This is a genomic window from Streptomyces sp. CA-106110 (assembly GCF_050936285.1).
GTDB lineage: Bacteria > Actinomycetota > Actinomycetes > Streptomycetales > Streptomycetaceae > Streptomyces.
In genome coordinates this window covers 6,942,678-7,400,985 of record NZ_JBNJNB010000001.1, presented here as the reverse complement: position 1 = coordinate 7,400,985, position 458,308 = coordinate 6,942,678, and the positions used below count along the sequence as shown (strand labels likewise).

General features: G+C 69.7%; 422 protein-coding genes, 4 tRNA genes, 17 pseudogenes and 1 riboswitch (2 of these 444 only partly in view). Of the genes and pseudogenes, 228 read left to right on the top strand and 215 right to left on the bottom strand.

The genetic code is table 11. From position 1 onward, the window contains the following. From ahcY to ACQEXA_RS34150, 7 genes are all read right to left on the bottom strand, one after another. Positions 1-33: the 5' portion of an adenosylhomocysteinase gene (gene ahcY / locus ACQEXA_RS34180; RefSeq protein ID WP_360999809.1), read on the bottom strand. 1,425 nt of this gene lie to the left of the window's left edge; only the first 33 of its 1,458 coding nucleotides appear in the window; the start codon lies at positions 31-33; its stop codon lies off the left edge, out of view. Between the two features lie 313 nt (positions 34-346). Continuing rightward, positions 347-1,324 (bottom strand): cation diffusion facilitator family transporter, encoded by a 978-nt coding sequence (locus ACQEXA_RS34175; protein ID WP_433131937.1) that lies wholly within the window; start codon positions 1,322-1,324, stop codon positions 347-349. Positions 1,325-1,480: 156 nt separating this feature from the next. Then, positions 1,481-2,632, bottom strand: a complete 1,152-nt coding sequence (gene manA, locus ACQEXA_RS34170) for a mannose-6-phosphate isomerase, class I (RefSeq protein ID WP_432939216.1) — start codon at positions 2,630-2,632, stop codon at positions 1,481-1,483. Between the two features lie 87 nt (positions 2,633-2,719). Further along, the gene (locus ACQEXA_RS34165; protein ID WP_359403375.1) at positions 2,720-3,847 is read right to left on the bottom strand and encodes an SIS domain-containing protein; all 1,128 of its coding nucleotides are present in this window, start codon (positions 3,845-3,847) and stop codon (positions 2,720-2,722) included. Positions 3,848-3,874: 27 nt separating this feature from the next. Beyond that, positions 3,875-4,045, bottom strand: a complete 171-nt coding sequence (locus tag ACQEXA_RS34160; protein ID WP_359403378.1) for a Trm112 family protein — start codon at positions 4,043-4,045, stop codon at positions 3,875-3,877. Positions 4,046-4,171: 126 nt separating this feature from the next. Beyond that, entirely contained in the window at positions 4,172-5,527 is a 1,356-nt protein-coding gene (locus ACQEXA_RS34155) for a phosphomannomutase/phosphoglucomutase (protein ID WP_432928398.1), read from the bottom strand. Positions 5,528-5,941: 414 nt separating this feature from the next. Continuing rightward, entirely contained in the window at positions 5,942-6,319 is a 378-nt protein-coding gene (locus ACQEXA_RS34150) for a DUF3499 domain-containing protein (RefSeq protein ID WP_359403384.1), read from the bottom strand. A 393-nt stretch (positions 6,320-6,712) separates the two neighbouring features. Here ACQEXA_RS34150 and ACQEXA_RS34145 point away from each other — a divergent pair, with 393 nt between their 5' ends. Continuing rightward, positions 6,713-7,162 (top strand): metallopeptidase family protein, encoded by a 450-nt coding sequence (locus ACQEXA_RS34145; protein ID WP_432928400.1) that lies wholly within the window; start codon positions 6,713-6,715, stop codon positions 7,160-7,162. Positions 7,163-7,218: 56 nt separating this feature from the next. Here the strand turns inward: ACQEXA_RS34145 and ACQEXA_RS34140 are convergent, their stop codons facing one another. The 3 genes from ACQEXA_RS34140 to ACQEXA_RS34130 all read right to left on the bottom strand — a co-directional run bounded on the left by ACQEXA_RS34140 (position 7,219) and on the right by ACQEXA_RS34130 (position 12,891). Beyond that, entirely contained in the window at positions 7,219-8,736 is a 1,518-nt protein-coding gene (locus ACQEXA_RS34140) for a DUF5719 family protein (protein WP_432928402.1), read from the bottom strand. After that, positions 8,733-12,377: a glycosyltransferase gene (locus ACQEXA_RS34135; RefSeq protein ID WP_433131935.1), complete on the bottom strand. Its 3,645-nt coding sequence runs from the start codon at positions 12,375-12,377 to the stop codon at positions 8,733-8,735. Before ACQEXA_RS34135 ends, ACQEXA_RS34140 begins: the two co-directional genes overlap by 4 nt. 250 nt (positions 12,378-12,627) lie before the next feature. Beyond that, positions 12,628-12,891 (bottom strand): WhiB family transcriptional regulator, encoded by a 264-nt coding sequence (locus ACQEXA_RS34130; protein WP_003975777.1) that lies wholly within the window; start codon positions 12,889-12,891, stop codon positions 12,628-12,630. 699 nt (positions 12,892-13,590) lie between these two features. Here ACQEXA_RS34130 and ACQEXA_RS34125 point away from each other — a divergent pair. The 4 genes from ACQEXA_RS34125 to ACQEXA_RS34110 all read left to right on the top strand — a co-directional run bounded on the left by ACQEXA_RS34125 (position 13,591) and on the right by ACQEXA_RS34110 (position 17,693). Beyond that, positions 13,591-14,133, top strand: a complete 543-nt coding sequence (locus ACQEXA_RS34125) for a cysteine dioxygenase (protein WP_432928406.1) — start codon at positions 13,591-13,593, stop codon at positions 14,131-14,133. A 174-nt stretch (positions 14,134-14,307) separates the two neighbouring features. Then, complete coding sequence (gene cofD, locus ACQEXA_RS34120; protein ID WP_432928408.1) at positions 14,308-15,291, top strand: 2-phospho-L-lactate transferase; 984 nt, start codon at positions 14,308-14,310, stop codon at positions 15,289-15,291. After that, on the top strand, positions 15,288-16,592 hold the full coding sequence (locus ACQEXA_RS34115) for a coenzyme F420-0:L-glutamate ligase (RefSeq protein ID WP_433131933.1): 1,305 nt from the start codon (positions 15,288-15,290) through the stop codon (positions 16,590-16,592). The genes cofD and ACQEXA_RS34115 overlap by 4 nt, the downstream gene beginning before the upstream one ends. A gap of 99 nt (positions 16,593-16,691) precedes the next feature. Beyond that, positions 16,692-17,693, top strand: coding sequence for a DNA-3-methyladenine glycosylase family protein (locus tag ACQEXA_RS34110; RefSeq protein WP_433131931.1), 1,002 nt, complete (start codon positions 16,692-16,694; stop codon positions 17,691-17,693). Between the two features lie 58 nt (positions 17,694-17,751). Here ACQEXA_RS34110 and ACQEXA_RS34105 read toward each other — a convergent pair whose 3' ends face one another. Together ACQEXA_RS34105 and ACQEXA_RS34100 are read right to left on the bottom strand one after the other, a co-directional pair. After that, a complete protein-coding gene (locus tag ACQEXA_RS34105; protein WP_432928414.1) occupies positions 17,752-18,834 on the bottom strand; it encodes a sugar phosphate nucleotidyltransferase in 1,083 nt (360 codons plus the stop codon). Between the two features lie 280 nt (positions 18,835-19,114). Beyond that, a pseudogene (locus tag ACQEXA_RS34100) lies at positions 19,115-20,565 on the bottom strand (peptidoglycan recognition protein family protein). 143 nt (positions 20,566-20,708) lie between these two features. On the opposite strand from ACQEXA_RS34100, the gene ACQEXA_RS34095 reads away from it, so the two are divergent. The 4 genes from ACQEXA_RS34095 (at position 20,709) to ACQEXA_RS34080 (ending at position 26,923) form a co-directional block, all read left to right on the top strand. Beyond that, the gene (locus ACQEXA_RS34095; protein WP_432928416.1) at positions 20,709-21,464 is read left to right on the top strand and encodes a TIGR03089 family protein; all 756 of its coding nucleotides are present in this window, start codon (positions 20,709-20,711) and stop codon (positions 21,462-21,464) included. Between the two features lie 308 nt (positions 21,465-21,772). After that, entirely contained in the window at positions 21,773-23,053 is a 1,281-nt protein-coding gene (locus tag ACQEXA_RS34090) for an LCP family protein (protein ID WP_433131928.1), read from the top strand. 240 nt (positions 23,054-23,293) lie between these two features. Next, positions 23,294-25,042: an LCP family protein gene (locus tag ACQEXA_RS34085; RefSeq protein ID WP_432928420.1), complete on the top strand. Its 1,749-nt coding sequence runs from the start codon at positions 23,294-23,296 to the stop codon at positions 25,040-25,042. Between the two features lie 219 nt (positions 25,043-25,261). Then, positions 25,262-26,923: an LCP family protein gene (locus ACQEXA_RS34080; RefSeq protein WP_432928422.1), complete on the top strand. Its 1,662-nt coding sequence runs from the start codon at positions 25,262-25,264 to the stop codon at positions 26,921-26,923. 52 nt (positions 26,924-26,975) lie between these two features. Here the strand turns inward: ACQEXA_RS34080 and ACQEXA_RS34075 are convergent, their stop codons facing one another. Beyond that, positions 26,976-28,004 carry a glycosyltransferase family 2 protein gene (locus tag ACQEXA_RS34075; RefSeq protein ID WP_432928424.1) on the bottom strand — a complete coding sequence of 343 codons (1,029 nt, stop codon included), beginning with the start codon at positions 28,002-28,004 and terminating at the stop codon, positions 26,976-26,978. 195 nt (positions 28,005-28,199) lie between these two features. Between ACQEXA_RS34075 and ACQEXA_RS34070 the strand changes: the two genes are divergently transcribed. Then, positions 28,200-29,603, top strand: a complete 1,404-nt coding sequence (locus ACQEXA_RS34070) for an LCP family protein (protein WP_432928426.1) — start codon at positions 28,200-28,202, stop codon at positions 29,601-29,603. A 43-nt stretch (positions 29,604-29,646) separates the two neighbouring features. Here ACQEXA_RS34070 and ACQEXA_RS34065 read toward each other — a convergent pair whose 3' ends face one another. Next, on the bottom strand, positions 29,647-30,219 hold the full coding sequence (locus tag ACQEXA_RS34065; protein ID WP_359403429.1) for an acyl-CoA thioesterase: 573 nt from the start codon (positions 30,217-30,219) through the stop codon (positions 29,647-29,649). Positions 30,220-30,339: 120 nt separating this feature from the next. Here ACQEXA_RS34065 and ACQEXA_RS34060 point away from each other — a divergent pair, with 120 nt between their 5' ends. Beyond that, positions 30,340-31,608, top strand: coding sequence for an LCP family protein (locus ACQEXA_RS34060; RefSeq protein WP_433131925.1), 1,269 nt, complete (start codon positions 30,340-30,342; stop codon positions 31,606-31,608). 52 nt (positions 31,609-31,660) lie between these two features. Here the strand turns inward: ACQEXA_RS34060 and ACQEXA_RS34055 are convergent, their stop codons facing one another. Continuing rightward, a complete protein-coding gene (locus ACQEXA_RS34055) occupies positions 31,661-32,065 on the bottom strand; it encodes a VOC family protein (protein WP_432928433.1) in 405 nt (134 codons plus the stop codon). Between the two features lie 29 nt (positions 32,066-32,094). After that, positions 32,095-32,454, bottom strand: a complete 360-nt coding sequence (locus tag ACQEXA_RS34050; protein WP_432928435.1) for a VOC family protein — start codon at positions 32,452-32,454, stop codon at positions 32,095-32,097. A 146-nt stretch (positions 32,455-32,600) separates the two neighbouring features. On the opposite strand from ACQEXA_RS34050, the gene ACQEXA_RS34045 reads away from it, so the two are divergent. After that, positions 32,601-33,101: a CGNR zinc finger domain-containing protein gene (locus ACQEXA_RS34045; RefSeq protein WP_432928437.1), complete on the top strand. Its 501-nt coding sequence runs from the start codon at positions 32,601-32,603 to the stop codon at positions 33,099-33,101. A 116-nt stretch (positions 33,102-33,217) separates the two neighbouring features. Here the strand turns inward: ACQEXA_RS34045 and ACQEXA_RS34040 are convergent, their stop codons facing one another. Then, a complete protein-coding gene (locus ACQEXA_RS34040) occupies positions 33,218-34,561 on the bottom strand; it encodes a UDP-glucose dehydrogenase family protein (protein WP_432928439.1) in 1,344 nt (447 codons plus the stop codon). A 177-nt stretch (positions 34,562-34,738) separates the two neighbouring features. Between ACQEXA_RS34040 and ACQEXA_RS34035 the strand changes: the two genes are divergently transcribed. Next, on the top strand, positions 34,739-35,896 hold the full coding sequence (locus ACQEXA_RS34035; RefSeq protein ID WP_433131923.1) for an acyl-CoA dehydrogenase: 1,158 nt from the start codon (positions 34,739-34,741) through the stop codon (positions 35,894-35,896). Between the two features lie 197 nt (positions 35,897-36,093). Here ACQEXA_RS34035 and ACQEXA_RS34030 read toward each other — a convergent pair whose 3' ends face one another. Next, positions 36,094-37,269 carry a tyrosine-type recombinase/integrase gene (locus ACQEXA_RS34030; protein ID WP_433131922.1) on the bottom strand — a complete coding sequence of 392 codons (1,176 nt, stop codon included), beginning with the start codon at positions 37,267-37,269 and terminating at the stop codon, positions 36,094-36,096. Between the two features lie 21 nt (positions 37,270-37,290). Further along, entirely contained in the window at positions 37,291-37,824 is a 534-nt protein-coding gene (locus tag ACQEXA_RS34025; protein ID WP_433131920.1) for a hypothetical protein, read from the bottom strand. Positions 37,825-37,967: 143 nt separating this feature from the next. Between ACQEXA_RS34025 and ACQEXA_RS34020 the strand changes: the two genes are divergently transcribed. Next, a complete protein-coding gene (locus ACQEXA_RS34020) occupies positions 37,968-38,126 on the top strand; it encodes a helix-turn-helix domain-containing protein (protein ID WP_433134681.1) in 159 nt (52 codons plus the stop codon). A gap of 106 nt (positions 38,127-38,232) precedes the next feature. After that, positions 38,233-38,553 carry a hypothetical protein gene (locus ACQEXA_RS34015; protein ID WP_433131918.1) on the top strand — a complete coding sequence of 107 codons (321 nt, stop codon included), beginning with the start codon at positions 38,233-38,235 and terminating at the stop codon, positions 38,551-38,553. A gap of 151 nt (positions 38,554-38,704) precedes the next feature. Here the strand turns inward: ACQEXA_RS34015 and ACQEXA_RS34010 are convergent, their stop codons facing one another. Further along, complete coding sequence (locus tag ACQEXA_RS34010; protein WP_432926072.1) at positions 38,705-40,165, bottom strand: IS1380 family transposase; 1,461 nt, start codon at positions 40,163-40,165, stop codon at positions 38,705-38,707. Between the two features lie 402 nt (positions 40,166-40,567). Next, entirely contained in the window at positions 40,568-40,789 is a 222-nt protein-coding gene (locus ACQEXA_RS34005; RefSeq protein ID WP_433131916.1) for a GntR family transcriptional regulator, read from the bottom strand. A 482-nt stretch (positions 40,790-41,271) separates the two neighbouring features. On the opposite strand from ACQEXA_RS34005, the gene ACQEXA_RS34000 reads away from it, so the two are divergent. Beyond that, positions 41,272-41,445 (top strand): hypothetical protein, encoded by a 174-nt coding sequence (locus tag ACQEXA_RS34000; protein WP_433131914.1) that lies wholly within the window; start codon positions 41,272-41,274, stop codon positions 41,443-41,445. Positions 41,446-41,796: 351 nt separating this feature from the next. Next, complete coding sequence (locus tag ACQEXA_RS33995; protein WP_359403450.1) at positions 41,797-42,315, top strand: CbrC family protein; 519 nt, start codon at positions 41,797-41,799, stop codon at positions 42,313-42,315. 99 nt (positions 42,316-42,414) lie between these two features. Here ACQEXA_RS33995 and ACQEXA_RS33990 read toward each other — a convergent pair whose 3' ends face one another. Genes ACQEXA_RS33990 through ACQEXA_RS33980 form a run of 3 tightly spaced genes read right to left on the bottom strand, consistent with a single transcriptional unit; the run spans position 42,415 to position 45,267 of the window. Beyond that, on the bottom strand, positions 42,415-43,599 hold the full coding sequence (locus ACQEXA_RS33990) for a dipeptidase (protein ID WP_359403453.1): 1,185 nt from the start codon (positions 43,597-43,599) through the stop codon (positions 42,415-42,417). Positions 43,600-43,603: 4 nt separating this feature from the next. After that, a complete protein-coding gene (gene purE / locus ACQEXA_RS33985; protein ID WP_432928442.1) occupies positions 43,604-44,131 on the bottom strand; it encodes a 5-(carboxyamino)imidazole ribonucleotide mutase in 528 nt (175 codons plus the stop codon). Next, positions 44,128-45,267, bottom strand: a complete 1,140-nt coding sequence (locus ACQEXA_RS33980; protein ID WP_432928444.1) for a 5-(carboxyamino)imidazole ribonucleotide synthase — start codon at positions 45,265-45,267, stop codon at positions 44,128-44,130. The genes purE and ACQEXA_RS33980 overlap by 4 nt, the downstream gene beginning before the upstream one ends. A gap of 251 nt (positions 45,268-45,518) precedes the next feature. Between ACQEXA_RS33980 and ACQEXA_RS33975 the strand changes: the two genes are divergently transcribed. After that, on the top strand, positions 45,519-46,061 hold the full coding sequence (locus tag ACQEXA_RS33975; RefSeq protein ID WP_432928446.1) for a GtrA family protein: 543 nt from the start codon (positions 45,519-45,521) through the stop codon (positions 46,059-46,061). A 368-nt stretch (positions 46,062-46,429) separates the two neighbouring features. On the opposite strand, the gene ACQEXA_RS33970 is transcribed toward ACQEXA_RS33975, so the two are convergent. Next, entirely contained in the window at positions 46,430-47,710 is a 1,281-nt protein-coding gene (locus ACQEXA_RS33970; protein WP_432928448.1) for an ATP-binding protein, read from the bottom strand. 215 nt (positions 47,711-47,925) lie between these two features. Then, a complete protein-coding gene (locus tag ACQEXA_RS33965; protein WP_359403468.1) occupies positions 47,926-48,603 on the bottom strand; it encodes a response regulator transcription factor in 678 nt (225 codons plus the stop codon). A 564-nt stretch (positions 48,604-49,167) separates the two neighbouring features. Between ACQEXA_RS33965 and ACQEXA_RS33960 the strand changes: the two genes are divergently transcribed. Then, positions 49,168-50,664 (top strand): oligopeptide:H+ symporter, encoded by a 1,497-nt coding sequence (locus tag ACQEXA_RS33960; RefSeq protein ID WP_432928450.1) that lies wholly within the window; start codon positions 49,168-49,170, stop codon positions 50,662-50,664. Positions 50,665-50,732: 68 nt separating this feature from the next. Here ACQEXA_RS33960 and ACQEXA_RS33955 read toward each other — a convergent pair whose 3' ends face one another. The 6 genes from ACQEXA_RS33955 to ACQEXA_RS33930 form a co-directional block, all read right to left on the bottom strand. Further along, on the bottom strand, positions 50,733-52,019 hold the full coding sequence (locus ACQEXA_RS33955) for a hypothetical protein (RefSeq protein WP_432939219.1): 1,287 nt from the start codon (positions 52,017-52,019) through the stop codon (positions 50,733-50,735). 68 nt (positions 52,020-52,087) lie between these two features. Beyond that, positions 52,088-53,164, bottom strand: a complete 1,077-nt coding sequence (locus ACQEXA_RS33950) for a hypothetical protein (protein WP_432928452.1) — start codon at positions 53,162-53,164, stop codon at positions 52,088-52,090. Continuing rightward, complete coding sequence (locus tag ACQEXA_RS33945) at positions 53,161-54,108, bottom strand: hypothetical protein (protein ID WP_432928454.1); 948 nt, start codon at positions 54,106-54,108, stop codon at positions 53,161-53,163. The genes ACQEXA_RS33950 and ACQEXA_RS33945 overlap by 4 nt, the downstream gene beginning before the upstream one ends. 92 nt (positions 54,109-54,200) lie before the next feature. Next, positions 54,201-54,881, bottom strand: coding sequence for an LPXTG cell wall anchor domain-containing protein (locus ACQEXA_RS33940; protein ID WP_433131912.1), 681 nt, complete (start codon positions 54,879-54,881; stop codon positions 54,201-54,203). A gap of 167 nt (positions 54,882-55,048) precedes the next feature. Then, on the bottom strand, positions 55,049-55,591 hold the full coding sequence (locus ACQEXA_RS33935) for an ATP-binding protein (RefSeq protein ID WP_432928458.1): 543 nt from the start codon (positions 55,589-55,591) through the stop codon (positions 55,049-55,051). 251 nt (positions 55,592-55,842) lie between these two features. Next, positions 55,843-56,211: an STAS domain-containing protein gene (locus ACQEXA_RS33930; protein ID WP_432928460.1), complete on the bottom strand. Its 369-nt coding sequence runs from the start codon at positions 56,209-56,211 to the stop codon at positions 55,843-55,845. 237 nt (positions 56,212-56,448) lie between these two features. On the opposite strand from ACQEXA_RS33930, the gene ACQEXA_RS33925 reads away from it, so the two are divergent. Beyond that, positions 56,449-57,387, top strand: a complete 939-nt coding sequence (locus tag ACQEXA_RS33925; RefSeq protein WP_432928462.1) for an RNA polymerase sigma factor SigF — start codon at positions 56,449-56,451, stop codon at positions 57,385-57,387. A gap of 236 nt (positions 57,388-57,623) precedes the next feature. Beyond that, positions 57,624-59,201, top strand: coding sequence for a ricin-type beta-trefoil lectin domain protein (locus ACQEXA_RS33920; RefSeq protein WP_432928464.1), 1,578 nt, complete (start codon positions 57,624-57,626; stop codon positions 59,199-59,201). A gap of 33 nt (positions 59,202-59,234) precedes the next feature. Here ACQEXA_RS33920 and hutI read toward each other — a convergent pair whose 3' ends face one another. The 4 genes from hutI to hutU are packed head-to-tail and all read right to left on the bottom strand — an operon-like array spanning position 59,235 to position 64,688. Beyond that, complete coding sequence (hutI, locus tag ACQEXA_RS33915) at positions 59,235-60,443, bottom strand: imidazolonepropionase (RefSeq protein WP_432928466.1); 1,209 nt, start codon at positions 60,441-60,443, stop codon at positions 59,235-59,237. Positions 60,444-60,478: 35 nt separating this feature from the next. Continuing rightward, entirely contained in the window at positions 60,479-61,813 is a 1,335-nt protein-coding gene (locus tag ACQEXA_RS33910) for a formimidoylglutamate deiminase (protein ID WP_432928468.1), read from the bottom strand. Then, complete coding sequence (locus tag ACQEXA_RS33905) at positions 61,810-63,027, bottom strand: allantoate amidohydrolase (RefSeq protein ID WP_432928470.1); 1,218 nt, start codon at positions 63,025-63,027, stop codon at positions 61,810-61,812. Before ACQEXA_RS33905 ends, ACQEXA_RS33910 begins: the two co-directional genes overlap by 4 nt. Further along, positions 63,024-64,688 (bottom strand): urocanate hydratase, encoded by a 1,665-nt coding sequence (gene hutU, locus ACQEXA_RS33900; protein ID WP_359409421.1) that lies wholly within the window; start codon positions 64,686-64,688, stop codon positions 63,024-63,026. Before hutU ends, ACQEXA_RS33905 begins: the two co-directional genes overlap by 4 nt. A gap of 145 nt (positions 64,689-64,833) precedes the next feature. On the opposite strand from hutU, the gene ACQEXA_RS33895 reads away from it, so the two are divergent. From ACQEXA_RS33895 to ACQEXA_RS33875, 5 genes are all read left to right on the top strand, one after another. Further along, positions 64,834-66,255 (top strand): diaminopimelate decarboxylase, encoded by a 1,422-nt coding sequence (locus ACQEXA_RS33895; protein WP_432928473.1) that lies wholly within the window; start codon positions 64,834-64,836, stop codon positions 66,253-66,255. A gap of 232 nt (positions 66,256-66,487) precedes the next feature. Further along, complete coding sequence (locus ACQEXA_RS33890; protein ID WP_432928475.1) at positions 66,488-66,883, top strand: hypothetical protein; 396 nt, start codon at positions 66,488-66,490, stop codon at positions 66,881-66,883. Positions 66,884-66,894: 11 nt separating this feature from the next. Further along, the gene (locus ACQEXA_RS33885) at positions 66,895-67,704 is read left to right on the top strand and encodes a transcriptional regulator (protein WP_432928477.1); all 810 of its coding nucleotides are present in this window, start codon (positions 66,895-66,897) and stop codon (positions 67,702-67,704) included. 40 nt (positions 67,705-67,744) lie between these two features. Beyond that, positions 67,745-68,260, top strand: coding sequence for a roadblock/LC7 domain-containing protein (locus ACQEXA_RS33880; RefSeq protein ID WP_433131910.1), 516 nt, complete (start codon positions 67,745-67,747; stop codon positions 68,258-68,260). 16 nt (positions 68,261-68,276) lie between these two features. Then, the gene (locus ACQEXA_RS33875) at positions 68,277-68,651 is read left to right on the top strand and encodes a hypothetical protein (protein WP_359409410.1); all 375 of its coding nucleotides are present in this window, start codon (positions 68,277-68,279) and stop codon (positions 68,649-68,651) included. Between the two features lie 19 nt (positions 68,652-68,670). Here the strand turns inward: ACQEXA_RS33875 and ACQEXA_RS33870 are convergent, their stop codons facing one another. The 3 genes from ACQEXA_RS33870 to ACQEXA_RS33860 form a co-directional block, all read right to left on the bottom strand. Further along, positions 68,671-69,264: a hypothetical protein gene (locus tag ACQEXA_RS33870; RefSeq protein WP_432928481.1), complete on the bottom strand. Its 594-nt coding sequence runs from the start codon at positions 69,262-69,264 to the stop codon at positions 68,671-68,673. 115 nt (positions 69,265-69,379) lie between these two features. Further along, on the bottom strand, positions 69,380-70,222 hold the full coding sequence (locus ACQEXA_RS33865) for a MurR/RpiR family transcriptional regulator (protein ID WP_432928483.1): 843 nt from the start codon (positions 70,220-70,222) through the stop codon (positions 69,380-69,382). Continuing rightward, a complete protein-coding gene (locus ACQEXA_RS33860) occupies positions 70,219-71,727 on the bottom strand; it encodes an aromatic amino acid ammonia-lyase (RefSeq protein ID WP_432928485.1) in 1,509 nt (502 codons plus the stop codon). The genes ACQEXA_RS33865 and ACQEXA_RS33860 overlap by 4 nt, the downstream gene beginning before the upstream one ends. 259 nt (positions 71,728-71,986) lie before the next feature. Between ACQEXA_RS33860 and ACQEXA_RS33855 the strand changes: the two genes are divergently transcribed. After that, on the top strand, positions 71,987-72,412 hold the full coding sequence (locus ACQEXA_RS33855; protein WP_359411872.1) for a hypothetical protein: 426 nt from the start codon (positions 71,987-71,989) through the stop codon (positions 72,410-72,412). Between the two features lie 500 nt (positions 72,413-72,912). On the opposite strand, the gene ACQEXA_RS33850 is transcribed toward ACQEXA_RS33855, so the two are convergent. Next, complete coding sequence (locus ACQEXA_RS33850) at positions 72,913-74,301, bottom strand: cystathionine beta-synthase (protein WP_359411868.1); 1,389 nt, start codon at positions 74,299-74,301, stop codon at positions 72,913-72,915. Positions 74,302-74,472: 171 nt separating this feature from the next. On the opposite strand from ACQEXA_RS33850, the gene ACQEXA_RS33845 reads away from it, so the two are divergent. The 3 genes from ACQEXA_RS33845 (at position 74,473) to ACQEXA_RS33835 (ending at position 78,110) form a co-directional block, all read left to right on the top strand. Beyond that, on the top strand, positions 74,473-75,543 hold the full coding sequence (locus ACQEXA_RS33845) for an SGNH/GDSL hydrolase family protein (RefSeq protein ID WP_359411865.1): 1,071 nt from the start codon (positions 74,473-74,475) through the stop codon (positions 75,541-75,543). 294 nt (positions 75,544-75,837) lie between these two features. After that, positions 75,838-77,055 carry an acetyl-CoA C-acetyltransferase gene (locus tag ACQEXA_RS33840; protein ID WP_432928487.1) on the top strand — a complete coding sequence of 406 codons (1,218 nt, stop codon included), beginning with the start codon at positions 75,838-75,840 and terminating at the stop codon, positions 77,053-77,055. Positions 77,056-77,318: 263 nt separating this feature from the next. After that, positions 77,319-78,110 (top strand): hypothetical protein, encoded by a 792-nt coding sequence (locus tag ACQEXA_RS33835; RefSeq protein ID WP_432939221.1) that lies wholly within the window; start codon positions 77,319-77,321, stop codon positions 78,108-78,110. 96 nt (positions 78,111-78,206) lie between these two features. Here the strand turns inward: ACQEXA_RS33835 and ACQEXA_RS33830 are convergent, their stop codons facing one another. Then, on the bottom strand, positions 78,207-78,518 hold the full coding sequence (locus ACQEXA_RS33830; protein WP_359406593.1) for a hypothetical protein: 312 nt from the start codon (positions 78,516-78,518) through the stop codon (positions 78,207-78,209). Positions 78,519-78,619: 101 nt separating this feature from the next. Between ACQEXA_RS33830 and ACQEXA_RS33825 the strand changes: the two genes are divergently transcribed. Continuing rightward, positions 78,620-78,847, top strand: coding sequence for a DUF4287 domain-containing protein (locus ACQEXA_RS33825; RefSeq protein WP_359406596.1), 228 nt, complete (start codon positions 78,620-78,622; stop codon positions 78,845-78,847). Positions 78,848-78,941: 94 nt separating this feature from the next. Here ACQEXA_RS33825 and ACQEXA_RS33820 read toward each other — a convergent pair whose 3' ends face one another. Next, the gene (locus ACQEXA_RS33820; RefSeq protein ID WP_432928490.1) at positions 78,942-79,832 is read right to left on the bottom strand and encodes a Bax inhibitor-1/YccA family protein; all 891 of its coding nucleotides are present in this window, start codon (positions 79,830-79,832) and stop codon (positions 78,942-78,944) included. A 298-nt stretch (positions 79,833-80,130) separates the two neighbouring features. Continuing rightward, entirely contained in the window at positions 80,131-81,306 is a 1,176-nt protein-coding gene (locus ACQEXA_RS33815; RefSeq protein WP_432928492.1) for a 4-hydroxybenzoate 3-monooxygenase, read from the bottom strand. A gap of 630 nt (positions 81,307-81,936) precedes the next feature. On the opposite strand from ACQEXA_RS33815, the gene ACQEXA_RS33810 reads away from it, so the two are divergent. Next, positions 81,937-82,455, top strand: coding sequence for a hypothetical protein (locus ACQEXA_RS33810; protein ID WP_432928494.1), 519 nt, complete (start codon positions 81,937-81,939; stop codon positions 82,453-82,455). A gap of 419 nt (positions 82,456-82,874) precedes the next feature. On the opposite strand, the gene ACQEXA_RS33805 is transcribed toward ACQEXA_RS33810, so the two are convergent. Then, positions 82,875-82,960, bottom strand: a tRNA-Leu gene (locus ACQEXA_RS33805). Between the two features lie 416 nt (positions 82,961-83,376). On the opposite strand from ACQEXA_RS33805, the gene ACQEXA_RS33800 reads away from it, so the two are divergent. Together ACQEXA_RS33800 and ACQEXA_RS33795 are read left to right on the top strand one after the other, a co-directional pair. Continuing rightward, complete coding sequence (locus ACQEXA_RS33800; protein WP_359406608.1) at positions 83,377-84,147, top strand: ABC transporter ATP-binding protein; 771 nt, start codon at positions 83,377-83,379, stop codon at positions 84,145-84,147. A 130-nt stretch (positions 84,148-84,277) separates the two neighbouring features. Beyond that, positions 84,278-86,806, top strand: a complete 2,529-nt coding sequence (locus tag ACQEXA_RS33795) for an ABC transporter permease (RefSeq protein ID WP_432928496.1) — start codon at positions 84,278-84,280, stop codon at positions 86,804-86,806. 60 nt (positions 86,807-86,866) lie between these two features. Here the strand turns inward: ACQEXA_RS33795 and ACQEXA_RS33790 are convergent, their stop codons facing one another. From ACQEXA_RS33790 to ACQEXA_RS33730, 13 genes are all read right to left on the bottom strand, one after another. Then, on the bottom strand, positions 86,867-88,162 hold the full coding sequence (locus tag ACQEXA_RS33790) for a class I SAM-dependent methyltransferase (protein ID WP_433131908.1): 1,296 nt from the start codon (positions 88,160-88,162) through the stop codon (positions 86,867-86,869). A gap of 328 nt (positions 88,163-88,490) precedes the next feature. Then, a complete protein-coding gene (locus ACQEXA_RS33785) occupies positions 88,491-89,873 on the bottom strand; it encodes an NAD(P)/FAD-dependent oxidoreductase (RefSeq protein ID WP_359406617.1) in 1,383 nt (460 codons plus the stop codon). Positions 89,874-90,378: 505 nt separating this feature from the next. Further along, entirely contained in the window at positions 90,379-91,320 is a 942-nt protein-coding gene (locus tag ACQEXA_RS33780; protein WP_432928500.1) for an exopolyphosphatase, read from the bottom strand. After that, complete coding sequence (locus ACQEXA_RS33775; RefSeq protein WP_432928502.1) at positions 91,317-91,922, bottom strand: DUF501 domain-containing protein; 606 nt, start codon at positions 91,920-91,922, stop codon at positions 91,317-91,319. The genes ACQEXA_RS33780 and ACQEXA_RS33775 overlap by 4 nt, the downstream gene beginning before the upstream one ends. 273 nt (positions 91,923-92,195) lie before the next feature. Then, positions 92,196-92,666 (bottom strand): FtsB family cell division protein, encoded by a 471-nt coding sequence (locus ACQEXA_RS33770; protein ID WP_360997865.1) that lies wholly within the window; start codon positions 92,664-92,666, stop codon positions 92,196-92,198. Positions 92,667-92,765: 99 nt separating this feature from the next. Continuing rightward, positions 92,766-94,052, bottom strand: a complete 1,287-nt coding sequence (gene eno, locus ACQEXA_RS33765; protein WP_359406678.1) for a phosphopyruvate hydratase — start codon at positions 94,050-94,052, stop codon at positions 92,766-92,768. 310 nt (positions 94,053-94,362) lie between these two features. Beyond that, positions 94,363-95,043, bottom strand: a complete 681-nt coding sequence (locus ACQEXA_RS33760) for a transglycosylase family protein (protein ID WP_432928504.1) — start codon at positions 95,041-95,043, stop codon at positions 94,363-94,365. Positions 95,044-95,047: 4 nt separating this feature from the next. Further along, positions 95,048-95,213: riboswitch (cyclic di-AMP (ydaO/yuaA leader) on the bottom strand. 199 nt (positions 95,214-95,412) lie between these two features. Further along, complete coding sequence (locus ACQEXA_RS33755; RefSeq protein WP_432928506.1) at positions 95,413-96,375, bottom strand: transglycosylase family protein; 963 nt, start codon at positions 96,373-96,375, stop codon at positions 95,413-95,415. A gap of 178 nt (positions 96,376-96,553) precedes the next feature. Then, positions 96,554-97,861: a cytochrome P450 family protein gene (locus ACQEXA_RS33750; protein ID WP_432928508.1), complete on the bottom strand. Its 1,308-nt coding sequence runs from the start codon at positions 97,859-97,861 to the stop codon at positions 96,554-96,556. Positions 97,862-98,344: 483 nt separating this feature from the next. After that, positions 98,345-99,352 (bottom strand): nucleoside triphosphate pyrophosphohydrolase, encoded by a 1,008-nt coding sequence (locus ACQEXA_RS33745; RefSeq protein WP_432928510.1) that lies wholly within the window; start codon positions 99,350-99,352, stop codon positions 98,345-98,347. Between the two features lie 100 nt (positions 99,353-99,452). Then, entirely contained in the window at positions 99,453-100,106 is a 654-nt protein-coding gene (locus ACQEXA_RS33740; RefSeq protein ID WP_432928512.1) for a SurA N-terminal domain-containing protein, read from the bottom strand. A gap of 230 nt (positions 100,107-100,336) precedes the next feature. Then, positions 100,337-100,939 (bottom strand): hypothetical protein, encoded by a 603-nt coding sequence (locus tag ACQEXA_RS33735; RefSeq protein WP_432928514.1) that lies wholly within the window; start codon positions 100,937-100,939, stop codon positions 100,337-100,339. Positions 100,940-101,334: 395 nt separating this feature from the next. Further along, entirely contained in the window at positions 101,335-102,162 is an 828-nt protein-coding gene (locus ACQEXA_RS33730) for a glycoside hydrolase domain-containing protein (RefSeq protein ID WP_432928516.1), read from the bottom strand. Between the two features lie 434 nt (positions 102,163-102,596). Here ACQEXA_RS33730 and ACQEXA_RS33725 point away from each other — a divergent pair, with 434 nt between their 5' ends. Together ACQEXA_RS33725 and ACQEXA_RS33720 are read left to right on the top strand one after the other, a co-directional pair. After that, the gene (locus ACQEXA_RS33725; protein ID WP_432928518.1) at positions 102,597-103,319 is read left to right on the top strand and encodes a hypothetical protein; all 723 of its coding nucleotides are present in this window, start codon (positions 102,597-102,599) and stop codon (positions 103,317-103,319) included. A gap of 155 nt (positions 103,320-103,474) precedes the next feature. Continuing rightward, positions 103,475-103,843: a hypothetical protein gene (locus ACQEXA_RS33720; protein ID WP_432928520.1), complete on the top strand. Its 369-nt coding sequence runs from the start codon at positions 103,475-103,477 to the stop codon at positions 103,841-103,843. Between the two features lie 32 nt (positions 103,844-103,875). Here ACQEXA_RS33720 and ACQEXA_RS33715 read toward each other — a convergent pair whose 3' ends face one another. Next, positions 103,876-105,618: an insulinase family protein gene (locus ACQEXA_RS33715; RefSeq protein WP_432928521.1), complete on the bottom strand. Its 1,743-nt coding sequence runs from the start codon at positions 105,616-105,618 to the stop codon at positions 103,876-103,878. Positions 105,619-105,656: 38 nt separating this feature from the next. Then, a complete protein-coding gene (locus ACQEXA_RS33710) occupies positions 105,657-106,616 on the bottom strand; it encodes a hypothetical protein (protein WP_432928523.1) in 960 nt (319 codons plus the stop codon). 268 nt (positions 106,617-106,884) lie between these two features. Here ACQEXA_RS33710 and ACQEXA_RS33705 point away from each other — a divergent pair, with 268 nt between their 5' ends. The 4 genes from ACQEXA_RS33705 (at position 106,885) to ACQEXA_RS33690 (ending at position 109,508) form a co-directional block, all read left to right on the top strand. After that, entirely contained in the window at positions 106,885-107,328 is a 444-nt protein-coding gene (locus tag ACQEXA_RS33705) for a hypothetical protein (protein ID WP_359406662.1), read from the top strand. Positions 107,329-107,382: 54 nt separating this feature from the next. Next, on the top strand, positions 107,383-107,775 hold the full coding sequence (locus tag ACQEXA_RS33700; protein ID WP_432928525.1) for a hypothetical protein: 393 nt from the start codon (positions 107,383-107,385) through the stop codon (positions 107,773-107,775). Positions 107,776-108,011: 236 nt separating this feature from the next. Further along, positions 108,012-108,758, top strand: a complete 747-nt coding sequence (locus ACQEXA_RS33695; protein WP_432928528.1) for a hypothetical protein — start codon at positions 108,012-108,014, stop codon at positions 108,756-108,758. Between the two features lie 240 nt (positions 108,759-108,998). Beyond that, entirely contained in the window at positions 108,999-109,508 is a 510-nt protein-coding gene (locus ACQEXA_RS33690) for a hypothetical protein (RefSeq protein WP_432928530.1), read from the top strand. Positions 109,509-109,976: 468 nt separating this feature from the next. Here the strand turns inward: ACQEXA_RS33690 and ACQEXA_RS33685 are convergent, their stop codons facing one another. Then, positions 109,977-110,297 carry a hypothetical protein gene (locus ACQEXA_RS33685; protein ID WP_433131906.1) on the bottom strand — a complete coding sequence of 107 codons (321 nt, stop codon included), beginning with the start codon at positions 110,295-110,297 and terminating at the stop codon, positions 109,977-109,979. A gap of 243 nt (positions 110,298-110,540) precedes the next feature. Here ACQEXA_RS33685 and ACQEXA_RS33680 point away from each other — a divergent pair, with 243 nt between their 5' ends. Beyond that, positions 110,541-111,575, top strand: a complete 1,035-nt coding sequence (locus tag ACQEXA_RS33680; RefSeq protein WP_433131904.1) for an IS630 family transposase — start codon at positions 110,541-110,543, stop codon at positions 111,573-111,575. Here the strand turns inward: ACQEXA_RS33680 and ACQEXA_RS33675 are convergent. After that, positions 111,559-111,894, bottom strand: a complete 336-nt coding sequence (locus tag ACQEXA_RS33675) for a hypothetical protein (protein ID WP_432928534.1) — start codon at positions 111,892-111,894, stop codon at positions 111,559-111,561. The two genes, ACQEXA_RS33680 and ACQEXA_RS33675, sit on opposite strands and share 17 nt — an antisense overlap. A gap of 401 nt (positions 111,895-112,295) precedes the next feature. Here ACQEXA_RS33675 and ACQEXA_RS33670 point away from each other — a divergent pair, with 401 nt between their 5' ends. Beyond that, positions 112,296-113,279: a tyrosine-type recombinase/integrase gene (locus ACQEXA_RS33670; RefSeq protein WP_432928536.1), complete on the top strand. Its 984-nt coding sequence runs from the start codon at positions 112,296-112,298 to the stop codon at positions 113,277-113,279. Between the two features lie 209 nt (positions 113,280-113,488). Next, positions 113,489-114,885 (top strand): annotated as a pseudogene (locus tag ACQEXA_RS33665) (IS1380 family transposase). Between the two features lie 189 nt (positions 114,886-115,074). On the opposite strand, the gene ACQEXA_RS33660 reads toward ACQEXA_RS33665, so the two are convergent. Further along, positions 115,075-116,310, bottom strand: a complete 1,236-nt coding sequence (locus tag ACQEXA_RS33660; protein ID WP_432928538.1) for an IS701 family transposase — start codon at positions 116,308-116,310, stop codon at positions 115,075-115,077. 99 nt (positions 116,311-116,409) lie between these two features. Between ACQEXA_RS33660 and ACQEXA_RS33655 the strand changes: the two genes are divergently transcribed. Next, complete coding sequence (locus ACQEXA_RS33655; protein ID WP_432928540.1) at positions 116,410-116,805, top strand: hypothetical protein; 396 nt, start codon at positions 116,410-116,412, stop codon at positions 116,803-116,805. A gap of 113 nt (positions 116,806-116,918) precedes the next feature. Here the strand turns inward: ACQEXA_RS33655 and ACQEXA_RS33650 are convergent, their stop codons facing one another. After that, positions 116,919-117,347 carry an Imm1 family immunity protein gene (locus tag ACQEXA_RS33650; RefSeq protein WP_432928542.1) on the bottom strand — a complete coding sequence of 143 codons (429 nt, stop codon included), beginning with the start codon at positions 117,345-117,347 and terminating at the stop codon, positions 116,919-116,921. Beyond that, positions 117,263-117,607: a DddA-like double-stranded DNA deaminase toxin gene (locus ACQEXA_RS33645; protein ID WP_433134679.1), complete on the bottom strand. Its 345-nt coding sequence runs from the start codon at positions 117,605-117,607 to the stop codon at positions 117,263-117,265. The genes ACQEXA_RS33650 and ACQEXA_RS33645 overlap by 85 nt, the downstream gene beginning before the upstream one ends. 153 nt (positions 117,608-117,760) lie before the next feature. Between ACQEXA_RS33645 and ACQEXA_RS33640 the strand changes: the two genes are divergently transcribed. After that, entirely contained in the window at positions 117,761-118,588 is an 828-nt protein-coding gene (locus tag ACQEXA_RS33640) for an HARBI1 family protein (RefSeq protein WP_433129774.1), read from the top strand. 24 nt (positions 118,589-118,612) lie between these two features. On the opposite strand, the gene ACQEXA_RS33635 is transcribed toward ACQEXA_RS33640, so the two are convergent. The 6 genes from ACQEXA_RS33635 to ACQEXA_RS33610 form a co-directional block, all read right to left on the bottom strand. Next, positions 118,613-128,365: a LamG-like jellyroll fold domain-containing protein gene (locus tag ACQEXA_RS33635; RefSeq protein ID WP_433131902.1), complete on the bottom strand. Its 9,753-nt coding sequence runs from the start codon at positions 128,363-128,365 to the stop codon at positions 118,613-118,615. A gap of 2 nt (positions 128,366-128,367) precedes the next feature. Then, complete coding sequence (locus tag ACQEXA_RS33630; RefSeq protein ID WP_432928546.1) at positions 128,368-129,321, bottom strand: hypothetical protein; 954 nt, start codon at positions 129,319-129,321, stop codon at positions 128,368-128,370. Positions 129,322-129,822: 501 nt separating this feature from the next. After that, on the bottom strand, positions 129,823-130,620 hold the full coding sequence (locus ACQEXA_RS33625; RefSeq protein WP_359400328.1) for an HNH endonuclease family protein: 798 nt from the start codon (positions 130,618-130,620) through the stop codon (positions 129,823-129,825). A gap of 201 nt (positions 130,621-130,821) precedes the next feature. Beyond that, positions 130,822-134,361 carry a transcription-repair coupling factor gene (gene mfd / locus ACQEXA_RS33620; RefSeq protein WP_432928548.1) on the bottom strand — a complete coding sequence of 1,180 codons (3,540 nt, stop codon included), beginning with the start codon at positions 134,359-134,361 and terminating at the stop codon, positions 130,822-130,824. 247 nt (positions 134,362-134,608) lie between these two features. Then, positions 134,609-137,188, bottom strand: a complete 2,580-nt coding sequence (locus ACQEXA_RS33615) for an ABC transporter permease (protein ID WP_432928551.1) — start codon at positions 137,186-137,188, stop codon at positions 134,609-134,611. Beyond that, positions 137,185-137,973, bottom strand: a complete 789-nt coding sequence (locus ACQEXA_RS33610) for an ABC transporter ATP-binding protein (RefSeq protein ID WP_433131900.1) — start codon at positions 137,971-137,973, stop codon at positions 137,185-137,187. Before ACQEXA_RS33610 ends, ACQEXA_RS33615 begins: the two co-directional genes overlap by 4 nt. Before the next feature lie 531 nt (positions 137,974-138,504). On the opposite strand from ACQEXA_RS33610, the gene ACQEXA_RS33605 reads away from it, so the two are divergent. Beyond that, positions 138,505-140,007, top strand: coding sequence for an MFS transporter (locus tag ACQEXA_RS33605; protein WP_433131898.1), 1,503 nt, complete (start codon positions 138,505-138,507; stop codon positions 140,005-140,007). Positions 140,008-140,221: 214 nt separating this feature from the next. On the opposite strand, the gene ACQEXA_RS33600 is transcribed toward ACQEXA_RS33605, so the two are convergent. After that, positions 140,222-140,350, bottom strand: coding sequence for a hypothetical protein (locus tag ACQEXA_RS33600; protein ID WP_432928556.1), 129 nt, complete (start codon positions 140,348-140,350; stop codon positions 140,222-140,224). 168 nt (positions 140,351-140,518) lie between these two features. Here ACQEXA_RS33600 and ACQEXA_RS33595 point away from each other — a divergent pair, with 168 nt between their 5' ends. Together ACQEXA_RS33595 and ACQEXA_RS33590 are read left to right on the top strand one after the other, a co-directional pair. Then, a complete protein-coding gene (locus ACQEXA_RS33595; RefSeq protein WP_432928558.1) occupies positions 140,519-140,977 on the top strand; it encodes a DUF485 domain-containing protein in 459 nt (152 codons plus the stop codon). Then, a complete protein-coding gene (locus ACQEXA_RS33590; RefSeq protein WP_432928560.1) occupies positions 140,974-142,611 on the top strand; it encodes a cation acetate symporter in 1,638 nt (545 codons plus the stop codon). Before ACQEXA_RS33595 ends, ACQEXA_RS33590 begins: the two co-directional genes overlap by 4 nt. A gap of 30 nt (positions 142,612-142,641) precedes the next feature. Here ACQEXA_RS33590 and ACQEXA_RS33585 read toward each other — a convergent pair whose 3' ends face one another. The 3 genes from ACQEXA_RS33585 to ACQEXA_RS33575 all read right to left on the bottom strand — a co-directional run bounded on the left by ACQEXA_RS33585 (position 142,642) and on the right by ACQEXA_RS33575 (position 147,450). Further along, complete coding sequence (locus tag ACQEXA_RS33585) at positions 142,642-143,526, bottom strand: cellulose-binding protein (RefSeq protein WP_432928562.1); 885 nt, start codon at positions 143,524-143,526, stop codon at positions 142,642-142,644. 189 nt (positions 143,527-143,715) lie between these two features. Further along, positions 143,716-146,412 (bottom strand): SUKH-4 family immunity protein, encoded by a 2,697-nt coding sequence (locus ACQEXA_RS33580; RefSeq protein WP_432928564.1) that lies wholly within the window; start codon positions 146,410-146,412, stop codon positions 143,716-143,718. A 9-nt stretch (positions 146,413-146,421) separates the two neighbouring features. Beyond that, positions 146,422-147,450 (bottom strand): SMI1/KNR4 family protein, encoded by a 1,029-nt coding sequence (locus tag ACQEXA_RS33575; protein WP_433131896.1) that lies wholly within the window; start codon positions 147,448-147,450, stop codon positions 146,422-146,424. 263 nt (positions 147,451-147,713) lie between these two features. On the opposite strand from ACQEXA_RS33575, the gene ACQEXA_RS33570 reads away from it, so the two are divergent. Together ACQEXA_RS33570 and ACQEXA_RS33565 are read left to right on the top strand one after the other, a co-directional pair. Further along, positions 147,714-148,214 (top strand): YwqJ-related putative deaminase, encoded by a 501-nt coding sequence (locus ACQEXA_RS33570; RefSeq protein ID WP_432928567.1) that lies wholly within the window; start codon positions 147,714-147,716, stop codon positions 148,212-148,214. A 69-nt stretch (positions 148,215-148,283) separates the two neighbouring features. After that, entirely contained in the window at positions 148,284-148,778 is a 495-nt protein-coding gene (locus tag ACQEXA_RS33565) for an SUKH-3 domain-containing protein (protein WP_432928569.1), read from the top strand. A 60-nt stretch (positions 148,779-148,838) separates the two neighbouring features. Here ACQEXA_RS33565 and ACQEXA_RS33560 read toward each other — a convergent pair whose 3' ends face one another. Further along, on the bottom strand, positions 148,839-150,158 hold the full coding sequence (locus ACQEXA_RS33560) for a sensor histidine kinase (RefSeq protein ID WP_432928571.1): 1,320 nt from the start codon (positions 150,156-150,158) through the stop codon (positions 148,839-148,841). 168 nt (positions 150,159-150,326) lie between these two features. On the opposite strand from ACQEXA_RS33560, the gene ACQEXA_RS33555 reads away from it, so the two are divergent. The 7 genes from ACQEXA_RS33555 (at position 150,327) to ACQEXA_RS33525 (ending at position 155,740) form a co-directional block, all read left to right on the top strand. Then, the gene (locus ACQEXA_RS33555) at positions 150,327-150,905 is read left to right on the top strand and encodes a hypothetical protein (RefSeq protein ID WP_432928573.1); all 579 of its coding nucleotides are present in this window, start codon (positions 150,327-150,329) and stop codon (positions 150,903-150,905) included. Positions 150,906-150,916: 11 nt separating this feature from the next. Next, positions 150,917-150,990: transfer RNA gene (locus ACQEXA_RS33550), tRNA-Gln, on the top strand. 124 nt (positions 150,991-151,114) lie between these two features. Then, positions 151,115-152,563 (top strand): bifunctional UDP-N-acetylglucosamine diphosphorylase/glucosamine-1-phosphate N-acetyltransferase GlmU, encoded by a 1,449-nt coding sequence (gene glmU, locus ACQEXA_RS33545; RefSeq protein WP_432928575.1) that lies wholly within the window; start codon positions 151,115-151,117, stop codon positions 152,561-152,563. A 147-nt stretch (positions 152,564-152,710) separates the two neighbouring features. Continuing rightward, positions 152,711-153,685, top strand: a complete 975-nt coding sequence (locus ACQEXA_RS33540) for a ribose-phosphate diphosphokinase (protein WP_432928577.1) — start codon at positions 152,711-152,713, stop codon at positions 153,683-153,685. 178 nt (positions 153,686-153,863) lie between these two features. After that, positions 153,864-154,466, top strand: a complete 603-nt coding sequence (locus ACQEXA_RS33535; protein ID WP_432928579.1) for a 50S ribosomal protein L25/general stress protein Ctc — start codon at positions 153,864-153,866, stop codon at positions 154,464-154,466. Between the two features lie 69 nt (positions 154,467-154,535). Next, positions 154,536-155,138, top strand: coding sequence for an aminoacyl-tRNA hydrolase (gene pth / locus ACQEXA_RS33530; protein WP_432928581.1), 603 nt, complete (start codon positions 154,536-154,538; stop codon positions 155,136-155,138). Positions 155,139-155,251: 113 nt separating this feature from the next. Further along, positions 155,252-155,740 (top strand): hypothetical protein, encoded by a 489-nt coding sequence (locus ACQEXA_RS33525; RefSeq protein WP_432928583.1) that lies wholly within the window; start codon positions 155,252-155,254, stop codon positions 155,738-155,740. Between the two features lie 153 nt (positions 155,741-155,893). Here ACQEXA_RS33525 and ppc read toward each other — a convergent pair whose 3' ends face one another. Next, complete coding sequence (ppc, locus tag ACQEXA_RS33520; RefSeq protein ID WP_432928585.1) at positions 155,894-158,626, bottom strand: phosphoenolpyruvate carboxylase; 2,733 nt, start codon at positions 158,624-158,626, stop codon at positions 155,894-155,896. A 360-nt stretch (positions 158,627-158,986) separates the two neighbouring features. Between ppc and ACQEXA_RS33515 the strand changes: the two genes are divergently transcribed. Both ACQEXA_RS33515 and ACQEXA_RS33510 read left to right on the top strand, forming a co-directional pair. Next, positions 158,987-159,997: an acyl-CoA desaturase gene (locus tag ACQEXA_RS33515; protein WP_432928587.1), complete on the top strand. Its 1,011-nt coding sequence runs from the start codon at positions 158,987-158,989 to the stop codon at positions 159,995-159,997. A gap of 7 nt (positions 159,998-160,004) precedes the next feature. After that, positions 160,005-160,670 carry a TetR/AcrR family transcriptional regulator gene (locus tag ACQEXA_RS33510; RefSeq protein WP_359400385.1) on the top strand — a complete coding sequence of 222 codons (666 nt, stop codon included), beginning with the start codon at positions 160,005-160,007 and terminating at the stop codon, positions 160,668-160,670. Between the two features lie 89 nt (positions 160,671-160,759). Here the strand turns inward: ACQEXA_RS33510 and ACQEXA_RS33505 are convergent, their stop codons facing one another. Together ACQEXA_RS33505 and ACQEXA_RS33500 are read right to left on the bottom strand one after the other, a co-directional pair. Then, entirely contained in the window at positions 160,760-161,131 is a 372-nt protein-coding gene (locus ACQEXA_RS33505; RefSeq protein ID WP_432928589.1) for a glyoxalase, read from the bottom strand. A gap of 3 nt (positions 161,132-161,134) precedes the next feature. Next, a complete protein-coding gene (locus ACQEXA_RS33500; RefSeq protein WP_432928591.1) occupies positions 161,135-161,941 on the bottom strand; it encodes a trans-aconitate 2-methyltransferase in 807 nt (268 codons plus the stop codon). A 164-nt stretch (positions 161,942-162,105) separates the two neighbouring features. Here ACQEXA_RS33500 and tamR point away from each other — a divergent pair, with 164 nt between their 5' ends. Continuing rightward, positions 162,106-162,603, top strand: coding sequence for a MarR family transcriptional regulator TamR (gene tamR / locus ACQEXA_RS33495; protein WP_432928593.1), 498 nt, complete (start codon positions 162,106-162,108; stop codon positions 162,601-162,603). Here the strand turns inward: tamR and ACQEXA_RS33490 are convergent. Beyond that, the gene (locus ACQEXA_RS33490; RefSeq protein ID WP_359400397.1) at positions 162,562-163,329 is read right to left on the bottom strand and encodes a response regulator transcription factor; all 768 of its coding nucleotides are present in this window, start codon (positions 163,327-163,329) and stop codon (positions 162,562-162,564) included. The two genes, tamR and ACQEXA_RS33490, sit on opposite strands and share 42 nt — an antisense overlap. 263 nt (positions 163,330-163,592) lie before the next feature. Between ACQEXA_RS33490 and ACQEXA_RS33485 the strand changes: the two genes are divergently transcribed. Beyond that, positions 163,593-164,087: a GNAT family N-acetyltransferase gene (locus ACQEXA_RS33485; protein WP_432928595.1), complete on the top strand. Its 495-nt coding sequence runs from the start codon at positions 163,593-163,595 to the stop codon at positions 164,085-164,087. Here the strand turns inward: ACQEXA_RS33485 and galK are convergent. The 3 genes from galK to galT are packed head-to-tail and all read right to left on the bottom strand — an operon-like array spanning position 164,029 to position 167,237. Next, on the bottom strand, positions 164,029-165,171 hold the full coding sequence (gene galK, locus ACQEXA_RS33480; protein WP_432928597.1) for a galactokinase: 1,143 nt from the start codon (positions 165,169-165,171) through the stop codon (positions 164,029-164,031). The two genes, ACQEXA_RS33485 and galK, sit on opposite strands and share 59 nt — an antisense overlap. Then, complete coding sequence (galE, locus tag ACQEXA_RS33475; protein WP_360997933.1) at positions 165,172-166,140, bottom strand: UDP-glucose 4-epimerase GalE; 969 nt, start codon at positions 166,138-166,140, stop codon at positions 165,172-165,174. It abuts the gene before it with no gap. Further along, positions 166,137-167,237, bottom strand: a complete 1,101-nt coding sequence (gene galT / locus ACQEXA_RS33470; RefSeq protein ID WP_432928599.1) for a galactose-1-phosphate uridylyltransferase — start codon at positions 167,235-167,237, stop codon at positions 166,137-166,139. The genes galE and galT overlap by 4 nt, the downstream gene beginning before the upstream one ends. Before the next feature lie 201 nt (positions 167,238-167,438). Here galT and ACQEXA_RS33465 point away from each other — a divergent pair, with 201 nt between their 5' ends. Next, a complete protein-coding gene (locus tag ACQEXA_RS33465; protein WP_432928601.1) occupies positions 167,439-169,118 on the top strand; it encodes a sodium:solute symporter family protein in 1,680 nt (559 codons plus the stop codon). 21 nt (positions 169,119-169,139) lie between these two features. Beyond that, positions 169,140-169,439, top strand: coding sequence for a hypothetical protein (locus ACQEXA_RS33460; RefSeq protein WP_432928603.1), 300 nt, complete (start codon positions 169,140-169,142; stop codon positions 169,437-169,439). A gap of 221 nt (positions 169,440-169,660) precedes the next feature. On the opposite strand, the gene ACQEXA_RS33455 is transcribed toward ACQEXA_RS33460, so the two are convergent. The 11 genes and pseudogenes from ACQEXA_RS33455 to rsmI all read right to left on the bottom strand — a co-directional run bounded on the left by ACQEXA_RS33455 (position 169,661) and on the right by rsmI (position 184,611). After that, positions 169,661-170,353, bottom strand: a complete 693-nt coding sequence (locus ACQEXA_RS33455; protein WP_432939223.1) for a helix-turn-helix transcriptional regulator — start codon at positions 170,351-170,353, stop codon at positions 169,661-169,663. Between the two features lie 252 nt (positions 170,354-170,605). Beyond that, positions 170,606-172,345: a PQQ-binding-like beta-propeller repeat protein gene (locus ACQEXA_RS33450; RefSeq protein ID WP_432928605.1), complete on the bottom strand. Its 1,740-nt coding sequence runs from the start codon at positions 172,343-172,345 to the stop codon at positions 170,606-170,608. A gap of 61 nt (positions 172,346-172,406) precedes the next feature. Continuing rightward, positions 172,407-174,173: a PQQ-binding-like beta-propeller repeat protein gene (locus ACQEXA_RS33445; protein ID WP_432928607.1), complete on the bottom strand. Its 1,767-nt coding sequence runs from the start codon at positions 174,171-174,173 to the stop codon at positions 172,407-172,409. Positions 174,174-174,430: 257 nt separating this feature from the next. Further along, positions 174,431-176,236 (bottom strand): ABC-F family ATP-binding cassette domain-containing protein, encoded by a 1,806-nt coding sequence (locus tag ACQEXA_RS33440; RefSeq protein WP_433131894.1) that lies wholly within the window; start codon positions 176,234-176,236, stop codon positions 174,431-174,433. Positions 176,237-176,499: 263 nt separating this feature from the next. Beyond that, positions 176,500-177,828, bottom strand: a complete 1,329-nt coding sequence (locus ACQEXA_RS33435; RefSeq protein ID WP_433131892.1) for an acyltransferase family protein — start codon at positions 177,826-177,828, stop codon at positions 176,500-176,502. A gap of 237 nt (positions 177,829-178,065) precedes the next feature. Continuing rightward, positions 178,066-178,959 carry a 4-(cytidine 5'-diphospho)-2-C-methyl-D-erythritol kinase gene (locus ACQEXA_RS33430; protein ID WP_432928613.1) on the bottom strand — a complete coding sequence of 298 codons (894 nt, stop codon included), beginning with the start codon at positions 178,957-178,959 and terminating at the stop codon, positions 178,066-178,068. Beyond that, positions 178,956-179,873, bottom strand: a complete 918-nt coding sequence (gene rsmA, locus ACQEXA_RS33425) for a 16S rRNA (adenine(1518)-N(6)/adenine(1519)-N(6))-dimethyltransferase RsmA (protein WP_359400433.1) — start codon at positions 179,871-179,873, stop codon at positions 178,956-178,958. The genes ACQEXA_RS33430 and rsmA overlap by 4 nt, the downstream gene beginning before the upstream one ends. Positions 179,874-180,487: 614 nt before the next feature. Continuing rightward, positions 180,488-181,831: pseudogene (locus ACQEXA_RS33420) on the bottom strand (ubiquitin-like domain-containing protein). Positions 181,832-181,986: 155 nt separating this feature from the next. Beyond that, positions 181,987-182,868, bottom strand: a complete 882-nt coding sequence (locus ACQEXA_RS33415; RefSeq protein WP_432928615.1) for a TatD family hydrolase — start codon at positions 182,866-182,868, stop codon at positions 181,987-181,989. A 53-nt stretch (positions 182,869-182,921) separates the two neighbouring features. After that, positions 182,922-183,371: a hypothetical protein gene (locus tag ACQEXA_RS33410; protein WP_432928617.1), complete on the bottom strand. Its 450-nt coding sequence runs from the start codon at positions 183,369-183,371 to the stop codon at positions 182,922-182,924. A gap of 376 nt (positions 183,372-183,747) precedes the next feature. Further along, positions 183,748-184,611, bottom strand: coding sequence for a 16S rRNA (cytidine(1402)-2'-O)-methyltransferase (gene rsmI / locus ACQEXA_RS33405; protein WP_432928619.1), 864 nt, complete (start codon positions 184,609-184,611; stop codon positions 183,748-183,750). 87 nt (positions 184,612-184,698) lie between these two features. On the opposite strand from rsmI, the gene ACQEXA_RS33400 reads away from it, so the two are divergent. Together ACQEXA_RS33400 and ACQEXA_RS33395 are read left to right on the top strand one after the other, a co-directional pair. After that, a complete protein-coding gene (locus tag ACQEXA_RS33400) occupies positions 184,699-186,438 on the top strand; it encodes a dolichyl-phosphate-mannose--protein mannosyltransferase (RefSeq protein ID WP_432928621.1) in 1,740 nt (579 codons plus the stop codon). 287 nt (positions 186,439-186,725) lie between these two features. After that, on the top strand, positions 186,726-187,829 hold the full coding sequence (locus ACQEXA_RS33395; RefSeq protein WP_432928623.1) for a PP2C family protein-serine/threonine phosphatase: 1,104 nt from the start codon (positions 186,726-186,728) through the stop codon (positions 187,827-187,829). 103 nt (positions 187,830-187,932) lie between these two features. Here ACQEXA_RS33395 and ACQEXA_RS33390 read toward each other — a convergent pair whose 3' ends face one another. After that, complete coding sequence (locus ACQEXA_RS33390) at positions 187,933-188,871, bottom strand: MerR family transcriptional regulator (RefSeq protein WP_432928625.1); 939 nt, start codon at positions 188,869-188,871, stop codon at positions 187,933-187,935. Between the two features lie 641 nt (positions 188,872-189,512). On the opposite strand from ACQEXA_RS33390, the pseudogene ACQEXA_RS33385 reads away from it, so the two are divergent. From ACQEXA_RS33385 to ACQEXA_RS33375, 3 genes and pseudogenes are all read left to right on the top strand, one after another. After that, a pseudogene (locus ACQEXA_RS33385) lies at positions 189,513-190,075 on the top strand (dihydrofolate reductase family protein). A 214-nt stretch (positions 190,076-190,289) separates the two neighbouring features. Continuing rightward, positions 190,290-191,918: a penicillin-binding transpeptidase domain-containing protein gene (locus ACQEXA_RS33380; protein ID WP_432928627.1), complete on the top strand. Its 1,629-nt coding sequence runs from the start codon at positions 190,290-190,292 to the stop codon at positions 191,916-191,918. 94 nt (positions 191,919-192,012) lie between these two features. Continuing rightward, positions 192,013-193,683, top strand: a complete 1,671-nt coding sequence (locus ACQEXA_RS33375; RefSeq protein ID WP_432928629.1) for a penicillin-binding transpeptidase domain-containing protein — start codon at positions 192,013-192,015, stop codon at positions 193,681-193,683. Positions 193,684-193,775: 92 nt separating this feature from the next. On the opposite strand, the gene ACQEXA_RS33370 is transcribed toward ACQEXA_RS33375, so the two are convergent. Then, positions 193,776-194,135, bottom strand: coding sequence for an SsgA family sporulation/cell division regulator (locus ACQEXA_RS33370; RefSeq protein WP_359404730.1), 360 nt, complete (start codon positions 194,133-194,135; stop codon positions 193,776-193,778). A 158-nt stretch (positions 194,136-194,293) separates the two neighbouring features. Here ACQEXA_RS33370 and ACQEXA_RS33365 point away from each other — a divergent pair, with 158 nt between their 5' ends. The 6 genes from ACQEXA_RS33365 to ACQEXA_RS33340 all read left to right on the top strand — a co-directional run bounded on the left by ACQEXA_RS33365 (position 194,294) and on the right by ACQEXA_RS33340 (position 199,177). Continuing rightward, a complete protein-coding gene (locus ACQEXA_RS33365; RefSeq protein ID WP_432928631.1) occupies positions 194,294-195,328 on the top strand; it encodes an energy-coupling factor ABC transporter permease in 1,035 nt (344 codons plus the stop codon). A 1-nt stretch (position 195,329) separates the two neighbouring features. After that, complete coding sequence (gene cbiQ, locus ACQEXA_RS33360) at positions 195,330-196,091, top strand: cobalt ECF transporter T component CbiQ (protein WP_359404724.1); 762 nt, start codon at positions 195,330-195,332, stop codon at positions 196,089-196,091. After that, a complete protein-coding gene (locus ACQEXA_RS33355) occupies positions 196,079-196,846 on the top strand; it encodes an energy-coupling factor ABC transporter ATP-binding protein (protein ID WP_432928634.1) in 768 nt (255 codons plus the stop codon). Before cbiQ ends, ACQEXA_RS33355 begins: the two co-directional genes overlap by 13 nt. A gap of 10 nt (positions 196,847-196,856) precedes the next feature. Continuing rightward, the gene (locus tag ACQEXA_RS33350) at positions 196,857-197,318 is read left to right on the top strand and encodes a MarR family winged helix-turn-helix transcriptional regulator (RefSeq protein ID WP_432928636.1); all 462 of its coding nucleotides are present in this window, start codon (positions 196,857-196,859) and stop codon (positions 197,316-197,318) included. Positions 197,319-197,508: 190 nt separating this feature from the next. Next, complete coding sequence (locus ACQEXA_RS33345; RefSeq protein ID WP_432928638.1) at positions 197,509-197,955, top strand: organic hydroperoxide resistance protein; 447 nt, start codon at positions 197,509-197,511, stop codon at positions 197,953-197,955. Between the two features lie 64 nt (positions 197,956-198,019). Then, complete coding sequence (locus tag ACQEXA_RS33340) at positions 198,020-199,177, top strand: serine hydrolase domain-containing protein (protein WP_432928640.1); 1,158 nt, start codon at positions 198,020-198,022, stop codon at positions 199,175-199,177. A 60-nt stretch (positions 199,178-199,237) separates the two neighbouring features. Here the strand turns inward: ACQEXA_RS33340 and ACQEXA_RS33335 are convergent, their stop codons facing one another. The 3 genes from ACQEXA_RS33335 to ACQEXA_RS33325 form a co-directional block, all read right to left on the bottom strand. Beyond that, positions 199,238-199,513: a DUF1876 domain-containing protein gene (locus ACQEXA_RS33335; RefSeq protein WP_432928642.1), complete on the bottom strand. Its 276-nt coding sequence runs from the start codon at positions 199,511-199,513 to the stop codon at positions 199,238-199,240. A 71-nt stretch (positions 199,514-199,584) separates the two neighbouring features. Continuing rightward, on the bottom strand, positions 199,585-200,004 hold the full coding sequence (locus tag ACQEXA_RS33330) for a PPOX class F420-dependent oxidoreductase (protein WP_432928644.1): 420 nt from the start codon (positions 200,002-200,004) through the stop codon (positions 199,585-199,587). 14 nt (positions 200,005-200,018) lie between these two features. Beyond that, positions 200,019-200,912, bottom strand: coding sequence for an NAD(P)-dependent oxidoreductase (locus tag ACQEXA_RS33325; RefSeq protein WP_432928646.1), 894 nt, complete (start codon positions 200,910-200,912; stop codon positions 200,019-200,021). Positions 200,913-201,514: 602 nt separating this feature from the next. On the opposite strand from ACQEXA_RS33325, the gene ACQEXA_RS33320 reads away from it, so the two are divergent. Genes ACQEXA_RS33320 through ACQEXA_RS33310 form a run of 3 tightly spaced genes read left to right on the top strand, consistent with a single transcriptional unit; the run spans position 201,515 to position 204,319 of the window. Beyond that, entirely contained in the window at positions 201,515-201,724 is a 210-nt protein-coding gene (locus tag ACQEXA_RS33320) for a ferredoxin (protein WP_359404705.1), read from the top strand. Beyond that, on the top strand, positions 201,714-203,081 hold the full coding sequence (locus ACQEXA_RS33315; RefSeq protein WP_432928648.1) for an NAD(P)/FAD-dependent oxidoreductase: 1,368 nt from the start codon (positions 201,714-201,716) through the stop codon (positions 203,079-203,081). Before ACQEXA_RS33320 ends, ACQEXA_RS33315 begins: the two co-directional genes overlap by 11 nt. Before the next feature lie 32 nt (positions 203,082-203,113). Next, positions 203,114-204,319, top strand: coding sequence for a cytochrome P450 (locus ACQEXA_RS33310; RefSeq protein WP_432928650.1), 1,206 nt, complete (start codon positions 203,114-203,116; stop codon positions 204,317-204,319). A 32-nt stretch (positions 204,320-204,351) separates the two neighbouring features. Here the strand turns inward: ACQEXA_RS33310 and ACQEXA_RS33305 are convergent, their stop codons facing one another. The 3 genes from ACQEXA_RS33305 to ACQEXA_RS33295 all read right to left on the bottom strand — a co-directional run bounded on the left by ACQEXA_RS33305 (position 204,352) and on the right by ACQEXA_RS33295 (position 207,906). Then, the gene (locus ACQEXA_RS33305) at positions 204,352-204,858 is read right to left on the bottom strand and encodes a YbaK/EbsC family protein (protein ID WP_432928652.1); all 507 of its coding nucleotides are present in this window, start codon (positions 204,856-204,858) and stop codon (positions 204,352-204,354) included. A 127-nt stretch (positions 204,859-204,985) separates the two neighbouring features. Further along, entirely contained in the window at positions 204,986-207,211 is a 2,226-nt protein-coding gene (locus ACQEXA_RS33300; RefSeq protein WP_432928654.1) for an MMPL family transporter, read from the bottom strand. Between the two features lie 101 nt (positions 207,212-207,312). Next, a complete protein-coding gene (locus tag ACQEXA_RS33295) occupies positions 207,313-207,906 on the bottom strand; it encodes a TetR/AcrR family transcriptional regulator (protein ID WP_432939225.1) in 594 nt (197 codons plus the stop codon). A gap of 264 nt (positions 207,907-208,170) precedes the next feature. On the opposite strand from ACQEXA_RS33295, the gene ACQEXA_RS33290 reads away from it, so the two are divergent. Next, on the top strand, positions 208,171-211,557 hold the full coding sequence (locus tag ACQEXA_RS33290; protein ID WP_432928656.1) for a S41 family peptidase: 3,387 nt from the start codon (positions 208,171-208,173) through the stop codon (positions 211,555-211,557). 103 nt (positions 211,558-211,660) lie between these two features. On the opposite strand, the gene ACQEXA_RS33285 is transcribed toward ACQEXA_RS33290, so the two are convergent. From ACQEXA_RS33285 to ACQEXA_RS33270, 4 genes are all read right to left on the bottom strand, one after another. Beyond that, entirely contained in the window at positions 211,661-211,879 is a 219-nt protein-coding gene (locus ACQEXA_RS33285) for a hypothetical protein (RefSeq protein ID WP_432928658.1), read from the bottom strand. A gap of 83 nt (positions 211,880-211,962) precedes the next feature. Further along, positions 211,963-212,847, bottom strand: a complete 885-nt coding sequence (locus ACQEXA_RS33280) for an SDR family oxidoreductase (RefSeq protein WP_432928660.1) — start codon at positions 212,845-212,847, stop codon at positions 211,963-211,965. Then, positions 212,844-213,770 carry an alpha/beta fold hydrolase gene (locus tag ACQEXA_RS33275; RefSeq protein ID WP_433131890.1) on the bottom strand — a complete coding sequence of 309 codons (927 nt, stop codon included), beginning with the start codon at positions 213,768-213,770 and terminating at the stop codon, positions 212,844-212,846. Before ACQEXA_RS33275 ends, ACQEXA_RS33280 begins: the two co-directional genes overlap by 4 nt. Next, the gene (locus tag ACQEXA_RS33270) at positions 213,767-215,302 is read right to left on the bottom strand and encodes a flavin-containing monooxygenase (protein WP_432928664.1); all 1,536 of its coding nucleotides are present in this window, start codon (positions 215,300-215,302) and stop codon (positions 213,767-213,769) included. The genes ACQEXA_RS33275 and ACQEXA_RS33270 overlap by 4 nt, the downstream gene beginning before the upstream one ends. A 162-nt stretch (positions 215,303-215,464) precedes the next feature. Between ACQEXA_RS33270 and ACQEXA_RS33265 the strand changes: the two genes are divergently transcribed. Continuing rightward, on the top strand, positions 215,465-216,085 hold the full coding sequence (locus ACQEXA_RS33265; RefSeq protein WP_432939228.1) for a MerR family transcriptional regulator: 621 nt from the start codon (positions 215,465-215,467) through the stop codon (positions 216,083-216,085). A 29-nt stretch (positions 216,086-216,114) separates the two neighbouring features. Here the strand turns inward: ACQEXA_RS33265 and ACQEXA_RS33260 are convergent, their stop codons facing one another. Further along, positions 216,115-216,948: an exodeoxyribonuclease III gene (locus ACQEXA_RS33260; RefSeq protein WP_433131888.1), complete on the bottom strand. Its 834-nt coding sequence runs from the start codon at positions 216,946-216,948 to the stop codon at positions 216,115-216,117. A gap of 169 nt (positions 216,949-217,117) precedes the next feature. Here ACQEXA_RS33260 and ACQEXA_RS33255 point away from each other — a divergent pair, with 169 nt between their 5' ends. Further along, positions 217,118-217,297, top strand: a complete 180-nt coding sequence (locus ACQEXA_RS33255; RefSeq protein ID WP_432928668.1) for a hypothetical protein — start codon at positions 217,118-217,120, stop codon at positions 217,295-217,297. Between the two features lie 27 nt (positions 217,298-217,324). Here ACQEXA_RS33255 and ACQEXA_RS33250 read toward each other — a convergent pair whose 3' ends face one another. Then, entirely contained in the window at positions 217,325-217,591 is a 267-nt protein-coding gene (locus ACQEXA_RS33250; protein WP_432928670.1) for a GntR family transcriptional regulator, read from the bottom strand. A 219-nt stretch (positions 217,592-217,810) separates the two neighbouring features. On the opposite strand from ACQEXA_RS33250, the gene ACQEXA_RS33245 reads away from it, so the two are divergent. The 3 genes from ACQEXA_RS33245 (at position 217,811) to ACQEXA_RS33235 (ending at position 219,124) form a co-directional block, all read left to right on the top strand. Beyond that, on the top strand, positions 217,811-218,089 hold the full coding sequence (locus ACQEXA_RS33245) for a hypothetical protein (RefSeq protein WP_433131886.1): 279 nt from the start codon (positions 217,811-217,813) through the stop codon (positions 218,087-218,089). 183 nt (positions 218,090-218,272) lie between these two features. Next, positions 218,273-218,470 (top strand): DUF397 domain-containing protein, encoded by a 198-nt coding sequence (locus ACQEXA_RS33240; RefSeq protein WP_433131884.1) that lies wholly within the window; start codon positions 218,273-218,275, stop codon positions 218,468-218,470. Between the two features lie 177 nt (positions 218,471-218,647). Beyond that, positions 218,648-219,124: a GNAT family N-acetyltransferase gene (locus ACQEXA_RS33235; RefSeq protein WP_432928676.1), complete on the top strand. Its 477-nt coding sequence runs from the start codon at positions 218,648-218,650 to the stop codon at positions 219,122-219,124. 205 nt (positions 219,125-219,329) lie between these two features. Here the strand turns inward: ACQEXA_RS33235 and ACQEXA_RS33230 are convergent, their stop codons facing one another. The 4 genes from ACQEXA_RS33230 to ACQEXA_RS33215 all read right to left on the bottom strand — a co-directional run bounded on the left by ACQEXA_RS33230 (position 219,330) and on the right by ACQEXA_RS33215 (position 222,786). Continuing rightward, entirely contained in the window at positions 219,330-219,599 is a 270-nt protein-coding gene (locus tag ACQEXA_RS33230; RefSeq protein ID WP_432939231.1) for an ester cyclase, read from the bottom strand. A 65-nt stretch (positions 219,600-219,664) separates the two neighbouring features. Beyond that, positions 219,665-220,081 carry a hypothetical protein gene (locus tag ACQEXA_RS33225; protein WP_432921454.1) on the bottom strand — a complete coding sequence of 139 codons (417 nt, stop codon included), beginning with the start codon at positions 220,079-220,081 and terminating at the stop codon, positions 219,665-219,667. Positions 220,082-220,310: 229 nt separating this feature from the next. Next, positions 220,311-221,540 (bottom strand): IS110 family transposase, encoded by a 1,230-nt coding sequence (locus ACQEXA_RS33220; RefSeq protein ID WP_432923411.1) that lies wholly within the window; start codon positions 221,538-221,540, stop codon positions 220,311-220,313. Between the two features lie 49 nt (positions 221,541-221,589). Then, positions 221,590-222,786 carry a hypothetical protein gene (locus tag ACQEXA_RS33215; protein WP_432921460.1) on the bottom strand — a complete coding sequence of 399 codons (1,197 nt, stop codon included), beginning with the start codon at positions 222,784-222,786 and terminating at the stop codon, positions 221,590-221,592. A gap of 255 nt (positions 222,787-223,041) precedes the next feature. Here ACQEXA_RS33215 and ACQEXA_RS33210 point away from each other — a divergent pair, with 255 nt between their 5' ends. Beyond that, positions 223,042-224,469, top strand: coding sequence for an IS1182 family transposase (locus ACQEXA_RS33210; RefSeq protein WP_433134673.1), 1,428 nt, complete (start codon positions 223,042-223,044; stop codon positions 224,467-224,469). A 143-nt stretch (positions 224,470-224,612) separates the two neighbouring features. On the opposite strand, the gene ACQEXA_RS33205 is transcribed toward ACQEXA_RS33210, so the two are convergent. Then, on the bottom strand, positions 224,613-224,762 hold the full coding sequence (locus ACQEXA_RS33205) for a hypothetical protein (protein ID WP_433131882.1): 150 nt from the start codon (positions 224,760-224,762) through the stop codon (positions 224,613-224,615). A 138-nt stretch (positions 224,763-224,900) separates the two neighbouring features. Between ACQEXA_RS33205 and ACQEXA_RS33200 the strand changes: the two genes are divergently transcribed. Then, the gene (locus tag ACQEXA_RS33200) at positions 224,901-225,083 is read left to right on the top strand and encodes a hypothetical protein (RefSeq protein WP_432928682.1); all 183 of its coding nucleotides are present in this window, start codon (positions 224,901-224,903) and stop codon (positions 225,081-225,083) included. A 386-nt stretch (positions 225,084-225,469) separates the two neighbouring features. Here the strand turns inward: ACQEXA_RS33200 and ACQEXA_RS33195 are convergent. The 7 genes from ACQEXA_RS33195 to galU all read right to left on the bottom strand — a co-directional run bounded on the left by ACQEXA_RS33195 (position 225,470) and on the right by galU (position 231,324). Beyond that, positions 225,470-225,543, bottom strand: a tRNA-Ala gene (locus ACQEXA_RS33195). Between the two features lie 99 nt (positions 225,544-225,642). Continuing rightward, positions 225,643-226,917 (bottom strand): divisome protein SepX/GlpR, encoded by a 1,275-nt coding sequence (sepX, locus tag ACQEXA_RS33190; protein WP_432928684.1) that lies wholly within the window; start codon positions 226,915-226,917, stop codon positions 225,643-225,645. Between the two features lie 172 nt (positions 226,918-227,089). Continuing rightward, a complete protein-coding gene (locus tag ACQEXA_RS33185) occupies positions 227,090-227,752 on the bottom strand; it encodes a GNAT family N-acetyltransferase (RefSeq protein WP_432928686.1) in 663 nt (220 codons plus the stop codon). Positions 227,753-227,778: 26 nt separating this feature from the next. Next, entirely contained in the window at positions 227,779-228,360 is a 582-nt protein-coding gene (locus ACQEXA_RS33180) for a MogA/MoaB family molybdenum cofactor biosynthesis protein (protein WP_432928688.1), read from the bottom strand. Beyond that, positions 228,357-228,836, bottom strand: a complete 480-nt coding sequence (gene moaC, locus ACQEXA_RS33175) for a cyclic pyranopterin monophosphate synthase MoaC (RefSeq protein WP_359404662.1) — start codon at positions 228,834-228,836, stop codon at positions 228,357-228,359. Before moaC ends, ACQEXA_RS33180 begins: the two co-directional genes overlap by 4 nt. 258 nt (positions 228,837-229,094) lie before the next feature. Beyond that, positions 229,095-230,417, bottom strand: coding sequence for a molybdotransferase-like divisome protein Glp (glp, locus tag ACQEXA_RS33170; protein WP_432928690.1), 1,323 nt, complete (start codon positions 230,415-230,417; stop codon positions 229,095-229,097). Between the two features lie 4 nt (positions 230,418-230,421). Next, complete coding sequence (galU, locus tag ACQEXA_RS33165) at positions 230,422-231,324, bottom strand: UTP--glucose-1-phosphate uridylyltransferase GalU (protein ID WP_432928692.1); 903 nt, start codon at positions 231,322-231,324, stop codon at positions 230,422-230,424. A gap of 134 nt (positions 231,325-231,458) precedes the next feature. On the opposite strand from galU, the gene ACQEXA_RS33160 reads away from it, so the two are divergent. Next, entirely contained in the window at positions 231,459-232,061 is a 603-nt protein-coding gene (locus ACQEXA_RS33160; protein WP_432939237.1) for a 5-formyltetrahydrofolate cyclo-ligase, read from the top strand. A gap of 62 nt (positions 232,062-232,123) precedes the next feature. Here ACQEXA_RS33160 and ACQEXA_RS33155 read toward each other — a convergent pair whose 3' ends face one another. Then, the gene (locus ACQEXA_RS33155) at positions 232,124-234,883 is read right to left on the bottom strand and encodes a penicillin acylase family protein (RefSeq protein WP_432928694.1); all 2,760 of its coding nucleotides are present in this window, start codon (positions 234,881-234,883) and stop codon (positions 232,124-232,126) included. Positions 234,884-235,161: 278 nt separating this feature from the next. On the opposite strand from ACQEXA_RS33155, the gene ACQEXA_RS33150 reads away from it, so the two are divergent. From ACQEXA_RS33150 to mscL, 6 genes are all read left to right on the top strand, one after another. After that, positions 235,162-236,676: a potassium/proton antiporter gene (locus ACQEXA_RS33150; RefSeq protein ID WP_432939239.1), complete on the top strand. Its 1,515-nt coding sequence runs from the start codon at positions 235,162-235,164 to the stop codon at positions 236,674-236,676. A 286-nt stretch (positions 236,677-236,962) separates the two neighbouring features. Beyond that, entirely contained in the window at positions 236,963-238,234 is a 1,272-nt protein-coding gene (locus ACQEXA_RS33145; protein WP_433131880.1) for an MFS transporter, read from the top strand. A gap of 68 nt (positions 238,235-238,302) precedes the next feature. Continuing rightward, entirely contained in the window at positions 238,303-238,599 is a 297-nt protein-coding gene (locus ACQEXA_RS33140; protein ID WP_432928697.1) for an FmdB family zinc ribbon protein, read from the top strand. 78 nt (positions 238,600-238,677) lie between these two features. Beyond that, on the top strand, positions 238,678-239,511 hold the full coding sequence (locus tag ACQEXA_RS33135; protein ID WP_432928699.1) for an S-methyl-5'-thioadenosine phosphorylase: 834 nt from the start codon (positions 238,678-238,680) through the stop codon (positions 239,509-239,511). Between the two features lie 657 nt (positions 239,512-240,168). Then, entirely contained in the window at positions 240,169-240,705 is a 537-nt protein-coding gene (locus tag ACQEXA_RS33130; protein WP_433131878.1) for a hypothetical protein, read from the top strand. Between the two features lie 135 nt (positions 240,706-240,840). Next, positions 240,841-241,311, top strand: a complete 471-nt coding sequence (gene mscL, locus ACQEXA_RS33125; RefSeq protein WP_432928702.1) for a large conductance mechanosensitive channel protein MscL — start codon at positions 240,841-240,843, stop codon at positions 241,309-241,311. 70 nt (positions 241,312-241,381) lie between these two features. On the opposite strand, the gene ACQEXA_RS33120 is transcribed toward mscL, so the two are convergent. Beyond that, positions 241,382-241,576, bottom strand: coding sequence for a hypothetical protein (locus ACQEXA_RS33120; protein ID WP_432928704.1), 195 nt, complete (start codon positions 241,574-241,576; stop codon positions 241,382-241,384). A gap of 182 nt (positions 241,577-241,758) precedes the next feature. Here ACQEXA_RS33120 and ACQEXA_RS33115 point away from each other — a divergent pair, with 182 nt between their 5' ends. The 3 genes from ACQEXA_RS33115 to ACQEXA_RS33105 all read left to right on the top strand — a co-directional run bounded on the left by ACQEXA_RS33115 (position 241,759) and on the right by ACQEXA_RS33105 (position 245,045). Beyond that, complete coding sequence (locus ACQEXA_RS33115) at positions 241,759-242,784, top strand: P1 family peptidase (RefSeq protein WP_432928706.1); 1,026 nt, start codon at positions 241,759-241,761, stop codon at positions 242,782-242,784. Positions 242,785-242,923: 139 nt separating this feature from the next. Further along, a complete protein-coding gene (locus ACQEXA_RS33110) occupies positions 242,924-244,138 on the top strand; it encodes a L,D-transpeptidase (RefSeq protein ID WP_433131876.1) in 1,215 nt (404 codons plus the stop codon). A 157-nt stretch (positions 244,139-244,295) separates the two neighbouring features. After that, positions 244,296-245,045, top strand: coding sequence for a DUF6227 family protein (locus ACQEXA_RS33105; protein WP_432928710.1), 750 nt, complete (start codon positions 244,296-244,298; stop codon positions 245,043-245,045). 86 nt (positions 245,046-245,131) lie between these two features. Here the strand turns inward: ACQEXA_RS33105 and ACQEXA_RS33100 are convergent, their stop codons facing one another. The 5 genes from ACQEXA_RS33100 to ACQEXA_RS33080 all read right to left on the bottom strand — a co-directional run bounded on the left by ACQEXA_RS33100 (position 245,132) and on the right by ACQEXA_RS33080 (position 251,544). After that, on the bottom strand, positions 245,132-245,386 hold the full coding sequence (locus ACQEXA_RS33100) for a hypothetical protein (RefSeq protein WP_359405471.1): 255 nt from the start codon (positions 245,384-245,386) through the stop codon (positions 245,132-245,134). 264 nt (positions 245,387-245,650) lie between these two features. Continuing rightward, entirely contained in the window at positions 245,651-247,738 is a 2,088-nt protein-coding gene (locus ACQEXA_RS33095; protein WP_432928712.1) for a PTS fructose transporter subunit IIABC, read from the bottom strand. A gap of 232 nt (positions 247,739-247,970) precedes the next feature. Next, entirely contained in the window at positions 247,971-248,924 is a 954-nt protein-coding gene (gene pfkB, locus ACQEXA_RS33090; protein ID WP_433131873.1) for a 1-phosphofructokinase, read from the bottom strand. Next, positions 248,921-249,682, bottom strand: a complete 762-nt coding sequence (locus ACQEXA_RS33085; protein WP_433131870.1) for a DeoR/GlpR family DNA-binding transcription regulator — start codon at positions 249,680-249,682, stop codon at positions 248,921-248,923. Before ACQEXA_RS33085 ends, pfkB begins: the two co-directional genes overlap by 4 nt. A 341-nt stretch (positions 249,683-250,023) precedes the next feature. After that, a complete protein-coding gene (locus ACQEXA_RS33080; protein ID WP_432928718.1) occupies positions 250,024-251,544 on the bottom strand; it encodes an MFS transporter in 1,521 nt (506 codons plus the stop codon). A gap of 62 nt (positions 251,545-251,606) precedes the next feature. On the opposite strand from ACQEXA_RS33080, the gene ACQEXA_RS33075 reads away from it, so the two are divergent. Next, entirely contained in the window at positions 251,607-252,581 is a 975-nt protein-coding gene (locus ACQEXA_RS33075) for a helix-turn-helix transcriptional regulator (RefSeq protein WP_432928720.1), read from the top strand. A gap of 172 nt (positions 252,582-252,753) precedes the next feature. Here the strand turns inward: ACQEXA_RS33075 and ACQEXA_RS33070 are convergent, their stop codons facing one another. Both ACQEXA_RS33070 and ACQEXA_RS33065 read right to left on the bottom strand, forming a co-directional pair. After that, the gene (locus ACQEXA_RS33070) at positions 252,754-253,434 is read right to left on the bottom strand and encodes a TetR/AcrR family transcriptional regulator (protein ID WP_433134677.1); all 681 of its coding nucleotides are present in this window, start codon (positions 253,432-253,434) and stop codon (positions 252,754-252,756) included. Positions 253,435-253,798: 364 nt separating this feature from the next. After that, positions 253,799-254,797: a sigma-70 family RNA polymerase sigma factor gene (locus tag ACQEXA_RS33065; protein ID WP_432928722.1), complete on the bottom strand. Its 999-nt coding sequence runs from the start codon at positions 254,795-254,797 to the stop codon at positions 253,799-253,801. A 170-nt stretch (positions 254,798-254,967) separates the two neighbouring features. Here ACQEXA_RS33065 and ACQEXA_RS33060 point away from each other — a divergent pair, with 170 nt between their 5' ends. Then, positions 254,968-255,486: an N-acetyltransferase family protein gene (locus ACQEXA_RS33060; RefSeq protein ID WP_433131868.1), complete on the top strand. Its 519-nt coding sequence runs from the start codon at positions 254,968-254,970 to the stop codon at positions 255,484-255,486. Between the two features lie 8 nt (positions 255,487-255,494). On the opposite strand, the gene ACQEXA_RS33055 is transcribed toward ACQEXA_RS33060, so the two are convergent. Continuing rightward, positions 255,495-256,289, bottom strand: a complete 795-nt coding sequence (locus tag ACQEXA_RS33055; RefSeq protein ID WP_433131866.1) for a dioxygenase family protein — start codon at positions 256,287-256,289, stop codon at positions 255,495-255,497. A gap of 100 nt (positions 256,290-256,389) precedes the next feature. On the opposite strand from ACQEXA_RS33055, the gene ACQEXA_RS33050 reads away from it, so the two are divergent. Further along, positions 256,390-256,893, top strand: a complete 504-nt coding sequence (locus ACQEXA_RS33050; protein ID WP_432928727.1) for a MarR family winged helix-turn-helix transcriptional regulator — start codon at positions 256,390-256,392, stop codon at positions 256,891-256,893. A 229-nt stretch (positions 256,894-257,122) separates the two neighbouring features. Here ACQEXA_RS33050 and ACQEXA_RS33045 read toward each other — a convergent pair whose 3' ends face one another. Beyond that, positions 257,123-258,658, bottom strand: a complete 1,536-nt coding sequence (locus ACQEXA_RS33045; protein ID WP_432928729.1) for an MFS transporter — start codon at positions 258,656-258,658, stop codon at positions 257,123-257,125. Between the two features lie 162 nt (positions 258,659-258,820). Then, a complete protein-coding gene (locus tag ACQEXA_RS33040) occupies positions 258,821-259,465 on the bottom strand; it encodes a TetR/AcrR family transcriptional regulator (protein WP_432928731.1) in 645 nt (214 codons plus the stop codon). 430 nt (positions 259,466-259,895) lie between these two features. Here ACQEXA_RS33040 and ACQEXA_RS33035 point away from each other — a divergent pair, with 430 nt between their 5' ends. Together ACQEXA_RS33035 and ACQEXA_RS33030 are read left to right on the top strand one after the other, a co-directional pair. After that, the gene (locus ACQEXA_RS33035) at positions 259,896-261,170 is read left to right on the top strand and encodes a M6 family metalloprotease domain-containing protein (protein WP_432928733.1); all 1,275 of its coding nucleotides are present in this window, start codon (positions 259,896-259,898) and stop codon (positions 261,168-261,170) included. Positions 261,171-261,257: 87 nt separating this feature from the next. Next, positions 261,258-262,919 carry an IclR family transcriptional regulator domain-containing protein gene (locus ACQEXA_RS33030; RefSeq protein WP_432928735.1) on the top strand — a complete coding sequence of 554 codons (1,662 nt, stop codon included), beginning with the start codon at positions 261,258-261,260 and terminating at the stop codon, positions 262,917-262,919. Between the two features lie 115 nt (positions 262,920-263,034). Here the strand turns inward: ACQEXA_RS33030 and ACQEXA_RS33025 are convergent, their stop codons facing one another. The 3 genes from ACQEXA_RS33025 to ACQEXA_RS33015 form a co-directional block, all read right to left on the bottom strand. Continuing rightward, positions 263,035-263,667, bottom strand: a complete 633-nt coding sequence (locus ACQEXA_RS33025; protein WP_433131864.1) for a ScbR family autoregulator-binding transcription factor — start codon at positions 263,665-263,667, stop codon at positions 263,035-263,037. Between the two features lie 102 nt (positions 263,668-263,769). After that, on the bottom strand, positions 263,770-265,011 hold the full coding sequence (locus ACQEXA_RS33020) for a cytochrome P450 family protein (RefSeq protein WP_432928739.1): 1,242 nt from the start codon (positions 265,009-265,011) through the stop codon (positions 263,770-263,772). Positions 265,012-265,178: 167 nt separating this feature from the next. Next, a complete protein-coding gene (locus ACQEXA_RS33015) occupies positions 265,179-265,886 on the bottom strand; it encodes a ScbR family autoregulator-binding transcription factor (RefSeq protein ID WP_432928741.1) in 708 nt (235 codons plus the stop codon). A gap of 276 nt (positions 265,887-266,162) precedes the next feature. On the opposite strand from ACQEXA_RS33015, the gene ACQEXA_RS33010 reads away from it, so the two are divergent. The 3 genes from ACQEXA_RS33010 (at position 266,163) to ACQEXA_RS33000 (ending at position 268,523) form a co-directional block, all read left to right on the top strand. Then, positions 266,163-267,362, top strand: a complete 1,200-nt coding sequence (locus tag ACQEXA_RS33010) for an acyl-CoA dehydrogenase family protein (protein WP_432928743.1) — start codon at positions 266,163-266,165, stop codon at positions 267,360-267,362. Continuing rightward, positions 267,260-268,045: an acyl-CoA dehydrogenase gene (locus ACQEXA_RS33005; protein WP_432928745.1), complete on the top strand. Its 786-nt coding sequence runs from the start codon at positions 267,260-267,262 to the stop codon at positions 268,043-268,045. Before ACQEXA_RS33010 ends, ACQEXA_RS33005 begins: the two co-directional genes overlap by 103 nt. A gap of 402 nt (positions 268,046-268,447) precedes the next feature. Beyond that, positions 268,448-268,523: transfer RNA gene (locus ACQEXA_RS33000), tRNA-Arg, on the top strand. Positions 268,524-268,616: 93 nt separating this feature from the next. Here ACQEXA_RS33000 and ACQEXA_RS32995 read toward each other — a convergent pair. Beyond that, complete coding sequence (locus tag ACQEXA_RS32995) at positions 268,617-270,200, bottom strand: tyrosine-type recombinase/integrase (protein WP_432929073.1); 1,584 nt, start codon at positions 270,198-270,200, stop codon at positions 268,617-268,619. Between the two features lie 173 nt (positions 270,201-270,373). Between ACQEXA_RS32995 and ACQEXA_RS32990 the strand changes: the two genes are divergently transcribed. Together ACQEXA_RS32990 and ACQEXA_RS32985 are read left to right on the top strand one after the other, a co-directional pair. Continuing rightward, positions 270,374-270,580, top strand: coding sequence for a DNA-binding protein (locus ACQEXA_RS32990; RefSeq protein WP_432929071.1), 207 nt, complete (start codon positions 270,374-270,376; stop codon positions 270,578-270,580). 36 nt (positions 270,581-270,616) lie between these two features. After that, complete coding sequence (locus ACQEXA_RS32985) at positions 270,617-271,582, top strand: recombinase zinc beta ribbon domain-containing protein (protein ID WP_432929069.1); 966 nt, start codon at positions 270,617-270,619, stop codon at positions 271,580-271,582. Between the two features lie 23 nt (positions 271,583-271,605). On the opposite strand, the gene ACQEXA_RS32980 is transcribed toward ACQEXA_RS32985, so the two are convergent. Next, complete coding sequence (locus tag ACQEXA_RS32980) at positions 271,606-272,388, bottom strand: hypothetical protein (protein WP_432929067.1); 783 nt, start codon at positions 272,386-272,388, stop codon at positions 271,606-271,608. Positions 272,389-272,850: 462 nt separating this feature from the next. Between ACQEXA_RS32980 and ACQEXA_RS32975 the strand changes: the two genes are divergently transcribed. From ACQEXA_RS32975 to ACQEXA_RS32945, 7 genes are all read left to right on the top strand, one after another. Further along, positions 272,851-273,003 (top strand): hypothetical protein, encoded by a 153-nt coding sequence (locus tag ACQEXA_RS32975; RefSeq protein ID WP_432929065.1) that lies wholly within the window; start codon positions 272,851-272,853, stop codon positions 273,001-273,003. A 116-nt stretch (positions 273,004-273,119) separates the two neighbouring features. Next, the gene (locus tag ACQEXA_RS32970) at positions 273,120-273,305 is read left to right on the top strand and encodes a hypothetical protein (protein ID WP_432929063.1); all 186 of its coding nucleotides are present in this window, start codon (positions 273,120-273,122) and stop codon (positions 273,303-273,305) included. Positions 273,306-273,471: 166 nt separating this feature from the next. Continuing rightward, entirely contained in the window at positions 273,472-274,617 is a 1,146-nt protein-coding gene (locus ACQEXA_RS32965; protein ID WP_432929061.1) for a ParB/RepB/Spo0J family partition protein, read from the top strand. 66 nt (positions 274,618-274,683) lie between these two features. Next, positions 274,684-274,887, top strand: coding sequence for a hypothetical protein (locus tag ACQEXA_RS32960; protein ID WP_432929059.1), 204 nt, complete (start codon positions 274,684-274,686; stop codon positions 274,885-274,887). Positions 274,888-275,147: 260 nt separating this feature from the next. After that, positions 275,148-275,504 (top strand): hypothetical protein, encoded by a 357-nt coding sequence (locus ACQEXA_RS32955; RefSeq protein WP_432929057.1) that lies wholly within the window; start codon positions 275,148-275,150, stop codon positions 275,502-275,504. Beyond that, complete coding sequence (locus ACQEXA_RS32950; RefSeq protein ID WP_432929055.1) at positions 275,453-275,929, top strand: hypothetical protein; 477 nt, start codon at positions 275,453-275,455, stop codon at positions 275,927-275,929. Before ACQEXA_RS32955 ends, ACQEXA_RS32950 begins: the two co-directional genes overlap by 52 nt. Before the next feature lie 32 nt (positions 275,930-275,961). Continuing rightward, positions 275,962-276,264 (top strand): zinc finger domain-containing protein, encoded by a 303-nt coding sequence (locus ACQEXA_RS32945; protein ID WP_433134675.1) that lies wholly within the window; start codon positions 275,962-275,964, stop codon positions 276,262-276,264. A 21-nt stretch (positions 276,265-276,285) separates the two neighbouring features. Here ACQEXA_RS32945 and ACQEXA_RS32940 read toward each other — a convergent pair. Together ACQEXA_RS32940 and ACQEXA_RS32935 are read right to left on the bottom strand one after the other, a co-directional pair. After that, positions 276,286-276,543: pseudogene (locus ACQEXA_RS32940) on the bottom strand (hypothetical protein); the annotation flags it as partial. Positions 276,544-276,714: 171 nt separating this feature from the next. Next, positions 276,715-276,861 carry a hypothetical protein gene (locus tag ACQEXA_RS32935; RefSeq protein WP_432929052.1) on the bottom strand — a complete coding sequence of 49 codons (147 nt, stop codon included), beginning with the start codon at positions 276,859-276,861 and terminating at the stop codon, positions 276,715-276,717. A gap of 697 nt (positions 276,862-277,558) precedes the next feature. Here ACQEXA_RS32935 and ACQEXA_RS32930 point away from each other — a divergent pair. From ACQEXA_RS32930 to ACQEXA_RS32920, 3 genes are all read left to right on the top strand, one after another. Beyond that, positions 277,559-278,629 (top strand): ferritin-like domain-containing protein, encoded by a 1,071-nt coding sequence (locus ACQEXA_RS32930; RefSeq protein ID WP_432929050.1) that lies wholly within the window; start codon positions 277,559-277,561, stop codon positions 278,627-278,629. Positions 278,630-278,889: 260 nt separating this feature from the next. Next, positions 278,890-279,327, top strand: a complete 438-nt coding sequence (locus ACQEXA_RS32925) for a VOC family protein (protein WP_432929048.1) — start codon at positions 278,890-278,892, stop codon at positions 279,325-279,327. Between the two features lie 57 nt (positions 279,328-279,384). Next, positions 279,385-280,161 (top strand): DUF427 domain-containing protein, encoded by a 777-nt coding sequence (locus ACQEXA_RS32920; protein ID WP_433131862.1) that lies wholly within the window; start codon positions 279,385-279,387, stop codon positions 280,159-280,161. A 167-nt stretch (positions 280,162-280,328) separates the two neighbouring features. On the opposite strand, the gene ACQEXA_RS32915 is transcribed toward ACQEXA_RS32920, so the two are convergent. From ACQEXA_RS32915 to ACQEXA_RS32905, 3 genes are all read right to left on the bottom strand, one after another. Then, the gene (locus ACQEXA_RS32915) at positions 280,329-280,736 is read right to left on the bottom strand and encodes a hypothetical protein (RefSeq protein ID WP_432929044.1); all 408 of its coding nucleotides are present in this window, start codon (positions 280,734-280,736) and stop codon (positions 280,329-280,331) included. Further along, complete coding sequence (locus ACQEXA_RS32910) at positions 280,733-280,966, bottom strand: hypothetical protein (RefSeq protein WP_432929042.1); 234 nt, start codon at positions 280,964-280,966, stop codon at positions 280,733-280,735. The genes ACQEXA_RS32915 and ACQEXA_RS32910 overlap by 4 nt, the downstream gene beginning before the upstream one ends. A 230-nt stretch (positions 280,967-281,196) precedes the next feature. Next, the gene (locus ACQEXA_RS32905) at positions 281,197-282,540 is read right to left on the bottom strand and encodes an IS110 family transposase (protein WP_433131860.1); all 1,344 of its coding nucleotides are present in this window, start codon (positions 282,538-282,540) and stop codon (positions 281,197-281,199) included. A 282-nt stretch (positions 282,541-282,822) separates the two neighbouring features. Between ACQEXA_RS32905 and ACQEXA_RS32900 the strand changes: the two genes are divergently transcribed. From ACQEXA_RS32900 to ACQEXA_RS32880, 5 genes are all read left to right on the top strand, one after another. Beyond that, on the top strand, positions 282,823-283,572 hold the full coding sequence (locus tag ACQEXA_RS32900) for a ParB/RepB/Spo0J family partition protein (RefSeq protein ID WP_432929040.1): 750 nt from the start codon (positions 282,823-282,825) through the stop codon (positions 283,570-283,572). After that, positions 283,569-285,047 carry a ParB N-terminal domain-containing protein gene (locus ACQEXA_RS32895; RefSeq protein ID WP_432929038.1) on the top strand — a complete coding sequence of 493 codons (1,479 nt, stop codon included), beginning with the start codon at positions 283,569-283,571 and terminating at the stop codon, positions 285,045-285,047. The genes ACQEXA_RS32900 and ACQEXA_RS32895 overlap by 4 nt, the downstream gene beginning before the upstream one ends. 32 nt (positions 285,048-285,079) lie before the next feature. Then, positions 285,080-285,598, top strand: a complete 519-nt coding sequence (locus ACQEXA_RS32890; protein ID WP_432929036.1) for a hypothetical protein — start codon at positions 285,080-285,082, stop codon at positions 285,596-285,598. A 90-nt stretch (positions 285,599-285,688) separates the two neighbouring features. Further along, a complete protein-coding gene (locus tag ACQEXA_RS32885; RefSeq protein ID WP_432929035.1) occupies positions 285,689-286,048 on the top strand; it encodes a hypothetical protein in 360 nt (119 codons plus the stop codon). A 376-nt stretch (positions 286,049-286,424) separates the two neighbouring features. Then, positions 286,425-286,556 carry a hypothetical protein gene (locus tag ACQEXA_RS32880; protein ID WP_432929033.1) on the top strand — a complete coding sequence of 44 codons (132 nt, stop codon included), beginning with the start codon at positions 286,425-286,427 and terminating at the stop codon, positions 286,554-286,556. 207 nt (positions 286,557-286,763) lie between these two features. Here ACQEXA_RS32880 and ACQEXA_RS32875 read toward each other — a convergent pair whose 3' ends face one another. The 3 genes and pseudogenes from ACQEXA_RS32875 to ACQEXA_RS32865 form a co-directional block, all read right to left on the bottom strand. Further along, on the bottom strand, positions 286,764-287,033 hold the full coding sequence (locus ACQEXA_RS32875) for a hypothetical protein (protein ID WP_432929031.1): 270 nt from the start codon (positions 287,031-287,033) through the stop codon (positions 286,764-286,766). A gap of 126 nt (positions 287,034-287,159) precedes the next feature. Next, the gene (locus ACQEXA_RS32870) at positions 287,160-287,705 is read right to left on the bottom strand and encodes a DinB family protein (protein ID WP_432929029.1); all 546 of its coding nucleotides are present in this window, start codon (positions 287,703-287,705) and stop codon (positions 287,160-287,162) included. Positions 287,706-287,729: 24 nt separating this feature from the next. Then, a pseudogene (locus ACQEXA_RS32865) lies at positions 287,730-288,055 on the bottom strand (ArsR/SmtB family transcription factor). Between the two features lie 252 nt (positions 288,056-288,307). Between ACQEXA_RS32865 and ACQEXA_RS32860 the strand changes: the two are divergent. From ACQEXA_RS32860 to ACQEXA_RS32835, 6 genes are all read left to right on the top strand, one after another. Beyond that, positions 288,308-288,682 carry a BlaI/MecI/CopY family transcriptional regulator gene (locus ACQEXA_RS32860; protein WP_432929027.1) on the top strand — a complete coding sequence of 125 codons (375 nt, stop codon included), beginning with the start codon at positions 288,308-288,310 and terminating at the stop codon, positions 288,680-288,682. After that, the gene (locus ACQEXA_RS32855) at positions 288,679-289,662 is read left to right on the top strand and encodes a M56 family metallopeptidase (RefSeq protein ID WP_432929025.1); all 984 of its coding nucleotides are present in this window, start codon (positions 288,679-288,681) and stop codon (positions 289,660-289,662) included. The genes ACQEXA_RS32860 and ACQEXA_RS32855 overlap by 4 nt, the downstream gene beginning before the upstream one ends. Positions 289,663-289,736: 74 nt before the next feature. Continuing rightward, on the top strand, positions 289,737-291,737 hold the full coding sequence (locus ACQEXA_RS32850) for a copper resistance CopC/CopD family protein (RefSeq protein WP_432929023.1): 2,001 nt from the start codon (positions 289,737-289,739) through the stop codon (positions 291,735-291,737). A gap of 28 nt (positions 291,738-291,765) precedes the next feature. Further along, complete coding sequence (locus tag ACQEXA_RS32845) at positions 291,766-292,260, top strand: hypothetical protein (RefSeq protein WP_432929021.1); 495 nt, start codon at positions 291,766-291,768, stop codon at positions 292,258-292,260. 113 nt (positions 292,261-292,373) lie between these two features. Continuing rightward, a complete protein-coding gene (locus ACQEXA_RS32840; RefSeq protein WP_432929019.1) occupies positions 292,374-293,072 on the top strand; it encodes a DUF3105 domain-containing protein in 699 nt (232 codons plus the stop codon). Next, positions 293,069-293,797 carry a DUF305 domain-containing protein gene (locus ACQEXA_RS32835; protein ID WP_433131858.1) on the top strand — a complete coding sequence of 243 codons (729 nt, stop codon included), beginning with the start codon at positions 293,069-293,071 and terminating at the stop codon, positions 293,795-293,797. Before ACQEXA_RS32840 ends, ACQEXA_RS32835 begins: the two co-directional genes overlap by 4 nt. Positions 293,798-293,962: 165 nt before the next feature. On the opposite strand, the gene ACQEXA_RS32830 is transcribed toward ACQEXA_RS32835, so the two are convergent. After that, entirely contained in the window at positions 293,963-294,979 is a 1,017-nt protein-coding gene (locus tag ACQEXA_RS32830) for a cation diffusion facilitator family transporter (protein ID WP_432929016.1), read from the bottom strand. 260 nt (positions 294,980-295,239) lie between these two features. Between ACQEXA_RS32830 and ACQEXA_RS32825 the strand changes: the two genes are divergently transcribed. The 4 genes from ACQEXA_RS32825 (at position 295,240) to ACQEXA_RS32810 (ending at position 297,095) form a co-directional block, all read left to right on the top strand. Further along, a complete protein-coding gene (locus ACQEXA_RS32825) occupies positions 295,240-295,659 on the top strand; it encodes a hypothetical protein (protein WP_432929014.1) in 420 nt (139 codons plus the stop codon). A gap of 78 nt (positions 295,660-295,737) precedes the next feature. Next, positions 295,738-295,923: a hypothetical protein gene (locus tag ACQEXA_RS32820; protein ID WP_432929012.1), complete on the top strand. Its 186-nt coding sequence runs from the start codon at positions 295,738-295,740 to the stop codon at positions 295,921-295,923. A gap of 114 nt (positions 295,924-296,037) precedes the next feature. Further along, a complete protein-coding gene (locus tag ACQEXA_RS32815; protein ID WP_432939259.1) occupies positions 296,038-296,373 on the top strand; it encodes an ArsR/SmtB family transcription factor in 336 nt (111 codons plus the stop codon). Next, on the top strand, positions 296,373-297,095 hold the full coding sequence (locus ACQEXA_RS32810) for a cation transporter (RefSeq protein WP_432929010.1): 723 nt from the start codon (positions 296,373-296,375) through the stop codon (positions 297,093-297,095). Before ACQEXA_RS32815 ends, ACQEXA_RS32810 begins: the two co-directional genes overlap by 1 nt. Positions 297,096-297,142: 47 nt before the next feature. On the opposite strand, the pseudogene ACQEXA_RS32805 reads toward ACQEXA_RS32810, so the two are convergent. Continuing rightward, positions 297,143-297,577 (bottom strand): annotated as a pseudogene (locus tag ACQEXA_RS32805) (Tn3 family transposase); the annotation flags it as partial. A 758-nt stretch (positions 297,578-298,335) separates the two neighbouring features. Between ACQEXA_RS32805 and ACQEXA_RS32800 the strand changes: the two are divergent. Continuing rightward, on the top strand, positions 298,336-298,581 hold the full coding sequence (locus ACQEXA_RS32800; RefSeq protein ID WP_432929006.1) for an SHOCT domain-containing protein: 246 nt from the start codon (positions 298,336-298,338) through the stop codon (positions 298,579-298,581). A 40-nt stretch (positions 298,582-298,621) separates the two neighbouring features. Here the strand turns inward: ACQEXA_RS32800 and ACQEXA_RS32795 are convergent, their stop codons facing one another. From ACQEXA_RS32795 to ACQEXA_RS32770, 6 genes are all read right to left on the bottom strand, one after another. Then, a complete protein-coding gene (locus ACQEXA_RS32795; protein ID WP_432939256.1) occupies positions 298,622-299,155 on the bottom strand; it encodes a TlpA family protein disulfide reductase in 534 nt (177 codons plus the stop codon). Between the two features lie 104 nt (positions 299,156-299,259). Continuing rightward, entirely contained in the window at positions 299,260-299,502 is a 243-nt protein-coding gene (locus ACQEXA_RS32790; protein ID WP_432929004.1) for a hypothetical protein, read from the bottom strand. Next, on the bottom strand, positions 299,499-299,705 hold the full coding sequence (locus ACQEXA_RS32785) for a hypothetical protein (RefSeq protein WP_433131856.1): 207 nt from the start codon (positions 299,703-299,705) through the stop codon (positions 299,499-299,501). Before ACQEXA_RS32785 ends, ACQEXA_RS32790 begins: the two co-directional genes overlap by 4 nt. After that, entirely contained in the window at positions 299,702-300,013 is a 312-nt protein-coding gene (locus ACQEXA_RS32780; protein ID WP_432929000.1) for a glutaredoxin family protein, read from the bottom strand. Before ACQEXA_RS32780 ends, ACQEXA_RS32785 begins: the two co-directional genes overlap by 4 nt. Beyond that, positions 300,010-300,699 (bottom strand): peroxiredoxin family protein, encoded by a 690-nt coding sequence (locus ACQEXA_RS32775; protein WP_432928998.1) that lies wholly within the window; start codon positions 300,697-300,699, stop codon positions 300,010-300,012. The genes ACQEXA_RS32780 and ACQEXA_RS32775 overlap by 4 nt, the downstream gene beginning before the upstream one ends. After that, on the bottom strand, positions 300,689-301,693 hold the full coding sequence (locus ACQEXA_RS32770; protein ID WP_432928996.1) for a cytochrome c biogenesis CcdA family protein: 1,005 nt from the start codon (positions 301,691-301,693) through the stop codon (positions 300,689-300,691). Before ACQEXA_RS32770 ends, ACQEXA_RS32775 begins: the two co-directional genes overlap by 11 nt. A gap of 149 nt (positions 301,694-301,842) precedes the next feature. Between ACQEXA_RS32770 and ACQEXA_RS32765 the strand changes: the two genes are divergently transcribed. Beyond that, positions 301,843-302,613: a cytochrome c biogenesis CcdA family protein gene (locus ACQEXA_RS32765; RefSeq protein ID WP_432928994.1), complete on the top strand. Its 771-nt coding sequence runs from the start codon at positions 301,843-301,845 to the stop codon at positions 302,611-302,613. A gap of 22 nt (positions 302,614-302,635) precedes the next feature. On the opposite strand, the gene ACQEXA_RS32760 is transcribed toward ACQEXA_RS32765, so the two are convergent. The 3 genes from ACQEXA_RS32760 to ACQEXA_RS32750 all read right to left on the bottom strand — a co-directional run bounded on the left by ACQEXA_RS32760 (position 302,636) and on the right by ACQEXA_RS32750 (position 304,817). Further along, positions 302,636-303,871: a L,D-transpeptidase gene (locus tag ACQEXA_RS32760; RefSeq protein ID WP_432928992.1), complete on the bottom strand. Its 1,236-nt coding sequence runs from the start codon at positions 303,869-303,871 to the stop codon at positions 302,636-302,638. 204 nt (positions 303,872-304,075) lie between these two features. Beyond that, positions 304,076-304,405 carry an anti-sigma factor family protein gene (locus ACQEXA_RS32755; protein WP_432928990.1) on the bottom strand — a complete coding sequence of 110 codons (330 nt, stop codon included), beginning with the start codon at positions 304,403-304,405 and terminating at the stop codon, positions 304,076-304,078. A 34-nt stretch (positions 304,406-304,439) separates the two neighbouring features. Then, positions 304,440-304,817: a DUF2933 domain-containing protein gene (locus ACQEXA_RS32750; protein ID WP_432928988.1), complete on the bottom strand. Its 378-nt coding sequence runs from the start codon at positions 304,815-304,817 to the stop codon at positions 304,440-304,442. 383 nt (positions 304,818-305,200) lie between these two features. On the opposite strand from ACQEXA_RS32750, the gene ACQEXA_RS32745 reads away from it, so the two are divergent. Then, positions 305,201-305,509 (top strand): signal peptidase II, encoded by a 309-nt coding sequence (locus ACQEXA_RS32745; protein ID WP_432928986.1) that lies wholly within the window; start codon positions 305,201-305,203, stop codon positions 305,507-305,509. Here ACQEXA_RS32745 and murJ read toward each other — a convergent pair. From murJ to ACQEXA_RS32730, 3 genes are all read right to left on the bottom strand, one after another. Beyond that, on the bottom strand, positions 305,475-307,163 hold the full coding sequence (gene murJ / locus ACQEXA_RS32740) for a murein biosynthesis integral membrane protein MurJ (RefSeq protein WP_433131854.1): 1,689 nt from the start codon (positions 307,161-307,163) through the stop codon (positions 305,475-305,477). The two genes, ACQEXA_RS32745 and murJ, sit on opposite strands and share 35 nt — an antisense overlap. A gap of 260 nt (positions 307,164-307,423) precedes the next feature. Next, on the bottom strand, positions 307,424-307,795 hold the full coding sequence (locus ACQEXA_RS32735) for a hypothetical protein (RefSeq protein ID WP_432928981.1): 372 nt from the start codon (positions 307,793-307,795) through the stop codon (positions 307,424-307,426). A gap of 304 nt (positions 307,796-308,099) precedes the next feature. After that, on the bottom strand, positions 308,100-309,098 hold the full coding sequence (locus tag ACQEXA_RS32730; RefSeq protein WP_432928979.1) for a prolipoprotein diacylglyceryl transferase family protein: 999 nt from the start codon (positions 309,096-309,098) through the stop codon (positions 308,100-308,102). Between the two features lie 953 nt (positions 309,099-310,051). Here ACQEXA_RS32730 and ACQEXA_RS32725 point away from each other — a divergent pair. The 5 genes from ACQEXA_RS32725 to ACQEXA_RS32705 are packed head-to-tail and all read left to right on the top strand — an operon-like array spanning position 310,052 to position 315,223. Continuing rightward, the gene (locus tag ACQEXA_RS32725) at positions 310,052-310,348 is read left to right on the top strand and encodes a metal-sensitive transcriptional regulator (RefSeq protein ID WP_432928977.1); all 297 of its coding nucleotides are present in this window, start codon (positions 310,052-310,054) and stop codon (positions 310,346-310,348) included. 35 nt (positions 310,349-310,383) lie between these two features. Beyond that, positions 310,384-310,614: a heavy-metal-associated domain-containing protein gene (locus tag ACQEXA_RS32720; RefSeq protein WP_432928975.1), complete on the top strand. Its 231-nt coding sequence runs from the start codon at positions 310,384-310,386 to the stop codon at positions 310,612-310,614. Then, positions 310,611-313,121, top strand: coding sequence for a heavy metal translocating P-type ATPase (locus tag ACQEXA_RS32715; RefSeq protein ID WP_433131852.1), 2,511 nt, complete (start codon positions 310,611-310,613; stop codon positions 313,119-313,121). The genes ACQEXA_RS32720 and ACQEXA_RS32715 overlap by 4 nt, the downstream gene beginning before the upstream one ends. A gap of 28 nt (positions 313,122-313,149) precedes the next feature. After that, positions 313,150-313,860, top strand: coding sequence for a response regulator transcription factor (locus tag ACQEXA_RS32710; protein WP_432928971.1), 711 nt, complete (start codon positions 313,150-313,152; stop codon positions 313,858-313,860). Continuing rightward, positions 313,841-315,223, top strand: coding sequence for a HAMP domain-containing sensor histidine kinase (locus tag ACQEXA_RS32705; RefSeq protein ID WP_432928969.1), 1,383 nt, complete (start codon positions 313,841-313,843; stop codon positions 315,221-315,223). Before ACQEXA_RS32710 ends, ACQEXA_RS32705 begins: the two co-directional genes overlap by 20 nt. 407 nt (positions 315,224-315,630) lie before the next feature. Here ACQEXA_RS32705 and ACQEXA_RS32700 read toward each other — a convergent pair whose 3' ends face one another. Together ACQEXA_RS32700 and ACQEXA_RS32695 are read right to left on the bottom strand one after the other, a co-directional pair. After that, a complete protein-coding gene (locus tag ACQEXA_RS32700; protein WP_432928967.1) occupies positions 315,631-317,934 on the bottom strand; it encodes a heavy metal translocating P-type ATPase in 2,304 nt (767 codons plus the stop codon). Between the two features lie 80 nt (positions 317,935-318,014). Further along, complete coding sequence (locus ACQEXA_RS32695; protein ID WP_432928965.1) at positions 318,015-318,227, bottom strand: heavy-metal-associated domain-containing protein; 213 nt, start codon at positions 318,225-318,227, stop codon at positions 318,015-318,017. 121 nt (positions 318,228-318,348) lie between these two features. On the opposite strand from ACQEXA_RS32695, the gene ACQEXA_RS32690 reads away from it, so the two are divergent. The 8 genes from ACQEXA_RS32690 to ACQEXA_RS32655 all read left to right on the top strand — a co-directional run bounded on the left by ACQEXA_RS32690 (position 318,349) and on the right by ACQEXA_RS32655 (position 330,369). Then, positions 318,349-318,801 (top strand): heavy metal-responsive transcriptional regulator, encoded by a 453-nt coding sequence (locus ACQEXA_RS32690; protein ID WP_432928963.1) that lies wholly within the window; start codon positions 318,349-318,351, stop codon positions 318,799-318,801. A gap of 227 nt (positions 318,802-319,028) precedes the next feature. Beyond that, positions 319,029-319,577: a hypothetical protein gene (locus tag ACQEXA_RS32685; RefSeq protein WP_433131850.1), complete on the top strand. Its 549-nt coding sequence runs from the start codon at positions 319,029-319,031 to the stop codon at positions 319,575-319,577. After that, on the top strand, positions 319,561-321,114 hold the full coding sequence (locus tag ACQEXA_RS32680) for a terminase large subunit domain-containing protein (RefSeq protein ID WP_433131848.1): 1,554 nt from the start codon (positions 319,561-319,563) through the stop codon (positions 321,112-321,114). Before ACQEXA_RS32685 ends, ACQEXA_RS32680 begins: the two co-directional genes overlap by 17 nt. Positions 321,115-321,542: 428 nt before the next feature. Then, positions 321,543-325,388, top strand: coding sequence for a S8 family peptidase (locus tag ACQEXA_RS32675; RefSeq protein WP_433131846.1), 3,846 nt, complete (start codon positions 321,543-321,545; stop codon positions 325,386-325,388). Between the two features lie 616 nt (positions 325,389-326,004). After that, positions 326,005-326,304 carry a hypothetical protein gene (locus tag ACQEXA_RS32670; RefSeq protein ID WP_432928956.1) on the top strand — a complete coding sequence of 100 codons (300 nt, stop codon included), beginning with the start codon at positions 326,005-326,007 and terminating at the stop codon, positions 326,302-326,304. Positions 326,305-326,365: 61 nt separating this feature from the next. Continuing rightward, complete coding sequence (locus tag ACQEXA_RS32665) at positions 326,366-327,520, top strand: TIGR02391 family protein (protein WP_432928954.1); 1,155 nt, start codon at positions 326,366-326,368, stop codon at positions 327,518-327,520. A gap of 236 nt (positions 327,521-327,756) precedes the next feature. Continuing rightward, positions 327,757-328,407, top strand: coding sequence for a hypothetical protein (locus tag ACQEXA_RS32660; protein ID WP_432928952.1), 651 nt, complete (start codon positions 327,757-327,759; stop codon positions 328,405-328,407). Between the two features lie 42 nt (positions 328,408-328,449). After that, positions 328,450-330,369, top strand: coding sequence for a hypothetical protein (locus ACQEXA_RS32655; RefSeq protein WP_432928949.1), 1,920 nt, complete (start codon positions 328,450-328,452; stop codon positions 330,367-330,369). 370 nt (positions 330,370-330,739) lie between these two features. Here the strand turns inward: ACQEXA_RS32655 and ACQEXA_RS32650 are convergent, their stop codons facing one another. After that, positions 330,740-330,997 carry a hypothetical protein gene (locus ACQEXA_RS32650; RefSeq protein ID WP_433131844.1) on the bottom strand — a complete coding sequence of 86 codons (258 nt, stop codon included), beginning with the start codon at positions 330,995-330,997 and terminating at the stop codon, positions 330,740-330,742. Between the two features lie 537 nt (positions 330,998-331,534). On the opposite strand from ACQEXA_RS32650, the gene ACQEXA_RS32645 reads away from it, so the two are divergent. From ACQEXA_RS32645 to ACQEXA_RS32590, 12 genes and pseudogenes are all read left to right on the top strand, one after another. Continuing rightward, positions 331,535-332,590: a LacI family DNA-binding transcriptional regulator gene (locus ACQEXA_RS32645; protein ID WP_432928945.1), complete on the top strand. Its 1,056-nt coding sequence runs from the start codon at positions 331,535-331,537 to the stop codon at positions 332,588-332,590. A 507-nt stretch (positions 332,591-333,097) separates the two neighbouring features. Further along, positions 333,098-334,345, top strand: a complete 1,248-nt coding sequence (locus ACQEXA_RS32640; protein WP_432928943.1) for a sugar ABC transporter substrate-binding protein — start codon at positions 333,098-333,100, stop codon at positions 334,343-334,345. Between the two features lie 5 nt (positions 334,346-334,350). Further along, positions 334,351-335,325, top strand: coding sequence for a carbohydrate ABC transporter permease (locus ACQEXA_RS32635; RefSeq protein WP_432928941.1), 975 nt, complete (start codon positions 334,351-334,353; stop codon positions 335,323-335,325). Further along, entirely contained in the window at positions 335,322-336,191 is an 870-nt protein-coding gene (locus tag ACQEXA_RS32630) for a carbohydrate ABC transporter permease (protein ID WP_432928939.1), read from the top strand. The genes ACQEXA_RS32635 and ACQEXA_RS32630 overlap by 4 nt, the downstream gene beginning before the upstream one ends. A 106-nt stretch (positions 336,192-336,297) precedes the next feature. Then, positions 336,298-337,500 carry a glycoside hydrolase family 1 protein gene (locus ACQEXA_RS32625; RefSeq protein WP_432928937.1) on the top strand — a complete coding sequence of 401 codons (1,203 nt, stop codon included), beginning with the start codon at positions 336,298-336,300 and terminating at the stop codon, positions 337,498-337,500. 114 nt (positions 337,501-337,614) lie between these two features. Continuing rightward, positions 337,615-337,931 (top strand): annotated as a pseudogene (locus ACQEXA_RS32620) (glucoamylase family protein); the annotation flags it as partial. A 319-nt stretch (positions 337,932-338,250) separates the two neighbouring features. Continuing rightward, positions 338,251-339,000, top strand: a complete 750-nt coding sequence (locus ACQEXA_RS32615; protein WP_432928935.1) for a hypothetical protein — start codon at positions 338,251-338,253, stop codon at positions 338,998-339,000. A 111-nt stretch (positions 339,001-339,111) separates the two neighbouring features. Next, a complete protein-coding gene (locus ACQEXA_RS32610) occupies positions 339,112-339,522 on the top strand; it encodes a head decoration protein (protein WP_432928933.1) in 411 nt (136 codons plus the stop codon). 13 nt (positions 339,523-339,535) lie between these two features. Further along, on the top strand, positions 339,536-340,585 hold the full coding sequence (locus tag ACQEXA_RS32605) for a major capsid protein (RefSeq protein ID WP_432928931.1): 1,050 nt from the start codon (positions 339,536-339,538) through the stop codon (positions 340,583-340,585). A gap of 1 nt (position 340,586) precedes the next feature. Then, positions 340,587-340,925, top strand: coding sequence for a hypothetical protein (locus tag ACQEXA_RS32600; protein ID WP_432928930.1), 339 nt, complete (start codon positions 340,587-340,589; stop codon positions 340,923-340,925). 75 nt (positions 340,926-341,000) lie between these two features. Further along, positions 341,001-341,333, top strand: a complete 333-nt coding sequence (locus ACQEXA_RS32595; RefSeq protein WP_432928928.1) for a hypothetical protein — start codon at positions 341,001-341,003, stop codon at positions 341,331-341,333. Continuing rightward, positions 341,333-342,151, top strand: a complete 819-nt coding sequence (locus ACQEXA_RS32590) for a hypothetical protein (protein ID WP_432928926.1) — start codon at positions 341,333-341,335, stop codon at positions 342,149-342,151. The genes ACQEXA_RS32595 and ACQEXA_RS32590 overlap by 1 nt, the downstream gene beginning before the upstream one ends. 199 nt (positions 342,152-342,350) lie before the next feature. Here ACQEXA_RS32590 and ACQEXA_RS32585 read toward each other — a convergent pair whose 3' ends face one another. Together ACQEXA_RS32585 and ACQEXA_RS32580 are read right to left on the bottom strand one after the other, a co-directional pair. Beyond that, the gene (locus ACQEXA_RS32585) at positions 342,351-343,151 is read right to left on the bottom strand and encodes an alpha/beta hydrolase (RefSeq protein WP_433131842.1); all 801 of its coding nucleotides are present in this window, start codon (positions 343,149-343,151) and stop codon (positions 342,351-342,353) included. Then, positions 343,148-344,011, bottom strand: a complete 864-nt coding sequence (locus ACQEXA_RS32580) for an alpha/beta fold hydrolase (RefSeq protein ID WP_433131840.1) — start codon at positions 344,009-344,011, stop codon at positions 343,148-343,150. Before ACQEXA_RS32580 ends, ACQEXA_RS32585 begins: the two co-directional genes overlap by 4 nt. Positions 344,012-344,145: 134 nt before the next feature. Here ACQEXA_RS32580 and ACQEXA_RS32575 point away from each other — a divergent pair, with 134 nt between their 5' ends. Further along, positions 344,146-344,721: a TetR/AcrR family transcriptional regulator gene (locus ACQEXA_RS32575; protein ID WP_432928924.1), complete on the top strand. Its 576-nt coding sequence runs from the start codon at positions 344,146-344,148 to the stop codon at positions 344,719-344,721. A 551-nt stretch (positions 344,722-345,272) separates the two neighbouring features. Here ACQEXA_RS32575 and ACQEXA_RS32570 read toward each other — a convergent pair. After that, positions 345,273-345,878, bottom strand: a complete 606-nt coding sequence (locus tag ACQEXA_RS32570; protein ID WP_432928922.1) for a TetR/AcrR family transcriptional regulator — start codon at positions 345,876-345,878, stop codon at positions 345,273-345,275. Positions 345,879-345,992: 114 nt separating this feature from the next. Between ACQEXA_RS32570 and ACQEXA_RS32565 the strand changes: the two genes are divergently transcribed. Both ACQEXA_RS32565 and ACQEXA_RS32560 read left to right on the top strand, forming a co-directional pair. After that, on the top strand, positions 345,993-347,486 hold the full coding sequence (locus tag ACQEXA_RS32565) for an APC family permease (RefSeq protein WP_432928920.1): 1,494 nt from the start codon (positions 345,993-345,995) through the stop codon (positions 347,484-347,486). 6 nt (positions 347,487-347,492) lie between these two features. Then, entirely contained in the window at positions 347,493-348,371 is an 879-nt protein-coding gene (locus tag ACQEXA_RS32560) for a carbon-nitrogen hydrolase family protein (protein WP_432928918.1), read from the top strand. A gap of 195 nt (positions 348,372-348,566) precedes the next feature. Here ACQEXA_RS32560 and ACQEXA_RS32555 read toward each other — a convergent pair whose 3' ends face one another. From ACQEXA_RS32555 to ACQEXA_RS32545, 3 genes are all read right to left on the bottom strand, one after another. Next, complete coding sequence (locus tag ACQEXA_RS32555) at positions 348,567-348,734, bottom strand: carboxypeptidase regulatory-like domain-containing protein (RefSeq protein WP_432928916.1); 168 nt, start codon at positions 348,732-348,734, stop codon at positions 348,567-348,569. A gap of 225 nt (positions 348,735-348,959) precedes the next feature. Beyond that, positions 348,960-349,436: a hypothetical protein gene (locus ACQEXA_RS32550; protein WP_432928914.1), complete on the bottom strand. Its 477-nt coding sequence runs from the start codon at positions 349,434-349,436 to the stop codon at positions 348,960-348,962. A gap of 12 nt (positions 349,437-349,448) precedes the next feature. After that, a complete protein-coding gene (locus tag ACQEXA_RS32545) occupies positions 349,449-350,696 on the bottom strand; it encodes a helix-turn-helix domain-containing protein (protein ID WP_433131838.1) in 1,248 nt (415 codons plus the stop codon). A gap of 220 nt (positions 350,697-350,916) precedes the next feature. Here ACQEXA_RS32545 and ACQEXA_RS32540 point away from each other — a divergent pair, with 220 nt between their 5' ends. From ACQEXA_RS32540 to ACQEXA_RS32520, 5 genes are all read left to right on the top strand, one after another. After that, complete coding sequence (locus ACQEXA_RS32540; RefSeq protein ID WP_432928910.1) at positions 350,917-351,333, top strand: ATP-binding protein; 417 nt, start codon at positions 350,917-350,919, stop codon at positions 351,331-351,333. Between the two features lie 179 nt (positions 351,334-351,512). Then, positions 351,513-352,634 carry an adenosylhomocysteinase gene (locus ACQEXA_RS32535; protein ID WP_432928908.1) on the top strand — a complete coding sequence of 374 codons (1,122 nt, stop codon included), beginning with the start codon at positions 351,513-351,515 and terminating at the stop codon, positions 352,632-352,634. 11 nt (positions 352,635-352,645) lie between these two features. Next, positions 352,646-353,194 (top strand): NUDIX hydrolase, encoded by a 549-nt coding sequence (locus ACQEXA_RS32530; protein WP_433131836.1) that lies wholly within the window; start codon positions 352,646-352,648, stop codon positions 353,192-353,194. Further along, on the top strand, positions 353,191-353,541 hold the full coding sequence (locus ACQEXA_RS32525; RefSeq protein ID WP_432928903.1) for a hypothetical protein: 351 nt from the start codon (positions 353,191-353,193) through the stop codon (positions 353,539-353,541). The genes ACQEXA_RS32530 and ACQEXA_RS32525 overlap by 4 nt, the downstream gene beginning before the upstream one ends. Positions 353,542-353,608: 67 nt before the next feature. Beyond that, positions 353,609-353,794, top strand: a complete 186-nt coding sequence (locus ACQEXA_RS32520) for a hypothetical protein (RefSeq protein ID WP_432928901.1) — start codon at positions 353,609-353,611, stop codon at positions 353,792-353,794. 88 nt (positions 353,795-353,882) lie between these two features. Here ACQEXA_RS32520 and ACQEXA_RS32515 read toward each other — a convergent pair whose 3' ends face one another. The 3 genes from ACQEXA_RS32515 to ACQEXA_RS32505 all read right to left on the bottom strand — a co-directional run bounded on the left by ACQEXA_RS32515 (position 353,883) and on the right by ACQEXA_RS32505 (position 356,729). Beyond that, positions 353,883-354,164: a hypothetical protein gene (locus ACQEXA_RS32515; protein ID WP_432928899.1), complete on the bottom strand. Its 282-nt coding sequence runs from the start codon at positions 354,162-354,164 to the stop codon at positions 353,883-353,885. A 19-nt stretch (positions 354,165-354,183) separates the two neighbouring features. After that, positions 354,184-355,002 carry a polysaccharide deacetylase family protein gene (locus ACQEXA_RS32510; RefSeq protein ID WP_432928897.1) on the bottom strand — a complete coding sequence of 273 codons (819 nt, stop codon included), beginning with the start codon at positions 355,000-355,002 and terminating at the stop codon, positions 354,184-354,186. A gap of 299 nt (positions 355,003-355,301) precedes the next feature. Next, a complete protein-coding gene (locus ACQEXA_RS32505) occupies positions 355,302-356,729 on the bottom strand; it encodes an IS1182 family transposase (protein WP_433134673.1) in 1,428 nt (475 codons plus the stop codon). A gap of 255 nt (positions 356,730-356,984) precedes the next feature. Between ACQEXA_RS32505 and ACQEXA_RS32500 the strand changes: the two genes are divergently transcribed. The 6 genes and pseudogenes from ACQEXA_RS32500 to ACQEXA_RS32475 all read left to right on the top strand — a co-directional run. Continuing rightward, positions 356,985-358,181, top strand: a complete 1,197-nt coding sequence (locus tag ACQEXA_RS32500) for a hypothetical protein (protein WP_432921460.1) — start codon at positions 356,985-356,987, stop codon at positions 358,179-358,181. 49 nt (positions 358,182-358,230) lie between these two features. Then, complete coding sequence (locus ACQEXA_RS32495) at positions 358,231-359,460, top strand: IS110 family transposase (RefSeq protein WP_432923411.1); 1,230 nt, start codon at positions 358,231-358,233, stop codon at positions 359,458-359,460. A gap of 229 nt (positions 359,461-359,689) precedes the next feature. Next, complete coding sequence (locus ACQEXA_RS32490; protein ID WP_432921454.1) at positions 359,690-360,106, top strand: hypothetical protein; 417 nt, start codon at positions 359,690-359,692, stop codon at positions 360,104-360,106. A gap of 48 nt (positions 360,107-360,154) precedes the next feature. Further along, complete coding sequence (locus ACQEXA_RS32485; RefSeq protein ID WP_432928892.1) at positions 360,155-360,496, top strand: DUF6221 family protein; 342 nt, start codon at positions 360,155-360,157, stop codon at positions 360,494-360,496. Further along, entirely contained in the window at positions 360,493-360,705 is a 213-nt protein-coding gene (locus ACQEXA_RS32480; RefSeq protein WP_432928890.1) for a hypothetical protein, read from the top strand. The genes ACQEXA_RS32485 and ACQEXA_RS32480 overlap by 4 nt, the downstream gene beginning before the upstream one ends. 207 nt (positions 360,706-360,912) lie before the next feature. Then, positions 360,913-361,065 (top strand): annotated as a pseudogene (locus ACQEXA_RS32475) (IS5 family transposase); the annotation flags it as partial. A gap of 34 nt (positions 361,066-361,099) precedes the next feature. On the opposite strand, the gene ACQEXA_RS32470 reads toward ACQEXA_RS32475, so the two are convergent. Further along, entirely contained in the window at positions 361,100-361,318 is a 219-nt protein-coding gene (locus ACQEXA_RS32470) for a peptidoglycan-binding domain-containing protein (RefSeq protein ID WP_432928888.1), read from the bottom strand. Between the two features lie 7 nt (positions 361,319-361,325). Here ACQEXA_RS32470 and ACQEXA_RS32465 point away from each other — a divergent pair, with 7 nt between their 5' ends. From ACQEXA_RS32465 to ACQEXA_RS32450, 4 genes are all read left to right on the top strand, one after another. Beyond that, a complete protein-coding gene (locus ACQEXA_RS32465; protein ID WP_433131834.1) occupies positions 361,326-362,069 on the top strand; it encodes a hypothetical protein in 744 nt (247 codons plus the stop codon). Between the two features lie 1,130 nt (positions 362,070-363,199). Continuing rightward, on the top strand, positions 363,200-363,760 hold the full coding sequence (locus ACQEXA_RS32460; RefSeq protein WP_432928884.1) for a hypothetical protein: 561 nt from the start codon (positions 363,200-363,202) through the stop codon (positions 363,758-363,760). A 90-nt stretch (positions 363,761-363,850) separates the two neighbouring features. Continuing rightward, entirely contained in the window at positions 363,851-364,717 is an 867-nt protein-coding gene (locus ACQEXA_RS32455; protein ID WP_433131832.1) for an IS110 family transposase, read from the top strand. Between the two features lie 180 nt (positions 364,718-364,897). Continuing rightward, positions 364,898-365,101: a cold-shock protein gene (locus ACQEXA_RS32450; protein WP_432928880.1), complete on the top strand. Its 204-nt coding sequence runs from the start codon at positions 364,898-364,900 to the stop codon at positions 365,099-365,101. Positions 365,102-365,210: 109 nt separating this feature from the next. Here ACQEXA_RS32450 and ACQEXA_RS32445 read toward each other — a convergent pair. The 5 genes and pseudogenes from ACQEXA_RS32445 to ACQEXA_RS32425 form a co-directional block, all read right to left on the bottom strand. Continuing rightward, positions 365,211-365,373: pseudogene (locus tag ACQEXA_RS32445) on the bottom strand (transposase); the annotation flags it as partial. Further along, entirely contained in the window at positions 365,325-365,762 is a 438-nt protein-coding gene (locus ACQEXA_RS32440) for a PP2C family protein-serine/threonine phosphatase (RefSeq protein ID WP_433134671.1), read from the bottom strand. The pseudogene ACQEXA_RS32445 and the gene ACQEXA_RS32440, both read right to left, overlap by 49 nt. Further along, positions 365,648-366,475, bottom strand: a complete 828-nt coding sequence (locus ACQEXA_RS32435; protein ID WP_433131831.1) for a SpoIIE family protein phosphatase — start codon at positions 366,473-366,475, stop codon at positions 365,648-365,650. The genes ACQEXA_RS32440 and ACQEXA_RS32435 overlap by 115 nt, the downstream gene beginning before the upstream one ends. A gap of 210 nt (positions 366,476-366,685) precedes the next feature. Next, on the bottom strand, positions 366,686-366,994 hold the full coding sequence (locus ACQEXA_RS32430; protein ID WP_433131829.1) for a DUF6300 family protein: 309 nt from the start codon (positions 366,992-366,994) through the stop codon (positions 366,686-366,688). Between the two features lie 78 nt (positions 366,995-367,072). Next, entirely contained in the window at positions 367,073-367,246 is a 174-nt protein-coding gene (locus tag ACQEXA_RS32425; protein ID WP_432928877.1) for a hypothetical protein, read from the bottom strand. 249 nt (positions 367,247-367,495) lie between these two features. On the opposite strand from ACQEXA_RS32425, the gene ACQEXA_RS32420 reads away from it, so the two are divergent. Then, the gene (locus ACQEXA_RS32420) at positions 367,496-367,798 is read left to right on the top strand and encodes a hypothetical protein (protein WP_432928875.1); all 303 of its coding nucleotides are present in this window, start codon (positions 367,496-367,498) and stop codon (positions 367,796-367,798) included. A 203-nt stretch (positions 367,799-368,001) separates the two neighbouring features. Here ACQEXA_RS32420 and ACQEXA_RS32415 read toward each other — a convergent pair. The 7 genes and pseudogenes from ACQEXA_RS32415 to ACQEXA_RS32385 form a co-directional block, all read right to left on the bottom strand. Continuing rightward, positions 368,002-368,732: pseudogene (locus ACQEXA_RS32415) on the bottom strand (copper homeostasis protein CutC). Positions 368,733-368,950: 218 nt separating this feature from the next. Further along, complete coding sequence (locus tag ACQEXA_RS32410; RefSeq protein WP_433131827.1) at positions 368,951-369,967, bottom strand: DNA-directed RNA polymerase subunit alpha; 1,017 nt, start codon at positions 369,965-369,967, stop codon at positions 368,951-368,953. 720 nt (positions 369,968-370,687) lie between these two features. Beyond that, positions 370,688-371,428, bottom strand: a complete 741-nt coding sequence (locus ACQEXA_RS32405) for a YcnI family copper-binding membrane protein (protein WP_432928871.1) — start codon at positions 371,426-371,428, stop codon at positions 370,688-370,690. Positions 371,429-371,468: 40 nt separating this feature from the next. Beyond that, entirely contained in the window at positions 371,469-371,711 is a 243-nt protein-coding gene (locus ACQEXA_RS32400; protein WP_432928869.1) for a hypothetical protein, read from the bottom strand. A gap of 122 nt (positions 371,712-371,833) precedes the next feature. Then, a complete protein-coding gene (locus ACQEXA_RS32395) occupies positions 371,834-375,649 on the bottom strand; it encodes a S8 family serine peptidase (RefSeq protein WP_432928868.1) in 3,816 nt (1,271 codons plus the stop codon). Positions 375,650-375,728: 79 nt separating this feature from the next. Then, positions 375,729-376,036, bottom strand: a pseudogene (locus tag ACQEXA_RS32390) (proprotein convertase P-domain-containing protein); the annotation flags it as partial. A gap of 524 nt (positions 376,037-376,560) precedes the next feature. Then, positions 376,561-376,932 (bottom strand): hypothetical protein, encoded by a 372-nt coding sequence (locus ACQEXA_RS32385; RefSeq protein ID WP_432928866.1) that lies wholly within the window; start codon positions 376,930-376,932, stop codon positions 376,561-376,563. A 346-nt stretch (positions 376,933-377,278) separates the two neighbouring features. Between ACQEXA_RS32385 and ACQEXA_RS32380 the strand changes: the two genes are divergently transcribed. Further along, entirely contained in the window at positions 377,279-377,944 is a 666-nt protein-coding gene (locus ACQEXA_RS32380; protein WP_432928865.1) for a TetR/AcrR family transcriptional regulator, read from the top strand. A gap of 507 nt (positions 377,945-378,451) precedes the next feature. Here the strand turns inward: ACQEXA_RS32380 and ACQEXA_RS32375 are convergent. The 3 genes from ACQEXA_RS32375 to ACQEXA_RS32365 all read right to left on the bottom strand — a co-directional run bounded on the left by ACQEXA_RS32375 (position 378,452) and on the right by ACQEXA_RS32365 (position 382,209). Next, a complete protein-coding gene (locus ACQEXA_RS32375) occupies positions 378,452-379,912 on the bottom strand; it encodes an IS1380 family transposase (RefSeq protein WP_432933577.1) in 1,461 nt (486 codons plus the stop codon). Positions 379,913-380,184: 272 nt separating this feature from the next. After that, the gene (locus ACQEXA_RS32370) at positions 380,185-381,204 is read right to left on the bottom strand and encodes a cytochrome c oxidase assembly protein (RefSeq protein WP_432928863.1); all 1,020 of its coding nucleotides are present in this window, start codon (positions 381,202-381,204) and stop codon (positions 380,185-380,187) included. 120 nt (positions 381,205-381,324) lie between these two features. Further along, positions 381,325-382,209 (bottom strand): NRAMP family divalent metal transporter, encoded by an 885-nt coding sequence (locus ACQEXA_RS32365; protein WP_432928862.1) that lies wholly within the window; start codon positions 382,207-382,209, stop codon positions 381,325-381,327. 271 nt (positions 382,210-382,480) lie between these two features. On the opposite strand from ACQEXA_RS32365, the gene ACQEXA_RS32360 reads away from it, so the two are divergent. From ACQEXA_RS32360 to ACQEXA_RS32350, 3 genes are all read left to right on the top strand, one after another. After that, positions 382,481-383,233: an LPXTG cell wall anchor domain-containing protein gene (locus tag ACQEXA_RS32360; protein ID WP_433131825.1), complete on the top strand. Its 753-nt coding sequence runs from the start codon at positions 382,481-382,483 to the stop codon at positions 383,231-383,233. Between the two features lie 629 nt (positions 383,234-383,862). Beyond that, positions 383,863-385,212 carry an IS701 family transposase gene (locus ACQEXA_RS32355; RefSeq protein ID WP_432928858.1) on the top strand — a complete coding sequence of 450 codons (1,350 nt, stop codon included), beginning with the start codon at positions 383,863-383,865 and terminating at the stop codon, positions 385,210-385,212. 137 nt (positions 385,213-385,349) lie between these two features. Further along, the gene (locus tag ACQEXA_RS32350; protein WP_432928856.1) at positions 385,350-386,819 is read left to right on the top strand and encodes a transposase; all 1,470 of its coding nucleotides are present in this window, start codon (positions 385,350-385,352) and stop codon (positions 386,817-386,819) included. 8 nt (positions 386,820-386,827) lie between these two features. Here the strand turns inward: ACQEXA_RS32350 and ACQEXA_RS32345 are convergent, their stop codons facing one another. The 6 genes from ACQEXA_RS32345 to ACQEXA_RS32320 all read right to left on the bottom strand — a co-directional run bounded on the left by ACQEXA_RS32345 (position 386,828) and on the right by ACQEXA_RS32320 (position 397,038). Continuing rightward, entirely contained in the window at positions 386,828-388,075 is a 1,248-nt protein-coding gene (locus ACQEXA_RS32345) for an ISL3 family transposase (RefSeq protein ID WP_433131823.1), read from the bottom strand. A gap of 482 nt (positions 388,076-388,557) precedes the next feature. Next, positions 388,558-389,091, bottom strand: a complete 534-nt coding sequence (locus tag ACQEXA_RS32340; RefSeq protein WP_432928852.1) for a tyrosine-type recombinase/integrase — start codon at positions 389,089-389,091, stop codon at positions 388,558-388,560. 153 nt (positions 389,092-389,244) lie between these two features. Then, positions 389,245-391,071, bottom strand: coding sequence for a reverse transcriptase domain-containing protein (locus ACQEXA_RS32335; protein ID WP_432928850.1), 1,827 nt, complete (start codon positions 391,069-391,071; stop codon positions 389,245-389,247). A 467-nt stretch (positions 391,072-391,538) separates the two neighbouring features. Then, entirely contained in the window at positions 391,539-392,801 is a 1,263-nt protein-coding gene (ltrA, locus tag ACQEXA_RS32330) for a group II intron reverse transcriptase/maturase (protein ID WP_433131821.1), read from the bottom strand. A 551-nt stretch (positions 392,802-393,352) separates the two neighbouring features. Then, positions 393,353-394,609, bottom strand: a complete 1,257-nt coding sequence (gene ltrA, locus ACQEXA_RS32325; RefSeq protein WP_432920871.1) for a group II intron reverse transcriptase/maturase — start codon at positions 394,607-394,609, stop codon at positions 393,353-393,355. A 752-nt stretch (positions 394,610-395,361) separates the two neighbouring features. After that, positions 395,362-397,038, bottom strand: a complete 1,677-nt coding sequence (locus ACQEXA_RS32320) for an IS4 family transposase (RefSeq protein WP_433131819.1) — start codon at positions 397,036-397,038, stop codon at positions 395,362-395,364. 323 nt (positions 397,039-397,361) lie between these two features. Between ACQEXA_RS32320 and ACQEXA_RS32315 the strand changes: the two genes are divergently transcribed. Together ACQEXA_RS32315 and ACQEXA_RS32310 are read left to right on the top strand one after the other, a co-directional pair. Continuing rightward, on the top strand, positions 397,362-398,615 hold the full coding sequence (locus ACQEXA_RS32315; protein WP_432939251.1) for an IS256 family transposase: 1,254 nt from the start codon (positions 397,362-397,364) through the stop codon (positions 398,613-398,615). After that, entirely contained in the window at positions 398,612-399,094 is a 483-nt protein-coding gene (locus tag ACQEXA_RS32310) for a hypothetical protein (protein WP_432928847.1), read from the top strand. The genes ACQEXA_RS32315 and ACQEXA_RS32310 overlap by 4 nt, the downstream gene beginning before the upstream one ends. Before the next feature lie 425 nt (positions 399,095-399,519). Here ACQEXA_RS32310 and ACQEXA_RS32305 read toward each other — a convergent pair whose 3' ends face one another. Next, positions 399,520-399,921, bottom strand: a complete 402-nt coding sequence (locus ACQEXA_RS32305; protein WP_432928844.1) for a hypothetical protein — start codon at positions 399,919-399,921, stop codon at positions 399,520-399,522. A gap of 70 nt (positions 399,922-399,991) precedes the next feature. Further along, positions 399,992-401,206, bottom strand: a complete 1,215-nt coding sequence (locus ACQEXA_RS32300; protein ID WP_432928842.1) for a cytochrome P450 — start codon at positions 401,204-401,206, stop codon at positions 399,992-399,994. 163 nt (positions 401,207-401,369) lie between these two features. Between ACQEXA_RS32300 and ACQEXA_RS32295 the strand changes: the two genes are divergently transcribed. Beyond that, the gene (locus ACQEXA_RS32295; protein ID WP_432922401.1) at positions 401,370-402,272 is read left to right on the top strand and encodes an IS5 family transposase; all 903 of its coding nucleotides are present in this window, start codon (positions 401,370-401,372) and stop codon (positions 402,270-402,272) included. A gap of 67 nt (positions 402,273-402,339) precedes the next feature. On the opposite strand, the pseudogene ACQEXA_RS32290 reads toward ACQEXA_RS32295, so the two are convergent. Beyond that, positions 402,340-402,495 (bottom strand): annotated as a pseudogene (locus ACQEXA_RS32290) (pyridine nucleotide-disulfide oxidoreductase); the annotation flags it as partial. Here ACQEXA_RS32290 and ACQEXA_RS32285 point away from each other — a divergent pair. The 4 genes and pseudogenes from ACQEXA_RS32285 to ACQEXA_RS32270 form a co-directional block, all read left to right on the top strand. Beyond that, positions 402,443-402,937: pseudogene (locus ACQEXA_RS32285) on the top strand (chromate transporter); the annotation flags it as partial. The pseudogenes ACQEXA_RS32290 and ACQEXA_RS32285 sit on opposite strands and share 53 nt — an antisense overlap. A 233-nt stretch (positions 402,938-403,170) precedes the next feature. Continuing rightward, positions 403,171-403,827: a chromate transporter gene (locus tag ACQEXA_RS32280; protein ID WP_432928841.1), complete on the top strand. Its 657-nt coding sequence runs from the start codon at positions 403,171-403,173 to the stop codon at positions 403,825-403,827. 688 nt (positions 403,828-404,515) lie between these two features. Then, positions 404,516-405,103, top strand: a complete 588-nt coding sequence (locus ACQEXA_RS32275; RefSeq protein ID WP_432928839.1) for a hypothetical protein — start codon at positions 404,516-404,518, stop codon at positions 405,101-405,103. After that, a complete protein-coding gene (locus ACQEXA_RS32270) occupies positions 405,100-405,666 on the top strand; it encodes a signal peptidase I (protein WP_433131816.1) in 567 nt (188 codons plus the stop codon). The genes ACQEXA_RS32275 and ACQEXA_RS32270 overlap by 4 nt, the downstream gene beginning before the upstream one ends. Before the next feature lie 581 nt (positions 405,667-406,247). Here ACQEXA_RS32270 and ACQEXA_RS32265 read toward each other — a convergent pair. From ACQEXA_RS32265 to ACQEXA_RS32240, 6 genes are all read right to left on the bottom strand, one after another. After that, positions 406,248-406,517: a hypothetical protein gene (locus ACQEXA_RS32265; RefSeq protein ID WP_432928836.1), complete on the bottom strand. Its 270-nt coding sequence runs from the start codon at positions 406,515-406,517 to the stop codon at positions 406,248-406,250. Positions 406,518-406,575: 58 nt separating this feature from the next. Next, complete coding sequence (locus ACQEXA_RS32260; protein WP_432928834.1) at positions 406,576-408,345, bottom strand: ABC transporter ATP-binding protein; 1,770 nt, start codon at positions 408,343-408,345, stop codon at positions 406,576-406,578. 94 nt (positions 408,346-408,439) lie between these two features. Continuing rightward, positions 408,440-408,607, bottom strand: a complete 168-nt coding sequence (locus ACQEXA_RS32255; protein ID WP_432928832.1) for a hypothetical protein — start codon at positions 408,605-408,607, stop codon at positions 408,440-408,442. Between the two features lie 928 nt (positions 408,608-409,535). Further along, positions 409,536-411,170, bottom strand: a complete 1,635-nt coding sequence (locus tag ACQEXA_RS32250; protein ID WP_433131814.1) for an LCP family protein — start codon at positions 411,168-411,170, stop codon at positions 409,536-409,538. 425 nt (positions 411,171-411,595) lie between these two features. After that, positions 411,596-411,769 carry a hypothetical protein gene (locus ACQEXA_RS32245; protein WP_433131812.1) on the bottom strand — a complete coding sequence of 58 codons (174 nt, stop codon included), beginning with the start codon at positions 411,767-411,769 and terminating at the stop codon, positions 411,596-411,598. Between the two features lie 74 nt (positions 411,770-411,843). Next, on the bottom strand, positions 411,844-412,230 hold the full coding sequence (locus ACQEXA_RS32240; protein ID WP_432928826.1) for a hypothetical protein: 387 nt from the start codon (positions 412,228-412,230) through the stop codon (positions 411,844-411,846). 147 nt (positions 412,231-412,377) lie between these two features. Between ACQEXA_RS32240 and ACQEXA_RS32235 the strand changes: the two genes are divergently transcribed. From ACQEXA_RS32235 to ACQEXA_RS32225, 3 genes are all read left to right on the top strand, one after another. Next, positions 412,378-413,316, top strand: coding sequence for a L,D-transpeptidase (locus tag ACQEXA_RS32235; RefSeq protein ID WP_432928824.1), 939 nt, complete (start codon positions 412,378-412,380; stop codon positions 413,314-413,316). Positions 413,317-414,402: 1,086 nt separating this feature from the next. Continuing rightward, positions 414,403-414,891, top strand: coding sequence for a hypothetical protein (locus ACQEXA_RS32230; RefSeq protein WP_433131810.1), 489 nt, complete (start codon positions 414,403-414,405; stop codon positions 414,889-414,891). An 81-nt stretch (positions 414,892-414,972) separates the two neighbouring features. Next, a complete protein-coding gene (locus tag ACQEXA_RS32225) occupies positions 414,973-416,493 on the top strand; it encodes an ISKra4 family transposase (protein WP_432930358.1) in 1,521 nt (506 codons plus the stop codon). Between the two features lie 164 nt (positions 416,494-416,657). Here the strand turns inward: ACQEXA_RS32225 and ACQEXA_RS32220 are convergent, their stop codons facing one another. Genes ACQEXA_RS32220 through ACQEXA_RS32210 form a run of 3 tightly spaced genes read right to left on the bottom strand, consistent with a single transcriptional unit; the run spans position 416,658 to position 417,756 of the window. Beyond that, positions 416,658-417,122 carry a GNAT family N-acetyltransferase gene (locus ACQEXA_RS32220; protein ID WP_432928820.1) on the bottom strand — a complete coding sequence of 155 codons (465 nt, stop codon included), beginning with the start codon at positions 417,120-417,122 and terminating at the stop codon, positions 416,658-416,660. Beyond that, complete coding sequence (locus ACQEXA_RS32215) at positions 417,119-417,562, bottom strand: transposase (protein ID WP_433131808.1); 444 nt, start codon at positions 417,560-417,562, stop codon at positions 417,119-417,121. Before ACQEXA_RS32215 ends, ACQEXA_RS32220 begins: the two co-directional genes overlap by 4 nt. Next, positions 417,559-417,756 carry a transposase gene (locus ACQEXA_RS32210; protein WP_433134669.1) on the bottom strand — a complete coding sequence of 66 codons (198 nt, stop codon included), beginning with the start codon at positions 417,754-417,756 and terminating at the stop codon, positions 417,559-417,561. The genes ACQEXA_RS32215 and ACQEXA_RS32210 overlap by 4 nt, the downstream gene beginning before the upstream one ends. Before the next feature lie 1,011 nt (positions 417,757-418,767). Between ACQEXA_RS32210 and ACQEXA_RS32205 the strand changes: the two genes are divergently transcribed. Both ACQEXA_RS32205 and ACQEXA_RS32200 read left to right on the top strand, forming a co-directional pair. Further along, positions 418,768-423,453 (top strand): RICIN domain-containing protein, encoded by a 4,686-nt coding sequence (locus tag ACQEXA_RS32205; protein ID WP_432939249.1) that lies wholly within the window; start codon positions 418,768-418,770, stop codon positions 423,451-423,453. 14 nt (positions 423,454-423,467) lie between these two features. Next, complete coding sequence (locus tag ACQEXA_RS32200) at positions 423,468-424,070, top strand: hypothetical protein (protein ID WP_432928816.1); 603 nt, start codon at positions 423,468-423,470, stop codon at positions 424,068-424,070. Positions 424,071-425,677: 1,607 nt separating this feature from the next. Here the strand turns inward: ACQEXA_RS32200 and ACQEXA_RS32195 are convergent. The 3 genes from ACQEXA_RS32195 to ACQEXA_RS32185 form a co-directional block, all read right to left on the bottom strand. Next, the gene (locus ACQEXA_RS32195; protein ID WP_432928814.1) at positions 425,678-425,980 is read right to left on the bottom strand and encodes a hypothetical protein; all 303 of its coding nucleotides are present in this window, start codon (positions 425,978-425,980) and stop codon (positions 425,678-425,680) included. 321 nt (positions 425,981-426,301) lie between these two features. After that, positions 426,302-426,625, bottom strand: coding sequence for a hypothetical protein (locus ACQEXA_RS32190; protein ID WP_432928812.1), 324 nt, complete (start codon positions 426,623-426,625; stop codon positions 426,302-426,304). A gap of 301 nt (positions 426,626-426,926) precedes the next feature. Then, positions 426,927-427,460, bottom strand: coding sequence for a MarR family winged helix-turn-helix transcriptional regulator (locus ACQEXA_RS32185; protein ID WP_432928810.1), 534 nt, complete (start codon positions 427,458-427,460; stop codon positions 426,927-426,929). A 249-nt stretch (positions 427,461-427,709) separates the two neighbouring features. Between ACQEXA_RS32185 and ACQEXA_RS32180 the strand changes: the two genes are divergently transcribed. The 7 genes from ACQEXA_RS32180 (at position 427,710) to ACQEXA_RS32150 (ending at position 435,395) form a co-directional block, all read left to right on the top strand. Further along, complete coding sequence (locus tag ACQEXA_RS32180; protein WP_432928808.1) at positions 427,710-427,874, top strand: hypothetical protein; 165 nt, start codon at positions 427,710-427,712, stop codon at positions 427,872-427,874. Positions 427,875-427,879: 5 nt separating this feature from the next. Beyond that, the gene (locus tag ACQEXA_RS32175; RefSeq protein ID WP_433131806.1) at positions 427,880-429,340 is read left to right on the top strand and encodes an MFS transporter; all 1,461 of its coding nucleotides are present in this window, start codon (positions 427,880-427,882) and stop codon (positions 429,338-429,340) included. A 111-nt stretch (positions 429,341-429,451) separates the two neighbouring features. Next, positions 429,452-430,771: an ISAs1 family transposase gene (locus ACQEXA_RS32170; RefSeq protein ID WP_433131804.1), complete on the top strand. Its 1,320-nt coding sequence runs from the start codon at positions 429,452-429,454 to the stop codon at positions 430,769-430,771. Between the two features lie 607 nt (positions 430,772-431,378). Further along, complete coding sequence (locus tag ACQEXA_RS32165; protein WP_432928805.1) at positions 431,379-432,341, top strand: ABC transporter ATP-binding protein; 963 nt, start codon at positions 431,379-431,381, stop codon at positions 432,339-432,341. A gap of 83 nt (positions 432,342-432,424) precedes the next feature. Then, positions 432,425-433,186 carry an ABC transporter permease gene (locus ACQEXA_RS32160; RefSeq protein WP_432928803.1) on the top strand — a complete coding sequence of 254 codons (762 nt, stop codon included), beginning with the start codon at positions 432,425-432,427 and terminating at the stop codon, positions 433,184-433,186. A gap of 142 nt (positions 433,187-433,328) precedes the next feature. Further along, positions 433,329-433,910 carry a hypothetical protein gene (locus ACQEXA_RS32155; protein WP_433131801.1) on the top strand — a complete coding sequence of 194 codons (582 nt, stop codon included), beginning with the start codon at positions 433,329-433,331 and terminating at the stop codon, positions 433,908-433,910. Between the two features lie 690 nt (positions 433,911-434,600). Beyond that, a complete protein-coding gene (locus ACQEXA_RS32150; RefSeq protein ID WP_433134667.1) occupies positions 434,601-435,395 on the top strand; it encodes an NUDIX domain-containing protein in 795 nt (264 codons plus the stop codon). Here the strand turns inward: ACQEXA_RS32150 and ACQEXA_RS32145 are convergent. Beyond that, positions 435,379-436,512, bottom strand: coding sequence for an XRE family transcriptional regulator (locus tag ACQEXA_RS32145; RefSeq protein WP_432928799.1), 1,134 nt, complete (start codon positions 436,510-436,512; stop codon positions 435,379-435,381). The genes ACQEXA_RS32150 and ACQEXA_RS32145 overlap by 17 nt on opposite strands. Before the next feature lie 335 nt (positions 436,513-436,847). Here ACQEXA_RS32145 and ACQEXA_RS32140 point away from each other — a divergent pair, with 335 nt between their 5' ends. The 12 genes from ACQEXA_RS32140 to ACQEXA_RS32085 all read left to right on the top strand — a co-directional run bounded on the left by ACQEXA_RS32140 (position 436,848) and on the right by ACQEXA_RS32085 (position 443,501). Next, a complete protein-coding gene (locus tag ACQEXA_RS32140) occupies positions 436,848-437,204 on the top strand; it encodes a hypothetical protein (RefSeq protein WP_432928797.1) in 357 nt (118 codons plus the stop codon). Positions 437,205-437,206: 2 nt separating this feature from the next. After that, positions 437,207-438,562 (top strand): FtsK/SpoIIIE domain-containing protein, encoded by a 1,356-nt coding sequence (locus ACQEXA_RS32135; protein ID WP_432928795.1) that lies wholly within the window; start codon positions 437,207-437,209, stop codon positions 438,560-438,562. 83 nt (positions 438,563-438,645) lie between these two features. Next, a complete protein-coding gene (locus ACQEXA_RS32130; RefSeq protein WP_432928793.1) occupies positions 438,646-438,855 on the top strand; it encodes a hypothetical protein in 210 nt (69 codons plus the stop codon). Beyond that, positions 438,855-439,511 (top strand): DUF2637 domain-containing protein, encoded by a 657-nt coding sequence (locus tag ACQEXA_RS32125; RefSeq protein WP_432928791.1) that lies wholly within the window; start codon positions 438,855-438,857, stop codon positions 439,509-439,511. The genes ACQEXA_RS32130 and ACQEXA_RS32125 overlap by 1 nt, the downstream gene beginning before the upstream one ends. A 22-nt stretch (positions 439,512-439,533) precedes the next feature. After that, positions 439,534-439,725, top strand: coding sequence for a mobile element transfer protein (locus ACQEXA_RS32120; protein WP_432928789.1), 192 nt, complete (start codon positions 439,534-439,536; stop codon positions 439,723-439,725). A 12-nt stretch (positions 439,726-439,737) separates the two neighbouring features. After that, a complete protein-coding gene (locus ACQEXA_RS32115) occupies positions 439,738-439,893 on the top strand; it encodes a hypothetical protein (protein ID WP_432928787.1) in 156 nt (51 codons plus the stop codon). Positions 439,894-439,917: 24 nt separating this feature from the next. Beyond that, positions 439,918-440,235, top strand: a complete 318-nt coding sequence (locus ACQEXA_RS32110) for a SpdD-like protein (RefSeq protein WP_432928785.1) — start codon at positions 439,918-439,920, stop codon at positions 440,233-440,235. A gap of 90 nt (positions 440,236-440,325) precedes the next feature. Beyond that, positions 440,326-440,529, top strand: coding sequence for a hypothetical protein (locus tag ACQEXA_RS32105; RefSeq protein ID WP_432928783.1), 204 nt, complete (start codon positions 440,326-440,328; stop codon positions 440,527-440,529). Next, positions 440,526-440,768 carry a hypothetical protein gene (locus ACQEXA_RS32100; RefSeq protein ID WP_432928782.1) on the top strand — a complete coding sequence of 81 codons (243 nt, stop codon included), beginning with the start codon at positions 440,526-440,528 and terminating at the stop codon, positions 440,766-440,768. Before ACQEXA_RS32105 ends, ACQEXA_RS32100 begins: the two co-directional genes overlap by 4 nt. Further along, positions 440,765-442,165, top strand: coding sequence for a replication initiator protein RepSA (gene repSA, locus ACQEXA_RS32095; RefSeq protein ID WP_432928780.1), 1,401 nt, complete (start codon positions 440,765-440,767; stop codon positions 442,163-442,165). Before ACQEXA_RS32100 ends, repSA (ACQEXA_RS32095) begins: the two co-directional genes overlap by 4 nt. After that, a complete protein-coding gene (locus ACQEXA_RS32090; RefSeq protein WP_432928778.1) occupies positions 442,162-442,350 on the top strand; it encodes a helix-turn-helix domain-containing protein in 189 nt (62 codons plus the stop codon). The genes repSA (ACQEXA_RS32095) and ACQEXA_RS32090 overlap by 4 nt, the downstream gene beginning before the upstream one ends. Further along, positions 442,350-443,501, top strand: a complete 1,152-nt coding sequence (locus ACQEXA_RS32085; RefSeq protein WP_432928776.1) for a tyrosine-type recombinase/integrase — start codon at positions 442,350-442,352, stop codon at positions 443,499-443,501. Before ACQEXA_RS32090 ends, ACQEXA_RS32085 begins: the two co-directional genes overlap by 1 nt. A gap of 255 nt (positions 443,502-443,756) precedes the next feature. Here ACQEXA_RS32085 and ACQEXA_RS32080 read toward each other — a convergent pair whose 3' ends face one another. Together ACQEXA_RS32080 and ACQEXA_RS32075 are read right to left on the bottom strand one after the other, a co-directional pair. Beyond that, a complete protein-coding gene (locus tag ACQEXA_RS32080; RefSeq protein ID WP_432928774.1) occupies positions 443,757-443,999 on the bottom strand; it encodes a hypothetical protein in 243 nt (80 codons plus the stop codon). A 77-nt stretch (positions 444,000-444,076) separates the two neighbouring features. Beyond that, positions 444,077-444,634, bottom strand: coding sequence for a GNAT family N-acetyltransferase (locus ACQEXA_RS32075; RefSeq protein WP_432939244.1), 558 nt, complete (start codon positions 444,632-444,634; stop codon positions 444,077-444,079). A 987-nt stretch (positions 444,635-445,621) separates the two neighbouring features. Between ACQEXA_RS32075 and ACQEXA_RS32070 the strand changes: the two are divergent. Continuing rightward, positions 445,622-445,951, top strand: a pseudogene (locus ACQEXA_RS32070) (GNAT family N-acetyltransferase); the annotation flags it as partial. Positions 445,952-445,984: 33 nt separating this feature from the next. Here the strand turns inward: ACQEXA_RS32070 and ACQEXA_RS32065 are convergent. The 4 genes and pseudogenes from ACQEXA_RS32065 to ACQEXA_RS32050 form a co-directional block, all read right to left on the bottom strand. Further along, a complete protein-coding gene (locus ACQEXA_RS32065; RefSeq protein ID WP_433131799.1) occupies positions 445,985-447,193 on the bottom strand; it encodes a TIGR03118 family protein in 1,209 nt (402 codons plus the stop codon). Positions 447,194-447,321: 128 nt separating this feature from the next. Beyond that, positions 447,322-447,546: pseudogene (locus tag ACQEXA_RS32060) on the bottom strand (IS256 family transposase); the annotation flags it as partial. An 826-nt stretch (positions 447,547-448,372) separates the two neighbouring features. After that, complete coding sequence (locus ACQEXA_RS32055) at positions 448,373-449,608, bottom strand: helix-turn-helix domain-containing protein (protein ID WP_432928771.1); 1,236 nt, start codon at positions 449,606-449,608, stop codon at positions 448,373-448,375. Next, positions 449,605-449,925: a putative quinol monooxygenase gene (locus ACQEXA_RS32050; RefSeq protein WP_359404992.1), complete on the bottom strand. Its 321-nt coding sequence runs from the start codon at positions 449,923-449,925 to the stop codon at positions 449,605-449,607. The genes ACQEXA_RS32055 and ACQEXA_RS32050 overlap by 4 nt, the downstream gene beginning before the upstream one ends. A gap of 190 nt (positions 449,926-450,115) precedes the next feature. Between ACQEXA_RS32050 and ACQEXA_RS32045 the strand changes: the two genes are divergently transcribed. The 13 genes and pseudogenes from ACQEXA_RS32045 (at position 450,116) to ACQEXA_RS31985 (ending at position 456,858) form a co-directional block, all read left to right on the top strand. Then, positions 450,116-450,445 carry a hypothetical protein gene (locus ACQEXA_RS32045; RefSeq protein WP_432928769.1) on the top strand — a complete coding sequence of 110 codons (330 nt, stop codon included), beginning with the start codon at positions 450,116-450,118 and terminating at the stop codon, positions 450,443-450,445. A gap of 14 nt (positions 450,446-450,459) precedes the next feature. Then, the gene (locus tag ACQEXA_RS32040; protein WP_432928767.1) at positions 450,460-451,779 is read left to right on the top strand and encodes an FtsK/SpoIIIE domain-containing protein; all 1,320 of its coding nucleotides are present in this window, start codon (positions 450,460-450,462) and stop codon (positions 451,777-451,779) included. Positions 451,780-451,860: 81 nt separating this feature from the next. Next, positions 451,861-452,049: a hypothetical protein gene (locus ACQEXA_RS32035; protein ID WP_432928765.1), complete on the top strand. Its 189-nt coding sequence runs from the start codon at positions 451,861-451,863 to the stop codon at positions 452,047-452,049. A 5-nt stretch (positions 452,050-452,054) separates the two neighbouring features. Next, positions 452,055-452,231 (top strand): hypothetical protein, encoded by a 177-nt coding sequence (locus ACQEXA_RS32030; protein ID WP_432928763.1) that lies wholly within the window; start codon positions 452,055-452,057, stop codon positions 452,229-452,231. Between the two features lie 23 nt (positions 452,232-452,254). Next, the gene (locus tag ACQEXA_RS32025; RefSeq protein WP_433131797.1) at positions 452,255-452,908 is read left to right on the top strand and encodes a DUF2637 domain-containing protein; all 654 of its coding nucleotides are present in this window, start codon (positions 452,255-452,257) and stop codon (positions 452,906-452,908) included. A gap of 19 nt (positions 452,909-452,927) precedes the next feature. Next, positions 452,928-453,116: a mobile element transfer protein gene (locus ACQEXA_RS32020; RefSeq protein WP_432928759.1), complete on the top strand. Its 189-nt coding sequence runs from the start codon at positions 452,928-452,930 to the stop codon at positions 453,114-453,116. Positions 453,117-453,130: 14 nt separating this feature from the next. Beyond that, positions 453,131-453,286 (top strand): hypothetical protein, encoded by a 156-nt coding sequence (locus tag ACQEXA_RS32015; RefSeq protein WP_432928757.1) that lies wholly within the window; start codon positions 453,131-453,133, stop codon positions 453,284-453,286. Positions 453,287-453,311: 25 nt separating this feature from the next. After that, positions 453,312-453,617 (top strand): SpdD protein, encoded by a 306-nt coding sequence (locus tag ACQEXA_RS32010; protein WP_433131795.1) that lies wholly within the window; start codon positions 453,312-453,314, stop codon positions 453,615-453,617. A 96-nt stretch (positions 453,618-453,713) separates the two neighbouring features. Continuing rightward, positions 453,714-453,896, top strand: a complete 183-nt coding sequence (locus ACQEXA_RS32005) for a hypothetical protein (RefSeq protein ID WP_432928753.1) — start codon at positions 453,714-453,716, stop codon at positions 453,894-453,896. A gap of 5 nt (positions 453,897-453,901) precedes the next feature. After that, positions 453,902-454,138, top strand: coding sequence for a hypothetical protein (locus ACQEXA_RS32000; protein WP_433131793.1), 237 nt, complete (start codon positions 453,902-453,904; stop codon positions 454,136-454,138). After that, positions 454,135-455,522 (top strand): annotated as a pseudogene (gene repSA / locus ACQEXA_RS31995) (replication initiator protein RepSA). Before ACQEXA_RS32000 ends, repSA (ACQEXA_RS31995) begins: the two are co-directional and overlap by 4 nt. Further along, positions 455,516-455,734, top strand: a complete 219-nt coding sequence (locus ACQEXA_RS31990) for an excisionase family DNA-binding protein (protein ID WP_432928749.1) — start codon at positions 455,516-455,518, stop codon at positions 455,732-455,734. Before repSA (ACQEXA_RS31995) ends, ACQEXA_RS31990 begins: the two are co-directional and overlap by 7 nt. Then, the gene (locus ACQEXA_RS31985; RefSeq protein WP_432929092.1) at positions 455,734-456,858 is read left to right on the top strand and encodes a tyrosine-type recombinase/integrase; all 1,125 of its coding nucleotides are present in this window, start codon (positions 455,734-455,736) and stop codon (positions 456,856-456,858) included. The genes ACQEXA_RS31990 and ACQEXA_RS31985 overlap by 1 nt, the downstream gene beginning before the upstream one ends. Before the next feature lie 360 nt (positions 456,859-457,218). On the opposite strand, the gene ACQEXA_RS31980 is transcribed toward ACQEXA_RS31985, so the two are convergent. Continuing rightward, positions 457,219-457,626 carry a hypothetical protein gene (locus ACQEXA_RS31980; RefSeq protein WP_432929093.1) on the bottom strand — a complete coding sequence of 136 codons (408 nt, stop codon included), beginning with the start codon at positions 457,624-457,626 and terminating at the stop codon, positions 457,219-457,221. 239 nt (positions 457,627-457,865) lie between these two features. On the opposite strand from ACQEXA_RS31980, the gene ACQEXA_RS31975 reads away from it, so the two are divergent. Together ACQEXA_RS31975 and ACQEXA_RS31970 are read left to right on the top strand one after the other, a co-directional pair. Continuing rightward, positions 457,866-458,195: a hypothetical protein gene (locus ACQEXA_RS31975; RefSeq protein WP_432929095.1), complete on the top strand. Its 330-nt coding sequence runs from the start codon at positions 457,866-457,868 to the stop codon at positions 458,193-458,195. 45 nt (positions 458,196-458,240) lie between these two features. Beyond that, positions 458,241-458,308: the 5' end (the start) of a DUF5958 family protein gene (locus tag ACQEXA_RS31970; RefSeq protein WP_432929097.1), read on the top strand. The gene runs 328 nt beyond the window's last position; 68 of the gene's 396 nt are visible here — the first part of the coding sequence; it begins with the start codon at positions 458,241-458,243; its stop codon lies beyond the right edge, outside the window.

The window sequence follows — 458,308 nt, the reverse complement described above, 5'->3', positions numbered from 1 at the left end:
CTTGAAGTCCTGTCGGTTGTCGACAGTCGTCATTGCGTGCTGCTCCTCGGGGTTGGGGCGAGGTGGGTACGGCTGGTCTGCGCGGCGGCGGACACAGGGGTGCCCGGAAGAGGACACAGGAATGCCCGCGTACGCGCAGCGCAGTCGTCGGAGGCCCTCTCTCCCTCGGCCGGTCCGTCCTGGGACCGCCCGACCGCCATCAGCAGCGACGTCTGGCTCGGCTTCCAAGCTACACCGGGCGGCCCCGCGTACCCCAGTCCGCCTCTGAGGAGTCCGGTTGCCTGCGGACTGCTTTCGGCCGGTGCGCGGGACTGTGCCGCGCGGGATCCGGGGGCCGGCAGCGGGCTCAGTGGCCGGGCACCTGGGCGGGTCCGCCGGGGGTCGCCTCGGGGTCCGGGCCCTTGGCCGCTTCCGCCTCGCTGTAGATGTCCGGTTCCAGGTAGATGACACGGGCGATCGGGACGGCGGCCCGGACGCGGGCCTCGGCGGCGTCGATCGCGGCGGCAACCTGTGTGGCCGTGTCGTCGTGCCGGACCGCGATCTTGGCGGCGACCAGCAGTTCCTCGGGGCCGAGGTGGAGCGTGCGCATGTGGATGATGCGGGGCACCGTGTCGCCGTCGGCGATCGCGGCCTCGATCTTCCTGACCACCTCGGGGCCCGCGGCCTCGCCGAGCAGCAGGGACTTGGTCTCGGCGGCGAGAACGAGGGCGATCAGCACGAGGAGGACACCGATGCAGACGGTGCCGATGCCGTCCCAGACGCCGTCGCCGGTGAGCAGCGCGAGGCCGACGCCACCGAGGGCGAGAACGAGACCGATGAGGGCGCCGAAGTCCTCCAGGAGGACGACCGGCAGTTCGGGCGCCTTGGCCCGGCGGATGAACTGCGCCCAGGACAGCGTGCCGCGCAGGCCGTTGGACTCCTTGATGGCCGTGCGGAAGGAGAAGCCCTCGGCCAGGATCGCGAAGACGAGCACGCCCACGGGCCAGTACCAGTTCTCGACCTCGTGCGGGTGGCTGATCTTCTCGAAGCCCTCGTAGATGGCGAACATGCCACCGACCGAGAAGAGGACGATCGAGACGAGGAAGGCATAGATGAAGCGCTCGCGCCCGTAGCCGAAGGGGTGCTGCGGGGTCGCGTCGCGCTGGGCGCGCTTGCCGCCGATCAGCAGCAGGAACTGGTTGCCGGAGTCGGCGAGCGAGTGGACGCCCTCGGCGAGCATCGAGGAGGAGCCGCTGAAGGCGAACGCCACGAACTTGGATGCCGCGATCGCGAGATTGGCTCCGAGTGCCGCGACGATCGCCCTGGTGCCGCCTGACGCGCTCATGTGTTCGCGTTGTCCCTTCGTAGCGTCCCGCCCTGGATGTGCCTGTCGGCGTACTCCGTCCAGGGCTTTACCCGTCCTTTGCCGATGGGTCATTGTTGCAGCCGGGTCCGGCGACGTTGCGCCGGACCGACAGCATGACCATGTACGGCGTTCGGGTCAGGCTACGACTGTGGCCCGGAAGACGGTGCCGGCCTCGGCCACCTCGGCCTTCTCGCCCGCCGGCACGAAGACCGACTCGCCGGCTGCCAGCAAGTGCTCCCCGGCCCGTACGGAACCCGCCGTGCACAGCAGGATCTGCGGGGTGGCGCGCGTGAGGTCGCGCGGGGCGGCGCCCTCGGCGAGGACGTACCGGGAGAGGCGGAACTCGTCGATGGGGGTCTCGTAGACCTCCTCGCCGTCCGAGGAGGCCTCCGGGCGCAGGACACCGGGGTCGCCGGCCTCGAAGCGGACGATCCGGAGCAGCTCGGGGACGTCGACGTGCTTGGGGGTCAGTCCGCAGCGCAGGACGTTGTCGGAGTTGGCCATGATCTCGACGCCGAGGCCGTTCAGATAGGCGTGCGGGACGCCCGCGCCCAGGAAGAGTGCCTCGCCGGGCTGCAGCTGGACGTAGTTGAGCAGCATCGCCGCGATCACGCCCGGGTCGCCGGGGTAGTGATGGGCGATGCCGGCGTACGGGGCGTAGGCGCCGCCCAGGCGGGCGCAGGCGGCCGCGGCCTCGCCGACCGTGTGGGCCATGTCGTCGGGGTCGGCGCTCAGCACTGCGGTGAGGACCTCGCGCAGGGCGGCCTCCTCCGGGTGGGCGCGCAGCAGGTCGACGTACGGCTTGAGGGAGTCGACCTCGAGGCCGGCGAGCAGTTCGGCGGCGTCATCGGGCGTACGGAAGCCGCACAGGCCGTCGAACTCGGTGAGGGCGCAGATCAGTTCCGGCTTGTGGTTGGCGTCCTTGTAGTTGCGGTGGGGCGCGTCGACCGGGATGCCGCGGCGTTCCTCGTCCGCGTAGCCCTCCTTCGCCTGTTCCAGGTTGGGGTGCACCTGGAGGGAGAGGGGGGCGCCGGCGGCGAGGATCTTCAGCAGGAAGGGCAGCCGGGGCCCGAACTTGGCGACCGTCCGCTCGCCCAGTTCCACTTCCGGCGCCTTGTCGATCACCTCGTTGAGCGGGCCGCGCGGGGTGCGCGAGGGTGCGCCCGGGTGGGCGCCCATCCACATCTCCGCCTGCGGCTCACCGGTCGGCTCCTCGCCGAGGAGCGCGGGGATGGCGGTGGTCGAGCCCCAAGCGTAGGGGCGGACGGTGTTCTCGAGGCGATCCATGTGGTGGGTGTCTTTCTCCATACGTACGCTGCGGCCGGCGCCGTCGGGCGTCGGCGGGTGCGTGCTGTCAGATGTTGCGAGCCAAGGTCAGGCCCCCGAAGCGAGCGCCACGTAAACAGCGGCGAAATCTGTGATGGCGATCAGCTCCGCGAGGGTCTCCAGTTCGTCGCCGTCCTCCGGTTCGAGTTCGCTGATCGCCGTGTCGTGGCTGAGAGCCAGATCGCGGGCGGCGGGGGCCGCGCTCAGACCACCGATCGGGCGGTCACGCAGGAGCACCACGCGTGCGTGGAGGGCCTGTGCCTCCTCGACACGGTCGCGGAAGAAGTCGTCGGGGTCGGCGCCGGCGGCGAGGGGCCCGGAGAGCAGAACACTGTGCGAGGCGAGCGCCTCGGGCAGCTGCGCGGTGAGCGCGGGGCGGCCGGCCAGCTCGGCGAGCGCGGCGGCGAACCGGCGGCCGGCCGGCTCGGCGGAGACGCCCTCGGTCCAGATCACGGGAAGGGACTCGGCCAGCTCGGCGGCGAGGGTCTTGGCGGGGTTGCTGTAGGTGGCGATGGCCGGGCCGCAGCGTTCGGCGACCTGGTCGAGACGGCTCGCGACCTTCTCCAGGACGTCGGACGGGGCGGAGAGCAGCCCGGTGCGGTCCAGGAGGGCGAGCAGCGGGGTGAGCAAGGCCCACAGGACGCCGGGGGCGGACGCGGTGAGGGGTTCGTCCTGCTCGTAGGGGGCGGTCGCCATGGGGACAAACAAGCCGTGGGCGCCGACCACCGCGTCCGTGATCGGGGAGCGGGCAGGGGCCACGGCCACGACGGTGCAGCCGCGGCGGTAGGCCTGCTCGACCAGGATCGACAGCCCTGGTTCGGAGCCGTCGGGGGTGGCGATCAGCAGCAGGTCCACGGGCCCCGCCCAGCCCGGCAGCTCCCAGCGCAGGGCTCCCGCGGCCGGTGCGACACCGGTCGGATGGATGCGGGTGACCGGGCACGCGGCGCCGGCGAGTGTGCCGAGCAGTTCGGCGACGCCCACGGAGGCGGTGCCGGGGCCCGCCATGAGGACGGCGCGGGGGCGTCCGTCGGGTTTCAGCTCGTTGACCCCGGCCTCGGCGGCGTGCCGCACGGCGGAGCGGACCCTGGCGCCTGCCTCGGCGGCGCCACGCAGCAGCGCACGGCGGTCGGCGCGCGCGAGCGCCTCGGGGTCGTCGAGCAGCGATTCGTCGAGCATGGGCGGCAGCCTCCGATCGCCGGGCCGTTACGCGGGGCGGCGGGCCTCATCCACGAGCAGGACCGGGATGCCGTCCCGGACGGGGTAGGCGAGGCCGCAGTCCTGACCGGTGCAGACCAGCTCGCTCTCCGCCTCCTTGAGGGGGGCGTGGCACGCCGGGCAGGCGAGAATCTCCAGGAGGCCGGCTTCGAGCGGCATGAAAGGTCCCTTCGGGCGGATGCGCTTGGCCTGGTCAGATTACCGCTGTGAGGGCCGACGTGCGGGAGTTGATCAAGGTCCCGTCCCCCTTCCCAGGCGGGAGGGGGACGTCGGCGAGGGGGTGGGTCAGCCCCGGATGATGGCCAGGACCTCGTCCCGGATCTTCGCCATGGCCGCCTCGTCCTTCGCCTCCGCGTTCAGCCTGAGCAGCGGTTCCGTGTTGGAGGGGCGGACGTTGAACCACCAGTCGGCGGACGAGACGGTCAGGCCGTCCAGCTCGTCGGTCTCGAAGCCCTCGTACGCCGCCTTGACCGCGGCGATGCGTGCCTTCTGGTCGTCGACCGTGGAGTTGATCTCGCCGGAGCCCACATAGCGGTCGAATTCGGCGACGAGTCGCGACAGCGGCCCGTTCTGGCCGCCGAGGGCCGCGAGGACGTGGAGAGCGGCCAGCATGCCGGTGTCGGCGTTCCAGAAGTCCTTGAAGTAGTAGTGCGCGGAGTGCTCCCCGCCGAAGATCGCGCCGGTGCGCGCCATCTCGGCCTTGATGAAGGAGTGGCCCACGCGCGTGCGCACCGGCGTGCCGCCGTGCTCCTGTACGACCTCGGGTACCGACCACGAGGTGATCAGGTTGTGGATGATCATGCCCTTGCCGCCGTGCTTGCCGAGCTCGCGGGCAGCGACCAGTGCCGTGATGGCGGACGGCGAGACCGGCTCGCCGTGCTCGTCGACGACGAAGCAGCGGTCGGCGTCTCCGTCGAAGGCGATGCCGATGTCCGCCTGCTCCTGACGCACCCGCTCCTGCAGGTCGACGATGTTCGCGGGGTCGAGCGGGTTGGCCTCGTGGTTGGGGAAGGTGCCGTCCAGCTCGAAGTACATCGGGACAAGGTCGATCGGCAGCCCGGCGAAGACGGTCGGCACGGTGTGGCCGCCCATGCCGTTGCCCGCGTCGACGACGACCTTCAGGCGGCGGATGGAGGTCAGGTCCACCAGGGAGCGCAGGTACGCCGCATAGTCCTCCAGCGTGTCCCGCCGGGTGATCGTCCCGGGCGTCTCCACCGGCTCCGGCGCACCCGAGTCCAGCCACTGCTCGACCAGCTCACGGATCTCGGCGAGACCGGTGTCCTGGCCGACCGGGGCGGCACCCGCGCGGCACATCTTGATGCCGTTGTACTGCGCCGGGTTGTGTGACGCGGTGAACATCGCGCCCGGCAGGTCGAACGCGCCCGACGCGTAGTACAGCTGATCCGTCGAGCACAGGCCGATCTCCGTGACGTCGACGCCTCGTGCCGCCGCCCCGCGCGCGAAGGCACGCGAGAGGCCGGGGGAGGAGGGCCGCATGTCATGGCCGACGACGATCGCGTCCGCGCCGGTCGTCTGCGCGAAGGCCGCTCCGAAGAGCTCCGCGAGCGATTCGTCCCACTGGTCCGGGACGACCCCGCGTACGTCGTACGCCTTCACGATCTGCGACAGATCAGCTGACACGGCCAAACCCTCCTGGAGTCTCAATGATGAGCACAAACTACCTGCCTGCTCCGACACCTGGACGTGCCCCGGTGCCCAGCGCGGACAGTTCCCACGGAGTTCATACCGGGGCTCGACCGGAACACCGGTGCGCCGGCCCGGAAGCCCCTGCTCACGGGGCCCGGAAGCCGGGGCCGCACGGGGCTGAGAACTGGCGTGCCCGACCGGCCGAGCGCCGAGGAGCGCACGCCGGGGTACGGACGCGTCCGGACGTCGATGGCACGTTCGCGAGGGCGGGATGCGCGCGGGCCGACGAAGCCCGCTCTTGGGCCAGATGAGCCGAGAAATCATTCGAAGGAGTGAGCTGCGGCGGCTGTTGACGGCGGGCCGGGACGCCGAGGCGGGACCCGGGCCTCAAGGCCGGTCGACCGGCGGTCAGTTGTCCGGTGAGCGCAGCACCCGGAGATGGCCGCGGCGGGCGACCTCCATCGGGTCCGCCGTGCGGCCGTAGCCGCCGCCGGCCCCGGCGGCGCGTTGCTGCGGACGGGCCGCCTCACGCACCGCGTTGGCGAGCGCCTCGAGGTCGTCACCGCTGGGGCGCGCGGGTGCCGAGCCGTCCAGCAGTCGGACGACCTCCCAGCCGCGCGGCGCGGTCAGGCGCTCGGAGTGCTCGGCGCACAGGTCGTAGCAGTGGGGTTCGGCGTAGGTGGCGAGCGGGCCGAGGACCGCGGTCGAGTCGGCGTAGACGTACGTCAGCGTCGCGACGGCAGGTCGGCCGCAAGCGGTGCGCGAACAGCGACGTACAGGGCTCACGACGTTGGACGGTACCGCACTCTTGAGCGGGCCGCGACGACTCTCCCCCAGGTCACTCCACCGTGTCGTGCTGTGAGACACCCCACACACCCCTTCCGACCCGACAGGCTGACCTGCACGGACAGCCAGTCCGAGAGAACCGGACACCCCTGAAACCGGTCAGCACTCGGTACAAACGCCGTCAATTCTCATGAGGGCGGCGGTCTCGGGGGTATATGGAATCGAGCCCAACCTTGGCCGGAATGGTCATCCTGCGACATCGGCGCCCCGGCACCGGCGCAGCTCCACGGAGCCCGCCTCTGCGGGGCGGTCGAACAGGGCAGCGACAGAGGGGGTGCGCGGCCGTGTGGGGGCGGGGCGAGGGGACCCCGCGGGGACTACTCTTCGTCAGTGATGGACAACCCTGTAACGCCCCGCGCCACTGCGCCCGGGCCCCGCCGCCGTGACCGCCATGGCAGAGGCATGCGTGGCCCCGTCGCGCCGCCCCAGGTGCCGCTCGCCGCGAGCCGGGCCGAGGTGTTCGCCGACCTGGTGCAGGACTCCGTGGAGCGTCTGGAGCGACGCTGGCCGCAGCTCGCCGACATCGATTTCCTGGTCCTGGAAGTGCCGCGCCTGGACGGCGCCGGCGACGTCTGGAGCGACGAGGCGGTACCCCTCGGTGCCACGGTCGAGGCCCGCGAGGGCCGTCGGGCACGAGTGGTCGTCTACCGCCGGCCGGTCGAGATCCGGACGAAGAGCCGCGACGAGCGCGCGGCCCTCGTCCACGAGGTGGTCGTGGAGCAGGTGGCGGAGCTGCTCGGGCTGACCCCGGAGACGGTGGACCCGCGCTACGGCGAGGACTGACCGGCAGGGCCGCACCACCCCGCGGCCCGGACCGGGGGAGGTGACGGCCCCGTCCGTCACTTCTTCAGCAGCACCGACAGATCCTGGTCCGCCTGGGGCACCGCGACCGTCCCACGGTCGTCCGGGAGGGTCTGCACCGTGAACGCCGGTACGCCCTCGACGGTCGTCTGCAGGGTGCGGGCGGCGTAGACGGGTCCTCCGGAGACCGGCTCCACGGTGAGCGCGTAGGAGCCCTTGAGACCGCTCGGCACGGGCGCGTCCACGTCCTGTGTCGTACCGCCCTTGATCGTGTACTGCTTCGTGACGGCGGTCCCGCCTTCGCTGCCCGCGGACGCGGTGACCTTGACCGTGGCCGCGCCGCCCGGGGCGCTCAGCGCGAGCGTCGAGTCCTTGCCGAAGTTGCCGGCCACCGAGGCACGCGTACCGACCGGCGCGGTGGCCGGGATGAACGCCGACTCCTGCTTGTCGCCCTTGCCCCGCAGCACGCGCAGCGCGGCGACCACGGGGACCGGGGAGTCGCTGGGCGTCAGCACCAGGGAGCCCGCCTCCCCGCGGGTGATGTCGCCGAGGTCGACGGCGGTGGTCATGCCGCCCTTCACATGCAGTGTCTCGTTCCCGGCCGGGGTGATCTCACCGGAGGGCGAGGCCAGGCGCACCTTCAGGTCGGCGTCGGCGTCGCCGGGTACGAAGGCGATCAGTCGTACGTCCGTGGCGTCCTTGGGGATGCCGGGCATCACCAGGGAGCCCGCGGGGTCGGTGGAGGCAGCCAGCCAGTCGCCGCCCAGCTTGTCGTCGAGGGCCTGCACGGCGGCGGCGACCCGGCCGCTGCGGACGCCGACGTGGACCGTGAGGTCGCTCTCCTGGGCGCTGCTGAGCGTGGACAGCAGGACCGGCTCGCTGGAGTGCGGCTGGACCGTGATGCCCTCGCCGACCGTCGACTTGAGGTTGCCGTCCTTGCCGTACAGCTCGATGTCGACGACCGCGGCGGAGTCGTCGGGGTTGGTCAGGTGCACATAGTCGGTGCGGGACCCGGCGGTGCTTGCGCCCGGGAACCAGAACTCCGTGTCCGGGGCGCTGCAGCCGGTGCCGAGCAGCCCCCGGCCGGTGCCCGCGTCGACCTGGGTCGTCTCCTGGACCGTCCAGCCGGGCGCGAGACGGCCGGTGGCAGTACCGAGCAGGGCGGGCGTGTCGCTGCCGGAGGCGGTCCCGGTGACGGGGGTGCCTGGCTCCTTGGGGGTCACCTCGGGAGCGTCCGGCTGCTTCTTGTTCTTGGCGGACTTTCCGCTTCCGGAGGAGTCCGAGCCGGCCGCGGACTGCGCGCCCGCCGCGGTGAGTTCGGCCTTGCCGCTGCTGCTCGTGCCGGGCGAGACGGGCGTGAAGGACGTGTACGTCGTGTCGGCTATGTCGGAGGTGCTCGGCTCCGGGCACAGCAGCCGGGTCTGCTCCACGGGCAGCCGGGCCGCCGTCTTGGCGGTGCCGCCACTGGACGCGGCCGGTGCGGTGAGCGCCGCGAATCCGGTGACGGCGGCGAGCGCGGTCGTGCCGGCGATCAGGGACAGGGTCGTGCGGTTCACTGCTGGCTCCCGTCGGGGCGCTCACTGTCGGTGCCGTGCGCCGGGTCGTAGGGCGTGCCGTAGCCCTGGTCGTACGTCGGGTCGTACGGTGCCGTGGTGCCGTAGGCGTACGGGTCGTACTGGGCGCCCTGATAGGGGTCGGCCGGGTACTGCTGCTGCCCGTACTCGTAGCCGCTCTGCGCGTACTGCTGCTGGTAGTCCGGGTATTGCTCGCCGCCGTACGTGTCGTACTCGCCGCCTGTCTGGCCCGCCGTGTCCCACTCGCCGTACGCCGGCTGCTGCGGGATGTCGGCCGGAGACTCCTCGGGCGGGGGCGGCGGGGCGTCGGTGTCCTGGTCGGCCTCCTCCGCCTCGGCCTGAGCCCGCAGCCGGCGGGCCCGGCGGCCCTCGCCCGAGGTCTCCTGCGCGGGCACGGAACGCTCCTCGGGGAGGTCGTCGTCGACGTCCCGGCGGCGGCCGGGCAGGGCGAGGACCACAAGGACGACGGCGAGCGAGCCCTGCGCCCACAGCCAGCCTGTGTGGGTGATCGGCGCGTCGTAGGTGACGTCCAACGTGCCGCCGGAAGTCGGCAGTTGGAAGCCCTGAGCCCAGCCGTCGACCGTGGTGCGGACGAGCGGCCTGCCGTCCAGGGTCGCGGTCCAGCCCGCGCTGGCGGTGTCGGCGAGCCGCAGCACACGGCCGCTCGGGCCGGACGGGATCTTGGTGTGGATCTCGACGGGTCCGGAGGCGATGGACTGGGGTGTGGCGGAGCCCGCGACGATCGCGGCGCGGGAGACCTGCCGGTCCACCCGCCACAGGGCGCTGCCGTCCTGCTGGCTGAGCCGGCTCAGGCCGGGCGTGGCATCGAGGACGCGGCTGATCTCACGCGGCGCGCCCCTGCGGACGAGGACGTACCGCACGGCGAAGCCGCCGAGTTCGTCCGCCTGGTCGGCGCCGGACCCCGCGACGAGGTTGGCCACGACCTTGTCGAGCATCTGGTTCTCACCGTCCTCCGCGGCGAGTTCGCCGTCGCCGAGGCGGGCGCCGGAGCCGCGGACGAGGGTGTAGCCCACGCGCGCGCTGGACTGGCTGTCCAGGACCAGCGTGCGGGCCTGGTCGCTGGTGCCGCCCTCCTCGGCGACGAATGCCGGCACCTGCACGGGGTCGCGCCGCTCCAGGGGCCCGTCGGCGCCGCGGATCATCCACCCGGCGGCGATCAGCAGGGGACCGGCCACGGAGGCGAACGCGATGAGCGCGGCGACCGGCTGGCGCCAGCCGAAGTTCTGCTCGGCCACCCGCTCCTTCGCGCCTTCCGCGCCGATGGAGGCGGCCGCCAGAAGTGCGAGGCCGTAGACGAGGGTCGCGGGCCCGGCCCATGTGGAGCCGTTGGACAGCACCGCGAAGACCAGCGCCGTCAGGGCGACCGCCCACGCCGTCCAGATGGCTCGCCGACGCTCGCCGCGCATCAGGGCGGCCAGCGCGGCGAGGACGACACCGACGAGCATCAGTCCGCTGACGGTGCCGGGACCACCGGGGCTGGCGCCGAGCAGGTCGGACGCGGAGGCCGCGCTCGCGCCGTAGGCGAGACCGGCCTCCTTGAAGAAGCCGAAGGGCAGCAGCGACAGCGACCAGGGGGCGAGGATCAGCAGCGGTGTGCCCAGCTGCACGAGGAGGCGGAGGCCGCGGGCGACGAGGTCGTGCCTGCGCAGGGCGAGCAGCAGGAGACCGAGGACCAGGGCGATCGGCCACACGATGGGCGTGAACGCGGTGGTGACGGTCAGCAGCAGGGCGTACGCCCAGGTGGCTCGCCAGCTGCCGCGGGCGCGGGAGGCATGGGCGAGCCCGCCGGCCGCGATCCCCGCACGTGCGATGAGCGGCAGCAGGATCGCGAGGACCGCCGTGCCGATGCGGCCGCCGGCGAGGGCACCGGTGGTGGCGGGCAGGAAGGCGTAGGCGACGGACGCCCACGCGCGTACCAGCCGCGACTCGACGAGCGGGCGTGAGGCGAAGTACGCGGTGAACCCGGCCAGCGGCACCGAGCAGACGAGCAGGACCGTGACCGCCAGCCCGGTGGAGCCGAACAGGATGCTCGCGAGCATGGCGGCGAGCGCGAGATAGGGCGGCGCGGACTGCGTGCCGCCCGCACCCACCGGGTGCCAGGCGTCGAGATACCGGGACCACAGGTCGGAGGAGTCGGGGGGCGCGGGCAGCATCGCGCCGCCCGCGAGCGCGCCGCCGCCGAGCAGGGCGCGGCAGGCGACGAGCGAGAACAGCAGCAGGACGGCGAAGAGCACCGGCCCCGGCTTGCGGGCGATGCGCTTGAGCCGGGCGAACTGTTCGACCTGCAGGAAGTCGGCGTCGTCGCCGCCGGGTCCGGATTCGATGCCGCCGCCGTGCCGGCCGGCCGAGGAGACCTCGGGGTCGGAGCGGCCCACCACGTTGCTCGCGATCTGTTCGACGGTGGCCCGGACGGTCGCCCCGCGCGGCGGGAAGAGCGGGCGCAGCTCGTCCTTGTCGATCTGCGGCCGGCCGCGCCTGCGCCGCGCGGCGAAAATCCGTTCGGGCCTGAGCAGGGTCCCGAGCAGGCCGCGGATCTCGTCGACGGCCTGTCGGGGCACCTTTCCGACGAGGTAGGCCAGCGTGCGCAGGAGGGTGCCGAGCACCAGGCGGAGAAGGACCCAGGGAAGCTGTGCCGAGCGGGCGTTGACCAGCAGGGTGTAGACGGCGCCCGCCTTGTCGACCTTGTGCGGGGAGGCCGCGGTACGGCTCACGCAGTCGACGGTGCGGCGCTCGCGGGAGGCCGCCTCGGCGTGCCGGACCACCGCATCGGGGGCGACCAGGACGCGGTATCCCGCGGAATGGGCGCGCCAGCACAGGTCGACGTCGTCACGCATGAGGGGCAGGTGGCGGTCGAATCCGCCGAGCTCCTCGAAGACGTCGCGCCGGATGAGCATGCCGGCCGTGGACACGGACAGCACCGTACGGATGTGGTCGTGCTGGCCCTGGTCCTGTTCGCGGCGGTCGAGGCCGGTCCACCGGCGGCCGGAGTTGGCGATGGTGACGCCGACCTCGAGGAGCTGCCGGCGGTCGTACCAGCCGCGGAGCTTTGGGCCGACGACGGCCAGGTCGTCGCGGCCCAGCTCCAGCTCGTTCTCCACGACCTGCAGCAGCTGGGCCAGGGCGTCGGGTTCCGGGGCGCAGTCGTCGTGCAGGAGCCACAGCCACTCCACGGGCTCGCCGTACGGCAGCTCCGGCATGTCGTACGCCTCGTCCCGCCAGGTGCGGGTGACGGGGTCCCAGCCGCTGGGGCGCTTGAGGTAGGGCAGGTCGTCCGGGGTCAGTACGGCCGCGCTGCGGTTCGCCTCCTCGACGGCCTGGCCGAAACCGGTACGACGGGCGAGGTGCAGTACACGGTCGGCGCCGAGGGCGTCGGTGAGCTGCTGGGCGGAGTCGTCCGCGCTGCCGGTGTCGGCTGCGACCGCGTTCTGCACGGGCCGCTCCTGGCCGAGCAGCCCGGCGAGCGCGTGGGGCAGCCAGCGTGCTCCGTCATGGGAGACGAGCACCGCGGTGACCACGTGACGCGGAAACTCGGGCGGGCGGGTCGGGTCGAACGGCGACGTGGCGGCGTCGTGTTGGACCGCCGTATGGCTGTACACGGACATCGAGGTACGGGCCCCGGTTCGCTGGACTGCGGTGGACGCCTGTGCCCCTGGGGGCAGCGGGACGTCTCGGACGGAGGCCCACACTAACGGCTGGACAAGATCACGGCCCGCCGCCTGTGGACAACCCATCTGCGACGGGCCGTTCTTTACGTATCGGTGTGCGCCATTTCATCTGTCGCCCAAGGGTCCGGCCGCGACGCACGCGCGGCTGTTCTGCGAGGTCCTCGACGACTCCCGCCGCTCGGCGGACTCAGACGGCGGCCTTCTTGAGACGGCGGCGCTCGCGCTCGGACAGGCCGCCCCAGATACCGAACCGCTCGTCGTTGGCGAGTGCGTACTCAAGGCACTCGGAGCGGACCTCGCAGGCGAGGCAGACCTTCTTGGCCTCACGGGTGGAGCCGCCCTTCTCGGGAAAAAAGGACTCCGGGTCGGTCTGGGCGCACAGCGCGCGCTCCTGCCAGCCGAGTTCCTCGTCCGCGTCGTCGACCAGCAGTTGCTGCACCAGCTCGGTCATGTGCGCCCCTCGTCAGTCTTTCGCGTCCCCGTGATGTAGCCGTTACCGATTTCGGCTGAACGACACGAGTGAAATTACAAGTGTGCCGATCCGGGCCAGTCAAGCCGAGATCTGCTATTGGGCCCCTTATTCACTCTGCGGAACCAAGGCTATGCGGAAAGTGTGCAAATCGGCATAAACCATGCCACTCGAGAGGGGTGTACGCGAGCCCCCCACCCCTCGCAGAGAAGGACGCCCATCAGTTCGATCTCGTTCCGATACGTACGGCGGAGCGAACCTGATCACAGTCGGATCACGAGATCGCAACGACGTTCGTGCGCCGGGCGGTGCGCTCCATGTGTCCCCGACTCGCCCTGCACAAACCTTTCGCCTGTCAGATGAACCGGATGAGGTGAAACAGATCCCACATTCCAGGCCTCAAGTTGACAGGTGGGATATGAACCGATGTCCTTGTGGGCATGCTCGCGAACTCGGCACTCACCCAGACCCGCACCGCCGGGTCCCACGGTGCTGCCCGTGCTCGCTGTAGCTGTTGCTGTTCCGGCTGTTGAGCCTTCCGCCGCTCCGGCCGCTCCTGAGTCCACACGACTCGGCTGCTGTCCCTCAGCCCGTACCAGGGCCCGCGCCACGCCCGTGATCCGGGCGGACGACACGCGACACCCAGCCCCCCGCTCCCTCCCGCCGAGGAACTCTGCACCCATGAACAGCGACAGCGACCTCCAGATCGCCGGCGACATCCTCGAAGTACCGCACCTGCTCCAGCCGCCGCGCGAGCACCCGGCCACCGTGGCCGAGTTCGCCGGCCTCGCCCGCTCCGTCGCCGCCGACCGCTCCCAGTGGGCGTACCTGGTCCAGTACGACGCGACGTCCCGCTGGTACCACCGGCTGCGTACCGGACCCGGCTACGAGGTGTGGCTGCTGTCCTGGGTGCCCGGGCAGGGCAGCGGACTGCACGACCACGGGCGCTCGTCCGGCGTGCTGACCGTCCTGGAAGGCGCGCTCACCGAGCGCACGGAGCGCGGCACCCGCGCGCTGGAGGCCGGTGCGCAACGGGTTTTCGCGCCCGGGTATGTGCACGAAGTGGTGAACGACACGCTGGAGCCGGCCGTCAGCCTGCACGTCTACTTCCCGGGTCTGACCGAGATGGCCATGCTCCCGCAGTCCCAGCCGGGCACGGCCGAAGGAACCCCCGTCGAGGCGTGCGCCGCCGACCGGGGCGCCGTCGACACCGTCAGCCGCTGAGTCGACGGCGCACTGCCGGACGCCACGGGCCGGTACCGGCGGGGGCTCCGCGGACAGCCGGCGGGCCGTCCACAAGCCGGGTCGCACGGTGTCGTACCCGCCGGCAGGACCGTCCCCCTCGTCACCGGCCACCACCCCTCAACGAGTGGGCCTGGCGGCTGACACACTGTTTCAATGCGCATTGTGGTTCTGGCAGGCGGCATCGGCGGTGCCCGGTTTCTGCGCGGTCTCAAGCGGGCCGTGCCAGACGCGGACGTCACGGTCATCGGCAACACCGGCGACGACATCCACCTCTTCGGGCTGAAGGTCTGCCCGGACCTCGACACGGTGATGTACACGCTCGGCGGCGGCATCAACGAGGAACAGGGCTGGGGCCGGGCCGACGAGACCTTCCACCTCAAGGAGGAACTCGCGGCGTACGGCGTCGGACCGGAGTGGTTCGGGCTCGGCGACCGCGACTTCGCCACGCACATCGTGCGGACGCAGATGCTGGGCGCGGGCTATCCGCTCAGTGCGGTCACGGAGGCGTTGTGCGACCGCTGGAAGCCGGGGGTCCGGCTCATCCCCATGTCGGACGACCGGGTCGAGACCCATGTCGCCGTCACCCTGCCCGACAGTGACTCCGGCGCAGGGGCCGGCGAGCGCAAGGTGATCCACTTCCAGGAGTACTGGGTGCGGCTGCGGGCATCCGTCCCGGCCGAGGCGGTCGTGCCCGTCGGCGCCGACCAGGCCAAGCCGGCGCCGGGTGTCCTGGAGGCCATCGCCGAAGCGGACGTCGTCCTCTTCCCCCCGTCCAATCCCGTCGTCTCGGTCGGCACGATCCTCGCCGTGCCCGGCATACGCGAGGCGATCGCGGACGCCGGGGTCCCCGTGGTGGGCCTCTCCCCCATCATCGGTGACGCGCCCGTGCGCGGGATGGCGGACAAGGTGCTCGCGGCGGTCGGCGTCGAGTCGACGGCCGGGGCGGTCGCCGAGCACTACGGCTCGGGGCTGCTGGACGGCTGGCTCGTGGACACGGTGGACGCGTCCGCCGTGGAGCGCGTGGAAGCCGCGGGCATCCGCTGCCGCGCGGTGCCGTTGATGATGACGGACCTGGAGGCGACGGCCCGGATGGCCCAGGAGGCGCTGGCGCTCGCCGAGGAGGTGCGGACGTCGTGACCGAGACAGCCGGCTACCGGGTCTGGGCCCTGGCCGGACTCCCCGAGGTCCGCTCCGGTGACGACCTGGCCAAGCTGATCGCGGCCACCGAGCCCGGGCTCGTCGACGGGGACGTCCTGCTCGTCACCTCGAAGATCGTGTCCAAGGCGGAGGGACGCATCGTCCGGGCGGACGACCGCGAGGCCGCCATCGACGCCGAGACCGTACGGGTCGTGGCCCGGCGCGGACCGCTCAGGATCGTGGAGAACCGGCAGGGGCTCATCATGGCCGCCGCCGGCGTCGACGCCTCCAACACCCCGACGGGGACGGCGCTGTTGCTGCCCGAGGACCCCGACGCCTCCGCGCGGCTCATCCGGGAGGGACTGCGGGACACGCTGGGGGTCGAGGTGGGCGTCATCGTGACGGACACCTTCGGCAGACCCTGGCGCACCGGGCTGACCGATGTGGCCGTCGGCGCCGCGGGCGTACGGGTCCTGGACGACCTGCGCGGCGGCACGGACGCGCACGGCAATCCGCTGAGCGCGACCGTCGTCGCCACCGCGGACGAACTGGCCGCGGCCGGCGACCTGGTCAAGGGGAAGGCAGCGGGGCTGCCCGTCGCCGTGGTGCGCGGGCTGCCGCACGTGGTCTCACAGGACGACGGCGAGGGAGCACGCGCGATGGTGCGCGACGCACGCGACGACATGTTCCGGCTGGGCACCTCCGAGGCGGTACGGGAGGCGGTGACCCAGCGGCGTACGGTGCGGTCCTTCACCGACGAGCCCGTCGACCCCGGTGCCGTACGACGCGCCGTGGCCGCCGCGGTGACGGCGCCGGCGCCGCACCACACGACGCCGTGGCGGTTCGTGCTCCTGGAGTCCGCTGCATCGCGGACGCGACTGCTCGACGCCATGCGGGACGCGTGGATCGCCGATCTGCGGCGGGACGCGAAGACCGAGGAGTCCATCGCGAAGCGGATCCGGCGCGGGGACGTGCTGCGCAACGCGCCGTACCTCGTCGTGCCCTGCATGGTCATGGACGGGTCCCACACTTACGGCGACGCACGGCGGGACGCGGCCGAGCGGGAGATGTTCGTGGTCGCCACGGGGGCCGGCGTGCAGAATCTGCTCGTCGCGCTCGCCGGGGAGCGACTGGGCTCCGCATGGGTGTCGTCGACCATGTTCTGCCGGGACGTCGTGCGCGAGGTGCTCGGGCTGCCTCAGAACTGGGAGCCGATGGGCGCCGTCGCGGTGGGTCACCCGGCGGAGGAACCCAAGCCGCGTGCGGTGCGGGATGCGGAGGCGTTCATCGAAGTGCGCTGAGCCGGACCCCGGCGCCCGGAACGCGCAGAACCACCCCGGCACGGCCCCGGCACGCCTACCCTCATATGGCACAGCCCCAGAATCACCAGGACATCAACCGTGGCCGGACGCTTCCCTCTCCGCCCCACCTCCACGACCGTGCGCGGTGGGGATGTCGTCGTGCCCGGGGGTGTGCCGCGCCAGGCCATGGCCCCGGGGCGGAGGCGCTCCTGGGCCCTGCCGTGGCCGCTGGACCTCGGCCTGGTGCTCGGGCCGCTGCGACGCGGTCCCGGCGATCCCACGTTCCGGACGACACCGGACGGCTCGGTGTGGCGGGCCAGCCGAACGCCCACGGGGCCGGGCACCCTGCGGGTCGCGCTGCGGAGCGGGGTGGCCGAGGCGGAGGCCTGGGGACCCGGGGCCGAGTGGCTGCTGCATCAACTGCCCGAGATGCTGGGCGCGCTGGACGATCCCGCCGCGTTCGCACCGCGGCACCGGCTGGTGGCGCTGACGTGGAAGCGGCGGCCGGGGCTGCGGCTGACACGGACCGGCCTCGTCATGGAGTCGCTGATCCCGTCGGTCCTGGAACAGAAGGTCACCACGGACGAGGCGTACCGGGCATGGCGGCTGCTCGTACGGAAGTTCGGGGAGCCGGCGCCGGGACCCGCGCCGGCGCGGATGCATGTGATGCCGGCGCCGCGTACCTGGGCGCTGATTCCGTCCTGGGAGTGGCACCGGGCAGGGGTCGACAACAAACGGGCCTCGACGATCCTGCGGGCGGTGCGGGTGGCCGCACGGCTGGAGGAGGCCACGGGGATGGAGCCGGCCCCGGCGCAGGCACGTCTCGAGGTGGTGCCCGGGATCGGGCCGTGGACCTCCGCGGAGACCGTGCAGCGCAGTCTTGGGGCGGCCGACTCGGTGACCGTCGGCGACCTGCATCTGCCGGGGATCGTGGGCTACGCCCTCGCCGGGGACCGGAATGCGGACGACGAGGTGATGCTGTCGCTCCTCGAGCCGTACGCGGGGCAGCGTCACCGGGCGGCACGGCTGATCCTGCTGAGCGGATCCGCGCCGCCCCGGCGTGCTCCGAAGATGCGGCGGGGCGACATCGGGCGGTTGTAGGCGTGCCGGGTGCACTCCGCGGGAGGGCACCCGGCGTTGCGGACCGGCTGTGCGGAACCTACTGGTCCGAGGAGAAGCGGACCGCGCCCGCCGGAATCCTCGCGTCGCACCAGACCCGTACTCCGTCACGGAGTTCGTTGTCCGCGCCGACCACCGCGCCGTCGCCGATGACCGCGCCCGAGACGACCGACCGTTCGCCGATCCGGGAGCGCGCGCCGATCAGGGAGTCGGTGATGACCGCACCCGGTTCCACGACCGCGCCGGCGAGCAGTGTGCTGCCGGAGATCCGGGCACCCTCCCCGACGAAGGCGCCCTCACCGACCACCGTGCCGCCCGTCAGCTTCGCTCCCGTGGCGACCGTCGCCGTCGGCAGGATCAGCCGGTCGCCGCAGCGGCCGGGCACCGCGGGGGACGGTGCACGCCCGAGGACCAGGTCCGCCGAACCGCGCACGAACGCCGCCGGGGTGCCGAGGTCCAGCCAGTACGTGGAGTCCACCATGCCCTGCAGATGGGCGCCCGCGGCCAGCAGGCCGGGGAAGGTCTCCCGTTCCACCGAGACCGGGCGCCCCACCGGGATGGTGTCGATCACCGAGCGTCGGAAGACGTAGGCGCCGGCGTTGATCTGGTCGGTGACGATCTCCTCGGACGTCTGCGGCTTCTCCAGGAACGCCGTCACCCGGCCCGTCCCGTCCGTGGGTACCAGGCCGAAGGCCCTCGGGTCCGTCACCTTCGTGAGGTGCAGCGAGACGTCCGCGCCCGTCGATTCGTGGGTGCGGACCAGGGCGCGGATGTCCAGGCCCGTGAGGATGTCCCCGTTGAAGATGAGGACCGGCTCGTCGGGTCCCGAGTGGAGGCGGCTCGCCACGTTCCTGATGGCGCCGCCGGTACCGAGGGGTTCCTCCTCCGTGACGTACTCGAGTCGGAGGCCGAGGGCCGAGCCGTCACCGAAGTACGGCTCGAACACCTCGGCCAGATAGGAGGTGGCGAGCACGATGTGCTCCACACCCGACGCCCTCGCCCGCGCCAGCTGATGCGTAAGGAAGGGCACCCCTGCGGCCGGAACCATGGGCTTGGGGGTGTGCACCGTGAGCGGCCGCAGCCGGGTGCCTCTACCGCCGACCAGGAGGATCGCTTCTGTCACCTGTCGTCTCTGCTTCCTGCCGGGACCGGCCGAACTGTCCATCGGCCGGCCAGTGTATGCAGACCGTGTTATGAGGACCGCTAAGGGCGTTATGAGAACCGTTAGAGGTGCCTTCGACGACAGTGGGGTGTCCTTCGAGGGCCGTGCGGGGGACACCCCCCCGTACACCTTCGTACTCAAAGACGCGTACGGCGTCGTGGGGACCGTCGTGCGCAGGCGTACCGAACACCGTGAATGTCGTGCGGGTGGTCGGTACGGCTTCGTGGGACGGCCCCCTTCCTCAGCGGCCCTGCAACCGCGCCGCGGCGGTACGGATCGACCCGAGTTTGGCGTACAGCAGCTGTCCCGGGCATTCCGTGGCGAACCCGTCGCGATGGCCGGAGACCACGTTGAGTTGTGCGTTGACGCCCTTCGGGTAGAGATTGCCACCACCGGACTGCAGGTATGTCTTGGCACGCGGATCCATGCCGTAGAGGCCCACCTTCCACGCCGTGAGCGCGGCGAGGGCGTTCACGGCGGCGGCCGACGGTTGGGTACTGGTGTAGGTGCCGAGGACGGCGACCCCCATGCTGTTGGTATTGAACCCGAGGGTGTGAGCGCCCATCACGGGCTTGTCCACGCCCCCGGCGCGGCCTTCGTAGATGTTTCCGCACTTGTCGATGAGGAAGTTGTACCCGATGTCCCGCCAGCCGCTGCTCACGACGTGGTAGCGGTAGATGCTGCGGATGACGGAAGGCGCTTGCGCGCAGGTGTAGTTGTTGCCCGACGCCGAGTGGTGGACGAAGGCCACCTTCACACTCGCCGTGTAGATGAAGCCCGGCTCACGCAGGCTCTCGTCGGCTCCCCAGCCGCTGCGCGTGATGATGCGCGGGCGCGGCCCGATGTACGGCTGCGCACTTTCCGGGAGCGTTCCGGCCGCCTCCGCCCTCTGCTCGTCGGCCGCTTCCTTCGTCGCCTCCTTCGACAGCGCCGGAATCTCCGCGGCGTTCGGGGGCGCGAGGACATTCGGGGGCGCCAGGGCGGCTTCAATGGCGGACGCGGCGATCCCCGCGCCGCTCACTTCGGCGGATGCGCCCCGTCCGATGGCTGTCCGTCGACGGCATGCGTCTGCGCGGGGGCGCCCGCCTGCGGCCCCTTGCCGGGGTCGACCAGTTCGACGCGCAGGCCGTTGGGGAGGGTCGGCGCACGGGTTCCGCCGGTCTGGTCCGCCTCGGCGCGCACTCTCACCTCCACGCCGTCCGAGTTGCCGACCCACAGCGGCGCGGTCGATCCGCGCATCCGGTGCGAGGCGCCCTCCGCGCTGTCCGGGTCGGGGCCGTGGCCGTGGTTGTGCGTCTCCAGTTCCTGCCAGGCCGACCACCGGGTCGTGCCGCTCGCACGGGTGCGGATCTGGACCAGGCCGTGCAGTTCGGTTTGCGGGTCGTCCCAGACGACGCCGACCAGCGAGAAGGACCGTACGGTCTGCGGGGCCAGCCCCGCCTCGGGCAGGGCACCGGCGGCCCGGTTGGGATGGAGGGGTACGAGGGGCAGGGACTGGGTGTCGCCGGGGATGCTCGCCCCGGTGAGCGGTCCGGCGGGCGACGCGGCCGGCATGTGCGTCGCAGCCGAGGGACCCCGCACAACCGGCCCGGCCGCTGTGGCCGGGCCGGCGAAGGAGAGAGTCAGTACCGCCGAGCATGTGAGTCCGATCGAGGAAGCAAGGTATCCGCGCATGCCCCCGATCTTGGGCATAGCCATACATACATGTCCATTAACGACATACAATGCCTATTAACGAATTGACGGATCGTCGGCTGAGGTGGTCCGAACCGGTGGTCCGTTCACCCGCCCGCCGCTGAGCCCCAAGACGACCGCCCCCGCGTACTCTTGCGCGCGTGAACGCCACCGACCGCACCCCTGCCGACCTGCTGCGATCCGCACTCGCCTCGGACCCCGCGCGCCCCCTGGTGACCTTCTACGACGACGCCACGGGTGAACGCGTCGAGCTCTCCGTGGCCACGTTCGCCAACTGGGTGGCCAAGACCGCCAATCTCCTCCAGGGCGACCTCGCCGCCGAGCCCGGCGACCGGGTCGCCCTGCTGCTGCCCGCGCACTGGCAGACGGCGGTGTGGCTGCTCGCGTGCGCATCCGTGGGCGTCGTCGCGGACGTGGGCGGTGACGCCGGCGCCGCCGACCTCGTGGTGAGCGGACCCGACACGCTGGACGCGGCGCGCGCCTGCTCCGGGGAGCGCGTCGCCCTGGCCCTGCGCCCCCTCGGCGGCCGCTTCCCGCAGACCCCGCAGGGCTTCGTCGACTACGCGGTCGAAGTGCCGAGCCAGGGCGACCGCTTCCAGCCCTACGCGCCGGTCGACCCGGAGGAGCCGGCGCTGATCGTCGCGGGAGCGGAGTACACGGGCGCGGAGGTGACGGAGCTGGCCCGCGCCGACGCACCGTCCCTGAGCCTGACGGGCCCGGGCTCACGTCTGCTGTCCGGACTGGCGTACGACACATGGGAAGGGCTGAGCGCCGGGCTGTACGCACCCTTGGCCTCCGGCGGCTCGGTGGTGCTGTGCCGGCATCTCGAGCGGCTCGGCGAGGACGCGCTCGCCAAGCGGATCGAGAGCGAGAGGGTCACGGCCACCGCACGCTGAGCGCCCTCGGACGGCCCCTCCGGGCGAGCAGCGACCGCCGCGCGACGAGGCCCCGGCAAGCACCCAGACGCCGCACCCAGAAGGCGTCCGCACAACGGACGCGCCACCCGTCGCTCCCGGTCCCCTCGCTCCCCCCTGCGGCGGCGTCGCAGGAGGTCACGGGGCCCCACGCCCCGCCGCGACAGGGCGCGGCCGGGGCGCCACCCTGTCCCCCGTTCGGCCTAGCACCGGCCGCCCCCGGCGTCCGCGCCGGGCCATGGTCGTAAGAGCGCTGCACGCTCGTACGTTACAAGGCGGTGGACCCGGCAGTGGCAACGGATGGCACCTCACGAAGCCCGGGGGCGGGCGGCCCGCGCCGTCCCGGGCCCGTCGGTGCCACTCCCACCGGGCCCGGGCTCCTGCGCCACCGCCGGCGGCGCTGGATACGCCGCTGCTCGCTCGGCCTCGCCCTGCTGCTGCTCGTGGCCGCCGGGGCCGGGTGGGCCGCGTACGAGAAGCTGAACTCGAACATCACCGCGGACAACGACGCGGCCGCCGAACTCGCCCGGTACGAGAAGGAGCGGCCCACGGCGCTCGTACGCGGGGCGCTGAACATCCTGATCATCGGGTCCGACACGCGGTCGGGCACCGGGAACAGCCGCTACGGGCGGGACTTCGACACAGAGCGGTCCGACACCACGATCCTGCTCCACCTCGCGGCCAACCGGCGCAGCGCCACCGCCGTCTCCCTCCCGCGCGACCTCATGGTGAACGTACCGAGTTGCAGGCGCCCGGACGGCAGTCGCAGCGCAGCCGCCTTCACGCTGTTCAACTACGCTTTCGCGACCGGGGGTTCGGCCTGCACGATCCGTACCGTCGAGAAGCTGACGAACATCCGGATCGACCACCACATGGTGGTCGACTTCAACGGCTTCAAGAAGATGGTCGACGCGCTCGACGGCGTCGAGGTGTGCCTGAAGCAGCCGATCGACGACAGGGCCGCCAAGCTCACGCTGCCCGCCGGCAGGGTCACGCTCAACGGCGAGCAGGCGCTCGGCTACGTACGCGCCCGCAAGAGCCTCGGGGACGGCAGCGACACCGAGCGGATGGAACGGCAGCAGCGCTTCCTCGGCGCGCTGGTCAGCAAGGTGCGCAGCGACAACGTGCTGCTGAACCCCGTGAAGCTGTATCCCGTGCTGGACGCCGCCACCTCGTCCCTCACCACGGACCCGGCCCTGGCGAGTCTGCGCGGACTCTACGATCTTGTGCGCGCGATGCGGAACCTTCCCACGGACCGGGTCCAGTTCCTGACGGCACCGCGCACCTCCTACCCGGACAACACCAATCGCGACCAACTCGTGGAACCCGCGGCGGAGAGACTTTTCACCCGGCTGCGCACGGACCGGCCCGTCGAGGTCACCAAGGCAGTCTCGGACGATTCGGTGCCGAAAACCCGCAATACGGCGTCCGGTCCTGGTGACGGCAAGGAGTCGTACGGCGACGGAAAGTCCGTCGAAAAGCGGACCGTGGACCCGGTTCTTCCTCTGCGATCACCCGAACCCCCGCCCACTTTCAGGGGAAACACCGCCGCGCAGGACGCCTGCGGGTAAAGCGCACACCAAGGCGGGGAACGTATGAGCTAAGAACTCACTGAGATATAGGGCAGATTGCCCGGTTGTATGGGAGTGGAATTTGTCACCGTCGTCGCTCGACGCTGAACTGGGCGGATAGTGTGAGCGATCCGGTGCCACGCCCATAAGGTCCGTCCTGGGTTTCCGCACTGGTTGAAGAGACCCGAGCGCCTCGAGGGGGAAGGCGCCGCGTGGCCCCGACGGAGGATTCGGACAACCGTGGACGCGCAAGGCCGTGGGCGGGCGGACAACATCGACCCCGCAGACCAGTGGGTGCTCAACCCGAAGACTGGCGAATACGAATTGCGACTGAGCCCTTCCGCACCGCATTCGGCCGTGCCGAGACCGCGGCGAGGGGGACCTCCCCAGGGCGCACCGAGGGGCACGCGCACCACCACCCCCGGTCCGCGCGGCCCGGCTCCGGACAAACCGGCTCCGGATGACCTGCCGGGGCCGCGCCGTCGCCGGGGGGCGCCTCCCGAGCCCCAGCCGGGACGCCGCCGGGGCCGGACGAAGCCCAGGAAGGGCAAAGCGAAGAAGGTACTGCTGTGGACCGGCGGCAGTTTGGCGTTCATCCTCATCGCGGTCACGGGCGCCGGTTACCTCTACCTCAAGCACCTCGAGGGCAACGTCACGACGACGGACGTCGGCAGCGCCGCCAAGAACGGCTTCAGCAAGGACGAGGCCTTCAACATCCTGATCATGGGCACCGACAAGCGCACCGGCAAGGGCAACACCGGCTACGGCGACGCGGGTAGCGTCGGGCACGCCGACACCAACATCCTGCTGCACGTCTCCAAGGACCGGACCAACGCGACGGCGCTCAGCATCCCGCGCGATCTGATCGTCAACGTCCCCGACTGCCCGACGAAGCAGCCCGACGGCAGCACCAAGATCATCCCCGGCACGGAGAACGTCCGCTTCAACACGAGCCTCGGCCAGGACGGCCGCGACCCGGGCTGCACGATGCGCACGGTCAAGGAAGTCACCGGCATCGCGCCCGACCACTTCATGATGGCCGACTTCAACGCGGTGAAGACGCTGACCACGGCCGTGGGCGGCGTCGACGTCTGCGTGGGCAAGCCGATCAACGACAAGGAGTCGCACCTCAAGCTGCCCAAGGGCGTGTCGAAGATCGAGGGTGAGCAGGCCCTCGCCTTCGTGCGCACCCGGCACAGCTTCGGCAACGCGGGCGACCTGGACCGGATCAAGGTGCAGCAGCAGTTCCTCGGCGCGCTGGCCCGCAAGATGACCTCCAGTGACACGCTCACCAACCCCAGCAAGCTGCTGGAACTGGCGGATGCGGCCACCAAGGCGCTCACCGTCGACACCGGCATCGGCAGCGTGAGCACGCTCAAGGACGTCGCCCTGGAGCTGAAGAAGGTGCCGCCGAAGAACATCAGCTTCACCACGGTGCCGGTCGACGACAACCCGGCCGAGAAGATCAAGGCGACCGTGGTCCTCAGGCAGCCGGCGGCCGGGCAGTTGTTCCAGATGATCAACGACGACGTCTCGCTGACCACGGTCAAGCAGCAGAAGAAGAAGGAGAGCGCCGCGGTGGCCGCCCGCCTCAAGGGCTCCCGCTCGGCCGCCTCCGACGTCCGCGTCGACATCTACAACGGCGGTGCCCCGGGCGGCAGCGCACAGGCGACTCTCAACTGGTTGCAGAACAACGAGGGCGTCACCAAGTCCAGTCAACTCGGCAACGCGAGCACGAAGCTGGACAAGACGACTCTCGAATACGCTCCCGACCAGGCTGACCAGGCGCGCAAACTGGCGGACCTCATGGGGTTGCCCGCGTCGGCGCTGAAGCCGGGCCAGAGCGAGAAGAACGCCCAGGGGCTGCCCGCGATCGTGCTGACCCTCGGCAAGGACTTCAAGGGAGCCGGAATTTCCCTGACCGCGCCCACCAAGGCGCCGGACGACGTCCAGAAGGCCACCGCGGACAAGCAAGTGTGCTCGACATGATGACCTGACGGGTCCGTTGCGCGTCTAACAGGACGCATTCGCCCGGCCTGTGCATCCTGCCGGGCGTGTCGAGCGTCTAGTTACTGAACGCGAGACAGATTCGGGTGGGACGCGATGGTGCGGCCCGCCGTACGGCGACGGTGCCGAAGAACGCCGGCAGGCGTCCTTCGGCACCGCGGGCGGACCCGTTCGTCGGGCGCAGGGTGGGGAGGCAGGGACTTGGTGCGGAGCGGTGTGCGTGGCGCGGGGGCACAGGAGCGGCAGGCCGGTGAACTCGGCTGGGACGACAGCCTGTACGAACAGGACGGCGATGGCGCTCAGGGCGGCGACGGCGGTCCGCCGACCGACCCACTCGGCTCCGACGGGCGTGGACGCGGTGGTGCGTCGAAGGGGCGCCCGCGCCGCAGACGCCGTGTCCTGCGCTGGTCGGCGACCGTGCTGGCGGTGGTCATACTCGGGACCGCCGGAGCGGGATACCTCTACTACCAGCACCTGAACGACAACCTCAAGAAGGACGACCTCAACATCGGCGACGAGAAGGACCGGGCGGCCGCTTCGAGGCCGAACGCGGCGGGGCAGACCCCGCTGAACATCCTTCTCATCGGGTCGGACGCCCGTGACTCCCAGGAGAACCAGAAACTGGGCGGCGCGAAGGACACCTTCGGGACGCCTCCCCGCGCGGACGTCCAGATGCTTCTGCACGTCTCGGCGGACCGCACCAACATGTCGGTCGTCAGCATGCCGCGCGACACGCTGCTGCACCTGCCCAAGTGCACCGACCCGAAGACCGGGCACATCTACCCGGCGACGACGTCGCTGGGCATGACGAACGACTCACTGGGCCGCGGTGGCCCCGGCTGCACGGTCGCCACCTGGGAGAAGCTCACCAACATCCACATCGACCACTTCATCATGGTCGACTTCGCGGGCGTGGTCTCGATGGCCGACGCGATCGGCGGCGTCCCGGTGTGCGTGGACAAGAACATCTACTCGCACACGTCCTCCGGCCATGGCTCGGGCCTGAAGCTCAAGGCGGGCACCACCTATGTGAAGGGCACGCAGGCCCTGCAGTGGCTGCGCACGCGCTACGGGTTCGAGGACGGCAGCGACATAGCGCGCACGAAGGCGCAGCACCAGTACATGAGCGCGATGGTCCGCCAGCTGCGGGAGAACGCCACGCTAAGCAACCCCGACAAGCTGCGCAGGCTCGCCGAGACGGCCACCCAGGCGCTCACGGTCGACAAGGGGCTCGGCTCGGTCGCGGATCTCTACAACCTGAGCACCGAGCTGAAGAAGGTGCCGACGAACCGCATCACGATGACGACGATGCCGTACGACTACGTCGGCGAGCGCGTGGTGCCCAAGCCGGGTGATGCGGACAAGCTGTTCCGTCTGGTGCGGGAGGACATCTCGCTGGACGGCAAGGGCACCAAGAAGAAGACCGACCCCCAGGCGAGTGCGGCCCCGACGGACAGCGACGACAAGATCGCCGTACAGGTGCAGAACGGCACCAGCGCGCCGGCGCTCGCACCGGTGGGCGGACGGGCGGGCGAGGTGGCCAAACTCCTCGTAGGCAAGGGCTTCGACGAGGCCAGGGCCGACTCCTCGACTCTGCTCGCCGAGGACAAGACGGTGATCCGCTATCCGAGCGCGGACCTGAAGGGCGACGCCCTGCGGGTCGCCAAGGCCCTGGGTGTCCCGACGAGTTCGGTGGAGCAGTCGACGGACGTCTCCGGCGTCACGCTCGTCGTGGGCTCCGACTGGCGGTCGGGCTCCGAGTACACGGCGCCGAAGCAGGACGACAAGACCCCGAAGTCCGCGAACATACTCAACGGCGCGACCAAACAGTGCATGCAGGTGGACCCGAACTACACCTGGTGACCGTGGGGAAGGGGCTCTCTTCGTGCGGAGAGGGCCCCGGGTACGCGGGGGCTCAGTCGGGGACCACGACCGCCGGCCTGCGCGACGCGATGACCTTCCTGGCCAGCGCCTTCGGGCTGGTGAGGAAGCCCCAGCCCCAGGACATGTGCATGGTCGCGAGGGCCACGGGGATCTGCAGACGCGCCCTCAGCGGCAGGTCCTTGCCCGCGGGGACGGAGCCGAGGGCGATCCCCGCGAGATAGGCGCCGGGGACCACGAAGCCCCAGGGCGTCAGCGCGGCGCCCACCACGATGCCGGCCGCTATCGCGCACACCGCGATCGGCGGGGCGAGGTAGCGCAGGTTGATGGAGCCCTCGTGGTAGCGGGCGACGACGTGCCGCCAGCGCCCGTAGTCCTTGTACTGCTTGGCGAGGGCCCGCACCGAGGGCCTGGGGCGGTAGGACACCCTGAGCTCCGGCGAGAACCAGATGAGGCCGCCCGCCTCCCGGATCCGGAAGTTGAGCTCCCAGTCCTGGGCGCGGATGAACTCCTCGTTGTAGCCGCCCTGCTGCTCCAGGGCCGCGCGCCGGAAGACGCCGAGGTAGACCGTCTGCGCGGGGCCGGCCTCACCGCCCGTGTGGAAGGCGGCGTTGCCGACTCCTATCTTCGAGGTCATCGCGGCGGCGACCGCGCGCTCCCAGTCGTTCTCGCCCTCGGCGTGCATGACGCCGCCGACGTTCTGCGCGCCGGTCTCCTCCAGCAGGCGCACGGCCGTCGCCATGTAGTCGGGCGACAGCATGCCGTGACCGTCGACGCGGAGCACGACCGGGTGGCGGGAGGCCTTGATCGCGGCGTTCAGCGCGGCGGGCGTACGGCCGGTCGGGTTCGCGACCGTTTGCACCCGCGGGTCCTCGCGGACCAGCTCGGCCGCGATCTCGTCCGTGCGGTCCGTGGACGGACCGAGGGCGATCACGACCTCCGTCTCGCCGCCGTAGTCCTGAGCGAGAATCGCTTGGACGGCTCCGCGCAGATGCCGCTCCTCGTTGAGCACGGGCATGATCACGGAGACGGCGGGGAGCTGCACGTCGGGCTTGGCGTTCATAGGTGGCTCACGTTACCGCGAACGAGGGACAGCGGTGCGCGCCGCCCGGGTGCCGCCGCAGGCCGCAGATCGTATCGGCCTACCGTGCTCAGGGATCCCACGCCCAGTCCCGCGGAGGTCTCCGCTGTGCCCACGCAGACCCGCTTGCCCGCGCGCCCGCAGCCGGTCCGCCGGTCTCCCGCCCGGCGGCCACCCGTGCGGCGGCGGAGAAAGTCCGGCTGGGCCGCGCGGCTGATCACCACGCTGTCCGTGGGGGTCCTCGCCGCGGCCGGCATCGGGCACGTGGTGGTGACCGGCCTGGGCGCGGGCATCTCCCGGATCGACCCGTTCAAGGACATGAAGAACCGCCCCGCGGCGGGCCATGGCATGAACATCCTGCTGGTCGGCACCGACGGCCGGGACAGGATCACGGAGAAGGAGCGCCGGAAGTTCCGCCTCGGCGGGAATCCGTGCCACTGCACCGACACGCTCATGATCGTGCACCTCTCGGCCGACCGGGAGCGGGCCACCGTGGTCAGCCTGCCGCGTGACTCGTACGCGCAGGTCGCGGCGTACTCGGACCCCGCGACGGGAGCGCAGCACCCCGCCCATCCAATCCGGTTGAACGCGGCCTACGCGGAGGGCGGGCCGAACCTGACCGTGCGCACGGTCGAGGCCATGACGGATCTCAAGATCGACCACTATATGGAGGTCGACTTCATCAGCTTCATGAAGACGGTCGACGTGCTGGGCGGCGTCCGCATCTGCACCTCGCAGCCGCTGAAGGACCGCTACACCGGGCTGAACCTGACCGCCGGCCCGCATGTGCTGGGTGGCGGCCAGGCCCTGCAGTACGTGCGGTCCCGGCACGTCGACGGCGCCTCCGACCTGGGCCGGATGCAGCGGCAGCAGAAGTTCCTCGCGGCGATGATCGACCGGGCGACGTCGTCGGGCGTCCTGCTGAACCCGATGAAGCTCCGGGACGTGACACGGGCCGTGCTGGGCTCGGTGCGCGCGGACGGGGACTTCGGCGCGGACGATCTGGTCGGCCTCGCCCGCGCGATGCGGAACTTCTCGCCGCACTCCTCGGAGTTCACGACCGTGCCGATCGGCGACATGACCTTCCAGGTCAAGGAGCTCGGTTCGACGGTGAAGTGGGACGAGGTGAAGGCACGCGCGCTGTTCCGGTCGCTGCGCGACGACAAGCCGCTCAGCCGTCCCCGGCCGAAGGCGAAGGGCCCGGGCCCGTCCATGGTCACCGTGGACGTGCCGCCGCAGCAGATCCAGGTACGGGTCGAGAACGGGACGCCCACGGACGGGCTCGGCAAACGCGTGGACGACGCTCTCGCGGCCGCCGGGTTCCGCACGACGCATCAGCCGGCGAACGCGAAGGACCGTACGGTCCGGCGCACGGTCGTCGTCTACGACCCGCGCTGGGACCGCTCGGCGAAGTCGCTGTCGGCGGCCCTGCCGGGCAGCGAACTGCGGGCGGCCCCGGGGCAGGGGCCGACGCTGAAGGTGATCGCGGGGACGGGCTTCAAGACAGTGCAGCGGGTGAAGGCGGTGGAGCCGCAGAAACCGGACGAGGTGGTGACCGGGGACCAGGTGATGTGTCCCTGAACCCCCCTCCCGGGCCTACGGCGCCGGCGCCCCGCGGCCTTCCTCAGTCCTCGTAGCCCTCGGCCGCCCTCTTCTCCCGCAGCTCCCTGATCGCGCGACGACGGGCGAGGCGGTGGGTGCGGCGGATCTGGGCCTCCTGGTAGCGGCGCTTGTCGCGCTCCTTCTCCGGGATGACCGGCGGCACCGGCCGGGGCGTGCCGTTGGCGTCGACCGCGGCGAAGACGAGGTAGGCGGAGCCGACCTGGGTGGGCGGCGTCGACTCGTTCCAGCGCTCCGCCAGCACCCGCACACCCACCTCCATCGATGTGCGGCCGGTCCAGTTGACCTGGGCCTTCACATGGACCAGATCCCCGACCCTGACCGGCTCGAGGAAGACCATCTCGTCCATCGACGCGGTGACGGCCGGGCCTCCGGAGTGCCGGCCGGCCACGGCTCCCGCCGCGTCGTCGACGAGCTTCATGATCACACCGCCGTGCACCGTGCCCAGCAGGTTGGTGTCGTTGTGGGTCATGATGTGGCTGAGGGTGGTCCGGGAAGCCGAGGTGGGCTTCCCGGGTATGTCACCCGGGATATCGTCCGGAATTTCTGATTCCGGGGCTGAGACCTGGTCTGTCATGGCGTCCACCTTATGCCGGGCCGACGAGCGGGAGATTTTGTGTCAGCTTCGCAACAGCCCTGACCCCGTTTTTCGTCGGCCCTTGTACGGCCCATACCAGGACCCTGCACACTGGGGCGCATGAACGATTGGCCCGAGGGATGGTCCGACGATGGCCGCGGCAACCACTACGGACGCGGCAGCAGCGCGCAGCCCGAGAACGCGCGGGTGATGCGGCAGGTCCGGCGCTCGCCGGGCGGCCCTCAGGGCGCTCCGCCGTACGGCGGGGTGCCGCAGCAGCCGACGTACGACCAGGGGTACGGCGGCTACGACAGCGGCTACAACACGGGGCAGGTCTACGGCGGCCGCCAGGGCGGCTTCGTACCCAACGACGATGACCCCGATCCGCAGCTTCAGCACTACCGGCAGCGTCCCAACTGGGGCCGCCGGATCAAGTGGACCGTGATCACCCTGGTCACCGTGGTGGTGGTGACCTCTGTGGCCACGTACTTCTGGGCCGACTCCAAGCTCCACCGGGACGTCGACCTCTCCAAGGTCATCGACCGGCCCGCCGCGGGCGAGGGCACGAACTACCTGATCGTCGGCTCCGACAGCCGCGCGGGGATGTCCGCCGCGGACAAGAAGAAGCTGCACACCGGGTCCGCCGAGGGCAAGCGAACGGACTCGATGATGATCCTGCACGTCGGCGGCAACGGCGACACGCTGATATCCCTGCCCCGCGACTCGGACGTGGAGATACCGACGTACGTGGGCAGCGACTCGGGCAAGACCTTCAAGGGCACGGGCCGGCACACCAAGCTCAACGCGGCGTACGCGGAGGACGGGCCGACGCTGCTGGTCCGCACGATCGAGTACAACACCGGCCTGCACATCGACCACTATGTGGAGATCGGCTTCGCCGGCTTCGCCAACATCGTGGACTCGGTCGGCGGTGTCCAGCTCACCATCGACAAGGGCTTCAAGGACAAGTACTCGGGCGCCGACTTCAAGGCGGGCACGCAGACGCTGAACGGCGAGCAGGCCCTCGCCTTCGTCCGCACCCGGCACGCCTTCGCCACCAGCGACCTGCAGCGCACCAAGAACCAGCAGAAGTTCCTCTCCGCGCTGGCCCACCAGGTGGCGACCCCGGGGACGATCCTCAACCCCTTCAAGTTCTACCCGACGATGAGCGCGGGCCTGGACTCCCTGACCGTCGACAAGGACATGAGCCTGTGGAACCTGGGGTCCATGTTCTGGGCGATGAAGGGCGTCAGCGGTGGTGACGGCACGTCGCTGAACATGCCGATATCCGGCTCGACCGGCGGCAACCTGGTGTGGGACAAGTCCAAGGTCAAGACCCTGGTCAACGAGCTGAAGAACGACGAGAAGGTGACGGTCACCGGCAACTGAGCCGGTGTGCTGTGCAAGGCCCCGCCGAGCGGTTCGGCGGGGCCTTGCACGTTCAGGCGGACTCCGGGTGCTCGATCCGGCAGAGGCAGAAGGGATGCCCCGCGGGATCCGCGTACACCCTGAAGTCCCGTTTGCCGTTCAGGTCGTTCACGTCCAGCGGGCGCGCGCCGAGCGCGAGCACCTGCTCCTCGGCGGCTTCTATCGCCTCCACGGTGGCGCCCACGTCAAGGTCGAGGTGCACCTGCTGCGAGTCGGCATCGGCCCTCGGCCACTCCGGCGGCTTGTACTCGGGCGCCTCCTGGAAGGCGAGCTTGGGACCGCCGGGCACGTGCACATCGACCCAGTCGCCCTCGCCCTCCACCGTGCCGCCCAGCACCGCGGCGTAGAACTCGGCGAGTGCTCGGGGATCCGGGCAGTCCAGGACGACGGACCGCATACGGGCGACGGGCTGTGCCATCGTGACCTCCTCGAGGAGCGGGCGCCCGGTCAGCAGGCGCAGAGGCAGAACGGGTGCCCCGCCGGGTCGGCGTAAACCCGCCAGGTGCGCGAGCGGTCCTCCGCGTCCAGCGGGCGGGCGCCGAGCGCGAGGACGCCCGCTTCGGCCGCGTCCAGGTCCTCGACGGTGAGGTCCAGATGGAACTGCTGCGAGTCGTCGGGCGCCGGCCACTTCGGCGGTACGTGTCCGGGCGCGGCCTGGAACGCCAGCGACCGGCCGTCCGGCGCCTTCAGGTCGACCCACTCACCGTCGCCCTCCACCGTGCCGCCCAGCACTTCCGCGTAGAAACCGGCGAGCGCGCGCGGGTCGGGACAGTCCAGGACGACGACGCCCAGCTTGGCGAGAGCCATGACTTCCTCCTCGGAGTACGAGTTCTCAGGGGGCGGGTTACCCGTAGAGCCAGTCAACCGGTAACCGTTACCCCATGCATGTGGATTGGCGGTAACGTCGCAACGGAAATACCGAGAGGAATCGTGGCGGGCATGAGGTCGCAGAGATGAGTGACAGAGCCCCTGCTCCCGGCGGCCTCGCCCTGGTGGAGGCCTTGGTCAACACCGTGGACCTGGAGACGGGCGAGGACCGCCTGGACACACTGGAGGGACGCGCCGAGTTCCGTGTCACGGAAGCGGACCTGGCCGATGCGCGGGAGCTGCGGGAGTCGCTGCGTGCCGTTCTCCTGGCCCACGCCGGCCATCCCCCGCACCGCGCGGTGGCACCGCTGGGCGGGCTGCTGGCGCGGGCGCCGCTGTATGTGGCCGTCGACGAACGGGACGGTTCCGCGTCCCTCGCACCCGCCGACGAGAGTCCCCTGCTCTCCCGTGTCGCGGCGGCCGTCGCCGAAGCGCTCACCACGGGTACCTGGCTGCGCCTCAAGGCCTGCGAACTGCCCGAGTGCCACTGGGCGTACTACGACCGCAGCCCGGCCGGAAAGGGCCGCTGGTGTTCGATGACGGTGTGCGGGGCGCGCGCGAAGATGCGGCGATACCGGGCGAAATAGGCCCACGGCGCACAGGGTTGGGCACTCGCCGCTCGCGCGTCACGGCAGTGGTGCAGAATGCAACAGGACGCCGGTCCGGCCGACTGAGCCTCGGCCGGACCGGCGTCTTGCGTCCGCTAGGCGGTGGGGCGGCCCATCGCCCGGTACGTCCAGCCCGCCCGGCGCCACAGCTCCGGGTCGAGCGCGTTGCGGCCGTCCAGGAGGATGCGCGCGGCCACAGCCTGGCCCAGCTCGGCCGGGTCCAGCTCGCGGAACTCGCGCCACTCCGTCAGATGCAGCACCACATCGGCGCCGCGGACCGCCGTGAGGGCGGAGGGGGCGTACCCGAGCGTCGGGAAGAGCCGCCGGGCGTTGTCCATGCCCTTGGGGTCGTAGACGGTCACCTGACCGCCCTGAAGGTGTATCTGACCTGCCACGTTCAGCGCGGGCGAGTCGCGCACGTCGTCGGAGTCGGGCTTGAACGACGCCCCGAGCACCGCGACGCGCTTGCCGAGGAACGAGCCGCCGCCCAGCGCCTCACGCGCCATCTCGACCATCTGGCCGCGGCGGCGCATGTTGATGGAGTCGATCTCCCGCAGGAAGGTCAGCGCCTGGTCGGCGCCGAGCTCACCGGCCCGCGCCATGAAGGCCCGGATGTCCTTCGGCAGACAGCCACCGCCGAAACCGATCCCGGCCCGCAGGAACTTCTTGCCGATCCGGTCGTCGTGCCCGATGGCCTCCGCCAGCTTGGCCACGTCGCCACCGGCCGCCTCGCAGACCTCCGCCATCGCGTTGATGAAGGAGATCTTGGTGGCGAGGAAGGAGTTCGCGGAGGTCTTCACCAGCTCGGCGGTCGGGAAGTCGGTGACCACGAAGGGCGAGCCCCCGGCGACCGGTGTCGCGTACACCTCGCGCAGCAGCTTCTCGGCCCGCTCGCTGCGCACGCCCACCACGATCCGGTCGGGGTGCAGCGTGTCCTCGACGGCGAAGCCCTCGCGCAGGAACTCCGGGTTCCAGGCCAGCTCGACGTCCTCGCCGGCGGGCGCGTGCTCGGCGAGGTAGGCGGCCAGGCGGTCCGCGGAGCCGACGGGCACGGTCGACTTGCCGACGACCAGGGCCGGGCCCGTCAGATGCGGAGCGAGGGAGGCGATCGCGGCGTCGACGAACGACATGTCGCAGGCATATTCGCCGTGCTTCTGGGGAGTATTCACACAGACGAAGTGGACGTCGCCGAACTCGGCCAGCTCGGACCAGTCCATGGTGAAGCGCAGCCGCCCGGTGGAGCCCTCGATGCCCGCGATGTGCTTGCGCAGCAGCTCCTCGAGACCGGGCTCGTACATGGGGACCTCGCCCCGCCGGAGCAGCTCGATCTTCTCGGGAACGACGTCGAGCCCGAGCACCTCGAAGCCGAGCTCGGCCATGGCTGCGGCGTGCGTCGCGCCGAGATAGCCGGTGCCGATCACGGTGATCTTGAGGCTCATGGGGTGCTCCAGGGGATACGTCGGTGAACCGGTGCCCGAGCATAGCCGGGGCACTTGACGGGCAGGTTTCCCGCTGTCGCCAAGCTCACGTATCACTCGTGTGGGCCTACCCCTAAAATTCGGGTTACTTAACGGTAATTAGCGTCGGCATCGCAGCGTTTTGGAGCGTGAGAGACCTTGGCCGGATCGGCTGAATTCGACCTGTACCGCCCGTCCGAGGAGCACGACATGCTCCGCGACGCCATCCGCTCGCTGGCCGAGGCGAAGATCGCGCCGTACGCCGCCGCGGTGGACGAGGAGGCCCGCTTCCCGCAGGAGGCGCTGGAGGCACTCGTCGCGAACGACCTGCACGCGGTGCACGTCCCCGAGGAGTACGGCGGCGCGGGCGCGGACGCCCTCGCCACCGTGATCGTGATCGAGGAGGTGGCGCGCGCCTGCGTGTCGTCCTCGCTGATCCCCGCCGTGAACAAGCTCGGCTCCCTCCCGGTGATCCTCTCCGGCTCCGAGGAGCTGAAGAAGAAGTACCTGGGTCCGCTCGCCAAGGGCGACGCGATGTTCTCGTACTGCCTGTCCGAGCCCGAGGCGGGCTCGGACGCGGCCGGCATGAAGACCAAGGCGGTCCGCGACGGCGACGACTGGGTCCTCAACGGCGTGAAGCGCTGGATCACCAACGCGGGCGTCTCCGAGTACTACACGGTGATGGCGGTGACCGACCCCGAGAAGCGCTCCAGGGGCATATCGGCCTTCGTCGTCGAGAAGTCCGACCCGGGTGTCTCCTTCGGCGCCCCGGAGAAGAAGCTCGGCATCAAGGGCTCCCCCACCCGCGAGGTCTACTTCGACAACGTCCGCATTCCGGCCGACCGCATGATCGGCGAGGAGGGCACCGGCTTCGCCACGGCGATGCGCACGCTCGACCACACCCGCATCACCATCGCCGCCCAGGCCCTCGGTGTCGCCCAGGGCGCCTTCGACTACGCCAAGGGCTACGTCAAGGAGCGCAAGCAGTTCGGCAAGCCGATCGCCGACTTCCAGGGCATCCAGTTCATGCTCGCCGACATGGCGATGAAGATCGAGGCGGCCCGTCAGCTGACGTACGCGGCCGCGGCCAAGTCGGAGCGCGGCGACAGCGACCTGACCTTCCAGGGCGCCGCCGCCAAGTGCTTCGCCTCGGACGTGGCGATGGAGGTCACCACGGACGCCGTCCAGCTGCTCGGCGGCTACGGCTACACCCGCGACTACCCGGTCGAGCGCATGATGCGCGACGCGAAGATCACCCAGATTTATGAGGGTACGAATCAAGTTCAGAGGGTCGTCATGGCCAGGAACCTGCCCTAGCTGCGTTTTCGCAGATCAGACGCAGTTTTGGGCGCCCCTGACGGGTCGTAGAGACTTCGCTTCTCTTCGGCCCGTTTCGGGCCGTTCCTGCCCCTCATACTGGGGGAATCCTGAGGCGCTACAGGCGCCGATACGTGCTCTGATCAGCCAAAACAAAGAGGCCCCTGGCAGACGCCAGGGGCCTCAGTCATGCTCGGTCAAGCTACGCTGGCTTGCTCTGTCGGATCGTCTGCGCCAGGGGTCAACATCGACGCGATGGCTGCCCTGCCGCGTTGCTCCGCACCTTCGAAGATGTAGTGATAGTGGTCGCGCAGCACGTCAGTGCTGCTGTGCCCCATCCAGTCAGCTACGTCGTTCTCTGGTACGCCCGCGTACAACAGGCGAGAGCCGTAGTAGTGCCGCAGCTCATGGGGCTTGCAGTAGGAGACTCCGCCCTGCTTCAGCGCTTCCGTCCAGATCTTTGGATAGAAGTAGGAGGCGTACAGGTATCCCGAACGGCTGACGTTCGGGAAGAGCAGACTCTCAGGACCCCAAACGCCGTGGTTCTTCAAGTGCCGACGAAGCTCGAAGGCGACGTTAGGCGGTAGCGGCACAGAGCGCCCCGGCTCTTCTTCCTCGCGTGCCTTGATGTGCCGGCGCTGGATGGCACTGTTCTTCCCTGACTCAGACTCGCCATCTTCAGCGATTTGGAAGTCAACGCGTAGCGTCTCGGCCTTGAAGTCGATCTGATCACGAGATACGGCCATGGCCTCCCCGATACGAAGGCCGCAGCCTGCCATGAGCCACAGCATCGCGCGGTAGCGGGCCGGACAGCCTTCCAGGGTTGCCAGAACTTCACGCGTCGTCAGGCGACGCGCCTTCGTCTTCTGCTCCCTGATCTCTCTACTTCGGTTCCCTGCGCCCTTGACGCTCTTACATGGATTGCGGCCGATGATCTCATTGACAACAGCCCATTCCATCATTCCGGAGAAGTAGGAGAACCGTTGCCGTCGCGTACGCGCGGTCAGATTCCTGTCTGTCTCCATCCACAACAGCCATTGCTCAATGTCCGCAACTTTGAGCGAGACGATAGAGCGAGCCTTGAAGAAAGGCTCGATGGTCGTGTTGAGGATCGAGCGATACTGCTTCTTCGTGCTGTTGGTCAGCTTTCGCTGATTCGTCCACTGCTCCCACACTGCCGTGACAGCTTGCTTCCCAAGCTTGTCATCCAGGTACGTACCCGCGTCTAGCTCTTGCTCTTTGCGTTTACGGTGGTCATCCGCACGCTTCTTCGTGTCGAAGCTCTTCTGACGTTGTTTGCCGTCAGGGTCATACCAAAAGGCAGTCCACTTCTTCGGATCGTCTTTCGATCGTGCTACCCAAGCTCGTGCCATTGCCCCTCCCCTTTGCTTCGATCAGTCAGGATTCCTTCTGACGATCTCCAACGCCTTTTCGGTGACCGTTCCGCCAGGCTTCCCAGGCGTAGTCTCCAAAAGCCCTTTCCTACGTGCCTGCGCTAGATGAGTCTTGAGCGTATTCCGCGGCTTATCCAGAAGCTCCGCAATCTCTCCTAGCGGCCCGCGAATCCCGTTCTCAGACAGAACTACGTATTCCATCGCCAGAGCGGCTAGGTACCGCTCTGACAGCCCTTCATCACGCCATTCATAGAGCTTGCTCACGCTCCTACGATGGGCAAGTATCCGATCCTTTTCGGGCAAGTTGGGATTAAGTGATGTTGCCTGAGTAGTAGCCCAAGAAAGATCGATGTTGCGTAGGACTGTCGTAGAGACTCCCCGAGCGACCTCCGCATCTGTGGCTTCCTCGCTCGGGACGATGCGCATCTCTCGCGGCCCACCTGACACGGCGTCTGCCGGCCAGACCATCTCAACGACCCATGCACCTAGCTCTTGCTTGATGACCTGCGGCGTTGTTCCTTCGTCGTTCGCCATGAGACTAGCGTAGCAGTCCGGACGGCACAACCGGTCTGCCGAACCGGTTGACATGAGTGGTTGTAGACGTTCATGATGCTGCTCAAGCGGCCCGCAACGGGCCGAAGCCAACCGAAGGAGGCGCCTACTTGGCAGAGAAGTTGATGTCCGTTGACGACGTGTCCGCGCACCTGGACGTTCCTAAGTCTTGGGTATACGGGGAATGGAAGTCTCAGGGGATCCCATTTAAGAAGATCGGCCAGAAGCTCAAGTGCCGGCGCACAGAGCTTGAGAAGTGGATAGACGCGCAAGAGGCGCGCTAGACAGGAACACAACGAGAGCCGCCAGGGCGGGCACCCTAACCCTTCAGTTGGAGATCAGCGGCCCCGCTGTAGTTCCTCGGTCATCGTGTGGGGGTAACTGCCTTGTATGAAGGCGGAGTTACTGGACATTATGCCGGAGATCGCCGATCGGGAGCGGGCCGAGGAGTTCTCCGATCAGTTGGAGAACCTGCTGGTGGAGGTTGGCGGGATCTTCCCGCGGGCGGATCTGCGGATGCGGGCCGCGCGGTGCATCCGCGGCCTGCTCTCCCCGGTGTCACGCAAGAATGGCTGGCAGCTTGCCGAGTACGGCGGCGACGCCGAGCCGTGGGGGCAGCAGCATCTGCTGGACCGCTCGGTCTGGGACGTCGATGCGCTGCGGGACTTCACCCGACGCTACGTCATCGACCTCGATTGTTCTGCGGCGTGACGGCCTCGCCATGGGCGGCTGTCTGCCCGTTATGTCCCGTGCCGTGTCGGGGTGGGCCGTCGCATGACGCTGCGGGGGCGTCGGGTTCCACGGACCCGAGGGTGGTGCGGGTCTTCTCCTTCCTGGTCCTCGTCGGGGTGGTGACCAGCCGTCAGGGGGCGGCCGGGAGTTCGGTGGTGCGCTGCCAGGCGGTGGCGAACGCGGCCGCCCATGGCCAGGTGCGGTCGAGGTGGAGGGTGCGTCGGCGGGCATGGGCGGTGAGGCGGGCGGGCAGGTGGTACAGCTTCATCCGGATCGTCTCCGGCTCGGCACCGGCCAGCTCCGGCTCGTCATGCAGGAGGAGGAGTCGCATCCAGGCGTCGAGGTCTGCCGCGAGGGCGGCGGCCAGGATCCAGGCGGCGTTGAGCTGCCAGGACTTCGAGGGCAGCAGGGCGAGCCCGACCCGCTTGATTGCTTTCACGCGGTCCTCCACCTCAGCGTGATCGCGATACAAGGCATCGACGAACCACATCTGCCCGGAGGCTGGCACCCCGGAAAGCCCGTGGTGGGCGGGGATGTTGGTGGCGATGATCTGGTAGCGCCAGCCGGTGCGCTTCTCGAAGGCGGTCAGCTTCTTCGCATCCCGGCGCGAGGGTTTTACCCGGCGCACGATCAGCCGCATCCCCTCGGGCCAGCCGGTCAGGTCGCGCACCCCGGTCAGCTCGGCGACCTGGTAAGACAGCCACTCGCCGTCGGGGCCCTTGATCTCGTGCACCTGGCCGTCCTGCCGCAGCGCGCAAGTCCACACCTGCTCGGGCAGCAGCGCGATCGCCCGCTCGTCCGCGGTGTTGATCGCCCAGCCGGTCACCCAGCGCACGCGGCGCCGGCTGGTGGTCAGCGCCTGCAGGTGCTCGAGGAGGGCGTGACTGAAGGCCGCACCGTCGATCCGGATCAGCAGCTTCGACCATATGGGCAGCGGTAGCTGGCGCAGAGCTGCGGCCAGGACGCTCTTGTGGTCGGCGACGTCGTTGGCGGCGGCGTTGCCACACCGCAGTAGCATCGCCGCGCACTCGCGGGTATTGGCCACCCACGCCCCCAGCGGATGATGCCCATAGCTGCCTTTGAACGTGCCGGCCGCCCCCTCCTTTCGGCTGCTGCAGGTCACGATGGTCGCGTCGAGATCCAGGACGTACCAGCCGGCCAGCTCCCGCCCGCACACCGAGATCCAGGGAAAGCCCCCGGGGCGCAGGGCGAGCATCGTCCACACCACGCGTCGTATCGCAGCGCGGACGCGCTCAACCCGCGCCGCCACCGGGCCGTCGATCGCCTCCAGGGCGCGGCGCAGGGTGCTGTCTGAGATCGGGCGCGGGAACAATCGCCGCCAGTGGTGCTGGAGTTGCTCGGCCTCCAGGACGTTGGTGGCGCCGAGCATGATCGCGCAGGCGAGCATGACCAGGGCCTCGCCGCGGTCACGCCAGCCCGGCCCGGTTCCCTGGGGCAGGGCTCGGGCCAGGGCCGTGGTCAGTCCGGTCTTGTCAGCGATCCTGCGCAGGAGCACGACGCCGGCGTGCCCCACGAGGTTGCGGTCGTCGGCCCGCACGCCGAGCCGGTGGTCCCAGCGGGTACTCTTCACCTTCCGGGTGCCTCTTCCCCGCGACGTTCTTGATCTAGGCAATCCAGATCATCGCAGGTGAGAGGCACCCTTCTGCTGTCAAGGCGTCAGTTCCACTTCATAGCTGAATACATGAGGTCAAAGGCTCCTGAGAGCGCGCCTGAGGCGCCCATAGAGGCGATGACAGAGGAAGCCACTCAGATGGCTTCGCAGCCTCTTACGCAGCCGTCTACGGCTGCACCCAAGCCAGCCAAGTCGGCTGCACCCAAGGCTGCATCCGTGACCGTACTTGCATCCGATGAAGACTTGATTGAGAAGGCGACTGCACTTGGAGAGAAGCCGTCTCTGCGACGGCTGCAATCGGAGCTTGGGATTGGTCAGAGGCGCGCTCAGCGCATCCAGGCTGCGTTGGTCGCAGCCTGACTAGAGAACGAATGTCCCCTTGTTCGGGAGCGTCTTGACTAGACCTCGCTCCCGAAGCTCCCGCACTGCCCTCCGCGCCGTTGCCGGCGCTACGCCGTATTGCGCAGCCATGTTGGCGACTCCTGGCAGGCGCGCACCCTTGGGCAGCTTGCCAGAGGAGATCTCCGCGGCAACGGCTTCGGCCACCTGTTCCCACACGTAGCGCGTCGGCTCGTACTCCATGACCAGACCGTAAATCCACCTGTCATGGTCTGCCGATCTAGGTCATGCCGTGCCATGATGTGTATCGGTGCGTATCGGTTACACCAAAGAAGGACCCCCGCGACCTGGCAAGAGGTCCGGGGGCATGGACGACTGGATGGAGTCGACATGGCAGAGATTACAGATACCGCCCCTGTCTGGGGGAGGGCGGCACTGCCGCTTCCGGACGTTGGCGCCTTGAGCGAGGCTCAGCAGCGTGGCGCTTCTTGTGTGTGGTGCGGAATGCACCTCACTGCTGAGACAGCCGTAGATATAGGGGAACGGCGTATCAGGGTTCTGGACAGCCACGTCACCGCATTCCCAAGGGGCTGTCGCCCGTGCGCAAGCAAGGCAGCGCTTCGGGCGCTGCACGACCATGCGCCCTACTGCGAACAGTGCGTAGATGACGCTGGTCGGTGTGAGACAGGCGTGGCGCTCAGGCGCCTCATCAGGGAGGGCCGTAGATGATCTGTGCACGCTGTCTAGATCAGATCGCGGATGATGAGGAACACGAGACGTACGACAACCCTGGCGCATCCGCGGCCGGCTGCACTGTCTTCCTGCACGTCAAGCCCTGCAAGAAGACGCCTCAGCAGACCTATCCCCTTCAGCGCTGGTGGCTTGAGGAGCGCTGGTGAGCTCCGCTGCGCCCTGAGCAAGCGCAGCGGCAAGGGTGGCTGCGACGGCAGAAGTACAGTAGTCACCCTGACTAACCCCCGGTCCCGTGACCGGGGGTTTTGTCGTTTCTCAGGTTCCACGCACAACGTCGATCATGGGGGAATCCTGGGCTGAGGTAGCCACGGGAGTCGTATCCGCTGCTCACGGCCTCAAGCTCCGCTAACCACCCAGATCTACGAGGGCACGAACCAGGTCCAGCGGATCGTCATGGCGCGCAACCTGCCGTAGCGCGCGGCCGGTTGCGGCAACGCGCGGGAGGTTCCGGGGCACCCTCAGGGGTGCCCCTTTCCTTGATACGGCAGGGTGGGGACATGAACGATCCGGCGACAACGGCGGAGCTGCCGTCCTTCCCGTACCACCCGGACCCCCTGGCCACCGGCTCGGTGGTCACCGGGGACACCGAGTGCCTGTGCTGCGGGCTCCGGCGCGGGTATGTGTACGTGGGCCCCGTCTACGCGGTCGCGGACATCCGCGCCGAGCTGTGCCCCTGGTGCATCGCGGACGGCAGCGCGGCGGAGCGCTTCGAGGCGCAGTTCACCGAGGTGACGGGTGAGGCACCGAGGTCGGTGGTCCACACCGTGGAGCGGCGCACCCCGGGCTTCTCCGGCTGGCAGCAGGAGCGCTGGCTGACGCACTGCGGGGACGCGGCGACCTATCTCGGCCGTGCGGGCACCAAGGAGCTCAGGGACCACCCGGACGCCGCGGAGAGCCTCCGCGAGACCCTCGGCGAGACGTTCTTCGCGTCCCTGGACGCCGACGGACAGCCCACCGCGTATCTGTTCCGCTGCCGCACCTGTGCGAAGCACCTGGCGTACGCCGACTTCACCTGACGGCCCGGTGGGGTGCGGATCCGCACCGGTTGCCCGGAACGGATCCGCACCCCACCGACGGCGTGAGTCAGGCGCGGGCCACGGCGCGCGCCCGTCGGTTCAGCGGTCCAGCTCTTCCAGCTTCGCGTTCGAAGGGCTGCGCTTGCCCTGGAGGTCGCGGGCCACGTCCTCGGCCGCGCCCACCACCCGTACCGCGTTCTGCCAGGTCAGCTTGGCCAGGTCGGACGTGGACCAGCCGCGGTCGAGCAGTTCGGCGATCAGGTTCGGGTAACCCGAGACATCGCCGAGTCCGTCCGGAGTGAAGGCCGTGCCGTCGTAGTCGCCACCGATGCCGAGGTGGTCGACGCCCGCCGCCTCGCGCATGTGGTCCAGGTGGTCGGCGACCGTCGAGACCGTGGCGACCGGGCGCGGATGCCGCTCCTCGAAGGCCCGGTGGACCTTCATCGCCTGCGGGGTCGTGTCGAGGTGGTGGAAGCCGTGCGCGCGCATGTTCTCGTCCGCCGCGACCGTCCAGTCGACCGCGCCCTGGAGCACGAACTTCGGCACGAACGTCACCATCGCCACCCCGCCGTTGGCGGGCAGGCGCTCGAGGATGTCGTCGGGGATGTTGCGCGGGTGGTCGCACACCGCGCGGGCGGAGGAGTGCGAGAAGATCACGGGCGAGTCCGTGGTGTCCAGCGCGTCCCGCATCGTCGTCACCGCCACGTGCGAGAGGTCGACCAGCATGCCGAGGCGGTTCATCTCGCGCACGACCTCACGGCCGAAGTTCGAGAGGCCGCCCGCCACCGGCCGGTCGGTCGCCGAGTCCGCCCAGGCGACGTTGTCGTTGTGGGTGAGGGTCATGTACCGCACGCCCAGCTCGTACAGCCCGCGCAGGGTGCCGAGGGAATTCGCGATCGAGTGGCCGCCCTCCGCGCCCATGAGGGACGCTATGCGGCCGTCCGCGCGCGCCGCCTCCATGTCGGCCGCGGTCAGCGCCCGGCGCAGGTCAGACGGATAGCGCTCGGTCAACTGCCGTACGCAGTCGATCTGTTCGAGTGTCGCGGGCACCGGGTCGGGCAGATCGCTGCGCACGTACACCGACCAGAACTGCGCGCCGACCCCGCCCTCGCGAAGCCGCGGCAGGTCGGTGTGCAGGTGCTCGTTCTGGTGGTGGGCGATGTCGCGGGCGGCCAGGTCGTAGCCGACCTGCTCCCGCAGCGCCCACGGCAGGTCGTTGTGCCCGTCGACGACCGGGAACTCACGGAGCAGCTCCCGGGCTGCCTCCAGGGAAGGCGGAGTCATCGCGTCACTTCCCCGAGCCGAAGCCGAAGCCCGCCGATCCCTCGACCTTGGAGCGCAGGCGCTTGCCCTTCTCGACGGCCTGGTCGCGCAGGTCCTGCTGGAAGTCCCGCATCCGCCCGAGGAGTTCCTCGTCGTGCGCGGCCAGGATGCGCGCCGCGAGCAGCCCTGCGTTGCGGGCACCGCCCACCGAGACCGTCGCCACCGGCACACCGGCGGGCATCTGCACGATCGACATCAGCGAGTCCATGCCGTCCAGGTACTTCAGCGGGACGGGGACGCCGATGACGGGCAGCGGGGTGACGGAGGCGAGCATGCCGGGCAGGTGCGCGGCACCGCCGGCCCCCGCGATGATCACCTTCAGACCGCGGTCCGCGGCGTGCTCGCCGTACGTGATCATCTCGCGCGGCATGCGGTGCGCGGAGACGACGTCGACCTCGTACTCGATCTCGAACTCGTCGAGGGCCTTGGCGGCGGCCTCCATGACGGGCCAGTCGGAATCCGACCCCATGACGATGCCAACAACAGGGCTCATTCGGTGATGGTGCCTCTCAGGTAGCCGGCAGCGTGACGGGCGCGCTCCAGCACGTCGTCCAGGTCGTCGCCGTAGGTGTTGACGTGCCCGACCTTGCGACCGGGCTTCACGTCCTTGCCGTACATGTGGATCTTGAGCTGGGGGTCGCGGGCCATGCAGTGCAGGTACGCGGAGTACATGTCGGGGTAGTCGCCGCCCAGCACGTTCACCATCACGGTCCACTTGGCGCGCGGACGCGGGTCGCCGAGCGGCAGATCGAGGACCGCCCGGACGTGGTTGGCGAACTGCGAGGTGATCGAGCCGTCCTGGGTCCAGTGACCCGAGTTGTGCGGGCGCATCGCGAGCTCGTTGACGAGGATGCGGCCGTCGCGGGTCTGGAACAGCTCGACGGCGAGGTGACCGACGACGCCGAGTTCCTTGGCGATCGTCAGCGCCAGTTCCTCGGCCTTGAGCGCCAGCTCGTCCTCGAGGCAGGGAGCCGGAGCGATCACGGTGTCGCAGACCCCGTTGACCTGCTGCGACTCGACCACGGGGTAGGCCACGGCCTGGCCGTGCGGCGACCGTACGACGTTGGCGGCCAGCTCCCGTACGAAGTCGACCTTCTCCTCGGCGAGGACGGGCACACCGGCGCGGAACGGCTCGGCGGCCTCCTCGGCGGACCGCACGACCCACACGCCCTTGCCGTCGTAGCCGCCCCGGACGGTCTTCAGGACCACCGGGAAACCGTCGCCCTCCGCCGCGAAGGCGGCGACGTCCTCCGGATCGCTCACGATCCGGTGGCGCGGGCAGGGCACCCCGATCGCGTCGAGCTTCGCGCGCATCACGCCCTTGTCCTGAGCGTGCACGAGCGCCGCCGGGCCGGGGCGCACGGGGATGCCGTCCGCCTCCAGGGCCCGCAGGTGCTCGGTGGGCACGTGCTCGTGATCGAAGGTGATCACGTCACAGCCCCGCGCGAAGGCCCGCAGCGTCTCCAGGTCGCGGTAGTCGCCGATGACGACGTCATTGACGACCTGCGCCGCGGAGTCCTGAGGGGTGTCACTGAGGAGCTTGAACCTGATGCCGAGCGGGATGCCCGCCTCGTGGGTCATACGAGCGAGCTGGCCACCGCCGACCATGCCGACTACCGGGAATGTCACGCACCCAGGGTATCGGCCGCGCCGTCGCAGCCGGTTTCTGTCCTTTTCGCCCTGTGTGGGCTGTGTGAGGCGACTGGGGACACTGCTGGTGAGAGCTTTCTTTCCGTCCTCATGAACTGGTCCACGGGCAGGGCTCACGGCCGCTGGTTAGCATGGCGGGGTTGACGGAACCGCTCGGCGCAACCTGCCGACCGGCCGATGCGATGGACCGACACGACCGATCAGGACGAGCGACGGGGGCTGGCAACGCGATGGGCAGTGGTTCCACAGGCCTGAAGGTCAAACCTGAGAGCACTGTGCGCCGGCGGTTCGATCAGCTGATGCGCGAGATCGCCAAGTTCGGCGCGGTCGGCGGCGCGGGGTTGCTGGTCAACCTCCTCGTGTTCAACCTGGTGCGGCACATCACCGGTCTCCAGGTGGTCCGAGCCAGCATCGTCGCCACGATCGTCGCGATCATCTTCAACTACATCGGGTTCCGCTACTTCACCTACCGGGACCGGGACAAGAGCGGCCGTACCCGTGAGATGACGCTGTTCCTGGTGTTCAGCGCGGCGGGCCTGGTGATCGAGAACGGCGTGCTGTACGTGGCGACGTACGGGTTCGGCTGGGACAGCCCGCTGCAGAGCAACATCTTCAAGTTCCTCGGCATCGGCCTGGGCACGCTGTTCCGCTTCTGGTCGTACCGCTCCTGGGTCTTCAAGGCGCTGCCGGCCGGTGAGGCCGTGGCCGGAGCGGAGTCGATACTCGAGGCGGCGGAGCGCCAGCGCCGCCACCAGCAGCGCGTCAACCGCTGAACGGGCCATCACCCCACGCACACCCTCACGGGCAAGCCTCCGGCCTCTCGGCCACCCACCGCCTGACCCACCGGGCCACCGACGACGCCACGTCCCCCGGACCGCTTGCCGGGCCTCGCACGCTTCCCGGACCGCCCTGACCCGCGCGTCCCAGCCCCGCTCGGCGTCCCTTCCGAGCCCCGCCAGGCCCTCCGCTACGCACCCTGACCCCGACCCTGTACGGACACCAGCCGGCCCCGCAGATCCCGGCCCATGGCCGCCCGGCCACCCCCGCGCGCAAGCCATCACACCGCCCGCCCAGCGGGCCCCCGTGGCGTATCCGGCACCTGCCGCGGCAATACCGCTCCCCCACCGCCCGTCGGCGCCCCCTACCGGACCGTCGACTCCGTCCCGTCGTCGTCCGTCGGGGGCACCCGAAGCGGCGTGCGGGACAGGAACAGGCCGAAGACCGGTGGCTTGACCTGAAGCATCTCCAGTCGGCCTCCGTCGGCCTCCGCGAGGTCACGGGCGACCGCAAGGCCGATGCCCGTGGAGTTGCGGCCGCTGATCGTGCGCTCGAAGATGCGGGAGCCCAGTTCCGTGGGCACGCCCGGGCCTTCGTCGGTGACCTCCACCACCGCCTGGTTGCCGGTCACGCGGGTGCGCAGGGCGACCGTGCCGCCGCCGTGCATGAGGGAGTTCTCGATCAGCGCGGCCAGCACCTGGGCGACCGCCCCCGGGGTCCCCACCGCCCGCAGATGCCGTTTCCCGGAACTGACGATCGCTCGGCCCGCACTGCGATAGGCGGGGCGCCACTCGGCGAGCTGCTGCTGGATGACCTCGTCGAGGTCGAAGGAGACGGCGGACCCGGTACGCGGGTCCCGGGCGTTGGTGAGCAGCCGTTCCACGACGTCCGTGAGCCGCTCCACCTGGGTGAGCGCGATGGTCGCCTCATCCTTCACCGTGTCCGGGTCGTCGGTGAGGGTGATCTCCTCCAAGCGCATGGAGAGCGCGGTGAGGGGCGTGCGCAGCTGGTGGGAGGCGTCGGCCGCCAGCCGCCGCTCGGCCGTGAGCATGCGCGCGATCCGCTCCGCCGAGGAGTCGAGGACGTCGGCGACCCGGTCCAGCTCGGGGACGCCGTAGCGCTTGTGACGAGGTCGCGGATCACCGGAGCCGAGGCGCTCCGCGGTCTCGGCGAGATCGGTGAGCGGGGAGGCGAGGCGATTGGCCTGACGCACGGCGAGCAGCACCGCGGCGATGATCGCGAGCAGGGCGACCAGGGCGATGATCAGCAGCGTACGGCCGACTTCCCGGGTGACCGCGGAGCGGGGTTCCTCGACGCGGACGGTCTCGCCCTCCTCGCCCTTGGCGGTGGAGTGGATCACGTCACCCGTGGGCTTGACACCGACCTGGATGACAGGCTGGCCGGGAATGTCGATCACCGCGTACCTGTCACCGGTGACCTGGGCCTTGAAGACCGGGGGAGTGACCTTCTCGTCGCCGAGGAGCCGGCTGTCCACGATGCTGGCGAGCCGCAGTGCCTCCGAGTCGACGCGCTCCTGGGCGCTGTTGCTGATCGTCCGGGTCTCGACGATCACGAGGGAGACCCCGAAGACGGCGATGACCACAAGGACGACCGCGAGGGTGGACTGGATGAGACGACGACGCACGGGGCCCTCCGGGCGGTGGCTTTACGACGACCAGTGTGCCTCGGGCACGGTCGGCACCCCGTGGTGGGGAGGCATGCACCGAAGGGCGCGGGGAACCGCGCGACCGGCCGTCGACGGCGCGCGGTCGCACGGTCCGCACCGCACGGACCGTCGCGGTGTGACACGCGTAGCGCCTGCGCGCCGCGGACGCCTTCGGCCGGGCTGCCCGGCAGCGCCTAGTTCTTCTCGAAGCGGAAGCCCACGCCCCGTACCGTCGCGATGTACCGCGGGTTCGCCGCGTCGTCGCCCAGCTTCTTGCGCAGCCAGGAGATGTGCATGTCCAGGGTCTTGGTCGACGACCACCACGTCGTGTCCCAGACCTCGCGCATCAGCTGGTCGCGGGTGACGACCCGGCCCGCGTCCCGGACGAGGACGCGCAGCAGGTCGAACTCCTTGGCGGTCAGCTGCAGCTCCTCGTCGCCCATCCACGCCCGGTGCGACTCGACGTCGATGCGCACCCCGTGCGTGGCCGGCGGCTGCGACGGCTCGCTGGAGCCGCGCCGCAGCAGCGCCCGGACCCGGGCGAGCAGCTCGGCGAGCCGGAAGGGCTTGGTGACGTAGTCGTCGGCGCCCGCGTCGAGGCCGACGACGGTGTCCACCTCGTCGGCACGCGCGGTCAGGATGAGGATCGGCACGGTGTGGCCCTCGGCGCGCAGCCGACGGGCCACCTCCAGGCCGTCCATGCCGGGGAGCCCGAGGTCGAGCACGACAAGGTCGACACCGCCCTGCATGCCGGCGTCGAGCGCGGTGGGTCCGTCTTCGCGCACTTCGACCTCGTAACCCTCCCGGCGCAGGGCACGGGCCAGCGGCTCCGAGATGGACGCGTCGTCCTCGGCGAGCAGTACACGGGTCATGGGGGTGATGGTAGTCCGCCGACGACAGGAGCAGAGGTGTGATCGCAGGTGTGATCACCGCAAGCGGATTCTTACCTTCGGCTGCCATGATGCGCCCGCGCCGTCCGTGATCACGGAGCGGAGTCAGCCTTTTCGTGTCAGAGGCCCGCCCGCCGTGTGCGCCTTGGAATGCTCCTTGCGGTTCCTGCATCACCTGTGATCCGCGTCTCAAGTCCTTTCATGTCCGGCAGTGCGATGACGTATGGTGACCGAAACGCCTGTAGCACCATGAGGGACCTTTGGCGGATACATGACGCTGAAGGTCTTTTTCGCGTGCGGGCTGGTCCCCCTCCAGCCTTCGAAGGAATGACCTGTGGCCGGGCCTCGGCGTGTTGACGCGCGTAGAGGCGTGGATCCCGGTGGTCGACGTCCGCCGCTCCGTGACCTGGAGCGGACACCTCGTGGGCGTGAGGTGGACGACCGATCCCGCCGGTGCCGGCCGCCCCATCGGGCATGCGACCCCCGAGCCTCGGCCTCGATCGAGCAGGGGACCCCACGTGCACGCCCCGACAGCAAGGAACGACCATGGCGTCCAGCCTGACGAAGGACTCGGTCCGCCCGGGCACCCCCGGTTCCGAGAAGACCTTCTTCGGCCACCCCCGCGGACTGGCCACTCTCTTCATGACCGAGATGTGGGAGAGGTTCTCCTACTACGGCATGAGGGCCCTGCTCCCGCTGTACCTGGTCGCCCCCGGCGGCCTGCACCTGAACGCGGCCACCGCGACCGCGATCTACTCGGTGTACGTGTCGCTCGTGTACCTGCTCGCCCTGCCGGGCGGCTGGTTCGCCGACCGCGTCCTCGGCCCGCGCAAGACGGTCGCCGTGGCCGGCTTCGTCATCATGCTGGGCCACCTCACCCTGGCCCTGCCGTCGGCCGGCACGTTCTACGCCGGTCTCGGCCTCGTCGCCATCGGCTCGGGTCTGCTGAAGGCCAACATCTCGACGATGGTCGGCCACCTCTACGAGGGCCCGGACGACGCGCGCCGCGACGGTGGCTTCACGATCTTCTACGTCGGCATCAACCTGGGCGCCTTCGCCGCGCCGCTGGTCATCGGCACCGTCGGTGAGAACGTCAACTGGCACCTGGGCTTCGCGCTCGCCGCGCTCGGCATGGCGCTCGGCCTCGGCCAGTACCTGCTCGGCGGCCGTCACCTGAGCCAGCGCTCGAAGGAGGTCCCGACGCCGCTGACCGCCGCGGAGAAGGCCTCGACGCTGCGCAAGTCGGCGATCTGGGCGGCCATCGCGGTCGTCTTCTACGCGATCGTCGGCTTCTCCGGTGTCTACACGCTGAACTGGCTGCTGGTCCCGATCACCGTCGCCGGTCTGGTCATTCCGATCATGGTGATCGCGCGGATCAAGCGGGACAAGGACCTGGACCGCGTCGAGCAGTCCAAGATGACCGCCTACATCTGGTTCTTCGTGGCCGCCGCCGTGTTCTGGATGATCTACGACCAGGGTGGCTCGACCCTGTCGATCTTCGCCGACTCCTCGGCCAAGAACACGATCTTCGGCTGGGACTTCCCCGTCTCCTGGTACCAGTCGGTCAACCCGGTCATGATCATGGCGCTGGCCCCGGTCTTCGCCTGGATGTGGCTGGCGCTGAACCGGCGCGGCAAGGAGCCGAGCACGGCGGTGAAGTTCGCCTCGGGTCTGGTCCTGATCGGTGCGTCCTTCTTCCTGTTCCTCGCCCCGCTGGGGATCGCCGACGGCGGCCACAAGGCCGCGGCGCTGTGGCTGGTCGCGATCTACTTCGTGCAGACCGTCGGTGAGCTGACGCTGTCCCCGGTCGGCCTCTCCGTCACCACGAAGATGGCCCCGGCGAAGTACGCCTCCCAGATGATGGGTGTCTGGTTCCTGGCCGTCACCGCCGGTGACGCCACGACCGGTCTGCTCTCCATCGCGGGTGTCGACCTGAACACGACGGGCATCGTGACCCTGGAGGCCGCGATCGCCGTGCTCGCGGGTGTCGCGGTGGTGATGTACCGCAAGAAGGTCAAGGAACTCATGGGCGACGTGCACTGATGTCGGTCCCGGCTTCCGGAGGGCCGCCGCACCCATGGGGTGCGGCGGCCCTCCGCCGTTCACCCGGGTCAGCGGGCGCGCCGGGGCAGGAACGTGAAGACCGCCCCGCCCAGCAGGATCGCCGTCCCGGCCACCAGGCCCAGCGCCTTCAGGGCGCCGTGGTCCTCCGCGCCCGTCTGTGCCAGACCGCCCGAGGTTCCCGCGGAGGTCCCTCCGGACGTCGACGTGCCGCCGGACGCCCCGCCCGGCTGCTGCGAGGTGTCGAGGGTCAGCGACACCTCGGTCTTCGTCGGCGTGCAGGTCGTGGTCGTACCGAGGGCCTTGATGGTCAGCACACCGGGCGACAGCGTCGACTGCCCGCTCGCCCCCGGCTTGTAGGTGCCCGTCAGGTCCGGGATCTCGATCGGGTCGCCCGACTTGATGTCGTTCGCGTTCACCGGGCCCTCGACATGGACCGTGCCCTTGTCCGCGCCGCCCAGCACGACCTCCATCGACGGTTTGACCGAGCCCTTGGGGATGTCCGCGGGGCTGTTCATCACCGACTTCTTGAACTGGACCGTGAGAGCGAAGTTCCCGCCGTCCTTCTTGGCGTTGATCTGCACCGGTGACGTGGCGTTCTTGTCGCCGATGGGCGTCTTGCAGGCGTACGGGACCTGGACCTCCTTGCCGGTGAAGTCGCTCTGCCCGCCGGTGCCGGAGTCACCGCCGTTCCCGCCGGTCTCGCTCGCGCTCGCCGTCGGTGTGGAGGTGGACGGGGAGGAGCCGGTGGGCAGGCCGGTCGGCAGGTTTGTCGGCAAGTTCGTCGGCAAGGTGGGGTTGATCGTCGGCTGCCCGCCCGAGCCACCGCCGTCGGTCACCTTGATGGTCGCCGCCGGCTGCACCGTCTCCTTCGGCGTGCACTTGGTGTCGGTCGAGATGGGCTTGCTGACGTTGACGTTGTACGCGTCCGGTGTGAGCGTCACCTCTCCGGCCGCGGTCAGCTTCACCTTGCCCGTCATGTCGGACAGCTTCATGTCGCTGTTCTTCGGGATCGCGGGGTTCGACCGCGGGCCCTCCATCGCGATGTCCGCGGTCTGTGCGCCGCCCGCCTTCAGCGTCCCCGTGGGCTTGACGGTGTCCTTGTCCAGGTCGAGCACATCGGGGTTCCTGGCGGCGGCCTGCACGAACTTCCAGGTGACGGTCACCTCGTCGCCCACCTTCGCCTCGGCGGGCGCCGTCATCTGCACCTTGGTGGTGCCCTCGACCGGCGGCAGGCCCGAGATCGCGGGCGGGATGCACTCGGTCTTGTAGGCCACCTCGGCGGCCTGTGCGGGTGCGGCCGCCACACCGAGCAGGACACCCGCCCCGCCCAGCATCAGCGCCAGACCGGCCGCGCCCGCCCTCCTGTTCCTGCCCCCTGCCGCCAGGGCTCTCCGTTGCGCGCTCACGTGTTTCCCTTCGTCGGGGTCGTCGGACTGTTCTGTTGCGGTGCGGAGAGCCGACCGTTCACCGCGGTACCCGGACCGGTGTCCGGGGTGAACCACGGCAGGGCCGAAGTGCCGGAGGTGGCCGGGGCGGGCGAGGAGACGTCCGGCCCCGGCTTGCGCAGGGTGAGTGGGGGGAGCCGCAGAGTCCGTCGGCCTGCCGTGTGCCTCGCCGTTCCGCGCGGCCTCACCCGGTCCACGACGGCCATGCCGATGCGGAAGACTGCGGCCGGGACGACCAGGCAGAGCAGGATCCAGAAGAGGGTCACGCCCCAGGGGCGGCCGACGCCCCACGGTTGTTCCGCGAGGACCTTGCCGCCGTACTCCAGCGAGACCGTGTAGTCGCCGTGGGCCCCCGCCGACAGCTCCACCGGCAGCTCGATGCGCGCTTTGTGCCCCGGCGCGACGGTGCCGTGCCACTGCTGTTCGTCCCACTGCGGGGCGAACACGCCGTGGGCGGTGCCGACCCGGAAGACGGGGTCCTTGACCGGCGAGGAGCCGACGTTGCCCACGGTGAAGACGAGCGTGCGGGCGGGCGGTGCCCCGAACCAGGTCAGCAGACCGCTGGTGCCGTCCAGGCGGGTGTCCGTCAGCACCGCGAGGCGCCCGGTGGCGGGCTCGGCGGGCAGCGGCTCCACGGGGTGGCCCGCGACCTGGAAGATCGCGTCGACGTCCGCCTTCGCCCCGGTGACGGTGGCGACGTGCACCACACAGGGGCACGGCACAGGGGGCTCGGCCACCGGCAGCTGTCTGCGGAAGGCGCCCTGGGTGTCGGTCGTGACGGCCTTTCCGTCCGCGTTGGCGCAGGAGTTGGTGCCGCCGATCACCCCCCGGGAGGGCACGGACCGCCCGCAGATCAGGATTATCAGCAGGGTCCTGGGCCGCCACCCGCTGCCGCTCACGGTGATCGAACCCCCCGTCCCGGCTTGGGACGCGGACAGTTCGACCGCCGGTTTGTCCGCGCCCCAGGCGGGTGCCGACAGGGGCGCGAGGACGAGCACGAGGGCCGCCACCAGCGCCAGGATCCGCCCCTTCACGTCACCGCTCCCGTCAACTCGGCGTCCGTACGCGTCCGGTCGTCCGTCTCGCGGTCCGCCGGGCGGCGCCCGCGATGCCGTACGACGACACCGGCGCCCAGGGCCGCGAGCAGCCCGGCGGCCGTCCCGGCCAGCGCCCCCCAGGGCACGAACCATGCCGACGCGGACGCCGAACCGGGCGCCGCGCCCGCCGCCGTGACGGTGAGTCGCACCTTCACGGAGTCGAACACCGGGTGGTGCGGCCAGGGTTCGGTGAGCCGGACCCGGTGGCCCGGAGGCAGTTCGAGGGGCAGCGCCCGCGGGGCACGGTCGAGGACCGGGCCGAGGACCCCGTCGGCATGTACCGCGAGCCTCGGGGCGAGCACGGTGGTGCCGCGGTTGACCAGCTCGTACGCGATGCGTCCGCCGTGCACCCGCACGTGCTCGACGGTCACCGCGGACAACGCGGGTCCCCGCACGCGCAGCCGGAGACGGACCGCGGACGTGCGGCCGTCCGCGCTCGCCAGGATCGCGGCCGCATGGTCGCCGGGGGCTGCGTCCGTGGGCACCGTCACCGAGAACGGCACGTCGGCACGGGTGCGGGCGGGGACCGTGACCGAGATCGTGTGCGCGGCGACCCTGCGCCCTCCTGTCGTCCGCGCGAACCTGAGCCACGCTCCGGCCTCCACGGGCCTCGTACGCGCCGTGGAGCCGGTCTGCGTGGTGTCGCCGGCGTCGGCCCCGCTCAGCCGGACGGTCAGCGGCCCGCGGCCCGGATTGAGCACCGACACCGCGTCCTGCAGGACCGATCCCGGCTCCCCCTCCGCGTAGACGTACGGCCGCCCGCCCGCGCCGCCCGTCGCGGGCGCCAGGGACCACCCGCCGTCGGCGCTCGCGCCGGGCGCGAGACCCAGCAGTGCCAGGGCGGCGACGGAGAGGCGGAGGACGTGGCGGAGGTACGGCATCGGCGGCTCCCGGGGCGAAAGGGGGGAGGTGCGCGCAGCGCTTCGCAGGGACGGTGGACGGGTGGGCGGCGGGTACGGGACCGGGGTACGCCTCAGCGGCGTACCGTCTGGTTCCGGCGTGTCAGCCAGAGCACACCGGCCGCACCCGCGAGCAGGACCGTCCCGCCGAAGGTGCCCAGGGCGATCGCGGAGTCCTCGGGGCCGGTCTGCGGAAGCTGCCCGGCTGAGTCCCCGCTCGGGGCCGAGCCCGCGGAGCCACCGCCCGCCGCCGTGACGTCGAGGGTCAGCGACGGCCCCGGATGGCCGGCGGGCGTGCACGTGGTCGTCGTGCCGAGCGCCTTGATGGTGAGCACACCGGCGGTGAAGGTGACCTTGCCGGTCTTCTTCGGGGTGTACGTCCCGCTCAAGTCGTTGATCTTGATCGGGGTGTTGGCCGGGATGGCCGCCTGGTTGGCCGGGCCCGTCACCGACATGGTGCCGCTCTCGGCGCCGCCCAGATCGATGGTCGCGCTCGGGTTCATCGCGCCCTTGCCCAGTTCGACCGGGCTGGAGGAGACGCCCTTCTGCCAGGACATCGTGATCCTGTAGGCGCTGCCGTTCTTGACGCCCTTGATGTCGATGGGCGAGACGGCGCTCTTGGCGCCGATCGGCGTCTTGCACTGGTAGTTGACGTCGACGACCTCGGCCCGGGCCACGGGGGCGGTCAGCAGCACCGCCGAGCCGGCCAGGGCAGCGGCGGACGCGCCCGCGACGGTTCGCTTGTGGTACGACACGGTCCCCTCATTCCTGACGGCACATCAGATCGGCCGTCAAGGTACGCCCGGGGCCCTGCAGAGGGAAGACACAGTGCGCACCGGATCCATGGCGATCCGGTGTGCGGGAAGTGATGTCGGGAGTGATGTGCGAAGGAGGGTTCGAACTGCGGTGACCGACGGTAGCGCTAGGCGGGAGCGCCGAGCTCCGCCCACACTCTCTTGCCCGCGACCCCCGGCGAACGCACGACCCCCCAGTCGAGGCAGAGCCGCTGCACGATGAACATCCCGTGCCCTCCGGGGCGGCCGGCGCGATGCGGGGTGCGCGGTGTGGGCTGGCCCGCACCGCGGTCGGAGACCTCGATGCGCAGCACCTTCCTGTCACACGAGATCCACAGCTCCTCCGGCCCCTCGGCGTGCAGACACGCGTTGGTGACGAGCTCGGAGACGACGAGGAGCACATCCTCGGCCGCGGCACGCTGGTCGGCGCTGCCGGCGGGCAGCCAGCCCCATGCGTAGAGCGCCTGGCGGGTGAAGTCGCGGGCAAGCGGGACGACGCCGCTCTCTCCCTCGAAGCTCATCCTGCGCATCTGCCGGCCCGGGGGTGACGCCCCCTCCTCGGGTGTGCCCGAGGAGGCGCCCCCGGCGGACGGACCCTGCGCGGGCGTTCCGGAAGCGTCGCTGGGCTCGGGGCCGCGGTCGCCCGGCGAGTAGGGCCGGGTGGTGCTCATCAGCGCTTCACCTCACCGATTCACCAGTTCACGATTCAAGACTCAGTACGGGGCCGACGGGGGTCACCGCCGGTAGTTGCTTGCGCTGTTCGTACGGGGGCTCTCCTTGTGCGGCTTTCGCCCTGGCTGCCGACATATTCAGCATGTCTCCTGCCCGACCGGGCCGCTGGAACACCCATGGATTCGGCCGGGAAACTGTGACGCGCGTAACGCACCGGTCACACAGTGACATCTGGGCCCCCCGACCCGCTCTACTCGGCCAGAGCCGCGTCCAGCGTGTCGTGGACGGCGAAGACGGCGTCCGCCCCGGTGATCTCGAAGACCCGGGCCACGACGGGCAGCATTCCCGCCAGATGGACACCGCCGCCCGCGGCCTCGGCCTTCAGCCGGGCGGCGAGCAGCACGTTCAGCCCGGTGGAGTCACAGAACTCCAGCCGTGAACAGTCCACGACAAGGCGCGCGAACCCCTTCGCGAGGCAGTCCTCGAGTGGCTCGCGCAGCAGATCGGCGGTGTGGTGATCCAGCTCACCCGCCGGGGTCACGACGGCGCTCGTGCCCTCCTGCCGCACCTCGACCAGAAGCCGGCCCGACTGTGCGCTGCCGACCGTCCCGCGGTCCATGCCGTCTCTCTCCCGACCTTCGTGCCTGTTGGTGGACGCTCTCGAACACTACGCCTTCCATACGGCTCTCAACACCCGAACAACCCTTCCAATTCGGACATTTCACCACAGAAAGCACTTGCGGTCGACTCGCGAAAGCAGGTAGGGCTAGGAGGACAGCCATTCGACACGGCCGGCTTCGGAGGCGCCGCACACCGCAGTGCAGTAGTTGGCATCGGCAGCCATATGCCGAGAACGATGGAGGACATCATGTCACCCCGGCTCGACGCATCGCAGACCCAGAGGGCGACGTCGACAACCCCCCTGGAACGACCGGATCACGACGGCACCCATGACCTCGCCCGCTTCGACGGTCTCTCCGAGCCCGACGGCCTGTACGGCCTCCCGGAGATCCCCCCGTACGACGAGGTGGGAGCGGTGGACGCGCGGGCCCTTTCCAAGACGCTCTTCGAACGGCTGGAGTCGCTCGAAGAAGGCACGCACGAATATTCGTACGTACGCAACACGCTCGTCGAACTGAACCTGGCCCTGGTGAAGTTCGCCGCCTCCCGCTTCCGCACGCGCAGCGAGCCGATGGAGGACATCATCCAGGTCGGCACGATCGGCCTGATCAAGGCCATCGACCGCTTCGAACTCAGCCGCGGTGTGGAGTTCCCCACCTTCGCGATGCCGACGATCATCGGCGAGATCAAGCGCTTCTTCCGCGACACCTCGTGGTCGGTGCGGGTCCCGCGCCGGCTCCAGGAACTCCGCCTCGACCTGGCCAAGGCCAGCGACGAACTCGCCCAGAAGCTCGATCGCGCACCCACGGTGACCGAGCTGGCGGAGCGCCTCGGCATCTCGAACGACGAGGTCGTCGAGGGCATGGCGGCCTCCAACGCCTACACCGCGAGCTCCCTCGACGCCCAGCCCGAGGAGGACGACTCCGAAGGCGCGCTCTCGGACCGCATCGGCTACGAGGACAACGGGCTCGAGGGCATCGAGTACATCGAGTCGCTGAAGCCGCTGATCGCCGAACTCACGCCGCGCGACCGCAAGATCCTGTCTCTGCGCTTCGTCGCCAACATGACGCAGTCGGAGATCGGCGAGGAACTCGGCATCTCGCAGATGCATGTGTCCCGTCTGCTGACCCGAACCCTGGGACGGCTGCGGAAGGGTCTCACGGTCGAGGAGTGACGGCCCACCTGATGTGATGTCTCCGTCCGGCGCCCCAATCGGCGCCGGACGGACGCATGTTGAGGACCCGCCAGGACATCCCCGGACGCATGTCACGGACTCACTTCCACCTCTTGGTTACCAGGGGAAACCTCTTTCCCCGCGGGCCACAGTCCTCCACTATGGGTCACCCCCAAACTGGCCGGTAAGTCAGCGGAGCGGCGAACTGCGCCGCGCGGGTGCGAGGAGGCAGGTGGATGGCTCGGTCCGACGGGACGGGCAACGAGGCCGAAGCCGCGGGCGGGACATCCGCGGCGGACGACAGGGGTGAGACACCCACGGGTCCGTCCGACACACGGCTCACCGAGTTGCTGCGGGCGGACACCGCGACCTCGTACACGGCACTGCAGGAACTGCGCGCCCGCCATCGGGCCCCGGTTCTCGCCTACGCACGGCTGTGCACCACGAGCGAAACGGTCGCGCGGCAGCTGGCCGGACAGGCCTTCACCGCGGCGGCCCGCGAAACGGCGCGCGGCGTCGACCCGGGCGTCCCCTGGCGGCACCGGCTCCTGCTGCTGACCGCCGGGCTGGCGCTGTCCTGGGCCGCCGACGAGCGGGCCGCGGGCCTCGACCCCGGTCTGCTCCTGGTGCTGAACACAGCCGGGCCGAAGGGTCCCGTCCCGCCGATGCTCGCGGCGTTCCAGTCCCTTCCGTCCCGCACCCAGGGCCTGATCTGGTACGGCCTCGTGGAACAGGAGCCCGCGGCGAGGACGGCAGGTTTCCTCGGTCTCCGGCTCCAGGACGTCGAATACGGCGTCGGACAGGCCCTCCAGTCCATGGTGCAGGCCTGTCTGAGAATGCGCCTCGCCGCATCCGACGATCCGCGCTGCGGCGACTTCCGGCGGCTGATCGAGGAGTCGGTACGGCCGGACAGCCCCCGTTACAGCGCCGATCTGCACGCCCATATGGCGCACTGCGCGTACTGCACGGCCGCCTACGAAGAACTCACCGCTCTGCGGGAGAACCCGCGCGGCACGCTGGCCGATGGCCTGTTGCCATGGGGCGGCACGGCGTACATCGGGAACGGCACGAGCGAGCCGCTCGGCGTCACGGCCGCGACAGGGCGGCCCGCCTGGCCGCAGAACCGCCGGCTCGCGCTGGCCTCCACGGTTCTCGGACTGGCACTGGCGCCGCTGGTGATCTTCCTGCTGTCCTCGGGTGGCTCACCGGACCAGAGCGCGGCCGGCGCCTCCGTCAGCCCTCCAGGCGTCCCGCCGGCGGTGACGGTCACCGCGACGGTCTCGGTGCACCCTTCCACGTCGCCGACGGCCTCCCCCACCCCCACACCCACGCCGACCCGCAAGTCGCCTTCTCCCTCGCGGACTTCGAAGCCGCCGAAGCCGTCGCCGAAGCCGACCCCGACGGCGCACGCGCCGAACGGCTCCTTCGCCCAGATGGTGAACACCGCCTCGGGTCTGTGCCTGGAGGTCGCCGGAGACTTCGACAACGGCACGGACGTGGTCATGGTCCGCTGCACGTCCTCCCCGAGCCAGCGGTGGCGCGTCGACTCGGAACGCGGTGTCGTGCAGTCCGCGGCTGACCCCGACTACTGCCTGGACAGCCGCGGCTCCGTCTACAACGGCGTCGGCATCTGGACCTGCCACTCGGTCTACGGCTCCAACGGCCAGAACCTCAAGTTCGCCGTGGGCAGCGACGGTGTCATCCGCCCGGCCATCGCCATCGAGACGGCGCTCACCGCGCACGACGACGACAGCCTGTCGCTGGACCCGCTGACCGGAGGCGCGGACCAGCGGTGGCGGGCGGGCGCCCCCTGACCGACGGCGGCAGCGGCCGGGGCGCGCGCCCGGTCAGACCACGCGCCTGCCGCGCCGCCACACCTCGGTGACCAGCGGTACCCCCGGCCGGTACGCCAGGTGGACATGGCTCGGGGCGTCGAGGATCGCCAGGTCCGCGTACGCCCCCGGGGTGAGGCGGCCGATGTCCGTGCGGCGCAGGGCCTCGGCCCCTCCCGCCGTGGCCGACCAGACCGCCTCGTCGGGGGTCATGTGCATGTCCCGGACGGCCAGTGCGATGCAGAACGGTACCGAGGACGTGAAGGACGAACCCGGGTTGCAGTCCGTCGACAGGGCCACCGTCACCCCCGCGTCCAGCAGACGGCGGGCGTCGGGCCACTGCGCGCGGGTCGAGAACTCGGCGCCGGGCAGAAGCGTGGCGACCGTCCGGCCGTTGGCGAGCGCGTCCACGTCGGCGTCCGTCAGATGCGTGCAGTGATCGGCGCTGGCCGCGTCGAGTTCGACGGCGAGCTGCACACCGGGACCGTACGAGAGCTGGTTGGCGTGGATGCGCGGGTGCAGGCCCTTCTCCTTGCCGGCGGTCAGGATCGCGCGGGCCTGGTCGCCGTCGAAGGCGCCCTTCTCGCAGAAGACGTCGATCCACCGGGCGTACGGGGCGCACGCGTCGAGCATCTCGCCGGTGACCAGCGCCACGTACGCGGCCGGGTCGTCGGCGTGGTCCGGGGAGACGACATGGGCACCGAGATAGGTGACCTCGTCCGTGTGCGCGGAGGCGATGCGCAGGGCGCGCGCCTCGTCCTCGACCGTCAGGCCGTAGCCGGACTTCGTCTCGAACGTGGTGGTGCCCTGGCGGAGGGCCTCGTCGAGGTAGCGGACGAGATTGGCCTCGAGGTCCGCGTCCGTCGCCGCCCGGGTCGCGGCCACCGTGGTCCGGATGCCGCCCGCCGAGTAGCTGCGGCCCGACATACGGGCGTTGAACTCCTGCGTGCGGTCGCCCGCGAAGACGAGGTGCGAGTGGGAGTCCACGAAGCCCGGGATCACCGCCCGGCCGCCCGCGTCGACCCGGTTGTCAGTGGCGGGTGCTTGGCTTGACTCACCGATCCAGGCGACGCGGTCGCCGTCGATGACGACGGCCGCGTCCTGGATCAGTCCGAGGGGGGAGGCTCCCCCGTTCTCGGATGTACCCGAGCCGGGGGACCCCCGTCCGAGGGAGGGATCGTTGGTGACCAGGCTGGCGATGTTCGTGATGACCGTGCTGCTCATGGTTTCCTCGTGGGTGGCCGGGCCGGTGGTGGGCGTCAGGCGCGCAGGGCTTCGACGGCGTCCGCCAGCGCCCGCGGCACATCCGGTACGAGCGTGTGCACCCCGTCGCGTACGACATGGCGCCCGCCCACGACCGTATGGCGCACATCCGCTGCCGTCGCGGCGAATACGGCCGTCTCGGCGCCCTGCCGGGGCAGCGGCCCCGCGGTCCTGACCGAGTCGAGCGCGATCGTCGTGAAGTCGGCGAGTGCGTCGGGCTCCAGGACGCCCGCGTCCTGCCAGCCGAGTGCCGCGTGCCCGTCCTCGGAGGCGGCACGCAGCAGGGCCGCGGCCGTCCAGTGCCCGCGCGTACGGGTGCGCAGCCGCTCGTTCAGCTCCATCGCGCGCGCCTCCTCCAGGAGGTCGATCACGGCGTGGCTGTCGGAGCCCAGGGAGAGCGGGGAGCCGGCCGCCTGCAGGGCCTTGGCCGGGCCGATGCCGTCGGCGAGGTCGCGTTCGGTGGTCGGGCACATACAGGTGCCCGTGCCGGTGGAGCCGATCAGCCGGATGTCCTCGTCGGTGAGATGCGTGTTGTGGACGCCGGTGGTGCGCGGCCCGAGGACACCGTGGTCGGCCAGGAGGCGCGTGGGGGTGCAGCCGTGGGCCTTCTGGCAGGCGTCGTTCTCCGCCGTCTGCTCGGAGAGGTGCACATGCAGCGGGGCCCGCCGCTCCTCGGCCCAGCGCGCCACCGTGGCCAACTCCCCCGCGGGCACGGCCCGTACGGAGTGGATGGCCGCACCGATCCGCGCGTGATCCCGTTCCTTGAGAACTGAACAGCGTTCGGCCCAGGCGTCCGCGGTGCCGTCGGAGAAACGGATCTGGTGGGCGTTGGGCGGCTGCCCGAAGCCGGAGGACAGATAGGCGGTATCGAGGAGGGTGATGCGGATGCCGGCCTCGGCGGCGGCGTCGATGAGGGCCTCGCCCATGGCGTTGGGATCGGCATACCGGGTGCCGTCCGGGGCGTGGTGCACGTAGTGGAACTCGCCGACGGCGGTGACCCCGGCCAGCGCCATCTCCGCGTACACGGCGCGGGCGAGCGCGTGGTACGTCTCGGGGGTCAGCCGGTCGGCGACCGCGTACATGCCCTCCCGCCAGGTCCAGAAGGTGCCGGAGCCGACCTGGACCGTGCTGCGCAGGGCGCGGTGGAAGGCGTGCGAGTGGGCGTTGGCGAGCCCGGGGAGGGTGAGTCCGCGCAGGATCTCGGCGCCGGCGGGCGGAGTGCCGACGTCGGTGCGGACGGCGGTGATGCGGCCGTCCGCCACATCGAGGGCCACACCCTGCTCGACGACCGGGTCGAGCCAGGCGTGCTCCAGCCAGTACGTCCGTGTCACCTGGACATCAGCCCTTCCAGTACGTCGGCGAGTGCGGTCACCCCGGCCAGGCAGTCGTCCTCGGCGGCGTACTCGGCCGGGGAGTGCGACACACCGGTGGGGTTGCGCACGAACAGCATCGCGGTCGGGATGCTCGTGGAGAGGATCCCGGCGTCGTGTCCGGCCCCGGTACCCAGGACGGGAACGGTCAGGCCGGCGTCCTTGCCGAGGATGCGTGCGAGTTCGTCGCGCAGGGCGTGGTCGAACTCGACGACGGGCGTGAAGGACTCACGGACGACGTCGAGGTCGACCCCGTGGGCGTCGGCGTGCTCACGAGCCGCCTTCTCGATGCCGCCGACGACGGTGTCGAGGCTCTCCTGGTCGGCGGCGCGGGAGTCGAGCCAGCCACGGACCAGCGAGGGGATGGCGTTGACGCCGTTGGGCTCGACGGCGATCTTGCCGAAGGTGGCGACGGCACCGGCGAGCGCGGCCTCGCGGCGGGCGGCGAGGACGGTCTCGGCGTACGGCAGCATGGGGTCACGGCGGTCGACGAGCCGGGTCGTCCCCGCGTGGTTGGCCTCGCCACGGAAGTCGAACCGCCACCGGCCGTGCGGCCAGATGGCGCTGGCCACGCCCACCCGGTCGCCGCTCAGGTCGAGGGCGCGGCCCTGCTCGACGTGCAGTTCGACGAACGCGCCGATGCGGCCGAGCCGCTCCGGGTCCGGCCCGATGGCGTCGGGGTCGTGCCCGGCGGCCTCCATGGCCCTCGGCAGGGTGACGCCGTCGCCGTCGGTCAGCCGGTGCGCCTGTTCCCGGGTGAGCTGCCCGGCGGCCAGCCGCGACCCGACACAGGCGAGCCCGAACCGGGCGCCCTCCTCGTCCCCGAAGTTGACGATGGCGAGCGGCCTCGTGAACTCGACGCCCCGGTGGCGCAGTTCGTCGAGGGCCGCGAAGGAGGACACCACCCCGAGGGGCCCGTCGAAGGCGCCGCCGTCGGGTACGGAGTCCAGATGCGACCCGGTGACCACGGCGTCCCCGGCGGCGGGATCCCCGAGCCAGGCCCACTGGTTCCCGTTGCGGTCGACCTCGTAGCCGAGCCCCCGGCTGCGGGCCTGCTCCTCGAACCAGGCCCGGCATTCGCCGTCGACGGGCGTCCAGGCGAAGCGGCGGTAGCCGCCGGAGGCGGAGCTGCGGCCGATCGGCAGCAGCTCCGCCCACATGCTGTGGAAGGTCACGCGTCGTCACCTTCGCGCATCGGGACCCGCACGCCCCGCTCCCCGGCCACGGACTCCGCGATGTCGTACCCGGCGTCGACGTGCCGGATGACACCCATCCCGGGGTCGTTCGTCAGCACCCGGCGGATCTTCTCGCCGCCGAGCTTCGTGCCGTCGGCGACGGTCACCTGACCGGCGTGGATCGACCGGCCCATGCCGACGCCGCCGCCGTGGTGGATGGACACCCAGGAGGCGCCCGACGCCACGTTCACCATGGCGTTCAGCAGCGGCCAGTCCGCGATCGCGTCCGAGCCGTCGAGCATCGCCTCGGTCTCGCGGTACGGCGAGGCGACCGAGCCGCAGTCGAGGTGGTCACGGCCGATGACGATCGGCGCGCTGAGCTCACCGCTCGCCACCATGTCGTTGAACCGCTCGCCGGCCTTGTCCCGCTCGCCGTAGCCGAGCCAGCAGATACGGGCGGGCAGGCCCTGGAAGTGGACGCGCTCACCGGCCATCTTGATCCAGCGCGCGAGGGACTCGTTCTCCGGGAACAGGTCGAGGATCGCGCGGTCGGTCTTCGCGATGTCGGCCGGGTCACCGGACAGCGCCGCCCAGCGGAAGGGGCCCTTGCCCTCGCAGAACAGCGGCCTGATGTAGGCGGGCACAAAGCCGGGGAAGGCGAACGCGCGGTCGTATCCGGCCAGTTGAGCCTCGCCGCGGATCGAGTTGCCGTAGTCGAAGACCTCGGCACCGGCGTCCATGAAGCCGACCATCGCCTCGACGTGCTTGGCCATCGACTCACGGGCGCGCGTGGTGAAACCGGCCGGGTCCTTGGCGGCGGCGTCGGCCATGTCCTCGAACGCGACGCCGACCGGCAGGTACGCCAGCGGGTCGTGGGCCGAGGTCTGGTCGGTCACGATGTCGATGGGCGCGCTCATGGCGAGCAGCTGCGGGACGAGTTCGGCGGCGTTGCCGAGGACGCCGATGGACAGCGGGCGGCGGGCGTCCCGCGCCTCGACGGCCAGCTGGAGGGCGTGCTCCAGGGAGTCCGCCTTCACGTCCAGGTACCGGTGCTCGATACGGCGGTCGATGGCGCGCGGGTCGCAGTCGATGCAGATCGCGACGCCGTCGTTCATGGTGACGGCGAGCGGCTGGGCACCGCCCATGCCGCCGAGTCCGGCGGTCAGGGTGATGGTGCCGGCGAGCGTGCCGCCGAACTTCTTCGCGGCGACGGCGGCGAACGTCTCGTAGGTGCCCTGGAGGATGCCCTGGGTGCCGATGTAGATCCAGGAACCGGCGGTCATCTGCCCATACATGGTCAGGCCGAGGGCCTCCAGACGGCGGAACTCCTCCCAGTTGGCCCAGTCGCCGACGAGGTTGGAGTTGGCGAGCAGGACACGCGGCGCCCACTCGTGGGTCTGCATGACGCCGACGGGACGGCCGGACTGGACGAGCATCGTCTCGTCCTGCTTCAGGCCCTTCAGCGTGCGGACCATGGCGTCGAAGGAGCGCCAGTCACGCGCGGCCTTGCCGGTGCCGCCGTAGACGACGAGCTTGTCGGGGTGCTCGGCGACCTCGGGGTCGAGGTTGTTCTGCAGCATCCGCAGGGCGGCTTCCTGCTGCCATCCCAGGGCGCTCAGTTCCGTGCCGCGCGGCGCTCGGACAGGGCGGGGTCCTGACATGGTCTGCCTCCTGGGGTACGGCCGCACGCGGCTGGGGGCGCGCACGGACTGTTGCAGTGGTTATTCACATCCTGACCAACTGAATAGAACTAGTCAATACGTTCTTGCGCCAGCGTGGCGGCGGCGGGGATGTTTGGCTGGAGAGATGACCGCACACGGTGACACGGGGACGGGGGACGCGGTGGACACGAGGGGCAGCGGGACCCGGAGGGCCGGCGGGGACGAGCGCCCCGACGACGCCGAGCGGGTGGCGCGCCGGGACGAGGCCGTACGCGGCGCCGTCGAGCATGGGCTGCTGGGACCGGACGCCCCCATCGCCGCGCTGCTGGACGTGGCTGGCATCCGGGACTCGGCGGCGGCTCTGCGGGCGGCCTTCGACGCGGTGGTCCCGCCGGGCACGCCGGTGCTGCACGCCTTCGCGGTGAAGGCGACCCCGCTCGTACCGGTGCTGCGGCTGCTGCGGGAGGCGGGCATCGGCGCCGAGGTGGCGAGCCCCGGGGAGCTGGCGCTCGCCAGGGCGGCCGGGATGGCCCCGGAGCGGATCGTGCTGGACGCGCCCGCCAAGACACCGGCGGAGCTGCGGCAGGCCTTGGAGCTGGGGATCGCCGTGAACGCGGACAATCCTCAGGAGCTGGCGCGGATCGACTCCCTCGTCCGTACGACGAAGACGTCCTCCCCGCTCGGGATCCGGGTGAATCCGCAGATCGGGGGCGGTGCGATCGAGGCGCTGTCCACGGCGACCGCCACGTCCAAGTTCGGGGTGGCGCTGCGGGACGAGGGGGCGCGTGAGTGGCTGATACGCGCCTATGCGGAGCGGCCCTGGCTGACCAGGCTGCACGCGCACTCCGGTTCGCAGGGCGTACCGCTCTCGCTGATGGCCCGGGGCATAGCGGAGAGCCACACGCTCGCCGAGGAGATCAACCGGAGGGTCGGGCGGCGCCAGATCGACACGATCGACATCGGCGGCGGGCTGCCGGTCAACTTCGCCTCGGACAGGACGACGCCGACGTACGCGCAGTACGCACGGCTGCTCGCGGAGGCGGTGCCCGGGCTGTTCGACGGGCGGTACGGGCTGGTCACGGAGTTCGGGCGGTCCCTGCTGGCCAAGCACGGGACCGTGGTGGCGCGGGTGGAGTACACCAAGCGCGCGGGCGGCCGGGCCGTCGCCGTCACGCACGCGGGTGTGCAGGTCGCGACCCGAACGGTGTACGCGCCGGCGTCCTGGCCGCTGCGGATCGGGGCGTACGACGCGAAGGGGCACCCGAAGGAGGGGCCCGACGTGGTGCAGGACGTGGCGGGACCGGCGTGCTTCTCCGGCGACCTGCTGGCCGAGGCGCAGGCGCTTCCGCTCCTGGAGCAGGGCGACTACGCCGCGGCGCTGGACACCGGCGCCTACTACTTCGCGCACCACTACGCGTACAACTCCCTGGCCCGGCCGGGCGTGTACGGCTATGCGCCGGGCGAGGGCGGCGGGATCCGCTTCGCGGTGGTCCGGGAGCCGCAGACGCTCGAGGAGATCGTCGCGGAGTCGGGCGGAGCGCACGTGGGCACCCTCACGGAGCTCTGAGGACGCCGCGCGCCCCCAGCGGGCGCCCCTGCCCGTGCACCCCGTCCGCATATCCACACGTCAGAGCGCGGGCGTCACACCTGCCCCAACAGCCTCGTGAGCAGGCACAGCCAGCCCACCTTAGCGGTCGGCGGCATTTTCCACTGGAAAATGCCGGATCACTCACTCCTCGCGCACACGTTGCGTAACGTCGACGTCACTCAGCCGTACCCGAGGCGGGAGGGGAGCCACGGTGCCCGGAATCGACGAGTGCCTGCTGGAGGCCATGAGACTGCCCGGTGCCCGGGGTGCCGCGGTGGTCGACTGGATCAGCGGGCTCGCCCTGGGCACGGTCGGGGACTCACCCGGCGGTGACCACGAGAGGACGGCGGCGGAGGCCGCCGAACTGGCGCGACTGGCCGCCGAACACCGCGCGTTCGCCCCGGAGGGCGCCGACTGGGCCGACGAGGCGTGCCCGGTCGAGGACCTGATCATCGCCAACCGGGACAGCTACCACCTGCTGAGATTCGTCCCGACCAGCTTCGACAGCAGCGTCTTCCTGCATCTGTGGCTGGCCCGTGCGGAGGGCAATCTCGCCCTCGCACGCATCCGGCTCGGCGAGATGGCAGGGCGGCTGGTGCTGGGATGACGACGGTCAGGATGCCTTCCCCGTCGCCGTTGCCCGTGCGGCAGCAGACGCAGATCCCGAGCGGCGGCCTGTCGCCCATGCTCAGCCGGCTCGCCGCCGAACGCGCGGCCGGGGTGCTGATGCGCGAGGGCGGCATGCTCCATCTGTCCGACGGCCGGGTGGTGTACGCCGAGAGCCCCGCGACCCCGGGTCTCGACGCCCTGCTCATCGCGCGCGGCGCACTCGAGGAGGAGGGCTGGCGGGAGGCGGTCGCCCAGGCGGGAGCACAGCGCCTGGTGGGCCGGTTCCTGGTGGACCGCGGCCGGATCGGCCAGGGCGCGCTGGAGCTGTGCCATCTGGGGGCGCTGTTCGACGCGGCGTACTTCGTCCTAGGCCCGAGCAGCGCGCCCGCCCGCTTCCGCTACGGCGAGGGCCACTGGCTCGGCCCCGTCCGCCCGGTTCCGGTAGCCGCGCTGGAACGGGAGACGCTGCGCCGCCGCGAGCTCCTGCACCGCATCTGGCCCGACCCGGCGACGGACGAGGCGCCCCTCGTCCGCACCGGCCTCCCCGCGGGCCCGGCGGTCACGCCCCGCCAGGGGAAGGTGCTCGTCCGCATCGACGGCGTACGGACGGCGGCCGACATCTCACGAGAGCTGGGCCGCCCCGCGTTCCACACGTTGGTCGACGTCCGGCGCCTGGCCGCGGCGGGCGTCGTCTCGCCCGCCGCCGGCGCGGTCGCGCAGAGCGTTGCACCTCCTGTGCCCGCGCCGTCCTTGCCGCCTTTTGTCGACCCCCACATCACGTTGCTGAAGAGGCTGAGGGATGCGCTGGAGGCCCTTTGACCGGATCGAACGGCAACGCCCCGCCGAGAGGAGACCCCTGATGGACGCGGAGCCCGAGGTCCTTAAGGAACTCCGCCGGCTCAGAGCCCGCATCCCCCAGCTGACCGGCGCCCTCGCCGCGAGCGTCGACGGACTCGTCCTCGCCCAGGACGCGCCGGGCGTCGAACCGGAAGGGATCGCCGCGCTGACCGCGGCCGCGCTCGGCGTCGCCATGCGGCTTTCCGACGCGACGGGCCAGGGCGACTTCCGTGAGCTGCTCGTCCGCGGCGTCCACGGCCATGTGGCCACCTACGCGGCCGGCCGCAGCGCCGTGCTGACGCTGCTGGCCCAGGACCGGGTCAACGTCGGCCGGCTGCACCTGGAGGGCCGGCGCGCGAGCACCCGGATCGGCGAACTGGTCGACGAGGCCGCGCTCCCGACCGAGCCCGCGCCCTCCCGCGCCATCGGAACACCCACCAAGACCGCCGCCAGGTCCGCACCTACGCGGACCCGCACCACGCGCACCCCCGCGAGCCCTCGATCGGCCGCGAACGCGCGCACCACCACGGAAAGTTGAAGGGACACACCACCAAATGGCCAACACCGAAACCACGCTGAAAGAAGCGCTCGCCGCGATCGAGGGTGCGACCGGGGCAGCCCTGGTCGACTACACCAGCGGCATGGCGCTCGGCACACTCGGCGGCAGCAAGAGCTTCGACCTCACCGTCGCGGCCGCAGGCAACACCGACGTCGTCCGGGCCAAGCTGCGCACCATGGAGCACCTCGGCCTGAAGGGGCAGATCGAGGACATCCTGATCACGCTGAGCGACCAGTACCACCTGATCCGGCTGCTCACCGGCCGCGGCGGCAACGGTCTGTTCCTCTACCTCGTCCTCGACGCCAAGCGCGCCAATCTGGCGATGGCCCGCCACCAGCTGAAGAAGATCGAGGAGGACCTGGAGGTCTGACCGCGGTCGCCGCCGCGCGCTACACGAGCTCCGCGGTACGGCGGCGCGCCCCGCCCGGGGCCGCGTCGCCGGCCGCGACGCCGGTGCCGCGGTAGCCCTTGACCGGCTTGCCCGCGGGCGCGCCGCCACGGCGGTCGAGCCAGTCCACCCGTACCCAGAGCAGAGCGTCGTCGGCACGCTCGCGGCGGCCCAGCCAGGCGGCCTTCAGCCACAGCCCGGCGCCGGTTCCGGCGAGCAGCATGCCACCGGCGGCGGGTACCACGAAGGAGCTGCCGAGTGCGGCGACGAAGGCGGCGAGCAGCCACCAGCGGTGTCCCAGCCGCCAGCCGCGGACGGTGACCGCTCGGTCCTGGAGCACGTCGTACTTGCCGGCGCGGGCGGCACCGCGGGCGAGGGCCGTGTACCGCTTGCGGCGCCCGTACGCGGTGACCGCGGTCGCGACGATGAACAGCGCGGCTCCGGCCATGACACCGAGCCGGCGCCCCGTCACTCCCGGCACGAGCACGCCGATGCCGGCCGCGAACACTCCGAGCCAGCACAGTGGCGCGGCCCCGGCTCGCACGACGACGGCCGCCCGGGCCAGTGCTTGTCCTCCAAGTCCTCCGCGTCCCACGTTCCGGCCTCCCGTCTCACCTGGTGATGTGGATCAGTTCGGGCAGGCTAACGACAGAAACTGAGACGAGTCTGAAAAAGACCGCCGCCCGAGGGAGGTCCGGCATCGAGCGGGGCTACTCCACGAACAGCCCCCGGGTAGCGGCCTGCACATCGAACTCCTCCAGGCGGGCCTGCGCGTCCGGCAGGTCGTCACACATCGCCTCGAGCAGCACCCGGCCGAGCAGCATCGGCGCACAGGCCGTGTCGAAGGCGAGTCCCGTGCCGACCGCGGCGGGCAGCAGCAGGTCCGAGAACTTCGCCACCGGTGCGAACACCGAGTCGGCGACGGTGACCACCGTCAGACCCGACTCCTTGCCGTAGGCGAGCGCGTCCACGACCTCGCGCGGGTGCCGCGGCAGCGCGAAGCACAGCAGCGCGCTCGCCCCCGCCCGCACGGCCGCGTCGACGCGGTCCTGGAGCATCGTGCCGCCCTCGTTGAGCAGCCGGACATCGGGGTGCACCTTCGCCGCGAAGTACGCGAAGCCGTACGCCTGGGAGGCCGCCGCCCGCAGTCCGAGGACGGGCAGCGGGCGCGAGGCGGCGAGGATCCGCCCGGCCTGCTCCACGGGCCGCGGGTCGGCCAGCACCTCCGCCAGGTGCTTCAGATTCTCGATCTCCGCCTCGACGGCCTGCTGGTACTCGTTGTACGACCCCGGTCCCGGCGTCTGCTCGGCGGGCGCCACGTCGCGCAGGTGCCGGCGCAGCGCCGGGTAGCCGTCGAAACCGAGGGCGACCGCGAAGCGGGTGACGGACGGCTGGCTGACCCCGGCGAGTTCGGCCAGCTCCACGCTGGACAGGAACGGCACGTCGGCGGCCCGCCGCACCATGCTGTGCGCGATGCGCCGCTGGGTCGGCGTGAGCCGGTGCCCCTCGAAGAGCGCTTGCAGCCGTGCGGCCGGACTGTCGGTCACGCTCATGGCGTGCTCCCCCTCCAGATGTCGGTGAACCGGTCGAGCAGGTGCGCCGCCGCCGTGACGTCGTCCGTGAGCGGCCGGTCGGCCAGGTCCCGGTCGAGCACCGTCTCGGCGAGCTCCAGCGCCCGGCCCACCGGGAGCTCCGGCTCGGGCCTGAGGCCGCGCAGATGCAACGCCCTTACGGCGGCGACCAGTTCACAACCGACCACCAGACGGTACGCGCGGCACACGCGTAGCGTCTGGCGCGCGGCGAGCGAGGCGAAACTGGCCTGTTCCTCGACGCCCCGGGAGAGTACAGCGTGGCCGAGCGACGCGGGCGCGGAGAACGCCCGCAGATCACCGAGCGCGGCCCCGGCGGCGTACTCCAGGATCATCACACCCGAGGAGGCGGGCTCCTGATCGGCGAGGAAGGGCCGCAGCCGGGTGTAGGCGGGCTCGTTCAGCGTCGACAGCCGGGATGTGGACAGCCGCGCGACCTGGGTCACGGCCAGCCTGAAGTGGTCCAGGGCGAGGGCGAGCTGGGCCGCGTAGAAGCCTCCGTGGTGGTAGGCGGCCATGTCCTCGGGGGAGATCAGCGGGTTCTCGGCGGCCGCGTTGATCTCCACGGTGATGACGTCCTCCAGTGCGTTGGCCGCGTCGAGCGCGGGGCCGTGGATCTGGGGCAGGCAGCGGAAGCCGTACGGGTCCTGGATACGGCCCAGCGGCGGTGTCGGCCGGTCGGCGGCGCCGATCAGCTCCCGCATGCGGCGGGCGACCTCGGCGGAGCCCCGGTGCGGCCGGGCGGCGTGCACGGGTGCGGCGTACGCCTCGTGCGAACCGTCCACCGCGAGCAACGAGAGCGCGGCGACGACCTGGGTGGCGCCGATCAGCCCGCGCAGCTCGTGCAGCGCGAGCGCGGCCTGGCCGAGGGTAAGGGCGTTGCTGCTGATGAAGGCGAGCGCGTCGTTGTTGTCCAACGCCTGGGGCTCCGGCGCGCCCGTCCCCCTCCAGGCATGCTCGCCGGCGAGCGCCAGGCCTGCCTGCGCCAGCGCCGCGATGTCGCCGGTTCCCACCGACCCGAACTCGTTGACGACCGGGTAAGCCCCGCTCTCCAGGGCCTCGCACAACGCCGTGACCACGCCGGGCCGCAGACCGGCGCCGCCCGCGAGCAGCTGGTTGGCCCGGATGGCCAGCATCGCCCGGACCTGACGGGCCGGCAGCTCCGCGCCGATCGCGCCCGCGTGACTGCGCAGCAGGCGCAGTCCGTGCCCGGCGGCGGCGTCCGTCGGCACGTCCTCGGTGCGGTTCGCGCCCACGCCTGTCGAGCGGCCGTACACACGTCCGGTCGCCGCGATCCGCCGGGCGGCGTCCCAGGACTCCGTCACCCGCTTCATCGCGTCGGTGCCGGGGACGGGCCGCGCGGAAGCGTCGGCGAGGCGCACGACGTCGGCGACGCCCATGCCGCATCCGTCGAGGACCACGACGTCATGGGCGCTGTTCAGCGCCCCGTCCACGATCCGTGACGACATCACCCGCGGACACCCACCAATCCGGACATCGGATCTCGCTGGCCGACCATGAGCAACCAGCGATCATGCCGGACCATCGACAAGCTATTCAGACACCTAGAACTCTGCATGACGATATGCAGGCCAGGCAAGGGACCCTGATCCGATTCGTCGAGTCCCGTCGCGTCCCGGCCGAGCCTGGCGGACCCCAGCAGGAAAAGGGGGGCTACCCCCAGTGCGGAGCGGGGTCCGGCTCCCTAACGTGTGTCGCATGAGCGGAATGGACGCGCGGGACGCCGACCTCAAGAAGGAACTCAACGCCACCCTGCAGGCCCGCAGGGAACTGGGCGAGGAGTACGAGACGGCGCTGGTCGACTCCTTCCTGGAGAAGGTCGACCAGCGCATCGACACCGCGATCGACCGCCAGGTGCGGCGGCAGCTGGCCGAGCAGCAGATGGTGGTGGCGCGCGGCTCGCGGTCACCACGGGCGACGGATTCCTGGGGCGAGCGCTTCGGCTTCGGCATCGTGTCGCTGGTGCTGGCCATCCCGCTGTCGGCGATCGGCGCGGGTACCGCCCATCTACCCGGCCTGCTGATCAGCTGGGCGGGCATCGTCGGCGTCAACGCCGTGCAGGCCGCCCGCACCACCCCCGGGCTCTTCGGCGGCCGCCGAAAGTCGCGCCAGGACGGCGACTGGGAGAACTGATCCCGTGGTCTGCGCCCGCGGCAGGGCGCACGTCAGCCTCGGTGGCCGGGCGACGGCCACCGAGGCTGACGTGCGCCGGGAAAGAGATGCGCGTGCACCCGGTAGGCGACACGCGCGTGCGCCGGAAAGGAGATGCGCGCGTCCACCGGAACGGCATGCGCCTGTGCGCTGAAAAAGAAATGCGCGGGGACCGCCGCACCCCCGTTGCCGGGGGGCGGGACGACGGCGGTCCCCGCGAGGGACGCGGGCCGGGTCAGGGCCGGGCTTGCGCGTCCATGGCGTCCATGGAGGTCCGGGAGCCGCTCCGGAGGTCCTTGGCGCCGTTTCGTCGCCGGCGGTGGCGGGGAGCCGCTCCCGCCTGCCGACACCCACTAATGTGCCGGACCCGTGTTAAGTGTGTGCTGCGCGAACGTGTCGCGCTCGTACCACTTCCGAAAGGCCCGTGTCCCCACACGTCACCGCACGTTCCCCGGCGACACGGCCGGTTCACCGGGCGTTCGCTACTGCTTTCCCCCCTTGGCGAGGAACGCCAGCAGGTCCTGCCGGCTCACCACGCCGCTCGGCTTGCCCTCGACGAGGACGATCGCGGCGTCGGCCGTACCGAGCACCGACATCAGGTCCCCGACCGGTTCGCCGGAACCGACCTGCGGCAGCGGCGCCGACATGTGCTTCTCCAGCGGGTCGTCGAGCGAGGCGCGCTTGGTGTACAACGCGTCCAGCAGCTCGCGCTCGACGACGGAGCCCACGACCTCGGCGGCCATCACGTCCGGGTGACCGGCACCAGGCTTGACGATCGGCATCTGCGAGACGCCGTACTCGCGCAGCACCTCGATGGCCTGGCCCACCGTCTCGTCCGGGTGCATGTGGACGAGGGTGGGGATACCGCCCTCCTTGTCGCTCAGCACGTCTCCGACGCGGGCGTTCGGGCCGGCGTCCTCAAGGAAGCCGTAGTCGGCCATCCACTCGTCGTTGAAGATCTTGCTGAGGTAGCCGCGGCCGCTGTCGGGCAGGAGGACGACCACCACGTCGTCGGGGCCGAGCCGCTCGGCGACCCGCAGCGCCCCCACGACCGCCATGCCGCAGGAGCCGCCGACCAGCAGCCCCTCCTCCTTCGCCAGCCGCCGGGTCATCTGGAAGGAGTCCTTGTCGGACACCGCGACGATCTCGTCCGGGACCTCCGGGTCGTACGCGGTCGGCCAGAAGTCCTCGCCCACGCCCTCGACCAGATACGGCCGGCCGGACCCGCCGGAGTACACCGATCCCTCGGGGTCGGCGCCGATGACCTTGACCCGGCCGCCGCTGGCCTCCTTCAGGTAGCGCCCGGTACCGGAGATGGTCCCGCCGGTGCCGACGCCGGCGACGAAGTGAGTGATCTTCCCCTCCGTCTGCTCCCACAGCTCGGGTCCTGTGGAGTGATAGTGCGACAGCGGGTTGTTCGGGTTGGAGTACTGGTCCGGCTTCCAGGCGCCGGGCGTCTCACGGACCAGCCGGTCGGAGACGTTGTAGTACGAGTCCGGGTGCTCCGGGGCCACCGCGGTCGGGCACACGACCACCTCGGCGCCGTACGCGCGCAGCACGTTGATCTTGTCCGTGGAGACCTTGTCGGGGCACACGAAGATGCACTTGTAGCCCTTCTGCTGGGCCACGATCGCGAGACCCACGCCCGTGTTCCCGCTGGTCGGTTCGACGATCGTGCCTCCCGGCTTGAGCTCGCCGCTCTCCTCGGCTGCCTCGATCATGCGCAGGGCGATGCGGTCCTTCACGGAACCGCCGGGGTTGAAGTACTCGACCTTGGCCAGCACGGTCGCCTGGATACCGGCGGTCACGCGGTTGAGCCTCAGCAGCGGGGTGTTGCCGACCAGGCTGATCATCGAGTCGTGGAATTGCACCGTTGTCTCCGGTTGCTGCAAAAGAAGTGGTCGTGGTGGTTCCGCCAGCGTAAGGGCTACCGGGCGGTCCGCAGGAGCGGGCCGTCCCGGGCGTTCACGTCCGGTTGAGATTGGACGACAGGGCGTACGGGGCAAGCACTGTGTACGGCTATGAGGAGGTGGCGGCGACGCATGTCGAGCATGTCTAGGGCGAGGGTGGCCCGGCGCATCGCGGCGGGCGCGGCGTACGGCGGTGGCGGAATCGGCTTGGTCGGTGCGGCCGCCGTCGGTCTGCTGCTGGCCGAGGTGCAGATGGCCAAGCGTCATGTGGGCAACGGCAACAGCCCGCACCCTCCGAGTGCGAACGGCCTGTACGGCTGGGACTCCCCCCGCGCACGCCGGACCGGAAGGGGCGAAGGCTACGCCGCCCTCGACGAACCGCCGCTGCGACTGGTGATGCTCGGCGACTCCACGGCCGCGGGACAGGGTGTGCACCGCTCCCGCCAGACACCGGGCGCCCTGCTGGCCTCCGGTCTCGCGGCGGTGGCGGAACGCCCCGTGGACCTGCGCGTCATCGCGCTCCCGGGAGCGCAGTCCGACGACCTGGACCGGCAGGTCGCGCTGACCCTGGAGGACCAGGACCAGGTTCCGGACATCTGCGTGATCATGATCGGCGCGAACGACGTCACCCACCGGATGCCGGCCACCCGCTCGGTGCGGCACCTGTCCTCGGCCGTACGCCGGCTGCGCACGGCCGGGGCAGAGGTGGTGGTCGGCACATGCCCCGACCTCGGCACGATCGAACCGGTGCAGCAACCGCTGCGCTGGCTCGCCCGCCGCGCCTCCCGCCAACTCGCGGCCGCCCAGACCATCGGAGTCGTCGAACAGGGCGGTCGCACGGTGTCCCTGGGCGACCTGCTGGGTCCCGAGTTCGAGGCGAATCCCCGCGAGCTCTTCGGCCCGGACAACTACCACCCCTCGGCGGAGGGCTACGCCACGGCCGCGATGGCGGTCCTGCCGACGGTCTGCGCCGCCCTGGGCCTCTGGCCCGCCGAGGAGGAGCGTCCGGACGCGTCCCGTCGCGAGGGCTTCCTGCCGGTGGCCCGCGCCGCCGCCGAGGCCGCCTCGGAGGCGGGCACCGAGGTCACGGCCGCCATGCCGACGGGCCCACGGGGCCCCTGGGCCCTGCTCAAGCGCCGCCGTCGTCGCCACCTCCCCGCCCCGGAGGACACCCCGGCCACGGCCGCCGAACCCACGCCCTGAGGGGTGCGCCCCGGCCCCAGGCCCGCCTCGGGGCACGGCTCGTCCGGGGGCGCAGGTCGGTGGCCCGGGGACAGCCGCGCGGGGAGAGTCGCGCACAGGGCAGCGGCTCCGAAGGCGCCGGCTGCGCGCCCGTACGCCTCTCGACTCGGGCACGCGGAGGTACCGTTGAAGCCGCCAAGGAAAAAGCAAGCGCTTAGAAAAGTGCGGCCGGAGTCACACCCCCGTGCTCGTGACCTCCACCGTACGTACGGGTAACTTCCCCGACAGCCCTGCCTTCCCTCGTATGGAGCCGTGATGCCTGAAGCCGTCATCGTGTCGACCGCCCGCTCGCCCATCGGCCGCGCCTTCAAGGGCTCCCTGAAGGACCTCCGCCCGGACGACCTCACTGCCACGATCATCCAGGCCGCCCTCGACAAGGTCCCCGCGCTGGACCCCAAGGACATCGACGACCTGATGCTCGGCTGCGGCCTCCCCGGCGGCGAGCAGGGCCACAACCTCGGCCGTATCGTCGCCGTACAGATGGGGATGGACCACCTCCCGGGCTGCACCATCACCCGGTACTGCTCCTCCTCCCTGCAGACCTCCCGCATGGCCCTGCACGCCATCAAGGCCGGTGAGGGCGACGTCTTCATCTCCGCGGGCGTCGAGATGGTCAGCCGCAGCGTCAACGGCACCTCGGACATCCCGGGCACCCACAACCCCCTCTTCGCCGAGGCCGAGTCCCGCACCGCCGCCGTCGCCAAGTCCGGGAGCGACGCGTGGCACGACCCGCGCGAGGACGGTCTGCTGCCCGACCCGTACATCGCGATGGGTCAGACCGCCGAGAACCTCGCCCTGCTGAAGGGCGTCACCCGCGCGGAGATGGACGAGTTCGGCGTCCGCTCGCAGAACCTCGCCGAGCAGGCCATCGCGAAGGGCTTCTGGGAGCGGGAGATCACCCCGGTGACCCTCCCGGACGGCACGGTCGTCAGCAAGGACGACGGTCCGCGCCCCGGCGTCACCATGGAGGGCGTGGCCGGCCTCAAGCCCGTCTTCCGCCCCGACGGCCGCGTCACCGCGGGCAACTGCTGCCCGCTCAACGACGGCGCCGCCGCTCTGGTCATCATGAGCGACACCAAGGCCCGGGAGCTGGGGCTCACGCCGCTGGCGCGGATCGTCTCCACCGGTGTCTCCGGCCTCTCCCCCGAGATCATGGGCTACGGCCCCGTCGAGGCCAGCAAGCAGGCCCTCAAGCGCGCCGGCCTCACCATCGACGACATCGACCTCGTCGAGATCAACGAGGCCTTCGCCGCCCAGGTGATCCCCTCCTACCGCGACCTCGGCATCCCGCTGGACAAGCTGAACGTCAACGGCGGCGCCATCGCGGTCGGCCACCCCTTCGGCATGACCGGCGCCCGTATCACCGGCACGCTGATCAACTCGCTCCAGTGGCACGACAAGCAGTACGGCCTGGAGACGATGTGCGTCGGCGGCGGCCAGGGCATGGCGATGGTCATCGAGCGCCTCAGCTGACCGCCTAGCGCCCTCGCGCAACGGCCCGGAGCCCCGTTTCCCTCAGGGCTTCGGGCCGTTTTGTGATCGAATCTCCCCCAGGATGTGACCTATCTCCCTCCGGACGAGGTTTACGCAGGTCAGAGTTGTTTCGTCAGCCATCCCCAGGGCAGACCGCCTGTCCGTTTCGTGACGTTACGCACTGACAGATGGATAGTCCACCCTTCAAGCTGATGTAGGAAGTCGAGGGTCGACTTTGAATCGGGAGTACGTCAGTGAGCGCCATGCCGATAGCTCTGCTGCTCGCCACGGCCGCCACCGCGGGCGTGGGCGTCGCCGTCCTGCTCAGCGTGCGGGCGCTGCGCCGACAGGTCGCGGCGTTGCACACTCAGCTCGCCGAGAGCCGTAGCGCGCACGCACGCGGATTCGTGCCCGCCGCCCGCTCGACCGCAGACGCGGACGAGATACGGGCGGCCGTCGCCGAGGCGCTCGCCGACGAGCGGGAGCGCGAACTGGCCGAGGCGCGCGCGTTCTGGGCAGCCCAGGAGGCCCGTGACATCGCCGACGCGCCCACCCTGCTCGGGCTGCCCGACACCGACCTGTTCCTGCCCCGCCAGTCGGACTTCGTGGGCCTGGAGCACGACAGCCTGGAGCCGGTGACGGAGCCCACGGCCGAGGACAGCGAGTTCGCCGGGGGAGACTCCCCCGAACTGGCCGCCGCCCGCCGTCGGCACCCGTCGCACCCCGACTTCGTACCGTCCCCGTCGCCCGTGGTGAACGACCACGAGCGTACGGTCGCCTGCCTCGAGGCGCTGGCCGAAGCCCGGACCGAACTCGCCGACGTCCGCCCCGGACCGCTGGGCACCCTCGACGTGTACGTCTTCACCGACGGCACGACGCTGTGCATGACTCCGGGCCACCGCGAGACGGCGGAACGCCTGGCCGCGGCCCTGATCGACGGCGAGGCGCCGGTCCTGCTCGGCGGCTCGGGGGTGTCGGGCGCGTACGCGCTGACGTTCGGGTGCGGCGAAGAGAACGTCTACGTCCTCGCGGACCGCGTCATCGCCTCCCTGTAGGCGCGGACGGCCTCGCCGGGTCCTCTCGGCGACCGGTCCCCGCAAGGACGGATCGCGTCGTGCCGTTCCCGTGGGACGGATCTGTGCGCCGGGGTGTCACACCCCGGCGCGTTTCTGTGCCTCCTCCACGAGTGCCACCGCCTCGCCGAGTCCCGCCGTGTCTTTCAGGACGAGTGCGAGATCGTGCCCGGCCACGGTGATCTGGTCCGCGGCCGCGAACATACCCGCGTCCGGCATCTCCCGCGGCTCGGCCGACGGGTCCTCGAGAAGCTGGGCGCGGCGCGCCAACTCCCTGGCCAGAGCGAGTGCTTCGGCCGCCGCGCTCCGCTGCAGGCGGCTCTGGGGAGCGGCCCGCAGACGGTCGGCGAAGTGATCCACGGCCCGGGTCAAAGGCGTCGTATCAAGCACGCCGTGAGACTACGCGTCGTGGCACGACTGTTGCCAACAGGCGAACACTCAGGCACGGTGACCTGAAGGACCGGCTTCGTCGAGTGCGTCCGGAGGCGCCGATGTCCCAAGTCTTCTCCGAGGAGACCCATCGCAATCTGCTCGCCCGCATCCCCCACTGCACCGGTCGTGAAGTCTCCGACTGGTTGCGCACCGTCGCCGAAGGCCCCTCTCTCTGCTTCGAGGAGAAGGTCAGTTGGCTTCGCCACGAGCACAATCTCGCATACGGCCACGCCAAGGCGATCATTCACGAGTACGACCTGAGGAGGGCCGCGCGCAAACTGCTCTGAGCGCGCACCGCGAACGCGTTCTCCCTGGAAATCCGTACGACGAAGGGCCCGCGAACCGTGGTTCGCGGGCCCTTCGACGCAGTGCGGCGCAGCGCTAGTCGTTACTGCTGAAGATCGCGACCAGTCGCAGCATCTCCACGTAGATCCACACGAGGGTCAGGGTCAGGCCGAACGCGGCCAGCCAGGCCTCCTCGCGCGGCGCGCCGTAGGCGATGCCGTCCTCGATCTGCTTGAAGTCGAGCGTCAGGAAGAACGCGCCGATCAAGATGGCGATGATCCCGACGATCGCGCCGAGCGGGCCCGTGCTGCGCAGCCCGCCGTCGGGGGCGATCCCGAAGGCGACCAGCAGCAGGTTGACCGCCATGACCAGGATGAAGGCGATGGCGATGGCCATGCCGATCCGCGCGTACCGCGCGGTGACCCGGATCCAGCCCGCCTTGTAGACGAGCAGGGTGGCGCCGGCGACGGCCATCGTGCCGAGAACGGCCTGGAAGGGCGCGCCGGACCACTGCGCGTTGTACATCTTGCTGATCACGCCGAGGAAGACACCCTCGAAGGCGGCATACCCGAGGATCAGCGCGGGCGTGGGGGTGCGCTTGAAGGACTGCACCATCGCCAGGACGAACGCGACGAGGGCGGAGCCGATCGCCAGGCCGTAGCTGGTGGACGAGATCGGAAGCACGGCCCAGGCGATGACGGCGCCGACCGCGACCGTGCCGAGAGTCATCGCCGAACGCGTGACGACGTCGTCCATCGTCATCCGGCCGGTGGTGGCCGGGGCCTGCGGCGGGGCGCCGTACTGGGTCTGCTGAGCGTAAGGGTTCTGCGCGTAGGTGTTGCCGCCCGCGTACGGATTGCCTTGCGCGTACGGGTTGCCCTGCGTGCCGACGGCGGCTCCCCCGGCCTGCGGCGCGGTGTTGAAGCCCGCGTAGCCGTTGTCGCGGCTGAACCCCCGTCGCGAGAAGACCGGGTTGCTGCTCCTCATTTCACTCCTCCATGGCCACCCTGCGTGGCCTGGGCTCAAGAGTAATAGGTAGGCAAAGGATTGACCCTAATGCTTGAGGAGGATCTTTCCCTCGTCGTTGCGCGAAACACGCTACGCGTGCCCTTGATTCCCGGCGAGGCGCCATCTCATCCATGACCAACCTGGGACAGAGTCGAGACCGGCCACTGATCCACCGGGCCGCCGGACACCGGCCGCCGGACGGCCGGCACCGGGTCGACCGGGGGACCCGCTCTCTGCCGAACGGGTGAGACCGGGGTGCCGGTCTCACCCGGACGGCTCACTCCAGCGGGAACCCTGTGTAACCGTCGGCGAGATCGGTCTCGGCGGCCCGCGAGGCGGTGAGCCGTTCCAGACGGGCCAGCTGGATGCGCTCGTCGAACGGCGTGGCCCCCGGGGCGCGGTGCAGCATCGTCGTCATCTCGTAGGAGAACCGCTCGGCCTGCCAGACGCGGCGCAGACAGGTCTCGGAGTACGCGTCGAGCCGCTCGCTCGAGCCGGTCTCCCGCTCATGGGTCAGCGCCCGGGCGAAGGTGACGACGTCCCCGACCGCGAGGTTGAGTCCCTTGGCGCCGGTGGGCGGCACGATGTGCGCGGCGTCCCCGGCGAGGAAGAGCCGTCCGTGACGCATGGGCTCGTGCACAAAGCTGCGCATCGGGGTGACGGACTTCGAGGTGATGGGGCCCCGGTCGAGCGTCCAGCCGTCGGCGGTCTCGAAGCGCCGCCCGAGTTCGTTCCAGATCTCCGCGTCCGGCCACTCCCCGGCGTCCGTGTCCGCCGGCACCTGGAGGTAGAGGCGGGAGACGGACGCGGAGCGCATGCTCAGCAGGGCGAAGCCGCGCTCGTGCCGGGCGTAGACGAGTTCGTCGTGCGAGGGCGCGACATCCGCGAGGACGCCGAGCCAGGCGTAGGGGTAGGTGCGCTCGAAGACACGGGACAGCCCGGCGGGGACCGCCCTGCGGGACACACCCCGGAAGCCGTCGCAACCGACGACGTAGTCACACTCCAGGACGTCCTCACGGCCTTCGCTGCGGTAGCGGACCCGGGGCCGGTCCGTGGCCGCGTCCTCGACGGCGATGGCCTCCGCCTCGAACAACAGCGGTCCGCCCTCCTTGAGCTGGAGCGCGATGAGGTCCTTGCAGACCTCGGTCTGGGCGTACACCATCACGGAGCTGCCGCCAGTGAGGGCGGGGAAGTCGATCCGGTGGCGGCGACGCGCGAAGCGCAACTCGATCCCGTCGTGGCGCAGCCCCTCGCGGTCCATGCGCTCGCCCGCCCCGGCCGCGCGCAGCACGTCCACGGTGCCCTGCTCCAGGATTCCGGCCCGCTGGCGCTGCTCCACGTAGGCGCGGTCCCGGCCCTCCAGCACGACGGAGTCGATGCCCGCATTGCGCAGCAGCCGCGCCAGCAACAGCCCGGCGGGTCCCGCTCCGATGATGCCGACCGTGGTACGCATCCCGACGCCCCTTTGCGCTCGTACGTTGTCCCGGGCCGCCCCGGGGCCCAGCCGAAGCCGGATTGTTCCGCGACCACAGGGCCGTTCGCCTGGTGAAACTTACTTCGCCATACGAAAGCCGAGTGTCCGACCGCAAAAGGCTCGCTGTCAACGGTGTCCCGCCCCACACAACCGGGGCGGCACGACAGAGGCCGGTGCGCGCGAGCCCCTGCCCCGCGGTCGCCGGACGAGCCGGACGGCCGGAACTCCCGCTTCTGCGAGGCCTCCTCGGCGAGCTTCCCGCCCGGCCAGGACCGCACACGCGCCGCGGATGGTGCATGTCCGGTGAACACGGTCCCCAAAAGCCTCCGACGTGCGGCTTGTTACGCTCCGTATCCTCTCAAGTCGCGAGCGAGATACGGCTGCGAGAGCATGGACGCGACCGAGGCCACCGCCTGGTGGGCAGTGGCCGTCATCGGATGCGGAGCCCATGTGCAGGGGGCCGCCCGGGAACTCTCCCGGCCTCACAGCTCCGGGCGGTGAGACCGCGCCGTACAGGCGTGGAGCCGCATCATCATTCGCGCCCGTCTCGCGCGTTCGAACCTCCCAACCTGCATGTGGTTCCGTATGCCCTGAAGGGAAGGCAGAACATTGAACGGACGCTTTCGCCTCGCCGCACTGGCACCCATCGCGGTGTCCTCACTGGCACTCGGCGCGCTGCCCCTGATGGCAGGCACCGCCCACGCCCTGACGCCATCGGCCACATGCCATGTGACACAAGACACCCAGAACCCCAAGCGGTTCAACATCGCCGGACAGGGCCTCACCCCGGGTTCGGACGTCAGCGTCTCGCAGGGCGGCGGGACCTTCTTCTTCAAGGCCACGGCCGAAGGAACGCTCAGCGGCACGGTTCAACTCTCGTCCACGGGCGGGCCCGTGACCATGCAGGAAGAGGGCGGGCCGAAGCTCTCCTGCGGCTCGGTCAAGCAGGCTGAACAGACCGACGCCCAGCAGCAGTTCGCCAAGGGCTTCACGGACGGCTTCAACACCGCCAAGCAGACCTGCAAGGCACAGGCGCCGCAGCAGGGCCTGGTCGCAGTGGACCCCAACTACGAGAAGGGGTTCAACTCCGGCGCAGCCGCAGCGATCGCCAAGTTCTGCAAGGCCTAGCGGCCCGCCCAGAACCGGCCACACATCCGACGCCGGTCAAGGTCGGAGAAGCTCCAGCGAGCCGGTGAGCAGTCGGCCGGTGGTGCGCCGGGCCCCGCGCGAGACGCGGTCGGCGCACCACCGGCCCGACGCGCGAGAGGCCGCCGGACGGCCACCTCTTTCAACGGGGGGAAGGACGACGAGTATGCATGGCGGTTCCCGCACCACAAGTAGTTGATCCATAAAGGAGTGGTTCGGCCCGACTTCTCGTGGCGGTAGTCCCGCATCGCGAGGTGGCCGCAGATCGGGCAGAAACGTTCAATCAGAGGCTGGTGCAGTTGGGCCGCGAGCGCCTCATGATGATGTCGGTCATAACGGCGGACAATGGGATCGGCCTCTCCGCCCTCAAGGGCGGCCCACCCCCACGTCGCAGGTGCGGTTGGTGCCCGGAACCGGACTTGAACCGGTACGCCCGCGAGGGGCAGCGAGGTTTAAGCTCGCCGTGTCTGCATTCCACCATCCGGGCAGGCCATGGGCGCCGCATCGAGCGTTCCGAGCCTATCGGGGCGCACCCCCCGAACAGGGGTCGGGCGGTGCGATGTTGTCTTATTTTATTGATGTCTGAGGGTGCATCAGCACTCGGTACGGGCCATCCGCACTTGCCAATAGCCTTTCGGGCGACCACGGCCCGCGCATGCGGAATGACGGAATTTCACCGCCCCGAAGGACAGCGGTGGCAGCGGCACGCATGACGTGAGCGACCGGTTTCGGCGCGGTGCCGTCCCAGGGGCGCCCGTCATCCCCAGGTATGACGGCGCACCGGCCGGTCCGACTGGAGACTGCCCCGGGAACCGGAACAGCGGCTGACTACACGCCGCCGATCGGCCGCGACGATGGAACACGTCCTCATCACCGTCGTCGTCCCGACAGGAGCACCCTCCCGTGACCAGCACCCCCCTCGCAGACAGGACCACCACCGTGGCCGCCCGGGCCACGGATCTGTCGAAGGTCTACGGACAGGGCGAGACCCAGGTGGTCGCCCTGGACCGGGTCACCGTCGACTTCCGGCAGGCGCAGTTCACAGCGATCATGGGCCCCTCCGGTTCGGGCAAGTCGACACTGATGCACTGCGTCGCCGGGCTCGACTCCTTCTCGTCCGGCTCGGTCCGCATCGGTGACGTCGAACTGGGCGCGCTGAAGGACAAGCAGCTCACCAAGTTGCGCCGGGACAAGATCGGCTTCATCTTCCAGGCGTTCAACCTGCTGCCCACGCTGACCGCGCTGGAGAACATCACGCTGCCGATGGACATCGCGGGCCGCAAGCCGGACAAGGCCTGGCTGGACACAGTGATCCAGATGGTCGGCCTGTCGGGGCGGCTGAGCCACCGGCCGGCGCAGCTGTCCGGCGGTCAGCAGCAGCGCGTCGCGGTGGCGCGGGCGCTGGCGTCCAAGCCGGACATCATCTTCGGCGACGAGCCCACCGGAAACCTGGACTCGCGCTCCGGCGCGGAGGTGCTGGGCTTTCTGCGCAATTCCGTACGGGAGTTGGGGCAGACGGTGGTCATGGTCACCCACGACCCGGTGGCGGCGGCGTACGCGGACCGCGTGATCTTCCTGGCGGACGGGCGGATCGTGGACGAGCTGTACGAGCCGAGCGCGGAGGCGGTGCTGGACCGGATGAAGCGGTTCGACGCCAAGGGCCGCACGAGCTGAGACCCGTGCGCCCCGGCCCTGGGCGCTCCGCCCCCAGAACCCCCTCGCCCTGAGCGGTCTCGCCCGCATCGCCGGACAGGCCCGACGGGACCGCCGGCCCCATCCGTACCCCAGCCCTGGACAGAGAGAAATGTTCCGTACCGCCCTGCGCAACGTGCTCGCGCACAAGGCCAGGCTGCTCATGACCGTGCTCGCCGTGATGCTCGGCGTGGCGTTCGTGTCGGGCACCCTGGTGTTCACCAACACCATCTCGGACGCCTACCAGAAGAGCTCGGCCAAGGGCTTCGACCAGGTCGACGTGGCCATCCAGCCGGAGGGCCGCGCGGACACCGGCGACAAGGTCGGCAAGGAGCCCAAGCTGACGCAGGCCCTCCTCGACAAGGCCGCCAAGGCGCCGGGCGCCGGCACTGCCATCGGTGTCGTCGGCGGCTTCACCGCCATCGCCGACAAGGACGGCAAGCTCATCGGCGGCGGCTTCCAGTCCCAGGGCGGGAACTACTGGGGGACCGAGGACCCTCGGTATCCGATCGCCAGCGGGCACGCCCCGAAGGGGCAGAGCGAGGTCCTCATCGACTCCGAGACCGCCAGGCGCGCCGGGTACAAGGTCGGCGACACCGTACGGCTGTCGATCGACGGCCCCGTCCTGACGCCGAGGATCACGGGCATCTTCACCACCGACGACGGCAATGTCGCCGCCGGCGGCAGCCTCGCCCTCTTCGACACGGCCACCGCCCAGCACCTGTTCCACAAAGACGGCTCGTACGACGAGATCGATGTGAAGGCCGCCCCCGGCACCACTCAGATCGCGCTGCGCAACGCGCTCGACGAGATCGTCCCCAAGGACACCGCCTCCACCACCACCGGCCGGCAGCTGGCCGACGACCAGGCCCAGCGGATCTCCCAAGCGACGAGCAGCATGCGCACCGCCCTGCTGGTCTTCGCGGGCATCGCGCTGTTCGTCGGCACGTTCATCATCGCCAACACCTTCACCATGCTGGTCGCCCAGCGCACCAAGGAGCTCGCGCTGGTGCGCGCGGTCGGTGCGTCCCGCCGGCAGGTCACGCGTTCCGTGCTCATCGAGGCGTTCGTGGTCGGCGCCGTCGCGGCCGTCACGGGTCTGGTGGCCGGCGTCGGTATCGGTGCGGGGCTGCGCTCGCTGGTCGGCGGGCTCGGCGGCAGCGTTCCGGACGGCCCGCTCGTCATCAGCCCGGGCACCGTCGCCACCGCCCTCGCCGTCGGCATCCTGATCACGATGCTCGCCGCCTGGCTGCCCGGGCGCCGTGCCGCGAAGATCCCGCCGGTCGCCGCGATGAGCAGCGTCCACGCGAAGGCGACCACCAAATCCCTGGTCCTGCGCAACACGTTCGGCGCCCTGTTCGCTTCGGCCGGCGTCGCCACGGTTCTGTACGCCACCACCCTGAACAGCTCGGACGGGCAGGCCCCGATGGGCCTCGGTGCGGCGCTCCTCGTGATCGGCGTCTTCGTCCTCACTCCGCTGCTGTCCCGCCCGCTGATCGCGGCCGCCGCGCCCCTCATGCGGGTCTTCGGGGTAGCCGGGAAGCTGGCCCGGCAGAACTCGGTGCGCAACCCGCGCCGTACGGCGGCCACCGCCTCCGCCCTGATGATCGGTCTCACCCTGATCACCGGCCTGACGGTGATGGCGGGCAGCCTCCAGAACGCGATCGACAAGATGGCGTCCTCCGCGCTCAAGGCGGACTACGTGGTCTCGATGGCGAACGGCAACGAGCTCTCGCCCGACGTCGAGAAGACGCTGAAGTCGACCGACGGCGTCACCGCGACCAGCCCGCTCCGCAACGCGCCCTCGCGCATCGACGGCAAGACCGAGTTCCTGACCGGCGTCGACGGCGCCACCATCGGCAAGCTGACCGATCTGACGCTCGACCACGGTGCCTTCGAGGTCGGCGGGACCCGGGTCGTGGTCGACGACAACACCGCGAAGTCCCACCACTGGACGGCGGGCTCCCGGTTCACGGTCTCCTACGAGGACGGGAAGAGGCAGCAGCTGACCGTCGCCGGCATCTACCAGAGCACCGAGATGATGCGCGGCATCATGCTGGACACCGCGACGCTCGCCCCGCACCAGAGCGACCCGTCCGACATGCAGGTCATGGTCAAGACGTCGGGAGGCGCCACCGCCTCGGCCAAGGACACCCTGGTGAAGGCGCTCGGCGACAACCCCGCGATCAAGGTCCAGGACAAGAAGGACATCTCCGACAGCATCGGTCAGGTGTTCACCCTGATGCTGAACATGCTCTACGGACTGCTGGCCATGGCCGTGATCGTCGCCGTCCTCGGTGTCATCAACACCCTGGCGATGTCGGTCTTCGAGCGCTCGCAGGAGATCGGGATGCTCCGCGCGATCGGCCTGGACCGCAAGGGCATCAAGCGGATGGTCCGCCTGGAGTCCCTGGTCATCTCGCTCTTCGGCGGTGTGCTCGGCATCGGTCTGGGCGTGTTCTTCGGCTGGGCGGCCGGTGAACTGCTCGGCACCAAGCTGGCGACCTACGAACTGGTCCTGCCCTGGGCCCGGATGGCCCTCTTCCTCCTTCTCGCCGCAGCGGTCGGTGTGCTGGCCGCACTGTGGCCGGCCCGGCGCGCGGCCCGCCTGAACATGCTGACGGCGATCAAGTCGGAGTAGCCGCAGCGGACGAAGGCCCCGTTCCTCGGCGGAACGGGGCCTTCGTCGTACGGGCGAGGCTCACTCCTGCCAGGCGCGGGCACGGAGCGGCAGCCCGGAGGCACCCGACTCCGGGGTCCGTACCGCGAGGACCTGGTTGACGCCGATGCGGTTGCGTTCGAACGCGAGCGCTGACGCGGCCATGTACAACCGCCAGACGCGGGCGCGCCCGGGGCTGGTCAGCCGCTGTGCCTGCGCCCACTCGGCCTCCAGGTTGGCGACCCAGCGGCGCAGGGTGAGGGCGTAGTGCGCGCGCAGGGACTCCACGTCGCGGACCTCGAACCCGGCGCGCTCCAGCTGGGTCACGGTGGTGCCGATGGGGGCGAGTTCGCCGTCCGGGAAGACGTACGCGTCGATGAACGCGTCGACGGAGTACGACGACTCGTCCCGTCGGGGCCGCCGTGCGATCTGGTGGTTGAGCAGCCGCCCGCCGGGCTTCAGCAGGGCGTACAGGTCGCTGGCGTACTCCAGATACCGCTCCGCGCCCACATGTTCGGCCATCCCGATGGAGGAGATCGCGTCGTAGGGGCCGTCGACCACATCGCGGTAGTCCTGGACCCGGATCTCGACGAGATCAGAGAGGCCCTCGTCGGCGACCCGCTTTCGGGCGTACATGGCCTGCTCCTGGGAGAGGGTGACACCGACGACGCTCACCCCGTACTCGCGGGCGGCGTGCAGGGCCATGGAACCCCAGCCGCAGCCCACGTCGAGAAGACGCTGACCGGGCTTCAGACCGAGCTTGTGGCAGACCAGTTCCAGCTTGTCGCGCTGGGCGTCCTCGAGGGTGCCGTCGGGCGCGGCCCAGTAGGCGCAGGAATACACCATGGACGGGCCGAGGACGATCTCGTAGAAGTCGTTCCCGACGTCGTAGTGGTGGCTGATCGCTCGCTTGTCGCTGCGCCGGGTGTGCAGATGGCCGCGGGCCTTGCGGACCTCCTCGCGGGGCGGCGGGGGCGGCGGGAGGAAGCCGGCCAGCTTGGCGAGGCCGCCGGCGGCGGCGCGGACCTCCGGGTCGCGCACGGCCCGGGCGAGGGAGCGGGCGTCCTCCCCGCGGTCCCAGATCAGGCCGGACATGAGGTCGAGGGCGGTGTACAGATCGCCGTCGACACCCAGGTCCCCGGCGACCCAGGCCCGGGCCAGACCCAGCTCTCCCGGTTTCCACAGCAGACGGCGCAGAGCGCGGCGGTTGCGCACCACGAGGGCCGGAGCCCCGGGCGGGCCGGCCTCCGAACCGTCCCAGGCGCGAATGCGCACCGGGACAGGAACTCCCAGCAACTGTTCGACGAGGCTCATCAACCGCGGCGCGGTGTCGGCCATGGTGCACACCTCCGTGACGGGGATCCCGGAATGTCCAACACCACGTAAACACTTGCGGGGCCGCAAAGCAGTCCCCCGTTGGCGTTACAGCTGGGCAAAATGCCCGTGTGGGCCAAGTGCCGGGGCCCTTCCGGCTGTCGGCTGCGCACGGCGCGGGCGCCGCCGACCGGGTCTCACGGCCGTGCGCCGCCGCCGCGGACACAGTCCGGCCGCGGTCTCCTGGGCCGCGCACCGCCGCCACGGACGGGGCTGCTCCGGCGACGCCGAAGGGGCCGCCCGCACCACGGATGGCGGGCGGCCCCTTCGGGTGTTGCCGTGTGACCCGGGGTCAGGAGGCCTTGGCCTTCTCCTCGGGCTTGCTCGCCGCGGCGACCGGCGCCGGCTTGGCGGCCTCGTAGAACTCCTCGCGCGGCGACTCGATCGCACCGAGCGAGACGACCTCGCGCTTGAGGAACATGCCGAGCGTCCAGTCCGCGAAGATCCGGATCTTCCGGTTCCAGGTCGGCATCGCCAGGCCGTGGTAGCCGCGGTGCATGTACCAGGCGAGACGGCCCTTGAGCTTGATCTTCATCTTACCCATGACGATCATCGCGACGCCCTTGTGGAGGCCGAGGCCCGCCACCGCGCCCTTGTTCGCGTGGCTGTAGTCCTTCTGCGGGAAGCCCCGCATACCGGAGACCACGTTGTCGCCGAGCACCTTGGCCTGACGCAGCGCGTGCTGCGCGTTCGGCGGGCACCAGGCGTTCTCGTTGCCCGCCTTGCGGCCGACGAGGTCCGGCACCTGCGCGTTGTCGCCGGCAGCCCAGATGTAGTCAGTGCCCTGCACCTGGAGCGTGGCCGCGGTGTCCACGTGACCGCGCGGGCCGAGCGGCAGACCGAAGCGGGCGAGCGCCGGGTTCGGCTTGACGCCTGCGGTCCACACGATGGTGTTGGAGTCGACCTCGAGGCCGTTCTTCAGCACCACGTGGCCGTCGACGCAGGACTCCATGGAGGTGGAGAGGTAAACCTCCACGCCGCGGCCCTCGAGGTGCTGCTTGCCGTACTGGCCGAGCTTGGGACCGACCTCGGGCAGGATCTTGTCGGCGGCGTCGACCAGGATGAAGCGCATGTCCTCGCGGGACACGTTCCGGTAGTACTTGGCCGCGTCGCGGGCCATGTCCTCGACCTCACCGATGGTCTCGGCGCCGGCGAAGCCACCGCCGATGAAGACGAAGGTGAGCGCCTTGCGGCGGATCTCCTCGTCGGTCGTGGAGTCGGCCTTGTCGAGCTGCTCGAGGACGTGGTTGCGCAGGCCGATGGACTCCTCGATGCCCTTCATGCCGATGCCCTGCTCGGCGAGGCCGGGGATCGGGAAGGTGCGGGAGACCGCGCCGAGCGCGATGACGAGGTAGTCGAAGGGCAGCTCGTACGCCTCGCCGACGAGCGGGGCGATCGTGGCGACCTTGCGGTCCTGGTCGATGGTGGTGACCCGGCCGGTGAGGACCTCCGCCTTCGGCAGCACGCGTCGCAGCGGGACGACGACGTGCCGGGGGGAGATGCTGCCGGCGGCGGCTTCGGGGAGGAAGGGCTGGTAGGTCATGTACGAGCGCGGGTCGACGACCGTGACGGTCGCCTCGCCGTAGCGCATCTTCTTGAGAATGCGACGAGCTGCGTACAGGCCTACGTACCCACCGCCTACTACGAGGATCCTGGGACGCTCCGTGGTGCTCATGGCATCGAGTATCCACCCGCCCCCAGGGGGTCGCTCGTGCGCCCCTTCACAAGCTTGTGCGAGGTGTCTGCTACACTCTGCCGCTCGCGTGACGGAGGTCATGGCGCCACCCCGGAACCACGGTGTAGGGCCGACCGTTGTCAAGGCTGAGTGAGCTGCCCGTCAAGGCCTTCGACGGGTCTCTGCGGGGGTCCGTCACCGGGCCTCCGCGCACCCCCGGGGACACCCGCGAAACCACTCCGCAAGGGCCCATTGGTCCCCCGTATGGCCCCATGGACCCAAAACGCCGCCCAGCAGGGGTGATTTCCTTGTGAAGAACTTCACGAAGTTTCTGGCCCGCATTTCGCCGAGGGGCCCCGGAGGCCCCTTCGGGTGCGCTCATACGTTATCGAACTCGCTCAGGAGAGGCTACCGACGAGTAGAAAAGGTCGCCGCGCGCCCCTCCTGAGCACACGTCAGAACCCGTCGGCCGCCCGCTTCGCCCCGCACGGCGGGGCGCTCGCGGTCATGCGAGGGACCAGGCGATTCCATCGAGGATGTCGTGCTCGCTGACCACGACCTCGGCGGCTCCGATCCGCTCCATGATCGCGAGCAGTACGAGGGCGCCTGCGCCGATCACATCCACACGGCCCGGGTGCATGGAGGGGATCGCCGCGCGCTCGGCATGCGTGGACCTCAGCAGCCGCTCGGTGATCTCCCGGACCTGGTCATGGGAGATCCGGGAGTGGTGGATCCTCGTGGAGTCGTACTCCGTCAGGTCGAGGGCGATCGCCGCGACGGTGGTGACCGAACCGGCGAGTCCGACGAGTGTCCGCGCCTCGGCGAGCGGCACCGTCTTCTCCACCAGGTCCAGCGCGGCCTCGATGTCGGACCGTATGGCGGCGATCTGATCCTCCGTCGGGGGGTCGGTGACGGCGCCGTCCCGCACGAGGTGACGCTCCGTCATCCGCACGCAGCCGATGTCGACCGACCGCGCGGCACGCGCATGCTCCTCGCCGACGACGAACTCCGTGGAACCGCCGCCGATGTCCACCACCAGGAAGGGCTTGGCCAGGTCCTCACGTCCCACGAGTTCCTTGGTCGCGCCGGTGAAGGAGAAGTCCGCCTCCTGGTCGCCGGAGATCACCTCGGGCTCGACACCGAGGATCCCCAGTACGCCCTGGACGAACTCGTCCCGGTTCTCGGCGTCGCGGGAAGCGGACGTGGCCACGAATCGGACGCGCTCGGCGCCGTACTCCTTGATGACCTCGGCGTACTCCCGGCAGGCGGCGAACGTGCGCTCCAGGGCCTCGGGTGCGAGCCGTCCGGTCCGGTCCACGCCCTGCCCGAGCCGGACGATGGTCATCCGTCGGTCCAGTTCGCGGAGTTCGCCGGTGGCCGGGTCCGCGTCCGCGACCAGGAGCCGGATGGAGTTCGTACCGCAGTCGACGGCGGCGACGCGTGTCACTTCTCGTCCTCCTCATCTTCGACGGGCTTGGCGGCGAACCAGCCGGTGCCCGACGTCTCCACGTCTCCCTCGTCACCGGACGGCGCGCCCGCCGGCGTCACGCACGAGCCCTTGCGCCACCACTCGGGCAGCATCGCGATCGCCTCGTCGCCCAGCGGATTGACGCCCGGTCCCGCGACCAGGGAGTGCGCCACGAGCACGTGCAGGCACTTCACCCGGTCCGGCATGCCGCCTGCGCTCGGGAAGCCCTCCAGGACCTCGATGGCGTCACGGCGGGCGATGTAGTCCTCGTGCGCGGCGCGGTACGCGGCCGCCAGTTCGGGATCGGTGGCCAGGCGCTCCGTCATCTCCTTCATGACGCCGTTCGCCTCCAGCGTGCCGATCGCGGAGGCGGCGCGCGGGCACGTCAGGTAGTACGTCGTCGGGAAGGGTGTGCCGTCGGGGAGGCGCGGCGCCGTCTCCACGACGTCGGGCTGTCCGCACGGGCACCGGTGCGCGATCGCGCGCAGCCCGCGCGGGGAGCGCCCGAGCTGCTGCTTGATGGCCTCGACGTCCGCGTCCGTGGGCTCGGTGCGCGGGGTGGGCGGCGGGGGCATGTCCATGGCTGTCTTTCAGACTGTCTTTCTCATCGGTGCGCTGGTTCGTCCGGTCACTGGGTCAACGGGCGCAGCGGCTCTCGGGTTCATGGTCGGCTCGTCGGTCGCGGTCGCTCTCCGGCGCGGGTCGGGACGGCGCTTCACCTGTCCATCGGTTCACGACGGTCCATCGGTTCACGTCCGCTCTGCCGTCCAGGATGCCAAGTCGAGGAGGCTGGCTCAGCCGTGCAGGGCGCATCGGCGGTTCTCCCACCGGAGGGTTCGGCGCGCCGCCGCCGTTCACGGCTTGTCGGCCTTGTCGACCCCGTCCCAGATGTTCACGTACCAGGGGCGCGCCGCCATCGCACGGTCCGCGCGTGCCCGCTTGGCGGCGTCCGGGTCGATCACGATGTAACCGGTCTCCCCGGGCATCACATAGTGCAGCCGCAGCCGGATCTGCTGCTCCGCGTAGGCGTCGTCCTGCCAGCGGGCCTTGAGGTCGCGCAGCTGCTCGACCCGCTCACGGGCCTGCGCCTGCTGCCGCTCCAGGTCGGCGATCTCGGCGCGCTGGGAGACGTACTGCCTTATCGGGTAGGCCAGCGCCAGGACCAGCGAGCACAGTACGAGGGCGAGCAGCGCGGCCCGGCCGGTGAGCCGGGAGCGCCGCGCCTGCCGCTTGGTCTGGGAGCGGTAGACCCGGGCCGCCGTCTGCTCCCCGAGCAGCCGCAGCCTGGTCGCGGTGGAGAACCGGTCGCCGTCCTTCCCGGCCATGTCTCCCGCCTCCCCTTCATACGTGCGTACGTCCCCGCACACGGTACGGGACCGGGTACGGGGACGTACGGACGACCGGCTAAGGCGTTGTCAGCGCACTCAGCCCTTGAAGCGCGGGAAGGCGCTGCGGCCGGCGTACACCGCGGCGTCGTCCAGGATCTCCTCGATGCGCAGCAGCTGGTTGTACTTGGCGACGCGCTCGGAGCGGGCCGGGGCGCCGGTCTTGATCTGGCCGCAGTTGGTGGCGACGGCCAGGTCGGCGATGGTGACGTCCTCGGTCTCGCCGGAGCGGTGCGACATCATGCACTTGAAGCCGCTGCGCTGGGCCAGCTCGACGGCGTCCAGGGTCTCGGTCAGCGAGCCGATCTGGTTCACCTTCACGAGCAGGGCGTTGGCGGTGCCCTCCTCGATGCCGCGGGCGAGGCGCTCGGGGTTGGTGACGAACAGGTCGTCGCCGACCAGCTGGACCTTGTCGCCGAGCTTGTCGGTGATGACCTTCCAGCCGGCCCAGTCGTCCTCGAACAGCGGGTCCTCGATGGAGACGAGCGGGTAGGCCGCGACGAGCTCCTCGTAGTACTCCGTCATCTCGGCGGCGGAGCGCTCCTTGCCCTCGAAGAGGTACTTGCCGTCCTTGTAGAACTCGGAGGCGGCGACGTCGAGAGCCAGGGCGATCTGCTCGCCGGGGACGTACCCGGCCTGCTTGACGGCCTCGAGGATGAGGTCGAGGGCCTCGCGGTTGGAGCCGAGGTTCGGGGCGAAGCCGCCCTCGTCACCGAGACCGGTGGACAGGCCCTTGGTCTTCAGCACCTTCTTGAGGGTGTGGTAGACCTCGGCGCCCCAGCGCAGGGCCTCCGAGAAGGACTCCGCGCCGATCGGGGCGATCATGAACTCCTGGATGTCCACGTTGGAGTCGGCGTGCGAGCCGCCGTTCAGGATGTTCATCATCGGCACCGGCAGCAGGTGCGCGTTCGGGCCGCCCAGGTAGCGGAAGAGCGGGAGGTCGCTCGCCTCGGAGGCGGCGTGGGCGACGGCGAGGGAGACGCCGAGGATGGCGTTGGCGCCGAGCGAGCCCTTGTTGTCGGTGGCGTCCAGGTCGAACATCGCCTGGTCGATCAGGCGCTGCTCGGTGGCGTCGTAGCCGACGAGCTCCGGGCCGATCTGCTCGATGACGGCGAGGACGGCCTTCTCGACGCCCTTGCCCTGGTAGCGGTTGGGGTCACCGTCGCGGAGCTCGATGGCCTCGAAGGCACCGGTGGAGGCGCCGGACGGGACGGCGGCACGACCCGTGCTGCCGTCGTCGAGGCCAACCTCGACCTCGACCGTGGGGTTGCCGCGGGAGTCCAGGATTTCCCGGGCTACGACGACGTCGATGGACGGCACGAGCATCTCCTTCATGGATGTGACGCTGAGAGTGCGGGGCACCTTGCGACTAGAGCCTATCCGTCCCGGGTGGGCGGCCAGCCGACCGACCGTCCAGGACAGGGTGACGGTACACATTGTTCCTACTCGGAACAAAGAAGGAGAGGAAAGCCCGGTGAAAATCGCACGGCGCGCAGGCAAAAAGGCCCCGCTCCGGTGCGTACGGGGGAACACGCACCGGAGCGGGGAGCCCGTGGGGACGGGGGTGGATCTCACGCGACCCCCACCATGGAGGTCACGTCTGGGGGGACCCTGTGAGCCGGCTGCCCGGCAGCTGTCACTTCAGGTGCAGCTGCTGACCCGGGTAGATGAGGTCGGCGTCCTTGACGATGTCCTTGTTCAGCTGGAACAGCTTCTTCCAGCCGCCCTGGACGTGGTGCTTCGCGGCGATCAAGCTGAGGCTGTCACCCTTGACGACCTTGTACTCGCCGTCGCCCTTCTTGACCTTCTGGCCGGTCGGGGTGGTGACCGTCTTCTGGGGAGCCGGGCGCTGCGCGGAGCGGTTGGCCGTCTGCTCACCGGTCGAGCGAGTGGTCGTGGTGCTCTTCGCGGACTTGTTCGTGGAGGCCGCGGCGCCGTTGTAGGGGGCGCTCGACAGACCCTTGCCGCACACCGGCCAGGCACCCTTGCCCTGGCCTGCGAGGACCTTCTCGGCGACGGCGATCTGCTGAGCCTTGCTGGCCAGGTCCGCACGCGCGGCGTAGGCGGTGCCACCGTAGGCGGCCCAGGTGGAGTTCGTGAACTGCAGGCCACCGTAGAAACCGTTGCCGGTGTTGATGGCCCAGTTGCCGCCGGACTCGCACTGGGCGACGGCGTCCCACTCGGCCGAGGTGGCGGCCGAGGCGTTGCCGGCCGCGAGCAGCGGAGCGGCTATGGCGGCGCCGGTGACACCGGCGAGCGTGACGGCGCGAGTGGCCTTGGACGGGCGGCGGTGCTTGCCCTTGCCGGAACACAGCATGGTTCGATCCCCTCACCGACGCCTGCGAGGTGAGCTGTCGGGTTCGGGCCGGTTGAGTTGCCCGGCCGCGCACGACGTGGTGCGCGGCTTCACCCCGAGCCGTCCCGGTCAATGTCCGGGCGCGGCGCTTACCTTGGGTCCCCCGCTCCTGCCTACGGCGCTTGACGCGTCGACTGTTCCCACACGGCCGCTGGCAGGATTCGGCGTTGCGACCGTGGGGGCCCGCTGTGGCGAGCGGACACGACCGTAAGCAGTCGATCCGCGGAATTTCAAAGACGATCAGGGCTTATGAGACTCATATCTCACTCTCGCCAAACCAGACATTCGCCACGAACCAGGGCATGAAGTCCCCTGGAACGGCAAGGCAGTTCACTGCTGCCCAGCGTCGGGCTCGGTACCGATCTCAAGGTTCTGACCGGGGAGAATGAGGTCCGGGTCGGCGCCGACCGTCTTCTTGTTCGCGTCGTACAACGTGGCCCATCCGCCCTTCAGGTCAAGGGAGTCGGCGATGGCCGTCAGATTGTCCCCGGGCCGGACGGTGTACGAGCCGTCGGCGGCGTCGCGCCCGGCGCTGGAGCCGCGCGAAGCATGCCGGGCGGCCGAGTCGCCCGCACGGTCACCCGCCGCACTCTCGTCGGCGCTGCTCCCGCGATGACGACCGGCCCTCGAAGAGGTGTCGCTCTGCCCGGACTTGTCCGACTCGTCGCTCTTCGTCGTTTCAGTGGACGCGTCGCCGTCACCCTGAGACCCCGCCGATCGGGAAGCACCCTTGAAGGACTTCTCACTCCCCCCGGAGGAAGGCGACGAAGAGGAGGAGGCGGACGAAGAAGGCGATGAGTGCCTCGAAGTGGTCGATCCGGACGACTCGGACAGTCCGGAGTCAATGCCGTAGTCGGAGGAGGACCCGCCGTCGGAAGATTCGCCCGCGAGGCCGGTGTCGACGTGCGCGGAGGCCGAGTCCTCACTCAGGCCGGCGACCAGACCGCAGGCGGACCAGACGGAGACGCCCTGGTCGTCGAGGATCCTCTCGGCGACGGCGATCTGCTGGGAGCGGCTCGCCTGGTCGGCCCTGGGGGCGTAGTCGAGGCCGCCGTACTCGTCCCAGTCCTGCTGCGTCAACTGGAGCCCGCCGTAGCGGCCGTTGCCGGTGTCCGCGCTCCAGGAGCCTCCGCTCGCACACTCCGCGACCCGGTCCCAGGTGGTACCGGAGGCCGCGCTCGCACCGGTGGCGCCCAGCAGTGGGATCGCGATCGCCGAACCGGTCACCCCTGCCGCAACAAGGAGAGCCGGAGCCTGGCGGGGGCGACGGTGACGGCCGTTCCCGGAGAGCATGCGCTTGCCTTTCACACGACAGCAGGGACCGGCGCGACGGTTGAGGCGAATCGTCGCGCTGCTGCGTGAAGGTAGCGCCAGGCGATCACTTGTCACAAGTTAATGCAGCGCAGATCACGTGAAGATCACAGAGTTGAGCACATGTCACCTTTCCGGGACCGCCCGCGGGATCGCCGCGTCATCCCCCGGAATCGGCGCCGGACCGCTGCCGCACATCACGATCCGTCGCGAACTTTACGGGCAAAGTGCGCAATCCCCGCATGATGAGCCCGCCGCGCCAGCGCAAGTCGACCGGGTCCGCCCCGAGTTCCAGGTCGGGCAGCCGGGTGAGGAGCGTGGCGAGAGCGGTCTGTCCCTCGAGGCGGGCGAGGGGGGCGCCGAGGCAGTAGTGGATGCCGTGGCCGTATCCCAGATGCTGGTTGTCGCGACGGGAGAGGTCGAGCACATCGGGATCGGCGAACCGCTCCGGGTCCCGGTCGGCGGCCGCCAGCACGACGAGCACCGGATCGCCGGGGGCGATGTCCTGCCCGCCGACGGTGAGCGGCTGGGTGGCGAACCGCCAGGTGGCCAGCTCGACCGGGCCGTCGTAGCGGAGGAGTTCCTCGACCCCCGTCTCGAGCAGCCCGCGTTCCCCGCGGGCGAGGGAGGCCTGCAGCCGGGCCCGCTGCTCGGGGTGGGTGAGGAGGGCGTACGTCCCGTTGCCGATCAGATTGACCGTTGTCTCGAACCCGGCGAAGAGCAGGATGAAGGCCATGGCGGCGGCCTCGTTCTCGGTGAGATGCTCGCCGTGGTCGGAGGCGCGGATGAGCCCGGAGATGAGGTCCTCACCGGGGCCGGGCGCATCGGGCAGGGCTTCACGCTTGCGGTGGATGAGGTCGGCGAGATAGCCGCGCATCTTCTTGACGGACCGGGCGACCCCGCCCCGGGGTCCCCCGCCGTGCCGGATCATCATCCCGGCCCAGTCCCGGAAGTCGTTCTGGTCCTCGCGGGGGACGCCGAGCATGTCGCAGATGGCGTAGATGGGGAGCGGGAAGGCGAACTCATGGATGAGATCGGCGGAGCCGCGTTCCGCGAAGCGGTCGATGAGCTGGTCGGTCAGCTCCTGCACCCGGGGGGCGAACTCGGCGACGCGGCGGGGGGTGAAGGCCTTGGAGACGAGCCGCCGCAGCCGCGTGTGGTCCGGTGGATCGATGTTGAGCAGGTGCGTCATGAGCTCGGCCTTGCGCTCGCCGGGGATGCCGGTCTTGCCCTTGGCGTGCGCGGGTTCGTCGTGGTGCGCCGGGTTCTTGCTGAGCCGCTGGTCGGCGAGGGCCTGCTTGGCATCGGCGTACCGGGTGACCAGCCAGGCCTCCACCCCGCTCGGCAGTTTCGTCCGGTGCACGGGGGCGTGCTCGCGGAGCCAGGCGTAGGCGGGGTAGGGGTCGGCGGCGAACTCCCAGGTGAAGAGTTCGGGCGCCGGGGGCTGGGGATGGGACGGGCTGGTCACACTTCGACGGTATCCGGCAGACCGAGCCACGCGTCGGGGCCCTTCCCGACGGCCTTGCGCCCGGTGCGGCTGCCCGCGTCGCCTTGCTGCGGCTTTGACCGATCCAGGCGCGGGCCCGACGCCGGGCCGCGCCCCGGATGCGCGAACCTGCCAGCACCACCGCCGTCATGCCGGCACCGACCACGGACCGGCGCAGAGGCCCGCCCCGGGAACCGCACACCGGACAGCACCACCGCCGTCATGCCGGCACCGACCACGGACCGGCGCAGAGGCCCGCCCCGGGAACCGCACACCAGGCGGCACCACCGCCGTCATGCCGCCATGGACCCGGACACGCCCGCTCCGTAATCCGCACGCCTGGCAGCAGCACAGCCCCGTGCCGGCATCAACATGGACCCGGCCCAGGCACGCCCCCAAGAACCGTGTACCGGAGAGCCCCCGGTCCCCTAGCCGCCTCCGCCCCGGACCCGCGTCAGCGACCCCTCAGTCGTCGCTCTCCACTCCCCGGATCGCATCCCGGTACACGCGGGCCGCCGCTCGTAGTGCTGCCTCCGGGTCCACGCCCTCCGACTCCGCTCGCGTCGCCATCGCGAGGAGTTCGTAGCCGATGCCCTCGCCCTGCGGAAGCGGGACGTCGAGGCCCGCTGTGCGGGCGCGGGACGACAGCTTGGCCGCCAGGGCCAGACCCGGCTGGCCGAGCGGAACGCCCTCCGTCACCGATGTGCGCCGCTTTTCGATCGCCTTGGTGCGCAGCCAGTGCTCCTTGACCTCCTCCGGCGTCGTCGCGGTCTCGTCGCCGAAGACGTGCGGGTGGCGGTGGATCAGCTTGGCCACGATGCCGCCCGCCACATCGTCGATGGAGAACGGCGCGTCCTGGTCCTCCTCGGCTATCCGGGAGTGGAAGACGACCTGGAGCAGGACGTCGCCCAGTTCCTCGCGCAACTCGTCGCGGTCGCCCGCCTCGATCGCCTCGACCAGTTCGTACGCTTCCTCGATGCCGTACTTGGCCAGGCCCTCGTGAGTCTGCTGCGAGGACCAGGGGCACTCGGCGCGGATGCGGTCCATGACCTGGACGAGGTCGAGAAGACGAGCGCCGGGCAGGTCGTACGACGCGGGGAGCAGCTCCAGCTCGGGCATCCGCACCCGGCCCGAACCCGCAAGCCGGGCCAGGCCGTCGGTGAGCTGCGGCTCGCCTTCGCCGGTCGCCACGACGGCCACCGTGTGCCCTCCGGCGCAGGCGTCGACCAACTCCTGCGCGGTCGGGGCGGCCTCCTCGACCGCTATGCCCGCCTCACGCAGATAGGGCAGCTGGGGGTGCGCACCGTCCGCACACAGCACCCGGTCGGCGTCGCGCAGCGCCTGCCAGGCGGGCCAGGACAACAGCCCGGGCGCGACCCGGTGGCTGGTGGTGAGCAGGACGATTCGGCCGACGGCCGCGTCGGGGGCATCGGTCGCGTGCGGACCGTCGTCGCGAGGGCTGGTTGCGTTCACCCTTCGAACGTAACGCACGCCACTGACGTCCCCGGGCTTTGTCCACAGGCCGTCCGACGGCCTCGGCACGGCACCCGACGCCCCCCGAACCGCACCCGCGCTACGCCGTCCGCTGCGTCGCCGCCGCGGTGACCTCCTTGACCCAGGGGGTCGGCACGTCCACCCGGCTGCTCTTCTGCACATCCCAGGCGCCGTAGCGCGGATTGAGGCCGACGTGGAGCTCCTTCGACGCCTCGGTCATGGCCTTCCAGAACACGGTCTTGCCGTCGGCCGTGCTCATGTCGGCACCGAGCGCGGCGGCCAGCTTCTGCGCCTCGACCTCCGTACGAAGGCTGTCGTCGAGACGCCGGGGTGCCACCCCGTACTGCTGCAGCCACGCCGACTGCAACGCCTTCGCGCCGCCCGCCTGCTGCTCCAGGCTCGAGCGCATCTGCTCGACCTCGCTACGGCTGACGCTCACGCCGGCGTTCTTGGCCGCGCGGTCCAGGACCCGGTCGAGAACGAGACTGTGGAGTGTGTCGCGGGTCAGGCTGCTCGTCTGGGCGACCGCCTGCTGGTACTGGGCGTCGTCCGTGGCGGCGGCGCGCTGGGCCGCACGCACCTCGTTCACCCGGCTCTCCAGCTGGGAGACCGTGATCCGCTGCCCTCCGACGACGGCCGCGGAACCCGCGTGGGCCGGTCCGCCGCACGCGCTGAGAAGGGGAGCCGCGGCCAGGGCGGCGGTGAGGGCGATCGCGGTGCGACGGCGGTGCAAGGTGGCCTCCTGAGGAGATTGTGCGGCGGTGCACAAAGTCTTGCGATGATCGATGGTAGGCAGTGGCCAGGCTCTGGCCAACCCATTCGAACCAACGATTCCAACTGACTTCGGGCACCGTGGCACGGCGGGTATGTCCTCGCCTCCGCCCCGGGCGAGTGCGTCACCCCTCCGGGCCGGGCGCGTGAGTCACCGCTCCGAACGGGCGAGTGCGTCCGCGCTCCGGCCGGTCAGGACGGCCCGTCCACCGCCCGCTCGACCGCTCCGACGACATCGGCACGCAGGGTGTCGCCGGTCTCGATCCCGGTCACATTGGCAGCCGGCTTCTCACCGCCCCCGGTGCCGACGAGCACGAACCCGACCTTCCGGTACTGCGGGGCCGTCTGCGCGGCAGCCGTGATCTCGGGGCCGCCTACGGCGAGGAGGACGTCGCAGGAACCCTGGAGGAGACCGTTGAGGTAGGGACGCGCGTTCGCCGCACTCTGTTCACCGGCCACCGACGTGTAGCTGACGCGCGCGTGGGTCTTGAGCGATGCGTCCTGCATGCCCTGCCAGACCGTGGCGGCCGTCTCCCCGGTGATGCCCTTCTTGTCGGTGAGCAGGCAGGCGTCGACGTCGTTGTAGTGCCGGGCCCGGGTGTCCGGGACCGGTGGCCGGTCATCCTGCCCGGACAGGAGCGCGACGGCCACGGCGACCGCGACGACGACGGCCACGGACCCCGCCGCCAGCGCGATGGTGCGCCGGCGCAGCGAACCCAGCCAGGTCGCCGCCGCACGGCCCATGGCGGCGAGCCGCCCCTCCTGCGGCGCCTTCGCAGGCCGCGCCTGGGACACCTGCCTGACCTGTTTGACCACCGATTCCCTACTCTTCTGCTTTTCTGCGGTCGCCGCCCGCGCGCCTCAGCGACGACCAAGCCGCCGGGTCACACCGTCCGCGCGTACACCACGGTGCGGGCCACCGACGGCGGGACCGGCAAGACCAGTGGGACAGCGGCCGCGAACAGCGGCCCGTGGGCGGTCGACCACCCACCAGGGCCGCCTGTCCGCTCGCCGGCCCACAGCGGGGCCGGCAGGAACGACGGGACGCGACACAACGGCCCCGGACCGTCCAGGGGAAGGGCCGTGACGCCGCCCCGCACCGCGCACGGCCGGAGCAGCCTCACCGCCCTCCCGGGCATCGGGGCGACGCTCGTGTCCCGTCCCTCAGCCGTTCGTGCCGGCCCTGCCCGTCAGCCCGTGATGGCGACGGGCGCGTCCCAGGCGTCACGGTCCACGGTGATCGTGTAGCCGTTCCGCGTCTCCTTGCTGTTGACCATGTACTGGTGGGCGCGGCTGTGGTTGGTGAACTGGGACGAAGCCCAGGGCCAGTCCGTGGTGGTGGTGTTCTGCTTGTCCCACAGGGCGTACCAGAGGTTGCCCGGCAAGTCGGTCTTGTTCGTCGCGGTGGCGATGGCCTTGGCGCTGGAGCTGGTGAAGCCGTAGAAGCCGGCGCGGTACGTCTTGGCGTGCAGCTGCTTGTCGAAGGCGCGCACGTACGTCAGCACCGCGTCGTTGCACGCCTTGTTGGTGGTGTCGTACGGCTCCATGTCGAGGTAGATCGCGCTGCCGGCCTTCATGCCGAGCGCCGACGCCTTGGCGACCGCGTCCGAGGCGTCGCTCGTGCCGAGGGAGGCGGCGTTGGAGGCGGTCATCTTCTCGGGGTTGGTGCCGGTCTGGCAGGACGGCTGGGCCCCGACGTAGATCGGGATGAGCTTCCAGCCGAGCGAGCTGACCGACTTCACCCAGGAAGCGGTGAGGTTGGGCTGGCTGCAGCCGCGGTTCTTGCCGCCGACGTACACGGCGGCCGCTCCGTACAGGCCGCCCTTCCAGGCCTTCATCGCGGAGAGCGAGGGCGCGGTGCAGGTGTCGAATGCGCGGCCCGTGTACGTCTTCTGGGCGGGCCAGGTCGTGGCGGCCATCGACGACTGCGCCGCGATCCCGGCGCCCGCGACCACCGCGGTACCGGCCACGGCCCACGAGATGTACCTGAACTTCTTCGACTGCCGATGGCCGGCCATCCCCACCCCGATTCAGACAGGCGGCACGCACACGGCGTCCGCCGGAAGAAAAGTCCTGAGATCCCCGGGAGCGGTGCGGGCCCGGTACGGCGACGCCCGCACGAAAGTCCGGAGACAGCGGAAGCGTACGCGTACGCACGGGACTTGAGCGCCCGAAGTGGATGGCAGGGTAACCGACGGCACCCTTGCAATCGGAAAACGGGGCCCCTTGATCACCACAAGAATCCCTCACGGCACGGCAAAAACTTCCGCCCCGGGGAACGATGCCCCCGCGAACCACCTCCACAGCCCGGACTTGGCGAACGCTTGATCTTCCGTAGACGTGTATATGACCTGCGCACCGATCGAGCCCCATAGGGTCCGTCAGGCCCGGTGATCATCATCAGACCGGGCTGCTTCGGCTCTCCAGCTCTCCAGCTCTCCAGAAGGACTCCATGCGCACCCCGTCGCGTGCCGTCAAGGCACTCGTTCTCACCGCACTCCCCTTGGCCCTGGCCCTGACGGCCTGCGCCTCCGGCTCGTCCGACTCCTCCGCAGATGCGGCGAAGCCGAAGCAGATGGCGAGCAAGGACCCCAACGCGGGTCTGCTGACGGGCACGCAGCTCAAGAAGGCCCTGGCACCGGCGTCGTTCTTCGCCACGGGCTTCGCCGTGGACCCGAGCGGCGCCCGGGACTCCGGCAGCACGTACGTGGAGCCGTCGTCCGCACCCGCGTCGTCGAAGCCGGACTGCACCAAGCTGAACGGCACCAGCTGGATCGCCGTCACCGGCCTCTCGGGCGTGTCCTTCGCGCAGAACGACTATGTCGACAAGAACACCTCCGAGGACATCGCGCAGGAAGTCGACACGTTCCGCGGGACGACCGCGGCGACGGTCCTGAAGGGCCTGGAGCAAGTGGCCTCCGCCTGCGCGGCGTTCACCGACGACCAGACCCACTCGAAGGTGAAGGTGACCGGTCGGACGGCGTCCGGCCTCGGTGACGCCGCCTACACCGTCACGCTCACCGACAGCGCCTGGACGAACGGCACCACGCTCATCGCGGCCCGCGTCGGCACGAACGTCGTGACCGTGATGTCGACGGACGGGCACGACAACGGTACGGCGACGGCGAAGAAGCTGACGCAGCAGATCGTGGGGGCCTTGCAGAAGACGGCCTGAGCCGCCCGGACTTCCTGATACCGCCGCACACCCCGGCCCCCCTTGCGCCCGTCCGCCTCCCGCGGGCGGGCGCCACTGCTCTAGCCTTGCCCCCTGCGCTCTCTCCGCCTCCTCGGCGGCACATGGGCGGGCGTCGTGGCCGTGGGGGGTTGGGGATGCAGAGGGAGAAGCGTGCGGAGGCCGGCTGGTTCCAGCGGATCGCCTGGTCGGTCCTCGTCTGGGGAACGCTGGGCCTGCTGGTGTGGGTGCCGTTCCTGTACGTGGCGATCCGCCGCGGGCGGCGGTCGGACTGGGGCGCCTTCGCGTCGTTCGTGCTCTACGAGGTGGTGACCCTGCCGTGGGCGGGCGCCCGGAGCGAGGGTGCGGGCGATCCCGTCCTGGGCGCGGCGGTGGTGCTGACCCTGCTGACGGCGACGGGGATGCTGCTGTTCGCCCTGTTCGACAAGCGGACACCGAAGGGCCCGGTGGCGTACGGGGTGCCGCAGGGGCCTCAGCCACTGCACGGGAATCCGTACCTGCGGTAGAGGCCACCGCTCCGTGCCCGTCCCAGCGCGACTCACATCCGGCGAGTGCGCCGCAGGATCCGTACGGCGGGCCAGACCAGCAGGGCGGTGACGCCCCACAGGAAGCCCGCGATGGCGGCCCACTCGCCGGTGCTCGTCTCCGGATCGCCGGCGCCGAACACTGTGAACGCAAGGGCCAGAAAGGCGCAGAGGCCGCCGAGGACGCCGAAGACGACGAGTGCCGCAGTCTGCCGTCCCGTCCGCCGGGTGGGGGCGGGGCGGGCGGACGTCCCGGTGCCGGTCCCGCCGTTCTCTCCGAGCATGACGACCGCTTCCGATTGCGGCGGCTGCTGCCGGGGCGGCAGCCATACCACAGCGGTCTGCGGCACGGCCGCGTCGATGGCCGCCATCGTGTGCGCGTCGACGCCGTACAGGCCCGGCTCCACATCGACGACAATGCCGTCGGTCCCGACGAGCCGCCGCCCGCCGTCGGGCCAGCTCAGCATCGCGGCGCAGGCACTGTACAGAACGGTCGCCGCGCTCTCCGAGCCGTCCTTGACCCGGACCGTCAGGCTCACGCCCTCGTCCCCCACCACCAGCGCCGGGCCGTCTTTGCGCACCGAGTCGAACCGCCGCCCGGTCACCGCGTACGGCGAACTCGTAGGGGCCTCCGTGTACCCCGCCCAGTCCGCACTGTGCCCCCCGGGCACCTGCATCAGGGCCGTCCCGGCGGCCTCCAGTGCCACCGCATGGAGATGACCCGGCGTCACCGCCCACAATTCTGACCGCAGTTCGTCCAGGCTGCGCGGCGGCCGCCCGGCGAGCAGGTCCTCCGCCGCTCCGGGCAGCCGTCGTGCGGCCGCGTCGGCTGCGGTCAACGCGCCGTCGGCTCGCGTGCGCACCGCCTCGAGGCCGGCCTGCCCGATCCGGCCCACCTGCATCCCGGCGAGGACGTCGATGAAGCCACCGAGCACCGCGTCCTGCTTGGCGGGCAGGGCGTCGGCGAAGGCCGTCACCAGAGCGAAGCCGTCACGGCGGGAGGCGTAGTCGGTGGCCGCCGTATAGGAGTAGCCGCCCTCCTGGCGCAGGGCGCGGGTGAGTTCGCGCTCCAGGACGCCCGCGTACAGCCGGGCAGCGGTCGTGTCGGCGATGACAGCATCGAGCAGGACACCGCCCTTGCCGTCGGAGAAGTAGGCGGGCGTGACGGGCAGGGCGGAGGTGACGGCGGGCATGGGGCGACGCGGACCGGCGGGCAGTTTGAGCGTGAGCCCAGCCGGCAGGCGTTCACCGGCGATCCACAGCGCGGCGTTGCCCTGCGTGAACCAGGTCTGCGCCCAGTACCGTATGTCGTCCGGGCGCAGGTTCCGCACGCCCCACTCCGGGTAGCTGACCAGGCCGTAGCCCTGGGCCCCGTAGCGCCACAACGGGAGTTGGCCGACATCGCGCCGGGACTCCTCGGTGCGCAGGATCTCCCTCTCGGTCTCCAGTCGCTCCATGGGCAGGTCGGTGAGGGAGGCGCAGACACCCTGGAGATAGGCGACGACCTCGTACTCGGCGCCCTCCACGTGGAAGTGGGTGAAGGCCCCCTTGGTCGCCCCGTTGAAGTGGTAGTCGGCCAGACCCTGACGGTGCAGGGCGAGGTGCTCGACAAGGTGCGTGACACCGGCCCGGCCGAGCGTCTCGTCCGCGACGCCGACACGGAAGACGAGCCCGGCGCGCACCGGCCCTGTGGCGTACGCGAAGAGGGTGGGTATGCCGTCGACCTCGGTGAGGTGGATGGCTGCCTGGGGGTTCATCTTCGGCCTCTGTTCGGCGTGTTCGTGGGCATGGTCGGTCAGCCTCGGGCGAGGGCGGTGTCGCGGTGTTTGACGTAGGCCGCCGCGGCGTCGCCACCGAAGTAGGCCCAGGGGTACTCGGAGGCGAGGTTGCCGAGCGCGCGGAAGCAGGCGGCGGCCCGTGCCGTGTCCCCGATCAGCGAGAACAGCGCAGCGAAGCATCCTTCGACGATGACCCAGCCGTATGGGCGGCGGAACCGCGGGTGCAGTACGGACCGTTCAGCCGCCTCGACGAGCTCGGCCTGGACATGGGGCTGGCGCAGGTACTCACCGCGGCTTGGCTCGGAGCCCAGGTCGAGCCAGTGCTCCACGTGCGCCTCGGCCACCAGGCCGCCGTTCAGAGCCCCTTCCGGCGCCCCCAGCATGCACTCCCGGGCGAATCCGTGCGCCGCCTCCCAGCTCCCGCTCCACTTGGGGCACACCTGCTGGAGCAGGCGGGCCTGGCCGGTGAAGTGGTGGGGGTGGTACGCCGCCAGCCGGGCGTACCGGCGCCGCGCCTCGTTCTGTCCCAGCTGAAGTCCCCGGGCGGTGTTCAGACGCTCGGACCAGGCCGCATCGTAGGACGGGTCCAGGGCAGTGGCCCGTATGAGCAGCCTCTCGGCCTCCCGCAAATGTGCGTGGAACGCGGCGAACTGCTCCCGGCTCACGTTCTTGGCACGCGCCCCGGTCCTGATCCCCCAGCCGATCTGGACCTCGCGGGCGCCGAGGACGGTGAGGGCGAACACATCGTCCGGGGCAGCAGCGACCAGCTCGCGCAGCGCGTGTTCGACACTTGGGACCTCGGCCAGCACGCCGACGACGAAGGCCCGGTCGGTGCCCTGCGGGAGCCCGTCGACGTAGCGGTGTATGGCAGGCCAGTCATACGCAGCCGCGGCCTGCCGCAACCAGCCGACTTCGGGGAAGGCGGAAGCGACCTCGAAGTCGGGAGGCGGCAGGGCGGAGGCGGAAGCGAGCGACATGCGGCGGATATTAGGCGAGGCCTGTGACAACGCGATTCTCCGGGGAGCGCCGAGCCCGGCACGGCAAAAAGACGACTTCGGCTTGACCATCCCCCTACCCACCGGCCAACTCGCGTTCACCGGGCTTCCATAACGTCCGCCCGTCTCCATCGGCGCGCCCAACTGGTCGTGGCTGTTCACTGACGCCTCGTCAATCGGCCCCTCCGGCACATCGCTGAGCCGACCTGCGCGCGCACTCCACCGTTCCTGCTCTGACCCGGAGTCCTCCATGGCCCTCAACGCCCGCCGCACCAGGCAACTGCTGGAGGGTGCAGCCCCCTTGCTGCTCCAGGGCGAGCAGGTGGAGCTCACCACCTTGGCGGGCGTCGGCTCGGTCTCCGTCCGCAGGCAGGCGCTCACCGCGGCCCTGGTCGGCGTCCTCAGCGCGGGCACGGTGATGGCCACGGTCACGCCCCGGCCGCTGTACATAGTCCTGACCAACCAGCGCCTGCTCTTCTTCGACGGAAACCGCGGCGGAAAGCCCGGCAAGCTGGTCATCAACCTCCCGCGCCCGTACGTCTCCGCGGGCGGCTCGAAGAAGGCATTCCTGGGCCTGCAGTACGTCACCTACCTCACCCTGGCCGGCCAGGAGCGGGGCCTGAAGGTCACTTTCCCGGTCCAGCACCGGGGGGACGGGCCACGGTTCACTTCGGGATTGCCGGTGACGCGCTGAGGGGGTGGGGGAGGCCGCCTGGACTCACTCGACGGGTGCTTTAGTGATCCCGTGATGCTGGATCCTGACAACACTCAGTTCGTCCGTGGCGCCACGCCCGTGCTCCTGCTGGCCGACGCGCCCGTCCACGATGCCCTGCCGCTGCTGACCGCGTCGGACGGAGCGGTGACCTTGTGCGAGGGGTGGACCATCGTCCCTAGACTCACCCTGTGCGTCGTAGACGGACCTGGGGACCACGGACTCGTTGTCCCCGCTCTCGCTGCGCCAGTGGTCGGGGGCACCCACGGTGGCACGGCATCGAACGGCATGGGCGACTGGTGCGCGGATGCTGAGCAGGCCGGCGGAGCAGTCGTCCTGTCCTTGGACCAACTGCCCGAGGCGTTCGATTGGTCTGCCTTGCTGTCATCGGGCACCGCCCGCGGTGGCTTCATGCCTGCGCTGGCCTGACGGCAGCATCGTCGGACTCGCACAGCCAGCATGGCGCCTGCTTGCTGCGCGAGCCTTGAACCCTGGACCTCTTCGTCCCGAACGAACTTTGCTGGGCGCTGGACCTCGGCTGGTATGTCCCTCACCTGCTGTGACGGTCCGCAGACGTCCGCGCTTGTCCGCCGCTGTTCGTCGGCGCTGACATGCCGTTGGACACTCATCCCAGGAAGCAGGTAGCGAGGTGTCAGGATGGTGGCGTGGTGATCCCTGGATATGAGGACGACCCTCTTGCGGTCAGTGAGGAATGGCTCGGCCTTCCCGGTTTCTGGCCCGCGCACCTGTTGTGGCTTGCCGAAGGGGAGGACGTGGATCCTGAGCCCGGATGGTTCGGTGTCGACGGCGCGGACACCGAGGAGACCTACGGGACTCTCACTGACCCGGCTGCCTGGCCAGTCCTCCGGCTGCCCTTGCAGCGCGGACACACGATTCTGATCCTCTATCGCAACTTCCCCGAGGACTGCGGGATCGACTACTACTTGACCCACCCCAGCTGGGACCGACCACGGTCGCTCGGCAGCATCGAGGGCCACTTCGCCGGCCCCGGTCTCGCCTGGCGCGAACTGGTCCACATTGCTCAGAATCCAGGTACGGGCCCCGGGGTCACCACCCCGCACGCTCGCCTGCTCCTCCTATTGCCCGTTCTCGGCGACGAGGCACTACCCCCGGACGCCGTCGAAGTTGTCGAGAGTGCCCTGGACGCCATTGGCGCTCCGCCGCAGACACGCACGGTTCTCGCCGAGGCGTTGCTGGACCACCCTTTCTGGGAAGCTCCTCCCTGGTACTTCCACGAGCCTGACGCCTCGCCTCTCAGTGGTGGGAATGCAACTCCCCGCCCCAGTCGAGTTCTGCGCTGCATGGGCAACTGGAGTCCGCGTATCGGGGGCTTCGGCCTCTCGCCTGATCAGGACATCTGCCTTGCAGAGGCCTTGGGCACTGTCAGCTGATCGCAGAACGTTGGAGCGCTCAGACTCAATGACGCGGACGTAACGTCGACGGAGCACCGCTTTAGGAGCGAGGTTGGGCCGCATCGTGGTTGACCTGCGGGATTCTAGCCTCGGCGGCAGTTGGTCTGAGCTACCGTCAAGCTCCTGGATTCCCCATGACTCCCCCGTTGGATCTGGCACGGTTGTGGCACGAGAGGCCGGGGCCGGTTTGCTGCTGGACGGGCGCGACAGCATGCGGACTTGCCTATCCCGCACCCCGACGGTGATTACGCCATCACCGCGATGTACTCCGTACCCGATGACGCCTGGTACTTGGAACTGGACCTCGTCGCCGGTCAACGAAACCTTGTGACTGCGATCGTCCCCGACGAAGATCCGGCACGGGAGCCGACGGTGTCCCTCAATCCCCACGAGGGACACCTGGACATCCCGTACGGGGTCATGCGCTGGTTCATGGGCCAGGTCAAGGAGGAGATCCGCAGGTCCCGCGCATGGATGCGGCTGCGGCCTGAGCTGGTCGAGGCCATTCACCAATTGCGCAGGGAGTATCTGGGCGCCATCGATGATGATGACTTTCCCCACGTCCTAGCGGAGGTGCGCGCGGCAGTCCCCGAGGCCGACCTCCCCGCCGTTCTTGCGGCCGCTTTCGGGCGGAAGCCTGATGGCACCACCATGGACCACGTACAAACGCCCCGGCCCGCAGATGACCAGGGGGCAGAAACTAGCGGAGAACGAGCGGACGACCCGTAGGTCGGTGTAGCGGCTTTGGGCTGGAGCTGCCATGGGGCGCGAGATCGGGGCCTGTACGCTGGCCGCAAATTGGGCTGGCTCTTGGTCCGCCCGCAATGGCCCGATGTGAGCCCCTCAGCTGCACCGTTTCCCAGGGACAGGATCGGACACAGGCCCTGGCGTGAGGAGGCGGCCTACGGCCCCGAGATTTTGAGGTCTGGCCTCATCCTTATCAGGTCCATCACGGGGGCTCCGCCACGTCGGCCAACTGGCCGGAGCTCCCGGCCGGTAGTCCGTCCAGGTCCGGCGCTGACCGCTGCTGTCCACGCCTGTTGGTGTCAGGCGGTGGTGTCAGCAGTAACGACGGCAACGTACGGACTTGACACAACGGTTCCATCTTGCCTAACCGCCACCGTGGGGCCGTTGCTCTGCGCGGTGCCTCCTGCTATCGGCTGTGATTTCCCGGGAACGGGCACAGATTGCTCAAAATTACGGAGTGGTGTGAACGGCGGCGTCCAACACCTTCGACTGCGCATCGACAAGATCGCTCGGGATACTCGCCGACGTTCCGGGAGAGTCGGAAACCGTCTTGTAGATCGCCAGCGTGGAACCATGACGTATGGCGATCACGCTGATGGGGACCTTCAGGCCGTCCTCACCGGGTTCCATGGTCAGCTTGAGCCGGAAGGCGACCCCGCCGTCACCCTGCGGTGGGTCGTTGGTGGCTTCGACGTCTTCGTAGGTCGCCTTCATGGGGCCTGCCGTGTACCCCTTGCAGGACTTCAAGGCCGTGCGAAGCTCGTTGATCACCCGAGCTGCATCCGCTGAGTGGTACGACACCAGGGTGAGGGTCGCAGAGTGGCCCTGCCTGCCCGCGATGCGCTGCACGCTGCCGATGGGGGTGTAACCGCTAAGCGGATGACCTGAAGTTCTGCGCGGAATCTGGAGCGGCAGCGGCGGCCTGGCGCGATGGCCTCGATGACGAGAAGACCTCGCCGGGTGTTGTATCGAGGTTGACCAAACTACGACAAAACCGGCGAGGTCAAGGCCAGTATGCGTCCGGCATCCGTGTTCGCCAACCGCCCCGGTCCGGCGTACCAGCACCTGTATCACCTGCTGCATCACCGGTGGCGAGAGGCCTCCCGCGCGGTGATCGTGCTGCTGTCCGCGGCCGGCATGACCGCAGGAGAGATCGGCGAGCTGCTCGGCTACCACCCGGCCACGGTGCGCCGCTGGATCCATCGCTACAACACCGCCGGCCTGGCGGGCCTGGCCGATCGCCCCCGCGCGGGGCGGCCCCGGCTCGGCGGGCCGAGGCTGGGCGAGCGCATCCGCCGCCTGCTGACCCGCCCCGGGCCGTGGACCATCCGCCGGATCTGGCGCCGCCTGGGCCGGCCGAAGATGAGCCTGCGCACCGTGTACCGGCACACTCGCGAACAGGCGGCCTGGCGGCGGCCCCGCCTGGTGGCCAGGGGTGACCCCGAGCGCAGGCGCACCCTCGCCGCCCTGCGCCGCCAACTCGCCGCCCTGCCCCACGGGTCGGTGGTCTTGGCCGAGGACGAGACCCACCTGCACCTACTGCCGCACGTGCGGGCGAGCTGGATCCTGCGCGGGACGCGGCAGCAGGTGGCCACCCCAGGCAAGAACCGGCAGGCCACCGTCTTCGGCGCCCTGGAAGTGGCCACCGGCGCCTGGGTCTACACCCTGGGCCGCCGCAATGCCGCCGCCTTCGTCGCCTTCCTCCAGCTACTGCTGGCCGCCTACCCCGACACCCCGGCCGTCGCGGTGGTCTGCGACAACGACAGCATCCACCACGCGAAGGCGGTGACCGCCTACCTGGCCGACCAGCCCCGCCTGCGCCTGCTGTTCGGCGCCCGCTACAGCCCGCACGACAACCCGGTCGAGCGCATCTGGGCCGCGCTGAAGGCCCACATTGCCAACACCGCCGTCACCTGGCCGGGCCGCCTGCGCCAGGTCCACGCCTTCTTCCGGCAGCGCTCACCCACCCAGATGCTGACCACCGCCGCACCCTGGGCCTCGCCCTGGCTGCCGAAGAGTTACGCGCAGAACTTCAGGCAAGCCGCTTAGCCCCGTCCACTGCGGCGCTGACCGGCGTGCACAGGGAGGGGTTGGTGTTCGCGGGGCGTGCGGCATGGATGACGCCATTGCCGACGCCCGTCGTGCCCGCCCCAATCCCTTCCACTTGGACTCCAGGAAGGTCATGCGCATCCACGACGGCATCTTCAAGCTGCTGCTGAGACAGCACACGCGCATTCTGCTCGGCGCCCCGGCTGACCGTCGCCTTCGCCGTCGGGGCGCCTCCGTCATGCCCGCCGCCACAAGCCGTCATGCCGATGCCCATCAAAGCCATAGCTGCCAGGTGTCTTCGCCCGATGACCCCGCTCATGACCCCTCCCCTTGTTCGCATTGTTCGCCCGGCGACGAGGAACGATACGACAGGTCATCGGGCAGGCTGCGTGCGGGCATCTTCTTGCTCCACCACCACATTCCCCAGCTCCCATCCCGTCCGCCGTCGACCCACACACCGTGGAGCGGGCGTGGTTCCTGGCGTCCAGGTGGAGCGCGCCACTGTACGAACGACCTGGACGCCATGGGCCGCGTCTGCTCGGCACTGCCTGGGTCGACGGAAGGCGGGATGGGAGCTCCCCGCCTACGCCACTACAGACCCGCAGTCGCGAACGGCGCCCCCGCCATCCCGGTGCCGGCCGATCCCCCGCCAGAGGCATCGCCTTGACCGTGGCCCGCTCCATGCGGTGATCGACTCATGGCCACCGGCCCTATCCACCTGTGGGTGCGCGTCGGCGCAGCGTGCGCAGAGCGGGCCGCAGGCAGGAGCACAGCGGAGCCGGGAAGCCCGCCCGGCGGAGCGGAGCGCAGCCGGGGCTCGATCGGCTCCGCACCGCCTGCCAGTGCTGCGCCCGCAACCTCGACGCCGCACCACGCCGCTGCTGCGCCATCGGCAACTGCTGCGGCAAACGCCTGTCCCCGCTCACCGTCGCCTACGTGCACTCCGTCCTCAAGTCCGCACTCGAACACGCCGTCCGGGAGGACGAATTGCCCCGCAACGTCGCCCGCAACGTCAAACTCAGTCCGGCCCGCCACCGGCGCTTCGAACCGCTCACGGCCCACGAAGCACGCCGCTTCCTCCAAGTGGCCCGGCGGGACAAACTCCGGGCTCTGTGGGAATTGGCCCTGAGAACTGGACTGCGGCGCGGTGAACTACTCGGCCTCACCTGGGCCGACCTCGACCCGGCCGCCGGCACCCTGAACATCCGCCGCAGCCTCCAGCACAACCCCGCCGGAGGCCTCGCCCTCTTCCCCACCAAGACCCGCGCCGCCGAACGACGCATTGCGCTGCCCACCACCTGCCTGGCCGTCCTCGAACAACACCGCCAGGAGCAGGAGCGTCTGCGGGCGGCCGCCGGGGTCCGATGGCGGGAGAACGGCCTGATCTTCACCACCCGTATCGGCACACCTCTCGACCCCAGCGACGTCGCCCGGCGATTCACCGGACTACTCGACCAGGCAGGCATCCGACGAATCCGCTTCCACGACCTCCGCCACACGTGCGCGACGCTGCTCCTGGAACAGGGCGTCCAAGTCGTCACGATCAAGGAACTAGTCGGCCACGCCAACATCGGCATCACCGCCCAGGTCTACGCCCACGTCCGCCTGCGCCTCCAATACGACGCCATCAACCAACTCGGCGACGTCCTCCGAGACGGCGACGACCCCGAAGACCCGCCGATGGCCACCGTCCCACCCAACTGACCACACCACGCAGAGACGCCGGAACCCCCACCGTCAACCGCGGGTGGGGGTTCCGGCGTCCGACGGCGTTGCCGTCAAGCGCCCTTAGCCTCGATCCACCGACCGATGCCTGTGGATGACGCTTGGGAAAATGAAGAAGTGCCTTGTGACCTGCGATGATGGGAGTTCTTCACGCTTCCAGCACGCACAATCAGCAAGGCACTTCCGAGATGCAAGTTTCCCATACGCCAGCGGCGGTCTCCGCTGCGTTCGATGATCCGAATCTGATTGCGCATGCCGGGCTGGTCCCGGTGATGCGGCTGGCCGAGCGGTGTGGTCTGCCGCGACTGGTGACGGAGAAGGTCAAGTTGACCGGGGTGACGAACGGCGCGGGTGCGGCGGCGGACGCGAAGGTCACCAGCATTGTGGCCGGCATGGTCGCGGGTGCGGACAGCATCGACGACCTCGACGTCCTGCGGCACGGTGCGATGCCGGCCATGTTCGGCGGCATTCGTGCCCCCTCCACGCTCGGCACTTTCCTGCGCGCGTTCACCCACGGCCATGCCCTCCAACTCCACGCCGTGCACAGGAGGTTCCTGGGTGCGCTGGCCGCGCATACCCCACTGCTGCCCGGGGCCGACCAGATGGCGTTCATCGATGTCGACTCCACCCACAAACGCGTATACGGCCGCACCAAGCAGGGCGCCGAGTACGGCCGGTTCAAGGGCATCCGCACCCTGCACCCACTGCTGGCCACGATCTGCACTCCACAGTCCCGGCCGGTGATCGCCGGGGTGCGGATGCGCCGCGGCAAGGCAGCCGACTCCCGCGGCGCCCCGAAGTTCGTCAGTGAGGCCCTGGCTACCGCCGCGGAGGCCGGCTGCACCGGCACCCGCATCCTGCGGGCGGACTCCCAGTTCTACAACGCCGGGGTGATCGCCGCCTGCCGCCGGGCCGGCGCCCACTTCTCGATCACCGCCGGCATGAACCCCTCCATCAAGCGGGCCATCCTCGCCATCCCCGACCAGGCATGGCGGCAGATCACCTACCCGACCGCGGTGCCCGACCCCGAGACGGGGAACTCATCTCGGACGCCGAAGTCGCCGAGATACCCGCCTACACCGCGTTCGCCAGCCGCAAGAAGGCGGAGCGGGTCACCGCCCGGCTGATCGTGCGCCGGGTCCGCGACCTGGCCAAACCCGCGGTCGTGGGAGAGCAGGGGGAGCTCTTCCCCGCCTGGCGCTACCACCCGTTCTTCACCGACAACCCCGCTCCGACGCTCCAGGCGGAACGGGAACACCGCCACCACGCCGTCATCGAGCAGGTCATCGCCGACAGCAAAGCCTCTGCCATGGCCCACCTGCCGTCCGCGCACTTCCACGCCAACGCCGCCTGGCTGACCCTGTGGGCCATGGCCTACAACCTCCTGCGGGCCACCGGCGCACTGACCTCCGCCTTCCACGCCAAGGCCACCACCGCCACCCTCCGCGCCCACCTGATCCACGTCCCGGCCCGCCTCGCCCGCTCCGCCCGGCGCATCACCCTGCACCTCCCGCACAACTGGCGCTGGCAGCACGCCTGGACACACCTCTTCGACACCGTCCACGCCCCGCCCGAACCCGGCTGACAGTCCCTGCCCACCCCGCCCGCCAGGGCCCGACCGGAACCGAACCGTGGAAAAGCTGAGCAGACCAGCGGATACCACCTGCCCAGACACAGACACCGACCCGAAACCCGCTCAAAAACCGGTCAGAAGATCCATTCCAGGCCACGTCGGTGGATCAAGGCTTAGTACTGCAGCTGTAGATGGTGATCTTCAGGTTTGAGCAGCTTGCCGCCGGTAGTGGCTGGCCTTGGATCGGGCCTGGTGGCGGCGTCGCCAGTCGGACCAGCCGAGCTGATGGGCGGCATCGTGGACGGGCCGGATGACGAGAGTGATAAACAGGCGCTGGATCTCGTTGCAGGTGAGCGGTATCAGGCCGTTCGGTGCCGACTGGCGGGCATGCTCATCGGCTCTGACGACGGCGAGGAAGGCATGGGCGAGCATGGTGAGGGTGACCCAGCGGGACCAGGACGCGTAGCGGCGGACCTGGTGCTCGTCCAGAGCGGCCAGGCCTTTTCCGGACTGGAAGAACTCCTCGACTCGCCATCTTGATCCAGCGACTCGCACCAGCTCGGCCAGCGGCACTGCGGCGGGCGAGTAGCAGCGGTAGTAGGCGAGTTCGCCCGTGCTGCGGTTGCGGCGGATCAGCAGCTGGCGGCTCGCGGGCCGGGGATCGGCGAGGTCGATGACAACCCAGTCGTAGAAGCGGTGGCCCTTCGCCCCGGCCCCGGCTGACAGCTTCTGCCAGGCTCGCTTGGGGACCTTCTTGGCCAGGGCATTGGCGCGGAACCTTCCAGCCCTCGTGACGACTTCGTGCGAGCAGGCCACCGCGAGGACGTAGCCGGTGCCGCGTTCCTCCAGGGCAGTGCGAAGTTTCGGATTGCCGCCGTAGACCTCATCGCCAGCCACCCACGCGGCCCGGTGGCCGGCGTCCAGGAACCGGGCGACCATGCGCGCAGCCAGGTCCGGTTTGGTGGCGAAGGCGGTCTCCTCGCGGAGCCCGGCGGCGCGGCAGCGGTCGGGGTCGGTGGTCCAGGTTCGCGGGACGTACAACTCCCGGTCCACTGCGGCGTGCCCGCGCCGACCGGCGTAGACCATGTAGACGGCGACCTGGGCGTTCTCGATCCGGCCGGCCGTGCCGGTGTACTGGCGTTGGCCGCCGACCGTGGCGGTGCCCTTCTTCACATCGCCGGTCTCGTCGACCACCAGCACCGCCCGCTCGTCGTGCAGATGTTCCACCACATAGCCCCGCACGTCGTCACGGACCGCGTCGGCGTCCCACTTGGCCCGGCTGAGTAGATGCTGCATGGCGTCCGGGGTGGGCTCCCCGGCCCACTCGGCGATCGTCCAGCAGTTCTTGCGCGGCAGGTCCGACAGGAGCCCGAGTACCAACCGCCGGACCCTGCGGCGGGGTTCCACCCGCGCGAAACGACCCGCGATGCGGCTCATCAGGCCTTCGAATGCGTCCTGCCACCGGACCGGGTCTACGCTGTGACCTGCGGCCGCCGCTTGATCTTTCGTTGTCTTCACAAACCACGATGATCACCGGTGGCCGCTTCTGTGCCCAGCCGGACTCGTCCGCCGCCACAATCCCCACCGCCCGGAATGGAGTTGAAGCCAGCGATGGAAATGTCCTCCCGAGACATCCGCCTGCCCCTCAACGAGGCCGTAGCGATCCTGCAGGACCTCAACGAGTTCGTCGTCTCCCTCGATCGACTCGGATCCCGTCAGGCCTTCGGAACCGCCGACGAATACACCGTCGGCAAGTTCGTCGCCGACTGGGATGTTGCTCGACGATTGGCCCACGCCCGGCACGTGATCGGCATCGCGCTCGACGCGCAGCTGAGCGAGGAGGAGATCGCCGAGATCGATTCCCTGTGCGAACAGGGCAAGTTCTTCGGCATGGGGAGCGCCGGCAACAACCATGCGGACCAGCCCACCTGAGGTGGCGCGGAAGCCGGGCCCGCCCACCCGCACCTGGAAGCAGGTCATCCATGGCGTGACGCCCGACGAGCAAGATCACCATCTACAGCTGGAGTATTAGGCACACTCCTATATCAGTACGGCTCTTCCTGCCACTCGATACACGCGGGCCGAAGACCGCCGGAAAGCACGAACTCTTTCGTGACCTGGCGAACCAGATCGATGGGAATCTCTGGTGATTCCAAAAAGTCCCTTGGGTAGGTGAGAAGCATGTACGTCACCTCTTCTTTGTCGGCCACGCCGCCAGGAACGAAGCTGGCCTCTACATCTGCGAAGCAGACGATGCCAACCTGCGCATCAGGGTTGACCCCGACCAAAAACTCGTGATCCGGATCGCCCGACGGGAGAGACATTCGGTCCAGGGACGTCAATTTGGCCGTATTGCGAGAAGGATAGCCGGCGATGAGCGCATCGATCATCAGGTCAACAGCATCTGCCGAATCAAGCAGGAAGGGATTCTCGCTATGCTCTTCCTTGAAAACCGCTGCAGCACCCCGCAGCATCCCCCACCTCCCCGCACAAGTCCGTACAGTCTGCATTGCATTTCGCCTGCAGTATCACGCCAATGCACTCTCATCTGCTTGCCGCTACCATAAAGAACATCATCCAGGACCTTATTGCAGCCAAGGTCCTCGGGGCAAGGCCCACCCGTATGGTTGATGACAACATCCACCTCGTTAAGCGGGTCCACCTCGTCGAACATCCTTGCAGCCAGTTTCTGTTCAACGTGGCTGTAGTTACCCGGGACGCCGCCCCTCAGCATTCCTGACTGCTTCAGTGAGCCTTTCTCGGTAACCGGCGGTCGCTGAGTGTGATCGCCTCCGGGTGTCTCGTGGTGCACTCCCAACTCCGGGCAGGCGTAAGGCCCCTGGTAGGAACGATCTTGCAACAGAAAGATCCGACCGAGGGGCCTCACGTGCCGACCAGTGTCACATACACCGCCGTGCTCGATGTCCGGCGCTCCACCGCCGAGCACCTGGCCCGGCTCCTGCGAAGCCATCGAACCGAGGTCGGCACCCGCCGCGGGCGCCGCGCCCTGGGCTGCTTCAAGCAGGCCGTGCTGATCCTGCGCTGGTTCATCGACGGCACCCGTCTGTCCCAACTCGCCCGCGACAACGCCCTGTCCACGTCCACCGCCTACCGATACCTGCACGAAGGACTGACGGTCCTGGCGGCCGGGGCACCGGACCTGGCCACCGCGCTGGAACGGGCGAAGGCGGCCGGCCTGACCCATCTCAATCTGGACGGCACGGTCATCCGCACCGACCGCGTCGCCGCCCCGGGGCCCAACGGGGCAGACCTCTGGTGGTCGGGCAAGCACAAGCATCACGGCGGCAACGTGCAGGTCATCTCCGCCCCGGACGGCTGGCCGATCTGGGTCTCGCCGGTGCGGCCCGGCCGCGAGCACGACACTACCTGCGCCCGCCACCACGGGCTCGTCGATGCTCTGAACCGGCTCGCCGACCAACTGGGCACACTGACCCTGGTCGACCTCGGCTACGAGAACGCCGGAGACGGCTTCCGTCACCCGGTCAAGAAGCCCGCGGGCGGTGAACTCACCGAAGCCCAGCAGACCTTCAACAGGGTCATCCGAGGCATCCACGGGATGTGCGAACGCGCGAATGCCCTGCTTAAGACCACCTTCAAGGCCCTGCGGCGGGTCAGCCTCGATCCCAGCCGCATCACCCAGATCGCCGCCGCAGCCCTCGTCCTACTCCAACTTGAATACGACCGCACCATCTGAACGTTCACACACAGGCATGATCGCTTACCGGGAAAGGTTCAGTTTCTCTTTGAGGAAGTCGCGGGCATTCTGGGCCATCTCACTGCTTTTCTCGCCGCTCTTGATACCTTCCACTGCGCGACCAGGCGCTGCCCACCTGCCTTCAATTTGGCCGCCGTTCCATTCGGGCAGCTGAGCATGCTCAGCCTCGGCATCAAAGCAATTGTGAACCAGAACCGGCGTATCGCCAGCCTCCACATAGTACGTGTGGAGGGTGCCAATGGTGAGGTCGTAGGTCGTGGTGTTCGCGTGGTACAGCCGGACACCGGTGACCTCGGCCGTGCCGGCGGGCGTCTGGAGGACGTCGCCGGACTTGAGGTCCTTCGCCTCGACGAACGCCGACTGGGTCCTGTCGTAGAACGGGTGGTGGAAGGTCGTCGTCAGGTGTGCGCCCTGAGCGTCGTTCTCACCCGCGTCGGCCTTGGTGTCCTGCGCCGACACCACCGAGCTGACCGCCGCCACCGGCGCCTGGCCGCCGTGGCCGTGGCTCGCCGCCAGCGCGCCCAGTACCGCCACCGAAGCCGCCAGGCCGAACGCCGCCTTGCGCGCCGCCTTCTTGGCCAGGGACTTCGCCCCGGCCTTGATGCCGGCCTTCGCACCGTCCTTCGCCGCCTGCTTCGTGCCCGACTCTGCCGTCGCCTTGATCGTCAGGTCTACGAAGTCGTGGTCGGTGTGCGTCACGATCACCGCGGTGACCTTGTGCGCCTCCGTGCCCGCAACCCCCGGCACCGAGTTGGCGATCGTGTCGCCCACCCGCACCTGGTCGATCGCTCTCGTCGAACCGTCGGCCATCAGCACCCGAGTCGCACCAGTGAAGCTGTGCGGCGCTCCGGGAATCCGGCAGCTCGATCCCGACTCGGAATGTGACTGGCTACGAGACCCCGCCCCCTCGGCCTCCGCCTGCGACGCCGCCTCGTCGGTGGCGTCCTTGGCCGCCACTTCCTCCGCGTCCGTCGCCCCCTTGCCGAACAGACCGCCCACGACCTTCATCGCCTTGGGCGCGACCTTCGCGAGGATCTTGCCGCCCAGGCTGCCCAGCGCGCCGCCCACGGCACCGGCGACCGCGCCTTCGACCGCCGAGCCCGCGAACGCGCCCACGCTGCAGTCGCCGCCGCCGTTCTCCGCGCACTTGAAGCCCTGCTCGACCAGCGAACCGGCCGCACCCGCCATCGCCGCGCAGCCGATCGTGCCGACGCCCCACGTCGCCGCTTCACAGCCCGCGAACACCGCCGTCGAGACCACGAAGGAGGTGATCGCCGCGGCGTGGTGCTTGGCGTAGGTCGCCGCTGACTTCGCCGCCTTGACCGTCGCGTGGTACGCCGTTCTCGCCGCATGCGCGACCGCGTGGGCCGCCTTCTTCACCGTGTGCGCGACCTTGTGGGCGATCTTCTTCGCCGCGTGCACCACCCGGTGCACCGCACGCGACACCTTGTGATAGGCCGTATGCACCGCATGGACCACGGCGTGATACGCGCGTCTGACGTGTCTTGCCGCGTAGTAGTACACGCGTCGCGTCGCCCGCAACGTCGCGTGGTACACGTCCCGCACCCGGTGCGCGACCTTGTGCGCCGCGTGCTTGACCGCGTGCACCACCTTGCGGGCCACGTGCTTGACCGCGTGGTACACCTTGTGCGCCACATGCCGCACCACGTGCGACGCCTTGTGCGCGATCTTCTTCGCCCCGCACACCACGTCGTACCAGGAGCAGTTGCCCGACTCGTCGGTCCCCGCGAGCGGGTTGTCGTCGACGTAGGCGAACGGGTTCGCCGCCACCGAGTCGGGGGTCGCGCCCAGCGAGACGCTGTCCTTGTTCAGGAACTCGCCCGTGTTCGGGTCGTACCAGCGTGACGCCGTGCCCACGTTGCCGGTTCCGGGTTCCGTCCAGCCGGACTGGAAGCCGAGGTGGCCGACCAGCGTCTGCGTCGTCGTCACCTTGCCGAGCGGGTCGTACGTCGCCGAGCCGGCCAGGGACGTACCGCCCGAGGTGAACTCGCCGACCACGTCGTTGTGCTGGTCCGTCAGCGCCAGCACCCCGGCACTGCCGGTCTGCTTGATGCCGACCAGGCTGCCCCCCGGGTCGTACGTGTACGTCGCGTCCCCGTCCGAGGCGATCGTGTTGTCCGCGCCCGAGTACGTGAACGCCCGCGTGGACTGGGCACCCGTGTCGGTGTCGGTGATGTTCCGGCCCAGCGCGTCCAGCGTGTACGACTGCTCGCTCGCCACGATCTGGCTGCCGAACGCGTCCGTCTTGTACGCGACCGTGCCGCCCGCCGTGGACGACTCCTGCGTCATCGAGCCGCGCGCCGAGTAGGAGTACGAGTGCGTGCCGTCCGACGTCAACTCGTCGCGCTCGTCGTAGGTGTAGACGTCCGAGCCGACCCGGATCCGGTTGCCCGACGCGTCGTACTGGTAGTCCGTCGTCTTCGAGCCGTCGTTCCACGAGGTCAGACGGTCCGACCAGTCGTACGTGTACGTGTTCGCCGACGCGCCCGTCACACCCGTCGTCGTCTTCGACGTGAGGTTGCCGTTGTCGTCGTAGCCGTACGTGAAGCTCGCCAGCGTCGAGGCGCCCTGCACCAGGACGTCGTTCGTCAGCTCGTGCGAGCTGTTGTACGTGAAGGTGCGGGTCTGGCCCGTCGAGCCGTACTTGACCGTCTTCGGCTCGTTCAGCTGGTCGTACGTGTACGTCAGGTGCGTACCCGTCGCCGCGTCGTCCAGGGAGGACAGGCGGCCGGCCGTGTCGTAGCCGTAGTTCGTCGTGCCCGCCGCGTCCGTGCGCGACAGCATCGAGCTGTCGTCGTTGTACGTGAAGCCCGAGGAACCCGCCGAACCCGACGCCGACAGCAGGTCGCCGCGGTCGTCGTAGGTGAACCCGTCGTGTGTCGCCGTCTGGTAGTCCGCCGCGCCGGCGATGCCCGCCGCGTCCGTGTCCGCCGACGTCACCCGGCCGTCCGAGTCGTAGTCGAACGTGCGCTTCGCCGTCACGGCGTCCGCGCCCGTACCCGACATCGTCTTCAGATGGCCGTTGTCGTCGTACGTCATCGACGTCGTCGTGCCGCCGGGCATCGTGACGTTCGTGGCCTGGCCGTCCGCGTCGTAGGCGAACGTCGTCGTCGAGTCCGCGGCCGACGTGTACTGGGCCGTCGTCGGCTCGATCACCTTCTCCTGCTGGCCCCAGGGGGTGTAGGAGTAGCGCCAGGAGTTGCCCCGGCCGTCGGTGAAGCGGGTGCGGTTGCCGGCCTCGTCGTAGCCGAACGACGTCGTGATCGAGGTCGTCGCGTCGACCGGCTCCACCTGCTGGGTGATGGTGCCCGCCGCGTCGTACGTCCAGCGCGTGGTGTGCTGGTTGGCGTCGGTCGCCGTCACCAGGTTGCCCACACCGTCGTACTGCTGCGACGTGCTGGACAGCTGCGCGCCGTTCGCGTCGTAGCTGCGGGTGGCCGTCGGGTCGTCGCTGACGTTGTAGTCCGTCACCGTGTAGGTGCCGTCCGCCAGCGTCGTCTTGGTGGCGTTGCCCTCGAAGTCGTACGAGTAGCGGGTGGTGTTGCCCGCGCCGTCGGTGACCGAGGCGACGTCACCGGCCCGGTTGTAGGCGTACGAGGTGGTCACCCCGCCGGGCGTCTGCTCCGAGGCGAGGTGCGCGCCGTACGGGTTGCCGGGGGTGACGCCGTACGAGTACGTCGTCGTCAGCGTCCGCGTCGACGGGTAGCGCTCCATCGTGGTGGAGGTGACCTGGCGGCCCATGAAGTCGTAGGTGGCCTGGGCCTGCGCCCCCGTGGGGTCGGTCGACGTGCGCTGCTCGCCGTTCGCGTCGAAGGTGGCGTGCGTCTTGGTGCCGTCGGGCGCCGTGATCTGGGCCAGGTCGCCCATCTGGTCGTACAGGTACGACGTGGTCTTGCCGCCCGGCGTCGTCACCGACGTCTGGTTGCCCTCGCTGTCGTACGTCCACACGGTCGTGCCCGCGTCGGGCGCGGAGGCGCCGGCCGGCGTGTACGACGGGAGCGTCTCGCTCACCTTGTTGCCGACCGCGTCGTAGGCCGAGTCGGTGACCAGGCGGTTCGGGTCCCTCTCCGCGACGGCCTCGCCGAAGGTGTTGAAGCCGCTCACGGTGATCGGGCGGACGGTGACCGCGTTCGCGGCGATGCCGTCCGGCTCGGACTGCACTGCGGGCGCGGTGGTGACCGCGAGGTTACCCGCCTCGTCGTACTCGTAGTCCGTGGTGTGCTGCTCGGCGTCCGTCATGGACGTGGGCAGGCCCCGCTTGTCGTACGTGTACTTGGTCGTCTGCTGGTCGGAGCTGCCGACCGTGCCACCGGAGCGGCCCTTGCCGTACAGCGAGGAGACCTCGGAGGCGGACAGGGCCCGCTGGTAGACCTGCGCGTCGGTGACCGAGCCGGCCACCGCGTCGTAGATCGAGCCGTCCGTGGTCTTGACGCCGCCGACGGTCAGCGGGCCGGCGCCGGTCCACGGCGTCGGGTCGGTGGCCGTGCCCGCGAGCGTGCCGTTGACGTACAGCTTCATCGCGCCGGTGGTGGCGTCGAAGGTGCCGACCAGGTGCGTCCAGGTGTTCAGCGCGGGCGCGGCCGTGGCCTTGGCGTCGTAGAACGCGGTCGGCGAGGCGGCGTCGTTGCTGGCTATGTGGAAGCGGTAGGCGTTGTCGGCCTTGGAGTACTGCAGGTAGAAGGAGGCCCGCGCGGTGCCGCCCTGCGCGACGAAGGTGCGGTAGGTGGAGGTGTCGCTCAGGTTGACCCACGCGGACGCCGTGTAGGACGCGCTGGTGTCCAGGACCGGACCGTTGGTGGCGACGATGTCGCCCTTGCCGGCGGTGTCGCCGCTGAACTTGGCCGCGCCGTCCGACCAGGTCACGCCGGGGCCTGCGGTGGCGGTGTTGCCGGTGCCGGAGGCGTCGGTGATGCTGCGGCCGGAGGTCTGGTCGAGCTTCCACCAGCCCGCGGGGTGCCCGGAGGAGTCGCCGTACAACGTCTCGCTGAGCAGGTTGCCCATGTCGTCGTACGTGCTGGTGGTGGTGCGGTCGAAGCCCGTGGCGTCGTGGTCGGTCTCCGAGGCGACCTGGTCGTCCGGGGTGTACGAGACCGTGGTGACCCGGTCCACACCGGTCGGGTCGACGGTGGTGGAGGTGGTCCGGGAGGACGCGTCGACCGTGTACTGGGTGACCGTCTCACCGTTGTCGGTGGTGGACGTGAGCAGGTTGCCCGCCGCGTCGTAGCTGTCCGACTCCAGGACGTAGGTGCTGGTGCCGTCGGCGCTCGTCTTCTTCACCGTCGCGGTCAGGCCGTCGTCGGTGTAGGTGTACGACGTGGTGTTGCCCATCGCGTCTGTGATCGAGGCGAGTCGCCCCGCCGGGTCGTAGGCGCGCGAGGACTCGATCAGCTGGGTGGGCGCCTGCGGACTGACCGGGTCGCCCGTGTACATCAGGCTCTGGGTGAGCAGGTTGCCGTTGTCGTCGTACGTGTAGTCCGTCTCGTTGCCGGCGCTCGTCACCTCCTTGGTCTTGTTGCCGGAGGTGTCGTACGTGTACGTCGTCGTGTTGCCGTAGCTCGTGCCCGCCGCGACGTTGGCGTCGGACTCGGTCAGGACGTGGTCGTAGGCGTCGTAGGTCTGCGTCTCGGTGCGCGGGGCGTCGCCGCCGCTCGCGTCGGAGACGGTCTGCGAGGTGACGTCCCCGTCGTCGTAGACGGTGGAGGAGACCGCGGCGTGCGTGGAGCCGTTGACGCGGTCGGTGAGCTGCGGGTCGTGCTCGGCGGTGACCTGGCCGTTCTTGTCGTACTCGTAGGTGGTGGTCAGGCCGTCCGGGTAGGTGTCGGAGACCGCCTTCTGGCTGAGCACCTGGCCGACGCCGTCATAGGTGTACGAGGTGACCAGGCCCAGGGCGTCGGTGGTGGAGGCGACGTCGCCGTTCTGGAAGTACGACACCTGGTTGACGGCTCCGCCGGGGCTGACCGTCCTCACCGGCAGGCCCTTGGGCACGACCCCGCCGTCGGCGGAGGGGTAGGCGCTGGTGCCGTCGCTGTAGACGGTCGAGGTGGAGCGGCCGTTGGGGAAGTCGGGCACGGCCGGGCCGGTGATGACGGTCTGATTGCCCGCCGAGTCGTACGTGTACGACGTCAGGTACGTGTTGTCCGTCGCGGACGCCGAACGGCCGTCGCGCTCGGTCAGCAGCTGGTCGTTGCGCGGGTCCGCGGTGGTCAGCTGGGCCGTGGTGTCGTCCGGGTAGTACGTGTAGTACTCGGTGTTGCACTTGTTCGCCGCCTGGTCCTGGCAGGACGTGGAGGAGACCACGTTGCCGCGGACGTCATGGCCGGTGATGGTCATCGCGCCGTTGGGGTCGGTGACCGTGTGCTCGAAGCCGGAGGTGTCGTAGCCGAAGCTCGTCTTGTTGCCGAGGCCGTCGGTCTCGGTCAGCGCCCGGTTGCCGTTGCTGACGTCGTAGGTGTTGGTGAGCGTCGCGTTGCCCGGCGAGGTCACCTTGACCGTCTCGACCGGAAGCAGACCGGTGGAGTTCTTCGCCGCCTGCACGTGCGCGGCGACGTCCTGCGCGGTGAGCGCCGAGTGGTAGAAGGCCGCTTCGGCTATGGAACCCTTGAAGTGGCTGACCTCGGCGGGCGAGTTGATCCAGCTCTTGGCGAATCCGGCGCCCAGGTAGAGGTGGCTGTTCGACTGGTCGTTGGGGGCACCGGAGTAGCTGGCCTGCTGGACTCCGTCCAGGTACATGGTCTGGGTGGAGCCGGAGACGGTGAGCGCCACATGGTGCCAGGCGTTGTCGGTGACCGTGCCGGTGGAGCCGAACGCCGTCGAACCGGATCCGCTGCCCGAGTAGAAGTGGCCGTGCAGCTTGTTGTCGGTCCCGACGTACAGCAGTGGGGTCCAGCTGCCGGAGGCCGTGGTCGCACCGGCGATCGGCACCGACTGGTCGCCGACGATGACGCCCTGGTTGGCGGTCTTGAACCAGAGTTCGAGGCTGCGGTCGTTGGTGCCGTGCAGGACCGAGGTCGGCACCTCGACGTACGAGGTGCTGCCGTCGAAGGTCGCGGCCTTCCGGTCGCTGAACGGGCCGGCGGCGCCGAGGGTCACCGCGTTGTACGTACCGTTGCCGCCGCGGACCTCGTTGACGGCCGTGGTCGCGCCGGCCGCTTCACCGAGCCGGTAGTAGCCGGCCGGAGCGGCGCCGAGGACCGCACCGCGGTAGGTCTGGCTGGAGCCGGCGACGGTGGGCGCGGCCAGCTTCCAGGTGCCGCCGTTCTCGTCGGTCAGCTGGGTGAGGGTGGTGGTGGCCGGGTCGTACGTCATGCCCGCGAACGTCTTGCCCGACGGCCGCTTGATGGACGTGAGCAGGCTCGCCGCGTGGGTGCCGTACTGGTAGAGGGAGTTGACGTCGGCGGCGACCAGCGGACGGCCGTACCAGGCGACGTCGGCGATGGAGCCGTTGAAGTAGGTGGCGTAGCCCGTCTTGTCGCTCGCGTTCTGGTGCGGCTCGTCGGGCCAGTTGCCGCCCGGGAAGTCGGTGCCGAGGTAGTCGAACGACTGGTTCTTGCCGAAGGCGACGGCGCTCTGGATGGAGACCGTGCCGGTGCGGGAGCCGACCTTGGTCTTGTCGAGGTACAGCGTCTGCGAGTTGCCCGCCGCGGACAGCACCACGTGGTGCCACTTGCCGTCGGCCACGGACGCCGAGGACACGATCGGGTTGATACCGCCGCTGTACCAGAACTCGGCGTTCAGCTTGCCGTCGGTGCCGACGTAGATGGACGGCGTGTAGAAGCCCGCCGCCTGCCCGGAGGAGATCGGCTGGGAGGCGTAGGAGTACAGCACGCCCGGTCCGGCCGACGTCTTGAACCACAGGGACAGCGCCCCGGAGTCGGTGTCGTTGCCGGTGTTCTTCGGCAGGGCGATGTCGGAGGAGGTGCCGTTGAAGGAGGCGGCCGTGGACGAGGAACCGGTGAGCGGGCCGGGCGCACCGAGCGTCACGTTCTCGTACGTGGCGTTCTTGGTGCCCTGGTTGGCGAGGACGGCATCCTTCGCGGTGGTGCCCGAGCTCTCCGTCAGCGGCCACACGGCGCCGGGATCGAGGTCGAGGGAGGCGTTCTGGTACTGGGAGGCCGTCGTGTACCCGTAGGTCGTGCACTTGGTCGTGGACAGCGGCGCGCACACCGTCGTCAGCTGGTCGCCTGTGTAGCCGTAGTTCCAGGTCAGCGCGGAGGACGGGTCGTGGGAGTCGACCAGGTCGGTGGTGACGGTGGCGACGTGCGCGGCCTGGGCGCCGCTCAGCGTGGACCAGGCGACGTTCAGGGAACGGCCGGAGACGGCGGACGACATCTTCGTGACGTGGCCGCTGGTCCAGGCGAGGGTGATCGCCCGGCCGTTGGCGTCGGTCACGGAGGTCAGGCCGTAGGCGCCGGAACCCAGGGACTGGGTGAAGGCGTAGACTGTGTCGTCCTTGTCGGTCAGCTGGTAGCCGCCGGTGATCGTGGTGAAGGAAGCCCACCGGCCGGTGCCCGGAGCGAAGGTGCCGTCGCTGTTCTTGCCGTAGCCGACCTGGGAACCGTCGGGATAGGTGACGTTGACGCTGGTCACCGCGCCGGACGCGCTGTACTGCTCGGTGGCGCGGGAGTCGAGGATGCTCGACCAGCCGGCGCCGAAGGCGCCCGTCCAGCGCGGGTCGCGGGAGTTGTAGTCGCGTTCGACGTCCAGGGACGGGCCGACGGTGGAGATGGAGGCGTCGGTGTCGGAGGTGGTGTAGTTGCCGATGGACGCGTCGAAGCCGTGGTCGCTGCTGTTCTGCGACAGCCCGGAGGTGATCACCGGTTGCGGCACCTGCACGGACAGCTCGTACGGATCCGCGGGTGAGTACAGATTGGTGGTCGCGTCGTACGCCTGGACCTGCCAGATGTAGTTCTTGCCCCAGGCCAGCTTCCCTGCTGGGACGGTCCAGTCACCGGTGGCTACCAGGCCCGAGTCGACGACCAGCGTGTTGTTCGCGTCGTAGACCTTGAAGCGGTACTGGTTGCTCGTGCCGCCACTGGAGTTGGCGCCACCCGCCCACGCGGTCAGCTCCGGCGTGGTGGTGCCCACGACGGCGTTGTCGGCGGGGAACTGCTCGTACAGCTGGGGGGCGGTGTTGCCGGTGTAGGTGACGATGATCCTCGGGCCGCCCGCGGGATCGTTGAAGGAGCCGAACTGCTTCCAGTGCAGGGCGTCCGTGGTGGACGCGTACACGGCGAGGCCGTAGTCGGCGGTGGTGCCGTTGAACCAGCCCTGGATGGCGGTGGTGGACAGCGGGACGTCGACCCAGTCGCCGACGGTGCGGTCGGCGGCGGTGTTGGCGCAGGCCGTGGGCACGCTCGGGGTCAGGTTGCCGATCGACGAGCCGTAGGTGGGGCCCGGGTAGCTGGTGACGCCCTCGGGCGTCCAGGACTTCGTCACCAGGGCCACGTCGAAACGCTCGGGAGTGCAGGTGGCGGCCCAGGTGTCGAACAGCCGCAGGGTCGCGGCGGTGACGGTGTTGCCGCTGCCGTCCCAGGCGGTGTCCCAGTGGTTGACGAAGCTGTTCGCCGAGTGGATGCCCGAGTCGTAGGAGCCGACCTTGACGGTCTGCTCGTAGGAGTGGTCGCCGGCGGCGCCCGACTCGGCATAGGTCGTGGTCCAGCCGTCGGTGACGGTGGGGTCGACGGTGACCGGGAAGACACGGTGCGCGTCGCTCAGCCAGTCGGAGTCGAGGGTCACCTTCAGCGCGTAGCCGCTCTTGTCGTGGACGAGAGAGGTGGTGACGTCATGAGTGGTGGTCGGGTCGCCGGAACGCTGGTCGACCTTGGAGTCGTAGGCGTAGAACGGGGGATGCGCTCGACGGTCCTTCCGGACACATCGCGCAGGACGATGGCGCCGTTCTTGTTCTGTACGGGGGTGAGGCCCTTGAGCTGGAGCGGGAAGGTCCAGGAGTTCGCGGCGACCGCGGAGTGCAGGACGATCGCTTCCTTCACACCGGTGGCGGTGGGGGCGACCTGGAGATCGGTGTCGGCGAGGACGCCGTCGTAGCTGACGCGGGAGCCGTCGGCGGTGCCGGTGACCGACTGGGCACCCTGCAACTCGTAGGCGAGTGAGTGCTGGTCGTCGATGCCGAAGGAGACGAGCTTCGAGTCGTCGGCCTTGGGCGCGAAGTCGACGGCGAGGGAGTTGGCCTTCTCGTGCCAGCGGCGGTCGGGTCCCGCTCTCACGTCCACGTCGATCGGCGCCCATTTGCCCTTGGCGACCTGGTAGTTGATGGGCGTGGGAGAGATGCTCCGGGTGGTGGAGCCGTCGGCGTTGTCGTACACCATGTCGGTGCGCGAGGACTTGGCGGCGTCGCGCTTGCTGGTCTTCGCGTTGAAGCCCTTGCCGCCCTGGCTCTTGCCGGGCTTCACGGCCGCCTGGTGTGGGTGGTAGGCGGCGAGCTCACCCTTGGCCTTGCCCGGCTTGCGGCCCGCGCCGCGGTGCGCCTGGGTGGCCTTGGCGGAGACCTGGTGCCGCTTGCCCGCGGCGGTGCCCGACTGCTGACCGGGCAGCCTGCCCCAATGCGGGTCCTTCAGCCAGGAGGTGACGGAGGAGAGCCTTGGCAGCGAGAGGTCCACCGACCCTAACTCGACGCCGTCCGCCATGGCCTGCTGAGTCGTCAGCATCAGGGCGAGTGCGGTCAGAAGGAGCACCGCGACGCCACGGCGCCCTCGGTGGGCCCCGCGAGCGGGACGGACGCGGCGGAACAACCGAACGCGCACAGCTGCGACTCCAACAGTCAGTCAGGAACGACACAGAAAGCGCGCTGATCTTGCCGGTTGTGAATATGACATGGACAGGTAAGAGAAGTGATCTTGCATTGGTCTTGACCAATCCTCGACAAACCTGCCCGAGTTGGCCGCGTGCGCCCGTTTGCGACTTGTGAACTCCTTTGCAAACAAGTGAAGTTCTTGACCCGGGTCTTGATCGTCCGGTGGACGGCGGGGGGTATGACTGGGGCGAGACGCTCCTGCGTCCATGCGTTCACTTGACGGCGGGCAGGGCTACACAGCCGTCCAGTCGTACAAGCCGCAGCCCTGGGCTCCTGTTGGCATACATGGCAGTACGGCCGCCGGCGCCACCCGGGACAGCCGTCCGGGCACGGTGCTTGTCACCGTCTGAGTCTCGCGCGCGGCGACCGCGTTGCCGTTGCCTCAGCCGCCGCAGAGACTGAGCATCATCTGCTTGTCGGCCGCCGTCACGGGAAGGTCGTACTTCAGCGACACCTGGGCGAAGCGCACCGAATAGGAGCAGCGGATCTGCTTGTTCGGGGGCAGCCAGCCGGCCGGGCCGGAGTCGCTCTTGGCACCGTTGGTGGGGCCGTCCACCGGGATCAGGTTGAGCGGGTCGTTGGCGATGTCCTCGCGCTTGTCCTTCGTCCATCGCGAGGCGCCCATCTGCCAGTCGTAGGAGAGCGGCATCACGTGGTCTATCTGCACCTTCGTGGCACGGGACTTAGTCCACTCGATCGTCTTGCCGGTGTACGGATCGTGCAGCGTCATGGAGGTGACGACGCAGTTGGAGCCCGCCCGGAAGCGGACCTGCTCCCCGTCACGCTTCAGCAGGTCGTTCCTCGAGTCGCAGCCGTTGTGGGCGAAGGGGATCCCGCCGGGGGCCGAGTCCATCCAGGCATAGCCGAACTTGTCCCGCTCATAGCCCGTCTTGGGGCCGCGTCCCTTCGTGGCCACCTTCTGGATCAGCGCTCGTGCCTTCGCCTGGTCCGCCGACGAGGTGATCGCCGCCAGCCCTGGTTTCGTGCCGTCGGGGTTGTCCAAGGGGCTCACCGCGCGACCGTTCGCCGCCGGGACACCGGAGCCCGAAGGGGCGCCCTCGACGGGGAAGTCGGTGCCGTTGCAGCCGGTGAGCAGCAGCCCGGTGCCGAGCAGAGCGGTGGACGCCACAAGGATGCGCCGGGCTCCGCCGATGTGCCTCACATACCTGTCGGAACGCATGGCGCGCCGCCCTCCCCTTGCCCTTACCACTCATTATCAACCGGCCCCCGCACGCGGCTGCCCTGATCACACGGTAGCCGCCGGGAGGTCATGGACATACCACTGCCCGACGGTCGGCGGATGCACACCGGGCGCGTGCGGCGGCAAGGCAGGGTGCCTTCGGCGGAGGCCCCTCCCGTTTTGACTCGAACAGTCCGGTACCTATGACCCCAGGATCGTCGTCAGGAACTCTCCGACCCAGCCCAGCAGTTCCCGTCCGACCAGTGGCTTGCCGCCCACCTTCGCGGTCTTGGGGCGGGGCACCAGGACCTGGTGGAGTGCCGGCTTGATGACGGTGCCCGGGTAGAGCCGCTTGAGCCGCAGCTCCTGGGATTCCCTCAGCTCCACCGGGGCGAAGCGGATGTTGTTGCCCTGCAGGACGGTCTCGCCGACGCCGCACGCGCGAGCGAGCATGCGCAGGCCCGCCACGAGGAGGAGGTTCTCGACGGGCTCCGGCAGCTTGCCGTAGCGGTCGGCGAGTTCCTCGCGGACGGACCTGATGTCCTCCTCCGAGTTCGCGGAGGCGATCGCGCGATAGGCCTGCAGACGCAGCCGCTCGCCGGGCGCGTAGTCGTGCGGGACGTGAGCGTCGACGGGCAGCTCGATCTTGACCTCGAGCGGGGGCTCCTCCTCCACGCCGCCCTCGAGCGAGGCGCGGTAGTCGGCGACCGCCTCGCCGACCATCCGTACGTACAGGTCGAAGCCGACGCCCGCGATGTGACCCGACTGTTCGCCGCCGAGCAGGTTGCCCGCGCCGCGGATCTCCAGGTCCTTCATCGCCACGTACATGCCCGCGCCCATCTCCGTGTGCTGGGCGATGGTCGCCAGGCGTTCGTGGGCCGTCTCCGTGAGCGGCTTCTCCGGCGGGTACAGGAAGTAGGCGTAGCCGCGTTCTCGGCTCCGGCCGACGCGGCCGCGCAGCTGGTGCAGCTGGGAGAGGCCGAAGTTGTCGCCGCGCTCCACGATCAGCGTGTTCGCGTTCGAGATGTCGATGCCCGATTCCACGATCGTCGTGGAGACGAGGACGTCGTACTTCTTCTCCCAGAAGTCGACGACCACCTGTTCCAGCGTCTGCTCCGACATCTGGCCGTGGGCGGTGGCGATGCGCGCCTCCGGGACGATCTCGCGCAGGCGGGCCGCGGCCCGGTCGATCGACTCCACCCGGTTGTGGATGTAGAAGACCTGGCCCTCGCGCAGCAGTTCGCGGCGGATGGCGGCGCCGATCTGCTTCTCCTCGTACGGCCCGACGAAGGTGAGCACCGGGTGGCGCTCCTCCGGCGGGGTGGTGATCGTGGACATCTCGCGGATGCCCGTCACCGCCATCTCCAGGGTCCTGGGGATCGGGGTCGCGGACATGGTCAGCACGTCGACGTTGGCGCGCAGCTTCTTCAGCTGCTCCTTGTGCTCGACGCCGAAGCGCTGCTCCTCGTCGACGATGACCAGGCCCAGGTCCTTGAACTTGGTCTCCGAGGAGAACAGCCGGTGGGTGCCGATGACAAGGTCCACCGCGCCGTCCTTGAGGCCCTCGAGGACCGCTTTCGCCTCCGTGTCCGTCTGGAAGCGGGACAGCGCCCGCACGTTCACCGGGAACTGGGAGTAGCGCTCGGAGAACGTGCCGAAGTGCTGCTGCACCAGCAGCGTGGTGGGTACGAGGACAGCGACCTGCTTGCCGTCCTGCACCGCCTTGAACGCGGCGCGGACCGCGATCTCCGTCTTGCCGTAGCCCACGTCGCCGCAGATCAGCCGGTCCATCGGGACCGACTTCTCCATGTCCTCCTTGACCTCGGCGATCGTGGTGAGCTGGTCCGGGGTCTCCGCGTACGGGAACGCGTCCTCCAGCTCGCGCTGCCACGGCGTGTCGGGGCCGAAGGCGTGGCCGGGCGCCGCCATGCGCGCGCTGTACAGCTTGATCAGGTCGGCGGCGATCTCCTTGACCGCCTTCTTCGCGCGCGCCTTCGTCTTCGTCCAGTCGGCGCCGCCCAGGCGGTGCAGGGTCGGGGCCTCGCCGCCGACGTACTTGGTGATCTGCTCCAGCTGGTCGGTCGGGATGTAGAGGCGGTCACCGGGCTGGCCGCGCTTGGCCGGGGCGTACTCGACCACCAGGTACTCGCGGGTGGCGCCCTGTACGGTCCGCTGCACCATCTCGATGTAGCGGCCCACGCCGTGCTGCTCGTGGACGATGTAGTCGCCCGCTTCCAGGGTCAGCGGGTCGATCGTCTTGCGGCGGCGGGCCGGCATCCGGGCGCCGTCGCGGCCGGCCGCCTTCTGGCCGGAGAGGTCGGTCTCGGTGAGCACGGCGAGCTTGAGTGCCGGGTCCACGAAGCCGTAGTCGATCGAGCCGCACGCGACGTGCACGACCGACGGGGAGATCTGTCCGAGGTCGATGTCCAGGCGTGCCGCGACGCCCTCGCCGCCGAGCACCTCAACGGTCCGGGAGGCCGGTCCGTGGCCCTCCGTCACGAACACGGTGCGCCAGCAGTCGGCGAGCCAGCCCTTGGTGTCGGCGAGCGCCTTCGCGGTGTCGCCGCGGTAGGTCTCCGGGGCGTGCATGCCGAGCTTGAGGGTGTCCCCGTCCAGGGAGTCCAGTGCGTCGCCCGCCGCGAACGGCGACACCGACCACCACAGCATGCCCAGCTCGCGGGCCCGCTCCCGGACGTCCGCGATGGACCACAGGGAGGCCGCGCCGACGTCGATCGGCGCTTCGCCCCCGCCAGCCGTGGCAGCCCAGGACGCCTGAAGGAACTCCTGGCTGGTCGCCACCAGGTCCGCGGCCCGTGTCCGCACCCGCTCCGGGTCGCACACGACGGCCATGGCCCCCACGGGCAGGACGTCGAGGAGCAGCTCCATGTCGTCGACGAGCACGGGGGCCAGCGACTCCATGCCCTCGACCGCGATGCCCTCGGCGATCTTGCCGAGCAGCTCGCCCAGCTCGGGGTGTGCCTCGGCGAGGGCGGCGGCCCGCCGGCGTACGTCGTCGGTGAGGAGCAGCTCACGGCACGGGGGCGCCCACAGGCCGTGCTCGGCGACCTCCAGGGAGCGCTGGTCGGCGACCTTGAAGTAGCGGATCTCCTCGACGTCGTCGCCCCAGAACTCGATGCGCAGGGGGTGTTCCTCGGTGGGCGGGAAGACGTCCAGGATGCCGCCGCGCACGGCGAACTCGCCGCGCTTCTCCACCAGCTCGACCCGGGAGTACGCGGCTGCCGCCAGGGCGTCCACGACGTCTTCCAGGTCGGCCTGCTGACCGGTGCGCAGGGCGACCGGCTCGAGGTCGCCGAGGCCCTTGACCTGGGGCTGGAGCACGGAGCGCACGGGGGCTACGACGACGGAGACCGGGCCCGTCTCCGGGTCGTCCTGTCTCGGGTGGGCGAGGCGTCTGAGGACGGCGAGACGGCGGCCGACGGTGTCGCTGCGGGGGCTGAGCCGCTCGTGCGGGAGGGTCTCCCACGACGGGTACTCCACGACGCCGTCGGGCGGCAGCAGGGAGCGCAGGGCGGCGGCGAGGTCCTCGGCCTCGCGGCCCGTCGCGGTCACGGCCAGTACCGGCCTGCCCGCGTCCCGGGCCAGCGCGGCCACGGCGAAGGGACGGGCCGCCGGAGGGCCGACCAGGTCGACGTGCATCCGGTTGCCGTCGGAGGCGGCCTTCACCGCTTCCGCGAGTGCGGCGTCCTTGACGACGGCGTCGAGCAGACCGTGCAGGCTCATGAAGGGCTATCCCGTCCCGGGTGGGCAACACGAACACCCGGCCTCGCAGTTTTCGGGGGGCCGGGGGTGTCCAGCGTACGACGCCCGGATCGTCGGCGCCGTGGCTGTGGACAACCGGGCGCGAGGGCGTACGGCGCCGGACTCGTCCATAATCCCCCACCCCGGCGCCGGTTCGACGCGGACGAGGCCGGGCCCGGTGGCATTCCCACCGGGCCCGGCCTCGTCCCCCGTACTCCCCGCCGGGTGGCTACTCGGTCGCGATCGCGTTCAGTACGTTCATCCGGCCCGCCCTGAAGGCCGGGATCAGCGCCGCGAACAGGCCCACGAACGCCGAGCCGATGAAGACCGCGATGATGGTGCCCCACGGGATCTCGAGCACCTTCAGACCCTCCAGGGCCAGGAGCTTCTGGGCCGTGGCACCCCAGCCCATGCCGAGGCCGAGGCCGAGCAGGGCGCCGAAGAGGGCGATCACGACGGACTCCAGCCGGATCATCCTGCGCAGCTGGCGGCGTGAGAGACCGATCGCCCGCATCAGTCCGATCTCGCGGGTGCGCTCCACCACCGACAGGGCCAGGGTGTTCACGACGCCGAGGATCGCGACGATGATCGCCAGTGCCAGCAGACCGTAGATCATGTTCAGCAGCTGGCCGATCTGGTCCTTCAGCGCCTGCTTGTAGTCGGTCTGGTCCCGGACCGTGTACTGCGGATAGTCGTGCAGTGCCGACTTCAGCGACTTGTAGGCGGCCGTCTCCTGGCCGTCCTTGGCCGTGGCGAAGACCAGGACGTCCAGCGGCATCGTGTCGGCCGGCACGTACTTCGCGACGGTCGCGATGGAGGCGTACATCGCACCCTTGTCGATCACCACGTCGTCGCTGGTGATCGCGCGGACCGTCAGGCTCGCGGTCCTGCCGTCCTTGAAGTCGGCCTTCACCGTGGACCCGATCTTGATGTCGTGCTTCTTGGCGAAACCCTCGAAGACGGACATCGAGTCCGGCCGGTAGGCGTCCGCCAGGTTCCCCGCGACCGTCTTGGTGCGCAGGTCCTGTGCGTACGTCGGGTCGGCGGCGTTGACCGTCTCGTTCTTGGACGTGCTTCCGTCGGGCGTGGTCAGCGCGGCGTCCAGCACCTTGTACTCGGTGACCCGCTCGAGACCGGGCGTCGACTTCACCGCCTTGACCGCCTGCGGAGTGATCAGCTGGCCGCCGTCGTTCTGCACGATGAAGTCCGTGCCGACGGTCTTGTCCAGTTGCTCGGTCGCGGAGGCCACCATCGAGGAGCCGACCACCGACAGGCATGCCACCAGCGCGAGGCCGATCATCAGGGCGGCGCCCGTCGCACCGGTACGGCGCGGGTTGCGGAGCGCGTTGCGCTCGGCCATCCGCCCGACCGGGCCGAAGATCCGCAGGACGACCGCGCCGAGCGCCCGGACCACACCGCCGGCGAGCAGCGGGCCGATGGCGACGAAGCCGAGCAGGGTGAGGACCACGCCGAGGCCGAGCCACAGCGAGCCGTCCGTCGCCTTGGCCGCGGCTGCGGCCAGGTAGAGGCAGTAGGCGCCGGCGCCGGTGAAGAGCAGGCCGACCAGGGCACGTACGAATCCCGCCTTCGCGTCGGCCGGGGCGCCCACGTCGCGCAGGGCGGCCATCGGCGAGACCTTGCCGGCGCGCCGGGCGGGCAGGTAGGCGGACAGGACCGTGACGATCACACCGAGGGCGAGCCCGACCACCGGGGTCGTCCAGGCGACGGTGAGGTCGTCGGTGGACAGATGCATGCCCATCGAGCCCATGAGCTTCATCAGCCCGACCGCGATGCCGACGCCCGCGCCGACGCCGAGCACGGAGCCGAACACGCCGAGGAGCGTCGCCTCGGCCAGCACCGAGCGGTTGACCTGCTTGCGGGAGGAGCCGATGGCGCGCAGCAGCCCGATCTCCCGTGTCCGCTGGGCGACCAGCATGGAGAAGGTGTTGATGATCAGGAAGATGCCGACGAGGAAGGCGATCCCGGCGAAGCCGAGCATCGCGTACTTCATCACGTTCAGGAAGCCCTCGACGTCCTTCTGGTTGGCGTCCGCGGTCTCCTTGGCGGTCTGCACCTTGTAGGCGCCGCCGACGGCGGCCGCCACGTTCTTCTTCAGCTGTTCGTCGCTGACGCCCTTGTCCGCGTTGACGTTGACGTTCGTGTACACGCCGGTCTTGCCCACGAGCGTCTGCTGGGCGGTCCTGGTGTCCAGGTAGAAGATCGCGGCACCGGGGTTGGTGACGGTGAAGGTGGCGATCCCGGAGATCTTCGCGGTGTGCGTGCCGACCGCGCTGATCACACCGATCTCGTCACCGATTTTCAGATGGTGCTTGTCGGCGGTGTCGGCGTCGACCATGACCTGGGACGAGCCCTTGGGCGCCGCACCGGAGGTGATCTTCATGGTGCGGGCGTCGTTGCCGTTCCAGCTGCCCACGATGGTGGGCGCGCCGCTCTTGGGGGACAGGTTGTCCTTGGCGGCGTCGACGACGGTCACCGAGGTGGAGAACACCGTCCCCTCGGCCGACTTCACGCCCTGCACCTTGCGCACCTCGGCGAGCACGGAGGCCGGCATCGTGGGCGGTCTGCCGTTCCCGGAGGTGGTCTCCCCGCTGTCCGAGGCGCCCTTCCCGCTGACCGACACATCCGAGGTGGTGGCCGCGAAGAGCTTGTCGAACGTCGTGTTCATCGTGTCGGTGAAGACGAGTGTGCCGCACACGAACGCCACCGACAGCAGGACCGCGACGGCCGACAGGGCCATCCGTCCCTTGTGCGCGAAGAAGTTGCGCATCGAGGTCTTCAGGACGGTCATGACGTGCGCCCCCGGGCGTCGAAGTCCTTCATGCGGTCGAGGACCGCGTCCGCGGTCGGCTTGAGCATCTCGTCGACGATCCGGCCGTCGGCCAGGTACAGCACGCGATCGGCGTACGAGGCGGCGACCGGGTCGTGGGTGACGATCACGATGGTCTGGCCGAGGTCGTCGACGGAGCGGCGCAGGAAGCCCAGGATCTCGGCGCCGGCCCGCGAGTCGAGGTTTCCGGTCGGCTCGTCACCGAAGATGATCTCCGGGCGGGCGGCCAGGGCGCGGGCCACGGCGACGCGCTGCTGCTGACCGCCGGAGAGCTGGGTGGGCCGGTGCTTGAGCCGTCCGGCCAGGCCCACGGTCTCCACCACCCGGTCCAGCCACGCGCGGTCCGGCTTGCGGCCCGCGATGTCCATGGGCAGCGTGATGTTCTCGATCGCGTTCAGTGTCGGCAGCAGGTTGAACGCCTGGAAGATGAACCCGATCCGGTCCCGGCGCAGCTGCGTGAGCTTCTTGTCCTTCAGGCGGGTGATCTCCGTCTCGTCGAGGAAGATCTGACCGCTCGTCACGGTGTCCAGCCCGGCGAGGCAGTGCATCAGCGTGGACTTGCCGGACCCCGACGGGCCCATGATCGCGGTGAACTGGCTGCGGGCGATGTCCACGTCGACGTGGTCGAGGGCGACGACACGGGTCTCGCCGGACCCGTACGCCTTGACGACCTGCCGCGCTCGCGCGGCAACGGCCGTACGCTCTCCAGTGCCCCCGTGCCTGGGAATGGTCACGGCCGATGTCATGTCAAATCTCCTATGTCGGTCGGTCGGCGGGCGCAGTGGTCCCGCTTCACGTCGGTGAGTGCTTGGCTGCGTCGGTAAGTCTGGTGCCCGAAGGGGTTCCGGGGCGCTGGTGCCGGGCCCCGTATTCCGCTGGGGAAAACCCCACCCCGTGCGGTACGGCCGGCACGACCCCCGTGCGTCCCGGCCGCTCCCCAGCGTCGTAAAGCCAGGTTAAGGACGGCCCGGTCCGCTCTCGTCCTCCGTCCGGACGAACCCTCCCCGACCCCTGGTACGGAGCAACCCTTAGGGGCAGTCCACCGGAGGGTGGACCCCTTCTCAGGGTCGGCTCCCCCCGGCGCAGCCAGGTTCCACCCTGCCGTCGCGTGAGGGTCAAGCCGCTCGCCGCGTGCCGACCGGCTCGTCCGACGGTCCCGGGGTCGGAGCCGCTCCCTCCGTCGCATCAGGGTCCGTCGCATCAGGGTCGCCCTCCCGCCGCGCCGCGTCCGATGGGAAACTTGCGTGCAGCGGACAAATGCAACGGGAGGACATCCGGTGGGCGACACCACACATGCGACGCGCCAAGCGGTACAGCACACCGGATCCAAGACCCGCGGCGCCGTCGTCGCCGCACTGATGCTCTCCATGGCGCTGGCCGCACTGGACTCCACGGTCGTGTCGACCGCCGTGCCGCAGATCGTCGGCGACCTCGGCGGCTTCTCCGTCTTCTCCTGGCTCTTCTCCGGCTATCTGCTGGCCGTCACGGTGACCCTGCCCGTGTACGGCAAGCTCTCCGACACCTTCGGCCGCAAGCCGGTCCTCATCGCGGGCGCGGCCGTGTTCCTGCTCGGCTCGCTGCTGTGCGCGCTCGCCTGGAACATGGGGGCGCTGATCGCGTTCCGCATCGTGCAGGGCCTGGGCGGCGGCGCGCTCCAGGGCACGGTGCAGACACTCGCCGCCGACCTCTACCCGCTGAAGGAGCGGCCGAAGATCCAGTCGAAACTGTCCACGGTGTGGGCGGTGTCGGCGATCGCGGGTCCGGCGGTCGGCGGGGTGCTCGCCGCCTACGCCGACTGGCGGTGGATCTTCCTGGTCAACCTGCCGATCGGGGCCGTCGCGCTGTGGCTGATCGTGCGTCATCTGCACGAGCCGCACCGGGAGCGGGGTCCCCGTCCCCGTATCGACTGGGCGGGCGCGCTCGCGATCTTCGCCTGCGGAGGCGTCCTGCTGACCGCGCTGGTGCAGGGCGGGGTGGCCTGGCCCTGGCTGTCGGCACCCTCGCTGGCCCTCTTCGCCGCGGGACTCGCGCTGGTCGCGGTGGTGGTGGCGGTCGAGCGCCGGGCGGCGGAGCCGGTCATCCCCGGCTGGGTCTGGCGGCGCCGTACGATCGCCGCGGTCAACCTGGCCCTGGGCGCGCTGGGGCTGCTGATGGTGGCCCCGTCGGTCTTCCTTCCGACGTACGCCCAGGCGGTTCTCGGTCTCGGCCCCGTCGCCGCCGGGTTCGTGCTGTCCGTATGGACGTTGAGCTGGCCGGTGTCGGCCGCGCTCAGCCAGCACGTGTACCGGCGCATCGGCTTCCGCGACACGGCTCTGCTCGGGATCGGCACGGGGGCGCTGATCCTGCTGGCGTTCCCGTTCCTGCCGTATCCGGGCGCGGCATGGCAGCCGACCCTCTTGATGCTGGTGCTGGGCGGCGCGCTCGGCCTGTTCCAGCTGCCGCTCATCGTCGGTGTCCAGTCGACGGTGGGCTGGGCCGAGCGCGGTACGACGACGGCCTCCGTCCTCTTCTGCCGCCAGACCGGCCAGACCCTGGGTGCGGCCCTGTTCGGTGCGGTGGCCAACGGCGTCCTGTCCGCACACCTGGGCGGGGCGGGCGACCTGGACTCGATCACGAGGGGCCTCGACACGGGCCCCGCTCCGGAGGCGACGCGGCGGGCGATCGCGTCCGCCGTGCACGCCGTCTACCTGGGCGCGTCCTTCGCGGCCGCACTCGCCTTCCTGGCCCTGCTGTGCGTGGCACCGCGCCGCTTCCCGGTGTTGAACGCTCCGGGCGAGTGAACGAGAGTCGCACGGGGCCCGAGCGGGGGTACGCCGGGCGCGGCTTGCCATGCCGTCACCACGCCCGCCCGGCGGCCAACTCCCGTGAGTGCCACACGATCGCGCTGCCCGGCGGTGCCGCCAGGCGCTTCAGGCCCGTGCGGAACGCTCCGGGCGAGTGACCGAGAGCCGCACGGGCCCCGAGCCGGCGTGCGCCAGGCGCCAGGCCATGCCGTCACCACGCCTGCCCGACGGCCAACTCCCGTACGTGCCGCACGATCGCGCTGCCCGGCGGTGCCGCAAGGTGCTTCAGGCGTCGCCGTCGGCGCCGGGAGTCGGCCGGACGGACCGGCGAGACGTTCAAGGCTGAAGTAAACGCGGGTAACGACACAGGTCGGTGAAGTAAGCGCATACCGACCGCTCAGTTTGGTGAAAAGCCCGCACGGCCCGGAACGCCACGAGTAGCGTGCGTCGCCACCCCCCGCTCCCTGCGGTCCGCCGCCACGGACCCGAGCCGGCAAGGAGATACGGGATGCCCGATGCATTTCTGTCGTCGCACTCGTCGCCCGAGCACATACCGCCGAACTCCCCTTCACCGCGCCACTCGTCACCGTCGTACCCGACCTATCCCTGGCAGCCGCCGCCCGACGGGCCGAACCGGAGGCGGATGCCGCGCCACCAGCCGCTCGGGCGCCACAGCGATCTGCGCATTCTGCGCAGCGCCTACCGCCGACTGCGGCGCGTGGCCACGCTCACCGCGCTGGGCTACTTCACGCTCTTCCTGGTGCTTTCGGCGTTCGCACCGTCCTTCATGGCGAGGCCCGTCTCCGGCGGCCTCACCATGGGTCTGCTGCTGGGCCTGCTCCAGGTCCCCGTCACCTGTCTCGCGATCGCCGTGTACGAGTACACGGCCCGCCGCACCGTCGACCCGATCGCCGACCGCATCCGCAGACAGTCCGCGCTCGACGCCAGGCGGGAGGCCGCGCGATGACCGCGGCGAGCGCGGTCGGCGGGCTCACCGGTTTCAGCAGTTCGGCGCAGACCATGTCGCTCGTGGCGTTCACCTCTGTCGCCACCATCACACTCCTGCTGTGCGTGATGACCGGACCCGACCGCGACGACCTCGACGCGTTCTACACCGGCTACGGCTCCCTGTCCCCGATGAGCAACGGCCTCGCCATCGCCGGGGACTACATCTCCGCCGCCACCGTGCTCAGCACCAGCGGGATCATCGCGCTCACCGGGTACGACGGTGTCGTCCTCGCCCTGAGCACGGTCCTGTCGCTGATGCTGCTGATGTTCCTGCTGGCCGAACCCCTGCGCAACGCCGGCCGGTTCACCATGGGCGACGCCCTCGCACGGCGCATGCCCGGGCGTGCGGTCCGCATGACCGCGTGCATCGTGACCATCGCCGCGCTGCTGCCTTTGATGCTCGTCCAACTCGCCGGGGCAGGTGACCTGCTGGCCTTCATCCTCGGCTTCTCCGGCGACTCCCTGAAGACGGGCTGCATCATCGGTCTCGGCACCCTGATGATCAGCTATGCCGCGATCGGCGGCATGAAGGGCACCGCCCTCATCCAGATCCTGAAGATCGTGATGCTGCTCGGCTCCGGCGGGGCCGTCGCCGCGCTCATCCTGTACCGCTTCGGCTGGGACCCCGGCGCGCTGCTCCAGGCCGCCGCGCAGAACAGCGGCGCCGGGAACGCCTTCCTGCACTCGGGCCTGGAGTTCACGGGCGGCCCGGCCCCCCGGCTCGACATGATCACCTCCGAGCTGACGGTGGTGCTCGGCGGCGCCTGCCTGCCGCACATCACCATGCGCATGTACACGGCCAACAGCGCCCGGCAGGTGCGCCGCTCGCTGTCCTGGGCGGTGCCGTCGGTGACCTTGTTCGTCCCCGTCATCGCGGTCGTCGGGTTCGGCGCGACCGCTCTGATCGGGCGGGAGACCATCGCGGCCGCCGACCCGCAGGGCCGCACGGCCTATCTGCTGGGCTCCCGGGCGGCGTTCGGGCCGGACCTGTCGGCCGCCGCGACGCTGCTGTTCACCGCGGTGACGACGGCGATCTTCCTCACCCTGCTGGCGTCCGTGGCCGGAATGATCCTCGCCTGCGCCAACTCCCTCGCCCACGACGTGTTCGCCTCCCACGTACGGGACCTGGCACCGCGTCGTGAGATGACCGTGGCACGGCTGTCGGCGCTGGCGGTGGGCGCCGTGGCGATCCTGCTCGCCACCCTCGTCCAGCATCTCAGCCTTCAGCCGCTGGTGACGCTGTCGTTCTGCATCGGGGCGTCCGCGATCGCACCGGCGCTCGTGTACACCCTCTTCTGGCGCCGCTACACCCGAACCGGCCTGCTGTGGACGCTGATCGGCGGCACGGTGGCCACACTCGTCCTGATGACCGGCACCAACCTGGTCTCCGGCACCCCCGGCGCGGCCTTCCCGGACGCGGACTTCAACTGGTTCCCGTTCACCACCACCGGTCTCGTCTCCGTCCCGCTGGGCTTCGCCTTCGGCTGGCTCGGCACGATCGCCTCCGGCCGGCGCCAGGCCGCGGAACAGCGCCGGCAGTACGAGGCGGTGGAGGGATGGATCCTCGCGGGCGCGGTGCGACGAAGCGGCTGACGAAGGGGCGCCGCGGACGGCCGGGGCCGCCTACTCCGCGGCGGCCCGGCCCATCAGCATGGCGAGGCTGTTGCGCACATGGTCCATCTGGGCCTGCACACAGTTCCATTGCTCGGCGTGCTCCCGCAGCACCCGCTCCGTCTCCCTGGCGATGCGCTCCTCCGTCAGACGCGCATCGGCGATCAGCTCGGCGACGCGCGCCTGGGCGTCCCGCTGGAGGTGCCTGGTCGCCTCCTCGGTCTCGGCCAGCGCCCGCTTCGCCTCCGACAGGGAAGCCTCCGCGCGTGCCACCCGCTCCGCCTCCGACGCCTCGACCGCGGCGGCCCGCACCTCCGCGGCGCGCTCCTCGCCCTCCAGGCGCTCGGCGTGCTCCCGCTCCTGCTCGGTGAGGAGCGTCTCGGTGCGCTGCCGTACCTCGCGCAGCGCGGCCAGCGCCTCGCCGCGCCCCTCCTTCACCTCGCGCCGCGCCGCGATCCGTACATCGTCGGCCTCGGCCCGGGCGGCCAGCAGCCGGGTGCGGATCCGCTCCTCGGCCTCGGCGCGCACCGCGTCCGCGCTCGCCTGCGCGGTCTCCCGCAGCTGCCGGGCGGCGTCCTCCGCCGCGTCGACCAGGGCCTGCGTCTCCTGGCGCGTCTCCTCCCTGAGCGTGGCGGCCTGTTCCTGCGCCATGCCGAACAGCTGCCGGGCCCGGTCGCCGAGGGCCTCGTACGTCTGCGGGCCCAGTTGCGCCACCGTCTCGCGCAGCCGCTCCAGATCGCCCTCCATCTCCTTGGCCAGCACGGTGAGCCGGGCGGCTCGCTCCCAGGCGGCGTCGCGGTCCTGCGCGAGGGCCGCGGCGTACGCGTCGACCTGATCGGGACGGTAGCCGCGCCGCACGGGCAAGAAGCCGCGCGGCGACCCCGATGTGCTGCTCATGGATCCCCTCTCCGCCTGACCCACACCGGTCGATCATGTGCGCACATCTTGATGGATCAGGCAGAAGTGTTCATAACGCGACACTCCCCATGCAAGCAACGGATAACGCCGAAGAGCACCTGAAAAAGGGGCTGGGCCCGATCGCTCGTGCGACCGGGCCCAGCCCCATGGCGTTGCGTCAGGAACGGGTCACAGCAATCCGTCCCACATCTGCTCCAGCAGCACCGACCACCAGCTCTCCGGCGAACCGAGCGCCGCCGGGTCCAGCGAGGCGAGCTGCGCCTGGAAGTCGACGGTCCAGCGGCCCGCCTGCTCCTGGTTGAGCCCGAACCGAAGCCGCCACATCCGGCCCAGCAGCGCCAGACAGCGCGCGAACTCCGGCAGACCGCTGTTCACGAACTGCGGCGGCACCGAAACACCGCTGGCACCCGCTTCCACGGGCACCGCGACGATGTTCGCCGTGCCGTACTGCACACAGATCGCCTTGCCGAAGTCACTGCCCATCACCAGATACGAGCCCGCGTCCTGGGCGGGCTGCACTCCGCGCTCCTGCGCCAGCTCCGCCAGCGTGGGCACCGGACGGCCCGGCTGGGCCTGCGCCCAGAAGAACGGGCCCATGTCGAACGGCAGTCCGGCCACCACCAAGGTGTGCGCAACGATCGGCGGCACACCCTGCCGGGAGACCGCGGCCTGGTCGAACCTGAAGATCCCGGGACCGAACGCACCGGCAAGCTCCTGCGCGATGCCCTCCGGCGGGATCGGCGGCGTCGGCTGCAACGGGGGCAGCGGCGCGCGCACCGGACCCGGGCGCGCCGGACCGTCCGCCACCTGGTGCAACTCACCCTGATGCGCGAGCAGTTGCTGCATACCCTGCTGACGCGAGGCATGGTCGGTGCCGTACGGGGCGATGCTGGTGATCCGGGCCTGCGGCCAGTTCTCCCGGATCATCCGGGAGCAGTACGCACCCGGCAGCTCGCACGACTCCAACTCCGTGTGCAGTTCCAGCACCTGGTCCGGCGGCACGTTCATCGCCCGCAGCTCGTGGAAGATCTGCCACTCCGGGTGCGGGGTGCCCGGCGCCGAACGCCGGATCACCTGCTGCTCGGAACCGTCCTGCGCGCGGTAGCGCAACACGGCCTGGTAGCCGGGGCCGACCGTCGGCTGCCCGGGAGGCGGATACCCGTACGACGGCTGCTGCCCGGGCAGCGGCTGCCCCGGAACCCCGTGGGGAGCGACGGGCGGCACACCCGGCACCCCCGGGGGCGGCGGCGGAGGCGCACCGGGCGTCCCGGCCATCATCGTCTCGGCGTGATGCACGGCACCGGGAGCACCCGGAGCGGCGGGGGCACCCGAAGCACCGGGCGTCGCGGGACCACCCGGGGCACCAGGGGGCGTACCGGGCGCGCCAGGAGGCTCCGGCGGCTGCGGAGCACCCGGCCCGCCCGGACCGCCCGCCGGCGGCCCGGCAAACACCGTGGCGGCGTGATGCACACCGCCGGGAGGCGTACCACCCGGCTGATGCGGCGCACCCGGCGGCTGCGGCTGAGGAGGCCCCGGCTGGTGCGGGGCACCCGGAGCGCCGGGCGCGCCCGGAGCCTGAGGCGCTCCCTGCCCGCCCGGTGCCTGAGCCCCACCGGACCGAGGTGTACCCGGCGTCGCCGTGCCGTCCGGGCCGAGCTGCGAGACGAGTTGTGTGGGCACGTAGCCGCCCTGCGCGGCACCCGGCGGCGGAGGCGGAGGTGCGGCGCCCGGTCGCGCCCCCGGCGTGCCCGGCACACCCGGCGGCGGGGGCAGGGGCGCATCACCGGCGCGCGCGGCCCGCGGAGGCGCCGCCTTGCTGGTCGCGGCGTCGGCGATGTCCTCGGCGTTCGGCGCGAGCCGCGGGCCGGGCCCGGACGCACCGGCCGGGGGCTGCGGCGGACGCGGCGCACCGGGAACAGGCGCACCGGGACCGCCCGCAGGACCCTGCGGATAGCCGTACGAAGGAGCACCGGGAGGCGGCGGCGTACCAGGAGCACCCGGCCCCTGCGGCCCGACCTGCGAAGTCTCACCCGGCACACCACCGGGACCCTGCGGATAGCCGTACGAAGGCCCCGCCGGAGCCGGAGCACCCGGCCCCTGCGGAGCGCCCGGAACCCCCGCTCCCGGCTCGTCCACCACCGGAGCCACCGTCGTGCGGGGCAGCCGGCTGCCGCCCTCGATCAGCGCGGTCTGCGCGTCCGGCGCGGACGCCGGCGGCGTATCTGCGTCGGCATCGGTCAACTGCGGCGCGAACACCGTCGCCGGTAGCGGAACCGAACGGTCCTCGCCCGCCTCGGCGTTGGTGTCCGTCCCCGTCCACGGCGTCGCTCCCGCCGGCGCACCCTGCGCCGCGTCCCCGCCCCCGGCCGCAGGCCACGCCGTACCCGAGGACACCGGCTCCGCCGGGGTGGCGGCTGCCGCCGGACGCACTCCGGCACCCGCACCCTCGGACGCCCCGGACGAGGCCCCTTCACCACGGCGGCGATCCGGGATGCCCATCCTGTCCGCCGCCTCCTGGAGCCACTCCGGCGGACTCAACAGGAACGACGTCTGGTTCAGATCCACCCGCGCAGCACGCGCCGGCGACGGCTGCGGCACCGCGTCCCGCGCCCCGTACTCCTCCTCGTACCTCCGGATCACCTCACCCACCGGCAAGGCGGGCCACAACGTGGCCTCACCGCTGTCGCGGGCGATCACCAGCCGCTGCGCGCCCCCGTCCGACCGGGACCCCTCGGCGCGGTCCTCCGCCCACACCACGAAGCCGAGCTCGAACTCCCGTACCCGCACCTCACGATGCTGGTACGACGGCACATCACCGTTGATCCACTCTTCGGCGCGCTCCTGCGCCTGTGCGAACGTCACCATCGGCTCGACTCACTCCCCCACCGAAGACGCCGGCGACACCGGCACCGCACGCGCGAAACCGCCGTCCACCATCAGATTCGCCACCGTCTCCAACTCCGGCGGACTGCCCACCAACCGCGACAGGAACTGATCGAAATCGTCACCGCACGGCAGCAACAACCGCTGCACACGGTCCGCCGGAGGCCACGACGCATCCACGTCACGCGCGTCGTCGTACGCACAGAACCAGACCGAACCGATCCGGTCGCCCTTCACCTTCACGGCCAGCAGACCGCCCTGCACAAAACCGACGGCCAGGTAGTCCTTCGTCAGATGATCACGCAGGCACTTGTTCACATACACAAGGTCGTTGACCGCCGCCTCGTCACGTACCGTGAAGAACGGCTGATCCAGCAGCAGACCCAGCTCCGGATCGAGCGCCACACCCACCGGCGCACAACCACCCGCCGCCTTAAGGAACGAACGGTAGGCACCCGGCAACCGGTACCCCAAGTCCTCTTCGACACCCTGCACCTGCTGCTCCGACACAGCGACCGCCGACCTCGGCAACCCCAGGTGCGCCGGACGCGTCTCCTTCAACGGCCGCGTACCACGCTTGTTCTGATCGACGTTCGCCATCGCGATCCCACCGTGATGCCGCAGCAGCGCCTTCACCTCGACCGGGACCAACTCCAGGCGCCGCGACCCCCGAACGTGATGCCACGTCCACCCGTGCGGCGTCGCCACCGCCGGAATCGAGTCCCACAGATCGTGCCCCGACGCCGCCAGCGCCGCGTTCGCGGACACGAAATCCGTCAGCCGCAACTCATCCACACCGAACCCCTCCGGAGGCTCGGCGATCTCCGCGGCCGCACGGGCGTACGGCGAGAAATCCGGGTAGCCGTGCTCATCGACACGCACCCCTCCCGGGTGACGAGCAGCCCTCACCGGATCCGGAAAGTGCACCACCTGCCCGGCATAAGCCGCGTTCGGCGGCGCGACCTGTCCCCCGGCCTGGCCGCCGGGTGGTACTCCCAGCCCGAGCCGACCTGTCGTCATGACGATTGCCCCCTGCGGCGCTCTGTCCGGCCTCTACGGCCCTGTGGATCGCGGATGTCGACAGCCTAAGCGCTACGACGACACAGGTCACCGGCCTCAGGTCCGCCACCCACCGACCCCCGGCCACCCCGTGACCAGCCGTCACCCCGCTGTGATGCTACGACCAAACCCTGGCGTGTCGCAGCGCCCCAGCTTCCGCATCAGCGAGGGTATTTGGCAGTCTGTGTCCACCCAGGGGGGATGCAAGGGAGGGGAAGACGATCATGACAGCGACGCAAACAGGCACTTCGGGAGACCCACGCATCGGCTGGAGCGCCACCGAGGCCACCCCTGCCCCCACCCTCCGCCACCGCCGCGACGGCATACTGCCCACCGTCGCCGCCGCCCTCTCCGTCCGCGGCACCACCCTCACCGGCACCGCCGGACGCGGCGACCAGCCACCGATCCTGCACCCACTCGTACAGGACTTCCTCGATACCCTCACGAGCGGCCAGCGCGACCGCTTCACCGGACGCTGCGCCGAAGCGATCCTCATCTCCCGGCACATCGCCGCCGCCGACGCCGCCCGCAGCAAACGCGCCGCCCGCAAACCCATGACCAACGGCGAAGCCCGCAAAGCCCTCAAACAGGCCAAGCTCACCACCCGCCGCATCCGCGAGGACGGCGACCCCCTCCACGGCAGCTTCGCCACCCCCTGCCACGCCTGCACCGCACTCAGCGACCACTTCGGCGTACGCGTCGTCGACCCCACCGCACAGGACTGACCCCACAGCCCCCACCGCAGACCGCACCACCACCCGCGCCGACCACGGCACACGACGAACGAAGGGCAGATGCATACCGACCGCACCTCGACCACACGCTTCCCCGTCCCCGTCGACGCCGCACTCCGCGCCGCCGGCTGGCAACCGGGCCGCTGGGACATAAAGCAAGCCGAGATCTGGGCCGACACCCTCCGCAGCCACGAATCCCCCGCAGGCCACCGCCACGCGGTCTTCCCCGCAGCCGTCGAGGCCTGGGCGGAATTCGGCGCCCTGCACATCACCGCACAGGGCCCCGGCCGCGGCCTCGCCCCCGCCGCCCTCCACCTGGACCCCCTGCACGGCCTCCACATGGCCCGCACCCTCGGCGACCTCGGCCGCGCCCTCGACACCGAGGTCTGCCCCCTCGGCGAGGAAACCGACAGCCGCACCCTGCTCGCCATAGACACCGAAGGCCGCGTCTACGCCCTCGACCACACCGGCGACTGGTACCTCGGCCCCGGCATCGACCACGGCCTCACCACACTCCTGGCCGGAATCGAACCCGTACGGCTCACCGCCGGCTGACCACACCGGGCACACCCGAGAGCCACAACCCGCCCCGCGACAGCGCGACGCGGCGCCGCCTCACGCCACCTGGGCCGGAATCACCGCCGACACCCGGAACCCACCCGCATCCGTCGGCCCCGAAACAAACACCCCACCCAGCGCGCTGACCCGCTCCTTCATCCCCACCAGGCCATTGCCGCCACTCGGCAACCGGGCCGCCTCCGCCGAACCCGGCTCCGGCGGCGGCTCGTTCTCCACCTGCATCGCGATCTCCGCCGAACGATGCGCAAGCCGCACATGGGTCTTCGCACCCGCCGCATGCTTGTGCACGTTCGTCAGCGCCTCCTGCACCACGCGATACGCCGTCTGCTCCACCTCACGCGCATACGAACGCACCGCGCCCTCGACCGACAGATGGACCACCATCCCCGCCGCCGCCGACTGCCCGATCAACTCCTCGAGCTCCGCCAGCCTCGGACCGTCCGAACCCTCGTCCACAGCCCGCGACACAGCAGCCGCAACCACCGCACCCACCGAAGCCGACGGCACCACCGCCCGCGCCTGCCGGCCCACCGACCCCTCACCACTGCGCAGCACACCGAGCATCTCGCGCAACTCCGTCAACGCCTGCCGGCCCATGTCACCCACCAGCGCGGCGTTCCTGACGGCCTTCTCCGGATCCTTCCGCGCCACCGCCTGCAGAGCCGCCGCATGCACCACCATCAGACTCACCCGATGAGCGACGACGTCATGCATCTCCCGCGCGATCCGCGTCCGCTCCTCGTTCCGCGCCCACTCGGCTCGCTCCTCCGCCCGCTCCGCGAGCAGCATCAGCTCCCGCTCCAACGAGTCCGCCCGCTCCCGCAAGCTCTCCATCAACCGCCGCCGGGCACCCACATACAGACCCAGCAGCACCGGAGGAGCCGTCATACCGAGCGCCGTCGTCACCGACAGGAACGGAATGAACCCGCCCGCGATCGCCAGATCCCCCCGCACCATCCCCTGATGCGCCCGCACATACGTCACGATGAACATCCCGGCGAACGACATCCCGGCGAGCGCCCCGATGATCCGCCGGGGCAACTCGGACGCGGCCAGCGTGTACAGCCCCACGAGCCCCAGCAGGAACCCCATCTGAGCCGGCGTGATCGCGATCGAGACCAGCACCACGGCGATCGGCCACTTCCGCCGCAACAGCAGCGTGACCCCGGCAAACAGACCGAACACCATGCCGACAGGGACCGGCAGCCCGGCGTCCCGCGAGAACTGGATCCCCTCCACCGCACACTCCACGGCGGACACCGCCGCGAGCGAGACATCGAGCACGGCACTACGCCACCGCGCCCACCACCACGGCCCGGTGTCGGCCCCGGTGTCGACTTCCCCCGTCGTGGTCATGGCTCCCAGCCTACGGGCGCAAGGCCCAGGTTTTCCGGCGAGTTTCGACGGCTGGATCACACCACACTGCGTAATCGAACAGAAGCGAAACCGACCGCAATCCCTCGAACTGCTGAATCGCGCATCGTTCGACCCCGGACGTCCACATTCCGCCCGGACGGTATGCCCATGGCACGTGCACGAAGCAGCAAGTACGCGGACTTCGAGGGACTGAGGGAACAGGCGGTGGCGCTACGGCGCGCCGGGCTCAGCCGCCGGCAGATCCGCGACCGGTTGCACATCGACAACAACGACATCCTCAACCGGCTCCTGGAAGGGGAGCCACCACCGGAATGGACGCGGCGGCCCAACGCGAAGGACGACCTGCGCGACAAGGCGAGGGAGCTCCGGCTCCAGGGTTGGGCGTACGACCACCCGGGGATGATCCAGGTCTTCCTCGCCTGGCTCGACCTCTTGGGCGTGGAGCGCCACCGCCTGCGGTACACGGTCATGATCCACGAGACGGCTGATGTCACGGCTGCCGAGCAGTACTGGGCCGACCTAGTCGGCGCCGCACGATGCGCGTTCAACAAGACAACGATCAAGCGGCACAACCCCAAGACCGTCCGCAAGAACGTGGGCGATTCCTATCGCGGCTGCCTCGTCGTCAAAGTCCACAAGGGTGCCGACTTGTACCGTCGCATCGAGGGCTCCTGGTACGGCATAGTGGAGTCCGCACGCGAAGCCGATCAATCAAATCGGACATAGCGGGTAGATTATCCCGGATCGTCTAAAGGTAGGACAAACGGTTTTGGTCCGTTGAATGAGGGTTCGAGTCCTTCTCCGGGAGCCACAGCGCACAAGACCCAAGTTCGGGCCCTGACAGCACCGTCAGGGCCCGCTCTCATGTCCCCCCATGAACACCCCGGTATCCTGCGGATGTCCACCCCAGCCCCCTGAAGCCGAAGGGCATCCCCGTGAGCGCCAACCGCCCGGCCGCCGTCGTTGTTCTCGCAGCGGGTGAGGGCACCCGTATGAAGTCGGCCACACCCAAGGTTCTGCACGACATCTGCGGCCGCTCCCTTGTCGGGCATGTGCTCGCCGCCGCGCGCGAGCTGAAGCCCGAGCACCTCGTCGTCGTCGTGGGCCACGCCCGCGAGCAGGTCTCCGCACATGTCACCGGGATCGACCCGGATGTGAGGACCGCGGTCCAGGCCGAGCAGAACGGGACGGGGCACGCCGTCCGGATGGCCCTGGAGGAGCTGGGCGGGTCCGTCGACGGGACCGTCGTGGTGGTGTGTGGCGACACGCCGCTGCTCACCGGCGAAACGCTCCAGCAGCTCGCCGGCACGCACGAGGGGGACGGCAACGCGGTCACCGTGCTGACCGCGGAGGTGCCCGACGCCACCGGTTACGGCCGTATCGTCCGCGACGGCGGGACCGGCGCCGTCACCGCGATCGTGGAGCACAAGGACGCGAGCGAGTCCGTACGGGCGATCAAGGAGATCAACTCGGGGGTCTTCGCCTTCGACGGGCAGCTGCTCGCCGAGGCGCTCGGGAAGGTCAGGACGGACAACAGCCAGGGTGAGGAGTACCTGACCGACGTCCTCGGGATCCTGCGTGAGGCCGGGCACCGGGTGGGGGCCTGTGTGGCCGCCGATCACCGTGAGATCGCGGGTATCAACAACCGTGTGCAGCTGGCGGAGGCGCGTCGGCTGCTCAACGACCGGCTGCTCGTCGACGCGATGCTGGCGGGTGTGACGATCGTCGATCCGGCGACGACCTGGGTCGATGTGACGGTGACGTTCGAGCAGGACGCGGTGGTGCAGCCGGGGACGCAGCTGCTGGGTTCGACGCACATCGGTGAGGGTGCCGAGGTGGGGCCCAATTCGCGGCTGATGGACACCGTGGTGGGTGCGGGGGCACGGGTGGACAACACCGTGTCCAACGGGGCGTCCGTGGGGCCGCAGGCCTCTGTGGGCCCGTACGCCTATCTCCGTCCTGGTACGCGGCTCGGCCTGAAGTCGAAGGTCGGTACGTATGTGGAGACGAAGAACGCCTCGATCGGTGAGGGTACGAAGGTGCCGCATCTGTCGTATGTGGGTGACGCGACGATCGGTGAGTACACGAACATCGGGGCGGCGAGTGTGTTCGTGAACTATGACGGCAAAGACAAGCACCACACGACGGTGGGCTCTCATTGCCGTACTGGTTCGGACAACATGTTTGTGGCGCCTGTCACGATCGGGGACGGTGCCTATACGGCCGCCGGCTCTGTGATCACGAAGGATGTGCCGCCCGGTTCGCTGGCCGTGGCCCGTGGTCAGCAGCGGAATATCGAGGGTTGGGTGGCTCGTAAGCGTCCGGGGAGCGCGGCTGCGAAGGCGGCCGAGGCGGTGTCCCGGGAGCCGGAGGGCCAGGCCTGACCGGAAACAGGTACGTCTGACACGGCGTACCGTGATAAGTGCACACCCGTACCCCCACCAGCCGAGACGGCCGTCCGTTTGGGAGACCCAACGGGCTGTGGCGGCCTCTTGGTACCGAGCTGAGAACACCTCTGAGGAGACAGTGCTGTGACCGGGATCAAGACGACCGGCCAGAAGAAAATGATGTTCTTCTCCGGCCGCGCCCACCCCGAGCTTGCCGAGGAGGTCGCCCACCAGCTGGGTGTCGGGGTCGTCCCGACGAAGGCCTTCGACTTCGCCAACGGTGAGATCTATGTGCGTTACCAGGAGTCGGCGCGTGGTGCCGACTGCTTCCTGATCCAGAGCCACACGGCTCCGATCAACAAGTGGATCATGGAGCAGCTGATCATGATCGACGCGCTGAAGCGTGCGTCGGCGCGTTCCATCACGGTGATTGTGCCGTTCTACGGTTACGCGCGGCAGGACAAGAAGCACCGGGGGCGTGAACCGATTTCGGCGCGTCTGATCGCCGACCTGATGAAGACGGCGGGTGCGGATCGCATTCTGACGATCGACCTGCACACGGATCAGATCCAGGGCTTCTTCGACGGTCCGGTGGACCACCTGTTCGCGCTGCCGCTGCTGGCGGACTACGTGGGTCAGAAGGTGGACCGGGACAAGCTGACGGTCGTGTCTCCGGACGCGGGCCGGGTGCGGGTGGCGGACCGCTGGTGCGACCGTCTGGGTGCGCCGCTGGCGATCGTGCACAAGCGGCGTGACAAGGACGTCGCGAACCAGGTGACGGTGCACGAGGTCGTCGGTGATGTGAAGGGCCGTATCTGTGTCCTGGTCGACGACATGATCGACACGGGTGGCACGATCTGTGCGGCCGCGGACGCGCTGTTCGCGCACGGCGCGGAGGATGTGATCGTGACGGCGACGCACGGTGTGCTGTCCGGTCCGGCGGCGGACCGGCTGAAGAATTCGAAGGTGAGTGAGTTCGTCCTGACGAACACCCTGCCGACGCCGGGTGAGCTGCAGTTGGACAAGATCACGGTGCTGTCGATCGCGCCGACGATCGCGAGTGCGGTGCGTGAGGTGTTCGAGGACGGTTCGGTGACGAGCCTGTTCGACGAGCAGTGATGCTGCCGAGGTAGAGATCGTTTTGGGTGCGGCCTCCCGCTCCGAGTAGACTGCAGCAGTTGCTCGGCGAGGGAGGCCGTACTCATGGGTACGGCGGTCCGTAATCGACGCGCTCTTCGTAGCAGGCCGTTCGTGGCCGGGTGACCCCGTCCGTTTCTGGTTTCTACGAGGAGTGATCATGCCCGAGGTGAAGATCGCCGCTGAGACGCGCACCGAGTTCGGCAAGGGTGCCGCGCGTCGTATCCGTCGTGACAGCAAGGTTCCGGGTGTCCTGTACGGGCACGGTTCTGACCCGCTGCACCTGACCCTGCCGGGTCACGAGCTGCTGCTCGCGCTGCGTACGCCGAACGTCCTGATCTCGCTGAACATCGACGGCAAGAAGAGCGAGCTGGCGATTCCGAAGGCCGTGCAGCGTGACCCGCTGAAGGGCTTCCTGGAGCACGTGGACCTGCTGCTGGTCAAGCGCGGCGAGAAGGTCACGGTCGAGATCCCGGTCCAGACCGAGGGCGAGCTGGCCCCGGGTGGCAACCTGCTCGAGCACGTGCTGGCCGCGCTGCCGGTCGAGGCCGAGGCCACGCACATCCCCGAGGCGGTCACGGTCTCGGTCGAGGGTCTCGAGGCCGGTGCCTCGGTCCACGCCAAGGACATCACTCTGCCGTCGGGTGTGACCCTGGCGGTCGACGAGGACGCTGTGGTTCTGCAGGTCCTGGCCGCGCAGGTGGAGGAGGCTCCGGAGGGCGAGGAGGCCGCCGAGGGCGAAGAGGCCCCCGCCGAGGCCTGATCCTCACTGTCGTCGTTTCGTCAGCCGCTGTTCCCGCGAGGGACGGCGGCTGGCGCGTATCAAGGAGACATGGACGTGACCACCGCCGCAGGCGCTCCCTGGCTGATCGTCGGCCTGGGCAATCCGGGACCCGAGTACGCGATGAACCGGCACAACGTCGGTTTCATGGTGGCCGATCTGCTGGCCGGGCGGATCGGGGGGAAGTTCAAGCGTGCGGGCAAGGCGCAGGCGCAGGTCGTGGAGGGGCGGATCGGTCCTCCGGGGCCGGCGAACCGTCGGGTGATCCTCGCGAAGCCGATGTCGTTCATGAACCTGTCGGGTGGTCCGGTGAACGCCTTGCGGGACTTCTACAAGGTGCCGGTGGGGAACGTGGTGGCCGTGCACGACGAGCTGGACATCGATTACGGCACTCTGCGGCTGAAGCTGGGCGGGGGCGACAACGGCCACAACGGGCTGAAGTCGATCACGAAGGCGATGGGAGCGGACTATCACCGGGTGCGGTTCGGCATCGGGCGTCCTCCGGGGCGTGTGCAGGTGGCGGATTTCGTGCTGAAGGACTTCTCGTCGGCGGAGCGCAAGGAGATGGACTACTTCGTGGACCGTGCGGCGGACGCGGTGGAGTGTCTGGTGATCGAGGGGCTGGAGCGGGCGCAGGGCACGTACAACTCCTGAGTGCGTGGGCGGGGTCCCGGGGGCGTCGATACGTGTGTACAACTCGGGACTTGTCGCCTGCGCGGCCCGGCTGGAGTTGACCGGGCGGCAAGCCATGGCCAAGGATCGCCGGCATGCCTTCTGCCGTCTCGTCCTCTCAGGGTGCGGTCGCGGTGCTGCGGTTCGGGCGGCTCGCGGCGATGGGTACGGTCGCCGCGCTGATCGTGATCGCCGGCGTCTGGGGTTCCTGGGGAACCGCGCAGTACGTGATGCTGACCAAGGGGCGCGAGCAGGGCACGATCGAGGTGACCCGGTGCGGGGCGAAGACGTGCACCGGTCCGTTCACGCCGATGTCGGCCGGGGCGAGGCCCCGCAGGAGCGTGGTGCTCCAGAAGACGGTCGCGGTGCGGCGGGGGACGACGTACACGGTGGTCGTGAAGCCGGATTCGGACGATGTCGTGCGCTCGGGGCCGGCCGGGATTCTCTACGCGTGGGTGCCGCTGGGCGGGGCGCTGTTGCTGGCCGCGGTGGTGGTGGCGGGCGGACTGCGGCGGGCGCGGGCGGCGTGGGTGCTGGCGGGTGCGGGGACCGCTCTGCTGACGGCTGCTTTCCTGGTGCTGTGAGGGTGCTCGGGCGGCCCGCCTCAAGGGCCCCCCGCCTCCGCGCGTAGCCGTCGCCGTGTGCCGCCACAGGAGGGCCGGCTGCGGCCGGCGTACCGACATGGCAGTGCCCCGGGCCCGTGCGGGTCCCGGGGCACTGCCGTCTTCTCGAGGTCCTCAGCCGGTGTTGCGCAGGCCGGCCGCGACGCCGTTCACGGTCAGCAGCAGCGCCCGGGACAGCAGCGGGTCGGGTTCCGTGTCCGCGGCGGCCGCGTCGCGCTGCCGCTTGAGCAGGGCGACCTGGAGGTAGGAGATCGGGTCCAGGTAGGCGTCGCGGATGGCGAACGTCTGCCGCAGGACCGGCTGGGAGTCCAGCAGTTCCTGTTCCCCGGTGATGCGCAGCACCTCACGGACCGTCAGCTCGTGTTCGGCCTCGATCGTGGTGAACACGTGCTTGAGCTCGTCGGGGACGAGGGTGTCGACGTAGTGGCGGGCGATCCGCAGGTCGGTCTTGGCAAGGGTCATCTCGACGTTGGAGATGAAGTTGCCGAAGAAGTGCCACTGTTCGTGCATCTCTTCGAGCACGGTGTCCAGGCCGGCCTCGCGCAGTGCCTTGAGGCCGGAGCCGACGCCGAACCAGCCGGGCACGATCTGCCGGGACTGGGTCCATCCGAAGACCCAGGGGATGGCGCGCAGTCCGTCGAGTCCGGCACCGGAGTTCGGGCGCCGCGAGGGCCGGGAGCCGAGGTGGAGGTCGGCGAGCTGGTCGACGGGGGTGGAGGCGAAGAAGTACGCGGGCAGGTCGGGGTCCTCGACGAGCCTGCGGTAGGCGGCGTGGGCGGCGTCGGAGACGACGTCCATGGCCGCGTCCCAGCGGGCGAGGGCCTCGACGGACTGGCGGGGCGCGGTGTGCAGGGCGGAGGCCTGCAGGGTGGCGGCGACGGTCAGTTCGAGGTTCTCGCGGGCCAGGGACGGGATCAGGTACTTGTCGGAGATGACCTCGCCCTGCTCGGTGACCTTGATCTCGCCTTCGAGGGTGCCCCAGGGCTGCGCGAGGATCGCGTCGTGGGTGGGGCCGCCGCCGCGGCCGACGGTGCCGCCGCGGCCGTGGAAGAGCCGGAGCCGTACGCCGTAGCGGTGGGCGACGTCGCGCAGGCGGCGCTGGGCGCGGTGGATCTCCCACTGGGAGGTGGTGATGCCGCCGAACTTGGAGGAGTCGCTGTAGCCGAGCATGACCTCCTGAACGTCGCCGCGCAGGGCGACGAGCCTCCGGTAGGAGGGGTCGGAGAGCATGTCCTCGAGGATCGTGTCGGCGGCCTTCAGCTCGTCCGTCGTCTCCAGCAGCGGGACGATGCCGATCTTGGCCCAGCCGGCGTGCAGGTCGATCAGGCCGGCCTCGCGGGCGAGCACGGCGGCGGCGAACACGTCGTCGGCGCCCTGGCACATGGAGATGATGTAGGACTCGATGACCTCGGGTCCGAAGACCTTCAGGGCCCGCTTGACGGTCTCGAACACGCCGAGGGTCTTGGTGCCGGCCGTGTCCAGCGGGGCGGGAGTGGGGGCGAGCGGCCGGCGGGAGCGCAGTTCCTTGGCGAGGAGCTTGTGCCGGTACTCGCGCGGCATGTCGTCGTAGCGCCAGGACTCCTCGCCGAGCCGGTCGAAGAGCTGACCGAGGGCGTGGTGGTGGGCGTCGGCGTGCTCGCGGACGTCCATGGTGACCAGTTGGAGGCCGAAGGCGGCGAGGGTGCGGATGGTGCGGGTGAGCCGGCCGTCGGCGAACAGGCTGCCGCGGTGGGCGCGCAGCGAGGTCTGGATGATTCTGAGGTCGTGCAGCAGTTCGGCGGTGCCGAGGTAGTCGCGTCCCGGCTCGTGCTGGGTGCTCCTGGCCAGGCGCCGCTTGGTGTTGACGAGCTTCTGGCGGATGCAGGTGGCCTTGAGCCGGTAGGGTTCCTCGGCGTTGAGGCGCTTGTAGCGGGGGCTGATCTCGGGCAGCAGCTCGAGGTCGGCGCGCAGGGACTCCAGCAGGTCCTCGGTGGCGCCGGTGTAGCGGATGGACTGCGACAGCAGGCCGCGCAGTTCGTCGATCATCTCCAGCGCGTCGTTGATGCCGTGCTCGTGCTGGAGGATCAGCACCTCCCAGGTAACCTCGGGGGTCACGTTGGGGTTGCCGTCGCGGTCGCCGCCGATCCAGGTGCCGAAGGTGAGGGGGCGGGTCTCGTCGGGCAGCTTGACGCCGACGCGCTCCAGTTCGGCGCTGAGGTCCTCCAGGACGTCGCCGACGGCGCCGGCGTGCAGCTCGTCGAGGTAGTAAATGGCGTTGCGGGCCTCGTCGGCGGGTTCGGGGCGCACCACGCGCAGCTCGTCGGTCTGCCAGACGAGGTCGATGTTCTCGGCCAGGCGTGTGTCGTGGCGGCGGCGGTCGGCCTCGATGACGGGGGTCTCCAGGAGCACGGCGATGCGCCGGAGCTTGTTGAGGACCGAGCGGCGCGCGGCCTCGGTCGGGTGCGCCGTGAACACCGGGCGCACGTTGAGGTTCGTGACGGTCTCGCGCAGGTGGTCCGGGTCGGCGTCCTTGAGGCGGTCGGCCGTACGGGCGAGGAGTCCGCCCTCGGCGGCGCGGTGCGTGCGCAGTTCGCGGCCGCGGTGCACCTGCTCGGTGACGTTGGCCAGGTGGAAGTAGGTGGAGAAGGCGCGCACCAACTTGGCGGCGGTGTCCAGTTCGGTGCCGCGCAGCAGTTCCGCGGCTGCCTCCCCGTCCTCTCGGGTCAGCCGGCGGACCCGCTCGACCAGCTCCAGGAGCTCGGGTCCCTCCTGTCGGACGAGGGTCTCGCCGAGCAGATCGCCCAGTCGGCGGATATCGGCGCGCAGCTCACTGTTGGTCGTCGTGGTCTGGTCGTCGGCACTGCTCACAGGTGCGGCTCCTTGCGGTAATCAGGAGGTGCGTCGCGTCAGCGACTCCCTGGAAGGGCGGTGGTGGGCGACGGGTGGGGTCGTCTGGCAGGGGACCCGGACGAGTGCCGCGCGGCGGGTGCCGCATACGGACCGGGCATCCGGGAAGAAAACAGAGCGGACCGCGCTGTCCGACCGTCTTCAAGGATAGGTGTCCGGACGGACGCGCAGGCTCATGGGCTCTTGCCGCCGGGCAACGCACTGCCATACTTACGACGCCGTAGGTTACGGAACCGTAGGGGTGTCCCGCCGGATCGCGGGGGAACCCTGAGACCGTATCCGGGCACCTGCCTCAACCCTCGACCCCACAGGGGACGCCCCATGACCGCAAGCTCCGATGTGATGGAAGACGCCCCGAAGGCGAACGACGACACTGCGGTGTCCTCCGGCACCCTGGGCGGCGAGCAGAAGGGCTCGATCGAGCAGATCGCGCTGCTGTTGTTCATCATCGTCCCGTTCCTTGCGCTCGTCGCGGCGGTGCCGCTGGCCTGGGGCTGGGGCGTGAGCTGGCTCGACGTGGCCCTGCTGGTCTTCTTCTACTACCTGGGCTGCCACGGCATCACGATCGGTTTCCACCGCCACTTCACCCACAGTTCCTTCAAGGCGAATCGACCCTTGAAGATCGCGCTGGCGATCGCGGGTTCGATGGCCGTGGAGGGCCCCCTCGTGCGCTGGGTGGCCGACCATCGCAAGCACCACCAGTTCTCGGACGCGGAGGGCGACCCGCACTCTCCGTGGCGCTACGGTGAGACGCTTCCGGCTCTGATGAAGGGCCTGTGGTGGGCGCACATCGGCTGGCTGTTCGACGAGGAGCAGACGTCGCAGGAGAAGTACGCACCGGATCTGATCAAGGACCCGGCGCTGCGGGCGGTCTCCCGCCAGTTCGTGCTGTGGACCGGGCTGTCCCTGGCGCTGCCGCCGCTGATCGGCGGGCTGGTCACAATGTCCTGGTGGGGTGCCTTCACCGCGTTCTTCTGGGGCTCACTCGTCCGGGTGGCGCTGCTGCACCACGTGACCTGGTCGATCAACTCGATCTGCCACGCCGTGGGCAAGCGCCCGTTCAAGTCGCGCGACCGCTCCGGCAACGTGTGGTGGCTGGCGATCCTGTCCTGTGGCGAGTCCTGGCACAACCTGCACCACGCGGACCCCACGTCGGCGCGGCACGGGGTGGAGCGCGGCCAGCTCGACTCCTCGGCGCGGATCATCCGCTGGTTCGAGCAGCTCGGCTGGGCGTACGACGTGCGCTGGCCATCACGCTCGCGTATCGATTCCCGCCGCAGCACCGACGGGGACGGCTCCCGGCGCCGGAAGGTCACCGCTGACGCGGCATGATTGACGGGTGGCGACCGATTCCTCCAGCACCCCCAGCAACGAAAAGCCGCGGCGCACCCGTCGTACGCGGATGACCGGTGCGGAGCGCCGCCAGCAGCTGCTGGAGATCGGTCGTACGCTGTTCGCCGCCAAAGGGTTCGAGGGCACGTCGGTGGAGGAGATCGCGGCGAAGGCCGGGGTCTCCAAGCCGGTGGTGTACGAGCACTTCGGTGGCAAGGAGGGGCTGTACGCGGTGGTGGTGGACCGCGAGATGCGGCGCCTGCTGGACATGGTGACCGGTTCGCTCACCGCCGGGCACCCCCGGGAGCTGTGCGAACAGGCGGCCTTCGCGCTCCTGGACTACATCGAGGAGTACACGGACGGTTTCCGGATCCTGGTCCGTGACTCCCCCATCCCGCAGTCGACGGGAACCTTCGCCTCGCTCATCTCGGACATCGCCACGCAGGTGGAGGACATCCTGGGCCGCGAGTTCAAGAGCCGCGGCTTCGACCCCAAGCTGGCCCCTCTCTACGCACAGGCGCTGGTCGGCATGGTGGCGCTGACCGGCCAGTGGTGGCTGGACGTACGCCGCCCGAAGAAGGCCGAGGTGGCGGCGCATCTGGTGAACCTGGCGTGGCACGGACTGGACGGTCTCGAGCCGAAGCCGCGGCTGATAGGTCATCGCAAGAACTGAGGCGCGGCCGACGCGATCACCCGATCTGATGACCTTTGTCGGTTGCCGCCGCTACCGTGGGCACACGTGCCAGGAATCCCTGAACGCCCTCAAGCGGCCGTGACCACCGGCTCCAGGAACTCCAGCCGGTTCCCCACCGGGTCCTCCGAGTAGAAGCGGTGGTGTCCCGGCAGGTTGTCGTCCCAGGTCACCGGCGCCCCGAGCGCCGCGAGCCGGTCCGCATACGCCGTGATCCCGGTGACGCGGAGCCCGGGATGGGCCTTCCTCGCGGGCCGGAAGTCGCTCTCGATCCCCAGGTGCAGCTGCACGGCCCCTGCCTGGAACCAGCAGCCCCCGCGCGCGGCCAGTACTGGCGGCTTCGGGATCTCGGTCATGCCGAGGACGTCGACGTAGTACGCCCGCAGCAGGTCCTCCGAGCCGGGCGGGGCGGCCAGTTGGACGTGGTCGACGGCGGTCAGCACGGGTCAGGCCTCCTTCGTGGCGACGGCGAAGATCCGGCGGAACGGGAACACCGTTCCGTGCCCGGTCGCCGGGTACGCCTCCCGCAGCGCCGTCCGGTAGGCGGTGAGGAACTCCTCCGCCTCCTCCCCCAGCTCGGTCAGGACCGGCCGCAGTCCGGTGCCCTTCACCCAGTCCAGGACCGGGTCCTCGCCCTGCAGCAGATGCAGGTACGTCGTCTCCCAGACGTCGGCGGTGCAGCCGAGGTCGGTGAGGCGCGCCAGATAGGCCTCGGGGGTGAGGACCGCGTCGTCGTGGCGCAGGATGCCGGCGAGGCGGTCCTTCCAGCGGGCCGAGCCGGCGAGTTCCCGCATCAGCTGGTGGCTCGGCGAGTCGAAGTTGCCGGGGACCTGGAAGGCGAAGGTGCCGCCCGGCTTCAGCGCTGCGACCCAGTCGGCGAAACGACCGACGTGTCCGGGTACCCATTGCAGGGTGGCGTTGCTGATGATCAGGTCGCACGGCTCCGGGGGCGCCCAGGTGCGGGCGTCGGCGTGGGCGAAGTCGATGCGGCCGCCGCCCGGGGTGGGGCCCTCGTGGTCGGTGTGCGCCTTGTCGAGCATCTCGGGCGAGTTGTCGTACCCCGTGATGTGCGCGGAGGGCCAGCGGTCCGCGAGCAGGACGGTGACATTGCCGGGTCCGCAGCCCAGGTCGGCGATGCGGGGTGCGTCGCCGGGCAGTCCGGGAACACGGGCCAGCAGATCGGCGAAGGGGCGGGCGCGATGGCCGGCATGACGCAGGTACTGGCCGGGGTCCCAGGTGGTGGCGATGGGCATGGCAGCTCTCCTCACGGCGTACGGACACGTCGTCCCGTACGGAGACGTCGCCCCCGTTCGACGCCGCCTCCGTACGGAACATCATCCTCACCCCGAAGTATCTCGACGTCAAGAGACTCCATGTCAAGAGACTTCATGTCGACACAACCACTACACTGATCGCCATGGAGGACGAGGTCGATCGGCTGGTCGCGGCGTGGCGCCGGGAGCGCCCGGACCTCGACGTGGAACCGCTCGAAGTGCTCAGCCGCGTGAGCAGGCTGGCACGGCATCTGGACCGCGCGCGCCGGCTGGCGTTCGCCGAGCACAGCCTGGAGCCCTGGGAGTTCGACGTACTCACCGCGCTGAGGCGGGCCGGAGCTCCCTACCAGCTGTCCCCGGGACAGCTGCTGACGCAGACGCTGGTCACCTCCGGCACGATGACGAACCGCATCGACCGCCTGGCGAAGAAGGGCCTGGTCGAGCGGCTGCCCGACCCGAGCGACCGCCGGGGCGTGCTGGTGCGCCTCACGGACGAGGGCCGGGACCGGGCGGACCAGGCGCTCGCGGGACTGCTCGACCAGGAGCGCGCGATCCTGGCGGAGCTCAGCTCGGCCCAGCGCGGCGAACTGGCCGCGCTGCTACGCCAGCTGACCGCCCCGTTCGACAACATCCCCGGCTAGATCGACCGGTCCGACACCGGCGCGGCGGGCCAGGGCGACGGCGGCGAGCGTCGAGTGGACGCCCAGTTTGCCCAGCACGTTCTGCATATGGGTGCGGACGGTGTGCGGGGAGAGGTACAGCCGCTCGGCGACGGCCTTGCGGCCCAGGCCCGCGACCATGCACCGCAGCACCTCCCGCTCCCGCGGCGTCAGGGACTCCACCAGCCGTTCGCTCTCGGTGCGGTGCTTGCGGGCCGCGGTCAGCTCGCGCAGCACACCGGTGAGCAGGGCCGGCGGAAGGTGCGTCTCGTCCCGCAGCACGCCCCGGATGACGGTGAGCAGCCGGGACAGCGAGCAGTCCTTGGCGACCCAGCCGGACGCGCCGGCCTGCAGGGCGAGGGCCGCGCGGCGCGGGTCGTCCTTCTCGGCGAGGACGACGGTCCGTACGCTCGGCTGCCCGGAACGGACCCCGGCGACAAGGGAGATGCCGTCGACGAGCCCGTCCTCGTTACCCTCCTGGACGGGCACCGCGGCGCGCGAGCCGGGGACGTTGCCCCCGAGGTCCGCGTCGACGAGCATCACGTCGAATCTGCGGCCCTCCGCGGCCGCCCGATCCAGGCAGCGCAGCGCGGCCGGACCGCTGCCCGCCGCGGACACGTCGACGTCGGGCTCGGCCGCCAGCGCGGCTGCGAGCGACTCGGCGAAGATGCGATGGTCGTCGACGACCAGGACTCGGATACGAACCACTCAAACCCCCACTGCTCGGGGGACGACCCACGCGGGTACGGCGCCCTGAGTACTCCCCGGTCATGTCACCTGGGACAGGGCGACGCAGCCGCACGGCCGCCGCCGTGCTGGAACTGCTACCCCCACTCCGGGCGTCGTACCCGACTGTCTCGCCCCCTGATCAGCACCGGCCCCCACCGGCGCTGTTCACAGGGTAGGGCCAGGGGCCGGGAGCGGAAGGATATTTGCAGAACTGGTTGGCCAGCGCGTTTAGGGTGAGCCGCATGTTTCGTATCGAGACGGAAGTCGACAGGGAGCGGCGGGATCTGCTCCGCGCCCGACTGCGCGAGACGAACACGGCGGCGTCCCCGGTGCTGCGCGCGCTGCGCGGAACCCCTGGTGAACGCGAAGTCCCGCTCCACGTATGGGCGTTGGACGCGACAGGGGAGCTGGCGGGCGGTCTGGTCGGACACACCTGGACGACGTGGCTGCACATCGCCTACCTGTGGGTGGACGGCCGCCACCGTGGCGCGGGCCTCGGCACCCGCCTCCTGGCCGAGGCGGAGCACGTTGCGCACGAGGGGCGCGGATGCACGGCCGCGCGCCTGGAGACATGGGACTTCCAGGCGCCGGAGTTCTACAAGAAGCACGGCTACGACGTGGTGTGCGTGATCCCCGACTACCCGCCGGGGATCACGGAGTACACGTTGACCAAGCGGCTCAGCCGAGCCGGCGGGCTCCCGCCGACGGCGCCGCCGGGAACACCCGGGGGGCCGTGAAACCGGCGCCGGCGAACGCTTCTTCGATCGCCTTCGTGATCGTGTCCGTGTCGGATGCCTCCACGAGCACGATCGCCGAACCGCCGAAGCCGCCGCCCGTCATCCGGGCGCCGAGTGCGCCGGAGGCGTTCGCCGTCTCCACCACCAGGTCCAGTTCGGGGCAGGAGATGCGCAGATCGTCCCTGAGGGAGACATGGCCCTCCGTCAGCACGGGACCGATCGCCCGGACGTCGCCCGCGTCCAGCAGGGCGACGACCCGGTCGACGCGGTGGTCGTCCGAGACCACGTGGCGCACATAGCGCCGTACCCGCTCGTCGGACAGACGCGCGAGTGCGGAGTCCAGGTCCTCGTAGGCGACGTCCCGCAGGTGCGAGACCCCGAGCTGCCGCGCACCCTCCTCGCACCCCGCGCGCCGCTCGGCGTACGCCCCGTCGCCCAGCGCGTGCTTGACGCGGGTGTCCACGACGAGCAGCGCGAGGTCCTGGGCGGCCAGGTCGAAGGGGATCTGGCGGATCGAGAGGTCACGGCAGTCGAGGTGCAGGGCGCTGCCCTCGTCGCTGCAGGCCGACGCCATCTGGTCCATGACGCCGCACGGCACGCCAACGAAGTCGTTCTCGGCGCGCTGGGCGAGCCTGGCCAGCTCGGGGCGGCTCAGGCCGAGGCCGAACAGGTCGTTGAACGCGAGGGCGGTGACCACCTCGAGGGCCGCCGAGGACGACAGGCCGGCGCCGGTCGGCACGGTCGAGGACAGATGGAGGTCGGCGCCGGTGATCACATGGCCGGCCTCGCGCAGCACCCAGACGACACCAGCCGGGTAGGCGGCCCAGCTGGTGTTCGTCAGCGGCCGCAGCTCGTCCACGCGCAGTTCGACGACCGGGCCCCCGATGTCCGCCGAGTGCAGCCGCAGCACCCCGTCGGTGCGGCGCGAGACCGCCGCGACCGCCGTGTGCGGCAGGGCGAACGGCATCACGAACCCCTCGTTGAAGTCCGTGTACTCACCGATCAGATTGACCCGGCCCGGAGCCGCCCAGACGCCCTCGGGGGCGCTGCCGAACAGTTCCTCGAAGCCCTCGCGTACGCCCATCTACTGCTCCCTTGCGACGTTCTGCGCGAACTCCCACGCGTCCGCGACGATCCCCGCGAGGTCCGCGCGGGACGGGTTCCAGCCGAGGCGCTCCCGGGCCGTGGCCGCGGAGGCGACCAGGACCGCCGGGTCGCCGCCCCGGCGCGGGGCCGCGACCTCGGGGATCGGGTGCCCGGTGACCTGGCGCACCGTCTCGATGACCTCGCGCACCGAGAAGCCGTTGCCGTTGCCGAGGTTGCAGATCAGGTGCTCGCCGGAGGTGGCGGCGTCGAGCGCCAGCAGGTGCGCCTCGGCCAGGTCCGCGACGTGGATGTAGTCGCGGATGCAGGTGCCGTCGGGCGTCGGGTAGTCGTCACCGAAGACCGAGATGGCCTCCCGCCGGCCCTGCGCGACCTGGAGCACGAGCGGGATCAGGTGGGACTCCGGGTTGTGGCGCTCGCCGTAGGCGCCGTAGGCGCCCGCCACGTTGAAGTAGCGCAGGGACACGGCGCCCAGGCCGTGGGCGGTCGCCTCGCCTGTGATCATGTGGTCGACGGCGAGCTTCGAGGCGCCGTAGGGGGAGGTCGGCGCGGTCGGGTCGGTCTCGGTGATCGGGGTGTTCACCGGCTCGCCGTAGGTCGCCGCGGTGGAGGAGAAGACGAGCTTGCGCACGCCCGCCTCCCGCATCGCGCCGAGCAGCGCCATGGTGCCGCCGACGTTGTTGTCCCAGTACTTCTCCGGTTTCACGACCGACTCGCCGACCTGAGAGAACGCGGCGAAGTGCAGGACCGCGTCGTAGGAGGAATCCAGCCATTTGGCCGCATCGCGGATGTCGCCCTCGACGAAGGAAGCACCGGCCGGCACACCCTCGCGGAAGCCGGTCGAGAGGTTGTCGAGGACGACGACCTCGTGGCCCGCCTCCAGCAGATGCTGCGCGACCACACTGCCCACATAGCCCGCGCCGCCCGTGACCAGGTACTTCCCACTCATGAACTCGCTACCTCTCGCATTCGCTGGGCCGCGGCTTCCGGCGGCACGTCGTTGATGAACACGTTCATGCCGGACTCGGAACCCGCGAGGAACTTCAGCTTGCCGGAAGTGCGGCGAATGGTGAAAAGCTCGAGGTGGAGCGCGAAGTCGTCCCTGGTCACGCCCTCGAAGTCGGCCAGCGTACCGAACGGCGCCTGGTGCCAGGCGGCGATGTACGGCGTCGAGGACTCGACCACGGCGTTCTCCCCGCCAGTGCGCACCGAGCCGTACCCCTCGTCGAAGATCCGGTCGAAGCGCCTCAAGAGTTCCAGATAGACCTTGGGGAATTCTGTGCGGGCCGCCTCGTCCAGCGCGAGCAGGTCCGGGACGCGCCGGCGGGGGTAGAGATGGACCTCGTAGGGCCAGTGCGCGGCGTACGGCACGAAGGCCACCCAGTGGTCGCTCGCCAGGACGACGCGCTCGCCGGCGAGCTCGCGTTCCAGCACGGCATCGAACAGGTTCTCCCCGCCACTCGCCTCCTTGTGGGCGGCGAGCGATCCGAGCATCAAGGCGGTGCGGGGGGTGGTGAAGGGGTAGGCGTAGATCTGACCGTGCGGGTGACCGAGAGTCACTCCGATCTCCCGGCCGCGGTTCTCGAAGCAGAACACCTGCTCGACGGCGGGCAGATGGGACAGCTCCGCGGTGCGATCGGTCCAGGCGTCCAGGACCAGGCCGGCCTGTTCCTCGGTCAGATCGGCGAAGGAGGCGTTGTGGTCGGAGGTGAAGCAGACGACCTCGCAGCGGCCGAAGTCGCCGGCGAGCGAGGGGAAGCGGTTCTCGAAGACGACCACGTCGTACGAGGAGTCCGGGATCTCGCTCAAGTGCTCGCCTCTGGACGGGCACAGGGGGCACTGGTCGGCGGGCGGGAGGTAGGTGCGGCCCTGCCGGTGGGAGGCCACGGCGACCGAGTCGCCCAGCAGCACATCCCGGCGGATCTCGGAGGTCGTGACGGTCCGCTCCAGCGGCCGGCGGTCCACCGAGTCCCGCACGGTGTCGTCGCGCAGGTCGTAGTAGATGAGCTCACGACCGTCGGCCAGCCGGGTCGAGGTCTTCTTCACGACACCTTGCCTTTCTGCAGTACTGCCGGACTCCTCGTCCGCACCGGACCACTCATCAAACATAACCCAACACAACAAACCACAACGCACCACCAGCGTCAACATCACAATCAAACAAAGGGCATCATCAGAAGTGTTCAAATAACGAACATTGAGGCGCAGATTCCGAACTGATTGATTCACGCAACGAAGCGAGTACGCATGCAAACCCCCACATACCTCGCCACCGGGCTACGGCTCCCCACGAACGGGCTCGACTACACGATCCTCGGGATCTACTTCGCAGTGGTGCTGGGCATCGGCTTCGCTGCCCGGCGGTCGGTGAAGACCAGCCTCGACTTCTTCCTGTCCGGGCGCTCGCTGCCCGCCTGGATCACGGGACTCGCGTTCATCTCCGCCAACCTGGCCGCCACCGAGATCCTCGGCATGGCCGCCAACAGCGCGCAGTACGGCGCCTACACCGTCCACTGGTACTGGATCGGCGCCATCCCTGCCATGGTGTTCCTGGGCCTGGTGATGATGCCCTTCTACTACGGGTCCAAGGTCCGCTCGGTCCCCGAGTTCCTGTTGCTCCGCTTCGACAAGGGGGCGCACCTGCTGAGTTCGATCCTGTTCGCATTCGCAGCCATCCTGATCGCGGGTGTGAACCTCTACGCCCTCGCGATCGTGGTCGAGGCGCTGCTCGGCTGGCCGCAGTGGGTGGCGATCGTGGTCGCCGGATTCTTCGTCCTCGCGTACATCACCCTCGGCGGACTGTCGTCCGCGATCTACAACGAGGTGCTCCAGTTCTTCGTGATCCTGGCCGCCCTCATCCCGCTCACCGTGCTCGGTCTGAAGAAGGTCGGCGGCTGGGACGGCCTGACCGACAAGCTCAGCACGGCCCACGGCCACAACTTCACCACCGCCTGGGGCGGCACCGGCATCGGACACGTCAATGCGCTGGGCGCCAACTGGCTGACCATCGTCCTCGGCCTCGGCTTCGTGCTGTCCTTCGGCTACTGGACGACCAACTTCGCCGAGGTGCAGCGCGCCCTGTCCGCGAAGAACCTCTCCGCCGCCCAGCGCACCCCCCTGATTGCCGCCTACCCGAAGATCTTCATCGTCTTCCTGGTGATGATCCCGGGCCTGGTCGCCGCCGCCCTGGTGCCGAAGATCGGCACCCCGGGCTCGGGCCTGCAGTACAACGACGCGATCCCGTACCTGATGCAGGAGCTGCTGCCCAACGGCGTGCTCGGCATCGCGGTGACCGGTCTGCTGGCGGCCTTCATGGCCGGTATGGCGGCCAATGTCTCGTCCTTCAACACGGTGTTCACCAACGACATCTGGGCCAAGTACGTGGTCCGGCACCGCGAGGACGAGTACTACGTGAGGTTCGGACGGCTGATCACCGCGATCGGTGTGCTCGCGTCGGTCGGCACGGCGTTCCTGGCCTCGTCGTTCTCCAACATCATGAGCTACCTGCAGACGCTGTTCTCCTTCTTCAACGTGCCGATGTTCGTGGTGTTCATCGTCGGCATGTTCTGGAAGCGCGCGTCCGCGAAGTCCGGCTTCTGGGGCCTGCTCGCCGGCACGGTGACCGCCATGGTCAACTACTTCGTCGTCTACAAGCAGGGCATCATCGCCATCCCCACCGACCAGGGCGCCAACTTCGTCTCCGCGATCGCCGGTTTCGTGGCCGGTGCCGTCGTCATGGTGGCCGTCTCGCTGTTCACCAAGCCGAAGCCCGAGGAGAGCCTCCAAGGCCTGGTCTACGGCACCCGCTCCCCCGGTATGGCCGAGGCGCCCGCCAAGGGCGACGACGCCTGGTACCGCAAGCCGGCCCTGCTGGGCTGGGGCGCCGTCGTCCTCGCCGCCGCCTGCTACATCCCGTTCTCGCTCTGACCGCGGGAGGATTGAGAGACCATGTCCGAGTACTCCGAGCATGACGTCCAGCGCGCGGTCACCGATCTGGAGGGCAAGTCCGCGACCGCTGCCCGGATCTTCGACCTGCGCCGCATCATCGGCGGCCTCTTCGTGATCTACGGCGTCATCGTCATGATCGCGGGCTTCACCGCCTCCGACGCCGAGATCCACAAGGCCCAGGGCGTCAACATCAACCTGTGGACCGGCCTGGGGATGCTGCTCCTCGGCCTGTTCTTCCTCGTCTGGATGAAGCTGCGCCCGGCGGCCGCACCGGTCGCGGACGAGAAGCCGACGGAGTGACGCCGGGGGCGTGCCCCGGGTCGCCCCGCCAGGGGTGATGTGCCGGGCTACCGCGTGACCTCCCCGCGCCCGCCCTGGGCGCGGAGACCGCGCACCGGCGCTCCTGGCGGACCGCCCGAGCCCCGCACCCCGCGGACCGTCCCGGCGATCCGGCGCCGCTCACTCCGCGCGTGGCGGCGCCGCGTCGCGTGGGCCCGCGCGGTCCAGCCATCCGGCGTTGCTCACTCCGCGTGTGGCGATGCCGCGTCGCGTGGGCCCGCGCGGTCCAGCAGTCCCGTGCGGGCCGCGAGCGCGGCAGCCTCCAGGCGGGAGCCCACACCGAGTTTCATCAGGACCCGCTGGACATGGGTGCGGGCCGTCGACGGGGCGATGCCCATACCGGCCGCGATCAGCCGTGTGTCCTCGCCGTCCGCGACCCGTACGAGGACCTCCACCTCGCGCGGAGTCAGCATCTGCAGCAGGCGCTGCCCCTCGTCGTCGGGCTGGGTCGCCGGATTGAGCAGCTCGCTGAACGCGCCCTGCAGGAGCTGCGGTGCCACCGCCGCCTCACCGGCCCGCGCCTTCATGATCGCCCGCTCGACGCCCTCGATGCGCTCGTCGTGCCGTACATAGCCCGAGGCCCCGGCGGCGAACGCGGCCGCTATGCCGCGCGGATTCGGCACCGGCCCGAGGACCAGTACCGCCACCTGCGGACGTTCCCGCTTGATCCGCACCACCGGGTCGAAGGCCCCCGGGTCCGCGGGAGTGGCCGTCCCCATCAGGCACACCTCGGGCGCCCTGGTGATCACCAGTTCCGCCGCACCCGCCGTGGGCGCCGCCGCGGCCAGTACACGGTGTCCTCGCAGCTTCAGCGCCGAGGCCAGCGCCTCGGCGAGCAACCGGTGGTCGTCGACCACCATCAGCCGCACTCCCATCGAGCAACCCCCCAGTCCCCCCATGGATGCCCACTATGGATGCCCACTGGGCGGCACGGACACAAGCCCCCGGTCACACCCCCGGGACTTCATGTCCCCGGAAGCTACACGCTTGTTCGACGTTGCGCTCCCCTTACCGGGGGAAAGTGCCCCGGATTACCGACATCCCGCCCATACGCACTCTGATGAGGGGTACGCGCAAGGCCCCGCCCCTGAACAGGAGCGAGGCCTTCACCGTGCGCGCCGTACGTGCTACTTCGCACCGAAGCCGAGCGCGGTGTACGCCTTCGCGTCCGCCGAGTACGGCTTGCTCACCAGTGCCTTGCCGAAGAACAGCCGGCCCTCGGTGTAGAGCAGTTCGGAGGACTTGGGGACCATGCTGCTGATCGCGCCGAGGACCTCCGCGGAGGCCGGCGTCTCGAGCAGCTTGGTCTGCCTCAGGTTCGTGCCGTCGACGGAGACCACCTGCGCGCCCTTGTCGAACGGCCCGCTCTTGTACGCCAGCAGATTCCCGCCGTCCATGCGGATCGGGAAGATGTCGTAGCCGTCCCCCGCGTCGATCCGGTCACCGGTGGTCTTCCCGGTGGCCAGCGAGAAGGCGACGATCTCGTTGGTCCGCGCGCCCTGGGCCGTACCGTCGTGCTGCTCGGTCGGCACGTACAGCTTGTCGTTGCCGACCACGATCGCGTGGCAGTCGTGGACCTTGCCGACGCCGCACGCGTGCTCGTACTTGCCGTCCGCCAGCGTGATCTTGGTGCGCAGCTTGCCGGTGTCGTCCAGCGAGAAGACGTCCGTGGCGCCCGAGGCGGTGATGTCGCCGGAGTCCACGCCGAACACGACCGGCTTCGTGGAGACCACCTTGGCGTTGTCGATGCCCTTGGGCAGCTTGTAGGACCACCGCACGGCGCCCGTCCTCGGGTCGAGGAGCTGCACCTCGTACGCCTCGTCGCCGTAGTCGCCGCACTTGCGCACCGCGACGAGCTGCTCGCCGCCCGCGTAGCCGACGTCCGTGCAGGAGCCCGTCTTGGGCTGCCAGAGCACCTTTCCGCTGGTCGCGTCGAAGGCGGCGCCACCGTAGTAGCCGGCACCGACCGCGACCGTGGTGCCGCTGATCGAGACCTCGCCGAACGCGACCGGGGTGTCACCGGTCTTGACCGACGTGGTCCACAGCTTCTTCCCGGTGGCGACCTCGAACGCCGTGATGTCGCTGCACGGCTTGCGGTCCCGCGCGTTGGCCCGCTTACCCGACTCGCTGACCACCGCGGCCACGCCGGACGAGCTGATCTCGGGCGAGCCCGCACAGGTCTGGCCGTTCAGCGGCAGCGTCCACTTGGTCGTGCCGGAGTCCGGGTCGTAGCCGACGATCTTGTTGACGCCGGCCTTGGCGTAGACGGAGCCGGTGAGCCAGGAACCGGTGACGCTGTCGATCTCCTGCTTGTCCTTGACCTCGGGCGCGGGCACCTGGAAGAGGACCTTCGCGGCGGTGTCGGCCGGCGCCTTCTCCTTGGACCCGGCCCCCGAACCGCCGGTTCCGCCCTTGTCCTGACCGCTGCCGCCGGACGCGGAGTTGTCGCTCTTGCCGCTGCCGGACGAGCTCTTGGCGTACCAGACTCCGCCGCCGACGATCAGCGCGATGGCCACGACCGCCGAGACGATGATCCACACCTGGGCACTCGGTCCCTTGCGGCCGCCACCCTGCGGGGGCTGCGGATAGCCGTAACCGGGCTGCTGCGGGTAGCCGTAGCCGGGCTGCGGAGACGGGTAACCGTAGCCGGGCTGCTGCGGGCTGCCGTAGGGCTGCTGCTGCGGCGGGGTCGGCGGCTGCGGATAGCCGTAACCCGGGCCCTGAGCGGGCGGCGGGGGCGTCTGGGACGGGGTCTGCGGGGGCACCGGCGGGGTCTGGGGCGCTCCGAAACCGCCCGGCGGCGGGTTCTGCGGGGCGCCGAAGCCGCCCGGCGGCGGCTGGTTCGGAGGCGGGGGCGGCTGGCTCATGACGTGAGTACCTCGAAGAACGGATGAGTGGTGGGCGGGGACGCGGGAGCGGGCAGCCGGATCACTTGCCGTAGGCCAGCATCAGCTTCTCCTTCGACTGGTTGCCGCCGCTCAGCCGGGTGCTGGAGACGTAGAAGCGCCCGTCCACGTAATCGATCGCCTTGGCGTAGAAACCGCCCTCGACCGGCGCGGCGCCCGACGGATTCCGCAGCAGCCCGGTGACGGTGTGGCTGCCGCCCGTCGTGGGGAGGGAGACCACCTGGCCGCCGGCGCTGTAGGAGGGCTGGACGTAGGCGATCAGACGGGTGCCGTCCGACTTCAGCGGGAGCATCGACTCGTCGCCCGGGGACTTCACCCGCCACTTCTCCTTGCCGGTGTCGAGGTTGACGGCGACGATCTCGTTCGGACCGGTCTTCGCCTCGGTCGGCAGGTACAGGGTGTCCGAGTCGGCCACCACACCCGTGCAGCCTTGCAGGTCACGCTCGAGGACGGCCCAGCCGCACTGGGGGGCGAAGGACTCCTTGGAATGGACGTCGGAGCGGGGGGTGCCGTCGTTCTTCAGCGTGGAGATGGCCGCGGACTTCTTGTCGTCGTTGGTGAGATACAGGACGACGGGGTCGACCGAGAAGGCCCGCGAGACCGTCCAGCCCTTCGGGATCGGCCTGGTCCACCTGGCCTTGCCGGTCGCGGGGTCGAGCTCCTGCACCTCGTCGTGCTCGTTCGGCCCTCCCGCGCCGCAGGAGGCGACGGAGATCAGCTTCGTGCCGCCCGCGAACGCGCTCGGGAAACAGGCCGCGCCGTAGCGCTGCTTGTCCCAGAGCTTCTTGCCCGTGCCGACGTCGTACGCCGTGCCGGACTGGGAGCGGCCGACCATCAAGGTCTTCCCGGTGACGGTGAGTTCGAGGCTGAGGGTGCTGTCGAAGAGGGCACCGTCGGCGACCTCGGCGCTCCAGCCCTTCTTGCCGGTGCCGAGGTCGATCTCCTGGAGCCGGTTGCACTTGGCGTTGCTGCTGATCCCGCTCATGTAGGCCACGACGATCTTGTCGTCGGCCGTCTGCCGCGGGGTCACCGCGCAGATCTTCTGCGGGAAGGAGATCGGGTCCCAACTGGGGGCGCCGTCGGCCACGTTGTAGGCGAAGACCTGCTTGTACGCGGCTTTCACGGCCGACTTGGCGGTGATCCACATACCGGGGGCGTCGGCACCGGAACCGGGCGCGTCGGGCGCCTCCTTGTACCAGAGGACCTTCGACTCGCCTGCCTTGCGGCCCTCGTTGAGGTTCTCCGGATCCGCGCCGCCGTCACCGCTGCCGACGCCGGGGTTGACCGGTGCGGAGGCTCCCGTGGACGGCGTGGCCTTCGGGCTCCCGCCCGCGGTGGGCTTCTTGCCTCCGTCACCGCCGCCGCTGACCGCGTACACGGTGCCGCCTATGACGAGCAGCGCGGCGATCGCGGCGCCCACGGCCAGCGCGGGCCTGCCCTTGAAGGGGTTCTTGGAGTCGCCACCGGGAGGTGGGGTGGGCGCGCCGGGGAACTGGTGCGGCTGCTGCGGGTATCCATGGCCGGGCTGGGGCTGGGCGTAGGGGCCGGACTGCTGGGGGTAGCCGTACCCGGGCTGACCGTACGGGCCCGCCTGCGGAGGCTGGGCGTAGGGGCCGGACTGCTGCGGAGGGCCGTACCCCGGCTGCGGCAGGACCGGGGGCTGGGCGGGCGGCGGAGGTACGGCCTGCCGCGGATCCTGCGGTGGTCCGAATCCGCCCTGCGGCGACTGCGGATCCTGCGGCGCTCCGAAGCCGCCGCCCGTCGGCGGCTGACCGGGCGGCTGAGTCATCAGCGCTTCCCCCCCTTTTTCTGATGTGTTCCCCACGCCCGTGGTGTCGTTTCCGCCACGCCGTCGGTACTCAGAGTGTTCTCAGTCGGCCTTTTCTATCACCGCGCCACCCATGAACACGGGGCCGCTGCCGGCCCTGTTCCCAAGGGAGGACCGGCCCGTGATGCCCCCGTTACGCGTGCCGGTCCGCAGGACCCCACCACCCTCCAAACCGGCACGCGTTCTTCACGTGATGTCCGCAGCCGCCCGCCGAACGACTAGGCCTCGTCCGCGAGTTCCAGCCAGCGCAGCTCCAGTTCCTCGCGCTCGCCGACGAGTTCACGCAGTTCGGCGTCCAGTCCTGCCACCTTCGCGAAGTCCGTGGCGTTCTCGGCGATCTGCTGGTGGAGCTTGGCCTCACGCTCGGAGATCTTGTCCAACTGCCGCTCGATCCGCTGGAGTTCCTTCTTCGCGGCGCGGGCGTCGGCGGCGGAGGCGGCGGGCTTCCGCTCGACGGCCGCCGGGGTGGCGGCGGCCGCCGCCGTCTCCTCCATACGATGGCGCCGCTCCAGGTACTCGTCGATACCGCGGGGAAGCATGCGCAGCGTGGCGTCGCCGAGGAGCGCGTACACCTTGTCGGTGGTCCGCTCGACGAAGAACCGGTCGTGCGAGATCACGATCATCGAACCGGGCCAGCCGTCGAGGACGTCCTCGAGCTGGGTGAGGGTCTCGATGTCGAGGTCGTTGGTGGGCTCGTCGAGGAAGAGGACGTTCGGCTCGTCCATGAGGAGGCGCAGCAACTGGAGGCGCCGCCGCTCACCACCGGACAGGTCGCCGACGGGCGTCCACTGCTTCTCCTTGGTGAAGCCGAAGGTCTCGCACAGCTGGCCCGCGGTCATCTCGCGTCCCTTGCCGAGGTCGACCCGCTCGCGTACCCGCTGCACGGCCTCCAGGACCCGCCAGGTGGGGTCGAGCTCGGCGACCTCCTGCGACAGATAGGCGAGCCTGACGGTCTTGCCTACGGCGATCCGGCCCCCGGCGGGCTGCGTCTCCCCGTCGCTGCGCGCGGCGTCGGCCATGGCGCGCAGGAGGGAGGTCTTGCCGGCGCCGTTGATACCGACGAGGCCGATGCGGTCGCCCGGGCCGAGCTGCCAGGTGACGTGCTTGAGCAGCAGCTTGGGGCCCGCCTGGACGGTGATGTCCTCGAGGTCGAAGACGGTCCTGCCAAGCCGCGACGAGGCGAACTTCATCAGTTCGCTGCTGTCCCGGGGCGGCGGCACGTCCTGGATCAGCTCGTTGGCGGCCTCGACGCGGAAGCGGGGCTTGGAGGTCCGGGCGGGCGCGCCGCGGCGCAGCCAGGCCAGTTCCTTCCTGATCAGGTTCTGCCGCTTGACCTCCTCGGAGGCGGCGATCCGCTCGCGCTCGGCACGGGCGAAGACGTAGTCGGAGTAGCCGCCCTCGTACTCGTGGACCGTCCCCCGCTGCACGTCCCACATCCGGGTGCACACCTGGTCCAGGAACCAGCGGTCGTGGGTGACGCAGACGAGCGCCGAGCGGCGCTCACGCAGATGGTTCGCCAGCCAGGCGATGCCCTCGACGTCGAGGTGGTTGGTGGGCTCGTCCAGCACGATCAGGTCCTGCTCGGCGATGAGCAGCTTGGCCAGCGCGATCCGGCGCCGCTCGCCACCGGACAAGGGGCCGATGACGGTGTCGAGTCCCTGCGGGAAGCCGGGCAGGTCCAGCCCGCCGAACAGCCCGGTGAGCACGTCGCGGATCTTGGCGTTGCCCGCCCACTCGTGGTCGGCCATGTCCCGGATGACCTCGTGGCGGACGGTGGCGACCGGGTCGAGGGAGTCGTGCTGGGTGAGCACGCCGAGGTGCAGCCCGCCGGAGTGGGTGACACGGCCTGAGTCGGCCTCCTCCAGCTTGGCGAGCATCCGGATCAGGGTGGTCTTGCCGTCGCCGTTGCGGCCGACGATCCCGATCCGGTCCCCTTCGGACACGCCGAGCGAGACTCCGTCGAGCAGGGCGCGGGTGCCGTACACCTTGCTGACGTTCTCGACATTGACCAGGTTGACGGCCATTTCTCTCCTGACGCGGGGATCGATCAGCCTTCAAGCCTAGGGCCTGCGGGGGAGGTCGCGGAACGCGAGCGTCTCGCCACTCTTTGCAGTGACGAGATCCGTGATCGACGGCCACCAGCGGCAGGCCCATCGTCCACATGTACGAGCTCGATCCGCTCACCCAGGCATATGTGCACATGGGTATGCATCGCGACCGGATCAAGGTTGCCGAGCCGTACGACATCGGCATCGACCTGACCGCCGTCGACGACCTCTGAGCCGGGTCAGACGGCCACTTCGCGCCCCCGGCCCGCCCGCTCCACCAGCAACCACCCGGAGAGCGTCATCACCACGGCTGCGGGAGCGGTGACGTGCACGGCTATCAGCAGCGCCGTACGTCCTTGCAGAAGTCCCCCGAAGCCGACCATCGACAGGCCCAGGACCCCGAAGAGGCAGAGGGTGACGCCGAGCGCGGCGGCGGGTCCCGCCCAGGCGCGCGGCGCACTCGGCTCCCGTGCACCCGAGGGTTTTTCGAAGACACGGAAGACGGCCACCAGGACACCGGTGAGCGTCACGGCAGCCACGATCCGCAATGGTACCTGTACCCACCACACACCCGAGCCGGGCTCCGGCGTCCGGGCACCCGCCGCGAGCAGCGCCCCGTAGATGCCGAGCATCGCCGTCAGGTGCCACAGGAAGGCGGTCATCGAGATGCCGTTGGCCACGACGACCGTGCGCCACACGTGCGGGCGGTTCAGCCACCGTCCCGCGGGTCCGCGCAGCAGCTCCACCGCACCGACCAGCCACAGCCCGTGGCAGAGCAGGGCGAGCGTGGGCGGCGCCATGTTGGAGACCTTCTCGCCCGGCATGCCCACCATCGACAGCGGATACGGCCCGTAGGCCACCAGCAGCGCGGCGCCCGCGAGTCCCGCGCCGGCGAGGAGGTACGGCCGGCCGAGCCTGCCGTCCGCGCGCAGGAACCCGAGCTGGTGGATCGCCAGCCAGACGAAGGCGAAGTTGAGGAACTCGACGTAAGGCACACCGAGGCCGAAGCGGAGCAGGTCGACGAGGACGGCCGCGGCGACGAGCCCGCCGAACGCGCCCCACCCGTACCTCTCGTGGAGTCTCAGCAGCGGTGGGGTGAAGGCGACCATCGCAAGATAGATCCCCACGAACCACAGGGGCTGCGCGACCAGTCGCAGGCTGACGTCGAGCAACCCACCACCGAGCCCGGCCAGTTGGAGGGCCAGCGCCGCCGCGCCCCACACCGCGATGAACACGACGGTCGGCCGCAGCAGCCGCTGGAGGCGGGCGCGCAGGAAGACCGAGTAGGCCTTGGAGGTACCGCGGCGGGTCGACCGGTAGGAGAGGGCGTGCGAGAAGCCGCCGACGAAGAAGAACACCGGCATCACCTGGAACACCCAGGTCAGTGGCTGGAGCCCCGGCTCAAGGGCGAGCAGGTTGCCGACCTGCACCCGTCCGTTCCCGCCGACGGACACGGCGGCCATCAGCCAGTGCCCGAGCACGACGGTACCGAGCGAGGCGACGCGCAACAGGTCGACGAAACGGTCGCGGGAGGCCGGGGTGGCGGCGGCGAGGTCGCTTGGTCTCATGGCAGTACGGTCGCGCGGGCGCCGGGGGACCCATCACCGCACTCATACTCAAGTGCGGTCTGAGTACGCGGACTTGATCGTGTACGGGCACACCTCGGTACCCGCATCTGTGCGTAGGCCGGGGTGCGGTGGCCCACGGCACTTGCGCCGGCTCGGGCGAGCGCCCGCACCACGGCAGGAGACGGCAAGGGTCGGGCCTCGGCCTTGAACGCACCGCTCAAGGCCGGAACAACCCTGTCAGACCACGATCGCCCCGACCGCCGGGGACACGGCCACCCGGGCCGACCGGCACGTGCCCGACGCCGTCAACGCCTCTGCGATCTTCTGCGCGGCGGAGGCGTCCGGGGCGAGAAGCGCCGTCGTCGGCCCGGACCCGGACACCAGCCCGGCCAGTGCGCCCGCCGCCCGCCCTGCGGCCAGCGTGTCCGCCAGTTCCGGGAACAGCGACAGCGCGGCCGGCTGGAGGTCGTTGGAGACCGCCGCCGCGAGCGCCTCGGCGTCGCCCTTCGCGAGCGCGTCGAGCAGATCCTGCGAGGCGACGGGCTCGGGAATCCGCACGCCCTCGTTAAGCCGGTCGAACTCCCTGAAGACGGCCGGAGTCGAGAGCCCCCGGTCCGCCATGGCGAACACCCAGTGGAAGACCCCGCCGACATCGAGCGCGCTGAGCCGCTCGCCCCGCCCGGTGCCCAGCGCCGCCCCGCCCACCAGGCTGAACGGCACATCGCTGCCCAACTCGGCGCAGATCTCCAGCAATTCGGCACGCGGTGCCCCTGTACCCCACAGCGCGTCACAGGCCACCAGGGCCCCGGCCCCGTCCGCGCTGCCGCCCGCCATACCGCCGGCGACCGGGATGTCCTTGGCGATATGGATGTGCACGGCCGCCTCGAGCCCGTGGCGCTCGGCGAGCGCCAGTGCCGCCCGAGCCGCCAGGTTCGTGAGGTCCAGCGGCACCTGCGCGGCGTCCGGCCCCGAACAGGTGACGCGCAGTTCGTCGGCCGGCGTCACGGTGATCTCGTCGTAGAGGCCGACGGCGAGGAAGACGTTCGCCAGGTCGTGGAAGCCGTCGGGGCGGGCGGCGCCCACCGCGAGCTGCACATTGACCTTGGCCGGTACGCGTACGGTCACGCTCACTGCTCGGACTGCTCCTCGTTCTCGGCGGGGCGGTTCTCGGTGATGCGATTCTCGGCGGTGCGGTTCTCGGCGATGCGGGCGAACTCCTCCACCGTCAGCGACTCCCCGCGCGCCTGCGGCGAGATCCCGGCGGCGACGAGCGCGGCCTCGGCCGCGGGGGCCGACCCCGCCCAGCCAGCGAGCGCGGCCCGCAGCGTCTTGCGCCGCTGTGCGAAGGCCGCGTCCACAACCGCGAAGACCTCGGCCTTCGACGCGGTGGTCTTGACCGGCTCGGTGCGGCGGACCAGCGAGACGAGCCCGCTGTCGACATTGGGCGCGGGCCAGAAGACGCTGCGCCCGATGGCTCCGGCGCGCTTGACGTCGGCGTACCAGTTGGCCTTCACGGACGGCACCCCGTACACCTTCGAGCCCGGGGCGGCGGCCAGCCGGTCGGCGACCTCGGACTGCACCATCACCAGGGTCCGCTCGATGCTCGGAAAGGTGTCGAGCATGTGCAGGAGCACGGGCACCGCGACGTTGTACGGCAGGTTCGCGACGAGCGCGGTGGGTGCCGGAGCCGGCAACTCCCTCACGTGCAGGGCGTCGGAGTGCACCAGCGCGAACCGCTCTGCGCGCTCGGGCATCCGCGCGGCGATGGTCGAGGGCAGCGCGGATGCCAGCACGTCGTCGATCTCGACGGCGGTGACGCGCTCGGCGACCTCGAGCAGCGCCAGCGTCAGCGATCCGAGCCCGGGTCCCACCTCCACGACGACGTCGTCGGGCCGCACTCCGGCGGTGCGCACGATGCGCCGTACGGTGTTGGCGTCGATGACGAAGTTCTGGCCACGTTGCTTGGTGGGACGTACGCCGAGGGCGGCCGCCAGTTCACGGACGTCGGCGGGGCCCAGGAGGGCGTCGGGGGTGGGGCTGCTCACGGACCAAGGGTACGGGGCGGCGCGATACGGCCGTGCATGCCTGGCCACGGGCGGCGCCGGGCCTCCCCCGGCACCTCGCGGGCCCGGGGAGGCGCGGGCGGCGAGCCTGTCGCCGAGGCAGCGCCCCGTTGCTCCGGTGCCCCGGGGCGAGGTGGTCGCCGCCCGGCCCAGGGGGCTGGGCCGCCTCCCGGGACGACGAGACGGGTGCTGGGGGAGGCTCGGCACCTCGCGGGCACCGGCTCGGCGCGAGCGGGCCGCCGTACCGGCGCCATCCCCGAGGCGAGGCGGTCGCCGCCCGGCCCAGGGGGCTGGGCCGCCTCCCGGGACGGCGAGGCGGGTGCCCAGCCTCCCCCGGCATCTCGCGGGCACCGGCTCGGCGCGAGCGGGCCGCTGTACCGACGCCATCGCCTGGGCCAGGTGGTCGCCGCCCGGCCCAGGGGCTGGACCCACCTCCCAGGACGGCGACACGGGTGCCGGGGATCCGGCCCGGGCGGACGAACGCCCGAGCGGACCCCCGGCCGCACGCGTCCGGCGCACCGGCTCGGCTTCGGCGGACCCGCCCGGCCGGACCGCCGCGCCGACGCCATCCCCGGGGGCCCTCGCCAGTCCGCCGCTCACCGGTACAGATGCGGTCCGCAGTGCGGCCAGGGACTGGTGCCGTGACGCACGTACAGCTTCTTCGCGCGGTACGTCTGCTCCTCGGCCGGAGCGTCCTGAGGCCGGCCCGAGCCGCCGAGACTGCGCCAGGTGCGCCGGTCGAACTGGTAGAGGCCGCCATACGTGCCCGACGCGTCCACCGCGCGGGTCCGGCCGCCCGACTCGCACCTCGCGAGCCCGTGCCAGTTGAGGTGCTCCGCACCGTTCACCGAGTCCGGGTGCGGCTTGGTGCCCACCCTCACCAGCTCGGCCTTCGGCTTGCGCACCACCTCGGCCCCGATCCGCCTCGGCTTCTGCGCGACGCCGTTGACGGTGCGCAGGACGTACGTCACCCGGCGCGTGCCCGGCCGCCCGGCACTCGCCACGATCTCCGTGCCCTTGAAGAGGGTCGGATCGTGGGTGCGCCGCACAACGAACGGGATCGGCTCCTCGCGGACCTCCCTGTGGCCTTTGACCCGGAGCACGATGACCGTCTCCCCGTCGCGTGGGAAGCTCCCCGGCGTCACGGAGGTCGTGTCCTGCCCGCGCAGGGTGATCCCGGCCTGCTCCACGGCCTCGCGGACGGTCGCGGCGTTCGTCCGGATCGTACGGGCCTCTCCGTCCGCCATGACCGTCACCGAGCGTTCGGTGCGGACGTCCAGCGCGAGCCCCTGACGGCCGATCGCGCGGGAGCGCGAGGTCGACATATACGCGCCCTCCGGGCGCACCCCGAGCTACTGGAGCGCGTCGTCCACGTTCCGCGCCGTCGTCCACACCCGGCGCCGGCGTCCGTCGACGGTGAGGAGCAGGAGGCGTCCGTGGTGCACCGCGACCTCGTCGCCGCTAGCGAGCGGCGTACCGGGCGCGGGAGCGACGACGTCGTGCTCCCCCACGCGGACGCCCTGCTGGGCGAGCAGTTCGCCCACGTCGCCCGCGAAGGTGTGCAGCACCTGCGGCCTGCCGTCCACGGTGAGCTCGATCGCCTTGTCGTTGGCGACGAAGGCGGTGGTTCCGCCGGCGAGGAAGGCGACGACCAGCGCCTGCGGAAGCAGACGGCGCATGGAGTCCGAACGCGCGCCGCCCCTTCTGCGCCGCGCGGCGTGCCGCGCCTGAGCGCGGCCCCCGGTGCGCACCGCGCCGTAGGGCTCCCGGCTCGGCATCGGTCCGGTTATGCCCTCGGCACGCCCCGCACGGGGCCGCGCCTCGTACGCGGGCCGGTAGGTGTCCGGGTACGCCCGCACACGCGGCCCGCGGTCCTCGTACGCCTGGGCCGGTACCGGGGCGTCGTACGTCCCGTATGGCGAGTACTGCCGTTCGCTCACGACGACACGCTCCAGAGAGGGTCCGAAACGGGAGACCCAGAACCTAGCGCCTGCCCGTCACTCACCAAAGCAACGCATTACACGGTGTGGCGACACGCCGCCACTCGAGACTCAGGCGCCCCAGAGAGCTCCTGCCGTCCCGCGATTAATGCCGCTCAGTAACCGAAGGCGCGCGCCGTGTTGCGCCCCAGAGCCGTCGCCAGCACGTCCTCCTCCACGCCCTTCACGGCGGCCATCGCACGGACCGTGTGGGGAATGAGATACGGGGCGTTGGGGCGGCCGCGGTACGGCGCGGGCGTCAGGAAGGGCGCGTCCGTCTCCACCAGGACGAGGTCGAGCGGCGCCACGGCGAGCGCGTCGCGCAACGGCTGCGCGTTCTTGAAGGTCACATTGCCCGCGAACGACATGAAGTACCCGGCACGCGCGCAGACCTCGGCCATCGCAGCGTCACCCGAATAGCAATGGAAAACCGTCCGCTCGGGCGCGCCCTCCTCCTCGAGGACGCGCAGCACATCGGCATGGGCGTCGCGGTCGTGGATGACCAGCGCCTTGCCGTGCCGCTTGGCGATCTCGATGTGCGCACGGAACGACCGCTCCTGGGCGGCCTTGCCCTCGGGCCCGGTGCGGAAGTAGTCGAGCCCCGTCTCGCCGACGCCCTTGACGTACGGAAGGGCGGCGAGGCGGTCGATCTCGGCGAGCGCGTCGTCCAGGGCCGTGTCGCCGCCCGGCTCGCGCGCCCCCTGCCGGGACCAGCCGTCGGGATCGCCGAGGACGATGCGCGGGGCCTCGTTCGGGTGCAGTGCCACGGCCGCGTGCACGTTGTCGTACGCCGCGGCCGTCTCGGCGGCCCAGCGCGAGCCCTTCACGTCACAGCCGACCTGCACGACCGTGGTCACGCCGACGGACGCGGCCTTGGCGAGGCCCTCCTCCACCGTGCCGGACTGCATGTCGAGATGGGTGTGCGAGTCGGCGACTGCCACGCCGAGAGGCTCGGGCAGCGGCGGCGGCGCGTTCTTGTCGGACGCTTGGGAAGGCATGCCCCGATCCTACGAAAGGGGCAAGCCGTCCCTCGTACGGAGGATCGGATCGGTCACCCGGCCTTGCGGTGGAGGAACGGGGAGAGCAGGTCCGAGAGGTGCCAGTGGTGTCCTTCGGGCTTCGCCGGCTGCGCGGACGGCTCGTCGAGGCTCGTGTCGGTGGTCTGCCGCGCCGGGGCGTGGTGCCGGTGCAGGGAGTTCTGCACGGAGGACACCTGACCAGAGCGCATGATGCGCACCACATGGCCGCCGCAGTTCACGCAGGAGGGCCGGCTCAGCGGCGACGGCACGACACGTCCGCCCGCCACGTACATCACGAACTCGTTGCCGTCTCCGTCGAGGTGGTGCTCGATCTCGTACGACTGCTCCCAGCCGTGCCCGCATCGCATGCAGGCGAACGAGTAGGACTCATGTACGACGGCGGTCGCCGCGCCTCGATCGGACTGCCCGGTGACGGGACCGGCCGACGCGTTCTGACCGGTCCGCCCTGCGATCTCACTCATGCCAGCTCCTCTTGTCCGTCGGACAAGCGCCCCGGTGGGGCGGGCACCTGAATCCCGCGCGGTCCCACGGTGGGCGGGGACGAGAACGTCCCTCGACCCAGTGGACGCCTTCGCCGACGCGAAGGCACCGGGGCCTGTCGAGTGTTGGAGGCGATTTGGACTCTGCTTGCCAAAGTCACCCGATCGCACCGTTAGGGCTTTGCCTTGCACAACAGCGCTTTGCCCAGCCATGGGGCGGCCGCTCATGGGAGATGCGCCCTGCTCAGAGGCCGGATGAGCCGGTCGGAGACCCCGCTGCGGACCGCGCGCCCCGCGCCGCCGGGGCGACTGACCGGCGGGAGCGAACCGGGGTGCGCGCACCGGCCAGGACGGGTGCTCAGCCCCGTCCGACGGCGTTCTTCGCGGCCACCACCGCGTCGAACACCTCTCGCTTCGGCAAGCCCGCATCCGCGGCCACCGCGGCGATGGCCTCCTTGCGGCGCTCCCCCGCCTCCTCGCGCACCCGTACCCGGCGCACCAGCTCGGCCGCGTCCAGCTCCTCGGGCCCCTTCTCGCCCGCGCCCTCCACGACGACGGTGATCTCACCCCGCACGCCCTCGGCGGCCCACTCCGCCAGTTCGCCCAGCGGACCGCGTCTGACCTCCTCGTAGGTCTTGGTCAGCTCACGGCAGACGGCCGCCCGGCGGCCGGACCCGAACGCCTCGGCCATGGCGGCGAGGGTGGCGTGCAGCCGGTGCGGGGCCTCGAAGTAGACGAGGGTGCGCCGCTCCCCGGCGGCCTCCTGCAGCCGCGACAGCCGTTCACCCGCCTTGCGCGGCAGGAACCCGTCGAAGCAGAAACGGTCGACGGGCAGCCCGGACAGCGCGAGCGCGGTGAGCACGGCGGAGGGACCCGGCACGGCGGTGACCCGGACGTCCTTCTCGACGGCGGCGGCGACCAGCCGGTAGCCGGGGTCGGACACCGACGGCATCCCCGCGTCCGTGACCAAGAGCACACGTGCCCCGCCCGTCAGCGCCTCGACCAGCTCAGGAGTGCGGGCGGACTCGTTGCCCTCGAAGTAGGACACGACACGCCCGGCCGGCTGCACGCCCAGCGCCTGGGTGAGCCGACGGAGCCGCCGCGTGTCCTCGGCGGCGATCACATCGGCCGTGGCCAGCTCCTGTGCGAGCCGGGGCGGCGCGTCCTCGATGTCCCCGATGGGAGTACCGGCGAGGACCAGGGTTCCGGGCGCAACTGTCACCTCTCCATCCTCCCAGGCGCGGGCCCTACCCGATCGAGTAGGGCCCAAGCGCGGGACTCACACAGATGGGTTCCCTACGATGGCGCGGTGACCAGTACCGCGTCCTCCACGGACACCCGGCAGGGCCAGGCCACCGAAGAGCAGCAGCCGTCGTGGCAGCAGCGACTGCGCCGTTTCGGATACACCGAGCGGCCGAGAAACGATGTCCGCGACCGGCTGGTGCCGCCGTACAGCGAGCCCAGCCCGCGCATCTGGGCGGCGATCGGCATGGGCAAGGAGGCCGCCGATCGCATCACTCGCTGGTCCGCCTGGGGCGGCCCGCTGCTCGTGACCCTCATGGCGGGGCTGATGCGGTTCTGGAACCTGGGCAGCCCGAGGGCGGTGATATTCGACGAGACGTACTACGCCAAGGACGCCTGGGCGCTCATTCACAACGGGTACGAGGCGAACTGGGCCAAGGACGCCAACGACCTGATCCTCAAGAACCACGGCCATGTGGCGATCCCGACGGACGCCGCCTATGTGGTGCATCCGCCGATCGGCAAGTACGTCATCGGGCTCGGCGAACTGATCTTCGGCTTCAACCCGGTCGGCTGGCGCTTCATGACCGCCCTGCTCGGCACCCTGGCGGTCCTGCTGCTGTGCCGCATCGGCCGGCGACTGTTCCGCTCGACGTTCCTGGGCTGCCTCGCCGGTGCGCTGATGGCGGTGGACGGTCTGCAGTTCGTGATGAGCCGCACCTCGCTGCTGGACGGCGTCCTGGAGTTCTTCGTGCTGGCGGCCTTCGGCTGTCTGCTCATCGACCGGGACAAGACGCGCGAGAAACTGGCGGCAGCACTACCGGTGGACGCGGCCGGCCGGGTGCGCCCCGACCCGTACACCGCCGAGACGGCCCGCTTCGGCTGGCGCCCCTGGCGGTGGATGGCGGGCCTGATGCTCGGCCTCGCCATCGGCACCAAGTGGAACGGCCTCTACATCCTGGCGGCCTTCTGCGTGATGGCCCTGCTGTGGGACGTGGGCGCGCGCCGGGTCGCGGGCGCCGGCCGCCCCTTCGCGACCGTCCTCAAGCGCGACACGGGCATCACGTTCCTGGCCACGGTCCCGGTCGCGGTGGCCGTGTACCTGATCTCCTGGATCGGCTGGATCCTCTCCCCCGCCGACGGCTCCGGCGGCTACTTCCGCAACTGGGCGACCACCGACGGCAAGGGCGGCAACTGGACCTTCCTGCCCGACTGGGTGCGCAGCCTGTGGCACTACGAGCACGAGGTGTACAAGTTCCACGTCGGTCTGTCGTCCCCGCACACCTATCAGTCCAACCCGTGGAGCTGGCTCGTCGTGGGCCGCCCGGTCTCGTACTTCTACGAGTCCCCGTCCCCCGGCCAGGCCGGCTGCCCGGCGGACGCGGGCGACAAGTGCGCCCGCGAGGTCCTGGCGCTCGGCACTCCGCTGCTGTGGTGGGCGGCCTGCTTCGCGATCCTGTACATCCTGTGGCGCTGGGCGTTCCGCCGCGACTGGCGGGCCGGCGCGATCGCCTGCGGCATCGCGGCCGGCTATCTGCCCTGGTTCATGTACCAGGAGCGCACGATCTTCTACTTCTACGCGGTCGTCTTCGTTCCGTTCCTGTGCCTGGCGGTCGCCATGATGATCGGCGCCATCATCGGCCCACCAGACCGCGGCGAACGCCGCCGGATCCTGGGCGCGGCGGGCGCGGGCGTCCTGGTCCTGCTGATCGCCTGGAACTTCATCTACTTCTGGCCCCTGTACACGGGCACGGCCATCCCGATCGACTCGTGGCGGTCGCGGATGTGGCTGGACACCTGGGTCTAGCTGGGAACACATCTCACGAGGGCGCGGCGGCCGGCCGCGCCCTCGCGGTCGTTGTTGGTCATTGACGGTTGCTGCCAGCCGCCCTCGGACGGCCCAGAGACGGCCCGGGATGTCAGGGGTGGCGGCGCCACGCCTCGGACGGGGTCGTCGGCGAAAATCTCGGGAACCGGCAATCGATCACGCTCGCATGTAGCGCACCCAAGGCCCAGGGCGTCACAGGGCAAGGCGTGACAATCCGCTCGTATCGTGAAAAGAGATGGAACGGCGCCCGGCAAGACAGGAAGATCATGACGGAACCGGAGGTCGACTACGCGGCAGTGTTCCGAGCCCTCCCCGGGGCGGTGGCGCTGCTGACCCCGCAGTTGATCTTCGTGGACGTCAACGCGGAGCTCATGCGCATCGTGGGCCGCACCCACGAGCAACTGGTCGGTCGCTTCCTGCTCGACGACCGCTCCGCGAACGACCGGCCCTTCCTGCTCGAGCTCATGGCGTCATTACGCCGGGCGGCGGACACCGGCGAGCGCGACACCCTAGCGCTGCAGCGCTTCGACATGGAGGACCCCGATCAGCCTGGGGTACGGCACGAGCGGTATTGGAACCTAACCAACATCCCCGTCTTCGGCCCGGACGGGAAGGTGGCGCTGCTGCTGCACCGGGTGGAGGACGTCATCGAACTCCTCCACGCCCGTGAAGTCGCGCTGACTTTGCAAGAAGCCATGCTGCCCGCTCCCCGCCCGGTCGGCCGCCACCCGGCGGGCGTACGCTACCGCCCCGCCGCTGAAGCGCTGAACGTGGCCGGTGACTGGTACGACCTGGTCGACCTGCCCGGCGACCGCATCGCCGTCGCCGTCGGCGACGTTGTGGGCCACGGCCTGCCTGCGGCCGGCGTCATGGGACAACTGCGCAGCGCCCTCAGCGCCGCCTGCCTCGTCGCCGAAGGCCCCTCCCGCGCCCTGGACGTCCTCGGGCTGTACGCCCGCACCATTGACGGCGCCGAGAACACCACCGTGGCCACGACATTCATCGACTGGGACACCCACACCATCACCTACAGCAGCGCCGGCCACCCTCCACCGGCGCTCCTGCAGAGGGACGGGACCGTCGAGTTCCTGGACCAGGCCACCGACCCCCCACTGGGCGCCCGTCCTCAGCACGTCCCCCAGATCCAGGCTGCCGCGGCCTTCCGCGAAGGCGCCGTCCTCGTGCTCTACACCGACGGCCTCATCGAACGCCGCCGCGAAGACATCGACACCGGCCTCGCCCGGCTCGCCGACTCCCTGACCCGCCACCGGGCAGACGACCCCGAGACCCTCGCCGACGCCGTGCTCAGCGACCTTCTTCCACCCGGTGACGCCACCGACGACACCGCCCTGGTCATCGTGCGCCTATGAACCCAGCCCGCCCATTCCGTCGGTCCCGGTGGCGGCCATGCATCGTCCAGCGACCTAGGCCACGGCACGCGGATTCGCCGCGATGCGGAAACCCCGGTTCGCACTATCCAGGGATGCGGGCACGCAGGGCCTGGATGGACCAGTCGAGCACTGGGGACAGGTTCTCGGGGCCCGGCCAGCCGTTGATCACTGCGAGCAGCTCCAAGTACCGCTGCCTGCGGGGGTCGTTCGCGGTCTCCAGTAGGGCAAGCAGCCGGCGGCGAAGTCCGGCGTCGTCGGGACGGCCGACGACGTGCGCGTAGTGAACCGTCAACGCCGCGACGGTCGGATCGGCCTGGGGCGAGGCCGGTTCGATGCCGGCAATGAAGGCTGGACGGACCTGGTTGCGGACGGCTGCGACGGGGTCGCGGTGCAGGACCGCGGTGTCGCCTTCGGCGCGCTCGGCCGCATGGTTCTCAGCCGTCCGCCGCACACTGGCACGGAAGTCCGGGTCCTGGGCCAGTTCGGCCAACTCCACCCATGCCTGGACCTGCTCGGACTCGGGGTTGTCGGGCAGCTCGGGGGTCATCGAGCGCCTGACCCCGGCGAAGTGGGGGTCAGCGCCGAGACCGCCGAAGACGGCGTCGAGGAAGTCGTCGATCAGACGTCGGCGTTCGTCCTCGGAGAGCTTGGCCAGTCTGTGCATGAGATCCGTCTCCTCAGGGGTGGCCCCGCGCTTGGCTACCGCTGTGAGCACCGCGCGTCGCAGGCGCAGGGTGCTGATCTGCACCGCCAGGGCTTCGGCGTGAGCTGCCGCGACCTCGGTGAGGGAGAGCTCCTGGTCCACGACCTTCCGGATCGTGGGAAGATCCAGTCCCAGGTCGCGCAACGTGCGCACGAAGTCCAGGCGTGCGACAGCTTCGATGTCGTAGAGGCGGTAGCCGGCCAGGCTGCGATCAGTCGGCACCACGATTCCGCGATCGGAATAGAACCGAATGGTCTTGACGGTCAACCCGGTCCGCCGAGCCAGGTCACCGATCGAGTAGAGCGTGTCGCCGTCCATGCTCCCACCCTTGCGCCTCCCCCTACGGGAGACTCAAGCCACCTTCGCCTGCCGGCCAGCAGCAAACCGACTCTTTCCCTGTCGCTTCTCGTCGGATCGGGCATGCAGCGACGGCCCAGAGACGGCCCGAGCGGGGGTGCCGCGGTGTGTGCCACTCGATGCGAACTACGGGCGCGACGGTCGCTGAGGTTTGCTGGGCCGGCCAGCCGGCCACGTACGCGCAGGGATGGCCGACCGCAGTCGTGCCGGTTGCTGTACTTCGCCGCTGTACGGCAACCGGCTCCACCTCATCGGTCCTGCTGTCGTCGCCTACGACGCAACCCCCCGGCGCCGGTGACGGCAACGAAGAGAGTGCCGCCCACTGTCATAGGAAGGCCAGAAACGAAGGGCCTCAGAGGGGGGTGTTCAAGGAAGGCTCGGTCGAAGGCAATTCCGATCAGAGCGGCTGTCAGTCCGAACGCCCACAAGAGCAGTACCAGCAACCATGTGCTCCGGGTGCCCAGCCATGAAGTCATTGGATCATCATGCACCCGACGTACCGCCGACCACAGTCCCCCTCGCGAGGGGATCCCGCGAGCCGCGATGAGTCCTGCGGCGTCCGGCGGTCGTACTGTCGAACGCGCTACGGAGGAGGACTTCTGATGCGCAGCGTGACGTATGCGATGGGCATCTCACTTGACGGCTACATCGTCGGGCCGGACGGCGACTTCGACTGGACGGCGCCCGACGAGGAGGTCTTTCGCTTCGTCACTGACGAGATACGAGAGGTCGGCGTCCACCTCTTGGGACGACGGCTGTACGAGACGATGCTGTACTGGGAGACCGCCGACCAGGATCCATCGCTCGACGACTCAATGCTCGAGTGGGCCGCGCTCTGGAAGCCGCTCCCCAAGGTGGTGTTCTCCACCACGCTGTCGGGGGTACAGGGCAATGCCCGCCTGGCCTCCGGCGGCTGGCGGAGGAGATCGAGCGGTTGCGAGCCGAGCCGGGGGAGGGCGACATCGCGATCGGCGGCGCGACTCTCGCCGCCGAGGCGGCCGCGTTGGGCCTGATCGACGAGTACCGGGCCAGGGTCTACCCGGTGCTGGTCGGCGGTGGCATTCCGTTCTTTCCTCAGCGCGAGCGCCGGGTGGATCTCGAACTCGTCGAGACCCGCACCTTCAGCTCAAGAGTCGTCTACCTCCGCTACCGCGTGCCGCGCTAGTGCCGCGATCACGGCCGCAGCTGCTTTGATCTGGATCACGGCCCCGCCGGTACACAACGCGGGCCACTCGACGCGCGGTGTTCACAGATGTGACCGAACACCCAGGTTCAAGTCACATCTCTGATCACGCTTCGGACAACAATCATGCATGGTGGTCACAACTTCCCCTCCCGCCGCTTACAGTGCGAGACCTACGGGGAGGGGGCGACGCGCCATGCGCAAGGGGGTCAAGGCCGCCATCGTCGGCGGGGTTTTCGCGGTCATGGTGGGAGGCGCCGGGTACGGCGCATACAACGTTCTGCACGCGCTACACACGAGTACCGCGAGCAGCGCCGGCGGCCCGGCACCGGTGAAGACCGGGCCACCGTCCGCGAGCGAGGTCAAGGAGGCGAGTGCCAAGTTCCTCGCCGCCTGGGCGAAGGGCGACGCGGCCACGGCGGCCTCGCTCACGAACAACGCCGCGGCCGCAAAGGTTCTGCTGACCGCGTACGGCACCAGCGCCCACATCACCAAGGCGCACATCACGGCGGGCACGCCCAGCGGGGACTCGGTGTCCTTCTCGGTGAAGGCGACGGTGTCCTTCGACGGGAAGTCCAAACCGCTCGACTACAAGAGCGAGTTGACGGTCGTACGCGGGGAGACCACCGGGCGGGCGCTGGTCGACTGGCAGCCGTCCGTGGTCCATCCCGACCTGGAGCAGGGCGACACGCTCGTCACCGGTGAGGCCAAGGTTCCGCCGATCGAGGCGGTGGACCGCAACGGCGTGGTGCTGACCGGGGCCAAGTACCCCTCGCTCGGCCCCGTTCTGGACGCGCTGCGCGAGAAGTACGGCGACAAGGCCGGTGGCAAGCCGGGCATCGAACTGTCCGTGGAGCGCGCCGACCCGAACACACCCGGCAAGACCCTGCTGACCCTGGCCAAGGGCACCCCGGGCAAGCTGAACACCACGATCAGCGCCACCGCCCAGGCGGCGGCCGAACGTGCGGTGCGGCAGTACGCGGAGTCCTCGGTGGTGGCGGTGAAGCCGAGCACCGGCGAGGTGCTCGCGGTCGCCAACCACCGGCAGGACGGGTTCAACGCCGCCTTCGAAGGGCGGCTCGCGCCGGGTTCCACGATGAAGGTCATCAGCGCGGCGACGCTCATCGACAACGGCATCACCAGCATGAACGGTCCGGCGCCCTGTCCCGACTCGGCCGTCTGGCAGAGCCAGACCTTCCACAACCTCAAGGGCCTCCTCCCCAACGAGCAGGCCACGCTCGCCAACAGCTTCATGCGGTCGTGCAACACGGCGTTCGTGAAATACGCGGACGAGGTGAAGGTCGACTCGCTCACCCGAGAGGCCGAGGACCGCTTCGGGCTCGGGCGCAACAACTGGAAGACCGGCATCGTCTCCTTCGACGGCTCGGTGCCCGCCTCCGGCGGCCCGGACACCGCGGCCAATCTGATCGGCCAGGGCCAGGTCCAGATGAGCCCGCTGAACATGGCGTCGGTCACAGCGACCGCCACCACCGGCGCGTTCCGGCAGCCCTACCTGGTCTCGCCGAAGCTCGACGGCCGCCAACTGGCCCAGGCCAGGGGCCTGCCCGCCAACACCGTCGCCCAGTTGAGGGCCATGATGCGGCTGACGGCGACCCAGGGCACGGCCGCGCAGGTCATGGCGGGGCTCGGTGGCGACATAGGGGCGAAGACCGGGTCCGCGGAGGTCGACGGCCAGACGAAGTCCAACAGCTGGTTCACCGGCTACCGGGGCAACGTCGCGGCGGCGGCCATGACCCAGGAGGGCGGCCACGGCGGCGACGCGGCCGGTCCTATCGTCGCAGCTGTGCTACGAACCGGCGGCTGAAGTCACCCCTGTAACCCCGGGACTCTAGTGTGGTGCTCTCGTTGAGGAGCGTGAGGGCAACGCGGGACCTGGGGACTGCGGAGGATCGGGAGCTGTGGGCAAGAGAAGGCGCGTCGCCGAGCGCAAGAAGAATCAGCCGCTGGTGATCGGAGGACTGATCGCCCTCGTCGGCGTGGTCGGGGCCGTCGGCGCCTACAGCCTGCTCAGCGGTGGTGCCGCGGCCGACGACGGCAAGGCGTTCAAGGGCATCCTCAGGCCCGCGAAGACCGGCCCACCGTCCGCGTCCGAGGTCCGTACGACGGCCGCGGCGTTCCTCACCGCCTGGCAGAAGGGCGACGTGGCGAAGGCGGCGGCCGCCACGGACGACACGTCCGCCGCGACCCAGACCCTGACGGGCTACAGCAAGGACGCGCACATCACGGGCGTGACCCTCACCCGCGGCACGCCCTCCGGCGCCTCCGTCCCCTTCTCCGTCAAGGCGACGGTGTCCTACCAGGGCAAGAGCAAGCCGCTGGCGTACGCGTCGAAGCTGACGGTCGTGCGCCGGGCCAAGGACGGCGCGCCGCTCGTGCGGTGGCAGCCGTCCGTGGTGCACCCCGACCTCACCGAGGGGGACCGACTGGTCACCGGCGAGGCCGGGACGCCCCCCATCAAGGCCCTGGACCGGGACGGCGGCGAGCTGACGACGGCCAAATACCCCTCCCTCGGCACGGTCCTGGACGGCCTGCGGGAGAAGTACGGGAAGAAGGCCGGCGGCAAGGCGGGCATCGAGCTGCGGATCGTGCGCAAGGCGGCGGCCAAGGGCACCCAGAAGACACCCGACAAGACGCTGGTGACGCTGAGCGAGGGCACGCCGGGCACAGTGAAGACGACGCTGAGCCCCGCGCTCCAGGCGAAGGCGGAACAGGAGGTGACGACGAAGGACAAGGCGTCCGTGGTCGTCATGCGCCCGTCGACGGGCGAGATCCTGGCGGTCGCGAACTCCAGCCACGGTTTCAACGTGGCGTTCCAGGGCTCTCTCGCGCCGGGCTCGACGATGAAGATCGTGACGTCGACGCTGCTGTTCGAGAAGAACCTGGCGCACGTGGACAAGCCGCACCCCTGCCCCAAGTACGTGACGTACGGCGGCTGGAAGTTCCAGAACGACGACAAGTTCGAGATCAAGAACGGCACGTTCAAGGCGAGCTTCGCGCGGTCCTGCAACACGGCCTTCATCAGCCAGGCGGAGAAACTGCACGACGCCGACCTCACCCAGGTCGCACAGCAGATCTACGGCCTGAGCATGAACAACTGGGCCATCGGCGTACCGTCCTTCGACGGCACGGTCCCGGTGCAGAGCGCGGCCCAGATGGCGGCGTCCCTGATCGGCCAGGGCGGCGTCCGCATGAACCCGCTGAACATGGCCTCGGTGGTCTCGACGGCCAAGACGGGCGTCTTCCACCAGCCGTACCTGGTCTCGCCCACGGTGGACAACCGCACGCTGGCGAAGGCGACCCGCACGATGTCGGCGTCGACCCAGGCCCAGCTGAAGGAAGTCCTGCAGTACACGGCGGCGGCAGGCACGGCCGCACAGGCGATGGCGGGCCTCGGCCCGGACTACGGCGCCAAGACCGGCTCGGCCGAGGTCGACGGCCAGAAGCAGCCCAACGGCTGGTTCACGGCCTGGAAGGGCGACCTGGCCGCGGCGGGCGTGGTCCAGGCGGGCGGCCACGGCGGCGACTCGGCGGGACCGATCGTGGCGGCGTTGCTGCGCGCGGGAAGCTGAGCGGGACCGACACGCACCGGGCGGGCCCGTCCACACGGGCCCGCCCGGTTCATGCTCACGACGGGGGGCGACCGTCCCCGACGTGAGTCCTGCTAGGCCTGGGGCACCGGCCGTACCACCGGCGCTCCCGCCGTGTACGTACGCCGCAGGAACCGCAGCAGCGCCTTCGACTCCAGCTGCACCACCTCGACGCCCTGCTTGGAGTGGAACTCCATCACTGCCTGGACCCGGCCGCAGGGCCAGATTCTGACGTCACCCGTGCTCGCGGGGGCGCGCAGGCCTTCTTCCAGGAGGTCCCGCGAGAATGCCCACTCGTGCGGGCCGGGCAGGCCGATGCGGACGGAGCGCGGATCGGCGTCGGGGTCATAGCGCAGAACGATGGGGACGGCGTCCGGAGCGTCCGGGGAGTCCGTGACCACATGGGCTCGAGCGTACTGTTCCACTACTGTCATCGGATTGCTCCTCACGCTGCGTCACCCACGCAAAAGGTGAATCCGCCACTCCTCTAATGTCGCATATTTGGACAAAAGGGGCTTTCGATGCGAGCTCGTCGTATCGACGTTCGCCTGGCTCTTGCAAAGGGTTCGCAATAAGCCGCTATCCTCCTACGGTGCATGTACCCGACGGATTCATCAACGCACCCACGTCCGCCGTGACCGGTGTCATAGCCGCGGGCGCCCTGGCGGTCAGCCTCCGGGGTGCCCGGCGTGAACTCGACGAACGCACCGCGCCGCTCGCCGGCCTGGTGGCCGCGTTCATCTTCGCCGTCCAGATGCTGAACTTCCCGGTCGCCGCGGGCACCAGCGGACATCTGCTGGGCGGGGCGCTGGCCGCCATCCTCGTGGGCCCCTACACCGGGGTGCTGTGCGTGTCCGTCGTCCTGCTCATGCAGGGCATCCTGTTCGCCGACGGCGGCCTGACCGCCCTCGGCGTCAACATCACCGACATGGCGATCGTCACGACCGTCGTCGCCTACGCCGTCTTCCGTGGGCTGGTCCGAGTCCTTCCGCGCACGCGCCGCTCGGTCACCGTGGCCTCCTTCGTCGCCGCGCTGGTCTCCGTACCGGCCGCCGCCGTCGTCTTCACCGCGATCTACGCGGTCGGCGGCACCACCGACGTCTCCATCGGCAAGGTCGCCACCGCGATGATCGGCGTCCACGTCCTCATCGGCATCGGCGAGGCCGTCATCACCGCCCTGACCGTGGGAGCCGTCATCGCCGTACGCCCGGACCTCGTCCACGGCGCCCGGGGTCTGCAGCAGCGTCTGAAGCTGCGCGTCGGCGGCGAACTGGTCGACGCGCCCGCCGCCGAGCCCGTGCCCGTCGCGACCCGTTCCCACCGGGGGATGTGGATCACCGGTCTCGTCACCTCCCTCGTCCTCGCCGGATTCGTCAGCTTCTACGCCTCCGCCAACCCGGACGGCCTGGAGAAGGTCGCCACGGACCAGGGGATCAGCCAGAAGGCGAAGCCGCACGCGGCCTCCGACTCCCCGCTCGCCGGCTACGGCGTCAAGGACATCGGCGATGCCCGCCTCTCCGGCGGTCTCGCGGGCGTGATCGGCGTCGGGGTCACCGTCGTCGCGGGCAGCGCGGTCTTCTGGACCGTCCGCCGGCGCCGCAGCGGCGACACCACCTCGGTGGCCTGACATGGGTGCGGGCCACGCACACCGGCTGTACCGGCACGGGCACTCGCCCGTGCACGCACTGCCCCCGCACACCAAGCTCGCCGCCGTCTTCGCCTTCGTGGTCGTCGTGGTGTCCACGCCGCGCGAGGCGATGTGGGCGTTCGCGCTGTACGCCGTCCTCCTCGCCGGGGTCGCGCACACGGCCCGCGTACCGGCCGGTTTCCTGCTCCGACGTCTGCTGATCGAGGTCCCCTTCGTCGCGTTCGCGGTGCTCATGCCGTTCGTGGCGGAGGGCGAGCGGATCGACGTCCTCGGTCTCTCGCTCAGTGTCAACGGGCTGTGGGGCGCCTGGAACGTGCTGGCCAAGGGCACGCTCGGCGTCGCCGCCTCCGTCCTGCTCGCCGCCACCACCGAACTGCGCGAACTGCTCCTCGGGCTGCAGCGCCTCAAGCTCCCGCCCCTCCTGGTGCAGATCGCCACGTTCATGATCCGCTACGGGGACGTGATCACCGACGAAATGCGGCGGATGCGGATCGCCCGGGAGTCCCGCGGCTTCGAGGCCCGGGGGCTGCGCCACTGGGGCGTGCTCGCCAAGTCCGCGGGCGCGCTCTTCATCCGCACCTACGAGCGCGGCGAGCGGGTCCATCTGGCCATGGTGAGCCGGGGCTACACCGGTTCGATGCCGGTCATCGACGAGGTGACGGCGTCCCGCGCCCAGTGGTCCTACGCGCTCGCCCTGCCCTCCGCCGCACTCATCGTCTGCCTGCTGGGATGGACCCTGTGACACCTTCGCTGGAAGTGACCGGACTGGCCTTCGCCTACCCCGACGGCCACCAGGCCCTGTTCGGCGTCGATTTCACCGTCGCGCGCGGCGAACGGGTCGCGCTCCTCGGGCCGAACGGTGCCGGGAAGACCACCCTCGTGCTCCATCTCAACGGCATCCTGACCGGCGGCACGGGCACGGTGAAGGTCGCCGGACTGCCCGTCGGCAAGCGGCACATGGCCGAGATCCGGCGCAGGGTGGGCATCGTCTTCCAGGACCCGGACGACCAGCTCTTCATGCCCACGGCGCGCGAGGACGTGGCCTTCGGGCCCGCGACGGCTGGCCTGAAGGGCGCCGAGCTGGAGGACCGTGTGGACCGCGCCCTCGAACAGGTGGGGATGGCCGCCTTCAAGGACCGTCCGCCGCACCACCTCTCCTTCGGCCAGCGCCGCCGGGTGGCGGTGGCCACCGTCCTGGCCATGGAGCCGGAGATCCTCGTCCTCGACGAACCGTCCTCGAACCTCGACCCCGCCTCGCGGCGTGAACTCGCCGACATCCTGCGGTCCCTGGACGTCACGGTCCTGATGGTCACGCACGACCTGCCGTATGCGCTGGAGTTGTGCCCGCGCTCGCTGATCCTCAGCGAAGGCGTGATCGCGGCGGACGGGAAGACGGGCGAACTCCTCGCCGACGACGCGCTCATGCGCGCCCACCGTCTGGAGCTCCCCTTCGGCTTCGATCCCCGTTCGGTGCCTGCCGACACGGCCCGTCCATGACAATGGGCGTGTGACGAACGAAGAGGACGCCGCGTCGCTGCTGCTGGACGACCAGCTGTGCTTCGCGCTGTACGCGGCCCAGCGCGCCGTCACGGCGGCGTACCGTCCACTCCTCGACGAACTCGGCATCACCTACCCGCAGTACCTCGTCCTGCTGGTGCTCTGGGAACGCGGCGAGACCACCGTCAAGGAACTGGCCGCGGCCCTGCGGCTCGACTACGGCACCGTCTCGCCGCTGCTCAAACGGCTCGAGTCGGCCGGCCTGGTGCACCGGGAACGGTCGGCGCACGACGAGCGCTCGGTGCTCGTCGCGCTCTCCCGGCGGGGTGAACAGCTGCGGGAGGGCGCGGGGCACGTCCCGCACACCCTGCTGTCGGCGACCGGACTGGGCACAGGCGAGGCGGCCCGACTGCGCGAGGAGCTGTGGCGGCTGGCGAAGAAGGCGGAGGCCGCCGCGGACCGCGCCCGCTGACCGCTGACCGCAGACCGCAGACCGCAGACCGCAGACCGCAGACCGCAGACCGCAGACCGCAGACCGCAGACCGCTGGAAGATTCACCCCCTGGACTACCCCGTCTACCTACCGACCGGTACCTTGTGCGCGATGTACTTGCACACACTTGTGTTGCCTGTCGTTGTGTCCGTCCCGGGGGAGATCCTGCCGTGAGCGAAGGTGCCGCTGTCGACACCCGTCCGACGAAGATCATGTACGTGGCCGAGGCCACCGCGCACGGCGGCCGGGAGGGGCACGTCACCAGCCAGGACGGCCATATCGGACTGCGGGTCGCGATGCCGTCGGAGATGGGCGGCGACGGCAACGGCACCAATCCGGAGCAGCTCTTCGCGGCCGGGTACAGCTCCTGCTTCCACAACGCGCTCATCCTGGTCGGCAACCGCGCCGGCTACGACCTGACCGGCTCCACGGTCGCAGCCAAGGTCAGCATCGGCCCCAACAAGCACCGCGGCTACGGCCTCGCGGTCGCCCTGAGCGTCTCGCTGCCGGTCCTCGACCAGGAGGTGGCGGCCGAACTGGTGGACGCGGCCCACGCGGTCTGCCCGTACTCGAACGCCACACGCGGCAATATCGACGTCACCATCGTTCTGGGCTGAGGAATCCAAGGCGGGGAACCCGTGTTCTACTCGCTGTCGCAGGTCGAGTGAAGGGAACACGGGCGTGGACGTGCACGGCGTGGTGGCCGAGGGCTTCGAGCCGGTCCGGGAAGCGTTCGCGGGCAACTTCGAGACGCTCGGTGAGCGCGGGGCGGCGGTCGCCGTGTACCGGGACGGGCGCAAGGTCGTGGACCTGTGGGCCGGAACGCGGGACATCGACGGGACGGACCCCTGGGAGCGGAACACCGCCCAGATCGTGCGGTCGGCGACCAAGGGCGTGGCCGCGGCCGTGCTGCTGATGCTGAGCGAGCGCGGGGAGCTGGACCTGGACGCCCCGGTCGGCCACTACTGGCCCGAGTTCAAGGCACAGGGCAAGGAGCACACCCTGGTGCGGCATGTGCTGGCGCACCGGGCCGGCGTACCCGTCCTGGACCGTCCGCTCACCCCCGTCGAGGCCGCCGACCCTGACCTGGCCGCCACCGCGCTGGCCGCGCAAGCACCCGCCTGGGAGCCCGGCACGGACCACGGCTACCACGCACAGACGTACAGCTGGCTGACGGGCGAGCTGGTGCGCCGGGTGACGGGCCGGTCGATCGGCGAGTGGATCGCGACGGAGATCGCCGGGCCGCTGGGCCTCGACCTGTGGGTGGGTCTGCCCGAGGCCGAGGCGCACCGCGTGGGCCGGGTCGGCCCCGTCGAGGAGACCGTGCGGGACGGCGCGCTGCGCATCCGCCCCAAGCGCGCGGTCGCCGACGCGTACGCGGACCCCGACAGCCTCACCCGCCGCGCCTTCGCCGCGATCACCCCGCTGCCCGACGAGAACGACCCGGCCTACCGCGCCGCGGTCCTCCCGGCGTCGAACGGCATCGCGACGGCCGACGGCCTCGCCCGCGTCTACGCGGCGCTGACCGGCGAGGTGGACGGCATACGCCTGTTCACGCCCCGGACTCTGGAACACGCCCGTGCGGAGGCGTCCGCCGGCCCCGACCGCGTGCTAGTGGTCACCACACGCTTCGGCCTCGGCTACATGCTCCACGGCAGCGCGTCCCCGCTTCTCGCCTCCGGCTCCTTCGGCCACCCCGGCCGCGGCGGCGCCCTCGGCTTCGCCGATCCCGAGTCGGGCATCGCCTTCGGCTATGTCACCAACGGCTTCCGCAAGAGCGTGACGGCGGACCCGCGGGCGCAGGCCCTGGTGCGTGCGGTGCGGTCGTCGCTGCCGTAGCCACCGCGGCACGGGGTGATGCCCGTACGCGTGCGGCGTACGGGCATCACCGGGACGCAGTCAGTGCGTCAGCGGGCGGGACGTCCTGCCCGACGACTCGTCGATCTCTTCGTGCGCCTTCGTGAGCAACTGCATGGCGAGGTCGTTGAGCGCGCGGGCCCCTGCGATCTCCTCCCCTACACGGGGCTGATTCGAATCGGTGTGGTGACGGCTGGCATACCCGCGGGACCGTACCTCGTTCCCGTCCGGGAGCCGCACCAGCGCCGCTGCCCGCGTACGCTGCTCGTCCTCCTCGAATTCGAGTTCCACATGCCAACCGACCGCGGTGTGCATCATGACGATCACCTCCGGAACCGCTGATTCCAGGGTGCTCCTCCTCGGTGCGCCGCGCACGGTGCGGACACAGCTCACCCCACCTGGTCGCTGTCCTTGAACTCTCCCCACCCGTGCCACCGGTCGATGGTGATCCAGGCACTGACCCGGCCGCGCACCCGGTCGGGATACGGCTTGCCGATGTAGTGCTCGGAGATACGGTCGATGTCGACCTGGTCCTCGTCCTCGTGGATGTCGGTGACGCGGCCGATGAGGGTGATGTGCGTGTACCACTGGTCCTTGTCCAGGACGGTGAGGCTCACCCGCGGGTCGCGGCGCAGGTGCTGGAGGCGCACCCGGCCCTCGTCCATGTTGACCAGCACCCGGCCGTCCTCCCACAGGTACCAGGTGGGGGTGGACACGGGCGCGCCGTCGGCGCGCAGGGTGGAGATCACGCTGGGGTTGGCACGGCTCAGCATGGCTTGAGCCTCGGGGGACAGCGGTGGCTTGGACACGCGGGACTCCTCGGTCAGTGGGAGGGGGGCTCTTCGTCGAAGCTCGCGAAGTAGGCGGCGGCCATGTCCTCGTCGGCGTGACCCTGGGCGGCGGCCCGGCGGAATCGTTCGGCCGCGGCCGCGGCCACGTCGAGGCGGACGCCGCCCCGCTCGCCGGCCTGCACGATCAGACGGGCGTCCTTCTCGGCGGTCGCCACCGCGAAACTGGCCGGAGTCAGCTTGCCGTTCAGGATGAGATCGGCCTTGGCGTGCAGGTAGCCCATGTCGAGCGGGCCGCCGCCGATGAGGTCGAAGAAGTTCTGCGGATCCACCCCCAGGCCCTTGGCCAGGGCGAGCACCTCGCCGACCGCGGCGGTGGCCGCGACGACCCAGCTGTTGGCCACCAGCTTCAGCCGGGTGGCGCTGCCCGCCGCACCGTCCTCGCCGGTCCAGAGCGTACGGGCGCCGACGGCGTCGAAGACGGGGGCCACCGCGTCCCTGCTCTCGGTGGGGCCACCGGCGAGGACGGTCAACTGCCCGGCCTCCGCGGGCTGGCGGGTGCCGAGCACCGGGGCGTCGTAGAAGACGAGTCCGTGCTCCTGGGCGAAGGCGGCCAGATCGCCGACGTCCTCGATCCCCACAGTGGTCGACTGCGCCCAGACGATCCCCGAGCGCAGCCCGCCGACGGCCTCCCGCATGACCTCCTGCACGGCCCGGCCGTCGTACAGCATGGTCAGGACGACATCTGCGCCCTGTACGGCCTCGGTGGGGGTGTCGGCGACGAGCGCGCCGTCGGCGGCCAGCGGTTCGGCCTTGGCGCGGGTGCGGTTCCAGGCGCGGACGGTGTGTCCGGCGCGGACGAGGTTGCGGGCCATCGCCGCACCCATGATCCCGGTGCCCAGAACGCTCACGGTGAGCTTGTCCGTCATGACGTCAACTTCCTGATCCGTACGGTGAGTAGTGCGCCAACCATGCTCGCTCAGCCGCGCGCCTTCCCCGACATGGGGCGGACCAGTCCGCGCGAGCCGTACCCGCCGGCCGTCACGCACCGGGTCTCCGCCCGGCCGGCTTCGCGCCGGCCGGTCTGCGTCCAGACGGACCCTCCGCCGTTCGGGAGGCCGACGCCGGTGACGCCGTCGCGGCACGGCTTCCGCACCGAGGTGCTGCGTGGTCATGACGGGCGACCTCCCCTCTGGGCATCGTCGGCCGCCGCGCGATGCGCCGCCACTCGGCGTGGCACGTGCCGGATCCTCCGGCACCCGCTCCGGGCCCGGTGAGGACCGGCCGGCCGAGGTGCGCCATCGGGCCGCTCCCGGCCACCGGCGGGCCGGACGCCGCGCTCCCCGGCCCACCGAAGCGCGTCTCGGCGAAGACCGCGCGGATCTCCGCGCCGACGGTGATCGGCATGGCGAGGCACCCGAGCGGCTCCGCGCCCCGGATGGCCCAACAGCCCCCGGCGCGGGGCCCACCCCGGCGGTAGAAACGGAACGGGGCGTCGTGTTTCCGGGTGGCCGGTGAGGAGCGGGTCGAGATGCAGATCGTGGTGGACCTCAGCCGCTGTCAGGGCTATGCGCAGTGCGTGTTCCTCGCGCCGGAGGTGTTCGAGCTGCACGGCGAGGAGGCGTTGCTGTACAACCCCGATGTCCCCGACGAACAACGCGAACGCGTGCACCAGGCCGCGGCGGCGTGTCCGGTCCAGGCCATCCTGGTCGGTGAGGAGGTGGGCGCCGGTGTCCGGTGACCTCCGGGAGGGCCGGATCGTCATCGTCGGCGCGTCGCTGGCCGGGCTGCGGGCTGCCGAGGCGCTGCGCGAGAAGGGCTTCACCGGCTCCCTGACCGTCATCGGGGACGAGCCCCACCCGCCCTACGACCGTCCGCCGCTGTCCAAGCAGGTGCTGCTCGGCAAGGCGGCGGCGAACGCCACCGCGCTGCCCGTGCGCCGTGACCCGCACGCGGAGTGGCGGCTCGGGGTGCGCGCCACCGGACTGGATCTGATCGACAAGCAGGTACTGCTGGCCGACGGGAAGGCGGTGCCCTACGACCGGGTGCTGATCACCACCGGGACGCGGGCGCGGCCCTGGCCCGCCCCCCAGGAGGCCGCCCTGGACGGGGTGTTCACCCTGCGCACCAGCGAGGACGCGGGGCTGCTGGCCGAGCGGCTGGCTGCCGGGCCGCGCCGGGTGCTGGTGATCGGCGGAGGCTTCACCGGCTCGGAGATCGCATCGGCCTGCCGGGAGCGCGGCCTGGAGGTCACGGTCACCGAACGCGGCCCCGCGCCGCTGGTGGGCGCGCTCGGCGGGACGCTGGCGAAGCTCGCCGCCGCCATGCAGCGGAACCACGGCGTGGACCTGCGCTGCGGGGTCACCGTCACCGCGCTGCGCGGCAACGGCCGGTTCACCGGCGCGGACCTGTCGGACGGCAGCCGCGTCGACGCGGACGTGTGCATCGTCGCCATGGGGGCGGTCCGCAACGTCGAATGGCTGGCGGAGTCCGGGCTGGCCGCGGGCCCGCGCGGGATCGCCTGCGACGCCGGGTGCCGCGCCTTCAACATGTACGGGATCGTCACCGACGACGTCTTCGTGGCCGGCGACGTCTCCCGCTTCCCGCACCCGCTGTTCGACTACCAGATGCTGTCGCTGGAGCACTGGCGCAACGCGGTGGACCAGGCCGAGGTGGCCGCCCACAACATGGTCAATCCGGGACCGCTGCGGCGCCCGCACCTGTCGGTCCCGACGTTCTGGTCGAGCCAGTTCGGGCTCAACATCAAGTCGGTGGGCGTGCCCACCTTCTCCGACCATGTGGTCATCGCCCAGGGCTCGCTGGAGGCGCGCCGCCTGGCGATGGTCTACGGCTACCGGGGCCGCATCACCGCGGCGGTCACCGTCAACATGGCCAAGTCGCTGGAGTTCTACCAGGACCAGATCGAGACCGCCGCCCCGTTCCCGCCCGCGCCCGGCGCGTCGGACCGTCCGCTGGCGGCCGAGGTCCCGGTCCCCTCCGACGTGCCGGATCCGAGCAGGCTCTCCCACGGCCCCACCGTCGCGCTCACCGGTCATCTGCCGGACCGCCGACTGGCCCTGATGCGGCCCACCGGGTGACCCACCGCCCCGCCCGTCCACGAGGAGCCCCCATGACCGCCGACACGCTGCTGGAGCGGATCACCGACTACTCCAACCGCCCCGACCCCTACCCGCTGTACGCGGAACTCCGCGAGGCCGGTCCCGTGGTGCGGCAGCAAGACGGCAGCTATCTGGTCGGCTCTTACCACGAAATCCTCGCCCTGCTCCACAACCCGCTGATCAGCGCGGACGCCCGCAGCCTCAGCACCCCGTCCCCCGACCTGTCCGATACGGCGCCACAGCCGCCGTTCCTGCGACTCGACGATCCCGAACACCAGAGGCTGCGCTCCCTGGCCATGCGGCCGTTCGGCCCTCCGCACAGCCCCGGCCGGGTCGACGCCATGCGCGGAGAGATCACCCGGATCACCGAGGAACTGCTCTACTCTCTCCGGGACCGCGAGGAGATCGACGTCGTCGACGACTTCGCCTATCCCCTGCCCGTCACCGTCATCTGCCGGCTGCTCGGCGTGCCGCGCGAGGACGAGCCGATGTTCCGGGCATGGACCGACACGATCGTCGCGGCCGCCGACATCGGGCCCAAGGAAGACACCACCGAGCGGGACCGGACAGGCGACCAGGCCCGACGCGAGTTGGGCCAGTACCTGGTGAACCTCGCCGAACAACGCCGCGACCGGCCGGCCGGCGACCTGCTCTCCGCGTACATCAACGAACCTGACCCCGCGATGCGGCTCACCACCGAGGAACTGGCGCAGACCACCGTTCTGCTGCTCATCGCCGGGCACGAGACCACGGTCAACCTGATCACCAACGGCGTCCTCACCCTGCTGCGCCACCGCGACCAGCTGGAGCGGCTGAACCGGGAACCCGGCCTGCTCCCGCGCGCGGTGGAGGAACTGCTGCGCTACGAGCCCCCGGTCCATATGCGGGAGCGCTGTCCCCTGGCCGATGTGGACGTCGCGGGCGTCACCGTTCCCAAGGGGACGTCCGTGGTGCTCGCGCTGGCATCGGGCAATCGGGACCCGAAGCGGTTCCACGACCCGGACCGGTTCGACCCCACCCGCCCGGATAACGAGCATCTCGGCTTCGGCAGCGGCATCCACCTCTGCTACGGCGCGCCGCTCGCCCGCATCGAAGCCCAGACCGCACTCGGATCGCTGATCCCCCGTCTGGCCCCCGCGACCCTGCTCCAGGACCCACCGCCCTACCGGAGCAACGCCATGCTGCGCGGACCCCGCCACCTGCCCATCGCGCTCTGAACCACGCACCGGCCCCCGGGTGACGGGCGGCGTCAGGCGGACTGCTCGCGCACGTCCACCACCGTGCCGCCCGCGTGGGAGATCAGGGCCTCGGGGTTCATCGGGAAGACCGCGTGCGGGTTGCCTGCGGCGGCCCACACCGTGTCGTGGTCGAGCAGTGACCGATCGGCGAGCACCCGCGTCTTCGTACGGTGCCCGAAGGGCGGCACCCCGCCGATCGCGTACCCGGTGGTCTCCCGCACGAGGTCCGCCCTGGCCCGGGTCACCTCGGCGGCGCCGAGCACCTCCCGGACGCGCTCCGGGTCGACCCGGGACGCCCCGTCCATGAGGACGAGCACCGGCGAGCCGTCCGCCGTGAAGATGAGCGACTTGCAGATCTGGCCGAGCTCGCACCCGATCGCGGCGGCGGCCTCGGCTGCGGTCCGGGTCGCGTCCGGGAAGCGCCGGATCCGGCCGTGGAGCTCACCGAGCCCCAGCTCTTCGAGGGCCTCGGCGAAACGGGGGTGGGCTGCGGAGTTCGCTGCGGCGGGCGCCGTCATGACCGGCAGGCTAGCGGCCGGTCATGTGCACAGCGAATGAATTCCGGTCGGCGCGCTCGGGGCGCGCAACGGACTGCCGCGCCACCTCCGGAGGTGGCGCGGCAGTCCGTATCCATCGGCCGGGGCCTCAGACCCGTACCAGTTCCCGGTCCGGGTCCGCGTCCGGGTCCCTGCGTTCGCCGTCCTGGCGTGAGCGCAGCCCCTCGCCCTCCACGTCCACGTTCGGCAGGATGCGGCCAAGCCACTTCGGCAGCCACCAGGCCTTGCGGCCCAGCAGCGCCAGTACCGCCGGGACGAGCGCCATCCGCACCACGAACGCGTCGAAGAAGACGGCGATCGCGAGCCCGAAGCCGATCATCTTGATCATCGACTCACTGGAGCCGATGAAGCCGGAGAAGACGGCGATCATGATGATCGCGGCCGCGGTGACGACCCGCGCCCCGTGCCGGAAGCCTGTCACGATCGCCTGGCCGGGGTTCTCCCCGTGGACGTACGCCTCACGCATACGGGTGACGAGGAAGACCTCGTAGTCCATCGCCAGTCCGAAGACCACGCCCACCATGAAGATCGGCATCATCGACATCACCGGGCCGGTCTCCTCGACGCCCATCAGGCCGGACAGCCAGCCCCACTGGAAGACCGCGACCACCGCGCCGAGCGCCGCCGTCACCGAGAGCAGGAAGCCGAGCGCCGCCTTCAGCGGGACCAGGATCGAGCGGAAGACCACGATCAGCAGGAGGAAGGCGAGGCCGACCACCAGCGCCAGATACGGGATCAGTGCGTCGTTCAGCTTCTGTGAGACGTCGATGTTCATCGCCGTCGTACCTGTGACCAGGACCTGCGCGTCGGTGTCCGCCTTGATGCCGGCGCCCGCGTCCCGGATGCCGTGCACCAGGTCCTCGGTGGTGGCCGAGGACGGCTTGGAACCGGGGATGACCGTGATCATCGCCGTGTCACCGGCCTTGTTGTACGTCGCGGGCGTCACCGTCACGACGTCCTTGAGGCCCTTGATGTCGTCGGTCACCGTGGCGACCGCCGCCTTCGGGCTGTCGCTCTCCCTGGCGTCGACCACCACCATCAGCGGTCCGTTGAAGCCGGGTCCGAAGCCCTCCGACAGCAGGTCGTAGGCCCGGCGCTGCGTCGTGGACGTGGGCTGCGAACCGTCGTCCGGCAGGCCCAGTTCCAGCTTGGTCGCCGGAACGGCCGCGGCGCCGAGTCCGATGACGCCGAGCAGCAGCACGGCGACCGGGCGGCGCACGACGAAGCTCGCCCAGCGTGTGCCCATGTTGGGGCGGCTCTTCCTGGCGGTGGCCCGGCCGCCGCCCAGCATCCGGCTCTTCTCACCCGCCGGCTTGACCTTGCGGCCCGCGAAGCCGAGCAGCGCCGGGATCATCGTCAGCGCGATCAGCACGGCGATGGCGACCGTGCCGGCCGCGGCGACACCCATCTTGGTGAGCATCGGGATGTTCACGACGGCGAGGCCGACGAGGGCGATCACGACGGTCAGGCCCGCGAAGACCACCGCCGAACCGGCCGTGCCGACCGCCCGGCCCGCCGCCTCCTCGCGCTCACGGCCCTCGGCCAGTTCGCCCCGGTAGCGGGAGACGATGAACAGCGCGTAGTCAATGCCGACCGCGAGGCCGATCATCGTCGCCAGCGTCGAGGTGGTCGAGCCGAGGTCCAGCGCGCTCGCGAGCGCCGTGATCGTGGACACTCCGATGCCGACCCCGATCAGGGCCGTGAGCAGGGGCAGTCCGGCCGCCACCAGCGAACCGAAGGTGATGACGAGGACGACCGCGGCGATCGCGATGCCGATGACCTCCGTGGCGCCCGTCTCCGGTACCGCGGACAGCGCGTCACCGCCGATCTCGACGGTCAGCCCGCCGTCCCGCGCGTGCTGCGCGCCCTCCTTCAGGGCGTCCTTGGAGGCGTCCTCCAGCTCCATGCCGGAGACCTTGTACTTCACCTGCGCGTAGGCGATGGTGCCGTCCTTGCTGACGGCGTGCGCGGTGAACGGGTCCGCGACGGAGACGACTTCGGAGCCGTCGCGCAGCTCCTTCACGGTCTTCTCGACGACCGCCTTGTTGCCCTTGGCGGTCACCTTCTCCCCGCCCGGTGCCTTGAAGACGACACGGGCGGTCGCGCCGTCGGCGCTCATGCCGGGGAAGCGCTGTTCCAGCAGGTCGAAGGCCTTCTGGGCCTCGGTGCCCGGGATGGAGAAGGACGAGGAGCCCGCCGCGGGGGCACTGGCGGCACCGACGCCCGCGAGCGTCAGCAGCGCCACCCAGATCAGGGCGACGCAATGCCGTCGCCGGAAGGCGAGTCGGCCGAGTTTGTAGAGGAACGTGGCCACGGGGGCGCACTCCGGTCAGGTCGTGGGGGTGTTCAGGGCAGGGGTGATCAGCCCGACGACGTGAGCGGTGACGTCAGATGGGGGCTAGCCGAGGGGACTGGTCAGGTGGTGGGCGCGCCGAGGGCGGGGAGGACCACGGCGTCGATGTACGACTTGAGGAAGGCCTGGGTCGGCGGCTGGTCGTCGATCAGGGCACGGGTGACGAAGCCGCCGATCAGCATGTGCACCAGGAAGTCCAGCGCCGGGCAGTCCGGACGGATCTCCCCGCGCTCGACGGCGCGGTGCAGCACGCGCTGGAACTCCGCCATCTCGGGTTCGATCAGCTGGTCCCGGAACGCCTGACGCAGGTCGTCGTTGTGGTGCATTGCCATGGCGACGCCCCGCATCAGCGCGGAGTTCTGCTCCATGACGCAGTCGTCCTCGCGTGACACCAGTGCGTGCAGATCGCCCCGGAGCGAGCCGGTGTCGATCGCGTCGATGGGGCCCGGCTTGCCGTGCCGGATGGCCTTGACCACCAGTTCGGCCTTGCCGCCCCACTGGCGGTAGAGCGTCGCCTTGCTGGACCGGGTGCGGGCTGCCACAGCGTCCATCGTCAGGGCGTCGTAGCCGACTTCCCGGAGCAGGTCGAGCACGGCCTCGTACAACTCGGCCTCGCGCTCGGGGGTGATCCGGCTGCGTCGCCCCGGTGCGGGCACGGCCTCCGCCGGAGCGGCTGACGCCGCGCCCCTGGACGCTTCGGTCACGCCACTCACCTTCCTGCTGCGCGTCCGGAGCGGCAGCGCTCCGAACGACACGGTTTCGTACGCCCCCGACGATACCCCTCACCCGAACGAAACGAAACCGTTTCGTACGTGTCCTGCATCACGAGCCCCGCGCTCAACCCGCGATCGGGCCGGTCACTCGGTCGCACGCCCGGCCCACGAGTTGCCGCGACCGGTCCGGGGGAAAAGCATGGGTAGGTGACCGACGCGAGCGACGTGTTCGAGAAGGCGCCCGGCTACCTCCGTTACCCGCATCTGCACGGCGAACGCCTCTGCTTCGCCGCCGAGGACGATCTGTGGGTGGCGCAGGTGGACGGGTCCGGTCGCGCCTGGCGGCTCACCGTCGACCGTACGAAGATCGGCCACCCCCGCTTCTCGCCCGACGGACGCCTGATCGCGTACACGAGCTGGCGCAGCCTCGTTCCGGAGATCCATCTGACACCGGTGGACGGCGGCCCCGGCAGACGGCTCACCTACTGGGGCAGCGCCGACACCCGGGTGTGCGGCTGGACGCCGCCCGACAAGGACGGGAACACCGACATCCTCGCGGTCGCCTCGCACGGCGAGCCCTTCTCGTACTTCACCTGGGCCTACAAGGTCCCCACCGACGGCGGCCCCGGCGGCAAGCTGCCCTGGGGCCCCGTCGCGGACATCGCCGTGGCCGATGTCGAGGGCGAGCACAGGACCCTGCTGCTCACTGGCACCCCGCCCCACGAACCGGCCTCCTGGAAGCGCTACCGCGGCGGCGCCACGGGCAGGTTGTGGCTGCACGGGCAGCGGCTGCTCGCCGATGTCAAAGGCCATCTCGACTCGCCCATGTTCGTCGACGGGCGGATCGCGTTCCTCTCCGACCACGAGGGCATCGGCAACCTCTACTCCTGTGCGTACGACGGCACCGATCTGCGCCGCCACAGCGACCACGACGCCTTCTACGCCCGCCATGCCTCCAGCGACGGCACGCGGGTGGTGTACCAGTGCGCGGGCGACCTGTGGATCGTCGACGACCTCTCCCCCGACTCGATCCCGCGCCGCCTCGACGTGCGCCTCGGCGGCCCGCGCGCGGGGCGCCGCAAGTACCAGGTACCGGCCGCGCAGCATGTGGACGGGATCTCGGTGGACGAGACCGGACGGGCCAGCGCCGTCGTCGTCCGCGGCAGTATGTACTGGCTCACGCACCGGGAGGGCCCCGCCCGGACGATCACCGACACCCCGGGCGTACGCGTCCGGCTGCCGGAGATGCTCGGCGTGGGCGGACAGGTCGCCTATGTCACGGACGCGGAGGGCGAGGACGCGATCGAGATCGCGTATCTGCCCCGGGCCTCGGGCGACCGTGAGCCGCGGCGGCTGGCCTCCGGACGGCTGGGCCGGGTACTGGAGATGGTGGCGGACCTGCAGGGCGAACGACTCGCGATCGCCTCCAACGACGGGCGCCTGCTGCTGGTCACCGTGGCCGAGGAGGCGGCGGCCGCCGCGGGGACGGAGGAACCGGAGGCGGTGGCCGCCGCGGGGACGCAGGAGCCGGAGGCGTCGGCGGAGCCGGAGGAGCCGCGGGAGCCGGAGTCCTCGGACGATGCGGTCACCGAGGTGATCCGCTCGATCAACGGGCCGGTGCGGGATCTGGCGTTCTCCCCGGACGGCGCGTGGCTCACGTGGTCGCATCCGGGGATCGGGCGGTCGCTGCGGCAGATCAAGATGGCCCGGATCAAGGACCGGCTGATCGTCGACGTCACGAACGGCCGCTTCGAGGACGAGAACCCGGTCTTCACCCGGGACGGGCGGTATCTGGCCTTCCTGTCCTGGCGCGGTTTCGACCCGGTGTACGACGTGCACACCGGCGACCTGTCCTTCCCGCTCGGCTCCCGCCCGTATCTGGTCCCCCTCTCCTCGGCCACCCCCTCCCCCTTCGCGGTGAACCCGGAGGGGCGCCCCGCGGCCGGCGGCCTGGATCCGCTGGAGGAGGAGGAAGAGGGCGACGGGGTGGTGACGGTCGAGATCGAGGGACTGGAAAACCGGGTCACGCCGTTCCCGGTCACGGCCTCGAAGTACTCGGAGCTGCGGCCGGTCGCGGGCGGCGGCCTCGTGTGGATGCGCTGGCCGATCTCGGGCGCGCTCGGCGAGACCTTCGTGAACCCGGACGACACCACCGGCCGCCCGTCCCTGGAGCACTTCAGCATCAGCAAGGCGAAGAAATCCGACCTGGTCGCTCATCTGGACTGGTTCGCCGTGAGCGGGGACGGCACGCGGCTGGTGGTCGTCGACGAGGGCGATCTGCGGGCCGTGCCGTCGACCGAGTCCGGCGATTCCGACACGACGGTCTGGATCGACACGCGCCGGATCATGCACGTGGTGGACCCGCCGGCGGAGTGGCGGCAGGCCTATGCGGAGGCGGGGCGGCTCATCCGGGCGTACTTCTGGGAGCCGGACATGTGCGGGATCGACTGGGACGCGATCCTGGAGCAGTACCGCCCGCTGGTCGAACGGGTCGCCTCGCCCGATGACTTCGCGGACCTGCTGCGCGAGGTCCTGGGCGAGCTGGGCACGTCGCACGCGTATGTGGTGCCGGCCCGGCGCAACGAGGGACCGCCGCACTACCAGCGCTACCAGGGGCTGCTGGGTGCCAACTTCACACGCCGCGACGACAGATGGGTGGTCAGGCGGATCCTGCCGGGCGAGTCGTCGGACTCGAAGGCGCGCTCGCCGCTCGCGGGCACGGGGATCCGGGACGGCGCCGTCCTCACCCATGTGGACGGCCGGCCGGTGGACCCGGTCACGGGGCCCTATCCGCTGCTGGCGGGCTCGGGCGGCACGACGGTCGAGCTGACCTTCGCACCGGCGGACGGGGAGGGCGGCCACCGCCGGGTGGCCGTGGTCCCCCTCATCGACGAGCGGCCACTGCGCTACCAGGACTGGGTGGCCAAACGCCGCCAGGTCGTACGGGAGTTGAGCGGCGGCCGCTGCGGATACCTGCACATCCCGGACATGGGGGGCTCGGGCTGGGCCCAGTTCAACCGGGACCTGCGGATGGAGGTCGCCCGGCCCGCGCTCATCGTGGATGTACGGGGCAACGCGGGCGGCAACATCAGCGAGCTGGTCATCGAGAAGCTCACGCGCAAGATCCTCGGCTGGGACCTCACCCGAAACGCCCAGCCGGTGTCGTACGCGTCCAACGCCCCCCGGGGGCCCATCGTGGCGCTGACCGACGAAGCGACCTCCTCCGACGGCGACATGATCACGGCGGCCATCAAACTGCTGGGTCTCGGTCCGGTGGTGGGCTCGTGCACCTGGGGCGGAGTGGTCGGCATGACGGGCCGGCACCGCCTGGGCGACGGCACCGTGATCACCGTCCCGATGAACGCGGCGTGGTTCCCGGAGTACGGCTGGTCCGTGGAGAACCGGGGCGTGGACCCGGACCTGGAGATCCTGCGCACGCCGCTGGACTGGGCCGAGGGCCGCCACCGGCAACTGGACGACGCGGTCAGACTGGCCGTCGACCTCCTCCACACCAACCCGCCCGCGGCTCCGCCGGACTACAGCGGTGTCCCGGACAGGACCCGCCCGAAACTGCCCCCGCGGAAGAGGGGTTGACCCTAGCGCCGCCGGTGCGCCCGGTCTTGCCGTGAGCACACGAAGAGTGGGGTGCCCTCCGAAGAACGGGCACCCCACTCAAGGCCGAAGTCGAGGGCAGCGACTAGGCGTCGTAGTCCTGATTGAAGCGGTCCTCGGCCTCGTCCCGCAGCCGCTGGTCGTCCTGCGACTGCCGGCCACGCTGCGGGGACTGCTGGCCGCGCTGCGGGGACTGCTGGGACTGCTGCCGACCACGCTGCTGGGCCTGCTGCTTGCCCTGCTCCATCTTCTGCTTGGCCTGCTGCTTCGCCTGCCCGGACTTCTCCTGGAACTGGTCCTTCATGCCCATGTGTGTTCACTCCCGTAGTGGGTGAGGGGATTGGGCCTCGACCAGATTTACACGACCGGACAAACAACGCATTTCGATCAGTTACGCAGCGTACTGCGCTGCTGCTCATCGGCCTCTCCGCCGGCCCCCACCAGCCCGGTGCCGACCCCCTTGAGCCGCGGCTCGAACCTCCGCATCTCGCGCTGCCCCACCGTCGCGATGACGCCCGGGAGATAACCGCGCACGGCCTGCATCCCGCGCAACCACCCCTGCCCGTAGACATGACCGGACCGCCGCTCGATCCCCGACACGATCCGGTCCACCGCAGGTCCGAGCGGATACGTCTTGTTGGACGGCCACGGCAGCCGTTGCCGCAACTCCCGCATGGCCTCGTCCTGGTCGGCGCCGCGCACCATGTCCGTGTCGGTCCAGGAGAGATACCCGACGCCGACCCGTACACCCTTGTGGGCGACCTCCGCACGCAGGCTGTGCGCGTACGCCTCCACACCCGACTTGGACGCGCAGTACGCCGTCATCATCGGCGCGGGCGTGATCGCCGCCAGCGAGGCGATCTGGAGCAGATAGCCGCGGCTCTCCGTCAGCACCGGCAGGAACGCCCGGGCCGTCACCGCGGAGCCGATCAGATTGACCTCGATCACCCGCCGCCATGCCTCGGGGTCGGAGTCGGCGAACGGCCCGCCGTTGGCCACCCCCGCGTTGGCGACCACGATGTCGACCTTCCCGAACCGCTCCTTGACCTCCCGGGCGACCCGCGTCATCGCCTCGTGGTCGGTGACGTCGGCGTACCAGTGTGCGCTGTCCCCGTACAGCTGCTCCGAGACCTGCTTGAGCGCGTCCGGCTCCAGGCCGACGAGCGCCACCTTCGCGCCGCGCGCCGACAGTTTGCGGGCCAGCAGTTCGCCGACGCCCCGCGCGGCGCCGGTGACGACCGCGACCTGCCCCTCCAGGCTCACCTTGCTCATGCGCCCTCCTCCAGCCGTGCGTCCACCGCGTACCGGGTCACGAGTTCCCGGATTTTCCCGTTGACCAGCTCCGGCGCCTCCACCGGCGTCATATGGCCGAGCCCCGGCAACTCCGTGCTTCTCACGCAGTACGGCAGCCCGGCGACCAGCTCCCGCGCGTGCACCGGCGGCGTGAGCCGGTCCGCGGTGCCGACCAAGACCTCCGTCGGCACCGTCAACTCCCGTACGCCCGCCTCAAGATCCAGCCCCTCGAGCACACGCGACCAGGCGTGGCGCACCTTGCGCGGGCAGGCGTGCACCACCTGGGCGCATGCCTCCACCATGTCCGGCGTCGAACCGGCGCCCATGGTGGCGTACTTGAGGATGCGCCGGGCCGTCGGTGTGACCGGCCCGAGCGGGGCGGGCGAACCCAGGATGCGCGCCGTGAGCCAGGTGCGGAAGCGCCCGGCGCGCAGCGGCAGCACGAGCGCCTCGGCGACCAGGCGCGCACTGCCCGTGCTGCACAGCAGGACGGCCGCCGTCCGCTCCCTGAAGCGGGGGCGCGCGGCCGCGGCCAGTACCGCCATTCCGCCCATGGAGTGCCCCACGACCACGGCCTTCTCACCGGCTGGGAGCGTCTCGGCGAGCACCGCCTCCAGGTCGTCGGCGAGCGCCTCCGTGCCGTACGTGGGGCCGGCGGGGCTGCGCCCGTGTCCCCGCTGGTCGTAGGCGATCACCCGGTGGTCGGCGGCGAGGTCCCGCACCTGCGCCGCCCAGAAGGCGGTCGAGCAGGTCCAGCCGTGGGCGAGGACCACCGCGGGCGCACCCTCGGGGCCGTGCAGTTCGACGTGCAACCGGGCACCGTCGGCGGACCGCACGGTCAGCTCGCGGGCCGGGACCGGGGGCGAGTACGGCCCGCTCACCACATGCGCTGGACGGCTCATGCGCGTGCCTCCGCCTTCGTCGTGCCGGAACCCTCGTCCGTCCGCGGTGCGCCGGGAGCCCGGACCACCTCGTACTCACCGAGGTCCACGCGTCGCGTCGCGCTCCGGAACTCGGTGGTCGTACCGGGCCAGATGGTGGTGTTGCGGCCGCTCGCGTCCAGATACCAGCTGGTGCATCCGCCGGTGTTCCACACCGTGCGCTTCATGCGTTCCTGCACCGTGTGGTTCCAGGCGTCGACGGCCTCCGTCCGCGCGTCCAGCGCGACCCGGCCGCCGAGGACGTCCAACTGCCGTACATAGTCGGCCATGTAGTTCAGCTGGGACTCGATCATCAGGATCATCGAGGAGTTCCCGAGGCCCGTGTTGGGGCCGATGATCGTCATCCAGTTGGGGAACCCGGCGGCGGTCGCGCCGCGCAGCGACCTCATGCCCTGGCTCCAGGCCGCCGCGAGCGTGCGCCCGTCGGCGCCGACGACCCGCTCCGCGATGGGCATGTCCGTGACGTGGAAGCCCGTTCCGAAGACGATCGCGTCGACCTCCGCCTCGGTGCCGTCCGCCGCGACGAGGGTGGAGCCGCGGACCTCGCTGAGGCCACTGGCGACGACGTCGACGTTCGGCCGGGAGAGCGCCGGATAGTACGAGTTGGAGAGCAGGATCCGCTTGCAGCCGATGCGGTAGTCGGGCGTCAACCTGGCGCGCAGGGCCGGGTCCTTGATGCCCCGGGCGATGTTGCGCCTGGCCAGCCGTTCGATCAGACCCAGTTCGTCGGGGTGCTTGGTGAACGCCTGGACCTGCAGCTCCCGGATGCCCCACAGGAGGCCCCGGCGCAGCCCGGTGGTGAACGGCAGTGCGCGGTGCAGCCGTCGCTCGAGGCCGCTGATGGCCCGGTCGACGCGCGGCATCACCCACGGCGGGGTGCGCTGGAAGAGGGTGAGGCTGCCGACCACCTGCTGGATCTCGGGCACGATCTGGATCGCGGACGCCCCGGTGCCGACCATCGCGACACGCTTGCCGCGCAGGTCGTAGTCGTGGTCCCAGCGGGCGGAGTGGAAGATCTTGCCCGGGAAGCCGTCGAGGCCCGGGATGTCCGGCACCTTGGGGTCGGACAGCGGCCCGGTGGCGGAGACGACGACATCGGCGGTGAGCGAACCACCGCTGGTCTCGATCGTCCAGTGCAGCCGCTCCGTGTCCCAGGTCATCAGCTTCACCTCGGAGTCGAAGCGGATGTGCGGGCGCAGCCCGTAGAGGTCCGCCACATGCTCCAGGTACGCGCGGATGTGCTCCTGCCCGGAAAAGGTGCGCGGCCAGTCGGGGTTGGGCGCGAAGGAGAAGGAGTACAGGTGGGACGGCACGTCACAGGCGCACCCCGGGTAGCTGTTGTCGCGCCAGGTGCCGCCGACGGAGCCGGCCCGCTCCAGGACGACGAAGTCGGTGATGCCCTCCCGCCGCAGCCGCACGGCGGCCCCGAGCCCGCCGAACCCCGATCCCACCACCGCCACCCGTACATGAGGCACCTGCTCGTGCTCGGCCATTACGCCCCTCCATGCTCTGTGCGACTCTGCCAGTGAGCGCTGGCGCAATGGGAGGGTAGGACAGCCGTGTACCGATGGGTAGGGGGTGGGACGAGGAAAGTTACCGGGGGTACGACGTAGGGTGCGGGAGTGGTTGAGGACGGGGAGCGGCGCGAGTACCGCATGGAGGAGTTGGCCGAGCGGGCCGGCATCACGGTGCGCACCCTGCGTTTCTACCGCGAGCGCAAACTGATCCAACCCCCGCGCCGCGAGGGCCGGATCGCCTGGTACGACGACACGCACCTGGCCCGGCTGCGCACGATCTCGGCGCTGCTGGAACGCGGCCACACCCTGAGCGGCATCGCGGAACTCGCCGAGGCCTTCGACCACGGCAGAGACGTGGGCGACCTGCTCGGCCTCGGCGCGCCCACCGAGGAGACCCCGGTCCGTCTGACGCCCGAGGCCCTGGCCGATGTGTTCGGCACCGAGGCGACCCCCGAGAACCTGGCCGCGGCCCTCGACCTCGGCTACCTGGGCACGGACGGCGGCGAGATAGTCCACATCAGCCGGCGCCTGCTCGATGTGTCGGCGGCCCTGGTCCGCGAGGGCATCCCGCTCGCGGACGTCCTGGGCGCCGCGCGCCGGGTCCGCGACCACGCCGAGGCCCTGGCGGACCTCTTCGCCGACCTGCTGACCGCGCACGACCGTCCCACGGAGGACGCCGAGCGCCTGCGGCCCCTGGCCAAGAGCGTCATGGAGGCGGAACTCTCCCTGGCCCTGGACCGCCGCCTGCGCAAGCGCTAGAGCCGATCCGGAACGCCCCGCCCGGTCCGCTACCTCTCGAAGGTCACCGTCACGGGAGCGTGATCCGACCACCGCTCACCATGGCTGGCCGCCCGTTCCACGACGGCCTTGACGGCCCGTCCCGCGAGCCCGGGGGTCGCCACGGCCAGGTCGATCCGCCACCCCGTGTCGTTGTCGAAGGCCCGTCCCCGGTAGGACCACCAGGTGTACGGCCCCTCGGTGTCCGGATGCAGAGCCCGCACCACATCGACGAACCCGCCGTCCGCGGGATCGAGGACCCGGCTCAGCCACGCCCGTTCCTCGGGCAGGAAACCGGAGTTCTTCTGGTTGCCGCGCCAGTTCTTCAAGTCGGCCTCGGCGTGGGCGATGTTCCAGTCGCCGCATACGACGACCTCGCGGCCGTCGGCGGCGGCCCGCTCCCGGAGGTCCTTCAGATAGCCGAGGAACTCCGCCATGAAACGAACCTTTTCGTTCTGCCGCTCGGTCCCCACTTCCCCCGAGGGCAGATACAGGCTGGCGACGGTGACGCCGGGCAGATCCGCCTCGACATACCGCCCGCTGCCGTCGAACTCGGCGGACCCGAACCCGATCCGCACACGGTCGGGCTCACGCCGCGTGTAAAGCGCCACCCCGGCGCGCCCCTTGGCCTCGGCGGGCGCGTGCACGACATGCCACCCCTCCGGCGCCCGTACGCCCTCCGGAAGCTGCCCGGCCTCGGCCCGCACCTCCTGAAGGCACAGCACATCGGCCGAGGTACCGGCAAGCCATTCCACGAAGCCCTTCTTCGCGGCGGCGCGCAGCCCGTTCACATTCACGGAGGTCACTGTGTGCAAAACACTCTCCTGTTGGTGAGGCACGAACATTACGGGGGTTACTGCTCGCCCTGGTCGACGCCCTCGACGTCCCACGGGTCAGGCTCCCACACGGGGTGCACCTCGACGGCCACGCCCGTATCGGTCATACGGACTGCCACCCGGCCTCGCCGAGCTGCGAGGCGACCTCGGCACCGGCGTCGCCGAGATCAAAGGTTCGTTGGCGCTACTGGTGCAGCGCGCCGGACAGACCGACCAGGCCATCGCCGACCAGCGCGACGACCTCGACCAGGTCGAGGCCCGCCTCACGACCGTCGAGCGCCGCATGTGGGCCGCCTCGGGTGGCGCCGCCGCACTGGGGACAATCGCCGGCTACGCCGTGCAGTTCCTCGGCAAGTGACCACCAACCCTCGCCCCCCGCACGGCCTTACGAGGGCCGCGCGGGGGGCGTTTCGTCGTCTCCGATGCGGGGCGACACGAACGAACCGAGACCCTGCTCCGTGTAGGTGAATCCCTGCTCGCGCAGTGCCCGTAGCGCTTTCTGTGCGGTCACCGAGGCGACCCCGAATTCGGCCGTTAGCTGGACGAGCGAGGGCACGCGGGTACGCGGCGGATAGGTCCCGTCCTCTATGCGGGCGCGCAGCACGTCGGCGATCTGCCGCCACCGCGGCGCGTCCGGCTCCCACTCGATCATGCGCCCACGGTGGCACTGGATAGCGCGTCACGCGATGTACTGGACTGAGTCCAGTCCTATAGCGCGCTACCCCGCACCACGGCTACGCTACGAACAAGTGGACCCCCGCGACCGCGCGAACGGTCCGGGGGCGTGGCCACCTGACGAGAGCAGGCGAGCATGGCAGAGACTACAGAAACCGCCCCTGTCTGGGGCAGAGCTGCACTCCCGCTTCCGGCCGTGGGTGATCTGACCGAGTCCCAGCAGCGCGGCGCCGCGTGCGTGTGGTGCGCGCAGACGCTCACCGCCGAGACTGCCGTCGACCTCGGCGAGCGACGCATAAAGGTTCTGGACAACTACGTGACGGCATTCCCGCGCGGCTGCCGCCCCTGTACCGCGACCGCCGCATATCGCGCGCTCATGGACCATGCGCCCGACTGTGAGCAGTGCGTCGATGACGCCGGGAGCTGCGAAACCGGCATGGCGCTACGCCGCCTTATGCGCGAGGGCCGCCGATGATCTGCGCCCGCTGTGACAAGTCGATCAAGCCCGGCGAGGAGTACACGACGGAGGTCATCGCCGGGGCGAGCGCCGGCGGGTCGGACGTCCCTATGCACAAGCGACTCTGCGCGCGCCCTGTGGCGCGCCCTCGAACCTACCCGAAGCAAGATCAACAGCACTACTGAGAGAGGCACACCAGCAATGCGAGACACCAACACCCTTCCCTGGCGTACGTCGAGCTACAGCGGCGGCAACGGCGCGTGCATCGATGTCGCCAAGACCACCGGCGGCGCGCACTTCCGAGACACCAAGGACCGCCCCCGCGGCGCCGCGTTCGTCGCGCCCGCAGCGTGGGGCGCGTTCCTCGACAGCGTGAAGGCGGGCGCGTTCGGCGCCTGATCCGTCACCGCAGAAACCCCCGACCGGCGTTGTCCGGTCGGGGGTTTCCCGTTTCCGCAGCTCACGCTGTGAGTGTTTTACACACGTTGATCGAGGTCACAGTGAGCACCCGGGAACCATACCGGCACACTGGTAGGGCCCCTGTTCCGAGATATGCATAGATGTACGATCATCGGTATGGATATTCGTCGCGTTTCGTTCGACCACCCCGACGCCGTCAAGCTCAATGACCAGGTCCAGGCCGAGTACCACCTTCGCTACGGCGACGGTGGCGATGCCACGTACCTGGATCCGGCGATGTTCGAGCCGCCCACCGGGCTCTATCTGATCGCGTACGACGAACAGGACCGTCCCGTCGCCACGGGCGGCTGGCGCGCCCAGGAGGAGAGCGATGAGGGGTATCTGGCCGGGGACGCCGAGCTCAAGCGGATGTTCGTCACGGAGGAGCTGCGCGGCAGAGGCCTGGCACGCCGCATACTGGCCGCACTGGAGGAGGACGCCCGCGCGGCCGGCCGCACCCGCATGGTCCTGGAGACGGGCAGCAAACAGCCGGAGGCCGTGGCCCTCTACGCCTCGAGCGGCTACGAACCGTGCGCCAGGTTCGGCTACTACCGCTTCCACGAACTCAGCCTGTGCTTCGCGAAGCCGCTGTAGGGCACGGCCACGAAACGCCTCGACTCTGCGCATCGCTCCCCGCTGTGAACCATGCGGCGGGCGTGCCACGTTCGGAAGGTATAAGGGATCTCCTCAACTGCCCTGTCTCGCGGGCCGATCCCGACTCGTCGAGACGCGAGCAATGCGCGGCGAGGCTGGTCGCAGTTCGCGCCGAGTGGCTGCGAACAGCCCGGCCACCGCCGCCTCAGTCGACCTGCGGCCACTCCCAGCCGAGCTGGAGGAAGAAGCCGAGACGGTCGCTCACGGCACGGATCTCGGAGATCCTGCCCTCGGTCAGGGTGAGGACCCAGATCGCCTCGTTCTCGAAGCTTCGGCCGGTCGGCTCGGGCATGCGCGGGTGGGTACCGGTGTGGACGCCGCGCTGCGTGACCCGGGCGACCACCCGGTCGCCCTCTCCGATCAGTTCCTCCACGCGGACGGTGAGCGGGTCGAACGCGTCCAGTTGCTGACGCAGTCCCTCGAACGCGGCTCCCGGCTAGGTCTCCTTGGTGGTCAGAACACGTGCACTTTGCTTGAGTTTCATCCGGCTTTGAGTCGGGCGGTGCGGGTGTAGTGCGCGACGGACTTGTCGATCACGGCGAGGGCGTCGCGCAGCGGTGGGGGTGCGGGTGGGGTGTTGGCTGCCAGCAGGGGTCGTAACAGCCGGTCGTGGACCTTGGTGTAGAAGATCGCGACTCGTTGGCCGTCGTCGGTCAGCACGTAGGTGTTGGTGTGCTCCAGGCGGCGGATCAGTCCGTTGCGGCGTAGCCGGGCAAGGTCGTAGCCCATCTGATTGGTCGAGTATGGGGTGCCCAGCAGGGCGCTCACCTGGGCGCGAAGGCTCCGGTTGGTGAACCCGACGACGGTGGTTAGCAGGATGGACAGGGCGCCGGCCAGGGCCATGACCCGGGGGTCGCCGAACCGCAGGGCCGGGGCCCTCCTGCCGTCGGTGGTCACCGAGGGCAGCGCGACCCGCTCAAAGGCTGGGCTCGCAAGGACGCAGCCCTGGCCGACGCGTTCAGCGTGCAGCAGTCGGGCGTTGACGGCACGGGCTTTGGTCTGAAGTTCCTCGAGGTGGTCCAGGCGGCGCAGGACTGCGAGGTCCTTCGGGGAGTTGACGACGGTCTCGATGCGCAGTGCCCGGCCTTCTGAAGAGAAAACGGCGTTCAGCAGGTCCTCGACCCGGTCATGGTGTGGCTGGGGCGGGTTCGGCCTGGACGTGGTAGCCGAGGGCTTCGAGTTGGCCGATGAGGCGGCGGGCCTGTCGGGCGGGGTCGTTGCGGCGCAGGAAGTAGTCGCCGCCGAGGTCGTGGTAGGCCTGGTCGCGGGTGAGCATGTGGAAGATCGAGACGAGGATGCTGTGTTCGATCGCCACCAGGGCCTTGGCGTGTCCGAGCCGTGGCCGTAAGCGGGAGTACTGGGCGGCGAGGTAGGTGTTCTTGGTGCGGATGGCGCCCATCGCGGCGTCATGCAGGTAGATCGCGAGCCACTTGGGGCCCTTGCGGGATCTTCCCGAGCGCTTGCGTCCGGCGGACTCGTGGTTGCCAGGGCAGACCGCGGCCCAGGATGCGAAGCGCGACGCGGTACCGAAGACGCTCATGTCCGCACCGAACTCCGCCAGCAGGCCCTGGGCCGTCCGCAGGTCGATGCCCGGGACGGTGTCCAGGAGCTCAACCTGTCGGGCGAAAGGGGCCACCGCCTCTTCGATCTCGGCGCTGAGACGGCCGATGAGTTCGTCGAGGAAGTCCAGCTTGGACAGGACGGCCGCGACGAGCAGCGCGTGGTGTCCGGAGAACCGCGAGGTGAGTGCTTCCCGCAGGGCGGGGAGCTTGGCCCGCAGCCGGCCGATCGCCAGGTCCGCCAGGACCTCGGGGTCGGTGGTGCCGTCGACCAGGGCCTGGAGCATCGCCCGACCGGACTTGCCCAGCACGTCGGAGGCCACACTCGACAGCTTCACGCCGGCGTCCTGCAGGATCTTGTCCAGGCGCTGGGTCTCCCGGGTGCGTTCCTCGATCTGCGCCTTGCGGTAGCGGGTGAGGTTCCTCAGCTCACGGACCGGCTTCGGCGGCACGAACGAGGGACGGACCAGCCCGAACTCGATCAGCTGGCAGATCCACGAGGCATCGGCGACGTCGGTCTTGCGGCCCGGGATGTTGCGCATGTGCCGGGCGTTGAGCAGCCAGACCTCCATGTCGTCCTCGAGCATGTAGTACACGCACTTCCAGTACACCCCGGTCGATTCGATCCCGACGCGGGTGACACCGTGACCGACCAGCCAGTCCCGCAGTACCAGCAGGCCGGGGGTGGTCGTGGCGAAGCTTCCCTGTTCGACGGCCCCTCCGGGGAGGTGCACCTCGGCGACGACCACGTCCTTGTGCACGTCCAAGCCCGCGGGCCGCTTTACGATCCGTTCCACCAAGCCTCCCCTCGCAGTGACCACCAAGACCGTCCGGGAGGGGCTCACATCACGGAGTCTGAAGATCGCGCTCGAAGCGGCAGTTCACGGCGCCCGAGACCCTCACGTCTCGCTTTGAGGCAGGCTCACCCGCGCTAAGGAGAACCGACGTCGGCCGGACAGCACACCCAGTTTTCCCAAGATCATGCCGTCCCGGAAGGGCCCCAGACGCTTTGAGGTACTGCTTGATCCTGGAGTGCTTGTAGAACAGGTTGACCGTGACGTCGACGCCACGGGTGACCACCTTGGTGGCGAACCCGGTCTGGGTGTCCGAGCGGATGCGTCGGTCGAAGATGTAGGAGATCTCGTCCGGGCGGCCCAGTCCGAGGTTGTCGCTGACCAGGGCGTCGAAGAACGTTCGAGCGTTGCGGGGTGCGTCGAAGACCAGGGTGCGCGAGACCTCGATCTGCCGCATGGACAGCTCCCACCAGTAGCCGCCGTCGCGTTCGCGTGGACCGAAGGGCAGGGGCAGTTGGGCCATCCAGCGTTCGAAGAACACGGCGATGGCGCCGGAGTCCAGCCGGTCGCAGATCGCCTGTAGTCCGGGCGTATCGCCGCAGGAGGCGAACCCGTTGGACAGGGCCGTGAACGCGATCCCGGCTTGGGCGGCCTGCTGTTTGGCCCACTCGTGGCCGTTGACCCACACCTTGATCGGGTAAGGGAAGTAGGAGCAGATCTTGATGAACGCCGGGCCGAAGTCGGAGTCCCACAGGTAGAAGTAGAAGCAGGTCACCCGCCGGTCAGCCTTGTCGAAACCGAAGCACACGGCTCCGGGTGTGGTAGCCCGGTCGTAGCCGGTGAACACCCGTTGGAACTCTTGGGCCACGCCGATCGCGACCACCTGTGGGCGACCGGACGCCTGCGCGGCGGCCAGGTACGGCTTCATCACGTCGGCCTTGCGGGCGTCCTTCGCGAAGCGGACCACCGGGATGTGCTCGTCGCGGGCAAAGCGGGCCACTGCCGCGCGGAAGCGGTCGCCGATCTGCCCCAGCAGTGCCGGCGAGGGGACCGGGTGACCCAAGTGCCCGGTGAGGAACGTCACCACCTGGCCGCCGACTTGAAGGTTCGGCACATAGCCGTTGAGGTAGATCCGGTCCAGGCACTCCAGATCGAGCGCGACGTGTCCGTCGAGTACGTCGTGGACGGTGACTGCTCCGGCTGCGTTGCCCGCTGCGATCGCCCTGCGCGCCTGTGCACCAGCCGTCACCCTGACCACCGCCCAACCGAGCACACGAACCAGCTGCTCGCAGCGTCCACCCACCCACCGCGGCTGTCATTCGAACGCCCGGACACCCACCTCGGCGGTCCGAGGCTGGCCTCACTGGGAGCGTGTCTCAATAGCGGGCAACCCGCCTGCGGTTCGTGGTTATTCATGCGGGATGATCATGGTATGCATGGTGGCGATGGGCTGTTCGAGGTCGAGCCAGTCGAGCCGAAGAGGACGCTGGGTCGTCCGGCGGCGGTGGACAAGACGTTCCGGGCGTTCGATCCGCACCAGGTCCTGCTGCTGCCGCCGTCGCTGGACGACTGGCTGCCCGAGGACCACCTCGCCCGGTTCGTCGCCGACCTGGTCGACGAGGTCCTCGACCTCGGGCCGGTCCTGGCGGATTACACCGAAAAGCGCGGCTACCCGCCCTACGATCCGCGGCTGATGGTGCGGCTGCTGATCTACGGCTACACCACCGGTATCCGCTCCTCGCGGGCCATCGAGCGCCGGTGCGCCGACGATGTCGCGTTCCGCTTCCTGGCCGCCGGCCAGGCCCCGGACTTCCGCTCGATCGCTCGGTTCCGCCGCCGGCACCTGGACGCCCTGGCCAACCTGTTCACCCAGTCGCTGCACCTCGCCCAGAAGATCGGCATGGTCACGATGGGCCGCGTCGCCCTGGACGGCACCAAGCTCGAAGCGAACGCCTCCAAGCACAAGGCGATGAGCTACGGCCGACTGATCGACAAGGAAGAGCGGACAGAGGCCGAGATCGCCCAGCTGGAAGCGAAGGCTCAGGCCCTGTTGGCCGACGCGGAGGCCGCCGACGAAGCCGAGGACCAGACCTTCGGCGTGGACGGCAAGGAGGTGGACCTGCCTGCCGAGCTGGACCGGCGTGAGAAGCGCCTGGCCAGCCTGCAGGCCGCCCGCGCGCAGATCGAGGCCGAGGCCGCCGACAAGGCCCGCGCGCACGCCGAGGACAAGGAACGCCACCGTCAGGACCGCACCGGTACCAGCGACGAGCAGGCCGTGACCGACGCGGGTGACACGGCTGCCGCGAAGGCCCGCCCGAAGCCGAAGGCCCAGGCCAACTTCACCGACCCCGACTCACGGATCATGAAGAACAGCGACGGCGCCTACATCCAGGCCTACAACGCCCAGGCCGTCGTGGATGAAAAGCACCAGGTCATCACCGCCGCTGACGTGACGACTAACCCCTCGGACGCGCTGAACTACACCAGCATGCTCGACCAGTCCGCCCAGAACACCGGCGTCCACCCACGGCAGGCACTGGTCGACGCCGGATACTGCTCGGAAGCAAACCTCGAAGCCGCGAAAGACCGCCAACTGGACTGCGACACCGACACCTTCATGGCCACCGACCGACTCAGCCACGACGAACAGGTCCCGCCCGCGCCCCGCGGACGCATCCCCGCCGGCGCCACCCTGAAGGAGCGGATGGCCCGCAAGCTGCGGACCAAGCCCGGACAGGCCGCCTACGCCCGCCGCAAGGCCATCGGCGAACCCGTCTTCGGCCAGATCATGACCTGCCAGAACGGCCGCCAACTCCTCCTGCGCGGCGAGGACGGCGCCCGCGCCGAGTGGCGACTGCTGGCCGCCTGCCACAACCTCCGCAAGATCTTCCGATACGCCGGGGCCACCGGACTCGCCGCCCTGGCCGCCTGAGCCAGGCCTCCCCGGCCACCTCACAGGCCCTACCAGCCGGACACCTGACAGGCAGGCCCCAACCACAGCCTCACAGATGCCGACGGAGCGGCCGTCGACCGATCACGGCCAGCGGGCCGCTTGCTCGCTACTGACCCACGCTCCTAGTCGGCCTCACCATGGATGATCTTGTTGTGGTCCACCACATCGCGCGCCATGAACCGAGGAAGGTCCTCGAGCCGCCGTTCGCTGACGGCCTCGAAGAAGCTCAGGACTACCTTCTTGTTCTCATCCACCATGGTGACTGCCCCCATCTGATCGGTTGTCAGTCACCGGGAGCCTATTCCTTGTGATCCACAGGCCGTAGCCGTATCCGCGCCAAGCACACTGCCATCGGCGTCCACTACGACTTCGGCGAGGGACATGAACTGCTCGGCCGGCGATTGCGGGACGTGCAGCTGAAGCGGGGGCGTCTCTACGAAGATGCACGGCAGCCGCGGACTGCTGCTCGACCAGACCGGCCGGCTGTCGGTGACGGGCTGCTCCGACCGGACGGCCACGTGGCGTGGGCGGGCGAAGATCAGCAGCAACTGGTCAGCCGGCTGCCCAAGTGGTTCGGCACCGCCGCCGACTGAGCGCACGGGTGCGATTCCAAAGGATGCCGGTTGTCGTCGGTCGGGGCGTCACGCTCCATGCACTGTCCAGACCCGGCGGCTCCTTTGCGCGCAGGGCCACAACCCGCTTTTGGCGCCAGGTAATTGCCCTTCCGGAATCCAGGAATCCATCGGCTTGGCCGGGGACGGACCGGACTTCATATTCGCATCGCGATGCAGATCCCGCGCCACAGCAAGATCGCAGTGACGAGGGAGGAGTCCACACGTCCCGCCCGAGGGGATCCGTCAAGCGCTGAGCAAGGCCGGGAAGCACCTCGGCAGCAAGATCCAAAGAACTGCTGTACTCCTCCGCCGTACAACACGTCAGAGCCCCGGTCGGTGTTCACCGACCGGGGCTCTGAGCTGCGTGGACCTGAGGGGATTTGAACCCCTGGCCCCCTCGATGCGAACGAGGTGCGCTACCGGACTGCGCCACAGGCCCTTGCAACGAGTGAAACTCTAGCATCCTCATCGGCCTGCCCGGAAATCCGTTCCGCCCTGGTCAACCACGGGGGGCGGAGGGCCGGCGGCGCACCCGCTGCTACTCGTTGGCGGCCTTGGGGCGCTCCCCGTCCTCGTACTGGTCGAACAGCGGGGTGCGCCCCCGCTCGCGGGAGCGGCGCGCGGACGCCGCGCGGCGGGCGTCGGTGCGGCCGCCGTCGGCGGCCTCCGTCTGGTCCTCGGCTTGCGCACCGGGCTCCCCGGAGTCCGGCTCGGCACCGGCCGCGGACGCGCCCGGTACCGGTGCAGCCGCCTCCGCCGCGCTCGACCGGGCCGAGCTCCACGCGTCCGGCGCCCCGAGGTCCACACTGGGCGTCGCCCGCGGAGCGACCGGCGCGGTCACATACGTCGGCAGGGGCACCGGCACAGGGTCCCAGCTGTCGCCGTGGCCGGGCCTGCGCTGCCGCTCGCGCTGCTGGTCCACCCACTCGGCGTGATCCGTCTGCTCGACCAGGGCGCGGCGGTCGGCCGCCAGCGCGGACAGCCCGGGATCACTTTTCGACTCGGGCCCCTCCTCCGGCTTGTCCGCGCCGGAGTCGACGGGCGGCCGCCGCCTCGGCTGTCGCTCGCGCAGCCGCTGCGCCGCCGCCTCGGCCCGCTGCCGGTCCATCGTGTAGGTGAACCGCTTGCGCTCCTTCGCCCTCAGATGCGCGATGTAGACGCTCAGCAGGACGGCGGGCACACCGGGCGCCCACAGGAAGGCCAGCCCCCCGACCGCGGCGACGATCGCGCCGAGCGTGAACGCAAGGAAGAGCACCACAGTCGTGCGCCGCCGGCGTGCAAGTACTTTCGAGCGCCGGGCACGCGCCATGGCCTCCGCCGATGACACCTTCCGGGCCCCGGGCGCCCCCTTGCCCGCCGCGGGGCGGGCGGCCTTCGCCTCGGAGGCGGGCGCGCCCTTGGACTGCGCCCCGGCGGCCTTGGACGGGGAGGGCGACGGAGACGGCGACGGGGTCTGCGTGCCGGGCTTGGCCGCGCCCGGGTCTGTCTGCTCGCGCCTGGCCTGCCCCTCCGGTTCCACCCGCGCCCGCGCCTGCGCCCCGGTCGGGGGCATGGCGAAGGCCCGGACGTCCACCGAATCGGTGACGACGTCCGGCCCGGAGCTGCGCTCCCCCTCGTCGGAGGAGCGCGCCCGCAGGTCCTTGGCGTATCGACGCGCCATGCCCGCCCGTCCGGACAGCAGCCGGATGGCTGTGCTGAAGCGTTCCGTCGGACGAGACTCGTTCAGCTCGTCCTGCCTACGGAGCCACATCGGCACCAAGTAGGCGGCCCAGGCCCCGACAATGACTGCGTAGATGAGGCCGCTGCTGCTCACGCCTCACACGGTAGAGGGGTTTGCATGGGGCCATCTGCCAATTGGGCCGGTGTGTCGCACGATCTGGCTGATATTTCGAACTTTTCTTGGGATCGATGCGATCAGCAGGCCATCGGGACCGCCAATTCATTGGCCCGGACGATCGTCGTCCGATCAATTTCGAACGTATTTTTTATTTACCGGGGTGGCTCGGCTTACTCGGATCCCTGCTCGTGCCCTGTATGCGGGCACTGCCGCTCTGCGCACCAGCCTGTTGTGAGCGTGCCCGGTGCCAGCGCGCCAGCAGTCCCTCGGGCACCTCTTCCGCGGTGAGTGCGAACACCAGATGGTCGCGCCAGGCCCCGTCGATGTGGAGATAACGCGGCCGGAGCCCCTCCTCGCGGAATCCCAGTTTCTCCACAACCCGGCGGCTCGGCCGGTTCTCGGGGCGAATACAGACTTCGATGCGGTGCAGTCCGACGGTCCGGAAGCAGTGGTCGACGGCGAGCGCCACGGCGGTCGGCATCACCCCGCGGCCCGCGACCGCCTCGTCCACCCAGTAGCCGACGTGCCCCGAGCACATCGAGCCCCAGGTGATCCCGGCCACCGTCAGCTGTCCGGCGAGCCGTCCCTGGTACTCGATGACGAAAGGCAGCATCCGGCCCGCGTTGGCTTCGCTGCGCAGATGCCGGACCATCTGGCGGTAGGTCGGCCGCTGGGTGAGGGGACCGCTGGGCGTGGGCGGCGGAATGGTCGCCTCCCATGGGCGCAGCCAGTCCCGGTTGCGCCGGTTGACCTCGCGCCAGAGCCGCTGGTCGCGCAGCTTTATGGGCCGGAGGACGACATCGCCGTCCACCAGCTCGACGGGCCAGGATGGGCTGTTCAGCTCGCACCCCCACTCGGTCTGGAGCGGTTCTCGCCGGGCGGGGACCCGTCCGCGTCGGCCCTCGGGTGGTCACCGCCGCGGAGCTGGTCGACGGCGTGGACCAACAGGGGTTCCAGCACGGTCAGTCCGTCCTTCACTCCGCCGGTCGATCCCGGCAGGTTGACGATCAACGTCCCGTCGGCGACTCCGGCGAGTCCCCGGGAGAGCGCCGCCGCGGGCACCTTCTCCCTTCCGAACGCCCTGATGGCCTCCGGAATGCCCGGCACCTCGTAGTCGATCACCGCGCGGGTCGCCTCGGGGGTGCGGTCGGTGGGCGAGAGTCCGGTGCCGCCGGTCGTGACGATCACGTCGTACCCGGCTCGGGACCCCGTCCGCAGCGCGTCCTCCACCGGGTCACCGTCCGGCACCACCCACGGCCCGTCGACCGCGAAGCCGAAGCGGGTGAGCGCCTCCGCGATCAGGGGGCCGCCCTTGTCCTCGTACACGCCCGCGGCCGCGCGGTTGGACGCGGTCACCACGAGGGCCGCGTAGGCCGCCGACAGGGCGCCGCCGGCCGGCGCGCCGTCCGGTGCCGTCATGCCCGGCTCCAGTCGCCGGACTTGCCGCCCGTCTTCTGCTCCACGCGCACGTCCGTGATGACCGCCCCCTTGTCGACCGCCTTGACCATGTCGATCACGGTCAGTGCCGCGACGCTGACCGCGGTGAGCGCCTCCATCTCGACGCCCGTGCGGTCGGTGGTCTTCACGGTCGCGGTGATCTCCACCGCGTCGTCCGCCACGGCCAGATCCAGCTTCACACCCGACACCGACAACGGATGGCACAGGGGGATCAGGTCCGGGGTGCGCTTGGCGCCCATGATGCCCGCGATACGCGCGGTCGCGAGCGCGTCGCCCTTGGGGACGCCCTCCCCGCGCAGCAGCTCGATGACGCGCGGCGAGACCAGCACGCGACCGCTGGCCCGCGCGGTGCGCTCGGTCACGTCCTTCCCGGAGACGTCGACCATGCGGGCGGCTCCCGCCTCGTCGATATGGGTCAGTCGGTCCTGCGTACTCATGTGCTGCGGCACTCCCGGTCCCGGGCCCGGCGCGGTGCGCGGGTCTGCTGTGCGCGACACGGTACCGCCAACTCGACGCGATCAGCCGAGCGAGGTCCACGGAGCGGACCTCCCGGTCAGGAAGGGGCTCCCCGGTACCGCGGGCCCGGCCGGGCGAAGGTCGCGGCCCGGGCACTTTGCGGCGCCTCACGGAACGCGGCGGCACCACTGGCCCGGCACCGCACGTCCGGGCGCGCGGCGGCCCCGAGGCCCCCGCCTTCAGCCGAGGAGGATCACCTCGACCTCGGCGCCCGGCTCGACGCAGGTGTCGTCCTCGGGGACGACGATCAGCGCGTCGGCGTGCGCGAGCGCTGCGATCAGGTGTGATTCCGCGCCGCCCACCGTGGTCACCGTGCCGTCGGCGTACTTCCCGCGCAGGAACTGCCTTCGGCCCGCGGGCGAGGTCAGCGCCTTGTCCGCCTTGAGGACGGCCCTGGCCCGGGGGCGGTGCACATCCGTCAGGCCCATCAGGGTGCGGATCGCCGGGCGTACGAACAGTTCGAAGGAGACGTACGACGACACCGGGTTGCCCGGCAGCGCGAGCAGCGGTGTGTGGTCACGGCCGATGACGCCGAAGCCCTGCGGCTTTCCGGGCTGCATGGCCAGCTTGCGGAACTCGACACCGCCGCCCGCCTCGTCCTCGTCTCCGACGGAGGTGAGGGCCTCCTTGACGACGTCGTACGCACCCACACTCACCCCTCCGGTGGTGACCACGAGGTCGGCGCGGAGGAGCTGGTCCTCGATGGCGGAGCGGAGCGTGTCGGCGTCGTCGGCGACCGCGCCGACCCGGTAGGCGATGGCGCCGGCGTCCCGTGCGGCGGCCGTGAGGGCGAAACTGTTGGAGTCGTAGATCTGGCCGACCGCCAAGTCCTCGTCGGGCTGCACGAGTTCGCTGCCGGTCGACAGGACCACCACACGCGGGCGCGGGCGCACCCGTACCGTGCCGCGGCCGATCGCGGCAAGCAGCGCGATCTGCGGCGCCCCGATCACGGTGCCCGCCTCGAGGGCGAGGTCGCCCGCCTTCACATCGCTGCCCTGTGCGCGCACATGCGCGCGTGCCTCCGCCGGGCGGTGCACGCGCACCTGCCCGGTGGCTCCCTCCGGGGCCACGCTGCGGGCCGGCATCCCGGAGACGGGACCGCCGCCGAGACCGCCGTCGGTCCACTCGACGGGCACGACTGCTTCTGCGCCGGGCGGCAGCGGGGCGCCCGTCATGATCCGCGCGGCCTGACCCGGTCCCACCTGGAGCAGGTCGGCCGCGCCCGCCGCGACGTCCCCGACCACCGTGAGGACGGCCGGGAACTCCTCGCTCGCCCCCGCGACATCCGCGACCCGCACCGCGTACCCGTCCATCGAGCTGTTGTCGAACGGCGGCAGTGAGACCGGCACCGTGACGTCGTCGACCAGGACGCACCCCTGGGCGTCGAGCAGCTGCAGCTCGATGGGCTCCAGGGGTCGAACGGTGGCGAGGACGTCCTCCAGGTGTTCGTCCACCGACCAGAGATGGTCCCGGTCGGCGGGGCGGCTCGCGGCGGCACTCAAATCGCTACATCTCCTCGGTCACGTAACTGCGAAGCCAGGTCCGGAAGTCCGGACCCAGATCTTCACGTTCGCACGCGAGTCTGACAATGGCACGCAGGTAGTCGCCGCGGTCGCCGGTGTCATAGCGGCGGCCCTTGAAGACGACGCCGTGCACGGGTCCGCCGACCTTCTCGTCCTCGGCGAGCTGCTGGAGGGCGTCGGTGAGCTGGATCTCGCCGCCGCGCCCCGGCTCGGTCTTGCGCAGTATGTCGAAGATGCTCGGGTCGAGGACGTAGCGGCCGATGATCGCGTAGTTGGACGGCGCGTCCTTCGGATCCGGCTTCTCGACCAGACCGCTCACCCTGACGACGTCGCTGTCCTCGGTGGTCTCGACGGCCGCGCACCCGTAGAGGTGGATCTGCTCCGGCGCGACCTCCATGAGCGCGATGACGCTGCCGCCGCGCTGCTCCTGGACCTGCACCATGCGGGCCAGCAGGGGGTCGCGCGGGTCGATCAGGTCGTCGCCGAGGAGGACGGCGAAGGGCTCGTGGCCGACGTGCGGGGCGGCGCACAGCACGGCGTGCCCGAGGCCCTTGGGGTCGCCCTGGCGCACGTAGTGCATGGTGGCGAGGTCGCTGGACTCCTGGACCTTGGCCAGCCGCTCGGCGTCGCCCTTCTTCTCGAGGGCGGACTCCAGCTCGTAGTTGCGGTCGAAGTGGTCCTCGAGGGGCCTCTTGTTGCGACCGGTGATCATCAGTACGTCGTCGAGCCCCGCGGAGACGGCCTCCTCAACCACGTACTGGATCGCGGGCTTGTCGACCACCGGCAGCATCTCTTTGGGGGTGGCCTTCGTGGCCGGCAGGAACCGGGTGCCGAGGCCAGCTGCAGGAATGACAGCCTTGGTGATCGTGGGGTGCGACTCAGTCATGCCCGCCACCATATCCGGTGGCAATGTGCGGAATCTGCACCCCCGCACGACTTGCTGCCATATGACCGCATTCAGGAAGGGCAGGACACTGACCTGTGGCTCCCAAGGAAAACCGGACCGAGCCTGACAAGCGAATGTTGCGGCGGGGACTCCTCGAGGTGAGGGACAGGTTGACGACGAATGACGTGCACGAGGCGGCCGCCGCCCTGGCCCGGCGGGCGCTGCAGCTGCCCGAGCTGGCTCAGGCGCGCACCGTGGCCGCGTACGTCTCCGTCGGCAACGAACCCGGCACCCTGGCACTCCTCGACACGCTGCGCGCTCGGGGAGTGCGGGTGCTGCTCCCCGCGCTCCTGCCGGACAACGACCTCGACTGGGGAACGTACGCCGGTCCCGACTCCCTCGTACGCGTCCGGCACGGCGGGCGGATGGCCCTTCTGGAGCCTGCGGGCGAACCGCTGGGCCCGGAGGCCGTGGGACAGGCCGACGCCGTGCTGCTGCCCGGCGTCGCGGTCGACGCGCGGGGCATGCGCCTCGGCCGCGGCGGCGGCTCGTACGACCGCGTGCTGGCCCGCCTGGAGCGCGCGCAGTCCGATCCCGCTCTGGTGGTGCTCCTGTACGACACGGAGGTCGTGGAGCGCGTGCCCGAGGAGCCGCACGACCGCCCGGTGCACGCGGTGGTGACCCCGTCGGGCGTACGCCGCTTCCGGGAGCCGTCCCGTGGGCTCAAGCGATCCTGAGCCCGAACGCGGACCGGCCCTCCACGCGCGCGTGGAGGGCCGGTCCGCGTTCACGGAGTCCGTCAGGGTTTGAGTTCCAGCGTGTTGGCAGTGCTCTTGTCGACGTCGGCCTTCGAGAAGTGCCACGACAGCAGCTCGCCGGCGGCCCACTTGTCCGTCTGGTCGGTGTAGTGGGCGCTGTAGGCGTGCCCGGAGGCACCGGTGAGGTTGATCCACTTGGACTTGTCCAGGTCGGCCAGGTTGACCACCATCCGCATCGACGGCACCCAGATGACGCCGTAGCCGCCCGCCGCGTTCCAGCCGGTGGCGTCCACGGCGGCCTCGCCTCCGTCGAGCTTCCAGGGACCGCGGTTGAGCATGTACTGCAGGACGCTCGGTCCCTCGCTGCCCAGGGTCTGGTTCTTCAGGAACAGGCGGTGCAGCCGGCCCCAGCTCCAGGTGTCGAGGTCCTTGCCCAGCTTGGCGGTCAGCTCCCAGCGCGCGTCCGTCAGGGCGCGCTTGAACAGGGCGTCGCGCGTCGTGGTGGCCGGCTGGGTGCGCGTCTGGGGCAGGTGCCACCAGTCGTTCGTCTGGTCGTAGATGATGTTGTTCACCACCTGGAACCAGCGGTCGCCGCCGTCCGGCTGCGCCTGGTCCGCGTCGCGCTCGCCGCACTCGCGCACCTTCTGGTCGGCGTCCGCGGGCCCAGTGTTGTCGGCCGGCTCGACCCACAGGCACTGGCCTTTGACGCGGAGCTCCTTGGGGAGCTTGTTGCCGAAGGCGAGTTTGAGGATGTTGCGCCAGACGGCGTTGAAGTACGCGGCTGCCGCGGAGTCGGCGTCCTGGGTATAGTCCCAGCTCTCGAGCAGTTTCTGCGCCTCGCGGACGTTCTTGTCGGAGACGTCGATCTTGAGGAGCTTGGGCACCAGCAGCTTGGCGATCTCGCTGCTGTTGTCGAGCTGGATCTGGCGCATGTCGTCGGTAGACATCTTGCCGCCGCCCTTGATCTTCAACTCGATCAGGTCGTTGATCCGCTGACTGCGCGCGCCGTAGCCCCAGTCCGTGGTGAGCGTGTAGGGGTACTTGGCCTTGTCGATCACGGCCTGGTTGGCGGTGACGATGTAGCCGCGCTGCGGGTTGTACTCGTAGGGCAGCGCTTCCTGCGGGATGTAGCGGCCCGTCCAGCTGTACTTGGAGCTCCAGCCGGGCGCCGGGAACCGGCCGTCGTCGCCCGGCGCGCGCACCGGGATCTTTCCGGGCAGCTGGTAGCCGATGTTGCCCTTGTTGCCCTTGGTGTCGGCGTAGACCAGGTTCTGCGAGGGCACGTCGAACAAGCGGGAGGCGGCACGGAACTCGCCCCAGTTCGACGCCTTGTCGATCTGGAAGACGGCGTCCATGGAGTGGCCGGGGTCCAGGGCGGTCCAGCGCAGCGCGATGCCGTAGCCGTTGCCCCGGTCGGGCGCCGCGGTCTGCACCGTCGCCTTCTTGCCGACCGTGACGAGCTCGTCGTCGCGGTCGGACAGCAGCGGGCCGTTGTTCGTCTCACGCACGACGATCTTCTTGGACGCACCTCCGGCGACCTTGATCGTCTCGGCGCGGGTGGTGAACGGCTTCACCGTGCCGTCGTAGAGGTAGCCGTCGCCGGAGAGCTTCTCCAGGTAGAGGTCGGTGACGTCGACGCCCGAGTTGGTCATCCCCCAGGCGATGCTCTGGTTGTGGCCGATTATCACGCCGGGCATGCCCGCGAAGGTGTAGCCGGTGACGTCGTACTGGCACTTGCTGGAGATCTCGGTGCAGTGCAGGCCCATCTGGTACCAGACCGACGGCAGTGAGGGCGACAGATGCGGGTCGTTGGCCAGCAGCGGCTTGCCGGTGATGGTGTGGCTGCCGGCCACGACCCAGGAGTTGGAGCCGATGCCGTTGCCGTTCACGCCGACGGCCGTCGGAACGTTGTCCAGGACCTTGGAGAGGCCCGACAGCTGGCTCTGCAGGGCCGAGGAGGCCGAGGTCGAGGTGGACGACGTCCCAGTCGCCGACTGCGAACCCTTCGAGCCGCGCGGCTCGAAGGCCTTGGTGAGGCTGTTGTACCGGCCCTCCTGGACGATCGGCTTGTTGATGTCGTAGGGGTAGTCCGGGTAGAGGTCCTCGATCTGCTTCGGGCCGAGGCGGCTGGTCATCAGGGAGCGGTCGATCTCGTCCTGCATGTTGCCGCGCAGGTCCCAGGCCATCGCCTTGAGCCAGGAGATCGAGTCGACCGGGGTCCACTGCTCGGGCGTGTAGTCGTTGGCGAAGCCCAGAGCCGCGTACTCCAGGGAGATGTCCTTGCCGTCCTTGCCCTTCAAGTAGGCGTTGACCCCCTTGGCGTACGCCTGGAGGTACTGCTTGGTCGAGGCCGACAGCGTGGTGTCGTACTCCTTCTGCGCCACCCGCTCCCAGCCGAGGGTCCGCAGGAACTCGTCGTTCTCGACCTGGCCCTTGCCGAACATCTCGGACAGACGCCCGGATGTCATATGGCGGCGCACGTCCATCTCGTAGAACCGGTCCTGGGCCTGGACGTAGCCCTGCGCCATGAAGAGGTCCTCGTCGGACGAGGCGTAGATCTGCGGAATCCCGTAGCCGTCACGTTTGACGTCGACGGGGCCCGTCAGGCCTTCGAGGGTGATCGATCCCTTGGTCTGCGGGAAGGAGGCGCGGACGGTACTGACGGACCAGTACCCCCCGTAGCCGAAACCTCCCACGAGGGCCACAACCAGGACGATCAGTAGCAGACGGGCTCTGCGCCCCTTCTTCCTGCCGGACTTGCCGGGCTTCTGGCCGGAAGAGGCGGTGGTGTTGGGGGGCATCGCTGTCCTTGCTGTCCTAACACGAGCGGCAGGGCGGGCTGTGCTTTCTACTGAGCGCTGGAGCAACCATAGGCGCAGGGCCCGACGCGTCTGGACGCGGAGTCGGGAACAGGCCCGGACTGAAGTTCGATCATCCGCCCTCGGTCGTCAAGAAAGCGTCAAGAGTTAGGTAAGGTAATGAAGTACCTGCACTGAAGCCCGCACCCACACCGGGCTTCGGGTGCTCGGATGGAGGCGTTCGCACCGCGGCGCCCGGATCGGCGAGAAGGGAACAGCCGCTGACTGTCCACCACCTCAACCAACTCTTGCTCGCCTGCTCGCTCGTTCTGCTCATCGCGGTGGCAGCGGTCCGGATCTCCTCGCGCAGCGGGTTCCCCAGCCTGCTCGTCTACCTGGGCATCGGCATCGCCATGGGCCAGGACGGAATCGGCGGCATCCGCTTCGACAACGCCGAACTCACCCAGGTCATCGGATACGCGGCCCTGGTCGTGATCCTGGCGGAGGGCGGTCTCGGCACGAAATGGAAGGACATCAGGCCGGCCCTGCCCGCGGCCACCTCGATGGCCCTCATCGGCGTTGCGGTGAGCGTCGGGGTCACGGCCGCCGGCGCCCACTACCTGACCGGTCTGGGGTGGCGGCAGTCGCTCATCATCGGGGCGGTGGTGTCGTCGACCGACGCGGCGGCGGTCTTCTCGGTGCTGCGGAGGGTCCCCCTCCCCGCGCGTGTGACGGGCGTCCTGGAGGCCGAGTCCGGATTCAACGACGCGCCGGTCGTCATCCTCGTGGTCGCCTTCTCCACGGCCGGACCCGTCCAGCACTGGTACATGCTCCTGCTGACGATCGCCGCGGAGCTGGCCGTCGGCGCCGCCATCGGCCTCGCGGTGGGCTGGCTGGGCTCCTGGGGCCTGCGGCACGTGGCGCTGCCCGCCTCCGGCCTCTACCCGATCGCCGTCATGGCCATCGCGGTCGCGGCCTACGCGGCCGGCGCGCTCGCCCACGGCAGCGGCTTCCTCGCCGTCTACCTCGCCGCGATGATCCTGGGCAACGCGAAGCTGCCGCACTGGCCCGCGACCCGCGGTTTCGCCGACGGGCTCGGCTGGATCGCCCAGATCGGCATGTTCGTCCTGCTCGGTCTGCTGGTGACCCCGCACGAGCTGGGCGACGACATCCTGCCGGCCCTCGTCATCGGCCTGGTGCTGACCATGGTGGCGCGGCCGCTGAGCGTGGTGGCGAGCCTCGTGCCGTTCCGGATGCCGTGGCAGGAGCTGACGCTGCTGTCGTGGGCCGGGCTGCGCGGTGCGGTGCCCATCATCCTGGCGACCATCCCCATGGTGAACGGCGTCGATGCCAGCCACCGCATCTTCAACATCGTCTTCGTCCTCGTGGTCGTCTACACCCTCGTCCAGGGCCCGACCCTGCCCTGGCTGGCCCGCCAGCTGCGCCTCGGCGAGGGCCCCGGAGCCTCCGATCTGGGCATCGAGTCGGCTCCCCTGGAGCGACTGCGCGGACATCTGCTGTCCGTCGCGATTCCCGAGGGTTCACGGATGCACGGCGTCGAGGTGAACGAATTGCGGCTGCCCGCGGGCTCCGCCGTCACCCTCGTCGTCCGCGAGGGGAAGTCGTTCGTGCCGCTGCCGACGACGGTGCTGCGGCGCGGGGACGAACTCCTCGTGGTCGCCACCGACCAGGTCCGCGATACGGCGGAGAAGCGCCTGCGGGCCGTCGGTCAGGGCGGCAAGCTCGCCGGATGGCTGGGCATGACCGGCGACGAGGGGCCGGACCGCAGGCGTTAAGCGCATGCTTCCGGTACATCACACCGCGCTGAATCCCAGGTGAAGAAGGGCATGGTGCGCGCTTTCACAGGTGTGTTCGGCCTTCACCTCTGTACACTCAAGGCGCACCCTGATCGAACCAACTCTGCCTGACGCAGAGCTGGCGCGACCGTATGGCGGCCGGGACGCTCCCCCTGCGAGCGCCGGTATCTACCGCAGTACGCGCAAGAGGACAGCTCTCGGCGTGCCCCGACGGCGAACGCGCCCAACGGGGGCCGCGCTACCAGGCGGCAGAAAGGCACGGGCCGTGGCATCCACGGTCACCTCGAAGTCGTCCCGTCCGGGCTACACCCGGCTGCTGCGCACCCGCGGCGCCTGGACGTTCCTGATCCCGGGCTTCGCGGCGCGTCAGCCGTTCGCGATGCTCACCCTCTCCATCGTGCTGCTGGTGCGGCACACGACCGGCTCGTACGGCGCCGCGGGCGCCGTCGCGGCGGTCACCGGTGTCTCCATGGCACTGTGCGCGCCTTACAGCGGCCGGCTCGCCGACCGCCACGGTCAGCGCGCGGTACTGCTCCCCGGCGTCCTGGCGCACACCCTGGCCGCTGCCTCCCTGACGGCGCTCGCGCTGGCGCACGCACCCTTGTGGGTCCTGTTCGCGGCGGCCGTCCCCACCGGGGCCTCGGTACCGCAGATCGGTCCCATGGTGCGCGCCCGGTGGGGCGTGAAGCTCCAGGACTCGCCCTTGATGACGACGGCGGCGGCCTTCGAGTCCGTCACCGACGAGCTGACCTTCGTGGTCGGGCCGCTGCTGGCGACGGCCCTGTGCACCACCGTGGCACCGGCCGCGGGCCTGCTCACCGAGGCAGCGCTGACCCTGGTCGGCGGTGTGCTGTTCGCCGCCCAGAAGGGCACGCAGCCGCCCATCGCCGCCGTGCGGCACGCGCGCGTGGAGCACACTTCCGCCCTGCGGATCCCCGGTGTGCGAGTGCTGATCGTGACCTTCCTGGGCATCGGCACCGTCTTCGGAGGCATGCAGGTCTCGCTCGCCGCGTTCACCCAGTCGATCGGCGAGCCCGGCCTGAACGGCGCCCTGTACGGAATCTTCGCCGCCGGCAACATGCTCTCCGGAATCGTGTGCGGCGCCGTCGCCTGGAAGGCCGCCCCGCAGCGCCGCCTGGTCATCGGCTACACGGCTCTCGCACTGACCGCCTCGGGTCTGTGGACCGCGCACTCCGTGGTCGTCCTGGCCGGCCTCGGCCTTCTGGTGGGCATGTGCATCGCACCGGCCCTGATCACCGGCTACACGCTGGTCGAAGGCCTTGTCCCGGCCGGCGCCCGCACCGAGGCCTTCACCTGGCTGACCGGCGCCGTCGCGCTCGGCCAGGCGGCAGCGGTCACGGTTGCCGGACAATTGGAGGACCGCCTGTGGGGCGGCGCCGGTTTCCTGGTCCCGATGGCCGGGACGGTGCTGGCACTCGCGACCCTCGTGACCCTGCGGTCACGGCTGGCAACACACCCGGCCGGCCGCACTGTGGCACGTGGCGTCGGTCACCGCGTGCCGCTCACGGTGGACTGATCCCGAGGAATACGACACTATTGATGGTCGTTAGCACTCATTAAGTGAGAGTGCCAGGAGGAAGACTAGTGCCGACCTACCAGTACCAGTGCACCGAGTGCGGCGAGGGCCTCGAGGCGGTGCAGAAGTTCACCGACGACGCACTGACGGAGTGCCCCAACTGCGGTGGCCGCCTGAAGAAGGTGTTCTCCGCGGTCGGCATCGTCTTCAAGGGCTCCGGCTTCTACCGCAACGACAGCCGCGGCTCGTCCTCGAGCAGCAGCCCGGCGACGTCCAAGCCGTCGAGCTCCTCGTCGTCGTCCAGCTCGTCCTCCTCGTCGGACTCCGGCTCGTCGTCGACGAGCAGCACCTCCTCCGCCGCGTAAGGCTCTGCCGACCGGACCCCGCCGTCTCATGGGACAGCGGGGTCTTCGTGCTGTCCGGGGCCAGCTACTGTGCTCGCCATGGAGAACGCAGAGATAGGCGTCATCGGCGGTTCCGGCTTCTATTCCTTCCTCGACGATGTGACCGAGGTCCGGGTCGACACCCCGTACGGGGCGCCCAGCGACTCTTTGTTCTTGGGGGAAATCGCCGGCCGGCGCGTCGCCTTCCTCCCCCGCCACGGCCGCGGACACCATCTGCCGCCCCACCGCATCAACTACCGCGCCAACCTGTGGGCGCTGCGCGCCGTCGGCGCGCAGCAGGTCCTCGGGCCCTGCGCGGTGGGCGGGCTGCGCCCCGAGTACGGTCCCGGGACGCTCCTCGTACCGGACCAGCTGGTGGACCGCACCAAGGCCCGGACCCAGACCTACTTCGACGGGCTGCCGCTGCCGGACGGCGCCGTGCCGAACGTGGTGCACGTGTCCCTCGCCGACCCCTACTGCCCCACTGGCCGCATCGCGGCGCTCCAGGCGGCGCGCGGGCGCAACTGGGAAGCGGTGGACGGCGGCACGCTGGTCGTGGTCGAGGGCCCGCGGTTCTCCACCCGTGCCGAATCGTTGTGGCACCAGGCGCAGGGCTGGTCCGTGGTGGGCATGACCGGCCATCCCGAGGCTGTGCTCGCCCGTGAACTTGAGCTCTGCTACACGTCGTTGACCCTGGTCACGGACCTCGACGCGGGAGCGGAGACCGGTGAGGGCGTCTCGCACGACGAGGTGCTGAAGGTGTTCGCGGCGAATGTGGACCGGCTGCGGGGCGTGCTGTTCGACACGGTGGAGGGTCTGCCGGCGAACGAGAAGCGGGACTGCCTGTGCCGGACGGCGCTGGGCGGGATGGATCCGGGGTTCGAGCTGCCCTGATCGACGGAGCGGACGCCGGGCGGGCCGGGCTGGGGGTCGGTGGGGGCGCGGGCGTCGGCGTGGGGACGGGACTGGGTGTCGGCGTCGGCGTCGGCGTCGGCGCCGACGCCGGGATGGGGGTAGGCGACCGTCCCGACCTTGGGATGGGCGTTGGCGTGGGCCTCGGTGCCGGTGTGGGCACGGGCCTCGGCGTCGGGAAGTATCTGGGCGTAGGTCTCGGTCCCGGCGCGGAACTTCCCGTTCGGGTGGGCGAGTTGTCCACAACCGGCCAGTAGTCCACGGTCGTCAGCGGACTTCGGCGCGAAGCCTCATCGTGGATCGCGTTCCGATCTCGCGATGCAGGTGGTGATCAGAATGACCCGTTTCTCGGCCTACGCCCCGTCCTCTCCTACGTCGGCTTCTTCCCCTCCGACCTGGGCTTCCTCTCCTTCCGCACGCCTCGCACCCCCGGCCGACGCTGTGATGCGTACGCACGGGCACGCTTCCGGGGCAGCGTCACCGCGAGGGGATGCCTACGTGCACCGGCCTCACGAGCCCGTCTTCGCGGACCGACCACCTGGGCACGCCTTCTCGTACCCACCGCCCGGGGAGACCTCCGCGTGGCCGATCCACCGGCAGGACTCAGTCCAGGCATGCGCCGTCCGGCCGGATCCGGACGTGCTCGCCGACCCACCGGACGCCGACGCCCCGGTCCGCGCGGACACCCCTCCCACGTGCTCAGTGCCGCATTTCGCTCCCGTACGGGTGCGCGGCGGCCGCCATCAGCTGCGGCGTCTGGTGCGGCACCGAAGGCGGGCCGTGGCCATGGGCCTGGCGGTCACGGCGGCTGCGCTCGTGGCGACCGGGCCGGGCGGCTCCGAGGGTGCCCGGGGACATCCGGACGCCGCTCGGCGCCCGACTGCGGCGGCCGACCCCGGACGGGAACGGCGCGCGGTCGAGATGGTGACGGCGCCGGTACGGATCGCGGACGGGGCCACGGTCCGAATGCTGCGTCCCGGCGCCCGGGTCGACGTGATCGCGGCCGACGGGGGCGGCGGCGCGAAGGTCGTCGCGGCCGGGGCCCGTGTGACCCGGGTCCCGGACGTCGACCCGACCGAGAACGGCGCGCTGGTCGTGCTCTCCGTGCCGCGCACCACGGCGGCGCGCCTGGCCGGCGCCGGAGCGACCTCACGGCTGGCGGTGACGCTGTGCTGAGCGGGCGGGCGAAGCTTACCGACGGGTCACGAAGTGCCCTTCCTCATGGCATGCGCTGGACAAGCCCGGGAAGCCCTGACGTAGGTTGCGGACCGGTTCGTTCCGCAGCATGCGCGATCAAGAAAGGGCCCACTGGTGGTCAAGAAGAAGGAGCCGAGCATCTGGCAGGGCTTCAGAGCCTTCCTGATGCGAGGAAACGTCGTCGATCTGGCGGTCGCGGTGGTCATCGGTGCCGCCTTCACCAACATCGTCAACTCGGTGGTGAAGGGGGTCATCAGCCCGGTGGTGGGCGCGCTCGGCACCAAGAGCCTGGACAGCTACAGCTCCTGCCTCAAAGCGCCGTGCACGGGCACCGGCGACACCGCGACGGGCGTGCGCATTTTCTGGGGCTCGGTCCTCGGCGCCACGCTGAACTTCGTGATCACGGCAGCGGTCGTCTACTTCTTGATGGTCCTGCCCATGGCCAAGTTCCTGGCCCGCCAGGAGGCCCGCCGCAGGGCGAAGGAAGGCACCCACGAGGTGGTGGAGCTGACCGAGCTGGAGGTGCTCAAGGAGATCCGCGACGCCATAGTCGCCGAGCGCGGCTCCGGCCGGAGCCAGTCCTAGCCGTCCGACGGCCCGGCGGCGCCCCAAAGGATCCGTTCACAGGCGCGCGCCCTGCGAGGGGGAGCGTCCGTCACAGGTGGTGGGGCGGCTTCTCGTCGAGGAAGCGCGCCAGGTCGGCGGCGCTGTCGCCGCTCGACGCGGGCTTCTCGCCCCACCCCCGGTCCGTGTCGTCCGAGGACTGCTGGTTCAGCGGGTCGTCGAAGACGAGGGCGTCCTTGGGCTCGGGCTGGGAATCCCGCTGCTCGCGGGAGGGGGTGGTGCTCATACCACCAGCGTACGTCCACGGCGGCGCGCCACGGGGCGTCGCCCAGATCCGCGGCTCCCCGCTGGCTCCGGCCCCGGCACCGCTCCTCCCTGCCACCGACAACCACGGTGGCCAGGACGGGCCATCGCCGGGATCGGCGCACGGGAGGCTCTGAGTGACGGGGGACGAAGGATCATGGGCACATGACAGTTGACGCTCTGACAGATGTCATGGGTCTACGCGTGGGGCACGCGACACGCATCGGCGACGGCCGGCTCACCGGGGCCACGGTCGTCCTCGCCCCGGAGGGCGGCGCGGTCACGGCGGTGGACGTGCGCGGTGGCGGTCCCGGCACGAAGGAGACCGACGCGCTCGATCCACGCAACCTCGTGCAGAAGGTCGATGCCGTCGTCCTGACGGGAGGCAGCGCGTACGGGCTCGACTCGGCGTCGGGCGTGATGGCCTGGTTGGAGGAGCGCGGTCGCGGGGTGCGGGTCGGCCCCAAGGCGACGCACGTCGTGCCGGTCGTACCGGCCGCCTGCATCTTCGACCTGGGCCGCGGAGGCGACTTCAAGGCCCGGCCGGACGCGGCGGTCGGCCGGGCGGCGGTGGAGGCGGCAGCCGCCAGCGAGCCGGGGGCGCCTGTTGCGGAAGGCTGCGTGGGCGCGGGCACGGGGGCGACGATCGGGCAGCTCAAGGGCGGAGTCGGTTCCGCGAGCGTCCTGCTGGACTCGGGGATCACGGTGGGCGCTCTGGTGGTGTGCAACGCGGTGGGCTCGGTGATCGACCCGGAATCGGGGGCTCTGTACGGGGAGTTGCTCCAGGGCCACTTCGACCACCCGTCGCCGGACGTGCACGAGGCCGCAGGGCGGCGCCTCGCCGAGCTCGCCGCCGAAATGCCGCGCTCGCTGATGAACACGACCCTCGCGGTCGTGGCGACCGATGCCGAGCTCACCAAGGCGCAGGCGCAGAAGCTCGCGGGCGTCGCCCACGACGGGATCGCCCGTGCCGTACGTCCGGCGCACTTGCTCAACGACGGGGACACGGTGTTCGCGCTGGCGACCGGCACGCATCCGCCGACGTCCGCGAGCCCCCTCGCGCTCAACGAAGTGCTCGCGGCGGGCGCGGACCTGGTGACGCGGGCGATCGTACGGGCGGTGCGCGCCGCGGAGTCGGTGGACGGGCCGGGCGGGACATGGCCGTCGTACGAAGAGTTGTACGGCCGTTAGACACCGGCGCGGGACGATTGTCCCGGTTCTGTCACGTGATGGTGTTCAACGCGGTGGAAGGGAACCCTTTGCCGCAGTGTCAGCTCTCTCTCCACGTACTCGAGCGGACCACCCACATGACAACGACCTGGAGAAGCTTGTGACAACGCCGGACAGGCGAGCGCGGCGCGCACTGGGGGCCTGTGCCGCTTTGATGGTCGGCGCCCTGACCCTGACGGCCTGCGGTGGCAGTGCCAATGCCGACAACAACAAAAACGGACAGGACTCCGCCAAGACCTCGGCCGCCAAGATCGCCATCTCCGCGAAGGACGGTTCGACCGACGCGTCCATCAACGCGACCGGGGTGCGGGTCAGTGACGGCAAGCTGACCGAGGTGAAGATGACCGTGGCGGGGACGGGCACGGCCGTTCCCGGCAAGGTGTCCGCGGACGGGACGTCCTGGAAGCCCGCGCAGCAGCTGGAACGCGGGACCAAGTACGAGATCTCGGCCACCGCCAAGGACGCGGACAACCGTGTGGCGGCCGCCAACTCCATCTTCACCACGGTCTCGTCGGCGAACAGCTTCATCGGGACGTACACGCCCGACAACGGGACGACGGTCGGCGTCGGAATGCCGGTTTCCTTCACCTTCGACAAGGCGATCACCACCAAGAAGGCCGTCCAGTCCCACATCACCGTGACCTCCAGCAGCGGGCAGCAGGTCGTCGGGCACTGGTTCGGGTCGCAGCGGCTGGACTTCCGCCCCCAGGACTACTGGAAGGCCGGCTCCAAGGTCACGATGAAGATCGACCTGGACCGGGTCGAGGGCGCGAACGGCGTCTACGGCGTGCAGAAGAAGACCGTGTCCTTCACCATCGGGCGCTCACAGGTCTCCACGGTCGACGTCAACACGCAGACCATGACGGTGGTGCGGGACGGCAAGACGCTGAAGACGGTCCCGATCTCGTCGGGCAACCCGCAGCACACCACGTACAACGGGCAGATGGTGATCTCCGAGAAGTTCGTGCAGACCCGTATGAACAGCCAGACGGTGGGTCTCGGCGGCGAGTACGACATCCCGGACGTGCCGCACGCGATGCGGCTGACCGGCAGCGGGACGTTCATCCACGGCAACTACTGGTACAACAAGGCCAACCCGCCCTTCGGTCGCGAGGGCACCAGTCACGGCTGTGTCGGACTCGCGGACGTGCAGGGGGCCCAGGGGGACACCTCCGCCAAGTGGTTCTACGACAACTCGCTGATCGGCGACGTGGTGATCGTCCAGCACTCCCCCGACACAACGGTCGCTCCGGACAACGGCCTCAACGGCTGGAACATGCCGTGGAGCGCCTGGACCGCGGGAAGTACCGTCTGACTCCGGTCATATGACGAACACTCGGGCCGCGCGGGAACTTTCCGCGCGGCCCGTCCGTTTTCCCACCGTACGTTTTCTCGGTTCCCGGACATGATGTCCGATCGAGGGGCTACGGTATGCACCCACAAGGTGACATGCAGCAACGCCGGGAGAGACCTTGAGCGTTCCGTACGAGACGGCAGCGTACGAGTCAGCCCAGTCGCCCGAGTCTCCTGAGGAGCACCTCGAGCGGCTCCTCGGCCGTGCCCTGAACTCCTTCGAGCTGCCGGACGAGACGATAGGAACGCTCGACTGCGCGCTGGCGTACGACAGTTCGCTGCACTCGGCGCACCACAGCGCGGGACTGCACAGGGAGACGTACCGGCACACCTGGCTGCTCGCGGACGGCTCGGCGGTCACCCTGTGGGAACTGGTCCACAACACGGGCGCGAACGGTCACCTGGAGCACGAGCTGTACGCGGACGAGGAGGAGCTGCGCGCCGCCACGGCCCGGCTCCCGCTGCCGCCGGACGCGCCCGACTTCGAGCTGCCCGTCGTGGTGCAGATGTCGCCCGTCCCCGAGCCAGGACACGCCTATGTGCCCGACGACTCGGCTGACCACGCACGCCGGCTGCTGCGCCGTGCGGAGAACCCGGACCGGCCGGACACGGAGCTGGCGACCTTACTGTTGGGCTCGGCGTTCGCGCACGAGATCACGCAGGCCTTCGGGCGCCCGAACCGGGCCGGGCAGGCGGGACTGTGCTTCTCGCTCTACGAGCACGCCTTCCTGCTGCGGGACGGCCGGGAGCTGTCCCTGTGGGAGGTCGAGCACACGGCGACGCCGGACGGCCGACACATGTGCGAGGTGTACGCCTCCGAGGATGCGGCGCGCGAAGCGATGGAACGACGCGCGGCGACGCTGGGCTGACACCGCACGATCCCTCGGCGCCCGTTCCAGTTCCAGGAACGCCCTCGTCGTAACCCGCTTCAGGGGCGGCCTTGCCGCAACCCGTTCTAGGAGCGGCCCTCGTCGAACTGCCGCATAAGGCCCGCGAAGGCGTCGCGTTCGGCCGGGGTGAGTTCCACGGATTCCAGGGCCGGGCTCGTCTGCTGGGGCGGGAGGGCGCGGAGCGCGGTGCGGTGGCGCCGGACCGATTCCTCCAGGCGGCGCTGATGCACGACGCGACCCACACAGACGATCCAGACGGCGGTGGCCAGGGCGAGGAGGGGCACACCCAACAGCTGGAAGGTCGACACGTGCGCAGGCATGTCCCCAAGTAGACACCACGATCCGGGCTTTTGACCCTGGATCGTGATGCATATCGCAGATACGACGAGCAGTACGAAGGGGTCAGATCTGCCCAAGCAGCCACGGCCCGGCCCGGCCTCGCGCCCATGACGCTCGTCACAAGGCCCGCAGCATGTCCCTGCGCGCCGTCAGAAACGCGTGGCCCGGTCTGCCGCAGCCTCCAACGCACTTCGGCCGCAGCCCCGTCGCGGGGCTGCGGCCGATATGTGAGGGACGGTTGCTCGTCAGGCGGCGACCGGCTGCTTGGAGTCGCCGCGGGCGGCTATCGCCCCTCCGGCGGCCTCCTTCGCGGCACCCTCGGGGCTCTGCTTGCGCATGCCCTTCAGGACCACCACCAGGACCGTGGTCACACCGACGCCGGCGGCGATGGCCACCAGGTAGAGCAGGGGATTGCCGATCAGCGGGACCACGAAGATGCCGCCGTGCGGGGCACGCAGGGTGGCGCCGAAGACCATCGACAGGGCGCCGGTGACCGCACCGCCGATCATCGACGAGGGGATCACGCGCAGCGGGTCGGCCGCCGCGAACGGGATCGCTCCCTCGGAGATGAAGGAGGCGCCGAGCACCCAGGCCGCCTTGCCGTTCTCACGCTCGGTCTGCGTGAAGAGCTTGCCGCGCACCGTCGTGGCCAGTGCCATCGCCAGCGGCGGGACCATGCCCGCGGCCATCACCGCGGCCATGATCTTCATCGCCGAGTCGCTCGGGTTGGAGACCGCGATGCCGGCCGTGGCGAAGGTGTAGGCGACCTTGTTGACCGGTCCGCCCAGGTCGAAGCACATCATCAGGCCGAGCAGCGCGCCGAGCAGGACGGCGTTGGCACCGGACAGGCCGTTGAGCCAGTCGGTCATGCCCTTCTGGGCGGAGGCGATGGGCTTGCCGATCACGACGAACATCAGGAACCCGACGATCGCCGACGAGACCAGCGGAATCACCACCACCGGCATGATGCCGCGCAACGTCGCCGGGATGTGGATCTTCTGGATCGCCATCACCACCCCACCGGCGATCAGACCGGCCGCGAGGCCGCCGAGGAAGCCGGCGTTGATGGTGAGGGCGATCGCGCCGCCGACAAAGCCAGGGACGAGACCGGGCCGGTCCGCCATGCCGTAGGCGATGTAGCCGGCGAGGACCGGGACGAGGAAGCCGAAGGCCACACCGCCGATCTGGAACAGCAGGGCGCCCCAGCTGTCCGTCTGGGTCCACACGAAGTGGTCCATGACCGACGGCGCCTTGTTGACCTGCCAGCCGCCGATCGCGAAGCCGAGGGCGATGAGCAGACCGCCCGCGGCGACGAACGGAACCATGTAGCTCACGCCGGACATCAGCCACTTGCGCAGCTTGGTGCCGTAGCCCTCGCCGGAGTCACCGGCGCGCTCGACGGGCGTTCCGCCAGGTGCCGCCGCGGTGACCTCACCGCGCGCTGCCTTGTCGCGCACCTCGGAGATCAGCTCGGCCGGGCGGTTGATACCGGCCTTCACACCGACGTCGACGGTCGGCTTCCCGGCGAAGCGGTCCTTGTCCCGCACGGGCACGTCGTGGGCGAAGATCACACCGTCCGCAGCAGCGATCACGGCGGGGTCGAGCCGGGTGAAGCCGGCCGAGCCCTGGGTCTCGACGACCACCTCCATGCCGGCCTCACGGCCCGCGTTCTCCAGCGACTCAGCGGCCATGTACGTGTGGGCGATGCCGGTCGGGCAGGAGGTGACGGCGACGACACGGAACGGGCGCTCGGCGGAGCTGCCGGTGTCGCCGGCCGGGGCGGACGTGTCCGCGGACGCCGCCTTCGCCGCGGCCGCGCCGTCCGCGGTGGCGCCGGAGGAGGCCGCCTCGGTCGACGCCACCGCGGAGTCTTCGGAGCCGGCGGCCGGGGCCTCGTCCCCGCGGATGAGCGCGGCCGCGGCCGCGGCGTCGTCCACGGCCCGCAGCGCGGAGGTGAACTCGGCGTTCATCAGCTGGCGGGCAAGCGACGACAGGATCGTGAGGTGAGCGTCGTCCGCGCCCGCCGGGGCGGCGATCAGGAAGATCAGATCGGCCGGACCGTCGGCGGCGCCGAAGTCGATGCCCCGCGCGCTGCGCCCGAAGGCCAGCGTCGGCTCGGTGACGTGCTCGCTGCGGCAGTGCGGGATGCCGATGCCGCCGTCGAGGCCGGTCGGCATCTGGGCCTCCCGCGCCGCGACGTCGGCGAGGAAGCCGTCCAGGTCGGTCACCCGGCCTTGGGCCACCATCCGCTCGGCGAGGGCGCGTGCCGCCGCCTCCTTGGTGTCGGCGGACAGGTCGAGATCGACCAGGTCCGCGTTGATCATCTCGCTCATCGCGGGCTCCTTCGCACGCGTATCGCCCGGGGCTCTCGGTGGGCGCGGGTGGGGACGGGGATGCAGGGTGGTGCAGGGATGGAAGCGGCGGCGGGGCCGGGGAGACCCCGCCTTCCCGTGGCCGTGGCGGGACCGGGGAGACTCCGCCACGTCAACGTCGGTTCGAGGCGAGCGGCGCACGTGTCGACGACACGGATCGGCCACGCGGTGAGGACATGTGCTACGCGCGCGGTCATGACACGGGCTCCGTCAGGACACGGTCCACGGGTACCGCCGAGGTGACCGTCACGGCGGAGGGGTCCAGATCGGCCGGGGTCGGCATCACGCTGCCGGGCAGCTGGACCGCCGCGGCTCCGTGGGCCACGGCGGAGGCCAGGGCCTCAGGGCCGGCGCCGCCCGCGATCAGGAAACCGGCGAGGGAGGAGTCGCCGGCGCCGACATTGCTGCGTACGACATCGACGCGTGCGCTGCCGAACCAGGCGCCCTCGTCGGACACCAGCAGTTGGCCGTCCGCGCCGAGGCTCGCGAGTACGGCGCCCGCGCCCATCCCGCGCAGTTCCTCGGCCGCCTTGACCGCGTCGCCCACCGTGGCGAGGGGGCGTCCGACGGCCTGCGCGAGCTCCTCGGCGTTCGGCTTCACCACGTCCGGGCGTTCGCGCAAGGCCTCCAGCAGCGCGGGCCCGGAGGTGTCCAGCGCGATCCGGGCACCGGCGGCGTGGGCTCGGGCGACCAGATCCGCGTACCAGGACGGCGCAAGGCCGCGCGGCAGGCTGCCGCAGCAGGTGATCCAGGTGATCCGGGCCGCGCGGTACTGCTCGCGGACCGTCTCCAGGAGGAGTTCGGCCTCGGCCGTCGACAGCTCGGGGCCAGGCGCGTTGATCTTGGTGAGGGTACCGTCGGGCTCGGCTACGGAGATGTTGGAACGGGTGGCTCCGGCGACCGGGACCGGGGCGACCTCGATGCCCTGCGCGTGCAGCAGTTCGGCGACGAGGGCGCCCGGTGCGCCGCCCAGGGGCAGCACGGCGACCGTGCGCCGTCCGGCGGCGGCGACCGCACGCGAGACGTTCACGCCCTTGCCGCCCGGGTCCATGCGTTCGCCGGTGGCCCGGATGACCTCGCCGCGGTCGAGGGAAGGGACCTCGTAGGTGCGGTCGAGGGACGGGTTCGGGGTGACGGTGAGAATCATGCGCGCACTACTTCCGTGCCGCCGCGCTCGATCGCGGTGGCGTCCTCGGGGCTCAGACCGCTGTCGGTGATCAGCAGGTCCACATCGCCGAGACCCCCGAAACGGGCGAAGTGCTCCTGGCCGTGCTTGGAGGAGTCGGCGAGCAGCACCACGCGGCGTGCGGCGTGGATCGCGGCGCGCTTGACGGCGGCCTCGGCGAGGTCGGGCGTGGTCAGTCCATGGTCGGCGGAGAAGCCGTTGGCGGCGATGAACACCACGTCGGCGCGGATCTCGCCGTACGCGCGCAGCGCCCAGGCGTCCACCGCGGCGCGCGTACGGTGGCGTACACGCCCCCCGACCAGATGGAGCTGGATACCGGGGTGGTCCGCGAGACGGGCCGCGGTGGGCAGGCTGTGGGTGACGACGGTGAGCGCGGCGTCCAGGGGAATGGCCCCGGCCAGCCGGGCCACGGTCGAGCCGGCGTCGAGGATCATCGTGCCCTCGCTCGGCAGCTCCGCGACGGCCGCCCTCACGATCCGGTCCTTCTCGTCGGCCGCGGTGGACTCCCGCTCGGCGAGGTCCGGCTCGAAGTCCAGACGCCCGGCGGGGATCGCCCCGCCGTGCACCCGGCGCAGAAGGCCGGCCCGGTCGAGGGCCTTGAGGTCCCGGCGGATCGTCTCGGCCGTGACCTGGAACTCCTCGGCCAGCGACACCACGTCCACCCGCCCGCCGTCACGGGCGAGCCGGAGGATCTCCTGCTGCCGCTCCGGTGCGTACATGTCCGTTCGCCTCCGACTCATGCCCGAACGTGTGGTTTCCTCGGGAGGCTACGTCTGGATTTCCGAAAAGTAAACAGGACCGGGCCCCGGATCGGACACAAACGGGCGTCGATACCCCGGGCAACATCAGCACGCAGGACAGGGGCGCAGGACCCGCAGACGGGCAGACGGGCAGACGACGAAATACAGGACCGCGCCCGACCGGACACACGACCGATCCCGCGCGGGCGCCTCCCGCGCCCCCGTCCGCCCCGCAACACGATGGCGCCCGGTGTGTCGCGCGGAACGCGACCCACCGGGCGCCATCGACCTCACCGTCGAGGCGAGGAATGGAACACGGTTCAGGAAGCGAGCACCGGCTCCTCGACCCCCTTCGGTGCCGACTCGGCCTGCCCGCCCTCCACATGCTGCGCGGGCCGCCTGGGCAGGGCGAACATCAGCAGGAAGATCGCCACCAGCACCGCGGCGACCCAGCCCAGGGCATGCTCGAAGGCGTGCACGAAGGCGGGCCCCACCTGCGCCGGGGTCAGCCGGTCGCCGATCTCACCGAAGAAGACCACCGAGACCAGCCCGAGGCCGAGCGCGTTGCCCATCTGCTGGACCGTGTTGATGAGGCCGGACGCCGAACCGGAGTGCTCCCGCGGCACCTCGGACAGGATCGCGTCCGTCAGCGGGGCGACGATCAACCCCATGCCCGCGCCCATCACCACCAGCGGCAGGGCCATCTGCCAGGAGGCGATGGCGAGGCCGTACCGGGCGGACTCCCAGATGTAGAGGAGCACACCCGCCGCCATCACCAGCGCACCCGCCTGCAGCACCCCGCGGCCGAAGCGCGGCACCAGCTTCTGCACGGACAGCCCGGCCGCCGTCGAGACCGCGATCGAGAACGGCACACCCGTCAGGCCCGCGCGCAGCGCGCTCCAGCCGAGCCCGACCTGCATGTACAGCGTCCAGACCAGGAAGAAGACACCGAGGCCGACACCGAAGACCGTCTGCACCGCGATACCCGCAGCGAAACTCTTCACACGGAACAGGGAGAGCTCCACTAGCGGGGACCCGTCCCGCACGGCCTTCCGCTTCTCGTACGCCACGAGCGCCGCGAAGACGACCAGCGCGCCCGCCATCGACGCGTACCCCCACAGCGGCCAGCCCAGCTCCCGGCCGCGTGTGAGCGGGTAGAGCAGCATGAGCAGACCGAGAGTGACCAGGGCGACGCCGACGAGGTCGAGACGCAGGGCCCGCGGTGCCTTGGACTCCGCGATGTAGCGCCGGCCCAGCAGGAACGCACCGATGCCGACCGGCAGGTTGATCAGGAAGATGGGCCGCCACTCAAGACCGAAGAGGTTCCACTCGGTGAGGAGGGCGCCGAGGAGCGGTCCGGAGACAGCCCCCAGTCCGACGATCGCGCCGAAGAGCCCGAAGACCTTGCCCCGCTCGTGCGCCGGGAAGGTGGCGTGCACGATCGACAGCACCTGCGGCACCATCATCGCGGCCATCGCGCCCTGCAGGATCCGTGAGGCCACGAGCATCTCGGGGTTCGCGGCGAAGCCGCACAGCGCCGAGGCGATCGTGAATCCCCCGATGCCGATCAGGAAGAGCCGCCTGCGGCCGTGAATATCTCCGAGCCGGCCGCCGGTGATGAGCCCGGCGGCGAAGGCAAGCGCGTACCCGGCGGTGATCCACTGGATCTGGCTGAACGATGCTCCCGCGTCCCGCTGGATCGACGGGATGGCGATGTTGACGATCGTGACGTCGACCAGGTCCATGAAGGCCGCGGTCATCACGATGGCGAGCGCGAACCAGCGACGACGGTCGCCGGGGTCGGTGGTGCTGCTGCTGAGAGTGGTCTCCGTGGAGGTCATGGTCCGAAGCTAGGGCCGCAATAGGTCAGATCGTGTCCTAGTTCTGCGGCATCCTCGGATTCATGACGACCGACACTCCGGCGCGCCTTCTCCAGTTGCTCTCCCTCCTACAGACCCCACGCGAGTGGCCCGGTGCCGAGCTCGCCGACCGGCTGGGGGTGTCCCGGCGCACGATCCGCCGGGACGTCGACCGGCTGCGCGAGCTCGGCTATCCGGTCCAGGCCAGCAAGGGTGCCGACGGCGGGTACCGGCTGGTCGCCGGGAAGGCGATGCCGCCGCTCGTGCTCGACGACGAGGAGGCCGTGGCGATCGCGGTCGGGCTGCGCGCCGGCGCCGGGCACGCGGTCGAGGGCGTGGACGAGGCATCGGTACGGGCCCTGGCCAAGCTGGAGCAGGTGCTGCCGGCCCGGCTGCGCCACCGGGTCACCACCCTCCAGGCCGCCACCAGCGCCCTGACCAGCGGCGACGGGGCGAGTATCGCTCCCGAGACGCTGACCGTGATGGCCTCGACGATCGCGGGGCACGAGCGGCTGCGGTTCGCCTACCGCTCCGGGGACGGAACGCCGTCCCGGCGCCAGACCGAGCCGTACCGGCTGGTGTCCACGGGACGCCGCTGGTATCTCGTCGCCTACGACCTGGAGCGCGACGACTGGCGTACGTTCCGGGTCGACCGGGTCAGCGAGCCGTTCGCGACCGGCGCGAGGTTCTCCCCGCGGGAGCTGCCCGCGGGGAGCGCGGCGGAGTATCTGCGGCAGTCGATGTACCGGCGCCAGGAGGCGTACGAGTTCGAGGCGACCTTCGCCGCGCCCGCGGACGTCGTCGCGGCGCGCCTGCCGCGCTGGTTCGCGGAGCCCGAGCCGCTCGGCGACCACAGCTGCCGGCTGCGCGGCACGTCGAGCGACTCCGTGGAATGGCTCGTGGTACGGCTCGCCATGACCGACTGCGAGTTCATGGTGCACCGGCCCGCCGAACTGGTCGCCTGCGCAAAGAACTTGGGTGAGCGACTGAGCCGGGCGGCTCAGGCACCGAAGGACTGAGGAGTACGGCTCGGCGGAAGTTGGGCGGCCCGCACCGAAAACGGGTGCGGCCCGGCGGGAGTTGTGCCGGCCGCCGAGCCGGTCAGCGCGCGAGAGGCCGGCACCGCAGAAAACAGCTGCGCGCGAGAGGGCCGGCACGGGGAGCGCTGCGCGGCCGGCCTCCCGCAGAAAATCAGCCGATCTCCCACACGAAGTCCCGCAGGGCCTCCAAGTTGCGTACGGCGAGAGCGGCGGGCCCGTGCGGACCGGCTGCCGATTCGTCACTCGCGGCCCAGCTCTCCACCGCCACGCGTACGGCGGCGGAGGCGACGGCGGCGGCGGCGGCGGTGAAACGCAGCGCCGGCGTCACGGCATCCGACGGATCGTCACCACTCCGCGTCCGCGCCGCGAGCACCTCTGCGAGTTCGTGTTCCGCGGCCTGGCAGATCTCGGCCCAGACCTTGGTGAGCGCGGGGTTGGTGCCGGTGAGACGCAGCAGGGCGCGGACCCACTCGAGGGACCTCGCGGAGACGCCGACGCCGGGGGTCAGGGTGTGGACCGCGGCGTGGTGCAGGGCGTCGGCGACGGCGAGGTGGGCGGGGGCGTCGCGGACGGCCTGCGACCACCTGCGGGCACCCGCCGAGAACAGCGGGGCCAGCGCCTCCTCCTTGGTGGCGAAATAGCGGTAGAAGGTGCGCGGTGCCACCCCGGCGGAGCGGGCGACGTCCTCGGCCCGGGTGGCGCGCAGGCCGTTCGCCATGAAGAGTCCTGCCGCGGCCTGGGCGATCTCCATCCGGGTCGCCGCCTTGCGCCGCTCGGTGAGGGAAGCTCCCTCGGGTTCTTGCGCCGTACGGGCGGGAGATGTCCCGCTCATACGTTTCGTACTGGTCACGACGGCAGGTTATGCCGCTGTGGCACAATCTGCCATTCGGGCCGCCCCGGGGTTCAGGTACGGGGCGGCCCATCGGCTCGCCCTGTCCGGATCAGGCAGGAAGAGGGCCGGGCCCCGGCGCCTAGGGGGGAGTGGCACCGGGACCCGGCTGGGGAGAGTCCCGGCGCCGGGGGGAGTGCGTCGGGACTCGGCTCTGGAGGCCCGGACCATGCGGTCCGGCCCGTGCTGTGGACGGACCCGGAGGGGTTGTGCCCCGGACCCGGTGGGTTGAAGCGACGGAACACGCCAAGGCGTCCGGCGAGAAGGGATCCGCCGGCCGGTGTCGCACACCGGCCGTACGAAACCGTCACGCCGCCGCGTCGAAGCCCGTCTGCCGCGCCAGCTTCTTCAGTTCGAGCAGGGCGTGCTTCTCGATCTGACGGATGCGCTCACGTGTGAGGCCGTGCTCCTTGCCGACCTCGGTCAGCGTGCGCTCCCGGCCGTCCTCGATGCCGTACCGCATCTTGATGATCGAGGCCGTACGCTCGTCGAGCCGCCCGATGAGGTCGTCCAACTCCTCGCTGCGCAGCAGCGTGAGCACGGACTGCTCCGGCGACACCGCCGACGTGTCCTCCAGCAGGTCCCCGAACTGGGTCTCGCCCTCGTCGTCCACCGACATGTTGAGCGACACCGGGTCGCGGGCCCAGTCGAGCACGTCACTGATGCGCTCGGCCGTGGTGTCCAGCTCGGCGGCGATCTCGGCGGGCTCGGGGTCGCGCCCGTTCTCACGGTTGAACTCGCGCTGCACCCGGCGGATCCGGCCGAGCTCCTCGACCAGGTGGACGGGCAGCCGGATGGTCCGGGACTGGTCCGCGATCGACCTGGTGATCGCCTGACGGATCCACCAGGTCGCGTACGTCGAGAACTTGAAGCCCTTGCGGTAGTCGAACTTCTCGACCGCTCGCACCAGACCGGCGTTGCCCTCCTGGATCAGGTCGAGCAGCGGGAGACCACTGCGCGGATAGCGGCGCGCCACGGCGACGACGAGCCGGAGGTTCGAGCGGATGAAGATGTCCTTGGCCCGCTCCCCCTCCGCGACCAGGGCTTCCAGCTCCTCACGGGTGGCATCGGCCTTGGCCTCCTCCTCCCCGTCGAGGATCTGCCGCGCGAACACCCCCGCCTCGATGACCTGGGACAGCTCGACCTCCCTGGCGGCGTCGAGCAGCGGCGTACGCGCGATCTCGTCGAGATACATGCCGACCAGGTCGCGATCGGCGATCTCGCCGCCATGGGCGCGAACACTGTTTGCCGCGTCGACGGTCTCGCCTCCGGCGGACTTGCGACGGGCGACGGCACGGGTTGCCATGCGTGCTCCCTTGCGATGGTGGGCTGGCGGGTGGTCCAGTGACGCTTCGGACACCCTTCCGGGTGCCCGGCATCCGAAGGAAACAACGACTGGAATCAGGACAGAATTCCCAACCCGTCCCTCTATTTTTCTGATCATGCAGTACCCTGTGCCGCCATCAAGGAGGCCGGATGCCGTCGGAACGTACAGAGGTGCAGGTCAGGCCAGGAGTCGAGGGCGACCTCGTAGCCCTCACGGACATCTACAACCACTATGTACGTGAGACGCCCATCACCTTCGACACCCTGATCTTCACCCCGGAAGAGCGACGTCCTTGGCTGCTCTCCCACCCTGAAGACGGCCCGCACCTGCTGAAGGTTGCCGTGACACCGGAGTCACAGGAGATTCTCGGGTACGCCACATCCAGCGCCTTCCGTCCGAAGCCGGCATACGCGACCTCGGTGGAGGTCACCGTCTACCTCGCCCCGCACGCGACGGGCCGCGGGGTCGGCGCACACCTCTACCGGTCTCTCTTCGAGTCCCTGGCCGAGGAGGGTCTCCACCGCGCCTACGCGGGCATCGCCCAGCCCAACGAAGCGTCCGTGCGGCTGCACGAACGCTTCGGTTTCCGGCACGTGGGCACGTACCGCGAGGTGGGGTTCAAATTCGGACGTTACTGGGACGTGGCCTGGTACGAGAAGGAGCTCTAGCCGGCGGGTCAGCCGAACTGCACCGACCTCTTCGCCAGGCCCATCCAGAACCCGTCGATCACGGACCGCTGCGCATCCAGTTTCCCCGCCGCGTCCGCCGCGCCCATGGTCACGAAGAGCGGGGCGAAGTGCTCCGTACGGGGGTGGGCGAGGCGGCCCGCCGGGGACTTGCGGGTGAAGTCGAGCAGGGCGTCGACGTCTTGAGCCTCCAGCGCGCGGTGGCCCCAGTCGTCGAACTCCGCCGACCAGCCCGGCACTCCACCCGCATGGCGCAGTGCGGCCAGATTGTGGGTGAAGAAGCCGGAGCCGATGATCAGCACGCCCTCGTCGCGCAGCGGGGCCAGCCTGCGGCCGATCTCCATGAGCCGGACGGGGTCGAGGGTCGGCAGGGAGATCTGCAGGACGGGGATGTCGGCCTCGGGGTACATCTCGACCAGGGGCACATACGCGCCGTGATCCAGACCGCGGTCCGGCATGTCCTGCACGGGGGTGGGCAGGAGCTTGCGCACCGACTCGGCGAGCTCGGGGGCGCCCGGGGCCGCGTACGTCACCCGGTAGTAGTGCTCGGGGAAGCCCCAGAAGTCGTAGACCAGCGGCAGCGTCCGCACCGCGCCGAGTGCGAGCGGGGCCTCCTCCCAGTGGGCGGAGACCATGAGGATCGCCCGGGGACGCGGCAGCCCTGCGGACCAGGCGGCAAGCTGACCGGGCCAGACGGGGTCGTCGGCCAGCGGGGGCGCACCATGACTCAGGTAGAGGGCGGGCATGCGCTCGGGCGCGGTGCGCTCCTCGATGACGGCCGACATGGCGGCTGCTCCCCTCAGGTTGCTTGAACTCTCAAGTTACTCGCCAGAGGCTACCCCCGATTGGTTTAAGTTTCAAGAAGAGGCCTCGTAGAGTGGGGGCATGAAGACGGCACCCGCTGATGACACTCGCTGGCTCACCGACGAGGAGCAGCGCACCTGGCGTGCGTACATGCACGCCGTCACTCTTCTCGAGGACCATCTCGACCGCCAGTTGCAGCGCGACGCGGGCATGCCGCACGTGTACTACGGACTGCTGGTCCAGCTCGCCGAGGCACCGCACCGGCGGCTGCGCATGACCGAGCTGGCCATGCAGGCCAAGATCACGCGTTCCCGGCTCTCGCACGCCATCGCCCGGCTGGAGAAGAACGGCTGGGTGCGGCGCGAGGACTGCCCCTCCGACAAGCGCGGCCAGCTCGCCGTCCTCACGGACGAGGGATACGACGTACTGTCACGCCACGCGCCCGGGCATGTGGCTGCCGTGCGCCAGGCGATCTTCGACCGGCTCACCCCCGAACAGCAGAGGTCCCTCGGCGAGATCATGTCGGTCATCGCCGAAGGACTGCAGCCCAAGGAGGCGGGGGCTGACCTGCCCTGGCTCCGCTGAACCCGTCCCCCGTACGCCGCGGAGGCCGTGCCGTCGCCTCCGTCCGCGAACGGGTCCGCCCCGGTCCCGCGCTTTCGCGGAACCGGGGCGGACCCCCGGAAGACCTGCGGACAAAGGACACCCGTCTCTCATCCGCGGACGTAGTCCCGTGTACGAAGTTCCGTGAGCGAAGTGCCTCGTGGACGGTCCGTGCGCGAGGAGCCGCGCACGGGACCCGACGTACCGGCCGTCAGTGGGCGACCACCGGGACCTGCACCTCGTCCTCGACGCCCTCGCTCTGCCCGGAGACCGACTGGGCTCCCGGGCGACCGGCGTTGACCAGGGTCAGGGCGACGGCCGCGGCGACGACGAGGATGCCGACGGCGAACCAGATCGCGCTCGCGTAACCGTGCACCTGACCCTGCAGCTGGACCAGCTGCGCCTGGGACTTGGAGGTGGCGGTCGCGATGTGGTCCTTGATGTAGGACGTGGTCGCCGAGGCCGCGATCGTGTTCAGCAGGGCCGTGCCGATCGCGCCGCCGACCTGCTGCGAGGTGTTGACCATCGCGGAGGCGACACCGGCGTCCCGCGGCTGCACACCGTGCGTGGCCAGGGCCATCGCCGGCATGAACGCGGTACCCATACCGAGGCCGAGCAGCAGCATGGCCGGCAGCACCACCGAGGCGTACGACGAGCCGATCTCCAGCTGGGCCAGCAGGAACATGCCGGCGGCGGCGACCAGGAAGCCGGGGCCCATCAGCAGCCGCGCCGGGACGCGGGTCATCAGTCGGGTGCCGATCTGGGTGGAGCCGGTGATCATACCCGCGATCATGGGCAGGAAGGCGAAGCCGGTCTTGACCGGCGAGTAGCCCTTCACGACCTGCAGGTAGTAGGTCAGGAAGAGGAACGTGCCGAACATCGCGATGATCGCGAGACCGAGGGACAGGTAGACGCCTCCGCGGTTGCGGTCGGTGATGACGCGCAGCGGCAGCAGCGGGGCCTTGACCTTGGACTCGGTGAGCACGAAGGCCACGAGCAGGACGGCGGCCGCGACGAACAGGCCGACCGTCAGGGAATCGCCCCAGCCGTCCGACTCGGCGCGCGTGAAACCGTAGACGAGCGAGACCAGGCCGAGGGTCGAGAGGATGACGCCCGGGATGTCGAGCGACGAGCGGTTGCGGCCGCCCTCCGGCTCCCGGATGACGAAGTAGGCGCCGGCCGCAGCGACGACGGCGAACGGGATGTTGACGAAGAACGTCCAGCGCCAGTCCAGGTACTCGGTGAGGAAGCCGCCGAGGATCAGACCGACGGCGCCACCGCCACCGGCGATCGCACCGTAGATACCGAAGGCCTTGGCGCGCTCCTTGGCGTCCGTGAACATGACCGCGAGCAGGGACAGCGCGGCAGGGGCGAGGAGTGCGCCGAAGATGCCCTGGAGGGCACGGGAGCCGAACATCATCGCGCCGCTCTGCGCGGCACCGCCGAGCGCGGAGGCGAGGGCGAAGCCGGAGAGGCCGATGACGAAGGCGCGCTTACGGCCCCACAGGTCGGCGACCCGGCCACCGAAGAGCAGAAGACCACCGAAGGCGAGGGCGTAGGCCGTCACCACCCACTGGCGGTTGCCGTCCGAGATCCCCAGGTCCTGCTGGGCGGACGGAAGTGCGATGTTCACGATGGTGGCGTCGAGGACGACCATCAGCTGGGCGAGCGCGATGAAGACCAGCGCCCGCCATCGGTTGGAGTCGGGAGCGGAAGCGCCCGGGACGCTTCGGGCTGTTTCAGACATGGAGGTACCCACTTCGGGACTTCGTGACGGAAGTGTCGGAACTCGTAGGCGGAAAAGGGCGTCAGGCAGCACGGCACGTCGCCGGTGACGGCCGAGGCCCTGTCGTCAGTAGGAGACGGGGTCTTCGGTGGGAAGACGGGCGGAGCCCGTGGAACTAATCGCTCAGGACTGGCGGAGATCCTCCATGGTCACGGCCGTGCCGGGCAGTTCGGAGCGGGCCGGGGCCCGCAGACCGTCCAGGAACAGCTGCAGATGACGGTGGACGAAGCGGTCGAGGCTGAGGCAGCCGGTACCCGCCGGCGGCCTGCTGAGCTGCGCGACCGCGATCATCAGGTCCCCGCGCTCGACATCGGGACGAAGCTGCCCGGCCGCGCGGGCGCGGTCCATGATCTCCTCGATCAGCTGCTCGAGCCGCTCCCGAGCCGCTTCCAGTTCGGGGTGGTGCTCGTCGAACGCGGTGGCGACCATCGGGCACAGCGCGCCGATGCGCTCGTCGGCGACTGCGTGCACGAAGTGGGACAGGGCCTCGAAGGCGTTCCCGGTCTCGGCGAGCGCCCGCTCGGCGCCCTCGGACGTACGGTCCATGACCGAGCAGACGACCTCGCGGACCAGCGCCTCACGGTCGTGGAAGTTGCGGTACACCGTGGCGTTGCCCACGCCGGCCCGGCGGGCGATCTCGTCGAACGGCACGTCGGGGCCGAACTCGACGAACATCTCCCGGGCGGCGGCGACGATCCGCTCCCGGTTGCGCAGGGCATCGGCACGCGGCCGGGACACACGGCGCTGTACGGGGGTCGCGGTCTGCACGGCGCACTCCTCGTTGGAATGGAACGCGATCCGGGGACCCAGTCCCCGTTTCGCTCGGACACAGGCTTAAACGGGGAATCGATCCCCGGTTATTTCCCCGCCCGGCGCCCTTTTCGTGTGAGCTGAGTCACATCGCGGAGGGAATCCTCCATCGCCCCATTCGCGCCGGAACGACACCACCGCGCCTTGCGCCCCAACGCCTCGGAGCGCATCTCGAACCAGGCCGCCCCGTCACCCCTTCCGCACGCGGAACGCCTCGGACCAGCCACCTCGCGCCTCCCCCGAACCTCTCGGACCGGCCGCTCCACCCCCCTTCGGCGCCCGGAACCCCTCGTTCGGTCCGCCTCAGCGAGCACCCACACCGATCTTGACTCAGGGTGAGCACACAGGCGCTTTCCGTGACCAGTCGTGAAGCGAAGGGGACCACTGCATGCTGCTGTCCCGCCGCCGGATACACACGCGCCGTGTCGCCTCGATCGCCTCGGTCACCGTCCTCACCCTGGCGGTCTCCACCTCCGCGGGCACCGGATATCTGATCGGGGGGGCCTCCACGGCGGGATCCGCCGCGCCGTCCCGTGCCTCGGCACTCGGCCCCTGCATGATCCACGGCCGTGCGGGCATCCAGATGCCCGAGTCCATCCCGACATCCCGTGGCTACGCCCGCTCCACCGGCACCATCCACGCGCTGACCCTGATGATCGACTTCCCTGACGTTCCCGGCCAGGGCAGCGCGCTGAGCCGGTACGGGGAGTTCTTCCCACAGACCCAGAAGTGGTTCGCCACCAGTTCCTACGGCCGCCTCGACTACCGCCCCGAGGCCCCGATACGTCACTGGCTGCGGATGCCCAAGCCGTTCAAGGCATACGGGCTGGAGCGCGGCGCGCCCTTCGACCCCGGCTACCGCCTGCTCGTCCAGGACATCGTGGCCACCGCCGATCCGCAGGTGGACTTCCGCCGCTACGACCTGGTGAACGTGCTGGTCACCCCCAACGCGGGCCCGGCCGCCCTGGACACCGTCCTGTCGGTGACGTTCGCGGGCAACCCCGATGCCCCGGTCGCCGACGGTGTGCCGATCTACAACGCGTCCTTCATCTACAGCCGCCAGGACGACGGCTCCGGCTCCTACCCCACGACCGGCTACCGGGTCCTGCCCCACGAGAACAGCCACACCTTCGGCCTGCCCGACCTCTACACGCAGGAGGGCGGGACGGCCGTCGGGCACTGGGACATCATGAGCGAGGACTGGGGTGCCAACAACGACCTGCTGGGCTGGCACAAGTGGAAGCTCGGCTGGCTGAAGAGCTCCCAGGTCAGCTGTGTGGTCACGCGGGGCACCACCGAGTACACGCTCACCCCCCTCGGCCGCGCCGGCGGCCGGAAACTGGTCTTCATACCGATCAGCTCCAGGGCCGGGTACGCCCTCGAACTGCGCACCCACGCCGGAAACGACGCGGAGGTGTGCAGGCCCGGCATCCTCATCTACCGGGTCGACGCGGACGTCGACACCGGCAGCGGGCCCATCACGGTCTACGACTCCCAGCGCAACAGCGGCGGCTGCACCCGAAGCCCGAACGTGCAGGCCGAACTGTCCGACGCCACGTTCCAGCCCGGACAGACCTTTACGGACCCGAAGACGGGGATCGTCGTCACCGTCGTGGGCACGACGCCGACCGGCGACTACCGGGTACGCGTGACCCGGCGGTGACCGGTCCCCGGGCCGTACGGGGTCCGGGACGGCGCAGGACGCGGGCGAACACGGCGGATGCGCCCGGCCCGGCATTACCGTGACTTCATGCTCCCGAACGTCAACGCGGCCACGGCGATCCCCGCCGAAGCCGTCACCCCCCTCGTGCGCGGGCTCACCGTGCTGCGGCGGCTCACCGACGCTGACGGCAGCTGCAGCCTCAGCGCTCTCGAGCGGGCCAGCGGGCTCGCCCGGTCCACGGTCGACCGGATCACGGCGACGCTCGCCCGCATGGGGTACGTACGGCTCGACGGCCGGGACGCCCTGCTCGCCCCGCGGCTGACGGAGCTGGGCAACGCCTACCTGGCGGCGCTGCGGCTCCCGAAGCTGCTCGATACACACGCGGACGCACTCGCCGACGAACTGGACGAGTCCGTGTCCCTCGCGGTCCCCGATCGGGACGGCATCCGCTTCATCCATCAGGCGACCCGCCGCCGTGCGATGTCGCTGAGCTTCCGCATCGGTGATCTGCTGCCTGCGGAGCGGACCGCTCCAGGTCCGCTGTTCGCGACGGAGTGGGACGAGGCGGACTGGAAGCGCTGGCGCGAGCGCCGGGCCACGGACCCCGAGGACCGGGGCTTCCCGGCGGTGCCGGCTCGCAGCCGCCCGCTCGACGGCTCGGACGGCACCACCCTCGGCGACGACTTCGAGGCCCGCACCGAGCAGGCGCGGGTGCAGGGGTGGGCACTGGACGACCAGCTCATCGAACCGGGCCTGGTGGCCCTCGGCCTGCCCGTACGCGAGGAGAGCGGCCGGATCGCCTGTGTGGTCAGCGTGGTCAGCCACACCAGCCGGCATTCTGCCGACGACCTGCGCCGGGCCCTGCTGCCCCGGCTGAGCACGGCGGTGGAGGCGATGGAGCGGGAGCTGCGCGAGGCCCCGCCCGCAGACCCCGCCGCGCCGTCCGGGCTCGCGACCTGGACCGGGGCGTCCAAGCAGGAGCTGGGGCGTGACTTCGTGGAGTCACTGGCGCGCGGACTGACGGTGATCACCTCCTTCGGGGAGGGCCGCCCTGCGATGACGCTGTCCGAAGTGGCCGAGGCCACGGGACTGGCGCGGGCCACGGCCCGGCGCGCGCTGATCACGCTGGAGCACCTCGGCTACGTCACCGCCCACGACCGTGCCTTCCGGCTCACCCCGCGCGTCCTGGGCCTCGGCTTCCCGCCGCTGTCCAGGGTGTCGCTTCCGGACATCGCCGCCCCCCACCTGACCGAGCTGTCCCAGCTCCTGCACGAGTCGACCTCGTTGGCGGTGCTGACGGGCGACGACATCCAGTACACGGCCCGGGCGGCCCCGAGCCGCATCATGAGCGTCAACTTCACGGTCGGGATCCGGCTGCCGGCGTATGCCACGTCTCTGGGCCGGGTCATGCTGGCGGACCAGACGGAGCCGAGGCTGCCGAAGCCGGTCTCACTCACACCGCGAACGGTCACGGATCCGGCGGAGCTGAGGGCCCTGCTCGGCCGGGTGCGGAGTCAGGGGTACGCCCTGGTCGACGGGGAGTTGGAGGAGGGGCTGCAGTCGATCGCGGTCCCGGTGCGGGACCGCGACGGCCGGGTGGTCGCGGCGGTGAACGTCGCCATGCACAGCAGCCGCCTGACGCAGGACGAGTGCGTCAGCGATGTGCTGCCGGAACTACGCGCGGCAGCGACGCGGATCGAGGCGGATCTGCATGTGGCCGGGCGGTTCAGAAAGGTGCCGAGCATCTGAGACCGGGCGTGGAGCCGACTGACGGATGGCCGGAGCGCCCAGAGGGTATGGACCCGGCTGGCCACGGATACCAAACCGGATGTGCGGTTCTTTCCGTGAATTTCCGGCCATCGCGTCAGCCCACCTCCGCCCGTCTCCCCGAGGCCGCCACCAGCCGCAGCGCCGGCGGTGAGGCGATACGCGGCAGGAGCAGCGCCCAGAAGCGCGTGAGTGTGATACGGGAGAGCCAGCGCACATCATGGCTGCCGAGGGCGGCGAAGCCCACCGTCGCCCCGACCACCGTGGCCGCCAGGTCCCGTGGCGGCACGTCGGAGAGCAGCCCCTCCCGCGCGGACCGGACGACGGTGTCCTCTACCCAGGAGTGCCAGTACGCGTAGAGGTCCTCGCCGCGGCCCGCCGCCTCCACGCTGTCACCGAGGCCGAATCCGGCACGCAGGACGACATCGCGGCACAGGCCCTGCATAAGGGCGTGGCTCGTGTCGACAAGGGCCTGGAGGGAACCGCCGAGCTGCGGCGGCGGCCGCTCGGCGGAGACGATCCGCCTGAAGCGCTCGGCCGCCGCCGCCCGCACTCCCGCGGCAAGAGCCGCCTTGCTGGGGAAGTGGAAGTGCAGGGCTCCATTGCTGACCCCGGCCCTCGCGCTGATGGCCGACAGCGACACCGCCTCGAAGCCGTCACGGCTGAACAACTCGGCGGCGGAACCGATCAGGGCGTTGCGCGTCCGTACCGCACGTTCCTGCATGGCCATCGGTCGCTCCATTACTGCGGGGCCCAGGAGCTTAACAAACCGTATGTGCGGTTTTCCAGAGGTCCGACATCAGGATTCATCGCAACCAAGGGACAACCAGGATCAGTTGGGGCGAAGCACAACCGGCATGGCCGCATAGCCGTTGACGATGAAGGACGGCACCGGCGCCACGGAGTCCATGGGGACGGCGGTCTCAAGGTCGGGGAAGCGGGCGAAGAGGGCCGCGAGCGCGGTGGTCGCCTCGAGCCTGGCCAGTGGTGCACCCAGGCACCGGTGCACGCCGTGCCCGAACCCGAGGTCGTCGCGCCGGCCGGGCCGGCCGGGCCGCAGCACGTCGAAGACGCCGATGTCCTCCCCGTACGCCGCGGGATCGGAAGCCGCACCGGCGAAGGAGACCAGAATCGGGTCGCCCTGCTTGATGTGCACGCCGTTCAACTCGATGTCCTCGACGGCGAACCGCATCGGGGAGTACGCGGCGGGACTGTGCGTGCGCAGCATCTCGGCCACCACATCGGCCCACTCCGCGCAGCCCTCGAGGACGTGCGCCCGCTGCTCCGGGTGGGCGCACAGGGCACCGACCGCATTGGTGATGAGGGTGCAGGTGGTCTCCTGGCCTGCGGCGATCATCAGATAGAGGGTGCCGAGGAGTTCCTGCTTGGTCAGCCTGCCGTCGTCGCTGTCGCGGGCCTCGATCAGCGCGGTCGTCAGATCGTCGCCGGGCCTGGCCCGCTTCTCGGCGGCAAGTTCGGCCAGCATGCCGAAGACCCGGACCTGCGCGGCCGCCATCTCGTCTCCGGGGACGGATGTGTCGAACACCAACTCCAGGTCCGTACACAAGGGTTCGCGCGCCTCCTCGGCGACACCGAACAGCTCGCAGATCACCCGCATGGGCAGCAGCTTGGCGAACCCGGCCCGCAGATCGACGGTCTCGCCGCCCGGCAGCGCGGCCAGGTCATCGAGCAGTGCGCCGGTGATCTCCTCGATCCGGGGCCGCAACGCCTCCGTGCGCCGGGCGGTGAAGGCCGCAGCGACCAGTCGGCGCAGCCGCGCATGGCCCTCCCCATAGGCGAAGAGCATGTTCTCGTTCGCCACCCACGGATACAGCGGCCAGTCCTCGCCGATGCGGCCCGCCACGAAGTCCGGCCAGTGCTGCCGGGCGTCCTTCGACACCCGCGGATCCATGAGGAGTTGCTTGACGTACTGCTGCCGTACGACGGCCCAGGCGCGCACCCCGCCCGGCAGCTCCACCTCCACGGCCGGTCCCCGGCTCCGCAACGTCGCGGTCTCACCGGCCAGGTCGCGCCCGGTCACATCGAGGGCGTAGGGGCATGCGGTCATGTCCATCCGTGCACTCCGTTCGGTTGGGGGCCCGTTCGGCATTCGACGCGGCACGCCGCCAGGGCGCACCGCGGTGGAACTGTTGCGCACGTTCAGAGAGGGAGCGGTGGTCTCCCTTGCCCGGGCCGATTCGCCCGGCCGTTCCACGCCCGCCCGGACCAGCACCGGGCAGGTCAGTCCGCCGTACCGGCCGCTTCCGGTTCGTGCTCGCGACCGTCCGACTCAGGTCGCCGCACCGCCGCTTCGTACACCTTCAGCCCCCGCTCCGGGGAGAAGTCCAGCCTGACCAGGACCCCCGGCACGGCGACGGACGGCATCAGATGGCGGTAGAGGTCGGCCACCTGCTCGGCCAGGTCCTCCCGCTCGGTCATGATCCGCGAGTACACCTGGACTCCGGTGAAGCCGGCGACGAACAGTTTGGCGAGCGCGGCCACATCGGCATGGGGAAGGATCTCCCCTCTCCGCTTGGCCTCTTCGAACACTGCCTGGGTGTGCTCGGTCCACGCCTGCATCGGCACCCGCCGGTTGAGGTGGTCCTTGGGCGACCCCTGGTCCACGGTCAGACGCACACTGCCCTGGACGATCGGGTCACCGGTGCCCTTCTTGAGCAGGTACGCCAGCAACAGCGCCTGGTCCAGCGACTCCTGGAGCTTCAGGTCCTGCTGCGGGACGGGCGGGAGCGAGGTGACCTGCGCGGCCAGTACGGCCTGGGCGAGCTCTTCCTTCGAGGCGAAGTGGAAGTAGAGGGCGCCCTTGGTGACACCCGACCGCTGCAGCACGTCGGAGATCGTCGCCGCCTCGTATCCGACCTCGTCGAACACCTCGGCCGCGGCGATCAGGATCGCCTGCCGCGTCCGAATGGCCCGCTCTTGCCGTGCCACCCGCATCCTCCGTACCAGCGTTGATGCCACGGACAATAAAACCAGCCGAACGGTTTTTCAACCCTGAAGAGCCGGTTCTGACAGACGCGGAGGGATCGGCCGAGAAGGACGGGAAAAGGACCCTTTCCCTACTCGATGCCCCACTCCAAGTCGCCGCGCCCGCACGGGAACAAGGGCGGAGAGGACCCGAGGGAACCCTTGAAAACAAAACCGGGTGGTACGTATCTTCGATCGCGCGCTTCACACCTGATCCCACCCACACCAGGGGGAAGCTCGATGACTGTCACAGCGTCCGAGACGTTGGCGACGACGGCGGACCGGACGGAACCGCAGGAACCGGAACCGTCCCCGTACGCCATGGGACACCGGATCGCCGGCGAGCTGACGCACCTCCTCTTCGAAGGCGCCGACCGCGACCCCAGGCACGGCATCTGGCGAAAGACGATCTCCGGCGACGCGTTCTCGTACCGGCCGGACCTCTCCCCGGCCGAGCGGGCCGCACTGTCGTACGAACGCCTGCACCTGATCAACGACGTTCTCGACGACCCGGTGGACTTCGCCGGCGACCCGCACCGGCTGGCCGCGCTGCACGAGTGGACCGGACCGGTGGACGGCGGGCTCACCACTCTTGCGAGCATCCATTACAACCTGTTCCTGGGCAGCCTGGTGGATCACGACCAGGCGGGCCGCGACCTGTCTGCGTTCACCTCCCTGCGCCACACAGGAACGTTCCTGTGCACGGAGCTGGAGCACGGCAACGACGTGGCCTCGATGGAGACCGTCGCGGTCCTCGACCGCGCGAGCGGCGGCTTCCACCTGCACACGCCGACACCCGGCGCGCAGAAGTTCATGCCCAACACCAGCCGGACCGGCGGCCCCAAGACGGCGGTCGTCGCGGCCAGGCTCATCGTGGACGGCGAGGACCAGGGCGTCTTCCTCTTCCTCACCCCGCTCAGCGACCACACGGGACAGCTGCCAGGAGTGACGGTCCGCCGGTTACCCGAGCGCACGGGCACCCCGGTCGACCACGCCCTCACCTCCTTCGACCACAAGTGGCTGCCACGTGAGGCCCTCCTCCAGTCCGACCACGGCCGCCTCGACGGCGACGGCGCGCTGACCAGCAACCTCGGCAACAAGCGCAAGCGGCTCCTGCGCTCCATCAACCGCATCACCATGGGCAAGCTCTGCATGAGCGCCGGCACGCTGGGCATGGCCCGTGCCGCACTCACCATCGCGGTGCGCTACTCCCACAGCCGCCTCATCGCCGGCCCCAGAGCGGGCGAGCGCATCCCCGTCGCCGCGCACCGCAGCCACCACGGCCGTCTGCTGGACGCGCTGGCGACGGCATACGCGATGACGTTCTGCACCGCACGGTGGTCGACCGGTTCGCCGCACACACCGAGGAGAACCGCGAGGAGGTCGAACGGCTCGCGGCGATCGCCAAGGGCTGGATCACCTGGCAGGCGCGGGACATAACCGTCGAGTGCCGCGAACGCTGCGGCGCGCAGGGCCTGTTCCCCGCCAACGGCATCGCGGACCTGCCGGCCAACATCGAGGGGGGCATCACAGCCGAGGGCGACAACCTGGTGATCTGGGTGAAGGCGGCCTCCGAGATGGTCTTCGGCCACGAGACGGCGAAGCCGGACACGGTGCGGCCCGGGGACACGGGGGACCTCATGGACCTCCCCTTCCTCCAGTCCCGGCTCGCCCACGCCGAGGCCATCTGGCAGACCCGGGCCCGCGCGGCCCTGCGCGGGGGCCCGTCCGGCGACCCGCTCGGCCGCTGGAACGTCACTTCGGAGGCCGCCCTGGAGATGGTCTCGGCACACGCCCGCCTGAAGGCGGCGGAAGCGTTCACCGCGGCGGCGGACAGCACCGCGGACCCCAGGACCCGCCGGCTCCTGCATTCCCTGTGCCGCCTGTTCCTGCTCCGCACCCTGCGCGACCACACCGGCGACCTCCTCGCCGAGGGCCACCTGACCCCGGACCAGGTCCGAGCCCTGCCCCAAACCCTGGACACCGTCGTGGCCGACCTGGCCCCGCACATGACGACCTTGGTGGACGCCTTCGACTTCCCGACGGAACGGCTGTCGGCGATACCGATCGCTAGTGGGGGGTCGATTGGGGGGACGGCGGGCGCGGGGGCGGGGGGCTCCTAGGGGTTGCTCTTGGGGGGTGCTCGGCCGTGCGAGCGTGCGCATGGTAGTCGCCCGGTGACGAAGAGTGCTGATCCACCTTCCCGGCCGAGTCCGGATCGCGGAGGGGACCGCTGGGCGTGCCCCGTACGCACAACCCACACGCGAGGAGGCGCCGGCGCGGGTGGTCCGGGCGCTGGCCTGTGCCGGTTGTCGCCGGGTTGCCCCGTGACGGTTGGCGGGGGCCGCGGCGGTCCAGGTCGTGGGTCCGGACGGGTTGCCGGGCAGACGGCAAACACGGCCCGAGCGGAACAAGGGCGACCACCGGGGAGACGATCCGCTAGGCTGTCACCGGTCGGCTGCCGCCGGGGTCACGCCTACGGGATCGAGATCCAACGGCCCAGTCGACCGCTGGGTGAAAGCCCCGCCTTCGTAGCTCAGGGGATAGAGCACCGCTCTCCTAAAGCGGGTGTCGCAGGTTCGAATCCTGCCGGGGGCACCATGTCTGACCAGGCATGATGCATCAGAAAGGCCCTTCGGAGTGGTCTCCGAGGGGCCTTTTGATCTTCAATGGGAACGCCATGGGAACGAGCCGTCAGGCAGCGTCCTCCGTGGGAACTTCGCCCTCGCCCTCCGTGGGAACGGCGCCCTCGTCCGTGGGAACGGCGGGCTCCTCCGCCGGAGCCTCGGCGACCTCCCTCCGCGCCGGCGACCTACGCGGAACCAGCGCGAGCGGCGCCTCCGCCTGAGCTTCCTCGAACTGCGGCAGTACCGAGGTGTAGGTGTCGGCGGTCAGCGAGTAGGAGGAGTGGCCCAGCAGAGTCTGAATGGCCTTCATGTGCAGGCCGGCGGCCAGAGACAGGGTCGCGGCGCAGTGCCGCAGGTCGTGCAGCCGCACCGGCGGAAGGCCAAGCTTCTTGATCAGGCGCATGAACACCTGTGACAGGTACTCCGGGTGGTAAGCGCCCCCGTCTTCCCAGGTGAACACCAGGCCCGTGCGCTTCCACGACTTGGCGTGCGCCTCCCACTCGGCGCGTTCCTTGTCCTGGCGTTCGCGCCACAGTTGCAGCAGGGTGCGTGTCTCGGAGTCCAGCTTGATCGTGCGTTCGCCGCTCTCGCTCTTGGGGGTGTCCTCCCACACGTCGTACGAGGAGGCCACGAGCTGCTCGCTGATGTGGACTGTGCCCAGCGCCAGGTCGGTCTCCGCCCACGGCAGGCCGACCGCTTCGCCGCGGCGCAGGCCCCGGAAGACCATGAGGTGGAACATCGGGTACAGGCGGTGCTCGGCGACGGCGTCCAGGAACTCGCCCGTCTGCTCGGGCATCCACACCATGACCTTGCCGGGCTTCTCGCCGGTCTGGCGCCAGGCTTCGACCCGGGCCGGCGTCCACACGAGCGGCTTGGGGCGCACATACTTGGGCAGGACGACGCCCTTCGTCCAGTTCTCGGAGATCAGCTTCTCTTCCACGGCGTCTTCCAGGGCGCCGGAGAGAGTGTTGAGCATCCTCACCTGCGTGCCGGGGCCGGTGACGTGCCAGGGCAGGGCGCGGGCTTCCTTCAGGGCTGTCTTGGCGTCTTCCCACGCCTGGCGCAGCTCCGGGGGCCGGGGCCGCTCCACGCAGTCCTTCCGGGCCGCGTGGGCGGCGCGTTCGGCGGCGAGCGCCAAGTGCGCTCTGCGGCGGTTCTCGGCGTGGGTCTCGTTGTCGGCCCACAGCCTCTCGAACATGCCCTGGATGTGGCGGGTGCGCAGCGACAGCAGCTTGATGCCGCCGAGGTAGGGGATGAAGACGCGGTCGATGTAGTCCTCGTATCCCTTGAGGGTGGACTTCTTCAGGTCGACGCGCTTGGCGAACCAGCGGCGCAGGTAGTCCGCGACGGTCTCTTGGCTACGGACGTCCACGCCGCCCTGGGCGAGCCGCCAGACCTTCTCGGCTTCGGCGGCTGCGTCCGTCTTCGTGCGGAAGCCGCCCTTCTTCGCGCGGGGCAGACGCTTGCCGTCCGGGCCAGGCGGCAGCTCGATGGAGTAGTACCAGGACCCGTGGTCGCGCTTGCGCAGCTGGGGGCAGGACTTCTCCAGGTAGCCGATCTTCTGGTTTCCGTCGCCGTCCAGGACGGGCTTGCCGTCCTTAACCAGCGGGCCCTTGCAGGAGCACCGTTTGTACGTCTTCTCCTCGAACACCGTCCCCCCCTACGCCGAGTTGTCACTGTGGGCGCACATTCTTCCCTAACGTTGATGGCCAAGACTCCCTGTTACCTGGTACCGCGTGTATGGTGTGGCACATGTTGGCGCGGGGGAGAAACGCGACAACTGACATGGCGACGACGATCACTCCGGCCGCCGACCATCGTGGGATGACCCTCGAAGAGGTTCTGGCACTGCCCGCGACGGTCAATGTCGTGACTGCGGCGCGTGCGCTGGGCATCGGTCACAACAAGGCGTACGACCTGATCAAGGCCGGGACGTTTCCCGTGCGGACGCTGACCATGGGGGGCACGGTACGAATCCCCACGGCAGCCCTGTGGGAGGCGCTGGGGATCGGCTCGCTGCGACAGGGTTGACGCTGCGGGCCACTGAGTGAATTGGGAACAGGTGGCATGCCGCGCTTGTACGGCTTCGACAACCAGGCGCTGACGCGTGTCCGCGCCGATGAGCGGCACGTTGTGCGTGAGGCTGTCAGCCGCATCCAGGCCGGCCAGTCACAGGCTGAGGTTGCGGCCTGGATGACCGCCGAGGGCCACCGCGGCACCATGGGCGGGGCGTGGACTTCCATGACGCTCGGCCGCCTGCTGGACAATCCGGCGATCGCCGGACTGGAGCGGGACCCCGATTCGGGCGAGCTGCAGGAGACGGGCCGGGAGGCGCTGATCACACCGGAGGAGTTCCGGTCTCTGCAGCAGCGCCCCGGCCGGCCAGGCGCCGTGCGAAGTGATCAGGACCGTGCACCTGACCACGAGTACCTGCTGGCGGGCGGGCTGAGCGAGTGCGGGCCGTGCGGGCAGCGCATGGCTGGCGCCCGCACTGGCGCGGGGACGCCGTCCTACCGCTGCCAGACCAACTTCGAGGGCCGTGGCGGGTGTGGCAAGGTCCGCATCAACGCGGCGATGCTCGAGGATTACGTCGCCGAGCACGTTCTCGGTGAGCTGCTGCGCCCGGGCGCGATCGCCGCGCTGGAGATGGCTCGCGTGGGCATGGCCGGCGAGGCCGACCAGGTGCGCGCCCGGATCGCCGAGCTGGAGGCGTCACGGGGCGATCTGGCCGAGCCGTACGCGAAGGGCGAGCTGTCGCGGAGCACGATGGTGGCCACGGACCGGACCATCGGGCAGAGCCTGAAGGAGTGCCGGGCGCGGCTGCGGTACCTGGAGCAGGCCGTGGATGCGCAGCTGCCGCTGGCCGGGGTGGAGAACCTGGCCCGCTGGTGGGAGCATGCGCCGTTCGCCTCGAAGCGGGCCTTGGCGTTGCTGCTGTTGGAGAAGGTCACAGTGCACCCCGCGCGGGCGCGCGGGGTGCGGGATGTGGACGACCGGGTCACGCTGACCTGGCGCACCCCGGCCGCCTCGTAGGGCGGCGGGGCGCGCCCTGTGCGTCAGTCCTGCACCTCGTGGTCGGCTGACGTCGCCCACCAGTAGATGACCTCGTTGAGGGTTTTCGCGCCGAGCTTCTTGCGGAGCTGTCCCATCTGCTCGTTGATCCAGGCCGGGCCGAGCCCGAGGTTCTTCGCGGCCTGCGCCTGCGTGCGGCCCAGGCACAGTTCCCGCAGGATCGCCCGCTGGGTGTGCGTGGTGACAAGGCCCTTGTCCCTTGAGTTGTCGCCTCGGCCGAACCACGGCTGCGCGCGATCCCAGAACAGGTCGAAGACGTAGGCCAGCCGCTCCACCACGAGCGGTTCGGTGACCATGACGGCGTCGTCCGAGGACTTCTCGCATTCGCTGGTGTGTGCCGGGATGAAGGCCACGCGGCGGTCGAAGATGATGCTGCGGGGGAAGCGGCTGTTGAACGTGCGGATTTCCCCGCCGGCGTGAGCCATGGACTTCGCCCAGTCGCCGACGGTGGCCACGCGGCGCACTGAGCTGTGGTACAGCGTCCGCATGGGCAGTCCGCGCTTGAGGGCGCCGCGGTCACGGTCGCAGGAGAACGACAGGTCTTCGGGTGTGCGGTGGCCGGGCTGCGCGGAGATTATCTCCGTGCGGGCGTTGAGGTGTTCGCGGGCGATGTGCTCGTTGATCAGCTCGCGACCCTGCAGGAACTGGATCGATGCGTGCGGCGGCCTCATTGCGTCGTGCCGGTCCCGCAGGCCGGCCATGAACTCCGGGAGCGCGCCCGTGAAAGCGGCGAGCGCCGTGAGGTGTTCGTGGACCTGCGCGGCCATCTGAAGTCCCGGATACCTGGGATCGACGGGGGTGTACGTGCCGTTGCCTAGGCGGTCATCCACTACGAGACCGGCTCTCAGTAATCCGGCCAGGCCTGGGGTCTCAGGCGGTACTGACTCGCCGTCCAGTATCAGCTGGTAAGCCTCAGCTTCCTGATCGGACAGATCCGGCAGGTCGGGAAGATGTGGCACCTAACATCCCCTGAGTTGTGCGACTGGTGAAAGTACGGTAACTCTTCGACTTGATCTTCACACATTCCCCCTACAAGGTGTCAGTTGACGGGCGCGTGCATCGAACTTGTCTGGTCAGCCCAGCCGTTGCTGGTTGCTGTCTACGCGCGGTGCCCGATCTCCATCTCATGACCATCAGGGGAACTTGTGCTTACCAACCGTGCCTTCCGAATCTCTGCTGCCGTCGCGCTTGCGGCACTTGCCATCGTTGTCGGGGCGAACTCGGGTCAAGTGACGTCGCGTCACGTCGAGGCCGACACGACCTGGTCGGTTCCTGCGGACCCCGCCTCCGAGCACGCCCGGCCGGCCGACACGACCTGGTCGATTCCTGCGAACGCCGCCGCCATCGAGCACGCGGCCCGGTCGGCTGACACCACCTGGTAGTTGAGTCGCTGGCGCCCGTAGGGGCGGGCGTCGGACGACTGGGGGGAAGCGTGTGGTGCGGTGATCGTGCATACGGCGGAGGGCGGGGAATCCCCGCCGAGGGGAGGAGAGGTGCGGTGGCGATCGATCCGGCACGCATCCAACAGCGCATGGTGGAGGCGGAGTTGTCCGACCGCCCTGTTCTAGGTGTCCGTGAGGCGGCGACGGCGCTCTGCGCGCTGGCCGTCGTGTTCGAGGAGGGATCGCAGGACGGCATTCAGGAGCCGCTCTGCGACTCGGCGGAACTGGTGCAGGCGAGCTGAACAACTCCACATTCGCCGGGGCGGGCACGCAGTGGGTGCCCGCCCCGACGCATGCCCTGACCTGCGAAAATCGGGCCGAAAAATCTGGCCTTACACCACAAACCCGGTAGAATAAGAGAGTCAGTGGGGGGAAGCGCCCCCCGACCACGGCCTCTTGGAGCGAGCCATGACGATGACGACCCTCCCCATCGACCAGATCCACCGCAACGAGCGCCAGCCGCGCGAGTACTTCGACCCCGAGGCCCTGCGGGAACTCGCCGACTCCATCAAGCGGTTCGGCCTCATGCAGCCGATCGAGGTCCGCAAGGACGGCGACGCCGGCTACGAGATCGTCGCCGGGGAGCGCCGCTGGCGCGCCCACCAGATCGCCGAGCTGACCGAGATCAAGTGCATCGTCACCGACGACGCCCTCACCGAGATCGAGCGGTTCAAGCGGTCGGTCGCCGAGAACCTCAACCGGGCCGACATGACGCCGATCGAGGAGGCCAAGGCGTTCCGCCGGATCCTCGACGAGCAGGATGGCGCCGAAGCCAAGGACGTCGCCAAGGAGTTCGGCAAGTCCTCGCAGTACGTGATGCTGCGCCTGGCCCTGCTCGACCTGACCGAGGAAGTCCAAAAGCACGTCAACTCGGGTGCGATCGGCACCCAGGCCGCCGTCCAGATCGCCGCGCTCACCCCTGGCAACCAGGCTGCGGTCCTCAAGAAGTGGGCCAAGGGCGCCTTCGCCGGCGACAACGAGCTGGTCCACTTCGCGTACGCGCTCAAGCAGCAGCAGGGCCAGGTCGTCGCCATGATCATGGAGGACATGACCCCCGAAGAGCGCGAGGAGCGGCAGCGCGAGCGCACCCGGACCCGCTCGAACATCGACCGGATCGAGCAGGTCCTCGGCCTGCTCGAGGAACTCGGCAAGGCCGACCCGATGAAGCTCGCCCTTGCCCTGGAGGGCGAAGTCGGCAAGCGCCTGGACCAGATGGACCGCGTCGCCGACGCCGTGGCCAAGGCCCGATTCAACATGCGGCAGGCCAAAGCGCACGCCGAGGCCCGCGAGATCGCCCGCCTGAACCCCGACGCCGAACACCAGAGCCTCGCCGCCCCGGCCAAGCCGCAGGCCCCTGCGGAGCCCGCCGCCCAGGCCGAGCCGCAGGCCCCGGCAGCGCCCGCCGAGCCGGCTGAGCCCGCCGCGCAGGTCGCGCCCGCCGCTCCCAAGCCGAAGGCCCCGGCCAAGCGCGCCGCGAAGCCGAAGGTCCCGGCCCAGCGCGCCGCCGCCAAGCCGAAGGCCCCGGCCAGGCGCGCCGCCTCGACCACGGCCTGACCCGAACCGGCCCGCCCCCGGACGGGGGCGGGCCGGGCCTTGTCCCCACCACCGAAGGGAAACCCCGTGAGCGACACGAGTGGCCGCGACTGGCAGCGCATGACACCCGAAGACTTCGGCGGCCGCACCAAGGCCAGCCAGGACGCGCTGTTCCTCACCGACGAGCCCGACGCCTGCGGCACCGACGCCCTGGACGGCTACGGCTTCGGCGCCGTCCTGTGGGCCGACCAGAGCGTTGCGCCGCCGTCCGACGACAACCCCCGCCCGTAGATATGCCACAACGCTCGATCGTGGTACGTTCTGCTCGCTGATCGGGAACGGCTGCAGCCGCGGGACCGGCCCATCAGCACCGCCGTGGCATGCGGCATCCCCCAACGGTGTCTGGCGGGTGGCAATCCCCCGCGCCCTACCCCCCAGACGCCGGCTCCGCCCCATGCGGCGCCACACGGGGACGCCGCTCCACGCATCCGCGAATGGACCCGCCCACGCCGCCAGGCAGGGCGGGTCCCCGCGTACCCAGGAGACGTCACATGACCGCGACTTACCGCTCCGATCATGCCGCCGACCCCGAGCTGTTCGAACGGCTCATGCGGGAGCGTTACGGGCCGCTGGACAAGGTCATGGCCGAACGCAACCTGCCCCATCCGCCCGCCCCAGCCCGGAGACCGAGACCTCAGATGGCCCCGCCCTACCAGCCCCACACCGACCCCGACGCGGCCGAGCACTTCGCCGAACTGCGGGACGCGATCGCCAAGGGCCCCATCGGCCAGGTCGCCCCCGTCGCGCCGGTCCTCAAACGCACCCCGCCCGCTCCGGGCATGACCTGGTGCAACGCGTGCGACGGCTGGTGCACAGCGCAGGGCATCTGCGGCTGCAACAACCGGTAGGCGAGGACTCCTTGCGCTACTTCCACGGTGGTGTCCCCGGGCTCAAGCCCGGGGACCTCATCACGCCCAGCCCCCCGCACGTCGTCGACGGCTGCGAGGTCTGCGAGGCCCGCGCCCAGGGCCTGACCGCCGTCACGGCGAACGGCGAGGCCGTCGACCCGCCCACCGGCCGCCCCGACCGCGTGTACATCACCAGCGACCGCGACTACGGGCGCTTCTACGCCTCCCGCTACTGGTACGGCGACCTCTACACGGTTGAGCCGGTCGGCGAGCTGGAGCCGTCCGGCGAGGACCCCTTCCCCACCTGGTGCGTGCCCGCAGCCCGCGTCGTGTCCGTCTACACGCGGGCCGTGCAGCTCACGCGCGGCCAGCGCCGCTCCCTGCTGCGACGGTGGACCCAGGCCGACATGGCGCGCGGCCGGTGAGCCGGTCCCGCCGCGACCGAGCCCTGCCGACCGTGGACCAGATACAGCACCTGGTCGGCCACACCGAACACCGCACCCTCAGCCAGGCGGAGACCGAACGGCTGCGCGCCGCCATCGAGCACCTGATCGCCAGCAGGCGGGCCTGGCCGCCCAGGTCGGCGGCCTCACAGTCGGCTCGCTGCCGGGCCCGCCCCGCCCTCGACGTCGGCTGCCCCACCTGCAAGGCGCCCGCCCGCTCCCCGTGCGTCACCCGCTACGGGCAGCCCGCCTCCGCACCCCACACCCGGCGCCTCGCGGCCGCCGCCATCCCCGCCGACGACAGGAACCCCACATGAGCCCCACCCCGCTGAACGGCGCCGGATGCGCAGGCGCAGACAGTACGTGCAGCCCGGCCGCCAGAAGACGACCGGCCGACCGTCGGCCGTGCTGCGGTTCTGCGCCTCCACCGCGCCGATCGACTTCGGGAAAATCAGAGGCGAGTTCATGCCCGCGAGCAGCACAAACACCAGCAGGAGCGCCGCAGCGGTGCCGGGGCTCCCTCGGGAGACCAGGCCAGTTGCGACGACTGAGCCGCAGAGCACAAGCAGTACCGGAAGAGCCCACGCGCGCATCATGATGCCGAGGCTATTGGTGCGTCGAAATGCTCCCGAACGGCGAAGGGCCGGTTCCACGGGACCATGCTCCTGAACCGGCCCTTGATCGTGTGCCCCGGCAGGACTCGAACACGCTGCACCCGCTGGGACTGTTCCCGACCCGGACGTGCCTGATCAGGCACGGGCGCAAGGTCAGCAGGACATGGTCGATTCAGAGCCGATGAGGCAGATGGAGTTGGCCATCAGCGCGGCGGTGGGCAGGAAGGCGCCCAGGACGCTGAGCAGCCAGTAGTGGTGTCCTGCGAGCTGTGTCCGGCGGGCAAGGGGCCGGTTGGCCAAGCGCGCCCGCTGCGATGACGGGCCCGAAGGCGGCCAGACCCACAGCAAGGCCGTCGTTCTCGGTCGGCTCTCGACTGGTCACCCCGAGGTCGGCGAGCGGCCAGTTCGCCGCGAGGTACCACAGCATCCAGATCGGAATCACTCCTGGGATCCCAAGGAGCACATTCAGACCCAAGGCTGTGTACCAGCGTCCGGCCATCTCCGCCCCTCCTCGTGATCACCCGTGGAGACCGTACATCGCAGGACCGTGGGGCGACGTCGCGCGGGAGTGCCCATGGGGCGAGTGGTCGGCCCCGTCGGCCCCGTAACGGCGCACGAACGCCGTGGGCCGTGGCCTGTGCCGGCACAGGGAAAACGTCCGCGCAACAGGCCCGAGCCGAGGACGGGATCAACCGCTATGGCCTCGATCGACTTCACCGTCGTACGTGCAAGTGCGGTACAGCGATGCAGGTTTCACCCTTCTCCACCCGGGCCGGCGACGGGATGCCGTGGAGCGACAGAGCCCTGGTCTTTCTGTGAGAGGGATCACTATCTCCCGGTCGCCGTACTGCTGTTGTCACGGTTTCGCCGGCCGTCCTGTCAATGCTGATGACCGGCAGCGAAGGTGCCTTCGGTGGACGGAAAGGCTGTGATCGTCCACCTTGTCACAGGCTCTGCCGTCGCACCCACCCGTGGCGACGACCCAAGCGAGAATACGTTGAACAGCTCACAACAGCTCAAGAGCGACGCGACGCCGTCGAGGGCGCCGATCACGACACTCGAAAGTCTCCGCGAACACCTTCAATGGGCGGTCGAGCTGGAACACGCAACGCTGCCGCCCTACTTGTGCGCCCTCTACTCCCTCGATCCGCACCGGAACCCGGACGCGGTTCAGGCCGTCAGCGGTGTCTTCGTCGAGGAGATGCTCCACCTGGCGCTGGCGGCGAATCTCCTCAACGCGGTCGGCGGCCAACCCGTCCTGGACGCGCCCCACATACTGCCGGCCCACCCGCGCGCCCTGCCCCATGGCGACCGCTCCATACAGCTGTCCCTCCTCCCGTTCGGACCCGAAGCCCTGGAGATGTTCCTCCGCCTCGAGCAGCCGGCCCTCCCCGGCGCCCGGGCTGAAGGAGACGACTACGAGACGATCGGGCAGTTCTATGACGCGATCGAACAAGGACTGCGCCATCTCAGTGCCGAGCTCGGTGAGCAGAAGGTCTTCACCGGTGACCCGGCTCGTCAGCTCACCGCGGGCCCTTTCGCCCACACAAGCGGCAAGTTGACCGCGGTCACCGATCTTGCCTCGGCGCTGACGGCGATCGAGGAAATCGTCGAACAGGGGGAGGGGGCGGCACGCGGGGCGGTCTGGGACAACGACCAGGACGTCTTCCACCCAGACCGCAACGAGGTCTCGCACTACTACCGCTTCCTGGAGCTCAAGCTGGGCCGTCGACACCAGCCCGGTGACACGCCGCAATCCGGACCCACGGGTGAAGCCCTGGTGGTCGACCTGGACGGGATCTACCCCATGCGCCCCAATCCCCGGCTCGAGGGCCACCCTGTGGGCGATCCGATCCGCGGCGCGCAGGACCAGTTCAACCAGGCGTACTGCGCCCTGCTCCAACAACTGGAGCAGGCGTTCAACGGCAAGCCGCAGATGCTCGGGGCCGCCATGGGCACGATGTACGCGCTCAAGGGAAAGGCGCAGAACCTGATGCAGACCCTCGACGGCGACGACAACACAGCCGGCCCGACGTTCGAGTACGTCGCACCCGAGCTCCGCCAGTAAGCCGCTTCCCATAAGCGACACGCGACCGTCCCGAACACAACGGTCACGGATTCGGGGAACCGCGCACCGCCCGGCCGAGCAGCGCTCTCCAGCTGCCGTGGGCGTTGCCCCGGAGCGCCGCACCACAGCGGTGACCGGACGAGCGCCCTCACCGAACTCGAGGTCGTACCGGCCTCACGACGGCACGAATCAGACGGAGGGGTCGGTCCTGCTCGCGACCGGCGCCACCTTCCCACCCTGCACAGTGAGGATGACGGACCATGACGGCTCACGGTGATCTGCCCGCCCCGCAACAAGGGCTCCTTGTCACGCACTTCCTGACCGTGCGCGACGTGGAGAGATCACGGCGTTTCTACGCCGACGTGTTCGGCGGCGAGGTCGTGATGGAGGAGAACCCGGCGATCGTGAAGGTGGCCAACAGCTGGATCATCATGAATCCCGGGGGTGGCCCCACCCCCGACAAGCCCGGCGTCACCCTCGAGGCGCCCCGGAGCACCGTGCGGGTGTCGAGCTTTCTCAATGTCCGCGTCGCGGACATGGCCGCCTTCCACGCCGACGCGGTCGCCGAGGGCGCTCACTTCCTCACCGAGCCCCTCGACCGCGGTTCGGAACTGCGCTGCTACCTGCGCGATCCGGACGGGTACCTCATCGAGGTGGGTCAGTCCACCGGCCTGCTTCGTGGTCTCCATGCCGATTGACCACCGGTCCGCGCCCCTTCCCCTGACGAGCCCCCACCACTGATCGAGGTACTCACGATGACCACGGAGAATGTGCAGCACCCGAGCCTGATCGCGCCGGTCGGGCATGTCGAGCCCGTCCCCCGCCGCATCAGGGGGACGCTGGGCGGCCGCGTCGCCTTCGACACACGGCGCGCACTTTATGTGTGGGAGCGGGCCGTCTACCCGCAGTTCAGCATCCCCGTCCGCGACATGGTCGACGCCGCGCTCATCGACGAAGGACACAGCGAGCTACATGGGGCCGGGCCCGCACGGCGCCACTCTCTGCAGGTGGGACAAGAGGTCCGAGAGGGTGCGGCGTGGGTGTGGGAGGACGGCGCTCCCGAGGCCTTGCACGGAACTGTCCGCTTCGAGTGGGAGGCGCTGGACTCCTGGTTCGAAGAGGACGAGCTGGTCTTCGTCCACCCCAGGAGCCCCTATTCCCGCGTGGACGCGCTGCGCTCCTCCAGCAACGTGCGCGTGGAACTGGAGGGGGTCGTGCTGGCGGAAGCGCCGCGCTGCGTCAAACTGTTCGAGACCGGGCTGCCGACGCGTTACTACCTCGATCGCCTCTACGTCGACTTCACCAGGCTGCGCCAGTCCGACACCGTGACCCGCTGCCCGTACAAGGGGACGACGAGCAGCTACTGGTCGTTCGACGGCGAAGTCGCCACGCATGACGACATCGCATGGGCCTACGACCTACCGACGGTCCAGGCCAACCGCATCGCCGGCATGGTCGCATTCCTCAACGAGCGCGTTGATCTGTACGTCGACGGGGAACTTCTGCCGAGGCCAGCCGGACAGGCCAGGTGAAGAAGCTTTTTCTGGAAGAGAGTGGCCACCTGTCGCCCGATGACATGAAACAGCCGGCCACCGTTTTCGATCCCGGTCCGGCGTGCGCGCGGGCCACCGCGTACAGGCACGCCGCACATAGCTGCCGCGGGCCCGTTGCTGTCTGACACCACTGACGCCGTCGCTGATCAGAGGATGCCGGTCAAACCCTCGATCGCCGTTCGAGCCCAGTCCTGTGCCCCCGCCGCCGTACCGGCCACCATGCCGGTCGCGACGGGGGCCAGTGCTCCCTTCAGCATGGCAAGCGCACGGCGGAGTCTGCCAGCTTGGGGTGCATCAGGACGGCTGATCGTCGCGAGCACCTCTCTGGCCGCGGACTCGGCGTCCTCTCGGTCCGGATCGGCGAGGCCGGCTCGGGGCAGCTCTCGGAGCAGATTGGTGACCAGCGTGGCGAGTGTCTCGAAGCCTGGGGCAACGGTGCTGTTGTTCTGCTGGTTCTGGGTGACCGCGTTGTTGTTCCAGGCGAACTGAGCGCCTGAGACCCCGGCGTTGAACACTGGCCCGTCGTAGTTGTTGACGTTCTGCGGATCGTTCATGCCTGGGAACCGCCCTTGTTCGCCTGCTGCTGGCTGACATTGGTGTTGTTCCACGCCGGCACAATGTCGTGGACCGAGGCGTTGAAGACCGGGCCTTGATAGTTGTTGACGATCGTCGTCGGATTCTCGGCCGGCTGTGGGATCCGCTCGGTGGTCGGCAGCGACGTGCGGAGTGAGACGAGGTCGATGCGGCCGTTGTGCTGTACGGCCACACTCTGCGGCCCGGTCACGGAGCAGTCCACCAGCAGGCCGCTGCGTCGGAAACGCCTCAGCCCGTACAGGGATCTCGGCAAGGGCGAGACGCGGCACGGGACCTGCTGCGCGCCGCCCGCAAGCCCTCCGCCGACACACAGCTGGAGCTGCTGAGCGCGTGATCCTGAACGGAAAATCGATCCCCAGCTGGGCAGGCGGCAGCATCCGTTCCGCGGAGCGGAACGGATGTCCTGGACGAGTGGGAAGTTCAGCTTGCGGGGGCGAGGCTGACGGTGTGGCCGAGGGCCTGGAGCTGGCGGACGAGTTCGCGTGTCTTGCGGGCCGGATTGAGGTGACGCTGGTGCCAGTCGGCGCCGAGGTCCTGGTAGCGGGCGTCAGGGTCGTTGATCAGGTGCCAGGCGATGACCAGGATGGACCGGGCGACGGCGACGAGGGTCTTGGAGTGGCCGCGGCGTTTGACGATGCGCCGGTAGCGTGCGCCGAGGAAGGTGTCGGTGCGGGCGGCCGCGCTGGCGGCCTCGCCCAGCGCCCCTTTGAGCCAGGGGTTGCCCTTTCCGGTCGGGCCCGCGGTGTTCTTCGTCCCGGACTGGGTGGTGCGGGGGCACAGTTTCGCCCACGAGACCAGGTGTTCGGGGGTGGGGAAGCGGCTCATGTCCGCGCCGATCTCCGCGAGGATGATCTGTGCGGCGGTGGGACCGACCCCCGGGATCGCGTCCAGCCGCTCGACGAGGTCTTGTGCAGTCCTGCTGGCGGCCGGCGCGGTGTCCTCGGCGTCAGGCGGGCTGGTTCCCGTGTCGTCGGACGGGGCGGTGATCTCTTCCAGGGCCAGGGCAATCAGCCGGTCGAGCTCACGGATCTGCGCGGTGAGGTGGTCGATGCTGTCCAGCAGGACGTGCAGCAGGCGGCCGTGGTGCTCGTCGAACTGCCCGGTCAGGGCCTCGATCAGCGCCGGCTTCTTCGCGGCCAGGCTGGCCCGGGCGAGGTCCGCCAGCGTCCGGGGGCTGCGTTCACCGGCGACGAGTGCGTCGAGCATGGCCCGACTCGATACGCCGAAGAGATCCGAGACCACACTGGACAGTTTGATCTGCGCATCCTGAAGAATCTTGTCCACCCGGTGCTTGTGCCGGGTGCGTTCCTGGACGAACACGGTCCGGGTGCGGGTGAGATCCCGCAGCTGCCGGACGGACTTCGGAGGGACGAACGAGGCCCGGACCATGCCCCGTTCGGCGAGCTTGGCCAGCCAGACCGCGTCCAGCTTGTCAGTCTTGGGCCGACCGGGGACGTTCTTCACATCCCGCGCGTTGACCAGCCAGCACTCCAGCCCCCGCGCCTCCAAGAGGTAGAAGAAGGGCCGCCAGTAAGGGCCCGTCGACTCCATGACCACGCGTTGGATGCCCTGGCAGATCAGCTTGTCGCCGAGTTCCAGGATCACGTTGGTGGTCGCGGCAACGTTCCAGACCTCCTGGACCCGCCGACCCTCGATGGTGTCGTGCGGCACCCGCAGGCACACCATCCCCGACGCCTTGGCGATATCGATCGCCGCGACCCGGGCCACCGTTCCGTCGTCTTGCTCCTCCGCCAGTTCCCCCATCGTGTGCCTCCCCTTGTGCCTGGTGCGGACGGGGCTGCCCGGGGTGCCTCAAGGGGAAACGGAGAACCTGAACGGCGTGCTCGAGACGACAATGCGCGGCCCCTCGGACGGCTCCCTCACCAGACTCTAATGCGGGCTCAACAGCTCATGGACCTGCGGCGTCGGCGGACAGCCCCAGTACCGATTTTCACGCCGGCGAGGCGTCATCGACAGATGAACGGACAACTCTAATCTGGCGGGCGTAGGGCGCGGGGGCACGCTCCTACACGAAGGGCTCCTGCTGTGAGTGCTGCGCCCGCCCGCATTCCCGAGTCGCTGCTGCCGCTGGCCGTCCCGATCGACGACCTGTCCGTGTACCACCGCAACCCGCGCACCGGCGACGTCGACGCCATCGCCGAATCGCTGCGCGTCAACGGCCAGTACAAGGCCATCGTCGTCAACCGCGGCACCCACACCGGCCGCCCCAACGAGATCCTGGCCGGTAACCACACCTGGACCGCCGCCAAGCAGCTCGGCTGGGACCAGATCGCCGCGACGTTCGTGGACGTCTCCGACGAGGACGCGGCCCGCATCGTCGTCGTCGACAACCGCACCTCCGACCTCGCCGGGTACGACAGCGAGCTGCTGGCCGACATCCTCGACGAGCTGCCCGACCTGGACGGCACCGGCTACGACCAGGACGCCCTGGACAAGCTGCTGGACCACCGGGCGCTGCCCGAGGCGATCGACCTGCCCTCCGAAGGACAGGGGACCGGCGCCATGGCCAAGCTGGAGTACCTGCAGTGGGGCTACCTGCAGTGGTCCACCACCCGCGTGCAGATCACGGCGGCCGAGGTGGAAACCCTCAACGCCATCTACCAGCGGTACCTGTCCGAGTCGCGCACCGATCTCGGCTTCGGCTGGCACCTGCTGCAGGAGGCCCACGCCGACAAGGCCGCCGTGCCCGGCGAGGAACCGCCCGCCGACGCCGGCGAGGAGGACACCGGCGACGAGGACGAGGGCGACGAGGCCGACGAGGACGAGGACGCATGAGCAGCGCACCCACCAGCGGCGGGCCCGCCACCAGCGGCCCCGTCACCACCTTCCACGAGGCGTACCCGCTGAAGGATCTGCGCCCGGCCGACTACAACCCGCGTCACCTGTCCGACGACGCCTTCGAGCGGCTGAAGAAGTCCATCGGCCGCCACGGCGTCGTCAAGCCGGTCATCCTCAACGCCAACGGCACGCTGGTCGCAGGCCACCAGAGAACCAAGGCCATGACCGCGCTGGGGATGACGCACACGCCGGCGGTGATGCTCAGCCAGGTCGTGCGCCTCACCGACGAGATCCAGTTCAACCTCCTGCACAACCGCGTCGAGACCGAAGCGTCGATCGTGTACGCGCAGCCCGGCCCTATCGGCGAGTGGTCGTGGATCCCGTGGCAGACCATCGATGTCGCCCAGTCCCGCAACAAGCCGTTCCAGCAGGCCATCTCCTACATGACCGGCGGGCACGGCGCGTGGGGCAGCGTCGTCATCGACGACCAGGGCCAGATCGCGCTGAACGCCGAGTACGCGGTAGTCGCCGCCGCGAACCACTTCGACGTCCTCGCCTGGACCTGCCCGTCCCTGGACGCGGCGCAGCTGGTCGCCGACCTCACCGGCGAGTACGGCGTGTACGACTGGTCCGGCCTGGAGGACCAGGCCCCCGTCTACAACCAGCACATCGTGCAGCCCAAGCGGCTGCGCCAGTACTCCTCGCTGAAGAAGGCGGGGAAGCTGGCCTACAAGTCGGAGGTGTGGGAGAAGCTGGCGCTGCCCCGGCTGCGCGAGCGCCCCGAGACGCGGGTGGTCGACTTCGGCGCCGGGCACGGCGACTACCCCAAGAAGCTGCGCCCCGAGGGCTACCGGATCGACGACTACGAGCCGTACCGCACCACCCCCGGCAAATACGCCGTCGACATCAAGACCGTCGTCTCGATGATCCGCACCATCGAAAAGCGGCTGGCCGAGCACGGTCTGTACGAGATGGTGGTGCTGGACTCCGTCATCAACGCCACCACCTCGCTGGACTACCAGCATTGGGTGCTGACGGCCGTCAACGCGCTGTGCGCCGCCGACGGCACGGTGTGCATCGGCACCCGAAACCTGCTGGCCGAGCAGGCATTCGAGGCCAAGCAGCACACCACCAGCGCCAACGACTCCACCCGACTGTCGTTCCTGGACGCCGAGAACGTCGACATGCGGTTCATGCAGGGCAAGTGGATGCGGATCCGTTACCACACCCCCGAGTCGCTGCAGGAGTTGCTGGAGGCGTACTTCGGACAGGTGAAGGTCGCCGGCCGCTCCAACGCGACGCTGCGGGCAATCTGCAGAGACCCTCTGCCGCTTTCCGACCTCGATTACGAGAAAGCTCTCGACGAGGAATTCAATATGCCTTACCCGAACAACTTCCGGCACGGACGGCATAAGCAACTCGTGGAAAATTTGGTAAAATTGGTGAAAGAAAGGGATACCGCCCGGCCTTAATCCGGGTGCCAATTCAAAGGGGAAATGCACGCATGCCACAGCCGCCCGCAAGGGTCGGTATCAACGCCGCCGCACCGTATCTGATCATGTGGCTGGCCGGGGTTCGCAACCTGAATCTCGACCGGCACTGCCTGGAAACGTTAGGCTGGTCCGACCGCTACCCGCTCAACCCGAGGGCGCCCCGCCAAAGCGTCACGCTGCCGGCGGAGAACCCGCCGCCGGCCTGGTACCTGTGTGCCCTTCCCCACCCGTGTGACTGGTCGAAGAACGCGCACCTGGCCTTCGAGTACGTCGAAGGACACCAGTGGGAAGGTCCCGCCCTCGTGCGGGGCCTCACGGTGACCCTCGAAAACGCCCGCCCCATCACCGGATGGGGGGAGCACTCGATACCCGCCGACGCCGCCCGGCGGGGCCAGTGGAAGTACCGGACCTGCCGCAACTGGCAGTTCGCGTGGTGGCTGCGCACCAACCGCAACGTCCCCGACGCGCCGCCGTCCACCTGGCGGCCGCCGGACGATCCTGACGCGCCCCAGCAGCTGAGCTTCCTGTAGCGGCAGGGCCCGGCGACCAAGCCAGGTCGCCAGGCCACCGTGCCTCACCCCTGCTGCCCCGGCCGGGCCGCAGGGCGTACCGTCGAACATGTGAGCGAGAGCAGCGACATCCCCGAGCCGACACCGGCCCGTCCGTGGCGCCGCGAGGACGGGCCCGAGCCGAAGGTCACCGTCTACCCGCGGGTCGGCGGACCGGTGCTCGAGGTTTTCTCGCACGGGGCGTGGCGGTGGGCGCCCGTCGCAGCACGCCAGGACTGGGCTGATGGCCGGGTGTTCTACCAGGTGTCGGTGGACTTGGCCGGTACGATCTCGATCACGATGCGCAGCTACGAGTGGCCGCAGCCAGGCCTACGGGTAGCGGAGCGCCTCACCGCAACAACCAGCGGGGACGGGTGGCCCACTCCTCGCCCCCGCCGCCCCCGACCCGATTCGTACTCCCGCCGCAGATGATGATGTTGCGGTGGGCCGCTGCTTGGCGACGGCAGTTCGGATCGTGCCGCCGTACCGAGCTGCCATGGAGGGGATGTGACCTCATTGTGAGGCACGCAAGTGGACGGCCTCACGGAGGTGTTGTGTGTGTAACCGTCTGCCGTCACCCGTGACACTCCAGTCGCGCCAGCCGCTGAGGAGAGTGACCCTGCGCGGGGTCAGGCGCCTGCACTCCAGGGGGAGGCTCGTGGGCGCCGACGTGCAGGGGCAGGCTCGGTTCCCCCCGTGCTGAGTCTGCCCCCGCTCCAAAAGCTGGCCTGGGTGCACCACACGTGGCAGGGCGCCTAGGCCTTCAACGTTGCGGAGTGCCCGCCTACACCGACGGGCGGTCAGTCGGATGAGGCGCACCTGCCGCAACTGGCAGTTCGCGTGGTGGCTGCGAGCCAACCGGAACGCACCCGACGCACCGTCCCCTGCCCAGCTGCCGCCGCCCGACCCGGACGCACCCAAGCAGCTGACCTTCCTGTAGCGGCAATGGCCCGGGCGCACTGTCGAACGCGCGAGCGGCAGCAGCGACCCCATCCCTGAGCCGGTACCGGTCCGTCCGTGGCGCTCGTCGGACGGGCCGGAGCCGAGAGTCACGACGTGCCCGCTGGTCGGCGGCCCCGTGCACAATGCGTAGTCGCCGGTACGTGGCGATGGGCACCCGTCGCACGATTCCCCTGCCGCAACGACGTCATACACTGCGGCCCAGATCGAGGTCGGCGAGACGGCCCGAAACCGGCAGGCCGAGCAGTTCGCGGGCCAGCGCGTCGACCCGCCCGGCCAGCGCGTCGCACACCGAGCGTGCGCTCTCGACGTCAAGGCCGGACAGATCCGCCAGGTCCCAGTCCACATAGCGCCGACCGGGCAACACGGCGCAGGCGTCGCCGCATCCCAACGTGACGACCACGTCCGCGGCCGCCACGACCTCGGAAGTGACAGGCTTGAGGAACTCGTCGACCAAGCGGAGACCCTTGCTCGGCAAGCAACTTCCGCACGAACGGGCGATATCGCAGCCCGGGTCGAACCCGGACGGACGGGCGCACCGAGGAACTGCCGTAAGACGCGCTCATCGTTGGCGCAGACGCGTCTACGGCCGGCGGCCACTGCCAAGGGTGAGCTGCCGGCGGTGAAAGTCGAAGTGCTGGGTCGGGTAGCGGTAGAGGTCCCCGGCGGTCATGAAGTCGCGAAAGAAGGGGTCCCACCGTTCGGGGTAGTGCATGCCGAGCGCGAGACCCGCCTCGCGCTCGGCGTCGAGTCGACGGTGCAAGGAGACGATGACGCGGTCGAATGTCACTCCCATCCGGCGGCGCCCGAAGACCTTGGCGCCGCCAAGCGGTCCCAGGTAGTTGACGACGTGGAAAGGCCTGGCCGCGGCGTTCAAGAGACGAGCGAAGCCGCGGCTGGCCCCACGAGGAAGGCGTGAGAAGACCCGCATCAGGAACAACAGGGGCAGCATCAGGATGTAGCCGAACAGCATGTGGAAAAGCAGCTGTTCATTGGTCCACCGGGTGCCGTCGGTGCGCTTGCCCAGGTCGGCCTTCGTTGCCGTGTCCAAGAGGGCGTGGAACTCCGTGCGGGCGCGCTCCAACTCGGCGTGAATCGCCTGCCGGTCGATCCGACTCGCGCTCTCCATGGCCTGTCCCCCTCGCCCGGCAGCTCATTCGGCGCGTGCCAGGAATTGCCCCATCGCCACCACCAACGACGGCTCCACCGGGTAGTAAACCCATGTGCCGCACCGCTCGGAAGTCAGCAGCCCGGCATGCTTGAGCTACTTCATGTGGTGGGAGACGGTGGGCTGTGAGACGCCGACGTCGGAGATGTCGCAAACGCATGCCTCGCCGCTTTCGTGCTTTCGTGCGAGATGACCAGTGGGAAGAGCCGCAGGCGCACCGGGCCGCCGAGCGCCTTGGGCATGCGGGCGGTCCGCTCGGCCTCCTCGGCGGTCAGCGGCCGCTCGCCCAGTGGCGGGCAGCACGGCACCACGGACTCGGGAGCCTCAGGCGGCAGCGGTAGGCCCTAGGGATTCGATATACATCTATGTTCACGTATGTCGAACTAATGTGCGAGTAGCCGGGAAAGGCCGATGTGCGCGATAGGCCGTCCGACGGGCAGGGCCATGTGCACCTGGTCGAGGCGACTCCATGAAACCTTGCGCGCACGTGACGCTATTGGACGGTGCCCTCGGGGCGGCAAGTACCATGCTGCTTAGGTTTTCGTGGACGGAGGCGGCCGGGAATGCGGGGATTCGGCGAACTGGAGCAGGCGATCATGGATGTCGTCTGGGCCGTGGACGCGCCGGTGACGGTGCGCGAGGTGCTGGAGCAGCTGAATGGTGAGCGTCCGCAGGCGCTGGCGTACAACACGGTGCACACCGTCACGGAGATCCTGCACCGCAAGGGCTGGCTGTCCCGTGCCAAGGACGGCCGGGCCTTCCGCTACGAGGCGACGAAGAGTCGTGAGGAGTACGCGGCCTCGCTGATCGACCAGGTGTGGGCGACCGGCGCGGACCGCACCGCGACCCTGGTGAAGCTGTTCGACGAGATGGACGCCGACGAGGTCGCCGAGCTGCGGGCCGCGCTCGCCGCCCGGGGTGAAGGGGGCCAGGCATGAGGGTCGCCGTCCTGCTCCTCGGGTACGCCGCGGTGCTGGGCGTGCTTGGTCCGGCGTGGCTCGCCCGCGCCTCTTGGACGTCCCGGGCGCCGCGGCTGGGTATCTGGGCCTGGCAGGCGTTGACGGCTACCGTCGTCGTTTCCGTCGCGCTGGCCGGGCTCGCCGTGGCGGTGCCGACCGTGCCGGTCAGTGGGAACCTCGCCGAGATGCTGCAGGCGTGTGTGATGGCGCTGCGGGCGCAGTACGCGGCTCCGGGCGGGGCGGCTGTAGCGGCGAGCGGCACCGTGCTGGCGCTGGCCCTGGTGGGCCGGATCGGCGGATGCCTGGCCGCCGCCCTGGTGCGGGCGCGGCGGGAGCGTACCCGGCATGCCGAGGTGCTGACGCTGGTGGGCAGGCGCCGGACCGATCTTGGGATCACGGTGCTGGACGACGACCGTCCGGCGGCGTATTGCCTGCCCGGCCGCGGTCACCGGGTCGTGTTGACCACGGCGGCGCTGGCGGCGCTGGAGCCGCGCGCCCTGGACGTCGTGATCGCGCATGAGCGGGCGCATATCCGGCAGCGGCATCACCTGGTGCTGGCGTATGCCGAGGCGCTGGAGCGGGCCTTCCCTCGGGTGGCGCTGTTCCGTACGGCCGCGGGTGAGACGCGGCGGCTGGTGGAGATGGCCGCCGATGATGAGGCGACGGCGCGTTCGGGTGCGCTGACTCTGGCCGGGGCACTGGTGGACCTGGCGGGGGCGGGGGCACCGGCAGCTGCCCTGGCCGCTACCGGCGGGCACGTGGCCGGACGGGTGCGGCGGCTGCTCGGTCCGCAGCGGCCCCTGCACCGTGCGGCTGTCTGGGCCGGTGGGCTGATGGTGGCCGCCGTGCTGACCCTCCCGCTGGCCCTGGCTGCCGAACCTGCGGTGGCGGCGATCGGTATGAACGCGTGTCCCCTGTCGGAGGTCCCCGTCGCCGGGACCGCGCAGATGTCCGGCTGAGCCCACCGCGCTGGTCCTGGTACCGGGGCTGGTAGGTTGACCGCACGATCTCCTAGTGCACTTAGGTAATTGGGATGTGTGGTGTACGGGCCCGCTGGGCCACTCGTCTGCTGGCTACCGTGCTGCTGGCCCTTGCCGGACTGCTGTCCGCGACCGCATCGGCGCAGGCTCATGCCGTGCTGCTGTTCGCCTCTCCGGCCATCGAGGGGGCCGTTCCGACGGCGCCCAAGGAGATCTCCCTCGTCTTCGACGAGCCGGTGCAGCCGAGTGGGGCCAGGACGCTTCAGGTGTCCGCATCGGGCGGGAAGCCGGTGGCACTGGGTGCGGTCGGACGCAGCGAGGGCGGCAAGCAACTGACGGCGCCGGTCCGCTCGGCGGTGGGGCCCGGCGTGTACACGGTGTCCTGGCAGGCGGTCGCGCCGGACGGCGACGTGATGAGCGGCACCTACCAGTTCGCGGTGGGGTCCACCACGGCCGGGCTGGCGGCCGCTGGATCCTCGGGCGGACAGCAGGCAGCCGGGGCTCCGGCGACCGCTGTGCTGCGCTGGGTTCTGTTCGCGGCGTTCGCGTTGACGCTCGGCTCGCTGGTCGGTGAGTGGCTGGCTGCCCGACGGCGCGCTCCGGAGGGGGCTGCCGCGGTCCGAACCTGCACCCTGCCCGGCGCCGCGGCGGGCCTGGTGGCCTCGATCGGACTGGCGCTGCTGATCGCCGGTGGCGGCAGCCTGGTGCGCGGGATCACCTCGCCTTCTGCCTCCGCTCTCTTCGGCGGGCGGCCCGGTGTCCTGGCGTTGGTCGAGATCGCCGGCTGGCTCGGTTTCCTGATTGCCCTGCGGCTGAAACAGCAGTGGGTGGCGGTCGTCGCACTGTTCGCGGCGGTGGTGGCAGAGGGGCTGCGGGCGCATCCTGCGGCCGAGTCCGCGGTGTGGGGGCCGGTGCTGACCACGGTCCATCTGACGGCGGCGGCGGTGTGGGTCGGCGCGCTCGTGCATGTGCTGCGCGTGGGCTGGGCCTGGCGGTGGGCGCCGCCGGCACGGGCGGTGCTGCGTGCCTATGCCCGCATCGCGTTGGCGCTGGTGATCGTCGTGCTGCTGACCGGCACGCTGTCCGGCCTGCTGCTGGTCTCCCCGCTGAAGCTGTGGGACACGGACTTCGGGCGGCTGCTCGTGGTCAAGCTCGCCTTGGTGGCGGGCGTGTGCGGGCTGGCGTTGGCCGCCCGATGGCGGCTCGCGCGCAGTGCGCCGCATCGGCTGGCCGGTGTCGAGGCGTCCGCGCTGGTGGCGGTACTGGGTGTCACCGCGTGGCTCGGGGTGACCCAGCCGCCCAGGGACGCCAACGCGGCCCTGCCTTTCGCGCCGCCGCCGAGCGGGAACGCGATCACCGTGGGCGGGCGGGCCGACCAGATCGGCATCGCAGCCACCGCCAGCCAGGGCCAGGTCGTGGTGCGGCTGACCGCCCCGGACACCGATCTCGACAACGGCGGTACGTCAGGCCTGTCGTACGAGGCTGGCCTGACCCTGACCACGCCCGGGGGCAGCAGCCGTGCGGTGGCCGTGCGCGGCTGCGGTGAGGGCTGCTTCTACGCGCCGGTGACCTGGCACAAGGGCCTCAACCTGCTCACCGTGCGGGCGGCCGCCGACGGCTGGGGCGGCGGCCGGGACACCCTACGGGTGATGTGGCCGGTGCGTCCGGACGCGGACCTGCTGCAGCGCACCGTGAAGGCGATGCGCGCCGTGGGCACGTTCACGCTGCACGAGCAGGTCGCCAGCGACACCGCCCGCACCGCGGTCGCCCCGACCCAGCTGCAGGTCACAGGCAATCAGTTCGTCGACTCCGAGCCGTACGCCAAGGGAACCGCGCCGCTCAGCTCTCGCTTCACCGACGCGGAGGGCAACACCGTTCTCGCCCTCGGTTTCCCCGGCGAACGCCTCGCCCTGGAACTTACGCTGGACGGACAAGACCGTGTCGTGCGGGAGACCCTCGTCGCCCCCAACCATTTCATCCGCCGCAGCTTCACCTATCCCGAACCGGAGGGCGACCACGCGGACGGGCACGGCGCAGAGACCGGCGGCCGGTGACGAGAACGGGACGAGCAGGATGGTCAGGGTGACACGAGCAGCCCGCCGGGCACTCCGGCGCGGTCCGCGGCGCCCTGCGCACGCCCTGTTCGCCCTGCTGCTGGCGGTCCTCACCACGAGCGCCGTCGCCTGCGGCCTGACGATTGTGTCCGGGCCGTCCTCCTCCATGGCAACCATGGACCACGCCGCCATGGTCGGGCACGTCCGGCCCGCGATGGCCATGGAGAGTGACGGGCCCGGTAGCTGCCTTTCGGCTGCCGGTAGTCCGCGTCAGGATGTCCATTCGTCCGGCGACTGCGATGCGGCCCACTGCGCCCAGGTGTCCGGTCAGCCGCACTCGTCCTGTTGTGACAGCCCCGGCCAGAACGGCGTCACCACTACCTCGCCCGTGATGGCGCCGTCGGCGGTCCCGGGCCTGGACACGTGGTATCTGCCGGCCGCGTTCTTGTCGCACCGCCCCAGTGCCGCCGGCAGCGGACCGGGGCCTCCTGACCCGCACATGCTGCAACTGCTGCGCATCTAGAAGCCATCGGCCGACGCCCGCGCCCAGCGCGCCAGAGCTTCGGCATTCCGGGCTTTCCGACCACACAGCGCAGCACCGCCGTGCCCCAAGACGGCGGGGACAAGGACACTCCCATGGCATCCGCCAACTCCAAGAACACGAACCCCGGCAACGGCAAGAACACGAACAAGCCCACGGGCAACAAGCCCTCGGGCAAGGAAAGGGCCGAGGCCCGCCGTGCCCGGATAGAGGAACAGCGCCGGACCGAACGCGCCCGTGAGCGGCGTATCCGGATCATCACCATCGTGGCTTCCACGGCGATACTGGCCGGGCTGGTGGGCGGCGGCTGGTACCTGATCGACCAGGCCAACAACAAGGAGAAGGCCAAGGCAGCCCCCATCGCCGGCGAGAAGACCTGGTCGAACCTGAGCCGCAACCACGTCACCACCAAGGTCAACTACCCGATGACCCCGCCGGTCGGCGGCAATCACGCCCCGGTCTGGCAGGACTGCAACGGCAACGTCTACACCCACGAGCTCCAGAACGAGAACGCCGTGCACTCCCTGGAGCATGGCTCCGTCTGGGTCACCTACAACGACAAGGCCACGCAGGCCGACGTGAAAACCCTCGCGGCGAAAGTGGCCAAGACGCCGTACACCCTGATGAGCCCCTACAAGACCGAGTCGTCGCCGATCACGCTGTCGGCCTGGGGGCACCAGCTGAACGTGAACACCGCGTCCGACCCGCGCGTGAACGAGTTCTTCGACAAGTACGTCCAGGGACCGCAGACGCCTGAGCCGGGAGCTGCCTGCACCGGCGGGAAGTCCTCATGAGCACGTCCGACCTCGACACGGACGAGGTGCAGGTTGACGAGGCGTCCCTGGAGGGGCGGCGCAGCACGCGGAGGCTGTCACGCCTCCTGATCGGCGGTTCCCTGGCCACGGTGCTGGCCGTCGTGGCCGTGGTCGCGGTGCTGCTGCGGCCGGCCGGCAACAGCACCGAAGCCGTCCCGACGCAGGACTCGGTGGACGCCGGCTTCGCCCGCGACATGGCCATCCACCACCAGCAGGCGGTGGAGCTGTCGTTCATCGTGCGCGACCGCACCGGCGACGAGGACGTGCGGCGTCTGGCATACGACGTCATCAACACCCAAGCCAACCAGCGCGGCATGCTGCTGGGCTGGCTGGACGTCTGGGGACTGCCGAAGTCCTCGCAGGAGCCGCCCATGTCCTGGATGGGCCACGACATGAGCGGCATGAAGGGGATGGCGGGCATGAACGGCATGGACTACATGCCGCACGACGGCTCCCTCATGCCTGGTATGGCCACCAACACCCAGATGGATCAGCTACGCAACGCCACGGGCAAGACCGCGGAGATCCTGTATCTACGGCTGCTGACCGCGCATCACATGGGCGGCATCGCCATGTCCGAGGCAGCGGCCGAGATGGCGAAGACCGAACAAGTGCGGCGGCTGGCCCAGGGCATGGTGGACAGCCAGAGGGCGGAGATCAAGGTGATGGCGGACATGCTCAAGCAGCGCGGCGCGACCGCGTGACCGCAGCCGCGTTCCCGGCGAGCACGCCGGGACTGCGCGAGCAGTCGGGCGAGGTGCTGACCTGTTGGGCGCAGGCAGGCAGCCGAGCGTGCGGGCTGCCTGCCTGGACCGCCTTTCCCGTCCGCCTACCGTCCCCGGTGCGTCGACGGATCGGTGGCTGTCCGGTCAGTGGTCGTGGGGTCGGGAGGTGTGGACGGGCCCGTGGGCGTCCTCGCAGTGTCCGTCTCCGGTCGCGGTGCCCTCGCCGGTGATCAGCGCCGGGTCCGCAGTGAGGTGCCCGGCGTGGTCGACCTGCAAGGTGGCGTGACTGATGCGGTACTCGGCTGCCAGGAGCTGCTGGAGGTCGCGGCGTACCTGGTGGCAGTCGCTGCCGGGGCTGACCAGAACGTGCGCGGACAGGGCGTTCTGCCCCGAGGTGATCTGCCAGACGTGCAGGTCGTGGATTTCGACGACGGCGTCCTGACCGGCGAGGCGGTCACCGAGGGCGTCGGGATCGACGCCTGCGGGGGCGGCTTCCAGGAAGACCCGGGCGGAGTCGCGGACCAGGCCGTAGCCGGCTTTCAGCATGAGGACGACGACCAACAGGGAGGCGATGGCGTCGGCGCGGGCGAAGCCGGTGGTCAGCACGATCGCACCGGCGATCGCGGTGGCGATGAATCCGAACAGGTCGGTCAGGATGTGCTGGTAGGCGCCCTCGACGTTCATGCTGGTGCGGTTGGCCTTCGAGATCGCCCAGGTCGCCGCCAGGTTGACCGCGACCCCGACCAGGGCTGTGGCCAGCACCAGGCCACCGGTGACATCGAGCGGTGAGATCAGCCGGTGGACGGACTCATACGCCAGCCACACCGACAGCAGCAGCAGGGTCAGGCCGTTGGCCTGCGCGGAGAGGATCTCCACCCGCTTGAGCCCGTAGGTGTACATACCCCTGGCGGGCCGGGCCGCCAGCTTCATCGCCACCAGGGCCAGCACGATCGAGGCCACGTCGGTGAGCATGTGCGCGGCGTCCGAGATCAGCGCGAGCGAGTTGGCAATCCCGCCGACGATGACCTCGGCGAACATGAACACCGCGATGAGGGTCAGCGCTATCGTCAGCCAGCGCCGGTCAGCGTCCGCTGAGATCCCGTGTGCATGCCCGGAGTGGCCACCCGCGCTCTCGTCGTGCTCGTGGTCGTGTTCGGACAATCGGTCACCCCGTGGAATCGGCCGCGCTGAAGTGCGGCGAGAGCGTCAAGTGAACCGCGCCCCGGTGGCATTCTCCAAAGGCTGCATTGGGGATCGTTACCACTTCCACCTGCGGTGATACCGAAAATCATTACGCGCCCGAACGGGTGAGAGCAGCCCTCGTTCGGGTGGCTTCGCTCGCACGGCGCAGCCAGCCAGCCTGATCATGCCGGAGGCGGCACCCATCTCATGGCACTCACGGGCGGGAGGCGAGCACGCGGATGTCCACGCAGTCCTCCTCTCCGATCCGGGCAGTGGCCGCCAGCCTGCTGCTGACCCTGGTCACGCTGCTGCACGCACTGCTCACCCCCGCCCAGTCCCACCTGGTCGCCGAGGACCCCGGCTGCCCCCACCTGCGGCCGGCAGCCGCGGTGGCCGCAAGCCTCGGGGGCGCGCGCCTGTGCCCGCCGCCGGCCGTTTCTGCGACGGTGCCGGACGGCCGGACCCACCCTGAACATGACCCGCGGGCCCGCGCCTGCCCGGACACGGGCGCCACCCGCGGCCAGTGCCACCCGCCCGTCCCGGCCGCCACGGCAGCCGACTTCGCCACGCCGCCTCGCAGCGGCCGGCCGACGGCGGTCGCGCCGCCCGCCGACCCTGGGATGCCGCCCGCCCCGCTGCTCCAGATCCTGCGCTGCTGACCGGGCCCGGCCGCGATCGCATCAGAACCGGTCGCCGCCCTCTCGCCGAGCCCCACACGCCACTACCGCAGGAGAGCCATGCCCAGCGACCCCTACCAGGTCATCGCCGCGCTCGTACGAGCCGAGGCCGCGCAATCCCGACCCGCTCCCACCGCTCCGGCACGCCAGGTGCGCAGTGCGCCGCCCGAACCGGTTCCCGCCGGCAGCCGTCCCGCCGCGGTGCCGGCCCTGCTGCGCTGGATCCGGCGCAGCACCTCGGCGTAGGACACCGGTGCGCCGGCCAGCCCAACCGGCTGGCGCACCGGCCTGCCCCCGCGAAAGCCGCGACCCGTCAATCCACGGTTACGTGAATTCATGACTTCATGTACTGTCGTGGCTGTGCTGACGATCGCCCCTGACATCGAGGTGCTGGCTCGTTTCGGCCGCGCGCTCGCCGACCCGGTCCGCTGCCGGATCCTCCTGACGCTGCGGCAGGCCCCCGCCCACCCGGCCGACCTCGCCGACTCGCTCGGCGTCTCCCGTACCCGGCTGTCCAACCACCTCGCCTGCCTGCGCGATTGCGGACTGGTCGTCGGCGTGCCCGTCGGCCGGCGCACCCGCTACGAGCTGGCCGACGAACGCCTCGGCCACGCCCTGGACGACCTGCGCAACGCCGTGGTCGCCGTCGAGAACGACCGCACCTGCCCCGACGCGGCGACAAAGGGCTGCTGCTGATGGCCGTCGACGTGCAGATGAGGCTCGGGCCCTCGCCTGCCCGCCGCGAGGCGCTCGCCCGGCGGGTGAGGATGCTGGTGGCCGCGACGATCACCTACAACGTCGTTGAGGCGGTCGTCGCGATCACCGCCGGAACGGCCGCATCCTCCACCGCCCTGGTCGGCTTCGGCTTGGACTCGGTCATCGAGGTCTCCTCGGCCGCGGCGGTCGCCTGGCAGTTCTCCGCCCGCGACCACGCCGTGCGCGAGGCTCGTGAGAAGACAACGCTGCGGATCATCTCCCTGTCCTTCTTCCTGCTGGCCGCCTACGTCGGCATCGACTCCGTGCGCGCCCTGACCGGCACGGGAGCAGCAGACCACTCGGTACCCGGCATCGTCCTGGCCGCGCTGTCGCTGGCCATCATGCCGTTCCTGTCGCGGGCCCAACGCAAGGCCGGGCGCGAACTCGGCTCCGCCAGCGCGGTCGCCGACTCCAAGCAGACGCTGCTGTGCACTTACCTGTCCGCCGTCCTGCTCGCCGGACTGCTGGCCAACCTCGCCCTGGGCTGGTCCTGGGCCGACCCGATCGCCGCCCTGGTCATCGCTGTCATCGCCGTCAAGGAAGGCCGCGACGCCTGGCAGGGCAAAGGCTGCTGCGCACCCACCGCTTCCTCCACCCCGGTCACGGCCGACACCGCAGCCGACGCCTGCGGCTGCCGCCCCGGCTGCGACTGCTGCAACTGACCGCCCGCACACACCGAGGGCCCCTGCGACGACCGACGCGGGGGCCCTCAGTCCTCGGCGTCCTCGACAGCGGCGGGGTCCCGGAAGGGGCGCAGCCCCTGGCCGGGGCCACTGGCCTTGATGTTGAACAGGTAGCGGCCCAAGAAGTTGATGTGCCGGTCCTTGAGCGGGGAGAGGCGGGCGACGGCCGCGTCCTTGATGTCGTGGCCTTCAGCGCGGAGCCGGGTGACGGCCGCGTCCAGGTAGCGGGTGTTCCACAGCACCAAGGCGTTGAGGACCAGGCCGAGCGCGGCGAGCTGGTCCTCTTGGCCTTCGCGGTACGCCTGGCGGATCTGGCCCCGGCCGCCGTGGCAGATCGCGAGGGCGAGCCGACGGCGGGACTCCTGCACGGTGAGCTGCCGGTTCATCAGCCGCCGGTAAGTGTCGTCGACCGGGTCGACCAGGGCGAGCAGGTGCATGGTCTTGTCGATGCGCCCGTACTCGGTGCCCCTTTGACCTGCCCCGCAAGCCTCCTCAAGCCCTGGGCGGGAGAATGGGAGGAGCGGAAGGAGGTATCTCCCATGAGGCGACGGATCCTCGCCCGCGCCGGCGTTCTCGCCGCAAGCGCCATCACGGCCAGCATCGGAATCGCGGGCCTCACATCGGCCCAGGCCGTACCACAGCCGCCCACCCCCACCACAGCCGCGGCGGCCCACGCCGACGTACACATGACCCACTGCACCTGCTGCAAGCCGGACTGCGCCAAGTGCTGTCCGCCCAACTGCTGCGGCACAGCGGGGTGCCAGCGCATGTGCGCAGCCATGACAGCAGGGAGCACGACGAGCTGCGGCTGCTGCAGCGGCATGTAATCCCTACCTGGCTCACAGGTCAGCCGCCCGCTTCCGGGGCCTCGGCAGCACGACCACCGAGGCCCTGTTGTGCGGAACGTCCGGGTCAGTCCGCGGCGTGGGCGGCTGCTTCGAGGGCCTGCCGGAGCTGGTCGGCATCGGGTGCCCCAGCGGGTAGATCCGGCAAGAGAGCGACGGGGTGGCGCCGGGCTCGGTGAACGGGGCGCGGCCGCCGATGAGGATCGTCGGGGAGCCGGCGAGGCCGGACCGTTTCACCATGGACCGCGCTGGCGCTTCGACTTCGTCGTCAACGGCCGCACCCTGCCGAACGCCCCGTGCGTCATCGGCGTCGCCCGCAAGCCCGCGCCCGCGACACCCGCGTCGGAGGCTGGCGCGGACACCGAGGAGTGACCATGTGTGACGCGTACTTCGCGACCGGGGCGCTGGCCGCGCTCAGTGTGCTGCTTCTCCTGGCGGTCCTGGCCGCAGGTCTCAGCCTGCGCACCGTACGGGCGTCGCTGCCCCGTACCTCGAGTGCGCCGCCGCGGCCGCTCGAGCCGCAGCACCACGCTGTGGAGATCCTCAAGGACAGCTACGCCCGCGGTGAGATCGACCACGACGAATTCAGTCGCCGCCTGGACGCCCTGCTCACGCCCTGAGAGATACAGTGCCGGTCTGCCGGCTACCTGACCCGAGTTGTCACGGCTTCTCGGCCGCGATCCCCTGGATGATGGGCAGGAACGCCCGAGCGGTCAGCGGGCCGATGGAGATGGCGGCCACCTTCCCGGCACGGTCCAGGACGTACGTGGTGGGCACGGCCCTCGGCGCCATCGCCTTGAACCCCAGCATCGACCGGCTGTCGGGGTCGAAGATGCTCGGATAGGTGATGCCGTAGTCCCGCTCGAAGGCGACGGCGGCGGTCTTGCTGTCGCGGATGTCGACGCCCAGGAACTCTACACCGAGGGCCTTGGTGGTCTTGGCCAGGCGGGCCAGTTCGGGGGCCTCCTGGCGGCACGGCGCGCACCAGGAACCCCAGACGTTGATGACCACGACGCTGCCACGCATGCGCGCGATGTCGGCGTGCTCACCGTCCAGGAGGGTGCCCTTGAGGGTGGGGGTGAAGGCGCGTTGGCCGGGCTCGAAATACTTCGACGTACTGCCCTTGGTAGCGCCGAGTCCGGTGCCGGCGCTGTCCTTCTTCGTGCTGCCCTGGAGATCGCCGCAGGCGGTCAGGGTGCCGGTCGTCAGGGCCAGCAGGGCGGTCAGGGTGGTGCGCCGGGACGTTCCGGCGCCACCGGGGAGTCGGGCGGGCCGTCGCGGCTGTGTGGCGGGCGTGCTCAGCGCGGGTTCTCCTTGTCGAGCGGCACCGTGGAGCGACGGGCCAGGTCGGCTTCGTGGTGCAGGAGTTGGATCTCTTCGCGCAGGCGCCGGATCTCCGCGTCCGTCGCCGCCGACGAGTCGGACGACGGCTGCGCGCTCAGGTGGCAGGAGCCGTCGCGGCTCATCGGGCGGACGCAGAAGACATAGGTCAGACCGGCCGCCGCGGCGGTGGCGAGCAGCGGCAGAACGTACGCGGTCACGGCGTGTGTCCCCGCTGCGCCGGGGCGGGCACTTTCTTGCGCAGGTCGGCGATCTCCTCGCGCAGAGAGGCGAGTTCCTGTTCGCGCGGATCGGCGGCGGGCGCGGCGGTGTTCTTGTTGCCCGACCGCATCATGAACCACATCATCGCGCCCATGCCGACCGGGCAGGCCAGGGCGGGCAGGACGTAAAGGATCTGACTCATGACGAACTCCTGTCGGTGGTACGGGAAGTGCTGGTGGTGGTGCGGGTGAGGGCGCGGCGCAGGCGGCGTTCGGACAGCCGGCCGTAGGAGAAGGGGAGCCCGTCCAGCAGGATTCCGGGGGCGAAGAGCACTCCGGCGAGCAGGGCGAGTCGCTGTCCCTCCTGGCTGCCGAGGTCGATCTCGGTGACGGTCAGCGGGTGGTCGGCGCCGACTTTGTCCAGGACCTGCTTGGCGTGCTCGCACATCGTGCAGTCGGCCTGGGTGAGCAGGGTGATCTCACGGGCTACGGCGGTGGTTTCGGTGCTCATGCCTTGCGCCCCGCCTTCAGGTCGGCGAGCAGCTTGTCGACCTTGACGTACATCGTGTACTTGGGGGCGCCGCCGTAGTCGGCGCGCCACTGGATCTTTCCGTCCGGTCCGACGAGGACGAAGCTGTGGCCGTCGCGGGAGTTGCCCATCATTCCGTACTGGTTGGCGTCGTACGTCTGGGAGACCTTCAGGTCGGGGTCGGAGAGTACCGGCGTGGTGAGCTTCTCGTCCTTGACCTTGCGGGCGATCAGGTTCGCCGGGTCGCTGGTGATCGAGACGATCTGGTCGATGCCGGCGGCCTTGACCTGGGCGGTGTTCTGCTCCAGGTCGCGGATCTGATCCCAGCACGGCTGGCAGGTCAGGCCCTCCTGGAAGTACAGCAGCACGGTCTTGCCCTTGTAGACGGCAAGGCTGGTGGTCTGGCCGGTGCTGGAGGCGAGGGAGAAGCCGGGGGCGGTCTTGCCGATGCCGGGGCTGCCGACCTCGTAGCCGCTGCCCGTCGAGGATTGCTCGGAGCGGTGGAACACCGTGTACAGGCCGCCGATCACGGCGATCAGCACCGCCGCGACGACCGCGATGCGTACAATCCGGCGCCGCTGCTCCTGCTGTTGCTGGTGTGCGCGCTCTGCGGCGATCCGTGCGCTGCGGGCGGCCTTCGTCTGGTGCTTGGTTGTGCTAGCGGCCATCGGCGGAAGTCTCCAATGTGCGGGTGGGGGCAGCGGTGTTTGCGAGCGAGGCAGGGTCGGCGGGGTCGGTGGTCTGTGTGCAGCAGGCAGGGCCGGTCGCGGGCTGCGTGTCGGCGTGCTGGGCAGGGTTGGTGTTGCCGTCCCGCGCGGAGGGGCGGCGGGCGCGGTGGATCAGTAGGGCGAGGCCGACGGCGGCGGCGACTGCCACGGCCCAGCCGGGCACCCAGGCCAGCCATCCGGTTGCGACGGAGGCGGCGTGCTGCAGGTCTGCGGCGAAGGTGACCCGCCAGCCGGACGTCGGCATCGACGGGCCGGTGATCGCCAGGATCGCGGTGAGGACGCCCATGCCGACCAGTAGTGCGCCGGCCAGCAGGTCCCCCAGTGCGAGGCTGCGGCGCCAGGTTCCCAGGCGCAGCCGGACCTGGCGGCCCTGAAGGATGCGGGCGGGCCCGCGGTGGCCCCGCTCCCAGGCCAGGGCGATCACCACCAGCGGGGCGACCATGCCCAGTACGTACACCAGGCCCACGCTGAGCGCAGCGGGGAAGGAGGCGGTCGCCCCGGACAAGACGGCGACCCCGGCCAGGACGGGCGCGCAGCAGGCGCTGGCGATCCCGGAGAAGGCGCCCAGCGCGTAGGCGGCGCCGAAGCCCTGCCCGCCGGGTGTGCGGCCCGAGGGCATCGGAAGGTTCGGCTTCCAGCCGTAGAGCACGGCCAGGCCGCCGAGCAGCATCAGCACTCCGCCGGTCAGATAGACCCACAGGTGGTAGTGCTGGAGCACGGCCGAGATGGCGGCGGCGCCGAGCCCGATCGGCACGATGACGGTGGCCACCCCGGAGCCGAACGCCAGGGTCGCGGCAACCACCCGGCCGCGCGAGCGGAACCCGGTGGCGAAGTACGCCGGCAGCATCACGGAGATGCAGCACGGCGCCAGCAGGGCCACCACCCCGCCGAAGAACGACGCCAGCAGCGTCGTACCGAAGAGAAGCTCGCTCATCCACATGCCTTTCCTGGGTAGCGAGTGCCACCCAGACGAGATCACCTAGGCGACTTAGGACCTAAGGTACATAGGAGATAGGGTGCGTGTCGACTCACTGCCCGGACGAGCGCCCGTTCGGGCCTACGTGCCGTGGAAAGGGTCCCGTCTTGTCCGTCGACGTCAGCCAGGTGGTCGGCTCCGGCTCGCTGCTGCTGGCCGCCCCGATCGCCCTGGCCGCCGGGGCGATCACCGTCGCCTCGCCCTGCTGCCTGCCGCTCGTGCCCGGCTACCTCTCCTTCACCACCGGCATGACCGCCGCCGACGCCCAGGACGGCGGGGGTGACGGCCGCGTCCGGCGCCGTGCGCTGGCCGGCACCGCCCTGTTCGTGCTCGGCTTCGCCGCCGTGTTCACCGCCTACGGGGTGCTCTTCGGTTCGGTCAGCACCGTGCTGCTCGCTCACCAGGAGGCCGTGATCCGGGTCCTCGGAGTGCTCACCATCGTGCTCGGCCTGATGTTCATGGGGCTGCTGGAGCGTGTCCCGCTGCTCTCGCGCACCTTCAAACCGCGCTTCACGCCGCGGGCCGGGCTCGCGGGGGCACCGCTGCTGGGCGTGATGTTCGGCATCGGTTGGACCCCGTGCATCGGCCCCACCCTCGCCGCCGTCCTCTCGCTGTCCCTGACCACCGGCTCGGCCGCGCGCGGAGCCTTCCTGGCCTTCCTCTACGCCGTCGGCGTCGGCATCCCGTTCCTGCTGTTCACCCTCGCCCTGGGCAAGTCGATGCGGGCCTTCGCCTTCGCCCGCCGCCACACCCGCACCGTGCTCCGCATCGGCGGCGTGCTGCTCGTTGCCGTGGGCCTCGCCCAGGTGACCGGCGTGTGGAGCCTGCTGATCCAGCAGCTGCAAGGCTGGATCAGCGGCTACGAACTTCCGCTGTGAAGCGCGGAGTTCACACACCGGTTCAGTTCAGGGCGCTGCCCGCCCGCCACTTCGGCCAGGCGACGTTCCAGTCGCCGTAGCCGTTGTTGACGGCCACGGTGTCCTTGGAGTGGACGACGGTGACGGGATCGCCGACGCCGACATGCTCGTAGAACCACTTGGCGTCGGCTGTGCTCATGCCGATGCAGCCGTGACTGCCGTTGATCCGGCCGAACTTGCCGTCGTTCCACGGGGCCGCGTGGGCGTAGGTGCCCGAGGGGGTGAGCTGGACGTCCCACCTGACCTCGCCGAGGTTGTATGCCTCGGGGCCGAAGATCCCGACCGTACGGGAGTTCATCCGGATCGTGGGCACTTTGCTGAGGACCACCATGGTGCCGTTCCAGGTCTCGAAGCCCGGCTTGCCGGTGGACACCGGGAGGGTGCGCAGCGTCGTGCCGTTCTCGGTGACGGTCATGGTCTTGCGCCGCACGTCGACCGTGCTGACGACCGCCTTACCGATGCGGAAGTGGACGACCCGCTGCTGCGTGCCGTAGATGCCGCCGCCCGCGTCGATGCCGCTGAGCGACATCCGCACAGTGACGTCGGTAGCGGGCTTCCAGAACGTCCGCGGCCGGTAGTCGATGCGGTCCTTGCCGTCGCGGTCCTTCATCCAGCTCCACGCTCCCTCGACGGTGGGGGATGTGGTCACAGTGAGGCCGCGCTCGACGGCCGCCTTGTCGCGTATCGGCTTGTTGAAGGTGATGGACACAGGCGTGGCGACGCCAACCGTCGCACCCTTGTCGGGGAAGTACTCGCCGACGAAGGTCTCCCCGGCTTTCGCGGTGGTGATGGTGCGCCGCTCGGACATCGGCTTGCCATCCGTGCCCTCGCCCCGGGCGAGCACGGTGTAGCGCGTGCCGGGCGCGAGGCGGGCGGTGGACGTCCAGATGAGCCCGTCCTTCGACAAGGAGCCGGCGAACGCGTCGGCCCCGGGGGCGGTCACCTTCACCTCGGTCAGCCTCCCGCCGTGTGCCCTCACCGTCACCTTGCTGCCCGGCTTGGCCGCCCTGCCCGAATCCGGCGTCACGGTGATCCCTGCGGATGCGGACTTCGATGCCGCCCCGTTCTTCGGCGCGTTTCCGGCAGCTCCCGTGCCCCCGCCGCCGCTGCAGGCGACGAGCACTGCAGCGGCGAGTGCGCCCAGCACAGCGGCGCGGACAGATGTCCGGTGGATGCGTATGGACGGGGTACCGAGGTGCTGTTTCGGCTCCGGTTGCATGGGCGACTCCTCCGCACGTCGAAGATCCATCAAACTTCTAAGCTCTTTAGGTGACGACAGTAGCCGACGCGTGGTTCCCCGGTCCTGGCCCTGGCGTGTTATCGGCCACCACCGCTCACCGGATCTGCTGCGACGGGGGTGTGAAGCGGTGATGAAGATGCGGAGGCTCTGCGCTGTCCCCCGGGACTGGTGGCGGGCCGTGGTTCAGTGCGGCCGGCGATCGGGGAACCGGGGCCCACCGGTGCGGCGCAGGCGGCCCTGGCCGGTGAGGCCCTTCCCGGGCGGAAGGCAAGGCCCGTGCCGGGCGGCGGAGGACCGCGGGTCCAGATGTGTGCCATCCTCCCCGATCAGTGCTTCGCGCAGCACCGCGAGGTGGGCCACGACCTCCGCGAGTTCGTCGTGCTCGGCCCGGCAGACCGGGCAGGTTCCGAGGTGTGCGGGGACGGGAGCTGCTTCCCCGGGTTCGAGGGCGTCAAGGACGTAGAGGGGCAGCAGCTCGCGAATCACCGCGCAGTCCGGGACCTGGGTGGGCATGGTCACTGTGTCCTGTCTGCCGGGGGCATCGGGATCAGGGACGGGTGTCGGCCTCGTCCCGCTTGGACATGTCGACAGCGGGCGAGTGCTGCTCAGTCGAGGTGCCCTGCCAGGCCCTCGCGGCCTTGAGGTGACGCAGTTCGGCCTGGAGGTCGGTGATCTGCTTGCTGAGATCGGCCTCGGTGGCCGTGTGACTGTCGGAGGCCAGGTTCTTGGCCCCGGTGCCGCAGGAGGCGCCCTTCTGGCCGCTCTGGGCGTTGCCCTGCATGCCGCGCATCATGAAGATCATGCTGAGCGGGCAGATGGCAAGGATCAGCACCGGCAGCGCCGCGATGACCCAGGCGGGCCTGAGAAGAAGCAGGACGGCGGCGACGGCGCCAAGGCCGGCGAGGACTTTCTTGTTCAGGCACATAGATCGCTCCTGGTAGTGGGGCCGCATGCTCCGTAAAGGGCGGTATACGGGAAAAACTAGACAGGCCCTGTGAAGGATCGATGAGCGTGTGATGGGCGGCCGATGTGCGTCGCCACGCGGCCGCAAATGGCCGCCATTTCCCGCGGCTTGTGCCTGTGCGGAGCTCATCGGCACGGAGCCGGGTGTGGAGGTGATTCGGCGTTCCGGGCTCGGCGCGGTCTCCTCGCGCTTCAGGGGGCGGGTCGGGCGGTTAGCCTCCGGAGGCCAGCGCGTACAGGCCGTGCAGCGCCCGCCAGCACTGGTCGCCCGGGCCGGGGGTGGTGGTACAACCTGCCCTCGCCGGTGGTGATCGCGCTCACCGCCGTGATGACCACGGTCATCGCGTGTTCGCCTGGCGGATGGCACCACGCTCGCGGGCCGCCGCCGCGGCCCTCGCCCTCGTCGTCGGCGGCGCGGCGGCCAACCTGGCCGACCGTGCCGCCGACGGAGTCGTCACCGACTACCTGGCGACCGGTTGGTGGCCCACCTTCAACCTCTGCGACATCTTCATCGTCACCGGCGGCCTCACCGTCGCCGCCCTGTCCTGGCGCCGCCCGCCAACAACGCGACCACGCCCCAGCGACCTGACACCATCGGGAAGTGGGCGTGGCTCGGGTTTCACCGCAGTCCGGGCAGTTGCCGTAGTTCGCTGATCTTCATCAGCCGGGCGAGGACGAGGTAGGCCAAGCCCAGCGTCAACGTTCCCGCAGTGAGTGTGATGGCGGTAGGCCCAGTGCCAGTGCCCAGGAAGGCAGCCGAGGTACGTGCGGTGACCCAGCCCAGGATGGCGCCGAGGCCCGCGGCGCACACCAGCTTCGTGTACGTGAGGCGCACAGCCCCGTCGTCGAGACGGCCGCCGACCCGCTTGCGCAGCAGCCGGGCCGTGAGCGCGAGACCGGCCAGATAGGACAGTGTGTAGCCCCCGGCCATACCGGTCACGGCCCACCGAGCGGGTAGCAGCAGGTGGGAGGCGGTGGCCAGGGCGATGTTCACCGTCGCGATCCACATGGCCATGAAGAAGGGAGTGCGGGTGTCCTCGAAGGCATAGAACCCGCGCAGCAGCAGGTACTCGGTGGAGAACGGGATCAGCCCGAGGCCGAACGCCTGCAACATGTGACCGAGGGGCTGGGCGGAGGCGGTGTCGGTCGCACCGTGTGCGAACAGCAGTGTGGAGATCTGCGGGCCCAGGGCGAGGAAGAGGAAGGCGGCGGGCACGATGACGACTCCAGTGACCCGCAGAGCGCGCGAGAGGTCGACGCGCAGGTCCGGGATGCGGCCCTCGGCGGCGGCCTTGCTCATGCGGGGCAGCAGCGCGGTCACCAGGGAGACGGTGACGATTGACTGGGGCAGCATCCAGATGGTCTGCGCGTAGGTGTAGGCGGTGTAGCCCGCGCCGGCCTTCGGCAGTTCCTGGTCGGCGGCGTTGGCGTAGTTGGTGACCACGGTCAGGGCGACCTGGTTGGCCAGCACGAACAGCAGGGTCCACTTGGCGGCGTGGACGCTCGAACCCAGGCCGGTGCCGCGCCAGTCGAACCGCGGGCGGAAACGGAAGCCGGCGGCTCGCGCGAACGGGATCAGCGCGAGGGCTTGTACGGCGATGCCGGCGGTGGTCCCGATGCCCAGCAGCCGCACCTGGGCTGCGGTGATGTCCTCCACCCGGTCGGGGACGGCCATGAGTCCCAGGTAGGCGGCGAATATTCCGATCAGGACGACGTTGTTGAGGACGGGGGTCCACATCATCGCGCCGAACTTCTCACGGGCGTTGAGTACTTGGCCGTGGATGCTGAACAGGCCGTAGAAGAAGATCTGCGGCAGCAGGAAACGGGCGAAGACCACGGTCAGTTCGAACGCCTGGTGGCTGTCGGGGGTGTCCCGCATGTAGAGGCCGACGATCTGCGGCGCCGCCCACACGGCCAGCGCCGTCCCGGCTCCCAGCACGGACACCACCAGCGTCACCAGACGCTGCTCGTACGCCTGCCCGCCGTCAAGATGCGTGGCCCGGGCCCGCACCAGCTGAGGCACGAGCACGGCGTTGAGCGCACCGCCGATCAAGAGGGTGTACAGGCTGGTCGGCACCGTGTTTGCCGTGTTGTAGGTACTGGCCAGCAGGCCCGTGCCGAGTGCCGCGGCCTGGAGCACTTGCCGGATGAGTCCCGTCGACCGGGACACGACGGTGCCCAGCGCCATCAGCAGCGATGAACGGGCCAGTCCTGTCTTCGCTGCCTTCTTCTCCCTGGCGGCATGCCACCCCGGTGCTCGCCGACCTGACAACGGGGCCTGGGCCGTGGTCTTCGTCCCCTCCACCATGCGGTCAGATCTCCTAGCTCCGGCCTATCACCAGCGCGCTATGCCGCGCCCCGCCGTCACGCAACCACGCTCAGAGCCCGATGGGCGACCGATGTGCGTCACCGTGCGGGTCGCATGCGGCGGTTATTTCCAGTGGCTCAGGCCGATGAAGGGGAGGGCCGCCCGTCTGCGGGGAGCCGACCGCGGCCAGGGAAGAGCTGACGGCGGAGTCCGATCCGCCCGCAGGACGGACGCGTGGGGTCGATCGGGCGTCACTGAAGTCAGGACCCGTCCCCCGAGGTTTCGTTGCCGCCCATCATGTTCGTCATCGAGCCGCCCATCATCGAGCTGCCGGAGGCCCCGCCCATCATCGAACCGCCAGACTCGCCGCGACCGCTCATCATGTCGCGCATCTGCTTCTCCGCCTTGTCACGCTCGTTCGCGGGCAGGTGCTTGGTGCAGTGCCGGATCATGGCGTTCGTATCCATGCCGTCGCCGCTGCCGATGCCGGGCGTGGACGCGGTGGCGGTGGGTGTCGGCGTCGAGTCCGTGGTGGGCGAGGAGGAGGCGAAGGCAGTGGTGGCGCCGAAGGCGCCGAGGCTGCCGAGCAGGGCGGCTGCCGCTGCGAGACCGACGGTCTTCCGCTTGATCATGATGTCGCTCCTTCGTGTCTTCTCGACCAGGTGTTGCCGACGCTAGGAGCGTGCCGTGAAGGATCCATGAAGCGGCGATGTGCCGGCTCTGTGGCCTCAACCGGAGCCGGAGCGGGACGGGCCCCTGGGGGCCGTACCCGCGTGCGTGACGAGGCTCCGGTGAACCGCCTATGACCAGGGAGTTCGTCGGCCGAGTGGACGCTGGGGCAGCGTGTCCCGGCGATCACAGCACCGCAACGCACGACGGGAGCGACACGATTGCCCATGCCCCTCACGACATGAGGAGGTACGTGGACAGCCGGTGTCAGGCCAGGAGGGGTGCCGCGAGCGCGGCCAGAAACACAAGGAGCGTGGCGGCCGCGGTGAGGGGCCGGCCGGTCTTCGTCTTGCGGGCTTCCGCGCGCAGCGGGAACAGCAGTTGCCGTCCGAAGGTGTAGGCAGCCATGGCGGCGACGAAGAGCGTGCCTGGGGTGGCAGGGCGCCATGTCAGGTCCGCGGCGAGTGTCGCCGCGCCGAGGGTCAGGGCGAGGAGGGCTTCGATGAGTTGGATGGGTACGCGCCGGATGCCGACCCTGCGGTCGGATGACCAGAGTCCCCATCGCGAGGTGGTGGGCCGTCCCACGCAGCAGCCGCCCAGGAAACACCCTGGCCGGGCTGTGGCCATGGCCAAGAACGCCCCTGGTGCCGCCACATCCAGCCACGTGCCCACCGGGATGCCCGCCCCGGCGACAACCGCGAGCGCGGTGCCGAACGTCCCCAGCAGGAAGCCCTGGATGCAGGTACCTGCGCGGACGAACTGCTGGAGGTGCTGGCGGTGTTGGATCATGTAGTAGGCCTTCGCGGTGAAGTAACCCACCACGGATCCGGCGAGCGAGGCGGAGACCGCCGCCCCGGTGTCCAGCCCGGCTCGGGCGGCGAGCAACCCTTGCACGAGAACGGCGAGCGCCACACCAGCAGCGACCAGCAGCGGCCAGGCGAATGGGCGCACGCCTGGGCCACGGACCAGGGGCGCGAGGCGGGTCGAGGCCGTCACCACCGTCGGTTCCAGCCGAGGCCCTGGTTCAGGGGCGCCACTGTCTTCGGCAGGCACGAGGGCGACCGGTGTCGCGGTGACATGCCAGGTCCCCGGGTTGATGTCCTCCACCTTCGCGGTGACTGATATCCGGCCGCTGCCCGGGGTTATCCCTTCCAGGGTCTCCACGCGTTCGAACCGGTCCCGCGCATCCTTTCCGGGCTCGCCACCATCGCGGACCCCGGCGAACGTGATCGCCACCGTGTAAGGCCCGGAATGGGTATCTGGCACGGCGTCGAACCAGTACGTCGCCGCCAGCCCGGGTGCCTGCTCGGCAACCTCCTGCCTCCAGGGCGCCCGGCCGCTGCCCCGAACCTCGGCAGCCGGGGCCGTTTGTGTCCCAACAGCCTGGGGTGCCGTCCCGATGGGCGAGGACCCCTTTGCGTCCGTCACCGAAGATGCCGGGCCCGGTACCCGCGGGACACCCGTCGCGGGGGACGTCGACGCCGGCGTGGTCGAAGGCGGCCACATGCCGGGGGAAAGTATTTGGTCCAGTGGCGGAAGTACGATCCGCGCCTGAGGGGGCTGCGGCGTGGGCCGGCCCGGGGCACCCCCCCGCCGGCCGGGCGGCACGCTTGCCTGCTGACGGATCTTGCGCTTGTCGGGCACCCGCTTACGGGACTTGGGCACGAGAACTCCTACGGTGTGCAGCAGAGTGTCGCCAGCGCCCTCGGCGTTGCGGCCGGCACTGCGCATCCGGTCGTGGGCAGGGCCAGTGTCCGCATACGGCCATTCGCCTTGATCAAGGCTGTCCATGCCGTGGCCGTTGCTCGGGGCTGGGTCGCGGAGGGGGTCGGTCGTGGGCGAGCTAGCGAGGGCGGTGCGCAGCGCCGTAGGTGCTGCGGCCGCCGAGCAGGGCGGTGGCCACGGCACGCCGATGGTTCGGCGCTTGATCGGTTCGTGGTCCCTTCTGCCGCCTTTGCATCCGGTGCGCTGGACAGTAGGGATGCGTTGTGAAGCGGCCATGAAGCGGCCGTGTGCGGGCGCTGTGCGCTACCGCTGCTCAGGCGCTGGGAAGGCCTTGAGCCCCTACGGTGGTGCGGTCACCGCTTATGGCCGTGACCAGCGCGTTTACTCTCCGGCGGGACTCCGTCCGGGCCGAGTCCACCGTGCCCGTGTCCCTTATAGGCCCTCTTGATACCCCTAGGGGGTAGGAGTAGCTTAGGAGGTGAAGGAGGTGCCACATGGCCGATTCCGAGACCGCGCCGCAGCGGCAGTTCATCGCCCCGGAAGCCGCCGACGACGCGCTGGTGCGCCTGGCCAAGATCGGCGGTCAGGTGCAGGGCGTCAGCCGGATGATCCGCGAGGGCCGGCACTGCGTGGATGTGCTCGACCAGATCACGTCCGTGCAGAAGGCGCTGGACGGGGTGTCCCGCACGGTGCTGCGCAACTACCTGGAGCGATGCGTCACCGATGCCATCAAGAGCGATGACCCGCTCGTCTACGACGAGCTGATGCAGGTGCTGTTCAGGCACCGGTGACCTGGACAAAGTCCCGGGCGACCCAGGAGGTGGGCATGCCCAAAGTCCTTGAGCGAGCTGTCCCCGGCATTACCTGCGGGGACTGCCGGGACGCCATCGAAGGCGCCGTCACCGCCCTGCCCGGGGTAACGGTCGCCGACGTCAGCACCCGCACCCGAGCGGTGGCCGTGCTGTACGACGCCCCGGCGGAACCAGTCGCAATCGAGGCCGCGATACGCGGCGCCAGCTACCGCATCGCGCGTCACAGGAACGGAAGGACGTCATGAATACGTCGGACATAGGGGTCCTGGCCGGAGCGGTCGCGCTGATCGGCTTTCTTGCCTGGTACTTCTTCGGGCCCAAGAAGTCGAGTCAGGCCAAACTCGTCGGCGGCGTCCAGGAGATCGGTATCACGGTCAAGGGCGGCTACGCCCCGGATCTCATCCGGGTCCGCCGAGGGACACCGGTCCGGCTGGTCTTCGACCGGCAGGAGGGCGGCGACTGCACCTCCCGCATGGTCTTCCCGGACTTCCAACTCGCCGCGTCGCTTCCGGCGTTCGAGACGACCGCCGTGGCGTTCACCCCGGACAGGGAGGGCCGGTTCGGCTTCGCCTGCGGGATGAACATGGTGCACGGCACGCTGCTGGTCGAGCCCGGTGAGGGCGAAGTCGCCGCTCCGATGGTGGAGGAGGCGCAGGCTCTCGTTGCTCCCGAGCCCAGTGCCGTGGAGCGGGAGGACGCCGAGGCGACTGCGCGGCGGGAGGAGATCCGTGACCTGTCCCGGCGGGTCCTGTTCGGCGCGGTGCTGTCGCTCCCGGTCGTGGCGGCTGTCATGCTCCACGAGGTGTTCAGCGTGGACGTCCCGGGCCTGCTGCTCAACCGCTGGTTCCAGCTCGCGCTGATCACACCGGTGATGTTCTACACCGGATGGCCGATCCACCGCACCGGCTGGCTCGCCCTGCGCAATCGCAGCGCCGAGATGAACGCCCTGATCACGCTGGGCACGTTGGCGGCGTACGGCTACAGCCTGCTGGTCGCCGTGGCGCCGGGCGTGCTGCCCGAAGGCGTACGCGAGGTGTACTTCGAGGCGGTCGGCGTCATCCTCACCCTGATCCTGCTGGGCCGCCTGTTCGAGGCCAAGGCCAAGGCTGGCACCGGGCAGGCGATCCGTGAGCTGCTGAACCTGCAGGCCAGGACCGCGCGCGTGGTACGGGACGGCACGGAGATGGAGGTGCCCGTCGAGGAGGTCGTCGCCGGGGACGTCGTAGTAGTACGTCCCGGCGAGAAGGTCCCGGTCGACGGGGTGATCGTCGACGGACGCTCCACGCTGGACGAGTCCATGGTGACCGGGGAGTCGATCCCGGTGACCAAGACGGTGGGCGACGAGGTGGTGGGCGCGACCCTCAACCAGACCGGCGCTTTCCGGTTCCGGGCCACCAAGGTCGGCGCGGACACCATGCTGGCCCAGATCGTCAAGCTGGTGCAGCAGGCCCAGGCGTCCCGGGCGCCCATCCAGCGCATCGCCGACCTGGTCGCGAGCTACTTCGTGCCCGCGGTGATGTTCATCGCAATCGCCGCCTTCGCCGTGTGGTTCGTCGTCGGCCCCGCCCCGGCTCTGACGCTGGGGCTGGTATCGGCCGTGGCTGTACTGATCATCGCCTGCCCGTGCGCCCTCGGCCTGGCCACGCCGCTGTCCGTGATGGTCGGCACCGGCAAGGGCGCCCAGGCCGGCATCCTGATCCGCTCCGCCGAGGCGCTGGAGACCGCGCAGCGGCTGGACGTGATCGTGCTGGACAAGACCGGCACCATCACCCAGGGACGGCCCGAGCTGACCGACCTCACCGCCGCCGCAAGCGTCACCGAGGACGAACTGCTGCGCCTGGTAGCGTCCGCCGAGCACTCTTCGGAGCACCCGCTGGGCCAGGCGATCGTCTCCGGGGCGGCCGAGCGCGACATCTCCCTCGCGGAGGTGAGCGCATTCGACTCGGTCACAGGCCACGGCATCACCGCCACCGTCGACGGCCACCGAGTGCTGGTGGGCAAGGCGGCGCTGCTCGCCGAGCACCGGATCGACACGGCCTCCTTGTCCGCGGAGGCGGACCGGCTGGCCGCCGAGGGCAAGACCGCCATGTACGCCGCCGCCGACCAACACCTGCTGGGCCTGGTCGCGGTCGCCGACACCGTCAAGGCGGACTCGGCCACCGCCATCGCCGCGCTGAAGCGGCTCGGCCTGGAGATCGTGATGATCACCGGGGACAGCCGGCGGACCGCCGAGGCCATCGCGGCCGAGGTCGGCATCGACCGGGTGCTGGCCGAGGTGCTGCCCGAGCACAAGGCAGACGAGATCCGCCGCCTACAGGATGCGGGGAAGCGGGTCGGCATGGTCGGCGACGGCATCAACGACGCACCCGCGCTCGCGCAGGCCGACATCGGCTTCGCCATCGGCACGGGCACCGACGTCGCCATCGAGGCCGCCGACATCACGCTGATCTCCGGCTCGCTGGGCGGCGTGCTCACCGCAGTGACACTGAGCCGGGCCACCCTGCGCAACATCCGCCAGAACCTGTTCCTGGCCTTCGTGTACAACACCGCCGGCATCCCGCTCGCGGCCGGCGTGCTCTACCCGGTCACCGGCTGGCTGCTCAGCCCGATCATCGCCGCCGCGGCCATGGCCCTGTCCTCCCTGTCGGTGGTGGGCAACGCAAACCGGCTGCGCCGCTTCACGCCGCCCACGCTGCCCAGCCCCGCGCAACCGTCAGCGGATGCGCGGGTCCCCGCGACCGCGGCGGCATGATGAAACCCGTACAAAGGAAGGTGCGCCCGTGAGTGCGACGGTGCTGGTCGTCGACGACGAGGTGAAACTGCGCGGCCTGCTGCGCGACTACCTGGAACGCGACGGCTATGCGGTCCTGGAAGCGGCCGACGGACGCAGCGCCCTCGACCTGGCCGCCGCCTCCCATCCCGACCTGATCGTCCTCGACCTCGGTCTGCCGGGCCTGCCCGGCGAGGAGGTGGCCCGGCTGCTGCGCAAGACGAGCGACGTGGCGATCGTGATGCTCACCGCCAAGGCGAGCGAGAACGACCGGGTGATGGGGTTGCGGCTGGGCGCCGACGACTACGTCGTCAAACCGTTCAGCCCGCGCGAACTGGTCGCCCGCGTGGAGGCGGTGCTGCGCCGGGCCCGCGGTCCCCGCACTGAATCGGTCGAGCCGGTCTCGTACGGTGAGGGGCGGCTGCGTATGGACACCGAGCGCCGCGAGGTGCAGGTGAGCGGCACACCGGTCGAGCTCACCCGCACCGAGTTCGACCTGCTGGCCGCGCTCGCCTCCCGCCCCGGCCGGGCCTGGACCCGCATGGAACTGGTGGGCCGCGTCCAGGGGCACACGTTCGAGGCGTACGAGCGGACCATCGACGTGCACGTGAAGAACCTGCGCCGCAAACTCGGCGACACCCCGCCCTCGAGGGTGATCGTCACCGTGCCCGGCGTCGGCTACAAACTGGGAGTCGATCGCGATGTGGAACGCCCTGCGTGAGCTGCTGCGCGGCCGTTTCGCGCGCCGCCTGGCCCTGGCGTTCGCGGCCCTGGGCATCGGTACGGCCGTGCTGACCGCCGTCCTGGTCAACACCGCCTTCACCGACCGTTTCGAGAACTACCTGAGCGAGCAGCAGCACACACGCCAGCAGCAGTTGGTGTCCCTGTTCGCCGCCGACTACCAGCACGACAGCGGCTGGCAGACGGCGTCACTGGACCAGCTGGCGCCGACGGTGACCATGACGGGTTCGGAAGCCCAACTGCGCGACGCGTCCGGCCGCAAGGTGTGGTCGCTGGCCGACGCCGACGTGGACGCCGCCACGCTGGCGATGCACCGGGAGATGATGGGAACCGGCGAACTCGGCCCGCCGCACAGCCTGCCGGTGACCGTGAACGGGCAGCAGGTCGGCACGCTCGACGTGCGCGTCCCCCAGGGTGTAGTCCCAGCCGTGGACAAGGACTTCCAGGCATCCGTCAACCGGCTGCTGGCCGGCGGGGCGCTGGCCGCGGCCCTGGTCGCTCTCGTCGTCGGCGTCTACACCGCCCGCCGGGCCACCGCCCCCGTCACCGAACTCACCCGAGCCGCCGAGGACCTGGCCGCTGGCCGCCGCGACCGGCGGGCCGCCACTATCCCCAACAACGAGATCGGACAGCTCGCCACCGCCTTCAACACCATGGCCGACCGCGTCGAGAAGGAGGACGAACTGCGCCGCGCTTTCGCCGCCGACGTCGCCCACGAACTGCGCACGCCGTTGGCAATTCAGCGCAGTGAACTGGAGGCCGTCCAGGACGGGGTCCGCGAACCCACCGACAAGGTCATCGCCTCCCTGCACGACGAGAACCTGCGGCTGGCCCGTCTGGTCGCCGACCTGGAGACCCTGGCGTCGGCGGACGCGGCCGCGTTCACCCTGGAGCGCCGGCCGCTGTCCCTCACCGAGCTCGTCACCGACACGACCGGTGATCTCGCCGGCTCCTTCGCCGAGGCGGGCATCGCCGTACGCACTGATCTGGACGAGATTCGCGTCGACGGCGATCCGGTACGGCTGCGGCAGATCATCACCAACCAGCTCACCAACGCCCTGAAGTTCGTGCCCGAAGAGGGCACCGTCACCGTGCGCCTGCAGCGTGAGGACGACTGGGCCGTGCTGCGCGTCGCCGACACCGGCCCCGGCATCCCCGCCGACGAACTCCCCCACATCTTCGACCGTTTCTTCCGCAGCCGCTCCGCCCGCGCCGACGGCTCCGGCATCGGCCTGGCCGTCGCCGCCGAACTCGCCGCCGCCCACGGCGGCACCCTCACCGCCGACAGCGAAGTCGGCCACGGCACCACCTTCACCACCCGCCTGCCCGCCCTCACCGGCTGACCCAGGTGCCCTACAGCGGACGGGACCGCGGCGGACGAGGACCGCGCACGCGGGCTCCTGAAGGCCGCCGCGCATCTCGCCCCTCACGGCTGGCGCCTGGGCGTGCGTCCGGCCGCGGCCGCCCTGTGCGCCTCGGCTCTCGTCGCGCTCGCCGTCCTGGTCGGGGACTGACTGCGAGACGGGCGTTGACCGGGTCCCGTAGACCCTTCTGCGCGGCCCCGGGGACTGTGCCTGGGCCTCTCTCGCCCGCGAGCCGCTGAGGCGGTTTGTCACCGGCGGAGGCGAGGGTGAGGGTCACGACGCCGTCGGCGGCCCGGGCAACTCCTCGACAACGACTGGGCGGCGTCCGGATGCGGTTTCCTTCGCGAGGGGCGGATGTGCCGCCACAACGACCGGGATACGACGGTTCAGGAGCGGTCGGCCGGCTGGAACCGGCGTAGCCGCAGGCTGTTGCTGACCACGAACACCGAGGAACTGGCCATCGCCGCGCCGGCTATGAGCGGGTTGAGCAGGCCGAACGCAGCCAGCGGTAGCGCGGCCACGTTGTAGGCGAAGGCCCAGAACAGGTTGCCCTTGATGGTGGCGAGCGTCTTGCGGGCCAGGCGGATGGCGTCGGCCGCGCCCCGCAGGTCGCCCTTGACCAGAGTCAGGTCGGCGGCGGCGATGGCCGCGTCGGTGCCGGTGCCCATGGCCAGGCCCAGGTCGGCCTGGGCGAGGGCGGCAGCGTCGTTGACGCCGTCGCCGACCATCGCCACCACCTTGCCCTGCGCCTGCAACCGCTTGACCTCGGCGACCTTGTCCTCCGGGTGGACCTCGGCGACCACGCGGTCGATGCCGACCTCGGCCGCGACATGCTCGGCGGCCGCCGTGTTGTCGCCGGTGAGCAGCACCGGGGTCAGGCCCAGCTCCTTGAACCGGGCGACCGCTGTGGCGCTGGTCGCCTTGACGGTGTCGGCGACCACCAGGGCGGCCCGCACCTTGCCGTCCCAGGCGGCGAAGACCACCGTACGGTCGGCGCGCTCGGCCGTCCGCTGGGCCCTGGTGAGCGTCGCCGGGATGTCCAGGCCGTGCTCGTCGGCGAGCCAGCTCGCCCGCCCGGCCAGCACCTCACATCCCTCCACGGTGCCGGTGACACCGCGCCCGGCGTGGTTGGCGAAGTCGGCGACCGGCGCGAGATCGCCCGTCGCCTCGGCGGCGGCATCCGTGATGGCCCTGGCGATCGGGTGCTCGCTGGCGTGCTCCACCGCACCCGCCAGCCGCAGGACCTCGTCCCGGTCCTCACCGTCGGCGGGGATCATCTCGGTCAGCCGCATCCGGCCCTCGGTGACGGTGCCGGTCTTGTCCAGCACGATGGTGTCGATGCGCCGGGTCGACTCCAGTACCTCGGGGCCCCGGATGAGCAGCCCGAGCTGGGCGCCCCGTCCGGTGCCGACCATCAGCGCGGTCGGGGTTGCGAGCCCAAGTGCGCACGGGCACGCGATGATCAGCACAGCCACCGCCGCGGTCAGCGCGATCGACGCGCCGTAGCCCAGGATCAGCCAGGCGACCAGGGTCCCGGCCGCCAGCAGGATGACGGTGGGCACGAAGATCGCCGAAATCTGGTCGGCCAGCCGCTGCACGGCGGCTTTGCCGGTCTGCGCCTCCTCCACCAGGCGGGCGATCTGCGCGAGCTTAGTGTCCGCGCCCACCCGCGTGGCCCGTACGAGGAGCCGGCCCCCGGCGTTCACGGTCGCCCCGGTCACCGCGTCGCCCGGGCCGACCTCCACCGGCAGCGACTCGCCGGTCAGCAGCGACTCGTCGACCGCGGAGGAGCCGTGGGCCACCACCCCGTCGGTTGCGATCTTCTCCCCGGGCCGCACCACGAACTCGTCCCCGACCGCCAACTCCTCTACAGGTACGCGCACTTCGCGCCCGCCGCGCAGCGCGGTGACCTCCTTGGCGCCCAGGTCCATCAGCGCCCGGATGGCCTCCCCTGCCCGCCGCCGGGCCCGGGCCTCGAAGTAGCGGCCTGCGAGGAGGAACGCGGTCAGCGCCGCCGCCACCTCCAGGTACACCTCCGGCGTGCCGCCGTGCCCGTCCGAGCGTGGCAGCAGCGAGAACGGCATCCGCATGCCCGGCTCGCCCGCCCCGCCCCAGAACAGCGCGTACACGCTCCACACCCAGGCCGCCAGCACCCCCAGCGAGACCAGGGTGTCCATGGTCACCGCCCGGTGCCGCAGGTTCAGCGCCGCCGCCTGGTGGAACGGCCACGCCCCCCACAGCGCCACCGGCGAGGCCAGCGCGAACGCCAGCCACTGCCAGAACCGGAACTGCGTGGCCGGGATCATCGACAGCACGACCACCGGCACGGCCAGCACGGCCGACGTGATCAGCCGGTCCCGCAGCGCCCGCACATGCCGCTCTTCCTCGGACCCCTCGTCCCCCGCGCCGCCGGAAGACTTGTCCGCGCCACGCGGGGCGGGCAGCGCGGCACCGTAACCGGTGTTCTGCACGACCGTGATCAGGTCCTGCGGGGTCAGGTCATCGCCGTAGCCGACGCGGGCGATGGCCGTGGCGAAGTTCACCGATGCGCTCACCCCGGGCAGCTTGTTCAGCTTCCGCTCGATCCGTGTTGCGCAGGATGCACACGTCATCCCGGTGATAGACAGATCGACCGCCTGCGGCGGTTCGGCCGGTGCGGGTGCCTCGTCGGCAGAGTCGGTGATCGTCATGGCATGATGGAGCCCTTCAGCGCGTGGAGTGAACGTGCAGACCGGGACGCCGTCGCTTCGCTACCGCGTCCCGGCCGGTGTCAGGAGGCGACGAGTTCGTAGTCGCCGGCCTCCTCCAGCGCGGCCCGCAGGTCTTCGATCCGCACCGGTCCGGCGCTGGTCACCGTCATGCTCCCGGCCTCGACGTCCACCGCGACACGGTCCACCCTGGCAAGGGCACCGACCTCCTCGGTGATCGCGTCGGCACAGTGACTGCACGTCATGCCGGTGACCTTGTACGTGGACTCGCTCAATGTCTCGCTCCTCGCTAGCCGTAGGACCACCAGGCAACCGGTGGCCGCAAGGGATGTCGGAAACCCCTCTGCCCCATAGCGTTACAGTTCCAGTGCACTGGAACTTCAAGAGGAGGTGTGAGTGAAAATCGGCGAAGTGGCCAAGCTCACGGGCACCAGCACCAAGACCATCCGCTTCTACGAGGACACCGGCCTGCTGCCGCCCCCGCCCCGCACCCCCGGCGGCCACCGCGACTACGGCACCGAGACCGCCGAGCGGCTCGATTTCATCCGCCGTTGCCAGGCCGCCGGCATGACCCTGCACGAAGTCCGGCAGATCCTCGCCATCCACGACAGCGGCGACAGCCCCTGCAGCCACGTCCGCAGTGTCCTGGCCGACCGCCTGGACCACGTACGCGACCAGCTCGCCGAACTCCTCGCCCTCGAAGTCCACCTGACGGGCCTGCTCACCCACGCCGACCAGGGCCAACCCACCGAACACGACAACGCCAGCGTCTGTTGGATCCTAGAAACCGAACCGGCCGAAACTTCAACCACCCCCGGAACGGCAGCGGCTACCGGGGCCGCCCGCTGACAGGCACATGAAACGCGTGACTTGCGCCTGGGACCGGCCAGCCTCGTGTCCTGAACTACGGCTGCAGCATCCGGTGTGCCCTCAGCTCCTTATCCTTCTGACCGCCGCATCCGGAGTGGCGGCCCTGCTCGCACTCGGCACACGCACCTGCAGAAACGCGTCCTCGACGTGCAGTGCCATCATGAATCTCGGCGTGGGGGCGCGCAGCAGCGGAAGGAATCCTGCCGGTGGGACGCCCCGACAAGGCCGCGCGGGCCGCCATCGCACAGCGGCGAGCGGACGCCATCGACCTACGCCTGGCTGGCGTGGACTGGCTCACCGTAGGCCGCAAGCTCGCCGCCGACCCCGCCGTCAACTCCGACCGGATCGCCTACCCGCAGGGCTACGGCATCGACCGGTACAAGAAGGGCCAGGAGCCGCCCACCGACGAGCAGCTCATCCACGCCGCCTGCAAAGACGTCAGACAGGCCCTCGAAGAGCGCACCACCGACGTCGAGGACAAGGCCGACGAGCTGCGCGCCGTGGAGAACCTGCGTCTGGACCGGCTGTTCTTCGTCGCCTACCGCCAGGCCGTCAAGGACGGCGACCTGCCCGCCATCGACCGCGCCCTGCGGATCATGGAGCGCCGCGCCCGGATGAACGGCCTCGACAAACCGAACAAGACCGAGATCGTCACCCCGGCCGCCACCGGCAGCGAGCTGACAGCGGTCGCCCTCGACGAACTCGAAGTCCTCATCGGCATTTCGGAGGAGGCCGCGCATGGCTCGGACGACTAGCAGCGAGCGGGAAGCCCAGCTGTTGGCCGCCTACCGCTCCCGGCCGCCGGCCCTGCGCCGCGCCATGGCTGCGAAGGCCTCACCCGAGCTGCGCGTCCAGCTCGCCCGCATAGAACGTGACATTGCCATGGACGCCTCGCCCGGCGCGCTCGCCGCAGTCCTCACCGAGCGCCGCGAGATGCAGGCCCGCCACCTGCACCTCATCGACCAGGCGTGGATCGACATGGCCGAGGGCCGCGCCGACCGCGTGATGATCACGATGCCGCCCCGGCACGGCAAGAGTCGCCGCGCCTCCCGCTGGGCGCCACTGTGGTACCTGCGCCAGCACCCCGACCGCCGCATCATGATCGCCTCCTACAGCGGGGACCTCGCCGAGGAACACTCCCGCTGGATCCGCGACGCCATCGAAACGTGGGGCGACGACCTCGGCATCCACCTCAACCCCTCCAGCCGGGCCGCGATGCGCTTCGACATAGCCGGGCACCAGGGCGGCCTCGTCGCAGCCGGTATCGGCGGCAGCCTCACCGGCAAGGGCGCCACCATCGCCCTCGTCGACGACCCCGTGCAGGACATGGCCTCCGCCGACTCACCCAGCATGCGCCGCAAGACGTGGGAGTGGTGGCAGTCCGTCCTGCAGACCCGCCTCGAACCCGACGGCGCGATCTGCGTCATCCAGACCCGCTGGAACGAAGACGACCTCGCCGGCCGCATCCTCGGCGACGCCCAAGCAGGCGAATGGAAGATCATCGACCTGCCTGCGCTCGCCGACAGCGACACCGACCCCCTCGGCCGGACCATCGGCGAACCACTGTGGCCCGAACGCTTCGACGCCGAACACCACGCCACCACCCGCCGCCGCGTCGGCGAACGCGTATGGGCCGCCCTCTACCAGCAAAAGCCCCGCCCCCCGGAGGGCGGCGTGTGGCAGCGCGCCTGGATCAACGACCACCGGCTCACCACCGTCCAGTTCGGCGGCCTCGACATGGCCCGCGTCATCGTCGCCGTCGACCCCGCCGGCGGAGAGTCCGCCATCGGCGACGAGACCGGCATCATCGGCGCCGCCCGCGGCTTCGACGGCCACCTGTACGTCCTCGAAGACCGCTCCGGAAGCATGGGCGCCAACGACTGGGGCCGCACCGCCTGCCTCCTCGCCCTCGCCCTCAAAGCCGACGCCATCGTGGTCGAGTCCAACTACGGCGGAGACATGGCACGCCAGGTCCTCTCCCAGGCGTGGGAGCAGCTGCGCCGCGAAGGCTCCACGAACGGCGCCCTCATGCCCCGCGTCCTCGAAGTCACCGCCAAGGTCGGCAAACGCCTGCGGGCCGAACCCATCGCCCAGCTGTACGAACAGGGCCTCGTCCACCACGTCGGCGCCCACGTCGCCCTGGAGGACCAGATGGTCACCTGGGTCGTCGGCATGGACTCCCCCGACCGCATGGACGCCGCCGTACACGGACTGACCGAACTCGCCGACCCCGACCAGCTCGCAGCCGTCGCCGGACACATCCACGACGACCGACTCGGCGGACGCCGATAACCCCCCGGAAACGGCCCCATAAAGCCCAACGGTCCGCGAGCGCCCCGGCTGCTACCTCACCGCCCATGACGACCAGGGGGAAGCAACCGCTGCTGTCCTCGTGTACGCGACCCCTGTAGCGAGCGCCGTTGCCGTTTTCTGTGTCGGTCGGGTTGATCTTCGTTCTCCGTGGCGCACACGCGTACCAACAGCAGAGTCTGTCCGACGTCTCGTCCAACGCCCCCTGACTCGCGCTCACTTCGGCAGCAGGCGCGGACTGACATCCGTACATCGCGGCGCCGACAAGCGGGGCGATGTACGGAGGCGACGCGTGTCGCTCTTAGGTCATGTCGCACTTGTGACAGCTGTGACCAGTGACATGCCCGGCTGCACCAACGAATGCTTTCGGCCAAGTTGTGGTGTTCAGCTGTACGAAAGGTTCTCCCCTGATGGCAAGAATCCGCCGCATGGCGGCGATTACGACGGGACTGCTGGTGGTGGCCGGTGTCACACCGGCCGTCGCCGTAGCAGGGGCGTCGGCCACCGGCCCCGTCACTCATCCCGTCGGCGAACCGGGGGTCCACTCCGCGACCGTACGGCTGGTGACGGGTGACCGGGTGACCGTGACGACGCTGCCCGGCGGACGGCGTACCGCGTCGGTGCAGCCCGGCCCCGGACGCGAGCACATCCCCTTCAACACGTTCGAGGGCGACGACAAGTCGCTGACCGTGATGCCGTTCGACGCCCAGGGACTGGTCTCCGCCGGGACGCTGGACCGCCGGCTCTTCAACGTGACCGGGCTGATATCCCAGGGCTACGACGAGGCCCACACCTCAGCGCTGCCGCTGATCGTCTCCTCGCAGCCGACCCCATCGAGGGTCGGGGCCCGTGTCAGCGCACAGGCGTCTAAGGCCGCTGGGTCCCTCGCCGACCGTCTGGTGGCACTCGAGCCGACGCACTCCCACACCCTGGCGAGCATCGACGCGCACTCCCTGCGAGTCTCCGACAAGGACCTGGGGACGTTCTGGAAGACGCTGAACCCCGGTGAGACATCGGCCGCCGCCCGGGCCGCGGTTACCCCGAGGATCTCGCTGGACGGCAAGGTCAAGGCCCTGCTGGACCGGAGCACCGCGCAGATCAACGCTCCCACCGCCTGGAAGGCCGGCTACGAAGGCCAGGGCGTCAAGGTGGCCGTGCTGGACACCGGTGTCGATGCCAGTCACCCCGACCTCGCCGGCCGCATCGCGGAGGCCAAGGACTTCTCCGGCAGTGGGAACACCGACGACCACTTCGGCCACGGCACACACGTCGCATCCATCGTCGGCGGCACCGGCGCCGCCTCCGGCGGCACCCGACGCGGTGTCGCGCCCAAGGCCGACCTGCTGATCGGCAAGGTGCTGGACGACAACGGCTCCGGTTCCGAGTCGGGCATCATCGCCGGCATGGAGTGGGCGACCGTCGAGCACGCCAAGGTCGTCAACATGAGCCTGGGGGCGGACGTGCCGACCGACGGCACCGACCCGCTCAGCCAGGCCGTCGACAACCTGACCGCATCCACCGGCACGCTTTTCGTCGTCGCCGCGGGCAACTCGGGCCCGGGCCAGTACACCGTCGGCACGCCGGGCGCAGCCGAGTCTGCGTTGACTGTGGGCGCCGTCGACCGCGACGACTCCCTGGCCTCCTTCTCCAGCCGCGGCCCGCGCTTCGGCGACGAAGCGGTCAAGCCCGACGTGACCGCCCCCGGCGTGGGCATCGTCGCCGCCCGCGCGGCTGGCACCACCCTGGGCGACCCGATCGACGCCAACTACGTCGCGCTGTCCGGGACCTCCATGGCCACCCCGCACGTCGCCGGCGCCGCCGCACTGCTGGCCCAGCAGCACCCGGACTGGAGCGCCCAGCAGCTCAAGGACACCCTGATCAGCACCGCGCACACGGTGCCCGGCACCAAGGTGACCGAGCAGGGCGGCGGCCGCATCGACGTGGCCGCGGCCATGGGCCCGGTCACGGCCACCGGCTCCGTCACCCTCGCCCCGCTGACGATCGGCGGTACCTCGGGGCAGCAGTCGGCGGCCACCCTTCACTACACCAACACCAGCGATCACCCGCTCACTCTCTCCCTGGCCGCCGACCTGGCCACCGAGGACGGCAAGGCGCTCCCCGACGGGGTGGTCAGCCTCGACTCCAGCACCGTGCAACTGGCCCCCGGTGCCACCGCCGACGTGCCGCTGCGCACCGACGCAACGCACGCCGTCCGCGGAAAGTTCTACGGATACGTCACCGCGAAGAACGCCGATGGCACCGTGCTCGCCCACACCACCCTCTCCCTCGTGGTGCATACCCCCCTGCACCGGCTGACCGTGGTCCAGCGCGACCGCAACGGCCAGATTGTGCACGGTGCGATGTTGCCGGACATCTGGGGCCCCGACGGGTTCGTGAGCTACACGGACCCTGCCGCGGGAGTCGCCGTCGTGGAAGAGGGCACGTACTACGTCAGCTTGAACTTTTACGAGCGGACCAAGAACGGCGGCACCAACGTGGGCCTGATCGTCAACCCCGAGGTGAAGGTCACCAAGGACATGACGGTGACCCTGGACGCCTCGAGGCTCACGGAGGTGAAGGTCCGGACCCCTCGCCCCGCCGAGCAGCGCGGCGTGTTCAGCAGCTACTACTACCGCCAGATCGACGGTCACAGTCTGACCCAGGGGGCCCTGTACTTCGACGACTGGAAGCTCTACACCAACGCCACCGCTCCGGTCACCGACGGCGCCTTTGAATTCTCCCTGCGCAAGCAGATGGTGGCCCCGCAACTGCGGGCGGATGTCTCGGGCAGCTCACAGCAGTTCGCCCCGTACTACCAGCCGACCTCCCCGGTCTTCGGGGATCAGGGTGCGCGGCTGACCGCCGTGAACGCAGGCACAGCGGCGGCGCCCGACTTCAGCGCGGTACGCGGCAAGCTGGCCGTCGTGCAGGACGACAACTCCGCACCGTGGGACCGACGGGCTCTCCCGCAGGCAGCCGCGGACGCGGGGGCCAAGGCGCTGCTGGTGGCGCAGCCCGAGGGTTTCTCCGACTGGACCCGGTGGCAGCCGGACGGTGACCGGATGGCGCTGCCCACCATGCAGACCTCCTGGGAGAACGGGTCGGCTCTGCTGGAGCGCATCAAGAAGGGCACCACGACGGTGGAGTTCTCCGGCACGGTGCGCAGCCCGTACCTGTACGACCTGATGGAGGTCTCGAAGGGCTCCATCCCCAAGAACCTTGTCTACACCGTTACCGATCGCAACACCGCGCAGGTTCGCAGCACGTACACCCGCACCGGGGCCTCGGAGTGGGCGAGCGAGCAGCGGTTCGGATGGCGGCCGTTCCAGGACACCGCGTGGAACCAGTACAGCCGCTACGTCCCGCTGGGAGCTGAACGTGTCGAGTACGTGAGCACCGGTGACACACTGTGGCAGCACATCGTGCACCACAACATCGTTCCCGTTCCCGACTTCCCGCTGGCGGTCGGCATGCACGATCCTGCGCACACCTACCAGCCCGGCCAGCAGGCCACGGAGCGGTGGTTCGGCGCTGTGGTCCGCCCGTCGATCCCGCGCGGTAAGGACCAGACTGCGGTGCGCAACGGCAACACCCTGTCGGTGTTCATTCCCGAGTTCAACGATTCCGGCGCCGGTCACTGGTCGTTGGCAGAGGCCGACCCCTTCGGTGGCCCTGGTGGCGGCCCCGGTGTGTCGTCCGCAAACGACACGTCCAAGGCGGAGCTGTACCGGAACGGGGAGCAGATCGCCACGTCCGACAACGGTGCGTGGGGCAACTTCGAGGTGCCTGCGGGCGACGCCGCATACCGGCTGGACCTGACCACCGGCCGCACCTCGGACGACTGGCGCTTCGGCACCGACACCCACACGTCCTGGACGTTCCGTTCGGGCACCGCGGCTGACACGACCCTGCTGCCGCTGCTCCAGCTCGACTACGACGTGCCGGTCGACGCGCAGAACGCGGTGGGACGGGCGCGCACCCACACCCTCGGCATGACCGTCCGCATGCAGGACGGCATGCCCGCCCCGCGCGGTGTGAAGCTGAAGGTCGAGGCGTCCTACGACGACGGGAAGACCTGGACCACGACGCGCACCGAACAGCAGGATGGCGACGGACGGTTCACCGCCGCCGTGGAGCGGCCGTCGAACGTGCACGGCGACGCGTACGTGACGCTGCGGGTGACCGCGACGGACTTCGCCGGCAACAGCGTCCAGCAGACCGTGAACCGCGCGTACCTGCACCGCGGCACCGAGTGAGCCGTCGGCAACGCTGACGCGGACCATCCCGACCGAACCGCGGCGGGTGCCAGGGCCATGCGGTCTCTGGCACCCGCCGCGGCGTGCTAGTGCCAAGACCGGTCAGCTTGCGGTTGGGTGGTTCGTCAAGGGGGTGAAACTGACGCCGTCATCGGCGCGTACGTCCGCTGGCGCAACGCCCGCGCCGAACCGAAGGCCCTCTTCGCGCCCGAGACACCGATCCGTCAGTGGACCGATTCCCCGGTCAAGGCTGCGCGACAAGCCACTGGCGCCGTCGGCAACGCTCTCGTTTCCGGTGTCAGGTGGTGGATTGATCGGCGCTGACCTGCCGTCCGACCTACGCCAGGGCCCATCCGCTCTGCCGCCACGTACATCCCGATGTGGCCACAAAGATGATTGCTTGGTCACCCGCCCTGACATGGGTGCATGGCTCGATTTGGTGGCCAATCCCCTCCCATCTCGCGAAACTCAAGTTCGACCCCGCGTGCTGCAGGTGCCGGACACATCCACGACGACCGCCTCGGCGGACGTCGGTGACCCCCCGGAAACGGCCCCATAAAGGCCAACGGCGTAGCCGGGCACCTGAATTCGGCCCCGGCTGCTAGCCTTCCGGCCCATGTCGATCAGGGGGAAAGTGGCGGCCGCAGCCGCCGTCGCCGGCGTGATCCTGCTGTTGTCCGGCTGCAGCTCGGCGCCCGCAGCGCCCACCTCGGACCAGATCAAAGCCTCGGCGCAGGCCCGCCTGGACGCCTCGGTGGAGTCGGGGCGCTACGCCCGGGAGAACCTTCGGGCCACCGCCAAGACACCCGGCGATGCCACGTGCCAGGCCGCGTGGGACAACCTGCTCGACTCGGAGCAGAAGGGCCTGTTGTACGGGACGTGGATGCACGCCTGCGCTGACCCTGCCACCCCGTAGACGGGCTGCCTAAGTTGTAGCCTGCGGGCATCGTTCAGGCTCGGATGCTGGGGGACAGCACGTGATCGTTCGGACCATCGCGCCGGAGGGCATGCCGCGCCCAACGGGAGAAGAAGGCCACGCCCTCCTCGACGCGATCTGGGCCTACTTCAGCGAGCATCATCGCTGGCCGACGTTCGACGACATCGATCGGAGGCTGTACTCGCAGGGCCTGGTGTTCGAGGAGGTCGTACAGCAGCTGTGCCCTGCATTGCTGCTTGGACTTGGACCTCACCTCGACCTCACGCGGTTGCAGAGCGTGCAGGAACTGTCGCTGACCGTCGCTGGCGCTGCGAACACCACCGGCGCCGGACCGGCCCTCCGTGTCTTCCTCGCCATGGTGCGGACAGCGGCCGGGATGGAGCCTGCCTGGCGGCCTGCGGACCGGGGTGAGCAGCCATGGATGAGGCCCGGCGATGTTGCGCATCTCCCGGGGATCGACGCGGCTCTCCTGACCGAAGAGGTCACGTTTGCTGCGGCGGCGCTCGGGCTGAATGAACCTTGCTTCCACGGTGGAGGCCTCGACCTGAACGGGCTGGACTGGAGGCTGAGCTTCGGCCGGGGCATTCGGCCGTTCGCTGGCGTGGACCGGCTGGATGACTACTGGCGGATCCGGGAGCAGGTGGTGGGACCGGCGAGGACGGAGGCCGAGAACCGGCCCTTCTCGAACCCACCACGGGTGGACGTAGAGGCGACCCTCCGCCGAGCCCAGGTGCCAACGCCGGCCGCCTCGCCCCCCCCCGCTGCGGAGTCGCCGGAGACCATGTCTGTCACGTCCACGCTCCACCCGCTGATTGCGAAGGTGGCTGCGAAGCGGTTTAGCAGCGGCTTCTACTACGACGCGGTCAGGAGCGCCTTTCAGGCGGTCGAGCACCGCGTCGCGACGCTGGTCGGGGTCAACGAGGTCGGCGAGAGACTTATGGGCATCGCGTTCGGCAAGCCCACACCCAAGATCACGGTGACCAGGTCCACGGGAGGCTCGCTGGAGAGTGAGCAGAATGGCATGCAGTTCCTGTTCAAAGGCGCGATGGGCGCGCTGCGTAACCCCCGGATGCACGGGCCGGACGAGAAGGACGCCCGTGACGAGGCCGAGGAGATGTTGGTGATCGCCAGCTTCCTGATGCGGCGCCTCGACATCGAGGACGAGCAGCGCGTCGCTGCCGCGGCGAAGCCGTAGCCACATCCTGCCTCTTGAGTTGGCCCAAAGCGCGGGTCCTGGGTTGGCTTGGGGGGGACTGTGGGCGTGCCTCAACTCATCATCGACGCCTTGCCGTGCCTGAAGTACGAGCGCGAGGTTGCCGACCTGCGACAACTCAAGCCAATGTGCCCAGCCTGTGCTTCAAGTCTCCACATACCTCTACAAAACATCGATCTGCCCACGGCGGGCGGGCCTGAGGCGTCACACTCCCGCCCATGAGCACGCTGACACCTGCGATCTTCGGACTCGTGGGCACAGGCGTCGGCGCGGCCTTGTCCTTCGCGGGTACCTGGTTCGCCCAGGTGAAGTCGGACAAGCGATCCTCCGACGAGCGAGCAGCAGCCAGACAGCAGGGTGCTGCCAGCGCGATTGCACAGGCCATGTACGACGTGGCCGTGCATGTCCGTGCGCTGCCGCAGGACAGCGAGGGGCGAGACAAGCGGAAGGAGTGGGAGAGCACGCAGCAGGACGCCTGGGTTGAGCGTCTCAACGGGATACTCGGCCCACTTACTATCCACGTCGAGGCGATGCAGGACCCCGAGCTCCGTGACTCGCTACGTGAAGCGTTTCGTCTCATCGAGCGATGGGACTTGGTGCGGGAGCACCTCTTCACCGAACCACGACCCGTAGTAGAGGGAATCGCTGGGTACGTCATCTCGCTGCTCGGCGCTTACCAGCGTGGCGATCCTGCTCCCGCTGCCGCAGGCGGACTGCACACGGCACGGGAAGCCTGGGAGAAGCAGGCCGTGAGGGACGAGAAGTACAGGCAATGGGAGGCCGAATGGAGGGCCAAACGGCAAGCGGAGCAGAGGGCGAAGGTTGAAGCTGCCCTTGCAGCGAGGCAGCAACCGGAGCTAGATGCGTAGGCTGTTCGAAGGGCGTGGGGCCTGACTTGCCGGAGGGCATCTGTGGGTCTGCGCACCTTGATCATCGACGCTTGGTCGTGGCTCAACTACAAGCACGCCATGGCTGATCCGAACCGGCCGGGCCATCACGCGTTCCCGGAGCTGAACACGTCGTGGGTGCCCGCCGAGGACCTGCGCCGGCTGGCCGCCTACAAGTTCCTCGCCGCGTACGACTCCAACCAGGCCGGACAGCTGGCCTCCGTCACCGGCGACGACCACCACGGGGTGGAGCGCCGCGAGTTGGGCGACCCGTCCAAGCTGATCGACACCACGCTCGGCTACCTGCTGGGCGCGGAGCAGAGCATCGTGGTGCCCGGCGCCGACCACGCCGAGCAGGACAAGGCGACCGCCGAGGACCGTGCCGCTGCCGACCTGCAGGAGAGGCTGCGGGCGTGGGCCGACAAGGAGCTGCTGGCGCTGCGGATCCAGCAGGCCGAGCGGTGCGCGGTGCGCTGCGGTGACGGCGTGTACACCCTGGCGTGGGAGCCGTCCAAGCGGCGGGCGCTGCTGCGCACCTACGACCCCGGGTTCTACTTCCCGGAGTGGGATGAGGGCGAGCAGGACTCCGCCGAGTACCCCTCCCGTGTGCACTTCGCGTGGGAGCTGCCCGCCGACCCGGTGCGCGGCCTCAAGGCCCGCGTGCGGCGCATCACCTACGAGCTCGGCCCGATCGGGCCGGCCACCGCGCCCGGCAGCGACGACGGGCGTGCGATCCGTGAGCAGGTGGTCGGCGCGGACGGCGACCCGGTGCTGACGGTCGGCGACACCCGCGACGCGGTCACCGGCACCGTGACCCGCATCTACCCGTGGGCGCCGGGCAAGCCGTCGTCCACCACGTGCTACCTCACCGACGCCGAATGGCTGCTGGAAGACGTCGGCCGCGCCCACGACGTGTACGCCCTGCCCGCCGACAAGGCCTCCTACCGGGTGCGCTCCGACGGCCAGGTCCTCCACCGGCTCGACCTGATGCACGACTTCATCCCCGTGGTGCACATCCCGAACACCATCCCCGACGTCGGCGAGCACTGGGGCAAGTCCACGTTGGCGACGGTGCTGCAGCTGCTGGACGAGCTGGCCGCCACCGACACCGACAGCGCCTCCGCGTCCGCCACCACCGGCACACCGATCGTCGCCCTGGCCGGGGCCAGGCTGCCCATCGACCGCACCACCGGGCAGCCGCTGCCGGTGCGGGTAGAGGCGGGCACGGTGTGGCAGCTGTCCGACACCGGGCGCATGGACACTCTGGACACCTCGGCGCAGCTCGCCGAACTCCGCCAGCGCATCGACCACCTGCTGGACCGGCTCGCCGCGAACACCCGCCTGACCGCGGCCGGCCTCGGCAGCCTCGACCCGGCCAAGCTGCCCAACGGGTACTCGCTGCAGGTCGCGTTGGGCCCGCTCGACTCCCTCGTCGGCGCGCTGCACCTGGCCCGCAACCACAAGTACCAGCTGCTGCTGCGCATGGTGCAGCGCCTGCACCAGGCCGGGCAGGAGTGGCCCGCCGGCGAGTCGATGCCCGCACGCCTGGCGTTCGGCGCGCACACCCCGACCGACCGCACCACCGTCCTCAACGACGCCGTGCAGGGCTACGAGGCGGGCGTGTTCTCCCTGGAGACCGTGGTGCGCATGCTGCAGGAAGCCGGATACCCGATCGAGGACATCGCCGAGGAGATCGAACGCATCCAGAAGCGGGCCTTCGACCAGGCCGCCCGGCTCGCGGACGCGACCGGCGACAACAACGTGGTGCGCGAATACCTGGGCCTACCCGAAGCTGACCCCGTGCATAAGGTGCCGCTAGTGGAGCCGGGCCAGACTGGCGCACAGGACCAGCCGCCCGCCAACGCGCGGCCGCAGCCGCCCACCGAGCTGCCTCCGCGTCGCTCGGCCGACGTCGCCGGCCCCAATGGCGGCAGCCCTCGCTGATGCCCGCGGAAGCCAGTTTCGGCAACGGTGGTTGAGCGGCCAACCTCCGCCGCAAAGCGCGGATCGGCGTCCGCTGGCACACCGACGCCACCGACGAGATCACCACGCACCGCAACGACCTGTGCATACCGCCCGCAGCCATCGGCCTGATCACCCGCCTCGGCCCCACCCACACCCACGAGGAACTCGTCGCCGAGCTGAACGCCGCTGACCTGACCACCGGCAAGAGGCGGCTGTTCGACATCAAGGCAGTTCGCTGGGCCCGGCACGCCTACCGCATCCGGGCGCCCCGCACCGTCCCCTTCCGCGAAGGGGAGATCGGCATCGACGACATGGCCCGAATCCTGGGCGTCAGCTACAGCGCCGCCTACTACTGGGTCACCCACCACCACCTGGACGTCCGCCAGGACCGCAGCGGACGCTGGTGCGTGACCTGGAACGCGGTGGTCGAAGCCGACTGCCGGACCAGGATCGCCCGTTCTGGCACCTCAAACCCATCGGCCCAGGAGCCGGGCCGCTCCCCGAGGAAGTCCACGGATGCCTCAGCGTCCACGAGGCGGCCTCCCGGCTCGGCGTCCCGGCCGACGGGGTCTACTACTGGATCCGCATCCACCGCCTCGACGCCCACCGCACCACCACGGGTCGCTGGAGCATCCCTGGAACGACGGCAGCGAAGCAACAGCCCCCCAACTCGCAGCCCGCACATGGAACTTCACACCCATAACGCAAGCCAGCACAGCAGGAGGGACAGTATGAAACCACCATCGGGATACCAAGCAGCCGCTGTTTCCCGTTGGTAGAGGCCCGGTCGAGGGGTGGACACCGCCCCCGCCTCCAGGGCGCCGGAGGAGTGGCTGACGTGTTTCCACTCGCTCATCGATCCCGGGAAACAGAGCATCCTCGACCGTCCCGCTCGCCGGGGCAGGGAACATTTTGGGTGCGAAAACAATCCGCCGTTTTCTCGGGCACCCGCGTCAGCATCCGCGTTACCCAGGACCACTGACGCAGCGGGCGCCGTGCCCCGCAGGCCCGGGACCAGCCGGAAAGGGTTGTCTGGCGTCCGCCGGACACCTAGAGTGAATGCGCTTTCATTCACGCTGGGACACTTGAGAAGGACCATGAACGCCGACAGCACGGAGCCCCGAACGGCGAACGGACCCGCATCGTGACTGTCGCGCCCACGGTCTACGATGTGGCCGAACGCTCGGGAGTCTCTATCGCCACGGTGTCCCGCGTCTATCGCACCCCGGACTCCGTGCGCGCCAGCACCCGCGAGCGGGTGCTGGCCGCGGCCAGGGAGCTCGGCTACGTGCCCAGCGGCAACGCCCGCGGGCTGGCCAGCCGCTCCACCGGAGTCCTTGGCCTGTGTTTCCCGGACTACGCCGATCCGGCCGCGGACACCGATGACGACGACGCGGCCATGCTCTACTCGGACCAGATCATCAGAGGTATGGAGCGGGCCGCTCGCCGCCACGGCTACGCCCTGCTCATCGCGGCCTCGCTGCAAGGGGGTCCGGAGAGCCTGGTCGCCAAGGTGGCCGGGCGGGTGGACGGCTTCGCCGTGATGGCCCGCACTGTCCCGACCGAGGAACTCGAGGTCATCTCCCGTCTGCGTCCGGTCGTGATGCTCGCTGGCCCCAGGGAGGGCGCCGACTCCCTGGACCACCTCGACCACATCGAGGTGGCCAACGAGGACGGCCAGCGCGAGCTGACCCGGCATCTGCTCGAGGACCACGGGATCCGGCGTCCCGCCTACATCGGCACGGCCGAGGAGTCACCGGACGTCGAGGCCCGTTTCCGCGGCTTCCTGGACGCCTGCCGGGAAGCGGGCGTCCAGGTGGCGGGGGAGCCGGCGGTCCGGGTGGGCATGATGACGCAGGCCGAGGGCGCCCGTGCCGCCGTGCTGCTGTGCGAGCGCCCCGGCGAGCGCCCGGACGCGTTCGTCTTCGCCAACGACCAGATGGCCGTGGGTGCGCTGCATGAGCTCGAACGGCGCGGTCTGAGGGTTCCGGAGGACATTGTCGTGACGGGCTTCGACGGCATCCCCCTCAGCCGCCTGGTGCGCCCGGCTCTCACCACCGTGCGCCAGCCGATGGTGCGGATGGGCGAGGAGGCGACCGACCTCCTGGTGCAACGCCTCAGTGGTCGCTACACCGGCGACCCCGTGTCCCGCGTGCTGCCGGTCAGCGTGGCCCGCCGGGCGAGCTGCGGCTGCGGCTAGGGACAGGCGCAGCTGTAGCGGAGCGCGCTGTTCACCGCCTCCGTGGGGCGGGGCGCCCGCCGCGCCGGGAGTCGGTCATGCCGCTGCACCGTCGGGCACGCCGTGCCCTGGGACCGTCGGTCTTCCGACACCGGCCGACACCTGGATACGGCCGTCCGCGTGCCGGTCGGCCCCGCACCGGAGGGTACGCACGCCCATGTCGGCGTCGGGCACATTCTCCCGGACGCACGGGTGCATCGCACCTCACCCCTGTACGAGCCTCAGAGGGGCATAGGTCACAGAATCTTTCACCCCACATTGAGACGTTTTATGCTGCTGTGGCATGAACGGTCGCACCACTCCTGACGTGCGGGAACCGGTGCGCATCAGGCAGGCGGCTGATGTCCCAGCCGTTACGGGAGTGTGACCAAGACCCCTCTTGCCCCTGGCGGAATGGCTGAATCAAAGTAATGTATGCGCTTACAGACAGCGCATACATTCACCGGAACGCTCAAGGAGGAGCCGCCCATGAACCGCGCCGCGGCAATCGGCTCGATCACCGTCACCCTGGCGTCCGCGCTCGCCCTGACCGCCTGTGGTGGCTCGGGTGGCGCGGGTGTGACCGCCGATGCCAAGCAGACGCTGACCGTCTGGGCCATGGGCACCGAGGGCGAGAAGCTCGGCGATGTCGCCAAGGAGTACGAGAAGTCCCACCCGAACATCGACATCAAGGTCACGCCGGTGGGCTGGGACGTCGCCCACCAGAAGCTGGTCGCGGCGGCCGCCGCCGGCAAGCTGCCGGACGTGGTCCAGATGGGCGGCAGCTACCTCGGCGAGTTCGCCGACATGGGCGTGCTGGAGCCGGTCGACACCAAGAACTTCAAGCAGGGCGACTACTTCCCCGCCGCCTGGCAGCAGGGCGTCTACGACGGCAAGACCTACGGTGTGCCGTGGTACGTCGACACCCGCGTGCTCTACTACCGCACCGACCTCGCGCAGAAGGCCGGCATCAAGACCGCCCCCGCCACCATGGCCGATCTGCAGAAGGACGCCGAGGCCTACCAGTCCAAGGCGGGCACTAAGTGGGGCCTGTCCATCCAGCCGGCCGGCCTGGACACCGTGCAGAGCTTCTATCCGTTCCTGTACTCGGCGGGCGGCGCGATCCTCGACGACCAGGGCAAGCCGGTCGTCAACTCGCCCGAGGCCGTCAAGGCCCTCGACTACTACGGCAGCTACTTCAAGAAGGGTCTGAGCCAGAAGTCCGTGCCGCCGGGCTACGACGTCACCAAGGACTTCAACACCGGCGCCGTGCCGATGTTCCTGGGCGGCCCCTGGATGACCGGCCTGATCGCTGACAACTACCCGGGCCTCAAGGGCAAGTGGGCTATCGCTGCACTGCCCTCCGATGTCAAGGGTTCCGTCTCGATGGCCGGCGGCTCCAGCCTGGCGATCTCCGCGGACAGTGAGCACAAGGCCGCCGCGAAGCAGCTCGTCAAGTACCTGACCGACGCGAGCGCCCAGTCCGACTGGTTCAAGCGGACCAACGACCTCCCGGCCAACCGCGCCGCCTGGGACTCTGGCCGGCTTGCCACCGATGCAGACCTCAAGATCTGGCGCCAGCAGATGGAGACGGCCAAGACCGTCCCGTCCGAGCCGAAGCTGACCGAGATCACCTCCAAGGTCGACTCCGCCATCGGCGCGGTCACCCAGGGCAACTCCACCGCGAAGGCCGCGCTGGACCAGGCCCAGTCCCAGATCGAAGGGCTCGTCAAGTAATCGTCATGTCTCTCACGACAGAACCGGCCGCGTCCGACGCGGCCGCGACGAAGACGCGGGAGTCCGCGAGAGGCGCCGCGCCCCGCCGGGGCCGGCGCTCCCTCGCCCGTCACAATCTGCACGGATGGCTGTTCTCCACGCCGTTCCTGGTGCTGTTCGGCGTCTTCATGCTCTTTCCCATCGTCGCGACGCTCTTGATGAGCTTCACCGACTTCGGGGCGCGCAACGTGACGCGGCCGCTGGGGGCCCGGTTCGTCGGGTTCGACAACTACACGCAGCTCTTCAGGGACGACAAGTTCCTCACCGCCCTGTTCAACACGGCGTACTTCGTGGTCGTAGGCGTCCCGCTGACCATCGTGCTCGGGCTGCTGGTCGCGATCCTCCTCAACAACGGGATCGATCGGGCCCGGACCTTCTTCCGGGTCGGCTTCTACGCCCCCGTGGTCACCACAATTGTCGCAGTCGCCATTGTCTGGCGGTTCGTACTCGACCCGTCGGACGGTCTCGTCGCCGGTATCTCCTCCGCACTGGGCCTGCAGGCCCCGGACTTCCTCGGGTCGAAGACGTGGGCGATGCCGGCCCTGATCGCGATGGCGGTGTGGCGGAACCTCGGGACCGTCATGGTGCTGTTCATCGCCGGGCTCCAGGCGATCCCCACCGAGGTCCGCGAGGCGGCCCGGCTGGACGGTGCCGGCGGCTGGCAGGAACTGCGCCGCATCACCATCCCGCTGCTGCGGCCCACTCTGCTCTACGCGACCGTGATCACCACCATCGGCTATCTCAACGTCTTCGAGGAGCCGTTCGTGATGACGCAGGGCGGTCCCTCGGACTCGACGCTCACGGTCTCACTGGACATGTACCGCGAGGGATTCAACTTCTTCCACATGGGCTACGCGAGCGCCATGGCGTACGTCCTGTTCGTCATCATCATGGGGATCACGGTGCTCCAACTCCGACTGATGAAGGACAACACCCGATGACCGCGCCGACCGCAACCGTGCCCCGCCGCGGCCCGCGCGGCAGGCGCCTGCGCAAGCCGCTGCTGTACGTGATCGCCAGTGCCGGCATGCTGGTCATGGCCGCGCCCTTCCTGTGGATGGCGCTGTCCGCCTTCAAGACGAAGAAGGACCTCACCGCCAGCCCGCCGGTGTGGATTCCCTCGCACTGGACGCTGAGCAACTTCTCCGCGCTGCTCCACGAGCTGGACATGCCGCGGTACTTCATGAACTCGCTCGTCGTGGCCGTCCTGGTGACCGTCTGCAACCTGCTGTTCTGCTCGATGCTCGGCTACGCGCTGGCCAAGCTGCAGTTCACCGGCCGGCAGAAGATCTTCGGCGTCGTGCTCGCGGCGCTGATGGTGCCGGGCAACCTCATGATCCTTCCGCTGTATGTGCTGATGAACCAACTCGGTCTCATCGACACCTATGCCGGCCTGGTACTGCCGTTCGCGGCGGGTGCTTTCGGCGTCTTTCTGATGCGACAATTCATGCAGGGCGTCCCGGACGAGCTGCTCGAGGCCGCGCGGATCGACGGCGCAGGCGAGTGGTACATCTTCTTCCGGATCGTGCTCCCGCTGGTCAAGCCGGCACTGGCCACCTTGGCGATCTTCACATTCCTCGGTTCCTGGAACAACTTCATCTGGCCGCTGATCGCGACCAACGATCCCAACAAGTACACGCTGCCGGTGGCCCTGGCGACGTTCGCCAACGACCCCAACCGCACGGTGGCCGGCGGCAACGGCATGCTGATGGCCGGATCCCTGCTGGTCGTGCTGCCCGTGCTACTCGTCTTCGCGGTCCTGCAGCGGCACTTCACCCAGGGCATCGCCACCTCCGGGATCAAGTAGCCCGCACGCCCGCGGCCGGGCGGACCGGATCCCGAACAACGTCTCCGCCCGGGCCAGCGCCGTGCGCGGAAACAGCCCCACACCCATCTGAAAGACGGAACGCACGATGACGCACACCTCGACCAGCTTCCCCGACGGCTTCCTGTGGGGCGCCTCCACCGCCGCCCACCAGATCGAGGGGAACAACGTCAATAGCGACTGGTGGCGCAAGGAACACGACCCCGTAGCGAAGATCGCCGAGCCCAGTCTGGATGCCTGCGACAGCTACCACCGCTGGGAGCAGGACATGGACCTGCTCGCCGAACTCGGCTTCACCGACTACCGCTTCAGCGTCGAGTGGGCCCGTATCGAGCCGGTGCGGGGCACCTTCTCCCGCGCCGAGATCGCGCACTACCGCCGCATGGTCGACGGCGCGCTCGCCCGCGGACTGCGCCCGATGGTCACCCTGCACCACTTCACCGTGCCGCAGTGGTTCGAGGACCTCGGCGGCTGGACCGCCCCGGACGCGACCGAAATCTTCGCCCGCTACGTCGAACAGTGCGCGCCGATCATCGGCGAGGGCGTGGCGCACGTCTGCACGATCAACGAGCCGAACATGATCGCCGTGATGGCGGGCCTCGCCAAGTCCGGCGAGCAGGGCTTCCCGCCCGCAGGCCTGCCCACCCCCGACGAGGAGACCACCCAGGCGATCATCGCCGCCCACCACGCGGCCATGAAGGGCGTCCGCGCGATCAACCCCGACATCAAGGCGGGCTGGACCATCGCCAACCAGGTCTACCAGGCGCTGCCCGGCGCCGAGGATGTCACCGCCGCCTATCGGCACCCGCGCGAGGATGTCTTCATCGAGGCGGCGCGCGGCGACGACTGGATCGGCATCCAGTCCTACACCCGCACGAAGATCGGTGCGGACGGCCCGGTCCCGGCCCCCGAGGACGCTGAGCGCACCCTGACCGAGTGGGAGTACTATCCGCGCGCCGTCGGACACGCTCTGCGTCATACCGCCGAGGTCGTCGGCCGCGACATGCCGCTGATCGTCACCGAGAACGGCATCGCCACCGCCGACGACACCCGCCGCGCGGACTACTACGCGGGCGCCCTGGACGAGGTCGCCGCCTGCATCGAGGACGGTCTCAACGTCCAGGGCTACCTGGCCTGGAGCGCCCTCGACAACTACGAGTGGGGCTCCTTCAAGCCCACCTTCGGCCTGATCGCGGTGGACCCGGTCACCTTCGAGCGGACCGCCAAGCCGTCGGCCGTCTGGCTCGGCGGCCTCGGCCGCACCCACGAACTGCCGCGCACGTCCTCCTGACGACGCGCCCGGCGACGACTCGGGAGCCGGCGGAGACCTGACCCCCGCCGGCTCCCGGGTCGCTCACCCGCACCGCAACACACACCCCGCCCACCTGACAAGGGAGTCGAACCCGTCGACGCGATCGACATGCAGGAGGACGGCTACAACGCCCACGGTGTCGTGACCCGCACACTTCCTTCCTCGGACTGCCACAAGCCCCGGCCGAGGCCTTCGCCAACCTCACTGTGCTCGACCGCTACGGCTTCCGCGACTCCGTCGACGTCACCAACGGACGCGTCAGCGACTTCGTCCTCGCCCTCGACCAGGGCGTGCTCGCCGCGGCCGTCGCCCAGCATCTGTGCCCCGGCCTGCTCCAGGCACCCCTCCGCACCGGAGGATTCCACACCCGGGTACGCCCGGTGCTCGCCAAGGAGCGCTTCAGCATCTGAACGCCGGGCACGGGTATACGGCCACGGCCGGAACCGACGCGGCTCCGGCCGTGGCTGGCCTCACGGGCAGCGGCATGCGTCCCGCCCGGTCGGGCGCTTAATGGGCACCGACACCGAGCATTCCGCCGGCGGTCTGGCGGCCGTCTTCACTGGCCTAATCACCGCGCTCTTCGGCGGGACCAAGGGGTCTACCACGTCACAGTCCTCCTTGCCGCCCCAAAGCCTCGACTGCGCGGACGCACTGCTCAGGCCGAGACCAGCATCCCTACCCAGCAAGGCCAGTAACCCTCGACCAGGATTCGGGGCGGTGGCTACGGCTATGGCTACACTGATCGACGGCGCGGGGGCGCTGCTGCTGGAGGACTGGATCCCCATGGACAGGCTGCTGCCCGCCCCCCGTACGGCCGTCGGCTACCGGCGAGACGGCCGCCCCATCTTCCCCATCCTGGGCGCGGACCCCACCGACCCCTCCAATCAGCAGCTGCCGCCCGCCCCGAGTATCGACCCGGCCGCAGTGCCGGCGCAGATGCCCGACCAGGAGGCGCTGAACCGGCTGCTGGCCCGCGAGAAGCAGCAAGGCGAACGCGCCGCGATCAGGCGGCTCGTCGAGCAGCTCGGCTTCACCAAGACCGAGGACCTGACGACGTTCGTGCAGCAGCAGCGTGACGCGCAGGCCGCGCAGCTCTCCGAGATCGAGCGCCGCGAGCAGGCCGCCGCCGACGCGGCCACCGCGGCTGCCGCGCGTGAGGCGCAGGCCATCGCCCGCGAACGGGCCGCGGTACGGCGTGCCGCCCTGGTGGCGCTCGGTGCGACCGGTGAGGACCTGAAGGACGCCGAACGCCTCCTGGCCGTCGACGACGACGCCGACGAGGACGCCATCACGGAGGCCGCCCAGGCCCTGAAGGTACGCAGGCCCGAACTGTTCGCCGCTACCGCCGCTGCGGTGCCGCCTGCAGCGCCCGGCGGTTCCCCCGCGGGCGGTCCCCCGCCGCGCGGCAGCAACATGCCCAAGCCGGGGCAGCACGGCGCGGACATCGCCCGCCGGCGCGGCTTCGTCAAGGACAACTGACTTCCCACCGGCGGGTTAAGGCCGGACCTTGTGGGGACCACGCCCCCTTCCGTGGACGACGCCACCAGCCGGTGAGCGGACGCACAGCCGCTTCGTCCACGGGAGGACTCAATGACCGTTCAGCCGGTCACTACCACCCAGAACCTGACGGCCGACCGTTCCTGGCTTGCCAGCCTGCATGGCACCAGCGAGGTCGACTCCATCACCCTCGACATGTCCACGTTCGTGTCCGGCACCCACTACGTGCCCTCCACCGACACGACCATCCCCTACTCGCGGTTCCTGTCCGGCATCCCCGTCGGCAAGATCACCGCGAGCGGCCTGCACGGCCTGTACTCCACGGGCGCCGCCGACGGCCGGCAGAACCTGGCCGGGTTCGTCTTCGCGGAGGTGCTGTTCGCGCCGACGCAGACGAAGGTCCCGGCCGCACTGCTGTGGCACGGCTCGGTGAAGACGGCGAAGCTGCCGATCGCCGTCACCGCCGTGGCCCCGTCCGCCATCTGCCAGATCCGATTCGTGTAAGGGAGCCCCGACGATGTCTGTTCAGGACCTGATCAAGGACGTCACCACGGCGGACCTGACCACGTTCGCCCGCTACATTCCCACCCCCGCCGACTTCCTGCTCACCCAGACCGTGTTCGCGAAGGTCTCGATCCAGGACGTCATGTGGCGGATCAAGAACACCGGCCGCTACGTCAACGCCGCGAAGTACCGCGCCTTCGACGCGTCGGTGCCGTTCTCTGACCGGCAGGCGTGGCAGACGTCCACGCAGGGCATGCTGCCGTCCCTCGGCCAGAAGCTCATGGTCGGCGAGGTCGAGCTGCTCCTGCAGGAGGCGTCCCGTGGCCAGGACGCGTCCCGCCTGGAGCAGCTGCTGTACGACGACGTGGAGCGGCACGTCGAGGCGATCAACTCCCGTCTGGAGCTGGCGGCCGGCGATGTTCTCACGGACGGCAAGTTCTCCCTCGCGGGGGAGAACGGGCTGACGCTGGACGTCGACTTCGGTGTCCCGGCGCAGAACATGCCGACCGCGCCGAAGCTGTGGTCGGACCCGACCGCGGATGCCATCGCGGACGAGCTGGGCTGGCTGTCCTACCTCGACGGCATCAGCGCGCCCCAGCCGGAGATGGTCGTCACGTCGCGGCGCGTCTTCTCCTACCTGGCGGGCAACAACGCCTACCGGGCCGCCTACTACGGCAGCGTCAACCCGTCGACCACGCCGACCGCTTCGCTCACCCCGCAGCAGATCAACGTGGTCCGCGACAACTACGGCCTGCCGCCGATCACCCTGTACCGGGCGCAGGTCCGCGTGGACGGCGTGTCCACCAAGTGCCTGCCCGACGACCGGTGGATCATGCTGCCCCCGGACCGCTCCAAGTGGGGGCAGACCCTGTACGGCACCACGGCGGAGTCGCTGGTCCTGTCGCGGGGCGGCAACCCGCAGATCACCCGCGAGGACGCTCCGGGCCTGATCATCACCAGCGGCGGCAAGGACGACCCGGTGCAGATCTGGACCAAGGGCGCGGCCGTGGCCATGCCCGTCCTGTACTCGCCGGACTGCCACATCACTGCGAAGGTGCTGTGACATGGGGCGGCGACTGGCGGCAGCGGTGCACGTGCGGCACCCCAAGACGAACGAGTTGCTGATCCTGCTGCCCGGTGACGAGCCGGACGAGGACCTGGCCGAGGCCATCACCAACCCGGCCGCGTGGGAGCCGGGCGACGACGAGGGCCAGGACGACGGCGGGGAGGGTGACCCGCCCGCCGGCGGCACCGATCCGACCCCGACCCCGGCGCCCGCGTCGACGCCGCAGGCCGAGCCCGTGCCCGTGCCCGTGTTTGAGCCCGCGACCGAGCCGACGCCTGCACCTGCGGCCGAGGCGAAGCCCAAGGCCCGGACTCGCAAGCAGGCCGACGAGCAGTAACCCAGCCAGGCCCGGCCCGGCACCCCCAGTGCGGCGGGGGTGCCGGGCCGCACCACTACCCCGGAAGGACCGCCTGTGGATCCCGCAGTCCTGGCCTGGCTCCTGGCGCAGCTCGGGCCGACCACCGACACCACCGACCTGCAGACCCGCTACGACCGGCTCGGCTCGGCGAGGGCTGTCGCCCTGGAGGTGCTGGCCGAGCGGCGGGCCAAGCTACTCGCCGAGCCTTTGCAGCTGACCGTCAACGGGGTCGCCACCCTCGACCAGTCCAACAACCTCACCGGCATCGAGCGGCAGATCGCCTCGGTGGAGGCCGCGACCGCCCCGGACGACACGACCGGCGGGGACGCCCTGGTCATCGCCCCGCTGCAGTCGGCCCGCCGCCGGCGCCACCACTGGTGGCGGTAGTGGCGCACGAGTTCCCGCCGCTGACGCCCGGCGACGCCGAAACCGTGGCCGCGCGTGTCGCCGCGGTGCTCGAGGATGCGTGGCAGCGCCTCGCGGCCGAGCAGGCCGCCGTGATCGCGGCGATCGGCGACAACGCCCGCTCCCGGATGGTCGCCGACCGGCTCGCCCAGTTCCAGGCCGCGATCGTCGACTTCCGGCAGCGCGTGGATGCCGAAGCACGGGCGTTCGTGGCCCGGCAGCTGCCCCACCTGTACGAGGAGGGAGCGAGGGCCGCAGCGGAGGCGGTGGGCGGGCACTTCTCGTGGACGCTGATCCACCGGGAGGCCCTGCAGTCGCTGGCCTCGGACTCGTACGCCGACTTGCTGCGCCGCTCCGAGGAGGAGCAGCGCATGGCCGCCGCGTTCTACCGCGCGGTGCGGGATGCGGCACGCCGTGAGGTGCCGTTGCTGGCCGCCGGCCACACCACCGCCGTGCAGGCGGCGAAGGCCCTCGCTGACCGGCTGGCCGCCGAACACCAGCTGGCCTACGTCATCTACCGGGACGGTGCCCGGATGCCGGTGCAGGCGTGGGCGGAGGCCGCCACCCTCGCCAAGTCGGCTGTCGCCTACAACGCGGGAACCCTCAACCGGGCCCGCGAGTCCGGAGTGCAGTTCATGGAGGTGTTCGACGGCGCTGACTGCGGCTGGACCAGCCACAAGGACCCCGACAAGGCCGGGGGCACGCTGCGGGCGGTGGAAGAAGCTGCTCAGTGGCCGATCTCCCACCCGCGCTGCAGGCGGGCGTTCGGGGCGCGGCCGGACGTCACCGTAGGCAACTGAGGCGGCCGCTGAGGGAGATCGTCTTGCACCGTCCCTCCAGACACCGTTGCGCTGCACCGCTATGCCCCGCCGCGGCGGGGCATAGCGGTGCAGGCATGAAGCCTCCGCATGGGGCCCTGTCGCGGGTACCAGCGGCTCGTCGTCGGTACCCGCGACCGGATATCTCTGCGGTTATGCGCGCCTGTTTGTGGGTCCCGCGTCAGCGGGCCGGGGAGGTGTCGTGCTGCCCGACCCAGTCGAGCACGACGTCGGCGACTTCACGCCACCCGCTGTCGAATACCAGCGAGTGCCCGCGCCCCGGGATCCGCCGGTAGTCGGTGTTGGTTCCGGGCTGGTAGAGCTCAGCCGCCTGGCGTGCCACCACTTCGGGGATGGTGTGGTCGCGTTCCCCACCGAGGATCAGCAAAGGCCCGCGCACGCGGTCGTTCAGGTCGACCTCGGTGGGCGAGTGCGGGTCCTTCTTGGCGGCAGTCAGGTCGAATATCGGCCGTCCTGGTCCCGGAATTGCCCAGCGCCGGTACAACTCGTCGGATTCCTCGCGGCTGACCGCGTTGCCGAACGCGTAGCGGAACTGGCGGCGGGTCAGCATCACGGACCCGTCCCGGTTGGCCTTGCTGCGCAGCACTGGCAGTGCCGAACGGATCTGCGGGACCGGCAGGGCCTTCACCCCCTTGGTCGGCGCCGGGTCGATGGCGACGGCGGCCGAGGCGATGCCCGAGGCCAGGAGCCTCTGGGCGATCAAACCGCCGAACGAGTGCCCGATCACCACGGGGCGCTCGCCGAACCGGCCGATCTGGCGCGCGATGTGATCGGTGATGTCCTGCACTCCATAGCCCGCCACCTGCTGGGGGAAGCGCCGCGTCGCCTCGACCGTGTCGCCGTCACCGGGCCAGTCTGCGGGCCGCGCCTCGTAGCCGGCGCTTGTGAACAGGTCGACCCACGGGTGCCACGCCGAGGCGTGGATCCACAGTCCGTGGACGAACACGACCGGGGAGCTCACCGTGTAGCGACCGCGGCGGTGGCGGCGTTCTCGATCACCTTCGTGACAACGGACGGAACCTCGAGCATTGACAGGTGGTCCGCGGCGGCGGTCACGACCGTGCCGTGCGCCCGCTCTGCCATGGCCTGCTGCTCGGCGGGCGGGAGGACCTGGTCGTTCGTTCCGATGAAGAACCAGCTGGGCAGGTTCTGCCAGGCCGCGGGTCCCGACTGCTCGTTCAGGGCGCCGCCAGTGACCGGGGTCTGGGAGGCGGCAAGCTCGGCGCCGACTTCGGCGGGCAGGTTGGCGGCGAACGCCTTGGGGAACAGATCGCGCTTGACGTACAGGTCCGGGTCGCCCTGCGGCGAGGACGGGTCCTGGACGACGTCGAACACGTCGGTCGGGTTGGGGACCGCGAGCAGGGAGCCGGGCTTGGCGCCGGTCAGCTGGGACACGGTCTCGCCCTGCGCCGGGGCGTAGGCGTCGATGTACGCCAGGGCCTTGACACTCGGGATGCTGGTCGCGGCATTGGTGATGACCGCTCCGCCGTACGAGTGGCCGACGAGCACGACAGGGCCGGTGGTGGCCTTGTTGACGAACGCGGCGACGGAGGCGGCGTCGGTGGACAGGCCGCGCAGCGGGTTGGGCGCGTTGAGGACGGTGTAGCCGTCGTGCTGGAGCCGGGAGGTCACCGGAGCGAAGCTCGAAGCGTCCGCCCAGGCGCCGTGGACCAGGACGATGGTGGGCTTGGCGACACCAACCTCGCTGGCGTGGGTAGTGGCCGCGTCGGCGCTGCCGGTCACCGCGAGGGCCACGCTCGCCGCGGCGGCGGCTGCGAGGAGCGCGGCGCCGGAACGCTTGAGCGAAGTACGCACGGTCATGAGATGCCTCCTAGTCGGAAAGAACGATCCTTCTGGTTCGACAGAACCATCCGTCGGTGACCTGTGTCAAAGGAGTCAGATGTGGCATGTCCCACAAGCAAGAAAGAACGATCGGTAGCGACTATCATGTGGTCATGACTGCAGTCGCCAAGACGCGGGCCGCGGCACCACGGGACCACCTACTCGGGATCGCTAGCGACCTGTTCTACCGAGAGGGCATCAACACGGTCGGCGTGGACCGGATCCTGAGCGAAGCCGGCGTGACCCGGTCAACGATGTATCGACACTTCGCGGGCAAGGAACAGCTCGTCATCGCCTACCTTCAGCGTGAGGACGCACTGGTCCGGGCGCAGTTCGAGGCCGCTGCCGAGCACGCGGTGTCACCCGATCACCTTCTGGAACTGGCCGTCCAGGGCATGGCGGAGGACGCCGCGCGGCACCACACCCGGGGCTGCCCGTTCATCAACGCCACAGCGGAGTATTCCGACCCTGCGAGCCCGGTACGCGGCGTGGTCGCCGAACATCGGGCCTGGTTCCGCACGACTCTGCGCGAGTACCTCGCCGCGGCGGGCCGTGACGATCCGGACGGCAGGGCCGACACGCTCGTCATGCTGCATGACGCGGTGCTGGTGGGCAGCTACCTCGATGATCCCGACAAGGTGCGCAAGACCTTCCTGCGTAACGCCCGCAACGTCGCGGGGCTGCCCTGACTGCGGCTGGACCAGCCGCCAGGACAACCGACAAGCCGAACGGCACGCTGCGCAGCGTGGAGGACGCTGCGGCGTGGCCGATCTCCCACCCGCGCTGCAGGCGGGCGTTCGACCCGCGGCCGGACGTCACCGTAGGCACGTGAGGTGTCTGGCCTTCACGGTCACCAGGCATCTTCACGATGCGGCGGATCATTCGGCGGGTGAATCGAGAGATTATTCAGTACTGGTAGATGGACGAGAAGCCGGGGGGAAGTCGTGGGCGGCACCCTTGAGATGGGTGTCGGCGCCCTGATCCGGCACGGTGGGGGCACACCGGGCGGCGATTTCGTGGGGGAGGGGCCCGAAGCGCTGTAACGGCCGGGACCGGTGACGGCAGGCGATGGCCCTTTTCAGCCCATTCGAGCCACTTGATCGCAAGGCGCTTCGATCGGCCCTGCGTGCGCTCTGCGACTGGGTGAAATCTGCACAGCAAATGCGCCACGCCCGACACGGGGTGCGTTGGATCTGCACATGGGCCCGCCGGGTAGTGCTCTGTTGATACGCAGTGGTTGTTATGGGTGGCTGGCCAGGTCGTGGCCGGTGACGGCACGGGCGTAGGCCCGCAGTGCGGTGACGACTTCGGAGCGGGTGCGGCGGCCGGCCAGGATCTCCATCTGATAGCCGTCCTCCATGGCAACGAAGCTCGCCGCGAGGAGGCGGGGCGAGTCCGCCAGGGCGAAGTGCCCCTGGGCCTGCCCCAGCATGAGCACGCCGTAGTAGACCGCGATCTGGCGCTCCGTCAGCGAGCTGTCGAGGGCGGCTGCTTTCGCGTCGCGTAGGCAGCGCGGCCAGTACTCGAAGAGCAGCCGTGTCAGCGTGTCGTCCGGCCCGGTGGCCGGGCCATGGTCGATGCAGGCGCGGAGTCGGTCGCGGGCGTCGGTGAAGCGTTCGGCCGCCTGCTCTCGTTGCTGGCTGTAGCGCTCGATGGCCTGCCGGTAGGTGTCGTAGACGAGCGCGTCGAGGTCGCCGTAGTAGAGCACGGCCGCGGGTGTCACCCCGGCCTCCTCGGCGATGTCGCGCAGGCGCAGCCCCTCCAGGCCGCGCACCAGCAGCGCTCGCTGCACGGCCGCGCTCAGCTCTGCCCGGCGGGCTTCCTTGCCCTTCTTCCCTGCCGCCATGGCCTCCCCTTCTTTAATCTCGCGCTCAATAGTATCGACCCATCTATTGACGGGGTCTCCGGCTAGTTCTTAAATCCGCGTTTAACACTGTCGGCCCGTCCTCCGGGAGCCCTCGTGACAATCAACCCCACCGACGTCGAGGCCAGACCCTCCCTCCCGGGCAAGGGCCTGGCGTCCGATTCGATCGGCCTGCTGTCGATGGTCTCCCTCGGCCTCGCCTCGGTCGCCCCGGCCTACAGCATCACCGTCACCCTCGGTCTGGTGGTCCTCTCCGTCGGCCACCTGGCACCGGCCGCACTGCTGATCGGCTTCGTACCGATCCTCTGCACCGCCTACGCCTTTCGCGAGCTCAACCGGGTGATGCCGGACTGCGGCACCAACTTCGTCTGGATCACCAGATCCTTCGGCCCCTGGCTCGGCTGGATCTTCGGTAACTGGATCCCGCAGGTCGCCACGGTCATCGCGATGACCGCCCTGGCTCAGGTCGGCGCGATCAACCTGCTCTCATTCCTCGGTCTGAGCGGCCTGGCCGGTCAGACCCTGCCTGTGACCTGCCTCGGTGCAGCGCTCATCGGACTGGTCACCGCCGTCGGCTACCGGGGCGTCCAGCTCTCCGCCGCCGTGCAGACCGCCATGGTCGCCCTGCAACTGGCGGCCCTTATCGGGTTCGGCGTCGCCGCCGTCGCCCGGCACGGCGCAAGCGCTCCCAGCCCAGCCTGGCTGAACCCCTTCGGCTTCCATGGCAGCGGGCCGTTCGCCGAGTCCGTGCTGCTCTGCCTGTTCATCTACTGGGGGTGGGACGCCGCTCTTACCGTCAACGAAGAGTCCCGCGACCGCACTCGCGCCCCGGGGCGGGCAGCCGTCATCTCCACCCTCGTCCTGCTCAGCACCTACCTGTTCACGGCGGTCGCCGCGCTCAGCTTCGCCGGGACCGGAGCCAGGGACCTCGGGCTCGGCAACCCGCACAACGCCGCGGACGTGCTGGCCACCCTCGCGCCCGCGGCCCTCGGCGGGCCGCTGGCCAAGGTGGTGCAGCTCGCCGTCACCCTGTCCGCCGTCGCCGCCCTGCTCACCTGCATCGTCTCCACCGCGCGCCCCAATGTCTCGGTGGCCGTGCACGGTGCACTGCCCAAGGCCTTCGCCCGGGTGCACCCGCGCTTCCGCACCCCCACCGTCGCCACCGTTTTCACCGGCGTGGTGTCGGTCGCACTGCTCGCGGGGCTGAGCTACGCGGCGCCGTCCTTCCTCAGCGACGCAGTGCTCTCCATCGGCCTGCTCGTCTGCGCCTACTACGGCGCCACCGCCTTCGCCTGTGTCTGGCACTTCCGCGGCGAACTGCGCGCCTCCGCACGAGCCTTGGTATTCCAGGGCGTGCTCCCGTTCGCGGGCGGCCTGATGATGCTCGCCGCTTTCGCCCGCAGCGCCGTGGACATGATCCAGCCCGGTTACGGCAGCACCTCGATCGACGGCGTCGGCGGCGTGTTCCTGCTCGGCGTCGGCTCGATCGTCCTCGGCCTGCTTATCACCACTGTGATCCGCCTCCTCTTCCCGGACTTCTTCCGCCACGGACGCCGTACCGTCACCGACCTCATCGTCACGGAGGACTGAACCACCATGCGCACGCTCGCCATCGCCGCCGTCCAGACCCGACCGGTCGCCCACGACCCCGAGGCGACCCATGACCGCTTCCACGAGCAGGTCCTCGCCGTGCGCGACCTCTTCCCGCACGTCCAACTCGTCGTCGCACCCGAGCTACTGCTCGCCGCCGAGCCACCGCTGCTGGAGGGCCGGGACGGCTGGATGCAGGAGGTCGCCGTGCCGGTACCCGGGCCGCTCACCGACCGCTTGTGCGCCCTGGCCCGTGAGACCGGGCTGTGGTTGGTGCCCGGCTCGGTCTTCGAACGCGCCGAGGAAGGGAAGATCTACAACACCGCCTTCGCCATATCCCCCGAGGAGGGCATCGTCGCCCGCTACCGCAAGGTCTTTCCCTGGCAGCCCTACGAACAGGCGGCTCCCGGAAACGAGTTCACCGTCTTCGACATCCCCGGCGTCGGGCGCGTCGGCCTCGCCATCTGCTACGACGGCTCCTTCCCGGAGACCATGCGCCAACTCGCCTGGCTGGGAGCGGAAGTGGTCATCCAACCGACCTTGACAACCACCCGGGACCGAGAGATGGAGCTGGTCTGCGCACGCGCCAACGCTTGGACCAACCAGCTCTATGTCGTCAACGTCAACGCCGCCGACCCGGCCGGCGTCGGCACCAGTGCCATCGTCGACCCCGAGGGCATCCTCCGGCAGCAGGCGGGCCCCGGCGAGGAGATCCTCATCGACGTCCTCGACCTGGACACCGTCACCCGCGTCCGCGCATTCGGCTCTGCCGGGATCAACCGGCCCTGGGCCCAGCTTGCCCGCTATGGCGCCAGGATCGAGCTACCGATGTACGGCGGCACATTCCACACACCGCACTGGCTGAACGACGAAACCTCGCAGTAGCCGGGGACGAGCCAACCGACGCTGCCCACCGTCAGTACCCGGCCACCGTCAGGTCGCCGGGTACTCGCACGTGCTTCCCGATCCCCACCCTTCCCACACTGTTGACCAGCTCAATCGAGTGGGGAACGAGAGCACGGCCGGGGGATCTTGCGGATTCTCATCATTCTGGCCGACAAGGGCAGCCCGCGCCTCGTCTCAGTCCTCGGGGTAGACGAGCGTGACGTCGAGGCTCGATTCGCCGCTGCCGTCGAGCGTGACGGATGTCGCGACCGGCGGGTAACCGCTGGCGATCACGGTGTATTCGCCTGCGGCGAGGTCCGTGAAGGCGTACGCGCCGTCGACGGCCGTAGTGGTGGCCTCCACCACGTTGCCTACAGGGCGTCGGACTGCTCCGCCATCTTGCGGTCCCGCAGGACGGTGTGGAGCGCCAGCAGCACCGAGCCACCATCGAGAATGGCGCTGAACCACGCCGGTACGGTGCCCCAGTCGATTCCGTGAGCGATCTGCAGCTGCTTCCCCGGCTGCCTCGGCCGGCTGCCGTCAGCGGCGAGACGCGGCCAAGGGTCCGAGCCGTTGCAGTGCCCCGGGTCAATCTCGCGCGGCGCCTTTGGGCCAGATGATGCGGACCGGTACGCCGACGCGTTGCGCGTAGGCGACGACATCGGCAGTGCCGCCGTACCCGCGGGCCGGTTTCCCGTCCCACACGGCGACCAGCTGGTCCGCGAGACCCACCACGATCTCGCTCCCGGCCTGGTGGGCCTGCGAGGTGGACTCGCGCAGCCCCGTGTGGTGGACGTCGGCGGCGCGGGCCATCAGCTCGTCGTACACGGAGTGGTGCCATTCGGGCAGGCCGTCGCGGTACTCAGTGGCGGGGATGACCGCTTCGAGGCGCCCGCCATGCTGCAGGACCAGCTGTGCCAGCCACGAGTCGGGGCCGTCGGCGATGCAGCTGATCACCGTCAGGTCCCCGCCGTCCAGGTCGTCGACGAGCGCGGCGAGTTGGGCGCGGACTTGGGCTTCGACCTGCAGGGACAGTCCTCGGTGGCCTGTGATGCCCAGGCGCATGGGCGGCTCCTCCTACAGGTACGCGTCGTGCAGCAGGGTGTCGAAGTCGCGAACGATACCGGGCGGGCTGGCCGATGCGTAGTGGCGCCGGAAGGCGCGGGCCCGTTCCAGGATGCGGCCCGACCGCAGCCGCAGCCCGTCGTTGACGGCGCGGGTGGCCAGAGCGAAGGCGCTGTCGACGCGGCCGGACGCGAGGTGGCCGTTAGCGACGTCGAGGGTGAGCAGCGCCTGCTGCTTCTCGTGGCCAGACGACAAGGCGGTCGTGATCTCCTGCGCTTTGGTGAGGATCCAGCGCGAGCGGCCGAGCCGGGCCCCGCACATGACGTGGCAGGCGGCGACCTTGCGTTCGTCGAAGGAGAACACCCAGGGCCACGGTGGCGGGTCTTCGCGGGGTACGCGCGCGGTGTGCTGCTCGCACGCCTTCATCGCCCGTTCGGTGGCGCGTTCGTCGCCGGCGGTGGCGTGCGCGACCGCTTCGATGGAGGCGAGCCAGGCCGCGGCGATCGCGGGCAGGTCGGGGCCGAGTTGGCGGCGGGCCCTGGCGATGAGGCGCAGGCCTTCGGCGCTGTTTCCGGCTTCCCCTTCGAACTGGGCGAGGGAGCCTGTCTGGTAGGCGGACAGGAGTGGGTCCTGTGCTGTGCGGGCGGCTTTGATCGCGGCCCCGTACCAGGTGCGGGCGGAGCCGTGGTCGGCCATGTCCCAGGCGAGCCAGCCGACGAGGGAGGCCGCCTCGGAGCCGACGGCGGCCATGCGGGCCTTGTGGGAGGCGTCGGGGGCCTGGGAGGCGACCCGCTGGATGAGCCGCAGGTGGGATTGGGCGGCGTCGGTGAGGTCGCGTGAGGCGACCGTGGCGTCCAGGCGGCGAAACGCCGTGGTGGCCATGCGCAAGGCGGCTGCCTGGCCGCTGTCCCAGTCGGGGCGTGCCTGTGGTTGGGGTATGGCTGGCGTCGCGGCGATCGCGGCGACGCCGGCGAGGAATTCGCGGCGCTCCACCGTGCTGTTCCCGTTCCGGTCGTGGTCGGCGAGGCCGACCAGGTTCGGGGGGATACCGAGGTGGGCGGCGGCGCTCGCCAGGTGCGTCATGTTGTAGGTGCCGGCGCCGCGGTCTTCGAGCCGGGATGTCGCCGACTGCGAGAGGCCGCAGGCGTCGCCGAGTTGGCGTTGGGTCATGCCGAGGGCTTTGCGGGCCTGTCTGATGACGCGGCCGTAGTCGCCTTCACGTGAGGCGTCTCTTAACGCCTTGTTCCCGGACCAATCCATCCGCGTTCCCCTCCCACGCTACGTACCGTGTCCCAGGATCTACCCGCCCCGTATGCGGGGTGCGCATATCCGTATGCGGTGGCTGCATCGGAGATGGCGCGGGCTGCCCAATTACCGGTTTCCTACACTTCAGCGCCCGACGCCCTGTCAGGTCGGCGCTGGCCTCTTGGAATTCCCGGCTGGGGCGCTGCGGCCCCATGGAGGGGAGCGGTGTCCCGCGATGATCAGGGATGATGAGTCGACGTGCACCCAGTGGGAGATGTGGCTCACGCCGTTCCCCCGGATAGTGGGGCAGGCGCGCCGCGGCGCCCGGGCGGCGTTGACCGGATGGGATGTGCCCGCCGGCGTGGTGGACACCACGGAGCTGATCGTCAGCGAGCTGGTCACCAACGCGATCCGGCACTGCGACACCCAGCACCTGGTGCACCTGCGTGTCAGCGACGACGGCGCCACGCTGCTGGTGGAGGTAGCCGACCCCAACGCGCGGCATCCCAGGCCCGCGGTGCCCGCGCTCGACGCGGAGGGCGGCCGGGGTCTGATGCTGGTGCGCGCGGTTGCCGCCGAGTTCGGCGCCCGCGATCGCCAGCCCGTCGGCAAGACGGTGTGGGCGGCTGTGTCCCGGCTGCCGGCCGAGTGAAGCCTCGGCCCGGTGGTGCGTTCCGCATCGCCCTCACCGGGCCGGTCCTCGCCTGAACGGCGCGCATGGCCTCTGACCTGCGCTTTTGCTGCAAAAAATCTTGACCCCCGACGCGAGGCGGCTAGAATAAGAGCAGCGAGGGGGGATCGGCCCGCCTCCGCCACGCACTGGAGGACCTCTTGGAAGCCTTCGAGCGCGCCCGGCTTGACTCGTTCTTCGGACGGATCGCCCGCGACTTCGCGTGCGAACCGGCGCCCGCGTCGTTCCTGATCACCCACCTGCTGCCCGAGCGGCCGTCGTTCGTTCGGGCGGTCGCGCAGGCCACCCGTCTCAAGGCGGTGCTGCCCAAGCCGAAGTCCATCACGCAGGAGGCGTACCGCGAGGTCGTCGCTGGCGTCGACTGCGACGACCTCAGTCGCACCCTGTTCGCCTCCGGCGACAGCGCCATCTCCTACCTGGAGAGCCGTGCCGCCGGCGAGGACGTCGTCCTCCTCGACGTCGGCGGGTACTTCGCGCCCGCCCTCACCGAGATCTGCGATCGGTTCTCCGGCCGCATCCTCGGCATCGTCGAGGACACTGAGAACGGGCACCGGCGCTACGCCGACCTGCCCAAGCTGCCCTGTCCGGTCGTCTCCGTGGCCCGCTCGCCGCTCAAGGACCCCGAGGACTTCCTGGTGGGCCAGTCGGTGGTCTTCTCCACCGAGGCGCTGCTGCGGGCCCGCGGCGACATCCTCCACGGCCGGCCCGCCCTGGTCCTCGGCTTCGGGAAGCTCGGCTCCAGCATCGCCCGGCTGCTGCACGCCAAGGGCGTGCACGTGACCGTGTACGACATCAACCCGGTGCGCAGAGCCCAGGCCCTGTCCCAGGGCTTCGCCGTCGCCTCCGACCGTGAGACGGCGCTCAACCAGGCCGGGCTGGTGCTGTGCGCGACCGGCACCCTGTCGCTGCGCGGCGAGGACTTCGGTCTGCTGCGCAACGGCGCCTACATCGCCACCGTCACCAGCTCCGAGGACGAGCTGGACCTGGAACACCTGCCCAACGTGTACACCTGCGAGCAGTCAGGAGAGCACGTCACCCGCTACGAGACCACGGGCCACTACTGGTACCTGCTCAACCAGGGCAACGCCGTCAACTTCCTGCACGGCGCTTCCGTCGGTCCGTTCATCTTCCTCGTGCAGTCCGAAATCATCGCCGCCGCACAGATGTTGAGCCGCGGCGGCCTGGATCCGGTCATGCACGAGGTCAGCCCCGCCGACAGAGCTACCATCGCCGCCACCTGGCTGCGCTACTACAACAAGTGAGAGTGACAGAGATGATCACCAACGCGCACATCCGGGCGACCGCCGAGGCGTACCTGCGGGAGCACCCGCAGGTCTCCGACGAGCTGGCCCCGCTGTTCGGCCTCCTCGGCCAGGACGCGCAGCTCGCGTCCCGCAAGGAGTTCCGGGGCCACGTCACCGCCGGCGCGATCCTCGCCGACACCGAAGGCCGCATCCTGTTCATCGAGCACGTCGCGCTCGCCCGCTGGCTCACCCCCGGCGGGCACCTGGAGGACCAGGACGAGGAGCTGATGCAGGCCGCGCTGCGCGAGCTCGCGGAGGAGACCGGCATCCAGCCGCAGCACGTCGTCCCGCTGCTGGACAGCCCCGTCCACATCGACGTGCACACCATCCCGGACAGCTCTGCCAAGGGCGAGCCGGAGCACCAGCACATCGACTTCAGGTACCTGTTCGCCACCGGCGCCGACGTCACGCAGCTGCAGACCGAAGAGGTCAGCGGCTCCGCGTGGCACGAGGCGGACCTGCTGCGCGGCGGAGGCCTCAAGGAGAACGTGATGCGGGTGCTGAAGGAGCGTGCGTGAGCGACACGCAGGCGCAGACCGGCCGCCAGGGCGCGGCGGCCGGGCTGCGACCCGAGCCAGGGAAGACGCAGACGCCTGCCACCGGCGGGGCGTACCGTACAGGGAAGGACAAGGTGCGGGAAGGGAAAGCCATGCGACTCGTGTTCGAGGACAACGAGAAGCCCGCGATCCTGGAGCAGGCCGCAGAGGCCGAGGAGGCAGGCAAGCAGATGCTGGCCGACTCCCTTCGCGGTATGGCCGAGAACGGCGTGGACTTCAGCCGGGACTGGGAGACGCTGCGCGTGGAGCTGTACGCCACGCACGGCATCGACGTCACCGGCGACGGCGGGGATGCCTGTGTCGCCTAAGCACTCGCCGCGGCGAGCGCAGATTGCCTTCACCCCAGAATGCGAACCCGTTCTGCGCAAGCTGAGCGTGGCTGAGCTGGTGCGCCTGGACCGTGCGCTGGTGGCCATCTCCCTGGACCCGTGGATCGGGCAGGAGAAGCCGTCACGGGCGGGTCACGTGCCGCTGAGGGAGTACATCGAAGGCTCCGCCCGCGTCATCTACCACGTCACCGTCCTCGGCTCGGTCGTCATCGTGGCCTACCTCGAGGCCTGACCGCCCCCACTGCTGCCCCGCCTCCCGGTCCCCCCCGTCCGGGAGGCGGGGCCCTTGCGTCCCCTGGAGAGGAAGCCGAATGCCGCGCCTACCACGGCCACCTGTCGCCCGGGAGTTGCGGCGAGTACCCGGCTGCGATCCATTGGTGCACGACGGCTCGCGGCAGGCGACAGTCGGCCGCGACGACGTGCTCGGGAATGCCTGTGAGCCAAGCGGCGAGCGCGGCCCGACGCAATTCGGCGGCGCGGGCTGCGAGGCCGGCGCGGTACGCGGCTGCGGAACTGGCGGTGAGTTTTGGGGCGTCCTGTGCCAGCTGCCGGGCCGCCAGACGGACGGCGCGGCGGGCGCACAGGGTGTCGAGGTCGCTCATGCCGCTGCCGCCTCCCGCTTCAGCGACCGGCTGGTGGCTGGATGTAGTCCTCCAGGCGTGCCACGGCGTAGCCTTGCTCCTGGATGCGTTTGAGCAGGTTCGCGAACATCTCGGTCATGGTGGCTCCTTTGAGCTCCGTGGGTCCGCGGAAGTGGGCCAGGATGATGTCGCCGGGATGCAGCTTCTTGTCCGGCAGCTGGTACTGCATCTTGCGGATCTGCATGGACTCCCGCCACCAGACGATCGCGCGGGGCCCGCACTCGCCCACCGCAATCTTGGTGTTGGCGTTGTACGCCCCGTAGGGCGGGCGGAACAGTAGCGGCGCGGTGCCGTACTCCGTCGTGAGGATCTTCTGGTCGCCGCAGACCTCTTCCTTCTGGCGGGCCAGCGGGATGGTGTTCATCGGCGGGTGGTGCAGGGTGTGGTTCTGTATGTGGTTGCCCATCGCCTGCAGCGGCTTGAAGTACCCGTAGTCCGACTTGATGGCGTCGTTCATCAGGAACATGGTGATCGGGATTTTCAGATCCCCCATCATCTGTATGAACCTGGGGTCCTTCTCCAGTCCGTCGTCGACGGTGATGAAGACGACCTTCTGCGAGGTCGGTATGTGGGTGAAGACCGGGACGGGTCCGGTCGCGGAGAGTTTGATGGGCTTGTCGGCCGGGGGCTCGGGGGCCGCGGCCAGCGGCGTCAGGCCCCATTTGTGCCAGGCGGCAGCGTCAGCGAAGAGGCGCGGCAGCTTGCTGGAGGCGCCACCGGCGTGGGCGGCCTGCGTCGTGGGGGCGGCCGAGCCGGTCGCATCGCTCGCGCTGCAGCCGCCGACTGCCAGGGCCGCCACGGCGACGCCTGCCAGTGGTATGTAAAACCTGCTACGCCTGCTGCGCTGCTTCACCGCGCCGGTCTCCTCTGGCTGGCATGCCGTTCTTGACTCTGCTGGGGAACGTACCCCGCAGCGCGAAAGACGGCGTTGAGTAGCGGGTGAGGATTCGACTAGGAGCGTGGGTCAGTAGCGAGCAAGCGGCCCGCTGGCCGTGATCGGTCGACGGCCGCTCCGTCGGCATCTGTGAGGCTGTGGTTGGGGCCTGCCTGTCAGGTGTCCGGCTGGTAGGGCCTGTGAGGTGGCCGGGGAGGCCTGGCTCAGGCGGCCAGGGCGGCGAGTCCGGTGGCCCCGGCGTATCGGAAGATCTTGCGGAGGTTGTGGCAGGCGGCCAGCAGTCGCCACTCGGCGCGGGCGCCGTCCTCGCCGCGCAGGAGGAGTTGGCGGCCGTTCTGGCAGGTCATGATCTGGCCGAAGACGGGTTCGCCGATGGCCTTGCGGCGGGCGTAGGCGGCCTGTCCGGGCTTGGTCCGCAGCTTGCGGGCCATCCGCTCCTTCAGGGTGGCGCCGGCGGGGATGCGTCCGCGGGGCGCGGGCGGGACCTGTTCGTCGTGGCTGAGTCGGTCGGTGGCCATGAAGGTGTCGGTGTCGCAGTCCAGTTGGCGGTCTTTCGCGGCTTCGAGGTTTGCTTCCGAGCAGTATCCGGCGTCGACCAGTGCCTGCCGTGGGTGGACGCCGGTGTTCTGGGCGGACTGGTCGAGCATGCTGGTGTAGTTCAGCGCGTCCGAGGGGTTAGTCGTCACGTCAGCGGCGGTGATGACCTGGTGCTTTTCATCCACGACGGCCTGGGCGTTGTAGGCCTGGATGTAGGCGCCGTCGCTGTTCTTCATGATCCGTGAGTCGGGGTCGGTGAAGTTGGCCTGGGCCTTCGGCTTCGGGCGGGCCTTCGCGGCAGCCGTGTCACCCGCGTCGGTCACGGCCTGCTCGTCGCTGGTACCGGTGCGGTCCTGACGGTGGCGTTCCTTGTCCTCGGCGTGCGCGCGGGCCTTGTCGGCGGCCTCGGCCTCGATCTGCGCGCGGGCGGCCTGCAGGCTGGCCAGGCGCTTCTCACGCCGGTCCAGCTCGGCAGGCAGGTCCACCTCCTTGCCGTCCACGCCGAAGGTCTGGTCCTCGGCTTCGTCGGCGGCCTCCGCGTCGGCCAACAGGGCCTGAGCCTTCGCTTCCAGCTGGGCGATCTCGGCCTCTGTCCGCTCTTCCTTGTCGATCAGTCGGCCGTAGCTCATCGCCTTGTGCTTGGAGGCGTTCGCTTCGAGCTTGGTGCCGTCCAGGGCGACGCGGCCCATCGTGACCATGCCGATCTTCTGGGCGAGGTGCAGCGACTGGGTGAACAGGTTGGCCAGGGCGTCCAGGTGCCGGCGGCGGAACCGAGCGATCGAGCGGAAGTCCGGGGCCTGGCCGGCGGCCAGGAAGCGGAACGCGACATCGTCGGCGCACCGGCGCTCGATGGCCCGCGAGGAGCGGATACCGGTGGTGTAGCCGTAGATCAGCAGCCGCACCATCAGCCGCGGATCGTAGGGCGGGTAGCCGCGCTTTTCGGTGTAATCCGCCAGGACCGGCCCGAGGTCGAGGACCTCGTCGACCAGGTCGGCGACGAACCGGGCGAGGTGGTCCTCGGGCAGCCAGTCGTCCAGCGACGGCGGCAGCAGCAGGACCTGGTGCGGATCGAACGCCCGGAACGTCTTGTCCACCGCCGCCGGACGACCCAGCGTCCTCTTCGGCTCGACTGGCTCGACCTCGAACAGCCCATCGCCACCATGCATACCATGATCATCCCGCATGAATAACCACGAACCGCAGGCGGGTTGCCCGCTATTGAGACACGCTCCCAGTGAGGCCAGCCTCGGACCGCCGAGGTGGGTGTCCGGGCGTTCGAATGACAGCCGCGGTGGGTGGGTGGACGCTGCGAGCAGCTGGTTCGTGTGCTCGGTTGGGCGGTGGTCAGGGTGACGGCTGGTGCACAGGCGCGCAGGGCGATCGCAGCGGGCAACGCAGCCGGAGCAGTCACCGTCCACGACGTACTCGACGGACACGTCGCGCTCGATCTGGAGTGCCTGGACCGGATCTACCTCAACGGCTATGTGCCGAACCTTCAAGTCGGCGGCCAGGTGGTGACGTTCCTCACCGGGCACTTGGGTCACCCGGTCCCCTCGCCGGCACTGCTGGGGCAGATCGGCGACCGCTTCCGCGCGGCAGTGGCCCGCTTTGCCCGCGACGAGCACATCCCGGTGGTCCGCTTCGCGAAGGACGCCCGCAAGGCCGACGTGATGAAGCCGTACCTGGCCGCCGCGCAGGCGTCCGGTCGCCCACAGGTGGTCGCGATCGGCGTGGCCCAAGAGTTCCAACGGGTGTTCACCGGCTACGACCGGGCTACCACACCCGGAGCCGTGTGCTTCGGTTTCGACAAGGCTGACCGGCGGGTGACCTGCTTCTACTTCTACCTGTGGGACTCCGACTTCGGCCCGGCGTTCATCAAGATCTGCTCCTACTTCCCTTACCCGATCAAGGTGTGGGTCAACGGCCACGAGTGGGCCAAACAGCAGGCCGCCCAAGCCGGGATCGCGTTCACGGCCCTGTCCAACGGGTTCGCCTCCTGCGGCGATACGCCCGGACTACAGGCGATCTGCGACCGGCTGGACTCCGGCGCCATCGCCGTGTTCTTCGAACGCTGGATGGCCCAACTGCCCCTGCCCTTCGGTCCACGCGAACGCGACGGCGGCTACTGGTGGGAGCTGTCCATGCGGCAGATCGAGGTCTCGCGCACCCTGGTCTTCGACGCACCCCGCAACGCTCGAACGTTCTTCGACGCCCTGGTCAGCGACAACCTCGGACTGGGCCGCCCGGACGAGATCTCCTACATCTTCGACCGACGCATCCGCTCGGACACCCAGACCGGGTTCGCCACCAAGGTGGTCACCCGTGGCGTCGACGTCACGGTCAACCTGTTCTACAAGCACTCCAGGATCAAGCAGTACCTCAAAGCGTCTGGGGCCCTTCCGGGACGGCATGATCTTGGGAAAACTGGGTGTGCTGTCCGGCCGACGTCGGTTCTCCTTAGCGCGGGTGAGCCTGCCTCAAAGCGAGACGTGAGGGTCTCGGGCGCCGTGAACTGCCGCTTCGAGCGCGATCTTCAGACTCCGTGATGTGAGCCCCTCCCGGACGGTCTTGGTGGTCACTGCGAGGGGAGGCTTGGTGGAACGGATCGTAAAGCGGCCCGCGGGCTTGGACGTGCACAAGGACGTGGTCGTCGCCGAGGTGCACCTCCCCGGAGGGGCCGTCGAACAGGGAAGCTTCGCCACGACCACCCCCGGCCTGCTGGTACTGCGGGACTGGCTGGTCGGTCACGGTGTCACCCGCGTCGGGATCGAATCGACCGGGGTGTACTGGAAGTGCGTGTACTACATGCTCGAGGACGACATGGAGGTCTGGCTGCTCAACGCCCGGCACATGCGCAACATCCCGGGCCGCAAGACCGACGTCGCCGATGCCTCGTGGATCTGCCAGCTGATCGAGTTCGGGCTGGTCCGTCCCTCGTTCGTGCCGCCGAAGCCGGTCCGTGAGCTGAGGAACCTCACCCGCTACCGCAAGGCGCAGATCGAGGAACGCACCCGGGAGACCCAGCGCCTGGACAAGATCCTGCAGGACGCCGGCGTGAAGCTGTCGAGTGTGGCCTCCGACGTGCTGGGCAAGTCCGGTCGGGCGATGCTCCAGGCCCTGGTCGACGGCACCACCGACCCCGAGGTCCTGGCGGACCTGGCGATCGGCCGGCTGCGGGCCAAGCTCCCCGCCCTGCGGGAAGCACTCACCTCGCGGTTCTCCGGACACCACGCGCTGCTCGTCGCGGCCGTCCTGTCCAAGCTGGACTTCCTCGACGAACTCATCGGCCGTCTCAGCGCCGAGATCGAAGAGGCGGTGGCCCCTTTCGCCCGACAGGTTGAGCTCCTGGACACCGTCCCGGGCATCGACCTGCGGACGGCCCAGGGCCTGCTGGCGGAGTTCGGTGCGGACATGAGCGTCTTCGGTACCGCGTCGCGCTTCGCATCCTGGGCCGCGGTCTGCCCTGGCAACCACGAGTCCGCCGGACGCAAGCGCTCGGGAAGATCCCGCAAGGGCCCCAAGTGGCTCGCGATCTACCTGCATGACGCCGCGATGGGCGCCATCCGCACCAAGAACACCTACCTCGCCGCCCAGTACTCCCGCTTACGGCCACGGCTCGGACACGCCAAGGCCCTGGTGGCGATCGAACACAGCATCCTCGTCTCGATCTTCCACATGCTCACCCGCGACCAGGCCTACCACGACCTCGGCGGCGACTACTTCCTGCGCCGCAACGACCCCGCCCGACAGGCCCGCCGCCTCATCGGCCAACTCGAAGCCCTCGGCTACCACGTCCAGGCCGAACCCGCCCCAGCCACACCATGACCGGGTCGAGGACCTGCTGAACGCCGTTTTCTCTTCAGAAGGCCGGGCACTGCGCATCGAGACCGTCGTCAACTCCCCGAAGGACCTCGCAGTCCTGCGCCGCCTGGACCACCTCGAGGAACTTCAGACCAAAGCCCGTGCCGTCAACGCCCGACTGCTGCACGCTGAACGCGTCGGCCAGGGCTGCGTCCTTGCGAGCCCAGCCTTTGAGCGGGTCGCGCTGCCCTCGGTGACCACCGACGGCAGGAGGGCCCCGGCCCTGCGGTTCGGCGACCCCCGGGTCATGGCCCTGGCCGGCGCCCTGTCCATCCTGCTAACCACCGTCGTCGGGTTCACCAACCGGAGCCTTCGCGCCCAGGTGAGCGCCCTGCTGGGCACCCCATACTCGACCAATCAGATGGGCTACGACCTTGCCCGGCTACGCCGCAACGGACTGATCCGCCGCCTGGAGCACACCAACACCTACGTGCTGACCGACGACGGCCAACGAGTCGCGATCTTCTACACCAAGGTCCACGACCGGCTGTTACGACCCCTGCTGGCAGCCAACACCCCACCCGCACCCCCACCGCTGCGCGACGCCCTCGCCGTGATCGACAAGTCCGTCGCGCACTACACCCGCACCGCCCGACTCAAAGCCGGATGAAACTCAAGCAAAGTGCACGTGTTCTGACCACCAAGGAGACCTAGCCTCGTGGCGTTCCTGCGCGCCCGGCTGGACGAGGACGAACGGGCGGCACGACAGGCGGACGACAGCCCGTGGGAGAGCCGCACCCTTGGACGCCACGACCAGGCGGCCGTCATCACCAAGGAAGGCTCGGCGAGCCTGATCCTGCTCGACGGCTCCCGGGCAGCAGCGAACGACGCGCACATCGCCCGCCACGACCCGGCTCGCGTCCTGCGGCAGACTGCTGTCCTCCGCGACGGGGTCGATCTGTGGTCGCGGATGGTCGGCAGCCACGCCCGGGCCTGCCTCCGCGCCGTCGCCGCAATCTGGGCCGACCACCCCGACTACCGAGAGGAATGGAGATCATGACCACTGAGCGCATGCCCGCCCGTGTCCTGCTGCTGTTCGGTGACCAGGCGCTCGTGGCGACGCCGCACACGGCCGCTGATGAGCCGGAGCGGGTAATGGTGGACCGCCTCGTCGCCGACACCGGCATTCCGCGGGAGCGGCTCGCCGGCGCCGAGGTGGTGGCTGTGGTGGGTAATGACGGCCAGCTGGAGCGCTTCGAGCGGAAGTGATGGGGACGGCGCAGCCGCTGACCCGAGCCGGACGACACCTCCGGCCGTGCCCACCGCTGGTACGGCGCCACCGTCACACAGGCCCTCGAGGGCCGCCGTGGCTACCGCAAGGCCGACGACTGACGGCCCCCGACACCTACACTCAACGCCCGCAGGAGACACCAGGCCCGCCCGGCGTCAAGGGGTTCATCGTCGCGGCAGCACCGTGAGCGGAGCATCGGCTGGCTCATGCGCCGCCGCCTCGCCCGCGACTACGAGATGCATCCACACCGCTCCGAAGCCATGATCTACCTCGCGATGATCGACCTCATGGCCTGCCGCCTCACCGGCGAAACCACCCTGAACCGGCGCGGAACCTGACTCGGGACCACACACGAATCAGCGGACCAAACGCTCAGTCGGGCTCCGAGGTCTCCGACTCCAGACTGCGGCGCGTCGCCGCGTCGTACACGCCCGGCTCTGCGGAGATGCCGCGGGCGCTCTGGTAGCTGCGCACGGAGTTCTCGACCTGGATGTTGAAGTTGCCGGTGATGTCGTGGGTGTAGAACGAGAGCTGTTGCAGGCGCTGCTGCAGTTCCACGACCTCGGGGCCCTTGTCGCCGCGGTGCAGCACCGGTCCCGTGACGGTCTGGCTCTGGCCAGGCTGCGTTGAATCGACCGAGCCGGCGGTAGGGGCCGTCGGCACGCGGTTCGGGGCTGTCGGCGTGGCCGACGCCGACGCCAGCGCCAAGAGCGCTGCCGGCGCCGGCCACGACGTCGATGCCGAGGAACTCGCGCGCTTCGCAGCGGACGGCTCGGTGGACACCGAGGCGGAGGGTGACAAAGAGGCCGGGGTGCGGCCGGACTCTTCCGGCGCGCCGGTGCGTCCGTCCTGCAGCGCGGTGTCGCGCCTTGATCCGTCCGGGATGAACAGCGCGCTCGTGAAGCCGGCGACGGCGACCGCGATCGCCGCGACGATCAGGGCCTGTCGGCGCCGGCCCTTCGGTCGGCGCCTCTGCCTCCCGGGGGAGCTGTTGCGGGAAGGGGGGCGCGGCGGCGACAGCGGGCTGTCCGGCCCGTGTGTTGCACTTGGTGTGCGCCGTGTGCGTGGATCACTCGGCGCTACCGGTTCGTGCGGCTTCTGGAGCGGCTGGGTGTCGGCCTCGTCCGGCCCGGTCGTCGGCGGTGTCGACGGCTCCGAGAGCGAGTGGGGCACCTTCAGCGTGCGGCCACCCACCACGCTCATGCCCGGCGGGAGGGTCGCAGAAGGCGGGGTGGTGGGGGCCGACGGCGTTCCGTGCTGTCGCGGAGCGGTGGGGCTCTGGCCCAGAGGCGGGTTGGAGGGGAGCTCTTTGGTGCCGGGCGATTTCGGCAGCTTGACGTAGATGTATGGGCGGACGCCCAGCGATTGGAAGTCCTCCGGCGCGGCCGTTTCGGACGGGTCGGCGCGGCGGGCCGTGGTGGCCACCTGCTGAGTGCACTGACAGGCGTCACTGCCCCCCACCGCACGTTCACCGGAACACTTCGAACACCTTTGCCCATCCATATGTGAATCCTTCCCCCTATAGACGCCTGCGATTATGCAGAGCTCGTCGCCGATCCACACGCGATTCCGTGAATCCGTTGCGGATGCGTGCGCCGTGACTGCGCCGCACCTTGAGCAATCGGGAGCGGCTGTTGGCGGCGCGCACGCTCGGCGCGCGGACATCGAATGCGCGGGGCGCACCGGCTCGGGCGCACGACGCGCAGCCGCGCGAGCATCGGCCGGATGCGCTGGCGCGGGCCCCCTACGGCTCCGACGTCTCCGATTCAGTCGCGCCCGGGCCGCCTTGCCGTACACCCCGAGCTCGTCGCTCTTGATGCCGCGCGCCCACTGGTAGTTCCGCACCGCGTCATCGACCTGGTGTTGGAGTTGCCGTTGGCCTCGCCGGGTAGAGGTTCAACTGCTCGAGGCGGTGCTGGAGTTCGGTGACCTCCGGGCCGGGCTCTGAGCACCAGCGCGGTCGGCCAGCTCCCCGCACTGCACGGGCCGCTGTACAAGGGCCTGCTGGCCGGCTACCACGATGTCTACGGCCACTTGGAGCCGCCGGCCGCACTCGCCCTCCTCGTGCGACTGCAACTCCCGGCGGATACCCCACACCTCCCGGAGCTCCGATCCGTGCTCGCCGCAGGACATGGGAACCACCACCGCAGCCCCCACGCCTGGGACGACGCAGTACGGGCCTCGATGGACTGAACATGGTCGCCTGCCCGACCGGGGCGGTCGCGAACGACGCCACACTCGGGCCAGCCCTCGCGGCTTCCTCACCTCCCCGGATACGGCCCCTGAGCAAAGCCCGGGGCGACTGACTCCCGTTCTCGCGAACACCACCTATTCGCGCTAGCGTGCGACTCCCGATGTTGTGTCAAAACGACGTCGGCTACTCGCGTACATAGCCACGGGCGCGCTGAAAACCCGCCCTCTGCGCCCCCAGTTAGAATCTAAGGGCAGTCCAGTGGAGAAGGGGGTCCGGTGGTGGCGAGGAAGCCGTTCCTGGCCGGCAGGCAGGAGTTCGCCGCCCTGTACGGGGTGAAGCCGACGCAGGTCACGGAGTGGCTGGGGCAAGGCGCGCTGGACTACGAGCATGCGGTGATCGTGTCGGGGTCGCCGTACTGGCTGCTGTCGTTCGCGCAGGGGTACGGGCAGACGCGGCCGCGGCCCAAGGAGCTGGACCGGCGGGTCCTGAAGCAGCAGGTGGACGCCCAGGAGCCCGGCGTGTGGGCAAGCAGCGTGGACGAGGTGCCGCCGCTGCTGGGCCTGCAGGAGGCGACGCAGCTGTTCGGCCTGTCCAGTCAGCAGAACCTGTCGGCGGTGGTGCGGCAGGGCCGGTTCGCGTCGGCGGACTACCGGCTGTCGGGGTCGCCGGTGTGGCTGCTGGACACGCTCATCGAGGCCGCTCCCGACATCCGGGCGAAGTCCCGCACCGTGGTGTGGGCGATCGTGCCGCAGGTCGAGGCGGCGCTGCGGCAGGGCCGCTACACCGGCCCCGGCTCTGTGATCGTCCCCCGTGGGCCTGCCGCAGCGAAGGCCCGCTGACCTGATCCTATGAGGGCCGGGCCTCCTTCCCTGCTCAGTCCGGCGATACCTATCGTCCGGGTATGTACGAGCTCAGGAGGGAGGCCCTCAATGTCTGTCTACGTCGGTATCGACGTGCACCGCAAGCGGTCGCAGATCGCGGTGGTCGAGGACGGCGGCGCCGTGCGGGTGAACCGGAACGTGCCCAACGGGGTGGAGCCGGTGCTTTCGGTGATCGGTGATCTTCCGATCGGGGCGCCGGTCGCCTTCGAGGCCGCCTACGGCTGGGGATGGCTGGTGGAGCTGCTGGAGGACTACGGATTCGAGCCGCATCTGGTGCATCCGCTGCGGTGCAAGGCGATCGCCTCCGCGCGACTGAAGAACGACAAGGTGGACGCGGCCACCCTGGCCCAGTTGCCGCGCGCAGATCTGCTACCGGAAGCGTGGATCGCCCCGCTGGACGTGCGGCAGCAGCGGGTCCTGGTGCGGCACCGCTGCCAGCTGGTGCGGCTGCGCACCCTGCTGCGCAACCGCGTCCACGCCGTCCTGGCGGATCACGGCTGCGACCGGCCCGGTGGCTACTTCACCGCTCCGGGCCGGGCCTGGCTGCAGGCCCTGGATCTGCCGGATGCCTCGCGCCGCGTGGTCGACGATCTTCTGGTCCTGATGGACGCCCTCAAGGAGCCGATCGACGCCTTGGACGCACAGCTGCTCGCACAGGCGCGGGGCGACCCCAGGGTCAAGGCGCTCACCCAGCTGCCGGGGGTGGGCACGCTCACCGCCCTGGTCATGGTCGCCGAGATCGGCGACGTCACCCGCTTCCCGTCCGCGCGCAAGCTCACCGCCTGGGCCGGGCTGACGCCTACCGTCCGGGGATCGGATCTCACCGTCAGGCACGGGCACATCTCCAAGCAAGGCTCGGACTGGCTGCGGTGGATCTTGTGCGAGGCCACCCAGACCGCTTACGCGATCCCGTAAGGCCTGTGACGTGTGGCCGAGCCCGGTGTAGCGTCGATGCCAGTAGTCGTGGTTCCGAAGTCCCGTTCGCCCGTGACACCCGTCTCGGGCGTTCTTGCTGTTCAGCATCTCTCCGGACCAAGGCGATCACCTCCGGATCCCGCACGGTGCGGGGTCCGAACTTCCTTGAGGGAGACAGGCATGGCCAGCGGTACCGTCAAGTGGTTCAACGGCGAAAAGGGCTTCGGCTTCATCGAGCAGGACGGCGGCGGCCCCGACGTCTTCGCCCACTACTCGAACATCGACGCCTCCGGCTTCCGCTCCCTGGAAGAGGGCCAGCGGGTCACGTTCGATGTCGCGCAGGGGCAGAAGGGCCCGCAGGCGGAGCACATCCGCCCCGAGTAACAACGCATAGGGAGAGCCCGGAGCCCGGCCGGATGGTTACCGGCCGGGCTTGTTGTTGCCCGGGTGGAAGGGGGGTACACCAGTACGTACCCCTGGCGGTGATCCGCCGTCACGCACCCGCGGTCAGCGTGTCCTGGAGCAGGTTGTGCAGGCGGGCGATGCCGAGCATCGCCGTGTGGACGCCATCGCCCTTCAGGCGGCAGTCACAGGATCTTCCAGGTCTTCAAGCGCGCGAAGACGTGCTCGACGCGACCACGGACCTGCCTGTGCGAGTGGAATGTTCCCAGGTGGTTTTGAGGATGGCGATGGCGGCGATGTCGTCGCTGAGGTTGTTGCCGCTGTATGTGAGCAGGGCGTGGTGCAGGTTGTTCAGGGCTTGCCGGGGTGGTGTGGTCAGCTGCTCCTGCGCCCAGGTGGCGAGGGAGAAGAACGCGCCGGTTGCGTCGCGGGTTTCGGTGACGCCGTCGGTGTAGAGCAGTAGTTGGTCACCGGCTTGGAAGGCAAATCGCCGGGGGCGGCAGGGGGTGGTGCGCAGACCGCCCAGGTTCAGGGGCGGGGCGGGATCGGCTGTGTCGAGGATGTCGATGCTGCCGTGCCGCCCGAGCAGGGGTGGGGGGTGGCCGCAACTGAAGATCGTGGCGTGGCTGTCGTGGCGCGGGATTTCCACGAGTACGGCGGTGGCGAAGAGTTCGGCGGGGTCTCCACGAGTACGGCGGTGGCGAAGAGTTCGGCGGGGTCTCCCTGGACGAGGGCGGCGGCGTCGTCACGCAGCAGCGTCGTCTCCAGGCGTGTGGCGAGCTGCGTGAGGTCGGTGGCCTCGTAGGCTGCTTCCCGGAACGAGCCGAGCACGGCCGCGGCAACAGCGAGGGCGGGCAGTCCTTTGCCGCGGACATCGCCGATGATCAGGCGGATTCCGTACCGGGTGTCGGCTAGGGCGTAGAAGTCCCCGCCCACCCGTGCGTGAGGGGTAGCGGTCAGGTACAGGCTGGCGATCTTCAAAGGCCCGACGCGGCACGGGATGGGCCGCAGCAGAACCTTTTGTGTGGCGTCGGCCACGGTACGGACCTCGGTGAGCGTGTCCTCACGCTGCAGGCGCAGATGGCTGGCATACGCGGCGGCCACGGTCACCGCACCGATGGCTCCTGCAGAGAACAAGGTGGAATGGTCCGAGGCCATGACACCGTAGGCCGCGACCCCCGCCAGACACACCAACCCGAGGACCAGCGTGGGCCTGACCGGCCAGAGCGCCGCCGCAAGTGCGGGCACGGCCGGGAGCAGCCGAGCGATGGGCATTTCGGGTGGCGTCAACACCTCGAGGACAGCGAGAACCACTGTCAGGAGCAGCGGCGAGACCAGCACCGGATCCTGACGCACTTGACCGACCCAACGCGCACCGATCCCACCAAACACTCCCATAAAGTGCAAATATACGCAAAGACGCGGCTGTCTTCGGGCGGGCATCGTCGGCGAGCTCGCCGAACAACAGCGTCAAACCTCGACACCCTGGTAGCAGGGCCGCCCCGGCCCTCCAACGAATATGAGACCCGCGCCAAGCAGTTGTAGAGCGCGAACCGTGGAAGGCGCTCACGGCTGGTCGGGCGGCCCCTGCTGCCAGTACCAGCCATGAGCGGCCATAGCTTCCTTCGTCCACTCGATCAGCAGCTGCGCGCCTTCCTGCGCTCGACTCTCGTCATGGCCGCCGCCGTCGGCGAAGAACTGCACGAGGACGCCGGCGGCGGGCCGCGTAGCGTCGCCCGCGTCGCAGGAAACGCACAGTTCCAGATGGATCGGCCACCCGTGATCGTCGTCCTGGGGCATCACGGCGCTCATGATCAGGTCCCCGCGGCAGCGTGAACACTGCGGCAGCCGCCTCGATCGCTCAACCAAGGCCATGAAGAACCCCCCTCAGGCGCGAACATGAGCCTCCAGCCAAGGCTGACCCCACCACGCCGTCAACCCCGTTGATCAGGATCAGTTCCACACGTCCGCCGCCAGGGCCACCGCCTCAGCCACGCTCAGGCCTTCGCCGTCGTCCCGGCCGGCTTCGGCGCGCAGGGCTTCGGCCCTTGCGGCCAGGCGGTCGGCGAGTGCGCGCTGAGGATCGGTCAGGTTGCGACAGCCCCGCCGCCCCGCGTAGTGGTCCATACCAGCACCGTAAAACCGCACACACCGCCGTGCGCGCCGAACACACACAGACACGAGCAAAGGGAGCCGCTGCCGCCGCCCGCGCCCCGCAAACGGGCACACAGCCGTCCTCCCTGCGCCGGGAGTTCACCTCGCACGCACCCGACACGCGCGCGCCCCGGAGCCGGTCGTCCATCCGCGGCACGCGGTTGCCGCCCCCACCCACCAAAAGCGGCACCCCCCTACACGTGCACGTGTGCACGGGCACCCGTGCACACCCACTGCGCCCGGTACGTCCTGGCCGTCACTGTGACTGCTGACGGCGTGCGGCTGCTGCTGCTCGCCGAGCACGCCGACACCGGTGTGGTCAGCGTGCGCCGTGCCCAGTGCTGGCCCGCCGGTGCCGCGGCCGAGGCAGTCGCGGCAGCTGTCGGCGCCGCCTACCGCACCGCGACAGGCCAGGCGCCCACCAGCGTTCACGTTGTACACAACGGACCGGGCAGCCTGAGGCCGACGGTGATCCGCCGCGCGGTCGGCCCGCTCGCCGATTGGATTGTCAGACCGCACGGATAACCTGTCGGGCGTGTACGACATGACGAACCCGGTCGCCGCCCGGCAAGCGGCGAAATCCGCCGAACGAGAGCGTCTGACACGGGCGCGTGAACGACGGGAGGGTCAGGGGCCCTCTGGTCGGTCAACCCTGGCCACCGGGCTCTGCGCACGATAGCCCGAACAGGTCCTCTGCTGGCCCGGGTTCGCCCGCGGCGGCCCACGTGTCATTCGAGGTCTCTTGCCTCTCTTGCTGCCGCGAGAATGCCGTCCACAGCAGAGCGGCCGGTCACCCGGCGCTGGTACTCATCGTTGCGCAGTGAACCGCCCATGGCCAGCCGGGGGTTGCGGTGGAGAGCCGGGCTGTCGACCAGGGCGCCGGCGCTGAAGTGAAGTTCCTGTGCACCGGTGATCCGCAGGATGCGCTGGGTGTTGCGGGCGTTGATCCCCCCGCCGGGCATGATGACAACTCGGTTGTCGGCCGTGCGTATCAGCTCGGCCAGTCGGGGTGTTCCCTCCAATGCGGTGGACTCCCCGCCGGAGGTCAGAACGCGGTGGACGCCTAGGGTCACCATCTCCTTCAGTGCGGCGCACTGATCGCGCGCCATGTCAAAGACACGGTGAAAGGTGACGGAGAGACCGCTGGCGGCGGTCAGCATGCGTCGCACCGTCGGCGTGTCGATGTCGCCCTCCGCTGTGAGCGCGCCGATGACTACGCCATGGGCACCGAGTGCTGCGGCGGTCTCGATGTCTCGGACCATGACCCGGATCTCATCGTCGTCGCAAATGAAGTCCCCTCCGCGGGGCGGATCAGGACGTGCACGCCGATGGCGGGTGCGGCTGCGACCGTGACCTCGATCAGACCGGCGCTGGGGGTGACGCCGCCCTCGAAAAGGGCGCTGCACAGTTCGACCCGGTGGGCTCCGGCGTCCTGGGCGACGCGTGCCCCGGGGTACAAACGGGGGACAGCACGTCGGGCGGCGTCCTCGACCGCACCCGGGGGACAGGGGGCAAGACAAGGTAGAGATGGCGGCCGCCTTCGCCATCTTGATCAGGCTTGGAGGGCTTGGGCGTCTGCATCTCCGCCGGTGAGCCCTCGGGGAGCCAGGTGCGGTCGGCCGGTGCTCATCGCTGGCTCCTCTGCCTCCCTGGCTCCCCCGCGACCCGGCGCAGCGTTCAGTACTGCTCGGTCTCCATGAAACCCGTGCTCCCGTTATCGTCCGCGCCGAAGGCGGCGGCGGTCGGGTCGAATCCCGGCGGGCTGTCCTTGAGGGTCAGGCCCAGGCCGGCCAGCTTCGCCTTGACCTCGTCGATCGACTTCGCACCGAAGTTGCGGATGTCCATCAGGTCGGCCTCGGAGCGCGCCAGGAGCTCACCCACCGAGTGGATGCCCTCGCGCTTGAGGCAGTTGTAGGAGCGGACCGTGAGGTCCAACTCCTCGATCGGCAGCGCCAGGTCGGCGGCCAGGGCGGCATCCGTCGGGGACGGGCCCATGTCAATGCCCTCGGCGTCGATGTTCAGCTCGCGGGCGAGACCGAACAGCTCGACCAAGGTCTTACCGGCGGAGGCCATGACATCCCGCGGACGCATCGCCTGCTTGGTCTCGACATCGACGATCAGCTTGTCGAAGTCGGTGCGCTGCTCGACACGCGTCGCCTCGACCTTGTAGGTGACCTTGAGAACCGGCGAGTAGATGGAGTCGACTGGGACGCGCCCGATCTCCTGGCCCACCTGCTTGTTCTGCACGGCGGAGACGTAGCCGCGACCGCGCTCCACGGTCAGCTCCATCTCCAGCTTGCCCTTGCCGTTGAGCGTGGCCAGGACGAGGTCGGGGTTGTGCACCTCGACACCGGCCGGGGGCGCGATGTCGGCGGCGGCGACCAGACCCGGGCCCTGCTTGCGCAGGTACATCACGACCGGCTCGTCGTGCTCCGAGGAGACGACCAGCTGCTTGATGTTGAGGATCAGGTCGGTGACGTCCTCCTTGACGCCCGGCACGGTGGTGAACTCGTGCAGGACGCCGTCGATGCGGATGCTGGTGACAGCAGCGCCGGGGATCGACGACAGGAGGGTACGGCGCAGGGAGTTGCCGAGGGTGTAGCCGAAGCCCGGCTCCAGCGGCTCGATCACGAACCGGGAGCGGAACTCGTCGACGACCTCCTCGGTCAACGAGGGACGCTGAGCGATCAGCATGTGTGGATCAGATCCTTCAGTCGTGGGCGCCCGCTATATGACGCCCGACCAAGCCGCACCCGGCGGGGCGCGGATACTGCAAGGGTACGGGCGGTACGGCCCCTGATGGGGAGGTACCGCCCGAATCCTCAGGCAGGGCCGTTTCCCCCCGTGACGGGTCTGCCCCTGCACGCCTCTTCCGGAGAACGGGGCGACCCGTTTCATGCACTGCCGACATCCTTGGCCTGGCGAGCGCACCTGCGCCACGATGCGGTACAGCGGCGAACTAAAGCAACTCCACCGACCGTCATCGGCCGATCCTCACTTTCAAAGCGCCGGCCCGAGCCTCTATGACCCCCGATGACCGATCCAGATACAGGATGAGGCGCGAGATGTCTGGAAAGGAGTCTTCTCTACAGTGCCCGCCGGGCTCGGCACGCCGAGCTTGGCGTGGGTGCCCTGCCCACGCGGTCGCGACTACGTCGGCCAGCCGGAGATCCGCCCGAGCATCCTGTGCGGACTGGTCCCTCACGTGTCGGCCCGTCAGTTTTCGGCAGTGCGCACCACACGCGGTGTGTTCCTTCCCGAGAGGTGATCGTCTTCTCACCCGGCACCCGCCGGATCCCGGCCGGCCCCGCTCAACCGCAAGGCTCACAGCGCGGGGATCAAAAGGTGCGCGCCCCGTCGACGACAGATGTCGCCGACGGGGCGCGTTCCCATACTCAGCCGAGAACCGGTGGATTACTCGGGCCGTGCCCCGGTGGCGCGGCCGCGCAGCATGGCGAACACCGCTGCGGCCAGGCCCAGCACACCCGCGACCAGACCAGCGATCCCGAGGTCGCGGGCGGTCGAGTCGCTGGTCGAGGCGGTCGGATTAGAGCTGTCGGAGCTCTTCGCGCTCGTAGATGAGGCGATCGAGGTGCTGCCGCCTTCCTCCGTGGCCTTGGCAGTGAGCTTGAGGACCGGCGCCGGATTCTCCGGCTCCTGGCCGCCCTGGGCCTCCTCGATCCAGCGGACGACTTTCCCGTCGGAGTACGTCTGCAGCGCCTTGAAGGTCAGCTGGTCGATGTCGTCGGGCAGCTGGCCGAAGGCGACGTTGAAGTCCTCGTACTGTCCGGGACCGACCTTGCCCCCGGTCCAGGTGATCTCGGATACGGCGTCGGTGATGGTGCCGTCGTCGGTCTTGATCGGCGTCTTGAGCTTGGTGTTGGTGACCTGCGCGGTCCAGCCGTCCTGCGGATGGACCAGCACACGGAGAACGGGATGGTCGGTGGGCAGGAAGACCTGGACCTTGGTGGTGCTGGCCTTGTCCTCCTCCTTCGGGACGCGGAAGGTCAGGACACCGTCCGTGGCGCCCTTGGCGTAGCTGTCGGGGTGGACGGTGACGTGCGCGGAGGCGACACCGGCCGCGGCTAGGAGCCCGGCGGCGGTCAGCGCGGTGACGGCGCCGGCGCGACGCAGGGTGGTGCGGTTCGGGGGCATGAGTGGATTGCTCTCCGTACTGGAAGAAGGGATGTCGGGGTCAGATCGCGGACGCCATCCCCCACGGCGGCCCCCGCCGATGCACGACGTACCGCAGCAGCGCCCCCCTCAGCGACACCGGCTCCCAGCCGACCCGGCGCACGAGCCCCGGCGTGTCCGGTACACCCCGCACCCTTCCGGCCACCTGCCACCAGGCAGCCAGCCCCGACACGAACGCGACCGCCCACCGCAGCAGCGACCACACCGCGGCCTTCCCGCGCCGCAGCCACCAGGTCAGCACCACGGCCGCCCCGACATGGGCGACGGTGGCGGTGCAGTTGCATGACGCGGCGGGTGCCAGGGCCCAAAGTCCCTGACACCCGCCGCGGTTCAGCCGGACCGGTCCACGTCACCGGTTACGGCGACTCATATGGTGCCGTGGTGCAGGTACGCGCGGTTCACGGTCTGCTGGACGCTGTTGCCGTCGGCGTCCGTCGCGGTCACCCGCAGCGTCACGTAGGCGTCGCCGTGCACGCCCGACGGCCGTCCGACGGTGGCGGTGAACTGCCCGTCACCGCTGCCGTCCCGCGTCGTGGACGCTGTGGTCCAGCTCTTCCCGTCGTCGTACGAGGCCTCGACCTTCAGCGTCACGCCGTTCGGCGCGGCCATGCCGTCCTGGTTGCGGACGGTCAGGCCGAGGGTGTGTGCGCGCGCCGGGCCGACCGCGTTCTGAGCGTCGACCGGTACGTTGTAGTCGAGCTGGAGCAGCGGCAGCAGAGTCTTGCTGGCCGCGGTGCCCGAGCGGAACGTCCAGGAGGTGTGCGTGTCGGTGCCGAAGTGCCAGTCGTCCGAGGTGCGGGCGGTCGTCAGGTCCAGCCGGTATTCGGCGTCGCCCGCGGGCACCTCGAAGTCGCCCCACGCGCCGTTGTCGGACGTGGCGATCTGTTCCCCGTTGCGGTACAGCACCGCTGTGTGCGTGTCGCCGACGCTGCCGAAGTCACCTGATCCCGCGAACGACCAGTGGCCGGTGCCGGAGTCGTTGAACTCCGGAACGTACATCGACAGGGTGTCGCCGTTGCGCACCGACGGCCAGGCCACACCGCGCGGGATCGACGGGCGGACCACCGCTCCGAACCACCGCTCCGTGGCCTGCTGGCCGGGCTGGTAGGTATGCGGGGCGGCGTCGTGCATGCCGGCACCCAACGCAATTTCGTCGTCGCCAATGACTTGGTGGCTGACGACGTGACGCCACAGCGTGTCCCCGCCGCTCACGTACTCGACGCGTTCCTGTCCCACCGGAACGAAGCGGGTACGGTCGTTCCATGAGTAGTCCTGGAACGGCCGCCACGCAAAACGCTGCTCGCTCGCCCAGGTCGAGGCACCGGTGCGGGTGTAGGTGCTGTGGACCTCCGCGGTGTCCCGCTCCGAGACGGTGTAGACCAGGTTCTCGGGGATGAAGCCCTTGGAGACCTGCATCAGGTCGTACAGATACGGGCTGCGCACCGTGCCGGAGAACTGCACCGTCGTGGTGCCCTTCTTCATGCGCTCCAGCAGGGCCGTTCCGTCCTTCCAGGAGGCCCGCATGGTGGGCAGGGGGAACCGCACCGGGTCCTGGTCCGGCCGCCACCCGGTCGGAGCGGAAACTCTCTCGGGCCGCACCAGCAGCAGCGCTTTGGCACCGGCGTCCGCCGCGGCCTGCGCGAGCGCAGTGATGTCGTAGCCGACGGAGGTGTCCTCCCGTACGACGGCCAGCTTGCCGCGCGCCCCGCTGAAGTCGGGTGCCTGCGTCGTGCCGGCGTCCACGGCGGTCAGGTGCGCGCCCTGGTCCCCGAAGACCGCCGAGGCCGGGTAGTAGTACGGGGTGAACTCCTGTGAGCTCCCGGAGACCTGCGCCTGCAGTTGCGGGGCCACCATCTGCGTGCGCGCGGAGAACTCGAAGTCGCCGTCGGTGACCGGAGCGGTGGGGTTGGCGTAGACCTTCAACGGATAGTTGTACACGGCGCCCTGGGTCAGGCTGCGACCGTCGATCTTACGACGGTACGTGGTGCTGAAAATGCCGCGCTGCTCTGCGGGGCGAGGCGTGCGAATCTGCACCGCGGTGAGCTCGGCGGCGTTCAGCGTCACCGTCATGTCCTTGGTGACCTTCACCTCGGGGACGGCGACCAGGCCGACATTCGGGTCGTTCCAGAAAAAGGTGCTGAGGTCGTACGTGCCGTCTTCCACGACGGCGGTCGCCGTGTCGCGGTCCGTGTACTCCACCCAGCCGTCGGCGCCCCAGATGGCCGGCAGCCGGCCCGGCACGATCTGGCCGGCGCGGTCGCGGTAGACCACGGTCAGCCGGTGCTGCGGGGCGTGCACCACGAGGGAGACGGTGGTGTGGGCGAGCACGGCGCCGTCGGCGGACTTCGCCGTGACGTATCCGTAGTACCGCCCGCGGACGGCGTGCGTCGCGTCGGTGCGCAGCGGTACCTCGGCCGTGGCGCCGGGGGCGATTTGCACGGTGCCGGAGTCGAGGGTGGCCACTCCGTCGGGGAGCGCCCGCCCGCCCTGGGTGGCCAGGTTGACGGCCAGGGAGAGGGTGATCGGGTGATCGCCGGTGTTGGTGTAGCGGATGGTGGCGCTCCGCCCGCCGGTGTCGCCGGTGTGGATCTGGGCGAGGGTGACGGATCCGGTGGCGATGACCGGGCCTATGGCCGCGGCCAGGTCGATGCGGCCGCCGCCTTGCCAGGTCACCGGGGTGCCGGGCACGGTGTGGGCGGTGCTGATCAGGGCGTCCTTGAGCTGCTGGGCGTCCCAGTCGGGGTGCTGCTGGGCGAGGAGCGCGGCGGCGCCGGCGACGTGCGGGGTGGCCATGGAGGTCCCGTCCAGCGCGACGTAGTTGGCGTCGACGGGGGCGCCCAGGGTGGTGCCGGCCGCGCGGGCGGCGACGATGCCAACCCCGGGTGCGGTCACGTCGGGCTTGACCGCCGCGTCGGCGCCCCGGCGCGGGCCGCGGCTGGAGAAGGGGGCGAGGGAGTCGTCGCGGTCGACGGCCCCGACGGTCAGCGCGGCGTCGGCCGCGCCCGGCGTGTTGATGGTGGACGGGCCCAACTGGCCGTCGTTGCCCGCCGCGACGACGAAGAGCGTGCCGGTGGAGGCGGTCAGGGAGTTGAGGGCCTGGCTCGTCGGGTCGGTGCCGTCGCCGAAGTCGCCCCCGAGGCTCATGTTGACGACCTTGGCGTGCTCGCCGGCCGCCCACTCCATGCCGTCGATGACGCCCGACTCGTCGCCGTAGCCGTCGTCGCCCAGCACCTTGCCGATCAGCAGGTCGGCCTTGGGCGCGACACCCCGGCGAGTGCCGCCGGAGGCGGCGCCGGTGCCGCCGACGATCGAGGCGACGTGCGTGCCGTGGCCGAAGTGGTCGACGGTGTTCCCACTGCCCGAGAAGTCCTTGGCCTCGGCGATGCGGCCGGCCAGGTCGGGGTGGCTGGCGTCGACACCGGTGTCCAGCACGGCCACCTTGACGCCCTGGCCCTCGAATCCGGCGTTCCAGGCGGTGGGGGCGTTGATCTGCTTAGTGCTGCGGTCCAGCATGGCCTTGACCTTGCCGTCCAGCGCGATCCGCGGGGTAACCGCGGCACGGGCGGCGTCCGACGTCCCGCCGGGGTTCAGCGTCTTCCAGAAGGCGCCCAGGTCGTGGTCGGCGACCCGCAGCGACCGCGCGTGGATGCTCTCCAGGTTGCGGGCGGGCGTCGCGGGCGTGTTGAGCGCCAGGAGCCGGTCGGCGGTGGCCGCGGCGGCCGTCGCCGCCTGCGCGGTGACCCTGGCCCCGGCCCGTGACGGCTCCGGCTGGGAGGAGACGATCAGCGGCAGTGCGGAGGTGTGGGCCTCGTCGTAGCCATCGGCGATCAGGGCCGTCACGTTAAACAGCCGCCGGTCCAGCGTGCCAGCGTTCACCAGCCCCGCGGCGTCGAACGGCAGCACGGTCAACTGCTTGTCGTCCCCCTCCAGCGTCTGGAAGGGGATCTGCTCGCGCCCGGGTCCGGGCTGCATCGACGCGGTGTGCCGCCCGCCGGGCAGCGTCGTCACGGTCACCTGGTCACCGGTCACCAGCCGCACGGTCGCGGAGCGAGCCCCCGGTACAGCGGCGGGACGAGTGGCGGTGCCGGTGGCTGCCGACTGCGCCGCGAAGGAGGCGGGCACGGCTCCGGTAACTAGTATCAATCCTGTGGATATCGCCGCCGTCAGGCGGATTCTAGACATCAGTAAGGCACCTCTCGTATGGCTGGTGGGTAGTCAGATGGTGGTCAGGAGCACTGATCCGGCTGGGATGGGGCGCCGGTCAGAAGGTGAGCTTCCAGCTGTTGATGTAGCCGCTGTCCAGGTGGTAGACGTCCTGGACCTTCAGCTTCCAAGTGCCGTTGGCGGCCTCGCTGGAGGCGTTGACGGTGTAGGTGGCGACCATGTTGGCGGCCGAGTCGAAGCCGTTGGACTTCTTCAGCCGGTACAGGCTGCCGTCCGGGGCCACCAGGTCGATGACCAGTCACCGCGGTAGATCTGGGCGATGTTGACGTCGACCTTCAGGGTGCGCGGCGCGTTACCGGCGCGACCGATGACGTTGATGTTGGAGTACACGGCGGCGTTGGCGTCGGCGTGCCGTCGTCCTGCAGACCGTCGACGACGGACTCCCAGGCGAGGACCGGTGCGCCGGGGGCTGCCCAGACCACCTTGCGGGAGCTGGTGACGGCCGGGTTGGTGGCGCCCTCGGCCCTGGCGCGGCCGATCGCGAAGGTCTTGGCCGAGGCGGCGGACCGGGTCGCGGTGGTGCTCGGCACGCTGATGGTCGCGTTGGTGGCCTTGTCGGCCGCTTTCGCGGCCCCGTCGGCGGCCGAGGTCGCCGCCGAGGACCGGGAGGCCCGCGAAGGTGCGCTCGTAGCGGGTGTGCACGGTGCCATCGGCGTCCTTGAGGACCGACTTGGGGATCAACTGCTCCTGGGCGCCGAGGTGCAGCGACCGGGCAGGGGCCGCTCGGCCGGCCCGGGCCGCCCCGAGGAGCTCCGCGCGCTGCGCGGACGACAGCTGGACAGGAAGCGCACCCGCTCGGGGCTGGACCCGGACGGCGCTGTGCGCGCTGCCGGACGTGGCGGCGACGGCGAGCACCGCGGCGCCGGCTACTACCGCACGAGGTCGGTGTTGTTGTCCCAGGAGGAGTACGCGCTTGGCTGCCAATCGCCAGCATAGAATGAGAAGGTATTGTAATCGTTACCAATCTTCACCATTTGGCCCGGGTAGAGGGGCCAGCTTCTGAGCGACGAGACCTTCCAGGCCATGTAGCTAGGGAGGTAATGGCCCTCCCCTATCCGCCATTCGTAGCAGTTGCCGTTGTAGTAGTCGTCGGTGAATACCTGCGCGTATCCCGCCATCCCATAGTGGTAGCAGTTTCCATACGCGCTAGCGCTGGGGGCGGTCGCGATGAGACCCCCGGTGGCCACCATGGTCGCCGCGGCAGCTATGCCGGCGGCCTTGAGTCGACTCTTCACCATCATTGGGAATTATCATTTCCTATCGGCGGAATGGAACTTTCCTGCCCTATTGCGCGCCCCGGCGATCAGGTGCCTGTGCCGACGACGCAGCGGGGTCGGGGGTTGTGTCGGCCATTCGACTGCGCGATCACTTTGCGGCTGTACGACGCGCCCGGCGCGCCGTCGGGGCGCGCTTGACAGTTGTCAGACTATCGGCAGTCTGACAACTGTCAAGCCCTGCGGAAGGGGTGTGCACCAGGCGCGACTCCACGGGGATGGCCAGCGCGGCCTGGGCTGATGCCTACGGGTAGACTGACCCGCTGCACCACAATGTGAGTGCCACCACTCGCGGAAGAAGGGAGGCGGGGTCGTGCCTTCCAGTCCTGAGGAGGCCCCAGGTCGGGAAGTTTTCCCGGGGAATGACGGGCGGGTCGCCCGCGACGATGCAGAAATCCTTCGCCGGGGTCTGATTACTTTTTCCGAACTCGGCTATCAGGCGACCTCTGTCCGGGAGTTGGCAAAGCGTCTCGAAGTCAGTCACAACTTCATAAATGACCGATACGGCTCGAAAGAGAATTTCTGGCGTGCGGTGATTGACTTCGCCGTGGAGGATCTCTGGGGGGATCTCTTCACTACCTTCGAGCAGACGGACGACGCCGAGGTGTTGCGAATCGTGATTACCCGGTTCCTTACCCTCGCTACGAGCCACCCTCATTTGGCTCGCATCGTTGCGGATGAGTCGGTTCATGATTCCGGTCGACTCGATTACCTGGCCGGGTATAGTCGTAAATTCTGGACCAAAGTGATGCCGGTCATCCAGCGGCTGATGAACAGCGGTCGCATGCCTCAAGTTCCGCCGCAAGTGGTCTTTGCGGCCATCCATGGGGCCGCCTTGGCTCTGACCCATCAGCCCTTGTACAACCGTCTGGGGCAACCAGTGTCGGAGACGGCCCAGGACATCAATCGCATGGCCGAAACGCTTGCGGTCCTGGTCATTGAGGGGTTGCTTCCGTCGAGCCGCCAGGACTTGCCGTAATGCCGTAACGGCCGGCTGCCCGCGAGACCTTTCGCGGCCACTGCGGTTCTCACCTCATGCCCCGGGCCCACCTGGTGGCCGCGCAGCGCCGGACGGCCCGCCACGCTACGGTCGCTCGCATTGCTTCGGAACGAAGAGCGGTCGTGCCACATCCGTGCCAGATAGGACGGGGGCTCACGGGGAATCGGGGTGGGTCGGGGTACGTGCTGCCGGACACCGCCAAGGTGAGGAAATCGCAGGTCACGACCGCAGTCACCTAACCTCGCTCCTAAAGCGGGTGTCGCAGGTTCGAATCCTGCCGGGGGCACCATAAAATTGCAGGTCAACGCACTAACCTCGATTGTTCTGCGGCGTGACGGCCTCGCCATGGGCGGCTGTCTGCCCGTTATGTCCCGTGCCGTGTCGGGGTGGGCCGTCGCATGACGCTGCGGGGGCGTCGGGTTCCACGGACCCGAGGGTGGTGCGGGTCTTCTCCTTCCTGGTCCTCGTCGGGGTGGTGACCAGCCGTCAGGGGGCGGCCGGGAGTTCGGTGGTGCGCTGCCAGGCGGTGGCGAACGCGGCCGCCCATGGCCAGGTGCGGTCGAGGTGGAGGGTGCGTCGGCGGGCATGGGCGGTGAGGCGGGCGGGCAGGTGGTACAGCTTCATCCGGATCGTCTCCGGCTCGGCACCGGCCAGCTCCGGCTCGTCATGCAGGAGGAGGAGTCGCATCCAGGCGTCGAGGTCTGCCGCGAGGGCGGCGGCCAGGATCCAGGCGGCGTTGAGCTGCCAGGACTTCGAGGGCAGCAGGGCGAGCCCGACCCGCTTGATTGCTTTCACGCGGTCCTCCACCTCAGCGTGATCGCGATACAAGGCATCGACGAACCACATCTGCCCGGAGGCTGGCACCCCGGAAAGCCCGTGGTGGGCGGGGATGTTGGTGGCGATGATCTGGTAGCGCCAGCCGGTGCGCTTCTCGAAGGCGGTCAGCTTCTTCGCATCCCGGCGCGAGGGTTTTACCCGGCGCACGATCAGCCGCATCCCCTCGGGCCAGCCGGTCAGGTCGCGCACCCCGGTCAGCTCGGCGACCTGGTAAGACAGCCACTCGCCGTCGGGGCCCTTGATCTCGTGCACCTGGCCGTCCTGCCGCAGCGCGCAAGTCCACACCTGCTCGGGCAGCAGCGCGATCGCCCGCTCGTCCGCGGTGTTGATCGCCCAGCCGGTCACCCAGCGCACGCGGCGCCGGCTGGTGGTCAGCGCCTGCAGGTGCTCGAGGAGGGCGTGACTGAAGGCCGCACCGTCGATCCGGATCAGCAGCTTCGACCATATGGGCAGCGGTAGCTGGCGCAGAGCTGCGGCCAGGACGCTCTTGTGGTCGGCGACGTCGTTGGCGGCGGCGTTGCCACACCGCAGTAGCATCGCCGCGCACTCGCGGGTATTGGCCACCCACGCCCCCAGCGGATGATGCCCATAGCTGCCTTTGAACGTGCCGGCCGCCCCCTCCTTTCGGCTGCTGCAGGTCACGATGGTCGCGTCGAGATCCAGGACGTACCAGCCGGCCAGCTCCCGCCCGCACACCGAGATCCAGGGAAAGCCCCCGGGGCGCAGGGCGAGCATCGTCCACACCACGCGTCGTATCGCAGCGCGGACGCGCTCAACCCGCGCCGCCGCCGGGCCGTCGATCGCCTCCAGGGCGCGGCGCAGGGTGCTGTCTGAGATCGGGCGCGGGAACAATCGCCGCCAGTGGTGCTGGAGTTGTTCGGCCTCCAGGACGTTGGTGGCGCCGAGCATGATCGCGCAGGCGAGCATGACCAGGGCCTCGCCGCGGTCACGCCAGCCCGGCCCGGTTCCCTGGGGCAGGGCTCGGGCCAGGGCCGTGGTCAGTCCGGTCTTGTCAGCGATCCTGCGCAGGAGCACGACGCCGGCGTGCCCCACGAGGTTGCGGTCGTCGGCCCGCACGCCGAGCCGGTGGTCCCAGCGGGTACTCTTCACCTTCCGGGTGCCTCTTCCTCGCGACGTTCTTGATCTAGGCAATCCAGATCATCGCAGGTGAGAGGCACCCTTCTGCTGTCAAGGCGTCAGTTCCACTTCATAGCTGAATACATGAGGCTAAAGGCCTTCCAGGGAACCACCTTGGAAGGCCTTTGGGTGCGGAATGGGAACGTCCTGGGAACATTGAACTGCACATCAGTCGCACTTCGGACATTCCTTAACGATCCGACGGAAAGCCCCCGTCTCTACGGCCAGACGAGCCTGGGTGCAGATCAGGCGTCCCCTTGCTGACGTCGGATCCTGGCGGCCACGTCGTTCTGTTCCGTCTCCCACCAGGGACGTACCCGTTCAAGGGCCGGTACCGGGGGGTGGTCCGCCGTGGGCGCGGGGACGACGACGGCGAGTTGGGCGTCCAGGCGGCGGTCCAGTGCCGCGGTCTGAGCCCGCTCAGCGCGCGCCCACTGGAACAGGATCGCCAGCAGGAAGGGCAGTGCGACGAGTTCGGCGATGCTGAGCATCGCGCCGCCGCCGAGCTGCTGGTCGTGCTGGACGTCCGGGGACCAGGTCGGCGCGTGGTGCAGGTACCAGGCACCCGCGATTAGCGTGCCGTGCGTCATGACGACAACGCCTGGGACCGCGTCGACGATGCCATCCAGGAACACCAGTCCTGCGCGCACCGGGTGCGTGCACCAGGCCGGCAGGGCCTCTTCGTCGGTCAGCACTGGTACGACGAACAGGCAGCCTGCCGCCAGCAGGTGCAGATACATGAGCTCGTGCAGCCATCCGACCCGCAGGGCGGTTTCGAAGTACGGCGTGAAGTACACCGTCAGCTCGGTGGCCAGCACCAGGGCCGTACTGACCAAGGGGAACGTCAGCAGCCGCACCAGGCGGCCGGCCATGGCCCGGCGAACCCGCCCGGCGGCGCCCTCCGGCAGCACCTCCACCGCCAGCCGCAGCGGGTCGCCCAAGGCGAGGCCCAGGGGTGTGACGAGGTCGAGGAGGATGTTCTGCACGGCGGCCGGCCAGAACAGCACGTGGTCGTAGACGGCCAGGGCGGACATCGTGGCCACGACCAGTCCGCCCAGGCCGAGCAGCACGAAGGCGGCGACACGGGCGGGCGGCCAGGGCGCGCCCCGGCGGCGGAGCCGCACGACGCCGCAGCCGTAGAGCGCGCCCAGGGCGACGACCAGTAGCAGCGCGGGGACGTCCAACTGCCACGTGGACAGCAGACGCCCTGTGGTCAGCTCGGGGAGCTGACTGGCCGACAGTTCGGTCACCGCGTGACCAGCCATGCAGATCGTCCTCCTTCGGCTCCGTGCAGAAGAGCCGGCTCGGGTCCCCAGCGGGACGCTAGTCCCCGGCGGCAGCGAGCCGGGCATGGAGGCGCCGCACGCCGGGGTGAAATCCCGGGATCAGGCGAGACCGAACCAGCCGAGGATCGTCTGGACGAGCAGGATGGTGGACATGGCGGCGACGCCGATGACCACGGCGGTGGCGGCGATGCGGTAGCGCGGGCCGTTGGCGGCCTGGCCGAGGACGGAGCGGCGGTTGGTCAGGACCAGCAGGTAGACCAGGACGATCGGGCTGATGAGGCCCTGAAGGACCTGGGTGCCGATCAGCAGCTGGATGACGTCGACCGGGGTCATGGCCACCGTGGCGCCCAGGATGATCTGGGCGGTGAACAGGCCCAGGAACAGCGGGGCGTCGCGGAAGCTGCGGGAGACGGAGCGTTCCACGCCCGCCGCCTCTCCTATGGCGTAGCTGGCGGAGAGGGGCACGACGGCGCCGGCCAGGGCGGAGGCACCGATCAGTCCGAGCGCGAAGAGCAGCTCGGCGTTCTGGCCTGCGACCGGCTTGAGGGCCTCGGCCGCCTGGGCGGCGGAGTCCAGCGGGCCACTGCCGCCGATGACGGAAGCGGTGGCGATGATGATCGTCAGGCTGATGACGCAGGCGAAGACCGCACCGAGGATGGCGTCGGCGCGGATGAGGGGGTAGTCGGCGGGCTTGGCGCCGCGGTCGACGACGCCTGCGGCGGCGTAGAACTGCATGTACGGGCTGACGGTCGTACCGATCAACGCGACCGCCAGCAGGATGAAGTCCTTGCTCGGCTCCATGTGCGGGACGACCAGGTGGTGGCCGACGGCGCCCCAGTCGGGGTGGCCGAGGATCATCGCGATCGGGTAGGCGAAGAACGCCAGCGACATGATCAGGAAGATGCGTTCGGCCCAGCAGTAGGAGCCGAACAGCACCAGCGCCCACAGCAGGATCGCGGCCGGCAGACGCGATGCCTGTTTCACGGACGCTCATGGACATCCCCGGACCAAGATCGGACAACTCGTAATGCGTGGTCCCGCGCGAAGGCGGCGGTCGACCACTCCACAGGAAGCCCAGGATGGCCGCCGCCACGACGACTGACAGGCCGCTGGCAGAAAATTCAAATTCCCGTACAACCGCCCCCACCCGTCAGGGATCTGATCACGTGAGTACTCCACGATCATTGGGCCCCGCGCCGACGACGTACCGCGAGGAACGACCGGCGCCGGCCCCTTTTCTCCACCTGGGGAACGCATGCGTATACGAGCCACTGTGGCCGCCGTCTCTGGCGCCCTGGCCCTCTCCGCCCTCGCCATGCCCGCCGCGCACGCCACCGCTCCCGGTGACAACGGGACGGTGAAGATCCACGACGCCAAGACAGGCGAAGAGTTGCGCCGCAACGAACCGCACGTCTGCACGTTCTACCTCGACGCCTTCGGCTTCGACGCGGTCCAGAAGGTCGACTGGCACATCGAGGCCTGGGCTCCGACCGCCGCCACCAAGGGTGAGACCGTGAAGTCCGGGGCCATCACCCTGGATGCCGAGGGCCACGGCCGTACGGGGGACCTGTCGCTGCCCGACGGGCACTACAAGCTGTTCTGGAACTTCGACGGCGAGAAGGGCGCCGCCAAGCAGAAGGTGTTCTGGACGGACTGCGAGGACTCCGAGGGCGGTGGTGGTGGTTCGACGCCGTCCGCCTCCGTGTCGTCTTCGTCGTCCGCGTCGCCCTCGTCGCCCTCGTCGCCCTCGTCGTCCGCGTCGCCCTCGTCGCCCTCGTCGTCCGCGTCGCCCTCGGGCTCTGCCGGTTCGACCGCCTCGCCGACCTCGTCCTCCGGTGCGGGCGGGGCGACGCCGTCGGCTTCCTCGTCCCCGTCCGCGCAGGGCGGCGGCAACCTCGCCGAGACCGGCAGCAGCGCTCCTGTGGGACTGCTGTCGGGCGCCGCGGCCGCGCTGGTGGCCGCAGGCGGTTACCTGGTGCTGCGGCGTCGTAGGGCCTCCCGGGGCTAAGAAGGGCGAGGGGGAGAAGCCGGCACACTAGCGGGCCCAGCTCACAGCGGAAGCCCGGGACGACGCCGGGCCGCAGACGTGGCCCTCGGGCGGGGCGACCACGAGTCACGTGTACCTGCAGGCCGACTCGCTGCGGTACAGCAGCGAAGTACATCAACGGGGTCCTGGGATTCACGCTTAGCGGATCCTGACGGCAGAAGATGACGGCAACAGAGCCGTACACATAGGGACCTTGGCGGCAGCAGGGGGACTGCCTTGAGCCCTTGGAGTAGCAACACGGCAGCGCGCTCGTAGCTATGAATGAACTCCTAAAGCGGGTGTCGCAGGTTCGAATCCTGCCGGAGGCACAACGCAAAGGGCCAGTTCAGAGGCTTGATCCTCTCGAACTGGCCCTTTCGCATGATCACGGGCGTGCCACTCGCGTGCCACAAAGTCCGCCAAAGCGGGTCTTCAAAGTTGAGCGGTGCAGAGGTGTCCGCGGGCTCGGCGGGTGGTGACGCAGCGTGTCCGTAGGCGTTGGTTGTCGGCGTTACGGACACGGCAGCTGTAAGTCTTGATCGTTGAGCTGTTCATGCAGGTCAGCGGGGCGGGTGCGGGGATGGGAACGGCCACCTCGATCATGGTCGATTGTGGAGTCGACGTATGACGTGGTGGCCGTGGAGGCCACGGTAGCCCGGCAGGAGTGGACGACGGCGTTCGGGGAGCTGATGGGGCAGCTCGCGGACTGCTTCCCGCGACGGGACTCGCGGCTGCTGGCGCGGGAGATGACGCAGGCGATGCTGATGGAGCTGGAGCGGCGCAACTGCTGGACGCTGTCTGAGGCGCTTGGTCACGACGGCCCGCACCGGCTGCAGCACTTCCTCTCCCGTGGCGCCTGGGACCATGATGCGGCCCGGGACAGGCTGGCCGCCTGGGCTTGTGGTCAACTCGCTGACGAGCAAGCAGTGTTGGTCCTGGACGAGACGGGGGACGCGAAGTCCTCGACCGACTGCGTTGGCGCGGCCCACCAGTACTCCGGCGCGCTGGGCGGGGTGGGCCTGTGCCAGGTCGCTGTCCACCTGACCTATGCCTCGCCCCGCGGACACGCGCTGGTCGACCGGGAGCTGTACCTGCCGGCGGGCTGGGCCGAGGACGAGGAGCGCCGGCTGCTGCGGCACGTGCCGGACGAGGTGTGCTTCGCCACCAAGCCCCAGCTGGCGATCACCATGCTGCACCGCGCCCGCGCCCTGGGCATCCGCGCGCGCTGGATCACCGGCGACGAAGTCTACGGCGGCCTCGAGCTGCGCCGCGCTGCCCGCGCTCTGGGCTTCGACTACGCCATGGCGGTCAAGACCGACCACCGCGCCACCACCGCCACCGGCCGCCATCCGGCGGCCGAGCTGGCCCGAAAGGTGCCCGGACGGGCGTGGATGCGGATGCGGACCGGGCACGGCCGCAAGGCAGACCGCCACTACGACTGGGCCCTGATCGACGTGCTCGCCGACGACGCCCTCGAGGGCTACGCGTCCGCCTCAGGGCACTCATTCCTCGTCGTGCGTCGCCACCGCTACACCCGCGAACTCTCCTTCTACCGCTGCCAGTCGGCCACCCCCGTCAGCCTCGCGCACCTTGTGGACATCATCTGCACCAGGTGGAGGATCGAGGAAAACTTCCAAGGGGCGAAGGACCACGCGGGGCTCGACCAGGGGCAGGTGACCTGCTGGAACTCGTGGATGCGCTGGAGCCTGATCAGCCTGCTGGCCGCGGCGGTCCTGGCCGTCACCCGCGCGCGTACACACACCGCCGACACCACCGGCGCCGAGCTCGTTCCCGCCAGCCCCCGCGAACTCCTCGCCGTCCTGCGGGCAACCGTCATCCCCACGCCCCGCCGCGACCTGACCCACGTGCTGCACTGGTCCGCCTGGCGACGCCGGCATCAGCACCGAGCCACCGCCTGCCACCGACAGTGGAACAACGTGGCCGCCACCGCGACCTGCTGACCTCACTATGAAGATCAAGACTTACAGCTGCCGTGACGGAACCCTTGCATTTTGAGTTCCCGGTCACTCCGGGTGATGCGGGCTGGTCGGGGGCGGGACGGATTCCGCGGTTCTTATGACAACAGGGCGGCCTTTGCATGATCGTGTCTTCTCGCCACGAGTTGACAGTCGATCAGGCAAAGGCCGTGATGCACACTCTTCCTTCTCCCACGCCCGGTGTCGATGCCCTGCATGAACTGGCCGCGTTTCGAAGTCAGTTGCGCTCCTGTTTGTACCGTCGGGGCGATGCGCTGTTCGAACTCGCCGATGCGATGCTGTGCACCGCTGGTCCGGTGCAGTCGCCGGTGGAGCTGTCGCTGGAGCCGGAGTTCCTCCGGCGGCACAGTTCGGTGTACGACGCGCTGCACCACGGAGGGGTCTCGGCCGACCGGCTGCGGCAGGCCCTGGTCCAGCGCCTGTCCCCGGCCCGGGCGGGCGAGCCGCTGATGTTCGCCATCGACACCACCCCGCTGGCCCGTCCCGACGCGCGCTTCGCCGACCAGCGGACCATGGTGATGGTCCGCACCAAGGGGCCGGACATGTTCCTGCCCGGCTGGGACTACAGCATCCTGGTCGGCATCGGCTGGGGCGCCACCTCCTGGGTGCAGCCGCTGGAGGCGCGGCGGGTGCGCCCCACCGAGCAAGCCGGCGAGGTCGCCCTGCGGCAGATCCGCACCCTGCTGGCAGACCTGCAGGCCACCCGCCGCTGGCAGCTGGGCGACCCGCCCCCGTTGATCCTGCTGGACGCCGGCTACCGGGGCGCGGAACTGGCCACCGAGCTGGACTGCCTGCCCGTCCAGCTCCTGGTGCGACTGCGCGGCAACCGGCGCTTCCACTTCGACCCGCCGCCAAGGCTGCCCGGCACCAACGGGCGCCCCCAGCGGCACGGCGCGGAGTTCTCCTGCGCCCGCCCCGACACCCGCCCGGCCCCCGACAGCGAAGTCAGCCTTGACAGCGACCGGTACGGGAAGGTGACCATCCGCGCCTGGCACAACCTGCACCAGCAGCTGACCCGCCGCTCCAGTTGGTGGAGCGACTGGCCCGAGGACGAGTCCCTACCCATCGTGCGCGGCACCGTCCTGCAGGTGCAGGTCGAGCGGCTGCCGCACGGCGGCGGCACGGAGAAGGACTTGTGGCTGTGGCACCTTGGCCCCCAGCCCGCCGACCCCGTTCTGATGTGGATGGCGTACATGCGCCGCTTCGACCAGGAACACTTCCACCGGTTCGTCAAGGGCCACCTCGGCCTGGGCGCCGCGCGCCTGGACGCAGCCGAAGCCGTCGACCGGTGGATAGCGCTCGTCCTGGCCGCATACGCGCAGCTGTATCTCGCCCGGGACCTCGTCGACGATCTCCGCCGCCCCTGGCAGGCCCGTCCGCCCGTCGACGCCACCTTGAGCCCCTACCGGGTCCGGTTGGGGTTTCGCCGCCTCCGCGCGAAACTGCCCGCGATCACCAGGGCGCCGAAACCCCGGCCCGCAGGGCCCGGCCGCCCCAAAGGCTCACGGAACAGGCCGAAACTTCCCCGCCCTACCTACAGACCCCCGACCAGCCCGCATCACCCGGAGTGACCGGGAACTCAAAATGCAAGGAACCCGAAGGCGTTGCGGGCGACGAGCTTGATCACGCGGTTGATCCCTTCGCTTTTGGCGTTGTGGTGGCCGGTGTCGATGAAGGCGGCGATCTCGGGCCACCAGCGGTCGACGGTGGCGGCGAGCTTGGTGACCTCGGGGATGTCGCTGTTTGCGCACCAGGTCAGGAACTTCCATCTGGCATGGCCGATTTGTTCGCGGACGGCGCTGGTGCGGGCCAGCGCGAGCAGGGTGCGCAGGCTCTCCTTGGCGATCCACGCGGTCAGCAGTCGCTGTCCGATCGATCCTTGGTCCAGGAGCGGGTTCCACATCCGTTCGAACTGCTCGTGGGTGAGGTCCTCGCGGTTGCGCAGGAGGCGGTTGCGGGCCTTCCACTCCGGGTCGGTGGCGCGTCCGCGTCGGCCCCGGATCTCGGCGGTGGTGCGGCGCCGGACGGTGGAGAGCATCTTGTTGGCGAGCTGGACGACGTGGAAGTGGTCGACCACGACGATGGCGTCGGGCAGGCCGGTGCGGATCGCGGCGCGGTAGGTGGCCGACATGTCGATGGCGACGTGGCGGATGTTCTTGCGCCAGGTCAGCGGTGTGGTGGACAGCCAGGCCAGGACGTCGGCGACGGCGCGGCCCTCGACCTGGCCAAGCAGCCCGCCGTGGCCCAGCGCGTCGACAAACCCGGTGTGCCACCGGTCCCGGGTCAGATGCCACTTGCCGCTTTCGGGGTCCTGCTCCCACTTCGTCTTGCCCCGCCGGGTCTCGTCGATGCCCAGCACCGTCACCTTGGGCAGCGGGGCATCGACGACCTCGCGCGCCGATATACGGAAGGCGCGCATCACCGTCGGCCAGGACAGATGCAGGTCGCGGGCAGCCTGGATGACCGTGGAGCCGGCATCGCGCACCCGGCGCCCAGCCGCCTGGCGCAGCCGGGCGGTGATCCACGCTCCGGCCGGTATCTGGGCAATGCTCTCGGTGAACGACTTCCTCGGGCACTCCGGCTCGCGGCACCACCAGCGGCGCTTGTGCCAGAAGAACTCCAACCTCCGCTCTCCGTAGGGGATGTCACACGGCCGGGTCACCGCCGGCCCCTTCACCCGGGAGGCGATGACCCCGCAGGAGGGGCAGGCCCGCGCCGCCTCGTCCGCCGTGGTCAGGTGCACCCGACGCGTCCCGTCGGCCAGTGACTCGACCCGCACGACGGACACCCCGTCGAGACCCAGCAGCAACGTCGTATCGTTGACCAAGCCCGTGGCTCCCCAATGATTCTTCTGCGTAGAGAACAGAAATGATCAACCAGGACCACGGGCGTCCTGCGTCCGGGGGCCAGTCCCGCCACGCATATCACCCACCGTGACGAACAGTCAGCGTCCCTGATGAGACGCACCGCTCAAGTTCGAAGACCCGCCAAAGCGCCAGGCGGCCTGAGTCGGAGCCACTGCGGCGGAATGCCGGCCAGCTGTTGACGTAGGTCCCACGTGAGAGGCCGAGACTTCGGCCGATTCCAGTGAACACCATGATCGAGCCAGCTTCGGCGCAGCTGACGCACCTGTTCTACCTTCTCGTCGCCGTATCCCGACTCCGTTCCGCAACAGTCGCAGATGCCGGGAGCGAGCAGGCGAACTCATCGAAGCGCACCTCGCCCGCGTCCAGTCCGCAGACCCGGCACAAAGTCTCGGCCCCGAACTCCATGGCTTCAGGCTACCGATGCCAGCAAATGCAACGACCTCTAAGTGTCCACATCACCCCGCTCTGTGCGGATCATCGAGCCGAGCCGATCGGCGATCTCGCGGTCGCGACCGTTGACCATGTGCTGATAGATCAACGTGGCGCGGGGCGTGCTGTGGCCCATCCTGGTCATCAGCTCACGCAGGCTCGCACCGGACGCGGCGAGGGTGTTCCCCGTGTGCCGAAGATCGTGGAAGTGCACGTCTGCCGTGATGCCCGCGTTCTTCCTGGCTTTGATCCAGTCGTCCCGGAAGTTGCTCCGGCGGAGCCGGCCGCCCTGGGAACCGAGAAAGACGTGACCGTCACGACCGGACCCGGCGTAGGCATCGAGGTGCCGCTTCATGTCCGGCAGGAGTTCGGTCGGGAAGGCCACCGGCCGGACACCGGCATCCGACTTCGGAGCCTTGTCGAAGAGAGCTCCCGTCTGCATCTCTGCCTGCGAGCGCTGGACCATGAGAACGGCGTTCTCAGTGTCGACGTCCCGCCGACGGAGCGATGCCAGCTCAGGACCTGTGGATCGGTGCTCGGGTGCCACGCGAAGGCGTACCTTCCCGAGTGATCGATTGATGGTCACCGAGTAGGCCAGCGTTCGCAGCGCCGGTTGGGAAGGGTGAAGTAGGCCGCCAGCGAGGTGCCTGTGACCAGGCCCTTTTCCGACGGCCCCTTCCCGAACCGGGCGTGCGGCTTGTCACCGCACCCGGCTCTCCAGTGCCGCAGTCCGCGGTTGCTGTCGGGTAGGCCGTCCGGCGTGGATGGCGTGGTGACAGCTGCGGCAGACGATCAGGGTCTTGCGGCGGCGGCTGGCCATCCGCTCGGCCCATGCGGGCTTCGGGGCCCGTCCCTTCTTCTGGAGGTCCTTCAGGTGTCGGACATGGTGGACCTCGACGTCCTGCTGCGACCCGCAGAGCTCGCAGGTCTCGGCGAGGAGTCGTTGCACCAGTTCGGACCGTTGGTTGCTCCAGACCTTCGGGGGTTGATCGTCAAGGGCCCGGACCATGGTCCTGCGGGCCAGGGAGATCCCTCCCCATTGGGCCACCAGCGGTTTCTTCCCGTCGTCCCGTTCGATGACGACCTGAAGTCCCGCGCGGGGACCTCGGTCGGTGGCGAGGACGGCACGGTAGCGCTTGTAGACCTCGGGGACGCTGATGCGGAACTTGTGCGCGAGCGTCTTGGTCAGCGAGCGCTGCATGACGTACTTCAACCATTCGAACGAGTGCCGGTTGACTGCCAGCTGGTAGTAGTTCACGACGCCCCGGTACTCCGCCTGGTACTGGGCGATGATCGAGAAGTCACTGTCGGTCATGCGCTCGGTCCGGTGGATCGGTTTGCCGCGTTGCAGGTAGGGCCTGGCCTTGTCTCGCGCGACATGCACAGGCACTTTGAGCCCGATCTGCGCGTTGATGCTGCGCCAGCCGTGCTGGGAGTGCTTGTTGTCGGCGTGGTAGACCGTGATCTCGTAGCCGAGGAACCGCGCGGGACGAGTCCGCCCGTGGGTGATCAAGGTCTTGCTCGGGGAGAGTTCCAGCTTCAGTTCGTCGCGCAGGAACTTGCCGATGTCGGCCTTCATCTCCTCGGCCTCCCGCTTGGGACCGGTGAACCCCAGTAGCCAGTCGTCGGCGTAGCGGCAGTAGCGAAGCCGCCGGAACCCCGGGTCGAGCGGGTCGCGCGAGGGTAGGCGCTGCATCTGTTGCCACAGCGCCTTTGCCTGGTCGCGGTTCCCGATCTTCTCCTGGTGGCGGGCGGCGTCACGTAACCGCATGTAGGGCCGGTTGAACCGGCGCTGGGTTCCACGGTTGTGGGCGGGCAGCAGGTTCGACTCACAGTACTTGTCAAGCCGGTCCAGGTAGATATTGGACATGACGGGTGAGACCACGCCGCCTTGCGGACAGCCGCTGAGCGTTGTGTGGTAGCGCCAGTCTTCCAAGTACCCGGCCTGGAGCAGTCCGTCGATCAGACGCAGGAACCGGTTGTCGCGGATCTTCTCAGCCAGGATCGACCTCATGATCGAGTGGTCGAGCGATCCGAAACAGTCGGTGATGTCGCCTTCGATGAACCACGTGGTGCCCCGCCAACCGGGGCTGATGCTCTGCAGGGCGGTGTGACAGCCCCGTCCGGGCCGGAACCCGTGGGAGCGATCGGAGAACTGCGGCTCGTAGTACGCCTCCAGCAGGAGCCGGATCACTTCTTGCAGCAGTTTGTCCGACCATGTCGGCAGCCCGAGCGGGCGCTTCTTCTTCGGCTGTCCCTTCTTCTCGATGTAGACGCGCCGCACGGGGGTCCAGCGGTAGCGCTCCTGCCGGAGAGCCTCGGTGATCGCCTGGATCTTGCTCAGGCGCATCCCGTCCGCTGTCTCCTTCGTGCTGCCGGGCGTCATCGCACCGGCATTGCGGTAGATCCGCCCGTAGGCCAGCAGGTACAACTCCGGGTTGAACAAGTGCCGGTAGAGACGTTCCAGAGGCAGCCCCCTTCGGCCGCGTTCGCGAATGATCCCCAGTACGGCTTCGGCGCTCTGCATTTCGCATACCTCGCCAACGTGAGCGATCAGCTGACACCTGGGTCCCTTCGCCCTGCGGACGGCTTTCCCGTCCTCCCCGGCCGGCCGTGAATCCGGCGACTACTACGGACCCTCCGTCGCCGTAGGACTCTCGTCCCGTAGGCGATCCCGCATTCCCCTTGCGCTGGACGTATCGAGTGCGACGTAGGCGGCCCGGTCCGTCCCCTTGGGCGGGCTCACTGCCCGCTGTCCGCCGACCGGAAGGATTGGGGCCAGGCGCCTCGAAAGCCTTGTTACCGGCGGCTCCGACATCAGGCGTCGTGTCGGAGAATGACCACTTGCATCTCTGGAGACTTGGGCTTCAAGCAGTTTGGCCTTCGCCATATCGCACGGGTCTTGCACGCCGAGTAGCCGAGGGGATTCTCACCCCTCGGCCCTCACAGATCCGTACGTGACGATCTCTCGTCATACGGCTCTTGTCGCTCTGGTCACCAGACGCGGGGAGCATGGGTGGTCCAGGCCCAGTGGGCGAAGAACCGAGGTCGTCGTGAGACGGCCTGGTTCCACGCCATTTGGGCTTTCTTCCTGCCCCGCAGCCGTTTGAACTTCTTGCGCATCCACCGCATCACGTAGGCATTGACGCGTTCCAGGAGGGGATACAGGGCCGACTGGTAGAAGGCCCCGTAGTACGCCATCCATCCCCGAATGATCGGGTTGATGAACCGTGCGAGGTCTGCTTCGGTCAGGCTGGTGCGGTGGTGCAGCCGCCAGGACCGCACCTCGGAACTGATACGGCGCAGGGCCTCCCCGCTGACGGCGGGGAGGAACGACCGGAACATCCGGCCGTCCTTGCGCACCGCGGAGCGTGTGCGGAAGGTGAACCCCAGGAAGGTGAACTCGGTCTGCTCGTACGAGGCACGCCGGTTGGCATCCTGGCAGTACACGATCCGGGTTTTCTCCGGGTGCAGTTCAAGCCCCACCTCGGTCATCCGCTTCTCGATCGCCTTGAGCACGAAGCGTGCCTGGCGTTCGCTGACGCAGTGGACCACCGCGTCGTCCACGTAGCGTTCGAACCCGATGGCGGGGAAGCTCCGCGCCATCCAGGAATCGAAGGCGTAGTGGAGGAAGAGGTTGGCGAGGACAGGCGAAACCGAAGAGCCCTGGGGCGTCCCCCGGTCCCGCTCGCGCCGTGTCCCGTCGGGCAGTTGCAGCGGTGCGGCCAGCCAGCGCCGCACGTACAACAGGACCCAGGACTGGGACGGATCAGTGTGGGCAGCGACCGCCTTGAGGACCAGATCCCACGGAACGCTGTCGAAGAACGCGCGGATGTCCAGGTCGATGACCCAGTCCGCCTTCCAGCAGCGCTCCCGGCACCGGCCCACAGCGTCGATCGCCGACCGCCCGGGACGATAGCCGTATGAGTCCGGGTGGAAGACCGGTTCGGCCTTCGCCTCCAGCACCCCGGCAACCACCGTCTGAGCGATACGATCCCCGATCGTGGGCACGCCCAGAATCCGGACGCCCCCTTTCTTCGGGATCTCCACCGCACGCACCGGGGGTGGGAAATAGGTGCCGGAGGAGAGACGGTTCCAGATCCGGTACAGATTGTTCTTCAGATCCTTCTCGAACTCTTCCATCGACACCGCATCCACACCCGCAGCGCCCTTGTTCGACCTGACTTTCTCGTACGCCTCCCAGACGGACTGCTTCGAAATATCAAATGGCTTGCCTGATGCTTTCAACTCGTTCACGCGACTCCTCCCGGGAAACACCCGGTTGATCGAATAAACATAGTCACGAACGACCCGGCCCCTTCGCTCCGCCCCCATTACAGGGGCTTCATCACTACTACGAGCCGGTCCGCCGGCGTGCCTGGCATCGGTACTCAGTCCCTCACGGCTTCGGACCGTCCAGGACGCTCCCTTTCTCCCCGCTCACCAGCGGAGACGTATCCAGGCCCGCCTTCTCCTGTTCCGCACGAAGGCCGCAGACCGGGCTCGCGCCGCCTGCATGCCGGACACCGCCTGGCCAATAAACGGGCACCCGCCAGACTCCTCCCGGGACTGCCTTGACACCCCGGTTCTGATGTCAACTCTACTTTTCGACACGTCAGCAGCGATTCACTTGCGTTCGCCTTCCCGATCCCCACCTGACACCGTTTTCCGGCGCCTTTTCCTCATCGTTCACCACGGCAGTCTTCAGCTAGCGCAGCATGAGGTCGAGTAGCCGGGGGAATTTCACCCCCCGGCCCTCACAGATCCCGGCGTGACAGTCTCCCGTCACCGGGCTCTTGTCATCCTGATCACCAGAACGTGGGAACCCATGCCCAATGGGCGAAGAGCCTGGGGTACTGACGGGTGATACGCCGCCAGCACGCATGGGCCTTCTTGAAGGTCCGCAGCCGCTTGAACTTCTTGCGGATCCAGCGCATCAAGTAGGCGTTGATGCGCTCCAGGAGGGGAAGCAGCGCCGTCCGGTAGAACGCACCGAAGTACTGCATCCAGCCCCGAACGATCGGATTGATCGCCCGTGCGAGCTCGGCGAAGGTCCGGCCGATCTGTCGGTGAAGCCGCCATTGCCGCACTTCACCACTGATCTTCTTCGAGGATTCCTTGCTGATCGCCGGCAGGAACGAGGTGAACCTCTCCCCATTCCTGTCGATGGCCTTGCGAGCCCGGAAAGTGAACCCCAGGAAGGTGAACTCCGTCTGCCCGTACGGACGTCGGCGCTTATTACCATCCCGGCAGTACACGATCTTGGTCTTGTCGGGATGCAGCCGCAACCCAACTTCCCGCATCCTGTTCGCGATTGCCTCCCGTAGTTTCCGGGCCTGACCCTCGCTGACACAGTGCACAACACCGTCGTCTGCGTACCGTTCGAACGGTACGCCCGGATACTCCCGGGCCATCCACATGTCGAACGCATAATGCATGAACAGGTTAGCCAAAACAGGCGAAATCGCAGAACCCTGCGGGGTTCCGCGATCGCGCTGCTGCAAGGTCCCGTCAGGCAGTTGCAACGGCGCCTCAAGCCACCGCCGCACATACAGAACTACCCAGGGGAGATCCGTGTGGGCCCGAACCGCTTTGACGACAAGGTCCCAGGGCACGCTGTCAAAGAATTTCTGGATGTCCAGATCGATCACCCAGTCATACTTCCAACAGCGTTTCCGGCACGCCGCGACCGCATCCAACGCGGACCGCCCAGGACGGTAGCCGTAGGAGTCCTGATGGAAGATCGGTTCGACCTTCTCTTCAAGACGCCGGGCTACTACCGTTTGAGCGATTCGGTCAGCCACGGTGGGCACACCGAGCAAACGAACCCCACCACCATGCGACTTCGGGATCTCCACACCCTTCACCGGAGGCGGAAAGTAACTCCCCGAAGACAGACGATTCCAGATTCGATAGAGATTACCCTTCAGATCCTTCTCGAAGTCCTCGATGGAGCGCCCGTCCACCCCTGCCGCACCCTTGTTCGCCTTGACCTTCTCGTACGCCTCCTGAACCTCCCACTTCGAGATCTCAAACGGCTTGTCCGATGATTTCAACTGGTCCACCCAGCTCCTCCCGGAGAACTTCCGGTTGACCGAACGAACAATCAGTCACGGATGACCCGGCCCCTTCGCTCCCCCTTCATTACAAAGGGTTCCTCACTACTACGAGCCGGTCCGCCAGCACACCCCGCGTCGGTACTCAAACCCTCACGGTTCTTCCGCTTGGGCCGCTCCCTCTCGCCACCCGCATGACTCAAGCGGCACTATCAGGGCATGCCTTCTCACGTTCCATGCGAGAGCCGCAGATCAGGCTCACGTCGCCTCCGTGCCGGACACCGCCTGGCCAGTAGACGGGACTCCCGCCAGACTTATCCCGGAGCAACCACAAATCTCCGGTTCTGATGTCACCTGTTTTCTAACGACACTTCAGCAGCGATTCACTTGCGTTCGTCTTCCTGATCCCCACCTGACGGCTCTACCGCCGCCTTTTCCACATCGCTCACCACGACGGTCGTCAACCAACGCAGCATGTGGCGGTTTGGCACCATCCCCCGCAGGACGGAACCGAGGGGCCAAGTCCCTCATCTCTCGCACAGCACCGCATCGCGAAGCTCTCCTACCTGAACTCCCCTCTGCGTTCGTGACACACGTGGTTTAAATCCTCCTCCCGCAGGGCGAATTTGAAGGGCCAAACCTTCATCCTTCGTACAGCATCGCTACAAGAAGAGTTCCTACATGCTTCTTCCTTTCGCGTTCAGGACACAACAAGGCCGGGAAGTTAAGGGTCTTGTGGTTGGCGTCGAGGCCCGTCGCGGTCAGCAGGCGAGGGTGTAGGTGGCGGGTCCGGTCTTGTGGATCACGCCGCGGTGAGCCCACTGGGACATCTGGACGCGGAAGCTGTTGATGTTCGTGACGCCGAGGATGCGGGCGACATCGCGGGCGTGCCAGGGCTCGCCGGGGCGGCTGGCAAGCACGGCGAGGGCGAGTGTCATCCGGCCGCCCGGGTCCGCCGAATCGTGTTCTTCGGAGGTGCCGTCGGTAGGTGAACTCTCCATGATTTCATGCCCGTTGTTCTCCTCGGTCGATGGTGGGACGGTGCTGGGCGGCGCGAGCGGGGTACTGGTGCGGTCGTGGATGGTGATCTCGATGGCGGTCACCGGGGTGTCGGCCTGGGGGCGGGCCTGGCCCTTGAAGGTGTGGTAGCGCGAGATCGGTGACTTGACCTTGCGGGCGCTGATGCGCAGGCGGCGGGCGGGCGGCAGGTTGTCCAGGACCGCGGCGCCGATCGTGCCGACCGGCTGGGGGTGCTCGGGGGCGATCCCGGCCGCGAGGATGACCTGGGTCCGCGCGGCCTGCAGGGCGGTGATGAAGCCGGCGCGGTCGGGGTCGATACCGGGGTGGGACTCCACGGCGTCGACCATGACGGTACGAAGCGCCTGGTAGAGGGCGAGGGCGGCCCACAGTTCCTGCTCGATGCCGAACCGGTCGCCCGAGCGCAGGACCCGGCCTGCCATGAGTGTGGAGCGCAGGGCGAAGAACGCCGATTCGATCTCCCACCTTTCGGCATAGATCCTGGTCAGACGCTCGGCGGGGTCGGCTACGGGGTCCAGCAGGGTGGTGGCCAGGCGGTAGCGCCCGCCGACGTGGGTGCCGTCCGCCAGGACGCAGACGATGTCGGCCTCGATGACGCGCACCGTCAGCTCCCCGAATCGGGAAAGGTAGGAGCCGTCGGACAGGGCCCGGAGCCGGGGCGGTCGGCGGGTGGACTTGCAGCGGGCCAGGAACTGGGCGCCGGTGGCGGCGGCCTCGGCCAGGAAGGTGTTGCTGTCGAAGCCCCGGTCGATCAGCAGCAGGTGGTCACGGCCCAGCAGCGGCAGCAGGCGCTTGGCGTAGCTGGTCTCGCCGGCGCTGCTGGGGCCGAGGCAGGCGCCGAGCAGGCCGCGAGTGCCGGTCTCCACCAGCGCCATCAGCATGAGGGTGGGGTAGCCGGCCCAGGCGAGCCGATAACGGATCTTGCCGAGCCAGCCCCGGGCCCGCTCGCTGTCCGGGGTCTTGATCGAGGAGCAGCCGTCGAAGGCGACGGTGCGAAGGTGCCGGTAGCGGACGCCGGGTGTGGTGGGCTGGGCCAGCGGTCCGGCCAGGGTCTCGAACAGGAGCTTGAGCGGGGCGGGGGTGAGGCGGCGGCGCAGGTGCCGCAGCGCGGTGGTCGACACCTGCGGGAGCGGCAGGTTGCCAAGGGCGGCGGTGAGTTGACGCCAGACGCCCTGGTAGCCGTGGTCGGGGAACAGGGCCAGGGCGAGCATGTAGTACACGCCGACGCGCGAGGGCAGCGCGCGCAGCCGCTGCTGGGTCCGTCCGGTCTCCTCCAGCACGGCGTCGACCAGCTCGAAGGGGATGACCTGTGTCAACTCGCCCAGATGGCCCGGGGCGTAGACCCCAGCGGCGACCGTGCTGGAACGAGTGAGGGTGATGGTGGCACACTGGCCGGGCAACGGGACCTCTGCTCTGGATCTCGGACTGTCTTGCGAGGACGTCCCAAGATCTACCAGCGGTCCCGTTCCGCATGTAGCCCCAGGTCAGCACACATCAGCCCCCGCCTGGACAGTGCCCCGGCCAGCCTTAACTTCCCGGCCTTGCATCTTGCACGGCCACGCCTTCGACGCCTTCACTGCGTCCCGCGCTTTCCCGCCATGCTGTTGTCCCCTCGCGCTTTCGCGTTCAGGTGAGGCGGGCGACCCACGAGGTGAGCCTCCTTCCGAACCCCGTGTTCCCTGAAGGAACGATCCAGCGCCGAGTGAAACGGCGCACCACGCCCGTGCTCAGCGTAGTCAACAACGACGGCACCACGCCGAACGGCTCCCTGATCGACGAGATCGTCCGCGAGGGCGCCCGGCGGATGTTGGCCGCGGCCTTGGAGGCGGAAGTCAACGCTTACATAGCTGAGTTGGCTGGTGAGCGGGACGAGAGCGGTCGCCGCCTGGTCGTGCGGAACGGCCATCACCAGCCGCGGAAGGTCATCACCTCCGCCGGAGTCGTCGAGGTCAAGGCCCCGCGCGTGAACGACAAGCGCATCGACGAGGCGACAGGCGAACGCAAGCGGTTCTCCTCGGCGATCCTGCCGCCCTGGGCAAGGAAGTCCCCGAAGACCAGCGAGGTGCTGCCGCTGCTCCACCTGCACGGCCTGTCCTCCGGCGACTTCGTGCCCGCACTCGAACAGTTCCTCGGCTCCTCGGCCGGCCTCTCGCCCGCCACCGTGACACGACTGACTGTCCAGTGGCAGGCTGACCACAGGGCGTTCATGGACCGCGTTCTGTCCGCCACCGACTACGTGTACGTCTGGGCCGACGGCGTCCATCTGCGCATCCGCCTGGAGGAGTCGAAGGCCGCGGTCCTGGTGCTGATGGGCGTGAGGGCCGACGGCACGAAGGAACTGATCGCGATGGCCGACGGATACCGCGAGTCGTCCGAGGCATGGGCCGGGCTGCTGCGGGACTGTGCTCGCCGCGGCATGCGGGCCCCGGTGCTGGCCGTCGGAGACGGCGCACTCGGCTTCTGGAACGCACTGAACGAGGTGTTCCCTGAAACCCGCCATCAAAGGTGCTGGGTTCACAAAACGGCCAACGTTTTGGACGCCCTGCCGAAGTCGGCCCAGCCCGCGGCCAAGCGCGCGATCCAGGAGATTTACAACGCCGAGGACAAGGAGCACGCGGCCACGGCCGTCCGTGATTTCGAGCGGTCCTACCAGGCAAAATATCCCAAGGTCGTCAAGCGGATCACGGATGACGAGGACGAGCTGCTGGCGTTCTTCGACTTCCCCGCCGAGCACTGGATCCATCTGCGCACCACAAATCCGATCGAGTCGACCTTCGCCACAGTCCGGTTGCGGACAAAGGTCACCAAGGGGGTCGGCAGCCGGGGAGCCGCACTCGCCATGGTCTTCAAACTGATCGAATCCGCGCAGGCCCGCTGGCGCGCGGTCAACGCACCCCATCTCGTGGCGCTGGTGCGGGCCGGCGCCCGTTTTGAGCGCGGCCGCCTGGTCGAGCGCCCCGAGGCGGCCGCCGCGTGAATGGCCTCAACGGTGCCGATGACCGTTTTGCCGAGGACGAGCACCAGCGTTTCGCCCGTTACCTGCGTGAGCTGGCCGTCGTCCGTGACGAAGACGAAGCCGATCTGGTGACCAGAATCCTGCGCGACTCGGACACGACGATGGCGCAGTCGGCCATCATCCGCCACCTCGACCGTCGCGCGGCGCTACTAATGACCGACGATGGGTTCACCGCCTGGGCCCGCACGATGGCCGAGATCAGCGCGAAGCGGGAGTTCCTCGCCCGCCGTCTGCGCGAATGGACCCTGCTGCGGTCAATCGCCATGGGTGAGTCGTGGGGCTCGGAGGAAGTCACCACAGGATCCGATTGGTTCCAGCGCAAGGCCGTCGAGACCCTGCCCTCACCCGCCGTCCTCAGCCTGCTCGCCGAGGCCGGAAGAACCCGACGCGTCCGCGCTGAAGCCAGTCGCCGACTGCGTCAGCGATTCCACCGCAACTAACTTGATCCACAGGTCTTGATGCGATGAAGGAGCGAAGTCCCCGCCCTCCGTGGGTGCCTGGGTAGGTCCCAGTTACCTACTGCGTGACGGCGAAGGAGGCCCTCAGGTGAGCGAGTACAACGGACATCAGTACGTCGGTGTCGACATGCACCGCAGGAGGTCCGTGATTGTGCGTCAGACCGAGGCCGGCGTTCAACTGAGTGCGGTGCGCATCCTCAACGATCCGGTGGCGCTCGGTCTGCAGATCGAACAGGCCGGACACGATCCAGACGTGGTCTTGGAGGCCACCTACGGCTGGTACTGGGCGGCCGATGTCCTGCAGGCTGCCGGTGCACGCGTGCACCTGGCACACCCGCTGGGCGTGAAAGGGTTCGCCTACCGGCGGGTGAAGAACGACATCCGCGACGCCGCGGACCTGGCTCCTCCTAGGGAGCCGCGCGCCCGGCGTCGGCGTGCTCCTCGCGCACCAGCACCGGCATGCCGTGCGGGTGCCGCCGGCCCGGCTCGTGGTAGCCGGGGTAGACCGGCAGGCCGCTCACCGCGACGAGCTCCGCACACCGGCCGGCCACCGCGTCGGCGACCAGCCGGATCCGGCCGTACGTCGCCACGACGACCTCGAACTCGCGCCCGGCGATGGCCTCGTCGAGCGACTCTCGGAAGTGCGGGTCGGCATGGAGGTGCTCGTAGCCGGCGAGCTCGGGGAGCTCGTGCGTGCCGCAGTGCAAGAGGGTGGTCTCGTACCCGCGCGCGGCCAGGCCGCGGACGAGGTGCGGGCCGGTCGGGCCGGTCCCTCCGACCACGAGTGCCCGAGCAGACGACGTGCTCACGCGTGCAACGTCGCCCAGACCGGCTGGTCATGAACGCGACGCAGCATGCTCGCGAGAGGGTCCACGCCTTTCACCGGGCGGCCGCAGCCGGGAGACGCGCCGGCAGGGAGGTGAAGAAGTACCCCTGTCCCATGGCGTCGCTTCGCACCGCGGCGTCCAGGTCGAGCTCGTAGCCCGGGAGCAGGTCGAAGATCGCCTCGACCTCCAGCCGGAGAATGGTTCGAGCCATGTGCAGGCCGAGGCAACGGTGCACGCCCCAGCCGAACGCCACGCTCTTGGACCGGTTGCGGTCGAGGTCGACGACGTCCGGCTCAGGGAAGCTCGACGGGTCGCGGTTGGCTGCCTGGTTGACGAAGAGGACCCAGTCGCCCGCTCGCATGGGAACGCCCCCGAACTCGGTGTCGGCGGTCACGCTCCGGGCGATGGGCGGCGCAGGGGTGTAGACCCTGATGATCTCCTCGATCGCCGTGGGGATCAGGTCCCGGTCGCGCTCCAGGCGTCGGCGCAGATCCGGATGCTCCTCGAGGTGGACGAGCAGCGAGGTGAGGGCGCCCGACGTGGTGTGAAAGCCCGCCAAGAGCAGGAGGACAACCATGTCCGTGAGCTCCGCGTCCGACAGCATCTCGCCCCCGGCGATGGGCTCGGTCGCCAGCACGGTCATCAGGTCGTTACGCGGATCGGCCCGACGGTCATCGGCTTCGCGCATGATCTGCTCGCGGATCCAGCGGTTGCCCTCTGCGTTCCTGTCGACGACAGTCGGGTCCGTGCTGGCCATGTTGACCAGCCCGAACGTCATGACGTCGAGCAGCGGGATCCGCTGGTCCGGGTCCCACCCGAGGATGTCGAGGGTCACCGCGCCCGGTGAGACGTTCGCCAGGTCGTCGGCGAAGTTCCAACTGCCGCGTGCCGCAAGCGCTCGCACGATGTCCTCCACCATCGCCTTCATCTTCGGCTGCCGCGACTCGATCGCCGCCTTACTGAACCACGCGTTGAGCACCTTGCGGTACATCGCGTGGTCGGGAGGATCAATGGCAACCGGGATGTGCCGGGTGCCGAACGGGTGCGCCGGGATCGCCGGTCCGCGCACCGAGGAGAAGGTCTGGTAGTTGGCGAATCCGGCCATGACGTGCTCGTGGTCGGTGACGACCCAGAACCCACCGTGGGCCGTCGACCAGGCGACGGGCATGTCCCTCCGCAGTGTGGCGAGAGTCTCGAACGGTCGCTCGGCGTACGCTCGGGAGTGATGGTCGAAGTCCGTGACGGGGACATCCTGCGGCGTGTTCATGGTGGTCCTTTCTCGGCGACGCCCCCAGGCGTAGCTCGTCGCGTCCGCGGCTCTTCGCCTGAGGCTTCCTCTTAGAGCCTGTCGGGTGGCTGATCATGCGTGATGCGTGACGGTCGCGATCTGCCCTCTGGGCATGGCGACGGCCCCGGAATGATCACGTGGTGTGTGCCAGTGCGACAACTCCGAGGCCGTCAGCGGCCCGTGCTATCCGTCCAGCCTGACCGATGAGATGTGGGAGATCATCCAGCCGCTCCTTCCCATGCGTGACCTGCGGAAAGGCGGCGGGGTGCGCAAGTACCCGGATCGGCTGGTGCTCGACTCAATCTTCTACGTGCTGCGCTCGGGCTGCCAGTGGCGGATGCTCCCGCGCGACCTGATGCCCTGGGACGCGGCCCACCGCTGGTTCACCAAGTGGCGCCGGGACGGCACCTGGGACCGCGTCCACGGCGAGCTGCGCCGTCAGGTCCGGATCGGGGCCGGACGCGATCCCGAGCCGTCGGCCGCCGTGATCGACGCCCAGTCGGTCAAGACCAGCGAGGGCGGCGAGGCGCGTGGATTCGATGCGGGCAAGCGAACGACGGGGCGGAAGAGGCATCTGATCGTCGACACGATGGGCCTGCTGCTGGTCGTCACCGTCACCTCCGCGTCCGTGCAGGACCGTGCCGGAGGCCGCGCCGTCCTGGCCCGGCTCGCCGCCGGCTTCCGCACGGTCAGTCTGGTGTGGGCCGACGGCGGATACGCCAACTCTGTTGATTCCACGCTGCTTTCATGGGCTCGCAATGCGCTGGACATCGTCGTCCAGATCGTGAAGCGGACCGACGATGTCAAGGGTTTCAAGGTCCTGCCCCGCCGCTGGGTGGTGGAGCGAAGTTTCGGCTGGCTGGTCCGCAACCGCCGACTGGCCCGCGATTACGAACGGCTGACCGCGACCTCCGAGGCCATGATCAAGGTGGCGATGATCCGCCTGATGCTCGTCCGGCTCGCCGGGCAGCCAACGCGGTGGAGCCACGAATCCCACCGCAAGACTGCCCGAACCAAGACCGTCGAAGACCTCATCGCAGCGTAATCAACCAGCCACCCGACAGGCTCTTAGACGGAACCCTTGATCTAATGATGTTTTCGCACCATAGCACCTAGCTATCAACAACAGTGCTGGCTCCTGCGTCGACGCTGGCTCGTGGCCGACGGCGCCCGGGTCGCCACCCCACGGACTGCGAGAACCGACCGCTGGCGTCGATGACCAGGTCGGCCGTGAGCTCGCGCCCGGTCGCCGTGCGGACGCCGGTGACTCGCCCGTCGGGTGCCCGAGGACTGGGATCCCGGCTTCCGGGCGCTGGCCGTCCAGCCCTTCGGCGAGGGCGCGCTCAGCCCGCAGTCGGCTTCTCGTGCGATGGCGATGTGGGTCGTCGAGGGCGAGCGCCGCTGGATCCTCACGGTTCAGGGCTGCCCGGCCCCGAGGCCCAGCAACTGGCCGTATACATCGGCTGGCTGCTCAACGGCACCCGTGGCGGTCTGGTCGCAGGGAGCCTGTTCGTGCTGCCCGGCGTGCTCGCACTGTTGGCACTGTCCGGCCTGTACGTCGCCTTCGGCACGACCGCCGCCGTCACCGGCCTGTTCGCCGGACTCGCCCCGGCCGTCGTCGCCATCGTCGCTCAGGCGGTGTGGCGGGTCGGCCGCCGCTCGCTGACCCACCCGGCACTCGTCGCGCTGGCCGTCGTGTCCTTCGCCGCGCTCACTTTGTTCGCGATTCCCTTTCCCTTGGTCATCATCGGGGCGGCATTCATCGGCTGGCTCCTTGCCCGCCTCGCCCCGCAGACCTTGCGCCCAACCGCCGCTCACACCACCGACGACGGCCCGCCGCCGCTCATCGCCGACGACGCACTCCACGCCGAACGCCCCAGCCGCCGCCGAGCGCTCAGGATCCTGCTGGTAGGCCTCCTGCTGTGGGCCGCCCCCTGGCCGCAGTGGCAGCATTCACTGGCACCCACAGCGTGTTCACCACTCAGGGAGTGTTCTTCTCGGGCACCGCCCTGGTCACCTTCGGTGGCGCCTACGCCGTCCTCTCCTACGTCGCCCAGCAAGCCGTACAGCACTACGGCTGGCTCAGCGCGGGAGAGATGGTCCGCGGGCTCGCCCTTGCCGAGACGACCCCCGGTCCGCTGATCATGGTCGTGCAGTTCGTCGCCTTCCTCGGCGCCTACCGCGACCCCGGAGCCCTCAACCCGTGGGCTGCCGCCCTGCTCGGCGCGCTGCTGACCACCTGGGTCACCTTCGTGCCCTGCTTCCTCTTCATCTTCCTCGGCGCCCCCTACATCGAGCGCCTGCGCGGAAACCGCTCCGTCTCCGCCGCCCTGACCGGCATCACCGCCGCGGTCGTCGGCGTCATCGCCAACCTGGCGGTGTTCTTCGCGCTCCACACCCTGTTCGCCAGGGTCCACGACGCCTCGTGGGGACCACTGCACCTCCAGCTCCCCGAGCTGACGACCGTGCGGCCCACCGCCGTGGCCATCATGCTCGCCACACTCGTCATGATCTTCCGGCTGCACTGGAGCGTCCTGCGCGTCCTCGGCGTCTGCGCCGCGCTCGGGCTGGCCGTCGCCGGGGTCACCGCTGCCTGGTGAGTCCGGCAGCGAGGGGGGCCGGCCGTGCAGACGTTGACGGCTACCTGACGGACGGATTCCACACTCACCAGTAACGAACTGCCGTCGTGCAGCGCTCAATGCTGACCCCGTCGCTGTACAGCAGCGAAGTACAGCAGCCACCGCAACCGCACGTGGCTTTGGGCGGCCGTCGACGACCGCACGACCGGCAACCTGGACCGCGGCGGTGAACGACCGCGGACAAAGCCAAACGGTGTCCTGCCCAGGAGGAACAGAACTCGAAATCGGGTGCGTCGCCCGCTTGGCGTGTGGTCCCTATGAGAGCAGGGCCCGACCCGCTCAGGGGCTGGCAGGGGTGAGGGTCTGAGCGGTCTCGGCTGTGATCTCTTCGGGGGTGTCGGTGATGCCGAGACCATGGTCGAGGAAGCCTCGCAGACCAGGGCGCCACATTGGGCACTAACGGGCAGGTCCACAAGCCTGCCCGAACCGCGGGCCAGCGTAAGGGGCCGTGATCACTCGCGCCGAAGCAACTCCCGGCCAACGTCGCTACGCCGACCTCGGGGGCCGGGGCGCAGGTAGGCCAGGGGCGCCCGCTCGGGACAGGCCCGAGCCTCCATCAGACCCGGATGGCTACACGGAGCGGCACCGCCACAGATGAGACAGAATGCATCAATATGTGATGGACCGTCGGAATTGAACGGAGTGGCCGATGGGACGTCCCTGGCTGCACGTGCTGGCACAGGTGGTCCCCGTTCCGCTCGGGTTGCTGCTCAGCGGTGCACTGGTCTGGGGTGCCACCAACGCCGACTGGAGTGGGACCACCAGCAACAGCGGCAACACGTGGGAGTCCGGCTCGCTGGGGCTGGCCAACGACAGCAAGGTGCCCATGTTCCGCGTCGACAACATGCGACCCGGCGACACAGGCTCCAACTGCATCAAGATCGAGTCGAACGCTGACTTCCCCACCGCGCTCAAGCTGTACAGCAGCTCACCGAACTGGCCAAGCAACTTCCAATCCTTCATCAACCTCAAAATCGAGGTAGGCAGCGGCGGCACCTTCGGCGACTGCAAGGGCTTCACTCCGCACAAGACCGCGTTCGACGGCACCCTGGACCAGTTCGTCGCCCTGCACACCGACTTCCGCACCGGCGTGGGTCCCTGGACCCTGCCCGGCAAGCCACCCAACTCGCTGAGCTTCCGCTTCGCGTGGAAGTTCAGCCGGAGCGCACCCAACAGCGCGCAAAGCGTGGTCACCAACGAGGTGACCTTCACCTGGGAAGCGCGGGAACACAAGTGACTCTCCCAAGCGACCTAGCCGCCGGCGCGCCCTGCCAACCCACGGCCAAGGGCACCCCGCACCCGATCCGCGTGGTCACCTCGGTCACCTCACGTACCGTGCTCGGCTCACTGATTGGGCTGCTCGTGTGGGCGCAATTGCCCGTGGCGGCGCTGGGCTGGACAGCGTGCGTGGTGCAGTCCGGCTCCATGCGTCCCGCCCTCATGCCGGGCGACGTCGTCCTCTACCAGCCCCCACCGCGCAACCGCACACCGGCGGTAGGCCAAATCGTGCTGGCCCAGGACCCCACCCGACCCGGCCATCTACTCACCCATCGGGTCTACCAGGTACTTCCCAACAACGACCTGATCACCAAAGGTGACGCCAACTCCACACCGGACTCTACCCCGATCCGGCCCACGGCACTCGAAGGCGTAGCACGGTTGCGCGTGCCCTCGATCGGGCTGCCAGTCCAGCTCTGGCGCGCCAAGCAGCCCGTGCCCGAGGCGATCCTGCTGCTTGGACTTGCCGCTCTGCTTGCGCTTGCCGCTCTGCCACTGCACAGCCGCAACCGACACAATTAGCCCCGGTGCTTGCTGAACAGAACTCAATGGATGACAGTCTTCCCCTGGCTGGCCCGATCCGCCGGCACGCGGGCCGAGGACCCGGCAAGGCGACGACTCCGCGCGTCTCGCCTCACCCGGACCCGATGCGGTAATCCGGTTCCCTGGGACACACCGGCCCGTGCCCCACACCACCCCTGGCCGACCCCCCTGACGGCAGTCTGACGGCAGTCTGACGGCAACGACAACGAACGTCAGCGTACGCAACGGTATGTCACGGGGCGTCGATGTCAGTCGTTGTCGGGCCGGATCATGATCCTGCCGCACGATCAACTCGCCTGAAAAGCAGAGGGTCGACTGTGCCCTGCGTGCCCGTTGAGTGCCCGATTCGGCGGGAGGCAGCGGGGACTCACGGGGAACAGCGGGGCCGATCGCGTTCCGACCCAGGCCAGTGCCTTGCCAGGTCAGTCGCGATCCGCATACGGCGTCTTCTAGGGCCCCAGGATCCGAGCGCGGCGGCGCTTGACTGGGTCATTGAAACTCCCGGCCAAAGTTGTTCCACCGACCTTCGTTCCTCGTATACCACTCCATGCTGTCCAAGCTCACTGACCGCGTCTGGCGTCCGGGTCCAGCGGCAATCCAGACGCTTCACACAGGGCCGGCATCACTGTGGACGGGTCCCCACTAGCCACCCACTTGAAGCGGGCAACCATCATCAGATCGTCGAGGCTCTCCAGCACGTACCCGTCCATGACAGCGAGGCCGCCCGGGCGCGCCCGCACCACGACCTCGCCCGGTTCTCCCTCATTCGCAATCTCCTGGTAGTTCCCGGCGTCGGGACAACCCGAGAACGCGTACACCCAGTAGCCCATGCCCGACCTCCTGCCCATACCAACGACTGACCCACTGACGCATACGGCGTCTTCCAAACTAGTGCTCTAGGATCCGAGTGACCTCCACACTTGGCCCGTGCAGGGTGTGGATGGCGTCCGCGTGCTGAGCCAGGGCCTGGTCGTGGGTGATCAGGATCGTGGTGCGACCGGCCATCAGCCGCCGTAGCGGGGCCAGGACATGCGCGGCCGCCCGGTGGTCGAGGCCGGCGGTTGGCTCGTCGAGGATGAGGACCGGGGTCGCTCGGAGGAAGGCCCGGGCGATGGCGATGCGCCGGCTCTGGCCTCCGGACAGCTGGAATCCGTTTTCCCCAATGGTGGTCAGGTAGCCGTCGGGAAGGGCGGTGATGAACTCATGGGCGTCGGCGTCCTTGGCCGCTTGGATGATCTCCGCCATCGTGGCTCGAGGCCGGCCGTAGGCGATGTTGTCGCGGATGGTCGTATGGAAGAGCTGGGCGTGTTGGGGGAGGAGGGTGACCGCCGCGCGTACCGAGGCCGTCGTAACGTCCCTGAGATCGACCCCGTCCAAGCGCACCGATCCGGAATCCGGGTCCATGAAACGCACCAGCAACTTGGCGAGGGTGGACTTGCCCGCGCCGCTCGGGCCCATAATCGCGAGCACCTCGCCAGGCGCGACACTGAATCTGACGTCGTGCAGTACCGGTCCGCGCCGGTTTGACGGGTAGACCGCCGCAACGCTCAGGCACTCAACACGTCCCTGCACATGGGCGAGTGCAGGGGCGTCGGGGCGCTCGCGGACCGGGGAGCGCATGTCGAGCAGTTCGATGACACGTTCGGCGCCCGCGCTGGCGGAGCCGAACACCGAGGCCAAGCCTGAGAGTTCCTGCACGGGCCCGAAGAGCTGGGCCAGGAAAGCGGCGAAGGCGAGCAGCCCGCCCAAGGTCAGTGCGTTCCGGGTCAGTTCGAAGGCGCCAAGGCCCACCACGGCAAGGACGCCCACCACTTCGAACACATTCAGCAGCGACGGGTATAAATGTGCGACTCGTGCCGTGGAGAGCTCCGCCCGCAGCAGGGCCTCCCCCTCCCGGCGGACCCGTTCGACCTCGTGAGCCTGTCGGTTGTAGGCATGGGCCAGGGCGGAGCAGGTGAGGCTCTCCTCGACCACGGCTGTGAGGCTGCCCTCACACCGCTGGGCCTCGCGTGACAGGGTATGGATGCGGGCGCTGAACAGCCGGGCCGCGAGCCAGAAGAACGGCGCCGCGGCGAGAGCCGCCAGGGCGAGCGGCCAGCTCAGATAGAAGGCAGCCGCCACGAAGAAGAGCAGGCTGATCACTGCCGAGCCCGATGAGATCAGACCGGACGCCACCAACTCCTCGATCTGGGAGATATTCGAGGTCAGCCGTGCCACCACGTCGCCGTGCCTGCGGGTTCCGAGGATGTCGGGGGGCAGACTGTGCAGATGTTCCACGACCGAGGTGCGCAGACGCAGGAGGAAGCGCTCGGCGACCCAGGTGGCCAGGTACTCGCCCGCAAAGGTCAGCAGCGCCGCGACCACAGCCACGGCGGCCATGAGTCCGGCCAGCGGTAGGAACGCTGTGAACCGGTGGGGGATCAGGACTTGGTCGACCAGGTTCTTGAAGAGCCACACCGAAGCGACTTCACCTACGGACCCCGCGATGAGGAGGACGACACTCGCGGCGAGCCCGTACCGGTCGGGGCGTGCCCACGGCCAGAAGCGGCGGAACGCGTCGGCCGAAGACACGGCCGCCGCAAGGGGCACTGGGCTGTCCTCGGCTGCCGGGGCCACGGGCTTGATGTGAGACGAGTCGGCGTGTGTCGCGTCCGCCAAGCGGGGTCACCTTCTCGGGGAGGGAGCCGGGTGGGGGCATGCTGCGGAAGGGGGGGGACGGACGGGACGCGCCGTCGCCCCCCGATGACGATCCTCAGATGAGGTGGCGATGCTTAGTAGCGGCCGCCACGGCCGCCATGGCCGCCACGTCGTCCGCCACGTCCACCACGTCCGCCGTGGCCGCCGTGGCCGCCATGGCCGCCGTGGCCGCCGCGGCGGCCGTGGCCACCACCTCGGCCACCGCGGCCACCACCTCGGCCACTGCGGCCGTTGAAGATCGAGAAAGCGCTCATGACGTACCTCCTGTGTGACTGGATGCGCCGGAAGGACTTCGCAGCCCATCGGTTGCCTGAGATCGGCCCCAACGGCACCGAAGACATTCATGCAGCTGGGGTGGGATCCCTTGGAAAATCCGGCGTGAACTGGGGTGATCGATCAGAACCCCTCGCCCCGTGTGAATCTACCTAAATCGACCTAAGAGTGCTCACTTAAGCGCAAACAGGACAGCCCTCGTGTGGGTGTGTGACACCTCGGCAGATGCCCCCACGGCAGTAGAGAAGCGACCCAGTTCGCTGCGCCGCCACACGGCCTCCGAACCTGCCTTTGAGGCTTTGAGATCAATGTCTGACGTGAACTCAGTAGCCCTTCGCCAAAAGCAGACTGACGTTACATCGCGTGCCGTCGAACAGGATGCGCCGTTGACCGCCGCCCACTATGGGACCGCGCTCGGGCAGCATCGGAGCGGGGTGCCACAACCCTCGGGCACGTGATCGGAATGGTCGGGAATCGCGGTAGCCATTCAGGTGATGTGACCACCCTGAAGAACTCTGTCGCCGGAGAGCACCGAGACCGACCATGACCGTCAGCCACCGCGAGGGACCGTGCGGCGACCTCTATGACCCCCGCTGACCTGTCTCTGTAGAGCTACGGATCAGAAGGCTCCTGACATCCACGGCTGACATCAACGACGCCGAACGAGGGCGTACATCAGCGTCTCTGTCCGGCCGTCGCACCAGCCGACGGCAGCGGCCGGAGCGGAGTCGGATCGAACTCCTGAAGCGGGTGTCGCAGGTTCGAATCCTGCCGGGGGCACCAGCCAAAAGGCCCCGGACCGATCATGGTCCGGGGCCTTTGACGGCACCACCCCTGTTCGACCAGACAAGCCCGCTGACCGGTAAGCGGATGGCTTCTCAGGGCGCCGAGTCGTTCACCTCCGGGCTGAGAGCGTAGGCGCGCGTCGGCGAGGTGCTGGATGTCGGATGATCCGAGGAAGTGGGCTTGCCGGATGCGTCCAGCCCGATCGCTGTCTTGAAGGTGCTGACCTGGGCGCACGTGTCGTTGTCGTTGCCAAGCTTCATATTGGCGCCGTCGAGGGCGGCCTGGGTGTCGACGGGTGCCGGGGCGGTTTTGCTGCCGGGGAAGCTTGTGCCGCTGGGCCAGTCGGTACCGATGACTAGCACGATCCCGGTGCCGGACCCCTGCTTGAGCACCGATGCCGGCAGGCCGAGCGCCTTGGCAACGACCCGTGCCTGCGGCATTTGGCCGGCCGGATAGGCCAACGACGTGGTGGTGGCCGGGGTCCCGTTGGCAGCAGCGGTCTCCTTGCTGAAGCCCCGGCGGAGGAGTTCTTGGGTGATCGTGCTGGCACGGCCGCGGACGGTCGTGCCGTTCTGCACCTGGACGGCGATGACGGAGGTCGCAACGGCCGTGGCAGCGGGAGCGGCAGACGGCGACGCCGGGCGGGCTGCGGCCGTGAGCGACTGGTCGTTCGCGATGCTCTTGAACATGTCGTTCGCGCCCGGATTGGTGACCAGTGTCTGCCAGACTCCGTTCACCTTGAGGTCGTGCGTCTGCATGGTGGCGAAGGTGACGCGGCTCGCGGGGACCTTGTTGAGGTCGTCGGCCAGGCCGACGAGCTTGGTGGCGGAGTTCAGCGAGCTGTCGACGGTCAGCGACTGGGTGGCGGCATTGGCGATGGCCCACATTTTGGTGGGGCTGCTCAGAGTGCCCTTGGTCTTCAGCTGGTTGAGCAGGGAGCTGAGGAAGATGTGCTGCGCGGCGGTCCGGCCGCGGCTGTCGCTGGAGTCCCCGAAACCGTGCCGGGTACGAACGAACTCCAGCGCCGCCTGGCCTTCCAGTACGTGGGAGCCCTCCTTCAACTTCAGATGGCTGTAGGGGTCGTATATGTCGTGGTTGACGCAGATCGGGACCCCGCCCACCGCGTGGGACATGGACACCACTCCGGAGAAGTCGACCATCATGAAGTGGTCGATGGGGATCCCAGTGAGTTCGTGCACGGCGACGACACTGCAGCCTGGCCCGCCGTCCAGGGCCGAGTTGATCATCTGGTTGGACTGTGGGCCCATGCTGGGGTGGTTCGCGGCGTGGCAACCGCTCCAGCTGCTCCGCAGGTCGCGGGGGATGCTCAGCACGGTGGCGTTTGACCGGTCGGCCGATATGTGCACCACCATCTCCACGTCGGCCCGCGCGCCGCTGGCTTTCCCGCAGGCGCCGCCGAGCTTGCAATCCGAGGCGTTCGCGCGGGCGTCCGAACCGATGACGAGGATGTTGATCGGGCTGCGTCCGAACGCGTCCGGTGTCTCATGTCCCGCGCCGTCCTTGCCGTTGGCGGACAGGTCGTCGGACTTGATAGTGCTGGTCAGTTTCCAGTAGGCGTATGCCGCCGTGCCGATGCCGAGCAACACCACGAAGCCCATCGCCAACCCGACGATCTTCAGGGCCCGCCTTCCGCCCGACTTCCCCCTGCCCTTGTGCAGAGCCGCCCGGCCGCCGGCAACCGACAGCGCCGGTTCTGTCCCGTCCACCCTGCTCCGACGGGCTCCGTGCCTGCGCGATCCACTGGAGGACTTTGTCATGGGCACTTCCTCGCTCGTCGGGCCGATGAATCATGGAACGATCGGGGAGTACGACATTCCGAACCCGTGATCGGTTGCATCCCCAGTGACCCCGGAGGTCGCCGGGCTCCCGCTCCAGCGCAATCCGCTGCGCGGAGCCCCAGGCTGTTCGCCTTGGGCCGCTTGTCTGGTCGTACGGTGTCCTGATCGGGTGATCGTGCGGGGGGGCGCATGAAGGCAGGGCCTCTTGGCACTCACTGAGTGCCTAACTGCGCTACAACGGCCCCGCACGGAGGCGCACAACCACGGCCGGTCTCGGACAGTGCAGGGGCCTTGGGGGCGCTGGCGATGGGGCGGTACGGGATCCTCGTACCGCCCCGGGCACATTCTGGTGGCTACGGCAACAGCTGTGACATCAATGCCAGTTCGCGCAGCTGTGCCCGCGTCAGTGGGAAGGTCTTCAGCAGCGGGCCCTGGGAGCCCTTGCCGAGGAAGTCCGTCCAGTCCCGGATGGTGAGCAGCGAGCCGTCCTTCAGCCGCAGGCTGGCGCCCAGTTCGGCGCGCTGCACTTGGGCTGGACGTTCTGGGACGCGGCCCACTGCCAGATACTCAGGACGGCGCCCCCCGGCACCTTCTCGCTGGTTCACTTGGTCCGCTCGGGCGTCTCGTGCGGCAACGCACAGGGATCCTGCTCCTCCCCCTTGGCGTTGACGGTCTTCGCCCGCATCACGTTGACCACCAGGTACCCGACATCGCCGTCCCGTACGACGGCGTAGTCGCGGTCGTAGAGCCCGATCTTCTTCGGCGTCGGTGCGTTCGGCATCCCCTTGATGAGCCGCAGCAGCGACACCTCGCGGACCTTGCCCATGTCGGCGGGCAGCAGCTTGCGGAAGCCGGCGGCTCCCGTGCCGAACTCCCCGGCCGTCGGCGACGCCGCCACGTTCTCGCCGCGCCCGCCCGGCAGCACGCCGGAGCCGACGACGACGCCCTCCGCGACCACGGCCGCGACGACGCCGGTGACGTGGATCACTAAAGATCTACGTGGCGCACGCAACTGCGGCCTGTGTCGTAGCTGTCTGACAAAGAGGCGGGCCCGTCCGGGCCGGGGAGCGAGAGAGCGGGGCAGGTCGTGGGAGGGCGCAGGGGTGGCATAGGGATTGCACTCGTCACGGTCGCGATGCTGGTGGGCGCAAGTGGCTGCGGCGGGGGCGGCGGCGGCAAGGCGAGCGGGGGCGACGCAAAGGCCTCGGGAAAGGCGAGTGCGAGTGCCTCGCCGTCACCGACGAAGCCTGCGGGTCCGCCGATGCTGCTGGAGACGATCACCCCGCAGACGGGAAGCACGGTCGGAGTGGCCATGCCGATCTCGGTGGTCTTCACGAACCCGGTGGCGACGAAGGCGCGGGCCACGGTCGAGAAGCACATGAAGGTGAGCGCCTCGCAGCCGGTGGCCGGCGCCTGGCACTGGATGGGCGACAGGCGCGCCGACTGGCGGCCGAAGACATACTGGCCCTCCGGCACGCAGGTGAAGATCGACGCTGACCTGAAGGGCGTCAGCAACGGCAACGGACGCTACGGCGTGCACGGCTACATGCACACCTTCAAGATCGGCGACGACGTGCGCGCGGACGTCTCGGTGACCGGCCACACCATGAAGGTGACCCGGAACGGCAAGGCGCTACGAACCCTGTCGATCAATGCGGGCAGCGCCCAGTATCCGACGTGGAACGGCACGATGGCCGTCATCGACAAGCAGGAGAAGGTCCACATGACCTCCTGCAGCGTTGGCATCAGCTGCGACAAGGGCAGCCCCAACTACTACGATCTGACGCTTCCCTGGGACGTCCACCTCACCCAGTCCGGCACGTATGTGCACTACTCGACCGGCGACCCCACTCCGGGCAGCGGCAGCGCCCGCGGCTCGCACGGCTGCGTCCATCTGTCCATGTCGGACGCCAAGTGGTTCTACGGTCAGGTCAAGCAGGGCGACCCGGTCACCATCACCGGCTCGCCCCGTGCCAAGGCCCCGGCCGAAAACGGCTACGCCGACTTCAACCTGGGATGGGACCAGTGGCTCGCAGGCAGCGCGTCCGGGGAGCAGACGACCGCGACGCTGTGACGCGCTGCAGCGCCGCTGTTCCCGCTGTCGCCACCCGTTCTACGGGAGGGCCCGCAGCCCGCCCGGGGCGGCGATCGGCGTCGGCCGGGCCGGGCTACCGGGTTATGCCCGCATCTTCTAAGCACTGGCTCCAGTCGTTGGTGGGATGCCGGTGCTTTGCGGCTCCTGACGGCAGAAGATGACGGCAACAGAGGCGTACGCACGGGGACCTTGGCGGTAACAGGTGGACTGCCTTGAGCCCCTGGAGTAGGGACGCGACAGCGCGCACGCGCGAGGGGATGAACTCCTGAAGCGGGTGTCGCAGGTTCGAATCCTGCCGGGGCAGTCATGCTTTACCGGGCAGGTCCACAGACTGCCCGACGCGCCGGAAGCTTACGGGGCCATGATCACTCGCGCCAAAGCAGCTCCCGCCCAAAAGCCGCTCCGCCGACCTTCGCTGTCAGCCCAGCCGCGTGTCAGACTGCTGTTCATGACTATCAGCCGAAAGGGCCATGCCGCGTAGGCGCCCCTCACGCCTCCGGGCGGAAAACAGGTACTTCGCTGCACGTTGCAGCTACTCAAAGATCGGACAGCTGTCCGGTCCGGCTCAGGCGCAGATCATTCAGTTGGAACGGACGCGGCTCCAGCCAGGCCTGATCGAGCGGGCCGGAGACCCACCTGTGAAGCGGTGATGGCTGTCACGAGGCCTGCGGGGCGACGCAGGACCTGTGACGGCGGCACTCCGGTCTTGGCGAAGCGGGTGAAGGTGGTTGGAAAGCGTGCACCCCTGGTCCGGGGTACCGTGCAGGGCGTGTCAGCCGAACGAGCCAACGTCAGACTGAGCCGCGGTTGAGGCAAACGGTCCAAGCCCTCGCGACGGACGTGAGTGTCTAACTGCGTGACAACGCCGACGCACAGCGGCGAATAACCCCGGACGTCTGCGGACCGGCACAACAGGTGAGAGACGTACCCAGCCCGAGGTCCAGCGCCCAGCAAAGTTCGTTGGGTGCGGATCCTCTCGGGGGACGGTTGAACTGGGGTTTTGCTGATCTGGGTGTGGGTGGGGTGTTGTCGTCTCTACCGTGCGGGTAGAGGAGGCGGTGCCGGATGGGCTCGTTGATCGGGGAACTGGAGGCTCGGCAGGCGGCGGTGCGGTCCCGGGTGGAGGAACTCGAGCGGGAGATCGCCGTGTTGACCGTGCGGCTGGAGGCTGAGCGGGACCGGCTGGAACGGTTGACCGTGACGCGGGAGACGCTGGAGGAACTCGCGGCTGAGGGAGTGGCCGTGGACGCGGTCGAGCCGGTGGGCGGGGGCCGGGTGGTGGGAGCGCAGACGGTGACCGTGTGGCGGGAGGGGATGAGCAGCGCGGATCTCCCTGCGGTCTACCGCGACATCGTGGACGTGATCGACGACGGGCCCGAGTCGGTGCAGGCGAAGCAGGTCGTGCCGAGGATCGGCCTGCCCGCGCAGACGTCGAAAATCGAGGGGACGCGGTCGAAACTGAAGCGGCTGGTCGAGCGGGGCTGGCTGGACGAACAGACACCCGCACTGTTCACCGCGTCGGCCGGAAGGACGGCGACCGGTTCGGTGCGGTGAGCCAACTCCCGGTGGTCAAGGGGCTCTTCTTCCTACCGTCGTAGGTGCCAACCAGGAACGACGGCCGGAAGAAGAGCCCGGATGGAACGCTACGACACCCACGATGTCCCTGACCCGTTTGCCTGCTCGATGGAAGCGGTGGAGTCGCTGGCAGCACGGCTGTCGGCACCCGAGACCGCCGAGTTGGACCATGCCGCGGTGGAACAGCTGATCGAGACCGATGGCCGGGAGATCCTGCGCCGGTTCTTCCAGGACCACCTCGACCTGCGGGCGGCCCGTGAAGAGCAGGCGCCGCCGCCTCGGGCGGTCTTCGGTCCGGACCGCGAGGTGCGGCCGTACCGCGAGAGGGGGCATGCCCGGCAGCTGACCTGCTTGTTCGGCACGGTGAGTGTGACGCGGTGCGCCTGGCGGAGCCGGGGCCTGTCGAACGTGCACCCGGCCGACGCCCAGTTGTCGCTGCCACGCGGCCGGCACAGCCACGGCGTCAAACGCCTCGCCGTGCGCGAGGCGGTCCGTGGTTCCTACGCGCAGGCCGTCGCGGCGATCACCGACCGGTGCGGGCCGGTACTGGGCAAACGCCGGGCCGAGAGCCTGACCGTCGAGGCCGCCGCCGACATCGACGCCTTCTACCACCACAAGATCGCCTCCCCGTGCACGGCCGACATGCCGCTGGTCATCCAGGTCGACCAGAAGGGGGTGGTGATGCGGCCCGAAGCGTTACGCGAGGCCACCCGCCGCGCGGCCGAGGCAAAGAAGCGGCAGGGCAGGCAGGCGCGGCTCGCACCGGGCGAGAAACCGAACCGGAAACGCATGGCGACCATCGCCTGCGTCCACGACACCCACCCCGCCCAGCGCCGTCCGCACGACATCGTCCACCCACCCGGCGGCCGTACCCGCCTGCGGACGGTGCGGCCCGGCCCGAAAGCGGTCAACCGGTGGTGCACCGCCTCCCTGATCCACGACCCCGACGACGTGATCGCCGAGGCATTCACCCAGGCCACCGACCGTGACCCGGGCCATCACCGGCCCTGGCTCATCCTCGTCGACGGCGCCCGCCACCAACTCGACCTCGTCGAAGCCGAAGCACAGCGCCGCAACGCCAAGATCCACATCTTGATCGACTTCGTCCATGTCGCCGAGTACGCGTGGACGGCCGCGCACGCCTTCCATCCTGTCGGCAGCCTGGAGGCCGAGACTTTCGCCGCCGAGACACTCACCGCGATCCTGCACGGACACGCCGCCCGCGTCGCCGGCGAGATGACCGCCCGGGCCGAGAAGGAACAGCTCACCGGGGCGAAACGGGACAGCGTCGACACCTGCGTGCGCTACCTGTCCGGCCACCTCGACCAGCTCCGCTACGACACCGCACTGGACAAGGGCTGGCCCATCGCGACCGGATCGGTCGAAGGCGCGTGCCGGCACCTCGTGGGCGACCGCCTCGACATCACCGGAGCCCGCTGGGGCCTCGCCAGCGCCGAAGCCGTCCTCAAACTCCGCGCTGTCCACGCCAACGGCGACCTCGACACCTACCTCGCCTACCACCACACCCGCGAGCATCAGCGCACCTACCCCGACCAGCACCACAACCAACCCAGCACCTGATCAACAACCTTCCCTCAGAAGGATCCGCACCCAAGTTCGTTCGGGACGAAGAGGTCTCGGCTTCAAGTCCCGCACCAGTGAACCAGATCAGGAGGCCCGCAAGTGCACTTGCGGGCCTTCCGTGTGCTGCTCTCCGGGCCACGTGGCGGCACGGATCGCATGGCTCAGCGAGGCGCGTAGGCCACGCGCTCGAAGGGCCACTCGTCGGCTAGCCAGTCGCTGACGACGCGGTAGAGCTCGGCGTCGAGGGAAGCGTGGTCCGCGCGGACCCAGGAGCGGACGTCAGTAACACCAGGCTCCTGGCGTGAGCCGTATATGTAGACACAGCCGATGACGTCATCCCCAGGGACCGACAGGACGGTGTAGGTGAAGCCGTCGCGCCGGTCGAAGTCCTCCGCGTGCTGGCGCAGGTCGTCGAGGTTGGCCTCCAGGGTCATGCCCCCTGGCGGCGGCCAGGAGCGGCCGGCGAAGTCGGGGTTGGCCCGAATGTGGGCGATGCTGGAGGTCCAGGCGGCGTGGTCGGCAGCATTGTGCTGAGGGCCGAGGGGCTCCAGGCGGAAACGGTCGGTGGCAGGCGGGAGCGGTAGGGCGAAACCGCGGGTCACGAGGGGCTGGTCGGGTGAGGTCACCGCGGGAGGTTATCCCGGGCCCCTACCGATCCCTCGCAAATACTGGGAGACAGCACCGTCAGCCGTCGTGACGAACCCTGACATCCAAGTCTGACATCAACGCCTCCGGACAAGCGTGTACCCACGCACGCCCATCCAGCCGTCGCGACAACGGGCGTCCGCTCCAGGACCAGCCCCCAATGCTCGACGAGGCTTCCGGTGCAGCCACCGTCGGCCCAGACCGGTTCCAGCCGGTGGTGCACGTCGACGACCTGCCCGAGAAGCACGTGGGCGGCGGTGCGGCCGCCGGTGTCCGCGACGGTGACCATCACGCCCAGCAGCAGGCCAAGCGTGTCGACCACGACGTTCCGCTTGCGCCCGTTGACCAGTTTGCCGCCGTCGAAGCCGCGACTTTCAGCGCCGACGACGGCGTCCGTCTTGACCGACTGCGAGTCGATCACACCGGCCGTCGGTACCGCGTCGCGGCCCAGCGTCTCGCGGGCCTCTCCAGGCAGCCGGTCGTGGAACTCTCTGAACAGGCCGAGGTCGCGCCATCGGCGGAAAACGCATACACGCGGTTCCACGGTGGGAAGTCCCCTGGCATCGCCCGCCACTTGATCCCGTTGTCCACGCGATACCGGATCGCGTCCAGCATCGTGCGGTGGCAGTACGCCTCCGGCTGCCCGCCCCGGCCGCGCAGCAGCATCGGTAGACGCCGAGTACTCCTGCTGTCGTGTTGGGCACCGGTAGGCAGGGCCAGGGACTGGCGCGGGGGCTGACGCTCCGGTTCCAGTTCCCCGCCCCGCTCAGCCGCCTGACGTAAGGCGTTTGCCCGGACCGGCAGCATGATGACTAGGCGTGACACGGTCGGTGGCGTACCAGGTGCGGTGGATCTGGCGCCGGTCACGATCGGCCGGGGGGCGTGCACGACTGGGGTGACTGCAAGTGCGGGGTCCGCGAACCTGCATGAGCGGGGGGCGTAAGCCTCGAGGTCGAGAGTCAGCCATCTCTTGCAGGTTGAAGGTCTCATATTTGCCAAATACACACACGAAATCCACACGATAAAGGCACGTAAGTCCCTTGCTGGGGCCGTGGTTTGCTCACACTTGTCGCCAGGTGTTGTCACGGCAGGTTCAAGCCAGCCCCCTCATCCCGTAAAGCAAACACTTGTACGGACTCATCTGTGTGTGCGTAAAGTGAAGCCGCGCGTTGCCGGATCTTGACCAGTCCGTGCCTGCGCGCGTTGACCAGCGACCGGGGGAACACTGTCGCTCACGGGGAGGGGTTTCATCGCCATGCCGTAGCACCTGCTGTCCAGGTGTGCGCGGCCTGGCAGGTGCCCGTAGGTGCCGACTAGTACGGGCGGGTCATCGCGCCTGTCACGTGCCGAGGTCCGTCCGCTCCCTGTTCTTCGGCTTTCTCCCGGTCTGCACCCATGAGCGATGGAAGGGATGCGTCTGTGCGCCCTAAACCGTGGTTCCGGCTGCCCGGAACCCGAAGATCACGCAAGTTTGCCTCCGGTGTCACCGCTGTCACGGCGCTGGCCGTGCTGGCCGGTGTCGCGGTGCAGCCGGGTTCGTCGCCCCTGCCCGCCACTCCGGTCGCCGACTCCTACGACGGATACGACACCCAAGCCGCCGAGCAATTGCGCCTGGATCAGTGTCTGATGGCCGATGGCCTGCGTAGAGGCGGGCCGAACCTGTACAGCCTGGCCAACACCTCCCTGCCGCTGCCGGCGGACCAACTGCATCAGAAGGCAGACCGCACCTACGGCACCGGTGCATTCGCTCAGGCATGGCAGAAGGACAGTGACGACTCCGACGCCTGGGTGAAGAAGGCCGAGGACACCGACCTGTCGTGGAAGAAGACCGTCAGCGGCCTGGACGACTACCCCGGCTCTCCCAAAGCGGAGAAGATCTTCGACAAAACGGGGATGCTTCCCTGGCTCTACCAGTCGTACTTCAAGTCGGTCGACTTGCTGTCACCGTTCTACGACCCCTCACCGCAGGCGGACGACAAGACCAAAAAGGCCGCCCTCGCCATCGGGGACCCGCTGTACACCAGCAGTGGGACGAGCGAGGAGCAGGAAGCCTGGAAGCTCTGGAAGAAGAACTCCGGAAACGCCGTCCCCAACGAGCTGTTCGTTCCACGGGTGTTCGACGACGACGCCCGCATCTTCCTCGCCTCCGGCGGCTTCCCCAGGACCGCGCCGACGCCGGACACCCCGGAGTTCCGCATCGCGGTCGAGGATCTGAAGTCCCGGTTCGCTTCGTGCGCGTGGCACGACCCGATCGACCCGAACCGGGTGCTCGGCAAGGAGGTGGCGCAGGCGTCCGGCGAGTGGCAGCAGGAGATCACCTCGCAGGCCACGCAGCGGCAGCAGATCTTCTCTGCCGGCAGTACCGCCACCAAGGCGCTGCGGGACGGCACGTTCGCCCTGGGCAAGATGCTGGGTCAGTCGTGGATCGCTGACTACTCCACCCGCTGGCTGGACTACTACACCGAGGGCGGCCTCGGCTGGATCGGTGACGGCCAGCTGGAAATTCAGGTGCCGGGGGCTGCCGGCAAGTGCCTCGACGTGGCGGGGGGCGGCAAGACCAACGGCACCCCGGTCCAGGTCTACACCTGCAACGGTGGCGCCTCCCAGAAGTGGCAGCTGATGGGCTCCTACGACGGCGGCTACACCCTGGTCAACCCGAACTCCTTCAAGTGCCTTGAGGTGCTGAACGGCAACAGTGCCGACGGCACGAAGATCCAGATCCGGGACTGCGGCAGCGCCAAGGCCCAGCAGTGGAATTTCGACGTGCGCAGCGCCGGCCCGCTGCACAACGCTGCGACCGGCAAGTGCCTGCACCTGCCGACGTTCGACAACAGCAAGGACGCCGTGCTGTCGACCTGCAACGGCTCCGCCGCGCAGAAGTTCAGGATCGTCGCCAAGACCCACACCGGCAGCGCACCGGCAAAGGCCGATGTGGACAAGGCCAAGGCCGGCATCACCGCTGCGCAGTCGGAGGCGAAGAAGCAGCTCACCCTCCTCAAGACACAGCTGGAGACAGCTCAGAAGGCCGCGACCACGTCGGACGCGGCCATGCAGGCCGCGTACGGCATCGCCGACACCAACGGTGCCCCGCGGGGTCGTGGTCTGCTGGTCGGTCTGCAGAAGGACCAGGTCATCAAGGGTGCGGCCGCCGCGCTCCAGGCGCTGGAGAAGGCTGGCGAGACCGCCGAGGCCGCGACCCGTGCTTCGGCCGGGGACAGCGCGACCATCGCGCAGCGCGCCCTGGCGCAAGCCGCGCAGTCGAAGGCGGAGTTCCGCAAGAAGGCCGCCGAGGTGGCAGAGGCGCAGGCCAAGGCGGCCGCGGACGCAGCCAAGGTGCACCGCGACAACGCCAAGAAGGACAAGGAGACCGCGGAGGCCAAGCTCGCCGTTGTGGTGAAGGCCGAGGGCGACGCCAAGGCGGCCGCCGCCGACGCGCACGCCAAGCGGCTCGCGGCGGAGGCCGAGGAAAAGACGGCCAAGGCGGAGAAAGAGAATGCCGCCGCCAAGCAGGCCGAGGTTGCTCAGCACCGCAAGAACGCCGAGTCCGAGGCGACCAAGGCCAAGGACGCCAAGGACAAGGCCGAAGCCGCGGAGAAGACCGCCGAGAGCAAGCGCGATGACGCGGTTACGGCGAAGGACCACGCCAAGTCCATGCGGGACGACGCGTGGGACGCCGAGCAGAAGGCCGACGCGGCCCGCGCCAAGGCCGACGCCAAGACCGCCTACGCCGACTCCCTGGACTCCGGGGACGCGGCTGACGCGGCCCGCGCCGCCGCGAACGACGCCGACAAGGCCGCCGGCGACGCTGAAGCCGCCGCGACCAGGGCCAGTTCCGAGGCGGATGCCGCGACCAAGGCGGCGGCCGACGCCGACGCTGCGGCCACCCGCGCCGAGGCAGCCGCCAAGCGGGCCCGCTCGGACGCGGACGCCGCCCAGGCCGACAAGCTGAAGGCCGACGCGGCGGTGCGGACCGCGACCAGCGCCGTCGCCGACGCCATCAAGGCCTCCCAGGACGCCTCCGCCGAGGCCAAGACCGCGGTCAAGCTCGCCGACGAAGCCGAACAGCACGCCAAGGACGCCCGCACCCAGGCCGACGCGGCGAACAAGGAGGCCGGCACCGCACTCGCCGCCGCCGCGAAAGCCGCCGGCTACGCCCACGTCACCGCCCTTGCCGCCGTCGACGCCGGCAAAGCCGCCGAACAGGTCGCCGACCCCGCCAACGACGCTATCCAGCTCGGCTCCCACTACGTCGACACCGACTCCACCGCCGGCCTGGTCGTCCTGACCGGACAGTCTTCCAAGACCATCGCCGACCAGCAGCAGGCCGTCGCCGACGCGCACGCCAAGAACGCCGCCGCCGAGGCGGACGCTGCCAAGAACATCGCCGACCAGGCCAAGGGCGACGCCAAGGAGGCCTACCAGCACGCTGCCAACGCCGCCAAATACGCCGCCGACGCCCGCAGCTACTCCAAGGAAGCCCTCGGCTACGCCGCCGACGCTGCCAAGGCCGCATCCGCCGCCGCGGCATCGCTGGCCCGCACCATCGAATACGACAAGCAGGCGACCGAAGACGCGGCAGCCGCCGACAAGGCAGCCGCCAACGCCGAGGGCTACGCCAAGGACGCCCGCGACTCCGCCGACTCTGCCGAACTCGACGCCGAAGCAGCCCGCTCAGCCGCCGTCCAGGCCGAACAGGACGCCAAGGACGCCCGAGCGGCAGCCGACCGCGCTGACGCCGCGGCCACCGAAGCCGAACAAGCCGCCAAGGATGCCGCCACTTACGCCAAGGAAGCCCAGGAAGCGGCTGACAGAGCCGAGAAGGCGGCAAAGGCCAAGCAGATCGACACCGGCACCGTCCCCGACGGCAACGGCGGCTCGATCGGCAACGTGTTCTACGTCATCGACCACATCGAGAAGGTCGGCGACCCGGAAGTCGTCAACAAGACGGACGGCTGCGACGGCTGGATCGACAAGCTCTTCTACAAGGGTGACTGCACCATCACCGAGAAGATCCGGTACGTGGCGGTCCTCGATCTGTACCTGTGCACCGCGCAGGACCTGGACCCGCAGAAGTTCACCTGCCCCTCCAAAGCCACGGACTACATCGGCCAGATCCGGACCAAGGAACTGTCCCAGACGGTCACGCACACCATCACGATCGAGGAGTACCAGAGCAACATCGACCCGGTCGACATCCTCTTCGGCAGCTGGATCAAGTGCGCCCAGAAGCTCACCCACGGCGGAGAGAGTGGAAGCTGGGGCGGATGCGCCTGGGCGGCCGTGGACGTGGCCTCCCTGTTCGCGGGCAAAGCCATCCGGCCCATCGCGGACGCGCTGCGCGCCGTGGACGCCGCGTTCGCCACCGGCATCGGTGTCCGGGACGCCCTCCAAGCGCTCAAGGCGATCGAGGGCGTCGACGCGGCGGCGGTCGCCGCGATCGAGAGGGAGGTGGAGATCTACGAAGAGGTTGTGACCGCCTGTCGGGTCAACAGCTTCCCCGGCACCACCGAAGTGGTCCTGGCCGACGGCAGCCGCAAGGCGCTGCGTGACGTGCGGACCGGCGAACTGCTTCTGACCTCCGACCCGGAGACCGGACGCACGCAGGGCGAGCCCGTCACCCGTACCTTCCGGCACGGCGCCGACGACCTGGTCGAGGTGACGTTGACCGACGGCGGCCGCCTCACCAGCACCCCCGGACACCGGATCTTCGTGTCCGGCCGCGGCTGGACCCTGGCCTTCGCCCTTCGCCCCGGGGACGCCCTGCGTACCCCGGGCGGCGTGCGCATCGTGGCAGCGGTGACCGACCGGCACGAGGCGACGCCACGGACGGTGTACGACCTGACCGTCTCCGGCCTGCACACCTTCTACGCCGTGGCGGGTGACAGCCCGGTCCTGGTCCACAACTGCAACGACCTCGTGGCCGACGGCCAGAAGTTCTCCGGGCAGGCCCACACACTCGACGAGCACACGGCCGGGATCGTCAGCGCGGAGAGGGCCAAGGAACTGGCCATCGCGAAGACGGCGCAGTACGGGCGCACCACGCCCAACAGCCTGTTCGTCGACCAGCAGACCGCCCAGCAGGTCGTCGACTACGCACTGGCCAACAACGCGAACCGGATCAAGACCTGGCTCTCGAAGACCAGGGACCCGGACCTGGACTTCGAGGGCTTCTTCGGGGCGAAGAACTCGCTCGGCAAGGTCTACTACCCGGACGGGTCTATGAAGGTGGCGGGCAACGGGTACTACATCAAGCTCGTGCGCGCCAAGGGGCACAAGGCCGGCTTTTACGTGCAGACGTGTTACCCGAAGTGAGAAGGTGAGACACGATGCCACGCTTTACGCTGTTCGACTTCGGTGTGTCGAGGGTCATGGCTTCCTTCCATCAGGACTGGATCCACGACGGGGACACGGCTGCCGACGTCGTCGCCAAACACCTCGCGGAGTCGGTCGATGAGGAGGCACTGGCCGTGCGCCGTGACGCACGGGTTCTCGGCGGCCTTCCCTCCCCGACGCTGGAGGTGCTGTGGGACGCCGGGGCGCAGTACATGCCGGGCTTCGAACGTCTGGGAGGCGGAGCCGAGTGGACGCGCACGGTAATCGGCCTGTGTGACGCCCGGCTGTCGGCGAACGCGGATGTATACGCGCTCACGGGGGCGGACGCCGAGGACGGCACCGCCTGCCTTGACGCGGTCGTCGCCGAGATCGAGGGCGCCTGGTTCCTCACGGGTGAAGTGCGGTCGGCACTCACCGACTGTGCGCGCCACTGCACCCCGGACGTGGCGTTCCGGGTGCTGCTGAGGGCTATCAGATGCGCCCCCGAAGCCTCGCTGTCCTCAGAGCAGTACACAAGGCTGGAGGCCGTCGGATCGGCCCTGCGGTACGGCGAGTTCGTCGTCGACAGTGTCAGGTACCTGGTCCAGGAGACCTGACGGCAGGAGGCATGCGCCGGCCTCGGACGCCGGTCGTTCCCGCGCGTCAGGAACGCGTAGCGCGGGTGCGCCGGACCGACGCCGGACCCGGGGCGGGCGGAGTACGAATCCGCCCGCCCCGGGGCATGCCCCGGCCCGGGCGCCGCTTCCCTCTCGCGCCAACCGGTGCGGGCGCCGGGGCAGACGGTGACCCTGCCCGTCCGCGACGCCCTGGCCGCGCTCCCCGTACGGGAGGAGAACCGCACCGGCCACGAACGCACGAAGTTCAAGCACCAGACCGACGCCGACCACGGCGGCTGCAACACCCGCGCCGAAGTCCTTAAAGACGAAGCCGTCACCGCCCCTGAGCAGGGCCCGAACTGCACCCCGACCGGAGGCGAGGGGTACTCCCCTACGACGACCGCCACATCTCCGGCCCCCGCGCCTGGACCTCGACCACCTCGTTCCCCTGGCCGAAGCCTGGGACTCCGGCGCCTCCGCCTTGAGTGCGAAAGAATGCGAAGACTACGCCAACGAGCCTCGTCGCTGGCGTACACCTCCTGGGCGTCGGCGGGCCGACGCTCCGGACGCTTGTGCAGCAGGTGGAGGATGAGCTCTTCCAGTGCTTCCGGGACGGGTGGAAGCTCCGTGCACGGCCCTGCGGCGCACTGGCAAATGCCGCAGGGGCGCCGGTAGCGTGCAAGATTCGTACGTGTGTTCAATCGAGGGGCGAACTGCGGAATCGACCTACCCGCAGAGGCAATACGGAGGCTCGAGGGACAGAGACGTGCCGGGCCGCCGCCACATTGGACTGCCCCCTCGGCGGTGCGCCCGGCGCGACGGGTGACTCCCATCCTTGCGCGGCTTGGGGGTCGTCCGGCCCCTGGCCAGCGGTAACTCCTTGATCGTTTAGGGGAGATTTAGGAGAGGTGGCTCCGTACCGGCCATGCTCCGACCCCGTAGGACCCTCGGTGGTCGATCACGGGTGCTGGGGCTCTGAATGGACAGTGCCACGGCACCGCTGTCACCGCCCCCCGGGGCCGGCCCACTACGGCCGACTTGCCAGTCACTGTCGCCACATAGGCAACGCGCCCCGACGCAGCGCTGGCCGGCGATCCATGCTGGTACTCCCGCTTGTTCACGACACTCGCGCTGACCTCTGGCACGACAGCCGTGTCTGCAGTAGGCGGAATACCAAGTAGGCAGACGTAATCCTGCGGCCGGGCCGATTTGACCGCTGCGCATGGGCCAGCCCTGCCACCATCACCTACGGCCAGCTCTGACGGGCAGTCAGATTGCGTCCCGACGGCGTTCCCATTTCTCTGGGGAATCGAGCCCGTCGAGCTACTCTGCGGCAAAACCGCAGGTCAAATGTACCCCCGGCAGGATTCGAGCCTGCGACACCCGCTTTAGGAGTTCGATCCAGGCCCGGTCCGGCTCCGGCCCGCGACTGATGCGACGGCCGGACACAGGTGCTGGTGTATGCCCCCGTCCGGGGTCGTTGATGTCAGCCGTGGATGTCAGAGACCTTCTGATCCGTAGCTCTACAGAGATCGGTAGACGAAAGCCACAGAGGTTGTCAGGCGGAGTCTGGGAGTTGCTGTCGGTCGTGGTGGCCGTCGCGGCCGTCACGTGGTGCCGGGCGCACGAAGGGAGCGATATCCCGACCTGAGGTAGAAGCCCAGAACCGTGACTGCCAGTCCGAAGCTGAGGGCGTCAAAGACCTCGACGACGAGGTGAGGCGCGCGAAGCAGGCCTGGCACCCTGGCGCAGATCATTCCTAGGCCCATGAGGAGGGGTTGCCATGTCCAGATGAAGCGCATGTCCTGGTCGGAGCGCTCGTTCTTCCGAACTCGGGTCCGCTGCCACCGCCGGCTGCCGAGGCCACCGAGAACCAGCAGACACCCCATGGCGACTACGGACCAGTCCATGAACCGCAGCATCACATCTCCCTCGATCCGGAAGGATCTTCCTCCGGCAGGTGACCGCAGGCAAGGGGCTGCGAGGACCTCACGCGGGCTCAGCCCTGGTCGTCCGGCCCGGCCTTGACCATGATGCGGTGCCGTCGACCAGAGCCGGCCGCGCTGGCCGGACCGTGGAGAGGAGTCGGAGTTGATTCCTTCCCCCAGAGCCCTCAGCTTGGGAAGCTGCGATCATTCGCGGCGCGCTCAGCCGCTGAGCTGTGCGAACGACCTGATGGAGGTCTTATCGACCTTGGTCGCTTTCACCGTGACTCCCCGCTGTTCCCCGCCTTATCTGGTGCGCTTGTGGTGCGGTGGCCACACCCTTGTTTGGGCGCCGTCGACTCGTCGGTTTCGGCGTACAAGTTGATTCGGCGTACAAGTTGATACGGAGACGCTCCTGGCCGCTTCAAGCCGTGGAGCGTAGTCGGGCATGAAGATCTCGCTCAGCCTCTTGTCCAGCGTTCCTGAGATCGCGTAGATCGGTGACCAGACGGCTCGGTCGCGCACGATCCCCTCAAGGTCGTCGGACTGGAACATCACCTGGTACAGCCAGTCCGACAGCACGAACGCTTGATCGCGCGTAAGCCTGATCGTGATCGCTTCATCGTTCACGACCTCAACCTAGCCGCCTCGACTGGTGGTGTCGCGGGCCCAAGCAAGCATCAGCAGGGACCAACACGCTTTCCAAGTGCGCTTGTGCCGGTCGGGCGGCCGTGCGGAGTCGTTCATCTGCGTGCATGTGCGGCTGTCGCCTTGAAAGCGAACTTGCTCTGGTACTCATTCGCACGGGACGGTACGTGTGTGAATGAGACCAGAAGTGAGACCACGACCGGTGTCTCCCGACGTGGACGGCACTCTAGTGGCTCCAGATCTCTCCGGAGCCAGTGATCTGTGCGCACGCGGCAGGACCGAATTAACGCTCCGTGTCTGCGTCTGCGGGATCGGCGGTGGCCTGCGCGAGGTTGTGCTCCAGGCGTTCCAGGGTGAGCAGGGCCGCGGTCCGCTCGTCGGGGGAGAGGTCCGCCGTCACGAGGTCTTCGAGCTGACTCCAGGCGCGCTCGACCTCTCGGCGCAGGGCATGGCTGGCCGCCGTGGGTTCGATGAGTGACGCGCGCTTGTCGGTGGGTGAGGGGCGGCGGCGGACGAAGCCGGCCTGCTCCAGGCGCCGGACGGTGCGGGTCATGGTGGCGGCGTCGGAGTCCAGCAGGCGCACCAGGTCGGCTTGCCGCTGGGGGCCGAGGTCCCACAAATACATCATGACCATTTCCTGGCCCGGATGAAGGGCGATGCGGCGCAGCAATTGTCGCGCGAACATGCGGTGCAGGCGGGCCAGGCGGACGATCGCGTGACTGACCGGCCCGCCGCTGGCTGCGGCCGGCACAGGGACCGTGGCCTCCTGAGCCGCCCCTGTGAGCCCCTTCCCGGTCTCCGGTGTGGACTGCGCCATCACTCGCCTCACTTTCCTGTCTGGCCAGACAACTCTACCGCCCGGGCCGACGGCTGTGCAGGTCGGCCGGGCTCGCCTAAGTAGAGGGTCTCGACATGGTGGGTTGCGGTGCACGTCACATCGGTCGCCGGAATGAATCCTCGAGATTTACCTGTTCGGACAGGTGATTTACTGTTCGGGCAGGCATTCGCTGGGGCGGGCCACGTCGAGCCCGGGCCGCGGAGCAGCACTCATCGTGAGGAAGAGACCATGACCACTGCTTTTGATCCGATCGTCCTGGGCCGCACGCGTCTGGCGAGCCGCTTCGTGACGGCGCCGACGACCCGCAGTCGTGCCTTCGGGCCCGGCGGGGAGCCGACGGCGCTGCTGACGACGGACTACGCGCAGCGCGCCAGCACCGGGTCAGCGTGGTGATTTGCGTGAAGCGCTCCGGTTCTCCTTCGGCCGTGGTTGCCGTCCTCTCCCTCACCGCCCTGCTGGCGTCGCTGCTGCAGACGCTGGCCATCCCGCTCATCCCAAACTTGCCGGTAATCCTGAACGCCTCACCCACGGACGCGTCGTGGGTCGTAACCGTGTCCCTCCTCACCGGCGCGATCGTCACGCCGGTGAGCGGGCGCCTTGGCGACCTCTTCGGCAAACGGCGCGTCTTGCTGCTGATACTCGCCGCAGTGATCACCGGAGCGGTCATCTCTGCCCTTGCCGGCTCGCTATGGCCGATGGTGATTGGCCGCGGGCTGCAGGGCTTTGCGATGGGGGTGATCCCGCTCGCCTTTGGCCTCTTCCGGGACCAGCTTCCACCCCGCCGCATTGGCGGGGCGATCGCGCTCCTGAGCGCGGCGCTGGGCCTCGGCGGCGCAGCGGGGATACCACTGGCCGGCCTGGTAGCCGAGCATCTCAACTGGCACGCGTTGTTCTGGGGATCGGCCGGGCTGGGTCTGCTGTGCGCTCTCCTGACCGCGCTGGTCGTGCCGGGGTCCCCCCAGCGCGCCGAGGGACGCCTCGACGTCGTCGGTACCGTCGGGCTGACCGTGGGGCTGGTCGGCCTGCTCCTGCCGATCGTCAAGGGCGGGCAGTGGGGCTGGGGCAGCGCCCGCACACTCGGCTTTGGCGTGGCGGCAATCGTTCTCCTGCTCGCCTGGGCCCGCCACGAGTTGCGTGTCCGCTCCCCCCTTGTCGACCTGCGGGTCTCTGCCCGTCGCCCAGTGCTCATGGCGAACCTCGCCACGGTCGCCATGGGGTTCGCGATCTTCGCCATGCTCTTCGCTTTTCCCCAGATCCTGCAGGCGCCGACCGCCACCGGCTACGGATTCGGTCAGAGCCCGGTGCGTTCGGGGCTCGTCGTCGCCACGAACGGGGTGGTGGCGCTGCTGCTGACTCCGGTCGCGGCCCGACTGATCAGCCGGTACGGAGCTCGACTGGCCATGATGCTGGGGGCAATCGTCATTGCCGCCGGCTACGTCTTTGTCACGCTGCGGACGGACAGCGTCATCGAGATCCTCGTCGCCTCGGGCATCATAGGAGCCGGCGCCGGCATCTCGACTGCGGCCACGGGAAAGCTGATCACCGATGCGGTTCCCGTGACCGACACGGCCTCGGCCAACGGAGTGAACACCCTGATGCGCTCGGTTGGAAGTGCCACCTCCGCGGCGGTCCTGACGGTGGTCCTGGCACACGCCACGATCAGTGTCGGCTCGGCGGCGCTGCCCTCGGCGGAGGGGTTTCGGACCACGTTCATCGTCGGGGCTGCGGCGGCACTCGTGGGCCTGTTCTTCTCAGCGCTAATCCCGAAACGCACGCCGATGTCCGGTGGCCCGGAAGAGCAATACTCAAAACCTGTCAACGCCCCTGACGGGCACGGCCCCGGCGTAGTTGATCTTTGATGGGTTTTGGGTTGTTTGTCGGTGGAGTGAGGTGGCAAGTTGCGAGGCGAGCGCGGCCTCTGATGATCTTTCAGGTTCCTACGCCAGAAGATCGTCTCAGGAGCCGCGCTCGTGTCCGCATCCTCTCTGATCAGCCCTGTCCTTGGCCAGCTCACCGACCTCGCGCTGTGGGAGTCCGAGCTCGCCGCCGACCCTGCGGCAGCGGAGTCTGCGCTGGTCAGCAGGCTGCGCCAGGTCCCTGACCGGCGAGCGGAGCGAGGGCGGCGGCATCCTCTGGTGGTGATCCTGGTGCTGGCTGCGTGCGCGACGCTGGTGGTCGGCGGCGACTCCATGACCGCGATCTGGCAGTGGGCCACCCGCGCCCCGCAGATCAAACTGGCACGCATCGGCGCCCGGTACGACCCGCTGGCCGGCCAGTACCTCGTACCCAGCGAACGCACCTTCCGCCGCGTGCTCGCCGACCTGGACGCCGACGCCCTGGACGCGGCGACCTGTGCTTACGTCACCGAAGTCGCGGCCGGAACCGCAACGGCGCCCGAGATCCCGTGCACCCCGGGGCCCATCGAGCGCGAACAGCGCCGCGCCGCCCAGCGGGCCGTGGAACACCCGGCGCCGGCCGGGCTCCTGCCCGCCGCGGCTTTCGACGGCAAGGCCCTGACCGGCGCCCGCACCGAATCGGGGCGGGTCTTCCTGGTCGGGGCGGTCGCCCACGCCAGCGGCGCGGTCCTCGGCCAGACCCAGGTTCCGGACAAGCGCGGCGAGGGCGAGGCGGCCCGCACCCTGCTGGCCCAACTCGCCTTGCCTGGATGGGTGTTCACCCTGGATGCCCTGCACACCACAAAGAAGACCGCCCGCCTGATCACGGACCGGCTCGACGCCCACTACGTCCTAATCCTGAAGGGGAACCAGCCGCTGGCCCGCGCCGCCGCCCAGGCGCTGCTGGCCGGCACCGACGCCGAGTGGACCGAGACCACCGAGGCCAAGGACGACCGTGGGCACGGGCGCACCGAGCGCCGCACGATCCGCACCGCCCAAGCCGACGACGCCCTCTTCCCCGGCGCGGGACAGGTCTTCCGCCTGCGCCGTGACACCGGCGGCCTCGACGGCACCTGGACCGGGAAGGAGATCGTCTTCGGCGTCACCAGCATGCCCGCCCACCTCGCCGGCCCCGCTCACCTCAACCACTACGAGAGGGCCCACTGGTCCATCGAAAACAAGATCCACTGGGTGCGGGACGTCACTTTCCACGAGGACAACTCCCAGGTCCGGACCGGCACCCCCCCCGAACCCTGGCCAGCTTCCGCAACCTGGGCAGCACGTTCCGCCTCGCCGGACGAGCCAACATCGCCCACGCCCGCCGCGATCTCCTCAACCACAACGACGCCTTCGCCGTCTACGGCATCTGATCAACTACTACGAAGTCGGGCGTAACGGAACAACGCCGGGGCCGTGCCCTGACGGGGACGTGATTTCCAAGCGATAGCACAGGCTTTGAGATCTAGCCTCATCCTTATCAGGTCGATCACGGGGGCCTGTCAACGTCGACCAACGGCCCCTGCGCCTCGGTCGATCGTCCACTGAGATCCGGCGTCGACCGCTGCTGTTCGTGCGTGTTGGTGTCAGCCGCTGGTGTCAGCCGCCGCACGCAATCTTGACAGGGGCTGCCCTGCCGTTCTACGGCACCAGTTTGGAAGACGTGGCGGATGGTGGCCGAGCTGGGAGAGCTGTGAGCTGGGCGTACGGCGATCGTTGACCGTGCGGGCCTGCTCACCCCGTCCCGTGGTGGACGGCCAATCGCCCTGGCGGCGATTGCCCTTTCCCCGCCCTGCTCCGCAGGAGTCCGATTCCTCCCCGGCCTGAAGGCCGGGGAGGAATCGGAAGAACCCGGTGAGAAGTCTAGACATGACCATGTTTGCCGGGCACAGTCTTCATGCTCGAAATCCGCCCGACTTGACGCCTGTCGTCCTCTGCCCGTCGCCGTTCGTCTGCAGGCCGGTCGGATGCCGGGCAGCGGGAGCATTGCTTGGAGGCAACGTCCGTGATCGAGGTTCACGAACTGAGCAAGCGTTATGGAGACAAGCTCGCCATCGACGGTCTGTCGTTCGCCGTCGAGCCTGGTCGAGTCACCGGCTTCCTCGGGCCGAACGGCGCGGGCAAGTCGACGACCATGCGCCTGATCCTGGGGCTGGACCGCCCGAGCCACGGCGAGGCCCGGATCTGTGGGGTGCCGTACCGGGACCTGCGCGAACCCTTCAAGCATGTCGGTGCCTTGCTCGAGGCGCGCGCGGTCCACAGTGGTCGTAGTGCTTACCACCATCTGCTGGCTTTGGCCCAGAGCCAGGGCATCGGCCGAGCCCGAGTGGCAGAGGTACTCGAGCTGGTGGGCCTGCGCGATGTCGCCCGCAGACGCGCTGGGGGGTTCTCGCTGGGCATGGGCCAACGCCTGGGGATCGCGGCTGCGCTGCTCGGCGATCCGCGAGTGCTGATCCTCGACGAGCCGGTCAACGGGCTGGACCCGGAGGGCGTGCTGTGGATCAGGAACCTGATGAAGTCCCTGGCCGGCGAGGGCCGGACCGTCTTCGTGTCCAGCCATCTGATGAACGAGATGGCCGTCACCGCGGATCATCTGATCGTCATCGGCCGCGGGCGCCTGATCACGCAGGCGAGCACTGCCAAGGTGATCGAGGCCAGTTCGCAGCGCTCGGTGTGGGTGCGGACCCCGCAGGCAGCGGATCTCCGCGACGTGCTCGTACGGGAGGGCGCGGCGGTGGGGAGCAGTGAGGACGATGTGCTCACCGTGCAGGGGATCGACGCCGCTCGGATCGGTGAACTCGCCCATGAGGCGGACGTCGTGCTGCACGAACTGACGCCGCGCCGAGCGTCGCTCGAAGAAGCGTTCATGGAGCTGACCCGGGACACCGTCGAGTACCGCACCCCGTCACGTCCCGGCCCCTCCGCGGGGGCCGCTTGGAAGCCAGCGCCCGAAGGAGCGGCAGGATGATGATGACCGCGACAGCCTCATCTCCCCACACAGTGCCGCTTCAGCCGGGCAAGGGCAGGCTTGTGGCGGCTAGGCGGCTGCTGGTGTCCGAGTGGACGAAACTGATCAGTGTGCGCTCGACCGCCTGGTCGCTGGCGCTCCTGGCCGTATCGACCATCGGTTTCACTACGCTCTTCACCTGGCTCGCCGTTCGGCAGTGGGACCAGACGACCCCGGACGGGCGCGCCCGCAGCATGGCCAATCCGACCGCGACCATCCTCGACTCCGGCCTCTACCTGGGCCAGATTGCGGTGTGCGTGCTCGGTGTTCTCGTCATCAGCAGCGAATACTCTACCGGGATGATCCGGTCCAGCCTGCTGGCCGTGCCGCGGCGGATCGGGATGCTCGCAGCGAAGGGCACGGTCTTCGCGGCGCTCGTCACCGTCCTGGGCGAGATGGTGGCGTTCCCCTCCTTCCTGATCGGCGAGGCGATCATTGCCCCGCACGTCAAGGTGTCGCTCAGCGACCCGGGAGTGACACGAGCCGTGCTCGGCACAGGCCTCTACCTCGGCGTGCTCGGGCTGTTCGCCCTGGGCCTGGGAGCGATCATCCGCCACAGCGCCGGGGCGATCGCGGCAGTGCTGGGCTTCGTCCTGGTCCTGTCCCAGCTGGCCCTGCTGATCCCCGGAAGCCTGGGCAAGCACATCTACGCATATCTGCCCTCGAACGCCGGCACCCAGCTGATGACCACCGCCCAGACGCCAGATCAGCTCCTTTCGCCCTGGCAGGGTTTCGGGGTGATGTGTCTGTGGGCTGCACTCGTCCTAGCCGTCGCTGGTTTCCTCCTCGCCCGCCGCGACGCGTGACGCCAGGAGGCCGCCCGTTCATACGATGCCCGTCCCGCGCGAAAACCCCGGCACGAGCCGTTGACCAGGTCGTTTGCCTCGGCGTGGTCGGGCTGCTTGCTGGTACTCGTTGATGAGGCCGCCGAGTAGCTAGGAGTCGTCTGTGTCCGTGCTGCCCTCGGAGCCGTCCGTGTCCCCTCAGGCAGTGCCCACCCAGCGGGTGGGGCTGTACGACACATGGTGGACGGTCGGAGCCGCCGCACTCGCCGCCTGCCTGGCCCTCTCGGCCTGCGCATGGATATCCCTGCACCTGCGCGTGGACGCAGCCCTCCACTCTGCGGCGCTCTTTGTCCACCTGGCCTCGCTCGTGCTCGGCTTCGGAGCTGTCCTGGTGGCCGACTACTACGCGCTCCTGTGTCTGACGGGCCGGTGCACCCTGCGCGATGCCCTGAACAGCACGGCCCACCTCCACATCCCCATCTGGACCGGCCTCGCCGGTCTCGTGGCCAGCGGCGTGATGCTCCACCCAGACCTTGGCTCCACCCTCACCCGCATCAAGTTGGGACTGGTGCTCGTCCTCACCCTCAACGGCCTTCAGACCGGGCTTCTGAACAGACGCATGACGCAGCAGGGCACTGCCGCGCTCACGCCGCGCCTCCTTGCCCGGGGAGCCGCGACAGCTCTGGTGTCTCAAGTCTGCTGGTGGGGTGCCGTGGTCATCGGATTCCGCAACAGCCAGCGCTAGAACTAGCGCTGTTGCGCAAGCGGGCCGCCTTGTTCACTGGCGATTTCTACGTGGTCTCCCTCGCAGCGGTCTTCCTGGGCGGAGGCGGACCAGCGGGTTCAAAGCCAACCGCCGGCGCACAACGGCGGTGCATCTAGCGGAGCTTCGCGCCAGGCTCAGCCACAGCGCGGCAGCAGCCAGCTCCCCATCGGCCCATCCCTCGGGGGTGGTCCGCTCATGCTGCCGCATCCGTGACGGTCGCGGTACGGCGCTCAGCCCCGTCGACCTTTTCTGCCCAGCGACCCTCGCCCGGCCCGGACGCCACCCCTTCCGCAGCCAGCCTGTCTCGACAGCACTACGGCTATGGCCGCAGACGGCCACGCTCCTGCCACGGAAACCGCCCAGCGATGCCGCCGCGCTCGCCGGCCCGGACTGTGCGGTCTTTCCCGTGCTGGCCCGCTGCACGAAGCGCGCCGCCGGGCGCGGCCAGCCGGGGCGCAGACAGGAGGCAGGCCGCGCCGCAGAGGCGGCGCGCGCCCGCGCCGTGCGCGGGCCTTGATGAAGTAGGGAAAGTCTTACCGCGTCCCTCGGTGATCGCTCGGTGATCGCCTCGGTGATCGTCTCGGTCTGGGCGAACCTACTCACGTGAGTAGGCACGCGGCTACGCTGGAGCCGACCAGCATCAAGGGACGCAGGGAGTTGGCTCATCTGATGGGACCGAAGTCGGAGCGGGTCTACCGCACGATCCGGGAGTGGATCTCGACGGGGAAGTACCTGCCTGGCTCCAAGATTCCGTCTGAGCGGACCCTGTCCGAAGAGCTGAGCATTGGTCGGACGGCTCTGCGCCAGGTGCTGGCGAGGCTCGTTTCCGAGGGCGTCATCGAGGTCCATGGCCGCAGTTCCTACCGCGTGCCCGATCGGTCCGTGACCATCAAGACGCCGGCTGATGTGGAGCCGTGGCAGATCCATGGTGAGCGGACGCTCTACGACAACCGCTGGGTGAAGCTCAGCCTCGTCGATGTCGAGCCGCCCGGTGTCGAGCGCTTCCAGCATCACGTCGTAAGGCTTCATCACGTGGCTATCGCCGCCGTCATCGACGACCAGGACCGCGTCCTGATGATGTGGCGCTACCGCTTCGTCCCCGACTCCTTCGGCTGGGAGCTGCCCGGCGGCATCGTCGATGAGGGCGAAGACCCGTCACAGACGGCGCTGCGCGAGGTGGAGGAAGAGACCGGCTGGCGGCCGGATGCTCTGGAGCACATGGTCACGTATCAGCCCATGGTGGGCATGGTCGACTCGCCGCACGAGATCTTCGTGGGCAAGGGTGCCAAGCTCGTGGGGAAGCCGACAGGCCTGGAAGAGGCCGGGCACATCGCTTGGGTGCCTCTCTCCGATATCCCTGGGCTGCTGGCGAGAGGCGAACTCATGGGCTCGGGCACCCTCGTGGCCCTGCTCCATGTTCTGTCCTCGCGCGGCGCCGGCGCTTCCCCTACAACCGCTGCGTGAGCTGTTCGACCCGGCGTCGCTGTCGCACCGAGCCCGTGCGACTCGCTATGAGGCGAGCCTGGCGCAGATGCTCTTGCGCCTGGTCGTACTCGCCGCGCGCCATATGCGCCTGCGCGAGATCGCATCGCAGTCCTGCGGAGGCCCGTATGAAGGTGGGGTCCGCCGTGTCTAGGGCGGCGTAGAGGCTGCCCACCGCCTCGTCGTCGCCTATCAGAGCAAGCGCGTTGCCGCGCCATCGGGTGAGGTGCCCTTCATTCAGGAAGATGCTCAGCATGTCCGGATCCCGTGCTTCCACCCCTGCGGGAAGGCACCGCATAGCCCGCTCCAGCGCGCGCTGACAATCCTTGGGTATGCCCGCTCGAGCGCAGATCTCTGCCTCGGCCGCGTACAGCCAGGCCCTGAGACGAGGGGACTTGGCCTTGCCTCCGAGTCGCCGAGCATCACGTACCAGCTGCACAGCCATGGGCGCGCGCCCTGCGGCGCAGAGCACGTAAGCCTGCTCGGCGGTGGCGTGTGCCAGGTACATCGGCTCTTCGGCCTCCTGGGCAGCTCGCTTGCCTAACTCGTAATGCCGCCAGGCTCGTTCGACCGCGCCGACGTCGAGGGCCTGCCAAGCCGCCAGCGTCGCCGCTCCGGCCAGCGCTTGGGCAACCGGGCGCCGGGTCTCGGGCAGTACGGCAAAGGTGAGGGCATCTTCCAGGGTCGTCAGGTGCGCTGTCATCTGATCGACCAGGCTAGAAGCGCCCATCTGCCTATCCATGGTCCTAAGCAACTCCGTCTGGTCCATGAACGTGTTGACCATGGTCAAGCTGATGTTGCGAGCCGCATCGATCCGACCCATGAGTTCGTCGTACCCGTCTGCTGTGGCCGACGGGACCGACGCCGACGCCGTCCCGGTCAGTTCGTCGTCCGTCACGCCAAGAAGGGCGCGCAGGATCTTCGCGTAGCGAGCAGAGATCTGGCGCCGGCCGTTCTCCCACTCCGAGACGTACACACGCAGGCTGGCCGTCGACGCGACGTCGAGCATGTGCTGTCGCGCATAGCGCTCAATCTCCCGGACCAGCCGCTCTTGCGACCACTCCCGCGCGTTCCTCGCCGTCCTGAGTCCGTTCGTCACGTCACGCCGTCCTGCTTGGGTTCCAGGGGCCTAACAGCAGCATGCCTCACATCAGAGCAGGTCGGCAGGGGTTAACGCGTCAGGTGTTAACCCCTGTTGGCTACCGGGCCGTTGGTGGGCGTTGTTCTCTAGAACCGTTGCAGCAAGGCGAGTTGAGGCGCTGAAGCTACGACACTGCTTGACTTCTGGTGCGCACCAGATGCAACCTATTGGTGCGCACCAGTTGGAGGCGTAAACACCCGCAGGTTTGCTGCGGTCATCTGCCAACGCACGGAAGCGGCGACCCACCGCCAAGCGAGTACGCCGCTCCCGCCCCTCTGTAAGGGAGTTCCATCATGCGTCAGATTCCCGTCGACACCTCCGCCGCGACCGTGATGGTCGCCAAGACTCCGCAGCCCAAGGTCAAGGACCGCCGCACCGGTGAGATCGCCACGGACGCCGAGACCGGCGCGAAGATGATGACCGTGGACGTGATGTTCGCGGCGAACGACGAGGTCGAGATCCTGTCCGTCGCCGTCCCCGAGCCGGGCATCTCCGGTGAGCTGGCCATGGGCACGCCGGTTGCGCTCACGGGTCTGATCGCCCGGCCGTGGGAGAACGACATCAACGGGCAGAAGCGGCACGGCATCGCGTTCCGCGCGGTCGCCGTCACCTCGCTCGCCGCCGCTGACTCGGCGTCGAAGGCAGCCTGATCATGACCGTCGTCTCGGTCGCGCTGGTGCTGGTCGTCGCTGCTGCGGGTCTCCTGCGGTGGCGGCGCCCCGCCTGGTACTGGCTGACCTTCGGGGTCACCCTCGCCTCGATCCGAGTTCTGGTCCGCTACGCCACGGTCATGGACGCCTGCGGGCTGACCGTCCCGCCCTCACGCTGGCGGCTGGCGTTAGCTCGGGCCACCAACCGGCCCGTCCCGGAATCCCGCCCGCCGCGCATCCTGCGGCTGCGGCCGACCCGGACCGGCCTGGTCCTCAGGCTGAAGCTGCGGCCCGGTCAGGACGCCTTCGACGTCGCCGCCGCCTCCGACCGGCTGCGCCACTCCTTCTCGATGTACGGAGTCACCTCGCGTGAGCTGCGGTCTGGCGTGGTCGAGGTGCGGATGACCGGCTACGACGTCCTCAAGCGGGTACAGATGCCCGCCAAGACCGACACCCGCCCGATGCGGGTCCCGGTCGCCCTGCGCGAAGACGGCTCGGTCCACTACCGCGACTACCGCGCGATACCCCACGCGCTCACCCTGGGCGCCACCGAATCCGGCAAGTCCGTCTACCAGCGCAACCTCGTCGCGGGGCTCGCCGCGCAGAATGTTGCCCTGGTCGGGATCGACTGCAAGCAGGGGGTCGAACTGTTCCCGCTGGCCCGCCGGTTCTCCGCCCTCGCCGACAACCCCGACACCGCCGCCGAACTCCTCGACGCCCTCGTGGCCCGCATGGAGGCCGTCTACCAACTCATCCGCGCCAAACAGCGCATCACCGCCGACATCCCTGACGCGGAGATCGCCGCCGACATCTGGGACCTGCCCGACGACATCCGCCCCACCCCGATCGTGGTCCTGGTCGACGAGGTCGCCGAACTCGCCCTCTACGCCAGCAAGGAAGAGGAGAAGCGCCGAGACCGCATCATCACCGCCCTGGTCCGCCTCGCCCAGCTCGGCCGCGCGGCCGGCATCTACCTGGAGATCTGCGGACAGCGCTTCGGCTCCGAACTCGGCAAGGGCATCACCATGCTCCGCGCCCAGCTCACCGGCCGCACCGCCCACCGCGTCAACGACGAGACCAGCGCCAACATGGCCTTCGGCGATATCTCCCCGGACGCCGTCCTCGCTGCCATCCAGATCCCCGCCGAGATGCGCGGCGTGGCCGTAGCGGGAGACTCGACCGGCGGCTGGCACCGCATCCGCGCCCCGCACACGACGCTGCGCCAGGCCGTCAACACCTGCAACCGGCACGCCGACCAGACCCCGGACCTGCCCGAACTGGCACTGTTCCGCCCCGTTCTGCCCGGCACTCCTGCGGCCTCGGTGCCGCTGTCCAAGACGGCCCCCGTCACGGCCTGATCTTCCCCGCTTCCCGGTCGGCGTGACCGCCTTCGCGCCAGGTCCCTACCCGAGCCATGCCTACTCAAGGGAGGCCGTTCGTCATGTGCCCCAACTGCGAGGACTTCGCCCGCACCGTGCTCCTGCTCGGCCAACTCGCCCTCTACGCCGAAATGACCGGCGCAGACCTCGACTTCGTGGAAGCCATCAGCCCGTCCCTGGCCGCCTCCCTGCCCGAACCCCCGCCCGGCACGTTCCCGCCCGGCTACGACCCGAACGACGGACCCCCCTACCCCGGCGAGGAGGGGTCGTGATGGCCCGCCTCGCCCTACGCGTGGACGCGGTCCTGGTCCAGGCCGTCATCGCCGGAGCGCTGTCCTTCGCCCACCTGCACGACCTGGCCGCCGCTGCCGGACAGGCGGGTTGGAAGGCGTGGGCCTACCCCGTCAGCGTCGACCTGCTCCTGGTCGCCGCCTGGCGACGCCTCCGCTCTGATGGGCCGTCCCGGCTGGCCTGGTCCTGGTTCGTGATCGCCCTGTTCGCCTCCCTCGGCGCCAACATCGCCACCGCCGGATTCCTCAACCTGGCCAACCCGCCCGCCCTGCTCCGCCTCGGCATCGCCGGATGGCCCGCCCTCGCCTTCCTCGGCGGCACCCTCCTTGCCCACTCCACCGGACACCCGACACCGGATCCGCTGGCACCCGCCGACCCGAACCCCACACCCCACACCGACCCCGCACCCGAGCCAGTCGGTGCCCCGGAGCCCGAGCCGGTACCAGTCGCCGAAGCACCGGCCCTTCCGGCCGCCGACCCAGCGCCCGCGGTCCCAGCCGTGCTCATCGAGCACGCGCGCAAGGTCGCCGTCGACTACCAGGCCCGCACCGGCACCCGGATCGACACCGACACCCTCCGTGCCCGCCTCGGCGTCCCACCGCAGCTGGCCGACGCCATCGCCGCCCACCTCGCCTGACCAGAAGGGAGAACCGTCCGCCATGCCCGCCCGCGACCACTTCCACTCCGTGATGCGGATCGGCCCGGTGCAGATCGGTACCCATCGCGACCGCCACGGCCACACCAAACACGCCGCCGTGTGCACCAACGACCGGTGCGGCTGGTCCGCCGACTACTCCAGCTCCTCCGCCGCCCAGCTCGCCGCCCGCACCCACCGCTGCACCGTCCGCTGAAGGAGGCCACCCGTGCAGGTCCCGCTGTGGCTCGCCCTGCTCGTCGTCGGCTACCTCGGCGTCAAGCTCATCCGCCCGCCCTGGTGGCTCATCGCCGTTCTGCTGCTCGGCGGCTACCTCCTCGCCGACAGCATCCTCGCCCCCGCGATCAACACCGCCGTCAAGTAACCACCCGCAGAAGGGAGATCGACCATGCTCCGCCCCAAAGTCCCGACCATGCCCACACCGACCGGCCATGTGACCCCGCCCGCCGTCGTCGAGCCGACCACGGTCATCCCCGCGGCTCAGACGCCGCCACCTGCCCCGGCGGCCCCTGCGCCGTCCCGGCCGGTCGTCCAGCTCACCCCAGGTACCGCGCTCGCCCTGGTCGGCGGTGGGACCGCCGTCGTCCTGGTCGTCGGCGCCGTCCTCGTCTCGCTGTTGCTCGCGGTCGCCATTACGGGCGCTTCGGTCGCCGTCTGCGCGGTCGTCCTGCGCTCCCTGCTCGCCTCCGAGACGCGGCGACGCTGACCGGCCCCCGGGCGGCCCTGAAACCGCCAAGTCTCCGCCGCCCGGGCGCCGACCTCTGCCCGAACCATCGATCCGGAAGGAATCTCCATCATGCCCGGCCCCGCCCCGGCCACCACCCGCAGCGCGCGGATCTGCCCGAACTGCGACGGCTTCGCCTCTGTCGCCGTCACCCTCGGCGGCCGCGACGCCCGCGGCCACCTGCGCACCATCACCGCCCACTGCCCGGCCTGCCATGGCGCCGGCGCCACGCCCCTGCGTCGGCCGCGCACCAGCGTGTGGGAGGTGGCCGCGTGAACACCCTCACCGCCTCCGCCCACATCGAGCCGCACACCACCAGTCGCGTCACCGTCTTCAACCCCACTGACGATGACGAAGGCTTCATCAGCCTGCGCATCGGGGGAGACTGCGTCGACGTCGCGTTGATCGCCCGCCTTGGCACCACCGACGCGCTGCGCGCCCTGGCCCGGGCCGCCGACGAAGCCGCTGGCGTGCTGGACCAGATGGCAGCCGCCGTGCCGGAGGGTGCCGCGTGACCGACACCGCGACCTTCGCGGGCCTGGACCCGATCACCCTGAAAGACCTCCTCAGGGTGGCCGGGGCCCCCGGCTTCGACCGCTGGCAAGACCAGATCAAGCGCACGGGCGGCTGTGCCGACCCCATCCACCTGACCGGCTGGACCCTCCACAAGGACAAGACCACTGGCGAGACCCTGCACCACTACAGCACCGAGAACGAGCCGGGCGGACGCCTGCGTGTCGCCTGCGGCAACCGCCGCGCCTCCCGCTGCCCGGCCTGCGCGTTCACCTATGCGGGCGACACCTACCACCTGATCCGCGCTGGCCTGGCCGGAGACGACCGCCGCGACATCCCCGCCACCGTCCGCGACCATCCCCGCGTCTTCGCCACCCTCACCGCCCCCTCCTTCGGCCCGGTCCACAACCGGCCCGACCGTGGCATCTGCCGCTGCGGCACGTGCCACCCCTCGGATGCTCCCGTCCTCGGTACTGCCCTGGACCCGGAGACGTACGACTACGCGGGCGCGGTCCTCTTCAATAACCACGCCGGAGAGCTCTGGCAGCGCTTCACCACCCGGCTCCGCCGCGAGATCGCCGCCCGCGCCGGACTCACCCAACGCGAGCTGAAGGAATGCGCCCGGCTTTCGTTCGGCAAGGTCGCCGAGTTCCAAAAACGCGGCGCCGTGCACTTCCATGCCGTGATCCGCATCGACGGACCCGAGGGGCCAGACACCGCGCCGCCGTCCTGGGCGACCGTCGGCCTACTCACCGACGCGATCCACGCGGCTGCCGCGCACTCGTACACCTCGGTCTCGGTGCCAGCCGCTGGCGACCAGCCCGCCCGCACCTTCCGTTGGGGCACCCAGCTCGACGTCCGCCCGGTCAAGGCCTTCGGCGACGGCTCTGACATCACCGAACAGGCCGTCGCCGCCTACGTCGCCAAATACGCCACCAAGGCCGCCGAGACCACTGGCACCCTCGACCGCCGCATCGGCGAACTCGCCGAACTCGACCGCCACGGCGTCCCCGACCACGCGCGCCGCCTCATCGAGGCCTGCAAGCTCCTCGACCCCCTGTACCCGGACCGCCGCCTGTGGGCGTGGGCCCACATGCTCGGCTTCCGCGGCCACTTCTCCACCAAGTCCCGCCGCTACTCGACCACCCTCGGCGCCCTGCGCCAGGAACGCGCCGACTACCGCGCGGCCCAGGAAAACGAAGCCCTCGGTCTCGACGCCCTGGTGGACATCGAGCCGGACACCGTGCTCGTCCTTGCCGACTGGCAGTACGCCGGGCACGGCCACACCCCCGGTGAGTCGGCCCTGGCCGTGACGATCGCTCGCGACCTCCAACTCAACCGCGAAACCGCCCGCGAAGCCCTACGTGACCAACTCGCCCTGGAAGGAGCCGCAGCATGACCACCGCCACCCCCCAACTGCTGACCGTGCCGGAAGTCATGACCCGGCTCAAGGTCGGACGCTCCAAGGTCTACGACCTGATCCGCTCCCACCGTCTGGTCTCGATCAAGATCGACGGCTGCCGCCGCATCCCCGCCGACGCTGTCCAGGACTTCATCCATGGCCGCATGGAGGAGATCGCCTGATGGCCCAGCAACGCAAGCGGAACCCGAATGGGGCGGGCACCATCACCAAGCGCAAGGACGGTCGCTTTCAGTGCGCGGTCTACGTGCTCCAGCCGGACGGCACCCGCGCCCGCAAGTTCGCCTACGGCAAGACGTGGGCAGAGTGCGATGCCAAGCGTCGCGAACTGCTCGACAAGGTCGACCAGGGCGTGCCCGTGCCCACCAAGTCGGCCAAGCTCTCCGAGTGGCTGCCGTACTGGGTGGACAACATCGTCAAGCCCGGCCGGAAGCTGAGCACGTACGACAAGTACGAGGCGCACGTGCGCCTCTACCTGGTGCCCCTCCTCGGCTCAAAGCGGCTCGAATCCCTCGGAGTCGCCGACGTCCGCCGCTTCATCGTCCGCCTGGAACAGCAGACGACCGCAGCAACCGCGAAGGAAGCGCATCGAGTTCTGCGGTCGGCCTTGTCCTCCGCCTGCCGCGAAGAGCTGATCACACGCAACGTCGCCAAGCTCGTCGAGCCTCCTCGGACCGGCAACCGCGAGCTGAAGCCCTGGACCCTCGACGAGACGCTCGACTTCCTCGCCGCCTCCCGCAAGGACCCGCTCTACGCGGCCTTCGTGCTCGCCATCGCCATGGGCCTGCGCCGTGGAGAGATCGTCGGTCTCCGCTGGTCGGACCTCGACCTCGACCATCGCGTCCTCTACGTGCGCCAGCAGACCCAACGCCGCCGTGGTGTCCTCTACGACGACGACCCCAAGAGCCGCCGGCGCCGTGCCGTCCCACTTCCCGGTCTCTGCATCGCGCCCCTGCGCTGGCACCGGATGCGGCAGGCAGCTGCTCGTGCCAAGGCACGGGAGACCTGGCGGGAGTCGGAGTACGTCTTCACCACCCGCACGGGACGCCCGGTCGAGCCGCGGAACGTCTACCGCTCCTTCACCCGCATCGCCCAGTCCGCCGGCCTCCGCGTCATCCGGCTGCACGACGCCCGGCACGGCACGGCCACCCTCCTCACGGCGGCCGGAGTGGCTCCCCGCGTCGTGATGGAGATCCTCGGGCACTCCCAGATCAGCATCACCATGGACGTGTACACGCACGTCGTGCAGGACACGCAGCGCGAGGCCATGAGCCACATGGACAGGCTGCTCAGGAGGCGCCCCGGTCGCCCGTGACCGGCCCCGTTGATGTCAAAAGTGGATGTCAAAGGCCCCGGACCATGATCGGTCCGGGGCCTTTTGGCTGGTGCCCCCGGCAGGATTCGAACCTGCGACACCCGCTTTAGGAGCGAGGTTGGGCCATCACTGGCTCGACCAGCGGTTTCCTACCTTGCATCGAGTCGGGCGGCACGTACCCCTGCCCACCCTGATTCCCCGTGAGTTCCCGCCCGATCTGGCACGGATGTGGCACGGGCCAACCAACAGCGGCCGTCAGTCTTCTCCGGTGCCGACGATTCGCTGTCGAGCTGCCTGGAGACGCTCGGCATAGTCAGGCGCAAAGATGCCCATGAGTGACTTGTCGAGCGTGCCGGAGATTCGATGCAGGGCTGCCCACACGGCCTGGTCATCCACCAGCGCGTTGAAGGCCTCGGATCCCTCCATGCGTTCAAGCCAGTCGGAGAGCACGAGCGCTTGGTCGTCGGTCAGTGTGATGATCACCGAGTCTTCACGCACGGCGGCACAGTAGCGCGCCACCGTCTCTGCTTCCCAGTCCCTCAGACAGTTCTTCTGGAAGTGGCGCAGGCAGTCTCTCACGTGGGCGTCTGCCCTGGCTGGCCTTTGTGACCTGCGGTGATGCCGTCGGCCTCTGTCGTCGTCTGTCGACGTTGGTCCGCCTCGGACGGCCCGGGGACGGCCCGGGGAGCACCACCAGCTACGGACAGGGACACGCGGAGCCTCTCGCGCATCTGGGAGGGATTGCGTGGGCGAGGCTCCCTTTCTCCCGTCGAGCGGAACCCGCTGCGCTCATAGAGCCATCGCGCGTGGTCGTTGCCATCGAGCACGGTCAACGACACGAACACAGCACCCTGGTTTCTCGCCCAGGCAAGGACGGCATTGACCAAGGCCTCTCCGACACCGTGTCCGCGCAATGCCGGGTCAACCCACATCGCATCGAGTTGGCGTTCGACAGAGGTTGGGAGGGGTGGGGTAACTGCTGCCACGATCCCTACTGGCTGCTGTCCAGCCCACGCCAGGAACCATGCGCTGGTCGCGATCCGATCACGCCAAAAGCCCTCCGGCCGCGCTCGCTCATCCTCGAACGTCGCGCCGAACGCGTCGGGGTCCACTTCTAGAGCGCGTAGTCGCATCGCCCTCAGCACAGTCCAGTCCTCGCTGGCCACCCTGCCCACTCTCACCACGGCGTTCATGGTGCACCCGGCGACACTGTCGTGACCATGGAAATACCCCGCGAAAGCAGTAGTAGCCCGCCTGTACTCATCTGGAGTGGCTAGACCAGGGCCGCACCCGACTTCCCGACCCGCACCCTCCCCAGCTCCCATCCCGTCCGCCTTCGACCCACACGCAGTGGAGCGGGCGTGGTTCAGGGCGTCCAGATGGAGCGCGCCACTGTACGAACGATCTGGACGCCCTGGGCCGCGTCTGCTCGGCTTGACCTGGGTCGGAGGTGGTCGGGATGGGAGCCACCCACGCTCACCACGCCGAGGCCGGCACCCGCAGGACGGGCCCATCCCACCCCGGACGCATGAGCGCCCCCGCCGGAGGCATGTCCTTGACGGTGAGCTGCCGTGGTGCCGGTTGGTTCTCATCTCGTTGCCTCGCGCCGTGCTTGTGGGCGCGCGTCGGCGCAGCGCGGGCGGAGCGGGCCGAAGGCAGGAGCGGCGCCCGCGGCGAAGCCGGGAGCGCGCCCGGCGGAGCGGAGCGACGCGGGCTTGATGAAGTAGAGAAACCTGTAACAGCTCCATGGTCGACACATGGCCGATACAGGTGGCTGATACAGGTCTTGGTGCCGTTCATGCCCTGGTTGCTTCGTGCACCGGGTAGGCCGACCGCAAGGAACGCTCAACTCCCTGGCGGGAACAGGATGACCCAAGAAGCGAATGCCGGTAGCCGAAAGGCAGCAGGAAACCGGGACAACGCGGATGGCCACTCTTCTTCTGTGGCATCCCGTGCACTTCGGCCTCGCCCACCTCGTCGAGGGAGGCCTTCGCCCGCGCCACGGACTCATTCAGCGCAGCCATGAGGTCCAGCACCCTGCCGGGCCCGGCCTCCGGCTCCGGCGCTTCAGGCGGCGCACGATGCTCCCGCTTCGCCTCGATGATCTGCTCCACCTCAGTGTTCGTCGTCGAGACGGCGTCCTGGTCGGCTCGCTCACTCTCACAGATGCGCCCGGACCGTATCTGGAGCCGGCCGGTGAGCCCGAGCGGTACTTCGATGTGCTCGCCTCCGACCGTCGCTTCAAGGGCCACGGCGTCGGCAGGGCCCTGCTCGCGCACGCCATCGAGGAAACCCGGCGGCAGGGCGTTTCGCTCCTCCACGTTGATTGCTACGCGGGTGACGACCGCAAGCTCGTCGCGTACTACGAGAGTTAGAGCTTCACCGCGACGCGGGTCTTCACGGTCAGGGAGGGTGCCTGGCCGGGACAGGTGCTCGCCGGGCGGGTGTAGCCGCCCGGCGAGCACCCGGGATACGGAGACGGATCACTTCTCGGCGCGCAGAGTACCGAGGAGCCCGTCGTTCTCGTCGTTGATTCCCGCCGCGAACCAGACGCTGTTCCTGCCGCCCGATTTGTCGGTGCCGCGCTGGAGGCCCCACAGCCCGGGGATCACGATCGGGTTCCCGTGGCGATCCCGCACGGTTCCCTCGAACCGCCCGGTCTGCAGGTCGAAGACGTTGATCGTGCCGTCTCCGAAGTTGCCGACGAGCAGGTCACCGGAGAACTTCCCGAACTTCTCCGGCGCCGTCTCGAGTCCCCAGGGCGAGTTGAGCACGCCACGGCTCGCGAAGCGCTCGAGCAGCCTGCCCTCCGTACTGAACACATCGATGAAGCCGTTGCCGGGACCGGCGACGTCATCGTGCTTAGCCGCGTCCTGCTTTGCATAGGTCACGAAGACCTTGTCGCCGATCAGCTTGACGTCGAACGGCGCGAAGCCGTTCTTGTCCGGGTCCGGGTCCTGGAACCGGTCATCCGGCGGCAAGAGCTTGAAATGCGTGTCGAAGCTGTCGATGCGGGCGTCACGGAAGTTCGCGACGAGCAGGCGGGGCTCGTGGCACTGGTCGCGCCACGTGCCGACCTTCTCGTGCTTCTGGTCATTTCGGTGTTCCTTCTCGCCCGGCACGATCGTCAGGCCCTTGAAGACGGCGGTCTCGCCGTCGCTGTCCTCGTGCGCAACCCGGACGGCGTTCGTCCGGTTCACGTTCGGGTTGAAGGCGAAGACGTCACCGTTCTCGCCCGCGAAGAGGAAGCGGGCGACTCCGGACTTCCCGGTCTTGGGGTCGGTGAAGCGGAAGTCGTCGGTGTCGTTGCGCACGACCCCGGTCGGGGCGCCGCCCGCAGGGATCGACACGACCCGACGGTGGATGATGACGGGTTGGTTGTCCCGGGCGCCCGAGTACGTCGTGGCCGTGTTTGAGCCGTTGTTCGACACGAAGATCGCGCCAGCGGTCGTACGGGCCAGACCCCAGGAATTGACCAGGTTCGGGTCAGTCTTCTCCGCCCTGCCCGGAATATCGGACACGAGATCGCGCTCCTGGAAGCCATGGTCGGCCTTCCGCGGCGCGTCCCCCGTCCCGGCTGCCACGGGCGACGCCGTGGCGGCGAGCGCGCCGACCGTGCCCAGGGCGAGCGCGACAGCCGTCAGTTGCCGCGCGTAGGGGCGGGGTGTACGGACCGATTGATGTGGTGCCATGCAGATGCTCCTGTTCCAGTACGGGCCCCAGTGCGGGACGAACTGGTAGAAGTCATCTCACGTGACGGCAATCGGTATATCAACGACACACGAGTAATTGTCAAGGTTTGTGGATCAGTTGAGGTGGCTCAGGCGGCGTTGAGCTCGGACCGCTCGACAAGCTCACCGCGCTCGAAGCGGGCTCCGGAGCGGACGAGGGCGACGAGGTGGGGTGCGTTCACGGTCCGCCAGCGGGTCTGGGCGGACTCGACGAGCTTGAACAGCACCGCGAGGGCTGCGGCGCGGGAGCCGGCCCCGCGGGTGATCTTGTTGCGGAGCTTCACGGTGGAGAAGGGCGACTCGATCGGGTTCGTACCCGGTATGAACATCGGTGGAGGCCCGTTCTGGTACCGGCAGTGACGGGAAGCTTTCCTCGCCGTACGGTGCGACCGTCCGGGCCAAGGGCCATCCGGGGATTCGGCATGGGCAGGCCGGTGTTGAACCATGGGCCGCGCGCCCCAGTTTGTAGTTAGTTGCCCCTGCGACCTGCCAGGATGCGCTGCGAGCGCGAATCCGTAGGTGTCGTTTCGCCCAGCTGGTCCCCAGCAGAACGAGAGGGACCAGAGGGAGACAGCCATGGGCCGCAAGATCGGAATGGACATCCACCGCGACTTCGCGCAGATCGCCGTGATCGAGGACGGCGTCTTGAGCGATGCCGGGCAGATCGGCTGCCGCCCGCAGGAGTTGCGGGCCTGGGCCGAGTCGCTGCGCGAGGACGACGAGGTGGCCTTGGAGGCCACCGGCAACTCTGAGGCGATCGCTCTGCTGCTGCGCCCGAAGGTGGCGCGAGTCGTGGTGTCGAACCCGCGCAAGACCAGGGCGATCGCCGAGGTCAAGGTGAAGACCGACTCAGCCATCACCGTGAACGGAGCGTCGACGCGACACATAGTACTTAGCCAGCACGAAGCGTGGCGCGTGTCGGAGGTTCTGTCCCGTCGATGCGGGGCCGACGTTCCCGTCCGCCCCGTCATCTCGGTCGTGCACGCCGCCAAACTCACTGTGAAAGGCGCTGCTCCTCCGGTGCTGCTTCTGGCAGTTGAGCAGCTGGATAGGGTTCTGTCCGGTCTGACCCCGACACTTTCCCTGGATCAGATTTCGCGCGGATACGAAGTTGCCCGTAATCCTCGAACCCACCTCGCGCTAGACGACAGCGCTCCGCTCGGCCAAGTCGCGCAGCGATTCAGGCATGCGAGGGCCCGAAAGCTGGATCAAGTCGCGGATGACCTCGCGGGCCAAATGGTGATCTTGGATCTGCTCGGGTGCCAGAGCCTCGGCCTCCAGGAGCGCGGCTGTGGCCTCGCCGACGTGTCGCCGCTGCGCGTGCGCTCGCGCCACGTCAAGCAGGAAACGTGATTGCCGCTCCGGGGAAAGACCAGTGGCGTCGACCCGCTGGGCCACCTCTAGGGCTAGCCCGGCGTCTCCCAACTCCACGGCCGTACTCACCGCGTGGATCTCGACGTTCCTCGGCCCGAACTCCGTGTCGAAGTCGTTGCGGTCCTCACCCAAACGCGCCGCGATCTCCCGAGCCCGGTCGATGTGCTCATGCGTTCGCCCGCGGTTGCCTTCCCTTGCGTTGATCACTGCAAGGACCAGGTTCATGGCACCCAGCAGAGAGAGCTCTTCCGGCGAGCATGCGGGGGCCTCTGCTCTCGGTGCCAAAACGGCCACAGCGGACGTTGCTGCTTGCTCCGCCTGCTCCATGTGCTGTTGGCGCATGAAGGCGTGCGCCATGCGAAACAGACTGGCCACGACCTCCAACGGCTGCCCTGCGAGTTCTGCTGCCTCCAGGGCGCGATCGGCTGCGACCCATGCCGCATCGGCCTGGTCCTGACGGGTGAAACTCGCTGCGGCCACTTGGTACGCCCTGGCCCGCAGGGAGTGCAGTTCTGCGCGCTCAGCCGTCGGAGCGTGGCGTACCGCGGTCTCGATGAGCGGGAGCAGCTTGGCAAGGTGATCGCTCAGTGCTGCATAGCTTGACGCGTGTACGAGCGTCCACGCCTCGTCCACTTGCTGACGGAAATCGGCAAGCGACGGAGTCGGTTCGGCGGGCGCCTGCTGAAAGAGGCTGCCCAGCGCTGGGTGGCCGGTCAGGGCTACGCGCAGGCCATCGAGGTCGTTGCTCGTCGGCTGCTCCTCCGACTTGATCTCCTCGGCCGGGGCAGCGTCGGCTCGGACGTCTCGCACGGACACGTTGAGCGCGTCGGCGAGAGCCTGGAGGATCGATAGCCGCTCGACGGGCTGCACCCCTCTTTCAACCTGGGACACCCAGCTCTCCGAGCGACCCATCGCCGCGGCAAGGTCGCTCTGCGACATGCCCGCGGCGCGACGCAGCTCCTTGACTCTCGCACCCACGGTGTTGGTCTCGGAAGCGGTCACTTCTCGACCTCGGTGGGGTACTTGCCGGCGTACGGCTGAAGGCGGTCAACCTCGGTCTTCTCGACGTACTTGTGCCGCTCCGTCAGGAAGTGGCGGGTGTGCGGCTGACGCTCGTGCTCTTCGAAGGCGGAGTGGTCGGCGTACAGCTCGAAGAAGATCCGTTCGTTCGGCGCACCCTCGACCTCGTGGCACGCGTAAACCAGCGTGCCGGGCTCATGCGCGCGGATCCCTTCGGCGGTCTCGGAGACCAGAGCGTCGAACGCTTCGCCCGCACCGTCGCGCAGGGTGAAGCGGACGAAGAGGCCAAAGTTGCCCATTTCTTCCTCCTTCTCGATGCGCTCAGTCTCGCAGACGCGGAGTTCTGCTACTAGTCGCAGTTTTTCTGTTGACTCGCAGTTTTTCTGCGAGTACTTTCGAGCCTGCCGAACAACAAGCCGCCCCGGGCTGTGTGCCATCCGCCAAGATCACAACGCAGCCCGGGGCTCGTCCCAACAGGGAGACTCCATCATGCCGTCCTTCAAGATCGACCTTTCGACCGCTGTGGTGTTCGTGGCGACCGCGCCGACGCCGAAGCTGGCCAACGCGAAGACCGGTGAGCGGGCGATGGACCGGGAGACCGGTGCCGCGCTGTCGACCGTGGGTCTGCTGGTCTCGGATGAGGGGGAGGGGAGCCTGTACCAGGTGACCATCCCGGAGACGGGCTACCAGGAGGGTCTGGTCCCGGGTATGCCGGTCAAGGTCATCGGGCTGAAGGCCCGTGACTGGGAGAACGAGTTCAACGGGCAGAAGCGGCACGGCATCTCGTTCCGCGCGGTCGCGATCACCCCGGCGGCCTGACCATGGATCTGTCGATGTGGTTGGAGGCCACGGGAGCGTTAGCGGGGGCCGGCGGGCTCGGCTACGCGAAGATACGCGCTCCCCGCGTGTACTGGTCGCTGGTCGGACTGCCGGTCACCTGGGGCCGGTTCACTCTGACCTACCGCTCCACGATGGACGTGTGCGGGCTGACGGTGCAGCCGTCCCGCCTGCGGGCGTTCGTGGCCCGCAACGTCGCCCGTCGCGAGGTTCAGCCGGTCCCGCCGAAGATCCGCCGGGTGCGGGGCACCTCGACCGGGCTGCGGGTCACCCTGCGGCTTCCCGCCGGCCTGGAGCCCGCCGATCTCGCCGCCTCCTCCGAACGGCTGCGGCACGCCTGGGGCGTCCACTCGGTCACCGTGACCGAGACCAAGCCCGGATTCGTCGAGCTGCACATGACCGGCCATGACGTACTGCATCGGGTGCGGATGCCGCGCACGGCTCGACCGCACGACATGGTCGTGCCGGTTGCCCTGCGGGAGGACGGGACCGCATTCGAGCGGGACTACCGCAAGGCACCGATGGCGCTCACGCTGGGTGCCAACGGGTCCGGGAAGTCGATGTATCAGCGCAACCTGATCAAGGGCCTTGCGCAACTGCCGGTGGCCCTGGTGGGGATCGATTGCAAGCGCGGGGTGGAACAGTCCGCGTATGCGCCGCGCTTGTCGGCGCTCGTGACCACCCCGGACGATGCCGCCTCGCTGCTGGATGTCCTGGTCGCGGAGATGGAAGACCGCTTCGACCTGCTGAGCCGGTACGGCGTCTCCGACTTGTGGGAGCTGCCTGACGAGATCCGTCCCGTGCCGGTCGTAGTCCTGGTCGACGAGGTCGCGGAACTTTTCCTGATCTCCTCCCGGAAGGACGAGGAACGCCGAGAGCGTCTCGTGACCGCGCTGATCCGGCTCGCGCAGATGGCCCGCGCGGTCGGCATCCACCTGGAGATCTGCGGACAGCGCTTCGGCTCCGAGCTGGGCAAGGGCGCCACCATGCTCCGCGCCCAGCTCACCGGCCGCGTGGTCCACCGCGTCAACGACAAGCAGACCGCCGAAATGGGCCTGGCCGACGTGGCCCCGGACGCGGTGACCGTCGCCAGCCTGATCCCGATGGAACGCCCGGGAACCGCGGTCGCCGCGGATGCCTCCGGAGGCTGGTCCAAGATCCGCACCCCGGAAACCTCCCGCGACGAAGTGGTCGCGGTCTGCCGGGAATTCGCCCATCTGGCGCCGGACCTGCCGTTCCTCGAACCCTTCCGACCGAAACTGCCCGTGTCGACCCCCGGCCCGTCGCTGACAAAGCCCGTTCCGGCCACCGACTAGCCGGCTTACTCCACTCCGGTCGGCGCGACCGCCTTCGCGCCAGGTCCCTACCCGAGCCATGCCCGAAGAGAGAGGCCGCTCATGTACTCGCCTGAAGAGGACTATGACCGCACCCTCGCCCTGCTCGGCGACTTGAGTGCGTATGCCACGGTCCCGGGGGCTGATCAGGGCTTCATCGACGTGATCGGCCGCGCCCTCGCCGTGTCCCTGCCCGCACGGCCGCCCGGCTACGACCCCAACGCGGGTCCCCAGTACCCCGGCCAGGAGTGATCACGGTGGCCACCGCCAAGAAGCCGGCCCGCCGACCGACCCCTGCGAAGTGCCCCGACTGCGACGGCAAGGGCGAGATCGCCGAAACCGTCCGTGTCGGTGCTCGCAAAGGCCGGCCCACTGACAACCGGCAAGCCGCTCTGTGCCTGACCTGCCTGGGCACCGGCGAAGCCGCCGACTGACCCCCGGAAGGGAGGTGCACCGCATGTCCCGCTCGATCCGCCCGGATGCCGTCCTGATCCAAGCCGTCATCGCCGGCGCGCTGTCCTTCGCCCACCTGCACGATGTGGCGGCAGCCGCCGGACAATCCGGTTGGAAGGCCTGGGCCTACCCCATCTCCGTCGACCTGCTGCTGGTCGCCGCCTGGCGTCGACTGCGCACGGCTCGCCGGGATCGGTCCGCCTGGACGTGGTTCGTGATCGCGCTGTGTGCCTCGCTCGGCGCCAACGTTGCCACCGCCGGACTCCTCGACCTGGAGCGTGTTCCCGCCTGGCTGTGCATCCTCGTCGCGGGGTGGCCCGCCCTGGCCTTCCTCGGTGGAACCCTCCTCGTCCACTCCACCGCCGACCCGGCAGATCCTCCACAGGCTGTGGACGACGTACCGGCGACCTCGGAAGTCGAGATGCACCGCACCGACGAACCGGATCCCGCCCCAGCCCCGGTGCCGGAACTGACTCCGACCCCGCCTGTGGCCGGCACACCGGCCGTTCCCGCCGCACTGCTGGACCACGCCCGAAAGATCGCCGCCGCCCACCAGGCCTCCACCGGCTCTCCCATGCCCGCCAACGCGCTGTCCGCCCGGCTCCAACTGCCCGGGCCGATGGCCGACGCGATCGCCACACAACTCCAACTCACCTGACCCGGAAGGACATCCATCCGTGACCGTCTATCGCCGCTTCCGCGACCGGATCCGCATCGGCCCCGTGCAGGTCGGCACCTACTACGACGGGCGTGGCCGCGAGATGCACACGGCCGCCTGCACCGCCCGTGGCTGCGGCTTCTCCGCCGACTACCCCGACCGGTCCGGCGCCGAACTCGCCGCCCGCACCCACCGCTGCAAGGCCTAGGAGGACATCCCGCCATGGACGTCCCCCTCTGGCTTGCCCTGATCGTCGTCGGATGGCTCGGCGTCAAGCTCGTCCGCCCGCCGTGGTGGCTCGTGGCCGTGCTCCTCCTCGGCGGCTACCTCATCGCCCACAGCGTCCTCGGCCCCGCCATCGGCGCGGTCGTCAAGTAACCGATCCCCAGAAGGGACAAGCCCCGTGTTCACACCGAAGTACCCGGCCCCGGACACCGCACCGCCCCCGGCAACTACGCCCCCTACCGCCAACACTCCGGTGCCCACCGCACCGCCCCCGGCCCCGGCAGCCCCGATCTCGAACCGGCCGGTGGTCCAGCTCACCCCGGGCAGCGCGCTCGCCCTCGCCGCCGGCGGTGGCGCCGTGGTCCTGGTCGTCGGCGCGGTCCTGGTCTCCCTGCTGCTCGCCGTGGCCATCACCGCCACCTCGGTGGCCGTGGTCGCGGTCGTTCTCCGCTCCCTGCTCAAGGACATCGACAAGCACCGCTGAACGGCCCCCGGAGCGGCCTCCGTCGCCAAACTTCCGCCGCTCCGGGCGCCTGCAACCCACTTCCAGATCCAACGGACCCGAAAGGGAAGCCCCATCATGCCCCAGCACGCCCAGAACACGCCCGTCTGCCGCGACTGCGACGGCTTCGCCACCGCCGCGATCACCACCGGCACCCGCCACCGCGACGGCACCCACGCCACCCTCCGCGTCGACTGCCCCGCCTGCAAGGGCACTGGCCACATCGTCCCGGTTCTCGCGCTCGCCCAGGGCCGGAGGTGACCCGCGTGAAGAGCCTCACCACCTCGGCCCACATCGAGCCGGACAGCCGCTTCCGCGTCACCGCCTTCGCGGACAGCGCCGCACCCTTTGTCAGCCTCCGCATCGGGGGCGACCTCGTCGAAATCGCGCTGATCGCCGCGCCTGGTACCTCCGGGGCCCTGCGCAACCTGGCTGCCGCAGCACTCGAAGCCGCCGACGCTCTGGACGCTTTGAACACCAACGCGCCGGAGGTGTCCGCGTGACCGACACCGCCACCGCGGCGGGCCTGGATACGGCCACCCTCGCCGACGTGCTCAGGGTGGCCGCATCCGGCGACTTCGACCGCTGGCAAGAACAGATCCGACGCACCGGCGGCTGCGCCGACCCCATCCGGCTGGTCGGCGCGACCAAGACCATCGACCCGGCCACCCGCACGGTCCTGCACCACTACACGACCGAGCACGAACCCGGCGGCACGCTCCGCGTCGCGTGCGGCAACCGGCGGGCCTCCCGCTGCCCGGCCTGCGCCTGGACCTACGCCGGAGACACCTACCACCTCATCCGCGCCGGACTGACCGGAGACCCGGACAAGGGCACCCCGCACACCGTGCGGGATCACCCCCGGGTCTTCGCCACCCTCACCGCCCCCTCGTTCGGCCCCGTCCACAACCGCCCCGGCACCCGGCACTGCGCCTGCGGCACCCGCCATGGCGAGGACGCGCCCGAGTTGGGTACCGCGCTCGACCCGGAGCGGTACGACTACGCGGGCGCGGTGCTGTGGAACAACCACGCCTCCGACCTGTGGCGCTACTTCACGATCTACCTGCGCCGCGAGATCGCCCGACACGTCGGGCTCACCCAGACAGCCGCCCACGAACAGTCACGCGTCTCCTTCGGCAAGGTCGCCGAATACCAAAAACGCGGGGCCGTCCACTTCCACGCCGTGATCCGCTTCGACGGACCAGAGGGACCCGACAGCCCGCCGCCCGCCTGGGCCACCCTCGACCTGCTCACCGACGCCATCCACGCCGCAGCCGCCCGCGTCTCCGTCGACGTGCCACCCGCCGGCGACCAGCCCACCCGCACCCTGCGCTGGGGCACCCAACTCGACGTGCAGCCCATCGGCGCCTTCGGAGACGGCGAAGACATCACCGAACAGGCCGTCGCCTCCTACGTTGCCAAGTACGCCACCAAAGCAGCCGAGACCACCGGCACCGTGGACCGCCGGATCGGCAACACGGAAGCCCTCACCCTGCTCGACGTGCCCGACCACCCGCGCCGGCTGATCGAGGCCTGCCTCGACCTCCACCCGCTCTACCCGGACCGAAAGTTACGGGACTGGGCTCACATGCTCGGCTTCCGCGGCCACTTCTCCACCAAGTCCCGCCGCTACTCCACCACCCTCGGCGCCCTGCGCCAGGTCCGCGCCGACTACCGCGCCGCCCAGCAACGCGCCGCGCTCGGCCTGCCCGACCCCGACGACAACCCGGATGCAACCACGCTCACCCTCGCCCACTGGACCTACGCCGGACACGGCCACACCCCCGCGAATCCTGGCTCGCCGCCACCATCCGCCGAGACATCCAACTCAACCGCGAAACCGCCCGCGAGGCGCTGTCCGACTTGCCCACAGAGGGGGAGTGGTGACCGTGGAACGACTGCTCAGCGTGCAGCAGGTTGCCGAGCTGCTGGGTACGACTGTCCGTTTCCCTCGGCGGCTGATCGAGGAACGGCGGATCACCTTCGTCAAGGTCGGTCGGCATGTCCGTATCCCAGAGAGTGCCCTGTCCGCCTTCGTCGCAGAGCAAACCGTAGAGCCGGTGACCGTTCGTCCTGGCGTGCTCAGGAGGGCTGCCTGATGCCGAACAACCAGGGTAGGCGTCGCCGGTTCGGCTCCGTTCGACAGCTCAAGTCCGGTCGCTGGCAGGTGCGGTACCGCGACCCGAGTACGGGCCAACTCCGCAGTGCAGAGGAAACGTACGCCGCCAAGCGGGATGCCGAGGTTGCGCTGACGCACATCGAGGCAGACATTTCCCGTGGTCAGTGGGCCGATCCCGAAGCGGGCAAGGTCTTCTTCGGCGAATACGCCGCTGCATGGCTCACGGACCGCAAGCTTGCTGCTCGCTCGCGTGAGCGAAACGAGTCAGTGATTCGGCTGCATCTGCGGCCCACCTTCGGTGCTCGCGCGTTGTCCTCGATCACGACGGCTCAAGTCAGGGCCTGGCGCACGGAATGCCTTACCCGGACCGGTGAGCCGACCGTGGTGAAGGCCTACCAGATCATGCGGGCGATCCTGAACACAGCCGTTGATGATGAGCTGATCCGCCGCAACCCGTGCCGGGTCAAGGGTGCCGATCGGTACGACGTGCCAGAGCGCCCCGTCCTCACCGTGGCCGAGGTGTACGCCGTTGCCGATGCGATGGCCCCTCGCTACCGGCTGCTCGTCCTCCTGGCTGCCTTCACTGGGCTGCGCTTTGGCGAGTTGGCCTCGCTCCGCCGGCGGGACGTCGACACGGAGAACGGCGCGCTCATGGTCCAGCGCGCACAGGCGGAGATGCAGACGGGAGCCCTCTTCGACAAGGCGCCCAAGTCCGACGCCGGCGTCCGGCCGGTGGCCTTCCCGACCGAACTCCTGCCGGACATGAAGGGGCACCTCGACGCCAACGCGGGCCCCGGTCGTGACGGTCACGTCTTCCTAGGTCCGCAGGGTGGTCGACTTCGGCGCAGCAACTTCCGGGATGACTGGACCAATGCACGGAAGAAGGCGGGCATCACCGCAGACGTGCACTTCCACGATCTTCGGCACACCGGCAACACCCTCGCCGCGTCCGGCGCGAGCCTGCGTGAGCTGATGACCAGGATGGGCCACAGCACGCCTCGGGCGGCACTGATCTATCAGCACATGGTCAACGGCCGGGACCGCGAGATCGCCGATCGCCTCGGCTCGATGATCCGCGAGACGCGGGGCGATGTGGACTCTTAGCGGACTTTGTGGCACGTGTGTGGCACGGCCGTGATCACGCCTAAGGGCCAGTTCGAGAGGATCAAGCCTCTGAACTGGCCCTTTGCGTTGTGCCCCCGGCAGGATTCGAACCTGCGACACCCGCTTTAGGAGTTCGATTCGAGTCTGCTCCTGCTGCTGTCGGCGACTGGTGCGACGGCCGGACGGGGTTGCTGGCGTACGCCCCCGTCTAGCGTCGTTGATGTCAGCCGTGGATGTCAGAAGTCTTCTGATCCGCAGCTCTGGCCAGACCGGTCAGCAGCAGTTCTTCCGGCCGCTTCGAGGCCCGGAACGGCGCTGTCGGACGGAGCCGGTTGCTGGGGTTGCTGTACAGCACGCGTATTACCAGTCGCGCCAGCGATCTGTGATCTCTGACCGATCGATGCCCTGCCTTGCAGCCAAAGCGGCCACGTCCACACCGTGCTCGCTCAGGGTGAGGTCGATGTATTCGCACAGCTGCTCCCGCTCCTCCGTGCAGAAGCCAGCCTCGCCGTGCTGGCCGTCTCCGTCGATCGCGTTGAGTGCGAGAACCACCCCCTCAACAGTCCCGAAGACAGCTTCGTCGGACGGCTCCTGCAGCGCACGCACCTCGTCCTCGAACGCCTCCAGGGCGGTATCCGTCGCCCGCAGCAACGGCTCGGGGTAGAGATCCGCACCGCCGGCGCACTCCGGGGCCAAGGTTCCGGCCGCCACCTCGCGGGTTGTCTCGGCCATCCAGGCACGCCAGTTGTCAGTGGGTCTGTTCGCCATGAGGCAGACGGTAGGCCCTCGCACTGACAGTCCACCGTCCCGCACGCTTTCCAACTGTGTCGGTGGCCCCAGGGGCATTGGACGGGGCCGTTCACCTGCGTTCATGGGTGGTCGGCCGTGGGAGCGGCTACTGCTTTCGTTCTTGTCTGAACGCCCGCGAACGGCGCTGAAGGAGACTGAAACAGAGACGAACGGCAGGGCTGGGCTCGCTAACATCTTCGCTGTTGAAGGAGGGAGTCATGGCGTTGGCCCGCAAGGGATCACGCCGGATCGTTGTCGACGGCACTGCCTACCGCTGGCGGCTGCGAGGCCGGCCGACGTACTTCCAGGGCCTGGCCTGGTCGCCGTGCACATTCGCGGTCGAGCATGCCGACGCCCCAGGGATGACGCTTGTGGTCACCACTAATCAGCCGCATCCGAGCAACTGGATCGGTCGAGAGGCTGAACCTGTACTGCCGTCCGGTGTTGCTGCGGCTGTTCGGGTTGCCTTGCGTACGGGTTGGACACCGACGGCTCCGGGCCCCGTGTTTCACCTCGACCAGTCCATCGGCTTCACGCCTTCGCCCTGAACAGCCGGGGAATCGTCGATGTCTGTACCGCAGGGGAGGCGGCCGGTGCTGTACGCACACGAGGTGGTCCTGAACGAACTCGCGCAGGGGCTAAGACCGGTCGCTGAGGGTGT

Bases quoted from the DNA above. Each gene is read 5' to 3' on its own strand.
- ACQEXA_RS34175 (WP_433131937.1), bottom strand. From the start codon at position 1,324: ATGAGCGCGTCAGGCGGCACCAGGGCGATCGTCGCGGCACTCGGAGCC.
- manA (WP_432939216.1), bottom strand. From the start codon at position 2,632: ATGGATCGCCTCGAGAACACCGTCCGCCCCTACGCTTGGGGCTCGACC.
- ACQEXA_RS34165 (WP_359403375.1), bottom strand. From the start codon at position 3,847: ATGCTCGACGAATCGCTGCTCGACGACCCCGAGGCGCTCGCGCGCGCC.
- ACQEXA_RS34160 (WP_359403378.1), bottom strand. From the start codon at position 4,045: ATGCCGCTCGAAGCCGGCCTCCTGGAGATTCTCGCCTGCCCGGCGTGC.
- ACQEXA_RS34145 (WP_432928400.1), top strand. From the start codon at position 6,713: ATGGACAACCCTGTAACGCCCCGCGCCACTGCGCCCGGGCCCCGCCGC.
- ACQEXA_RS34135 (WP_433131935.1), bottom strand. From the start codon at position 12,377: ATGTCCGTGTACAGCCATACGGCGGTCCAACACGACGCCGCCACGTCG.
- ACQEXA_RS34130 (WP_003975777.1), bottom strand. From the start codon at position 12,891: ATGACCGAGCTGGTGCAGCAACTGCTGGTCGACGACGCGGACGAGGAA.
- ACQEXA_RS34125 (WP_432928406.1), top strand. From the start codon at position 13,591: ATGAACAGCGACAGCGACCTCCAGATCGCCGGCGACATCCTCGAAGTA.
- cofD (WP_432928408.1), top strand. From the start codon at position 14,308: ATGCGCATTGTGGTTCTGGCAGGCGGCATCGGCGGTGCCCGGTTTCTG.
- ACQEXA_RS34075 (WP_432928424.1), bottom strand. From the start codon at position 28,004: ATGAACGCCAAGCCCGACGTGCAGCTCCCCGCCGTCTCCGTGATCATG.
- ACQEXA_RS34065 (WP_359403429.1), bottom strand. From the start codon at position 30,219: ATGACAGACCAGGTCTCAGCCCCGGAATCAGAAATTCCGGACGATATC.
- ACQEXA_RS34060 (WP_433131925.1), top strand. From the start codon at position 30,340: ATGAACGATTGGCCCGAGGGATGGTCCGACGATGGCCGCGGCAACCAC.
- ACQEXA_RS34055 (WP_432928433.1), bottom strand. From the start codon at position 32,065: ATGGCACAGCCCGTCGCCCGTATGCGGTCCGTCGTCCTGGACTGCCCG.
- ACQEXA_RS34050 (WP_432928435.1), bottom strand. From the start codon at position 32,454: ATGGCTCTCGCCAAGCTGGGCGTCGTCGTCCTGGACTGTCCCGACCCG.
- ACQEXA_RS34045 (WP_432928437.1), top strand. From the start codon at position 32,601: ATGAGTGACAGAGCCCCTGCTCCCGGCGGCCTCGCCCTGGTGGAGGCC.
- ACQEXA_RS34040 (WP_432928439.1), bottom strand. From the start codon at position 34,561: ATGAGCCTCAAGATCACCGTGATCGGCACCGGCTATCTCGGCGCGACG.
- ACQEXA_RS34030 (WP_433131922.1), bottom strand. From the start codon at position 37,269: ATGGCACGAGCTTGGGTAGCACGATCGAAAGACGATCCGAAGAAGTGG.
- ACQEXA_RS34025 (WP_433131920.1), bottom strand. From the start codon at position 37,824: ATGGCGAACGACGAAGGAACAACGCCGCAGGTCATCAAGCAAGAGCTA.
- ACQEXA_RS34020 (WP_433134681.1), top strand. From the start codon at position 37,968: ATGTCCGTTGACGACGTGTCCGCGCACCTGGACGTTCCTAAGTCTTGG.
- ACQEXA_RS34015 (WP_433131918.1), top strand. From the start codon at position 38,233: ATGAAGGCGGAGTTACTGGACATTATGCCGGAGATCGCCGATCGGGAG.
- ACQEXA_RS34005 (WP_433131916.1), bottom strand. From the start codon at position 40,789: ATGGAGTACGAGCCGACGCGCTACGTGTGGGAACAGGTGGCCGAAGCC.
- ACQEXA_RS34000 (WP_433131914.1), top strand. From the start codon at position 41,272: ATGATCTGTGCACGCTGTCTAGATCAGATCGCGGATGATGAGGAACAC.
- ACQEXA_RS33995 (WP_359403450.1), top strand. From the start codon at position 41,797: ATGAACGATCCGGCGACAACGGCGGAGCTGCCGTCCTTCCCGTACCAC.
- ACQEXA_RS33990 (WP_359403453.1), bottom strand. From the start codon at position 43,599: ATGACTCCGCCTTCCCTGGAGGCAGCCCGGGAGCTGCTCCGTGAGTTC.
- purE (WP_432928442.1), bottom strand. From the start codon at position 44,131: ATGAGCCCTGTTGTTGGCATCGTCATGGGGTCGGATTCCGACTGGCCC.
- ACQEXA_RS33975 (WP_432928446.1), top strand. From the start codon at position 45,519: ATGGGCAGTGGTTCCACAGGCCTGAAGGTCAAACCTGAGAGCACTGTG.
- ACQEXA_RS33965 (WP_359403468.1), bottom strand. From the start codon at position 48,603: ATGACCCGTGTACTGCTCGCCGAGGACGACGCGTCCATCTCGGAGCCG.
- ACQEXA_RS33960 (WP_432928450.1), top strand. From the start codon at position 49,168: ATGGCGTCCAGCCTGACGAAGGACTCGGTCCGCCCGGGCACCCCCGGT.
- ACQEXA_RS33955 (WP_432939219.1), bottom strand. From the start codon at position 52,019: ATGCTGGGCGGGGCGGGTGTCCTGCTCGGTGTGGCGGCCGCACCCGCA.
- ACQEXA_RS33945 (WP_432928454.1), bottom strand. From the start codon at position 54,108: ATGCCGTACCTCCGCCACGTCCTCCGCCTCTCCGTCGCCGCCCTGGCA.
- ACQEXA_RS33935 (WP_432928458.1), bottom strand. From the start codon at position 55,591: ATGAGCACCACCCGGCCCTACTCGCCGGGCGACCGCGGCCCCGAGCCC.
- ACQEXA_RS33930 (WP_432928460.1), bottom strand. From the start codon at position 56,211: ATGGACCGCGGGACGGTCGGCAGCGCACAGTCGGGCCGGCTTCTGGTC.
- ACQEXA_RS33925 (WP_432928462.1), top strand. From the start codon at position 56,449: ATGGAGGACATCATGTCACCCCGGCTCGACGCATCGCAGACCCAGAGG.
- ACQEXA_RS33920 (WP_432928464.1), top strand. From the start codon at position 57,624: ATGGCTCGGTCCGACGGGACGGGCAACGAGGCCGAAGCCGCGGGCGGG.
- hutI (WP_432928466.1), bottom strand. From the start codon at position 60,443: ATGAGCAGCACGGTCATCACGAACATCGCCAGCCTGGTCACCAACGAT.
- hutU (WP_359409421.1), bottom strand. From the start codon at position 64,688: ATGTCAGGACCCCGCCCTGTCCGAGCGCCGCGCGGCACGGAACTGAGC.
- ACQEXA_RS33895 (WP_432928473.1), top strand. From the start codon at position 64,834: ATGACCGCACACGGTGACACGGGGACGGGGGACGCGGTGGACACGAGG.
- ACQEXA_RS33885 (WP_432928477.1), top strand. From the start codon at position 66,895: ATGCCTTCCCCGTCGCCGTTGCCCGTGCGGCAGCAGACGCAGATCCCG.
- ACQEXA_RS33880 (WP_433131910.1), top strand. From the start codon at position 67,745: ATGGACGCGGAGCCCGAGGTCCTTAAGGAACTCCGCCGGCTCAGAGCC.
- ACQEXA_RS33875 (WP_359409410.1), top strand. From the start codon at position 68,277: ATGGCCAACACCGAAACCACGCTGAAAGAAGCGCTCGCCGCGATCGAG.
- ACQEXA_RS33865 (WP_432928483.1), bottom strand. From the start codon at position 70,222: ATGAGCGTGACCGACAGTCCGGCCGCACGGCTGCAAGCGCTCTTCGAG.
- ACQEXA_RS33860 (WP_432928485.1), bottom strand. From the start codon at position 71,727: ATGTCGTCACGGATCGTGGACGGGGCGCTGAACAGCGCCCATGACGTC.
- ACQEXA_RS33855 (WP_359411872.1), top strand. From the start codon at position 71,987: ATGGACGCGCGGGACGCCGACCTCAAGAAGGAACTCAACGCCACCCTG.
- ACQEXA_RS33845 (WP_359411865.1), top strand. From the start codon at position 74,473: ATGTCGAGCATGTCTAGGGCGAGGGTGGCCCGGCGCATCGCGGCGGGC.
- ACQEXA_RS33840 (WP_432928487.1), top strand. From the start codon at position 75,838: ATGCCTGAAGCCGTCATCGTGTCGACCGCCCGCTCGCCCATCGGCCGC.
- ACQEXA_RS33835 (WP_432939221.1), top strand. From the start codon at position 77,319: ATGCCGATAGCTCTGCTGCTCGCCACGGCCGCCACCGCGGGCGTGGGC.
- ACQEXA_RS33825 (WP_359406596.1), top strand. From the start codon at position 78,620: ATGTCCCAAGTCTTCTCCGAGGAGACCCATCGCAATCTGCTCGCCCGC.
- ACQEXA_RS33820 (WP_432928490.1), bottom strand. From the start codon at position 79,832: ATGAGGAGCAGCAACCCGGTCTTCTCGCGACGGGGGTTCAGCCGCGAC.
- ACQEXA_RS33815 (WP_432928492.1), bottom strand. From the start codon at position 81,306: ATGCGTACCACGGTCGGCATCATCGGAGCGGGACCCGCCGGGCTGTTG.
- ACQEXA_RS33795 (WP_432928496.1), top strand. From the start codon at position 84,278: ATGTTCCGTACCGCCCTGCGCAACGTGCTCGCGCACAAGGCCAGGCTG.
- ACQEXA_RS33790 (WP_433131908.1), bottom strand. From the start codon at position 88,162: ATGGCCGACACCGCGCCGCGGTTGATGAGCCTCGTCGAACAGTTGCTG.
- ACQEXA_RS33785 (WP_359406617.1), bottom strand. From the start codon at position 89,873: ATGAGCACCACGGAGCGTCCCAGGATCCTCGTAGTAGGCGGTGGGTAC.
- ACQEXA_RS33775 (WP_432928502.1), bottom strand. From the start codon at position 91,922: ATGGACATGCCCCCGCCGCCCACCCCGCGCACCGAGCCCACGGACGCG.
- ACQEXA_RS33770 (WP_360997865.1), bottom strand. From the start codon at position 92,666: ATGGCCGGGAAGGACGGCGACCGGTTCTCCACCGCGACCAGGCTGCGG.
- eno (WP_359406678.1), bottom strand. From the start codon at position 94,052: ATGCTCGTGCCGTCCATCGACGTCGTCGTAGCCCGGGAAATCCTGGAC.
- ACQEXA_RS33760 (WP_432928504.1), bottom strand. From the start codon at position 95,043: ATGCTGTGTTCCGGCAAGGGCAAGCACCGCCGCCCGTCCAAGGCCACT.
- ACQEXA_RS33755 (WP_432928506.1), bottom strand. From the start codon at position 96,375: ATGCTCTCCGGGAACGGCCGTCACCGTCGCCCCCGCCAGGCTCCGGCT.
- ACQEXA_RS33730 (WP_432928516.1), bottom strand. From the start codon at position 102,162: ATGGCCGGCCATCGGCAGTCGAAGAAGTTCAGGTACATCTCGTGGGCC.
- ACQEXA_RS33725 (WP_432928518.1), top strand. From the start codon at position 102,597: ATGCGCACCCCGTCGCGTGCCGTCAAGGCACTCGTTCTCACCGCACTC.
- ACQEXA_RS33720 (WP_432928520.1), top strand. From the start codon at position 103,475: ATGCAGAGGGAGAAGCGTGCGGAGGCCGGCTGGTTCCAGCGGATCGCC.
- ACQEXA_RS33715 (WP_432928521.1), bottom strand. From the start codon at position 105,618: ATGAACCCCCAGGCAGCCATCCACCTCACCGAGGTCGACGGCATACCC.
- ACQEXA_RS33710 (WP_432928523.1), bottom strand. From the start codon at position 106,616: ATGTCGCTCGCTTCCGCCTCCGCCCTGCCGCCTCCCGACTTCGAGGTC.
- ACQEXA_RS33705 (WP_359406662.1), top strand. From the start codon at position 106,885: ATGGCCCTCAACGCCCGCCGCACCAGGCAACTGCTGGAGGGTGCAGCC.
- ACQEXA_RS33700 (WP_432928525.1), top strand. From the start codon at position 107,383: ATGCTGGATCCTGACAACACTCAGTTCGTCCGTGGCGCCACGCCCGTG.
- ACQEXA_RS33680 (WP_433131904.1), top strand. From the start codon at position 110,541: ATGCGTCCGGCATCCGTGTTCGCCAACCGCCCCGGTCCGGCGTACCAG.
- ACQEXA_RS33675 (WP_432928534.1), bottom strand. From the start codon at position 111,894: ATGAGCGGGGTCATCGGGCGAAGACACCTGGCAGCTATGGCTTTGATG.
- ACQEXA_RS33660 (WP_432928538.1), bottom strand. From the start codon at position 116,310: ATGAGCCGCATCGCGGGTCGTTTCGCGCGGGTGGAACCCCGCCGCAGG.
- ACQEXA_RS33650 (WP_432928542.1), bottom strand. From the start codon at position 117,347: ATGCTGCGGGGTGCTGCAGCGGTTTTCAAGGAAGAGCATAGCGAGAAT.
- ACQEXA_RS33645 (WP_433134679.1), bottom strand. From the start codon at position 117,607: ATGCTGAGGGGCGGCGTCCCGGGTAACTACAGCCACGTTGAACAGAAA.
- ACQEXA_RS33625 (WP_359400328.1), bottom strand. From the start codon at position 130,620: ATGCGTTCCGACAGGTATGTGAGGCACATCGGCGGAGCCCGGCGCATC.
- mfd (WP_432928548.1), bottom strand. From the start codon at position 134,361: ATGAGCCTGCACGGTCTGCTCGACGCCGTCGTCAAGGACGCCGCACTC.
- ACQEXA_RS33615 (WP_432928551.1), bottom strand. From the start codon at position 137,188: ATGACCGTCCTGAAGACCTCGATGCGCAACTTCTTCGCGCACAAGGGA.
- ACQEXA_RS33610 (WP_433131900.1), bottom strand. From the start codon at position 137,973: ATGACATCGGCCGTGACCATTCCCAGGCACGGGGGCACTGGAGAGCGT.
- ACQEXA_RS33595 (WP_432928558.1), top strand. From the start codon at position 140,519: ATGCCCGATGCATTTCTGTCGTCGCACTCGTCGCCCGAGCACATACCG.
- ACQEXA_RS33590 (WP_432928560.1), top strand. From the start codon at position 140,974: ATGACCGCGGCGAGCGCGGTCGGCGGGCTCACCGGTTTCAGCAGTTCG.
- ACQEXA_RS33585 (WP_432928562.1), bottom strand. From the start codon at position 143,526: ATGAGCAGCACATCGGGGTCGCCGCGCGGCTTCTTGCCCGTGCGGCGC.
- ACQEXA_RS33580 (WP_432928564.1), bottom strand. From the start codon at position 146,412: ATGGTGACGTTCGCACAGGCGCAGGAGCGCGCCGAAGAGTGGATCAAC.
- ACQEXA_RS33575 (WP_433131896.1), bottom strand. From the start codon at position 147,450: ATGACGACAGGTCGGCTCGGGCTGGGAGTACCACCCGGCGGCCAGGCC.
- ACQEXA_RS33570 (WP_432928567.1), top strand. From the start codon at position 147,714: ATGACAGCGACGCAAACAGGCACTTCGGGAGACCCACGCATCGGCTGG.
- ACQEXA_RS33565 (WP_432928569.1), top strand. From the start codon at position 148,284: ATGCATACCGACCGCACCTCGACCACACGCTTCCCCGTCCCCGTCGAC.
- ACQEXA_RS33560 (WP_432928571.1), bottom strand. From the start codon at position 150,158: ATGACCACGACGGGGGAAGTCGACACCGGGGCCGACACCGGGCCGTGG.
- ACQEXA_RS33555 (WP_432928573.1), top strand. From the start codon at position 150,327: ATGGCACGTGCACGAAGCAGCAAGTACGCGGACTTCGAGGGACTGAGG.
- ACQEXA_RS33535 (WP_432928579.1), top strand. From the start codon at position 153,864: ATGCCCGAGGTGAAGATCGCCGCTGAGACGCGCACCGAGTTCGGCAAG.
- pth (WP_432928581.1), top strand. From the start codon at position 154,536: ATGGACGTGACCACCGCCGCAGGCGCTCCCTGGCTGATCGTCGGCCTG.
- ACQEXA_RS33525 (WP_432928583.1), top strand. From the start codon at position 155,252: ATGCCTTCTGCCGTCTCGTCCTCTCAGGGTGCGGTCGCGGTGCTGCGG.
- ACQEXA_RS33515 (WP_432928587.1), top strand. From the start codon at position 158,987: ATGACCGCAAGCTCCGATGTGATGGAAGACGCCCCGAAGGCGAACGAC.
- ACQEXA_RS33500 (WP_432928591.1), bottom strand. From the start codon at position 161,941: ATGCCCATCGCCACCACCTGGGACCCCGGCCAGTACCTGCGTCATGCC.
- tamR (WP_432928593.1), top strand. From the start codon at position 162,106: ATGGAGGACGAGGTCGATCGGCTGGTCGCGGCGTGGCGCCGGGAGCGC.
- ACQEXA_RS33485 (WP_432928595.1), top strand. From the start codon at position 163,593: ATGTTTCGTATCGAGACGGAAGTCGACAGGGAGCGGCGGGATCTGCTC.
- galK (WP_432928597.1), bottom strand. From the start codon at position 165,171: ATGGGCGTACGCGAGGGCTTCGAGGAACTGTTCGGCAGCGCCCCCGAG.
- galE (WP_360997933.1), bottom strand. From the start codon at position 166,140: ATGAGTGGGAAGTACCTGGTCACGGGCGGCGCGGGCTATGTGGGCAGT.
- ACQEXA_RS33465 (WP_432928601.1), top strand. From the start codon at position 167,439: ATGCAAACCCCCACATACCTCGCCACCGGGCTACGGCTCCCCACGAAC.
- ACQEXA_RS33460 (WP_432928603.1), top strand. From the start codon at position 169,140: ATGTCCGAGTACTCCGAGCATGACGTCCAGCGCGCGGTCACCGATCTG.
- ACQEXA_RS33455 (WP_432939223.1), bottom strand. From the start codon at position 170,353: ATGGGAGTGCGGCTGATGGTGGTCGACGACCACCGGTTGCTCGCCGAG.
- ACQEXA_RS33450 (WP_432928605.1), bottom strand. From the start codon at position 172,345: ATGAGCCAGCCGCCCCCGCCTCCGAACCAGCCGCCGCCGGGCGGCTTC.
- ACQEXA_RS33445 (WP_432928607.1), bottom strand. From the start codon at position 174,173: ATGACTCAGCCGCCCGGTCAGCCGCCGACGGGCGGCGGCTTCGGAGCG.
- ACQEXA_RS33440 (WP_433131894.1), bottom strand. From the start codon at position 176,236: ATGGCCGTCAACCTGGTCAATGTCGAGAACGTCAGCAAGGTGTACGGC.
- ACQEXA_RS33435 (WP_433131892.1), bottom strand. From the start codon at position 177,828: ATGAGACCAAGCGACCTCGCCGCCGCCACCCCGGCCTCCCGCGACCGT.
- ACQEXA_RS33415 (WP_432928615.1), bottom strand. From the start codon at position 182,868: ATGCCTTCCCAAGCGTCCGACAAGAACGCGCCGCCGCCGCTGCCCGAG.
- ACQEXA_RS33410 (WP_432928617.1), bottom strand. From the start codon at position 183,371: ATGAGTGAGATCGCAGGGCGGACCGGTCAGAACGCGTCGGCCGGTCCC.
- ACQEXA_RS33395 (WP_432928623.1), top strand. From the start codon at position 186,726: ATGACGGAACCGGAGGTCGACTACGCGGCAGTGTTCCGAGCCCTCCCC.
- ACQEXA_RS33390 (WP_432928625.1), bottom strand. From the start codon at position 188,871: ATGGACGGCGACACGCTCTACTCGATCGGTGACCTGGCTCGGCGGACC.
- ACQEXA_RS33380 (WP_432928627.1), top strand. From the start codon at position 190,290: ATGCGCAAGGGGGTCAAGGCCGCCATCGTCGGCGGGGTTTTCGCGGTC.
- ACQEXA_RS33370 (WP_359404730.1), bottom strand. From the start codon at position 194,135: ATGACAGTAGTGGAACAGTACGCTCGAGCCCATGTGGTCACGGACTCC.
- cbiQ (WP_359404724.1), top strand. From the start codon at position 195,330: ATGGGTGCGGGCCACGCACACCGGCTGTACCGGCACGGGCACTCGCCC.
- ACQEXA_RS33355 (WP_432928634.1), top strand. From the start codon at position 196,079: ATGGACCCTGTGACACCTTCGCTGGAAGTGACCGGACTGGCCTTCGCC.
- ACQEXA_RS33335 (WP_432928642.1), bottom strand. From the start codon at position 199,513: ATGATGCACACCGCGGTCGGTTGGCATGTGGAACTCGAATTCGAGGAG.
- ACQEXA_RS33325 (WP_432928646.1), bottom strand. From the start codon at position 200,912: ATGACGGACAAGCTCACCGTGAGCGTTCTGGGCACCGGGATCATGGGT.
- ACQEXA_RS33320 (WP_359404705.1), top strand. From the start codon at position 201,515: ATGCAGATCGTGGTGGACCTCAGCCGCTGTCAGGGCTATGCGCAGTGC.
- ACQEXA_RS33310 (WP_432928650.1), top strand. From the start codon at position 203,114: ATGACCGCCGACACGCTGCTGGAGCGGATCACCGACTACTCCAACCGC.
- ACQEXA_RS33305 (WP_432928652.1), bottom strand. From the start codon at position 204,858: ATGACGGCGCCCGCCGCAGCGAACTCCGCAGCCCACCCCCGTTTCGCC.
- ACQEXA_RS33285 (WP_432928658.1), bottom strand. From the start codon at position 211,879: ATGAAGGACCAGTTCCAGGAGAAGTCCGGGCAGGCGAAGCAGCAGGCC.
- ACQEXA_RS33280 (WP_432928660.1), bottom strand. From the start codon at position 212,847: ATGAGCAAGGTGAGCCTGGAGGGGCAGGTCGCGGTCGTCACCGGCGCC.
- ACQEXA_RS33275 (WP_433131890.1), bottom strand. From the start codon at position 213,770: ATGAGCCGTCCAGCGCATGTGGTGAGCGGGCCGTACTCGCCCCCGGTC.
- ACQEXA_RS33270 (WP_432928664.1), bottom strand. From the start codon at position 215,302: ATGGCCGAGCACGAGCAGGTGCCTCATGTACGGGTGGCGGTGGTGGGA.
- ACQEXA_RS33265 (WP_432939228.1), top strand. From the start codon at position 215,465: ATGGAGGAGTTGGCCGAGCGGGCCGGCATCACGGTGCGCACCCTGCGT.
- ACQEXA_RS33260 (WP_433131888.1), bottom strand. From the start codon at position 216,948: ATGTTCGTGCCTCACCAACAGGAGAGTGTTTTGCACACAGTGACCTCC.
- ACQEXA_RS33250 (WP_432928670.1), bottom strand. From the start codon at position 217,591: ATGATCGAGTGGGAGCCGGACGCGCCGCGGTGGCGGCAGATCGCCGAC.
- ACQEXA_RS33240 (WP_433131884.1), top strand. From the start codon at position 218,273: ATGCGAGACACCAACACCCTTCCCTGGCGTACGTCGAGCTACAGCGGC.
- ACQEXA_RS33235 (WP_432928676.1), top strand. From the start codon at position 218,648: ATGGATATTCGTCGCGTTTCGTTCGACCACCCCGACGCCGTCAAGCTC.
- ACQEXA_RS33205 (WP_433131882.1), bottom strand. From the start codon at position 224,762: ATGGGGGCAGTCACCATGGTGGATGAGAACAAGAAGGTAGTCCTGAGC.
- ACQEXA_RS33180 (WP_432928688.1), bottom strand. From the start codon at position 228,360: ATGACGGCACCGGACGGCGCGCCGGCCGGCGGCGCCCTGTCGGCGGCC.
- moaC (WP_359404662.1), bottom strand. From the start codon at position 228,836: ATGAGTACGCAGGACCGACTGACCCATATCGACGAGGCGGGAGCCGCC.
- galU (WP_432928692.1), bottom strand. From the start codon at position 231,324: ATGACTGAGTCGCACCCCACGATCACCAAGGCTGTCATTCCTGCAGCT.
- ACQEXA_RS33160 (WP_432939237.1), top strand. From the start codon at position 231,459: ATGTTGCGGCGGGGACTCCTCGAGGTGAGGGACAGGTTGACGACGAAT.
- ACQEXA_RS33155 (WP_432928694.1), bottom strand. From the start codon at position 234,883: ATGCCCCCCAACACCACCGCCTCTTCCGGCCAGAAGCCCGGCAAGTCC.
- ACQEXA_RS33135 (WP_432928699.1), top strand. From the start codon at position 238,678: ATGGAGAACGCAGAGATAGGCGTCATCGGCGGTTCCGGCTTCTATTCC.
- ACQEXA_RS33120 (WP_432928704.1), bottom strand. From the start codon at position 241,576: ATGAGCACCACCCCCTCCCGCGAGCAGCGGGATTCCCAGCCCGAGCCC.
- ACQEXA_RS33115 (WP_432928706.1), top strand. From the start codon at position 241,759: ATGACAGTTGACGCTCTGACAGATGTCATGGGTCTACGCGTGGGGCAC.
- ACQEXA_RS33100 (WP_359405471.1), bottom strand. From the start codon at position 245,386: ATGCCTGCGCACGTGTCGACCTTCCAGCTGTTGGGTGTGCCCCTCCTC.
- ACQEXA_RS33095 (WP_432928712.1), bottom strand. From the start codon at position 247,738: ATGAGCGAGATGATCAACGCGGACCTGGTCGATCTCGACCTGTCCGCC.
- pfkB (WP_433131873.1), bottom strand. From the start codon at position 248,924: ATGATTCTCACCGTCACCCCGAACCCGTCCCTCGACCGCACCTACGAG.
- ACQEXA_RS33085 (WP_433131870.1), bottom strand. From the start codon at position 249,682: ATGTACGCACCGGAGCGGCAGCAGGAGATCCTCCGGCTCGCCCGTGAC.
- ACQEXA_RS33080 (WP_432928718.1), bottom strand. From the start codon at position 251,544: ATGACCTCCACGGAGACCACTCTCAGCAGCAGCACCACCGACCCCGGC.
- ACQEXA_RS33075 (WP_432928720.1), top strand. From the start codon at position 251,607: ATGACGACCGACACTCCGGCGCGCCTTCTCCAGTTGCTCTCCCTCCTA.
- ACQEXA_RS33070 (WP_433134677.1), bottom strand. From the start codon at position 253,434: ATGAGCGGGACATCTCCCGCCCGTACGGCGCAAGAACCCGAGGGAGCT.
- ACQEXA_RS33065 (WP_432928722.1), bottom strand. From the start codon at position 254,797: ATGGCAACCCGTGCCGTCGCCCGTCGCAAGTCCGCCGGAGGCGAGACC.
- ACQEXA_RS33060 (WP_433131868.1), top strand. From the start codon at position 254,968: ATGCCGTCGGAACGTACAGAGGTGCAGGTCAGGCCAGGAGTCGAGGGC.
- ACQEXA_RS33055 (WP_433131866.1), bottom strand. From the start codon at position 256,289: ATGTCGGCCGTCATCGAGGAGCGCACCGCGCCCGAGCGCATGCCCGCC.
- ACQEXA_RS33050 (WP_432928727.1), top strand. From the start codon at position 256,390: ATGAAGACGGCACCCGCTGATGACACTCGCTGGCTCACCGACGAGGAG.
- ACQEXA_RS33045 (WP_432928729.1), bottom strand. From the start codon at position 258,658: ATGTCTGAAACAGCCCGAAGCGTCCCGGGCGCTTCCGCTCCCGACTCC.
- ACQEXA_RS33035 (WP_432928733.1), top strand. From the start codon at position 259,896: ATGCTGCTGTCCCGCCGCCGGATACACACGCGCCGTGTCGCCTCGATC.
- ACQEXA_RS33030 (WP_432928735.1), top strand. From the start codon at position 261,258: ATGCTCCCGAACGTCAACGCGGCCACGGCGATCCCCGCCGAAGCCGTC.
- ACQEXA_RS33025 (WP_433131864.1), bottom strand. From the start codon at position 263,667: ATGGCCATGCAGGAACGTGCGGTACGGACGCGCAACGCCCTGATCGGT.
- ACQEXA_RS33020 (WP_432928739.1), bottom strand. From the start codon at position 265,011: ATGGACATGACCGCATGCCCCTACGCCCTCGATGTGACCGGGCGCGAC.
- ACQEXA_RS33010 (WP_432928743.1), top strand. From the start codon at position 266,163: ATGACTGTCACAGCGTCCGAGACGTTGGCGACGACGGCGGACCGGACG.
- ACQEXA_RS32990 (WP_432929071.1), top strand. From the start codon at position 270,374: ATGACCCTCGAAGAGGTTCTGGCACTGCCCGCGACGGTCAATGTCGTG.
- ACQEXA_RS32985 (WP_432929069.1), top strand. From the start codon at position 270,617: ATGCCGCGCTTGTACGGCTTCGACAACCAGGCGCTGACGCGTGTCCGC.
- ACQEXA_RS32980 (WP_432929067.1), bottom strand. From the start codon at position 272,388: ATGGCCGCGCAGGTCCACGAACACCTCACGGCGCTCGCCGCTTTCACG.
- ACQEXA_RS32965 (WP_432929061.1), top strand. From the start codon at position 273,472: ATGACGATGACGACCCTCCCCATCGACCAGATCCACCGCAACGAGCGC.
- ACQEXA_RS32955 (WP_432929057.1), top strand. From the start codon at position 275,148: ATGACCGCGACTTACCGCTCCGATCATGCCGCCGACCCCGAGCTGTTC.
- ACQEXA_RS32925 (WP_432929048.1), top strand. From the start codon at position 278,890: ATGACGGCTCACGGTGATCTGCCCGCCCCGCAACAAGGGCTCCTTGTC.
- ACQEXA_RS32920 (WP_433131862.1), top strand. From the start codon at position 279,385: ATGACCACGGAGAATGTGCAGCACCCGAGCCTGATCGCGCCGGTCGGG.
- ACQEXA_RS32915 (WP_432929044.1), bottom strand. From the start codon at position 280,736: ATGAACGATCCGCAGAACGTCAACAACTACGACGGGCCAGTGTTCAAC.
- ACQEXA_RS32905 (WP_433131860.1), bottom strand. From the start codon at position 282,540: ATGGGGGAACTGGCGGAGGAGCAAGACGACGGAACGGTGGCCCGGGTC.
- ACQEXA_RS32895 (WP_432929038.1), top strand. From the start codon at position 283,569: ATGAGCAGCGCACCCACCAGCGGCGGGCCCGCCACCAGCGGCCCCGTC.
- ACQEXA_RS32890 (WP_432929036.1), top strand. From the start codon at position 285,080: ATGCCACAGCCGCCCGCAAGGGTCGGTATCAACGCCGCCGCACCGTAT.
- ACQEXA_RS32880 (WP_432929033.1), top strand. From the start codon at position 286,425: ATGAGGCGCACCTGCCGCAACTGGCAGTTCGCGTGGTGGCTGCGAGCC.
- ACQEXA_RS32870 (WP_432929029.1), bottom strand. From the start codon at position 287,705: ATGGAGAGCGCGAGTCGGATCGACCGGCAGGCGATTCACGCCGAGTTG.
- ACQEXA_RS32860 (WP_432929027.1), top strand. From the start codon at position 288,308: ATGCGGGGATTCGGCGAACTGGAGCAGGCGATCATGGATGTCGTCTGG.
- ACQEXA_RS32855 (WP_432929025.1), top strand. From the start codon at position 288,679: ATGAGGGTCGCCGTCCTGCTCCTCGGGTACGCCGCGGTGCTGGGCGTG.
- ACQEXA_RS32850 (WP_432929023.1), top strand. From the start codon at position 289,737: ATGTGTGGTGTACGGGCCCGCTGGGCCACTCGTCTGCTGGCTACCGTG.
- ACQEXA_RS32840 (WP_432929019.1), top strand. From the start codon at position 292,374: ATGGCATCCGCCAACTCCAAGAACACGAACCCCGGCAACGGCAAGAAC.
- ACQEXA_RS32835 (WP_433131858.1), top strand. From the start codon at position 293,069: ATGAGCACGTCCGACCTCGACACGGACGAGGTGCAGGTTGACGAGGCG.
- ACQEXA_RS32825 (WP_432929014.1), top strand. From the start codon at position 295,240: ATGTCCACGCAGTCCTCCTCTCCGATCCGGGCAGTGGCCGCCAGCCTG.
- ACQEXA_RS32820 (WP_432929012.1), top strand. From the start codon at position 295,738: ATGCCCAGCGACCCCTACCAGGTCATCGCCGCGCTCGTACGAGCCGAG.
- ACQEXA_RS32810 (WP_432929010.1), top strand. From the start codon at position 296,373: ATGGCCGTCGACGTGCAGATGAGGCTCGGGCCCTCGCCTGCCCGCCGC.
- ACQEXA_RS32800 (WP_432929006.1), top strand. From the start codon at position 298,336: ATGTGTGACGCGTACTTCGCGACCGGGGCGCTGGCCGCGCTCAGTGTG.
- ACQEXA_RS32785 (WP_433131856.1), bottom strand. From the start codon at position 299,705: ATGAGTCAGATCCTTTACGTCCTGCCCGCCCTGGCCTGCCCGGTCGGC.
- ACQEXA_RS32780 (WP_432929000.1), bottom strand. From the start codon at position 300,013: ATGAGCACCGAAACCACCGCCGTAGCCCGTGAGATCACCCTGCTCACC.
- ACQEXA_RS32775 (WP_432928998.1), bottom strand. From the start codon at position 300,699: ATGGCCGCTAGCACAACCAAGCACCAGACGAAGGCCGCCCGCAGCGCA.
- ACQEXA_RS32770 (WP_432928996.1), bottom strand. From the start codon at position 301,693: ATGAGCGAGCTTCTCTTCGGTACGACGCTGCTGGCGTCGTTCTTCGGC.
- ACQEXA_RS32760 (WP_432928992.1), bottom strand. From the start codon at position 303,871: ATGCAACCGGAGCCGAAACAGCACCTCGGTACCCCGTCCATACGCATC.
- ACQEXA_RS32755 (WP_432928990.1), bottom strand. From the start codon at position 304,405: ATGCCCACCCAGGTCCCGGACTGCGCGGTGATTCGCGAGCTGCTGCCC.
- ACQEXA_RS32750 (WP_432928988.1), bottom strand. From the start codon at position 304,817: ATGTGCCTGAACAAGAAAGTCCTCGCCGGCCTTGGCGCCGTCGCCGCC.
- murJ (WP_433131854.1), bottom strand. From the start codon at position 307,163: ATGGTGGAGGGGACGAAGACCACGGCCCAGGCCCCGTTGTCAGGTCGG.
- ACQEXA_RS32735 (WP_432928981.1), bottom strand. From the start codon at position 307,795: ATGATCAAGCGGAAGACCGTCGGTCTCGCAGCGGCAGCCGCCCTGCTC.
- ACQEXA_RS32725 (WP_432928977.1), top strand. From the start codon at position 310,052: ATGGCCGATTCCGAGACCGCGCCGCAGCGGCAGTTCATCGCCCCGGAA.
- ACQEXA_RS32720 (WP_432928975.1), top strand. From the start codon at position 310,384: ATGCCCAAAGTCCTTGAGCGAGCTGTCCCCGGCATTACCTGCGGGGAC.
- ACQEXA_RS32715 (WP_433131852.1), top strand. From the start codon at position 310,611: ATGAATACGTCGGACATAGGGGTCCTGGCCGGAGCGGTCGCGCTGATC.
- ACQEXA_RS32705 (WP_432928969.1), top strand. From the start codon at position 313,841: ATGTGGAACGCCCTGCGTGAGCTGCTGCGCGGCCGTTTCGCGCGCCGC.
- ACQEXA_RS32700 (WP_432928967.1), bottom strand. From the start codon at position 317,934: ATGACGATCACCGACTCTGCCGACGAGGCACCCGCACCGGCCGAACCG.
- ACQEXA_RS32680 (WP_433131848.1), top strand. From the start codon at position 319,561: ATGGCTCGGACGACTAGCAGCGAGCGGGAAGCCCAGCTGTTGGCCGCC.
- ACQEXA_RS32675 (WP_433131846.1), top strand. From the start codon at position 321,543: ATGGCAAGAATCCGCCGCATGGCGGCGATTACGACGGGACTGCTGGTG.
- ACQEXA_RS32670 (WP_432928956.1), top strand. From the start codon at position 326,005: ATGTCGATCAGGGGGAAAGTGGCGGCCGCAGCCGCCGTCGCCGGCGTG.
- ACQEXA_RS32660 (WP_432928952.1), top strand. From the start codon at position 327,757: ATGAGCACGCTGACACCTGCGATCTTCGGACTCGTGGGCACAGGCGTC.
- ACQEXA_RS32640 (WP_432928943.1), top strand. From the start codon at position 333,098: ATGAACCGCGCCGCGGCAATCGGCTCGATCACCGTCACCCTGGCGTCC.
- ACQEXA_RS32635 (WP_432928941.1), top strand. From the start codon at position 334,351: ATGTCTCTCACGACAGAACCGGCCGCGTCCGACGCGGCCGCGACGAAG.
- ACQEXA_RS32630 (WP_432928939.1), top strand. From the start codon at position 335,322: ATGACCGCGCCGACCGCAACCGTGCCCCGCCGCGGCCCGCGCGGCAGG.
- ACQEXA_RS32625 (WP_432928937.1), top strand. From the start codon at position 336,298: ATGACGCACACCTCGACCAGCTTCCCCGACGGCTTCCTGTGGGGCGCC.
- ACQEXA_RS32615 (WP_432928935.1), top strand. From the start codon at position 338,251: ATGGCTACACTGATCGACGGCGCGGGGGCGCTGCTGCTGGAGGACTGG.
- ACQEXA_RS32610 (WP_432928933.1), top strand. From the start codon at position 339,112: ATGACCGTTCAGCCGGTCACTACCACCCAGAACCTGACGGCCGACCGT.
- ACQEXA_RS32605 (WP_432928931.1), top strand. From the start codon at position 339,536: ATGTCTGTTCAGGACCTGATCAAGGACGTCACCACGGCGGACCTGACC.
- ACQEXA_RS32600 (WP_432928930.1), top strand. From the start codon at position 340,587: ATGGGGCGGCGACTGGCGGCAGCGGTGCACGTGCGGCACCCCAAGACG.
- ACQEXA_RS32580 (WP_433131840.1), bottom strand. From the start codon at position 344,011: ATGACCGTGCGTACTTCGCTCAAGCGTTCCGGCGCCGCGCTCCTCGCA.
- ACQEXA_RS32575 (WP_432928924.1), top strand. From the start codon at position 344,146: ATGACTGCAGTCGCCAAGACGCGGGCCGCGGCACCACGGGACCACCTA.
- ACQEXA_RS32570 (WP_432928922.1), bottom strand. From the start codon at position 345,878: ATGGCGGCAGGGAAGAAGGGCAAGGAAGCCCGCCGGGCAGAGCTGAGC.
- ACQEXA_RS32560 (WP_432928918.1), top strand. From the start codon at position 347,493: ATGCGCACGCTCGCCATCGCCGCCGTCCAGACCCGACCGGTCGCCCAC.
- ACQEXA_RS32550 (WP_432928914.1), bottom strand. From the start codon at position 349,436: ATGCGCCTGGGCATCACAGGCCACCGAGGACTGTCCCTGCAGGTCGAA.
- ACQEXA_RS32545 (WP_433131838.1), bottom strand. From the start codon at position 350,696: ATGGATTGGTCCGGGAACAAGGCGTTAAGAGACGCCTCACGTGAAGGC.
- ACQEXA_RS32540 (WP_432928910.1), top strand. From the start codon at position 350,917: ATGATCAGGGATGATGAGTCGACGTGCACCCAGTGGGAGATGTGGCTC.
- ACQEXA_RS32530 (WP_433131836.1), top strand. From the start codon at position 352,646: ATGATCACCAACGCGCACATCCGGGCGACCGCCGAGGCGTACCTGCGG.
- ACQEXA_RS32515 (WP_432928899.1), bottom strand. From the start codon at position 354,164: ATGAGCGACCTCGACACCCTGTGCGCCCGCCGCGCCGTCCGTCTGGCG.
- ACQEXA_RS32480 (WP_432928890.1), top strand. From the start codon at position 360,493: ATGACCACTGAGCGCATGCCCGCCCGTGTCCTGCTGCTGTTCGGTGAC.
- ACQEXA_RS32455 (WP_433131832.1), top strand. From the start codon at position 363,851: ATGTCTGTCTACGTCGGTATCGACGTGCACCGCAAGCGGTCGCAGATC.
- ACQEXA_RS32450 (WP_432928880.1), top strand. From the start codon at position 364,898: ATGGCCAGCGGTACCGTCAAGTGGTTCAACGGCGAAAAGGGCTTCGGC.
- ACQEXA_RS32430 (WP_433131829.1), bottom strand. From the start codon at position 366,994: ATGGCCTTGGTTGAGCGATCGAGGCGGCTGCCGCAGTGTTCACGCTGC.
- ACQEXA_RS32425 (WP_432928877.1), bottom strand. From the start codon at position 367,246: ATGGACCACTACGCGGGGCGGCGGGGCTGTCGCAACCTGACCGATCCT.
- ACQEXA_RS32410 (WP_433131827.1), bottom strand. From the start codon at position 369,967: ATGCTGATCGCTCAGCGTCCCTCGTTGACCGAGGAGGTCGTCGACGAG.
- ACQEXA_RS32405 (WP_432928871.1), bottom strand. From the start codon at position 371,428: ATGCCCCCGAACCGCACCACCCTGCGTCGCGCCGGCGCCGTCACCGCG.
- ACQEXA_RS32395 (WP_432928868.1), bottom strand. From the start codon at position 375,649: ATGTCTAGAATCCGCCTGACGGCGGCGATATCCACAGGATTGATACTA.
- ACQEXA_RS32385 (WP_432928866.1), bottom strand. From the start codon at position 376,932: ATGATGGTGAAGAGTCGACTCAAGGCCGCCGGCATAGCTGCCGCGGCG.
- ACQEXA_RS32370 (WP_432928863.1), bottom strand. From the start codon at position 381,204: ATGGCTGGTCACGCGGTGACCGAACTGTCGGCCAGTCAGCTCCCCGAG.
- ACQEXA_RS32360 (WP_433131825.1), top strand. From the start codon at position 382,481: ATGCGTATACGAGCCACTGTGGCCGCCGTCTCTGGCGCCCTGGCCCTC.
- ACQEXA_RS32350 (WP_432928856.1), top strand. From the start codon at position 385,350: ATGATCGTGTCTTCTCGCCACGAGTTGACAGTCGATCAGGCAAAGGCC.
- ACQEXA_RS32335 (WP_432928850.1), bottom strand. From the start codon at position 391,071: ATGCAGAGCGCCGAAGCCGTACTGGGGATCATTCGCGAACGCGGCCGA.
- ACQEXA_RS32300 (WP_432928842.1), bottom strand. From the start codon at position 401,206: ATGAACACGCCGCAGGATGTCCCCGTCACGGACTTCGACCATCACTCC.
- ACQEXA_RS32275 (WP_432928839.1), top strand. From the start codon at position 404,516: ATGGGACGTCCCTGGCTGCACGTGCTGGCACAGGTGGTCCCCGTTCCG.
- ACQEXA_RS32265 (WP_432928836.1), bottom strand. From the start codon at position 406,517: ATGGGCTACTGGGTGTACGCGTTCTCGGGTTGTCCCGACGCCGGGAAC.
- ACQEXA_RS32235 (WP_432928824.1), top strand. From the start codon at position 412,378: ATGCTGGTGGGCGCAAGTGGCTGCGGCGGGGGCGGCGGCGGCAAGGCG.
- ACQEXA_RS32230 (WP_433131810.1), top strand. From the start codon at position 414,403: ATGGGCTCGTTGATCGGGGAACTGGAGGCTCGGCAGGCGGCGGTGCGG.
- ACQEXA_RS32225 (WP_432930358.1), top strand. From the start codon at position 414,973: ATGGAACGCTACGACACCCACGATGTCCCTGACCCGTTTGCCTGCTCG.
- ACQEXA_RS32210 (WP_433134669.1), bottom strand. From the start codon at position 417,756: ATGCTGGACGCGATCCGGTATCGCGTGGACAACGGGATCAAGTGGCGG.
- ACQEXA_RS32205 (WP_432939249.1), top strand. From the start codon at position 418,768: ATGGCCGATGGCCTGCGTAGAGGCGGGCCGAACCTGTACAGCCTGGCC.
- ACQEXA_RS32200 (WP_432928816.1), top strand. From the start codon at position 423,468: ATGCCACGCTTTACGCTGTTCGACTTCGGTGTGTCGAGGGTCATGGCT.
- ACQEXA_RS32195 (WP_432928814.1), bottom strand. From the start codon at position 425,980: ATGGACTGGTCCGTAGTCGCCATGGGGTGTCTGCTGGTTCTCGGTGGC.
- ACQEXA_RS32185 (WP_432928810.1), bottom strand. From the start codon at position 427,460: ATGGCGCAGTCCACACCGGAGACCGGGAAGGGGCTCACAGGGGCGGCT.
- ACQEXA_RS32180 (WP_432928808.1), top strand. From the start codon at position 427,710: ATGACCACTGCTTTTGATCCGATCGTCCTGGGCCGCACGCGTCTGGCG.
- ACQEXA_RS32150 (WP_433134667.1), top strand. From the start codon at position 434,601: ATGGGACCGAAGTCGGAGCGGGTCTACCGCACGATCCGGGAGTGGATC.
- ACQEXA_RS32140 (WP_432928797.1), top strand. From the start codon at position 436,848: ATGCGTCAGATTCCCGTCGACACCTCCGCCGCGACCGTGATGGTCGCC.
- ACQEXA_RS32135 (WP_432928795.1), top strand. From the start codon at position 437,207: ATGACCGTCGTCTCGGTCGCGCTGGTGCTGGTCGTCGCTGCTGCGGGT.
- ACQEXA_RS32130 (WP_432928793.1), top strand. From the start codon at position 438,646: ATGTGCCCCAACTGCGAGGACTTCGCCCGCACCGTGCTCCTGCTCGGC.
- ACQEXA_RS32125 (WP_432928791.1), top strand. From the start codon at position 438,855: ATGGCCCGCCTCGCCCTACGCGTGGACGCGGTCCTGGTCCAGGCCGTC.
- ACQEXA_RS32120 (WP_432928789.1), top strand. From the start codon at position 439,534: ATGCCCGCCCGCGACCACTTCCACTCCGTGATGCGGATCGGCCCGGTG.
- ACQEXA_RS32110 (WP_432928785.1), top strand. From the start codon at position 439,918: ATGCTCCGCCCCAAAGTCCCGACCATGCCCACACCGACCGGCCATGTG.
- ACQEXA_RS32105 (WP_432928783.1), top strand. From the start codon at position 440,326: ATGCCCGGCCCCGCCCCGGCCACCACCCGCAGCGCGCGGATCTGCCCG.
- ACQEXA_RS32090 (WP_432928778.1), top strand. From the start codon at position 442,162: ATGACCACCGCCACCCCCCAACTGCTGACCGTGCCGGAAGTCATGACC.
- ACQEXA_RS32085 (WP_432928776.1), top strand. From the start codon at position 442,350: ATGGCCCAGCAACGCAAGCGGAACCCGAATGGGGCGGGCACCATCACC.
- ACQEXA_RS32075 (WP_432939244.1), bottom strand. From the start codon at position 444,634: ATGCGACTACGCGCTCTAGAAGTGGACCCCGACGCGTTCGGCGCGACG.
- ACQEXA_RS32065 (WP_433131799.1), bottom strand. From the start codon at position 447,193: ATGGCACCACATCAATCGGTCCGTACACCCCGCCCCTACGCGCGGCAA.
- ACQEXA_RS32050 (WP_359404992.1), bottom strand. From the start codon at position 449,925: ATGGGCAACTTTGGCCTCTTCGTCCGCTTCACCCTGCGCGACGGTGCG.
- ACQEXA_RS32045 (WP_432928769.1), top strand. From the start codon at position 450,116: ATGCCGTCCTTCAAGATCGACCTTTCGACCGCTGTGGTGTTCGTGGCG.
- ACQEXA_RS32040 (WP_432928767.1), top strand. From the start codon at position 450,460: ATGTGGTTGGAGGCCACGGGAGCGTTAGCGGGGGCCGGCGGGCTCGGC.
- ACQEXA_RS32035 (WP_432928765.1), top strand. From the start codon at position 451,861: ATGTACTCGCCTGAAGAGGACTATGACCGCACCCTCGCCCTGCTCGGC.
- ACQEXA_RS32025 (WP_433131797.1), top strand. From the start codon at position 452,255: ATGTCCCGCTCGATCCGCCCGGATGCCGTCCTGATCCAAGCCGTCATC.
- ACQEXA_RS32015 (WP_432928757.1), top strand. From the start codon at position 453,131: ATGGACGTCCCCCTCTGGCTTGCCCTGATCGTCGTCGGATGGCTCGGC.
- ACQEXA_RS32005 (WP_432928753.1), top strand. From the start codon at position 453,714: ATGCCCCAGCACGCCCAGAACACGCCCGTCTGCCGCGACTGCGACGGC.
- ACQEXA_RS31985 (WP_432929092.1), top strand. From the start codon at position 455,734: ATGCCGAACAACCAGGGTAGGCGTCGCCGGTTCGGCTCCGTTCGACAG.
- ACQEXA_RS31980 (WP_432929093.1), bottom strand. From the start codon at position 457,626: ATGGCGAACAGACCCACTGACAACTGGCGTGCCTGGATGGCCGAGACA.
- ACQEXA_RS31975 (WP_432929095.1), top strand. From the start codon at position 457,866: ATGGCGTTGGCCCGCAAGGGATCACGCCGGATCGTTGTCGACGGCACT.